We start from the raw sequence: 459748 nt of genomic DNA on the forward strand, positions 1-459748 counted from the left end.
GCCCGGGCGGTGGCCGCGTCGACGCCCTGCGCCGGTACGGCGGCCAGCGCCAGCACGGACTCGACCGAGGTGGTGCCCTCGTCGGCGGTGCGGGCGAGGCGTACGGCGTCCAGGACCTGCAGCGTGAACCGGTCGAGCCCGTCGAGCGCCCGGGCCACCGAGACCCGCGACTGGGCGCGTGCGGCCAGCGCGCCGATGTCGGTCGGCACGGGTACGACGAGGTCGGGGCGCAGGCGCAGCAGGGCGCCGAGCGCTTCGTCGGGCAGCGCCCGGAGTTGGTCGGCGAGGGTGGTGGTCATCGTCTTTCCACGCTATCCGGCCGGACGTGGATGATGGGCCTCGGTCGCTCGTGCGGGTGGCGTGCGACGATGATCAGGTAAGGAACGGCGGGGAGGGAGTTTCAGCATGGCTCGGGACGGCGGACGGCGGGTGCCGGAGCGTGGCGCGGCGGGGACGGCGCGGGACACCAGGGTCAAGCCGGTGAAGCAGGGACACCTGGCGGTCACCGAAATCACCTTCTCCCGACCGGGTGGTCCCTCCCCGTTCGGCGACGACGTGCAGTTTCCGCTGCCGGTGGAAGACCTGAACTACACGCACGTCAGTCGCTGAGTCCGGCGGGGGAGTGATTGTCGTCACGTCCCCTGGCCGGTCCGGGAAGCATCTGTCCCGGTGCGGGCGGCGACCGGTGGGGCTTCGGCCGGCCCGGGCGGATTCTCGGGCGCACTCGACGGGTTCCTACGGATAGCCTTGTCAGGTCCGTAATTTCGACGAAGCAGGGGTCATCGGTGCCGACGGGGCGAGTTAAGTGGTACGACGCGGCCAAGGGCTACGGGTTCGTCACCAGTGACGAGGGTGGCGACGTCTTCCTGCCGAAGGGCGCGCTGCCGGCGGGTGTGACGGAACTCAAGGGTGGCCAGCGGATCGAGTTCGGGCTGATGGACAGCCGTCGGGGTGCGCAGGCGCACGGCGTGAAGCTGCTCGACGCCCCACCGTCCATGGCGGAACTTCGCCGGCGTCCGGCCGAGGAACTGCACGGGCTGGTCGAGGACATGATCAAGGTGCTCGAGGCCAAGGTGCAGCCCGACCTGCGGCGCGGCCGGTTCCCCGACCGCAAGACCGCCCAGAACGTCGCTCAGCTCGTCCACGCGGTGGCCCGCGAGCTGGAGATCTGAGGCGTCAGACCGGCGTCGGCGGCCCGGCGCAGCAGCGCGTCGACCGCCGCGTGCCCGTCGCGGCCCAGGTCGGCGGTGAAGTCGTTGACATACAGCGCGATGTGTCGGTCGGCGACGTCCGGCTCCATCTCCTGGGCGTGCGCCATCACGTAGTCGCGGCTGGCCGCCGGGTCGGCCCACGCCTGGCGCACCGACTCGCGGATCCAGCCGGCGGCGGCGACCGGGTCGACGGCCCCCCGCCGGGCCAGGATCGCGCCGAGCGGGATCGGTAGCCCGGTGTCGTTCTCCCACCATTCGCCGAGGTCGACCAGGGCGGTCAGGCCGTAGCGGGGATAGGTGAAGCGGGCCTCGTGGATGACGAGGCCGGCGTCGTACCGGCCGGCGGCCACGCCCGGCATGATCTCGTGGAAGGGCACGACCTCGATCCGGGCCGGCGGGTGGTCCGCCGCCCAGAGCCGGAAGAGCAGGTACGCCGTCGTCCGGTCGCCGGGTACGGCGACGGTCGCCCCGGTCAGGTCGGTGGTGGCGGCGTCGGTCCGGGCGAGCAGGAGCGGGCCGCAGCCCCGGCCGAGGGCACCGCCGCAGGGCAGCAGCTCGTAGTCGTCGAGCAGCCAGGGCAGCGCGGCGTAGCTGACCTTGACGATGTCGTACGCACCCCGCTCGGCGGCGGTGTTGGTCACGTCGACGTCGGCGTAGGTGACGTCGACCGCCGGCGCCCCGGGCACCAGGCCGTGGACGAGCGCGTGGAAGACGAAGGTGTCGTTGGGGCACGGCGAGATGGCCAGCGAGATCGTCACGCCCCCCACCGTATCCAGCGGCTGGCCGGCCCGGCGCGGCGGTTGTCAGGCGAGCCGGGTGGCGGCGGTGGTGAGGGCGTCGAACGCCTCCCGCATCCGCCACGCGGCCCGGTCGCGCGGCCCGATCGGGTTCGAGACCGTACGCAGCTCGGCGAAGGGAACACCGGCACCGGCGGCGGCACACGCGACGCCGTACCCCTCCATGGCCTCGGCCACGGCGTCGGGGTGCCGGGCGGCCAGGGCTTTTGCCGAGTCGGCGCTGCCGGTGACGGTCCCGACGGTGAGTACCGCGCCGACGGCGGCGGCGGGCAGCGCCCGGCGCAGCGCCGCCAGCAGCGGCGGGTGGACCGCCGCGACGGTCTCGCCGAAGCCCAGCTCGTCGAGGGGGATGAAGCCGTCGGGCGACTCGGCGCCGAGGTCGGCGGCGATGCTGCGGTCGGCCAGTACGGTGCCGCCGACCTCGACCCGGTCGGTGAACCCGCCCGCGATCCCGGCGCAGATCACCGCCGTGTACGGCCGTCCGGCGCCCTCGGCGAGGGCGAGCAGCCGGGCGGTGCCCGCGGCGGCGGCCGCCGGCCCGACCCCGACCGGGGTGACGGTCACGGCGGCGTCGCCCAGCCCGGCGCGTACGGCGGCGGCCTCGGCCTCGACGGCGGTGACCACCAGCAGGTGGTCGGCGATCATGCCGGCCCCCGTGATTCGCGGCTGGTCTCGTCGTCGCCGGTGCCGGGCCGGGGGACGGCCGACGAGGGGCGGTAGATGTGGTAGCCGGGCGGGGCGGTGGCCTCGGGCCGCTCGACGGGGGTGGTCGGCCGGTCGCCGGCGGACTGGGTCGGCGTTCGGGGCGTCTTCTCGAGCCGGGTGGGCGGATCGTCGGGCGCGGTCTTCGCCGGTTCCCTGGCGGCGGCCTTCTTGCGGATGAACATCCTCCTGATGCCGCTGGCTTCCCGGTTCGGCCCGGGGCTGTCCGGCTCCTTCCCGGCCGCGGGGGCGGCCGGGGCCGGCTTCTCGGCGTCACGGTCGGGGGTGGGTGGCGTCGGCGGGTCCGCGGTGTCGGCCGGATCTTCGGCGTCGGCCGTCGGCCGGCCCTGCAGCCTCTCGGCCCGCAGCCGGCCGGCGACGAACACGGCGCGGGCGGCGGCGAGTACACCGATCCCGGCGACCACGCCGATGCCGACCCGGCCGTCGAACGGGATCAGGCCGACCGCGCCACCGGCGACGAAGGCGAGCATGAGCACGGTTTCGGAGTGGGCGAAGGCGCTGGCCCGCATCCGTTCCCGGACCCGTTCCTGGATCGAGGCGTCGACGGCGAGCTTGGCGATACCGCTCATCACGGCGCTGGTCAGGCACAGCAGGGCGACCATCAGCAGCGAGAACTTGATCGTGGCGAGGATCGCGACACCGGCGACGATGACCAGCCCGCTCGACTGCAGCGCGAGCGGGTGGTGGATGCGTAGCCGGGTGCCAATCGCGGTGGCCAGGAAGGTGCCGGCGGCGAGCGCGGCACCGACCAGGCCGAGGGCGGCCTCGTCGCCGAGGTCGCGGCCGAACACCACCGTGGTCAGGTCACCGGCCTTGATCGCGAAGGCCAGGAAGAGGAGCAGGAAACCGTAGAGGGCACGCAGGCTGGCGCTGCCGATCAGTGCGGCGAGGACCAGCCGGCCGGACAGCACCCGTTCGCCTCGACCCCGGCGGAAGCCGAGGATCTGCCAGGCCCGGGGCACCGTCTCCGGGGGATCGGAGTCGGCGCGCGGCGGTAGCCGCAGCGCGATCACCATGCCGACGAGGAAGATCACCGAGGCGACTCGCAGTGGCCATTGTGGACCGAACCAGAACGCGGCCAGGCCGAGCGGGGCCACCACGGCGCCCGCGATCGTGCCGTAGACGCTGGCCCGGGCGCCGGCCTGGGACAGGCCGAGCTTCTCCGGCAGCAGCCGGGGCACGGCCGCCGACCGGGCGACGCCGTAGGCCCGGGACAGGGCGAGCACCCCGAAGGCGGCCGGATAGAGCCCGAAGCCGTGGATGTAGTCGGAGATCAACCAGGCGAGGAACGCCCGACCGAGCATGGTCGCCGCCAGCGCGTAGCGCCGGCCGTGCCGGAAGTGGTCGAGCAGCGGACCGACCACCGGGGCGAGCAGCGCGAACGGGACCATGGTGACCAGCAGGTAGAGGGCGACCTTGCTGCGGGCCTCGCCGAGCGGCGCGTTGAAGAAGATCGTGCCGGCCAGTCCGATCGCGATGAGCGTGTCGCCGGCGCAGGACACGGCGTGCAGGTCGAAGAGGCGGACCATCCCGGGTTCGCCGCCGGCGCCCTTCTCGCGTATCCGGCCGACCCGGCGGGTCGCCCAGCGCCCGCCGCTGACCGAACCTCTGGCGAGCACGCGGGTGCCGCGGAACGCGGAACCGATGGTGCGCCCGAGCGACGGGAAGAGCGGCATGCCTCCCATCCTCGCCCATCCGATGGGTCTTCGTCCCATCCGGCAGCGGATCGGATCGGGGAGTGCCTGTCGACGATCGGCCGGCATGAGGAACAATGTCTGTGTGACCAGGACGACCACCCGCGCCGCCCGCCTCGACCAGGTCTGTGCCTCTGCCGTCGACGTGGCCCGCGCCGCCATCACCGAGGTCGAGCCGGAGGGGGTCGGCGTCCACCTGGAGGCGGTCGTCGAGGGTGATCGGCTGGTCACCCACCTGTTCGAGTGCCTGCTGCCCGGTTACCGGGGCTGGCGCTGGGCGGTCACCGTCACCCGGGTGGCCCGCAGCAAGCACGTGACGGTCTGCGACACCGTGCTGCTGCCCGGTGCCGACGCGCTGCTCGCCCCCGGCTGGCTGCCCTGGCACGAGCGGCTCCAGCCCGGCGACCTGGGCGTCGGTGACCTGCTGCCGACCGCGCCCGACGACGAGCGGCTGGCCCCGGGCTATCTGGAGTCGGACGACCCCGCGGTCGAGGAGGTCTCCTGGGAGCTGGGCCTCGGCCGGGCGCGGGTGCTGTCCCGCGAGGGCCGCGCCGACACCGGTCAGCGCTGGTACGAGGGCGACCCCGGGCCGGAAGCGCCGATCTCGGTCGCCGCGCCCCGCACCGCCCGCTGTGGGTCGTGCGGGTTCTACCTGCCGCTGGCCGGTGCGATGCGGCTGCTGTTCGGGGCCTGCGCCAACGTCTACGCCCCCGACGACGGCCGGGTGGTCAGCGCCGACCACGGCTGCGGTGCCCACTCGGAGACGCTGACCGACGTCGCCCCGACGCCGGTCGACGAACTGCCGACCGTCTACGACGACAGCGAGGTCGAGGCGGTGCCGGTGTACGTGGCCGCCGCTCCGGCCACGACCGGCGGTCCGGTCGCCGAGGACGAGCCGGCCGAGCCGTACGGGCACGGCTGACCGGAGCCGGCAGGCCGGGTCAGCCGGCCGCGGCGCGGCGGCGCCGCCGGTTGGCGTCGTGTTTCATCATCACCGCCAGGCCGGGAAAGCCCATCAGGAAGCCGGCGAGGCAGGTCCAGAGCCAGTCGGTGTGCCCCTGATCGGCCAGCCAGCCGCGGAAGAAGACCAGCAGGACCAGGCCGGCGACCGCCCACGCCACGATGCCGGCCACCGCGAAGGGGACCATCGGCGGGTCGAGCGGCTCGGGCTTGGGGCGGTCGGACACGAGGGCCAGCCTACTGCGCCGGCTCCCGGCTCCCTGGTCGCCGCGCGAATATCGAAGATCGTAACGGGCGCGAATTTCCCTGGAAACGCCTGATCTGCGATTATGCGCGCGGCATCATGTGACCAGTGCGGTGAGGACCAGATGGACAAACGCCCGACGGGCACCGGGACGACCGTTGCCCGTAACCGCTTCGACCGCTTTTTCGAGATCTCCGCGCGTGGCTCGACGCTGAGCCGGGAGGTCCGTGGCGGTCTGGCGACCTTCTTCACGATGGGGTACATCGTCGTACTCAACCCGTTGATCCTCGGCAACGCGGTCGACGGCGACGGCCGGCGGCTCGCCATGGCGGCGATCGCGGCGGCGACTGCCCTGGTCGCCGGGGTGATGACGATCCTGATGGGGGTCGCCGCCCGCTTCCCACTGGCACTGGCCGCCGGTCTCGGCGTCAACGCGCTGGTCGCGTACGAGATCGCGCCGCAGATGACCTGGGCCGACGCGATGGGGCTGGTGGTCATCGAGGGGGTGCTGATCGGCATCCTGGTGCTGACCGGCCTGCGTACGGCGGTGTTCCGGTCGGTTCCGGTCCAGCTGAAGACCGCCATCGGGGTCGGCATCGGCCTGTTCCTGACCATCATCGGCCTGGTCGACTCCGGTTTCGTCCGGCGTGTTCCCGATATCGCGAACACCACCGTCCCGGTCGGCCTCGGCATCAACGGCAGGTTGGTGAGCTGGCCGGCGCTGGTGTTCGTCCTCGGCCTGCTGCTGACCCTGGTGCTGGTCGTACGCCGGGTCAAGGGCGCGATCCTGATCGGCATCTTCGCCACGACCCTGCTGGCGATCGTCGTCGAGGCCGTGGCGAAGGTGGGCCCGTCGGTCGTGAACGGCGTACCGAACCCGAAGGGCTGGTCGCTGAACGTGCCGGCGGTGCCGGAGACCGTGGTCGACGTTCCGGACCTGTCGCTGCTGGGGCACTTCAACGTGCTCGGCTCGTGGGAACGGGCCGGCTGGCTGGTCGCCCTGATGTTCGTCTTCACCCTCCTCATCACGGACTTCTTCGACACGATGGGGACGATGGTCGCGGTGGGGCAGGAGGGCAACCTGCTCGACGACAAGGGCATGCCACCGCGTACCCGGGAGATCCTGCTGGTCGACTCGGTCGCCGCGGCGGCCGGTGGCGCGGCGAGCGTGTCGAGCAACACGTCGTACATCGAGAGTGCGGCCGGTGTCGCGGAGGGGGCCCGGACCGGGGCCGCCAACCTGGTCACCGGCGGGCTGTTCCTGCTGGCGATGTTCTTCGCGCCGCTGGTGGTGGTCGTGCCGTTCGAGGCGGCGTCGACCGCGCTGATCGTGGTCGGCTTCCTGATGATGACGACGATCCGCACGATCGACTGGTCCGACTACGAGATCGCGATCCCGGCGTTCCTGACCATCGTGCTGATGCCGTTCACATACTCGATCTCCAACGGCATCGGCGCTGGCGTGATCACGTACGTCCTGCTCAAGGTCGTCCGTGGTAAGGCCCGCGAGGTGCATCCGCTGCTGTACGGGGTGGCCGTGCTGTTCGTCGTGTACTTCATGCGTGGCCCGGTCGAGGCGCTGATCTACTAGCGGGTTTTCCGACGTACCGTGCCCGGCGGCCTCCGCCGGGCACGGTACGGTGACGGCTGTCATATCGAGTGGTCGTTAGCATCGCTCATTAGTTAGGCTAACGATCGTGACGGAGCGGACGGTGATGGCGAAGCGTTTGCCGCCGGCGCAGTTGGCGACTCTCCTGCGCGACGCGATCACCCGGCTCAACCGACGGGTCCGGCAGACCCGCCCGGTCGGCGACCTCACCGCGACCCAGCTCTCCGCCCTCATCAGTCTCGAACTGGGGGGCGCGCTGACCCCGCGTGAACTGGCCGACATCGAACGGGTCCAGCCGCCGACGATGACCAGGATCGTCGCCAAGCTGGAGGAGCGCGGCCTCGTCGGCCGCACCCCTCACCCGACCGACGGCCGGCAGGTCATCCTCGCGGTGACCGAGGCCGGGCGGGAGATGCTCGACCAGATCGAGCGGGCCCGCGACGAGTGGCTCGCCAGCAGGCTCGCGGAACTGACCGCGGCCGAGCGCGAGACGCTGTCGAGCGCCGCCGAGATCCTGCGGAGGATCGCGCGCGCCTGACGGCGCGTCGGGGCCTCGGATCTGCTTCGTCCACTGTGGATGACGCGTACGATCTGAGGAGGCGCACCCCGAGTGCGGGCAAAGCTGAGCAGCACGTTCCAGTCCCTGACGGTCCGCAACTACCGGCTCTTCGCGATCGGTCAACTGATCAAGCTGATCGGCGTCTGGGTGATGTTCATCGCCCAGGACTGGCTGGTCCTCGAACTCTCCGGCGATTCGGCGACCGCCCTCGGTGTCGTGGTCGCCCTCCAGTTCGCGCCGGTACTCCTGCTGACGCTGCTCTCCGGGCGGCTCGCCGACCGTTACGACAAGCGGATGCTGCTCCTGGTGGCCAACGCGACCTGGACGGTACTCGCCCTGGCGATGAGCCTGCTGGTGGTCACCGGGGTCGTCCAGCTCTGGCACGTCTTCGTCTTCGCCGGCCTGCTCGGTGTGGCCAACGCGGTGGAGACCCCGGTCCGCCAGGCGTTCGTGTCCGAACTCGTCGGCACCACCCTGCTGCCGAACGCCCTCGCCCTCTCGTCGGCCACGTTCAACTCGGCCCGGGTCCTCGGACCGGCGCTGGCCGGCGTGGCCATCGCGGTCTTCGACGTCGGCCCGGTCTTCCTGGTGAGCGCGGTCGCCACCGTCGCCCCGCTCGTCGGCCTGCTGCGGATGCGCAGCGCCGAGCTGCACCGCGCCGACCTGCTGCCGATCGGCGAACGTGACAACGCCAAGGTGGTCGACGGGCTGCGGTACGTCGCCCGGCGACCCGACCTGCTGCTGCCGATGGCGCTCATGTCGATCATCGGGATGGTCCTCTTCAACTTCCAGATCACCCTGGCCGCCCTCGCCAAGACCGTCTTCAACACCGGTGCGGCCACCTTCGGCGTGTTCACCACCATGCTCGCGCTCGGCTCGCTGGCCGGCGCCCTGGCCGGCAGCACCCGCCGGGAGCGGCCGTCGGTGTGGCTGGTGCTCGGCGCCGCGGTCGGCTGTGCGATCTTCGGCACCCTGGTCGGCCTGGCGCCGACGTACTGGCTGGTCGTGCTCCTGCTGCTGCCCGCCGGCTTCTTCATGATCTTCTTCGCGCAGGCGTCCAACCAGCGGGTCCAGCTCGGCGTCGACGCCGCCTTCCGGGGCCGGGTCATGGCCCTGTGGGTGCTGGTCTTCCTGGGCACCAACCCGGTCGGCGCCCCGCTGATCGGTTGGGTCGCCGAGACGTACGGCGCGGCGGCGAGCATCTGGCTCGGCGGCCTGATCTCCCTGGCCGTGGCGCTGCTGGCGCTCGCCTGGCAGCTGCACCGGACCGGCGCCCGCCTCCGGCTGCGGATCCGCCCGCTGCCCGCGTTCTACGTGGTGCCGGCGGCAAAATCCGAGCCGGCTGTCACACCCGTCTGATTGTCTGTCCCGATGCAGAACACCCGCTACCTGGAGTGCCTGGCGAGCGACTACCGCCGGCTGCGCCAGGTCGTCACCGGCGGGCCGCTCGACGCGGTCGTACCGAGCTGCCCCGACTGGTCGATGGCCGATCTCGCCCGGCACGTCGCGCAGGTCTACCTGCACAAGACCGAGTGCATGCGGCACGGGGTCGAGCCCGAGTCGTGGCCGCCGGACCTCGCCGGCGAGGAGCCGGTCGCCCTGCTCGACCGGGCCTACGCCGCGCTGACCCACGAGCTCACCAGCCGGTCGCCGGACGCTCCGGCCGCCGGCTGGTACGAGCCGGACCCGACCGTCGGCTTCTGGATCCGCCGGATGGCGCAGGAGACGGTCGTGCACCGGATCGACGCCGAACTGGCGGCCGGCGTGCCGTCCGCGACCGTCCCCGACGATCTCGCCGTCGACGGCATCGACGAGGTGCTCGAGGTTTGCCTGGCCTACGCCACCCGCAGCTGGCCGGAATACTTCACCGAACTGATGGTGGGTAACGACGGGCGTGGGGTGGTCGTGGCAGGTGGCGGGAGCAGGTGGCTGGTCCGCTTCGACCGTGACGTCGTCACGGTGCGGCCGGCGAGCACCGACGAGGCGGACGCCCGGGTCAGCGGCGATCCCGACGCCGTCCTACGGTGGTTGTGGCGACGGGTCGACGACGACGCCGTCCGGATCGAAGGTGAAAAGGACCTGGTCGTCCGGCTCCGTCAGCTTCTCGGAGTCGCCACCCTGTAACGGATGAAGCCGATCCGACGGTGGACGTCCGCTCCGCCGTCCCGTGCCGAAGGTTGTGGCCCCTCGTGGACGCCCTGGTGTTGCCACTGGCGCTGCTCTCCGTGCTGTGCCTGCCGGCGGTCGTGGCGGCGCTCATCTGCGCCGACGAGATGATCGACCGGCTGACCGCCCGGCTCGTCGCGCGCCGCCGGGCCCGGCGCGAGCGACGTACGGTCGCCCGGCTCGAACAGGATGCCGGCCCGGGCGCGATCACATCCGCCCGGGCGGTCGCCGGCCCCTTCCGGCAGGTGCCCATCGAGCAGCTCGCGGCCGACCTGCGCCGGCTCGCGGTGCAGCGGCGCTACCTGGGCAGCGAGAGCCTGCTGTGGCGCAGCGCGTTCGCGCAGGCATACGACGACCGGCTGCGGATGGCGAGCCAGAGCCTCGGCATCGCCCAGCACCTCGACGAACTCGCTGGCTTCGATCTCGACATCGAGCGGATCCGGGTGGAGGGCGAACTGGCGGCCGCCGGCCTGATGCTGCCGGCCGCCACCACCTGGCAGCGGCGTGAGCCGAGGTGAGACTCTTCGTCGCCCTCTACCCACCGCCCGACGTGGTCAGGCACATCGGCGCGTACGTCGACGGGCTGCGGATCGGCCGGGCCACCGCCGACGGGGTGAACGTACGCCTCGCCAACGCCGACAACCTGCACGTCACCCTTGCCTTCCTCGGCGATGTCGACGAGGGGCGGCTACCGGACGTACGGGCGGCGCTGGACCGGGCGGCACCGGGCTGGCGTGAGCCGTCCCGCCGGCGTGGAGCCCGCCGGCCGGACCGGTCCGACCGCTGGCGCCACCCACCGGAGCCGGTGCCCGAGTCCGACCTGGCGGTGGGGCCGGTGCCGGCGGGTGGTGTGGCGGCGGTGGCCGGTGGGCCGGTGGCGCGACTGCGGCTGGCCGGCGGTGGCCGCTTCGGCCGTGGCCGATTCACCGTGCTGTGGGCCGGGCTGGACGGGGACGTCGATGCGTTGTACCTGGTCAGCGGCGCGGTCCGGAGCGAACTCAGGCGGTCCCGGCTGCCGTACGACCGGCGGCTGCTGCGGCCGCACCTGACCCTGGCCCGGCCGGGGGAGTGGCTGCCCCGGGCGGCCGTCGACGCCGACCTCGCCGACCTGGCCGGATACGTCGGCCCGTGGTGGCCGCTGGCCGAGATGGTGCTGGTGGCTAGCCATCTCGGCCCGCGACCGACGTACGACCGGCTCGGTTCGTGGCCGCTGTGACCGGCGGCCGGGCGGTGTGACTACCAGGCCCACGCCTCCGGGCCGGGGCCGCCCTTGCCGACCGGCGGGAAGAGTTCGTCGAGCCGGGCCAGCACGTCGTCGGAGAGGCTGACGTCGAGCGCGCCGAGTGACTTGTCGAGCTGCTCGACCGTACGCGGCCCGATGATCGGTGCGGTGACGCCGGGGCGGGAGAGCAGCCAGGCCAGGGCCACGTCGGCGGGGTCGTGGCCGAGGTCGGCGCAGAGCTTCTCGTACGCCTCGACGGTGGGCCGGTGCTCGGCCAGTGTCTCGGCCGCCCGGCCGCTCTTGGCCCGCTCCGCCCCACCCTCGGCCAGCTTGCGGATTGCACCGCCGAGCAGTCCGCCGTGCAGCGGCGACCACGGGATGATGCCGATGCCGTAGTGCTGGGCCGCCGGGATCACCTCCAGCTCGATGTGCCGGGTGAACAGGTTGTAGATCGCCTGCTCGGAGACCAGACCGAGGAAGTTGCGGCGGGTGGCCGACTCCTGGGCGGCGGCGAGGTGCCAGCCGGCGAAGTTGGACGAACCGACGTAGAGCACCTTGCCCTGGTCGACCAGGGTCTGCATGGCCTGCCAGATCTCCTCCCACGGCGTGCTGCGGGAGACGTGGTGCATCTGGTAGAGGTCGATGGTGTCGGTCTGCAGCCGGCGCAGCGAGTCTTCGCAGGCCCGGATGATGTGTCGGGCGGACAGTCCCTGCTCGTTGGGCCAGTCGCCCATCCGGCCGTACACCTTGGTGGCCAGCACGACCTTCTCGCGCCGCCCGCCGCCCTGGGCCAACCAGCGGCCGATGATCTGCTCGGTGATGCCCTCGCCGGTCTTCCAGCCGTAGACGTTGGCGGTGTCGTAGAAGTTGAGCCCGTGCTCCAGCGCCCGGTCCATGATGGCGAAGCTGTCGGGTTCGGTGGTCTGCGGTCCGAAGTTCATCGTGCCGAGGCAGAGCCGGCTCACGGACAGGCCGGTGCGTCCGAGGTTGGTGTAGTCCATGTCACTCACCCTGTCACGGGTGGACTTCGAGTGCCTAGCGCTCCAGGCTCGGCGCCGATCAAGGCCCAATCGTGGCTGAGGCGGGGCGAGATGCCCGAAGTATCCCCTTGATCAGCGCGGACCTGGGCTGATCGGCGCGGCCCGGGCGCCGCGAGTCCGGGGCGCGCCGCAGCGCGGTGGTCAGGAGCTTTCGCGGGCTGCCGGGCCGCTGCCGAACAGGACGTCGTCCCAGCTCGGCAGGCGCTTGCGCGACTTGCCCGGAGCGTCGGTGGCCTCGCTCGCCGCGGCGGCACCGCCCGTGGTGCGACGTGGCCGCAGCACCGCCAGCGACGGCACCGCGGGCACCTCCTTCGGCAGGTCGGCGTCGTCGTCGAAGGCGGAGCCGGCACCGCCGCCACCGAGCAGCGCCGCGGCACCGCCGGCCACCGGCCGTTGGCGGGGCTGGTCGGTGGCGGCCGCCGGGTCGAGCCCGCGCCCCGGGCTGGGGCTGAGCGGGCGGTCCAGGGAGGCGAGCAGCGCGTCGCGTCCGGCCCGGATCGGGTCCCGGGTCGGGCGGGTGTGGTCGGCGGGCGCCGCGGTCGGCAGGCCATGCCCGCCCCGGCTCGGCTCGCCGCGCGACGGGCCGGGCAGCGCGTGACCGCCCCGCTCGGTGGTCGGCTCGTGCCCCAGGATCTGGGTGGGCCGCTCGGCACACAGGTATTGCGCCATGTCGTCGTGTGGTGCGACGACCTGGCGGGTCTTGTCGAGCTCCCAGATCGCCTGGGCGGTCGCCTTGCCCGACGGCCAGGTGGCGACGATCCGCCAGGTGCCGTCGTCGCGGCGGTAGGCGTCCCAGGAGATCTTCTCGGTGTCGATGCCGTGCTGGGCCAGCCGGCTGTCGACGACCTCGGCGAGCGGGGCGTTCTTGTCGGAGTTCTTCAGCCGGGTGCGGCGCGCGTGCTGGGCCAGCATCGCCCGCTCCTGGAGCACCGGGCCGGCGTAGCGCAGCACCCGGTCGACCGGCACCCCGGCGATGCGGGCGACGTCGTCGGCGGACTCACCGGACCGGATCCGGGCCTGGATGTCGCGTGGCGACAGCGAGGGCGTCAGGTCGCTCGGCGGCATCGCCACGGTGAGACTGGCGCCGCCACTGCCCGAGTCGGCATGTAGGACCGTGGACACCCGCTCGTCGATGGGTAGCGCAAGAAGGCGACCCACCTCGTCGGCGAGCACCATGGCCTGGCCGTCCTCGGAGAGGGCGACGAAGCGTACTGGGCGCATCGCGTTGCCTCCGTCCCGCTGCGCTGGCCGCTGCGACCCGGGCCGTCGCCCCGGTCACCGACGCCCCGGGCCAGCCACGCCCGAGCGTCCTTGAAACAAGGTACGCCGGTCGGTCACCCGATGGGAGTAGGCCACGCCGACCGATGTGAGCTGGGTTTCCGTCAGAGCCGACGGGCGGTGGGGGCACCAGCGCGGGTGCTCCCACCGCCGCGTACGGCGTCGTTCCGGTGCGGGAAGCGGGTCAGAGCCGCTCGACGACGTAGTCGATGCTCTTGGTCAGCGCCTCGACGTCGGCCGGGTCGACGGCCGGGAAGAGCGCCACCCGGAGCTGGTTGCGGCCCAGCTTGCGGTAGGGCTCGGTGTCGACGATGCCGTTGGCCCGCAGTGCCTTGGCCACCGCCGCCGCGTCGACGCCCTCGGCGAAGTCGATCGTGGCCACGACGTTGGAGCGCAGACCCGGGTCGGTGACGAACGGGGTGGCCACCGACGACCGCTCGGCCCAGCCGTAGACGGTCGCCGCGCTCTCGGCGGTGCGCTTGGCCGCCCAGGACAACCCGCCCTGTGCGTTCATCCAGTCGGTCTGCTCCGCGGCCAGGAAGATCGTCGCCAGCGCGGGGGTGTTGTACGTCTGCTCCAGCCGCGAGTTGTCGATCGCGGTGACCAGGTCGAGGAAGGCCGGAATGTAGCGGCCGGATTCCTTGATCTCGGTGGCCCGGGCGAGCGCGGCCGGCGACATCAGCGCGATCCAGATGCCGCCGTCGGAGCCGAAGCACTTCTGTGGGGCGAAGTAGTAGACGTCGGTCTCGGCGACGTCGACGTCGAGACCGCCGGCGCCGGACGTGGCGTCGACCAGCAGCAGCGCGTCGTCGTCGGCACCGGCCACCCGCCGGATCGGCACCGCCACGCCGGTGGAGGTCTCGTTGTGCGGGGTCGCGTAGACGTCGACGCCCGCCTCGGCGGTCAGTGCCGGGGCCGAGCCCGGCTCGGCCTTGTGGACCGACGGGTCACCGAGGAACGGCGCGTCCTTGACCGCCTTGACGAACTTGGCCCCGAACTCGCCGAAGCTCGCGAACTGGGCCCGGTCGCGGACCAGTCCGAACGCCGCGACCTCCCAGAACGCGGTGGTGCCGCCGTTGCCGAGGACCACCTCGTAGCCCTCGGGCAGGCCGAAGAAGTCGGTGAGGCCGCGCCGAAGGCGGGCGACCTGGTCCCGGACCGTCTTCTGCCGGTGGGAGGTGCCGAGGTACGTCGTGGCCACGTCGGCGAGCGCCGAAACTGCCTCGGGACGCACCTTGGACGGCCCGCAGCCGAACCGGCCGTCGGCGGGCTTGATCTCGTCGGGGATCCGGATGGTCGAAACGTCAGCCACGGTTATCGAAGATCCTCTCGGGTGGGCGGCTAGCCCCATTTGAGCTGGCAGAAGCCTGTCGAGCTGGCGCGGGCCAGTCGGTCTGGCGGGAATACCCGGCGGCGTTGCCGAGCCCCCATCCTTCCACCTTCACAGGTGCCGGCCAGGTGTGATCCCGCCGGTGGAGGTGAGTCGTCCAACACATCCGGTGAACACGGGTCGGGGCGCCTGCCGCCCGGCCGGTGGCCGGGCAGGGACGCCCCGATGCGACGGATACGGTCAGACGCCGTGCGGGATGGCGTCCCAGCCCTCGACGTCGGCGGGCTTGCGCGGCCCCGGGCCGACGTACGTGGCCGACGGGCGGACCAGCCGGCCGAGTGCCTTCTGCTCCAGGATGTGCGCGCTCCAGCCGCCCATCCGGGCGCAGGTGAACATGGAGGTGAACATGTGCGCCGGCACCTCGGCGAAGTCGAGCACGACGGCCGACCAGAACTCGACGTTGGTGGCGAGCACCCGGTCGGGCTTGCGGTTGTGCAGTTCCTCCAGGGCGGCCTTCTCCAGCGCCTCGGCCACCTCGTAGCGGGGGGCGCCCAGCTCCTTCGCGGTCCGCCGCAGGACGCGCGCCCGGGGGTCCTCGGCCCGGTAGACCCGGTGGCCGAAGCCCATCAGCCGCTCGCCGCGGTCGAGCACGCCCTTGACGTAGCCGGCGGCGTCGCCGCTGCGCTCGACGCCCTCGATCATGTGCAGTACGCGCGACGGCGCGCCGCCGTGCAGCGGGCCGGACAGCGCGCCGATGCCCGACGAGATGCAGGCGGCGGCGTCGGCGCCGGTGGAGGCGACCACCCGGGTGGTGAACGTGGAGGCGTTCATGCCGTGCTCGGCGGCGGAGATGAAGTAGGCGTCGACCGCCTTGACGTGGCGGGGGTCGGGCTCGCCCCGCCAGCGCTTCATGAACCGCTCGACGATCGTGGACGCCTTGTCGATCTCCTTCTGCGGCACCGCCGGTAGGCCGAGGCCGCGGGCCGACTGGGCGACGAACGACAGCGCGGTGACGGAGACCCGGGCGAGGTCGGTGCGGGCCTGCTCGTCGGAGATGTCGAGAAGCTGGGAGAGCCCCCAGTACGGGGCGAGCATGGCGACCGCCGACTGCACGTCGACCCGGATGTCGCCGGAGTGCACCGGTACGGGGAACGGTTCGGCCGGCGGCAGGCCCGGACCGAACCGGCCGTCGACCAGGAGTGCCCACACGTTGCCGAAGGAGACCTGCCCGATCAGGTCCTCGATGTCGACGCCCCGGTAGCGCAGCGCCCCGCCTTCCTTGTCGGGCTCGGCGATCTCGGTCTCGAAGGCGATCACGCCCTCCAGACCCGGCTTGAAGTCAGACATTTCGTTTCTCCTGATCTGTCTGTGCGAGCGGGTGCGGCGCTCTTCCGGCGGTGTCCGGTGGGGTCACGTCGACCCTCGGCGATGTGGTTCGTGACATCTTGCCTGGCGGGTAACTTCGGCGCGACCCACCGATGGTGTGCTGTGTGCGACATCCTCGCTGCTCACCGTGTCGTGGTGGGGTGGTTGGCGGGATCTGTCGGCCGATGGGGGACCATCCAGGCAGCTCAGTCGGGCTTCGGGAGAAGGTGGACGTGACGGGCGACACAGTATTGCCGGCCGGGATGCGGCAGGAGTACGCGGCCGAGACAGGCCTTTCCCGTGCGGATCTGGCCGCCGACTGGCACACCCAGTTCGCCCGCTGGTTCGCCGACGCGGTCGCGTACGGCCTGCCCGAACCGAACGCGATGGTGGTCGCCACCGCCGATCCGGCGGCCCGGCCGAGTGCCCGTACGGTGCTGCTCAAGGCGTACGACGCGGCCGGACTGGTCTTCTACACCAACTACGAGTCGCGCAAGGGCGTCGAGGCGCTCGCCAACCCGTACGCGAGTCTGCTCTTCCCGTGGTTCGCCATGCAGCGGCAGGTGATCGTCTGCGGGCGGGTCGAGCCGGTCGCCCGGGCCGAGACCGAGGAGTATTTCGCCGCCCGGCCGCGCGGGTCGCAGCTCGGCGCGTGGGCCAGCCCACAGTCGCGGGTGCTGGCCGACCGGGCCGAGCTGGACGCCGGCTACGCCGCGGTCGCCGACCGCTTCGGCGCCGGTCCGGTGCCGCCGCCACCGCACTGGGGCGGACTGCGGGTGGTGCCCGACAGCGTGGAGTTCTGGCAGGGCCGGGCCAGCCGGCTGCACGACCGGCTGCGCTACCGGCGTACCGAGGGCGGGTCGTGGACCGTCGAACGGCTCGCGCCGTGACCCGGACCGGGCGGGACGGGCGGCGCGGGGCCCGGCGATGACCAGCGTCGACGACGACCGGCCGGTCAAGGACGCCGACGACGGTCCGCCGCCGTCCCGGTGGGCGATCGACATCCGGCCGCTGCGCATCCCGGCCTACCGCCGGATGTGGGTCGGCAACGCCGTCTCGATGTTCGGCTTCCAGTTCACCGCGGTCGCCGTCCCGGTGGAGATGTTCGCGCTCACCGGCGGATCGTTCTGGGTGGGGCTGCTGGGCGTCGCCGGCCTGGTGCCGCTGCTGGTCTTCGGCCTGTGGGGCGGTGCGGTCGCCGACGTGGTCGACCGCCGCAAGCTGCTGCTGGCCAGCTCGGCGCTGATGTGGCTGTCGACGCTCGGGCTGTTCGGTCAGGCGCTGCTCGGGGTCGGCAGCCCGGTCCTGCTGCTGGTCCTGGTCGCGTTGCAGACCAGTGCCTTCGCGGTCAGCTCGCCGACCCGGCAGGCGATCGTGCCGCGGCTGGTGGCGAAGTCGCTGGTGCCGGCCGCCAACACGCTGCACTTCACCACCTTCCAGGCCACGATGGTCCTCGGCCCGCTCACCGCCGGCGTGATCTTCGCGAGCTGGGACGCCGACCTCGCGCTTCCGATCGCGTACGCCGTCGACGCGGTGCTCTTCACCGTCTCCATGTGGGCCACCCTGCGGCTGCCACCGGTGCCTCCGGAGCCCGACGACAGCCCGGGGCCGCGTACGGCCGGACTGCGCAGCATCGCCGTCGGGATCAGATACCTGGCCACCACGCCGGTACTACTGCTCTCCTTCGCGATCGACGTCATCGCGATGATGCTGGCCATGCCACGGGCACTGTTCCCGGAGATCGCCGAGGTGCGGTTCGGTGGCGGCGCGGCCATCGGCTGGCTCTTCGCCGCCATCGCCATCGGATCGGTCCTCGGCGGGCTCACCTCCGGCTGGATCGGCCGGGTACGCCGCCAGGGCGTCGCCCTCGTGGTCGCCGTGGTCGGTTGGGGCGTGGCCGTGGCCCTGGCCGGGCTGGCCGGGCAGTTGTGGCTGATGGTGCTGCTGCTGGCCGTCGCCGGGGCCGCCGACCTGGTCAGTGCCGTCTTCCGGCAGTCGATGCTCCAGGTCTACGCGCCGGACAGGCTGCGCGGCCGGCTCCAGGGGGTCAACACGGTGGTGGTCGCCGGCGGCCCGCGCCTGGGCGACCTGCGGGCCGGAATGATGGCCGCCGCGTTCGGGGTCAGCTTCTCCTGGGTGGCCGGCGGAGTGCTGGCGGCGGTGCTGGCCCTCGCGCTGGCGCTGGTGTTCCCGACGTTGCTGCGCTACCGGACCACCGGGTGACGGGCCGCCCGCGGCCGGTGGTGCCGGCAGCACCGGCCGCGGGCGGCTATCGTCCCGGCATGGAAAACGTCGATACCGGCCCGCGGCCACCGTCGGGTGCACAGTGGACGATCGCTGCGGACGGGCACGAGGCGGTCGTGGTCGAGGTGGGCGGCGGCCTGCGCGCCTACCGGTCCGCCGGGGTGGACCACCTGGACGGGTACGCCGTCGACGAGCTGTGCGTCGGCGGGGCCGGGCAGGTGCTGGCCCCCTGGCCGAACCGGATCCGGGACGGCCGCTACACCTTCGACGGCGTGGTCCACCAGCTTCCGATCACCGAACCGGTGCGGCACAACGCCCTGCACGGCCTGGCCAACTGGGCCCGGTGGCGGCGGGTCGACGAGGCGCCCGGCGCGGTGACCGTGGAGTACGAGCTGCCCGCCCAGCCGGGCTATCCGTGGCCGCTGCTGCTGCGTACCCGCTGGCAGGTCGGCGCCGACGGGCTGCGGGCCACCCACGAGGCGACCAACCTCGGTGCCGGGAACGCGCCGTTCGGCCTGGCCACACACCCCTACCTGCGGCTGCCCGGGGTCGCCGTGGACGACATGCTGCTGCGGGTGCCGGCCCGCACCCAGGTGCTGGTCGACGGCCGGCTGCTGCCGATCGGCGCGGCGAAGGTGGCCGGCGGCGAGTACGACTTCACCGCGCCCCGGCGGATCGGGTCGGCGCAGCTCGACACCGCGTTCGGCGACCTTGCGACCGAGGCCGACGGCGGGTCGGCGGTCACGCTCGCCGGCCCCGCCGGTACGGCGTCGGTGACGATCTGGGCCGACCGGTCCTTCGGCTGGTGGCAGGTGTTCACCGGGGACACCCTGTCCGGCGAGCGGCACCGTCGCTCGGTGGCGATCGAGCCGATGACCTGCCCGCCGGACGCGTTCCGGTCCGGGCACGGCCTGGTCGTCCTCGCCCCGGGGGAGACGTTCACCGCGAGCTGGGGCATCCGCCCGGCCTGATCCACCGGATCGGAGTACGTGATGGAGTTCCGTGACGTCGTCCGGCGGCGCCGGATGGTACGCAGCTTCGACCCCGACCGGCCGGTGCCGGCGGCGGTGGTGGACCGGCTGCTCGACCATGCCGTACGCGCCCCGTCGGCCGGGTTCTCGCAGGGTTGGGGGTTCCTGGTGCTCGAGAGCCCGGCGGACCGGGAGCGGTTCTGGGCGTCGACCACGCCGGAGGGGGCTCCGGAGAGTAGCTGGCTGACCGGGATGCGCCGGGCGCCGCTGATCGTCGTACCGCACTCCAACCGGTCGGTCTATCTCGACCGGTACGCCGAGCCGGACAAGGGCTGGGCGGATCGGGACGAGGCGCGCTGGCCGGTGCCGTACTGGCACATCGACACCGGATTCGCCGCGATGTTGATGTTGCTGACCGTCGTCGACGAAGACCTTGGTGCCTGTTTCTTCGGAATTCCACCGGAACGCACCGCCAGTTATCGGGATGCTTTCGGCGTACCCGATGAATTTACCCCGATCGGTGCGCTAAGCATCGGGTATCCGGCGCCGGACCGCCGCTCCCCGTCGCTGCGGCGCGGCCGCCGACCGGTCGACCAGGTGGTGCATCGTGGCCGGTGGGAGGCTAAAGGATCATCATCTGATGCGGGAGAGCAATGAAACTGACATCGGGTAACAAACCGCGATGTCAGCGATGCTCGCTACGCTGGCAGCGGTATCGGTGGGTCGGTTCGCGGGCCTGATCCGATGGATTTGTTCCGAGATGGGGGGAGCGCACCGTGATCTTCAAAGCGGTTCGGGACGGGCGTCCCTACCCGGATCACGGACTCACCCTGAAACAGTGGGCCGAGATCCCGCCCCGGCCGTTGCGGCTCGACCAACTGGTGACCACGAAGCGTGAGCTGGCGCTCGACAAGCTGCTCGCCGAGGACTCCACCTTCTACGGCGACCTCTTCCCGCACGTCGTGCAGTGGCAGAACTCGCTCTTCCTGGAGGACGGCCTGCACCGCGCGCTGCGGGCGGCGCTGCAACAGCGCAACCAGATCCACGCCCGGGTCCTGGTGCTGGCCGGCTGATCGACCGTTAGGGTGGCGGCGTGAGTTGCCCTGTGTCAAGCCGCCACTTGATGATCTTGTGTGAGCAGGTGTTGGAGGGCTCGGTGGCGGTCCGGGTCGTAGGGGGTGTTGGTGGTCCAGCACTTCCAGATGATGTCCAGCCAGGCGCGGGCCAGGATGCGGACCGCGTGGGGGTGGTCGTGGCCGCGGGCGCGGGCTTGGGTGTAGAGGTTGGCTGCCCAGGGGTTGGCGTGGCGGCTGTCGCCGGCGAAGTCGCAGACGGCGTCGTGCAGTTGTTTGTCCACGGCCCAGCGGAAGGCCACGATGCGGACTTTGCCGGATTCGCGGGTCGAGGGTGCGACGCCGGCGAGGCAGGCCAGGGACGCTGGGGTGGGGAACCGGCCGCGGGCGTCGCCGATCTCGGCGAGCAGCCGGGCGGCGCGGACGGTGCCGGAGCGGGGCAGGCTGGTGAAGATGTCCCGGTCGGGGTGCAGGTCGAGGGCAGCGGTGATCTGCTGGTTGAGGGTGTCGATCTGGGTCACGATGGCGGCCAGGGTGGCGAGGTAGGCGCGGGTGATGCCGGCCAGGGTCTGTCCGTGGTCACCGGTGGCGCCGCGAGGCGCGGCGTTGGTGCGGGCGTGCAGCACGGCTGGGTGGGCGCGGCCGCAGTAGCTCACGCTCTTCAGCCAGGCGGCCAGGCGCTTGGGCGACAGCCAGTCCAGGGCGTCCTGGGTGGTGAACCGGGTCAGGAACTGCCGGCTGATCGACGAGTCGATCTCGTTGAACAGCTGGACGGTGGCCGGCAGCGCTGTGGTCAGGTGAGCGCGCAGCTGGTTGGCGACCGCGATGCGGTGGGCGACCAGGTCTTTGCGAGCGCGGCACAGCTTACGCAGCCCGGTGGTTGTCTCGCTGTCCAGCACGAGCGGGGTCAGCCGGCGTCGGTCGGTGCGTACCGTGTCGGCCAGGACATGGGCGTCGAACCGGTCGTCCTTGTTCCCGGCCGAGCCGTAACGTCGGCGCAGTGCTTTGACCTGCGAGGGTGGGATCACGTACACGGTCGTGTCTGCGGCCAGCAACGCATCTACGATCGGCCCGTCCGGGCGTTCGATGCCGACCGCGTCCACCCGATGCCGGTCGAGCAGGTCGATCAGCCGTCTCAGGCCAGTCTTGGTGTATTTCAGCGTCAGCCGCTCCAACGGCTCACCGTCGGCGTCGACCACGCAGACCGCGTAGTCGTCCTTGGCCCAGTCCACCCCGGCCGAGTTCCCTCGCGCCGGCGCGGCGGTGTCGGTCACACTCATGGTTGCCTCTCCGCTGCGCTACCAGTGGGGAAGCACCTGGTGGTTTCGGGACACCACTGCCGGTCGCTCATTGAGCGGCGCTCGATGGCGCATAGCCCTGTTGCCAGTCGGGGTGTCCCGGGCCGCCGGGCCTCGCAGAACTCACGCTGGACCTCGAAGGTCGAGCGAGCTGGGCGATGGCCCGACGGTCACCGGTGCACTCGAACCAACATCAGCTCGAGTGAGACAAGGGTGCACCAATGAGCGAGAAGCTGTCATGAGTCGGGTCGCCCCGCTCGACCTGCTCGACCTGGACGCGTCGCTCACCGACGAGGAGCGGCAGATCCGGGCCGTCGTGCGCCAGGTCGTCGACGACCGGGTCCGGCCGCACGTGGCCGGCTGGTACGAGCGCGGCAGTGCCCCGGTCCGCGAACTGGCCACCGAGTTCGGCCGGCTCGGCCTGCTCGGCATGCACCTCACCGGCTACGGCTGCGCCGGCTCCTCCGCGGTCGCCTACGGGCTGGCCTGCCTGGAACTGGAGGCCGGCGACTCCGGCGTACGGTCCCTGGTGTCGGTCCAGGGCTCGCTGGCGATGTTCGCCATCTGGCGCTACGGCGGCGAGGAGCAGAAACAGCGCTGGCTGCCGGCGATGGCCGCCGGCGAGGTGATCGGCTGCTTCGGCCTGACCGAACCTGACCACGGCTCGGACCCGTCGTCGATGCGGACCCGGGCCCGGCGGGACGGCGACGACTGGGTGCTCACCGGCGGAAAGATGTGGATCACCAACGCGCCGGTCGCGGATGTCGCCGTGGTCTGGGCCCGGACCGACGAGGGAGTCCGGGGCTTCGTCGTGCCGATGGACACGCCCGGTGTCACCGCCACCGAGATCCGCAACAAGATGTCACTGCGCGCCTCCTCGACCGGTGAGGTCGTGCTCGACGACGTACGGCTGCCGGCCGACGCCCGGCTCCCGCTCGCGATCGGGCTGAAGGCGCCGCTGTCCTGCCTCACCGAGGCCCGGCAGGGGATCGCCTGGGGCAGCCTCGGCGCGGCCCGCGACTGCCTCCAGACGGCGATCGACTACGCCGGCAGCCGGACGCAGTTCGGCCGGCCGATCGCCGGCTTCCAGCTCACCCAGGCGAAGTTCGCCGACATGGCCGTCGAGCTGCAGAAGGGCTACCTGCTCGCACTGCACCTGGCCCGGCTGGCCGACGCCGGCACACTGCGGCCGGAGCAGGTGAGCGTGGGCAAGCTCAACAACGTACGGGAGGCGCTGGGCATCGCCCGCCAGTGCCGGACCATCCTCGGCGCCAACGGGGTCAGCGGCGAGTATCCGGTGCTCCGGCACGCCAACAACCTGGAGAGCGTGCTGACGTACGAGGGCACCTCGGAGATCCACCAGCTCGTCATCGGGCAGAAGCTCACCGGGCTGTCGGCGTTCGCCTGACCGCCGGCCGGCTCCTCGCGGTGGGCGATTTCGCTGGTCGGCGCGGTCGGATCCGGCCCGAGTCGCGGGTGTCGTACCGGAGCCGTACCGTCTGCGGTAGGGAGTGGACTCCCGGCGGATTCTGATCACGTTCGATCCGGCGGCGGGTCCGCTCAGGGCGGCAGGTCTGCTTAGGACGGTGAGTCGATGTCCAGCAACGGAGACACGCACCAGCCCACCCGGGAGTTCCCGGAATACCCGAAAGGCCGGGCGGCAGCGCCCGAAGCCCCGTCGCCGTGGTCCGACGACTCGGCCGAGGCGGTCGAGCCGGGCGAGCGCGGTCCGACCGGCGAACCGCCGGCCGCCGGCCCCACGTCGCCGGCCGCCGGCCCCACCTCGCCAGCCGGCCGCAACCGGGGGCTGCTCTGGTTCGCCGGCATCGCCGGCGTGGTGCTTCTGCTCTTCCTGGGGGTGCAGGCGACCGGCCTGCTGCCCAGTTGGCGGAACCCCTTCGCCGAGGAGAAGACCGACCGCAGCCAGCCGGCGCTGCTCAAGTCGATCCAGGACCTGAGCCGCTACGTCGCCGCCGAGGGCAACTTCCAGGTCGTTATCGATCTTGAGCGTGACCGCAAATACGTGCCGGACTTCCTGCTGCGCGAGCGGACCCTGTTCGTGGGTGCCGGCAGCGTCGAGGCATACGTCGATTTCGCGCAGATCTCCGAAGGCGCCGTGGTGGCGTCGGACGACGGCCGGACGGTCGAGATCAGGCTGCCCGCGCCGCAACTCGGCAAGACCAACCTCGATCTTGAGAACAGCTACGTGTTCGCCGAGGAGCGCGGCCTGCTCAACCGGCTCGGTGAGGTGTTCGGGGGCGACCCCAACCGGCAGCGCGAGGTCTACCAACTGGCCGAAGAGCGGATCGCCGCGGCCGCCCGCGACACCGGGCTGGCCGAACGGGCACAGGAGAACACCCGGAAGATGCTCGAGGGCCTGCTGCGATCGTTGGGCTACGAAACGGTGACGGTCACCTATACGGCTGGTTGACAGTGTCCTCGTACGCGCAGAGGGAGCGCGACAGCGTCATCGACCGGGTACGCTCCTCGATCGTGCCGTCGCTACAGTTCGACGGTACGCATCATCACAGTCTACGGCTGGCCCGGCTACAGCTTCCTCCGCGACGACCCGGGCCTCGTGATCGCCGAATCCGGGAGATACGCCTGTGTCAGACCTTGTCGCCAGTGACGACGTCGAGCTGACCGTCCTGCTGCCTTGCCTCAACGAGGCCGAGACTCTGGAAATCTGTGTCACAAAGGCCCTCCGGGCGATGGAAGAGCTCGGGGTGGTCGGCGAGGTACTCGTCAGCGACAACGGCTCGACCGACGGATCCCAGGAGATCGCCACCCGGGCCGGTGCCCGGGTGGTGCACGCGCCGATCCGCGGCTACGGCGGTGCCCTGCTCAACGGCATCGCGCACGCGCGCGGCCGCTACGTGATCATGGGGGACGCGGACGACTCGTACGACCTGTCCAACCTCGGGCCGTTCGTCGAGGCACTGCGTGCCGGGCACGACGTCGTGATGGGCAACCGCTTCAAGGGCGGGATCGCCCCGGGCGCCATGCCGCCGCTGCACCGCTACCTCGGCAACCCCGTGCTTTCCTGGCTCGGCCGTCGCCTCTTCGGCCTGCGCAACGTCGGTGACTTCCACTGCGGTCTGCGCGGCTTCAACCGCGACCGGATCCGTGATCTAGAGCTGTGCATGCCGGGCATGGAGTTCGCGTCCGAGCTGGTGGTCCGCGCCGCGCTGAACGGTTACGACATCGTCGAGGTGCCGACCACCCTGCAGCCCGACGGCCGGAGCCGGCCGCCGCACCTGCGCACCTGGCGCGACGGCTGGCGGCACCTGCGCTTCCTGCTGGTCTTCGCGCCACGCAAGACGCTGATCTGGCCCGGCCTGACGATGTTCGTGCTGGGCGTGATCGGCACCACGATCCTGTCGTTCGGGCAGGTCCGGATCGCCGGGGTCGGGTTCGACATCAGCACCATGGTCTACACGTGCCTGGCCATGCTGGTCGGTGCCCAACTGTTGCTCTTCGGGGTGTTCGCCCTGCTCTACGGCCACAACGAGGGCATCACCGACCAGCGTCAGGTCGCCCGGTGGAGTCGCTTCGTACGGTTCGAGACCTGCACCGCGGCCGGGGTACTGCTGACCCTGGTCGGCCTCGCCGGAACGATCCTCGCCGTGACCGCCTGGGGCCGTACCGGCTTCGGCCCGCAGGAACTCGGTGAGACGTTGCGCGTCGTGCTGCCGTCCTCGACCGCCATCGGGGTCGGGATCACCGTGCTCTTCTCCGGGCTGTTCGCCAGCCTGCTGAGCCTGCGCCGGATCAGCACGCCGGTCTCGGCGAGCCCGGTCCCGACCGACGAGCTGACGGCCACCCGTGGCTGACCCGGTTGCCGTGGTACGCGACGGCGCCGAGCAGGACGGGACCACGACCACCGAACCGCGCCACTCGGGCGTTGCCGACGCCGGTGCCGGGGAGCCGGTCGCGGAGAGTGACCGGGCCACCGACGGGCCGGTCACCGGCACTGACGGCCCGGTCACCGGCGCCGACCGGCCGGTCACGGCCACCGACGGCCCAGCCACCGGCGCCGACGAACCGTCGGCGGATGCCGAGGCGCCGGCACCCGGCGACCAGCCGGCGTCGCCCGGGAAGGCGGCACCGACGCCACGGGACCGGCGCGCCCCGCGCCGGTGGCTGACCAACAGCGGCACGATCGCGTTGCTCACCTGGCTGGTGGCGACGCCGGTCGCCTACTACATCCCCGCCTGGGCCGATCCCGACCCGTTCGCCATCGGTGCGTCGATAGCGCCGATCGCGGGCGCGTTCGTGTTGATCATTCTTGCCTTCGCGGTCGCGTCCCGGTGGTCGGGGGAAGTGGTCGCCGGGGTGGCCGCGGGCCTGGCCGCCGCCTGGCCGGTCCTGATGCTGCGGACCGCGCTCTCGGGTACGCCGTTCGGGTTCGGCGGTCTGGTGGGCGACATGGGGCGGATGTCGGCCTCGATCACCCGTTACACGACCACGGTCACCAGTTCCGACACGCTCGTTCCCAGCCTGCCGTCGGAATACCCGCCGTTCTTTGCGTGGCTCGTCGGCCGGGTGGCGGTGCTGCTCGACCAGCCGGCCTGGACCCTGCTCGGCAGCGCCCAGGTGCTGTTCATGTCGGCCTCGGTGCTCGCCGCGTTCCTCATGTGGCGCCGACACGTCAACCCGTGGGTGGCGCTGGCCATCTCGGCGGTGTCGCTGATCGCCTGGTCCGACCCGCGCAAGGCGTTCGAGGTCATCACCCTGGCGCTGTTCGTACCCTGGGCGCTCGAGGTCTTCGCGCGTCCGGCCCGCAAGCGGATGCACTGGCTGTGGGCCGGACTCATCGGCGGCTTCATCGTGATGACCTATCAGGCGTGGATCGTCTATGCCGCCGCCGGCATGATCGTGCTCGGTGTGGTGACCCTGCGTCGGGAGAAGCGGCGGGCGGCATACCTGGGCCGGATCGGGCTGATCATCGCGGTGGCGTTCGCGGTGTCCGCCTGGTACGTCGTGCCGTTCGTGTGGTTGACCCTGACCAGGGGCGGCGAGTCGATCTCCGACCTCTTCCTGACCGAGTCGATCAACGACGGCCTGTTCCCGTTCCTGGAGTGGACCCCGATGGGGGTGCTCCAGTTGATCGGGCTGGTCGGCCTGATCTGGTTGTGGCGTTCGACGTGGTGGGCGCAGCCGCTGCTGTTGCTGATCCTCGGCACCTACGCCTACCGGTTCGTGTCGATGCTGAGGTTCGTCGCGACCGGGCACACCGGCTTCATGCACTACACCGTGCGCCTGTACGGCGTCCTCTTCGCCATCGCCGGCATCCTGGTGCTGGTCCACGTGGCGCCGATCATCCTGCACCGGCTACGGGTGACCCCACCGCGGCTGGCCGGCGCGGCCCTGCTCGCGGTGGTTCTCGCCTGGGTCAGCACGAGCTTCACGCTGACCTGGATGCCGGAGACGGGGGGCACGTACGCGGTGGCGGCGCACACCGAGCCGTTGCCCGACGGTCGCTACACCCGGTGGGCCCCCAAGGACACCGAGCTGCGCCGGAACTGGTTCCCGGTGGCCGCGGTCGAGGACGCGGTCGAGCGGGTGACCGGACCGGATCCGCAGCGACCGACGCTGGCGGTCGACGACCGGCTCTTCTCCTACCTGCCCTGGCCCGGATATCTCGACAACGACCGTACCGCCGGCAGCACCCTGTCCCGGTGGGACCAGAGGTTCGCCGAGGTGCAGCGGATCGCCGACGTGACCGACCCGGCCGAGTTCGCCGCGGCGTCGCGGAGCACGGCGTTCGGGCCGATCGACATCTTCGTCCTGCGGACCAACGACGGTCAGTGGTCGTGGCTGCGCGGGGTGTCGTTCAGTCCGGAGCAGTTCGCGCCGGAGCACTTCACCGTCGTCGAAGGGCTGCCGAACGGCGTGGTGGTGGCGGTCCGCAGGTGACCGCCGGCTGATCGGAAGGCCCGGACGGCGCTGCCGTCCGGGCCTTCGTGGCGGTCAGGATGAGGGTCAGTAGGCGAGTTGCCGGTCCTCGTTCGGCATGATGATCCACAGTGCCAGGTAGATGATCACCTGGGTGCCCGGCAGCAGCAGCGACAGGAGGAAGAGCAGCCGGACCAGTCCGGTCGACATGCCGAAGCGGCGGGCGAGTCCGGCGCACACGCCGGCCAACATGCGGTTGTCGCGGGGACGTACGAGTTTGCGACTCATGGTCGTCTGCTTCCTCTCCGGGCGGCGATGCGCCGCTCCACATCCAACGGTACGAACGGCCGATGTCGGCACCCTCCGTCGGGAGGTGGATTCCGGCCGCCGCTCCCGTAGGTGGTCAACCCTTACGCCCGCTCGCGCGGGGACCCCGGGTAACGGTCCATGCCGAAAATGCTGATTGTCTGCTTCTGGCTGTGCGTTGGGATGGACAGTTGCTACCCGGCGGGCGCACTGTGGAACCGTGATCAGCGTCTTCGACCTCTTCAGCATCGGGATCGGCCCCTCCAGTTCGCACACGGTCGGCCCGATGCGCGCCGCGCGTACCTTCGTGTCCGGCCTCAAGGCCGACGGGCTGCTGTCGGACACGGCACGGGTCCATGCGGAGCTGTTCGGCTCGCTGGGGGCCACCGGGCACGGCCACGGCAGCGACCGGGCGGTGCTGCTCGGGCTCAGTGGCGAGTCGCCGGAGACCGTCGACACCGACCAGGTCGGGCCGCTCGTCGAGGAGGTGCGCGGCACCGGCCGCCTGGCGTTGCTCGGCGCGCACCCGATCGACTTCGCCGTCGACGGTGACCTGGTGCTGCACCGCCGGCGCTCGTTGCCGTACCACCCGAACGGCATGACGTTCACCGCGTACGACGGAACCGGCCGGTCGATCCGGGCCAGGACGTACTACTCGGTGGGCGGCGGGTTCGTCGTCGACGAAGCGGCGGCCGGGGCGGACCGGATCAAGCCGGACACCACTACGGTGGCGCACCCGTTCGGCACCGGTGCGGAACTGCTGGCGGTGACCCGGTCGACCGGTCTGTCGGTCAGTGAGGTGATGCTCGCCAACGAGCGCGCCTGGCGGTCCGAGGCGGACATCCGGGCCGGCCTGCTGGAGATCTGGCGGGTGATGCGCGAGTGCGTGACGGCCGGCTGTACGCGCACCGGGGTGCTGCCCGGCGGGCTGCGGGTCCGGCGGCGCGCGGCGGAGCTGTTGCGGAGCCTGGAGGGCGATCCGGACGCCTCCGCCGACCCGTTGCGGGTCATGGACTGGGTCACGCTGTTCGCGCTCGCAGTGAACGAGGAGAACGCGGCCGGCGGCCGGGTGGTGACAGCACCCACGAATGGAGCCGCCGGAATCATTCCGGCAGTTTTGCACTATTACCACCGCTTTGTTCCATCAGCTTCAGATGACGGTATCGTCCGCTTTCTTCTTGCGGCGGGTGCGATCGGTGTGCTCTTCAAGGAGAACGCCTCGATCTCCGGCGCCGAGGTCGGCTGCCAGGGCGAGGTCGGCTCGGCCTGCTCGATGGCCGCGGCCGGGCTCGCCGAGGCGCTCGGCGGCACGCCGGCCCAGGTGGAGAACGCCGCCGAGATCGGGATGGAGCACAATCTCGGCCTCACCTGCGACCCGGTCGGTGGCCTCGTGCAGATCCCGTGCATCGAACGCAACGCCGTGGCCAGCATAAAGGCGATCACCGCGGCCCGGCTCGCGCTGCGCGGCGACGGCGAACACGCGGTGTCGTTGGACAAGGTGATCAAAACGATGCGCGAGACGGGTGCCGACATGAAAGTCAAGTACAAGGAAACGGCGCGAGGTGGGTTGGCCGTCAATGTAATCGAGTGCTGAACGTGGCTGCCTCGGCCGCCTACCCCCGCCTATTACGGACTGCTAACCTATGGCGCGTCAGCGGCCCCGCGCCGGCGATCTAGCCGCCACCGCGTGCGCGCCGCCGGGGTTGCTCACGGGTGGTGCCGGCCATCGACGCACCCGGTTACTGATTCCTCTCCCTGATAGCTGGAGGCGGCTTTGACGTCGAGCGTCCACGCGGTGTGGTCCAGTCGCAACGCGTTGCGGCTGTTGGTCCGGCGGGATCTTGCCGTCAAGTACCAGCAGTCGTTCCTGGGCTATCTGTGGTCGTTGATCGAACCGCTCGGCATGGGGGCCATCTACTGGTTCGTGTTCGGCCTGCTCTACGGCACCGACACCAACCGGCACCTGGGCGACGCGTCGAGTTCCTACCCGCTGTTCCTGGTCACCGGCATCTTCGCCTGGATGTGGACCAACTCGGCGATCGGTGAGGCGACCAACGCGCTCACCGGCCAGGCCCGGCTGATCACGACGATGCGGATGCCGCGCGAGGTGTTCCCGATCGGTCGGGTGACCGGCCGGTTCGCCGAATACCTGGCCGGTCTGCCGATCCTGTTCGGGCTCGCGATCTTCTTCGCCTTGACCACCGACGGCGTGACGTTCGGATTCAACCTGCTCGCGTTGCCGCTCGCCGTGCTGATCCAGGCCGTCCTGCTGGTCGGCCTCTCGCTGCTGCTCTCGTCGATGAACGTGCTGATGCGCGACGTGGAGCGCTTCATGCGGCTGGTCACCCGGATCCTGTTCTACGCGACGCCGATCATCTACCCGCTGTCGTTGGTCAAGGACTCGGACATGCCGTCCTGGGTCAAGGTGCTCTACGAAATCAACCCGCTCGTCGGCATCTTCCAGCTGCACCACGCGGCCTGGTACCCCGACGAGTTCCCCGACGCGTTCCTGCTCAGCACGTCCATCGGCGGCAGCCTCGTGGTCTTCCTCGGTGGCTGGTGGGTGTTCCGCCGTCTCGAGCCCGCCGTCCTCAAGGAGCTGTAGTGGTTCAGCCGATCATCGAGGCGAACAAGCTTGGTATCGAGTTCGTTCGCAACCGCCGTCGACAGCTCCGGCTGCGCGAGATGTTCATCTACAAGGGCGGGCGGTCGCCGGAGTCCGGGGTCTTCTGGCCGCTTCGTGACGTGTCCTTCGCGGTGCAGCCGGGCGAGGCGGTCGGCATCATCGGGAAGAACGGCACCGGCAAGAGCACCCTGCTGCGGCTGATCGCGGGCGTACTGATCCCCGACGAGGGCTCGATCACCGTGCGCGGGGCGGTCGCCCCGCTGCTGGAGCTGTCGGCCGGGTTCTCCAACGACCTCACCGGCCGGGAGAACGTGCACCTGGTGGGCTCCCTGCACGGGCTGAGCGCCCGGACGATGAAGCAGAAGTTCGATGAGATTCTGGACTTCGCCGGCGAGCAGGTGCAGAAGGGGATCGACACCCCGGTGCGGCACTTCTCGTCCGGTATGAAGGTCCGGCTCGGCTTCTCCGTCATCGCCCAGCTCCCGCACCCGATCCTGCTGGTCGACGAGGTGCTGGCGGTCGGCGACGCCGAGTTCAAGAAGAAGTGCTACGCCACGATCGAGCGACTTCTCGCCGAGGGCCGGACCCTGGTGCTAGTTTCACATAACGAGAACGATCTCACCCGGTTCTGCACCCGTGGCCTCTACTTCAACAACGGCCTGCTCACGGTGGACGGCACAGTCCGGGAAGCGCTTGACGGATACAACAACGTGGTACGGACGTGACGCTGGCGATCCTGCTCACCCAACCCACTGACGAGGCGCCGCTGGCCGTTGCCGGCGGCCGCCGGCTCACCACACACCTGCTCGACCAGCTACGGGCGGCCGGTGCGCGTGAGGTCGTATCGGTGACCAGCCTGGTGCACCTGGCCGAGCTTGCCCGGTCGACGCGCGAGCCGGTGCTGCTGGTCGGCGACGACGTCGTCGCGCACACCGCCGTCCTCCGGCACGTGGCCACCGTGCCGGGCACCGCAAGCGTCGCGCTCGTCCTCACCGACGAGCCCGACGCCGGGCCACGCGCCACGGTGATCGAAGACCGGGGCCAGGTCGTCGCGGCCGGGCTGGAGGGGATCACCCGGCTCGACGGCGCCGCCAGCGACCCGATCGGCGTCTTCGGCGCCGTCCTGCGGGTCGGCCCGGCCGACCTGCCCGCCCTGGCCGAGTCCGCGCTGGCCGAAGCGGGCCGGGACGAGGCCGCCGAGGCCGGCCCGGACCGGGCGGTCCCGCCGCTCGACCGGCTGCTCACCCGGCTCACCGCCCGGCCGACCATGATCCTCGCGCACCGGGCCCGGTTGCTGGTGGCCCGGCGGGTGACCAGCCAGCCGGCCGCCGACGCGGCGGCCCGGACGGTGGCCGCGGTCGACTCCGACCGGGCCGAACTGCGGCTGGCGGTCAAGGAGCGGGACGACCTCTTCACCACCTACGCGGTCAGCACCTGGTCGCCGTACGTGACCCGGCTGGCCGCCCGGCTCGGTCTCAGCCCGACCGGCGTCACCGTACTGTCGATCGTCTTCGCGGCCGGTGCCGCCGCGCTCTTCGCCTTCGGCGGCAACCGGATCGCCCTCGTCGCCGGGGCACTCCTGCTCTACCTCGGCTTCGTACTCGACTGCGTCGACGGTCAGCTCGCCCGCTACACCCGTAACTTCAGTGCCTGGGGCGGCTGGCTCGACACGATGGCCGACCGGGCCAAGGAATACCTCGTCTACGCCGGTCTCGCCGTCGGCGCCGAGCGGGCCGGACTCGGCAACGGGTGGGCGCTGGCGATCGCCGCGATCCTGTTGCAGACCGTCCGGCACATGACCGACACCTGGTACGGCGCCCTGCACGACGAGGCGGCCCGCCGCCCGAAGCCGGCGGCGGCAGGCGGGCTCGGCGCCCGGCTCAGCCAGGCGTCGACCCGGGTGCAGGCCGACACCGGCTCGGTGTCGTACTGGCTGAAGCGGACCGTGGTCTTCCCGATCGGGGAGCGGTGGGCGCTGATCGCACTGACGGTCGCGCTGTTCAACCCGCTGGTCAGCCTGATCGCCGTCCTGGTCTGGGGCGGGCTCGCCGCGGCGTACACGCTGGCGCTGCGTACCCTGCGGTCGGCTTCGATGCGGGTGCCGGTGCTGTCGACGGTCGACGCGGTCCTGCACCGCGACGACGGGTTGCTGGCCCGCCCGCTGGGCCGGTTCACCGCCCGGCTGCCGGTTCCCGCCCTCCCGGCGGCGGTGCTGGCCGGCCTCGCCGCGCTCGGCCTGCTCGGTGCCGCCGTGTTCGGCGGTCCGGCCCGCTGGACGGTCCTGCCGGTGGCGCTCGTCGTGCTGCTCGCCGCCCTGCCCTCGGCCCGACCGCACGCGGGCGCGCTGGACTGGCTCGTCCCGGCCGCGCTGCGGGCCGCCGAATACCTTTTCGTCGTCGCCGTCGGGCTGGTCGGCGACGTGCCGCCACCGCTGACGTTCGCGCTGCTCTTCGCGCTGGCGATGCACCACTACGACCTGACGGCGCGGCTGGAGAAGCGGGCCGCGGCTCCACCGCTGCACACGCTCAACCTCGGCTGGGACGGTCGGGTCGTCGTGCTCGCCGCCGGCACCGCCCTCGGGGCGGCCACCACCGTGGTCGGTGTGCTCGCCGGCCTGCTCTTCCTGATCTTCGTACTGAGCGCGGTCATCGGCTGGACCTCGACCGGAAACCGGCCCGGCAGGACGCGGGGCGGTGACATCGACGTGATCCCGGCCCTGGCCACCGTGGGCCGGGCAACCGAGGAACGGAGCCGCTGATCTGATCAGTTTCGTCGTACCGGTCTACCAGGTGCAGGACTACCTGCGGCGGTGCCTGGACTCGATCCTCGAACAGTCGTACACCGACGTCGAGGTGATAGCGGTCGACGACTGTTCGCCCGACGACAGCGGCACGATCCTGGCCGGCTACGCCGCCCGCGATCCGCGGGTCCGGGTGATCCGGTCGGCCGGTAACGAGGGGCCGGGGCCGGCCCGGGAACGCGGCCTCGCCGCCGCCACCGGCGACCATGTCTGGTTCCTCGACGGTGACGACTGGCTGGCTCCCGGCGCGGTGCGGGCGGTCGCCGACCGGCTGCGGCACACCGCCGCCGAGGTGCTGATCGTCGGCCACGCCGACGCCGCCCCGGACGGCGCCACCTGGCGGGTCGGGCGCGGGCCGGCCCTGCACGGCGCACCGGAGGTGTTCGCGCTGCGGGACTGGCCGGCGGCGATCGACGTACTGCACGTGCCGTGGAACAAGGTCGTCCGCCGGTCGCTGCTCGACCGGCTCGACTTCCGCTTCCGGCCCGGCTGGTACGAGGACGTCCCGTTCACGTACGCGCTGCTGCTGGCCGCCGACCGGATCTCGACCCTGGACCGGGTCTGTGTGTTCTACCGGCAGCGGGCCGGGGCGGCGACCGCCACCGCCGGCGGCGGTCACTTCGGGATCTTCCCCAACTGGGCGCGGGTCTTCGACAGCCTCGACGACTCCCGGCCGGAAACCGCGCGGCTGCGCCCGCTGCTGTTCCGCCGGATGGTGTGGCACTTCATCCGGGTACGCGGCAACGACGACCGGCTGGAGTCCGCGTTGCGGCCCGGCTTCTTCACCGAGATGACCGCCATGTACCACCGCTACCTGCCGCCCGGCGGCTATCCGGTGCCGGGCGGCCTGGAGGGGATCAGGCACCGCCTCGTGGCCGGTGGCCGGCACGGCACGTTCCTGGCACTGCGCCGTACGCTCCGGGGCGTCCGGATGGTCCGCCGAGGGGGCCGGCGTGGCGTCGCCGCCCTCGCCGACGCCGCCCGGCGCCTGCGGGACCTGGCCCTGGCCGGCTACTACCGGCTCCAGTTGCGCCGGCCGGTCGACCCGGCGCTGGCCGTCTACGCGGCGTACTGGTATCGCGGGTACGCCTGCAACCCGGCCGCGGTCTACGAGAAGGCCCGCGAACTGGCTCCCGCCGTACGCGGGGTGTGGGTGGTGCGCCGGGACCGGGCCGGGACCCTGCCGGCCGGGGTCGAGCACGTGGTGGCCGGCTCGCCCGGCTACTACCGCGCGCTGGCCCGCGCAAAGTGGCTGATCAACAATGTCAACTGGCCGAACCCGGTGGTGAAACGACCCGGCGCGGTGCACGTGATGACCCACCACGGCACGCCGCTGAAGGTGATGGGACTCGACCAGCGCGCCTACCCCGACGGCGTGCAGGACCCCGATTTCGACGCGCAGATGCGACGCGCCGGGCGGTGGGACTTCAGCGTCACCGCCAACCCGCACACCACCCGGATGTGGCGGACCGCCTATCCGTGCCGGCACACGACGCTGGAAACCGGGTATCCGCGGAACGACCGGCTCGCCACCGCGACCGCCGGTGACGTCGCGCGGGCCCGCGCCGCGCTCGGCCTGACCGCCGCCGACCGGGTGGTCCTCTACGCGCCGACCCACCGTGAGCACCGGCCGGGCCGGGAGCCGTACTTCGAACCGGAGACGTTCGTCGAGGCCCTGGGCCCCACGGGCCGGCTGCTGGTCCGCGGCCACTACTTCCACGACCGGTCGGCACCCACCGCCGGGCCGGACCACGCCGACCGGGTACGCGACGTGTCGGCCCATCCGAGCGTCGAGGAGCTCTGCCTGGCCGCCGACGTGCTGGTGACCGACTACTCGTCGGTGATGTTCGACTATGCCGTGCTGGACCGGCCGATCGTGCTGTACGCCCCGGACTGGCCGGCCTACCGGGCCGAGCGCGGCGTCTACTTCGACGTCACGGCGGAGCCGCCCGGGGTGGTGGCGGACACCTTCGCCGAACTGCTCGACCTGGTACGCGCCGACGCGCTGGACGGCGCCGCGGCCCGCTCGGCGCGGGCCGCGTTCCGTGCGCGGTTCTGTGCTCTGGAGGACGGCCGGGCCGCCGAGCGGGTGGTCCGGCGGGTGTTCCTCGACTCCGGGCGGGCTCGCCCGCCCGGCTGACTCCGCCGCCGGGCCAGCCGGCCGGGCTAGTGGGCCGGTCGGGAGGGCCGCTTGAGGCGTAGCTTGACCTGCTGGGCCGCCTCGCGGGCGACCCGGTTGCCGACCAGTTTGGTGGCGGCGGCCAGTGAGCGCACCCCGCCGACCGGGATCACCTCGACGTCGCTGGCGCTGGCCCGGCCCTTGTCGGAGCCGGTGACCAGGCGCGGCGCGGGGGAGACCAGCTTGGTCGGCGGCAGCGTCGACAGGTCGCTCAGGGTGAACTCCTTGCCGCTGGCCCAGCGTTCGCCGGCGACCTCGGCGACGACCTTGTCGAGTTGCTCGTCGGGCCGGCGTACCCGCAGCGCGCGGCTGAGCGCGGAGGTGCGCCACAGCGCGACCGCGCCGTCCGACGACCGGGCGCCGGTCGGCAGCAGCCGGACCAGACCGACCTGCCAGTCGTCGGCCATCTTGATCATGCGGCGGACGGTTGGCGGGTCGACGCCGAGATGGGCCGGTACGTGCAGCAGGTAGGGCGACGGGAAGACCGTCTCGGGCACCTCCTGCACCAGCTCCACGCGGGCGTCCGACCGGTAGGTCACCATGATCAGCCGACGGTCGAGCAGCGGGTCGGCGAGGATCGACCGGCGCTCGTCGGTGACGGCCGCCCAGTCGGCGACGAGCAGGACCTTCAGATCGGTCTGGTCGCTGGCCAGCAGCCGGTCGACGCAGGTGCGGACCATCTCGAAGCTGCCCTCGGCCTCCACCACCGCGGTGACCAGCGGCACCGCCCACGTCCGGTTGCCGGCCGGACGCAGGTAGCGCGGGTGCGGCATGAGTTCGGCGAGGTGGGGGTGGTTGTAGCGGCGCAGCGCGTCGCCCTTGGTCATCATGTGGGTCGGGCCCATGTGCCAGCTTCGGGCCAGCGGCTCGGGGATGTAGACCGCGCCGGTCTGGGTGAGCCGGTAGCCGAACTCGGTGTCCTCGCCGAGCCGAAGCTCGGTGTTGAGGCCGCCGGACCGCTCGTAGAGCGAGCGGGTCAGGGCCGCGGTGGCGCCGACGTGGGCGCGGAAGTTGAGGTGGTCGCCGGCGCGGAGCCGGTCGGTCTCGTTGATCAGCTTCTCGACGTAGTCGTGCGGCTCGGTCTCCTCGAGCCGGAAGAGCCGGTCCAGCCGGCCTTCGGCCGCCTGCTCCGACACCTCCTCCGGGGTCGCCCAGCCGGTGACGAACCGCTTGTAGCCGAGGGTGACCACCTCGTCGGACACGTGGTGCCAGCGGACCTGGGCCTCGACGTGCTCGTGGAAGACCACCATGTCGGCGTCGAGCCAGTGGATGATCTCGCCGGTGCTCTGCGTGGCCCCGACGTGCAGGGCGTTGGCCCGGCCCCACCCGGTGGAGTGGTCCGGGACCCGCACGATGCGGCAGTTGGTCGGCCGGATCTTGGGAAGCTCCAGCGGCGGCTCGCTGCCGTCGTCGGCGACGATCACCTCCAGCAGCTCTTCCGGATACGTTTGGTGACGGAGTGACGCCAGGGTGAGGTCGAGCGACTCCTGGCAGTTGTAGGCCGGGATGACCACCGACACCGATTTCGTCGGCCGCCAGTTGCCGACCTGCGGCGGCGTCAGGGCACTCCAGTCGTTGCGGAAGAGTCTGATGTGCTGCTGGTCGTGGGCGTGGGCGTTGGCGCGATTGCGGCTCGACACGACCGACAGTCTAACGACCGTCACTGGGAGAGGCCCCCGTTCGCGTTTGGCGTGGAGCGGTCGGCGGCGGTATTGATTAGGTCTGGGTCGCCCGGCGCGGCTTCACGGTGAGTTAAGTGACGCAGGCATAACCTGTGGTGACGACCGACGACGCGTCGACGGCGCGGGAGGGACTGGCTTTGTCCAGCGAAGGCACGCCGCACAGATACCTACGCTGGCGGATATCCGTAGGCGAGCGACAGGGACCACGGCGTCGGCAGTGGCCGGCCAGCCAGTGGGGATCGCCGATCACCCAGCTACCGAGGGACGGCGAGGACGTCTTCGTCCCCGACCAGGGCTCGCACATCGGCCGGGTGATGGTCGCCGCCCGTTCGGTCGGCTGGTTGCGGCACCTGCTCGACGACCCCGCGTCGCTGCTGCGGGTGCGCCGGGTCACGGTCGTCGTCGATTCCTGGCAGGTGCCGGCCAGCGGCTGGTCCGGGCGGGTCGGCCCGCTGCCGCACCTGCTGTCGCACCAGATCCGCGTACCGCGCTCCGGCAAGGGCAAGGCGGTGATCGAACTTCGGCTGCGCCACCCGGTGTCGCTGCGCGACGCGGTCGCCGCGGTGCTGCCGGTCCTCTCCCCGATCCGCCCGATCCCGGCCCCGGCCAGCGCCGACATCACGGCCCAGAACGTCTTCCCGGCCTGGGTCGGTGCCGGCCCCAACGTCACGGTGCTCACCGGCGACCTGCCCGGCAACGACGACATCCGGGCCCACGACGTGCTGCTCACCACGACCGGTGTGCCGGAGCCGCCGGTCGAACCCGACCTGCCGGCCGAGACCGAACAGAGCAGCACCGCACCGGCCGACCTCTACGCCACCGTTCTCGCCGCCGACAGCGCCGGGTCCGGTGCCGGCACCCGGCCCGACACCGTACTGGTCGACCTCGAACGGACCGTCGTCACCGGCAGGTACGGCCCGTTCGGCCCCGACGTGTCGCGGGCGGAGTTGCGCTTCGGCGGGGGCAGCGACGGCCGGGGCTGGCGGATCGTCGGCCCGCAGGGACCGATCTGGAGCGGCCGGGTCGACCGGCCGTGGCTGTCGGAGGACGCGCTGGAGGCACTTGCCCAACTCGGCGTCGTGGAGTGCCCCACCGTCCCGGCCCGGCATCCGATGGAGGAAGCCGCGCTCCTGGTGCACCTGGCCATGGCGGGAGTGCTGCTGCACGCGCCGACCCTGCCGCCGGCCTGCCGGTCGGTGCTCGCCGACGAACTGGCCGACCTGATCACCGCGCCCCTGCCCGGCCGCGCCGAGAGCGAGCTGGAGTGGGAGGTGCGCACCGTACGCCAGCGCCGGGCGGCACTGCGCCAGCACGCCACCCCGTTCGCCCTGCCGAAGATCGTCTCGGCGACCTTCCCGGCCCTGCCGGCCCTGCCGTCGGTGAGCGCACTGCTGGTCACCAAGCGGCTCGAGCACCTGCCGACCGTGATCGCCGCGCTCGAGGCGCAGACCTATCCCAACCTGGAGATCGTGCTCTGCACGCACGGCATCGAGCTGCCGGCCGAGTACAAGGCCCGGCTGGCCCGCTCGCACCGGCCGATCGAGACGCTGGCCGTACCCGCCGAGCACGGCTTCGGCGAGGCGATCGGCGCGGCCACCGCGCACGCCCGGGGCAGCCTGGTCACCAAGATCGACGACGACGACACGTACGGGCCCGAGCACGTCTGGGACCTCGTCCTGGCCCGGCACTACTCCGGGGCGACGATGGTCGGCAAGGGCGCCGAGTTCGTCCACCTGGAGACCCTCGACATGACCGTGCGCCGGGAGGCCGGCCAGGTCGAGGCGTTCGCGGCCGTGGTCGCCGGTGGCACGATGCTGATCAGCCGGGGCGACCTGGAGCAGGTCGGCGGCTGGCGGCCGGTGCCGAGGTCGATCGACCGCGGCCTGATCGACCGGGTGCGCCGGGCCGGGGGACTGGTCTATCGCACCCACCCGCTCGGCTACGTCTACCACCGCCGTTCGGGGGGCCACACCTGGGATCCGGGCCTAGAATATTTCCTACGCGGTAACGGTATGCAGTGGTCGGGGCTGCCCCGGCACAGCGAGTTCGGCACCCTCGCCCCGACCGGGGCGGTCCTGCTGGACGCGCTCGTCGGAAGCGGGTCGGTCGCCGAGCGGGCCGCCGCCGAGGAGGAGCGCCCGGCACCCGTGCCGCCCGGCCAGGTCCAGCGGTCCGCCGGGATGACCGGCGACTCGGAGGCACCGCTCGCGCAGATCTGAGGCCACCGGCCATGCCCGGGAGAAGGAGAGCCTTGCGTGCGGGTGGCGGGCGGTGGATCCGGGGCGGTGACCGGCGGTTCCGTTCCTGAGACCGGCGCCGGGCCAGCCCCCGATCCCGTCCCGCCGTCCCGACCCGGCCGCGCCCCGTTGCTCTACCTCGTCCTGTCGACGCTCGCCGTGCTGTTCGCGGTCGCGCTGGTCGTACGTCAGCCGTGGGGTGCCGACTTCGGGCTGCACGCGGCCGTGGTCGGCCGGCTGCGGGACGACCTGTGGCACCCGGCCGATCCGATGGTCGAGGCTGCCGCGCCCAGCCCCTATTTCACGCCGTACCCGCTGCTGCTCGCCGTGATCGCCAAGGTGACCGGGCTCGGGCCGGCGACCGTGGTCAGCGCCGCCGCCCCGGTCAACCTGGCCCTGCTGCTCTACGGCCTGTGGCGCTTCGTCCGCGTGTTCACCGCCAACCGGTGGGCGCCGGTGCTGGCACTGCTGTTCGTGCCGCTGCTGTGGGGGCCGGCCGTCCCCCAGTGGGGCGGCTTTCCGGCCCTGCGCGGGCTGGTGCTCATCCTGCCGTACCCCAGCACGCTCGCGTTCGGTCTGATGCTGCTCTGCTGGGTCGCGGTGGCCGGCGCGCTGCGTACGCCGTCATGGTCGCGCTGGCTCGGCGCCGGCCTGCTTGGCGGCCTGGTGATCCTGATCCACCCGTTCACCGCGGTCAACACGGCGATCGGCGTGGTCGCCCTTGTCGCGGGGCGGGCGATCTGGCTCGTCCGGGCCCGCCCGCTCGGCGTGCTGGTCGGTGCCGCCGCCGCTTTGCTGCCGGTCTTCGGCTGGCCCTACTTCCGGGTCACCGCCATCGCCTCGTCGGCATCCGACCTGAACGCCATCCACGAGACGCTCTACCTCGACGTGGCCGGCCGCTACGGGCTGGCGTTCCTCGTCGGAGTGCCGGCCCTGGTGCTGCGGCTGCGCCGGGACCGGCTCGACCCGCTGGTGCTGCTCTGCGGGTTGTCCGGTGCGGTGGTGCTCGCCGGCTGGCTCACCGGTGCGTACGCGCTCGGCCGGGTGTGGCCGGTCTTGCTGCTCGGCCTCCAGGTCGCCGCCGCGGTCGAACTCGCCACGGCCGTGGCCACGGCGTTCGGTCGGCGACCGGTCGCCGGACAGCCGCCGGGCGATGCGGTGAAGGTCGGAACCGGCTCGGGCGGCCCGGCACCTCGGCGGCCCGGAAACGGCGCCCGGCTGCTGGCCGGGCTGTGGGCGACGGTCGCCGCGGTCGCCTGCCTGGCCGGATTCGCCACCCAGTACGGCAACCTGCTGCTCGTGCTGCCCGCCGACCAGCTCAGCGCGCCCCGGCGGGCGGCGCACGGGGTCACCAACCGGCCCGATCTCGGCTGGGTGGGCCGGGCGGTCGAACCCGGTGCCGTGGTGCTGACCGGGAACGTGTCCGTCGGCCGGGCCCTGCTGGCGTACGAGATCCGGTCGGTGGCACCGCCCTGGCCCGACCCGTTGCTCGACGACGAGGAGCGCCGCCGGGCGGAACAGGCCGAGCTGGTGGACCCCGAGACCCCCGAGCCGCGCCGCCGTGAGCTGCTGGTCGCGTACGGCGTGGACTGGATATTCGACCCGGACGGCAGCTACGGCTGGGCCGACGGATACGCCTCGGCCGTCGCCGAAGGACCCGGCGGATCGCGGCTCCTGAAGGTCGAACAGGCCAGGTAACTGGCCTGTCACACGACGAACATGGAACGTTTACCCGATAGTCGGACCTGATGACGCTCGTCACAGTCATTCGGAGGCCGGCATCGAGGCTTGGGGAGGTGGCGGTGACAACCGTCGCGCTCAAAGACGTCACAAAGGTGTTCCACGACGGCACGATCGCGGTCGACAACGTCAATCTGGACGTTAACGACGGCGAGTTCATGGTGCTGCTCGGCCCGTCGGGCTGCGGCAAGTCCACCGTGCTGCGGATGGTCGCCGGGCTGGAGGACCCGAGTTCGGGGGCCATCCTGCTCGACGGTGAGCTGGCCAACGACCTGCCACCTCGCGACCGCCGGATCGCCATGGTCTTCCAGGACTTCGCCCTCTATCCGCACATGACGGTCGGCGACAACATCGCCTTCCCGCTGCGGCTGTCCGGGGTGGAGCCCGCTCCGCGCGGTGAGCGGGTGGCCGACGTCGCCAGCGCCCTCGGCATCGGCGACGTGCTCGGCCGTAAACCGAACCAGCTCTCCGGTGGCCAGCGTCAGCGGGTCGCGATGGGACGCGCGATCGTACGCCGCCCCGGACTGTTCCTGATGGACGAACCGCTGTCCAACCTGGACAGCGGTCTGCGGGCGGAGCTGCGGGCCGAGATCTCCGGACTGGTGCGCGAGCTGAAGGTCAGCACCATCTACGTCACCCACGACCAGGCCGAGGCGCTGACCATGGCCGACCGGGTGGCGATCATGCGTAAGGGGGTGCTCCAGGACGTCGGCACCCCCACCCAGGTCTACGGGCGGCCGGCGACCCTCTACGTCGCCGCCTTCCTCGGCAGCCCCCGGATGAACCTGCTCGAGGCGTCGGTCTACGTGCACCTGGACCGCTACGTCACGCTCAACCTCGGTGACCAGGCGCTCTACCTGCCATGGGACGACATCCGGGCGCGGGCCGTCGCGCACTACCACGGTGAGCGGATCGTCGTCGGGATGCGGGCCGAGGCGCTGACCCCGGTCGCACCCGACACCCAGGGCGACGTGCTCCAGGGCCGGATCCGCTACCTGGAGCACCACGGCCACGAGTCGCTGGCCTACCTCGACATCGGGGCGACCGCCGTGGTCGTCGACGACATCAGCGGCGCGGTCCCCGGCCAGGCCGCCGAACCGGGGCCGATCAAGCGGCTCGGTAATGCCGTCCAGCGGCTGACCGGGCGCGGCGCGGACGCCGGCCGCTCGATCCCGCGGCAGCGGCAGGCCGGCGGCCGGACCAGTGTGCTCAGCGACCCCGGCCGGCACCACCGGCGGCCGGCGGAACTGGCCGTACGGCTGGCGCCGTACCCGGGGGTGTCGGCGGGCCATCCGCTGGCGATCTCGGTACGCCTGGACGCCCTGCACTTCTTCGACGAGCGCGGCGACCGGATCGACGTGGGCTGGCGCTGACGCCTCACCTGCAGCCGTTGAGGGGACCGGCCGGACCGGTCCGCTTTCCGGAGTGGACGACCGCGCCGCTCGGGTGGTGCTGCTGGTCGTAGAACACGGGGTCCTTGTCGCCGTGGACCCTGCCGGCCGCGGTCACCAGGAGCGCGGACGCGTCCACGTCGGGTACGCCGGCGCCGGCGGTCCAACTCGGCACGAGCCGTACCCGGGTCGGCGTGAGTGCTGTGCTGGCTCCGTCGGCCAGCGGTGACATGGGTGGCTCCTCGTGCTCGGGGTCGTTCGACCGTATTGGGCACCGTGCGGCGAAGAGTATTTATCTAGATCATCTCGGCCGTTGGGCAGCTCGGTCGGTCCATCCGGTTCGCCCCGCAACCGGCCGTGCGGTGCGGCCCGGTGGCGTCTCCTCGCCGGATGACCTCGGCCGGTGCCGTCGTGCGCCCCGCGTATGCCCGGGGCTCGATCCCCTTGCGTTGGCCGACGGAATAGGTTAGTAAAGTTTATTAAAAGATGGCTGTCTAAGTCTGCTGTAACGAGGAGAGTGATTACGTGTCCAGAAAACGCACGATCGCGTCGCTGGCCGCACTCGCGGTCGCGGTCGCCCTGGCCGTCGTCGTACCGATGTCGTCCGCGTCCGCCGCGACCTGCGCGACCGCCTGGAACTCCTCGGCGGTCTACACCGGAGGCATGACCGCCTCCCACAACGGCCGTAACTGGCAGGCCAAGTGGTGGACGCAGGGCGAGGCGCCCAGCACCGGTGGCTCCGGCGTCTGGGCCGACCAGGGCACCTGCGGAGGCGGCACCCAGCCGCCGCCGGGCACCAACTGCAACCACCCCGCCTGGGTCGCCGGCCAGTGGTACCCGGCCGGCTCGATCGTCCGCTACACCAACGGCCAGTACTACCGGGCCAAGCACGAGAATCCCGGGTACGACCCGATCATCAGCACCTGGTACTGGGAGCCCTACTCCTGCGGCGGGCAGCCGCCCACCACCCCGCCGGGCGGCAACACCGGCTTCGTGGTCAGCCAGGCGCAGTTCAACCAGATGTTCCCGAGCCGGAACGGCTTCTACACCTACAGCGGGCTGACCGCCGCGCTGAGCGCGTACCCGGGCTTCGCCAAGACCGGTGACGAGACCACCCGGCGGCGCGAGGCGGCGGCCTTCCTGGCCAACGTCAACCATGAGACCGGCGGGCTGGTCCACATCGTCGAGCAGAACCAGGCCAACTACCCGCACTACTGCGACACCAGCCAGCCGTACGGCTGCCCGGCCGGCCAGGCCGCCTACTACGGCCGCGGCCCCGTGCAGTTGAGCTGGAACTTCAACTACAAGGCGGCCGGCGACGCGCTTGGCCTGCCGCTGCTCACCAACCCGTGGCTGGTGCAGAACGACGCGGCCGTGGCCTGGAAGACGGCGCTGTGGTACTGGAACACCCAGTCGGGTCCGGGCACGATGACCCCGCACCACGCGATGGTCAACGGGATCGGTTTCGGTGAGACGATCCGCAGCATCAACGGCGCGCTGGAGTGCAACGGCCGCAACCCGGCCACGGTGCAGAGTCGGGTGAACGCCTACCAGCGGTTCGTCCAGATCCTCGGCACCACGCCCGGCAACAACCTCTACTGCTGAGACCGCGCGGGCCGGCGGCGGACAGGTCCGCCGCCGGCCCGCGATCCGGTGGGTGCCGGGCTCCGGTCAGCGTCCGCCGCGTCCCGGCCCCGGCCCGAACCCGCCGCCCTTGCCCCCGAACACGCCGGCCTCGGCGCCCGCGATGATCGCGTCGGCCTGCTCCCGGGTCAGCTTGCCTTCCTCGACCGCCGCGTCGAGCCGCTCCTTGAGCTTCGCCTGCCGCTCCTGCTCGGCCCCGGTGCGCAGGTCACCCTGCACCTTCTCCAGCGCGGCGCTGACCTTCTCCACGTCGACGCCGAGTTCGGCGGCCAGCCCCTCGGCGAGCTGCCGGTTGTGCTCGGCCCGCCGTTCCTCGTGCTGCTCCGTCCGGGACGGCGCGCTGGAGGACGACGTCGACGGCGCGGGTGTCGGATCCTCGGCGAGGGCCACGGTCGGTACGGCCACCGCCAGAGCGAGCACCCCGGCCGCACCGAGGCCGACGAGTGCCGCCTTCCTGGGGACGATCTGCATGATCACTTTCCTCCGATTGGTAACGGTTGGACGGTTTACCGGGATTCACCATGAGTCGTGCCGCTGGGCGCCGGCCATGTGGAACCTGTCAGCAAGCTGGCAAGTCACCGCCCGGCAGCCGCCGGCGGCCGGCTCGACCGACCAACAGACATCACCGAAAGTCGTTGTCCTGTAACGCATCCGCCCTGGTAGTGGCTCGGTGGTTCCGGAGCGACGGACCCGAACCATCCGGTAGGCTGGCCCGCGGTCTCCGCCCGGCGGCGCCCATCGGCGCCGGTGGTGACCGCCGCCCAATCGCCGCGAGGCGAGCCGGGGAACCAGGTGTCCCGGGGTGAATCCGCGCCAGCGGTAGGGATCCTTCCGTCCCGAACCCGTCAGCTAACCCGGTCGGCGGCAGATGGGAGGAACGGTAGATGACGTCATTCCAGCGTCGGCGGCAGTCGCTGCCCGTCACGCTCGTGACCGCCGTAGCCGTGCTCATCGGCTTGGCGGTCGCCCCCGGCACGGCACACGCCGAGCCAACTTCCGCACCGACGACGCCCGGCGACGAGGGTGAGAACCCGTTGCTGCGCGACGTGATGGAAGCCACCAGCCGTGGCTACGTCGAGGCGAAGACGGCGGTCGACAACTCACGCAAGCGCCAGCTGCAGCTCACCCTCGAACTGCAGAAGGTCGAAAAGCAGATCGAGATGCTCCAGCCCGAGATCGGCCAGGTGGCGGCCAACGCCTACCGGATGGGCCGCATCGGGCCGATGATGATGCTGCTCAACAGCGCGTCGCCCGAGGACTTCCTCGACCGCGCCGAGAGCCTCGACGCCCTCGCCCAGCACGACAACCGGAAGATGCGCGAACTCAACGCCGCGCTCGACCAGGCCAACCGGGCCAAGGCCGCGATCGACCAGGCCGTCACCGAGGAGCAGCAGCAACTCGAGGTCATGGCGAAGAAAAAGGCCGAGACCGAGAAGGCGCTCCGGCTGGCCGGCGGCGCCTCGACCGGCGGGTTCGTCAACGCGACCTCGCCGATCGCCGCGCAGGCCCCGCGCAACCGCGATGGATCGTGGCCGGCACAGTCGTGCAACCAGAACGACCCGACGACCTCGGGATGCATCACCGCGCGTACCCTGCACGCGCTCAAGGAGACCCAGAAGGCCGGGTTCAACTGGTACGTCTCCTGCTACCGCCCCGGTGGGCCGTACGAGCACCCCAAGGGACGCGCCTGCGACTTCTCTTCCCAGAAGAAGGGCTTCGGCGGCGTCGCGCAGGGTGAGAACAGGTTGTACGGCAACAACCTGGCCGCGTTCCTGGTCCGCAACGCCGACCGGCTCGGCATCCTCTACGTCATCTGGTTCAAACAGGTCTGGCTACCGGCGATCGGCTGGAAGTCGTACAGCGGCGCCTACGGCGACCCGAACACCGACCACACGAACCACGTGCACCTGTCCCTGCTGTAGGGACACTCACGCCGGAGCCGGGTCGCCTGCGCGACCCGGCTCCGGCGTATCCGTCACAGCTCGCCCAGCGCCGACCGGCGGGCCGGGGCACGCCCCGGCGGCTGGCGGGGCGGCGGCCCCGCCGGCGGAGCCGCCGGGATCGGCAGGGTCACCGGATCGTCACAGGTCACCGTGACCTCCTCACCGTGGTGCCGCAACTCCAGCCGGGTGTCGTCGTCGCCGTCCCGCAGCGCGTACGTCACCTCGTGCGGCCGCACGTCGACCCGCAGCCGCCGGCCGTGCCACATCAACGAGAACTCCAGCCGGCCGATCCGGCTCGGCAGCCGGGGCGCGAACGACAACCGGCCGTCGTGGTCACGCATCCCGCCGAGCCCGGCCACCAGCGCGATCCACGCCCCCGCCAGCGACGCCACATGCACCCCGTCGCGGGTGTTCTGGTGGATGTCGTGCAGATCCATCAGGGCGGCCTCGCCCAGATAGTCGTGGGCGAGTTCGAGATGGCCCGTCTCGGCGGCCAGCACCGACTGGGTGCACGCCGACAGCGACGAGTCGCGAACCGTACGACGCTCGTAGTAGACGAAGTTGCGCGCCTTCTCCTCGGCGGTGAACGCGTCGCCGCGCAGGTGCATCGCCATCACCAGGTCGGCCTGCTTGACCACCTGCTTGCGGTAGAGGTCGAAGTACGGGTGGTTGAGCAGCAGCGGGTACTTGTCCGGCGGGGTCGCGGCGAAGTCCCACTCCTGGTAGCGGGTGAAGCCCTCCACCTGCGGGTGCACGCCCAGCTCCTCGTCGTACGGCACGTACATCGACCCGGCCGCGTCCCGCCACGCGGCGGTCTCCTCGTCGTCGACGCCGAGCCGCCACGCCTCCTCGCTGTGCCGCTGCACCGCCTCCGCGGCGGCCAGCAGGTTCCGCTGCGCCATCAGGTTCGTGTAGACGTTGTCGTCCTTCACCGCCGTGTACTCGTCCGGCCCGGTGACCCCGTCGATGTGGAACCGGCCGTGCCGGTCGTGGTGGCCCAGCGACCGCCACAACCGCGCCGTCTCCACCAGCAGCTCCAGGCCGATCTCGCGCTCGAACTCGGTGTCCCCGGTCGCCTGCACGTAGCGGCGGACGGCGTCGGCGATGTCGGCGCCGATGTGGAAGCCGGCGGTGCCCGCCGGCCAGTACGCCGAACACTCGTGGCCCCGGATCGTCCGCCACGGGAACGCCGCCCCGTGCAGGTCGAGGGTCCGGGCCCGGTCCCGGGCCAGGTCCAGGGTGGCGTGCCGCCAGCGCAGGGCGTGCGCCACCGCGGCCGGCTGGGTGTACGTCAGCACCGGCAGCACGAACGTCTCGGTGTCCCAGAAGACGTGGCCGTCGTAGCCCGGACCGGTCAGGCCCTTCGCGGCGATCGGCCGCGACTCGGCCCGCGCGCCGGCCTGCAACACGTGGAACAGCCCGAACCGCACCGCCTGCTGCACCTCGGGATCACCCTCGACCCGCACGTCGGACGCGTCCCAGAAGTCGTCGAGGTATTCGCGCTGCTCGCGGACCAGCCCCTCCCAACCGGAGTAGCGGGCCCCGGCCAGCGCACCGCCGACCTGGTCCCGCAGCGCGGGCCGGGACCGCCGGCTGGACCAGCCGTACGTCAGGTACTTGACCATCCGCAGCCGCTGGCCCGGACGGAGCGCCACCGCGACCGTCGTACGGGCCCAGTCCTCGTACGCCTCGGTGGTCACCTTGGTGCGTTCCGGCCCGTCGACCTCGTGCCCCATCGCGGCGGCCAGCCGCAGCCCGCTCCGCTTGGTCCGGTGGATCAGCAGGCCACCGTCCTCGTAGACCAGCCGCTCCTCGGCCTGCAACGGCGACTCCAGTACGGCGGCGACCCGCGGGTCCTTCGCCTGCGCCGGCAGTTCCTCGTTGGCGACCAGTTCGGACTGCACGATCAGCCGCACCGGTTCGTCGACCGGTTCGATCTCGTAGCAGATCGCCGCGACCGCCCGTTGGGTGAACGACACCAGCCGGGTGCTGCGGATCCGGACCTCGTCGCCGGCCGGTGAACGCCAGTGCACGTTGCGTTCCAGGGTGCCGGCGCGCAGGTCGAGCACCCGCTCGTGGGCGAGCAGTTCGCCGTAGCGGACGTCGAACGGTTCGTCGTCGACCAGCAGCCGGATCAGCTTGCCGTTCGTGATGTTGACGATCGTCTGGCCCGACTCGGGAAAACCGAACCCGGCCTCGGCGTACGGCAGCGGACGCAGCTCGTAGAAGGAGTTGAGGTAGCTGCCGGGCAGTCCGTGCGGCTCACCCTCGTCGAGGTTGCCGCGCAGCCCGACATGCCCGTTGGCCAGCGCGAACACCGACTCCGACTGGGCCAGGATGTCCAGGTCGAGGCCGGTCTCCCGCACGTGCCACGGCTCGACCGGATAGGCCCGCTCACGGATCATGACACCGCCTCGCTTCGCTCGCCGTCGTCATGATTGGTACTGAGCTTGTTGGTTCGCTCGCTGCGCTCGCTCACGGCCTCTTGCGCGGTGAGTAGTTCGGACAGGTCGGTGACGACGACGTCGGCGCCGTGGACGCGCAGCGCCTCGGCCTGGCCGGCCCGGTCGACGCCGACCACCAGGCCGAACCCGCCGGCCCGGCCGGCCTCGACCCCGGCGAGCGCGTCTTCGAAGACCGCGGCCCGGGCCGGTTCGACCCCCAGCATCCGGGCCGCGGCCAGGAAGGTGTCCGGGGCCGGTTTGCCGGGCAGTCCCTGTTCGCGTGCGACGATGCCGTCGACGCGTACCTCGAACAGGTCCTCGATGCCGGCGGCGGCGAGCACCTGGCGGCAGTTCGCGCTGGCGGAGACGACCGCCCGGCGGATTCCGGCCCGGGCGACCGCGTGCAGGTAGGCGACCGATCCGTCGAAGACCTCTACGTCACCGGCGGCGATCCGGCGCAGCACGATGGCGTTCTTGCTGTTGCCGATCCCGTTGACCGTGTCGGCGGTCGGCGGGTCGTCCGGCGTCCCCTCCGGCAGCGTGATGCCGCGCGAGGCGAGGAAGTTGCGTACGCCGTCGAGGCGGGGCCGGCCGTCGACGTACAGGTGGTAGTCGGGGCCGGGGTCGAACGGCCGGAACGGCTCGCCGGTGGCGGCCGATCGGCGGCGCAGGTAGGCGTCGAAGGTCTCCGCCCAGGCCGCGTTGTGCACCCGTGCGGTCTGGGTCAGGACACCGTCGAGGTCGAACAGGCAGGCGGTGACGTCAGCGGGTAGACCGAGCACCAGGTCAATCTAACCGCGCCGAAGGCTGCTGAAACCCTGCCGCGCGGAGCGCCGCGGTCACTGTCCGTGTGAGTGTCCCGCCCCGCCGCGCGGCGGGGTGCCCGCCGACTGGCCCGGTTCGACCACCACGAACTGGCCCATCATCCCCTGGTCCTCGTGATAGAGCAGATGACAGTGGTACATGTACGGCACGTTCGGGTCGGCGTGGTCACCGAACCGCATGATGATCCGTACGGTGTCGTCGTCGGGCAGGAGGATGGTGTCCTTCCAGCCGGCGAGGTGCGGCGGTGGCGGCTCGCCGCCGATCGTCAGCACCTGGAACTGCACATCGTGCACGTGCAGGTTGTGCGGGGTGCCGTCGAGCTTGGTGACCTCCCAGATCTCGACGCTGCCCCGGACGACGGCGGCGTCGATCCGGCCCATGTCCATGCTCTTGCCGTTGATCCCCCGGCCGGCGAAGTCGAGCGACCGGGTCGTGACGGCCGACGCCGGATCGATGCGCTTGACCGGAACGAGCTGGTTGGGCAGGTCGGGTGCTGCCGCGAGGGTGCCGGCGGCCCGCAGTTCGAGCACGTCGAAGGTGTCCTCGCCGCCCGTGAACCGGTCGGAGAAGACGTTGCCGAGCGCGGGCGGGAAGCTGCGTACGGCGACCCGCTCGCCGGCCCGCATCCCGACGACGATCTCGGCCCGTTCACCTGGCGACAGGGTGATCCGCCGGGTGGTGTGCGGGGCGGGCAGCAGACCGCCGTCGGTGCCGATGAGCGCGAACGGCCGGTCGTCGGCGAGGCCGAAGTCGTACGTCCGGGCGGTGGAGCCGTTGAGCAGCCGGAGCCGTACCCGTTCGGTGGTGACGTCCAGGTAGGGCGCGACGGTGCCGTTGACCAGCAGGGTGTCGCCCAGCGTCCCGATGCCGGAGAACATGTTGCGGGTGACCCGCAGTTGTCCGTCCCGGTCGAAGTTCTTGTCCTGGACGATCACCGGGAAGTCGTCGACGCCGTAGTCGCGGGGGAGCGGTAGTGCCGATTCCCGCTCGTCGTCGATGATGAACATGCCGGCGAGGCCGCGGTAGACGTGCTCCTCGGTCTTGCCGTGCGGGTGCGGGTGGTACCAGAGGGTGGCCGCCGGCTGGTCGACCGTCCAGGTGGGTGACCAGGTGGCGCCGGGGCGTACCTCCTGGTGCGGGCCGCCGTCCATGACCGCGGGCAGGCGCATGCCGTGCCAGTGCACGCTGGTCGGCTCGGGCAGCCCGTTGACGACGTCGACGACGACCCGTTCGCCGCGCGTGGCGCGCAGGGTCGGTCCGAGGTAGTCGCCCTCGAAGCCCCAGGTCCGGGTGGCCGTGCCCCGGCCGAAGTCGCGCTGGCCGGCCTGCGCCCGCAGGTCGAACACCCGTCGTCCCTCGTCGTCGATGCGGGACGGGGCCAGCGGTGGTACGGCGAGCGGGTTACGGAAGTCGACCTTTCCGGCGGTGTCGATCCCCGGCCGCAGCAGCAGCCACCCGGTGATCCCGGCGCTGCCGCAGCAGCAGAGCACGACGACCGCGACGAGTATGCCGACGAGCAGGCGGAGCGGTCGGCGGGGACGGGGACCGGTGGTGGTCACCGAGAACCTCCTCGATAGGTCTGACAGCTACATGTAGCGTGTCTTCCTATCGAGGAGGTGTCCAGGTCCGCCGGCCGGATTCAGGGGCGGATCAGGGAAGACCCGGGGATCACTGCGGGCGCAGCGTCCAGACCACGGTCAACAGGGCCGTGACCCGCGCGCTCTCGCCCTCGGTGGAGATCTCCACCAGGACCGGGAACTCCGGTCGGGTGCCGGCGGCGAGTTCGGCCTCGACCTCGGCGACCGGCCGGCCGAGGCGGGCCGTCGCCCGTACCGGACCCATGGCGAGCTTCTTGTACGCGATCTCGGCGCGTACGGCCAGCGGCACGGCGCGGTCGAGCAGGTGCCCGAAGCCGGCGAGGACGACCGCGCCGGAGGCGGTCTCCCCGAGGGTGAACATGGCGCCGGCGTGCGGCCCGCCGACGTGGTTGTGGGTCGCTCCGGAGTCCGGCAGGCGCACGATCGCGTGCAGCCCCTCGGAGTCTTCCGCCACGTCGATGAACTCGATTCCGAGGGTGCGGGCGAACGGGACGGCCTGCAGCATTCCGGCGGCCACCTGCCGCGAGTCGATGGACATGGCAGCATGTTACTTGCTGGTAACTTGCTTGGGCAATCGGCCTCCGGCGGCCGGCGGGACGCGCCGGACGCCCTGTCCACGCCCGCGTCGGGACAGCGCTAGGGTCAGGTGGGCTTCGCGCCGCCGTACCGGCCGGCATCTCACGTGGGGGGAGAAACCTGTGGCTGACCAGTTCGTCCATCTGCATGTGCATTCCGAGTACTCGATGCTGGACGGAGCGGCCCGCCTCAAGGAGATGTTCGGCGAAGCGGCCCGGCTCGGGATGCCCGCGGTGGCCGTCACCGACCACGGCAACATGCACGGGGCGTACGACTTCTTCCAGCAGGCCAAGGCGACCGGCATCACCCCGGTCATCGGGATCGAGGCGTATCTCGCACCGGCCTCCCGGTTCGACAAGAAGCGGATCAACTGGGGTAACCCGGACCAGAAGCGCGACGACGTCTCCGGTAACGGCGCCTTCACCCACATGACGATGTGGGCCCGTAACGCCGAGGGCCTCCACAACCTCTTCCGGCTCAACTCGCGGGGGTCGATCGAGGGGCACTACGTCAAGGGCCGGATGGACGCCGACCTGATCTCCGAGCACTCCGCTGGCATCATGGCCACCACCGGCTGCCCGTCCGGCGAGGTGCAGACCCGGCTGCGGCTGGGGCACGTCAAGGAGGCCGAGGCGGCGGCCGCCAAATACCAGGACATCTTCGGCAAGGAAAACTTCTTCCTCGAACTCATGGACCACGGTCTGGAGATCGAGAAGCGGGTCCGTGACGGACTCCTGGAGATCGGCCGCCGGCTCGGCATCCCCCCGGTGGTCACCAACGACTCGCACTACACCTTCGCCTCCCAGGTCGAGGCGCACGACGCCCTGCTCTGCGTACAGACCGGCAGCAACCTGTCCGATCCCAACCGGTTCCGGTTCGACGGCGGCGGCTACTACATCAAGTCCGCCGAGGAGATGTACGCCGTCGACCTGTCCGAGGCGTGGCAGGAGGGCTGCCGCAACACGCTGCTCATCGCCTCCCGGGTCGAGACCGACGGGATGTTCAAGTTCCGGAACCTGATGCCGAAGTTCCCGGTCCCCGAGGGCGAGACCGAGTCGACCTGGTTCCGCAAGGAGGTCTGGGCCGGCATGGACCGCCGGTGGCCGGACGGCTACGACGAGGCCCGCCGCAAGCAGGCCGAGTACGAACTGGACGTCATCTGCGAGATGGGCTTCCCGGCCTACTTCCTCGTGGTCTCCGACTTCATCATGTGGGCGAAGAACAACGGCATCTCGGTCGGACCGGGGCGTGGCTCGGCGGCGGGCAGCATCGTCGCGTACGCGCTCGGCATCACCGACCTGGACCCGCTCCAGCACGGCCTGATCTTCGAGCGGTTCCTCAACCCCGAACGCGTCCAGATGCCCGACATCGACATCGACTTCGACGAGCGTGGGCGCGGTGACGTGATCCGCTACGTCACGGAGAAGTGGGGGTCGGACCGGGTCGCGCAGATCGCCACCTTCGGCACCATCAAGGCGAAGGCCGCCATCAAGGACGGCTGCCGGGTGCTCGGGTTCCCGTACGCCCTCGGCGACAAGATCACCAAGGCGATGCCGCCGGCGGTGCTGGGCAAGGACATCCCGCTGTCCGGCATCTTCGACCCGAAGCACCCCCGGTACGCCGAGGCCGCCGCGGTCCGTGAGCTGACCGCCAACGAAGCTGACGTCGCCAAGGTGATGGAGGTCGCCAAGGGCCTCGAAGGACTGGTCCGCCAGCTCGGCGTGCACGCCGCCGGCGTCATCATGTCGGCCGAGCCGCTGATCGACCACGTGCCGCTGGTCCAGCGTGACGCCGACGGCACCATCATCACGCAGTTCGACTATCCGACCTGCGAGTCGCTCGGGCTGCTGAAGATGGACTTCCTCGGCCTGCGCAACCTGACGATCATCGACGACGCGCTGAAGAACATCGAGGCGACCGCCGGGCTCAAGATCGACCTGCTCAAGCTGCCGCTCGACGACAAGCCGACCTTCGACCTGCTCGGCCGGGGCGACACGCTCGGCGTCTTCCAGTTCGACGGCGGGCCGATGCGGTCCCTGCTGCGGCTGATGAAGCCGGACAACTTCGAGGACATCTCCGCCGTCGGCGCCCTTTACCGCCCCGGCCCGATGGGCGTCAACTCGCACATCAACTACGCGCTGCGCAAGAACGGCCAGCAGGAGATCACCCCGATCCACCCGGAGCTGGCCGAACCGCTCAAGGAGATCCTGGCCGACACCTACGGTCTGATCGTCTACCAGGAGCAGGTGCAGCGTGTCGCGCAGAAGCTGGCCGGCTACACGCTCGGCCAGGCCGACCTGCTCCGCCGCGCGATGGGCAAGAAGAAGAAGGAGATCCTCGACAAGGAGTTCGTGCCGTTCCAGCAGGGCATGCTGGAACGCGACTATTCCAAGGAGGCGTGCCAGGCGGTCTGGGACGTGCTGGTGCCGTTCGCCGGCTACGCCTTCAACAAGGCGCACTCCGCCGCGTACGGCCTGATCAGCTACTGGACCGCATACCTGAAGGCGAACTATCCGGCCGAGTACATGGCGGGCCTGCTGACCTCGGTCGGCGACAAGAAGGACACCATGGCGCTCTACCTGGCCGAGTGCCGCAGCATGGGGATCAAGGTGCTGCCGCCGGACGTCAACGAGTCGGCCCTGGCCTTCACCCCGGTCGGTCGTGACATCCGTTTCGGCCTCGGCGCCGTACGCAATGTCGGCGCGAACGTGGTGGCGTCGATCGTGAAGTCCCGGCAGGAGAAGGGGGCGTACACGTCGTTCTCCGACTTCCTGTCAAAGGTCGAGCTGGTCGTCTGCAACAAGCGGACGGTGGAATCGCTGATCAAGGCGGGCGGCTTCGACGAGATGGGGCACACCCGGCGTGATCTGGTGATCCACCACGAGACGGCGATCGACGCCGTCGTCGGCCTCAAGCGGCAGGAGGCCGCCGGCCAGTTCGACCTGTTCGGCGGGCTGACCGAGACGCCGAGCGAGTCGTCGGTCGTCGGTCTCGACCTGACCTTCAGCGGGCAGGAGTGGCACAAGAAGGAGAAGCTCGCCTTCGAGCGCGACATGCTCGGCCTGTACGTCTCCGACCACCCGCTGGCCGGCACCGAGCGGATTCTCAAGGCCAACAGCGAGCAGATGATCAGCGAGATCCTCGGCGAGGACACCCCGGACCGCAAGCCGGTGGTGCTCGCCGGCATGATCTCCGGCGTCACCCGGAAGATCACCAAGCAGGGCGCCTCCTGGGCGATCGTGCACCTGGAGGACCTCAGCGGTAGCGTCGAGGTGCTGTTCTTCCCCAAGTCCTACGAAGTGCTCGGGCAGTACATGATCGAGGACACTGTTGTGAAGATCTCCGGGCACGTCAGCCGGCGCGACGGTGAGGTCAGCGTGTTCGGCCAGGACATGGCGATCCTCGACGTGTCCAGTGTGGTCGAGGGCGGCGAGCCGCCGATCGTGCTGGTCACCACCATGGACAAGGTGACCGCCGAGTTCGCGCAGGAGTTGAGGCGGGTGCTGCTCGCCCACCCCGGCGACGTACCGGTGCAGATGCGGCTGCGCAAGCCGGCCGGTGCCGGCGCAGACCTCCGCCTGGCTCTCGGCGCGGAGATCAAGGTGGCCAACGACGTCGCGTTCCGTTCCGAGATCAAGGTGTTGCTCGGGGCGGGCGGCATCGAGTGAGCCGGCCGGCGCGGTGGCCCGAAGACCTCGATCTGGCGGCGCTGCGCCGGACCGGCTTCCGGCCGGCGCCGTTCCGGCAGTTCGTCGTCAAGGTGCACGCCCGCTGCAACCTGGCCTGCGACTACTGCTACGTCTACACGATGGCCGACCAGAGTTGGCGGTCGCGGCCGAAGGTCATGTCGGCGGCGGTGCACTCCCGGGTCTGCGAGCGGATCGCCGAGCACGCCCGGACCCACGCCCTCGCCGAGGTGGCCGTGGTGCTGCACGGCGGGGAGCCGTTGCTCGCCGGCACCGGGGCGGTGGAGCGCACCGCCGAACTCCTGCGGACGCTGTTGCCGGCGGGCACCACGTTGTCGTTGAGCGTGCAGACCAACGGCATCCTGCTCGACCGGCCGATGCTGTCGGCGTTGCGTCGGCACGGCTACCGGGTCGGGGTGAGCCTGGACGGTGACGCGGTCGGCAACGACCGGCACCGCCGGTTCGCCGACGGGCGCGGCAGTTACGCGCAGGTCCGGGCCGGTCTCGACCTGCTCACCGGCGCTGACTTCCGGGAGATGTTCGCCGGTCTGCTGTGTACGGTCGACCTGGCCAACGATCCGGTCGGCACGTACGAGGCGCTGCTGTCCTTCGCGCCACCGACGATCGACCTGCTGCTGCCGCACGGCAACTGGTCGGATCCGCCGCCGGGCCGGCCGCCGACCGGCGCCACCCCGTACGCCGACTGGCTGATCGCGGTCTTCGACCGGTGGTACGGCGCGCCGCGGCGGGAGACCGGGATCCGGCTCTTCGAGGAGATCATCCACCTGCTGCTGGGTGGTCCGGGCCGGTCGGAGTCGGTCGGTCTGAGCCCGTACGTGACCGCGGTCGTCGACACCGACGGGGCGGTCGAGCAGGTGGACACGCTCAAGTCGGCTTACCCGGGGGCGCCCGCGACCGGCCGCAACGTCGACACCGACGCGTTCGACGCGGCACTCTGGCATCCCGCGGTCGTGGCCCGCCAGTTGGGGGCGGCTGCCCTGTCCGACGAGTGTGGCCGGTGCGACGTCGTACGCACCTGTGGCGGCGGCTGTTTCCCGCACCGCTATCGCGCCGGCTTTGGGTTCCGTAACCCGTCCGTCTACTGTGTCGATCTCTATCGGTTGATCGACCACGTACGGCGACGGCTGTCGGTAGATCTTCGGCAACGGGTGCCGGCGGTTCCCTCCATCGAGTGATGATCGACAATTGTCGGTCCAATTTATCCCAATCGGCTATCCCGGAAGATCGGGACCCATTCCGCCTGGAAGCGCGTGGATATACTCGCTGCACAGCATGCGTGTTACCGGCTGTCTGAATGCCTTTCGGCGGGTCGGAGGACGTGGTGGGACAGTATTTCTTTCTCAGTTACGCCCGTGGCGACGACGACCCGTGGAAGAAGAAGTTCTTCGACCTTCTCAGCGCCGAGGTACGCGCCCACGCCGGACTGGGCCGCCACGAACGCGTCGGCTTCTTCGACACCAGCACGATCGAGCCGGGCACCGAATGGCCCGACGAGCTGGCGACCGCACTGTCCCAGGCGCACACCTTCATCGCGCTGATGGCGCCGCGATACTTCAAGAGCGTCAACTGCGGCCAGGAATGGTCGGTCTTCGACGGCCGGCTCGACCAGCACCGGACCGCGCAGGGCAGCCGCCCGCCGTCGCTGATCCCGGTCATGTGGATGGCCGGCACCGAGGTGCACCCGGTCGCCGCCAGGCTGCAATACCCGCAGATCGGTCTCGACCAGAACGACCGTCCGATCGGATTGCGGGACCTGATGCGGCAGGGCCGCTACCGGGACCGGAAATACCAGTTCATCGCCGAACTGGCCCGCACGATCGTGTCGTTGCACGACGACCATCCGCTGCCGCCCCCGGTCGAGAAGCCGGTCCTGCGCCTGGTGCCCAACGCGTTCGCCGTCGCGGTGGCGCCGACCCCACGTGAGTCGGTGGAGGTCCGGCAGGCGGTCAAGCACGTGCACTTCGTGGTCTCCGCCGGCAACCGGGAGGAGATGTCGCCGGTCCGGTCCGAACTCGGCGCCTACGGCAACCACGACCACTCCTGGGCGCCGTACCATCCCGATCCGCGGACGTCGGTCTCCGACCTGGCCAGCGGCCTGGCGATGCAGCGTGACTTCGGGGCCGAGGTGGCCTCCACCGACGGCATCACCGACCGGCTGGAATCGGCGGTGCGCAACAACCAGATCGTGGTGCTGCTCCTCGACGCCTGGTCCAGCCAGCTCCAGGACCAGCGCCTGGCCCTGCAGCGCTACGACGAGAACAGCGGCCCGACCACGGCCGTGCTCGCGCCCTGGAACCCGGCCATCGCCGAGAACCAGTCGCACTGGGCGCAGCTCGACCTGGAGTGCAGACGTCTGCTGCCCCGAAACGTCACCCGGCCCGACCAGGAGATGTTCCGGCTCGGCATTCCCAGCCCGGAAAGCTTCGGCCAGTGCCTGGAAGAGGTGCTCGAAGAAGCGTGGAGCCGGGTCATCACCAGGGGGCACATCTACCGGATTCCGCAGGGGGAGATCCGGTTCGACCGTCCCTTCCTCGAAAACCCGTAACCGGGTACGGACGCCCGACGTCACGACCGGATCAGGAGCGGACCATGACGGTCAGACAGACGCCCACGAGTACGGCCACCCCGGCCACCGGGGCCGCACCGGCAATCGAGCCCGCGCCGGCCACCGGGGCGGAACCCGCCGCCGGTCCCGAGCCCGGCGGCGAGATCATCACGTTCTACTCGTACAAGGGTGGCACCGGTCGCACGATGGCGGTGGCGAACGTCGCGTGGATCCTCGCCAGCAACGGCAAGCGGGTCCTGGTCATCGACTGGGACCTGGAGTCACCGGGCCTGCACCGCTACCTGCACCCGTTCCTGGTCGACAAGCAACTGCGGTCCTCGCCCGGCATCATCGACATGATCCGGTCGTTCTCCGAGGCGACCCTGGATCCCAACGGCCCCAGCCAGCCGGGCTGGCACCGGGACCACGCCCGGATCCTCGACTACGCGTCGACCATCGAGTGGGACCACTTCCCCGACGACGGCATGCTCGACTTCGTCCCCGCCGGCCGCCAGGACCGGCACTACTCGCGGGCGGTGACCACCTTCGACTGGAACGGCTTCTTCGAGCGGCTGCACGGCGGGGTCTTCCTCCAGGCACTGCGCGACGACCTGAAGGCCAACTACGACTACGTGCTCATCGACAGCCGCACCGGCCTCAGCGACGCCGCCGGCATCTGCACGGTGCTGCTGCCCGACACCGTCGTCAACTGTTTCACGATGAACACCCAGAGCATCGAGGGCGCGGCGGCGGTGGCGTACTCGATCCAGACCCAGCGGGGCGACCGGCCGGTGCGGATGCTGCCGGCGCCGATGCGGGTCGAGGACGGCGAGCAGGGCAAGGTCGAGGCCGGCCGGGACTTCGCCCGGCTGCGGTTCCGGCCGATGCTCGCCCACCTCGACGCGGCCCAGGCCGACCGCTACTGGGGCAACGTCGAGATCCCCTACCGGGCGTACTACGCGTACGAGGAGATCCTTTCCACCTTCGGTGACCGGCCCTACCAGGACAACTCGCTGCTCGGGGCGTACGAGCGGCTGACCACGGTGCTGACGAACGGAGAGGTGCAGCACAACGGCTCGATCGAGGAGCGGGAGCGGCTGCGGCGGCTGGCCGACTTCGAGCGGCAGCGGCTGCGCCCGTCGGAGATCTCCGAGGTGTTCCTCACCTACTCGGCGGTGGACCGGCTGTGGGCCGAGTGGATCGCCGCCGAACTCGCCGACGCGGGCATGCAGGCGGTGCTGCACGAGATCGACGCCCGGCCGGGCGGCGGCCGGATGGCCGAGGCCGAGCGGCTGGTGCGTACGACCAGCGCCGCCCTGGTGCTGCTCTCCCGCGACTTCCTGGCCGCGCCGGGCGCCACCGACCTGTGGAAGCGGCTGGTCGGGGCCGGCTCCGGGCCGGTGCCCCGTTCGGTCGTGGTGGCCCGGCTCGACGCCACCCGGCCGCCGGCGCCCTACCTGGACCGCACCCAGGTCGACCTGTCCGACCGCACCGAGCAGCAGGCCAGCGAACTCCTGCTGGACGCGCTGGGCCTGGAGGCCGTGCCCCCGGACGGTGACCCGCGCGCCGAGTCGGCCGGCGGCCGGCGGCCCCGGTTCCCGACCGGGCAGCCCCGGGTACGCAACATCCAGCCCCGCTACAGCACGTTCACCGGCCGGGTCGGCATCCTCGACGACCTGCGGGACCGGCTCGCGACCAGGGCCAGCCGCACCCTGCCGCAGGCGTTGCACGGCATGGCCGGCGTCGGCAAGACCCAGGTCGCCCGCGAGTACGCCAACCGGTTCGCCGCCGACTACGACGTGGTCTGGTGGATCTCGGCGGAGCAGGAGAGCGTCGTGCGGGACCGGCTCGTCGAGCTGGGCCGGGAACTCGGGCTGCCGGCCGGCAACGACGCCGACGAGGCCGTACGCACCGTGCTGACCGCGCTGCAGCAGGGCCGGCCGTACGCCCGCTGGCTGATCATCTACGACAATGTCGACGACCCGGCCAGCGTCGACGGGCTGATCCCGCACGGGCCGGGGCACGTGCTGCTGACGTCCCGTGACCCGGCGTGGGCGACCCGGGCGGAGGGGGTGTCGGTCGGCGTCTTCCACCGCGAGGAGAGCATCGCGCTGCTGCGCCGGCACGTCGAGTCGATCACGGACGACGACGCGGAACTGGTCGCGGAGAAGATGGGCGATCTTCCGCTGGCCCTGGAACAGGCCGCGGCCTGGCTGGCCGAGACGCTGATCCCGGTGCCGGAACTGCTCCGCCAGATCGAGCGCCAGCTCGTCCGCGTGCTGTCCGCGCCGGTGCCCGGCGGCTATTCCAAGACCGTCGCCGCGATGTGGCAGCTCGCCCTGGAGAAGGTGCGCGAGCGCCAGCCGGCCGCCGCCCGGCTGATGGAGCTGTGCGCGTTCTTCTCGGCCGAACCGATCCCGACGTCGCTGATCTACAGCGACCGGTGTCTCCAGGTGCTCACCGAGTACGACCCGTCGCTGACCGACCCGCTGATGATGGGACCGGTGATCCGCGAGATCAACCGGTACGCGCTGGCCCAGGTCGGTCCGGGGCAGAGCAGCATCCAGGTGCACCGGCTGATCCAGTTGATGATCCGCGAGGAGTTGTCGCCGGAGAAGCGTGACGAGAACCGGCGCCACGTGCACGAGATCCTGGCCGGCGCGCAGCCCAGCCCGAAGGACCCCGACAACCCCGACAACTGGTCCCGCTACGCCGAACTCTGGCCGCACCTGCTGCCGTCGAAGGCCGTCGAGTCCAGGTCCACCGAGGTCCGGCAACTCATCATCGACGTCGTCCGCTACCTGCACAAGCGCAACGACTACGCGGGCAGCCGGCTGCTCGCGGAGCGGGCCCGGGCCAGGTGGGAGGAGGTCTTCGGCGCCGACGACCGGTTGACCCTGCTGGTGCGGTTCCACCGGGCCAACGTGCTGCGGGCCCAGGGGCACGACCGCGACGCGCACGACGAGAACCACGACGTGTATGACCGGTTCAAGGCCACCGTCGGCGAGACCAACCCGTACACGCTGATGGCCGCCCGCAGCCTCGCCGCCGACCACCGGATGACCGGCGACTACGTCGGCGCCCGGGAACTCGACGAACGCACCCTGCGGCAGTTGCGCTCGACGCTGTCCGACGAGCACCCGCACAGCCTGATGGTCGCCAACAACCTGGCCGTGTCGCTGCGCCTGGTCGGCGACTACCAGGCGGCCGCCGCACTCGACCTGGACACCCTGGAGAAGCGGCGGCGGGTGCTCGGCGAACGTCACCCGTACACCCTGTTCTCCGCCGGCAACTACGGCCGTGACCTGCGGGAGATCGGTGACTTCCCGGCCGCCCGGCGGACCCTGGAACGGACCCTGCGGACCTACGAGGAGGTGCTCGGCGAGAGCCACACCGAGACGCTGCGTACGGCGAAGAGCCTGGCCGTGACACTGCGCAAGCTCGGCGACTACGCGGCCGCCCGCCGGCTCACCGACAGCTCGTTGCAGCACTACCTGCACGGCCCCGGCCGCAACCACCCGGACACCGTCACCTGCCTGCTCAACCTGGCCAGTGACGACTGGGCGGTCCGTGACCTGCGGTCGGCGCTGGACCGGGCCGAGGAGGCCCGGGCGGAATACCAGCGGATCATTCCCGCCAACCGCACGTTCAGCCTGATCTGCACCAACAACATCGCCGTGTTCACCCGTGCGCTCGGTGACCACGAGCGGGCCCGGGCGCTGTCCGCGGAGGTGGCCGACGAGTTCGGTGCCCGGCTCAACGACAACCACCCGTACACGCTGACGGCCCGGCTCAATCTCGCCAACAGCCTGTTCTCCCTCGGTGACGTGACGCGAGCCCGGGAGATCGACGAGGACGTGCACCGCCGGCTGGCCGACGTGTTCGGGCCGGGGCATCCGGAGACGCTCACCGCGGAGGCCAACCTGGCCCTGTCGCTGGGTGCGGTCGGGGAGGTCGAGCAGGGGCGCCGGGTCGGTGAGTCGGTGCTGGCCAAGTTCGGCGCGCTGCTCGGCCACGAGCATCCGACGACGAAGGTGGTGCGGGCCGGCGAGCGGCTCAGCTCCGATCTGGAGCCGCCGCTGCTCTGAGCCGGGTCCCATGGGTGGGCCGCGCACGGGACCGGCGCCGCTTCGCGGCGTACTCAGCCGGGGAGGCCGGCGCCGATCCAGGCGGCCAGCCCGGGCGGTCCGGCGGGACCGGTGTCCGGGTGGGCGAGCAGCGCCCGGACCAGGTCCGGGCGGGTGGTCAGACCGCGAACGGCGACCGGGTCCACCGGGCGCAGCGCGACCGCGAGTCCGATCCAGGCCTCGACGTCGTCGGGGTCGGTGGCCAGCCGCCGCGACCAGTCGTCGGCGCCGGGTGGTCCACTGTGCTCGTTGAGCACGTGGTCGCGGATCGTCGACTCGATCCCGGAAACCGGTGCCGGGCCGGCGGGCGGCACCGGCCCCCAGTGCGCGGCCGGCAGGTCCGGGTGGCGGTCTCCGGCCACCCACTGCGCGACGAGCGCGTCCACCGCCGTGCCCGTCGGGCGCAGGTTGCGCAGGTGCCACGAGACGGCGGCGGCGACCGACAGGTCGGCCACCGCCTGCCCCACCCCGGACGGCACCTTCTCGGTGGCGTGCCAGCCGTCGAGCGTTTCGGCGAGCCCGGCGACGAAGGTGGCGCCGGGGCCGGTCAGTTCGCCGGAGGCGGCCAGCGTGGCGGCCGACTGGCGGCTCTGCGCGAGCCAGTACGCGTACTCCAGGTGCGCGGCGGGTCCGGCGGCCCGGTGCCGGTGCCGTCGCCAGAAGTCCGCCACGGCGAGATGGGCGTACGTTCCCTGGAGCAGGGCTCCGACCGGCCGCGGGTCGATCCGCCAGGGGGCGCGGTGTCTCGCCGGGCCGCCGGCGGAATGCAGGTCGACGAGGTCGAGCAGCGCGTTCAGCTTCATGTGCTGGAACTCGTGCAACATCAGCAGGGCGAGGCCGGCCGCGTCGGGAGGTGTCGCGAGGGCGATCGAGCCACCCGCCCGGCGGGACGCCGCGCTGACGTTGCCGGCGGCCGGCGACAGCGGCACCACCGACCACAGTAGACATCTCATGGCCTCGGCATGGCGGGGATGATCCGCCACGATCAGCCGCCAGGCGTCGCCGAGCAGCGCGGCGAGGTCGGCCAGACCGCCGTCGTCGAGCCGGCCGGCGGGCGGCCACTGGTAGCAGTCCCGCTCCGGGTCCACGTCGTCGACGGCGATGGTGAGCCGCTGCCCGGACGCCTCGACGGCCAGCCGGCGCAGTGGCCACCAGTCCGGCGTACCGGTGTCGAACGGCGCCGGTACGGACACCGTGCCGGTGCTGCCGGTGACGGTGACCCCGGCATCCGTCCCGCGTACGGTGGCCGGCCCGGGGCCGACCCCGACGGCCGTGCCGAGCGTCGGCAGGTGCAGGTGTCCGGCGTCGGTGGGGACCCGGATGGTGAACCGCAGCCCGGCCCGGGCGGCGCCGGCGGCGGCGTACCGGCACAGCAGGTCGTCGGGGCTGCCACGGCGGAGCCGGGCGGCCGCCGCCGCGTCGAGGTGCGGCTGCGCGAGCACCGTCCGGACCGCCTCCGGAGCCCGCCGGTCGGCGGCCGACAGCAGGTCGAGCGCGGCGCTTCCCGCCGCCCCGGCCGTGTCGGCGAGCGCCCGCAGCAGCAGGCGGCGTTTGGCGAGCTGCCCGTCGCGCAGGACCGCGACGGCGGTCGGGTCGCCGTAGCCGGCGGCCAGGGTACCGAACTGGGCCGCCGTCAGGCGCAGGGCACGGACGGCCGGATCAGATGCTGGAGTTGAAGGCAGAGACCGCGTCGGACCCGGCACCGGCCATCGCCTCCTCGGCAACGCGGCGCAGCGAGTGTCCGAGAACGGTGTCCTCCATGGTCAGCAACAGGTGCAGCGGCAAATCGGCAAGCTGGATGACGTCGGTGTCGATGTCCTGCCTGTGGTCTTCCACAACAACCCCTCTGGGCAAAAAGGTGCGGCGTTGTCGGCTTCGCGGGCCGACCGCGTCGGTGTCAGTTCCGGTTGAACGTGAGCCATGATGTCGCGAACTCGACCGCCGGCCGCATCGGCAGGAACCGGCATTCCGCCGCGCCGACCCGGCCGACGGTGACCTGCCCGGACGTGCCCTCGAAGGCCGCACCGAGCCGGCCGAAGTCGCCGTCGTCGAGCGCGACGGTCGGATACTCGATCCAACGTCGGCCGGCACCGTCGGCCACCGCGCACGCGGCGATCCGGCGCGGCGGCGACGGCAGCCGGTATTCGGCGAGGTGGAAGGCGGTGCAGCGGTTGAAGCCGACGCCGAGCAGCAGGATGTTGGCGTCGGCCTTCTCCAGCCGGGCCAGTGGCGACTCGTCGCCCAGCGGCGATTCGAGCAGGTGGTGCTCCATCAGTTCGGCGGCGCGCGGGCCGATGGCGGCGAAGGAGGTCTGTGGGTGGTTGCTGCGTACGGCACCCGGCCAGGTCCGTACCCGCTCGGGGACCACGCCGACGGCGGTGCTGGGCGTGAGCGCGGCGTCGAACCCGGGCAGGTGGTCCCGGATGGTCTGCCACCACGACTCCGGAACCGGATTGTCGGTCCAGGTCGACGGGTCGCGGTTGTCCGGCGACTGGGCGGTGACCACGAGGTTGCCGGTTGGTCCGAGCACGTCGAGCAGGGCGTGCACGACGGTGGTGGCGCCCCCGCAGACCCAGCCCAGCGCACTCAACGACGTGTGTACCAGGACCGTTTCGCCGCGCGTCACGCCCAGCCGGGCGAGATCGGTCGCGAGGGAAACCCTGGTTTGCGGGCCGGACGCGGGTGCCGTCACGAGGCGTGATTCTCGCACCTGTCGGGGCTCGCGTACGTCCGACATGAGGTTCCATCCCCCAGATTTCGTCCAGACCGTACTGCCGGGTCGTGGTGCCGGTTGACCACCGCGGCCGGGCCACGGTGCCGACGGTCGACCGGCTCGCGACGGACCTGCGGGCCGATCGGCCACTTCCGATGTTGGTGGTGAGTATCGAGAATTCTCGTTATGACGGCAACGACGTCGGCCGAGGTGCTCGCCGTTCGCTGGCGGCGGCAGAGCGTCTGGTCCCAGGGCGCCAACCAGCTCAAGACGCAGATCCAACGGGCCCGGCTCGGGGCCATGCTCCTGACCGTCGGCGGCGCCCTGTTCAGTGCCGTCTCCGTCCAGTTGATCAGCTCGGTGCCGACCGGTGCCAAGGTCTTCGCCGGCCTCGCCGCGGTGTCGCTGGGGCTGGTGCCGGTGCTCGGCAGGGGCGCCGGATCCACAGTGGTCCGGGACTGGACCCGGGCGCGCTCGGTCTCCGAGGCGCTCAAGACCGAGATCTACACCTATCTCGCCGGGGTCGCGCCCTACCGGGGAGACGACCGCGCCACCGTCCTCGTCGACCGCCTGGACGCCCTGCTGACCGGCACCGAGGACCTGGAGCAGTACGTGGCGGGGATCGACCCGGTGCCACGTTCCCTGCCCGACGTGCACGACGTCGACTCGTACGTCCAGGGCCGGGCCCGGGCCCAGATCGACGGTTACTACCGGCGCCGGGCGGCCGAGCTGCGGCGCCGGGTCAGCCTGGTGCGGCGGATCGAGTTCGGTCTCGCCATGCTCGGGGCCGTTCTCGCCGCCGTCGCCGGATTCGTGCCGGGCGCCGGGCTGACCGCCTGGGTCGGCCTGGTCACCACGGTCAGCACCGCCGTCGTCGCGCACGCCGCCGCGGAACGCTACGAATACCAGCAGATCGAGTTCACCCGTACGGCGGACGGCCTGGAGGATCTGCTCGCGCGGTACGCCGACGGGCCGGGAGGCGACGACGCCGACGACGCGCTCGTGGCCGGTTGCGAGCGGGTGATCTCCATCCAGAACGAGGGTTGGATGGCCAAGCTCAACAGCGAGGATCTTGCCGTCTGACACCGGTCCGGCGCGCAGAGTGGGTAGGGGACCGATAGGGGTTCGGGCGGGTCGCCGCCGGCTCTAGCCTCGTTTCCGTCTGCTGGTGCAGGCGGTGATAAAGATCATGAGCGGGCGGCGTGAACGCGTCGGTCGGGGGCGCCGGTCGCGGCGGGCCGGCCGGTGACCATTGCCTTTTCGGCAACCATGTGCGGGGCTGCGGGTGCGGAGCGTGTCGGCGGCGTGGTTTCCCCGCGGTGATAATCCGAGAAGTGATCACATCAGCGGGCGAAAGCCGCATCGGCTGACATTGCTTCGATTGTCACAAAATTAACGACAAGTTGAATGTCTGGTCGCTTGCTCGTTTCCAGTGTTGTTGCCGGTCGCCGCTGTTACCGCCGCGTGATCTAAGTCGGCTTGCTGGCCTTGACCGCATGGCGTTTTATAAGCCGGTGGTCGTCTTTCGGACGCCCACTTGGACGCCGAAAGCCTGGTGTAGCGGCTCGTTCACGCTTTGACGTAGTGAAAGGTCTTCATTTCCGGCTTCGCCGGCGTCCGGTCGGCGGTATGCGGCCACCGCGGCACCGATGGTGACGGCGGGTGGCACGGATGCCGGTGCCGACGACCTCGGGTCTGTCATTGCGCTATTGGGGGGCGAATGCTGGTCGAGCGTGATATGGAATCGGCGCTTCTGGACGGGGCCCTGACCGAATGCGCGAGCGGAAACGGCGGCGCGGTCACGATCACCGGGCCGGTCGGTTCCGGCAAGACCGCGCTGCTGCGGCTGGTTGCCCAGCGGGCCGTGGACGCCGGCTTCACGTTCCTGATCGGCAAGGGCTCCCGGGCCGAGCGTGACCTTCCGATGGGACTGATGGGCCAGGTCTTCGCCGGGGCCGGCCTGCCTGAGGACGCCACGACCGAGATCGCCCGACTGCTCGACTCCCAGGCGACGACCCCCGGGACGGGGGACGGGCCGGTCGCCGAACACCCCGACGTGCGGGCCTGGCGCGGGCTGACCCGGGTCCTGCTCGAACTCGCCGACCGTACGCCGCTCCTGATCGGTATCGACGACGCCCACCTCGCCGACACCGAATCCATGCAATACCTGCTCTACCTCCTGCGCCGCATCGACCGGGCCCGGATGCTCATCGTGATCAACGAGTCCGGGGGACTGCGCCGCTCGTGGCCCATGCTGGCCGCGGAGTTGCAGAGCCAGGCGAACTCCCGGCAACTGCGGCTCAACCTGCTCTCGCCGGCCGGCGTGGCCACCGCCCTGGCCCGGCACCCGGACCTGGGCGCGGTCAGCCCGCCCGCCTGGCACCGGGTCAGTGGCGGGAACCCACTGCTGCTCAACGCCCTGATCGAAGACCACCGGGTCGGCCGCCCCGGCACGCCGGAACCGGCGGCCGGCGAGGCGTACGCGCAGGCCGTGCTGACCTGCCTCTACCGGGGCGACGAGTCGATGCTGCCGGTCGCCCGCGGGCTGGCCGTGCTCGACGGGCCGGCGACCCCCAGACTGCTCGACGAACTGGTCCGCGACATCTGCGCCGCGCCGACCGGTGGACTGACCGCGATCACCGAGGTCGGGATCCTGGCCGACGGCCGGTTCCGGCATCCGCGCGCCGCCGCCGCCGTACTCGACGCCATGAGCCCGGACGACCGGGCCGACCTGCACGAGCGGGTCGCGAAGCTGCTGTACCGCAACGGCGCGCCGGCGCTGACGGTCGCCCGGCACAAGCTCGCCGCCCGCCGGGCCGGTGCACCGTGGTCGGTGCCGTTGCTGCACGAGGCCGCCGAGCAGGCCCTCGCCGCCGACGACACCACCGTGGCGCTGGACTGCCTCCGGCTCGCCGAGCGCGGCCGGGACGGAATCACCGAGTGCGTACGGACCCAGGCCGCCCTGTTGCGGACCAGTTGGCGCCTCGACCCGGCCACCGCCGAGCGCTACACCCCGTCCCTGCTCAAGGCCGGGCTGGCCGGAGAGTTGCCGGTCATGGCGGCGGCGATGCTGGTCAACCACCTGATGTGGTTCGGCCGGCCGGCGCAGGCGGCAGCGGTCCTGGCCGCCGCCGTCGACGCTGTCGACCCCGACGACCCCGAAGCGGCGATCACCCTCTACCCGGTCGAGTCACGGTTCGCGTACGTCTATCCCGAACTGGCCGGGCAGCTACCGTGCGACCGGATGATCCGTCCACCGGCGGTGGCGCTGGCCACGTCGACCGGCAAGCTGCGGATCCAGACGGCCGGGATCATCGACGCGCTCCGGCACGGCCGGATCACCGAGGACGCGGTGGACGACGCCCAGGCGATCCTGCAGCAGTACCGGATCGACGACCACACCTACGACGGGGTCCTCGCCGCGCTGGAGATCCTGGTCGCCGCCGAACACCTGGAGACGGCGGCGTTCTGGTGCGACTCGTTGCTGACCCAGGCCGACGAGCGGCACATTCCGACCTGGAGCGCCCTGCTCTCCTCGATACGGGCGGTAATCAGTTTCCGGCAGGGCGACATGCTGGAAGCGGAACGGCACGCCAGCACCGCGATGTGTCGCGTCCAGCCCGGTGGACTGGGCATCTTCATCGGCATTCCGTTGTCGGTGCTCCTGCTTTCGGCGACCCGTCGTGGGCAATTCGAGAAAGCCCTCCGGTTGTTTGCCGTGCCGGTGCCGGACGTCATGTTCCGGACCCCTTTCGGATTGCAGTACCTGCGCGCCCGGGGTCGTTTCCACCTGGCCCGGGGCAGCTACAAGGCCGCGATGGAGGACTTCGGAACGTGCGGAGAACTGGTCGCCAAATGGGGCGGCGACCTGCCGGCGATCCTGCCGTGGCGCACCGACCTGGCGCAGGCGCGCCTCGCCCTCGGGCTGCCGGGCGAGGACCTGGTCACCGACCAACTCGCCCGGCTGGGCCCGGCCAACCGTCGTACCCGGGGGATAACCCTGCGCGTCCTGGCGGCGGCGACCGACCCGGCGCAACGGGTCCCGATCCTGCGTGAGGCCGTCGACGAGCTACAGGCCGGCGGTGACCAGACGGAACTGATCGAGGCGTTGACCGAACTCGGCGCGGCGCAGCGCGCGCTCGGCGAGCACACCAAGGCCAGGACGACCCATCGCCGGGCGCAGCAGGTGGCGACCAAACACGATCTCAGCGACCTGGTCCCCGCCCGGCCGGTGAGCCACCTGAGGGCCGAGCCGGCCGGCGATTCCATGATCGAGGAGTTGAGCGACGCCGAGCGGCGGGTGGCGGCGCTCGCCGCCCGGGGGCACACCAACCAGCAGATCGCCCGCAAGCTCTTCATCACGGTCAGCACCGTCGAGCAGCACCTGACCCGGGTCTACCGGAAGCTGCGGATCAACCGCCGCTCGGATCTGCCGTTCAGCCTGGCCGGGGATCTACGCAACACCGCGTAGCGCACGCCCCGTGCCCGAACCGGCGCTGGCGCCCCGGTCGCGGTGACTGATCAACTGTGTACGTGACGGACGTGAATCGCACCCTGCGGCTGCGGCCGCCTCGTAATCCGGTCGAACGCCGGGCGATCGGTTGGTGGGCGGTGCAGGCGGTCGTCGTCTCCATCCCGGTCCTGGCCCCTCTGGTGATCGTCGGGCTGCTGGTCCGGCCGGCACGGCAGTGGCTACTGCTGGCCGCCGCGTTGATCGGTGTCGTGACGCTCTTCTACGCCCTGGTCGTGCCGTGGATCCGTTACCGGGGGCTCGCGTTCGCCGACACCGCCGTGCCGGGGCTGCTGGGTCAGTTCCTGGAGTCCGACGATGACGACGAGGTCACTTGACGAAGTCGGGTGAGACCTGCGGCGGCCAGGTGCCGGCGTTCAGCACACCCATCGAGTACGCCCGGGACACCAGCGCGGCCCGGTTGGGCGCCTTCAGCTTCTTCATCATCGTCGCCACGTGGTATTCGACGCCCTGCCGGCTCAGGTAGAGCTCGCCCGCCAGGTTGACCGTCGACATGCCCATCGCGACGCCCTGCAGGATCCGGGCGTCGAGTTCGGTGAGGACCTTGTGCCGGGCGGTACGGATCGCCGTCTCGGCGGCCGACTCGTCCCACTGCAGCGTCACGACGATGCTGGCCATCAGCGGCGACCGGCCGCGTACGGGGACGGCGGTGAGCTGGCCGGGGAAGAGGTGGTCATCGGCCCGTACGCCGACGATCCGTTCGCTGACCCGTTCGCTGCGGCCTTCGATGAGGCGGACGAACTGGCGGCGTAGTTGGGTCTGGGGGCCCAGCCGCAGGAAGTCGAAGAGGTCGCGGCCGACGACGTCGCCGGAACCGCCGAGATCGCGGCGGAACTGTTCGTTCGCTTCCTGGATCTTGAGTGTGAGGTCGACACTGGCCATGCAGATCCCGGACCGCTCGAGCAGTGACCGGTAGGCGTCCGCGTGCCTGTGCAGCTGTGCGAGCCGGGCCCGGTCGACGATCTCCTGCGGCGCAAGGTCCATCAATGCCTGTGACACGCGAACTCGTTTCCTCTCCATGGCGCGGTAAGCGGCGATCACGTGTGGTGATGACCTCGTCCACCGGAAGGGCGAAGAACCTGTCGGACGCTAACGATCATGGTGGCGGGGGCGGCGAATGTGAAACCCGTATCCGCCCCCTATCGGCAGGGGACGAGCAGGGGTCGCCACCTAGGGGTTGGTGATGCCGTGCCCCTAGGGGTGCCCGCGGAGGCGTCCTCGCGTGGCGGTCTCTACGGATCTTCCAACGGTTGCCACTGGCGTTACCTCAGAGTTTGCGCAGGGTGGCGGAATCGAGGTATGCCTGCCGAGGTCCGGCCGGGCATCGGACGACGGTGCCGAGGCATGCTTCTCTCATGACCGACGACACGGGCCGGGCGCTGGGCGATGCGGAGCGGGAGATCCTCGGGGCGATGCTGGAGCTGCCGATCCGGCACGGGTGGCGGTTGCGGGCCGAGGCGACCCGGCTCCGGGTGCGGGCGGTGTGCGGCTGCGGCTGCCCCACCGTCTACTTCACCGCCGGCCCCGTCGCCGGCACCGAATTGGTCGCCGAGGCGGAGGTGGCCGGAACCGAAGGCGACGTCGTGCTGCTCTTCGCGTCCGAAGCCGGCGTGGATTCCCTGGAGTACGTCTGGCTCGGCGAGATTCCGCCGGCCGGCTGGCCGCCGGCCGGTTCGCTGGTCAATCTGCGGGTCCGCTGACCCGGCCGGGTTGCCCGGGCCCCGCGTGGTGGTCGGGGGCCGGGCGGGCCGTCAATAGGTGTAGGTGACGGTCAGTTCGTAACTGCTGCTGTGTTTCGGGGGAGTGAGTACGTAGGTCGTGGGGGCGCCGATTCCGACCACGTACTGGAAGGTGGTGTTGGCCGGCAGGCCGGCGATCGTGGCGACGATTCTCGTCCGGATCCTCTTGGCGGGGGCGGTCGGGGCAGGGGCGTTCGACCTACGGAGCATCGAGTCTCCACGGGAATGGGATGGGCCTGCCGTGGCCCGTGTGCACCAATGATTACGTGCTGAAAGAGGTCAACTCGACCGACGGAAAACGCGGTATTCGGAAAATGGGCAGGGCGCGTCCAGTCCATTCATGTATTGACAATCACGCATCTCCGACGGTTTCCGAACCGGCGGCGGTGTGGGTCGGGTTGCGCGAGGGTGAGGTGGTGGTCACGCGAGGGTTGCGGGTACCCCTGGGGGGTATATGGTGAGGGTGGGAGGTGCCGACATGCGACACGACACGACAGCGCACGACGAACACGCCGGGCACGAGCAGCACGACGGCCACGGCGGTCACCAGGGGCACGACAAGCACGCCGGACACGACCCGGAGATCTTCCGCCGCAAGTTCTGGCTCAGCCTGGCACTGACCGTGCCGATCGTCGTGACCAGCCACATGGTGATGGACTGGTTCGGCTACACGCTGGACTTCCCCGGCATGCCCCTGATCGGGCCGGTGCTCGGCTCGGTGGTGTTCCTCTACGGCGGCTGGCCGTTCCTGGCCGGCGCCGTACACGAGGTCCGCGACCGGGCCCCGGGCATGATGCTGCTGATCGCGATGGCGATCACGGTCGCGTACGCCGCCTCGCTCGCCACCACCTTCGGCGCGTTCGACCTCGACTTCTGGTGGGAACTGGCGGCCCTGGTCACCATCATGCTGCTCGGGCACTGGCAGGAGATGAAGGCGATCGGTCAGGCGCAGGGCGCCCTCTCCGCCCTCGCCGCGCTGCTGCCCGACGACGCCGAACGGGTCGGCGACGGCGGTACCGAGCGGGTCCCGGTGGCCGAACTGCACGTCGACGACGTGGTGCTGGTCCGGCCGGGCGCGCGGGTGCCGGCCGACGGCCGGATCGTCGACGGCGGCGCCGAACTCGACGAATCGATGATCACCGGCGAGTCCCGGCCGGTCGCCCGGTCGGTCGGCGACCGGGTCGTCGCCGGCACCGTCGCCACCGACTCCGCGATCCGGGTACGCGTCGAAGCCGTCGGCGACGACACCGCCCTGGCCGGAATCCAGCGGCTCGTGGCACAGGCGCAGCGGTCCAGCGGCCGCGCCCAGGTGCTGGCCGACCGGTTCGCCGCCTGGCTGTTCTACATCGCGATCGCGACCGCCGTGGCCACCTTCACGGCGTGGGCGCTGCTCGGCAACGTCGACGAGGCGGTGGTGCGTACGGTCACCGTGCTGGTGATCGCCTGCCCGCACGCCCTCGGGCTCGCCATCCCCCTGGTGATCGCGCTGTCCACCGCCGTCGCGGCCAAGGCCGGAATCCTGGTCAAGGACCGGCTGGCGCTGGAGCGGATGCGTACGGTCGACGCGGTGCTCTTCGACAAGACCGGCACCCTCACCCGGGGCGAGCACGTCGTCACCGCCATCGCCGGCACCCCCGGCACCGAGGGCGACGAGGTGCTGCGCCTGGCGGCCGGCGTCGAGGCCGACAGCGAGCATCCGCTCGCCCGGGCCATCGTCGCCGCCGCCACCGATCGGGGGCGGCCGGCACCGGCCACCGGCTTCCGGTCGCTGACCGGGCGCGGCGTGCGGGCCAGCATCGACGGCACCGGGTACGCCGTCGGCGGGCCGGCGCTGCTGCGGGAGCTGGACGCCGACGTACCGGCCGAACTGGCGGCCGAGACGGCGGACTGGGCGCGGCGGGGAGCCGCCGTGCTGCACCTGCTCCGCCTCGACGAGGCAGGGCCGGCCCAGGTCGTCGGCGCGCTCGCCCTGGCCGACGAGGTACGCCCCGAAGCCCGGCAGGCCATCGCCGACCTTCGTGGGCAGGGCATCTCGAAGATCGTGATGATCACCGGGGACGCCCGCCCGGTCGCCGACGCGGTCGCCGCCGAACTCGGGCTCGACGAGGTCTTCGCCGAGGTCCTGCCGGCCGACAAGGACGACGCCGTGGGCGAGTTGCAGCGGCGCGGCCTACGGGTGGCGATGGTCGGCGACGGCGTCAACGACGCGCCCGCCCTGGCCCGGGCCGACGTCGGCATCGCCATCGGGGCCGGCACCGACGTCGCCATCGAGTCCGCCGGTGTCGTACTGGCCTCGTCGGACCCGCGTGGCGTGACCGGAGTGATCCGGCTGTCCCGTGCCTCCTACCGCAAGATGATCCAGAACCTGGGCTGGGCGGCCGGCTACAACGTGGTGGCGCTGCCACTGGCCGCCGGGGTGCTGGCCTGGGCCGGGGTGGCGCTCAGCCCGGCCGCCGGAGCCCTGCTGATGTCGGCCTCGACCATCGTGGTGGCCCTCAACGCCCAACTCCTGCGCCGGGTCCGCCTCGGCGGATAGCCGCCGTAATGCACGGGCGGTCGTGGTGGATCGTGGGATACGAATAGCGGGACCGGATACGGGGGCGGTGGTGGACGTGGATCTGTGGAGCCGTCTGCGGGGGATGACCAGGGCCGTACCGGTGGAACTTGACTACCTGCCGGAACTGCCCGACCTCGATCTGCTGCGGGGTCGTGACGACCCTGCGGCACGAGGCCGGGAGCCTGGACCCGGTGATGGTCACCGGACTGACCGACCCGGGCAACCCGCCGCACGTCCGCTTCGCCGGCTACCGCCTGCTGATCTCGGGCGGCGCGTGGCAGCGGGTCGCCACCGACCTGCGCCTGCTCGACGACGCCGACGAACGGCTGCGTGGTGCCGCCCGGGCCGACCTCGCGATGTGGCTCCAGCGGCAGGCGGCGACCACCTACGACCAGCCGGGACCGCGCCTCGCCGCCGAACTCGACCGGCTGATCGAGCGGGCCCGACCGGTACTCGGCGAGCATCGGGTCAGGCTGCTGCGCTTCCACGCCGGACTGCCGGCGGACCCGACAAAGTTGATCTGAGCACCAGAGACCCTACCCGCGCCGGATAAGGTCGCTGACGCTCAGATCAACGATGGTGCGGGCAGCGGGGCGGCGCGCATCGCCCGGATCAGCGAAGGTCAGCCGCCCGGGGTGACCAGGCCGGTCTCGTAGCCGAACACCACCGCCTGCACCCGGTCACGCAGCCCCAGCTTCTGCAGGATGCGGCTGACGTGGGTCTTGGTGGTCTGCTCGGCGATGAACAGCGACGCGGCGATCTCGGCGTTGGACATGCCGAGCGCCACCAGCCGCAACACCTCCCGTTCCCGGTCGGTCAGCGCGTTGAGCGCCGTGGTGCCCGCCGGCCGCTTCGGCTGCGCGTCGACGAAGTTCTCGATGAGCCGGCGGGTGATGCTCGGCGCCAGCAGCGCCTCGCCACCGGCCACCACCCGTACGGCGCGCATCAGCTCGTCGGGTTCGCTGTCCTTGAGCAGGAAGCCGCTGGCCCCGATCCGCAGCGCCTCGTAGATGTAGTCGTCGATGTCGAACGTGGTCAGCATCAGCACCCGGGGGTGGTGTCCCTCGGTGCGTTCCGGGCCGAGGATCGCCCGGGTGGCGGCGAGCCCGTCCAGCACCGGCATCCGTACGTCCATCAGCACGACGTCGGGGCGCAGGCTGCGGCAGCGGTCGACGCCGGCGCGCCCGTTCTCGGCCTCGCCGACCACGGTCATGTCGTCCTGCGAGTCGAGGATCGCCCGGATGCCGACCCGGATCATCGACTGGTCGTCCACGATCAGAATCCGGATCACCCGTTGCTCCCGTCGGCTGCCTGGTCCCACCGTATCGGCAGCCGGGCGGCGACCCGGTAGCCGCCGTCCGCGAGCGGAGCCGTCTCCAGGGTGCCGCCGACCAGGCGGACCCGTTCCCGCATCCCGTGCAGCCCGTGGCCGGCCCGGCCGACCTCCTCGGGCGGGCCGGTGGGGCCGGTCGGGGCGTCGTTGGTGACGACGACGGCGAGCACGTCGCCGGGTTCGAGGTCGACCCGTACGACGGTAGGGGCGCCGGCCGCGTGCCGGACGACGTTGCTCAGCGACTCCTGCACGATCCGGTACGCGGCCAGGGCGATCGCGTCCGACACCGCCGTGGCGCGTACGGCGTCGGAGACCCACAGGTCGACGGGTACGCCGCCACGGCGTACCGACTCGGCCAGTTCGTCGAGCCGGTCCAGGTTGGGTACCGGCCGCAGGTCGACGGCGGCGTCCTCGTCGCGGAGCACGGCCAGCAGTTGCCGCATCTCGCGCAGCGCACCCCGGGCACCGGCGGCGATCTGCGCGAACTCGTCCCGCGACTCGTCGTCGATGTTCTTGATCCGGTACGCCGCCGACGTCGCCTGCATGTGGATCACCGACATGCTGTGCGCGACGACGTCGTGCAGCTCCCGGGCGATCCGGGTCCGTTCCTCGACCACCGCCCGCTGCGCCTGTTCGAGGGCCACGTCGCGGCGGGCGTCGACGAGCTGGCGCCGGATCACGGCCCGCTGCCGGAAGGCGATCGCACCGAGCGTGATCAGGGCCGAGTTCGTGGCGTAGATGACGAGCAACGGCTCGGCCTCGGCGAACGTATGGCCGGCCCGCAGGTCGAGCACCACCAGCAGGACGCACAGCAGCACGCTCGCCCACCAGGCCGTCGCCGCCGCCCGCCACTCGTGGAACAGGCCGACCAGGGCCACGTGGGCGATCAGGGCGATCAGGCCCGGAATCGTCAGCGGCCAGGTCGGGCCGGCGTCGAAGGACAGCATGACCGCCAGGGCGGTCACCCCGGCGAACTGCACCGCGGTCGCCTGGACCGGCCACCACAGGGTCAGCGGCAGGGCCACCCCCTGCGCGATGCCGGCGCCGAACGCCACGACCAGCGGCACCTCGTATATCTCGGCCGCGACCGGAATGTTGACCGCCATCAACACGATGGCCAGCGCGCCGGCCACCAGCCACGACCACGGTCCGAGCGGCTCGGCCGGGCGTACCGGCGCCCACAGCCTGGTTTCCACGATCCCTCCCCGTGCCCTGCTCAGGGCGACGGTACCGGGGTCGGAGTCAGGGTGACGTCAGGCCGTGGCGGTACGCCACCCCCTACCGCGGAGGTACGCGCGGGGCCGGCGAACTACCTCGACCGTCCGGGCCGGAACGCCTCCGCGGGGCGACGACCGGCGCGGTGTCCCGTACCTAGTTTTCTCCCGTCGCCGGCGGAACCGCCGCCGGAGACGGCGGTGCGGAGGGGGCGGCCATGGATCCGGCGCAGGTGCTGTGGACGGGGGTGACCGACCACCCGTACCTGCTGCTCGGGCCGTTGGTGCTGATCGAGGGGCCGGCGGCGACGGTCGTCGCCGGGGCACTGGTCGGTGCCGGAATGGCCCGGTTCTGGCCGATCTGGCTGATCGTCGTCGTCGCCGACGTGCTCGCCGACAGCAGCCTCTACCTGCTCGGCCGGTTCGGCAACCACCGGCGGGTGGCGCCGCTGCTGGGCCGGCTCGGACTGCCGCCACACCGGCGGCAACGGCTCACCACGGCGGTCCGCCGGGCCCTGCCCCGCGTCGTGCTCGGCGCGAAGGTCGTCGACGTCGCCGCCGTACCCGCGTTCCTGGCCGCCGGGCTGGCCCGGGCCCCGTACCGCAGGTTCCTGGCCTGGGTGGCCGGGGCCAGCACGGTACGCGCCGCACTGCTGATCGGCGCCGGCGTGCTCTTCGGCCAGGAGGTCGCGCACCTGCTCACCTCGCCCGGCACCGGGCTCGCCGTCGCCGCCGGGCTGGCCCTGGCGGTCGTGGCCACCCACCTGATCACCCGGCGGCTCGCCGGAACCCGATTCGATCCCGTCAAGGAGAAACCATGAAGATCCTCATCGGTGCCGACACGTACGCGCCCGACGTCAACGGCGCGTCGTACTTCGCACAGCGGCTGGCGACCGCCCTGGCCGGCCGGCACGAGGTGCACGTCGTCTGCCCGTCGACCGGGTACGCCAGCCGCAGCACCGCCACCGAACCGGGGATCGTCGAGCACCGGGTCCGGTCGCTGCCCGTACTGCGCCGAAGAGGTTTCCGGTTCTGCGCCCCGGTGCGCCTGGTCGCCGCCGCCCGCCGGATCCTCACCGAGGTACGCCCCGACGTGGTGCACGTGCAGAGCCACTTCCCGCTCTGCCGGGCGCTGATCGGGGCCGCGGCCGGGCTCGGCATCCCGGTCGTCGCCACCAACCACTTCATGCCGGAGAACCTGACCCACTACGTGCCGGTCGGCGACCTCGGCCGGCGCCGGCTGCACGAGTGGGCGTGGCGGGACCTGGCCGGCGTCTACGGCCGGGCCGCGGTGGTGACCGCGCCGACGCCGTACGCGGCGGCACTCGCCGAGCGGGCCGGGGTGCCCGGGCCGGTCCTGCCGATCTCGTGCGGGATGGACCTGTCCCGCTTCGGCACCGGCCACAACTCCGCCGGGTTCCGGCTGCGCTACGGGGTGCCGGCCCGCCCGACGATCGGCTACGTCGGCCGGCTCGACAAGGAGAAGAACATCGACGTCGTGGTCCGCGCCCTGGCCCGGGTACGCCGGCACGTCGACGCCCAGCTCATGCTCGTCGGCACCGGGGCCGAGCGCGGCCGGCTGGCGGCCCTGGCCGCCGACCTCGGCGTCGCCGACGCACTCGTCTTCACCGGATTCGTCGCCGACGCCGACCTGCCCGCCGCGTACGCCGCCACCGACGTCTTCGTCAACGCCGGCACCGCCGAACTGCAGAGCCTGGTGACGCTGGAGGCGATGGCGTGCGGCGTACCGGTCGTCGGCGCGGACGCGTCCGCGCTGCCGCACCTGGTGCGGCCCGGCGACAACGGCCTGCTCTTCCCGCCCGGTGACGACGCGGCGCTGGCCGACCGGCTGCTGGCGATCCTGGCCGACCCCGCCCGGGCGGCGGCCATGGGCCGGCGGAGCCGGATCCTCGCCGAGGAACACGACGAGGCCCGCACCATCGCCGCCTTCGACGAGATCTACGCCCGGGTCGGCGGCCAGCGGCCGACGGTCCCGGCTGCCACGGTCCCGGCGCTGCGGGTGTCGGCGTGACGACCGGAAGCGGCCTGCTGGCCGACACCCGCCCTCCCGTCACCGTCGACGCTCCCGCCGGGCAGCGGCCCGGCGGACCGTCGACCCCGGCTCCCGGCTGGTACCGGTACGCGCTCGGTGCGGTCACCGTCGCACTGGTCGCCGGACTGGCACTGCACGCGGTCGACGGGGTCCACCCACTACACCAGATGCTGAGCGAGACCGTCGCCTCGCCGACGGGCGTACTGCTGCTCGGTGTCGCGGCCGCCGCACTCGTCACCGCCGCCGCCTGCCTGGGGATCGGCATCCGGCGGGCCGGGCTGCGCCGGAGCGGACCGCTCACCCTGCTGCTCGCGTTGTGGGCGGCGGGACTGGTGGCGCTGGCCGTGTTCCCGATGGACCTGTCCGGGGAGCCGACCACGTACGCCGGGGTGCTGCACCGGTACGGGGCCGCTGTCGCGGTCGCCGTACCCCCGCTGCTCGGACTCGTCGTCGCCGGCGCGGGCCGGGACGACGATGCCCGGCAGCTCAGGGCGGCGGCAGTGGTCACCGCGGTGGCGGGTGTCGGGTTCGCCGCCGCCCACGGGCCGACGATCCTGCTCGACGCCGACTCGCTGCCGTACATCGGACTGCTCGAGCGGATCCTGCTCGCGCTGGTCCTGGTGGTCCTGGTCCGGGTCGCCCGGGTGCTGCGAGACGCCGGGACCGGGCCGTGAACCCGCGGGCCGTCGGTTACGCGCTGGCGGGGCTGCTCGCCGGTGCGTTGCTCGTCAACGCCCTGCCGCACCTCGTGCACGGCGGCCTGGGCCAGCCGTTTCCGACCCCGTTCGAGGTGGCCTGGTCGCCGGCCGCGAACATCGGCTGGGGCCTGGTGAACCTGCTGCTCGGGGTCACGCTCGCCGTCGTTGTCTGGAACGGTCTGCGGACGTTGCCGTTCCTTGCCGGTGCCGGTGTCGGCAGCCTCGCGGCGGCCACCGTGCTGCTGGTCGTCATGGGCTGATCTCGTGCGGCAACTTGTCCCAGTTCTACTTCGGACTTCGCTGGCCATCGGGCTGGCGTCCGCCCGGCGGGCCGGCCGTTACGGGCCGGTCAGCCGCCGGCTCGCGGTGTGGCCGGCGAGGGCCGCCGTGGCTGCGCAGCCGGTGGCCAGGGCGAAGGCCGCCGTCGTGCCTCGGCTGTCGACCAGCGCCCCGGCCGTGGCCGAGCCGACCGAGATGCCGATGCCGGCGGCCGTCGTGAGCCAGGTCAGGCCCTCGGTACGGTGGCGGGCGGCAACGGCTCGCGCGGCGATCGAGAAGCCGTCGATGAAGGCCGGTGCCAGCGTCAAGCCGAGCGTGAACGCGGCCGGGAACAGCCATCCGGTCGCTGGTACGGCGATGAACGGCACGGTGCCCACCGTCAGCAGCGGCAATACGACGGCCAGGCGTCGGTGCGGTGGGCGGGACCAGTCGCGGGCGCCGTACCAGAGCCCGGACACGGCACTGCCGGCGGCGATCGTCGCCAGTATCCAGCCGCTGAGGGCTTCGGCGTCGTGCTGTCGGGCGTAGGCGACGACGGCGACGTCCAGCACGATGAGCACCATGCTGACCAGCGCGAATGTGAGCAGCAGCAGGGGAAGTCCGGGCGTGCGCAGGGCGGTTCCGGAGGCGGGCCGACCGGTGGGGGCGCCCGGGGGTTCGGTGCGGTGCTGCAGCGCGAGCGCGATCGAGCCCCCGGCGGCGAGCGGAACCGACAGGATCAGGGCGGCCGCGGGATGCAGGTACACGACCACTGTGGACACCACGATCGGGCCGATGACCAGAAGCAGTTCGTCCACGACCGACTCGAAGGACGTCGCCGCGTGCAGCCGTGGTGTGCCGGTCAGCAGATGGGCCCAGCGGGCCCTGACGAACGGCCCGATCGCCGGCATGCTGGCACCACTGGTCGCGGACAGGACGACGAGGACCCAGGCCGGCGCACCGGACGCGGCCGCGACGAGAAACCCGGTCCTGGTGATGGTGGTGGCGATGGCGGCCGCCATGAGAACCGGGCCCTGCCGGTGGCGGTCGGCGAGGCGACCGACCAGTGGGGCGACGAGCGAATACGCGAGGGCGTACGCACCGGAGACCAGCCCGCCGAGGCCGTAGGAGCCGCTGAGTTCCGAGACGAGGAAGACGATGCCCAGGACGGTCGTCAGGTGGGCCAGGCGGGCCGCGAGCCCGGCCGCGACGAAGGCGGCGGCGCCCGGCAGGGCGAAGAGTCCCCGATAGGGGCTGGTCAACAACACTCGCTCGCAGGCTCCACCCGGCATAAGCTAAACCAGGTTTCGTAGATTGTAAACGAGGTTTCGCATGTCGGATTGGGATCCGGCCGACGACGTCGGCACCGCACACCTCGGCCGGCTCCTGTTGCGGGCGCTGCGCCAGGTCCAGGCCAACGCGGTCGCCAGACTCCACGCACGCGGCCACCCCGGCATCCGTACCGGGCACTTGCCGGTCTTCGGCTACATCGACGACGCAGGCACCCGCATCACCGACCTTGCCGCCCGGGCCGACATGACCCGCCAGATGATGGGCCGTCTGGTACGCGAACTGGAGGAGTTGGGGTACGTCACGACCCGGACCGACCCCGACGACCAACGCGCGGTGGTGGTGACTCTCACCGCTCAGGGGTACGGCTTCGGCGCGGACGGTGAGGCGGTGAAGGCGAGTCTCGAGCGGGAGTACGAGGAGCTTCTCGGCCCCGGGGAGCCGGCCCGACTCCGCCGGTCGCTCGCGCTACTGGCGAACCTGGGCTCCGGGGAGCGGGCGGATGGGTAGCGGTAAGGAGTACGAGGAGTTGGAGGAGGTTCCGGACGAGTTCCGGACCTTCGCTGCCCGGCACGCGCTCGAATACCGCAACACCCTGCCCGGCATCGCCCTCTACCTGGGCGGCGCGGCGCTGTTCACCGGCGGCCTCTTGGTGACCACTCCCGAGGACCGCCGGGTCGGGCTCTGGCTGATCCTGCTGGGACTGGTACTGCTCGTCGCCTGGATCGTGCTGCACCGTCGGAAGCTGCGCAGGGAGCAGGAGTTGCACCGCCGATACCTGCACTGGAAGCGGAAGCAGAACGAGCCCGGCGACCCGTACGAATAGCCGCTATCCGGCCGGCTGGCTCCACCTGCCCCGATGCACGACATCGGCGGTCGGCCGACGCCGGCCGCGCAGGTCGCGGGGCGGCTCCTCGCTGTAGCCGATCGAGACCGCTCCGATCGGCGCGTAGTGCGCGGGCACCCCGAACGCCTCGCGGTACGCGTCGATGCGGGCGGCCGCGATGCCGAAGAAGCAGGCGCCGAGGCCGGCGTCGACCGCGGTCAGCAGCATCATCAGCGAGGCCATGCCGGTGTCGATGTCCCAGTACGGCGCCGGCCACCAGGCCTCCGACCGGTCGGTCTGTCCCTTGTCCGGCTTGGCGTACCGGTCGAGGTAGGCGTCCTTGTTGGAGTGCGCCACGATCAGCAACGGCGCCTCGACGTTGGCCGCGAACCAGTTCTCCGGGTCCTGCTCCGGCCGGGCCGCGTCCCGGAAGCGCGCGATGTCTTCCGGAGTGTCGAGCACCAGGAAACCCCAGCCCTGGGAGAAGCCGGCCGACGGTGCCCGGAGCGCGTTGTGCACGATCCGGTCGACGACATCGGGCGGGACCGGCCGGTCGGTGTAGGTGCGGACCATGCGCCGGCGCCGAACGACATCCTGGAACTCCATGGCCGGAAGTCTAGGAAAGATCCGGTTCGGTGAGAACCGGCCGCAGGGCTTCCCGTTGATACGGTGGGCCCGGCTCTTTCACCCGGGGAGGGGAGTCGGCCGTGGCAGATCACGGAGCGACCGGTCCGGCGGCGGCCGATCCGCGACAGTTCCACGCTCGGGCCGCCAGGGAACTCGAACAGATCCGCGCCCTCATCGACGGCTTTCCGCTCTACGGGCTGGCGAACTGGACCGGTCTCCGGACGGTCAGCCGCTGGCAGACCCGCGACGGCGGGCTGGAGATTGTCGGCCTCGGCCACGGCACTTCCCCCGGCCCCGGGCCCTACGCCGAGGTGCTGGTCAACGCCGCGAGCGGGGCGGACCTGGCCCTCCACCGTCGCCGCGAGGTCCGGTACGAGACCGAACCGCCGCGCGACGAGGAGACCTTCCGGCGGATCGACCGTGAACTGCTGGCCGACGACCCGGACGAGGTGGTCATCCCGGTCGAGGGCGCACCGACCCGCTTCCAGGTCTGGCAGTTGCCCCAGGGCTGGGTCGCCACCACCGCCCACGGAGATCACCGCTGCACCGTGTCGGCGAGCCGGATCGAGCCGGGCGACGTCGAACTGTGCCGGGTGCACGACATCAAGCCCTATTGGGACGGCCGCCGGGTCTTCCCGCCCGGCAGTTGACCGACCAGCAGCGCCCCGACGCCTTCACCCCCTCTCTGACCTGCGGGTTAGTCTGGTGCCGGTGTAGAGATCCGGATTTCGAGGAGGGGCGGTGCCGGATTCCGAGAGCGCGTGCTGCGCACCGGGTCGCAGTACGGCCCCGCCGGTGGTCGGGCTACCAAGCAGCCGCCCACCGCAGGCGCCGGCCCGCGAGGCCCGCCAGGTACGGCGTGGCATGGTCACGGTGCCCGGCGGCGAATTCTGGATGGGCAGCGACCACCCCGACGCCTTCGCCGACGACGGTGAGGGGCCGGTCCGCCGGGTCGACGTACCGACCTTCCTCATCGACCCGAAGGCGGTGACGAACGCCCAGTTCGCCGCGTTCGTCAAGGCGACGGGACACGTCACCGAGGCCGAGCACCACGGCTGGTCGTACGTCTTCCACCTGTTCGTCTCGGGCGCCGCGCGGGCACATCTTCTCGACGGCGTCGTGCCGCAGGCACCCTGGTGGCTGCCGGTACGGGGGGCGGCGTGGCGTACCCCGGAGGGGCCGGGGTCGTCGATCGGCGACCGGCAGAACCACCCGGTCGTCCACGTGTCCTGGAACGATGCCTCCGCGTACGCCGAGTGGGCCGGTAAGCGGCTGCCGACCGAGGCCGAATGGGAGAAGGCCGCCCGGGGCGGGCTGGACCGGGCGCAGTATCCGTGGGGCGACGAACTGACCCCGCGTGGGCAGCACCGCTGCAACATCTGGCAGGGCACCTTCCCGACGTCGAACACCGCGGCGGACGGCTACGTCGGCACCGCGCCGGTGGACGCCTACCGCCCCAACGCCTACGGCATCTTCAACACCTCGGGCAACGTGTGGGAGTGGTGTGCCGACTGGTTCAGCCGGGACTGGCACGCGGCCGAACGTCCCGAGACGAGGAACGATCCGCGCGGGCCGGCGGAGGGCACCGGCCGGGTCATGCGCGGCGGCTCGTACCTGTGCCACCACTCCTACTGCAACCGCTACCGGGTTGCGGCCCGGACCATGAGCCCGCCGGACAGCACCACCGGGCACCTCGGCTTCCGCTGCGCCGCCGACCCGGAGCCGGCCGGAAGCCGGTGACTCAGCCGAGCAGGCCGGCGAGGACCAGCAGCCCGCAGAGCATGACGAGCCCGGCGAGCAGGCGCAGTTGTGGGGCCGGTGGCCGCCGTTGCCGCGCCGTGGAAGCCGATGCGAACCGGTGCCGCCGGTAGCCCCACAACCCGACGGTCAGCAGCATCAGCAGGGCCGCCGCTCCGAAGAGGACGGTGGCGCCGGAACCCGCCGCCGCCCGTAGCAGCAGGGCCGCGTTGACCGCCGCGACCGCGCCCGTACGCGCCCAGGCCAGCGCCGTACGCTCGGCCTGCAAACCCGCGTCGGTCACGGTCCCGCCTCGCTCACGGAGCTGCCCGTTCGCTCGCTGCGCTCGCTCACGGTAGGACGGCCAGCAGGATGACGCCGACGCCGACGACGGCGGCCCCGACCGCCATGACGGCCAGCAGCGGGGTGAACGGCAGCCCCCGGCCCAGCCGCATCGCCTTCTGCACCCGTACCCATCGCAGGTAGGCCGCCGCCGGCAGGGCACTGCCGGCGGCGGCGAGTACCGCCGCCAGCAGGTCCCGCATCCCGGACAGGGCCGACGGTGGCAGGAACTGGACCACGGCGACGGAGCCGGCGAGCAGGGCCAGCGCGGTCCGGATCCAGGCGAGGAAGGTCCGCTCGTTGGCCAGCGAGAACCGGTAGTCGGGTTCGTCGCCCGCGCGGTACCAGGCCGGTTCACGCACCGTGGCCGGCTCCCGGGCGCCGGTTCAGAAACCGCACAACGGGTCCCAGGGGTCGTCCTGCGTGCCGCGGATCCAGCGGTTGGCGGCGTCGACGGGCGGCTCGTACGCCCACGAGGTGTGCCGGCCCTTGCCCAGCGCCTCGCCGAGGAACGCCCGCATCCGCTGGCTCGTCACGATCTCCCGCTCGGCGTGGTCGGGGTCCCAGCCGTCCAGCACCCGCTGCCGCAGCCGGGTCCGGGTCGACCCGTGTTCCGGCTCGGTGGCGAGGTTGTGCAGTTCCCGGGGGTCCTTTTCCAGGTCGTAGAGCTGGTCGGGCAGGTCGCGGGCGTAGACGAGCTTGTGCCGGCCGTCGACGGCGGCGCGTACCGGGCGCAGCGTGCCCTCGGCGGAGTTCTCGATGATGACGCCCGGATGCCCGGCCACCTCGTCGGTGCGGTCGCGCAGCGCCCCGGCCAGGCTGGCGCCGGCGAACCGTCCGGTGACCCAGTCGGGCAGCCGGGCCTGCGCCAGGTCGGCGAAGGTGGGATGCAGGTCGACGAGGGAGACCGGGGTGTCGATGCGGTGTCCGGCCGGTATGCCGGCGCCGGCCATGAGCAACGGCACCCGGACCGACCACTCGCGCAGCGTGCGTTTGAAGTACATGCCGTGCTCGCCGAGCTGGTCGCCGTGGTCGCTGGTGAAGACGACGACGGTGTCGTCCAGCAGGCCGAAGCGTTCCAGTTCGGCGGTGAACGAGCCGACGACGTCGTCGATGTAGCTGGTCATCGCGTAGTAGCCGCGCCGGGCCAGGTAGGTGGTCTCGTCGGTGACGGTGCCCCGGTCGACGCCGTGGAACGAGTTGACCCAGCGGTCGAGCGGGTGGGGTGCCGTGCCGGCGGGTACGGGTTCGGGCAGGCCGATGTGCCGGCCCTCGTACCGGTTCCAGTACTCCGGCGGTGCGACGTACGGGTCGTGGGGCTGGGTGAACGAGGCCACCATGAGCCACGGCTCGTCGGCGCGGTCGTCGGTGGCCAGCGCCAGTTCCCGGATCCGTTGCAGCGCGTTGAACCGGACCTCTTCGTCGTAGTGCATCTGGTACGTCCACGGCAGCGGGCCGGAGGAACGCAGGATGTCGAGGTATTCCCGGCCGCCGTTCTGCTGCTCGCCGGAGAGCCGCGGCGGGTCGCCCTGCTCTTCCCAGGGCCGGGTCCAGGTCAGGTCGGGCGGGAAGATGTCGGTGGTGAGCCGTTCCTCGAAGCCGTGCAACTGGTCGGGGCCGACGAAGTGCATCTTGCCGGCGAGGATGGTGCGGTAGCCGGCCCGGCGCAGCGTGTGGGCGAAGGTGGGCACCGAGGCCGGGAACTCCTCGGCGTTGTCGTTGGAGGGGACCTCGCTCGGCAGCCGGCCGGTCATCATCGCGGCCCGCGACGGCACGCACAGCGGCGCGTTGCAGTAGGCGTTGGCCAGTACCGTGCCGCGGGCGGCGAGGGCGTCGAGGTTGGGGGTCAGGACGTCCTCGTTGCCGTACGGTCCGGTGCCGAACGCGCTGAGCTGGTCGGCCATGAGCAGGAGGATGTTGGGCCGGCTGCCGGGCGTGGTCAAGCTGTCTCCTAGGCGAGGGGCGCCGGTGGGCGCCTACTTGTTGGCGTCGGTGAAGACGGTGGTGTCGAGGAACTGGTCGGGGTCGACGAAGGCCGGCAGCGCGCCGATGTCGACGAAGACCTGTTCCATCCGGCCGACCCAGTCGGCGACGGTGCCGTCGGCGTAGTAGGTGGCCCATTCGGCGTTGGGGTAGCTGCGGGCCTGCTGGTAGATCTGGGTGCAGACCTCGGTGGTCATGAACTCCGACAGACTGGGGCAGCCGGCGGCCAGGGCGCCGGCCTGGTCGGTGACGATGTCGTCGTTGGCCTTCAGCCAGGCCTGGGCGATCTTGACCAGGGCGTCGCGGTTCTCGGCGTGGAACCTGTTGTTGGCGACCCAGCCGCCGGTGATCGCGGACTTCGGCTGGAACTGCTCGGCGGTGCCGATCATGCGGGCCTGGGGCAGGCGTTCCTTGATCTGGTTGTCGAACGGGGCCCACAGCGCGGCGGCCGGTACGCCGCCGGTGACGAACGTGTTGGCGACGGCCGGCATGTCCAGGTTGACCAGTTCGATGTCGTCGGTGGTCATGCCGTTCTCGGCGAGCGCGACGTGGAGCAGCAGGTGGGCGGCGGTGCCGGTGGTGGTGGCCACCTTCTTGCCGCGCAGGTCGGCGATGGAGTTGATGCCGCTGTCCGGAGCCGCCCAGATCTGCTGGATGTTGGCTTCGAGGTTGTTGAGCAGGAAGACCTTGCCCTGGCCGCGGGCCGGGAAGTTGGCGATGACGGCACCCATCACACCGACGTCGACACTGCCACCGGTGAGCGCGTTCGACAGTGAGATGCCGGTCTGGAACGGCACCGTCTCGACGTCGAGGCCGGCCTCGGCGAAGTAGCCGCGTTCCCTGGCGAGCAGCAGGTGCATGCCGGGGGCGGGGCCGGCGATGTAGCCGACCTTCACCTTCTGGGTGCCGCCGTCACCGGTGGCGTCGTCGTCGGTTCCGCACGCGGTGATGGACAGGGCGAGCGCGAGTCCGGTCACCGCCGCGAGAATTCGTCGGTTCATGTCGTCTCTTTCCGGGGTGTGGGGGTGCCGCCGCGCAGCATCGTCTCGATGTGCCGGCGTAGTTCGATGAATTCCGGGTTGGTCTTCAGTTCGTGGTTGCGCGGGCCGCGCCAGGGCACCGGCACGATCTCCTGCACGCGGGCCGGGCGGGCGGACATGACCACGACCCGGTCGGCGAGGAAGATCGCCTCTTCCACCTGGTGGGTGACGAACAGGACGGTGCGCCGCTCCTTCTGGTTGATCTCCAGGAGGGCTTCCTGCATGGTTTCGCGGGTCTGCGCGTCGAGTGCCGCGAAGGGTTCGTCCATGAGCAGGATCTCGGGGTCGACCGCGTAGGCGCGGGCGAGCGCGACCCGCTGGCGCATGCCGCCGGAGAGGGTCTTCGGCAGCGCGTCGGCGAAGGCGGCCAGGCCCATGAGTTCGAGGTACCGGTCGGTGATCTCGCGGCGCTGCGCGGCGGGGCGGCGACGGGCCCGCAGTCGCATCCCGAACTCGATGTTCTTGCGTACGGTCAGCCAGGGGAAGATCGCGTACTCCTGGAAGACCACGCACCGCGACGGGCCGGGGCCGGTGACCGGCTTGCCGTTGACCAGGATCTGGCCGGCGTCGGGGTCGACGAAGCCGGCGACGGTGTTGAGCAGCGTCGTCTTGCCGGAGCCGCTCGGGCCGACGACGGCGACGAACTCGCCCTCCGGTACGTCGAAGGCGACGTCGTCGAGTACGGTGACCGCCGCCGCGCCGCGTCCGAAGCGTTTGCTGACCCGGTCGAGGGTCAGTCCGCCGCTGTTGACCGTTGTCGTCACCGGGTCCCCCTGTCCTGCCAGCGCACGAGCCGTACCGAGATGAACCGCAGTACCGCGTCCATGACCAGCGCGCACAGGCCGATCAGGATGATCCCGGCGTAGACCCGGGGGATGTCGAGGAAGTTGCCGGCGTTCTGGATGACGGCGCCGAGGCCGTCCTGGGCGGCGACGAGTTCGGCGGCGACCAGCGACGCCCAGCCGATGCCGAGCGAGACCCGGGCGGCGGTGAGGATGTGCGGTACGGAGAACGGCAGTACGACCCGGGTCAGCACCTCGATGCGGTTGGCGCCGAGGGTCTGTGCGGCCCGTACGTACTTGTCCTCGATGCCGGCGATGCCCTCGAACACGATGACGACGGTGGCGAAGAACGCGGCGTACATCAGGATGATGCCGCGGGCCAGTTCGCCGATGCCGAAGTAGACGATGACCAGCGGTACGAGGGCGATCGGTGGCAGCGCCCGGAAGAAGTTGACCAGCGGGTTGAGCGCGGCGCGGGCGATGGGGAACCAGCCGAGCAGGAAGCCGACCGGTACGGCGGCGGCGATGCCGACGGATACCCACACGACGACCCGGCGGCTGCTGATGAGCACGTCGTTGGCGAGGCCGTTGCCCAGCCCGGTCCAGATGACCTCGAACACCGTGCCGGGGGTGGGCAGCAGGCCGTTGCCGACGACCTCGGCGGCGGCGGTGATCTGCCAGACCAGGACGAGGCCGAGGAAGCCGGCGAGGCCGAGCAGGCCGCCGCGCAGCCGGGCCAGGCCCCGGCGTGGGCCGCCGCGCTTCGCCGGGCCGGCGGGCGGCCGCGGCGGTGGCGGTGGTCCGGTGTCCGGTCGTTGCCGGCCGGAGGCGATGACGACTTCGGGCATGTTCTCTCCTGTCACCAGCGAGGCAGGTGGGGGTCCGGAACTCAACTCGTGGCTTTTTGCAGCGCGGCCAGTTCGTGCGCGAGGTCACGGGTGGCCGGGTAGGCGGCGCGGTAGACGCGGTAGAGGCGGTCGTAGACCTCGGCGTGCTCGGCCCGGGGCGCCACCACCCGCGCGGTACGGGCCCAGGGGGCGTCGGGGTCGACGAGGCCGGCCGCCTCGCCGGCCAGGCGCGCGTCGCCGTAGCTGGCGCCGATCGTCTGCTCGGGCAGTTCCTGGGGGCGGCCGGTGACGTCGGAGACGATCTGGGTCCACAGTCCGCCGCGTACGCCGCCGCCGACGGCGACCAGGCGGCCGGGCGCGGCACCGGCCTCGGTGAAGGCGTCGAGGTGGTGCCGGACGGCGTAGGCGGTCGCCTCCAGCGCGGCCCGGTAGAGGTGGCCGCGCCCGTGGCGCAGGGTCAGGCCGAGGATCGTGCCGCGGGCGTCCGGGTCGAACAGCGGGGTCCGTTCGCCGGCGAAGTAGGGGAGCGTCACCAGGCCGTCGGCGCCGGGCGGGGTCGCCGCCGCGTCGGCGACGAGCTGGTCGAAGCCGTCCTCGCCGGTGATGCGGCGCCACCAGTCGGTGACGGCGCCGGAGGTGGCCGTGCCGCCGGCCAGGCTGGCGCTGCCCGGGGTGACGCCCCGGGTGGCCCACAGGCGGGCGTCGGTGAGCGGCCGGGCCAGCATCTGGACCAGGAACATGGTGGTGCCGTACATGAGCATGGTGTCGCCGGGTTCGCGTACGCCGACGCTGAGCGCCTCGGCCCAGGCGTCGATGGTGCCGGCAGCGACCGGGGTGCCGGCGGGGATGCCGGTCTGCGCGGCGGCGCCGGGGGTGGTCACGCCGACGATCTCGCCGGGCCAGGCGAGCCGGGGCAGTGCCAGTCCGGGGGCCACGATGTCGCACCACGGCTCGTACCACCGGCTCGCGGCGAGGTCGTACATGGGCTGGCACTGGCTGGCGGAGTGGTGGTCGAGCACGTACTCGCCGGTGAGCCGGGCGACGGCGAGTGAACTGGCCATCAGGAAGTGGCGTGTCCGGGCCCAGACGTCGGGCTCGTGCCGGCTCAGCCACGACAGTTTCGGGCCGGCTGACTGGCTGGTCAGCAGCGAGCCGGCGCGGTCGAGCAGGGCCGCCGTACCGAGCCGGTCGGTGAGTTCCCGCACCTCGGCGGTGGCCCGGGTGTCGACGCCGTAGAGGATCGCCGGGCGCAGTGGCCGGTACGCCTCGTCGGTGGCCAGGACGCAGGGGCCGATCCCGCTCACGCAGACGGCGGCCGGCCGTTCGGGGCGGTCGGTGAGCAGCCGGTGGGAGAGATCGACGACGGCCTGCCACCAGTCGTGTTCGGCGTCGTGCTCGACCCAGCCGGGGCGCGGCATCGAGGTGCGGTGGGGGCGGACGGCGGTGGCGAGCACGGTTCCGTCGGGGTGGGCGAGTACGCCCTTGGCGCTCGACGTGCCGATGTCGATGCCCAGCAGGACCTCGGTCATCTGGCACCTCCTCGCCCCCGACCTGCGCGTACGTGTTTCCGTCGCGTTAAGTCCGATCAATTAGGCGGTAAGATATGACCAATGCTGGCCCAGTGTCAAGGGTCGCGTTTTCCCTGCTCGTTGGGTGGATTGCGGGCGGCGGGTCTGCGCCGATAAGGTATGACCATTCGAGGGAGGGCCTATGCAGACGCGGTCGACCGAAGTGGACACTCCGGGCCGACGGAGCCGGGTGGACGAAGCCGAGGTGAAGCTGCGGGCGCTGATCGCGGAGTACCAGCGCACCGGGGTCACCCGCCTGCCGCCCGAACAGCGGCTCTGCGAACTGGTCGGCGCGTCCCGCAGCACCCTGCGCGACGCCCTCAGCCGGCTGGAGGCCGCCGGTGAGATCGTGCGCCGACGCCGCGTCGGCACCCTCATCACCGCGCCGGCCCGGGCCGCCCACGCCGGTTCGCTGGCCTATCCGGTCGACCTCATCCTGTCCCTGTCCGACTTCCTCGCCGAGGCCGGCGCCGACTACGCCGTACGGGCGGTCAACATCGCGCGGGAGACCGCCGACGATGACGACGCCGCCCTGCTCGGCGTGGCCCGCGGCGAAGCGGTCTACCGGGCGGTGCGCCTCTACGAGGTCGAGGGGCGGGCCGCCGCCCGGCTCGAACACCGGCTGCCCGGGGCGTTCGACGGGCAGCAGGTGCGGATAAACGCGCTGACCGACGGCATCACCACGTTCCTGCGGGAGACGGAGAACATCCGCCTGACCCGCAGCGATCACACCATCACCGCCGAGGCGGCGACCGAAACCCTCGCCGGGGAACTGGACGTCGCGGTCGGGGCGCCACTACTGGTGATCGACTGCCAGCTCTACGCGGCGGGGCCGTACGCCGTGGCCACCGGGCGCCTCGTCTTCCGCCCGGACGTCCTGTGCCTGACCGCCTCCGCCGATCCGGCACTGTCGGCCCACCGGCAGTCCGGCACCTTCGGCCTGACCGCACTGACCGCCGGTCGCCAGGAAACCCCGGCCTGACCGGTGGCTCCCACCGTCCGACGAACCCAGGGGGCGCGATGAGCGTGGCCGACCGGGTCGCCGAACACTTCGGGATCGAGCTGACCGACGTCCGCGCCGTCGAGACCGGTGCCGACCGGGCCGCCGACCTCTTCCGGGGCACCGACGGCGCCGGGACCGACTTCGCCGTGAAGTGGTCGGCGAACGACTCCGCGGCCGGCCTGGTGATCCCGGGACGGCTCGCGGGCGTGGCACCCGGCACGGTCGCCGACGTCGTGCGTACCCGCGACGGTCGACTGTGGACCGATGTCGCCGGACGGCGCCTGTCGGTCACCCGCTGGGTCACCGGCACGCCGGCCCTGCAAGGTCCGCTGCGACGGGAGCAGTGGACCGCGTACGGCCGGTTGCTCGCCCGCCTGCACCGGCTCCCGGTCGACGACGGTCTCCGGGCGGCGGTGCCGGCGGAGACGTACGACCCGAGCCGCTGGGTGCGTGCCTTCGACGCCGCCGACCACGCCGTGACCGGCGTCGGACGGGGAGCCGACGAGATCCAGGAACGGCTGGCCGAGGGGTGGGCGGCCGGTCGCGGCAAGCTGGTCGAGGTGCGGGACCGGGCCGTGCGGTTGGCCGCCGTGCTGCGTCGCCGCCCCGACCTGCCGGCGCCGGTGCCGTGCCACGCCGACCCGCACCTCGGCAACCTCATCGCGACCGGGGACCAGTCCGTCGTCCTGATCGACTTCGACGACGCCGTACTCGCCCCGCCGGAACGTGACCTGATGTTCGTGCTCGGCGGGGGAGTGCTGCCGTTCGCGCCCACCACGGCCGCGCAGCAGGGCTGGTTCCTCGACGGCTACGGGGCCGTGGAGCCCGATGCGGACCTGCTGGCCTACTACCGCTGCACCCGCGCCCTCGAAGACGTCGCCGATCTGGCCATGGTCGCCCTCGACCCGACCCTCGACCCGCCGGAACGGGCCGAGAACCTCGGCTACGTCGAGGGCGTGCTCGGGCCGTACGGGCTGCCGGCCCAGGCGCTGCCGGACGGGTAGCCCGCCGTTCGCCTGCCCGGGCGCGCGGACGGCGGCGAGAATGGGCGGCGAAGGGCTACGCGGAGGGGGCGGCAGTTGGGACCGGTGGGCCACCGCAGCGTGCCGCACACCGCCGACGTACGCGTCGAGGCGTGGGCGCCGGCCCGCGAGCGCTGCGTGGCGGAGGCCGTGGCCGGCCTGGTCGGCAGCTTCGCCGAGGTGCCGGCGGATTCGGCGGGGCAGACCGTGGAGTTCCGGGTCGACCCGGGCACCGACGAGGACATGCTGGTCGCCGTACTCGACGAGGTGATCTTCCGGATGGACACCGAGGGCCGGCTGCCGGCGTCCGCCGACGTGGCCGCCGTCGACGGCGGGTTCGAGGTACGGCTGCGGATGGCCGACCCCGACCGGATCGAGGTGGTGGGCGCGGTGCCGAAGGCGGTGTCGCTGCACGAACTGAGGTTCGCCCCGGGCGCCGACGGCTGGTCGTGCGCGGTGACCCTCGACGTGTGACGGCGGCCGGCTGGCCACCGACGGCACGACTTGTGCCGTCAGCCCTTCACCACGCCGACCGGGACCAGCCGGGCGACCCGCCGGCACAGGCCGCCGCCCTCGGCCGACCCGACGACCGCCGACACGTCCTTGTACGCCTGCGGCGTCTCCTCGGCGAGTCCGCGCATCGACGCGCCGCGTACCGAGATGTTCTGGGCCTCCAGTTGGTCGCGCAGGTCCTTGCCGCGCACCGATTTGGCGGCCTGTGTGCGGCTCTGCGCCCGGCCGGCGCCGTGACAGGTGGAGGCGAACGCCGGGGCGCCCGCGACCCCGGTCAGCACGTAGGACGGGGTGCCCATCGAGCCGGGGATGAGCACCGGCTGCCCGACCCCGGCCAGGTCGGCGGGCAGGTCGGGGTGGCCGGGCGGCAGGGCCCGGGTGGCGCCCTTGCGGTGTACGCAGAGCTGCCTGTCGGCGCCGTCGACCCGATGCGACTCGATCTTGGCGAGGTTGTGCGAGACGTCGTACACCAGGTCGAGGCGGCGGCCGACGGTCCGTTCGAACACCCGGCGGGCGGCCTCGCCGAGCAACTGCCGGTTGGCCCGCGCGTAGTTGGCGGCGGCGGCCATCGCACCCAGGTAGGCGCGGCCCTCGGGCGAGAAGACCGGCGCGCAGGCGAGCTGTCGGTCCGGTACGTCGATCCCGTAGCGGGGCATCACCCGCTCCATGACCCGTACGTGGTCGGTGCAGATCTGGTGTCCCATGCCGCGCGAACCGCTGTGGACCATGACGCAGATCTGGCCGGGCCGCAGCCCGAACGCCTCCGCCGCGTCGTCGTCGTAGACGTGGTCGACCGCCTGCACCTCCAGGAAGTGGTTGCCGGAGCCGAGGCTGCCGACCTGGCCCTGCCCGCGCTGTACGGCCCGGTCGCTGACCTGGTCGGGGTCGGCGTCCGACACGGCGCCGTGGTCCTCGCAGCGGGTGAGGTCGCGTTCGACGCCGTGGCCCTGCTCGACGGCGTACCGCGAACCGCCGAGCAGCACCTCGTTCAGTTGGGCGCGGTCGTCGATCTTCCAGACGGCGCCCCTGGCCATGCCGCGCGGGACGGCCGTGTCGAGGCCGTCCATCAGTCGTTCCCGCACCCGGGGCAGCTCGGCGCGGTCGAGGTCGGCGGCGAGCAGCCGTACGCCGCAGGAGATGTCGAACCCGACGCCGCCGGGCGACACGACGCCGTCCGCCGCGACGTCGGTCGCGGCGACCCCGCCGATCGGGAACCCGTAGCCCCAGTGCACGTCGGGCATGGCGTACGACGCCTCCACGATGCCCGGCAGCGTCGCGACGTTGGCGACCTGTTCGATCGCCTTGTCGGCGGTGACGTCGGGCAGCAGGGACCGGGAGGCGAAGACGACGCCGGGTACCCGCATGTCGCCGTGCGGGTCGATGCGGAACCGGTACGGCGACTCCTCGACCAGTTCCATGGCACCACCTCTCGTGTGTCGGCGTGGGCTACGCCAGGCCGGCGGCGGCCTCGTCGATGGCGTCGTTGATCAGCGCCGCGAGGTCGACGTCGAGCGCGGTCACCGCGCGGGCGTTCGTGGTCTGTACGACCAACTGGGCGGTCCAGTCGTCGGGCCGGCTGATCCGTGGGCCGCGCCCACTGTCGATCTTGAGCTGGTCGAGGCGGGCCAGGACCCGGTCGAGCTGGTCGGGTGGCAGGGTCAGGGTGCGGGTCAGCGCACTGACGTTGCCGGTCCAGCCGGGTAGCCGGCGCAGCGCGGCGATCAGTTCGTCCTCGTCGAGCGGTGCGGTGTGCCGGTTCGTGCCGACCAGCCCGCCGCCGGGTGCCGGTGGGTGGGTGAGGTCGGTGAGGAAGTCCGGCAGTTCGAGCGAGTCGAGCAGGTGTCCGTCCTGGGCGGCGATGGCGCCGAGCACCGCCTGCGTCTGGAGCAGGGCCTGTTCGGGCGGGCGTTGGGCGAGGCCGGCGACCTGCTGGACGAACCCGGACAGGCCACGGCCGTAGTACGGCTCGCTGACGTCCTGTCCCTCGGTCAGTTCGGCCGGTAGGGCGTCGAGCAGTCGCTGCTTGTCGTCCTCGGGCAGCGCGCGGGCGAGCACGCCCACGGTGGCGCGGGCGGCACCCTTGGCCTGGTCGAACCCGACGCCGGTGCGGTCGCCGACCTCGCTGACGAGTTCGCGGTAGCGCAGGCGCAGGACGCCGGGGTCGGCGACCGTGTCGCCGTACGGCGGTGAGTGCGGCGGGCGGGGTGTCTGCGGGCCCGGCGGCAGGTCCGGCCTCGGTGCCTGGGGGCCGGGCTTGCGGGCGCCGGCCGGCTGCGGGCCGGCCCGTTCCTTGCGTCTGGCGTGTTCACGCTGCTTGGAGCCGCCGAGGCTGGCCCCGGCCCCGCTGGCGGTGCGGCCCTGTTCGCGGGCGGCGGCGGCGAGCGCGCGTCGCTTCTGGTTGTCGCCTTCCATCTCCTTGGCCATACCGCCGACTGCCCGTCCCGCCCGGACATATGCGTCCGGGTAGTGGGGGACGACGCGCGTGGCTCAGCGTGTGCCGCGTTGAGCCAATCTGCTTGCAGGCTGAGCCAGAGTGATGCCATAGTGGCTCACATGGAACTCACGCCGTACGTCGACCTGCTCCGGCGGGAACTCGCGGTCGCCGCCGACGCCGGCGGTGACGACGCGCGCGCCCTTGCCGAACGCCTCACCGCCCCGCTCGAATCCGCGATCCGGCTCACCCTGCTGGAAGCGCTGTCCGCCGCCACCGCCGAGATCACCCGCGACCTCGCGCCGGGCTCGGTCCACCTGCGGCTGCGCGGCCGGGACCCGGACTTCGTCGTCACGCCGGCCCGCCCCGCCCCCGAGGCGCCGGAGGAGCCCGTGCCCGCCCCGCCGGCGCCCACCTTCGACGAAAGCGGCGGCGGCGGGACGTCCCGGATCAACGTCCGCCTGCCCGACGAGCTGAAGGCCCGGATCGAGGAGGCCGCGGGGCAGGAACGGCTCTCGGTCAACGCCTGGCTCGTCCGGGCCGCCGCCGCCGCGCTCGAACCCGGCCGCAACGCGACATCCGGGCACCGCGCCACCGGTCACGGCCAGCGGTTCACCGGCTGGGTGCGCTGACCCGCCGGCCCTTTCCGTTCGGACCAGTCCACCCACCAGGTAGGGGACCAACCATGCCGACCTTCGACACACCGCAACCGATCTCCGTCACCGTGAACCTCGGCTTCGTCGTCGGCAACGTGCGACTCGTCGCCGGCCCTCGCACCGACACGACCGTCGACGTACGCCCCGTCGACCCGTCGAGCAAGGCCGACCGGAAGGTCGCCGAACAGACCCGCGTCGAGTACGCCGACGGGAAGCTGCTGGTCCGCGGCCCCCGGCTCGGGACGCTGTTCACCCGTAGCGGCGCGGTCGACCTCACGATCGAACTGCCCGAGGGCTCCCACCTCGACGGCGAGACCGGCATGGGCGAGGTGCGGCTCGAAGGCCGCCTCGGCGAGTGCCGCTTCAAGAACGGATACGGCGACATCCAGCTCGACCGGGCCGGCCCGGTACGCCTCAACAGCGGCAGCGGCGCCGTCATCGCCGACCACGTCGAAGGCGGCGAGGTCACCGCCGGCAACGGGTCGGTGCGGATCCGCCGCATCGACGGGCTGGCGACGGTCAAGAACTCCAACGGCGACAGCTGGATCGGCGAGGCCGGTGGCGACCTGCGACTCAGGGCGGCCAACGGGTCGATCACCGTCGACCGGGCGCACGCCGACGTCACCGCGAGGACCGCGAACGGCGGCATACACGTCGGCGAGGTGATCCGCGGCACGGTGGTGCTGGAGACGGCGGCCGGGGCCGTCGGCATCGGCATCCGCGCCGGCACCGCCGCCTGGCTCGACCTCGACACCACCTACGGACGCGTCCACAACGAACTGGCGTCGTCGCCCGCGCCGGACACCACCGACGACACCGTCCGGGTGCGGGCGAGCACCTCCGTCGGCGACATCACCGTCCGCCGCAGCGTGACCTCGAAGACCTGAAGGAGAAGGCGATGCCCATTCCCGCGATCACGGCCACCGGCCTGCGCAAGGCGTACGGCGGCAAGGTGGTGCTCGACGGCGTGGACCTGACCGTGCCGGCCGGCACCGTCTTCGCGCTGCTCGGGCCGAACGGCGCAGGCAAGACCACCACCGTGAAGATCCTGTCCACCCTGGTCCGCGCCGACGCCGGCGAAATCCGGATCGCCGGTCGGGACCTGGCCCGCGAACCCGACGCCGTACGTGACGCGATCGGCGTCACCGGGCAGTTCTCCGCCGTCGACAACCTGCTCACCGGCGAGGAGAACCTGCGCCTCATGGCGGACCTGCGGCACCTGGACCGGGCCACCGCCCGGCGCCGGACCGCCGAACTGCTCGACCGCTTCGATCTCGTCGACGCGGCCGGCAAGCCGGTGGCCACGTACTCCGGCGGGATGCGGCGCCGCCTCGACCTGGCGATGACCCTGGTCGGTGAGCCGAGCATCATCTTCCTCGACGAGCCGACCACCGGCCTCGACCCGCGCAGCCGGCGCACCATGTGGGAGATCATCCGCGGTCTCGTCCGGTCCGGGGTGACGCTCTTCCTCACCACCCAGTACCTCGCCGAGGCCGACGAACTCGCCGACCGGATCGCGCTGCTCGACCACGGCCGGCTGATCGCCGAAGGCACCCCCGACGAACTCAAGCGCCTCGTCCCCGGCGGCCACGTCAGCCTACGGTTCGCCGACCTGTCCGGGCTGGAGTCCGCCGCCCGCACCTTCCCCGGCGCGACCCGCGACGACGAGACCCTGACCCTGCGGGTGCCCGGCGACGGCGGGGTTTCCTCACTGCGTGCCCTGCTCGACCGGCTCGACCGCGCCTCGATCGAGGTCGACGGCCTCGACGTGCGCACCCCCGACCTCGACGACGTCTTCCTCGCCCTCACCGGCCGCCCCGAAAGGGAATCCGTGCGATGAGCACCCTCACCTACGCCGTACGCGACTCGACCACCATGCTGCGGCGCAACCTGCGGCGGATGCAGCGGTATCCGGGGTTGACCCTGATGCTGGTCGGCATCCCGGTAATCCTCCTGCTGCTGTTCGTCTACGTCTTCGGCGGCACGATGGGGGCCGGGCTGGGCGGGGCCGGCGGCCGGGCCGAATACGCCAACTACATCACCCCCGGCATCCTGCTGATAGCGATCGCCGGCACCGCGCAGGGAACGGCGATCTCGGTCGCGATGGACATGACCGAGGGCATCATCGACCGGTTCCGTACCCTGTCGATCTTCCGGCCGTCGGTGCTGGCCGGCCACGTCCTCGGCAGCATGATCCAGACGATGCTCGGCCTGGCGGCCGTCACCGGGGTCGCCCTGCTGGTCGGCTTCCGGCCCACCGCGAACCCGGTCGAGTGGCTCGCCGCGATCGGGCTGCTCGTCGCCGTCACCTTCGCCGTCACCTGGCTGTCGGTCGCCTGCGGCCTGGTCAGCAAGAGCGTCGAGACGGCCAGTAACCTGCCGATGCCGCTGATCCTGCTGCCGTTCCTCGGCAGCGGCTTCGTCCCGACCGAGTCGATGCCGGCGGGGGTGCGCTGGTTCGCCGACCACCAGCCCTTCACCCCGATCATGGAGACGCTGCGCGGCCTGCTGATGGGCACCGGAATCGGCAACGACGGCTGGATCGCGCTCGCCTGGACCATCGTGATCACCGTGGTCAGCTACGTCTGGGCCAAGCGGCTCTACAACCGGGACACGTCCCGCTGACACCGGTCCGGTCGGGCGGCAGCGTTTGCCGGTCGACCGTGCTGGGCATCTGTCCTGATGTAGGCCGATATGGGGCTGCCGAACCGATGGGTGGACAGCCTCGCTGTGACAAGCCCTGACGGAGGGGAGCCGGTCATGCCCGCGGGATCCAGCCCGAAGAGGGAACGTCAGTACAAGCACATCAAGGCCAGCGCGAAGCGGCGGGGCGTCTCCGAGTCACGCGCCGAGGAGATCGCCGCCCGTACGGTGAACAAGGAACGCGCCCGCGCCGGCGAATCCAGGACCGCGAGCCGGTCCTCGGTCAAGGACATCTCGTCCGGACGCCGGGGCGGGCTGCGGTCGCACAGTGGCGCCAAGGGACGCACCAAGGAACAGCTCTACAATGAGGCCAGACAGCGCAACATCAAGGGCCGCTCCACGATGACCAAGGCCCAACTCGAAAAGGCCCTGTCGAAGTAGCCCGGAGTGTGTGGGCCGGACAAGACGGGGGACCTGCCCGGCCGACACGTGGCTGCAACGGTACGGCGCCCACCCCGGGCCCCGGCATCGGTCGATCAGATGACACCGGGATGACGCCGAGGGGCGGCAGGCCGTCGAAGGCGACCAGCGCCAGCACCTCGCGGTCACCGGCGCTCAGCGTCCGCCAGGCCCGGACCAGATCCAGCCGTACGGCGGCGGCCGTCGATCCGCGCTCACCGGGGATTCTCGTTCACCGTCATGCCCTCTACCCGTCCGGCTGGCCGGCGACTGCCACACCGTGGTTCGTGACCGTGCTTCGTCCGCCGCGCCGTCATCAGGTCCGCATACCGTCGAAAGTCGCCGAATCGATTGACTTTCGATAGGTAGCGAGTGATAGTCGATGCATGTTGGCGGAGCATCGGGCCGTAGCCCCACTCAGAGTCTTCCTCGTGTTGTTGTTCGGGATCCTGGTCGTCTTCCAGACCCTCTCGCTGCCCGGACAGTTCAGGCACATGGCGCAGGAGGCCCCCGAGGACGCCTACCTGCGGTGGCCGATGACCGCCATCGCGGTCTTCCTGGTGCTGTGCGTCCAGGTGGTGATCGTGGCCACCTGGAAGTTGCTCAGCCTGGTCAAGAACGACCGCATCTTCACCGAGGCGTCCCTGGTGTGGGTCGACACGATCGTGTGGGCCATCGTCGCCGCGTGGGTGGTGCTCGTGGGACTTCTCCTCTACGTCGGATTCACCGGGGACGACCCGGGGCTGCCGATGCTGCTGTTCCTGACGTCGGTAGGGGTCGCCGTCGTGGGGCTGCTGATGATCGTGATGCGTGCGCTGCTGCGCCAGGCGACCACCCTGCGGACCGACATGGAAGCGGTGATCTGATGCCCATCGTCGTCCGCATCGACGTCGAGTTGGCCAAGCGCAAGATGAGCGTCGGCGAGTTCGCCGAGCGGGTGGGGCTCACCCCGGCGAACGTGGCCGTGCTGAAGAACGGGCGGGCCAAGGCCGTCCGGTTCAGCACCCTGGAGGCGATGTGCCGGGTGCTCGACTGCCAGCCCGGCGACCTGCTCGAGTGGGTCGACGAGTGATGAAACGGCTCCTTGCCGTCGTCGCCGTCGTGATCGGGGTCGCCGGCATCGTGCACGGGGAGGCCGACGACTCGCCGGGCCTGCAGATCCTCGGCGTCGCGTTCGTCGTCGGGGCGGTCACGTTCGGCGTACGGAGCATCCGCCGCGGCAGATAGCACCGGACACGCGGTCGTCGGCTATTGCGTTGCCAGTCGGCGCCCGGACTGCCTAGCCTGCCCTTCGTGCAACGCTGTGATCTTCAGGTCCGTTCGTGAGCAGCCGGCTACGGGAGATTGCCCGACAGACGGTCGAGATCGCCGAAGCCGGCCGCTACCTCGACAGCGCCGGCGGCGAGGTCGTCATCGCCGATGCCGTACGGGCCGCCGTCGCCGGAACCCGCCACTACCCGCCCGACGCCGCCCTGCCTGTCGCCGACGGCAAGCCCGGTGAAGGCTCGGTCGAGGTGACGCACGAGTCGACCCTGGCCGCCGCCCGCCGCCTCGGACCCGCGGCGGCGTGCCTGGTGTTCGCGTCGGCGAAAAACCCCGGTGGCGGCTTCCTCGGCGGGGCGAAGGCACAGGAGGAGAGCATCGCCCGCTCGTCCGCGCTGTACCCGTGCCTGCTCACCGCGCCGGACTTCTACGCCTTCCACCGCGACCAGCGCGACCTGCGCTACAGCGACCGGGTCATTTACAGCCCCGGCGTGCCGGTGTTCCGCGACGACAAGGGCAACCTGCTCGACCAGCCCTACCGGACGTCGTTCCTGACGGCGGCGGCACCGAACCTCGGCGCGATCGCGCGCAACCAGCCCGGACACGTCGGCGACGTGCCGACGGTGCTGGCCGCCCGCGCCCGCCGGGTACTCGAGGTCGCCGCCGCCCACGGGCACCGGACGCTCGTGCTGGGCGCGTGGGGCTGCGGGGTGTTCCGCAACGACCCGGCGACGGTCGCCGACGCGTTCGCCACCGCGCTGCGGGCCGTCGACCGGTTCGACCACGTCGTCTTCGCCATCCACGACAACCTTCCGGGCACCCCGGTCTACGCCACGTTCAGGAGGCACCTCGGGACATGACCGACACCCTGGAGACACTGATCCGGTCGAACGACTGGCTGATGCGGGTGCTCACCGTCGTCCGCGACGAACGGATCCCGGACGCCTGGGTCGGCGCGGGGGCGCTGCGCGACCTGGTCTGGGGCGAACGGTACGGGTCCGGGTTCCGCCCCGCCGACGTGCGCGACGTCGACGTCGCGTTCTTCGACGAAAGCGACCTCAGCCGTGAGTACGACGACCGGGTGACCGCCCGCCTGGGTGAGCGGATGCCCGGCGTCCCGTGGGAGGCCCGCAACCAGGCCGCGGTCCACACCTGGTACGCCACCAAGTTCGGCGGCGACCCGGTCGAGCCGCTGACGTCGATCGCGGACGCGATCGGCACCTGGCCCGAGACGGCCACCGCCGTCGTGGTGCGACTCGACCGCGACGACCGGATCGAGGTGTGTGCCCCGTACGGGGTGGCGGATCTCCTCGACGGAGTGTGGCGACACAATCCGCGACAGGTCATAGTGGACCGTTCGCTGGCCAGGCTCGCCCGGCACCGGCCCGCACAGCGGTGGCCGGGCGTGACCGTGATCCCGCCGGCCTGAGTCGTTCCGGGCGCTGTCGACGGGGCGTCGCCACGCCGGTTCGACACGACGTGACCGACACGATGTCTACAGTGGTCCGATGGTGCTGACGACGGGATGGTTCGGTACGGATCTCGGGCCGTACCGGCGCGACGACGGGACGTACGACTACTTCCCGCCCGACAGCCTGCCACCGCTGCCGGAGCCGCTGTTCGACGGCCGGTTCGCCTGGCTGGCCGGGGCCCGCGATCCGCGGGTCGCGTACATGCGGCCGATCGACGTGCGGGCGGACGGGGCGTTTCTCGGTACGGGGTTGCCGGATCCGTTCGTGGAGTTCATGAGGCGGCCGGAGCTGTCGGGCGCGGTGCCGTCGTGCACGGCTTGCTGGTGGCAGCCACCGGCGCCGCCGGTGCCGAGCCCGGTCGGTGCCGGCGCGAGGCTCCTGCGGTTCCTCAACGACCAGCAGGACTGCCTGTTCTGGTACCTGTACCTGGAACCGGACGGCGGACACCGGGTGGTGGCCGGCGGGATCAACTACGACACCTGGGTCGAGGACGGCGTCGACGAGGTGGACGCGGCCGGCGATCTGGTGGAGGTGGCGCCGGACTTCGAACGGTTCGTCTACCGGTTCTGGGTGGAGAACCTGGCCTGGTTCGAGGTGGTCAGCCAGGAACGGGACTGGGACGCCCTGTCGCCGCCGGTACGGGACTACCTCGCCCGCTACCGGGCCGCGGTCGGCTCGTAGTGCTCCGCCGCGACAGCAATCCGGGCCGGGCTGTCGCGTTGCGGGTCGGTGATTCCGCCAGGCTGAGGCGTCGGGGAGCGACTCACCGCCAGCCGGCTGCGACCTGCGCGAGTTCCTGGTTGATCCCCTCGAGGTCGAAGTGGGCGGGGTCGAAGTCAGCCGTTGAGGACAGCCCGAGCCATTCGAGGCGTTCGGCGTGTTCCTCGTGGGTCGGGTCGGCCAGGATCTCGATGAGGTCCTCGTAGCCCCAGACGCCGCCGCAGTCCTCCGGCGGCGCGGTCCGGCGGCCGGCGACACAGCGGGGATAGCTGATATCCGCCTCTGCGGCGCGGACCTCTTCCACCACGATGCTGTGTTCCCAGTTGTCGCCGAAGTCGTAGGTGTAGTTCAGGCGGCTGCCCTTACGGGGTGCGACATCGTGCAGCTTCCTGACTGCGGCGGACCTGATGTCGAGTTCGCGATCCGGGATCCCGTACCGGCCGGCGCCGTTCTCGAACATCCACATGTGGTAGTTCTCCCAGCCGAAAGCGGCCTGGATCACCAGATGCAACTCGTGCAGGCTGGTGTCGGAGGGCACCTCGACCCGTCGCCAGATCGGTGGCCTGGCTCCGCGCAGCGACACCTTCAGCCGGTGCACCGTTGCGGCCGACGACGCTTTTCGGGATACGCGCTGCCGTGTTGACACGTTCCTGTCCGGGCCGGTGTCGGGCAGCAGTGCGGTCCGGCTACGGAGCAGGTCCAGGAACATGTCGACGTCCTCGATCTGATCGGGTTCCACCGGGCAGGGCGGTTGCTCCAGCGCCTGGTGCAGGATCGCCCGAGCTTCGGCCGGCTGGTAGTCCGCGAAGCGGAGTCCCTCTTCTGCTGCGGAGATGCGGTAGGCGGCACGGATCTGGTCGGGTTCGTCGGTGGGCCAGCAGTCCTTGACCCCGCCGCCGAGGTCATGGTCGATCAGTACGGCGATGGCATGCTCGCGTCGCCCGTAGCGGAACGTGACCGCGACCGTCTCCTGTGCCCCCAGGTCGTCCTTGTAGCCGAAGCAGGTTCCGACCTTCGGTGTCCCGAGATCCTTCGCCCACGGCCGGTCGGTCAACCCGCTGGCGACGAGCCGGTCGGCGGCCTCAGCGGCTGTGGGCCGTACCGTTGCCGGCCCGACCGCCGCCATCGCTCGCAGGAACGCCAACGCGGCGGCGCCGCCGTACGCGGCCGTGTCTTCGACGAGTGCGGTCAGCATTTCGGCAAACCGGTCCGGGTCGGGTTCCGCGGAGCGGAAGGCGGCGACGAACTCCAGCCCGGATATCTCGGCGGTCAAGGGGTCGACGCCACGTGCCAGCAGCGGCGTCCACTGAGCGATCAGATTGGGTAGCGCATCGGCGGGAGCCGGCAGCACGTCGGCCTCGGCCAGGCGGGCGAAGATCTCATCCGGGCCACCGGTGTCCAGCATCCGTAGCACCTCGTCTGGGGCGCCGGCTGCCGCCAGTGCCTGCCGCAGCAGGCCGACCTCGTCGGCCGTCCCGCTGGCGGCATCCATGTCGCCGGTGTTCTCGGCCCGGGTGGTGCGTCGCTTCGCCATGGGCTGCCATCCTGCCATCTCGGCCCCTGGCAGCGAGCGTCGCCAGCGGTGATCGCCGAGGCATGTGACCGACACCGGTAGGGGGCGGCCGCCGCACCGCGCGTTGACCAGCGATGCATACCCGGTATGCTCCCCGGTTATGGGGCCTGATCATCGTCGTGTGGCGCTCACCGCGGTGGTGGGCGGCTTCCTGCTGGGGTTCCTCGACTTCGTGTGGATCAAGTGGGTGCCGTACCCGTTCGCCGACCTGGGCAACTCCAGCGCTGCGTGGGCGGTGGCGGCCTTCGGCTTCGGCTACTGGGTGCGGTCGGGCTGGCTGCGCGCGGCGCTGGGCGCCGCCGTCGGGCTCGTCGTCGCGGTGCCCAGCTACTACCTTGCGGCGACTCTGATCCAGGGCGACGACCTGGCCATGCTGTGGGCGCCGACGTCGCTGCTCTGGATGTCCTTCGGTGTCGTCGCGGGGGTCGTCTTCGGCCTCGCTGGGACGTGGGCGCGCGGGTCGGGTTGGCGGCAGCTGGTGGGGACCGCGCTGCCGGGCGCGGTGCTCTTCGCCGAGGCGGGACTGCTGGCCAAGGACATCGGACACCCGAGCTACGGAATCGATCCGCTGTGGAACGCCCTGATCAACGTCGTACTCGGGTCTTGGTCGTCGTCCTGGTCGGCGGGACGAACCGGCGGGGGGCGGTCGCCCTGGCCACAGCTGTGCCCTTGGCCGTGATCGGGTTCGGGGCGTTCCTGGTCGCGGGATTCCGCTGACAGCCGGGTCGGGGTCCGGTCCGGCCGAACCGGTACGCGGGTGCGTGTCGGACGCAGCGGTTAGCATGCCGGCATGGCCGTCGATTTGTTCGCGGGAATACCGGTCAGCGACTACGCGGCGTCGCTGGCCTGGTACGAGCGCCTGCTCGGCTCCCCACCGACATTCCTCCCCAATGACATCGAAGCAGTCTGGGAACTCGCGGAACACCGGTACGTGTACATCGAGCAGCGGCCCGACCACGCCGGCCACGCCATGCACACCCTCTTCGTCGACGACTTCGACACCCGCGTGGCGGAGATAGAGGGGCGGGGACTGGAGCCGGCGAAGCGGGAAACCTACGACAACGGCGTACGGAAGACGACCTTCCATGACCCCGACGGCAACGAGATCGGGTTCGGCGGCGCCCCGCTGTGACCGGGCGCCCGCCGCACCCGGTGGGCGTGATCAGGGCCGCCGTTTCCGTTCGGCCGAGCGCCGGTGGGCGTACGCCAGCAGCCGTTCCACCTCCGCCCACGTCCCGGGGCCGGGGTTGCTGACGCTCACCCAGCCCTGTACCGCGTACGCCGGGTGCGGCACGATCACGTCCACGGCGGTGAAGTCGATGGCGTCCCGGTGTTCGGTGAACTGCTCGGGTCCGTAGCCGAACAGCCGCCGGAACTCGTCGCGGCCCGCCTCGATGTTGAGCCGGAACACTCCGGCGCGGTCCAGCCGCGACCGGTCGTCGAAGCCGGGGATGTCGTGGGCGACGATGGTGGCGAACGGCCGGTGCCGGTCCGGTCCGGCGAAGAAGAACCGGTCGTCCCAGCCGAGTTCGGGTGCGCCGAGGTCCGGGCCGGCCCGCGTCTCGGCGACGTCGGGCAGCTCCAGGATCCGGGCGGCGAGGGCCGCCGCGGCCGGCGAGAACCGCTCGACGTGCCACACCGCGTCGCAGTGCGAGACCGTCTCGGCGTCGAGCGGGAAGTATCCCTGCTCGGGCGTCACGTCGGTGCGGACCCGCGCGCCTTCGACGAGCGCGGCCAGCGGGGCGGCGGCGAAGAGCGGACCCTGCCCGGTGGCGGCGCCGATCCTGCCCTCGTACGTGTCCTCGGCCGGTGCGTCGAGTCCCAGGGCGACGCTGGCGCCGAGGCTGCCCAGGACGACGGCGTAGCGGTCGCCGCGCAGCGCCGACACGATCGAGCCGGCGCTGGACCATTCGAGATCCATGTCGGCGAGCCGCCACCTGCTGGGGTGCCGTTGAAGGTGGCGGTTGTTGGCGAAGACCAGGGTCGGGCCGCGGCCCTGTTCCGTCGTACGGATGTCGAGCAGGTTCTCGGCCATCAGGGCGTCCCGTACGGCGAGCAGCCGGGAGGTGCGGTCGGCGGCTGGTGCCGGGTCGGCGGCGACGGCGTGGTAGCGCAGCAGGCCGAGGGCGGTCGTGCCGTGCAGCCGGGCACACCGCCAGTCGTCGCGGGTCGAGGCGGCGACCAGCCGGGGCGCGTGCGCGTACAGGGCGGTGAGCAGGTCGTCGGTGAGGATCCGCAGCGTGCCGGCCGCCTCGGACCGGCCGATCGACTTCGCAGCCTCCATCAGCGCGGCCGGATCGCTCCACCGGGTGTCGTCGCCCAGCAGCCGCTCCAGGTCGTCGACGCCGGCCGGCAGCGGCTCGGTGCCGAGGTGGTTGACGAGATAGTCGCAAAGATGCCGCAGGTAGGGGCCGGGCCCGACGGCGTGGGTCATCTCCAGGGGCGGATCGAAGCCGTGGAACGCCAGCCGCTCCGCCGCCGGCACCGACCCGTTGTACGTCCGCATCCACTCCACGAGTTCGCGGGTGGCGGCGCAGGCGCCCAGGCCGTGGGTGAAGCCGTCGGCGAGTACGTCGTCGATGGTCCCGCCGGCACCCCGGACGTAGGCGTCGACGGCCAGCGCGGCGACCCGGTCGGATTCGACGGCGACGGATCGGAAACCCAGCTCGGCGAGGACCTTGACCGCCCCGTTGCGCAGGCGTGGGAAGGCCGGTTCCCCGTGGGTCGGCTCGCCCAGGGCGAGCAGTTCGACGGGGCGGGTACGGGATTCGAGGAAGGACCGGAGGTCGGTAGCCATGACTTCGACCGTATCCTTGAACCTGCTGTCGAGACTTTTCCGATGACTCAGGCTTGGGAGATCCGCTGAAGTCTCAAAACGTGGGGCACGGCCGCCCGGCCGATCTGGGGCGGGCGTACGGCATCTCGGCCCAGACGGTCCGCAACTACGAGCACGCCGGGGTGATCCCGGCCGCGCGCCGTACCCCGAGCGGCTACCGCGTCTACACGCCCGTGCACGCCGGCGCGCTCGGCGCCTATCTGGCGCTGATTCCGGCGTACGGGTACGCGACCGCCGGAACGATCATGCGGGCGGTCCTCCGGGATGACCTCGACGCCGCCTTCCAGGTGATCGACGCCGGCCACGCCCAGCTGGCTGGGGACCGGGAAACGCTCGACTCAGTCGAGGCCGCCATCGACGTACTCGTCGGCACCCCGGCCGCGCGGCGCCCGGACCGGCCGCTTCCGGTCGGCGCGGTCGCGCACCGGCTCGGGGTCACCGCGGCGACCCTGCGCAAGTGGGAACGCGCCGGCATCCTCACCCCGCAGCGGGACCGGGCCACCCGGCACCGGGTGTACCAGGCCGACGACGTACGCGACGCCGAGCTCGCCCACCTGTTGCGGCGGGGCGGCTATCCGCTGGCCCACATCGCCACGGTGCTGGAACACGTACGCGGCGCCGGTGGCGCCGAACCGCTGGCCAGTTCGCTCGCGGACTGGCGGCGACGGCTCGCCGGCCGGGGCCGGGCGATGCTGACCGCCGCCGCCCGCCTCGACGCTTTCCTGTGCCTGCCCGACGAGTCGGCCACATAGGCTGTGACCGGGCCGGATGCCTGCCCGACGAGCCGACCACATAGGCCGTGACCGGCCGGAGTGCCGTCAGCCGGCCGGTGCGGCGATCCGGTAGAGGACGTGGCGGCGTACCGGGCCGTCGGGAATGTTCGGGTGGTCGAAGTCCCCGTCGGGGTCGCGGGTCATCCCGATCCGCCGCATGACGGCCTCCGACCGCTGGTTGCCGACCGCGGTGAACGCCACGATCTCCGGCAGGGCCAGGGTCTCGAACCCGTACGCCAGGCAGGCACGGGCGGCCTCGCTGGCGTATCCGTGTCCCCACGCCGTACGGCGCAGCCGCCAGCCGGTCTCGACGCCGGTGAACGGCATGTTGGCACGGATCGGGTTCAGGCCGGTGAACCCGATGAACTCACCGGTCGCGGCGACCTCGACCGCCCACCAGCCCCAGCCGCGCTCTTCCAGGCCGGCCTGGAAGAGGGCCACCGCGGCCGTGCTCTTCTCGCGGGTCTCCACGTTCGGGAAGAACTCACGCACCTGCGGGTCGGCGTTCATTTCCGCCCACGGGTCCAGGTCGGAGTCGCGCCAGTGCCGTAGCAGCAGTCGTTGGGTTCTCAGTTCTCCCATGCCGGCACTTTAGCTTCCGTGATCGCGACAAACCGGGTGGCGCGGCCGCACCGGGCCCGCGATCCTGGTGACGTCGCTCGATGCCGTGCCCACCCTCGACCCGCAGGAGGCGTCCGTGACCGACGAGGTGGCCGCCCCGCCGGCACCGGCCCGCCACGGCGGCCGGGGGCCGGCGACGACCTCGGAGCGGCGCGGCCGGGCCGGCATCGGCGTCCTTGTCACCGCCGCCGGTGCCGACGCCGTCGCGATCGGCGTGATCCTGCCCGCCCTGCCGTTCATCGTCATCGCGATGCACGGCGGCGCGTTCGGGCTCGGCACACTGCTCGCCGCCGCCAGCGTCGCCACCCTGGTCGCCGCCCCGGTCTGGGGCGCCCTCGCCGACCGGTACGGCACCCGACGGCTGCTCCTGGTCGCACCACTCGTCGCCGCCGCCGGCCATGTCGTCTTCGCCTTCTCCACCAACTATCCGACCCTGTTCGTCGGCCGGGTCGTCGCCGGCCTCGGCGCGGCGGTGGCGCTGCTCGCGCAGACGCACGCCGCCCGGATCGTCGCCGACGCCGACCGGGCCGGCGTCATCGGACGGGTTACCGCCGCACAGGGCGTCGGCAACATCGTCGGCCCGGCGCTGGGCGGCCTCGTCCTGTCGTACGGAACCATCGCCGTCGGGCTCACGGCCGCGGCCGGACCGCTGGTCGCCTGGCTGCTCACCGTCTTCCTGCTGCCGGCCGCCGAGCCCCGGCCGGCCGGCCGCCCGACCCGGCCGGCAGCGCCGGCTGACCGCCCGACCCGGCCGGCAGCGCCGGCTGACCGCCATGGTCACGGCCCTGCGCCAGCGGCGGCTGCGCCGGACCGCCACCGCGATCCTCGTCGGGTGGCTCTGCTTCACCGGATACGCCACGGTCCTGCCGGTCGAACTCGCCGACCGGCTGGCGATCACCGCCGTTACGTACGGGGTGATCATCGCGATCAGCGGCGTGGTCGCGGTCGTCGTCCGTGGCCTGCTGCTCGGCCGCCTGGTCAGGACGTTCGGCGAAACCCGGCTGATGGTCGGCGGCGCGGCGCTGATCGCCGCGTCGATGCTGCTGGCACCGGTGGTGCCGGCCGGGTGGGCGGTTCCGGTGCTGCCGCTGACCTGGGCGCTGGGTGCCTCGGTCCTGTTCCCGTGCGCGGTCGCCGAGATGAGCCGGCTCGCCGGCCCCGACTCGGTCGGGCTGGCCATGGGGGCGGCGGCGATGCTCGCCGGCATCGGTTCGGTCGCCGGCCCGCTCGTCGCCGGAACCGTCCGGACATTCGTGTGGGCGCCGGGGCCGTTCGTCGCCGGTGCGGCGCTGATGCTTGCCGTCGCCGCCCTGGTCGGAACCCGGGCCCACGGTCCGGGCGCCGCCGCCGGCGGCTCAGTAGAGTCACCGGGTGGCGCGGGTGCTGGTGACAGGGATGTCGGGCGCAGGCAAGAGCACGCTGCTGGCTGAGCTGTCGCGGCGCGGCCACGAGGTTGTCGACACCGACTACAGCGACTGGACACTGCCGGACGGCGACTGGGACGAGCCGCGTATGGCAGCTCTGCTCGCGGGGCGGGCCGAGGTCGTCGTGTCGGGAACCGTGGCGAACCAGGGCCGCTTCTACGACCGGTTCGACCACGTCATCCTGCTGACCGCACCACTCGAGGTCCTTCTCGACCGCGTCGCGGCGCGTGCGAGCAATCCGTACGGGAAGACGGCCGAGCAGCGGGCGGAGATCGAGCGTTACGTGGGTGAGGTGGAGCCTTTGCTCCGTCGTGGTGCCAGCATGGAACTCGACGGCCGCCGTCCCGTCACGGAACTGGCCGACATCGTCGAGCGGCTGCTCACCACGACCTCCTGAACGGCGTGTCGCCCGCTTGATTTCTGGAACATCAACTGGGGAATCGGCTAGATTTCTCGCCATGGGTCTGCTTTGCGACGCGGTTGCGGTACTGGACGACAGGGGCGTGCTCAAGCCACTGGGTGAACTGATCCGCCAGGTGTACCGGCGAGCCGCCGACCGGCACGAGCCGGAACTCGGCGACGACGCGATGAGCTTCGGCACCACCGTATGGCGGAACCTGGCCAACCTCGGCAAGGCCACCTTCGACGGCGTCGACGGCGTACGGGTCCGGCTGGAGGACAACTCGCTGGAGATCCTCTGCGCCGGATACGTCGTCCGGCTCTACTCCATGCAGGGCGGGATCGAGTCGATCCGCTGGGAGGGCAGCGAGGTCCGGCTCGGCGGCGCGGTGGAGAACAGCCGCGACCGGCAGCTCGCCTTCGACGACGAGGGACAGAACCCGGAGGTGTTCGCCGGGGTGGTCCCGCCGAAGCGGCACATCCGCATCGCACACACCGGGGACATCACGACCGGAGAGGCGACCGCGTACATCGGGCTGCCGAGAGACAACCGGGACGGCGGTTCGCCGTGGTTCGAGGTGACGCTCTGGTTCGGCGAGGCCCCGACCGTCGGCACCCCGCTGCCGCTCGTCGTCGCGCAGGACGCGGTGCCGGGGCAGAGCTACGACGAGCTGCCGCTCCCTGAGCTGTCGATCGAGGCCCTGCGGCCGGCCGGCGTGGCCGGCCGTACCGCCGGTCGGCTGGCGTGACGGACGGACCGCGACCACCGGTACCCGCCACCGTGGCCGTCGCGGCGTTCGAGCCGCACGCCCTCGGGCTGGCCCGCCGCTGGCGACGGATGCGCAAGAACGAACTGGCCCGGCAGATCGGCGTCACCGCGGCCGCGGTCAGCCAGTACGAACTCGGCCAGGCCCGCCCGTCGTCGGCGGTGCTGGCCCGGCTGGCCCTGGCGCTGGGGATGCCGGTCGAGTTCTTCGCCGCCGGCATCCCGACGCCGGCCACGGCCGGGCACGCGCACTTCCGCAGCCTGCGGGCGACCAGCCAGGCGGAGCGGGATCAGGCGGAGGCGTTCGGCGAGATCGCCTGGCGCGTCGTCGAGGTCGTCGGCCGGCACCTGCGGCTGCCCCCGCTGCGGCTGCCGCACCTGGACCTGCCGGAGCCGACGCGGGCGGAGGACGTACGGGCGGCGGCCGCGGCGGCCCGGGAGGCGTTCGACCTCGGTGCCGCGCCGGTGCCGCACGTGGTCCGGCTGCTGGAGGCGTACGGGGTGATCGTGCTGGCCCTGCCGGACGTGTCCGAACGCGTCGACGCTTTCTCGCACTGGTACGGCCAGCGGCCGTTCGTCTTCCTCAATCCGGCGAAGAACGACAAGGCTCGGTCCAGGATGGACGCCGCGCACGAACTGGGACACCTGCTGCTGCACCATGACGCCGAGCCGGGCAGCCAGATTCTGGAACGGGAGGCGACCGCGTTCGCCTCGGAGTTCCTGGCCCCGAGCCAGGTGCTGGCGGAGGAACTGCCGGCCCGGCTCGACTTCGACCGGCTGCACGAGCTGAAGCGCCGCTGGGGGATCAGTCTGAAGGCGCTGGTCTACCGGGGGCACGACCTGGGCGTGTACCGGGAGCACACCTACCGGCGGGGGATGGGCCTGCTCGCCCAGTGGGGATATCCCGAGCCGGGCGACCTCGGCCCCCGCGAACAGCCGTCACTGCTCGGCAGAGCCGTCGAGCTGCTCGAACGGCAGAAGGTCTCGGCCGAGAGCCTGGCGGCGCGGGCGGGGCTGCCACCGGCACTTGCCCGTACGGTCTTCGACGCCGCCACCGAACACGTACCCGAACTATTATTCAATAACTAGCCGAATAGTAAGAGAGTCGGTCTGCTCGGCTAAGCATGGGTTACTGCTCAGTGCTCCACTAGACGCTGAAATTTCCACCTGAACATGTAGGCGTTCGGGTGCCTCTGTTGCCGTTGGTGCGGCATCGACCGTGCGAGGGAGCACATGCCGGCCTCGCCGGCATGTGCTGTTTCCCTCGGCAACGTTCGAACATTCGATGGTTGTGTCAGAGTGATGCTCAATCCGTTGGCGCCGTCGTTCCCACAGGGCAAGCAGTAGAAAGGTGGCTCCAGCAACAAGGCCACTGGTGGGCCCGAAGTGCTCTACGCCTAGATCAAGAAGGCTCTTCGAACTTGGGCGGGGTTCGTGGCTGAGCCGACCCGAGCGTGAGGGGCTCGCAGCTCATCGGTGATCATCTGAGTGTCTAGTTCGGATGGTCACAAGTGAAGAGCTGCGAGCATGGTCAACGATACGACCCGGCTGCTGGGCCTGGACGGCCTGGTCGTCGAGCGGGTCGAGCTGGATGTCACCGGTGTTCCGGTGGTGGACCTGTCCACCGGTTGTGAGCAGGCACGATGCTGCCCGCAGTGCGGGCAGCGGGCAGTGCGGGTGAAGCAGTGGACCACGACCCGGCCGCGGGACCTGCCGGTAGGTGGCCGGGCGGTACGGCTGCGCTGGCGCAAACGTCGCTGGTACTGCTCGACGTCAGGCTGTCCGCGTAAGTCGTTCACCGAGCAGGTGGCACAGGTCCCGGCCCGTGTCCGGCTGACCAGCCGGCTGCGGCAGGCGGCCGGGGCGGCGGTCGCCGATGCGGGTCGCACGATCGTGCAGGCCGCCCGGGACCACGGGATCTCCTGGCCGGTCGTGGCTGCCGCGTTCACTGCCCACGCGAAGCGGGTGTTGCCGGCCGAGCCGGAGCCGGTCGCGGTGCTGGGTATCGATGAAGTTCGCCGCGGCAAGCCGCGCTGGATCTGGGACACTCCCGCTGGTTCGTGGACCGTGACTGCGGACCGCTGGCACGTCGGCTTCTGCGATCTGTCTGGCGGTCAGGGACTACTCGCGCAGGTCGAAGGCCGCACTACGGCGGCGGTGACCGGCTGGCTGACCGCTCGCCCGCCGGCTTGGCGTGAGCGGGTCCAGGCGGTGGCGATCGACATGTGCACCGTGTTCAAGTCCGCGATCCGGCAGGTGTTGCCGCACGCGGTGCTGGTCGTCGATCACTTTCACGTCGTGCAGCTGGCCAACCGGGCGGTCACCGAGGTCCGCCGCCGCATGACCCTGATCCAGCGGGGGCGCCGCGGTCGCGGCAGCGACCCGGAATGGCGGATGCGGAACCGGCTGACCCGCTCGGCCGCCCGTATGCCCGGCAAGCACGTCGACCGCCTCGTCGACACCCTCGATGCCCTCCCGGCGGCGATCGGTGCTCCGATCCTGGCCGCGTGGAACGCGAAAGAGGACCTGCTCGACCTGCTCGCGACCGCCCGCACCCAGCCGAACAGGGAACACGTCCACCGGCTGCTGTACCGCTTCTACGCCCGCTGCGCCGCCTCTGACCTGCCCGAACTCCACCGGCTCGCCACCACGATCGAGACCTGGTGGCCACAAATACTGGCGTTCCTGACCACCGGCATCACCAATGCCGGCTCGGAAGGAACCAATCGGGTTATCAAGACCGTCGCCCGCGATGCCTACGGCTTCCGCAACCCCGAGAACCAGCGCCTACGGACCCGCACCGCCACCACCCGCCGACACCGCGGACACCTCAACCCCGCTTAATTTCGAAGAGCCATCAAGAAGGCGGCTTACTGCATCCTGGGACCAGATCTCGACTGAGTTAGGGGCGATCGGACCTGTAGCGTCGGCGGACTCAAACATGGAGCCACTCCACTTCAACCCGTCAGCAAGGGAGCACCTAGGCCACCAAGTCCACTTGGTCCGCCATATCGACCATGATGCCCGCGGGGGCGAGTCAGGTCAACCCCTAAGTGGACTTAGTCCACCAAGTGTGTAACCATGGCGGCATGAGGGAGCCTGAGTATCGCCGCGTGGCAGCCGACCTCCGAGCCAAGATCGAATCGGGAGAGCTCGCACCAGGGCAAGTCATTCCGAGCGAGAGTGATCTGATGGCTCAGTACGGAGTGGGTCGAAATACCGTGCGTGCTGCAGTGTCCGAACTCGCGGCGGTAGGCTTGGTCGCGGGGCGGCAGGGTAAAGGTCGATACGTGCGCCAGCCCGATGTTCTCAGGGTGTGGGGTGCTCGTGTCCGGGATTCGGGACGCGAGTCCGACGCTGGATTGGTTGATAAATGGACTGAGGACGTGAGTGCGCAAGGGCGCATTCCGGGGCAGGTAATTGAAGTTCACCTTCTCGTGGCAACCGACGAAATCGCTCAACGGCTCCAAGTTTCGACGGGGGAGCCGGTTGTGGTGCGGCGTCGGATTCAAACAGTCGATGGAGACCCGTGGCGACTCAGTGAGACATACTTCCCTCTCGATCTTGTGGCGGGGACGCGCATCTTGGAGCCGGTCAATATCGAAGAAGGAGTTGTTCGCTATCTCGCCAACTTGGGGCAGAGAGTAACTTTAAACAAGGATGAACTGAGCGCGAGAATGCCTACTGTCGATGAGGCCCGCATACTTGCACTTGCTGTCGGCACTCCGGTCCTTGTGCAGCTAAGGACGGCCTATGACGGTGCTCATGCTGTTCGCACAAGCCGTGTAGTGACCCCTGGTGACCGCGTGCGCCTCATCTATGAGATGAAATCTTCATAGCTTGATCGGCGCCCGAATCGAGCCTTTCGCGCCCGCAGACACGACCTCCGGCCTTCGAATAGGGCAATCCGCGTCCACCACTGGCGGGCGGATGGCGCGGAACCGTCACAGCGACATGCTGGAGGAGGCCGTCGACCGAAGTCGGTCAACGGCCTCCGCCTCGTCTTCATCTGCTGCGGAGTCAGAGCCTCCCTGCCCCCGCGCCCGCGGTGACGGATGCCTTCACGGTTTCGACGTTGTCGGCGGTGTAGCCGTACGGGAGAGCGGCGACGGAGCCGTTGGTCTCGCACGGTCCGGAGTTGGTGAGCGAGTTGCCGCGCGCGACCAACCGTCCCGGGTCGGAATCCGCGTATCCGCTCGCCGACCAGCACGCTTGCCGCACGTTCTCGAAGACGTTCGCCTCGACGAGCAGTCCGGCGTTCTCGAGCGAGGCGATGGCGTACGAGTCGGCGTTGTTGTTGACGTTCGAGTAGTAGTTGTTGAAGACGTGGACGGTCTCGCCGAACCGTACCCGGGGGCTGCGTTCGAAGGTCCGGTCGAACCAGTTGTGGTGGTACGTGACCCGCAGGTGGCCGATGTCCTGGCCGCCGTTGCCGTCGGAGTGGCCAACCAGTGAGGTCTTCCAGTGGTCGCGGATGACGTTCCACGAGACGGTGATGTAGTCGCTGCCCCGGGTGATGTCGATCATTCCGTCGTAGAAGTCGGGGTGGTTCTCGATGGTGCTGGACAGGGTGTTGTGGTCGATCCAGACGTGGGTGGCGGTTTCGATCCCGATCGCGTCGCGGCCGGGTACCCCGCGGATGTTCATGTTCTGAATGATCACGTTCGCCGGGGACATGTCCTCGATGGCGAGGGTGGTTCCGGAGATGCCGGAGTTGGCGCCGACGCCCCGGATCGTCTTGTTGGCGGTGATCTCGACGGTGCCCGAGCCGGTGAGCATTCCGTTGACGAGGATGGTCCTGGTGCCCTCGGTCTGTGCCTGGGTCCGGAAGTCGGCGAAGGTGCTCACGGTGACGGTGGGGCCGCCCGCTCCGCCGGTGGTGCCACCAGCCTGTGTGGCCCATCCGATGATTCCGCTGGGCGAAGGCGGCGGGGTGGTCGGCGGTGGGGTGGTGGGTGGTGGCGTCGTGGGTGGTGGCGTCGTGGGTGGCGGGGTCGTCGGCGGGACGGTCGTGGGCGAGGTGGTCGGGCTTGGTCCGGCCGCATCGGTCGCCAGTACGTCGTCGAAGGAACCTGCGGCGTAGTTGGCGACGAGCCCGGCCCGCCCCGTGGAGTAGGAACCGTCCGATGCGGACACGACCGGGGTTCCGTTGACCGACCCGACCAGCGAACCGCCGGTCGCGCTCAGTGACAGCGTGTACCAGGCGCCGGTGGACGTCGGGAACGACGCCGAGGCCAACGTGGTTGCCGCTCCCTTGCGGATCTGAACGGAGTTGGGGGTGAGCACGAGCGCGTAGAAGTTCGACGCGCTCTGTACGCGGGCCGCCACGCCGATCCCGCGTGAGGTCGCGCCGCCGAAGGTGTTGGCCCGGACGTTGGCCGTCACCGTGGCGGTCGACCACGAGGTGGAGCCGCTCAGCGCCTTGGCGCTGGCGCTGGTGCTGGACTGCGAGTAGGCGCCGGACGATACGGACCAGGTTCCGCCCGAGGTGCTCCAGCCGTTGGCGTTGCCGTCGTCGAAGTTGTCCGACAACAGGGTGGCCGCGTTCGCGGTCGCGCTGACGGTCAGGACGAGTGCCGTGACGGCGGCGCTGGCGCCCGCCGCCAGGGCGATCCGGGTACGCCTACCCGGTCGGTGGGGTGTGTGTCGCGCTTCCTGCACTGTGAGCCTCCCTGCGATGGAATGCGCTTTCCCGTCAACATAGAAAGGCATACTCAAAGCCGTCAATGGGTACCATTTGCAGCTTTGTTGCATTGAATTGGCTGAAATGCCAAAAGCCGGCTCGTCGGCCGGCTGTCATATGGGAAGCTATCGCCGGGTTTGGGACGGTCCCCGGACTCTCCGCATTCGCAGGATTGGCGCCGATCCTATGGCAGCCACTACCCGTCCACCAGTCGCATCCGGAATGCGGGCCGCCAGCCCGATGTCGCCCCAGACCTCGCCCCGGCCACCGGAAACGGCGTTGATCCACCCGCCGGGGCAGCGGATGCTGGTTGTGCCCCCGGCCGCACGGGTACGTGATGTACGCCCTGACCCGGCCGGGCGGCCGGCAGAGCATGGACCGCGAAGGAGACGTACCGGTGATGCCCGACCCGACGACCGTCCACCCGCTCCCGGCGCACCAACGTGTCGTGTTCCTCAAGCCGCTGGTCACCACACCGAAGATCGTCGTGGGGGAGTTCACGTACTACGACGACCCGGACGGTGCGACGGAGTTCGAGCACCGCAACGTGCTGTACGGCTACGGGCCGGAGAGGCTGGTCATCGGGAAATACTGCGCGATCGCCGCCGGCACCCGGTTCCTGATGGCCGGAGCCGAACATCCCACGATCGGCGTTTCCACCTTCCCGTTCACCATGTTCGGCGGCGAGTGGGCCGAGAAGACCCTCGACATCATCACCGGCATGCCCAGCCGGGGCGACACCGTGGTCGGCAACGACGTCTGGATCGGTTACCAGGCCATCGTCATGCCGGGTGTGCGGATCGGCGACGGGGCGATCGTCGCGGCCGGTGCCGTGGTCACCGCCGACGTGCCGCCGTACACGATCGTCGGCGGCAACCCGGCCCGGACGATCCGGCAACGCTTCGACGACGCCGACATCGACCGGTTGCGGCGCGCCGCCTGGTGGGACTGGCCCGTCGAGCTCGTCACCGAGCACGCCCGCACCATCATGGCCGGGACGCCGGCCGACATCGAACGCGTCGACGTCGAGCGGCGCCAGCGGTCCAGCGGATGACCCGCCGGGGGTACGGCCCGTCTCGAGGCCGGGCGATGGCCGGCGATCAGTGCCAGCCCGTGCATCCGTCGGTGCGGTAACTGTCGTCCGTGGTCCAGATGATGAAGCAGGCCCGTACGTACTGCCGGAAGGACCACATGTTGGTCCACTTCTGCCCGCCGCCCGGACCGCCGCCGAGCTGTTCGGTGCCACCCTGCACCTGGAGCACGAAGCCGCACGGCCGCCACATCGGCAGGCAGTCGAGGCCGGTGGTCCGGGCCCAGGCGGCGTCGCAGTTCCTCGACCGGCGCAGCTCCAGCAGCACGCCGGCGAGGTACGGGTCGGAACCGTTGTAGTAGAACGAGGCGAGATTCCCCGACGACGTGTCGTTGCACTGTTTGGCGCCGGGATCCTGGCCGTTGCAGCTGGACTGGTGACACAGCGCCGCCTGCGCCGGGACGGCGATGCCGATGCTCATGAGTAGGCCGGCGAGAATGGCCGCCAGCAGTCTGCGGTTCATCGCTTCTCCTCGGGGCCGTCGATGTGGGCCAAGGCCGACGGTACGGTCGTTCGCCCCGCCAACGGAGATCGCTTGCAATCCTCGTCGTGGCCCGCAATCGAGCACCGGGCGCCGTCGTGGCGATCTCCGTGCAGATATCGTCAAACGTCTATGTTGACGGAGGGGTGTGGGCTCCCTACCTTCGGTCAGTGCGGGTGCCGCCAGACCTGCTGGCGACAAAAGACTGACTGCTCCGAAACGAAGGAGGCAGGCGGAATGCGAATCAGTCCAACCGGTCCAGGCCCGAACAGGGCCGCCACGAGACCCAAGACCTGGCGGCGGGTGGTCGGCCTGGCCACCGCGGCGCTGCTGGGGGCCCTGTCGATCGTGGCCACCCAGCAGAGCGCGAACGCCTACGCGTTCATCGGATGCAAGTGGAACACCTCCGCGGTCCGGTACTACGTACCGTCACCCCTGTTGTCGTTCCCGACCTGGCTCAACGCCGGCGACTCCTGGGCCGGCCTCGATGCGACACTGACCTGGATCAACTCGAACGTGCACATCCACGCGACGAACGAGAGCCGCGGCAACACCGTCGTCTGGACCGGCGTGACCCGCAACCGGGGCACCGTGCAGGACCCGCCGCCCTGCCCCGGCGGCATCTTCACCACCGGCCAGGTCGAGGTCGTCCTCAACTGGACGGCGATCAGCGGCTACAGCAACGCCCAGAAGCAGGGCGTGGCCGCCCATGAGTTCGGACACGCGCTCGGCCTGGCCCACACGACGACGCTGCCGGTCAAGCTCATGTACCCGTACGACAGCAACCGGCACAGTGCCGGCGTCACGACCCCGCAAAGCGACGACAGGGCAGGCATCAATGCGCTCTACTGACCGGCCGCGAATCGGCGTACTCGCCACCGCCGTACTGATCGCCGCCTCCCTCACGGCCTGCGGCACCCCGGAGCGGGCGGACTCCCAACTGCCCCGGTTCGACATCGAAGGCACCCGGGCGCACATGTACACGTCCGTCCAGGAACTCGCCGACAAGGCCAGCGCGATCATCGTCGCCACACCCACGGGCAAGTCACACAGCCGGCCACTACCGCCCGAGCACGGCGAGCCCGACTCGGCGCCGACCCGCTACGTCAAGATGACCGTCACCAAGGTCGTCCAGGGCACCCTCGACGCCCGCGAGATCGACCTCGTCAGCCCCGGAGTCGACCAGACCACCGGCGACCTCGGCCTGCTCTCCGGCGGCCCCTTCCTGCTCTTTGTCACCCCCGCCATGTACGGCCCCGACGACCCTGCCCGCGGCTACGTCGTGGTCGGCGGCCCGGCGGGCGTCTACGCCAAGACGACCGGCGCCACCGCGTTCCAGAAGGTCGACGTGGCCAGCGGGTCCCTGCCGGCCACCCTGCGCGACACCCCGCAGGACCTGCCCGCCATCACCAAGACCGAGGCCCAGCTCCTGCGCGAAGGGCCGTAGCGACCGACCACGGGTGCCGCCCGCCGGGCCGACGTACGGTCGGGCACGGCCGGGCGGCACCACGGCATCCGGCCGCGTGCCGTCGGCTCCGGCCGTACCCCATCGCCGCCTTTCCGACCACGAGTCAGTCATGGTAGGCGAATGTGATCTCCAGTTCGACGCAGATGTTGTGCGGCAGTCGAGGGTGTGAGAAGGCCGTCCGGGTATGCCCACCGCGCTCGCCGAGGACGTCGGTGAACAGCAGGGAGGCCCCGTCGAGGACCATGGGCTGATCCCAGAACGTGTCGGCGGAGGCCACATGCCCGGCCACGTGCAGCAGGCATTCCAGCCGTTCGAAGCCGTCGAGGGCCTGATACAGGCGGGCCAGGGCGTTCAGCCCGGCGGCGCGGGCGGCCTGCTGGCCGTGCCGGGTGCTCAACTCCGCACCGACGCGTCCGGTCAAGGCGTCAGGTCCCGACCCGGAGACCTGGGCGGCCAGAAACCCCATGCCGTTGTGCAGCCGGTACGGCAGGTACGCCCCGGCCGGCGGCGGCGGATCCGTGGGAAGGCGCAGCCCCAGTTCGGTCAGCCGGGCAAGGGCTTCCTCGGTGAACGTCACTGTCTGGATCCCCCTGAGTGTGCGACGACGCGGCGGGAAGCCGTGCAAGGTCATCGTCCCGAACGGCTGGCCTGCACCCTGCGCGACAGGCTCGCCAGCCTCGATCGTCCCTGATCGCGTCCAGTGGCCGTGCTGGGCGGCACGGCGTGGCGCGGCACCGCCGTACGCCTGGGCGTCCACCATCGACCAGGCCGTGGCAGATCTCGTGGCCCGAGGCGCTCCCGGCGGCAGGAGGCCGCTGTGGGAGCGTTTCCATAGGAGTGCACATGGATCGGGAACCTGTAAAGAAACAGCAGCCGGCCCTCAGGAGGCGGACATGTCCGCCCCGATGCCGCTACGGCTGCTCAGATAGCTGGTCGGCGGCAGCTTCCCGTCCGGTGGCCGGGCGCCCTCGGCCGCGGACGCGTCCGTCGACCGGAACTCCGACCGGGTCCACTGCCCACCGTCCCAGGAGTTGCCGTCCGGCGTCACACCGGACCCGACCCGCACCGCACGCTCGTTGTCGACCGCCAGATTCCGGCGTGCCGTGCCGGTGGCGTCGGTGAGGTCGAAACCGGTTCCGTCGTTGTCGAAGGCCGTGTTGCCGATCAGGCTCAGGTTTCCCCGATTGGCCTCGACACCGAAGCCGTGTCCCCGGTTGCCCCACGCCGCATTGCCGTGGACCCGGTGCCCCGACGACGATGTCAGCTCGCCGCCGCCCAGGGAGAAGCCGTACCCGTTGCTCCGCCAGCCCGACACGCCCCAACGGTTCTGGCCGTTGCCGTACGACCAGTTGCGTTCGACGGTCAGCGGGCTGTCGAAGGCACCGAAGTCGAAGCCGTCGTCGGCGTTGTGGAACGCCCGGTTGCCGCGCAGCACGTTGCCCTCGCCGGCGCCGAACTTCACCCCCAGTCCGATGCCGACGCTGCCGGTGCCGCCCGGCTCGTGGTTACGGAAGAAGTCGCTGTCGAGCACCTGGTTGCCGACGGTGCCGGGATCACGCAGCAGCAGCCCCGACCTGGCATTGTCGTGCATCGACAGCCGCTGGAAGGTGGTGTGCGAGCAGGCACTGCACACCCAGGCATGACTGCGCGAACCGTGGACCTCCAGATCCTGCACGGTCCAGAAACCCGTCTGCTGGGTCACCGCCCACTTGTCGGCGGGCACCCCGGTCGCGTCCAGTATCGGCCGCTCGTCCCGGTAGGCGCTCAACACGATCCGCCGGGCGGCGGCACCACTCGTGCGGATCTCCACCGGCCGGGTGAGACGGTACGTACCGCCGCGCATCGCGATCGTCTGCCCGGGCCGGACGACCTCGACCGCCCGGTTCAGGGTGGCGAAGGGCCGCTCCAGGCTGCCGTCGCCGCCGTCGCTGCCGTCCGGCGCGACGTAGATGTCGGCGCTGGTCACCCCGGTGACCACACCTCCCGGCCCAGGTGTCGCCGGCGTCGCGCCCGCCGACGGCCCGGCGGATCCCGGCGTCGGGGTCGGCGCCGGCGCGGCCACCACCGGGCCCGGCCCGCCGGGCGCGGCACCCACGACATCGTCACCGGGCCCGGTGGGGGAGACGTGGACGGCGAACATGATGGCGCCGACCGCCAGCGCGACGACCGCGCCCGCCCCGACCACAACCTTCTTCGACAGGGCAGCCTGCACACCGGAGCCGCCACCCGTCCCGGACGCCAGCGCGACAGGTGTCGCCAGGTGTGCCTCCACCGCCGCCCGCACAGCCGCAGCGGCCGCGACCGACAGCGGCAACGGTGCCAGGCCGTACAGCAGTTGCTCCGGCGGGACCAGCCCACCGCCGATCCCCGCGCAGAGCTGGCAGTCGCGTACGTGCCGGACGAACCGCTTGCGCCACAACGGCGACAACGAGTCGTCCCAGGACCGGGCGAGCGCGTCCAGTTCCGGGCAGCGGGGTCGGTGCCGCAACGCCGCCACCACCGTACGTACGGCCGCGAGCTGAGCCTTCATCCGGTGCAGCCGTACGGCGGCATGCCGCTCCGTCAGCCCGAGTGCGGTCACCACCTCGCCCCGGCTCAGCTCACCGGTCGCCTCCTGCCACCACAGGGCGAGCAGATGGCGGTCCTCGGCATCGAGCCAGCGGGTCGCCTCGGCCAGCTGCCGGCGCTGCCCGCCCAGCACGAGTTCGGAGACCGTCCGGTCGACGAAGTCGCCGGCCGGATCCGGAACGTCGTCGGCCGAGTCCTGGAGGGGCAACTCGACCCCCCGGCGCCCGCGCCAGTATTCCTGGACCTGCCGGTAGGCGATCGACACCACCCACGGCCTGAACCGGTCGGGGTCACGCAGGTCGGGCAGGCCACGGACGACCCGCAGCATGCACTCCTGGACCACGTCGTCGACGTCGGCGTGGCCGTTCAGCGCGCGACCGATCACGTTGTAGACCAGCGGAAGATGGGCGGTGACCAGCTCCGCGACGGCGGACCGGTCGCCGGCCTGGGCGGCGACGACGAGCGCCTCGGTAGCAGCCTCGCCGTTCCGCACCGCCGCACTCCCTCGCACACCGTCCGTCAAGGGCGGCGCATCTCTGGCAGCATGGCTGCGGCGAGCGGGCCGGAAGCGGACAACACCGGGTCGGCCATCCATCCCGACCGATGGGGATCGTACCAGTGCCCATCGTCGACGGGACCGTGCGAATTCCGGTTCAGAGTCCAGGGCCGAGGGCCCGCCCGCGAACCGCGACCGGTCGCCGGGGACGCTCCGTGGCAAGCATGGTTTGGGACGTTGGACGGTTCTGGCGCCTGCTCGACATCCCTACATCCCGGTCTTCCCAATCCTGGACCGCATCGACAGTCTCCGAGGTGGGATCGCGATGAGGGGGTTCATGTGACGGCACCGACGACCAAGGCGAAGATCCACAGTGACGGGGGGCCGGATACGGGCGGCGGAGATTCGCAGGTGTCGGTGTTGCCGGAGCTGCGGGAGATGTGGTGGGAGTCCGGGATACGGGCCCGCGCCGATGCCGGGGTGTTCGCGGTGTTCGCGGAGCTGCCGCGGCTGGTGGTGACGGCGTTGGCGGTCGCGTGGCGGGCGGACCGGTTCCGTACGTCGGTGGTCGGTGTCGCGACCGTGGGGGCGGGGGTGATGGCGGCCTTCGGGCTGCTGGCCACCCAGCGGGTGCTGGTGGAGTTGTTCACCGGCGGCCCGACCCCGGACCGGGTCGCGGCGGCGTTGCCGGCCCTGGCGGCGCTGGCGGCCGCGACCGCGGTGCGGTCCGGGCTGGGGATCGCGACCGGGTACGCGCAGAACGGGTTGACGCCGAGGGTGGACCGGGAGGTCGAGCGGGGCCTGTTCGAGGTGACGACGGCGGTGCGGCTGGACGCCTTCGACGCGGACGCGTTCGCCGACGAGATGGAGCGCGCCTCGCGCGGCACGGACTCGGCGATCTCGCTGGTGCAGGGAGTGATGAGCCTGCTCGCCGGAGTCGTCGGCCTACTCGCGGTGGCGGTCGCGGTCGTGATCATTCATCCGTTGCTGCTGGTCGCACTGCTGGTGGCCACCGTGCCGGGCGGGTACGCGGCGTTGCGGGCCGGCCATCTGCGCTACCAGACGTTCCTGGCCGGGTCGGTGCGCCGCCGCCGGTTGTGGCTCCTGCACCGGCTGATGGCCGAGCGGGCGACGGCGCCGGAGTTGCGTTCGTACGGCCTGCGCGGGTTCCTGCTCGACCAGTACGACCGGGTCATGGGGGTCGAGACCCAGATCCAGCTCGCCCTGGCCCGCCGGGTCACCACGACCACCGCCGTCGGTGCGGTGGTCGGCGGGATCGCGACCGGTGGCGTCTACGTCCTGCTCGCGGTGCTGCTGCTAAACGGCCGGGTCCCACTGGCGGCCGCGGCGACGTGTGTGATCGCGGTCCAGGCGGCACAGCGGGCGCTGGCCACGGTCACGTTCCAGGTCGACCGGATCTACACCGAGGGCCGGCATTTCGGTGACTACACCGGCTTCATGGACCGGGCCGCCCACCACCTGCCCGACCCCGCCGACGCCGGCCGGCCCGAACCCGGCCCGCTGGAACAACTCACCATCCGGGGCGTCAGCCTGTCCTACCCCGACCGGGACGAGCCCGCCGTCGACGACGTCACCCTGACCGTCCGGGCCGGGCAGACGGTCGCGTTCGTCGGTGAGAACGGCTCCGGCAAGACCAGCCTCGCCGCCGTGATCGCGGGACTCCGCGCCCCGACCGGCGGCGGTGTCGAATGGAACGGCACCCCGCTGCACGGCTGGGATCCGGAAGCGCTGCGGGCCAGGATCGCCGTGGTCACGCAGGAGTACCACAAGTGGCCGTTCACCGCCGCCACCAACATCGCCATCGGCGACACCGGCACCGCGCCGGACCAGGCCCGGATCGAGGCCGCGGCCGTACGGGCGGTCGCCCACGACATGGTCCGCGACCTGCCGCACGGCTACGAGACCCTGCTCGACCGGACCTTCGCCGGCGGCCAGGACCTCTCCGGCGGCCAGTGGCAGCGGATCACCGCCGCCCGCGGCTTCATGCGCGACGCCGAACTGCTGATCATGGACGAGCCGTCGTCCGCCCTCGACCCACGCGCCGAGGACGCCCTTTTCCAGGCCATCCGGCACCGGCAGGGTAAGGCGACCACGATCCTGATCACCCACCGGCTGGCCAACGTCCGCCACGCCGACCACATCTACGTCCTGGACCACGGCACCCTGATCGAGTCCGGCACCCACGACCAACTCCTCGCCGCCGGCGGACACTACGCCGAACTGTTCACCCTCCAGGCGGCCGGCTACCGCGCCGCCACGGCATAGGGTGCGGACAATCAACCCTTCCCGAGTGGAGTGCACATGCCCGACGGCTGGCAATGGGACCGGACCCTGTTCCGTGGCAGTGCCGCCTACTACGACCAGGGCCGTCTGCCGTACGCGCCAGGGTTCGCCGACCGGCTCGCCGACACGCTCGGGCTGGACAGGAGGGGCCGGCTTCTCGATGTCGGTTGCGGTCCTGGCACGGTCACCCTGGCGCTTGCCGGACACTTCGCCGCGGTCGTCGGCGTCGATCCGGACCCCGACATGCTGGCCGAGGCGCGCCGCCGTGCGCGGCGGATCGGCGTCGACAACGTGCGCTGGGTCGAGGCCCGCGCCGAGGATCTGCCGGCGGATCTCGGTGTGTTCCGGGCGGTGCTCTTCGCGCAGTCGTTCCACTGGACCGACCGCGACCGGGTGGCCGCGACCGTGCTCGACATGCTGGTGCCTGGCGGGGCGTTCGTGCACATGAGCGACCACAAGGAGCCGCCGTCGCGGCCGGTGCCGCTGCCGCACCCGGCGCCGCCGTTCGAGCGGATCCGCGCGCTGGTGCGCGACTACCTGGGCGAGGTGCGCCGCGCCGGCCAGGGTGTGCTCGTCAACGGCACGCCGGGCCGGGAGGATCTGGTGCTGGCGCGGGCCGGATTCGAAGGGTTCCAGCGGTTGATCGTGCCGGCCGGCGAGGTTGTCGAGCGCGGCGCGGACGACGTCGTCGCATGGGTGTTCTCCCGATCGGACTCGGCACCGCACCTGTTCGGCGACCGGCGCGACGAGTTCGAACACGACCTGCGTGGGGTGCTGCGTGACGCGTCGCCCGACGGGGTCTTCGCCGAGCGGTTGCCGGATACCGAGATCATGGTCTGGCGTAAGCCGTCGGTCGTGTGACAGTGCTCAGCGTCAGGACACGATGTCGCCGTGGATGAGGACCTTGTCGCAGTAGATTTCCACCTGGGTCAGCTTGAGGCTGAACGTGCCGCTGGACCTGATCTTGAATTCCCACTTGTGGGTCACGCCGTTCAGTGCGAACGGGAAGCGGTAGTTCGCGGTGTCCCAGCCCATGGATTTCTTGACGGACTGGCCGTTGACCTGGGCGCCGGATGAGCCGGCGGCCGAGATGGAGAAGGTCAGCGGCGTCGCGTCGGGGGCCGCGGACTTGGCCCTGATTCTGACGACGTACAGCGATGGACTCTTGACGATGTTCTCTACTTCGAAGTCATTCATCGCCGCACCCCGAGGGTTGATCGTGATGAGCCCCGCCCGCATCCAGACAAACACCGGTTGTCGGGGCTGTCAACGAGGGGCGGACGCGACGATCCGCCGATTCGCCCACAGTGGATGATCGGGGAGACGTGCCGGCACCTTCGGCTGTGGCCGCGGCCGGATCGGCCGTTGTCGCCGCGGGTTGCGGATCAGGGTCAGGGTAGGCCGATCAGGTCGCACATCCGGCGCATCTGGTGGTCGAAGTACTCCTCCCGGGCCCCGATCACGCCGTCGAGCTGGCCGAAGAGTTCGAAGCTGACGGCGCCGAAGCAGTGGATCCAGCCGGTGGCGCCCCGGGCCAGCAGGGCCTCGGGAAGTCCGGCGAAGAGGCCGTCGCGGACGGCGGCCAGGTCGGCGTGGACCGGGCCGGGCAGTCCATCGGGGCCGGGATCGGCCAGGGCGCCGACGGCGAAGCCGTCGACGAGGATCCCGATCAAGGTGGCCGGGGTCCGGGCGGCCGCCACGGTGGTCTCCCGTGGAGCGGCGTAGCCGGGAACCGGGCTGCCGAAGAGCAGGGCGTACTCGGCGGGGTGGGCCAGCGCCCAGCGGCGTACGGCGTGGCAGACGGCGAGCCATCGGCCGCGCAGGTCGGCGCGGTCGGTGACCCCGGCGTCGCCGGCCGCCGCGGCATCGCCGAGTGCGTGGTAGCCGTCGACGATCAGGGCGGTGAGCAGTTCGTCCCGGCTGGGGAAGTAGCGGTAGATCGCCGACGACACCATCCCCATGTCGCGGGCGACGGCGCGCAGCGAGAGGTTCGCCCCCTCCGCGGCGAGGTGGCGGCGGGCGATCGTCTTGATCTCGTTGATCATCTCGGCCCGGGCCCTGGCCCGGATGCTGGCGGCAGGCATGTCAGAGAGTGTCGCACACATTCGAGAGCACTGCTCTTGACGGCTGGGGCGTGCATGGGTGAGCATTGGTCTCGTTAGAGAGCACTGCTCTCAAATGCTGAAGGGAGACCTCCAATGGCCGTATACCTGATCGTCGGCGCAGGCATGGTCGGCTCGACCACCGCGCGACAGCTCGCCGAACGCGGCGAGCAGGTCCGAATCGTCAGCCGCTCGGGCCGAGGCCCGACCCACCCCCTGGTCGAGCGGATCGCCGCCGACGCCACCGACGCCGACCGGCTCGGCGAACTCGCACAGGGCGCCGCCGCGATCTACAACTGTCTCAACCCGGCCTACCACCGCTGGCTCACCGACTGGCCGCCGATGGCCGCCGCGCTGCTCACCGCCGCCGAGCGCTCCGGCGCCCCCCTCGTGATCGCCGGCTGCCTCTACGGCTACGGCGAGGTCACCGGCCCGATGACCGAGAACAACCCGCTCGCCGCCACCCATCCCAAACTGAAGATGCGCGCCGACATGTGGGGTGACGCCCTCGCCGCCCAGCGGGCCGGACGGATCCACGCCGTCACCGAGGTACGCGGCAGCGACTACCTCCAGGCACAGTCGATCTTCAGCTTCGTGATGGGTAAGCCACTGCTCGCCGGACGCCGCGCCTTCGTCCCCGCCCCGCTCGACGTGCCGCACACCTGGACCTCGATCAACGACATGGCGGCGATGCTCGTCACCGCCGCCACCGACCAGCGGGCCTGGAACCGCGCCTGGCACGTACCCAGCGCGCCACCGCTGACGATCCGGGAACTCGCCACCCGCTTCACCGGCGCGATCGGGGCGCCCGCGCCGAAGCTCACCACGATCCCCGACCCGATCTTCCGCGCCACCGGCTTCCTCTCCCCGATGCTGCGCGAGCTCCGGACCACGGCGTACCAGTTCGCGCGGCCGTTCGTCATGGACTCCACCGCGGCCACCACCACCTTCGGCCTGCGCCACCAACCACTCGACGAGGCACTGCGCGAGGCGGCCACCCTGCTCGGCGGCATCCCCGGCACGACCACCGGAACTCCGCAAGCCCGCCCGGCCACCGCCTGACCCCCCCGCGCCGACGACACCTGCCCCGGACGTCACCCGGCGCGGTCCGGCTCCGCCCAACGCCCATGCCGAGCCCTCACCGGAGGTTCACCATGTCCACCGCCACCATCGTCCCCACCGTCGTCGCCGGCACCACGAGCCACCGCCGTACCGGTCAGATCGACAACCGCTTCGTCTACGCCAGCTTCGCCCTCGCGTACCTGGTCGGACACGGTGCCGCCGCCCTCTCCCAGGGAACCGACCCACTGGTGAACCTGCCCGGCTGGCTGCCGATGACCCTCCTCGCCACCGGCATCGTGGCCGGCTCGGTCGCCGCCACCGTCGCCTCCACCCGCGCCCAACGGAGCGCCCCCGCAGCCGAGGCCCTGTCCGGCAAGCTCCTCGGCATCGCCTGGGTTACCGGCTTCACCGCCCTCTTCCTCGCCATAACCGGCCTGGCGAACACCCTCGACATGCCCGAACTGCAAACCGTCCTCTGGCCGACCGGCTCCGCGTTCGTGGTCGGGCTGATCTACCTCGCCGAGGGCGCCGCCCGCCGGAACGTACTGCACTACACCCTCGGCAGCTGGCTCGCGCTGATCTCCACCGCGTCGCTCTTCCTCACCCTCGGCAGCTGGCTCGCGCTGATCTCCACCGCGTCGCTCTTCCTCGGCACGCCGGGCCCCTTCTGGATTCTCGCGATCGCCGGCGGCGGCGCCTACGCCATCGCCGCGATGCTCGAAACCCGCCGCCTCGCCACCCGGGACTGACCCACATACCCGAAACGCGGTGGTCCGCTGGACCACCGCGTTCGAGGTACCCGGCCGGGACGGCGCCGCACCCCCGTCAGCTGAAGGCCTTCACCTCTAGCAGGCCCACCGAAAGGTTCGGCGCACTCTGCAGCGACACCCGCAACCGGGTGGTGTTCACCGCCGGGAACGTGACGGTGTTGTACTGGTCAGCGGCCACCGGGTATCCGCTGGCACCGGGCACGTCGACGTAGGAACTGCCGTTCCAGTACTGCAACCGCCACGACGCGGGCAGGTCGACTCCCTGGTTGTCGTCGAAGAAGTACACCTGGGCCTGGCGGAGCGTCTGCGCCGACGACCAGGTGAGTTCGGCCCACTGCTGACCCTGCTCCGGCCAGGTGCCCCAGCGGTTGCCCTGGTTGGGGGCGCCGCTGTTGGAACTGGTCGGGTCACCACCGGTGTTGATGGCCGCGCAGCTCTCCCACGACGAGGTGAACGAGCACGAGGCGGTCGCCTGCGGGGCGAGGTTCCCGCCGCCACTACCGCCACCGACGGTGAGCTGGAACGTACGGGTCACCGGGGTGCTGAGACTGTCGTAGTCGCGCAGCTCCACGGTGAACGAGTAGGTGCCGGCCGTGCTCGCGGTGCCGCTGATCGCGCCGGTGAAACGGTCGAGGCTCAGGCCGGCCGGCAGCGCGCCGCCGACGACCCGCCAGTCGTAGAAGGGCACACCACCCTTGGCCACCAGCGTCTGCTGATACGCCTGCCCGGTCGGGGCGTTGGGCAGGCTCGTGGTCACGATGGAGGGAGCGAGGAACGGCGTGAGGTTGCGGTTCAACGGCCACCCGGCGTTCTCGGCGATCAGCAGCGCCAGCTTGGTCAGCATCCACCGGCGGGTCGGGAACAGGTGGGTCCAGCCGCCGCTCTGGCCGCTGAGCCGGTCCCAGTACGCGGAGCCGCCGGGGACGTGGTAGCTGCTGTCCAGCGGCACGGTCCGGCCCTGGTATGCGATGACCTCCTGGTCGTTGGCGCCACTGGTGTTGACGTAGTTGCGCATGCCGGCCCAGTCGCTGTGGAAGGCGACCGCGTGACCGTACTCGTGCATCACCAGGCCGTGGACGTCGAGCACCGAGCCCTGGATCTCGGTGCGGTACCAGTCCTCGTCGGCCAGCGAGGTGAACAACTGCTTGCCGGCCTCGTCGTACTCGAAGATCATCGCGGTGGAACGGTGGATCGGGCCGGGCAGCTGCTGCCCGTTACGGGTGTGGTAACGGCCGTTGCGGGCCGGATAGCCGGTCGAGTACGGCGTCTGGATCCCGCGGAAATACACCCACATGCCGTTGTAGGCCGCGTTGTTGGTGACGTTGACCGTGTTCTGCCAGTCGTTTCCGGGCAGATGGTTGGGCTCCGCCCCGGACGCCACGGTGTCGAAGGGTTGCAGGTCGAAGAACCGGAACCAGTCCTTCACCCCCTCCTCGGCGGCGGTCCGGAAGGCCGGGTTGTTGAAATAGCCGGTGATGTTGTCGTACCGGTAGTCGAAGACGATCGGGATGGTCGGCTCGAGCGCGGTCTTCTGGTCCTGCTGGACCCGGATCGGCATGGCCTGGGTGTACGTCGTGTTGTTTCCGGCCCGGACCGTCAGCCGCAGTGTGTAGAGCTCGTCCTGCCCCGGGCCACGTTTGGAGTGGATCGCCAGCTTGAAGGTCTTCTGCTCGGCGGAGTTGGCAAAGGTCAGCCGCTTCGTCGCTCCGGTCGCCGTGAGCTGACTCGGTAGATCCATCATCAGCCGGGAGGTGCCCTCGGCCTTGAGATCGATCGTCACCGGAAACGGGACGTCCGTCGGTGGCCGCACGGTCAGTTCGATGTACGGGTTGGCCAGGTAGCCCTCCCAGTCGACGAGTTTGACGCCGTAGTCGTTGACGGTTCGGCCGAACCTGTCGACCACGGTGGCCGTGCCGACGGCGTGGGCCGGTGTCGCGATCAGCAGGGAGGCGAGCAGAACGAGCACCGCGGGCATGATGGCACGTCTCATGTCGAACCTCGGTTTCCTGATGTCGGTGAGCGCCACTGCTGCGCTGAAGCAGCGCCCGGGGGGACGAGAGAAAGTGCGACGGGGGGCGGTGACCGCACCCGTCACGAAGCCGGTGGCATCTCCAACCGCCAATGCGCCTTGTGGAAGTGCCGAGGTTCGCCCCGCGACCCGGCCAGTCGGGTCACGGCTGACGGGCCCAGAGCTGAGGGACCACCGTCGCGGCCGGCCGGTCGGGAACCCCGCGGTTCAGCGGTATGGCCACGGCCATCGCGACGACGGGCGCGGGCGGGACGACCGCCGGCCCTGCGGGGAGGGTGCCAAGGCCGGGAGCCACCGGTACGGCCGTCGGCTGCCCGGACCGGGCTGCCATCCGTCCACATCAGACCCTCAGTGGGCGCGAGGTGGCGGAGAGGGCGAGGAGGATGGATCTCGGACGGCGTCACCATGGGCTCCCGGGTCGTCAGATCACAAGGTGGTGTGCCTTGCTACGGGTGCCCGGAACCGTCGCGGGAGAACAGTAAAATATTAATCGACGTACGTCAAGGTTGCCGGGGGGGGGAAGATCAAGGACATGGGGCGCAGAACTGCCGACTGGACGTGGTCGAAGGTCGACACGATTCACCGAGACGATGACACGACGGATGCTGTCGCGTGTGACGGCCAGATCCATTCCTACCGTTACCGCTCCTACTTGCCGTCCGACAGCTTCTACGAGCGCTGCGTCGGCTTGGCCTGGTGCTCGATGTGCCGCGAATACTCCGGCGCCATGGTGTTCGTACCGCGCGGGGAAACCCTTCCGGACCCCCTTGCCGACCTGCCGGCCCCGGAACGTGAGCGGCTCACGCGAAGCGAGGTCAGGCTGCTCGACCATTTGGACCGCCTCGTCCGGCGGGGAACCTGGCCGACACGCCAACCATGACCAGGGAACGCCCCCGGTCGATCCCGATCCGCATCAGGAGCGTGGACTGTTGAGCGACGCCGACCTGAGCACCTGGGCGATCAACCGGCTCGAGGCACATACGCGCGCATTGCGCAGCGGCGACCCTGCGTTGGAAGCGGTTCGAATCGTCGCCCAATCCAAGGTTTACCACTCCGCCGAGGACCGGGACACCCGCCTACGCTGGGCACTGCTTGCCCTGAACGCCAACCAGCGGCTGCATGACGACAGCCCGTGGGCGAAAGCCAGGATGCTGGGTCATGCCTTCACGCTCCGTACCTGGGTCATCGAGCACTTCGACCCGGGCACCGACCCGACGTGGGATCCGGAGACCCTGGCTACGGACACTCTCCTGGCGCTCGGCGCCGACCCTGCCGAGGTCCCAGCCGTCGACTGGCGCGGGCTTCCCGTCGAGGAGATCGGACGGCTACGCCGGTACAAGAATCTGACCGCACACCTTGACCGGCTGATCAGCTATCTGCCACCAGGCGCGACCAAGGACGAACTCGCTGCGTGGATCCAGGTCCGGGGCCGTCTGCCGTGATCCGGGATCCCTGCGAGAGCCTCCGAGAGATCAGAACCCTCGAAATACCCCGTCCGGGTTCGCTGCCCGCTCGAACTCGACGTAGTCCATGTTCGCGAGCGACAGGTTGTTCTGGATCGCCTGCACCTGGCGGGGCACCGTTCTGAACGGTCCGGCGTCGACTCCGGTGTTGAGATTGACAACGAGAAGAGCGTGGTCGGGCGCCGCCATGGCCACGAGATCGGCGACGAACAGGACCGGATGTCTGTACTCCCATGGGTAGGCCGGGAGGTACCGCGCCGCGATGGCTAACCCATCCAACCCCGCGAGCGTTCGGTTCTCGACGAATTCGACATCGGCGCCGAATCCTTCCTCCGTCGCGGCACCGATTTCCCTCACGATCCACTGCCAGGCACGATCGTGGTCGAAATCCGCGCGGACGACGGGAACACTCCACGTCTCCGGGAGACCGGTCATGGCCGCGGGCTGTCGAGTGGATCCGACAGGCTTGCCTGACGACGCGCACGAACTCGCCGCAGCAGCCTGGCCAGGATCACGGGTAGCAGATGCAGCACGACAATGAGGACGATCGTCAGCGTGGCGATCTGGCCGATCGAGAGTCCTTGCAGCGCCAGCACCAACCCCGCGCATGCGCCGCTGAGCAGCGCGTTCAGTGCGACACGCCGCGCGGTCCCGCGCGTCGACATGTCCGCGTCGGGCTCGGCGGTACGCAGCCTCATTGTCTTGACCATCGCCGCGACCGCGATCAGGACGGCAAACTGCAACGCCCAGAAGGCGGTCATCCCGACGCTGGCGTCACTGGTCACCGACGGCGCGGCGACGGTCGTAACTGCGAACACGATGAAAGCCGGCGGCCAGGTGAAGACAGCGGCGGCCGCCGCTGCCAGTGCGACTCTTCTCGGCAGACTGGGCTGCGGCTGGACCTGTTGTCCGATGCGGGCGATCACCTCGTCGGAGGCCCATACCAGCTTGCGGGTCGAACGCGGGTCGGGCGTCGGGCGCGACATGCGGGCAAGCCTAGAGCGCGCGATCCGCTGCCAGGTAGGCAGGCAGCGCCGCGAGACTACTGTTGCTCCGCATGACCCATGCCGAGATCGAGATCACCGCGGAGCTGGTCCGGGACCTGGTACGCGACCAGCACCCCGACCTCGCCGATCGACCGGTCCGACTGGGCGCGCGTGGATGGGACAACCAACTGTGGCGGCTCGGTGACGACCTGGCCGTCCGGCTTCCCTGGGCGACCGGGTCCGCGGACGCGCTGCTGCGTAACGAGCACGCCTGGATGCCCACGCTGGCCCCGCGCCTTCCGCTGCCGGTCCCCGTCCCGCAGCGATTCGGCGAGCCCTCCGAACGCTTCCCCCGGCCGTGGCTCGTCACCACCTGGGTTCCGGGCACGCCTGCCGACCGTGCCCCGGCCAGTCGGGCCGCAGACGCCGCCGAATCCCTGGCCACTTTCCTGACGGCTCTTCATCAACCCGCGCCCAGTGGCGCGCCCGCGGGCCGCGACCGTGGGGGGCCGTTGACCGACCGAGCCGAGGGATTCGCCGGAGGGCTGACAGCCGCCACCGAGCGGGGACTGATCAACGACCCGGATGCGGTCCGCGCCGTCTGGCACGACGCGGTGACCGCGCCGCAATGGACGGGCCCGGCGCTGTGGATCCATGCCGACCTGCACCCGGCCAACGTCCTCACCGCCGACGGCACGTTCTGCGGTGTGATCGACTTCGGTGACCTCTGCGCGGGCGATCCGGCATACGACCTCGCCGCCGCGTGGCTCCTGCTGCCGGATGAGGCCACCGAGCATTTCTACGCGGCCTACCAGCCGACCCCGGACGCCGCCACCATGCGCCGCGCCCGAGGTTGGGCGATGGCGCGCGCCCTCGGCGGCATCCTCATCGGCGACGCCGGCGTTCACGGCCGCCCGGGCGGCAAGCCCACCTGGGGCCCACCCGCCCACGCCGCCCTGCAACGCCTCATCGCCACGATCGGCTGACCGCGGCGGGTACGACCGGACCCGCGGTAACGATCTGTGTGCGGCAGCGACGTGGATTCTCATTATCGAGAGTGATAACGTTGCTCTCGTGGAGATGTCGAGAGAGCGTTGGGCCGAGCTGGCGCTACACCCGGTGCGGATCCGGATCCTGCGGGCGGTCGCGGGCGCCCGGCTGACCACGCATGACCTGGTGGAGCTGCTGCCCGATGTCCCGCAGGCCACCCTGTACCGGCACGTGGCGATGTTGGTCAAGGCAGGGCTGCTCGACGTGGTCGAGGAACGCAAGATACGCGGCGCCGTCGAGCGGGTGTACGCGCTGCCCGAACACGGCGCGACGCTGGACGCCGCGGCCCTGGCCACGGCCACGCCGGAGGACCATGCGCGCTACTTCACGGCGTTCGTGTCGAGTCTGCTGTCGGAGTTCTCCCGCTACCTCGCCCGGGAGCGGATCGACTTCACCGCCGACGGGGTCGGATACCAGCAACTCGTGCTGCACCTGACGGATGCCGAGCTGGGCGAGTTCGCCGCCGGCTTCAACGCGCTGGTCGGGCCGTTGCTCGGCAATGGGCCCGGCAACGGGCGGACACCACGGCTGTTGGCGACCGTGCTGATGCCGGCCGACCGGCCGGCGGCCACCGGCGACGACAAGCAGGTACCGGGGCCGGTGAACGACTCCGGTACGACGAAGGGGGAATGACTGATGGCATCCGTCACGGTAATCGGCGATGTGATCGACATCCGCTTCACCGGATGGGAGCGGCTGTGGATCGGGCGGGAGCGGCTTGCACTGCGTCTCACCGCGGTGCGGCACGTCGCCCCGGTGGACAACCCTCTCCGTCTGGCCCGAGGCGCCCGGCGGGGGTACGTGGTGTCGGGCTTCGCCAAGGTCGGTGTCTGGGGTTTGTTCGGTGGTCCCCGGCAGCTCGTGGCGGCCCGCCGAGGCGAGCCCGGGCTGCACCTGGTTCTGGACCGGGCCGCGGCGGGCGGTGAGTTCGACGAGGTCGTACTCTCCACCCCGGCCGCGCCGGTCCTGGCGGAGACGATCGGGCGTGCGCTGGCGGCCTGCGGATGACCGGCGACCGTCTGACGATCGAGGTGTCGCGCCTGACGAAGCGCTACGGTGATGTCACCGCCGTGCGCGATCTGAGCTTCACCGTGGAGCCCGGTGTGGTCACCGGGTTTCTCGGCCCGAACGGCGCCGGCAAAACCACCACGATGCGCATGATGACCGGGCTGGTGTCGCCTACCAGCGGCACTGCCACGATCGGCGGGCAGCGGTACGACCGGTTGGCCAGCCCGTCGCGCACGGTCGGTGCGGTGTTCGACACCAACGCGTTCCACCCCGGCCATTCCGCCCGCGACCACCTGCGCGTCTACGCCGCGATGGGCGGCTATCCGGACAGCCGGATCACCGAACTGCTGGACCTGCTCGGCCTCGCCGAGGCCGCCGACCGTCGTACCCGCGGGTTCTCCACCGGCATGCGGCAACGGCTCAACCTCGCCACGGCGCTGCTCGGCGACCCCCGCGTACTGCTGCTCGACGAACCCGGCAACGGCCTGGACCCCGAAGGCCTGTCGTGGCTACGCGGCCTACTGCGCCGGCTGGCCGACCAGGGCCGCACCGTCCTGATCTCCAGCCACGTGCTCAGCGAGATCCAGCAGCTCGTGGATGATGTGGTGGTGATCCGGCACGGCGAACTCGTCGCCACGGGGCCGTGGTCCCGGCTCGCCGGCCCGCCAGCGGTACTGATCACCTCACCCGACGCCGACGTCCTCGCCGTCGCCTTGGCGACCAGCCCGGCCAGCGGCGGCACCGCCTCGTCCGTCGAAGCCGTCGGGCCTGGCCGGCTGCGGGTGCGTGGGCTGGACGCGCCGAGCATCGCCGACCTCGCCGCCGCGCACCGCCTACGGGTCCACGAGTTGGTCACCGAGAACCCCAGCCTCGAACAACTCTTCCTCCACCTGACCACCGGCAAGGCGGCCACCCGATGAAGCTTCTGATCAAAGCGGAGTTTCGCCGGCTGCTGGCCACCCGGATGTGGGGCGGGCTGCTGCTCGCCGCCGCACTGCTCGGCGGCGGCCTGCTCGGCACCATGGCGCTGGTCGGCCCGGAGAACTTCGACCCACCGATGCCCGGGCTGGACACCGAGGCCGGCCTCCGCTCGATCCTCGGCATCCTCGGCTACACGGCATTCGTGCCGGCCGCCGCCGGCACCCTCGCGGTCACCTCCGAGTACCGGCACCGCACGGCCGCTGTCACCTTCATGTTCGCGCCGCGCCGAGGTCAGGTACTCGCCGCCAAACTGGCCACCTACACGGTCGTCGGCCTCGCCTACGGGCTCATCCTCGCGGGTACGGGCGCATTGGCCCTGTTCACCGTCGCCACCGTTCGCGGCGTTCCACTCGGTCTGCCAGCCACCACCGTGTTGACGCTACTCGCCCGCATCGCCCTCGCGATGGTGGTGTATCTCCTCATTGGCGTTGGCATGGGCGCCCTCATCCGCAACCAGGTCGCGGCCCTGTGCGTCGTGATCGGCTATCTGTACCTGGGTGAGCCGGTGTTCATGATGATTCCCGGCGTCAACACGCTCTACCCGGTCCTGCCCGGCGGAGCCACCGCCGCGTTGACCGACTTCACCTACCTCGCCGACGCCATGTCCGAACAAGTCGGCAGTGACGTCGTCCAACTCCTCTCACCGGCCGCCGGCGCCCTCCTACTCACCGCGTACGCGCTGACCGCCTCGGCGATCGCCGTGATCGTCTCCATGCGCCGCGACATCACCTGACCGACGCGGCGGTACTGGCCCCGTACCGCGCAACGACCAGCACTCACACCGTGAGTCAACCCGTGACCGAGTCGGTGAGCCCGCCCGGCGGCATACGTCGGCGGCTCACCGATCTACGGTGGGAAGGTCCTCGCCGCTGATCACGAGGCATCTGAACATGTCGCCGAGGACAGTTCGTTGGTGTTCCGTGAGCGGGTTCACGAACACCGCAACACCAACATCCGCAACCCGCACCGCTTGCGCGATCTCGCGCGCTTTGCCGGGGCTGACCAGCGTCCGCCGCGAGAATGGCTCGGTCGTCCTGGCCGCGCCGCCGTGCGAAACGCCCCGCCGCTGGACGTGCCGGCCCACGACCCGCCCACCATGTGCCGTCACCGAAGCCGCCAGCCGATCGAGCTTCGCACCGAACTCCCTGTCCTTCGCCGAGAACAGGCCCACGAGCAGCACATCGGCGCCCGCCAGCACACGCCCGGCCGGATGACGAGGCGCTGGAGGAGATGACCCGCTCGATGCGGCAGAACGGCGCTCGTGGGCGCCGGGCTGGTGCGGCCTCACATTCGGGACCTCAGCACGTCGACCTCGCAGCCGGGCGAGGACGGGTCGAAGCCGTGCTCGACCAGCCAGCGGACCGCCAGCAGGCTCCGCAACGACCACCATGCGCGGATCACGTCGAGGTCGACGTCGGTGCCGTAGCCGGCCACGACGTCGCCAAGGTGCTCCTCGTGTCCGAGCGTCAAGATGGCGAGGTCGTGCAGGGCATCGCCCTGCGCCGCCTCGGACCAGTCGATCACGCCGGTGATCTCGTCACCGTCGACGAACACGTGGGTGACCTGCAGGTCGCCGTGCGTGAACACCGGTTTGTACGGCCGGAGCGCGGCCTCGGCAACCTCGCGGTTGCGGGTGACCAGGTCGGCGGGTAGGACACCGTTCGTGACGAGCCACTCGCATTCGCCGTCGAGGCGCGATGTGAGCTCGTCGAGGCTCCGACCGGGCCACGGTGGCAGCGGCGCGTCGTGCAGCATCCGTACGGCGGCACCGGCCGCGGCCCAAGCCGCCGACGACGTGGCCGACGGCTCGCCGAGGCGGCCGAGTGCCCTCCCTGGGAGGGCGGCGAGCGCGAGCACGGGCGGCTTCCGCCACAGGATCTGCGGAGTCGGGATCGGCGCCAGAGCCATCGCCTCGACCTCGACGTCGGTGCGCGTCTGATCGGCGTCGATCTTCAGGAACACGTCACCGACACGCAGGGTCGCGCACTCGTGATGAGCGACGACGACCTCGACCTCTTCCACGTGGGCAGTTTCGCGGAAACGACCAGCGACGTCACCGGGTTATCGCGTGCGACCGCGTACCGGTCGAAGTGCGGAGGTCGATCCTGTCCTCGGTCACTACGCGGGGACTGTCTTGAGAAGAAATTTCCGGGAAGGTGTCGTATCAAGGCGCAGCCGCTCGTGGAATTGGTGCGGCGGTCGGCCGGGCCGCACGCGAGGAGTCGGGAAAGGCCCTCGTCCGGGGACCGAGAGGAGACGACCATGACGGAGTACATGATCACCTTCAACGATGAGTGGGTGCCCGAGCACACGGCGGAGGAGTTGCGCGAGAAGGCCACGGCCGTCCGGGCCGTGGTCGAGGAGATGCAGGTCGACGGTGTCCTGATCTTCACCAACGGCGGACTCGACCGGTCCACCGCGGTCTGCAGTGTCGAGCCGGTCGACGGCAAGCCCGTCTTCACCGACGGCCCGTACGTCGAAACCAAGGAGCACCTCGGCGGCTTCGTCGTCGTGGACGTGCCCGACGACGCGGCGGCGCGATACTGGGCCGGCAGGCTCGCGACCGTGCTCGACTGGCCGCAGGAGGTGCACCGGTTCCGAGGTCCCGGGCAGACCCGGCGTAACGACTCCGGGGAGAGGTGAGCACGGTGCCCAGATACCTGCTGTCCGTCTACGGACCGGCCGAGCACACCGAGTTCGGCACCTACCCCTCGAAGGAGGCCATGCTGCAGGCGTTCGCCGACACCGGCGCCTTCAACGAGAGGCTCAAGAGAGACGGTCACCTCGTCTTCGCCGACGGCCTGGAGCCCGGAGAGACCGCCACCACCGTTGACGGCCAGGGCGCGAAGCCGACCTTCACCGACGGGCCCTACCTGGAGACGAAGGAACACCTCGGCGGCTTCTGGGTCATCGAGGCGCCCGACCTCGACGTGGCCCTGGCGCTTGCCGCCGAAGGGTCGAAAGCGTGCCGCGGCACGGTCGAGGTGCGCCCCTTCCGAACCGGGGAATCCGTCCGAACGCTGCTGGAGCCGTGACCGGTCCCACCGTCGAGCAGGCGATCATCCGCGTCCACCACGAGGAGTGGGCGCGGCTGGTCGCCAGCCTCGCGCGTCGCTTCGGCGACCTCGACGTCGCCGAGGAAGCGACCGCCGAGGCATTCGTAGCGGCCGCGGAGCGGTGGCCGCACGAGGGCGTACCGCCCAATCCCGGCGGTTGGCTCGCCACCACCGCGACCCGCAAGGCGATCGATCAGCTCCGTCGCGAGTCGCAGCGCGACGCCAAGCACCAGGCGGCCCGGATGGTGTACGACGACACCCCTCCCGAGCCGACCGGCCCGGTCGAAGACGACCGGCTCAGGCTGGTCTTCACCTGCTGCCACCCCGCGCTCGCGATGGAGGCCCGGGTGGCGCTCACCCTGCGCCTGCTCGGCGGCCTCACCGTCTCCGAGATCGCCCGCGCCTTTCTGGTGCAGGAGACCGCGATGGCGCGACGGATCACCCGAGCCAAGGCAAAGATCAAGGCGGCACACATCCCGTACCGGGTGCCCTCGGCCAACGACATCCGCGAGCGGCTCGCCGGGGTGCTCGCCGTCGTCTACCTCGTCTTCAACGAGGGCTACCTCGCCAGCGAGGGGGACGACCCGACGCGCGTCGACCTCACCGACGAGGCGATCCGCCTCGGCCGCCTGCTCCGAGCTCTCCTTCCGGACAACGGCGAGGTGGCCGGCCTGCTCGCCCTGATGCTCCTCACCGACGCCCGGCGGCTGGCGCGCGTGTCCCGCACCGGCGAGCTGGTGACCCTCGACGAGCAGGACCGCGGCGCATGGAACCGCACCCTCATCGCCGAAGGCAACGCCCTGGTCCGCGAGCGGATCGAGGCGGTGGCGGCCGGCGGTGACCCACCCGGGCGCTACCAGCTCCAGGCCGCCATCAACGCGGTCCACACGAACGCCCCGACCTCCCGAGACACCGACTGGTCCGCCATCGTCGCCCTCTACGGCCGCATGGTGCTGCTCGACCCCTCGCCGATCGTGCGGCTCAACCGGGCGGTCGCGGTCGCCGAGGTCGACGGCCCCGGGGTCGGGCTCGCCGAGATCGACCGGCTCGCCGAGGTCCTCGACGGCTACCACGCCTTCCACGCCGCGCGCGCCGACCTGCTGCGGCGCCTCGGACGCGGCGGCGAGTCGCGGGCGGCGTACGACCGGGCCATCGGTCTCGCCGGCAACCCTGCGGAGCGGGCCTACCTCACCCGCCGCCGCGACCAGCTCGTCGGCTGACCGACACGTGGAGCCAGCCCGTCGCCGGCAATAGCGGATGGGCGCCGATCACTCCGTGAGGAATGCGATCAGGGCCCTGAGGTACTCGTCCGGAGCAGTCTGGTGAACCAGATGGCCGGCCGCGATCGTCGTCAGCCGGGCGTCGGCCAAGCGATCGGCGAGTTCGGCGAGGTGCTCCTGGGGGATTGGGCTCGCTGTTCCTCCCCCGATGAGCAGGGCGGGTGCCGTGATCCGGGCGACGATGTCGGCCCACCCCGGATCTGGATCGTCGATCTCGGGTCGGATCTGCTCCACCATGTGCCAGTCGAAGGGCAGATCCCCTGCGGGACGGTCGGGAAGCCCCGGCGGTCGAGGGTGCGGGTAACCGATGTCCTCAAGCACGAGTCTGCGGACGTGTGCCTGCCGTTCGGCGGCGACCCCGCAAGCCACCAGACCGCCGAGGGAATGGCCGACCAGGTCCACCGCGCCGATGTGTAGCTGGTCCAGGATGCCGATGACGTCTTGCGTGAACAATTTCAGGCTGTACGTGCCGGGCCAGCCGCTGGCACCGTGGCCGCGCAGGTCGACGGCGTACACCGTCCGCTGAGCACAAAGGCCCGAGGCGATCACGTCCCAGTCGCAGGCGGTCTTTCCGGTGGCATGGAGCAGTACGGTGGGCGTCTTGTCCATGTCGGCGGCTTGCCATACTCGCAGGGAGAAGTGCAGTTCCCCGACTGCGATGTCCATCAGCTCAGGCACACCCTGAGCCTCGCCAACCGTCGCCTCCGAATTCAAGACATTCCGCCGTGGGCAGACGCCGCACGTCATCCAGGCAGATGCGGATACCGAAGCCGGCTTTTAACAGGTGGACCTGCACGCTTCGCGGCTGCCGTCAGGGCTGCGATGCCGGATGATCCCCTGAGTGGCCGCTATCGATCTACTGAAGGCCGACCCGTACCTTGACCGGCTGGCCTGCGCCGCTGGCTGACGATGACGTACGCCGGCACCAGAGCGGTCGGCGGGGTGGTCGCCACGTCGGTCGAGGAGCCGAGCCGCGGCCTTCCTGGTCGCTGGGCTCGGCAGCGAGAGCCCACACGCTCGACGTGGGGCAACGAGTTCATCGAGACTGGAGCAGCCCACGTTTGGCCATGAAGGCTCGCAACGCCTCGTCATCCTCGGCGGACATCAAGCGGCGTGGGATCACGGTCGCCGGCATCCGGCCGACATACACGATCCAGAACTCAGGGGTATCCGTTACCTGGGCAACCCCGTCCCAGGCAATGCCGCCGGACTCCGAGCCGCTGCGCATCATGATGTTGTCGTCGGTGATGTCGTAGGCGCCCTCGACGGCGTAGCCACTGGAACGGCGCTGGGCGCGCCACCGTACCCACGGCGCGTACAGCATCGACAGCAGGCCACCCATGACCATCGGCATGCACAGCAGCGAGACCTGGTCGCCCCACGCGGACCCCCGCGAGACGGCGAGACCGATCGCCCCGACCGCCGCCAGCACTGCGCCGATATATCCGTACTTGCGCAGCCGAACACTGCTGAGGGCAGCGGCCACGCGGCCTGGGTAGGCGGGATCCGCCGGGACGTCGAAACGGATGTGCACGCCAGAACGATAGTGCCCCGACCCACGCCGGGCAGCGCCTGGCTCGCGTCCCGCTGGCCGGATCGTCGGGCCCGCCCCTTGTCAGCGGCGCTCACCGGCCGCGGCCTGCGGGGCTCCGCCGCTGATTCCGATGCATCCGAGCCCTGTCGCCGGGTGTGTGATGGCTACGGCCGCAATTCATCGATCAAAGATCAGGATCGCTGGATCCAGGGGCTCTCGTACGTCTGCCGGACGCGTCACCTTCCCGTCCTGAGGGTCGTAGACGGTGAGTTCGTGCCGTTGGGCGAGTTCGTCGACCAGCCGCAATGCCGGGTCGCTGCGTTCGCCGAAGCTCAGGCACATGCTGACGTGATCGATGCCGACGTCAAGGGGAGTCGTCATCCATGGAGAGTCCTGATCGTGGGGCGAGAAGTCCGGGTACCGGACGCGGAGGGTCTCGTAGAACCCGACGATGCGCTCGTCCAAGTCGCCCTCGGGGTGGTGCGGGCTGCGACAGCGGTCCGCCGTAGCCCGTATCTCGGCATCGGTCGCGCACTGGTCGACGGCGAGCACGACAAGATCGAAACCCATGGGCACATGCTGCGCTACCGGTACCGACATGTCGAGTACGCGAAATCACTGGCCTGCCATGACATTCATCGGAAAGATCCCCGACGTGACGCTGCACGACAACGAGGTTCCGATCGACGAGGCGGTTGTCAGGTCGCTGCTGGAGGCGCAGTGCCCGGAGTGGACCGGCCTGTCGCTGGCGAGGGCGGGCGCGGGTACGGACAACGTGATGTACCGGCTGGGTGACGATCTGCTCGTGCGACTTCCGCGAACGGCTGACAAGGCGCGGTCCGTACGGAAGGAGCAGGAATGGCTTCCCCGTCTGGCGCCGCTGCTCGCGTGTCCGATCCCGGAGCCGGTCCATGCCGGCACGCCCACCACGGCATTCCCGCTGTCCTGGTCGGTCTACCGCTGGCTCGACGGGAACGAGACCCAGCCGGACACCGTCCAGGACTGGGCCACCTTCGGAACCGACCTGGCGGCATTCGTACGGGAACTCCACACCATCGACCTGATGGGAGCCACTCACACAGGCGATCTCAGCTGGTACCGCGGCGGCAGCCTGCAGGCCTGCGACCAGTGGATCAGCACGTGTTTCGAAGACTGCCGGACCATGATCGGTGAAGAACTCGATGTCGACGCCCTGAAACGGCTGTGGGACGACGCGCTCGCCCTGCCCGAGCCCTCCGTGCCACACGTATGGCTCCACGGCGACCTCAAGCCCACCAACCTCCTCGTACAGGAGGGCGCACTTCACGCGGTCATCGATTTCGGGGGACTGTCGGTCGGTTATCCCGACGCCGAGCACTCCACCGTCTGGGACCTGCCGCACCAGGCACGGCAGGCCTACTGGAACGCCTTGAACCTTGACGATCGGACCTGGGCTCGCGCCAGGGCCTGGGCCATTGCGGTCGGCGTGAGCGGAATCTCCTACTACTGGCAGACGTATCCCGCGTTCGTCGCCGAATGCCGAGCCCGACTTCAGGCGATCGTCGCTGACGCCGCTGCACGTTGAGCGGCATCGTCGTCGGCAACCATTCGGCGCACTGCGCCGCCACCTGTGGCCAGGCAGCGGCTGTGTCCCGTGACAGGCGGTCGACAGCAGGTCACGACGCCTGACTCCGGGGGTATCACGAGGGGCACACGACCCGGCTGGGTGGTAGTCCAGGTTGGGTAAAGACCGGCAGCCACCCGTCCGCGCATAGCCTGACATCGGGGCAGAACGGGCCTGGCCGTGGACGTCCCGGCCGCCACCGCTAATCCGTTCGTGGCACGGCCGGCTCTGCTACCGTAATGATCGTGGGTACGCTGAAGCTCTAGTACGGGACGCCGCGTCGAGCCTCCTCCGGGGTGGGTCCTATGCGCGCTGCCCAGCCACATCGCTGGCCGCGCGAGGTTCCCGTACATTCGCGCGCTCGATCAAGCGCGTCTTCCGCGACGGCAGCCATTCTCGCCTGCGCGTCGCGGGGAGGAGCTCTCGTGACCCACACTTCCCCTTCCCCGTCCCGGCAGCACCGGGTGTGTGCGATTCGCGGCGGGGCCGTCCGGTTCGCCGAGCAGGTCGTCCTGGCCGAGATCGATCTCGTGGTCGGCCCGGCCGAGCGGATCGCCGTGATCGGCGACAACGGCGCCGGTAAGTCGACGCTGCTGCGCGTACTCGCGGGCACCGTGCAGTTGACCGCCGGTGAGCGGGCGGTCGAACTGCCCGGCGGCATCGCGTTCGCCGAACAGCAACCCCGGTTCCGGCCCAGCGCGACCGTCACGGACGCACTCGACGACCTGCTCGCCGACATCCGTGAACTCGAGGCCGAGATTCAGCGCACCGCTGAGCGGCTCGCGCAGGCGGGCCCCGACCAGCGAACCGTGCTGCTCGCGCAGCTCAGTACCGCCATGGACCGGTTCGAGGCCCGCGACGGGTATCAACTCGACCGAAGAGTCGATGCCGGCCTCGATCGGCTGGGGCTGGGCGGCCTCGACCATTCCCGGCCCGTACACACGCTCTCCGGCGGCGAGCGGGCGCGACTGGCGCTCGCCGCGGCACTGGCGTCCGAGGCGGAGCTGCTGCTGCTCGACGAACCGACCAACGATCTCGACGACGCCGGCATCGCCTGGCTGGAGGAACGCCTGGCCGTGCACCGCGGCGCGCTGGTGGTCGTAACCCACGACCGCGTACTCCTGGACCGTCTCGCGACCGACATCGTGCACGTCGAGGGCGGCGCGCTGCGCCGATACGGCGACGGCTACACCGGATACCTCACCGCACGCGCGAGCGAACGGCGCCGACTGCTGGAGGAGTACGAGGCATGGCGACAAGACCTCGCACGTCAGGAGGCCCTCGTCACCGCCAACGCCTTCCGGCTCGACGCCATACCGCGAAAACTGGAACGTGCGTCCTTCGGCCACGGAGCGTTCCGGGCACGCGGCCGGGACCACGGCGCGATGGGGCGTATCCGGATGGCAAAGGAGCGGATCGCCCGGCTGCGCACGGACCCCGCACCACGACCCGCCGATCCTCTCCGGTTCACACCAGCGTTCACCGAGCCGGCGGCCGGCGCCGCCGACGAGAAGGCCGTCCTGATCCGTGCGGAAGGTGTCCGCCTGGACGACGACGGGCCGAGGCTGCGGCTGGACGCGCTCGAAGTGTCGGCGGGGGATCGGCTGCTGATCTCGGGACCCAACGGCGCCGGGAAGACGACGCTGCTGCACGTGCTGGCGGGCGAGCTCGCACCGCAGCGGGGAAACCTCTGGCAGCGACCCGGCATCCGCATCGCCTGGCTGCGGCAGGACATCACACACGGCTCTCGAGCGACGCTCCTCGACGCCTTCGCCGCCGCCACCGGCGCATACCGGGACGCCGCCGACGAACTGCTGCGGCTCGGCCTGTTCCACCCCGACGACCTGCAACGGCAGGTGGCACAGCTGTCGGTCGGGCAGCGCCGACGCCTTGAAGTCGCGCTCGCCGTCACCCGTCCCAGCGACGTCCTCCTGCTCGACGAGCCCACCAACCACCTGGCTCCCGAACTTCTCGAGCAGATGGAGGAAGCCTTGCGCGACTACACCGGCGCCGTAATCACCGTCACCCACGACCGACGGTGGCGCGAGCGGGCAGGCGGTTCCGCCATGGTGCGGCAGGTCCATGTGGCACCGGGCGGCTTCGTGATGCCTTGATGGACAAGCCGGACGCGGGCCGCGTGCCCCACGAGCCGGAACTCGGGATGGTCGACGATGCCGGTGTCCACGTGTTTGCTCCATTCGACGGTCAGACGGAGTGCCGAGATCATCAGGCCTCCGTCCGACGTCAACCTTGGTCGCAGCACCGGTGGCACCCGACAAAAGCGGCGCGGAGAATGTCGGGTGATCGAGACCGGCACCGCCGCACGATGGGGGGCATGGATGACACGACCTTGGTATCCCGCTTTCTTCGCGACGGCTTCGTAAAGCTGGAGGGCGCCGTTGCGCCGCGCGTGGCAGCGGACTGCGCGCGGCTGCTGTGGCGGGAGACGGGCTGCGACCCGGACGATCCAGCGACGTGGACGCAGCCCGTGCACTGGGTGCCCGGCATGGCGCAGGGGCCGTTCGCCGCTGCTCCAAACTCCCCGTTCCTCCATCACGCGTACGACCTGCTCGTCGGCGCGGGACGCTGGGAGCCGCGCTACTCGCTGGGCACGTTCCCGCTGCGCTTCCCGCACGAAGAGGAGCCGGACGACGCGGGCTGGCACATCGAGGGTAGCTATCTGCCGGAGGGCGAGAGTTGGTACTTCACCAATGTGCGCTCCCGCGGCAGGGCACTGCTGATGCTGTTCCTGTTCAGTGAGGTCGGTGAGAAGGACGCCCCGACCCGGATCCGGGTCGGCTCCCACCTCGACGTGCCGAAGGTGCTGGAGAAGTATGGGGAAGATGGAGCGAGCGGACTGGCCCTTGCGCCCGACCTGGTGGCGGCGTCCGAGCACCGGCCGCTCGCCCTCGCCACCGGATCTCCGGGCGACGTCTTCCTGTGCCACCCGTTCCTGGTGCACGCGGCGCAACCGCACCACGGAACGCGGCCTCGCCTCATGGCCCAACCGCCGCTGATGCCAGCCGCACCGTACGAACTGGAGCGGGCCGACAGCGCATACTCACCCGTAGAGATCGCGATCCGTCGGGGTCTCGGACAGGATGCCCTCGGTCCGGACGGGGACCGCACCGACCGCGGCGCCGGGGCGACTTGCTCCGTCCGTTCCTGAGCGCTTGGCCAAGGTCTTGTCGGAAACCTCGGGGAGCCAGAGGCCGGTTGGCAGGCACGGCAGGGCGGGCTACGTGCGTCGGAGGCGGGGTTGGCAGTGGTTCTGCGAGTGAGTGGCCGCAATGCCCGGTTCCAGCAGTGGAAAGCTCTCCTCGGCAATCGGACCAAGCGGCAGCGACGTGGCGAGTTCCTGGAAGGCCAGCACCGACCCCGACTTCACCACCAAGATGCGCCGGATCCTCGACCTGTACGACCACCCACCCGCCGACGGCCGGGTGCTCTGCATCGACGAGTTCGGGCCGCTGAACCTGCAACCCCGCCCCGGCCGCGCCTGGCGCCCCGAAAGCCAGCCGGTACGACTACGAGCCACCTACACCCGTGACCAAGGGGTCCGGCACATGATCGCCGCACTGGACCTGACCACCAAACGCCTGCACTACCGCATCCGCGACCGCAAACGATGGCGCGAGTTTCTCGGCTTCCTCAAGACCCTGCGCCGCCGCTGGCCCGACCAACACCTCCACCTGATCGTGGACAACTTCTCCCCGCACAAGCACCCCGGCGTCCGCGCCTGGTGCGCGACCAACCGCGTCGAGTTGGTGTTCCTACCGACCTACGCGCCCTGGCTGAACTGGATCGAAGTCGAGTTCGCCGCCGTGCGGTACTTCGCACTCAACGGCACCGACCACCGCACCCACACCGAACAGGACACCGCCATCGGCGACTACATCCGCTGGCGCAACCAACGCGCCAGACCAAAATCCGGATTCGCCACCGGATCCAAGATCCGCCACCCCGATTACCCGTTCAAGGGCTGCATGACGAGGCACTAGGGATTGCCGGCGAATAACTTGCGGTTTCGCCGCGGGATGGTGTCCGATGTGGTATGAGCGTGACGGTGGAGACCGAGCAGATGCTGGCGGCGAAGTTCGGGGTGCTGTTTCCGCATCTGGATGAGCGGCAGCGTCGGCTGCTGATGGGAGCCGAAGCCCGGGCATGGGGCCGTGGCGGGATCCGAGCGGTGTCCCGGGCGGCAGGAGTCGCGGAGAACACGGTGGCGCGCGGAGTGTCCGACCTGGACGCTGGTGGGCCACCGTCGGGCAGGACGCGCCGGCCCGGTGGTGGCCGTAAGCGTCTGGCGGACCTGGACCCGGGACTGCGTTCGGCGTTGCTGGCCCTGGTCGAGCCGGACGAGCGCGGGGATCCGATGTCGCCGCTGCGGTGGACGACGAAGTCCACCCGCACGCTGGCCGCGGAACTGACCCGCCAGGGGCATCGTGTCGGGCCGGACACGGTGGCCGACCTGTTGCGTCGGGAGGGGTTCAGCCTGCAGGCCAACACCAAGACCATCGAAGGCAGGCGGCACCCGGACCGCGACACGCAGTTCCGGTACATCAACGAGCAGGTCAAAACCCACAACCACAGCGGCGATCCGGTGATCAGCGTGGACACCAAGAAGAAGGAGCTGGTCGGGCAGTTCAGCAACCCCGGTCGGCAATGGCGGCCGAAGGGCGAGCCGGTTACCACGCTGACCCACGACTTTCCCGGTGACAGCCAGGGCAAGGCGGTCCCTTACGGCATCTACGACCTGGCCGCCAACACCGGCTGGGTCAATGTCGGCACCGACCACGACACGGCCACCTTCGCGGTCGAGTCGATCCGCCGGTGGTGGACCGCGACCGGCCACGACGACTACCCACACGCCAACCGCCTGCTGATCACCGCCGACTCCGGCGGCTCCAACGGCTACCGCACCCGGGCGTGGAAGGCCGAACTCGCGGCCCTGGCCGCACAGACCGGGCTACGGATCACCGTGTGCCACTTCCCACCGGGAACATCCAAGTGGAACAAGGTCGAGCACCGACTGTTCTCCCCGAGTTCCGCAGTTCGTAGGAACACAAGCATGATCGGGTCGGGGTCGATGCTGGTCACGGGCTCGCAGATGCCTCGGACTGGGCCGGCGGATCCGAAAGTGTAGTAACACGACCTGAGATTCACATCTTGTTCTGCCAGTGGTGATGTGGTTTCTTCGTAGTCATGTATCTGCGGTTCACCTCGCGGACCAACGCCGACGGCAGCGTGGTGCGCTACGTCGCGTTGGCACACAACCGGCGCGTGGACGGCAAGATCAAGCCTGATGTGCTTATGAATCTGGGCCGCGTCGACCGGGTCGACGTCGAAGGGCTGCGCCGGCTCGCCGCGTCGATCGACAAGCACTTCGGCGAAGACGGCGCGGGTGCGGAAGCGGGCCTGGCGGCCGGAGCGGGACCTCTCGACGTCGTCGACGCACGGTCGATCGGGTCGACATGGCTGCTCGACGGGTTGTGGCGGCGCCTCGACGTCGGCGCGGCGGTGCGGGCGGCTGCGGACGCGCGTAGGTTCACCACGAACATGGAACGGGTGCTGTTCGCGCTGGTCGCCAACCGAGCTGTGGCGCCGATGAGCAAGCTGTCGGCCGCCGAGTGGGCCGGGCAGGACACGGTCATCCCGGGCCTGACCGGTATGGACGACGACCACGCGTACCGGGCGATGGACCTGCTCATCGACGCCGATACCTGCGGCCGGGTGCAGGAGGCGGTGTTCTTCGCCGTGGCCAACCTGTTCAACCTTGAAGTCGACCTGTTGTTCTTCGACACCACCAGCACCTACTTCGAACGCGACACCGAAGACGACGGCGACGATGCGTTTCGCCGGTTCGGGCACTCCAAGGACCACCGCTCGGATCTGCCGCAGATCGTCATCGGCCTGGCCGTGACCAAGGAAGGCATCCCGGTGCGGTGCTGGTGCTGGCCCGGCAACAGCAATGACCAGGCCGTGCTGGCCGAGGTTCGCGACGACATGCGCGACTGGAAGCTCGGACGCGTGATCACCGTGGTCGACCGCGGGTTCTCCAGCGCGGACAACCTGGCCTACCTGCGCCGCGCCGGCGGGCACTACATCGCCGGGATGCGCATGCGTGACGGCAACCCCCTCGTCGAGCGGGTCCTGGCCCGCCAGGGCCGCTACCAGCAGGTCAAGGACAACCTGCGCGTCAAGGAAGTACGCATCGACGGATCCGACGTGCGGTTCGTCATCTGCCACAACCCCGACCAGGCGATGCGTGACAAGCAGCACCGCGACGACGCGATCGCCCGCGTCGAAGCCGAACTCGAACGCATCCGTGACCAGCGCGAACGCGACGCCAGACGACCCGTCGCAGACAAGGCCCGTAAGAAGAACGAGGCGGCGCACGCCCGCGCCGAGTGCGCCCTGCGCGACCACCCGACCCTGGGCCGGTGGCTCGTCCAGCAGCCCAACGGACGACTGAAGGTCAACAAGGCCAAGGTCAAGGCCGAGGAACGCCTCGATGGCAAGTACCTCATCGCCACCTCCGACCCGCACATCAGCGCCGAGGACGTCGCGCTGGGCTACAAGAACCTCCTCGAGGCCGAGCGCGGGTTCCGCGACCTGAAGTCGCAACTGCTGCTGCGGCCGGTGTTCCACCGCCTCGAGCACCGCATCCGCGCCCACGTCCTCATCTGCTGGCTGGCCCTGCTGCTGATCCGCGTCGCCGAACGCGCCACCGGCCAGACCTGGCGAAACATCAACCGGCAACTCGGACGAATCAGCCAGGTCACCCTCGCCGGGCCCGCCGGCACCGTCGTGCAGACCACCCCGCTGAGACCCGAACACAAGGCCATCTACCAGGCACTTTCCGTCCAGCCGCCGGCCCGGGTCACCGCCTTCGACCCCCAGTAGCCAAGATCAGATCCTGGCAAGAGGGCGTAGACACACGCCTCTTGTTCGACGCACGTCAATCTTCGCTGCTCCACATCCAGATTCCGATGATCGTTGAACTACAAACTGCGGAACCCGGGTTGCGCCCACACGCTGATCGAGTCGACGACAGCACGGGACCAGTCAATCTCGCTGACGATGCAGGAACCGCTGGTGCAGCCGTACCCACAACCCATCTTCGGTCCATGCGGTAATGCGGCGGTGCACCGTCGACCGGCTGACCCCGAACAGCGCCGCAGGGAGCTCGAATATCTCCGCTTGCCCTATCTCCGGATCTCTCCGGCTCGGCACGGCTTAGCAAAACCGACATCTCGGGCGTACCAATCAGGCCAGACGGAGAGTAGGCTGAGGATGTCGTCCCGGACCCCGACGGCCCTCGGTTCGCGTACCTCGCGCACCACCGTCGAAATGAGGTCCACAATGACCAGGTTCACCGGCTCCGCACACTCCGCCAACATGCAGTCCGGCCCTGAGATCAACGACCGGTCCCGCCCTGTGCCGCGTATCCGCGCCGGGGGTTCGCTGGGCGCGTTCACGGTATCCGCTGTGGTGCTGCTCCTGCTACTGATCTTCATCCTGCAGAACGGTCAGCGTACGGAGGTGCACTTCTTCGGCGCGCAGGCGCAACTGCCGATGGGAGTCGCGCTACTGCTCGCCGCGGTGTTCGGCGTGCTGCTGGTGACCATTCAAGCCATCATGCGGCGCATCATCCAGCTGCGACCGCTGCCCCGCAGACACCGCGGCGCCATCGTCGCCCGTCCAGACCCCGCCGGCACCGATCCGGACAACGACGCGCCGGAGGGACGGAGCTCATGATCCGCTCTGCCGAGGACCGCATGACGTGGGCGCGCACCCGTGAGAAGCCCTATGTCAGCAGGTCCCACTGGCCGGTGAGGATCACGATCGCGGCTTCGCGACCCGCCAACACCACCCGCGCCGCCGACATCGTCTATACGGCCCAGCCCTCGCTCACAACGGTAGGCGCGAAACGCCAACGACGAAGCCGCCTGGGAGGCCGAAGACGCCACCTTCAGCCCGATCGCCAACCCACAGCGCCGGCCCGGACCTGAAGGCTGCAACCGGCCCGGGCCGGGAGACGCGGGGCCAAAACCTCGGTTCGAGGTCCCTGCCCCGAAGCCACCACTGACGCATTCCCGCCAGACGCGGGATAGGCAGAATCGGGGACATGCGGACGCCCGGACGCGCCCGGCTCCCCTTATCCGCTCTCAGGGGTGCCCGCATTCGCCTCGCCGAGCCAGCGCTACAGCTACCGGCCGGTCGCGCCGTGGTCGGTGTTCAGCACTCGCACGGCAGCGAGACCGCCGTGTTCATCACCGACCAGGCCGGTAGCCGGTCACCGCCTGAAGGTCCGAAGAGCGGAGCAACCGCATGGAGTTCGACGTCACCATCGAGATCCCCAAGGGAACACGCAACAAATACGAAATGGATCGCCAAACCGGCCGGATCCGACTGGACCGCACCCTGTTCACCGCTACCCAGTACCCGGCCGATTACGGCTTCATCGAACACACCCTCGGCGAAGACACCGACCCCCTTGACGCGCTGGTACTGGTACAGGAACCGACCTTCCCCGGCTGCCTCATCCGATGCCGGGCCATCGGCATGTTCCGGATGCGGGACGAGAAGGGGCCCGACCCAAAGGTGCTGTGCGTGCCCACGGCCGACCCCCGCCTCGCGTACCTGGGCGACATCACGGATCTGGAGCACTTCCACAGGCGGGAGATCCAACACTTCTTCGACGTGTACAAAGACCTGGAACCGGGCAAGAGCGTCGACGTCGAACGCGGGATCTGGGCCGGCCGGACCGAAGCCGAGGCGGAGATCAGACGCTCGCAGGAACGCGCCCGCCAGTCCACCTCTGCCGGCTGACCACGCCAAGCCCAGCCCTCGGAGCCAACGCCCACCCCCAACCAGGAGGGCCTCGACCCTGTTCGTAGGAACCCGTTCTGGCCTCACCGCTTCAACTGGCGGTTCCAGCCGACGTAGCCGCGGCCTTCGAAGTGGTCGATACCGAGGCCGGTCTTGAGTTCGTGGCCGGGTCGATCGTATCGACCGCCCAACCGCACCCAGCAACATCCACGGCAGGACTCGACCAGCCGTGGCCGCGCCCGCTCGATCTCTTCCGGACTCACACCACGACGTCAAACACCGTCCAGGGTCGAGAAGGATGCGCGCCAGTCCACGTGGAAGGAGAACACCGGCCAATGGCCGGTGTCCAGCTTGATCAGCGCGTTGTTCGCTGTCAGCAGCTCGGCTACGTCGTCGTTCGGCTCGGCATCGTCGAGCACGCGTCCGATCTACGTCGCGGCAAGCGGGTGACTGGGCAGGTGTTGCGGCGGGAGTGGTGGGTACATCGTTCTGATATGGACAAGGGCTGGTGACGCTACGTGACAACTGTTACGCCACCGGTGAATGACCGGAAGGAGGAATCATGGCAACCGTCGGTTCGGTCGACGACCGGCCTACCAGCGCGGCGCGCGGTAGCGACTACGGGAAGCTTCTAAAGCGCGTCAGGGACGCTGGCCTGTTGGACAGGAGACCGGGCTACTACACACTCAAGGTCACGCTCACCGTGCTGGCGTTCGCCGGGGCATGGGTGGCGTTCGTGGTGATCGGTCCGTCCTGGTGGCAACTGGGTATCGCCGTGCTGCTGGCGGTGCTGTACACCCAGGTCGCGTTCATCGGCCACGACGCCGGCCACAAGCAGATCTTCCGGACCCGGCGCGCGAACTACCTGCTCGGCGTGGCGCTGGGCAACTTGGGCGTCGGGCTGAGCTACGGGTGGTGGATCGACAAGCACAACCGTCACCATGCCCACCCGAACGAAGTCGGCAGTGATCCCGACATCGAACCAGGTGTCCTGGTCTTCACCGGGTGGCATGCCCCACTCCGCAGCAGGGCGCTCCGACTCTGGCGGCGGCTACAGGTGTACATGTTCTTCCCACTACTGCTGTTGGAAGGGCTGAACCTGCACGTTGCCAGCGTGCGGGCACTCGCTGGGCCGACGGTCCGGTCCTGCGGCTACCGGGCGTTGGAGATCACCCTGTTCGCCGTGCACACCGTGGCCTACCTGGCCGTGGTGTTCCTGGTGCTCCCACCCTGGCAGGCGATCGCCTTCATCGCGGTCCATCAGGCCCTGTTCGGCTTCTACATGGGCTGCTCGTTCGCACCCAACCACAAGGGCATGCCCGTGCTGGCCGCCGACGACGACCTGGACTACCTGCGTCGACAGGTGCTCACCTCCCGCAACGTCCGCGGCGGCCGACTGGTGGACTTTTTCCTCGGCGGGCTGAACTACCAGATTGAACACCACCTATTCCCGAGCATGCCGCGGCCCAACCTGCGCCGCTCGCAACACCTGGTCCACCGGTTCTGCGCCGATCACGGCGTCAGCTACGCCGAGACCGGCCTGTTCGCCTCGTACCGGCAGGTCCTACGCCACCTGCACCAGGTCGGACGCCCAACCGCCGACCCCACGCCCCGCACACAGGAGGGCTAACCATGCTTACCGCCATGCAGCGGGCCACCGTGATCCCGTCGTCACCGCCCTCGCGACCTCGACTGGTGCTCGCCCCTGTCCGAGCCAGCCGGGCGATCCTGGACGGCGGGTGGTGGCCCCGCTCCTGGGACCCGGTGGCCGAACTCCCCGGGCTCGTCCTGGCCCTGTCCGACCGTTACGGACGGATCCGGAACGTGATACTCAACAACGGCGCCTGGGACAGCCGCTTCCGCCGACTGGTAGTCGGCACGGACGTGGTCCGGGTGGGCTGGTTCGCCTCGCTGGATACCGCCTTGTTGATCGCCACCACCGATCGCGGAGACCAACTCGACCTGCTCGTCGTGCCACCGGCCAGCACAGCTGCGGCGGCAGAGCAGGCGATGACCACCGCAGCCGACCCGACCAATACGATGCACGCGCCCGAGATCCTCACCGCCGCATCCGCGCCGCCGTCGCCGATAGCGGGCATCGACCCGAACGCGGTATGGGACAACGAGGGTGGTAACACCGCCACAGGCCGCCCCCACCACCGGCCCACCAAGAGACAGTCCGCCCCATAAGGCTCAGTCACAGCCGCCGTCACCGCTCCGGTGGGACAGGTGGCCGTCCTGATGTGGATAGCCTGCTCAGCAGGGCTGACCGTCGTGAACTGTTCGACCAGCCATAGCCCTCGGCGTCCGGAGATGTGCGAGGCGGGCGGATCCACCTGGGCACTCCCGGCCGATGCCCCGGCCGGTGTCGCTGACTCGGAACAGTAGCCAGCGGCGGTTTGATTTGGCGGAAGCTGGTCGGCTCCGAAGGGGAACTTTGCGGGTAGCCTTCAGGGTAGTCGCACGGCACGGACGTGCGCTGCCTGTCGAGCCTGCAACGGCCACTGCATCCGACAGGGGTGTTGCTTCCCGCCCCCGGGCCCAGCCCTCGCCCGCCCTTCAAGCGATTTCTGTCTTCGGTTGGGCTGGAGGAACACAATGGCTCCCAATTCTTCGCCTCTGAACCCCCTCGCGCAGCTACCCATCGACACAAGTTGCCCGTCGCCAGCGACGGCCCGGCTCGGCGTGGCCGGAGAGATCGACCTGGCAACCGCACCGGCACTCCGCGACAGGCTGCTCACCCTGTTGCATGATCAGCGTCCCGCGGTTCTCATCGTGGACCTCGCCGGAGTTACCTTCCTGGACTGCGCCGGCATCAGCGCGCTCATCGGCGTGCGCAACGCCGCTGGCGAGACTGGATGCCAGATTTGGATCGCCTACCCGCAACCCTTCGTCCGCCGCGTCTTGGAAGTGACCGGGCTGCTCGGGATCTTCACCGCACCCATCGAGCAGCCGCAACGTCTTCCTGCAAGATCGGAATATCCGCCCCGGTCGAGGCCCGCCCCTGTGGCTGCGGCGGAGCCACCCGGCGTGGTGGCTGCCGCCTGACGGACGCTTCCACGGACCGGCTCACTGAGCGCTTTCCAACTGGATAGATCGGGTTCTCCACGTGGTGCAGGGCGAGGATGACCTGCACGATCGTGGTTGCGCGGGTCACCCAAGCCCGGTACCTGGCCCGGGCGGCGCGGTCCTGAGCCCTCACCTGCCCTCGCACGTGTCCGCGAGCTACGCGGCGGCAGGCACGACGGGCCGGGACGTGACCTGCGCGACGGCGCCCAGATCTGGCGGTTCCTCTGCCGCCTGCTGCCACACCCGGCCCGCATCCCGGTAGCTCCGGCCGGCCACTACTCCTGGCACACCCTCGGCTCGTACGTCCGCGCCACCGTGCTGGTGGCGTTTGCCGACGCCGTCGGCATCGGCATCGGGCTGGCCATGCTGCGGGTCCCGCTCGCGCTGCCGCTGGCCGCGCTGGCGTTCCTGGGCGCCTTCATCCCGGTCATCAACGCCACCTTGTCCGGCACGGTCGCCGCGCTGGTCGCGCTGGTCACCCAGGGCCCGGTCACCGCGCTCATCGTGCTCGGCGTCGTCATCGGCGTGCAACAACTGGAAGGCCACGTGCTGCAGCCGCTCGTCATGGGACGCGCCGTGGCCTGCACCCGCTCGCCGTCATCCTCGCGATCGCCACCGGCGTCGATCGTCGCCGGCGTCGTCGGCACGCTCGTGGCCGTACCACTGCTGGCCGTGACCAACACCGCCGTGCGGTACCTGGCCGCACCCCCGCAGGGCGAGCCCACCCCGACCGGGAACTACCCGGCACCCGACCCACCGACGACGAGCAGGCCGAAGCCGAGCAGACCGCCCGCCAGAGCGAAACCCGTATCGAGCAGGATAACCCGCCGCCGATGCCGACCTCCGTCAATCCCGATCCGAGGACGCCGGCCGGCGGTGCCGCAACCGGCACATGACTCCCCAAGACACGACCGGATACGGCAGCACGGGTACGCATCTCCAGCGTGGCTGTCCGGAGCGTGACAGCGGTCACCACAGGGTACGACGGCGACATGACAACCCCGAGCATGGCGCGGCGGGTCGCCGCGCTGTGGCGGCGCGCCCGCCGCCGCCACGGCTGGCTGGACCACCTCACCCGGGCAGTAGTGCGCTACCGCGAAGCCGACGGCGGCCGGCTCGCCGCCGCTGTCACCTACTACGCGTTCTTCGCCACGTTCGCGCTGGCCCTGCTGGGCTTCGCGGTCTTCGGATTTGTCCTCGACGATCCGGCCGTGCAGCGCTCTGTGCAGCGATACCTCGCCCAGGACCTGCCCAGCCTCGACGTGCAGGCACTACGCACCGCCCGCAGCACCATCGGGGTGATCGCGTTTCTCGGCCTGCCGATCACCGGCTGGTTCTGGGTGGATTCGCTCCGGTCCTCGATCCGCAAGGTCTGGCAACTGCCTGAATACCCGGGTAGCTTTGTTGTCCGCCTGCTGGTCGACCTGCTTGTGCTGATTGGGCTCGGCCTGCTGCTGGCCGCCTCCCTGGCCACAGCATTCGTCACCACCGCCGGGGCCAACCGGCTGGTCGAGCCCACCGGTACGGAGGGTGCCCCGGCCCGGTGGCTGCTGGCCGCGGTCGGGCTCCTGCTCGGCATCGCCGTGAACACGCTGATGTCGACCGCGGTGCTCACCGGACTGCCACGGCTACGCATGCCGCCGCGCCGGGTGGGCCTACCCGCGCTGCTCGTCGCCGTCGGTCTGGAACTGCTCAAGACCGTCGGCGGCTTCTACATACAGCGCACCGAGGCCAACCCGACGTACCACGTCGTCGCCGGCACCGTCGGGCTGCTGGTCTTCCTCAACGTCGTCAACCAGCTCATCCTGTTCGCGGCGGCGCTGACCGCCACCAGCGCCACCGGCCACGTCACCGACCTCGCCGTGCGACCCCGTTCACCGCAATCCACCGACGACCGAAGCACCGACCCGGCCGAACCGACCACCGGGTCCGACGCCAGTCCGGTACCCGAGCAGGCCACGACCCACCGGCGTCACAGCCGGCAACCGCGGCGGTGACGGGGGACCGATGCCCGCCGTGCCGCCCGCCGACGTGATAGGGGAGCCAGGAGCATCGCTACGAGAGGTCCGCAGCGCCACCAGGTGGGACGCGGATCAGGCCGGTCCGTCCTCGAGCGGCGGTGGCGCCGCCATCGCCGCGAGGAGGTCGGTCACCGGCACGGTGGCGAACCCGACCCGCGCGTCGCTCGCCCCGTACGGCAGCCACGGATCGCCGTCGTGGATCAGCCCGCCGCAAAAGTAGACGACGTTGGGCACGTACCCGTCCCGGTCGGCTTCCTCGGGGATCAGCCGCGCGACGACCCGTTCCGGTCGATGCAGGTCAAGTAGGAGCGCGCCGATGGCGTACCGGCGCATCGGGCCGACCCGTGGGTGAGCACGAGCCAACCGGCGTCGGTCTCGATTGGGGATCCGCAGTTGCCGACCTGGATGAGTTCCAGCTGTCGCGGGGGGCGTGCAACGGAACCGGGGCCTGCCCCCGGTTGTTGGTGTCCAAACGGGTCAGGCCGATGGTCTCGCCGTCGGTGCGGCAGAGGGCAAGGTGCCGGCCGCCGACGGTACGGGGGAACAGCGCGACGCCCTTGTTGCGGGCGCCGGGTCCGCGCATCGGGGTGATCTCGAAGCGGCGCAGGTCGTGGCTTGCCAGCGCGCGGGTGACGGCGCGCCGTCCTCGTAGGCGGTGTAGGTGGCCCGGTACACCGATCCGGACTCGTGGGTGAACCGAACGAAGCGGGCGTCCTCCAGGCCGTTGCTCTCCTTCGGTGTGGCGGGCCAGAGCACCCGCTGGTGCAGTGCCGTATCGGCGGGGAAAGCCGTGGCGTAGCTGGCGGCGTTGGTGCGGCGCGGGCGGGTACGGCGGTCGGCGGGTACCCCGACGTGCTCCGCGGCGCAGTGCGGGATGACGAAGGTGTTCAGGACGGCGACGTCCCGCCATCCGGCCGAGGTGTGCGTCGACCAGGGTGGCGAGGGCCGAGTTGAAGGTGGCCAGACCGCACTGGGTCGGCGGGTGGGTGCTTGTCGTACACAGCCAGGTAGTCGGTGACCATCCGGTCCGCGTCGAAGCGCTGGCGGGCCCGCTCCCGGCAGTTCGCCCGGTTGCGGGCGGCGATCTCGGTGACGGCGACGACGGCCTGATCCACGGTGGTGACGAGATATCCCGCCACGCCTTCGTCGACGATCTCCGGCATGGTCGGGGTGGACGGCCCCGACCGGGGTGGGTGGGGTGGCAGGGGTCGCGTCGCCGGGGTGGGCGGTCGCGGTCGGGTCGACCTGGACCACGTAGGACAGACTGCGTTCGGTGAGTCCGAGCCGGAACAGGGTGCAGTCGCCGTAGCCGGAGTCCGCCGTGACCGGCAGTTTCGGCAGTCTCCATTCGTCGGTCATTTCGTCGAGCATGTCCAGCGCGAGGCGCCACTTTCTCGCGGTGGCGTATGGTTTGGTGAACACTGCGTGTGCGGTGCTGCTACGCGCCACGGGAGGGCCGAGACGGTCGTGGCTCGCAAGTCGCCTGCCACATCCCGAGGTGGACCAGGTGACCGCGTGAGCGCGGCCTGGTAGGCAGTGACCATAGCGTTGGCGCTCATCCGGTTGCGCGAATACGCGTGGTCCCGGAGATGGCGCCTCCGGAATGTGGCAGCTGGCGCTGCCGTCTCGGGCCGGCAGTGACGCCCGGAGTCGGATGGGGAAGAGGGCGGCGCGGTGAATCATGTGGTCGGGTGACCGGCGCGACCACTGACTGACGAGGTGAATGAGATGGTTGATGCCCAGCTAGCCGACGTCTTCGTGGAGATGGCTGACACTCTGGTCGACGATTTCGACGTGATCGAGTTCCTGCACGTGCTGACCGAGAGGTGTGTCGAGCTGCTGGGTGTCTCGGGGGTCGGGCTGCTCCTGACCGACCAGCGGGACACGCTGCAGGTGCTGGCTGCCTCGTCGGAACGTACTCGGCTGTTGGAGATGTTCCAGCTCCAGACCGACCAGGGTCCCTGCGTGGACTGCTTCCGTAGCGGTCAACCGATTTCGGTCGCAGACCTGCCCAATGCCGGTCGCTGGCCGAGATTCGCTGCCGCGGCGGCCGAGGTCGGCTTCGCTGCGGTGCACGCCCTGCCCATGTGCCTGCGCTCCGAGGTCATCGGCACACTGAGCCTTTTCGACGTCCGGCCAGGAGCCCTCGATGAGGGCAAGCTCCGCATCGGTCAGGCGCTCGCCGACGTGGCAACCATCGGACTGCTGCAACAGCGTGCCATCCAGCGACGTGACATCCTCACCGAACAGTTGCAGACCGCCCTGCACAGCCGCGTCCTGATCGAGCAGGCCAAGGGGGTCCTGGCTGAACGCCTTCAGGTGGACGTGGGCGAAGCCTTCGCGCTGCTGCGCCACGACGCCCGCAGCCGGAACCGGCGGCTGTCCGAACTGTCTCAGGCGATCGTCGACGGCTCCGAGCAACTGTCGCCGGGACCGCCCACCAACCGGCCCGGTCGCCCACCAACGCGGCCCAGATGGGACAGCGACCTTTCGAAAGTGCTGCCGGTGGGGGGTGCCGATTCCGCGGGATGAGGCGTACGGTTGCCATGTCGCCCGGGTCCCCGGTGGCCGCCAGACTCGCCGCCACCGGCCCGTAAGGGGTGTTGAACAGTGGTCACCCACCTAGCGAAAGCGACGGTCGTTTTTCCTCCTCCGACTCTGACTGTTGAGACCGGGAGCACCGAGCAACTGTTGCGTCGACGCGCGGCCCTGAGCGCCGACGATCCCGACCGTGCGCGGCTGCGAGCCCGGATCATCGAGTCCAACCTGCCGATGGCCGGTCGACTGGCCCGCCGCTACACCGGCCGCGGAGAACCGTACGAGGACTTGGCACAGGTCTGCGCCGTCGCCCTGATCAAGGCTGTCGACGGATACGACCCCGACCGAGGGCCGATGTTCGCCAGCTACGCCATCCCCACCATTCTCGGCGCCCTCCGGCGGCACTTCCGCGACACGACTTGGTCGATCCGGGTGCCGCGCACAGCCCAGGAACTGAATGCCCGGGCGCCCAGCGCCCGAGGCGAACTTGTCCAGCGACAGGGCCGGCAACCGACTTCCGGAGAGCTCGCTGACCACTTGGGGGTGACCGTCGCCGAAGTCCTGGCCGCCGCCGCCGCTGCCGAGGTCTACCGCCTGCCGTCACTGAACGAGCCGAAGCCCGGGACCGATGGCGTCGAGCTCCTCGCGCTCGTCGGCGACGTTGATCCAGGATACGCGGCCGTTGACGACCACCTCACGCTCCGGCCGCTCTTCGCGGCGCTTCCCGCACGTGACCGTCGAATCCTGACCATGCGGTTCTTCGGCGACCTGACCCAGGCGCAGATCGCCACCCGGGTCGGGTTGTCACAGATGCACGTCTCCCGGCTGCTGAAGCGTGCCCTGGCCCGGCTCAGAGCCGCGATGCTCAGATGATCGGGCACGCCCGCGGACCACTCAGCTCCGCGGGCGGGACCGTTGCGTGCACGAGGACAGAGTCATGGTCGTTCGTTCGATCGCCGCGATCGGGTCATCGGTCCGGACGGCACGTTCGGTATCGCCGGTGGCGACGATGGGCAGTGGGTCCCGTTGCATCGCAGCATCGACGGCTGGGTTGAGGCCCTGCCTCTGGCCTACGCGGCGATGGACGTCGCGGACACGGTCACCAGGCTGACCGGTTCGGCCGTCGGCCAGCTCGACCTGACCGCCATGCAACCGATGAGCAGTGGTTGTAACGCCGCTACCACATCGGCACGTGGGTGGGGGATCGGGTGAGCGCCATCAGCGGCAGATGCGGATGTCGATCCTGCACCGACTGTCTAATGCTGCTGGTATGTTTGGCCCGCTGATCGCTGCCGGATCAGGTTTGGGGGCACTGGTGGCTGAGGTGGCGCTGCGGCCGGTCGACGACTCCGACCTCGATGCCTTGTTCGAACAGATGCGGGATCCGGAGTCGGTCCGGATGGCCGCCTTCACTGCCGAGGATCCTGACGACCGCGCCGCATTCGATGCCCACATGGCAAAGGTCAGGACGTCGCCTGAGACCACCAACCTCGCTATCACGCTCGATGGACGACTCGTCGGCAGCATCGCCAGCTTCGTCATCGAGGGCGACACCGAGGTCACGTACTGGATCGACAGGTCCTTCTGGGGGCAGGGCATCGCCAGCCGAGCACTCGCACTGCTTCTGGAAACGGTTCCGGTGCGGCCGCTGTTCGCCCGTGTCGCGAGTGACAACGTGGGATCGCTCAAGGTGCTGCAGAAGGCGGGGTTTGCGATCACAGGCACGGAGATCTCGTTCGCCAACGGTCGGAACACGGAGATCGAGGAAACGATCCTGCGCCTCGACGAGCCCGTGAATCCCGCGCCATCGGATGTGTCGAGCCGACTGAGACCGACTTACTGATCTCGGCGTGACCGGACGTCCTCGTACCTGGACGTACCACCGCTGACGGCTACCGAGTGACGGGGTGCCTCGGCGCCGACGCGCACGACCCGCGGCAGATCCGGATGGCGGCCCGGTCCGCCGAGGAGAATCGGACCACGGGCGGGGAGGGCAGCCGGATGGAGGCGTCAGGCGTAGGCCGAGCGCGTTCGTTCCTGCGCCTCGAAAAGCTCGTCACCGTACCGGATGATCCATTCCGCGAGTGCGCGCATCGGCCCCTCGGCGAAGGTCTGGCCGAGGGGTGTCAACGCGTAGTCGACTCGAGGGGGTGCCTCGGCATACGACCTCCGTTCGGTCAGGCCGTTGATGATGAGCCGGTGGAGTGCCTCGGTGAGAGCCTTGTCACTGATGCCGCCGATGTTCGCGCGAAGTGCGCGGCGACGTTGCGGGCCGGCGGCGAGAGCGGCCAGGACCACCGGATCCCATACATGCGTGAACAGGTCCGTTCCCATCCGCAGCCGGCAGTCCGCCACGAAATTCACGCAGCTGCTGTCCGAATCACGAGACATCCGGTCATCGTGTCATGGCCGATGCACACCTGCTGGTGCGTAACGATTCGATCGGTTCGCATCGGACTTTCTAGGGTCTGACGCCATGCGTATCGGAATCCTCGGCACCGGAACCCTCGCCACGGCACTCGCCACCGGCTGGACCCGGGCCGGACATGACATCAGCATCGGCGGCCGCTCGCCCGAGCGCGCTGAAATCGCGGCGAAGGCGTCTGGAGTTCGTGCCCGGCGGCTACCCGAGGTCGCCGTGGACGCCGACGCCGTCCTGCTCTCCGTTCACTGGGAGGGCGTCGCCGACATCCTTACGGCGGCCGGTGCACCCGGCGGGTCGCTCGCCGGTAAACCGCTCATTGATCCGACGAACGCGGTCGAGCATGGCATCGGCGTGCTGCGGACACAATCCGGACGCGCGTTTGCGCAGCATGTCGCCGAACTCGCTCCCGGTGCCCATGTCGTCAAGGCGCTCCATCTATTCCCATCGACGCGGTGGACGACACCTACGTCGTCACCAGTTACGGTCGCAATGTGCGGAGACGATCCGCGAGCGCTGGAGATCGTCGGATCGCTCGTACGCGACATCGGAGGTGTCCCTGCCGTACTCGGCGGGCTGGACCGGGCGCGCCAACTGGAGGAGGTCGCCGGGTTCGTCATCGCGCTCGCGTTCGCCGGCGTCGACCCGCAGATGGCGATCCCCGCGGTTCCGCCGCCCAGAGCGAACGAAACTCCTTCACAGCCCTGAGTCAATACGTCCGCTCATCGGCATATTCGGATGTTCTTCTTGGCGGTCTGGGTGCCTGCCCGGTCTGCCAGAATGCGCGGCATGAAAGCTCAGGATCTGGAGCGTGCCGTCCGAATGATGGGCGAGGTACGGGACTGTCCTCCGTCGGCTGCACTCTCGATCGACGTGATTGGACGGCGCGCGCCAGCCGTACGCCGCCACGCTCTGTGACCCGTGCGCAGCCACCCGCCGCGCGTGCTCTACGGCAGATCCCGCATGGGTCAGAATGTGCCGATGACGATCTCCGCTGACGACTCCGGTCCGGTCCGGATTGTTGCGGCCGTTCTTCGCGACGGCGATCGGGTGTTGCTGTGTCATCGAAGCGCCGGACGCCGTTGGTATCCCGATGTGTGGGACCTGCCGGGCGGTCATGTTGACGAGGGAGAGGATCCGAAGGAGAGCCTTGTCCGCGAGCTTCGGGAGGAGTTGGGGATCACGGCGCTGGAGCCGTCCAGCCCGCCGATGCATGAGATCCGGACCGCGACGTTCGACATGCAGATCTGGTTGGTCGACAGGTGGACCGGAACACCAGTCAACGCCGCGCCGGACGAACACGACGCTGTGGCGTGGTTCGAGACGTCCGACCTTGACAGCCTGCGTCTCGCCCACGAGTCGTACCTCTCGATGCTCACCGCCGTGCTTGCCACGTGACGCCTCTCCGGGAGCCAGGGGTGCGCGCTCATCGGCATGTCCGCAAGGAACCGCACCGAGGCTGACTTGACGCATCGTGACCGGCGTGCCGAGGCCCCAGTGCGCACGATCGGCGGCATGTCCGTGTACGTGGTCTTGGGCAGAATCCGCTTGTGGCGCTGATTTCAGGTCGCTGATGCGTCTGCGGCTGCCCTTTAGCCGTCGCGCTTCACCAGATCAGCAAGGTGCGCACATGGCCGCTCGACGTCACGGTGCCAGGCGCTACCGAGCACAGCGACGGGGCGGCTGATCTCCCTGACCCTCCCATCAGCGGTCTCTACCGCAAACCCCATCGACAACGGCTCGCTCCCGAACCGGATCGAGCAGTCGATACGCACCTCGACTTCGATCCAGCCGGTACCGCCGGGACGCAGCAACCGAGACTGTCCGATACCTCGGACCCGGACACCCGGCAGTTCGCCGGTAGCCGCACGGACAGTGATCGGTGCTGGCCCAGCATTGATCACTGCCAGTTGTCCTGCCATCTGGTAGACGCCCCTGGCGTCCCCACCCCCGCTACCGCCGGACGCAACGAAGGCCACGAGCGAGATCGAAGAGTTCTGCTCCCGTTCCTCCCGCGAATCCCGCAGCTGGCTGACCGCAACACCGCCCAGCACCACGCCGACCACAAAGGCAGCGATGAGCCGTACGTTCATCTTCCGTCTGGTCATGACGCTGTCAGGGGGCCGACCCGCCCGAGGACATCGACTGGTGATCGTGGCCGCCCAGGTCAATCACTCCGCGCTCCGCCGACATAGCGCCAGCCCAGAGAACACGATCTGCGGTCATGATCGATCAAACACCCGCAGACACGGGTGCCTGAGCATCGTCGGGTTCGGCACACGGTCCGGGTCAGGACCGCCCCCAGGTGCGCCGCAGAACCGATATACCGAGTGCGGCGAAGTGACATGGTGCAGCGCGTTGTCGGCGGCAAACCCGGGCACCACGATCATAACGCGATGTTGTGGTTCCCCGCGGACCTCTAAGGCGTGTTTCATAAGTCGGTCAGAGCCATTCGGTGATGATGGCGATGGTAAGGACGGCTTGGAAGCGGACCGCGAGCTTGTCGTACCTGGTGGCGACGCCGCGGTGGCGTTTGAGTCGGTTGATGCTGTTCTCGACGGCGTGGCGTAGCCGGTAAAGCTGCCGGTCGAACGCGGGCGGACGGCCACCGCGGGAGCCTTTGGCCTTGCGGTGGGCGTCCTGGTCCTTCTTGCTCGGGATGCAGGCCTTGATCCCGCGGGAACGCAGGTATCGGCGGTTGCCGCGGCTGGTGTAGGCCTTGTCGGCCAGGACCAGGTCGGGGCAGGTGCGGGGCCGTCCCACGCCCAGGCGGGTCACGCGGATGCGGCGCAGGACGGGGATGAACTGCGGGCTGTCGCCACGGTGCCCGGCGGTCACGATCAGGGAGAGGACCTTCTGTCCCTGCTCGCAGGCCAGGTGGGTTTTGGTGGTCAGCCCACCCCTCGATCGGCCCAGCGCGTGGTCGGCCGGCTCGTCGTGCACGCCGCCGGGTGGTTCCTTCTGCAGATGCCCGTCCTTGCGGGCACCCGCGGCGTGCTGGTGGGCGCGGCTGGTCATCGAGTCCACGCTCACCGTCCACGCGATCCGGTTCTGTGCGTCGCCGGCGGCCTGCAACGCGGACAGGATCTGGTCCCAGGTCCCGTCACGCTGCCAGCGGCGGAACAGGCCGTAGACGGTGGGCCAGGGCCCGTAGTCGGCCGGGACGTCACGCCACGGGGCGCCGATCCGGATCCGCCACCGGATCCCGTCGATGAGCTGTCGTTTGTCCCACTTCGGCGGACGACCCGTCGCAGGCGCGGCAGGCAGCAGCGGGGCCAGAACAGCCCACTGCCTGTCGGTCAGGTCATGCCGCCTCGTCACCGCTACGCTGGGCACGAGGTCTCCGGTATGAAGTTCTTGCTTGGTCGCAGAACCAGATACCGGAGACCTCTTCAGTTATCGACCACCGCCACGCCGCAACTTCGTGGGGACAGCCCGACTTACGAAACACGCCTTAGTGCCTCTCGTCGTTAATTCGTCGGGGGTTGTGTCCAGGCGGTGGGGTCGTTGAGGTAGAGGCCGCAGGCGCAGTCGAGGGCTTCTTCGGGGCTGCCGGCGTGCAGTCCGTTGGGCAGGACGAAGTCTTGGTAGGCGTCGCGGCTGGCGAGGTAGATCGCGAAGCCCCACCTGCTGGCGGAGCCGCCGTAGCGGAGCCGGCACAGCGGCAGGGTGGTGCCGTCGGCGAGCCGCCCGTCGACGTAGGCGAAGATGCCGTGATACCGCACGGGCACGGCTGTGAGGGCGGGCCAGCGGGTGCGGGCGTGTGCGCTCAGGCGTTGACGCAGGCTGGTCTTGGTCGACTCGGGTGGGGGCTTGGCCACGACTGCCATCCTGCCCCACCCCCTGTGCCGTCGTGTCGGTGCTGGCGCCGTGGCGGTGCGGGTGGCACAACGTTGCGGTGCCTCCGTCATCCCCGTACCCGATCATGCTCGACGCTGCCGAGCGTGTCGTCCTGCAGGCGCTGGCCCGCCGGCCTACGACCTCCTACCGGCTGGTGGTGCGGGCTCGTATCGTGCTGGCCGCAGCCGATGGTGCCAGCAACACTGTGATCGCCGCCGATCAGCGGGTGCACGTGGATACGGTGCGTAAATGGCGGGTGCGGTTCTACCAGCGGCGGCTGGACGGGTTGGCCGACGCGCCGCGTCCTGGCCGGCCGCGCAGGTTCAGCGACGTGCAGGCCGCGCAGGTCAAAGCCCTCGCGTGTGAGTTGCCGGCCGAGCGTGGCGTGCCACTGTCCCGGTGGAGCGCCGCTGATCTGGCCGACGAAGCGGTGGCCGCCGGTGTCGTGGAGGACATCTCGGCGGCGACGGTGACGCGCTGGCTGGCCGCCGATGCGATCAAGCCCTGGCGGCACCGGTCGTGGATCTTCCCCCGGGACCCACAGTTCGCCGTCAAGGCCAGCAGGGTGCTGGACCTGTACGCCCGCATATGGGATGGGAGCCCGCTGGGCGGGGGCGAGTTCGTCATCAGCGCGGATGAGAAGACCTCGATCCAGGCGCGGTGCCGCTGCCATCCCAGCCTGCCGCCGGGCCGGTCGAGGCTGATGCGTGTCGAGCACGAGTACGAACGCGGCGGCGCCTTGGCGTACTTGGCCGCGTTGGACGTGCATCACGGCAAGGTGTTCGGCCGCTGTGAGCCCTCCACCGGGCTGGTCCCGTTCGCCCGCCTGGTCGAGCAGGTCATGACCAGCCAGCCCTACGCCTCAGCGGATCGGGTGTTCTGGATCGTGGACAACGGATCCTCCCACCGCGGGCAGGCCTCTATCGATCGCCTGACCGAGGCGTGGCCCACCGCGACGCTGGTCCACCTACCGATCCACGCGTCGTGGTTGAACCAGGTTGAGCTGTATTTCTCGATCGTGCAGCGCAAGGTCGTCACGCCGAACGACTTCTACGACCTGGCCGATGTCCAGGACCGGCTCATCGCCTTCCAGGAGCACTACAACCTCGGCGCCCGTCCGTTCAACTGGCGATACACCAAGAGAGACCTCGACGCCCTACTCAAACGACTCGCCGCGCACGAGTTCCTACCTGCCGCCGCGTAACCCCCGACGAATTAACGACGAGAGGCACTTAGTCGCTGCAGCTACTCCAGCCCGGCTACGACGCGACCAGCGGTGGAAGCGGTTGGCCACGCGGTGGTGGGTGTCCGGCGCCGTGACCGGGAGGGGCTCATCGCGACGGCGGTAAGGACAGCAGACGATCGGGAACCGGCAGCCGATGCGCCGCGAGGACGGCCAAGCCTGCACCCGTCGTATTCAACAGCACGTCGTCGATCGACGAGACGCGTCCGAGTGCCAGGGCGTACTGCAGCGCTTCCACCGCGGTCGACATGCCTGCAGCCGCTACGATCACATATGCGAACCGGACCTGCCACCCCATGCCCAGACCGAACCCAACCGCCGCGAACACCAGCAGATTGCCCACGATCTGGAAGAACGCGGTCAGCGGATGGTCGGCGAGGATCTCCACAAGGTCGCGCAGCGGCACCAGCCGAACCTCTCGGGGTGCGTCGAGTGGGGTGAGGACCACCATCAGCCACGGCAGCGTCCAGACCGCCATGGCCGTCGTGGCCAATGCCCGCCGGGCCGCCAGCCCCGCTGGGACGCCGCGCTGCCGGTAACAGGCCACGAGGTGACGCGTGCCGACCAGGCTGGCCATGACGAGAGCCACCGTAGTCGCCACAACCGGAAGCCAATGCAGGTACCCGCCTGGGATCATCGTGGAGCATCATAGTCCGGCCGGGCATCAACCCACGCCAACGATGTGTGTGGATCCCGCGCACAAGATCGGGTGACCGCTCATGAGCAGAAGAGCGCGTACTGGCTTGCGAAGCGGATGTCGAATTCGTAACTGACCGTGCGGCCTGGATCGTCGGCGGCACGGCTGCCGTAGGCGGCAGGCTGGTCGTGGCCACGACCAGCCGGTGTACCCGTTCGTCGGGATGGGTCGAACGAGGGCGTGTACGGATGCCGCCGAATCGCACCCGGCCCGGAGTGCCACTGCGTGCCCACCGTGGGTCGATCCAACCCCACGCCACCCGAGCCTTGCTGAGGAGCCGGTCGGGCGGGTGGCCAGATGCTGGCTCGGGCAACCCCGCGTCGGCGGCGCCACCTCGTCGAGACCGGTCGGCGTGAACGGGCATCGATGGCGTTCGCGTGTGTGCCCGTTGTGTGCTCCGGCAGCGGTGACCAGCCGTGACCGACGCTGACCGACCGTGCCCGCCCCCTGAAGGTCGCCCGTCCAGACGGGGTACGTGTGGTCGTCGTGCGATCCGCTGGTGGCGGTGCCGGCGTCGATCGCGCCTGCGGCTCCCTGCGGTACGCTGACAGCCGCTGCTAGCTAGTCTGGATCATCGCGCCCCCGTAGCTCAGGGGATAGAGCAACGGTTTCCTAAACCGTGTGTCGCAGGTTCGAATCCTGCCGGGGGCACCAACACGAGGCCCTGACCAGCAAGAAGCCGGCCAGGGCTTTGATGTCTATCTATGTAGTTTTGAATCGCCCCCTGAAAATGCCCGGCAGCAGATCGAGGTGGTACGCGGCAACGTGCTCGGTGGCGTGCCCGAGCTGGGCTGCGGCGTGCTTGGCGCCGGCCTCCTTATCGATCAGGGTGGCTTTTCCAGTGGTGACCGGGTGGGTCATCGCGTGTTGGGCTTCGTGTTCGGCGGGCGGGATGTTTCCGAGGTGTTGACAAATTCAACGCATAAGAACGGCGTGGGGCGATCCAGGGCTCCTGGATCGCCCCACGGGGCGTTACCGATCCACGCCGTAGTAGAGAGCCAGGTACTCGGCGATCTCGGGTGCGTGTGGCGACAGTTCGGGCAGATGGCGGTCCAGGGCATCGCGGGTCGCCTCGGCCAGGCGGCTGACGCTGGTGGTGGCGTCCCGCACGTACGGTTCGAGCTTCCTGATCAACTCGTAGTTGCTGTCGATGTGTTGCGCCCGCATCACCTTCTCGAGCGGTGGTGTGGTGTCCGTCGGGATCGGCTGGAGCACTCGGCTGATGTAGGTGACCCGGTGCATGATGCGCCAGCACGGTGGCTTCTTCGCTGCCTGGCGGGCTTGGCGCAGCGCGACCGCGTTGCGGTCGGGGCTCTGCTCCAGCCAGATCGGATCGACGATGGTGCGGTAGAACTCCTCGAAGTTCTCGCTTGTGGCGTCAAGATAGAACGTAACGAACCGGTAGGCGTCGACCTTTCCGGGCAGCAGCTCCGGTTTGCCGTCGCCGCCGAGGACCGGTTTCCCGTCCTTGTACCGCTGGAGATCGCTGCCCGGCTCGCAGGTCACATCGAGGGAGAAGGTGGTCTTCGACTCCCTCTTCTTGCTCCGGGTCGAGGTGTAGCCGATGCCGCCGCTCAGGTCCAGACCAAGGCCGACGCTCACGCCCATGGTTGACGCCGACAGCGACATCCCGGTGTTCTCGCTCTTGGTTACCTGGAAGCTGCCCGCGGTGGCCTCGGTGACGGCATCGGTGGTCTCGGTGGTCTCGGCGAAGAATCCGCCCTCCGCCGTCCAGACGTAGGTGTTGACTAGGTTACGTCGGGAGAAGCCGTCGACCAGCGCCTTGGCGCCGGGCAGCGAGAGTTCGCCGAGTGTGGGATTGATCATCCCGTGCCCTCCGGTGCCCAGCATGGCGGCGATCCCGCCGATGGCACCCAACCCGGGAACAAGGGCGCCCGCCACGAACCCGGCTGCCTCGGTGCCAACCTGCTTGAGGGTGTGCAGCGCGGCCTGCCCCAGCATCGGCTTGAAATCAGGCGGCTCGGTGGAGAGCGCCTCGAAGAAGCTCCGCAGCTGTTGCCGCTCGTGCTGGATTCGCCGGATCAGGGCGTACGTCTCGCGGGGTTTGAAGTAGCTGTACTCGCCGTGGTCCCGGGCCTGCGGATAGTCCGGGTCGAGTACCTTGCCGTGGGCTGTGGCGCCGACGGCGCCGTCGAGCGTGCCCTGCTTGGTGTATCGAGGGTTGATCGGGAACGAGATGATGTTCCAGTCTTCTGGAATATCCGGACTCGGCGTGACGTGGTACGACACCAGGGCGCCGGTCTGACTCAGCCGCAGCGCGAAGATGTCGGCGGTGGACGAGCGCACCACCGCGAATCCGGTGTTCGCTGGCAGGTACCGCGGACCGGTCGCGGCGTTCACCACCTGGCCGGGGTCCTCCCACCGGCCGCGCAGCCCCACCTTCAACCGGCGGGTGGTGGTCTCCCCTCGGGAGACCTCGCTTTGTCGGCTCGACGTGTTCGTGAAGTCGTAGCTGGTCTTGCGTTCCAGGGTTGCCGCTACGTCGATTGGGACGGTGATACCGGCGCCGAGTGGTGCGATGACGGTATTGATGTCGGCTTCGGCGCCGAGGGAGCGGGTCGCCGCGAAGCCCGCGGTGCGGCTGTTCTCGGTGTCGGTGCCGTGGCTGCGGCTGACTTCGTCGGCCTGTTTGAACTCCACCGTGGACGCGTTGTTGAACTGACCCGGCGCGCGATCGGTTGACGGGTTGGTCAGGTTCTCGGCGGGGACCGGTGGGGCGCCCTCGATGTACCCGACGATCTGCGGGTCGTACTGTGCCTGACCGACCCATTCGCTGACCAGGCTGCCCACCTTGTACCCCGTGACGAGGTACCAGGCACGGCCGCGCAGGTAGCTGTAACAGCGTTTCATGACGCCGTTGGGGACCCCCCGGGCGTCGACCTGCGCGTCGGCGTACTCGCTGGCCGAGGGCGTGCTGTCGGTCAAGGCATGGAAGCGGGTCCGTACGCTGGCCGGCGCCGGGCGCACGATGGCGGCGTCGGTGGAGACCGGTGCGGTGGAGAGGACGACCTGCGGGCGCTGATTCGCAGGCAGGAGCAGGTGGTTGCCGGCGGGCCCGGCGTCGTGAACCTCGCTCGCGCCGGCGCTGGTGGAGTCGGCGTCGAACGGGTAACACGCGATGAGGTCCGCCAGGTCGCCCTTGATCCGGCCGAAGGCGTTGTCCAGGATTTGTTCCTGGGTACGCACTCCCCGCCACACGCGCACTTCTTCCAGGACACCCGAATAGGGATGTATCGGGTTGTTGTTGACGGAAGCCCCGCCCAGCGCAAACTGGTAGGTGTTGTAGCCGTAGTAGACGAGCATCTGGTTGGCCGCCATGGTGACCGGTGTCGTGAGCACGGGGGTGCCGTTGCGGTAGAGCCGGATCGGGCTGCCCTGCGGGTCGGGGTTCTTGGTCCATCCGGCCCCCCGTAGCCGGGCCGGATGGGAGCCTGTGGCGTCGCCCGCGACGTTGCCGGCGTTCTCCTCCATCCGCCACCAGCCGACCAGGCCCCGTTCGCGCGGCCCGACTGGGCGGCACACCTGGTCCGGGGCGCGGGCGACCCGCCACAACCGCACCTCGGCGAGAACACCCCGTAGTGGGAGCGTGAGCGAGCCGACCCGGACGCGCCCGAACTCCAGCGGGCCGGCACTACCCTTCGGTCCCTCTCCCCGGTAACGGTGCGTGCCAGCGGGCGCACCGTCGATGAAGAACGATATGTCATGCCACCGGTCCGGCTCGGACGGCGGGCTGGCCTTGCGGACCACCGCCACCCGGTGGAAGGTGGCCGCGCGCAGCGCCGTGGTCGACACGTACGTGAAGGATTTGTGCCCTGGCTCCTCGAAGCGGAACTCGAGCTTGCCGTCAGGGCGCACCCAGAGGTGGTAGGGTGCGCATCCACCGGCGCCGTCGTCAGGCACTCCGTAGCCAACCAGGCCGTGCGCCCAGCCGAGCCGGTCGAGCATGACGAACACCTCAACGGTGAGTTCGCCGGTGACGTCGAGGGCGCCGTCACTGCCGGCGTCGAGGTGCCCCCGGCCGTCGAGGGAGACCGCCCAGGACTGTTCCATCGTGGCGGCCAGGTGAGCCCATTCCCGGCACGGGAAGGCATCCCGGCTGCGGACTAGGGTGTCGCCCTTGCCCGCGGTGATCTGATAGCCCGGAAGCGGTGACTCGGTCACGGCCGGGGTACCGGTGACCGCGCCGTCGTGGCCGTTGCCGGACAGGTCGGTGGTGTTCGCTCCGGTGAAGCTCCAGTAGCCGAGCAGCCCCGGCTCCCGGCCGGTCAGCCGGTGACCGCGCTCCACGACCAGCTCCGAGAGGGTACGCACCCGGCCCCAGACCCGCACCTCGTCCAGCCGGACGTTGGCCCAGGAGCCGTTCGCGGGTGAGAATCCGAGCCGAAGGTCGCCGACGCCCGCGTACGGGGTGGTGACGGAGCGCCGACCCACCTCGGCGCCGTCGCGATAGAGGAGCTGCTCGTTGGTGGCCCGGTTGAACACCGCTGCCCAGTGGTGCCACTCCAGGTCGTCGTAGGTGGCCGTGGTGTTCAGGTCGTTACCCCAGAAGGCCAGGGTGAACGTGTTGTCGGTGCGGAAGCCCACATGGAGTGCACTATTGACGGTCTGAGTGGTGGAACCGTGTGAAACCACGAAGTCGTCGCGGCCGGCACGCTCTCGCTTGGCCCAGAACTCGATGGTGAAGTCGGTGCCGACCAGGCCCACCGGTCCGCAGTCCACCTTGTCGTTGACGCCGTTGAGGGCCAGCGCCGACTTCAGTGGCGCCGGGTCCAGGCCGAGCAGGTACCGACCCGACTGGGTGTGGGCGTTCAGCACCCGGCCGGGGCCCGGCAGGGCATCCGGCAGAACCCACGCCTCGACGGTGACGTTCCCGGCGGTACCCACCTGCGCGAGCCGATCGTCCGGTAGGACCAGCCGGTGCGTCTTGGCGTCGAAGCGGAACGCCCGGCCGGGGATCGCCCCGTGCCACTGTGAGCCGCGCCCTGCCACCAGGTCGGTCGCGGATCCGTTCGGGACGTTGCCGGTGGTTTCGTCCGTCTCCACCCGGACGACCTGTGACCCGGCGGTCAGCCAGGCGCCGGGCCGGCTGGAGGTCGCCAGGTCGTAGTGGTAGAGCATCCCGGTTACCGGTTCGCCCGGTGTGGCGGTGCCGGCGCCGCCGACCACGGTCAGCGTGTCGGTGCCCCGCTGGGCGTCCAACCGGACCAGGACCGCCGTGCCGGCCACGGTGATGATGGCACCGGCCGGCACGCGCGTGGTGAGCGGCTCGGTGAGTCGTACGGTCTTGCCGGCGTCTCTGATCTCGGCCACCTTGCCGAGATGCCAAGGCTCGGCCATGCCTCGGCCGTTGAGGACATCGGCGAACCGTTCGACCTGACGGGGCACCGAGTTGAAGGTCTCGGAGCTTGAGCTGTTGCGGATCGTGACGGTGCACAGTTGCGCCAGTTGTCCGTCGCTCACCTCGATGGTGGTGCCGGCCAGGTCGATCAGCGGATCGCGGCTGACGAATCGGACTCGCCGCGTTCCCACGGCGAGCCGTTTCTCCGCCCGGGACACCTCGGTGTCGTAGTACGTGGCGAAGAACTGGCCGTCACCCCCGCGGAAGTACAACGAGACCTGCCCGATGGTGCTGTCCAGCAGGAACGGCGTGTCCAGGGTCCACCCGAACCCGAGCAACGCTCCCGTGACGCTGAGCCCGGCGCGGTCGGTGTGCAGGTGCGGCATGGCCAGCGACACGGTCCCGGTGCCCGCCAGGCCTCCGGTGAGCCGGGAGAGTTCGCCTTCCTTGGCGGCCAACTCGACCCGCGCGGCCCGCAGCCGGCCCTCGGCCTCGGTGATCAGCGCCTGCCTGGTACGTTCCCGGTCCAGCTTCGTGACGAGGTCGTCACGGCGAAGCCTCGCCGCGTTCAGGTCCGCCTCGAACTCCGGTAGCGGCTTGACCTTCTCCCACCGGAACTGGTCGGCGTTCGCTCCGGGCGTCTGTTCGACAAGAGCATAGGTGCCGCCGTACCGGTCGTAGTCCGTGCCGGTCAACTTGCGGAACGCGACGAGCAGATGCCGGGCCCCATTATCGACCGGGGCCAGGATGCGGCCAGTTCCGCTACCGCTGATGCCTTGAGGATCGAACATCACTGTGCCAGTGGCAGGAGCTTCGCCTGCGGCGATCAACCGGACGTAGCCGGTTGGGCCTCTGCTGAGCATGGCGGGGACGTTCTGCTCGCCGTCAGCGTCGGGTGCCATCGAGGACGGAATGAAAGCTCTAATGTTGTAGTAGGAGCCAGAGCCGTACATGGAATTTACATGTGTCAGCTTCCACAAGGTTCTGGGATCGCTCTGGTCCTTCGTGGAGTGCACCCGATTATCCACGCTGCTGGGCTTCGTCGACCACTTGACGTAGAGGTTCTCCTGCAGGTTTTGTATGCGGTGGACCCAGCTGGTCGGGAGATCCCGCTCCGCCTCCAGCCGGGCAAATTCGGCCCTGGCGGTCACCAGATCCCGATCCCAGCCGGCGACGGTCGCCGGGTCGGTGCCCGGGTTCGCGACCAGCGCCTCGTCCGCCTTGATCTGGTTCTTCAAGGCGGCGATCAACTGTTCCAGTGCGCTGATCCGGTCGGGATCAGCGGCGGACTGGGGCTGGTTCAGCACCGGCAGGGTGATCTGGTCCGGCGCTTGGGCCAGGCGGCCGTCGCGGCCGACGGCGAGGTCGAGCGTGGCGACATGGGGCCTGGCTGCCGTGCCCCCTGGCGCGGAGTCGGCTGTGGCCACGGCGAGCAGCACCCGGGCCTGCCGCTTCACCAGCGAGCGCGGGCCGCTCGGGGGCGCGATGTTCTCCTGCTGCGAGTAGAGGGTCGCGGCAGGACCGGAGACCACGTCGCGGCCGGTGAAGGCGAAGCTGCTGCGGTGCAGGCCGGAGTGCTCGTCGACCGGTGCCTTGGAGGTGACCCAGGCCGGCCCACCGACGAGCGCGCCATCCCGCCCGTTGCCGGTCTGATCGTGCAGCTTCGTGCCGTTACCCTCGTCGAATCGGTAGTAGGCGAGCAGCCCGGGCTCGTCGCCGACAAGCCGGCGACCACGCTCATCGGCCAGCTCCTTCTTGCTGCGAGCCCGGCTCCAGATGCGGATCTCGTCGATCTCCCCGGAGAAGAAGTCGCCGGGTTGACCGTTGCGGAGTTGAGCGCCGATGAGCACCTTCGTGGCGAGGCCGGGAGTGGCCCCGAGGCTTCCCTCACCGGCGGGTTCGCCGTCGAGGTAGAGCCGAACCTGGCCAGCTTCGACGACCGCGGCGACGTGTGTGTACCGGCCGATGGCCACTGGTCGGGTCGACTGCACCGTCGACGGCGAGCCGAGCTGCGACAGCGCGAGGTGCCCGGCTGCCTCGACAGCGAAGATGAAGTCGCCCTGCACGCCTTGGTCGAACTTGGCCAGGATGGTTCCGTTGTGCGCCGCCGGATTGATCCACGCCTCCAGCGTGTACGTCTTCCCGGCGAGCTGAAGCGCGGCCGGGTTGCCCAGATCGACGTAGCTGCCCGTACCGTCGAATTGCAGGGCGGTCCCGGCGGAGCCAGAGGTGGGACGGTGCCTGGCGCCCTGGGTGTCGAACAGCCCGCTGCTCGCCTGCGCGACGTTGAACGAATCGATCCGCTTCGTCCGGCTGTTGACCGCGAAGATCTGCCAGCGTCGGCTGCCCTGCACCTCGGTGGGGAGCAGCAACACGCTGAACGCGCCGCCGGTAAGGTCCCGGACGAACGTCAACTCCTGAGTCGGCTCGTAGAACGGACGCCCCTGCATGTCCTTCGTGCCCGGGGTGTCCTTCGCCGACGCCGGCCACGTGCGGTGCCCACTGCGCTGGTAGCGGACCTCCATGACCGGCTTCAGCTCCGTGCCGACCAGCACGAACCGGTCACACAGCAGGGTGCTGTCCACCAGCGGCACCTTTGCGCCGTTAGGCTTCACGAAGTCCCCGTCAGCAGCGGCGCTGGAGCCACCCTTGGTGAGCTTCCACACCGCGTCGGCGTGCCCGGCGTCGATGGATTGCCGGAACACCACAAGATGGGTGCCGTCGGACACCACCCGGAACGGCGCCGCTGCGGTGAGTCGAGCCGTGCTCGACAGGAACGGATCAATCTCCTTCGCGGCGAGGACATCCTTGGCGCTGGCCTCGACCCGCCCCCCACGCCTTACCGTCGGCAGTCGAGTGGCCCCGGCCATCGCGTACCCCACCTGCGTGATCTCGCTGGGAAAGCGAAGCTCAGCCGGGTCGTCGTGCCAGTATGCCGCGTCGAGTTCACCTCGCCCGGCACCCGGATCGAAATTCAGGACGGAGTAATGAATGCGTCGGTCCTTGTCCATCGCGAACGCCACCGTCACGCCCTGGTGCCGGAGCATCGTGGTGTGCAGGTAATCGCGGGCGCTGTACACCTTGACCAGGCTTTTCTCGGACAAATTTGGCCCTTTCCCGGGGTGGATCGAGAAATTAGACAAACTCCCTGAAGGCGCCCATTGTCGCCCCGTAATGTCGAAGCGGAATGTCCATCAACTGTAATCGTTCCCAGATTCGTTAAGTGAATCAAGTCAGGATGTCGACTTAGGTTTGACTTCCAGGGCAGCGCGCAGGGCGAGAGCCTTGGCCGCCGGGAGTGACCCGATAGAAGCCTGCTCGATAGTCAACTCGCAACAAGTTCTGCCCCTGGCCAAGGCTCTTACCTCTCGCCTGTAGTCACGGCGGCAGAAAAATTGCAACTCTTGGATGGCGGTGGAAAGCGACCCGCACGGGCACGTTCATCTCGCGGGTGACCGTTTTCGAGTCCGGCCAACGAGCCCTGAGCAACTGTCGCCGTTGGAATCAGCGGCAAGATGATCCAAAATGTCCATCTTGCGGGAGGTCGTACGCTGTCCGGCCTCCCGCCGTCGGTCTACGCAATCGTGAAGGCGGCTTTGCTGTCAGGAGCCGATCGACAGAGGTTGCGTTGTCGCAGTCGCGTGGAGCACCCCGGCGGGACGGCAGGCGACAGCGTCCCGCGCCGACCCGGCACCGGATGCCGATACCGAACTACGGATCAGTGCCCCCGTTTACCCCCGAAAACGGCATCCAAGCCTTGACAGACAGCGACAAGCGATCACCATCGCTTGGTGGCATATCCGCAGCTGAATGCCGGATTTTGGCCGGCGATGACAAGCTGGACGCCGTGACGTTCGGTAACCGTGTGTCGCAGGTTCGAATCCTGCCGGGGACACGTCACAAAACCGAAGGACGCTTGGCATGATCGATGGGTCATGGGGCGGAGCGACGCCCTTGCCGGCGGTAAGTGGTTCTTGGGGCGGGGAGATCACGGCGTTGGACTGGTCGGAATTCATCAACTTCCGTGATCTTGGCGGTCTTCCCACCGTTGACGGCGGCGAGATCCAAGCCGGTGCCCTGCTCCGCTCAGGTTGTCACAACCAGCTCCCGCCGGCGGCAATCCGGGCAATTCGCGGCAGTCGCATGGTAAGCCGCATAGTGGACCTGCGTTGGGCGAAGGAGTGCCGGACGCACCCCAGCCCGTTTGCCGAAGACGAGATCTACCGGCACATGCCGCTGCTGAACGATGTACTGACCTACACCCCGCCACCGGATTCGTACGGCCCGATGCTCGACCACAATCAGGAGCGGATCGGCGCTGCCTTCCGGGCTGTGGCCGAAGCGCCGCCTGGTGGTGTTCTCGTCCATTGCCGGGCCGGTAAGGATCGGACCGGGGTGCTGGTGGCGCTGCTGCTGACGGCGGCAGGGGTGGACGCCGCCGTGACAGCCCGGGACTACGCCCGATCGGACTCGTCCCTCGAGGGCACGATGCGTGAGACGCTGGCGCACCTCGATCGTCGCTACGGCGGGATCGCGGACTATCTGGCCACGGTGGGCGTGGGAAGCGAGACCTTGGCGGCGGCCCGTAACCGCCTGCTCCGTTAAGCCCTCGGGCCGGTCTTCTTGGCGCATTGCCGCTCGATACGCACCATCGCTTCCGGCAGGCGGTCAACTGCAGGAGTCGCAGACACCCGTCAGGGGAAGTTGCACAAAGCAGTTCCGGCACGACGGGCGAGCCGTCGGAGCTGGAGTACGCCGCCGGTTGACGCGTTCCTGCAATGCGGGAGCAAGCGCCGACGAACCGCCATCAGGAGGTAGCACGGCGCCGAAGTGCCGGTAGCAGTCGAGACGGGCAGCGGCGGCGTGATACTCGCGCTCGAGGTCGTTCACGATCGGGGGCTCGCCGGCAACTTCGAGCACGGACTTGTAGCCCTCGCCGACCATGCCGTCCTGACGGTGGACCACCAAAGCCGTCAGCGGCGGCTCGCGGCGCCGGTGCCCTTCCAGCACGACGAGGTAGAGGACTCTGCCGATCCAGTGGCGGAAGGGGGCCGAAGTGCGGATGCCGGATGCCCGCTGGACTTCTTCCGCGAGATCGCCGTACACGATCAAGCCCTGGTAGGTACCGGCCACCTTCGCCAGTAGCGGGTAGGCATGGTCGGCCCAGATTTTCCATGCCTCGGCCCGGGGTACCTGTGCCCCGTTGTCCTCTCGCCAGTGACCCCGTTGCATTTGATTCCATCCCAACGCCGTCCGTTGCGGGTCGAGGCTAGTGGGCTTCCAGAGGAAGGCAACTGGCCGAAGCTCTACATCGACCGGTCCGCCCGACGGAGTCGCAGTCGTCCTTCTACGCGGGTATGCCTTCCAGCAGCCGTGGTCAGGCGGCAACCGCGATCTCAGCCCAGACGGCGCGTCTGGTTTCCGCCGGCGCAGGGTAGAGGTCGCGGACGATTTCCGTGGCCCCGTTCCGGTCCCCTTTCGTGTCTGCTCGATCGTGTTTCCGACGTACCCGCCGGTAAGCGGACGCTGAGTCGCCGATCAAACCATCGACATCAGCCGCCCGGCCGGTAACGAAGTCGTCATCACCACGACACACTTCGGCGGGCGGCCCGCTCCTATCTGGACCAGGGGATTCGGCCGCGCCCGCGGTTCCGCACGTCTTCAAGAAAGGGGGAGCGGCGCTCTCAGCCGGCCACCGTCGGTCGGTCCCGCGCCGTAGCCACTGATGACGAACCAGCCGTGGGGGCAGCAGCGGCCCCCGTACCCCCACCACACCCAGCCCATGCCGCCCGTTCAGCCCGCGATGTACGGAAGCCCACCGCCGCGCCGGAGGCGGCTCGGCGTCGCCGGCATCATCGGCATCACCTTCGGCGTCCTTCTGATCAGTTGTTGCGGTATCGGAGCGGTCGGCGCCGCCCTCGATTCCGGCGACGATCCGAAACCGCTCGCTTCGGCCAGCACCAGCGCACCGGCGGCTCCGGCCGACTCCCCGACAGCGGCGGATGCCGCTTCCTCCACCCCGACGGACGGCACGTCCGCCCCGGCCGGCGCCACTCCGACGACGGCCGCACCGACCACGGCAGCCGGCCAGGTGAAGACGACACCCCGTCCGACCCAGACCACGCCACGGCCGACGAAGACGACGCCGCAGCCGAAGCGGACGACCGCCGCACCCCGTACGACCAAGCCGACCGACAGTGTCCAGCAGGGTGTCCATCCCGGCGCGTTCTGCAAGACGGCCGGCGCGATGGGGAAGACCAAGACCGGCAAGCTCATGCAGTGCAAGAAGACGGCGGAGGATCCGAAACTCCGGTGGCGGGCAGCCTGACCGCAGGCGAGGTGGCGCCCTCCAGGGAGGGCGCCACCTCGGCTATCGCGCCAGCCAGGGCCAGGACTCGTCCCGGCCGGCCTCGATCAGCGGGATCATGCGGAACGTCGCGTCGGTCAGGCCACCGAACTCGAGCCGGTTCGGGCTGCCGGCCGCGAACGCCGCCGCCTTGTATCCGTTCAGGTTGAACCCGTACAGCGGTACGGTCGCTGGCACCTGCTCACCGACACCCCGGCCGTACAAGCCGTCCATCGTCTGCATGTCCGAGATCAGGAACACCCGGTCGTGCCGCTTGTACGTGGCCTGCAGCGAGGCGGCGATCTGCGTACCGTGACCGACCTCGCCGACCCGGCGACAGAACGCGTCGACCTCGCGGAGCACCGACGCGCCCTTGCGGACCTCGTGCCGAAACACACCGTCGGCGAAGCCGTACAGGTGCACCTGTTCGCCCTTGGCCGCCAGCGCCACCCCGAACACGGCGGCGGCCTTCAGCGGCGTGACCTTCGACTTCGCCGAGATCGCCCGGTTGGTCATCGAGGCCGACGTGTCGACGAGCACCAGCGAGCGGCCGGGTAGCGCCGGCAGGTTGGCCAGCGATGCCTGGAGCGCCTGGTCGAGGGCGTGCCCCCACCGCAGCGACGGCGCCTGCTCGTACGCGGACAGCCACCGGAACGGGAACATCCGCGAGCGGGCGACCTCGGCGGGGTCGGCGAACCGGGCGGCGATCCGTGCCGCCACCTCGTCGCTGACGCCGGCCTCGTCGAAGTTGCGCAGGTTGCGGCTCACTGCCATGACACCCATCGACGGAATCATCGCCTCCCACGCCCGCCGGTCCATGGGGCCGTCGAGCCAGCCCGCGAGCGCCTCCCACGTCATGCCGGCGTCGGCGAGCCGCTGCGGGTCGTCGAGTACGGCCCGACGCTGCTCGACCGGCAGCGCCCACAGTTCGGCCCGCCGGCGGATGACCGTCAGCTCGTCGGGGATGGCGTCGACGTGGTCGTGGCGCCGGTCGAGGGCGTGCCGGAACAGCGCCGACTGCCGGTCGGTGGCCGGTGTCGGGTGGACGGTGTCGATGACGTCGGCGAACCGGTAGCCCTTGCTGTCGGTGTCGTACTTCAGCATCGACCGGTCGTTGTACAGGCGCCGTACAGCGTCGGCGAGCCCGTTCTTGACCGGACCCGGCACCCGGCGGCCGAACCGGGACCGCCAGTAGGCCAGGAACTCGCCGGGCTCGTCGGCCCGGTTCAGGGCGGCGTCGACCAGGGGCCGGTTGGCGCCGTGCAGGCCGGCGTCGAGCCGGGCCTTGACCGCCTCGGCGGCGGCGACCAGCGGCGCCGACCGCATGTTCGCGTCGCGGCGCAGCCAGCGGACGAACCCGGTCAGCCACTCGACGTCGGTGACGGCGACCTGGCGGACGAGGGTGGCGTACCGGTTGTCCCGGTCGCCGGCCTGCTCGTAGAAGGTGTCCTCGCTGACGAAGTTTGCCACCGCGAGCAGGAAAAGTTCGGACTTCAGGTCACGGCTGTGGCCGGGCGCGCCTTCGTGGGTACGGATGTCGGCGGTCGGCGACGCGGTGATCGGGCCGCGGCCGACAGCGGTCGTTGTCGCGGTGGTGTTGAACTTCGCCATGGGAACGCCCCTTTCCTTCGCAGCGGAGAGGCGTCGTACGGGGGCGCACTGGGAGCCAGCCGAGAACCAGGCGGGCGAGGTGACATGTTGCTCCGGAGGAGCTCTACCACTTGAGCTACGCCTGACCGAGGTCAGATCGGCGAGACTCGAACTCGCAACCGCCTCATTAATTGGAAGTAACCCCACCCTGCGCACAGGCTGGCCGCCAGCGCGCCCCGTACGTGCCCCTCCGAGAACCGAACGACCGAGGCGACAGGTCTTTACCCAAAAAGAAGTAGCCCCGGTCTTCGCACAGGAGGTGCGTCCATGACGCTAATCGCCGTCCGCAAGGAGCGGCAAGGAGATTAGTACTCCAACGTCAGTTCGCCTGTCTGCGCTGGTAGTGGGATCGTCGGGCTCGGGCTTGGGATGTTCGTCGCCAGATGGACCAGTGCATGGTGTGTGCTGGTGGGAGTGGATGGGTGAGGACGAGGGCGTTGAGGAGTCGGCGGATCTCGGCGACGGTCAACGCGATGACCTGCGGGTCGGGGTCGGGCTGTCGGACGGTGGCGGCGAGGGTGGTCAGGACGGCCAGGGCGAGCATTGCGAGGGTGATGAACCGGTGCCAGCCGGTCCAGCCGCGGACCTGGTAGTGGTCCAGTCCGACCTGGCCCTTGCCGGTCTGGAACAGTTCCTCGATGCTCCAGCGGGAGCCGGCCACTCGTACGAGGGTGTGTAGCGGTACGGGGCGGGGCCCACTTGGTCAAGATGGTGTGAGACACCCCGTGTGAGTGGGGTGCTGACCTGAGGGCGGGGATCGGAGATCCTTGTGTACGTGTCCACTTCATCTGGCAAGGAGTCGGCGTCCGGTGGCGGGGCTGATCCGGCGCCGAAGCCGTCGCGGCGGGTTTTCAGCCCGGAGTACAAGCTCGCGATGGTCGCCGAGTACGAGAGCGCCGCGAACGGGGAGAAAGGCGCGATCCTGCGCCGGGAGGGCTTGTACTCATCGCACATCATTGAATGGACGCGAGCCCGCGACGCCGGGCAACTCGGCAACGGAGGCGCCGAGAAAACGGACGCCGCCACGACTGTGGCCGGGGCGCGAGTGAAGAAGTCCGCGGAACAGATCGAATTGGAGAAGCTGCGCCGGCAGAACGAGAAACTGCAGGCGGATCTGAAGAAGACCCGTATGGCGTTGGATATTATGGGAAAAGCGCACGCGCTCTTGGAAGAACTCTCCGAGAGCGCGGACGACGACAGCCCGCCGAAGAGATCCTGACCGCCGTGTTCGGCGAGTTGCGCGACGCGGATATCTCGGTGCAGCGGGCGTGCGCGCTGACTGGGACCTCGCGGGCGACCTACTATCGGCGGGCGAAGCCGGTCGGACCGCGGCACGGGCCGTGGCTGCCGCGGACCCCGCCGCCGCAAGCGCTCAGCACGGCCGAACGTGACCGGGTGCTGGCGGTGTTGAACTCGCCGGTATACGCCGACCTGGCGATCCCGCAGGTCTGGGCCCGGGAACTCGATGCGGGCAGGTACCACTGCTCGATGTCCACGATGTATCGCATCGCCCGGGCGGCCGGGCAGAGCCGGGAACGACGCCGGCTGGCGACTCATCCACCCCGGGTGCGTCCAGAGCTGGTCGCGACCGGGCCCGGTCAGGTGTGGTCCCAGGGCCCCGGCAAAGTCGTGATGGTGCCCGACTTGGATCGCTTGGAGTAGAAGCGCCGCAGTTGGTGGCAGCAAGACGGGCATGACGGTTCAGAAGATCATCAAGGTTCCTACGCCACGATGATCTATCCGAAGTGAGTCATGCCCGCGCTGCCATCATCGCTGATCTCGTCCCTGTCCCGCGCACCGGCTCTGACCGTGCCCGAAACCGCGGGCGGGCTGCCCGCAGCACTCGCCGATGTGCCCGATCCGCGTGCCCGGCGAGGCGTACGGCACCCGCTGACGGTCGTGGTGACCGCGGCGGTATGCGCCGTGGTGGCCGGCTACCGCTCCTACACCGCCATCGCCGAGTGGATCGCCGACGTTCCGGACACGACCGTCCTGGCCGTCGGTATCGCCCCGGACCGACGACCGTCCGAGGCCATGATCCGCCGACTGTTGCAGGCCCTGGACCCAGACCTGCTCACCACCGCCATCGGCACCTGGCTCGCCGGCAGAGCCCCGGCCAGCACCCCAGTGAACCGGCAGGCGATCGCCGTCGACGGCAAAACCCTGCGAGGATCACGCACCGCCGACAGCACGGCCCAGCACGTCCTGGCCGCCTGCGATCAGAACACCGGCGTCGTGCTGGCCAGCACCGACGTCGACGGCAAAACGAACGAGATCACCCGGTTCGAGCCCCTGCTCGACCAGATCGGCGACCTGACCAACACGGTGATCACCGTCGACGCTCTGCACTGCCAGCGCGATCACGTAACCTACCTCGCCAAACGCGGCGCCCACTGGATCCTGACAGTCAAAGGCAACCAACCTCACCTGCACAAACAGCTCGCCGACCTGCCCTGGCGGCAGGTCCCGGACGCCACCCGCCATGACGATCGCGGGCACGGCCGTCGAGAAATCCGCACCCTGAAGATCCTCTCGGTCTCCACCGGCATCGCGTTCCCGAACGCTGCCCAGGCCCTGCAGATCCGCCGCCGCAGACGCCGCCTCGACCAACCGAGACGCTTCACCACCGAGACCGTCTACGCCATCACCGACCTACACGTCCACCAGGCAAAACCCGAACAACTCGCCACCTGGATCCGCGGCCACTGGTCCATCGAAAACGCCGTCCACTGGGTCCGCGACGTCACCTACGACGAAGACCGCTCCCAAATCCGTACCGGCACCGGACCCCAAGTCATGGCCGTCCTACGCAACACCGCCATCAGCGCGCTCCGCACCGCCGGCGTCACCAACATCGCCGCCGCCAACCGACACCACGCCCGCGACAGCACCCGCCCCCTGGCACTACTCGGCATCATCTAACGACTTTGCCGGGGCCCTGGGTGTGGTCCTGGGACATCACCGCGTTGAAAGGACCCGTCAAAGGCGTCTGGTACAGATGTTACGTCGTTATTGACATCTACTCACGTTACGTCACCGGCTGGCTCGTCGCCGCCGGTGAGGACGCGATCGTGGCCCGTGACTTCCTGGCCGACGCGATCAGCCGTAACGGGATCGAGCCGCACACCATCCACGCCGACCGTGGCGGCGCCATGGTGTCGAAGCCGGTATCGGAAATGCTCGTCGACCTCGGAGTCCTACGTTCGCATTCCCGGCCTCGGACCTCGAACGACAACCCGTACTCCGAAGCTCAGTTCAAGACGATGAAATACGTGCCGGACTTCCCGGATAGGTTCGGATCCCTCGCTGACGCGAGAGCCTTCTGTGACGCCTTCTTCACCGCCTACAATCACGAGCATCGGCATTCCGGGATCGGCTGGCACACTTCGGCGTCGGTGCACTACGGCACCGCCGAGCAAATCCGTGAGCAACGCCAACGCGCCCTCGACGCGGCCCACGCCGCCCACCCGGACCGGTTCAACCGCCGGCCGCGCGCACCGAAACTGCCCGACCAGGCCTGGATCAACCAGCCGACCCAGAAGGAACAGACCGTCTCAGTTTGACTTGACAACTACCGGGGTGACCAGCACAGGTAGAAGGCGAGGTCGCCGGTGGTGCGGTTGCGGCGGATGAGTAGCCACCGGTGTTCGCCGGGTCGGGTGGCGGTGGTGATCCAGGCCCACAGGTAGTCGCGGTGTCCTTTGGCTCCCGGTCCGCAACTGCGTGGCTGCCATCCGGTGGTGGGGATCCGTTCGGCGAGGGTGTCGCCGCGCACGAGGGTGCGGCCGTCGTTGACCGCCACGCGCCGGTCGCAGCCGACTGCCAGGACGTAGCCGATCCCGTAGGTTTCCAGGTCGGTGCGTAGGCCGGGGTCGGCGCCGTAGACCTCGTCGGCGGTCACCCATCCGACCGGGACACCGGCGTCGATCGCGGCGGTGATCATCTGTCGGGCCAGGGCCGGTTTCGTGGCGAAGCCGACCTGGTCGGGGACGCCGGCGGCGGTGAGGCGTTCGGGCTGGTCGCACCAGGTCGTCTCCGGCAGGTAGAGCCGACGGTCGATCATCGCGCGGCCCGCCGGTGACACGTAGGCCAGGAACACCCCGACCTGGCTGTTCTCCACACGCCCGGCGGTGCCGGTGTACTGGCGCTGCACCCCGACCGAACACGCGCCCTTCTTCAGGAAGCCGGTCTCGTCGGCGACGAGCACGGCGTCGGGGTGACCGAGCTGTTCGACCAGCCAGTCACGTACGTCGTCGCGGACGGCGTCGGCGTCCCACACCGCGGTACGCAGCAGTCGCTGCATCGCCTGCGGATCGGCGTCACCCGCGTGTTCGGCAAGCGACCAGCAGGTCTTGCGTTCCACACCGGACAGCAGCCCTTCCACGAACCGCGCCGTGGTCGCCCGCGGTTGCGCCCGGGCGAACCTGCCGGCGACACGCGTCACGGCCTCGTTTAGGACGACCCGCCACCTGGCGGGGTCTACGCTGTGGCACGCGGCCACCGCACGATCTTCGGTTGTCCTCACAAACCATCGATGATCGCCGCGGTGGCCGTCCTCATACCCGCGCCACGCCCAACGCCAAAGCCAAGTGACGTTGGAGTATTAGAGCGACGAGGCCGCGCCGGGCACCCCCGTATACGGTGGGTGCTGAAAGCAGGGCACACGTGGGAGGAAGTGGGATAGTGCGTCTGCACGTCGGCTGTGCGATGTGGACCCACAAGTCGTGGCAGGGGCGCCTGGTGGCGCATCCGCTCCCGTCGCACGAGCGCCTGCGGCACTACGCCGGCTGGTGCAACGCCGTCGAGGGCAACACGACGTTCTATGCCACCCCGACCCGGGAGACCGTGGCCTCGTGGGCGCGGCAGACCGACCCCGACTTCCGGTTTGTTGTCAAACTACCGAAGGTGATCACGCACGAACGCCGGCTCGGTGACGTCGAGGAGCCGCTCCGGGAGTTCCTGCACGCGATCGAGCCACTCGGCCCGCGCGCCGACGCCCTCTGGATCCAGTTGCCGGGGTCGTTCGGCCCCGCCGACGTGCCCGCTCTCGGCCGCTTTCTGCGCCGGCTTCCGGCGTCGCACCGGTATGCGGTCGAGGTCCGCCACCCGGCGTTCTTCGACGATTCCCACCCGATAGCCGCACTCGAAGAAGTGCTCACCGCAGTGTCCGCCGAATGGGTTCCGTTCGACACCACCGCGTTCTTCCAGAGCCCGCCGACCACCGACGCGGAGCGGGAGGCGTGGACCCGGAAACCGAGAATGCCGCTGCGGACCGCCGCGCTGACCGACCGGCCGATCGTGCGGTATATCGGCCGCGACGACTCCGCGCTCACGGTCGAGGGCTGGCAGCGCTGGATCGACATTGTCGCCGGATGGCTGCGCGAGGGCCGCTCGCCGACGATGTTCGTCCACACTCCGGACAACGTCGACGCGCCGGTGCTGGCCCGCCGTTTCCACGACGACGTACGGGCGCGAATTCCGGAACTGGAGCCGCTGCCCGAGCCGATCCCGGTCGAGCCGCTGACCCTCTTCTGATCCGTCAGCCCGCTGGCGGCTTGCCGTCGAGGGTCCGGATCAGCACGGCGTGGATGCGGCCGGGATCGGCTTTGTCGTCGCCGAGCAGGATGGCCGCACACAGGCCGTCGGCGACCGCGACCAGTGCCTCCGCGGCCTCGGGATCGCTGGTACGCGTCCTCGCCAGCTCGGCGACGTTGTCCCGCCACCGGCGGGCCGCCGGCCGTAGGGCCGGTCGCCTCGCCGCCAGCGTGGACAGCTCCCGTTCGGCGAGGGCGCGTTCCCGCCCCGGGCCGGCGGTCTCGGCGATGAGTTCGGCCAGTCCGCGCAGCTTGTCGCCGTCGTGGTCGATGATGTGCCGGATGCGTTCGGTGTAGGCGTCGGCCACGCTGGTCAGCGCCGCCACCAGCAGGTCGTCGAGGCTGGCGAAGTAGTAGGTGGTCAGGCTCGTGGGGATGCCGGCTTCCCGGGCGACCGTACGGTGGGTCACCCCGGCGGCGCCGTCGCGCTGCACCACGGTCAGGGTCGCGTCGATGATGTCGGCCCGGCGCTTCTGGCCCCTGGCCCGGCGCCCGTCCGTGGTGGGTTCCTCGTCGCCCATGCTTCCTCCCGGGCATTCAGGCTACCCACCGCTAATGCTCGGATTCGCCGATGGGCGCGATGTGCCGCAGCGTGACGGCACACACGATGGTGATCGCGGCGATGGCCAGACCGGCGACGAGGGCGGCGGAGTTCAGCCCACCGGTGAACGCGGCCTGCGCCTGCGTGATGGTCGCCGCGGGCACCTGGTCAGCGACGGACAGGGCGCCGGCCAGACTGTCCGTCACCGCCCCGGCGACGTCCGGGGCCGTGTCCGGCGGTACGTCGACCCGGGCGCGGTAGACCGCGGTGGTGAGGCTGCCGAGCACCGCCACGCCGACGGCGATGCCGAGTTCCTGGACGGTTTCGGACATGGCCGCCGCGGAGCCTGAGTTCGCCGGTGGTGCGGCACCGACGACGATGTCGGTGCCGAGGGCCGCGATGGCGCCGAGGCCGAGGTAGACGAAGGCGAACCCGGTCACGACGGCCGTTCTGCTGTCGGTGCCGGCGGTGGCGAGGAGTCCGTATCCGGCCAGCGAGACGCCGAGTGTGGCGGCCATGACGGTGCCGGGTCGTACATGCCTGGCCAGGATCGGCGCGCCGATCGCGGCGGCGAACATCGCCAGCGCGGGTGGTCCCATCCACAGGCCGGCGACGGCGGGGGAGAGACCGTCGACGAGTTGCAGGTATTGCGTGACGAGGAACATGGCTCCGCCGACGCCGACCAGCCCGATCAGCAGCACCGTCAGTGCGGCGGAGAAGGCCCGGCTGCGGAACAGCGTCATGTCCAGCAGCGGGGCCGGAAGTCGCCGCTGCCGGCGGACGAACGCGGTCGCGGCCAGGATCGCGGGGAGTATGGCGACGGCGTGCGCGTCGATGCCGTACGCGGCGATGTGCTTGACCGCGTAGACGAGCGGCAGCAGTGCGGCCAGTGACAGGGCCACGCTCGGTAGGTCGATCCGGCCCCGATGTGGGGCGGTGTATTCCGGTAGGAGAACCGGGGCGCCGGCCAGCACGACGACGGCGATCGGTACGGCGAGGAGGAAGGCCGCTCCCCACCAGAAGTGGGCGACGAGGGCTCCGCCGACGACGGGGCCGGCGGCCATGCCGAGCGCGAACATCGTCGCCCAGACGCCGATCGCTACCGCCCGCTGGCGTACGTCGGCGAACATGTTGCTGATCAGCGACAGCGTGGACGGCATGAGGGTGGCTCCGGCGATTCCCAGCAGTGCGCGGGCGATGACGAGCAGGGTGGGGCTGGGTGCGAATGCCGCGAACACCGAGACCGCGCCGAATGCCGCGACGCCGATCATCAGCAGGCGTCGCCGGCCGATCCGGTCGCCGAGGGTGCCCATGGTGATCAGGAATCCGGCGATGAAGAACCCGTAGGCATCCATGATCCACAGCGTCTGGGTGGCGGAGGGGTGCAGGTCGGCGGCCAGGCTCGGCAGCACGAGGTACAGCACGGTGACGTCCAGTCCCAGCAGGACGGTCGGCAGGGCCAGCAGGCCCAGGCCGGCCCATTCCCGCGCTCCGGCGCGTGGTTTCCCGGTCGTGTGCATCCGTCCTCCCGCCACAGGCAAACTACTTGCACGATCGTACAACTAGAATGATCGTGCAAGTATCTTGCTGTGGGGAAGGACGGCTACAGGCGCGCCACCTCGGCGTAGCCGAGCACGTCGGTGGGGATCGGCCCGGCCGAGGCGACGGCGCCGAGCACACCGACCGCCGCCGTCAGCGCCGCCCGGTAGAGCAGCGACCCGCAACTGATCCGTGCGACGCCGAGCCCGGCCAGTTCGGTGACCGTCGGCCCGTCCGGCGCGATCAGCACGTTGAGCGGGGCGTCGACCGCACCGACCAGGGCCCGGATAGTGTCCGGCGTCCGCAGACCGGGCACGAACACCCCGTCGGCACCCGCCGCCACGTACGCCTCGAGCCGCCGCACCGTCTCGTCGTACGAGCCCCGTCCCAGCCAGTACGTGTCGGTGCGGGCGTTGACGAACAGCCCCGGCGCCGCCTCCTTGATCGCGGCGATCTTCGCGACCTGCACGTTCAGCGGGCCGCCGGCATCCTCGACGTTGATTCCGGCGATCCCGTAGCCGGCCAGCGTCGCCGCGACCCCGGCGACCTCCGCCGGGTCGTCGCTGAATCCGCCTTCGATGTCCACCGTGACCGGGCAGGGCAGCGCCGCCAGCAACCGGGCGAGCGCGAGTGTCTCCGCCCGGGTCGCGCCGACCCCGTCCGGCTGCCCGGCTGCGGCCGCCACGCCGAGGCTGGTCGTGCCGATCGCCGGATGACCGGCCGCCGCGAACAGCTTCGCCGACGCGACGTCCCAGGCGTTCGGCAGCAGCAGCGGCGCACCGGGCCGATGCAGTTCGTGGAAGTTCATCCGCGCACCCCTTTCCGGCACGCCGGCCGCACCGGCCGGCCGAGGACCCACGCGCCGAGGCTAGAACCGGGACGGTTCGGTGCCGGCCGAAACGTCGTACCCGCAGGATGGGGTGATGACCACGGACCCGCCGCTGGCCGCGCTGGCCGGCCTGCTCGCCGACGCGACCCGGGCGACCTTCTGCCTGGCGCTGCTCGACGGCCGGGCCTGGACCGCCGGCGAACTCGCCCGCCACGCCGGCGTGGCCCCGTCCACGGCGAGTGCCCACCTGACCCTGCTCGTCGACGGCGGGCTACTGGTGCAGGAGCGGCAGGGCCGGCACCGCTACGTACGGCTCGCCGACCCGGCCGCCGCCCAGTTGATCGAGGACCTGGCCGCGTACGCCGCCCCGGCCCCGCCGCCCCGCACCCTCAAGGCGGCGGCCCGCGAGCGGGCCAGTGCGAAGGCCCGCACCTGCTACGACCACCTCGCCGGCCGGCTCGGGGTGGCGGTCACCGACGCGCTGCTCGACGCCGGCTGGTTGCAGCAGCAGACCGGGTTCGCGCTGACCGACGCCGGGCTGCGCCAGCTGACCGACCTGGTCGGCGAACTGCCGGCCGGCCGACGCCCGCTGGTCCGGGCCTGCCTCGACCACACCGAGCGTCGGCCGCACCTGGGCGGGGTGGCCGGCGCGGCCCTGTGCCGGCACGTGCTCGACCAGGGCTGGGCGGTACGGATCGGCACCGGCCGGGCGCTGCGGGTCACCGACCCCGGCCGGGCGGCACTGCGCGACCTTCTCGGCCTCGAAGCACCCTGACCGAGAGGTCAGTCGCCGCCGAACCGGGGCCGGGCCCCGTACCACAGGTAGCTCGCGGCGCCGGCGACGAACAGGGCGACGGCGACCGCCCAGGACGCCTCGACGCCGGACGGCTGCACCGGCCAGGCCCAGATTCCGGCCGCCCCGCCGACCTGGCGCGGCATCGCCCCGTAGACCGCGCAGACGTATCCGAACGCCGGCAGCCAGGCCAGCCGGGCCCCGAGCAGCACGGCGGCCCCGGCGACCAGCCCGACACAGCCGAGGGTGTTGCGCAGCAGCGCGTACGCGCCGAACACCTCGGGCGCGTGCAGCCCGGTCAGCGCCAGCGGGGTGCCGATCGCGGCGACGGCCGCCAGCACGTGGCCGGCCCGCCAGTGCCGCCACGGTGCCGGGGTGCCGCGTTCGAGTTCGTCGCCGGCACCGGCGAGGGTCGGGGCGAGCAGCAGCGCGCCGAGCAGCGGGGTGAGGGCGACCACCGGTATCCGGGCGGCCGGCCCGTCGAAATACGGCCGGCTGATCAGCCAGCTGCCGCCGGCCCAGGCCAGTGCCGTGACGACGACCAGGCCGGCGGCGAACGCCGGGCCGCCGCGGGCCCGCAGGTGCAGCAGGAGCAGCCGGCCGGTCACGGCACCCGCGCCAGTTCGATCAGGCGGGTGGTGTCGCACGCGCGGGCGGCGGCGAGGTAGTCGGCGAGCCAGGCCCGCTGTTGCGGCATCGGCAGGGCCAGCAGTCGGTCGATGGGGACGCGGCCGTGCGGAGGCTCCTCGTGCAGCCAGGAGCGGGCCAGCATGTTCGCGTGGAATACCCCCTGCTCGTGGCGACCGTTTTTGCACTCCACCCACCGGGCGAGGAAGCTGTCGGTGCTGGCCCGCAGCCAGTCCAGGCGTTCGAGTCCGCCGAGCGCCTTCGACTGGCCGAGCAGGCTGAACCAGATCGTGCCGTCGTCGTCGACCGTCGAGTATCCGGGCGGTGCCGTCACCTCGTCGGCGGCCCGCGACGGCGCGCCTGGAATGCCGTCGACACGGCGCAGCACCGGCTGCACGACCGCCGCCACGTCGTCGAGCAGATAGGCGTTGATCCGGGCCACGCACACCTGCGGGCCCTCCACAGTGCACACCGGCTCGACCGCCGCCGGATCGGCCGGCAGACGCCAGGGGAGCGGCCCGGTAACGATCGGTACGACAGACGCGGCGGCCAGCACACCGCAGACCAGCGCCACCCGGATCCGCCGCGCGGCGACCGCCAGCAGCAGCGCGGTCAGGGCCACGAACCAGGCCGCCTGCCGCAGATGCGTCCCGTCGGGCACCAGCCGCTCCACGCCCCAACCGGCATGGACCGGAGACAGCCAGGTGATCGTGCCGAGCGGCGCGTAGGTGGCGACGGCGAGCCCGAGATACGTGGCCAGGCCGGCGATCGGGGCGGCCACCCGGAGCGATATGAGCCGGCCGACGAGAACCCCCAGCGCGCTCGCCGTCCACAGCGCCAGCACACCGACGGCGAGCGTCCACCACCAGTCACCGCCGGCATAGGTGGCCAGCCGGCCGACCAGCACCGCCGCACCGGCCAGCGCGGCGAGCAAACCGGCGGTGCCGGCGAGCGACACCGCCAGCCAGGCGACCAGCATCGGCTGCCAGGCCGGGCGCGCGGTCGAGGCAAGTAGGTCGCCGATCTGCCGCCGCCGCTCCCGGCCGGCCTGCCAGGCACCGGCCGCCACCATCAGGGCGGCGAGGATCAGCATCGACTGCCGGACCCACGACGCCAGCCCGGCCCAGCGCCCGGCCCAGTCGTCCTGGTGCACGGCGAGCATCCAGACGCTCGCGCCGAACATCACCAGCGCCGCCGCCGGCGCCGTACCGCGCAGCAGTTCGATCCGCAGCTGCCGCCTCACCGGCGTACCCCCCGGGCGTCGCGCAGCGCGGCGCTGTAGCCGCACTCGATGGGCGAGTCGCCGCTGCCGGGGTCGGTGCCGAGCGCGGCGAGTTCGTCGGGTGTGCCGGTGAAGACGAGCCGGCCGCCGTCGACGAGGCTGACCGTCGCGCACGCCGACGCGACGTCCTCGACCAGGTGGGTGCTGACCAGTACGCAGGCGTCGACACCGATCTCGCGCAGCAGCGCTCGGAAGTCGACCCGCTGTTCCGGGTCGAGGCCGGCGGTGGGTTCGTCGAGCAGCAGCAGCCGGGGGTCGTTGACGATGCCCTGGGCGATCCCGGCCCGGCGCAGCATGCCGCCGGAGAGGTGCTTCATCCGGTCGTCGGCCCGGTCGAGCAGCCCGACTCGTTCCAGTGCCCGGTCGACCGCGAGCAGCACCCCGGCCGGCGGCATCTCCTTGAGCCAGGCGAAGTACTCGACGAACTCGCGGACGGTGAAGCGGGGGTAGTAGCCGAACGTCTGCGGCAGGTAGCCGATCTGGCGGCGGACCTGACGCAGCATGGCCGGGTCGGCGACGTCCCGGCCGAGGAGGCGGATCCGGCCGGCGTCGGGGCGGGCCACGGTGGCCAGCACCCGCATCAGCGTGGTCTTCCCGGCCCCGTTCGGGCCGAGCAGCCCGTGTACGCCGGTGCCGAGATGCAGGTCGAGGCCGTCGAGCACCACCCGGTTGCGGTAGCCGATCCGTACCCCTTCGACGGTGACCGTCAACGAAATACCCCTCTGCGTGTCGTCCGTACGAGGAAGAGTCCGGTGGCCGCCGCCAGCACGGCCAGCCAGGGCGGGCCGGCGGCCGGGACGACCAGCCACTGCGGCCCGGAGGCGGCGAGCACCAACAACGCCCAGCCGCCCGCCACCAGCGCCGCCGCCCGGACCGGGGCGATCAGCGACCCCAGCCCGAGCGCCAGCCCGGTCAACGCGAGACACGGCAGCAGCCACATCGCCGGTACGCCGATGCCCGACGCGGCGCCCGCCACGACCGCGACGGGAACGGTGACGGCGAGCACCGACAGGGTGCGCCACAGGACGATCCGCAACCCGCCGTACGGGCTGGCCGCCACCATCTCGTGCAGCGGATCGGTGTGCGGCCCGTAGGAGGCGGCGACACCGAGCACCGGCAGCACCGGTGCGATGAGCAGCAGCAGCCATGGCCGGATCAGCAGCGGGTCGAACGCCGCCCCGACCGCCAGCCCGAGGGTGGCGGCGACCGAGACGAACCAGGCGACCCGGGCCGCCGGTGCCGCGTTCAGCAGCATCATGCTCCGGCGCCACCTGGTGCCGGGGCGGACCCGGCCCTGATCGGGCAGCACCGCCAGCAGGTCGGCGGCCGCCGGGACGTCGAACGGGAGCCGGGACCGGCACGCCGCGCACCGGTCGAGGTGCGCCTCGACCGACCAGGCGTCGGTGTCGGCCAGCCGCTCCCGCGCGTACGCCCGCAGCACCGCGTCGTCGAGGTGGAAGCCGCTCACGACAGCGCCGCCCGCAGCGCCCGCCGGGCCCGCAGCGCCCGCGTCTTCACCGTGCCCTCCGGCAGGCCGAGCACGACGGCGGCCTCCCGGACCGTCAGGCCGTCGAGGACGGTCGCCTGCAGCACCGCCCGCAGCTCCGGTGCCAGGCCGCGCAACGCGACCTCCAGCCGGGCGTCGTACGTGTCGGTCATGGCTTCCTCCTCGGCGGACGGTGACCAGGTCAGCAGGGTCTCGTCGGGCAGCTCGACGGTCTGCGGGCGGACCTGCTCGCGGCGGCCGGCGTCGATCAGCCGCCGGACGGCGATCGACCACACCCAGCCGACGACCTCGCCGTCCCCGCGATAGCCGCCACCCGCCCGCCAGACCGCCAGGAACGTCTCCTGGAGCAGTTCACGGGCGAGTTCGGGGTCGCGGCAGCGCCGCCGCAGGCGCAGCGACAGCCACGGCGCGTGCCGCGCGTAGAACGCCTCGAACGCCCGGCGGTCGCCCCGGCCGACACGGCGCAGCAGCTCCCCGTCGCCGATCTCGGTCACACCAGGTAAGGACGTATGGCCAGCGGAAACGGTTCTCGGCATCCCCCGGTCAAGGGATCCGGGACGTCGGCTAACCCTCCGGCAGTCGGGCCATCGCCGCCCCGAGCTGCGCCCGGCTGGAGATACCGAGCTTGCGGTACGCCCGGGCCAGATTCGCCTCCACCGTCTTCGGACTGATGAACAACGTGTCGGCGATGACGCGGTTGGTCCGCCCCGACGCCGCCAACCGGGCCACCCGCAACTCGGTCGCCGTCAACTCGGTCGGCGCCGCCACCCGCTCACCGACCCGGGCCAGCTCGGCCCGCGCCCGCTCGGCGAACGCCCCGGCACCCATCGCGACGAACTCGGTCACGGCCGACTCCAGCGCCTCCCGTGCCTCCCGCTTACGCCGTGCCCGCCGGTGTGCCAGGCCGGCGACCAGCAGGCACCGGGCCCGGTCCAGCGGCAGGACGTCGGCCGGCACCCCGTCCCGCGCCGCCTGGAGTTCGGCCAGCGCGGCGGCGACGTCGCCACCGGTGGCACCGGCCAGCAGCACCCGGCTGCGGGCCAGCCCCAACGACGTCCACGGCCGGGGTAGCCGGGAGTGCCGCCCGGCCAGCCGGTCCAGTGCCACCCGCGCCTCGTCGAGAGCACCGGCACCGACACACGCCTCGATCCAGTCCGGCTCGAACCGCAACGCGATCGGCTCGGCGATTCCCTCGCCGGCCAGCATCCGCGCCAGGTGGCCGTACGCGGCGGCGGCGTCGGCCATGCGTCCGGTCGACAGGGCGACGAACGCCCGCAGCTGCGTGTGGATCCGCCGCGCCCACGGGTCGTCGAGCCGGTCCGCGTGCCGCAGCCCGGCCTCGGCCACCAGCCGGGCCCCGTCCAGCTCACCCCGGCAGGCGGCCAGCGTCGCGGCGAGCCACGTCTCGCCGACCAGCCCGGACCCGACCTGGTCACCGAGGTCACGGGCGGCCGCGATGTGCTCGGCGGCGGCCGCGAACCGGCCGGCGAACAGCTCGGTCTCGCCCAGGTGGCAGAGCACCTCGTGCAGCAGCGGCTCGTCGCCGCGCGCCGACGCGTACCGGCGCATGTCGTGCAGCCGTGCCCTCGCCCGCGTGTGGTCGTCGACCGCCTTCCACCAGATCGCCGGGATCGTCCCGCTGAGCCGCGACGGGTGACCGTCCTCCAGCTCCAGCGCCCGGTCCACCAACTCGGGCCGGGGCGGCAGTCCGGCCCGTACCTCGTGGAAGAACAGTTGCAGCAGGGCGGCACAGACCAGCTCACGGTCACCGCCGGCGGACAGGATCGACAGCGCCGCCCGGGCGTGCCGCCGCCCGCCCTGCGGGGCGTCGTTGAACAGGCTCAGGTGGGCGTGCAGTTGCCCGGCGGTCCGGCTGTCCGCCGGCACGGCCGAAAGCCCTCGCCCGGCGTACGTCACCGCCCCGGCCAGGTCGTCGGACGACCAGGCGACCACGGCCCGCAACAGCAGCGCCTCCGCCCGCAGCTCACCCGTTCCGGCCGCCGCGACCGTCGCCGCCGCCGTGTCCGCGGTGGCGTAGTCCCCGCTGTCGAAAAGGCAGTGCGCGGCCGCGAGCCGCCGCCCGTCACGGTCCACCGGCGCCTCCGGCGGGGTGAGCCGGGCGGCCTGCTCGTACAGCCCGGCCGCGAGGTCCGGCGCGCCCCGTGCCCGCTGCCGCCCCGCGGCGGCCGCCAGCTCGGCCGCGACCGCCGCGTCGGTGGCGTCAGTGCACCGGGCCAACTGACGGGCCCGCTCGTCGGGGTCGGTGACGGCGGCGGCCAGCCGCCGGTGCAGCCGGCGCCGGATTCCGGCCGGGATGCCGGCCCGCACCGCCGCCGCGTACGCCGGGTGGGCGAAGACCAGCCCGGTCGCGTCGACGGTCAGCAGACCCGCCTCCTCGGCCGGGTCGAACGCCGCCGCCGACGTCCCGGCCGCGACGAGGTCGTCGAGCGTGGGTACGGCGAGCAGCGAGGCCAGCCGTACCGCGTCGCGGCTGTCGGCCGGAAGTGACCGCAGTAGGTCGGCCAGCAACTGCTGGATGGATGCCACGACCGGCAGGTCGTCGCCCGGCCGCGGCGGCTCCGGCAGCCGCAGCACCGCCCGCGCCAACTCGATCGCCAGCAGCGGGTTGCCGCCCGCGTCGCCGGCGATCCGGGCCAGCAGCGGCCGGCTGAGCGTACGGCCCAGCCGCTGCCGCAGCGTGTGGTGCAGTGCGCCGACGCCCAGCGGCGCCAGCGTGACCCGTTCCAGGTCGTCGCCGGCCGGGCCGGTGTCGAGGCCGAGCGGGGTGGCCGCCGGCCCGGCGCCGTCGGTGCGGCTGCACGCCAGCAGCGCCGGCCGGGGCACCAGCCGGCGCAACGCGAACCGCAGCGCCCGGGCACTCGGCGGATCCAGCCACGGCGCGTCGTCGACCGCGACCAGCACCTTCGCCGGCCCGGCCAGCGCGCCGGCCAGCAGCGACCGGGTCGCGGCACCGACCGCGCGTTCGTCGATGGCCTCCCCGGTGGCCGCCGCCAGCAGGATCACCTCGGCCGCGACCCGCTGCGGCGGCGGCAGCCCGGCCACCAGGTGCGCGCACGGGCGCAGCAGGTCGGCGAGCGCGGCGTACGGCAGTGCCCGCTCCGTCTCGGTCGGCGCGCACGCCAGCACCAGCCAGCCTTCGGCCCGGGCCCGCCCGGCCAGCGCCCGCCAGACCGCGGTCTTGCCGATCCCGGCCGGACCCTCGACCAGGACGGGTGTGCCGGCCGCCAGCCGCCGCCACGCCTCGTCGAGGGTCGCGTCCCGGCCGAACACCGCGGTCGCCATGGCGCGATGATGGCACGGCCGCGCCCGGGCGGGGATGGGTCAGACCGGCGGTTTGCCGCAGACCGGACTGTCGGGGATGGTCTCGCTGGCGGTGTAGACCTCCTTGCTCGACCTGATCCCGGATTCGGCCTTGATGGGCGGGATCTTCAGCGACGTGACGGGCTCCAGCAGGCTCAGGAACTTGTTGATCACTTTGACGACCGGTTCCAGGATCGAATACCCCACGCCGAAGACCGCGTGCACACCGATCCCGACCCCACGGCACTGCGCGTACGGGGCACCGAGCGCCGAACCCAGCGTCTGCCCGTACTTGACCTGCAGTTCGAAGTAGATCCCGGCCTTGAACAGGTAGGCGTTGATGCCGACCGTGAACCGGATACCGTGCTCGATCACCAGGCCCATGACGCCGACCGGAACCCCGGTGAGCGAGTTGATCAGGCTCGACTTCCGCTGGAAGTTGTGCGACACGCGTGGCCCGAACGACCCGTCGCGGTAGCCGAAACCGAGCGACCCGGCCAGCGAGAACTCACCCGAGCCCTTGATCGTGCCGAGCTTCGCGCCGAACGCGGTCCGGACCCCGAGCGTCTGGCTGACCGTGAACGACAGCGGAACGCCGGCCACCTGCCCGATCGGGAACGAGAAGTCGGCGGCGATCGGGAACTCCTTGCGGTGGTTCTGCCCGTCCTGGATGCCCGCCTCGAACTCCACCTTGATCCCGAACCCGCCGCTGACCTCCAACTCGGCCCGGCTGACCCGCCCGGCGCCGATGCTGAGGTGGAACGTCGCGTCCGGCCGCCGCGAGGTGAGCGTCACCGTGCCGACCAGCCGCACCCCGCCGTCGTCGTATTTGAAGTGGGCGCCGACGCCGTCGGTACAGCACGACGAGAACACCGAATACCCGTGTGACTTCGTGTCCGCCCCGCCACCGCGTTTCGGCGGCGGCGCGACCGGCCGTTGCGCCAGCACCGGGGCACGCAACGGCCGTACGGCGACGCTGCGGCCGAACGTGCTCGGCGCGGCCGGCTCCTCCTCGGACCAGAACGGCTCACCGGCCGCATAGACCACCGGGTCGGACAGGGTGACGTCCCGCTGCTCGAACGTGCCGTCGCGGATCACCTCGGTGATGTCCACCGGACCGACCGTCACCAGCAGGTCGTCGCCCTCCGGGGCGATGTCGAGCACCCGGCCGACGCCCCGCCCGGTGACGAACATGACCTCACCGGGATCCAGGTCGGCCGCGTTGCGCGCCTTCGCGTCGATCCGCCAGGTCAGCCCGTCGTCGGTGACCGACCGCACCGACCGGCCACCGTCACCGACGACGACCACGTCCGGCTGGAACGTCACGTCGGCGTCGCGGGCCGGCGCACCCCCGTACCGCAGGTCGTCCTCGCCGCCGGGTGCGCCCCCGGAACCGCCGCCGGAACAGCCCGACACGGCGAGCAGCACGGTGACGGCGGCGGCGAGTACCGTACGGCCGCGCCGGGCCCGCGACGCGCTCACAGCCGGCCGGCGGCCGACCGGGCCGCCTGCTCCAGCCGCTTGTTGTTCTCGGCGTCGTCGGTCAGCCGGACCAGCCGGATCGCGACCCACACCCCGCCCTTGCTGAAGAACACCACGCCGTTCTCCAGGTGCGCCTCGTCGCCGATGCCCGACAGCGCGGTGAACTCGTGGCCGAGTTCGCGGTCGATGTCCAGCATCTTCTTCGCCCCGTCGCCGACGAAGACCTCCACCTGCGCCGTCGGCCCGGTCGGCGCCCCGGTGTACGTGCACGTCTCCCGGATCGGCACCGGGTCCTCGAGCTTGGCGTCGGCGAGCGTCTCCGCCTCGGGCTTCGGCAGCAGCGCGCACGGGTCCGGCAGTTCCGCGGCCGGCGGCTCCCCGGAGGTCTCCTCGACGGTCGGCTCGTCCAGCGGCGACGTCACCGACGGTTCGGCGACCGGCACCTGTGGCGCCGAACTTCCGCAGCCGAGCGTGCCGGCGAGCACGAGCGCGGTCAGGCCGAGCAGGGAGAGGGTCTTGCGCATCGTGGCTCCAAAGTGGTTCGTCAGGCACAGTCCCGCGGCACGATCCAGATGGCCGACGTGACCCGGTCCACCTGCCACCCGGCCCCCACCGCCGCCGCCTCGGCGGCGGCGACGTCGTCCGCCTCGACCAACGCGATCACCACCTCGTCGGCCGGCAGGTGGACGGCCACCACCAGCCGTACGCCGGAATCGGCCGGCAGCGACGGCAGGGACGGCGTTCGCTGGTCGCCCCGACGCTCGTAGCGCTCGACCGCGAACAGGGAACCGGGCACGCCATCGACGCTAGGCCGCGACCCGCGCCGACGAATCGGGTGTTTCCCTACGCCCGCCGGGCGGTGCGCCGCCGTACGCCCTGCGCGCGGGTCCGACGGCCGCTATGGTCGGGGACATGCTGGGCGAATCGAAGGCGTTCTCCGGGTTCTCGGTCGACGACGTACCCGCCGCGAAACGCTTCTACGGGGAGACACTCGGCCTGCGCGTCACCGAGGCCGACGGCATGCTCGAACTGCACCTCGCCACCGGCGCGCGGGTCTTCGTCTACCCCAAACGCGACCACCGGCCGGCGCCCTTCACCATCCTCAACTTCCCGGTCGCCGACGTCGGGAAGACCGTCGCCGACCTCAAGGCCCGCGGCGTCCCGTTCGAGAGCTACGACATGCCCGGCCTGAAGACCGACGAAGACGACATCTTCCGTGGCGGCGGCCCGCACATCGCCTGGTTCACCGACCCGGCCGGCAACATCCTCTCCGTCCTGGCCGAGTAGGGCCTCAGCCCTGGCGGGGTGATCCACTCGCTTCGGTGAAGGCCCGTTCGAGGCCGTCGAGGACCAGTTCGAGACCGAACGCGAACTCCTCGGCGTAGGAGTATCCGGGCCGCAGGGCGTGTTCGAACATCTCGGCGAGATGCGGATACCCGGCTGCCGGCAGCTGTTCGACGATCCCGGCCGACACGTCCTTGAGTTCCTCGGTCGTGCTGAACGGCAGCGTCGACTCCTGGAGCACGAACCCGTAGACGTACGCGTCGATGGCCGAGATCGCGTGCGCGACCAACCGGATCGAGAACCCCGCGGTCCGCAGGCGCCCGATCATCCAGTCGTGGTGCCGCAGGGTCGCCGGACCCGGGTTGCGGCGGGACTCCATCAGGCCGAGCGCCCAGGGGTGGCGCGAGAGCACCGCCCGGGCGGAGGCGGCCCGCCGGTACATGGCGTTCTTCCAGTCGGACCCGTCGTCGGGCAGCTCGATCTGCGCGAAGACCAGGTCGACGATCCCATCGAGGATCTTGTCCTTGTTCGCCACGTGGTGGTAGAGCGACATCGCCTCGATTCCGAGCTGCTCGGCCACGTTTCGCATGGTCACGGCGGCGACCCCGCGCGCGTCGGCCACGCTCACGGCGGCCTCGAACACGCGCTCCCTGGACAGTCGCGGGCGTTGCCGCTTGGGGCTCGGAACCACCGGGCACTCCAGTTCCTGATTGACGACCTTACGGGCGTAAGGATAACCTGCAGTCAACCTTACGGACGTAAGGTTGGCTGCGGTTGCGGGCGCTGCGCCGGCATCCGCCTCTCGAGGAGGAAAGATGAGCACGCAGGAGAGCCTCGGGCGGGGCAAGCGGGTCTGCGTCGTCGGCGGATCGGGCAAACTCGGGCAGTACATGATTCGGCACCTGCTGGACCGCGGCTACCAGGTCGTGGCCGTCTGCCGCGAGCGGAGCGTCGGGAAGCTGGCCGATTTCGGCGACCGCATCACCGTCGTACCCGGACCCACCAACGACCGGCAGGTGATCGCGAAGGCGGTCGCCGGCTGCGACGCCGTACTGACCGTGCTGGTCCCCTGGGGCGTCAAGAACTACTCGAGCGGCACCGCCCAGGCGGTGATGGACCACGCCCAGGCCGATGCCCGCCTGGTCTTCTCCTGCGGCTGGCACATCACCCGCGACGGCAAGGACGTCTACCCGCTCAGCGTCCGCGCCGCCGTCAAGTTCTTCGCGGTGGTCGGCCGGCTGGCCCGGGCCGTCGACATCAACGATCAGGTCGAGGCCTGCCGGCGGATCTTCGCCAGCGACACCCGCTGGACCGTCGTACGCGGCAGCGACCTCGAGGAAGGCGACAGCCAGGGACTGCCGGTGTGGCGGCGACACGTCGGCGACCCGGCCCTGCGCAGCAACATCACGCGGCGCACCGACTTCGCGCTGTTCATGGTCAACGCCATCGTCGACGACGAACTGATCCACGAGGCCCCGGCCATCGTCGGCCGCCAGACGCCCTCGGCGCTCGCCGCACACTGACCGGGGCGGACGTGCGCGAAGCGCACAAGCCATACCATCGGCGGATGGAACCGCTGACCGTCGACTACCGGGTCCTCGGACCGGGTGACGTCGACCTCGTCCTCACCGCCGCCGACCTCTTCGACGACCCGCCCCGACGGGAGTGGACCGAGCGGTTCCTCACCACCCCGGGCCACCACCTCGTCTTCGCCGAGACCCCGGACGGGCCGGTCGGCTTCGTCACCGGCGTCGAGATGATCCACCCCGACAAGGGCGTCGAGATGTTCATCTACGAACTGGGCGTCGCCGAACACGCCCGCGACCGGGGCATCGGCCGCGGCCTCGTCCGAGCCCTCGCAGACATCGCCCGCGCCGCCGGCTGTTACGGAATGTGGACCGGCACCGAACACGACAACGAGCCGGCGCTGCGCATGTACGCCGCCGCCGGCGCCACCCTCGAACCCGGTACCACCATCGTCGTCTACGACTGGTCCGACCGATAACCGCTGGCAGTCCGCCGCGACACCGCCGACGATCAACGGCGTGTCAGTTCCCGTACGTCAGATCCGCGCCGTCCACACCGACGACACGATCACCGTCTACCAGGCGTACCCGGCCCGGATCGCCCGCCCGGCGCTGGCCACCGGCCGGTTCGTGGACCCGTTCAAACGCGAACGGATGACCTGGATCAAGCCTTCGTTCCTCTGGATGATGTACCGCTGCGGCTACGCCACCAAGCCCGACCAGGAACACGTCCTCGCCGTCGAGATCACCCGCGCCGCCTTCGAGTGGGCACTGGCCAACTCCTGCCTGAGCCACTACAGCCGCGATCATTACCAAAGCCGCGAGGACTGGTCGGCGCGGCTGCGGGCCAGTCCGGTCCGGGTGCAGTGGGACCCGGAGCGCTCGCCCCACCTGGCCGCGTTGCCGCACCGGTCGCTGCAGGTCGGGCTCAGCGGGGAGGCGGTCCACCGCTACGTCGACGACTGGATCGTCCGGCTCACCGACGTCACCGACACCGCGCACGCCGTCCGGGACCGGTTGCGGGCCGGCGACGAGACCGGCGCCGCCGCACTGCTGCCGCGTGAGTGGCCGTACCCGCTGCCCGCCGGCCTCGCCGTCACGATCGGTGCCAGCGGATAGCCTGGCCGCCGTGACGATCGACGACCTGGTCCGGCGGGTGCCGCCACCGCCGGCATCGGTGGACGGCGACGGCGACTGGACGGCCGTCGACCGCACCCTCGGCCGGTCCCTGCCGGCCGACTTCAAAGACCTCGTACGCCGCTACGGCCGCGGCGAGTTCCTCGACTTCCTCTTCCCGCACACCCCGTTTGGCCTCGGCAACCTTCTCGACGAGGCGGACGGACTCCTCGAACTCGAAGGGCCACTGCGCGACGAGTTCCCGGAGAACTACCCGTACCCGCTGCATCCGGAACCGGGCGGCCTGCTGGTGTGGGCCGCCACCGTCAACGGCGACCGGCTGTGCTGGCTGACCGGGGGAGAGCCGCACCGGTGGCCGGTGGTCGTCTGGGACCCGCGCGGCTCCCGGTACGAGCGCCACGACGTCACCGCGACCGGGTTCCTGTCCGCGTGGATCGACGGTCGCCTCACCTGCGGGCTCTTCCCGCCGATGCCGCAGGTGGCGCCCTGGTTCGAACCGGTACGCGACCTCACCCGGATCTACGTCCGGCTGGCCGGAGACGAACACCCGTACGCCGAACGGCTGCGCATCCTGCGCGCCGCCCTGGCCCCCACCACGGACCGGGGTGGCGTCGAATCCGCCGACGGGCTGCGCCAGGACCGGTTCGTGGCGACGGCGGCCCGGTGGCGGGTCACCTACGAGACGATGTACGGCCACCAGATCCGGATCGCGTTCCCGCCCGGCGACGCCGACCGGGTCCGTGCCGCGCTGTCGGCCGCGGTGGCGTCGATGGGCTGCCGGGTGCTGTCGGCGATGACCGGCGACGGAACACCGACCTGGACCCGTTGACCCCGGTCGGCGTCAGCTTTCGCGGGCGATGCGTCGCGCGCCGCGCCGCCGGGCGACGTACGGCAGCACGAACAGGTACAGGCCGGTGAGCAGGAGCAGGGCGAGCGGGAGCGGCGGCAGCAGGAACACCCAGACGGCGGGCTCCTCCACTGCCAGGGCGGCGACGGTGGCGATGACGACGGTCACCGTGAAGGCGATCGACAGCCAGCGGTGACTCTGCCGAACCAACCTGTTCCAGTTCATCGGGGTCTCCTCGGAAATGGGCGATCCATACCCCGGCGACCTGCCGGGAGGACGTTCAGCCGCCTGACAGTCACGCTAGGTGCGGCCTGGTCGCTTGCGCTTCTCGAATCCTGACCGCCTTTCCCGCTTCGCATCGATCATCTACGATCAATTGCCACGGTGATCAACCCCGGATGTCGGGGCGTACGGACGCTGGAGGACCGAACGGATGAACGATCAGAGTCGATCGCGCCGGCTGGGTGACGTGGCGGCGAGTCGCCGTACCCTGTTCGTGGCTCTCGGTGCCGGGATCGGCGCCGGTGCGCTCGGGCTGCCCGGCGCGGCCGTCGCGGCCGGCCCGAGCACCTGGACCAACCCGACCCGCGGCACGCTGACCTCCGGGTACAAGACCCCGAGCCGGCCCGGCCACCTCGGCTGGGACGTCGCCGCCGCCCAGGGCACCCCGGTCTACGCGGCCGCCGCCGGCACCGTCCGCGACATCCGCACCGGCTCCTATCCGGGTGACCAGACCAGTGGCCCGCTGCCCGGCCGCACCGGCAACAGCGTCCATCTCAACCACGTCGACAGCTACTTCACCTACTACGGACACCTGCACCGGGTCCTGGTCAGCCCCGGACAGCAGATCAGCTGCGGGCAGTTGATCGGGCTGATGGGCACCACCGGCAACTCCACCGGTCCGCACCTGCACTTCGAGATCCACCGGCCCCGGCTCACCTCGACCGACCCCCGGGTGTTCCTGGCCAACCGGGGGATCAGTCTCGGCTCGACCGCCCCGCTCGGCAGCACCGGCTGGCCCTCGGTGTCCGGCGGCACCGGCTGGGTCCAGCGGACCATCCAGTACCTGCTGCGCGGGCGGGGCGTCTCCGTCGTCGTCGACGGCTACTTCGGGCCGGGCACCGCGTCGGCGGTCCGTACGTTCCAGAGTGGACGCGGCCTCTACGTCGACGGGCTCGTCGGGCCGATCACCTGGACCGCGCTGATCCTGCCGGTGCAGCAGGGCAGCTCCGGCGACGTCGTCCGGGCCGCCCAGACGGCGCTGAACGCCCGGGGCGCCTCGCTCCTGGTCGACGGTGGGTTCGGCGCGGTCACCGCCGCCGCGGCCCGCGCCTTCCAGAGCGCGAACGGGCTGGTCGCCGACGGGCAGGTCGGCCCGCTCACCTGGAGCGTGCTGGTCTGACGGTGTCGATCGCCCGCCGGTAGCCGTACGTCTCGCAGCGCTTGTGGAAGCCGAGCGACGCGTAGAGGCGGCGGGCGGCCACGTTCTCGGCGTCGTGGTTGACGCTCACCCGGGTCATGCCGAGTCCCGCCATCCATCGCATCGCGTGCCGCATCACCGCCCCGGCCAGCCCGCGACGCTGGAAGTCGCGGTGCGTGCCGACCGGCTCGAAGTGGCCGATCCGGTTGCGCCGGTCGAGCCAGCAGACGGCGAACGCGGCGATCCGGCCGTCCGGCGCCTCGACCACGATCTCGTGCGCCGGGTCGTAGCCCGGTTTGGTCATCACCGCCGACCGGTAGAGGCCACCGGTCCAGGAGGTGCCGAACGAGTGGTTCCGGACGGCCGCGAGCTGGTCGGCGTCGACCAACCGCGCGGAACGTACGGCGAAGCCGTCGGGGAGCCCCGGCTCCCCGACGGCTTCGCGCAGATCACGCTCGTTGACCTGGTCCCAGGTGCGGAAGCGGGCGAATCCGAGCCGTTCCAGCAGGTCGATCCTGGTCGTGTCGCAGTCGAAGACGTCGGTCAGGACCGCCCCCTCGTCGGTCTGACCGGCGGTCGTGTCGGCCGCCGACCGCAGCATCGTCAGCTCCGCCCCACCACCCCGTAGGCCGGGGGCGGTGAAGACGTCGAAGGCGTTGCCAAACCGGCCGTTGACCGCCAACCCGACGATCTCACCGTCCCGCTCCCACAGTTGCACGAGTTCGCCGATGGGACGGCCGCGCAGGTTCTCGTATATCCGGTGCGGCACCTCGCCGACGTGGTCGTACCCGCAGCTCCCGGCCTGAGCGATCCAGTCGGCGAAGGTGTCCGTCAGCCGGGGCAGGTCGGCGTCGGTGTAGCCGCGCATCCGCAGGCCGCTCGCTGTCACGCCCCGTTTTATAGCCGGCCACAGGCCGTCGGCTCAATGCGATACCGGCTGGTCCAGACGTACCCGTCGCAGCCGGATGCCGACCACGACGGCGGTGGTGAACAGCAGGGCGGCGCCCACGACCGCGGCCAGCTTGAAGCCGTCGGTGAACGCGACGTTCGCCGCCTGCATCAGCGGGCCGGCGAGTTCCGCCGGGAGCGCGCCAGCGGCGGCGACCGCACCGCCGAGGGTGCCGGTCGCGGCGTCGGCGGCCTCGGCCGGCACCCCGGCGGGCAGTGAATCACCGATCCCGTCCCGGTAGGCGACGATGGCGACACTGCCCAGGACGGCGATGCCGAGCGCGCCGCCGAACTCGGCACCGGTCTCGCCGAGCGCCGCCGCGGTGCCGGCCCGGGACGGCGGGGCCGTGGAGACGATCAGGTCGATGGCGAGCGGGGCGACCATCCCGATACCGAGCGTCAGCACGGTGTAGCCGGCGATGACCACGATCTCGGACGAGTCGACGTCGATCCGATTGACCAGCAGGAATCCGCAGCCGGCGACGGCGAGGCCGGCACCCGCCACGAGCGCGGGCCGGACGACCCGGACCAGCGCGGTGGCCAGCGCGATGCCGACCATGGTCCCGGCCACGGTCGGAAGCATCCACAGGGCGGCGGTGAAGGGCCGGAGCCCGAGCACGACCTGCATGTACTGCACGGCGAGGTAGCCGGTGCCCGCGCTGGCGAAAACCATGATCGCGTACGCCCCGATGGCGGCGCTGAACGCCCCGTTGCGGAAGAGGCCGACGTCGATCAGCGGGTCGGCCATGGTCGACTGGCGGCGGACGAACAGCACCCCGACCGCGAGCCCGACCACGATCGCCAGCACCGCCGGCCAGTGCAGGCCGGCCTCGGCCAGCTCCTTGATCCCGTAGATGACCGGCAGTACGGCCGCTATCGACAGCAGCGCGCTGAGCAGGTCGAAGCGGCCACCGGCCGGATCCCGGTGCTCGGGCAGCAGGATCGGGGCCAGGACCAGCAGCAGCACCATCACCGGCACGTTGATCAGGAAGACCGATCCCCACCAGAAGTGTTCGAGCAGCAGCCCGCCGATGATCGGGCCGAGCGCGACACCGCCGGTGAACGCGCCGGTCCAGATGCCGATCGCGGCACGGCGCTGATCAGGGTCGTGGAACATGTTGCGGATCAGGGCCAGCGTCGACGGGGCGAGGGTGGCGCCGCCGATGCCGAGCAGGGCGCGGGCGGCGATGAGCAGTTCGGTGCTGTTCGCGTACGCGGCGAGCAGGGAGGCCGCGCCGAAGGCGACGGCACCGATCAGCAGGAGTTTCCGCCGGCCGATGCGGTCGCCGAGCGAGCCCATGGTCAGCAGCAGACCGGCCATCAGGAAGCCGTAGACATCCATCACCCAGAGCAGTTGGGTGCCGCTGGGTTGCAGGTCGGCGCTGATCCAGGGCGTGGCCATGAAGAGCACGGAGAGGTCCATCGAGGCGAGCAGGGCGGGCAGGACGAGCACGGCGAGGCCCACCCATTCCCGCCCACCCGCCTTGGCGGTGTGGTCAGTCATGCCCGGAACTATACGAGCGTCTTATACATACGTCTAGTACAGCGTCTAAGACGTCCGTCTAGAACGAGTGTATAAATCTTGGCGTAGAATGGCGCGATGGGACATCGGGAGGACCTTCTCGCCGGCGCGAAGCGCCTGGTCAAGGAGAAGAGCTTCGGGCAGATCACCGCCCGGGACCTGGTCGCCGAATCCGGCACCAACCTCGCCTCGATCGGCTACCACTTCGGCTCGAAGGAAGCCCTGCTCAACGCGGCGATCCTGGCCACGTTCGACGAGTGGGGCGACGCGATCAGCCTCACTGTGGAGGTGGTCGGCGACGGGGAACCGGTGGACCGGTTGGAAGCGTTCCTCGACGGCATCGTCGCCGCGGTCCACGCCGACCGGACGGTGGCGGCGGGCAGCGCCCAGGCGCTCGCCGTCGCGTTGCACGCGACCGAGGTCCGCGAGCAGGTCGCGGAAACCTTCAAGGTCGCCCGCCGCGACATGGCGGCCCTGCTGCTGCTGGTCGACCCGACCGAGGTCACCGAGGAGCAGGCGCGGACCGTCGGCTCGCTCGCCATGACGATGATCAACGGCATGGTGCTGCAGTGGCTCATCGACCCCGACAACGCACCGACCGGCCGCGACCTGGCCGTAGCCCTGCGCACGGTGGCCGGCCGACCGTAGGGTCTCCCGGCTGATCAAGGACTAGTTGCGCGACAAATCACGGCACAACCGGCACGGTTTGTCCTTGATCAGCGCCGAACCCGCCGGGCGCGCACCCCGCCCGCCCGGGCATCGGGGTCACATCCGCAGATGCTCCCAGGCCAGCACCGGCGTGCCCAGATCGGCGACCGACGCCAGCAGGCCCAGCCGGGCCTGCCGCAGCCGCTCGTCGTCGACCATCACGAACACGTCGTCGAAGAACGTGTTCACCGGCCGTACGATCCCACCGGTCGCCTCGACGAACCGGTCCAGGTCCGGCGCGTCGCCGAGTCCGGCCCGCGCCCACACCAGCGCGTCGTGCAGGGCGACCTCCGCCGGCTCGACCAGCACCCCCGGGTCGTACTGCGCCGGCGTGCCGGCCGGCACGATCCGCCGCGCCCGCTGCAACGCCTCGGTGAGCTGCTGGAACCCGGCCTGGTCGACCAGCTTGTCGAGCTGCGCCAGCGTCCGGTCCAAGAAGTGCGGCCGGTCGGCGTGCGGCAGCACCGCCCGGATCCGGTCGACCGGCTGCTCCTCCTCGGTGAGCTGCTGCTCGAACCGGCGGGTGACGAACTCGGCGACGGCCTCCAACACATCGTCGGAGACCGGCACCGGCTGCAGGTCGGCCGCCAGCCGCAACGCCTCGCGCAGCGACACCGGCGCCAGCACCGGCCGCCGCCGGAACACCCCGAGCAGCCCGAGCGCGGCCCGGCGCAGCGCGAACTGGTCGCTGCTCCCGGTCGGCAGCCCCACCGTCGCGGCCAGCCCGGTCAGCAGGTCGAGCCGGTCCGCGACCGACAGCAGTTCACCCGCGACGCCACGCGGAAGGGCGTCCTCGGTGTTGCGCGGCCGCTCCGCCTCGAACAACGCCTCGGCGACCGCCGCCGGCTCCCCGGCATGCGCCGCGTAGTCCCGGGCCATCGTCCCCGCGAGACTGGTCATCTCCGTCACCAGCTGGCTGCCCAGGTCGAACTTGACCAGCGTCGCGGCCCGGTCCAGCACCGCCCGGTCCGGCCCGTCCAGCCCGACCTCGTCCGCGAGCCGGCGGGCCAGCGCGGCGATCCGGTCCGCCCGCTCCGCGACCGAGCCGAGCCGGTCGGTGAACGTCAACCGGGCCAGCTTCGCCCGCATCTGCGCGAGCGGCGTCTCCCGGTCGGTGCGGTAGAAGAACAGCGCGTCCTCGTACCGGGCCCGCAGCACCGCCTCGTTCCCGGCCCGAACCAGGTCGGCGTGGACCGGCCCGTTCGCGACCGCGACGAAGTACGGCAGCAGCCGGCCGTCGGCGCCCCGGACCGGCAGGTAACGCTGGTGCTTGCGCATCACCGTCGCCAGCACCGCCTCCGGCAGCGACAGGTAGCTGTCGTCGAACCTGCCGAGCAGCGGCGCCGGCTGCTCCACCAGGAACGCGACCTGCTCGATCAGCCCGCGCTCACCGTCGACGTCGACATGACCGCCCACCCCGGCGGCCAGCGTCCGCGACCCTTCGACGATCCGGGTCCGCCGGTCCGCGTGGTCGAGCACGATCCCGGCGGCCTCCACAGCCTCCACATAGGACTCCGCCGATTCGACGGCGATCTCCGGGGTGGGCGCCGTCCGCAGCACCCGGGTCCGCCGGTCGGCGACCAGCGCCGACACCCGGGCCGGCACCACCTGGTCGCCCCACAGTGCCAGCAGCCACCGGATCGGCCGGGTGAACGCCAGCTTCGGGTCGTTCCAGCGCATGTTCCGGCCCGACCGCAGCGCCGCGACCGCGCCCTCGACGACACCGGCCAGCACCTCGGGCGCACCCCGCCCGATCTCACGCCGCACCAGCACCATGTGCTCGGCGTTGCCGACCTGTTGCCGTACCAGGTCGACGACCTCGACCCCCTGCGCCCGCGCGAACCCCCGCACCGCCGGGGTCGGCTCGCCGGCCGAGTCGAACGCCGCCGCCACCTTCGGCCCCTTCACGACCCGGTCCTGGTCCTCCTCACGGGCGGCTACCCCGTCGACCAGGGCGACCAGCCGGCGCGGCGTCGCCCGCACCGTGATCCGGCCGTGCGCCAGCCGGGTGTTCGCCAGCCGCGCCGTCAACTCCTGCGCAAGCTGGCCGGCGGCGGCCCGCCCCTCGACCGGCGGCATCTCCTCGGTGCCGACCTCGCAGACGAACGCGCGCGGCTCCGGCCCACGCGGCACAAGGTCGACATCAACAGCCTCCGGTACGGCGACCGGCGCGCAGACCCCCAACGGATGATCCAGCTCGGCCCGGCGCTCCATCCACAACCGCGCCACGTCACCGGCCAACCTGCGCATCCGGGCGAACTCGGTCGCCCGCTCCGCCGTCGACACCGCACCCCGCGCGTCGAGCACGTTGAACGCGTGCGAACACTTCAGCACGTACGTGTGCGCCGGCACCGGCAGCCCGGCGTCGATCATCCGCTGCGCCTCGGACGCGTAGAGCTGCAACAGGCTGCGGTTCGCCGCGATGTCCGCGTCGTCGAGGTAGTAGCGCGACATCTCGTACTCGCCCTGCCCGAACAGTTCCCCGTACGAGACGGTGTCGGTGTAGGCGATCTCCTTGAAGTGCCGTACCCCCTGAAGCGCCATCAGGATGCGCTCGATCCCGTACGTGATCTCCACCGCCGGCGGGTCGAGGTTGATCCCGCCCGCCTGCTGGAAGTACGTGAACTGGGTGATCTCCAGCCCGTCGAGCCAGACCTCCCAGCCCAGCCCCCAGGCGCCCAGGGCCGGCGACGCCCAGTTGTCCTCGACGAACCGTACGTCGTGCGCGGCGACGTCGATGCCGAGCGCCGCCAGGCTGCCCAGGTACAACTCCTGGCTGTTGCCCGGCTCCGGCTTCAGGATCACCTGGAACTGGGTGTGCGTCTGGATCCGGTTCGGGTTCTCCCCGTACCGGGCGTCGTCGGGGCGCACCGACGGCTCGACATACGCGACCCGCCACGGCTCCGGACCGAGCACCCGCAGGAACGTCGCCGGGTTGAGCGTGCCCGCTCCCACCTCGGTGTTCATCGGCTGGACCGTCAGGCAACCCTGCTCGCCCCAGTAGGCGGCGAGTCGAACCAGCGCATCCTGCATCGTCAACACGTCGGGTAACTCCATCCGGTCGGGAGGCGGTCGCACCTCCCCGGCGATCGTCGTACGTTCGCAGGCGACTCTACTTCCCACCCCGCCCTGGGGTTCCCGGTCGGCTGGCGACCCCATCGGCTGATCGAGGTGCGAGACCTGTGACAGGGCGTCGAAAGCCGGTAGGTTGCAGATTCCGGAACCGTCCGTTCTCGGTTGAGGTAGCTGACAGATGTCGAACATCGAGGAGATCTCCGGTGAACTCCGCACATTGACAGCCGGTGTCGAGCGTGCGCGGAGCCTGACCACTGCGGCCGACAACCAGGCGCAGGAGGTTGCCGTACGGGCTGCGGTCGCCGGGTTCGCCGCCGTCGCTTCCGGCATCCTCCGGGTACGCGCCGCCATCTCCGCAGTCCAGGCCGAACTGGCCAGCATCGCCACGTCGATCGATGGCACCATGAACACCGCCGCGGCTGTCCCCCTTGAAGCCAGCCCGCACGAGACCATCGCAAAACTGGCGACGGTCCAGCAGGGCATCGCCATCGTTTGCGAGACCTGCACCGCGACCATCACCCATGTCGAGGACGCCCAAAGACTCGTCAATGCGATCCTGCATAGCGGTCAACCCGACTCGCTCCTCCAAGCCTTGGACAGCGTCAAACAGGTGCTGGTGCTCATGGTGCAGCGCAGCGGTACCGCCCGCCAGGCCGTCGAAGCGGCGATCAACCAGGCACGGCAGGTCGGTTCGTCGGGAAAACGGTCGGGGCTGGCGGTTCTGCGCCGACCAGCCCCACCTCGAGCGATAGCGGTGGCTCGACGCGCACGGTCACTGACCTGGGCGGCACGGGAGCCAACGGCCGTGACGTGGGTATGCCGTGGACGAGAAGTCCTACCGGATCGCCCGGCGGGTTGCCGACGGGGCCGCGTACCAAGACGCAGGACCACGACGATGCCACCCGGCGGGCGTTGACCCTCGAAAATGAATGTGCCGACCTGCTTGCTGACAGGGGCTATCGGGTGCACCAGAACCCGACCAGGCAAGAGGTCGCGGATGCACGGCTACGTACCGGCGACATCGGAAACCTTCGCAAGACCCCCGACTATGTGATCGAGGGGCATGTCTTCGATTGCTATTCTCCGACTCCGCCCAAGCCCGTCCGGGGTATATGGACCGAGGTAGTCGGAAAGGTCACCGACCTACAGACCCAACGTGTGGTGCTCAACCTTGAGGACTGGCGTGGCGACCTGGCAGCCCTGCAAAAGCAATTTGATGACTGGCCCATCACCGGACTGAAGGAACTGGCTGCGGTAACGCGGAAGGGTGCGATCGTGCAGATCGTGCCACGGCAGTAGGAAGGGTGCGAGATGGGGATCAGCTACCGACTGACGCTGGGTGGCGACATTCCGTTGCGTGATGTAGTTGAGATCGCCGCTCCGGACGCTATCGAGACGCGTACTCCGGCCGGCGGCCAACTGTTCAGCTCCGCACTATACGAGGAGCGTGGATATCTGATCAGCCTCAGTTCAGGACGTAACGGCTACTACGACGCCGAGGATGACGACGGCTACTGGGAGTGGGAGCCCGCAGAGTTCGTCAACATCAGCTTCGACATGGCCAAAGACGACCAGGTTGTCGAGGGGGTGTCCAACATGGTGGTAACGGTGGCCCGGGTGCTTGCCGGCCGGCCCGAGGACGCCGCCCTCGTGCTCAACGGAAACTGGCTGTTGCTTACCCGCGTAGCCGGGGCGTTGCGCAAGCACCGGTCCCAGTGGTGGGCCCACTACGGCGTGGACGCTCTCATGCCCTGGTAGGTGCGGTATGCCAGGCGCGAGTAGTTCCTCGGGCCGTACGGCGCGTCGAGGCCGGAGCAGGGCGAGCCGCGGTGGGAGGCCGCGACGAGGGGGAGTGGTTCGGTGGTGAGCCGGTTGTGCAGAGGTTGCAGCGCGGTTGGTCGCGTGTCGCGGCTTTGCCACTTGACCGAACCGACGAACAGTAGTCTCGCGCGCTACCGGGCTACGGCCGGTACTTGTCGGGTAACTCCATCCGGTCGGGAGGCGATCCCGCTTTCGACGGTGAGCGATAGGCGGCCCGGGCGTCGAAGCAGAGCAACCACGGCTGGGTCGGCGCCTTTCTGGCTGCCTTCGGAGGAGTTGCGTCGGATACCTCGAAACCGATCCTGGATCCCGCACGTTCGTGCGGATTCTGCTGGTGAGCGCCGGTCTTCTGGCCTAGCTTGCCCACTACCCGCACGTACGTGCGGGTAGTGGGGCAGGAGATCGCATGACGGAGCTTGGGAGCGGGACGATGGGCGATGCCCTGGCAAGCACCGTTCGGTTGCGTCGGCGGCACCTGAGCCTGAGCCAGGGCGAACTGGCGGACCTTGCCGGAGTGTCCGAACGATTCGTGAACGCGTTGGAGAACGGCAAGCGAACCGTCCAGTTGGACAAGCTTCTGGCGGTCCTTTTCACCCTCGGACTTCATCTCGAACTCCGTCGGGGCGGCGCGCGCGGGATCAGATCCGCTGTCGGCGGAGACGCGACTACCCGGTCCGAGAACCAACCCCGGTGATGCTCCGAGCCTGGTAGGTGCGGGGGCGGGGTGCGCCGGCCGCGCGGGGCTAGGCGGCGCTGCTGGTGGGGCGCCAGGCGGCGATCAGTTGCTCGGGGCCGTACGACGCGTCGACGCCGGGGCAGGACACGCCGCTGCGGGAGACCGCCACGAGGGGGAGTGGTTCGCTGGTCAGCCGGTCCCGCTGGCGTTGCAGCGCGGTGAGGTCGCGTACGTCGAACGTGTCGCGGTCGAGCCATTTGATCGATCCCACGAAGAGCAGTTCGCGGGCGACCGGACCACGGTCGGCGCCGACGATGTCGATCTCGACGTCGTTGGTGCGGGTCCAGTAGCCGCCGATGGTCCCGGCCACGGGCAGTTGGCCGTCCGGCAGGATCCGGGCGAGCGCGTCGCGGATCAGTGGTTCGACGGCCCGGCCACGCCAACTGGTCCAGCCGCGGCGGATCCGTTCGAGCGTCAGGTCACCGCGGCCGCGTTCGATCTCCGGCATGTTCGGGGCGATGAACTGGAGCCAGAACCGCAGGTAGGGGTCGGTGATCCGGTAACGCCGTTCCTTCGACGGGGCGGTCGACAGGGGTAGTTCGCCGACGACGAGCCGCTTGTCGGTGAGGGCCGTCAGCGACCGTTGCAGCGAGGTGGCGGCGAGTTCACCGGAGGCGCGGGCGATGTTGCCGAACGTACGCTCGCCGGACCCGATGGCGGACAGGACGGTGCGGGCCTGGACCTGGGACGGGAACTCGGCGGCCAGTGACCGTTCGGCGGAGACGATCAGCGCCGAGGTCGGGTCGGCCGTCGCGGCGGCGAGGAAGTCCCACAGGTCGGTGCCGGGCGGCCACTCGGTGCAGATCAGCGGAAGCCCACCGGTCACCAGGGCGGCATCGATGGCCTCGGCGGCCGGCAGGTTCATCATCACGGCCAGGTCCGCCGGGTTGAGCGGCCCGACGACCATTTCGCGACCCCGCTGGTGGAACGGGCGGCGGTAGTCGTTCAGCGCTTCCATCATCGACAGGTCCGAGCCGATCAGGATCAGCAGCACCGGCTTGCGGGAGAGTTGTCGGTCCCAGGCCCGTTGCAACAGCCCTTCGAAGACCCGCTCGGAGTCCATCAGGTACGGGACCTCGTCGATCACCACGACGCTCGGTGCCTCGTCGGGCAGCGTGGTCGCCAGAAGCCGGAAGGCGGCGTCCCAGTCGCGTGGGTTCGCCGTCGCCAGCAGTTCGCGGTCCGGCAGCGTCGACTCGGCGGCGTCGGCGCAGAACCGCCGGATCTCCTCGCCGGGAGACGAGCCCGCGGCGGTGAAGAAGAAGTTGGCGACGGCCGTGTCTTCGACGAACTTCTCCACCAGCCGGGACTTGCCGACCCGGCGGCGCCCACGGATCAGCAGGCAGCGTCCCGGCCGGTCGGTGCCGGGCAGGACCCGGCCCAATTCGGTCGAGAGGAGCGCGAGTTCGGCGTCGCGGCCGACGAAGGCGGTCAAGGTATCACCCACGTTACTATCTTTCAGGATACTATCTCTGATGATAGTAACTCGGATGTGAGCGTGGCCCGCCCCGGTTCCGGGGCGGGCCACGACCTGATTCAGCGGGCGCCGATCACGCCCCGCTGGCGCAGCCGGGCCTGCAACTCCCCGACGTCCAGCAGTCGCGGGCTGACCCCCTTCCGCACCGCCAGCGCCGCCGCCGTACCCGCCGCCTCACCGGTGGCGAAACAGGTGGCGGTGATCCGGGCGGAGCCGTTCGCCTCGTGCGTACTGGAGACACACCGGCCGGCGGCGAGCAGGTTGTCGTGTTCGGCGCCGACGAGGATGCCGTACGGGATGTCGTAGGCGGACGCCAGCCCGTCGGTGTGCGACAGGCCGGGCGCGTTGGCGTCGTGTACGTCGATCGGGAAGGCTCCCTGCCCGACACTCTGCGCCGACCGGCGCCCCTGCTTCACGTCGTCCTCGGTGAGCGTGACGAGGCCCGTGATCCGGCGGGACTCGCGTACCCCGACCCGGTCGGCGACCTCGGCCAGGTAGGCGAGCCGGCCGCCGGGCACGTACTCGCGGAACCAGGCCACCGTCTCCATGACCTGCTGGGCGAGCTTGAGATAGGCGTCGCCGTTGCTCGACCCGGGCTCGACCGGTGTGCGGGTCAGGTTGAGCACCGCCTCGCCGCGGCTCGGCCAGGCGGCCAGGTGCATCTCGGTACGCCGCCACGACAGCCGGCCGTCGGTGTGGCCCTTCGCCAGCAGCTTTCCGAATCCCCACAGGTTGGCGTGGTCGTCGACGGCGTCCCCGATCCGGCTGCCCGGCCGCAGGTCGTCGGGGTTGTCGGCGGCGTACTTCAGCAGCGGCTCGTAGTCGACGCCGCCGAGCTTGAGCAGCAGCGACCCGGGCTGGGTCGCGTCGGCCCGGTCGGTCTGGAAAGACGCGCCGGCGAGGGCGAAGACGACCGCGTCGCCGGAGCAGTCCACGACGATCCCCGGGCGGATGATGGTGCGCCCCCGCCCGGGGATCTCGGCGACGACGGCGGTGACCGTGGTGCCGGTCCCGCCGTCGTCGTTTCCGCCGGTCCCGGCGGCGGTCTCCACGTCGACGACGACGGTGTTGAGCAGCAGGCGCACGCCGGCCCGGCGGAGCAGCACGGCCTCGCACATGGAGAGTTCGGAGTGGTTGACCGGGGTGCGGGTCGCCGTGTACGACACGTCGTCCGGGATGTGGCCGGGCGATCCGCCGTACTCCTGGAGCAGGGTGACGATGCGCTGGCCGACGCCGCCGGTGACCTGGTTGCCGGTGGCGTCGTGGAAGCCGGCGCTGTGCTCCAGCAGCTGGCGGGCGAGCGTACCGCCGACGTGGCCGCTGGCCTCGACCAGCAGGGTGTCGGCCCCGGTCTCCGCCGCCGCGATCGCGGCGGCGGTGCCGGCCGATCCGGCGCCGACGACGAGCACCTGGGGGGTGAGTACGGGGGTTTCGGTACGCGACACGCGTCAGCCTTTCACGCTGCCCGCGGTCAGACCCTTTTCGTAGTAGCGCTGGAGCACGAAGAAGAGCCCGACGACGGGGATGGTTACCAGGGTGCTCAGGGCCATGATCGCGCCCCAGCGGATGTCGAACGAGGTGACGAAACCGGCCATCGCCACCGGTGCGGTGACGTTCTGGCCCTGTGCGATGACACTGGCGAAGAGGTATTCGTCCCAGGAGAGGATGAACGAGAACATGGCGGTCGTCGCCAGCCCGGTCCGCAGCAGCGGCAGGGTGACCGTGAGGAAGGACCGGAAGTAGCCGAGGCCGTCGACCCAGGCGGCTTCCTCCAGTTCCTTCGGTACGGCCTCGACGAACGACTTCATCAGCCAGGTGGTCAGCGGCAGGGTGATGGTCAGGTGGGCGATGATGATGCCGAAGAGGCCACCGACCAGCCCGAGCGCCGACAGTGCCAGGTAGAGCGGCACCAGCAGCAGGATCGCCGGGAAGAGGTACGACACGCTCAGGCAGGCGAGCAGCACCTTGCGGCCGGGGAACTCGAAGCGGCTGACCGCGTATCCGGCGGTGGTGCCGACGGTCACCGAGACGAGCGTGGTGACGACGGCGACGATGAAGCTGTTGACGAACCAGCGCACCGCCTCGCTGCCCTCGAAGACCTCCCGGTACCAGTCACCGGTCAGCCGGGACGGGATCAGCGACGGGTCGGACTGGAAGAGTTCGTCGGCGGGCCGGAACGAACTCAGCGCCATCCACAGGATCGGCCCGACCGCGAAGAACACGATCAGTGCCAGGGCGACGATCCGGCCGATGACCGCGGCGACCTTCTTCCCCGACGTTTTCGGCGGTGCCTTCGCCGGGGTGCGGGTCGGCCCGCCGTCGGCCCGCGCCGTGGGGGGCCGCTTGGCTTCGCTTGTCACGCTCACTTGGACCGCCTTCCCCGGGTCCGCACCACGAGCCAGCCGGCCACGCCGACCGCGGCGAGGAAGAGCCCGACGGCCGAGGCGATGGCGGCGGCGTAGCCGATCCGGAACTCACCCATCACGACTTTGTAGATGTAGGTGGAGAGAACCTCGCTCGACCCGGCCGGCCCGCCGCGGCTGAGCAGCCAGACCAGCTCGAAGTACATCAGCGTCCAGATGCCGCGCAGGGCCAGTAGCGCGATGGTCGCCGACTTCAGGTTGGGCAGGGTGATGTGGACGAACTCGCGCCAGGCACCGGCGCCGTCGACCCGGGCCGCCTCGTACTGTGCCTTGTCGATGCTCTGCATCCGGGCCCAGTAGACGAGCATCGCGAAGGGGAAGCCCCGCCAGATGTTCACCAGGATGACGGTGAACAGCGCCGTTCCCTCCAGGCCGAGCGGGGTGGCGCCGGCCGGCAGGAATCCCCACGATTGCAGGTTGCTGCTGATGATTCCGTAGTGGCCGTCGAGCATCCACTGCCAGACCAGGGCGGTCGCGATGACCGGTACGACGTACGGGATCAGCAGGAGCTGCCGGATCCAGCGCATGCCGCGCCAGTTGGTGTCGATGAGCAGCGCCGCGATCAGCCCCAGGACGAGCTGGCCGGCCAGTGACACCACCGTCCACAGCAGGGTGTTGCCGATGGTCGACAGCAGGTTGCGGTCACTGCCCAGTGCCGTGTAGTTGTCCAGCCCCACGTAGGAGGCGTCGCCGGTCAGCAGGTCGATGGAGAACAGCGACGTACGGAAACTCTCGAAGATCGGGTACGCCAGGATTATCGCGAAGAGCAGTGCCGCGGGCACGGCGAACGCCATGCCCGCGCGCTGCTGCCGTCCGGTCAGGGTCCGGGACAGGAAGGCAGGTTGCGTCATTGCCATCAGGGGAACCAATCAGCTGACTTTGGCGAGACGCTTCATCTCGGCGTTGATGTTGTTGAAGGCCTGCTCCGCGGTGATGCTGCCGGCCGCGGCCGACTGGAGCTGGTCACCGACGAACGTGGTCGCCTCGATCTGGCCGGCGAGCTGGTTGAGACCGGCCTCCATCCCGTAGCGGTACCACTCGGGCAGGATGTTCTCCCGGATGGTCTGGATCTCCGGGGCGAAACGCCGCACGGTCTCGTTGCCGGTGTAGGTGGCGGACTCCGCGGCGCTGTTGGTCGCCGGCAGTGCGAACACCGGCCGGGTGTTGGTGCGGGCGGCGGCCAGGTCGGGCTGCATCATGCATTCGACCAGCGTCTTCGCGGCCTTCTCACGCCGCTCGTTGCTCTTGCCGACCATGAAGAAGTAGCCGCCGCCGATCGAGCCCTGCGGCTTGGTTTCCGCGGTCGGGCCGGGCAGCGGGAAGACGCCCATGTTGTCGATCATGCTCGGGTTCTGCTCGGCGGCCAGGCCGACGACGGCACCGAAGTCGAGCACCATGGCGAGCTTGCCCTGCGCGTATCCGGTGCGGAAGTCGTTCCACGACCAGGTGCGCGACTCCGGCGGGGACGCCGCCTTGTAGAGGTCGAGCATGAACTGGGTGGCCTCGATCGCCTTGGCCGGGTCGCGGTCGAGCGCGTATTCGCCGGTCCGCGGGTCGAAGGTGTGTACGCCGTTGGCGTACAGGAACTGGTAGTAGGTCTGCGGGGCGACCAGTGCCGAACCCATCGGTACGGCGAAGCCGCGTACGCCGTTCGCCGGGTCGTCGAGCTGCTTGGCGGCGGCCAGCAGTTCGGGCCACGACTTCGGGATCTCGATGCCCTTGGCCTGGAAGAGGTCCTTGCGGTACCAGACCTCCTGGTGCAGGGCCCAGTCCGGCACCGCCCAGGTCTGGTCGTCCTTGCCGACCGCGTGCAGGAAGGACGGGATGAAGTCGTCCTTGCCGTGGCTGTCGATGACGTCGTCGACGGGGACGATGAACCCGCCGGCCTCGGCGGCGGCGACACCACCCTCGATGGTGTTCATGACGTCGGGGCCGTTGCCCGCCTTGAACGCGGTCACCATCTTCGGGTACATGCTGTCGAACGGGACGGCCTCGAACGTCACGCTGACGTCCTGCTGCTGGGTGGCGCACTGCTCGGCCTGCTGCTGGATCGCCCCGGCCTGAGTACTCACCGTGAGGTTGGTCCAGAAGGTCAGATTGATGGGTCCGCCGTCGTCCGCGCGGCCGGCCGAACTGCCCGTTCCGGCGCCGGGCGGGCTGCACGCGGCGAGCAGCGCGACGGTCCCGGCCACCGCGGCGGCGGTGACTGCGAGCCTCGCTCTGGGGTGGTTGCGGATCATGGTTCGTCCTCTGGTAGCGGTGCGGTGTGTGGTCTGTGTTATCGGTTACACGATCACGTGGCCGTCGCGTACCTGTCAAGAGCAGGCTCGAAACAAGCCTGTCATGCAGCGCAAATCCACGGTTGACATCCGCCAGGTGATGCGAAATATTCGATCGTAGTTGTAACCGGTAACATTGAGCCCTGTCGAGAGAGGTCGTCACATGGCTTCAGCAGCACCCGAGTTCGCGGGGATCATTCCGCCGCTCGTGACTCCGTTCGACGCGGAGGAGAACATCGACACCGAAGCCCTGCGTGCGGAGATCCGCTTCCACCTCGCGGTGGGCGTGCACGGGCTGTGCGTCACCGGCTCGACCGGCGATGGACAGATGCTCTCTCTTGAACAGTCCGTAACCGTCGCCAAGATCGCCGTCGAGGAGGTCAAGGGCGCCGTACCGGTGATCGCCGGCATCATCCGCGACTCGACCGCCGAGGTCATCCGCTACGGGCTCGCGCTCAAGGAGGTCGGCGTCGACGCCCTCCAGGTCACCCCCGTGCACTACCTCTTCCAGCCGGACGAGGAGACCACCCTCGACTACTACCGGCGGATCTGCGACGCCACCGACCTGCCGGTCCTGATCTACAACGTGATCCCGTACGCGCTGATCCCGGCGACCACCGTCTACCGGGCCATCCAGGAGATCCCCGGCGTCGTCGGCGTCAAGCAGTCCGGCGGCAACATCCACCAGCTCGCCGACCTGCTCAAGGCCGCCCCCACCGAGGGCGTCGTCTTCACCGCCGTCGACGACCTGCTCTACCCGGCCTACCTGCTCGGCGCCGGCGGGGCCATCAGCGCCACCCTCACCGTCGTGCCGCAGCTCTGCGTCGACCAGTGGGACGCCGTCCAGAAGGGCGACCACAAGACCGCCCTGGAGATCCACAACAAGCTGCTGCCGGTGTGGCGCGCGATCGACGGTTCCAACATGACCGTACGCATCAAGACCGCACTGAAGCTCCAGGGCCGCACCGGCGGGCTCGGCGCCCACCCGCTCACCCCGGTCAGCGAGCAGGAGGAGGCGGTGATCCGGGCCGCCCTCGTGGAGGCCGGCGCGATCACCGCGTGATTGACTCACCGACGCCGAAGGCTGTACCTCTGGTGGACATCCCTCGGCCTGGAACAAGGAGTCGTCTGGTGGCAGGAATCCGGGACGTGGCCAAACTGGCCGGCGTGTCGACCGCGACCGTGACGCGCGCACTGCGGGACGAAGCCTCGGTGACGGCGGCGACCAAGGCCAAGGTCAGGGCCGCCGCCCTCCGGCTGGACTACGTCCCCAGCGCCGCGGCACGCGCCCTGTCCCGCGGCCGGTCCAACCTGCTCGGCCTGTTCGTACCGGACATCACGAACCCGTTCTACGCACAGGTCGCGCAGGGGCTGGAGGACCGGGCCGCGGAGGCGCGCTACCACTGCGTCATCGCCAGCTCACACCTCAACCCGGAGCGTGAGCGCCACCTGCTCACCTCGTTCCAGGACGGCACCCTCGCCGGCCTCGCCGCCACCACGGTCGGCACCGACGAGGGATTCACCACCGCACTCGGTGCCACCCGGGGCCCGCTGGTCCTCGTCGACCGGCGGCCCCGGGGCATCAAGGCGCCACTCGTACGCACCGACAACCGCAAGGTGACCCGCGGCGCGATCAGCCAGCTCTTCGAGATGGGGCACACCCGGATCGCGATGATCTCCGGGCCGCGCGACTTCGACACCGCCTGCCAGCGGCTCTCCGGATTCCGGCTCGCCTACAAGGCGGCCGGGACCGCCCTGCCCGACGAACTCATCCGGCACGGCCACCTCGGCGAGGCCGGCGGCTACAAGGCGATGAACGAGCTGCTCGAACTCGACCCCCGACCGACCGCGGTGTTCTGCTTCAACAACCTCGTCACCGTCGGCGCGCTCAAGGCGATCCGGGAGGCCAGACTGCGCATCCCGACCGACATCAGCATCCTGGCCTTCGACGACATGAACCTCTTCCCGCTCGTCGACCCGCCGATCAGCGCGATCGACCAGCCCGCGTACGAGATGGGCCGGGCCGCCGCCGACCTGCTGCTGCGCCAGCTCGACGGCGAACGCGGCCTCGGTGACGTCGTACTGCCGGCAACGATGATCATGCGGGAGTCACTGGCCCCGCCCAGCACCCGCTGAACCGAATCGAGAGACCACGACATGGCCGAAGCCTTCTTCTCGTCCGGGGCCGACTACGTCGACCGGGCCCTGCTCGGATTCGCCCGCGACCACGCCGACATCGTCGAACTCAACCAGAACCCGGTGTACGTCAAGGCGATCAACCGCGACCCGCGCCGCCGGGTCGGGATCGTCTCCGGCGGCGGCTCCGGCCACGAACCCATGCACATCGGGCTCGTCGGCGCCGGCATGCTCGACGCCGCCGTACCGGGCAAGGTCTTCGCCTCGCCGCACAACCGGCAGATCTACGAGGCCAGCCGGGCGGTCGCCGGACCCGACGGCGTACTGCACGTGGTCAAGAACTACACCGGCGACCGGATCAACTTCGGCATCGCCGCCGAGCGGCTGCGCCACGACGGCATCCGGGTCGAACGCGTACTCGTCGACGACGACGTCGCCACCGAGAGCGAGCAGACCGCGACCGGCCGCCGGGGCACCGGCGCCACCGTGATCGTCGAGAAGATCCTCGGCGCCGCCGCCGACCAGGGCCTCGACCTCGACGGCCTCACCGAACTCGGCCGCGCCGTGACCGCCCGCTCGCGCAGCGTCGCCGTCGCGTCCGTCGCCCACACCTCGCACGTCACCGGCGAACCCGGCTTCGTCCTCGACCCCGGACAGATCGAGTACGGCGTCGGCATCCACGGCGAACGCGCCCAGCGCAGCATCCCCCGACCCCCGCTGGAGGAACTCGTCGACCGGATGGTCGCCGACGTACTCGCCAGGACCCCTGCCGGCGACTCGGCGATCGTCCTGGTCAACGGCCTCGGCGGCACCACCGGCATCGAGCTCTACAACGTCTTCGCGCGCACCGCCGAGAACCTCGCCGACCGGGGCATCAGCCTCGCCGGCAGCCTCGTCGGCACCTGGTCGCCCGCGCTGGACATGAAGGGCTTCTCGATCACCGTCACCATGCTCGACGACGGCTGGGCCGGACTGTGGCACGCGCCCGCGTGGACCGCCGTCCTCAGGAAGTGAGACCGCCAATGCTGATGAAGACCTACCTCGACGCGGCCGAGGCCGCCCACGCCGAACTGACCCGGATCGACCAGGTCGCCGGCGACGGCGACTTCGGCGACAACCTCCGCGACGGCCTGCGCGGCGTGGTGTCCCGGCTGCCGTCCGGCGCCGACCTCGCCACCGAGTTCGACGTGGCCGCCACCTGGTTCCTCGACGAGGTCGGCGGCACCAGCGGACCCCTGATCGGGCTCCTGCTGCGCGAGACCGCCGCCGAACTGGCGAAGCGGGGCGACGAGGACGCCGCGCTCGTCGCCGGCCTCGCCGGTGGCCTCGCCGCCATCCAGCGGGTCGGCGAGGCGAAGGTCGGCGACCGCACCATGGTCGACTGCCTCGCCCCGACCATCGACGGCCTCAACGACGCGACCGGGCCGGTCGACTGGACCGCGACCGCCACCGCCGCACTCGCCAACGCCCGGGCCACCGCCGACCTGCGGGCCCGGATGGGTCGCGCCAGCTACGTCGGCGAACGGGTGCTCGGCACCCCGGACGCCGGGGCGATGGGGATCGCCCTGCTCTTCTGGGCGCTCGCCGTGCACCGCGACCCGGCCGCCCGCGACCGGCTCACCGACCCCGCCCACCTCGACGGCTGACCGGAGGCGACCATGCAGCTCACCGGAGAGATGTTCATCGGCACCGACCGGGTCCGCGGCACCGCGGGCGTTCGGCGGCCCGTCGACCCGGCCACCGGCGAGGAACTGGAGCCGGCGTACGGGATGGACGACGGCACCGCCGTCGCCGAGGCGTGCCGCCGCGCCGACGCCGCCTTCGACGCGTACCGGTCCCTGCCGGACCAGGCCCGCGCCGGGTTCCTGCGGAAGATCGCCGACAACCTCGAAGCGGCCGGCGAGCAGCTCGTCGCCGCCGTACAGGCCGAGACCGGACTCGCCGAAGGCCGGGCCCGCACCGAACTCGGCCGGACCGCCAACCAGCTCCGGATGTTCGCCGACCTGCTGGCGACCCCGGACTGGCGCGATCCCCGGCACGTGCCGGCCCAGCCGGACCGGACCCCGCTGCCCCGGCCCGACCTGCGGTCGCGCTACATCCCGCTCGGCCCGGTCGCGGTCTTCGGCGCCTCGAACTTCCCGCTGGCGTTCTCGGTCGCCGGCGGCGACACGGCCTCGGCGCTGGCCGCCGGCTGCCCGGTCGTCGTCAAGGGCCACCTCGCCCACCTGCGCACCGGCGAACTCGCCGGGGCCTGCGTCGCCGACGCCGCCCGGACCACCGGGATGCCCGACGGCGTCTTCTCGCTGGTCTTCGGCGCCGGCAACGAGACCGGCGGACAACTCGTCGCCGACCCCCGGATCGCCGCCGTCGGCTTCACCGGCTCCCGGGCCGGCGGCACCGCGCTGATGGCCATCGCGCAGCGCCGCCCGGTCCCGATCCCGGTCTACGCCGAGATGTCCGCCATCAACCCGGTGTTCCTCCTGCCCGGCAAGCTCGCCGCCGCCGCGGCCGAGACCGCGACCGGCTACGTCAACTCGCTCACGATGGGCGCCGGCCAGTTCTGCACCAACCCCGGCCTGCTCCTCGCCGTCGAAGGCCCGGACCTGGACACCTTCCGCGAGACGGTCGCCGGGCTGCTCGGCGGGCAGGCCGCACAGACCATGCTGACCGCCGGCATCGCGTCGGCATACCGGGCCGGCAACGCCGAACTGGCCGGCCTTCCCTCGGTGAGCCTGGTCGCCCGGGGCGCCGCCAGCGACGCCCCGAACGCCTGCGTGCCCGCCGTCTACCAGACCGACGCCAAGACCCTGCTGGCCGAGCCGCAGTTGCAGGAGGAGGTCTTCGGCGCCACCTCGGTCCTGGTCTCCTGCGCCACGCCCGAAGAACTGGTCGAGGCCGCCGGTCACCTGGCCGGACAGCTCACCGCCACCCTGCACGCCGACCCGGCCGACCACGACCTGGCCGCGAAACTGCTGCCGGTGCTGGAGCGCCGGGCCGGCCGGATCATCTACAACGGCTGGCCGACCGGTGTCGAGGTCGGCCCGGCGATGGTCCACGGTGGACCGTACCCGGCCACCTCGGACGCCCGGACCACCTCGGTCGGCACCATGGCGATCAACCGGTTCCTGCGTCCGGTCGCCTACCAGGACCTGCCGGAGGACCTGCTGCCGGCGTGATCCGCACCCGGCCGGCGGCACGCGCCGCCGGCCGGTCGGTCGGTCACAGCAACGTACGCCAGTACGTCCAGAACGCCTCCCCGATCAGACCGACCAGGACCAGGAACCAGACGGTCAGCCCGACGGTGTGCAGGCGGACCAGCGTGTCGGCGCCCCGGCCGGCCGCACCGGGCACCGGCAGGTGCCGGTGGTGCAGGTTGTGCAGCGTCGCGTACCAGAAGATGGCGATCATGACGACCCAGACCACCATGCAGTACGGGCACAACGCGCCGATCCGGTAGAGGCTCTGATACACCAGCCAGTGCACGAAGACCACGCCGAACGTCGCCCCGGCCTGCAACCCCAGCCAGACCCATCTCGGCAGCCGGGCACCGGCCAGCACCAGGACGCCGATCGTGGTGACCACGCTGAAACCGGCGATGCCGACCAGCGGGTTCGGAAAGCCGAACACCTCGGCCTGCGGCGTCGTCATCACCGAACCGCAGGACAGGATCGGGTTGATGCTGCACGTCGGCCGGTAGCTCGGGTCCTCGATCAGGTTGATCTTCTCGACGGTGAGCACGAACGCGGCCAGGGCGCCGATCCCGCCACCGAGCGCGAGCACCCAACCGACGATCCGGGCCGCGAACGGCACCGGCCCGACCGGTCGTACCGGTTCGGTCTCCTCCGCCGCCGGCTCTACCCGGGTCGACCTGGGTGACGGACGGGTACGGCGGGCGGCCGGCACCGCCGGACGCGCGCTCACTCGGCCAGCGCCGCGTCGACCGCGGCCTTCAGGCCGGCGTACGTCGGCTGCCCGTCGAACCGCTCGCCGTTGACGAAGAACGTCGGCGTGCCGGTCACCCCGGCCGCGCTCCCGTCCTCGCGGTCGGTATTGACCCGGGCCGCGGTCGCCGGATCGGCCACGTCGGCGCGGTAGCGGTCGACGTCCAGCCCGAGTTCGCGGGCGTACCCCTCGAACGTCGCGGCCTGGTCCTGCGACTGGTTGCCCCAGGTCCGCTGCGTCTCGAACAGCTTCTGGTACATCCCCTCGAACGCGTCCTGCTTGGCGGCGGCCTCCACGGCGAGCGCGGCGTTCATCGCGTTGGCGTGCATCGGCAGCGGATAGTTGCGCACCACGTAGTCGATCCGGCCGTCGTACTCGGCACGCAGCTGCTCGACCGCCGGATACACCGCCGCGCACGACGGGCACTCGAAGTCGAGGAACTCCACGACGGTGACCCTGCCGTCGGCGGCGACCGACAGCCGGTGACTGTCGTCGCGGACCACCCGCTCGGCGGCGGCCGCCCGCGCGTCGTCGCTGCCACGCTGGACCACCACGAACAGCGCGCCCAACCCGACCAGCACCACCCCGAGCAGGGCCAGGGTCACCTTCATGTTGGTGCTCATGCCCTGGTCGCGGATCGCCTTCGCGGCCTTGCCGCCGGCCTTGCGGCTCCGGGCGGCGGCGGTCGCGTTCCGGGCGTTCGCGGAGCCGTCACGCTTCGGCCCGCCGGCCGGGCGGGCGGTGCCCTCGGACGGCTTCGGGCGGCGGCTGGTCTTGTTTGACATCAGGTGCCTTCCAGGCTGGCGTCGTTCAGCGATGGCGGGTGGCCCGACCCACGGTCGCGCGACCCCCACAGCGGGTAGTCGGACGCGGCCCTCCCACGGTTCCCGGAAGCGGCCTTCGTCGCACCGTCCGCCCTGGACCGGGCCGGTGGTTGACTTGAAGCGGACTACAGGTGTGACCGTCGTACGCATGACCACCCCGATCCTCGACCAGGCGTACGACCGGCTCCGGCACACCGGGCCGGAACGCACCGGCTGGCTGTCCAACCACGCCCCGATGGCGGTCGAGTGCCTGACCCGGCACGGCCACGGTGACGACGTCCACCGCTGGCTCGACGGCTACGCCGACCGGCTCGAAGAGCGGCCCCGTGGCATCGACCCGATCACCGCCGACGAGTGGCGCGACCCGCTCGGCGACCCGGTACGCACCGGCGACTGGCTCGACCACTTCGAGCGCGAACTGGCCGGCGAACCGTGGCGCGACGTGCTCGCCCGGTGGTGGCCCCGCCTGCTGCCCGGCATCGCCGCCGGCGCCACGCACGGCGTGATCCGGGTCGGGCACGCCGTCCGCGCCCTGCTCGACGCCGAGACGGCCCCGCGCGTCACCGAACTCGGCCACGGGCTGGCCTACTGGGCGGCCCGGTGGCAGCCGCTGGCGGCGCCCGGCGCCGGGCGGTACCCGTCGACCGACCCGAGATCGGCGCTCGACGCCGTACCCCGGGCGCCGGACCAGCGCCACGGCATCCGGGCCCGGCTCGCCCAGCTGGCCAACCTGCCCGGCTGGCCGGCCGCCGCCGGTGCGGTGCCGGGGCGACCCGGCCGGGCCGGTACCGGCCCGGCTCGCCGCCGTCGTGGACGCGGCGGTCGTCCGGTTCGGCGGTCACGGGTACGCCGAACCGGTCATGCCTGTGCACGCCGCGACCGCGCCGAACGCGGTGCTACGTACTCTGCCGGCCCTGCCCGCCGCGCTCTGGGCGCCGAGCCTCGCCGCTGCCTGGGCCGCGACGGCCGCCGTCACCGCCGCGTACGCGCCGGCCGACGCCCGCCCCGCCCCGGCACCGCGGGCCGGGACCGGGGTCCATGACCTGGTCGACCGGGCAGCCGCTGGCGGCGACCCGCACGCGATCAAGTTCGTCGACACCGCGATCGACACCCACGGCCGGGGTGGCGGGACGGCGGTGCTCGCCGTCGCGGACCGGGCGATCGACGACATCACCGGCTGACCGGCGGCTGCGTGCCGGGCGGTCAGCGTACGTCGAACGTCCGGTTGTCGCGGGCGGCCTGCTCGGCGGCGCGCTTCTTCTCGCGCTGCTCCCGGCTGTAGCGCTTGCGTGCTTCGAGGTCCTTCTTCCACAGTTCGTGGGCCTGGCTCGAGCAGCCCTGGAGGGCGTTGTCGACCGTCGGCGGGCCGAGGATCTTGAAGAGGAAGTTGAACATCCGGTCGCCCTTTTCCGGCTTCCGTGCCGGTGACTCGGTCATGTCACGTTCTCCTCGCCTCGATTGTGGCGCCAATGATTGGTGCACAAACTGTTGGTACGCTAGCAGCCGTGGCCGAGCCTGTCAGTGACCAGGACGACCTGCTCGCTCTGGAGCGGCAGGTGTGTTTCGCGCTGTCCGTCGCCGCCCGGGGCGTGGTGGCCGTCTACCGCCCGCTGCTGGAGCCGATGGGCCTGACCCACCCGCAATACCTGGTCATGCTCGCCCTGTGGCAATACGCGCCACTGTCCGTCAAGGACCTCAGCGGGCTGCTCCAGTTGGACCCCGGCACGCTGTCACCCCTGCTCAAGCGCCTGGAGGCGATCGGCTACGTACGCCGCGAGCGCGACCCTCGCGACGAGCGCAGCCTGGCGGTGACGCTGACCACCACCGGTCGTGACCTGCGCGCGCAGGCGGAGGGCATCCCGCCGGCGGTCGTCGAACGGCTCGGCCTGCCCCTGGCTGAGCTGCAGAGCCTGCACGAGGCCCTGACCCGCGTCATAGCCGCCGCCCACCCCGCCTCGCCCACCGCACCTCGCCCGTTGCGCTGATCAAGGACTAGTCGTGGGTGTTTTGCCCGTCTCCGGCCACGACTTCTCCTTGATCAGCGGGGCGAGAGCGGGAGCCGGACCAGGCCTGCCACAGGGTGGCGTAGCGGCCGTCCGGTAGCGCGGTCAGCTCGTCGTGGGTGCCGGTCTCGACGATCCGGCCGGCGTCGAGGACCACGATCCGGTCCGCCGCCGCGGCCTGGGTGAGACGGTGCGCGACCACCAGCGCCGTACGGCCGGCCAGCGTCCGGTCGGCGGCCCGCTCCAGCACCTTCGCGCCCGCGCTGCCGGCGTCGGCGGTCGCCTCGTCGAGGACCACCACCTTCGGGTCGGCGAGCACCAGCCGGGCCAGCGCGAGCTGCTGGGCCTGCGTCACCGAGAGCTGGTGGCCGCCGTCGCCGACCACGGTGTCCAGCCCGTCGGGCAGGGCCAGCGCCCAGTCCAGGGCGCCGACCCCGGCGAGCGCCGCCCGCAGCTCGGCGTCCGTCGCATCCACCTTGGACAGTCGCAGGTCGTCGGCGAGCGGGCCGGCGAACACGTGCACCTCCTGGGTGACCACGGCGACCGTACGGCGGCGCTCCGCCGCGCTCAGCCCGGCCAGGTCGAGCCCGCCGAGCATGATCGTGCCGTGGTCCGGTTGGTGGATGCCGGCGACGAGCTGCGCCAGCGTGGTCTTGCCGGCGCCGCTCGCCCCGACCAGCGCCACCCGCTGCCCGGGGCTGATCTCCAGCGTCACGCCCCTGATCACCGGGTGGCCGGCCTGGTAGGCGTACCCGACCTCGGCGATCTTCAGGGAACCGTCGACCGGGGCGGGCCGGGCCGGTCCGTCCACGGGCGACGGCAGCTCCGCCACCCCGACCAGCCGGGTCAGGCTGGCCGCCGCCACCTGTGCGTCGTCGACCAGCCGCAGGGCGGCGTTGACCGGACCGAAGAGGTTGTGGAAGTACAGCGCCGCGGCGGTCGCCGTACCGATCGAGACCTCACCGGAGCGGACCAGCAGGAACCCCGCCACGAGTACGGCGGCCAGCCCGACGTACTCGGCCAGGTTGAGCCGCCCGTAGAACCGGGTGATCAGGCGGATCGCCCGCAGCGCCAGGTCCACCGCCGACCACGAGCGCCGGGTGACCCGGTCGACGTGCTGGTCACCGAGCCGCAGCGCCCGTACGGTCGCGGCCCCGCCGACGGTCTCCAGCAGTTGCTGCTGCTGGGCGCCGACCGCCAGGCGGTGGGCGGCGTACAGGGGGCCGCTGTGCCGCAGGTACCACCGGACGGTCAGCGCCTGGATCGGGGCGGCGAGCAGGGCGGCGACGAAGAAGCGGTAGTCCAGTACGGCGAGGCTGACCAGGGTCAGCCCGATGGCCAGCACCGAACGCACCAGTTCGGGAAGGGCTGCCCGGACCGCTTCGGCGATCACCTCGACGTCGCCGGTGACCCGCGACGTCAGGTCGCCCGACCCGGCCTGTTCCACCCGGTTCAGCGGCAGTGCCAAAGCCCGTTCGACGAACCGTTCGCGCAGCTCGGCGAGCATGCCCTCGCCGAGCCGGGCGAGCATCCCGATGCCGATCGCGGTGCTGACTCCCTGCACCACGGCCACCACGACGAGCAGCACCGCCGGCAGGGTGAGGGCGTCGACCGACCGGCCCCGGGTGACCAGGTCGACGAGGTGGCCCAGGATCGGCGGGGTGAGCAGCCCGACGGCGGTCGCGGCGGTGAGCACGGCCAGCGAGCCGGCGGCCAGCGCCCGGCGGGGCCGCAGCAGCCGGCGTACCGCCGCGACGGCCTGCGCCCGGCTGGCGATGGGCAGTACGTTCGGCATCGTGCCTCCCGTCGGTGGTGAAGACAGCGGGTCGGGACAGCGGTGGTCGAGACAGCGGCGCCGGGACGGTGGCCGGTCAGGCCAGGACCGTCGTGGCATACCGCTTGTCGGCGGCGACGAGTTCCCCGTGCCGGCCCGAGACGATGCCCCCCTCGGCGTCGAGGAGCACCACCCGGTCGGTGACGGCGAGCAGGGTGGGGCTGGTCGTCACGACGACCGTCGTCCGGCCGGCACGCAGCCGGCGCAGGTGGGCGGCCATGTGGCTCTCGGTCGCGGCGTCCACGGCGGTGGTCGGGTCGTGCACGACCAGCACCGGCGGGTCGGCGGCCAGGGCCCGGGCCAGGGCGACCCGCTGCCGCTGGCCACCGGAGAGCGACCGGCCGCGTTCCCCGACCGCGGTGTCCAGCCCGGCCGGCAGCCCCCGGGCCACCTCGTCGACGCGGGTGGCGGCGAGCACGGCGTCGACCGGGGCGGTCGGGCCGCCGACGGCGGTGACGTTGTCGCGTACGGTGCCGTCGAAAAGCACCGCGTCGTGCGCGGCGGTGACGACCACCGCCCGGACCCGGTCCGGTTCGAGTCCGGCCAGGGCAACACCGTCCAATGTGATCGACCCTTGGAGGGGATCGGTCTCCCGGGCCAGGCAGCGCACCAGCAGGCCGGCCGCCGCGGGGTCGGCGGTCACCACGCCGAGCAGTTCGCCCGGCGCGACCCGCAGGTCACCGATCCGCAGCGGCCCGTGCTCCACACCGTCGAACCGCAGCTCGCCACGGACCGGGGTGTCCGGTGCGGCAGGGCCGGCCGGGACCGCCGGTGGCGCCGACAGCACCGCCGCCACCCGGGCCGCCGAGGCCCGGGCCAGCGCCAGCTGCCCGTTGACCCAGGCGACCACCGACAGCGGGTTGAACAGGAAGAGCGCCAGCCCGACGGCGGCGACCAGGTCGCCGACGCTGATCGCGCCCTGGCTGGCCAGCCGCGCGCCGACCAGCGCGACGGCCGCGATGAACACGCCGGTGATGCCGAGCAGGGCGCCGTCGTGCCAGCCCTGGGCGTTCGCGGCCCGCAGGGTGGCGGCCAGCGACCGCCGGTTGATCACCCGGTAGCGGGCCAGGGCCGCTGGCTCGGCACCGATCCCCTTGAGCACCCGCAGGCCGGCCACGAGGTCGGCGGCGACACCGGAGGCCAGGGCCGCGTTCTCCTGCTCGACCGCGCTGCGCTTCTGCAACGGCCGGCCGAGCAGGTGGGCGGCGACCAGCACCGGCGGGGCGCCGAGCAGGATCAGCAGACCGAGCGGCACCGACATGGTCAGCAGCGCCACGACGGTGGTCACCAACGCGGCCAGGGCGGCGATGCCGGCGGTGACAGCCATGTTGACCGCGCCGACCCGGCCCGCGTCGCTGGTGGCGACGCTGACCAGCGCGCCGGGCAACTGCCCGGTCTCGGCACCGCCGTACGGGGCGAGGACGCGGCCGGTCAACTCCCGGCGGATCTCGTGGGCGGCCTGCTCGGCGGCGCGTTCGCCGGCCCGGGCGGCGAACCGGTAGCTCGTCGACAGCCCGAGGAAGACCGCGCCGAGCACGCCGAGCCAGCCGAACAGCGCACCGGTCGAGCCGGTGGAGACCGCCTCGTCGACGACGACGCCGATCAGGACCGGCACCAGCGCCTCGCCGGCCTGGTGACCGGTGGCGAGCAGGCCGGCGGGAACGACGTACCTGGTCTGGCCGGTGACCGCGCGGCGCAGCACCCGGCCGCCGGTGACCGGCCCGGCGGCGGTCGCGACGGTCACCGGACCGCCAGGTTGGGCGTACGGGCCCCGTGGTGCCGCCCCATCGGAATGATCATCGGGGCGTCGCTGACCGGGCAGACGCCGACCTGGCAGTCCAGGTCGAAGACCTCCTCGATCAGTTCCGCGGTGACCACCTCGGCCGGGTGTCCCTGCCGGACGATCCGGCCGGCCTTCATCGCGATCAGATGATCGGCGTAGCGGGCGGCCTGGTTGATGTCGTGCAGCACCATCACGACGGTCCGGCCGTCGCGGCGGTTGAGGTCGACCACCAGATCGAGTACGTCGATCTGGTGCGCCAGGTCGAGATAGGTGGTCGGCTCGTCGAGCAGCAGCACCGGGGTGCCCTGCGCGATCGCCATGGCGATCCAGGCCCGCTGTCGCTGCCCGCCGGAGAGCGCGTCGATCGGCCGGTTGGCGTGTTCGAGCATCCCGGTGGCGGTGAGCGCTCCGGTGACCGCCCGCTCGTCCTCGACCGACCACTGCCGCCACCACGTCTGGTACGGCGACCGGCCGCGGGTCACCAGGTCGATCACGGTGAGCCCGGCGGGCGCGACCGGCGACTGCGGCAGGATGCCGATCCGGCGGGCCACCTGCCGGGTCGGCATGCCGTGGATCGACCGGCCGTCGAGGTGCACCGCCCCGCCGCGCGGGGTGAGCAGCCGGGCCAGCGACTGGAGCAGGGTCGACTTGCCGCACGCGTTGCCGCCGATGATCACGGTGATCCGGCCGGCCGGGACGGCGAGGTCGAGCCCGTCGACGACGATGGTGCCGTCGTAGCCCAGCCGCAGTCCGGTGGCGTGCAGTTCCGGCGGGTGCGGCAGGTCGGGTTCGGGCGTGCCGGACAGGTCACGTTTCACGGTCATCCTCCTGAACCGGTGCGGTTGGCGCGGACGAGGAGCCAGAGCAGGACGGGAGCGCCGAGCACCCCGGTCACCACCCCGATCGGCAGGCGCGCGTCGGCCAGCACGATCCGGCTGACCAGGTCGCCGGCCAGCACGATGAGGGCGCCGGTGACGGCGGAGATCAGCGGCGGCGGGGTGGCCCGGCCGGCCAGCCGCTGGGCGATCTGGGGCGAGACCAGCGCGACGAACAGGATCGGGCCGGCGGCGGCGGTGCCGAAGGCGGCCAGCCCGACGCCGGTCACCAGCAGCGCGATCCGGGCGTAGCCGACCGGGGTGCCCAGGGCGGTCGCGACCGGGTCGCCCAGGTGCAGGGTGCCCAGCCAGCGGCCGAGCAGCAGGACGGCCGGCACCAGCACGGCCATCGCCAGGGCCAGCGGGCGTACGTGGTGCCAGCCGCGTTCGTTGAGGCTGCCGACCAGCCAGCCGACCGCCGCCCGGGCCTCGTACGGCATCGCCCGGGCCACCAGGTAGTCGGTGGCGCTGGTGCACATCCAGGCGACCCCGACGCCGACCAGCACGAGCCGGTATCCGGTGGTGCCGCGTCCCCAGGCGAGCAGGTACACGACGAGTGCGGCGATCAGCGCGCCGACCACGCCGAGCGTCTGGGTGCCGAGGCCGGCGCCGAAGCCGAGCACGATGCCGGCGACGACGGCGGTCTGCGCCCCGGCGATCACCCCGATCATGTCGGGGCTGGCCAGCGGGTTGCCGGTCATCGCCTGGAACACCGCCCCGGACAGCCCGAACGCGGCGCCGACCAGCAGTCCGGTCAGGGCGCGGGGCAGCCGCAACTCCCGTACGACGAGCAGCGTGCCCGGGTCGCCGTGGCCGAAGAGGGCGGGGACCACGTCGGTGAGCGGGATCTGGATCCGGCCGTCCGCGACGCTGACGCAGAACGCCGCGAAGGTGACGGCGGCGAGCAGGGTGCCGACCGCGATCGGGCGCAGCGCGAGCACGCCGGAGACGGCCGGCCGCGCCAACCGGAACGTGGTCCGGCCGGCGGCGGTCGAGGTTTCCAGGAAGGTCACCGGCTACAGCTCCGCGAGTCGGCGCCGGCGGACCAGCGCGATGAAGAAGGGGCCGCCGATGAAGGCGACGATGACCCCGACCTGGATTTCGCCGGGGCGGGCCACGATCCGGCCGGCGACGTCGGCGGCGAGCAGCAGGACGGGGGAGTAGACGATCGTGTACGGCAGCAGCCAGCGGTAGTCCGGGCCGGTGACCATCCGGACCAGGTGCGGGACGACGAGGCCGACGAAGACGATCGGGCCGGTGACGGCGACGGCGCCGGCGGCCAGCAGGGTGACGGCGAGCGCGCCCTGCAATCTGATCCAGCCGATCCGCTGGCCGAGTGCCCGGGCGACCTGGTCGCCGAGGGCGAGGCTGTTCAGGGCCGGCGCGGTGCCGAGCGCGAGGACTACGCCGGCGGCCAGGAACGGCAGGATGCGCAGCACCACGCCGGCGTCCTGGCCGGCGATCGAACCGGCGGTCCAGAACCGGAAGCGGTCCAGGGCCAGCGGGCTGGAGAGCACGATGGCGCTGGTCAGCGATCCGATCAGGAGGGTCACGCCGACGCCGGCCAGGGCGAGCTTGACCGGGGTGGCGCCGCCGCGGCCGAGACCGCCGAGCACATACACGACGGCGCTGGCCAGCAGCGCGCCGGTCAGCGCGAACCAGATGTAGCCGTAGACGCCGGTGACGTTCAGTAGCGCCATCGCGACGACGATGCCGAACGCGGCTCCGGCGCTGACCCCGAGCAGGCCCGGGTCGGCGAGCGGGTTGCGGGTCAGGCCCTGCATCACCGCGCCGGCCAGTCCGATCGAGGCGCCGGCCAGCAACCCCAGGGCGGTACGCGGGATGCGTACGCCACGCACGATGGCGAGTACGTCGGCGGGCACCCGACCGGGGTCCACAAAGGAGTCGACGACCTGTCCGACGGGGAGCTGTCGCGTTCCGAACGCGATCGAGAGCAGGCACACCACGGCCAGCAGGGCCAGCCCGGCGGCCAGCCCGAGCAGGCGGATGCCGGCGGTCCGCCGTACGGGCGCGAAGAGCGGGGTGGCGGTCACGCGGGCCTCTCTGGCGGGTGGGGCGCTGCGGCGTGCTCCTTGCGGGAGCGGCTCGTGGGTGAGAGCATCTTACGGCTTGAGGTTAGGTTAGCCGACCCTTAGCGTTGTCGGTGTCGATTCGGCTGTCCAGAACGCCTCGATCGGACAGTGCTGTCGACTTTCGATTCCCCATGTTCCGGAAAGCGGACCGATGAACAGCTCATACGAGATCGGCACTGGTCGGCGGTCGGGCCGGCTGGCCCGGTCGGCGGTCGCCGTCGCGCTGGTCGGCGTACTGGCCGCCTGCGGCGGGGACACCGCCGGGCCCGACGGCGCCCCGGCCTCCGCAGGCGACGGCGCCTGGCCGGTGGTGATCGACCACAAATACGGCTCCACCTCGATTCCCGCCGCACCGACCCGGGTGGTGACCCTCGGCCTCAGCGACCAGGACACCGTGCTGGCGCTGGGCATCAAGCCGGTCGGCGCGGTCGACTGGTTCGGCGAGCGCCCGTTCGGCAACTGGGCCTGGGTGAAGGACCGGTGGGGCGGCACCCAGCCGGAGATCGTCGGCGAGCGCGACGAGTACGACGTCGAGAAGATCATCGAACTGGCTCCCGACCTGATCATCGCCCAGTACTCGGGCATGAAGAAGGAGCAGTACGACACCCTGTCCAAGGTCGCCCCGGTCGTCGCCCAGTCGGCGAAGTACGAGGACTACTCGACCCCGTGGGACGAGATGACCCGGACCATCGGGCAGGCCCTCGGCAAGACCGAGCAGGTCGAGCAGTTGCTCGGCGACATCGACAAGCGGTTCGCGGACATCCGCCAGCAGCACCCGGAGTTCGCCCAGCAGACCATCGTGGTCGCCGACCCCAGCGAGCCCGGCATGTACGCCGCCTTCGCCAAGTCCGACCCGAAGGCGCAACTGCTCGCCGAGATGGGCTTCAAGCTCTCCGACCAGGTCGAGCAGGCCGCCGGCCAGGACACCGCCGCGGTGGTCAGCTCCGAGCGGCTGGACATCCTCGACGTCGACCGGCTGCTGCTGCTCGCCACCGACGAGTCGGTCGAGCCCCGGGTCCGCGCCGACCCGGTCTTCGCCACGCTCAAGGTGGTGACCGGCGGCAAGGCCGTGTTCGTGCCGTACATGGAGCCGCCGATCGGTGCGGCCCTGTCGTTCGTCACGGTGCTCAGCGTGCCGTACGCGATCGACCAACTGCTGCCGTCGCTGACCAAGACCGGCTCGTAGTGGCGTCGTACCAGCCCTTTCTGACCAGGGTGACCCGGGTGCGGCGGCTCAGCCCGACGTTCACCCGGGTCACCCTGGCCGGCGAATCCCTCGCGGACTTCGCCGGCCACGGCTTCGACCAGCGGATCAACCTGCTCTTCTTGCCCGACGAGGCGGAACACCTCGGCTACGTCGGCGAGCCGGACTGGTTCGGGCGGTGGCGGGACACGCCGACGGGGCGCCGGGCGCCGCTGCGGACGTACACGGTGCGGTCCTTCCGGCCGGCGGACCGCGAGCTGGACATCGACTTCGTCGTGCACGGCGACACCGGCCCCGCCACCAGGTTCGCCACCACCGCCCGGCCCGGTGATCCGCTGACCGTCATCGGGCCGGTGGTCGGGCCCCCGGCGACCGATGTCGCCTGGGCGCCCCCGCCGCTGGCCGCCCGCCTGCTGCTCGCCGCCGACGCCGCCGCGCTGCCGGCCGCGGCGGCGATCGCGGAATCGATCCCGCCCGGCATTACCACGACCGTGGTGCTGGAGGTGCCCGAGCCGGCCGACGTCATCGAGCTGGACGTGGCTCCCGACGTCGACCTGGTGTGGCTGGTCGGCAGCCGGGGCGAGCGGCTGGAGCAGGTGGTCCGCGAGCTGGCCCCCGGCCTGGCGCTGCCGGCCGCCGGACCTGGCGGCGACGCGCCGGCCCCCGCGTCCGGCGGCGCAGCCGACGACGAGCTGGACGACCCGTGGCAGGTGCCCGACTCCGACGACGACCGCCGGATCGACGGCGGTTACGCCTGGCTCGCCGGTGAGGCCGGCACCGTGGTGGCGCTGCGCCGGTTCCTGGTGGGGGAGTGCGGCGTCGACCGGCGGTCGGTGGCGTTCATGGGCTACTGGCGCCGGGGCCGGGCCCAGCCGAACTGACGCCCGGCCGCCGGCCCAGTCGCAGCCCTCGGGGCTGCCGGAGACTGGACCCCGGCCGGCCCGCCGCCGGCTCAGCCGGCGGCCAGCCGCCGGGCCTCGTCCTCCTGGATCTCGGCCGCCCGGCGCTGGTATTCCGCGACCACCCGCAGCTCCTCGGGGGAGAACGCGGCGTTGAGGTCGGCGAGTCGCCCCATCAGGCCGGCGAAGTGCGCCGCGATCCGGGCGATGCCCTCGTCGGCCGCCACGACGATCACCTTGCGGCCGTCGGCCGGGTCGGGCTGCCGCGTCACGAAGCCGCGGCGGGCCAGCCGGTCGAGTACGTCGGTGATCGAGTTCTTGGCCAGTCCGGTCAGTTCGGCGAGCTGCCGTGGGGACACGTTGCGATGCCGCTGGACGAGTTCGAGCACCTTCTCGTCGGTCGGCCCCAGGCCGACCTTCTTCGACAGGCTGGTGTGGAACAGGATCATCGCCGTGCTCAGCAGGCGGCCGGAGTCGGCGACCGCCGTCTCGGCGGCCGCCCGGTCCGCGTCCCGTTCCGTTGACGACGCCATGAGACCGCTGCTACCTTTCAATCGTTCGGACGAACGAACTATCTTCTCTTCTCTGGACGTGACCCATGAAGACTCTCATCATCGGTGGCGGCATCGCCGGGTCGGCCCTCGCCCTGGCACTGCACAAGGCCGGGCTCGCCAGCGAGGTCGCCGAGGCCCGTCCGGACGTCGAGGACAGCGGCGGCGCCTTCCTCACCCTCGCCCCCAACGGCGTCAACGCCCTGCGTACGCTCGGCCTCGGCGACGTACCGGCGGCGGCCGGTGGCTTCGAACTGTCCGGGATCGACTTCCGCAACTCGCGCGGCCGGCGGATCGGCGAGCTGCCCGGCGAGGCCGACCAGGAGCGGTACGGGGCACGTGGCGTCGTCCTGCGCCGGGCGCGGTTGCAGGCCGCCCTCGCCGAGCGGGCCCGGGCGGCCGGCGTCCCGTACACCTTCGACGCCCGGCTGGAGCGTCTCGTCGAGCACACCGACGGGGTGCGGGCAGTCTTCGCCGGCGGTCGTGTCGTCGACGCCGACATCGTGATCGGCGCCGACGGGGTGTGGTCGACCGTACGGCGACTCACCTGGCCCGACGCGCCGACCCCGGCGTACACCGGGATCGTCGACTGCGGCGGCTGGACGGCCATGCCGCTGCCCGACACCGCCCGCCAGCAGATGATCTTCGGCCGGCGGGCGTTCTTCGGCTACTCGGCCCACGGCGGGCTCGTCTACTGGTTCACCAACGTGCCGCACCGGCGGGAACCCCGGCGCGGCGAACTGGACCGGCTGGACCAGGGCCGGTGGATGGCCGACATCCGTGCGCTGCACGACGGCGACCCCGATCCGGTGCCGGCGATCCTGGCCGCCGCGGAGAGTTCGCTCGGCGCGTGGCCGATCTACGACCTGCGGTCGCTGGCGACCTGGCACACGTCCAGGATCTGCCTGATCGGCGACGCCGCGCACGCCACCAGCCCGTCCAGTGGCCAGGGGGCCAGTCTCGCCGTCGAGGACGCCGCCGTACTGGCCCGGTGCCTGCGGGACCGGGCCAGCGCGGTCGCGGCGTTCGACGACTTCGTGGCGCGGCGTCGGGACCGGGCCGAGGCGATCGTCCGGATGGGACGCCGGATCGGCGACCGGAAGGTCACCTCGGCCGTGGGCAGCCTCTTTCGCGACCTGATGCTGCCCACCTTCCTGCGGATGGGGGCGAAGGCGGGGCAGGAGCAGTACCGCTACCGCGTCGACCGGGACGGCCCCAGCGGCGGCACGTCGTGACCCAGGGTCGGCCGGCGTCGTCCGGTCAGGGGCGGTCGGTCAGGTAACCGCCCATCGTGCGGAAGTACTCGGTGGCCGGCAGTTCGGTGCCGTCGTCGGTGCGTACCCGCTTGACGACCAGGCCGTGGCTGCGGCCGCGGCGGGCCTCCGCACCGGCGACGATCACGATGCCGTCGCCCTCCCGGATGAAGATCCGGCCCGGTGTGCCGCCGTAGAAGCCCTCGGAGATCCCGGCCGACAGGATCCGGATCCGCTCGCCGCGGTGGTAGGTGAAGGCGTTCGGGTACGGGTCGGGCAGCGCCCGGACCAGCCGCTCCAGGTCCTGTGCCGGCCAGCTCCAGTCGATTCGGCTGTCCTCGATGGATCGCTTGTGGAAGAAGCTGGCCCGGCCGCGGTCCTGCTTGACCCAGTCGGTCCGGCCGGACGCGATGAGCGCCAGGCCGTCCAGGGTGATCGGCCCGAAGAGGGCCAGCGTGCGGTGGAACAGGTCGGTCGTGGTGTCGGTCGGCCCGACCGGTACGGCACGTTGCAGGACGATGTCGCCGGCGTCCAGTTCCTCGTCCATCATGTGCGCGGTGACGCCGACCTCCGGCTCGCCGTTGATCACCGCCCAGATCAGCGGCGAGAAGCCGGCGTACGCCGGTAGCAGGGAGTCGTGCACGTTCAGGGTGCCGTACCGGGGCTGGTTGAAGATCGCCGGCGGGATCCAGGTGCGCCAGTTGGTCGCCACGATGATGTCGGCGTCGGCCCGCTTGACCTCCTCGGTCAGGTCGTCGTCGGGGCGCTGGCGCAGCAGCACCGGTACGCCGTTGTCGCGGGCCAGGTCGGCGACCGAGTCGTCCCACATCTGCTCGTACGCGTGGTCGCTCTTCGGATGTGTCACGACCAGCGCGACCTCGTGTTCGGAGTCCAGCAGCGCTTGCAGGGTCCGGTGTCCCCAGGTCTGGTAACCGAACATGACGACTCGCATCTTGACGCCTCCAGGCATTGACGACGGTAGGTGGGTCAGGCAAGGCTTACCTGTCTGCGCGCTGCGTGTCGATCCCGTGACGCATTGACCGGCATTCTAGCAAAGGGTAGCCTACCCTAAATAACGATCTAGGGGTGGTCTATGCCGCGCTCTTCGCCCGATGTGCCCGTCTACGACGTCGTAGGGGTGGGATTCGGACCGTCCAACCTGGCCCTGGCCATCGCGCTGACCGAGCAGAGCGGCCCGGGCCGGCCCACCGCGGTCTTCCTTGAGCGCCAGGAGCGTTTCGGCTGGCACCGGGGGATGCTCCTGGACGACGCCACCATGCAGGTCTCGTTCCTCAAGGACCTGGTCACCCTGCGCGACCCCACCAGCCGGTTCAGCTTCCTGTGCTACCTCAAGGAGAAGGGCCGCCTGGTCGACTTCATCAACCACAAGACGCTCAACCCGCTGCGGGTCGAATACCACGACTACCTCGAATGGGCCGCCGCCCAGGTCGACGACTCGGTCCGCTACGGCCACGAGGTGATCGCCGTACGCCCGGCCGGAACCGATACCGACGGCGGCGTCGACCTGGTCGACGTGCTGGTCGACACCGGCGCCGGCACCACCGTCTACCGCGCCCGCGACCTCGTCTTCGCCACCGGTCTGCGCCCCCGCCTGCCCGGCGGCGTCGTCGCCGGCGACCGGATCTGGCACAGCGGCGAGCTGCTGCACAACCTCGGCCGGCTCACCGGCGCCACCCCGGCCCGGTTCGTCGTCGTCGGCGCCGGCCAGAGTGCCGCCGAGGTCACCGCCCGGCTGCACGAGCAGTTCACCGACGCCGAGGTCTACGCGGTCTTCGCCCGCTACGGATACACCCCCGCCGACGACAGTTCGTTCGCCAACCGCATCTTCGACCCGGCCGCCGTCGACGACTTCTACGACGCCCCCGCCGAGGTCAAGAACCAGCTCATGGGCTACCACGGCAACACCAACTACGCGGTGGTCGACGGCGACCTCATCGCCGAGCTGTACCGCCGCAGCTACCAGGAACAGGTGCTCGGCCGCAGGCGGCTGCACATGCTCAACGTCACCCGGCTGGCCGCCGCCACCGCGCACGACGCCGGCGTACGGGTGGTCGTCGAAACCCTGACCACCGGCGAACGTCGCACGCTCGACGCCGACATCCTGGTCTGCGCCACCGGCTACGACCCGGTCGACCCGACGATGCTGCTCGGCGAACTCGGCGACCACTGCGAACGCGACGGCCACGGCCGGCTCCGGGTGCACCGCGACTACCGGGTGGCCACCCGCGACACCCTGCGCTGCGGCGTCTACCTCCAGGGCGGCACCGAACACAGCCACGGGATCAGCTCGTCGCTGCTGTCCAACGGCGCGATCCGGGCCGCCGAGATCGTCACGTCGATCGCCGCCCGCCGCGCCGTCCAGACTCCCGCCGCCGCCCGCGTCTGACCGCTCGGCGCGTTCCCGTCCCGGGGCCGGTCGGCCCCGCGTGCCTTCCGCCGGAAAGGTGTGATCCTTCTTGTCCGCCAGCGAAACGACCACTGTGGAGTCCGCCCTGCGGTACTGGCGGGACCGGCTCGCCGGGGCCGCCCCGGAGATCCCGCTCCCGGTGGACGGCACCCGTACGCCGCAGGTCCCCGCCCCCCGCACCGGCTCCCGGCCGCGGGTCGGGCACCGCCGTACGCTGCCCGCCGGCCCGCTGGCCGACCTCGCCCGCCGGACCGGGACCGGCACCGACGACGTCGTACTCGCCGGGCTCGCCGCCCTGCTGCACCGCTACACCGGCGGAACCGACCTGCTGATCGGCTCCGAACTGCCGCTGCGCCTGGACCTCGCCGGTGCGCCTGGGCTCGCCGAACTCGCCGGGCGGGTCGCCGCCACCCGGGCCGCGGCGGCGGCCCACACCCTGCCGCTGGACGCGATCGTCGACCCGGCCACCGCCGCGCCCTACAACGTCGGATACGGCACCGTCCCCGACGAGCGCCTCGACCTGTGGCTCGGCGCCACCACCGGCGCCGACGCCGTCGAACTCGACCTGCGCTCCGCCACCGGCCGGCTGGCCCCGGCGGCGGCCGCACGCCTGCTCGACCACCTCGACAACCTCCTCACCGACGGGGCGCGGCGGCCCGACCGGCCCGTCGCCGAACTGGACCTGCTCACCCCCGCCGAACGGCACCGGATCCTGGTCGGCTGGAACGACACCGCCTGCGCGGTGCCGCCCGGCACCGTCCCCGACCTCTTCCAGACCTGGGTACGGCGCACCCCCGACGCGATCGCACTCGTGCTGGAGGAGACCGAGCTGACGTACCGGCAGCTCAACGAGCGCGCCAACCGGCTCGCCCACCTGCTGATCGCCGCCGGCGCCGGCCCGGAGCGGCTGGTCGCGCTCGCCCTGCCCCGGTCGGTGGACCTGATCGTCGCCGAACTGGCCGTCCTCAAGACCGGTGCCGCCTACCTGCCGCTCGACGTCGACTACCCGGCCGACCGGATCGCCTACATGCTGGCCGACGCCGCACCCGTCTGCCTGCTCACCACCACCGACCTCACCGACCGGATACCGCACCGCGCCGGCACCGACCGGTTGCTGCTCGACACCCCGGACCTCGCCGCGGACCTGGCCGGGCAGCCGGTCACCGACCCGACCGACGCCGACCGGTCCGCCCCGCTGACCGTCCACGGTGCCGCGTACGTCATCTACACCTCCGGCTCCACCGGCCACCCGAAGGGCGTCGTGCTGTCGCACACCGGGGTCGCCAAGCTCATCGCCACCCAGACCGAGCGGTTCGGCATCGGCCCGCACAGCCGCGTCCTCCAGTTCGCGTCCCCGAGCTTCGACGTCGCGTTCTGGGACCTGTGCCTGGCCCTGCTGTCCGGCGGGCGGATGGTGCTGGTCCCCGCCGACCGGCGGGTGCCGACCGACGCGCTCGCCGGGTACGCCCGCGACCACGGCGCCACCTTCATGATCCTGCCGCCGGCACTGCTCGCCGTCCTGCCCGCCGACGCCGAACTGCCCGCCGGCGCCACCCTGCTCGCCGGCACCGAACGGGTCTCGTCCGAACTCGTCGCCCGCTACGCCCGCCGGCTGAAGATGTACAACGCGTACGGGCCGACCGAGGCGACCGTCAACTCGACCCTGGGCCGCTGCGACCCCGACCTGCCGCCCGGCTCCCCGGTGCCGATCGGCCGCCCCGACCCCGGCACCCGCGCCTACGTCCTCGACGACACGCTGCGACCGGTGCCGGTCGGCGTGATCGGCGAGTTGTACCTCGGTGGCCCCGGCCTCGCCCGCGGATACCTGAACCGGGCCGGGCTGACCGCGCAGCGGTTCGTCGCCGACCCGTACGGGCCGGCCGGGGAACGCCTCTACCGCACCGGCGACCTGGTGCGGTGGCGGGCCGACGGGCAGCTCGACTTCGTCGGCCGGACCGACGACCAGGTGAAGATCCGCGGATACCGGATCGAGTTGGGCGAGGTCGAGTCGGCGATCGCCGGTGACCCCGAGGTGGCCCAGGTCGTCGCGACCGTACGCGAGGACCGGCCCGGCGACCGGCGGCTGGTCGCGTACGTCGTACCGGCGACCGGGGGGAGAACCGCCGCGGCCGACGGTGCCGCCGGACGGGGTGACGGGCAGGTAGCGCAGTGGAAGGAGCTGCACGAGCTGCTCTACCGGGCCGGCACCGCCGAACCCGCCGCCGACAACTTCACCGGCTGGAACAGCACGTACGACGGCCAGCCGATCCCGCTGCCCGAGATGCGGGCCTGGCGGGACGCCACCGTCGCCCGGATCGGGGCGCTGCGGCCCCGACGCATCCTGGAGATCGGGGTCGGCAGCGGTCTGATCCTGTCCAGGCTCGCCCCGCACACCGAGGCGTACTGGGGCACCGACCTGTCCGAGCAGGCGATCGAGACGCTGCGCGGCCACGTCGCGGCCAACCCGGACCTGGCCGGGCGGGTCACCCTGCGGGCCCGACCGGCACACCGGTTCGACGGGCTACCGGCCGGCTTCTTCGACACCGTGGTGGTCAACTCGGTCGTCCAGTACTTCCCGGACGCCGGCTACCTCGCCGACGTGCTGCGGCGCGCCGTCGAACTGGTCGTCCCCGGCGGGCGGGTCTTCGTCGGCGACGTACGCAACCTGCGGCTGCTGCCGGTGCTGCGGGCCGCCGTACAGGTCGGCCGGCACACCGCCGGACGGCGGCCGCTGGACGTCGCGGCGGCCCGCACCGGCGTCGAGCAGGACCTTGCCTGGGAGGGCGAGCTGCTGCTCGACCCGGACTTCTTCCCGACCCTGGCCGCCGGGTTGCCGGACGTCGCCGGCGTCGACCTGTGGGTCAGGCGCGGCACCGACCACAACGAGCTGAGCCGCTACCGCTACGACGTGGTCCTGCACCGTCGCCCGGACGGCGCGGCCGCCGGGGTGCCGGTGGCGGCCGCACCGGCCCGGGTCTGGGGTACGGAACTGTCTACCCTGGACGCCATCGGTGCGGTGCTGGCCGGCGAACGCCCGGCCGAGCTGCGGGTGACCGGGCTGCCGAACGCCCGCCTGGTCGCCGACCTGGCGGCACACCGGCAACTGGCGCCCGACGTGGCGGGGGAGACGCCCGACCCGGTCGACCCGGAGGCGCTGCACGACCTCGCCACCCGGCACGGCTACACGGTCGCGGTCACCTGGGCGCCGGACGGCACCGACGGCCACCTGGAGGCGGTCTTCCGCACCGGTCAGGCGCCGGACGGCGCGGCCACCACCGGAGCCGACCGGCCCGCGGCGCCCGCCTACCGGCCCGGCGGCACCGGGCGGCCGCTCGCCGAGCTGGCGAACCGGCCGGTCGCCTTCCGCGACGTGACCGCCCTGCTGCGCCGGCTGCGTGAGCAGGCCCGCACCTGGCTGCCCGAGCACATGGTGCCGGCGGCGTTCGTCGCCCTGCACCGCATCCCGGTCGCCGGCAGCGGCAAGGTCGACCGGGCCGCGCTGCCGGTGCCCGACCTCGGCGCGCTCAGCACCGGCGTACGTCCGCGCGGCGCCCGCGAGGAACTGCTCTGCACCCTCTACGCCGAGGTGCTCGACCTGCCCTCGGTCGGCATCGACGACGACTTCTTCGCCCTCGGCGGCGACAGCATCGTCGCGATCCAACTGGTGATCAGGGCCCGGCAGGCCGGACTCGCGATCACCCTGCGCCAGGTCTTCGTCCGACGTACCGTCGCCGCGCTGGCCCCGGACGCCGTGCCGGTGGCCGACCCGGTGGCCGACCCGGCGCCGGTCACGGTGGACGCGGCCACCGCCGCCCAGCTCGCCGCCGAACTGCCGGGCCTGGTCGAGGTCCTGCCGGTCACCCCGTTGCAGGAGGGGTTCTACTTCCACGCCCTGCTCGACGGGGTCGGCACCGACGCGTACGTGGTGCAGCTCGTCGTCGACCTGACCGGGCCGCTGGACGCCGACGCGCTACGCGCCGCGACCCAGTCGGTGCTGGACCGGCACGCCCCGCTGCGGGCCGCCTTCCGCACCGGCCCGCACGGCGAACTCGTCCAGGCCGTCATGGCCGGTGTCGAACTGCCCTGGCGGACCGTCGACCTGTCGGGACTCGACGCCGACGCGCAGCGGGACCGGCTGACCGCCGAGACCGACGCCGAACGTGGCCGGCCGTTCGACCTCGGCCGGGCACCGCTGCTGCGCGCCCTGCTGGCCCGGCGGTCCCCGGACCGGCACTGGCTGGTCCTGCAATTCCCGCACATCGTCGCCGACGGCTGGTCGGTCTCGGTGCTGCTGCGCGACCTGCTCGCCGGCTACGGCCCGGCCGCCACCCCGCTGCCGGCCGTCACCCCGTACCGGACCTACCTCGGCTGGCTCGGCCGGCAGGACCGGGACGCCGCCCGGACCGCCTGGGCCGCGGCACTGTCCGGAGTGGACGAGCCGACCCGGCTGGTGCCGGTGCCGGCACGACCGCTGCCGGCCCGCAACGCCGAACTGCGGATCACCCTGCCCGAGCCGGTCACCGCCGCGCTGACCGCCCGGGCCCGCGAGTACGGCCTCACCCTCGGCGCCGTGCTCCAGGGCGCCTGGGGGCTGCTCCTCGGCCAGCTCACCGGCCGCCGCGACGTGCTCTTCGGGACCACCGTCTCCGGCCGGGCCGCCGACGTCGACGGGATCGCCGACATCGTCGGCCTGTTCATCAACACGCTGCCGGTACGGCTGCGCTGGCACCCCGACCGGTCGCTGCTCGACGTACTCGCCGGCCTGCACGCCGAACAGTCCGACCTGCTCGACCACCAGCACCTCGGCCTCGCCGAACTGCACCGCCTCACCGGCCTCGACGAACTCTTCGACACCCTCGTGGTGCTGGAGAACTATCCGGAACAGGACGGGCTGCGCGACCCGTCCGGCACCATCGGGGTCGCCGGCCTCGACTACCGCGACGCCGGCCACTATCCGCTCGCCCTGATCGCCCTGCCCGGCGACCGGCTCGACCTGCGCTTCAAGCACGACCTGTCCAGGGTCGACGCACCCACCGCGCGACGGATCGCCGACCGGCTCGGCCGGCTGCTCGAACAGATCGCCACCGACCCGCACCTGCCGTGCGGGCGGCTCGGCCTGCTCACCGACGCCGAACGCGACCACGCCCTCGCGCTGCTCGCCGGCCCGCACCGCGCGGGCGGCCCGGCGACCCTGCTCGACGCGATCGAGGCGCAGGTCGCACGCACCCCGCACGCGCCGGCGATCATCGCCGGCGACGCGACGGTGACGTACCGGCAGCTCGACGAACGGGCCGCCGCACTGGCCGCCCGCCTGGTCGCCGCCGGTGCCGGCCCGGAACGGTTCGTCGCCGTCGCCGTACCCCGGTCGGTCGAACTCGTCGTCGGGCTGCTCGGCGTGCTCAAGGCCGGCGCCGGCTACCTGCCGCTCGACGCCGACCAGCCCGCCGACCGGCTGGCCGACCTGCTCGCCGACGCGGGCGTACACACCGTCGTGACGGTGCCGGCGGCGCGGGCCGCACTGCCGGCCGGGCTCGACCTGCTCCCGGTCGACGGCCCGGCGGCACCCGGCCCGGTCGGTGTCCGACCCCGCCCGGACCAGCCCGCCTACCTGCTCTTCACCTCCGGCTCCACCGGCCGGCCCAAGGGCGTCGTCGTCCCGCACGCCGCGATCACCAGCCAGCTCACCTGGGTCCAGGACCGGTTCCGGCTCACCGCCGACGACCGGGTGCTGCACCAACTGTCGGCCACCTTCGACCCCGCCGCGCTGGAGATCTTCTGGCCGCTGACCGCGGGCGCCGCCATCGTGCTGACCCGCCCGGACGGCACCGGCGACCCGGCCCACCTGGCCGAGGTGATCCACCGGCACCGGGCGACCACGCTGGTGACCGTCTCGTCGGTGCTCACCGCCTTCGCCGACGCCCTCGCCGTCGCCGGCACCGGCACGTCGGTCGCCAGCCTCACCCGGGTGCTGGCCGGCGGCGACGCGCTGCCGGCCGCGACCGCCGCCCGCTGGCGGGAGCTGACCGGGACACCGGTCCACAACGTCTACGGCCCGACCGAGACCGCCGTCCAGGTCACCTGGCACCCCGCCGACACCGGTCCGGCCGGCCCGACCGTGCCGATCGGGCGACCGGTCGCCGACACCCGCCTGTACGTCCTCGACGGCGCCCTGCGCCCGGTCCCGCCAGGCGTACCCGGCGAGCTGTACGTCGCCGGTGCCCAACTCGCCCGGGGCTACCACCGCCGGCCGGCGCTGACCGCCGACCGGTTCGTCGCCGACCCGTACGGGCCGGCGGGGGAGCGCATGTACCGGACCGGCGACCTGGTCCGGTACGGCGAGGACGGGGTGCTGGAGTACCTCGGCCGCACCGACCGGCAGGTCAAGGTACGCGGCCACCGCATCGAGCCGGGTGAGGTGGAGGCCCACCTCGCCGGCCGGCCCGGGGTCGCGGCGGCGGCCGTCGCCGTACGGCCCGGTCCCGGCGGCGCCACCCGGCTGGTCGGGTACGTCGTCGCCCGCCCCGGCGCCGACGTCGACCCCGACGCGCTGCGGGCCAACCTCGCCGCGACCCTGCCCGGCCCGCTGGTGCCGGCGGTCATGGTCGCCGTCGACGCCCTGCCCCGCACCGCCAGCGGCAAGCTCGACCTGGCCGCGCTGCCCGACCCGCAACCGGACCGGGCCGCCTCCCGGGCCCCGGCGACCGACGGCGAGCGGCTCTTCTGCGACATCTTCGCGGCCGTGCTCGACCTGCCCGGGGTCGGCGCCGACGACGACTTCTTCGCCCTCGGCGGCGACAGCATCCGGTCGATCGCGGTGTCCAGCCGGGCGTACGCCCGCGACCTGCCGGTCAGCCCGCGCGACGTCTTCACCCTGCGGACCCCCGCCGAACTGGCCGCGTCCGCCGTCCCGTCGGCCGGGACCGGCGCCGGGCCGGACGGCGCCCCGGCCGTCGAGGTGCCGGCAGCCGCCGACCTGGAACTGGTGCGCGGACGCAGCCCGTGGCCGGTCGAGGAGGTGTGGCCGCTGTCGCCGCTCCAGGAGGGGCTGTACTTCCACGCCAGCTACGACAGCGGCGAACTCGACGTATACACCGCCCAGGTCGCCTTCGACGTGGCCCGGCCGATGGACGCCGACCGGCTGGCCCGTGCCTGCCGTACGCTGCTGGCCCGCAACCCCGGCCTGCGGGCCGGGTTCACCGGCGACGGGCTGCCCGCCCCGGTGCAGTTCGTCACCGCCGACCCGCCACCGGCGCTGACCACCGCCGACCTGTCCACGATGGACGGAGACGCGCGGGCGGCGGAACTCGACCGGCTGCTGACCGCCGACCGGACCCGCCGCTTCGACCTGGCCCGGCCGCCGCTCTTCCGGCTGCTGCTGATCCGGCTCGGCGACACCGACCGGCTCGTCATCACCCACCACGTGCTGCTCTGGGACGGCTGGTCGGCCCGGATCGTCCTCGACCAGTTCCTCGCCCTCTACGCCGCCGACGGCGACGACCGCGACCTGCCGCCCGCCGGCTCCTACCGCTCCTACCTGGACTGGCTCGCCGGCCAGGACCGCGACGCGGCGGCCACCGCCTGGCGGGCCGCGTTCGACGGGCTGGCCGAACCGACCCTGGTCGCCCCGGCCGAGAAGGCCCGCCGCCCGGTGCTGCCGCGCCGCCGCGGCGTCGAGCTGTCCACGGCGGCGACCGACCGGCTGCGCGCCGCCGCCCGCGACCACGGCGTCACCCTCAACACCATGCTCAACGCCGCCTGGGCACTCGTGCTCTCGACCGCGGTCGGCCGTACCGACGTCGTCTTCGGCACCACCGTCGCCGGCCGGCCCGCGCAGATCCCGTACGTCGACGACACCATCGGCCTGTTCCTCAACACCGTTCCGGTCCGGGTCGCCCTCGACGCGGCCGAGCCGGTCGGTGACCTGCTGCGCCGGATGCAGGCCGAACGGGCCGCGCTGATGCCGCACGAATACCTCGGCCTCGGCGAGGTGCAACGGGAGAGCGGCCACACCCAGCTCTTCGACACCCTCTTCGCCCTGCAGCAGGTCGGCGGCGACGACGAGCTCGCGCAACTCCGCGACCGGTACGGCGTCACCGAGGCCGGCAGCGTCGACGCCACCCACTACCCGCTCACCCTGGTCGTCGCGCCCGGACAGCGGCTGCGGGCGACGCTGGCGTACCGGGCCGACACGGTAGGGGCGCCGACGGCGGCGAGCCTGCTCGACCGGTTCGTCACCGTCCTCTCCCGGCTGGCCGCCACCCCGACCGGCCCGGTCGGCCGGATCGACCCGCTGCCGCCGGCCGAACGCGCCGCGCTGGCCGCCCGCGCCGGGGCGACCGTACGGCCGCTGCCCGGCGACACGATCGCCGACCTGCTCGGCGCGCAGGCCCGCCGTACGCCGGACGAGACCGCACTGGTGTTCGGGGCACGACGGTGGACGTACGCCGAACTGGACGCCCGGGTGAACCGGATCGCCCGCCTGCTGATGGCCAGGGGCGCCGGCCCGGAGAAGGTGGTGGCGCTGGCCCTGCCCCGCTCGGCGGACATGGTGGCCGCGCTGTTCGCGGTGCTGCGCACCGGGGCCGCCTACCTCCCGCTGGAACTGGACCACCCCGCCGACCGGCTGGCCCACATGATCGACGACGCCGGGCCGGTCTGTGTGCTGACCACGACGGCCGTCGCCGCCCGGCTGCCCGACCGTGACCTGCTGCGGCTCGACGCCCCGGAGACCGTCGCCGAACTCGCCGCGACCCCGGCCGAACCAGCCGAGCACCCGGCCTTCGCCCGCACCCGCCCCGAACGGCTCGAACACCCCGCGTACGTCATCTACACGTCCGGCTCGACCGGCCGGCCCAAGGGCGTCGTCACCCCGTACCGGGGGCTGACGAACATGCAGCTCAACCACCAGGAGGCGATCTTCGGCCCGGTCGTCGAGGCGGCCGGCCGGCGGCTGCGGATCGCGCACACCGTCTCGTTCGCCTTCGACATGTCGTGGGAGGAACTGCTCTGGCTGGTCGAGGGCCACGAGGTGCACGTCTGCGACGAGGAACTGCGCCGCGACGCCGAGGCGCTGGTGGCGTACTGCGACCGGCACCGCATCGACGTCGTCAACGTGACCCCGACGTACGCCGACCACCTGATCGCGCAGGGGCTGCTGGCGGGCGACGAGGCGGCCGGCCGGCACCGGCCGGTGCTGGTGCTGCTCGGCGGCGAGGCCGTCTCCGACCAGGTCTGGAACCGGCTGCGGGACACCGACGGCACGCTCGGCTACAACCTGTACGGCCCGACCGAATACACCATCAACACCCTCGGCGGCGGCACCCTCGACAGTGCCACCCCGACCGTCGGCCGGGAGATCTGGAACACCCGGGCCCACCTGCTCGACCCGTGGCTGCGCCCGGTGCCGGACGGCTGCGCCGGCGAGCTCTACATCGGCGGCGCCGGCCTGGCCCGCGGCTATCTCGGCAGCCCCGGCCTGACCGCGCACCGGTTCGTCGCCGACCCGTTCGGGGCGCCGGGGCAGCGGCTCTACCGCACCGGTGACCTGGTCCGCCGCCGCCCGGACGGCAACCTCGACTTCCTCGGCCGCACCGACGACCAGGTGAAGATCCGTGGGTACCGGGTGGAACTGGGCGAGATCGAATCGGTGCTCACCGAGCACCCCGACGTCGCCCGGGCCGCCGTCGTCGCCCGCGACACCGGCACCGGTCGCCGCCTGGTCGGCTACGTCGTGCCGGCCGACGGCGTCGCCGCCGGTGACGAGGACGAGCAGATCGCCGAGTGGCACCAGATCTACCACGACGAGTACGCCGAGGTCGGCACCGCCGTCGGGACCGAGGAGTTCGCCGGCTGGGACTCCAGCTACGACGGCCGCCCGATCCCGCTCGCCGACATGCGCGAGTGGCGGGACACGACCGTCGCCCGGATCCGCGAACTGCGCCCACGCCGGGTGTTGGAGATCGGCTGCGGCACCGGGCTGCTGCTGACCCGGCTCGCCCCGGACTGCGAGTCGTACTGGGGCACCGACTTCGCCGCACCCGTCATCGACAAGCTGCGGGTCGACGTGGCCGGCGTACCGGAACTCGCCGGCCGGGTCGAGCTGCGGCACCGGCGCGCCGACGACCTGTCCGGGCTGCCCCGCGACCACTTCGACACCATCGTGATCAACTCGGTGGTCCAGTACTTCCCGAGCGTCGAATACCTGGTCCAGGTGCTGACCGGCGCGCTGGACCTGGTGGTGCCCGGCGGTGCCGTCTTCGTCGGCGACGTACGCAACCTGCGGCTGGCCCGTACCTTCCACGCCGCCGTCCAGGCGGCCCGGTCCGGCGCCGACCCCGATCCCGACCGTCTGCGGCGCGCCGTCGAGCGCGGCGTGCTGATGGAGAAGGAACTGCTGGTCGACCCCGACCTGTTCGCGGTCCTGCCGGGCGTGACCGGCACCGTGCTCACCAAACGGGGGCGGCACCACAACGAGCTGACCCGGCACCGCTACGACGTGGTGCTGCGGGCGGCATCCGGCACCGCGCCACCCGCGGCCGACCTGCCGGTACGACGCTTCGACGGCGACCTCGCCGGGCTCGGGGCGTACCTGGAATCGGCCCGGCCCGAACGGGTACGCGTCGAGCGGGTGCCCAACGCCCGCCTCGCCGGCGAACTCGCGACCGTCCGCGCCCTCGACGACCAGTCATCCGATGTGGACGGCCCGGCCGGAGTGGAGCCGGAGGCGTTGCGCGAACTCGGGGAACGGCTCGGCTACCGGGCGCTGGTCACCTGGTCACCGGCCCACGACGGCAGCCTCGACCTGGTGTTGACCCCGCCGGACGAGGAGCCGCCGGCCGGGCTGTGCCGGCCGCTGCGGACCGCCGCCACCCCCGCCGACTGCGCCAACCGGCCCGCCGCCGCCCGGGGCACCGCGGCCCTCACCGCCCGGCTGCGCGACCACCTCAAGCGCCGACTGCCCGACTACATGGTCCCGGCCGCCCTGGTGCTGCTCGCCGACCTGCCACTGACCGTCAACGGCAAGCTCAACACCCGGGCGCTGCCGGACGCCGACCCCGCCCCGACGGCCACCCCCGACCAGGCGCCGGCCAACGACCGCGAACGGGCCCTGTGCGAACTCTTCGCCGACGTGCTCGGCCTGCCGGCGGTCGGCGTACGGGACAACTTCTTCGACCTCGGCGGCCACTCGCTGCTCGCCACCCGGCTGGTCGGCCGGGCCCGTGGCGTCCTCGGCGCCGACCTGTCGATCCGCGACCTGTTCGAGGCGCCCACCGTCGCCGAACTGTGCGCCCGCGTCGCCCCGGACCCCGGCGGCGACCGGCCGGCCCTGGAACCGGTGCCCCGACCCGACCCGCTACCGGCGTCGTACGCCCAGCAGCGGCTGTGGGTGCTGCACCAGCTCGACCCGGACTCCACGGCGTACAACTTCCCGCTGGTCGCCCGGCTGCGCGGCACCCTGGACACCGACGCGTTCACCGCCGCCGTGCGGGACGTGGTGGCGCGGCACGAGGCGCTGCGGACCCTCGTCGTCACCCACGACGGCCGCCCGGTGCAGCGCGTCGTCCCGGCCGCCGACGCGGTACCCGCCGTCGACCTGCGCGACGTCACCGCCGCCGAACTGCCCACGGTGGTCAGGGCCGCCGCGTCCCGGCCGTTCGACCTCGCCACCGAACTGCCGGTCCGGCTCACCATCGCCCGACTCGCCCCCGACGAGCACGTGGTGGTGATCCTGCTGCACCACGTCACCACCGACGAGTGGTCGGACGGGCCGTTCCTGCGCGACCTCGGCGTGGCGTACGCGGCCCGGCTGGGCGGGACCGCACCGGACCGGCCGCCGCTGCCGGTGCAGTACGCCGACTACACCCTGTGGCAACGGGAACTGCTCGGCGACCCGGCCGACCCGGCCAGCCGCGCCGCCCGGCAACTCGCCTTCTGGCGGGAGACGCTGGCCGGCGCCCCGCAACGGCTCGAACTGCCCGCCGACCGCACCCCCGCCCCGGACACCACCGGCGCCGCCGGCGGCGAGACGTCGATCGAACTGGATCCGGCCGCCGTACGGGTCCTGCGCCGCCTCGCCCAACAGACCGGCGCCAGCATGTTCATGGTCGGGCACGCCCTGGTCGCCGCCCTGCTGCACCGGCTCGGCGCCGGCACCGACATCCCGCTCGGCGCCCCCATCGCCGGCCGCACCGACGAAGCCCTCGACGACCTGGTCGGCTTCTTCGTCAACACGCTGGTGCTGCGCACCGACGTCGGCGGCGACCCCGGCTTCACCGAACTGCTCACCCGGGTCCGGGCCGCCGACCTGGCCGCGTTCGCCAACCAGGACGTGCCGTTCGAGGCCGTCGTCCGCGACCTCAACCCCGAACGCACGGCCGGCGACAACCCGCTCTTCCAGGTCATGGTCGTGCACCGCAACCGCGGCGACGACCGGCTCGACCTGCCCGGCCTGACCGCCACCCCGGAGCCGTACGCCACCGGCACCGCCCGGTTCGACCTGGTCTTCAGCTTCGTCGAGCAGGCCGACGGCGAATCCCTCAGCGTGACCCTCGGCTACCGGGCCGACGTCTTCGAGCCCGCCACCGTCGAGGCGATCGGCCGCCGGCTGGCCCGACTGGTCGACGCGGTCGCCGCCGACCCGGCCGCCCCGCTGCACACCGCCGACCTGCTCGACGACGCCGAGCGGCGGCACGTCCTGCACGACCTCAACGCCACCGGCCGGCCCGTCGCCGAGGCCACCCTGCCGGACCTGTTCGCCGCCCGGGTCGCCGAACGCCCTGACGCGGTCGCCGTGGTCGACGCGGCCGGCGAGCTGACGTACGCCGGACTCGACGCCGCCGCGAACCGGATCGCCCGGCTGCTGCTGCGCGACGGCGTACGGGCGGGGGACGTCGTCGGGCTCGCCGTGCCCCGGTCGGCCCCGATGGTCGCGGCGATCCTGGGCACGCTCAAGCTCGGCGCCGCCTACCTGCCCCTCGACCTGACCCACCCGGCCGACCGGCTGGCCTACATGCTGACCGACAGCGGCGCCCGAACCGTTTTGTCCACCATGGACGCGCCGCTGCCGGACGCGGCCGTACACCGGATCGTGCTGGACGCCCCCGCGACCGCCGCCGAACTCGCCGGCCTCGACGGCGGCCCGGTCACCGAGGCACGACCACCGGCCGGCCTCGACCACGCCGCCTACGTCATCTACACCTCCGGCTCCACCGGCCGCCCGAAGGGCGTCGTGGTCAGCCACGAGGGCATCGCCAGCCTCGCCGCGACCGCCGTCGACCGGATGGGCGTCACCGCCGACAGCCGGGTCCTCCAGTTCGCCTCCGTCGGCTTCGACGTCACCGTCTTCGACCTGGTCATGTCGCTGTGCGTCGGCGGCCGGCTGGTGCTGATCTCCGACGAGGCCCGGGTCGCCGACCACGCCCTGACCGACTTCCTGGCCGCCCACGCGGTCACCCACATGATCCTGCCGCCGTCGTTGCTGTCCGCCCTGCCCGAGGAGTGCGAGCTGCCCGACGGCGGGGTGGTGCTGGTCGGCACCGAGACCGTGCCGCCGGACCTGGTCCGCCGGCTCACCCGCCGGCAGCGGGTCTTCGGCGCGTACGGCCTGACCGAGGCGACCGTCAACTCGACCCTGTGGGCCGCCGAACCGGGCTGGGCCGCCGCCGTCCCGATCGGCCGCCCCGACCCCAACACCCGGGTGTACGTCCTCGACCCCTACCTGCGCCCGGTCCCGTCCGGCGTCGTCGGCGAGTTGTACGTCGCCGGCCGGGGCCTCGCCACCGGCTACCTCGGCCAGCACGGGCTGACCGCACAGCGGTTCGTCGCCGACCCGTACGGCCCGGCCGGCGCCCGCATGTACCGCACCGGCGACCGGGCCCGCTGGCGGACCGACGGCAACCTCGACTTCCTCGGCCGCACCGACGACCAGGTGAAGATCCGTGGCTTCCGGATCGAACCCGGCGAGATCGAGGCGGCCCTCGCCGGCCACCCCGACGTGGCACAGGCCGCCGTCGTCGCCGACCGGTCGGGTCCGGTGACCCGGCTCGCCGCGTACGTCGTACCGGCCGGCACCGCCGCCCCCGACCCGGCCGCCCTGCGCGACCACGTCGCGGCGCGGCTGCCGGAATACATGGTCCCGGCCGCAGTGACGGTGCTGCCCGGCCCGCTGCCGCTGACCCCGAACGGCAAGCTGGACCGCAGGGCGCTGCCGGCACCGGACTTCGGCGCGGCGACCGGCGGCCGGGCCCCGGCGACCGCCCGCGAGGAACTGCTCTGCCGGCTCGTCGCCGACCTGCTCCACCTGCCCGCCGTCGGCGCCGACGACGACTTCTTCGCCCTCGGCGGCGACAGCATCGTGGCGATTCAACTCGTCGGCCGGGCCCGCCGGGAGGGGCTCACCATCCGGCCGGCGGCGGTCTTCACCGCGCGTACCCCGGCCGGCCTGGCCGCCGTGGCCCGCGACGCCGAACCAGCGGCCATGCCCGGCGCCGCCCCGGTGTCCACCGGGCTCGTCCTCGACCCCGCCGAGGCGGCCGAGATCGCCGCGCTCGACCCGGCACCGGTCGAGGTGCTGCCACTCACCCCGCTACAGGCGGGCCTGCTCTTCCACGCCGCGCTCGACTCCGACGGCCCGGACGTCTACACCGTGCAGACCTGGTTCGACCTGGCCGGACCGGTCGACGCCGACCGGCTGCGCCGCAGCGGACAGGCCCTGCTGGACCGGCACGCCAACCTGCGCGCCGGCTTCCGGCACCTGTCGTCCGGCCGGCCGGTCGCGCTCGTCCCGGCCACCGCCGAACTGCCCTGGTCGGAGCAGGACGGTGCCGGCACGTCCTGGCCGGATCTGCTCGACGCCCAGGCCGCCCGCTTCGACCCGGCCGCCCCGCCACTGCTGCGCCTCGCCCTGGTCCACCTCGGACCGGACCGGCACCGGCTGATCCTCACCCACCAGCACCTGCTGCTCGACGGCTGGTCCGGCCCGCCACTGGTCGACGAACTCGCCCGCCTCTACGCCGCCGACGCAGACCCGGCCGCACTGCCCCCGGTCGTGCCGTTCCGCGACTACCTCGGCTGGCTCGCCGCCCAGGACCGCGCCGCCGCCCGCGAGGCGTGGGCGACCGAACTCGCCGACGTGACCGAACCGACCCGGCTGGTGCCCGCCGACCCGGCCCGCCCGCCGATCGCGCCCCGGCTGCACGAGACGGAACTGCCCACGGAGGTGACGGCCGCGCTCTCCACCCTCGCCCGGCGGACCGGCGTGACCGTCGGCACGGCCGTGCACGCCGCCTGGGGCGTCGTGCTCAGCCGCCTGCTCGGCCGCGACGACGTCGTCTTCGGCGCCACCGTCTCCGGCCGCCCCGCCGACCTGCCCGGCATGGAGTCGATGATCGGCCTGTTCATCACCACCATCCCGGTCCGGGTCCGCTGCCGGCCCGCCGATCCGCTGCGCGACGTGCTGGACCGGGTGTGGGCCGCCCAGTCCCGGCTGGTCGACCACCAGCACCTCGGGCTCGCCGAGATCCAGCGGGCGGCCGGCGCCGGCGAACTCTTCGACAGCCTCGTGGTCTTCGAGAACTTCCCGGTGACCGACGGCCCGGCCGGCCCGGTGGCCGGGCTCGACATCCGGCCGGCCGGCGGCCGCGACGCCACCCACTACCCGCTGACCTGGTCGGTCGAGCCCGGCGACCGGCTGCGGCTGGTCGCCGAGTACCGGCCGGACGTGCTCGACCCGGCGACCGTCGAGCGGATCACCGACGCGCTCGCCCGCACCCTGACCGCGCTGGCCACCGACCCGGACCGCCCCGCCGGCACGGTCGACCTGCTCACCGAACCGGTCCGCGACCGGGTGCTCGCCGCCGGACAGGGGCCGGTCGTCGACGTGCCGGCCGCCACCATGCCGGACCTGTTCGCCGCCCAGGTCGCCGAAACCCCGGACGCCACCGCCCTCGTCGGCACCGACACCGATGCCCTGGGCTGGTCGTTCGCCGAGGTCGACCGCTACACCAACCGGCTCGCCCGGCTGCTGGTCGCCGACGGCGCCGGCCCGGAACGGCTGGTCGCGCTGGCGCTGCCCCGCAAGGCGATCACGGTCGCCGCGATCCTCGCCGTACACAAGGCCGGTGCCGGCTACCTGCCGGTCGACGCCGACCTGCCGCCCGACCGGATCGCCGGCATGCTCGCCGACGCCGCCCCGGTGCTGCTGATCACCACCGCCGACGTCGCCGCCGACCTGCCCGCCGGCGGCCCGCCGCGACTGCGGCTGGACAGCGCCGAAACCGCCGAACGGCTGCGCGGCCAGCCGGCCACCGCCGTCACCGACACCGACCGCCGCCGAATGCTGCGGCCGGACCACCCGGCATACGTCATCTACACCTCCGGCTCCACCGGCCGGCCCAAGGGCGTCGTGGTCACCCACCGCAACCTCGTCAACCTCTTCCACAGCCACCGCGCCACCCTGCACCAACCGGCGGTCGCCGCCACCGGCCGCCGCCACCTGCGGGTCGGCCACGCCTGGTCGTTCTCCTTCGACGCCTCCTGGCAGCCGCAGCTGTGGCTCTACGACGGCCACGCCGTGCACGTGGTCGACGACGAGACCCGCCGCGACCCCGGCCGGCTGGCCGCCGCGGTGACCGCCGCCCGGCTCGACTTCATCGAGGTCACCCCGGGGCAGTTCGCCGCGATGGCCGACGCCGGCCTGGTCCGTGACGGCCGCTGTGGGCTCGCGGTGGTCGGTGTCGGCGGCGAGGCCGTCCCGCCCGACCTCTGGACCGCCCTGTCCGGGTTGTCCGGCACCACGGGCTTCAACCTGTACGGCCCGACGGAGTGCACGGTCGACGCCCTGGTCGCCCGGATCGGCGAAAGCGTTCGGCCGGTCGTCGGTCGGCCGGTCGCCAACCTGCGGGCGTACGTGCTCGACCCGGCCATGCGACCCGTCGCCCCCGGCGTCACCGGCGAGCTGTACCTGGCCGGCGCCGGACTCGCCCGCGGCTATCTGGGGCGGCCGGACCTGACCGCGCAGCGGTTCGTCGCCGACCCGTTCGGCCCGCCCGGCACCCGGATGTACCGCACCGGCGACCTGGCCAGGTGGACCGCGGACGGGCAGATCGACTACGCCGGCCGGGCCGACGACCAGGTCAAGATCCGCGGCTACCGGATCGAGCCCGGCGAGATCGAGGCGGCGCTGACCGGCCATCCGGCGGTGTCGCGGGCCAGCGTGGTCGTACGCGACGACCACGGCCGCCACCTCGTCGCGTACGTCGTCGCCACCCCCGGCACCGACCCGGACCCGGCGGTGCTGCGTGAACACGCGGCCGGGCTGCTGCCGGAGTACATGGTGCCGGCCGCCTTCGTCGTGCTGCCCCGGCTGCCGGTGCTGCCCAACGGCAAGCTCGACCGGGCCGCGCTGCCCGCCCCCGACCACCGGCCGTCGGCCGGCCGGGCGGCCCGCACCCCGCTGGAACGTACGCTGCGCGACCTCGTCGCCGACGTGCTCGGCCGACCGGACATCGGCGTCGACGACGACTTCTTCGCCGCCGGGGCGGACAGCGCCAGCTCGATCGAACTCGTCGCCCGGGCCCGCCGCGCCGGGCTGACCCTGCGCACCCGGGACGTGTTCCGGCTACGCACCGTCGCCGCGCTCGCCCCGGTCGTGACCGTCGGGGAGACCACCGTCCCGCTGACGCCGATCATGCACTGGCTGCGTGGGCTGCCCGGACCGATCGACGGTTTCAACCAGTCGGCGGTGCTGCGTACGCCCGCCGAACCGGACCACGACCGGATCGTCCGGGCCCTGTGCTCCCTTGTGGACACCCATGACCTGCTCCGGGCCCGCCTCGACCGGACGGACGGGCGGCCGTGGACGCTGCGCGTGCCGCCACCGGGGCTGACCGACGTACGGCCGCTGGTCCACCGGGTGGACGCCGCCGGACTCGACGACGACGGCCTGCGGGCCGAAGTCGCCGCACAGGCCCGGGCCGCCCGCGACCGGCTGGACCCGGACGGTGGTGTGCTGCTCCAGGCGGTCTGGTTCGACGCCGGACCGCGACCGGGCCGGCTGCTGCTGACGATCCACCACCTCGCCGTCGACGGGGTGTCCTGGCGCATCCTGGTGCCGGACCTGGCCGCCGCGTGGGCGGCGGCCGGCGAGCCGGAGCGTCCGGGCGGCGGGCCGGCGCCGGTCGGCACCTCCTTCGCCGACTGGGCGGCCGGGCTGGTCCGGGCCTCGGCCGACCCGGCCCGGGAAGCGGAGCTGGCGTACTGGACGGACGCGCTGGCCGGTCCCGACGACGGCGCGCGGCGGGCCGCCAGCGATCTGCCACTGCACCGCCCGCTCGACCCGGCGCGGGACACCGCCGCCACCTGTCGCGAGGTCCACACCACGCTGGCCACCGCCGAGACGGCCGCCCTGCTCACCCGGCTACCGGCCGCCCTCGACGCGACCGTCAACGACATCCTGCTGGCCACCGTCGCGGCGGCGGTCGCCGGGACCCGCCGCCGCACCGGAGTGGAAGGCGGCAGCGTCCGGATCGCCCTCGAAGGACACGGGCGTGAGGAGTCGACGGTCGCCGGCCCGGTCGACCTGTCCCGCACGGTCGGCTGGTTCACCAGCGTCTACCCGGTGCGCCTAGACCCCGGCACCGTCGACCCGGACCGGGCCGACACGTTGCGGGCGGCGGTGACCCGGGTCCGCGACACGCTGCGCGCCGTACCCGACAACGGCATCGGCTTCGGCCTGCTCCGGCACCTCGACAGCCGGACCGGCGCCAGCCTGGCCGCCCTCGGCGACCCCGACATCCAGGTCAACTACCTGGGCCGGTTCAGCCTGCCGGAGGCCGCGGACTGGTCGTTCGCGCCGGAGATGGCCGTCGCCGCGCCGTACGCCGCCGACCCGGACATGCCCCAGTCGTACGCGCTCGGCGTCACGATCCAGGTCGAGGACCGTGCCGACGGACCCCACCTGACGGCCACCTGGACCTGGCCGGGCGCGGTGCTGGCCGAGGAAACCGTCCGGGAGACGGCTGCCGACTGGACCCGGATCCTGCATAGTCTCGTCAAGTCCGTGGAACCGCCACCGAGGAGAGCCCGATGACCAACCCCTTCGACGACCCCGACGGCACCTTCCTGGTCCTGGTCAACGCCGAGAACCAGCACAGCCTGTGGCCGGCGTTCGCCGACGTGCCGGCCGGTTGGACCACGGTGTTCGGTCCCGGGCCCCGACAGGAGGCGCTCGACTACGTCGAGGCCAACTGGACCGACCTGCGCCCGCAGAGCCTCATCGACGCCATGAAGTCCGAGGGCTAGCCACCGGCCGGCCGGCCTCACCGAAGAGGCCGGCCCGGCCGCCGGGCTCAGCGGGTCGGGTCGAGGTCGGGCTGGGTCTCCGCCGTGCTGCGGCGCCGGCTGACCAGATAGCCGAAGGCGGCGGCGGTGAAGAACATGACGATGCCGTAGACGGCGGCCGGGACCGCGATCGTCGTGCTGCTCAACAGCGCCGGGCTGACCGCGATGGTGATCGCCAGGGTGCTGTTGTGGATGCCGATCTCCATGCCGGCCGCGATCGACTCCGGCCGGCCGACCCCGGCCAGCCGGGGGAGCCCGTATCCGACGGCGAGGCTGAGCACGTTGAACACCAGCACGATCAGCCCCACCGCGAGGAAGTAGTCGGCGATGTTGTCCCGCTCGTTGACGATCGCGCCGACGACCACCGCGACCAGCACGATGACCGAGAAGATCTTCACCGGCCGGGCCAGCCGGTCGGCCAGGCCCGGGAAGCGCGACCGCAGGGCCATGCCGATCGCCACCGGAATGAGCACGATCGCGAAGACCTGCACCACCTTGTCGAACTGCAACCCGATCGAGGCGCCGTCGCCGAGGAAGTATCCCGACGACAGGTTGACCACCACCGGCAGGGTGAGGACGGCGAGCACCGAGTTGACGGCGGTCAGCGTCACGTTGAGTGCGACGTGGCCGCCGAAGAGATGGCTGTAGAGGTTGGCGGTGGTCCCGCCGGGCGACGCCGCGAGCAGCATCATGCCGAGCGCGAGCTCCGGCCGCAGGCCGAACGCGATCACCAGGCCGAAGCACAACGCCGGGAGCAGCACGATCTGGCAGCCCAGGGCGATCAGTACCAGTTTCGGATAGGTCGCCACCCGGCGGAAGTCGCCGATGGTGAGCCCGAGGCCGAGGCCGAGCATGACGATGCCGAGCGCGATCGGCAGACCGACGGTGGTGAGCCAGGAGTCCATCTCCGGATCCTGCCCGCCGCGGCCCGCATCCGGCATCGTCTATCCCGCTGATTTCGGGGCCGCCCGCAGGCGAAACCCGGTGCCGGGCTGACCCGCCGCACAGTGGGCGGCGGCCGGTGGATCGGCCGAACGGCCGGAGCAATGCGCTGTCCCGTGGAGTTAGAAGCCCCGCCCGGAACAGATACTGGTCGAAGTGGCCCGGCCGGTAGCCGGTGGCCACGATCGCCCACAGTGGATCATGCGCAGCGGAGGTGCGGGGTGTCCGGGCTCGAAGGTACGGTCCAGCCGGTCGAGCCGGTGGCCGAGAAGTGGACAGCCGCCGACTTCACCGGGACGGAACCCCCGTCGGCACCCTTCACCTGGGGGCAGCGGATGCTGTGGCGGGCGTTCGAGATGTATCCGCCGAACCGGACGATGGTCAACATCTCGCGGGTGGTCCCGGTGCCGCGCCGGGCCCGGACCGGCGTGCCGGACGTGCTGCGGGTCGTCGGTGCCCTCGTCGGCCGGCACAACTCGCTGCGCACCCGGCTGCGAACCGTCGACGGGGAACTGCTCCAGGTCGTGTCGGGCCACGGCGAGCAGCCGGTGCTGCTGGTGCACGCCGGCCCGGCGGACGACGACGGCACCGCCACCGCGCAGGCGCTGGCCACCCGGCTCGCCTCGACCGCGTTCGACCTCGCCGAGGAACTGCCGCAACGGGTGGCACTGGTGGTCGCCGGCGACCGGGTATGTCAGGTCGCCCTCGTCTTCAGCCACACCACCGTCGACTTCGGCGCCGTCGAGATCGTGCTGCGCGACCTGCGGGTGCTCCTGCTGCGGGGCAGCATCGCCGCGCCACCCGGACTCCAGTCGGTCGACATCGCCCGGCGCGAGCAGGAGGAACGCCACCGGCGCCGGGCGCAACGCGCCATCGCCCGCTGGGTCGACTGGTTCGGCCAGTTGCCCAAGGAGACGCTGCCGGAGCTGGGGCCACCGCTGACCCCGCTGTTCCGGCAGGGCACCCTGGTCTCGGCGGCGGCGGACACCGCCGTACGGCTGGTCGCCAACCGGCACGGGGTGACCACCTCGACGGTGCTGCTGACGGCGATCGCCGCGGTGCACGCCGGCTGGTCCGGCCGGGACACCGTCGGCATCTTCATGATGGTCAACAACCGTTCGCTGCCCGGTTACGACACCGCGATCGCCAAGCTCAACCAACTCGGCATGATCGTGGTCGACCTGGCCGACCGTCCGGACTTCGCCAAACTGCTGCCCCGGGTGTGGGCGGCGGCGCTCGAGGCGTACCGCTCGGCCTACTACGAGCAGGCGGAACTGCTGCGGGCGTACGAGGCGGCCGGTCACAAGATCAATACTGGTGAGAGCGCGCACTGCTATTTCAACGACATCCGGCTGAGCACCGACGCGAGCGTGTTCGGCCGGGAGACCGGCGAGGACGAGGTCCGTGCCGCGATGTCGAGGTCGTCGTTCTCCTGGGGCGAGAGCTACGACAGCTTCGTCTACCGGACCCGGGTGGAGGTCGTCGACAAGCCGGGCGGCATCGGTCTGACGCTCACCGCAAACACCGCCTACCTGCCGCCCGAGCAGGCCGAGCGGTTCCTGCGTGACCTGGAGCGGCTGCTGGTCGACGCGGCCTTCCACGACGTGCCGGCACCCTGGGTACGGCCACACGTCACCGCCTGACCCGACCGGCCGGACCATCGCGCGGCAATACGGATCCGTGGCCCCGCGGAATTGTGCCCAGGCCTGTTCCGCCCGTACCGGAATGAACGTTGCCGGTCGAATTAAGGAAAGCCTCACCTGCGCGTATTAGGTAAGGCTCTGCTCCTCTGAGCTGGGCAAACTCTTTTCCTGTTCGAAGTGCCGAAAGTGCCGTACCGGTTTACGGTCGAACGGAGGAGGTAGTCATGACACAGATGCTGGAAATGCCGCGGGTACAGGAATGCACGGTAACCGACTGCGGCTACAACCATGACGGATGCCGGGCCTTCGCCATCACCATCGGCGAGACGACCGCCAGTTGCGACACGTTCATCGACACCTCGGCCAAGGGCGGGCTCGACATGGTGATCGCCCAGGTCGGCGCCTGCAAGCGCGCCGAATGCCGGTTCAACGCCGAACTCGAGTGCCGGGCACCGTCGATTCGGGTCGCGCCGGGCCAGGACCTCGCCGACTGCATGACCTTCCAGCCGCGCTGACCCGGCCCGCTGCCGTCCGGGCCCGTACCCCGGGCGGCAGCCGCCACCCCGCACCGCCGCTCAGGGGGAGCCGAGCCGGAAGGTGCGCAGCCCGTGCCGCACACCGTTCACCTGGACCTCGACCGCGTGCTCACCCGGGTGGTAGGTGCGGGTGCTGATCGGCGCGAACGAGTGCCGCCGACTGATCGTCAGGCTGGCGCCGGCGTCGAGACGGCGCGTGGTGAGCTTGAAGACCTTCGGGCTCAGCGTCCCGTTGGCCCGCCGGTGGTGGACGACGTAGTCGATCGCCACCGCCGCGAGATCCGGCCCCCGGTTCTCGAGCGTGACCTCGAAGAGCAGGTCGCCGCCGGACGCCACCACAGCCGCGCCGAGCACCGGTCCGGTGACGACGATGTCGGGCGCCGGACCGAACCCGAGCAGCCCGAGCGCCGCCGGATCACCCTTCTTGACCAGCGTACGCAGCCCGTGCCGGACCACCTTCGCGGTGTGCTCGTCCGCCTGATCGAGCCAGCGGGCCGCGGTCGCCGTGGCCAACTCCGGATCGATGCGGCTCAGGTCGTTGAGATGGTTGGCGACCGAGCGGCGGACGTACTCCGAATCGTCGCGGTAGAGCGCGTCGAGCACGGTGGCGGTGGCCGCCGGGCGGTCGAACAGCGCCCGCACCCGCCGCGCCCAGGGCAGGTAGGGGCGGGTGCCCTCGCTGGCCAGGCGCCGCACGTGCGGGTCCGGGTGCCGGGTCCACTCCTGTGCCACGGCCAGCGTGCGGTCGAGGTCGGCGGCGAGGAACGACCGGACCGCGAACTCGGCGGTCAGCCGCGGGGTCAGGTCGGCGAGCAGGGCGAGTCCGGCGTCGAAACGGTCGGCCGGCCCGGCGTCGAGCGCGCGCCGCGCGACGGCCTCGGTGACCGGCCAGATCATCCACCCGGTGAATTCGGGCCGCTCCAGGGCGGCACGTACGACCGCCGCGAACCCGTCGTAGTCGTCCGGCAGATCGGTCAGCAGCGCGTCGCGTACGTCGTGGCACCGCTCGCTGAGCGTCCGCCCCTCCAGTGCCGCCGCCGTGCGACGCAACGCCGGCAGCGGATGCCCCGGTGCCACGTCGAGCAGGCAGCGCGCCAGCCCGTCGACGGCGGTCGCGTTGAGAAGTTCGTCGGCGGTGGGCATCGGCTGACCTTTCGTGCTCGCCGCGGTCGCCGGCTTCCGGCGGCGCCGGCCGGCACCGGCGAGGCTCTCCGCCGCCAGCGGCCGGCCCGATCCTCGCACGGCGGGCGTGCTCAGGTCGCCGGCGGTCCGGAGGGAGGCGGGAGAACTTCCGGGCGCGCCGGCCGTGGCGCCTTCGGCGGGCGCGGGTGTGCCGGCGGGAAGTCGTCCGGAACCTTCAGCGGCGCCGCCGGTCCGGCCACCACCGCCGCCGGCCCGGTGCCGACGTCCGGCCCGGCGGTCCGTGGCCGCCACACCTGTTCGGCGGGCAGCAGCGAGCGGAAGTCGAACTGGCACTTCGGGCACGCGCGTAGTGCCGTCTCGGCCCGCCGGTCGCCGCAGCGCTGGCAGTACGTCACCACGGTCTCGTCGGCGTCCAGACCCTGGCAGCGCGGGCAGGCGAACTCCGGGCCCTTGCTGTTCAACTGCACCAGCCGGCCGGCCAGGACGTACGGGGTCACCACCGCGCTGATGCCGGTCGCCAGGTCGCGGGTGCGTCGGGTCCGTTCCTGGAGCCGTTCGAGTTCGGGGTTGGTCACCTTCTCCAGCCGGCAGGTGGTGCAGGTCCGCAGCGTGCGGACCGGCAGCAGGCCACGCAGCCGGGCCTGCTGGTGCAGGAAGGTCACCACCGGCACATCCTCAGGGGTGGCGGGAAACAGCGAAGCCCGGCCGTCGGCGGCGAGGTGTTCCTCGACCCGGAAGACCAGCGACTGCACCTGTGCGACGAGTGCCGGTGGCATCGCGCCGGGCCGGCTGGTGACCAGCGTGCCCACCATCAGCATGCCGTCGGCCAGTTCGGTCGGCACCTCGGCGACCGCGTCCGCCGTCTCGAAGACGAAGGTGTCCACACCGGACCGGCTGACCGACGCCCCCCGGGGCGGTGCCGAACCACCGTCGAGCAGCCGCGACGTGTGCCGCGACAGGGCCGCCTGTGCCTGGGCGGCGTGGCTGGCGGCGTTCTGCATGATGGCGACGTCGCCGGTGCCGGTGTCGCGCCACCACGGGGTGAACGAGCCCGCCGCCGACGGGTCGAGCCGGGTCAGCGCGCCGTCGACGGCGGCCAGCACGGAGCCGAAGAGTTCGACGTACGCGCTGGTCGCGCCCCAGTTGCGGCCGACCTTGCCGGGCCAGCGGTCGGCGAGCAGGACGACGATGCGGCAGCCGGTGTCGGCCGCCTCCAGCCCGATCCGCAGGCTCACCGGCAGCTTGCCCGGTGCCAGCGTGACCCCGCCGAGCTTCGAGCCGCGCACCGCCTCCAGCACGCTGAGCTGCTCGGTCCGCAGCTCGAACGACAGTTCCCGGATGGTGCGCAGCAGGTGCTGACGGGCGACGCTGGGCGGTACGGCGACCCGCCGCTCCGCCCCGGCGGCCAACCGCCCCGGTTCGAGGCCGGGCGTGCCGGCAGCCGGGCCGGCGCTGGCCTCCCCGGCTTCCGCCCAGGTCATTCCGTGGCGGAGCCGAGGCCGGCGTCGTACGGGGCCAGTTCGGTGGCGGCCGTCTCGACGTGGGTGTTCGCCGCGGTCTGGTAGTCGATCGAGGTGTCCAGGTTGGCGCCGGCGATCGAGGCGTGGTTGGCGGCGGTGTCCATCGCGCTGTCGGCGGCGTCGAAGTAGCCCTGTGCGGCGCTCTGCTGGGCGTAGTCGACGTAGCTCTGCGCCGAGTCGGCCCACGAGGCGCTGTTGTCCGCGTGCCAGTCCGACCACTGCTGGTCGCTGGTGGCGCTGGTCAGTTCACTTTGCACGATCGTCGCGGCGGGTTCCGGCACGGCGGCGGGTTCGACGGTGGGGACGACCGGTGTGACGTCCACGGCGGGTGTGTCGGTGGACAGGTAGTCGTTCCAGCCTGAATCAGTGCTCACTGCCGATCTCCAGATCTGCCGACGGACGCGACCCCGTTCGGCAACATCGTCGCAACGGCGCGCCACCGTCCTCCATCGTCCGACCGGGTGCCACCGACGGGACCGCTGGTCGCATGGACCGGACGTACCGTCGGTGGCCATCGATGCGAGGTCGTGACCTGTGCCTCATGTACGCGGCGTGGGTGGCTGGATACCGTAAGGTTCGCTACCAGCCAGAATGGCTTACCCACAACTGAATGAGTTTCCGCGTGGGGGAAGCCGGTGTGAAGCCGGCGCTGACCCGCAACCGTATGTGGTGGACTTCCACCACGAGCCGGAATGCCCGCACGGAGACGAGCGGCCTCAACTGTCGTGGTCTACAGGTTGAGCCCGGATCGACGGACCCCTGCGGGCCGGGATGCGGTGCTCACCACCGCTCCCGAAAGGCATGTCCCATGCTCCGTCGCCTTCTCGCGGCCCTCACCCCGGCCCTCGCCGGGAGCGCGGTGCTGCTCGTCGCGCTTTCGACAACACCCACCCCCGCGCCGGCCGCCGCCGTACGCGCCGACAACCCGCATTCGGCGCAGAGCGCCGCCGCCGCCAGGTGGCTGGCCGGCCAACTGGCCGACGGACGCCTGGCGGGTCCGTTCGGCGGCACCGACTGGGGCCTGACCATCGACGCGCTGATCGCGCTGGAGGCCGCCGGCACCGAGCCGGCCGCCGCCGACGCGGTCGCCGACGCGGTCGAGGCGAACGTCGACTCGTACGCGACCGGCGGCGACTGGGCCCCCGACTACCTCATCAGCGGCTCGATGGCCAAGGTTCTCGTCGCCGCCGTGGTCGCCGGCCGGGACCCGACCTCGTTCGGCAGCCACGACATGCGCGCCCGCACCCTCGACCTGATCCGTGGCGCGGACGCCGGAGCCGTGCAGGGCTGGATCTTCGACCGGTACGGCGACCAGCCGACGCAGGGCGGCAATCTCTTCGCGCAGAGCCTCGCGGTGCTCGGCCTGGCCCGATCCGGCGGTGCCCCGCAGCCGGCGGTCGACTTCCTCGTCAAGCAGCAGTGCGTCGCCGGCGGCTTCCGGCTCAATCCGGCGACCGACGGCGCGGCCTGCACCAGCGCGCCGGTGGCCAGCCAGGTCCAGGACGTCGACACGACCGCGATGGCCGTACAGGCGCTGCTCGCGGCCGACGCCGCAGGGGCCACCGGCGCGAAGGCCGCCGCCGACGCCGGCATCGGGTGGCTGCTGACCCAGCAGAAGGCCGACGGCTCGTTCCAGGGCTCGATGGGCACCGATTACTCCAACACCAACAGCACCGGCCTGGGTGGCCAGGCGCTGGCCGCCGCCGGACACATCGCCGAGGCCGACCGGGCCGCCGACTTCGTCGCCGCGCAGCAGTTGACGGCGGCCGGTGGCGGGGCCGCGGCCGCGCACGCCGGGGCGATCGCGTACACCCCGGGCTCGCTCGCGGACGCGATCTCGGGCGGCATCGCCGAGAACGAGACGGATCAGTGGCGGCGGGCCACCGGGCAGGCCGCGCTGGGTCTGGCGAAGGTGTCGCTGGCCGAGATCGGGACCGGCGGCACCGAACCGACCCCGACGTCCACGGCCACCCCGACCCCGACCGGATCGGCGTCCCCGACGACCTCCCCGACCGCGTCGCCGTCCCCGACCGCGACCGCCACCCCGACCGGTACCGCCACCCCGACCGGTACCGCCACCCCGACCGGTACCGCCACCCCGTCGCCGACCGGCCCGACCAGCCCGGCGCCGACGACCTGGGCGCCACCGCCGTCCGGTGGCGGACGGCTGCCGACGACCGGCGTCGACGTCACCTCGATCGGCGCGTTCGGCGCGGTCGTCATGCTCGCCGGGGCCGGGCTGGTCGTGGCCGGCCGGCGCCGCCGGGAGGGGGCGTGACCGCACGGACGGACCGGTTCCCGCCGACACCGGCCGGGCGCGACCCGGCGGCGGCCGGGATCCGGGTCGGGCTGCGGACGGCCGGCGCGGCCCTGGCCGCGCTGGTGCTCGCCGCTGCCGGCGCCACCGCACCCGCACCCGCCTACGCGGCCGGAACCGCCGGCTACTGCCCCGACGCCAACGGCGTCACGGTGATCGTCGACTTCCGGGAACTCGGCGGCGCCACGATCATCAGGTGTGCCTCCGGCAACCAGGCCACCGGCCTGGCGGCGTTGAAGAACGCCGGCATCCAGATCACCGGCACCGCCCGGTGGGGCGAGGGATTCATCTGCCGGATCGAGGGCAAGCCCGGCCCGCAGAGCGAACCGTGCATCGACACTCCACCGGCCAGCGCCTACTGGTCCTACTGGCACGCGCCGAACGGTGGCACCTGGAGCTACAGCCAGTTCGGGGTGCTGAACCGGACCCCGCCATCGGGCAGCTTCGAGGGCTGGTCGTTCTCGAAGGACCGGACCTCGTCCAGCAGCCCGCCGCCGCGCGTGGCGCCCCGCCGGCCGGCGGCACCGGCACCGACGCGTACCACCGCCGGCCCGCCACCGGGCGGTCAGCCCGGCGCCCCGCCACCGGCCGCCAGCCGCCCGGCCGATCCGCCGCCCGGCGGCGCGCCCGCCCCGTCGCGACCCGCGCCGCCGCCCGCCGCCCCGACCGGTCCCGCGACCACCCAGGCCACCACGCCGCCCACACCCGCCGGGCCGACGTCGGGCGCCGCACCGGCCACCACCGACCCGGGTCCGTCACCGACCCCGACCGGTACGGATCTCGCGCTGCCGCCCGAGCCCGCCGCGCGGACCGGCGACGGCGGGGGAGTGCCGTTCGCGACGCTGGCCGGCGGCGTACTGCTGGTGGCACTCGCCGGCGGTGCGGTGTGGACGGCCCGGCGCCGGCGGGCCGCGACCGGCACCGAACCGCCGGACCAGGTCTGAGGTGACCGCCCCGGTACGAGTGCCGCGAAACCTGCACCCCGGCGCCTGGTGGCTGTGGGCACTGGGGCTCGCGGTCGCGGCGAGCCGCACGACGAACCCGCTGCTGCTGGCGCTGATCCTGGCGGTCGCGGCGTACGTCGTCGCGGCCCGCCGCGGCACCGCGCCGTGGGCCCTCGGCTTCCGCCTCTACCTGTGGCTGGGTGGCATCATCGTCGTCTCCCGGGTGCTCTTCCGGGTCGTCTTCGGCGGCGGGCAGGGCGACACCGTGCTGTTCACGCTGCCGCAGATCCCGCTACCGGAGTGGGCGGCCGGCATCCGGCTCTTCGGGCCGGTCGCGGTCGAGCAACTGCTCGGCGGCTTCTACGACGGGCTGCGACTGGCCACCATGCTGATCTGCCTCGGCGCGGCGAACGCCCTGGCCAACCCGAAACGGATGCTGCGGGCGCTGCCCGGCGCACTGTACGAGGTCGGCGCGGCCGTCGTCGTCGCTCTCTCGGTCGCCCCGCAACTCGTCGAGAGCGTGCTGCGGGTACGCCGGGCCCGGCGGCTGCGCGGCGGCACCGGGCGCGGCCTGCGGGCGCTGCGCGGCATCGTCATCCCGGTGCTGGAGGACGCCCTCGACCGGTCACTGGCCCTGGCGGCGGCGATGGACTCCCGCGGCTACGGCCGCCGGGGCGCCGTACCCCAGGGGTTCCGGCTGCTCACCGGCGTCCTGGTCGTCGCCGGCCTGGTCGGGGTGTGTGTCGGCGTCTACGGGCTGCTCGACGCCAGCACCCCGCGCTATCTCGGCCTGCCGATGCTCGGTGCCGGGCTGGCCCTGGCCGTCGGCGGATTCGTGCTCGGCGGCCGGCGGGTCGTCCGCTCGGTCTACCGGCCGGACCGCTGGCGTCCGGCCGAGGTGGCCGTCGCGCTGTGCGGGCTGGCCGCCGCCGGCGGCCTCTACGCCACCATCCGGGTCGACGCGGCCAACCTGTACCCGTCGCTGAGCCCGCTGTCGTGGCCGGAGATCTCCGCGCTGCCGGCGGCGGCGGTGCTGGTGGCCGTACTGCCGGCCTGGCTGGCGCCACCACCGCCGGCCGACACGCCGGTCGGCACGGCCGCTGGCCGGCCACCGGTCGGCGTGGCCGCCGGACGGGAGCGGGTATGACGATCCAGTTCACCGACGTCACGGTCACCTACGCCGACGCGCCCGCCCCGGCGCTGCGCGCCGTCACCCTGTCCATAGAGGAGGGTGAGCTGTGCCTGGTCGCCGGCAGGACCGGCGCCGGCAAGTCGACCCTGCTGCGGGCCGTCAACGGCCTCGTGCCGCATTTCACCGGCGGTCGGCTCGCCGGCCGGGTCACCGTCGCCGGCCTCGACACCCGCGAGCACCCGCCCCGCGAGTTCGCCCACCTCGTCGGTGTCGTCGGCCAGGACCCCCTCGCGGGGTTCACCACCGACACCGTCGAGGAGGAACTCGCGTACGGCATGGAACAGCTCGCCGTACCACCGCCGGTGATGCGCAAGCGGGTGGAGGAGACCCTCGACCTGCTCGGCATCGCCGAACTCCGCAACCGTCCACTGCGGACGTTGTCCGGCGGCCAGCAGCAGCGGGTCGCGATCGGCGCGGTGCTGACCGCCCAGCCCCGGGTCCTTGTGCTCGACGAGCCCACCTCCGCCCTCGACCCGACCGCCGCCGAGGATGTGCTCGCCGCGATCACCCGGCTGGTGCACGACCTCGGCGTCACCGTCGTCGTCGCCGAACACCGGCTCGAACGCGTCGTCCAGTACGCCGACCGGATGCTCTACCTGCCCGGCGACGGCACCGTCGTCTCCGGTACGCCCGCCGACGTTCTCGCCACCGCCGACGTCGCCCCGCCGGTGGTCGAACTGGGCCGGCTCGCCGGCTGGCAGCCGCTGCCGCTGTCGGTCCGCGACGCCCGTCGGCGGGCACCCGCCCTGCGTGAGCGGCTGCGCGACCGACCGCCACCACCATCCCGGACCACCGCCGCCGGCCCGGTGGCCCTGACCGCGCGCCGGATCGTGGTCCGCTACGGCGAGGTGTACGCCGTACGTGGCGTCGACCTCGACCTGCGGGCCGGCGAGATCACCGCCCTGATGGGCCGCAACGGCTCCGGCAAGTCGTCGCTGCTGTGGGCGGTGCAGGGCTCCGGCCCGCGCCAGGGCGGCCGGGTCGACGTCGGCGGCACCGACCCGAAACAGGTGTCCGCCGGGAAGGCCCGCCGCCTCGTCGGCCTCGTCCCGCAGACCCCCGCCGACCTGCTCTACCTCGACACGGTCGACGCCGAGTGCGCCCAGGCCGACCAGGAGTCGGGGTCGCCGGCCGGCACCTGCCGGGCCCTGCTCGACCGGCTGGTGCCCGGCCTGCCCGGTGCCAGCCATCCCCGCGACCTGTCCGAGGGGCAGCGGCTGGCGCTCGTACTCGCCGTGCAGCTGGTCGCCGCGCCGCCGGTGGTGCTGCTCGACGAGCCGACCCGAGGGCTGGACTATCCGGCGAAGCGGCACTTCGCGGCCGTCGTACGCGAACTCGCCGAGGCCGGCCGGGCGGTCGTCTTCGCCACCCACGACGTCGAGTTCGTGGCGGCGGCCGCCGACCGGGTCGTGGTGATGGCCGAGGGGGAGATCGTCGCCGACGGTCCGACACCGGACGTCGTCGTCGCGTCACCGGCCTTCGCGCCGCAGGTCGCCAAGGTCCTCGACCCGCTGCCCTGGCTGACCGTCGCCCAGGTCGCCGCCAGCCTCGCCGGACAGGATGTGCCGGCATGACCGAGCGGAGCGAGGGAATCGGTTGGCTCAGGCCCCGGTCATGCGGTGCCGAGCGAAGCGAGGGGCCGACATGACACCTTCTGTCGTGCCCCGTACCAGGGTGATCCGGGTGGCGCCGCGTAGTGCGCTGGTCCTGGTCCTGGCGTCGGCCGCCGGGCTGGCGATGTTCTTCTGGCCGCTGTTCCACGCACCCGGACCCGAGGCGATCGCGCACACCGCCGACGCTCCGCTGATCTTCGTGGTGATCCTGCCGGTGCTGGTCGCCGTCGTACTCGCCGAACTCTCCTCCGGCGGGATCGACGCCAAGGGGCTCGCCATGCTCGGCGTACTGTCGGCGATCAACGCCGCGCTGCGCCCGCTCGGCGCCGGGACCGCGGGCATCGAGACGGTCTTCTTCATGCTGGTTCTCGCCGGCCGGGTCTTCGGCCCGGGCTTCGGCTTTGTGCTCGGCTGTACGTCGCTGTTCACGTCGGCGCTGCTGACCGCCGGGGTCGGGCCGTGGCTGCCGTTCCAGATGCTCGCCTCGGCCTGGGTGGGGCTGGGCGCCGGACTGCTGCCGGCCCGTCCGCGCGGCAGGGTCGAGATCGCCATGCTCGCCGGGTACGGCCTGCTCGCCGCTTACGGGTTCGGCTTCCTGATGAACATGTGGTTCTGGCCGTACACGACCGGGATCGACACCCAACTGTCGTACGTGGCCGGGGCGCCGCTGCTGGAGAACCTGCACCGGTTCGCGGTCTTCACCGGGGTCACGTCGACGTTCGGCTGGGACACCGGCCGGGCGATCACCAACGTGGTCGCGATCGTGCTCGCCGGGCCGGCGGTGCTGGCCGCCCTGCGCCGGGCCGCCCGCCGCGCGGCCTTCGACGCCCCGGTCGTGTTCGACTCCGCCCCGGCCGGTCCCGGCCGGACCGGGCCGGCCGGGGGGTGAGCCCGGGCGGCTACTCGCCGGAGGGGGCGGCGAGTTGGACGCCCAGCCGGACCGGGGTCCCGAAATTCGGTGTCCCGTCGGCGTTCCAGGTGAACTTCTGGGCGCGGGTGGAGCGGTTCATGTCGCAGCCGCCGCCGGCCGAGTCGTTGGCGTGGTAGACGATCCAGTCCTCGGTGCCGTCCGGTGACTTGAAGAAACCGTTGTGGCCGGGGGCGTAGACGCCGTTGGCGTCGCTGCGCTGGAACACCGGGGTGGGGTGTTTGGTCCAGGAGGCCGGGTTGAGCGGATTGCTGCCGGTCAGGGTGAGTAGGCCGAGTTTGTAGTCGGGGCCCCAGCAGGCGCTGGCCGAGTAGACGATCATGGTTCGGCCGTTGTGGTAGAGCGGTTCGGGTCCCTCGGCGACCGGATGGGTCTGTCGCTCCCAACTCAGCGTCGGCGAGGTGAGCCGGACCCGGGAGCCGCTGATCGTCCACGGGTTGCTGAGCGGGGTGATGAACAGGCTCTGGCCGTTGCCGCCGCCGTTGTAGGTGCCCAGCAGGTAGAGGTTGCCGTTGACCTTCAGGACACTGGCGTCCAGTTGCCAGTCGCTGCCGAGGTCGGCCTTGAAGGTGTACGGCCCCATCGGGTCGGTGCCGGCGCTCTCCAGCACGTGCAGCCGCTGGGTCGGGTTGAAGTCGCTGACGTTCTGACCGGCGACGTAGTAGAGGTACCAGCGGCGCCCGTTGGGTCCGTCGAGCAGGTGGAACTCGGGGGCCCACATGTTGCAGCAGCCGTTCGGGCGCCCGGAGAGATCGAAGACGACCTGCTCGGGGGCGCCGAAGAGGCCGCTGAGTGTGCTCGACCGGCGCATCGTGATCGTGGAGTTCCAGGTGGTCGTGGCCAGGTAGTAGAAACCGTTGTGGTGTTGCAGCCACGGGTCCGGGCCGTTGCGCTTGATCGGGTTGGTGAAGGTCCCCGGGGTGCCGACCACCGGTCCCAGATTGACCATCCGCCACTGCTGGTTGTTGCCGTCCAGGTCCTGGTACTGCGAGACCATGGCCCCGTCTGCCGTCGACCACTCCCACACGTCGAGGGCCTTGCCGCTGTGTCGGTTGATCAGCCGTACGTGGCCGCCGGCGGAGTCGGCCAGCCGGAAGTGCTGCCGGGTGCTGCCGTTGTCGGCGTTCTGGACCAGTTGGACACCGTCGTTGGCGTTGGGCAGTTCGAGCACCTTGCCGCTGTGCCGGGACTGCACCCGGAAGAAGCCGTTGCCGGCGTCCAGGAACCGCCACTGCTGCCACGCGCCGTCGTTGCGGGCGTACTGGTTGATCGGGGCGCCGTCGTTGGTGGCCAGGTTGTAGACGTCGAGGGCCTTGCCGCTGTGCCGGTTGACGAGCACGTAGTAGGCGTTGGTGTCGACGGTGGCGGCAGAGGCCGCCGGCATGGCGACGGTCGCGGCGGTGCCCGTCACGACGAGGACGAGGCCGGCGGCGAGGCCCGCGCGCCAGCGCGGCCGCGTGCGGTGGGGTTGCTTCTCACGGATGGGTGGCATCGGCCCGCTCCCTGCCGTCGACGGAATGCATCGATGATGGTCGCGTTAACAATATGGCTTGTCAAGCTGCCGGTCAGTGTTGGTCGAACAGGATTGCTGGTGGATCTACCTGCTTGGACATGGGATGGAGTGGCAACTAAGTCGTCCGGAACGCTTGATAAGCATCGATGTTAGCCTTCACAATGCTGGCGGCTACCAGTGATCGGCGGGCCGCATCCGCCGCCGACCGGACCGTACGAGGAGACGCCGATGACCAGTCCCGCCGCGCCGCGCCGCGCCGGTCTCGTCCGCCGGGTCGCCACCGCGACAGTGCTCGCCGTGCTGGCGAGCCTGCTGCCGGCGGCACCGGCCCCCGCCGCCCCGGCGGTCAACCACACCAACCCGCTGGTCGCCCAGCGGGCCGACCCGCACATCGTCAGGCACACCGACGGCTACTACTACCTGACCGCCACGGTGCCCGAGTACGACCGCATCGTGCTGCGCCGCGCCACCACCCTGCAAGGGCTCTCCACCGCCCCGGAGACCACGATCTGGCGCCGGCACACCAGCGGCGAGATGAGCGCCCACATCTGGGCACCGGAGATCCACTTCATCAACGGCCGGTGGTACGTCTACTTCGCCGCCGGCCGGGCCGACGACATCTGGCGGATCCGGATGTACGTGCTGGAGAACTCCGCCGCGAACCCGCTCGGCGGCTCGTGGACCGAACGCGGCCGGATCACCACGCCGTGGGACACCTTCGCCCTGGACGCCTCGACGTTCGTCGCCGGCGGGGTGCGCTACCTGACCTGGGCGCAGCAGGAGCCGGGGATCGCCACCAACTCCAACCTCTACCTGGCGCGGATGGGCGCCGACCCGTGGACGATCACCGGCCCGGTGACCCGGCTGACCGTGCCGACGTACGACTGGGAGACCCGGGGCTTCCGGGTGGCCGAGGGACCGGCGGTGATCCAGCGCAACGGCCGGATCTTCCTGACCTACTCGGCCAGCGCGACAGATGCCAACTACTGTCTCGGCCTGCTGACCGCCGCCGCGACGGCGGACCTGCTCAACCCGGCGTCCTGGACGAAGAGCCCGACCCCGGTCTTCGCCAGCAACGCCGCCACCGGCCAGTACGGTCCCGGCCACAACTCGTTCACCACGTCCGACGACGGGCAGAGCGACATCCTCGTCTACCACGACCGCAACTACCGGGACATCAGCGGCGACCCGCTCAACGACCCGAACCGGCGGACCCGTATCCAGAAGCTGTACTGGAACGCCGACGGCACGCCCAACTTCGGCATCCCGGTCCCCGACGGCGCGACCCCGGTACGGCTGCGTTCGCACGACCTCCCCGCCAACTTCGTCCGCCACTCCGCCTACCGGGGCCGGGTCGAGCCGAACGTGACGAACCTGGCCGACTCCCAGTTCCGGATCGTCACCGGCCTGGCCGGCGCCGGGTCGGTGTCGTTGGAGTCGACCAACTTCCCCGGCCACTACCTGCGGCACCGCAACTACGAGATCCACCTGGAGCGCGACGACGGCTCGGCCCTGTTCCGGGCCGACGCGAGCTTCGTACGCCGGCCCGGACTGGCCGACGGTGCCGGGATCTCGCTCGAATCGGGGAACTTCCCCGGCCGGTACGTCCGCCACCGCACCGGGCTGCTGTTCATCGAGCCGGTGGGCACGGCCGCCGAACGGGGGTCGGCAACGTTCCACCTGGAGTGACAGCGGTCGCTGACGCTCACTGGTCGACGGTGAAGATCACGTGCTTGCCGTCGCGGGCGGCGCGCTGGAAGAAGGCCACGAGATCGGTGAAGTTCGCCCAGGTGTATTCGAAGTCCTCGGCGCCGTGGTTCACGCCGTAGTCCTCGACGTCGATCGCCCGGTAGCCGGCGAGCAGCCGGTCGCGGTCGACCGGGACGAGCGCTTCGGCGACGTCGCGTACCCGGTCCGGGGTGAGGAGGCCGACGATGTAGTCGTCGTCCTCGTGGACCTGGAGACCGCCGAGGACCGCCGCGTTGAGGGGATAGTCGCCGTTGTCGTAGCCGAGCAGGCCGTCGGTCAGGCAGCGGTGGATCGCGTCCCAGGCCTTGTCGGTCTCGCAGTGGTCGACCTCGTCCCAGGCCTCCTCGATCCCGGTGACGATCGCCATCACCGCCGCGTCGTCGTCGGCCGACAGCAGCCGGGCCGCCGCCTCCTCGTCGATCGCGAAGTGCACACCGAGACTGCTCATGACCCGTTCTCCTCCACCGGAACCCGAAATGCCTGGCGGGAGGGTACGGGACCGGGCCGACACATCCGGGCCGGGCGGGGGGAAGCCGCCCGGCCCGGATCGTCAGCGGATCACGGGGGCGAGATGCCCGGGGCCGCGCCGGACCCGAACGACCATCCCTCCACAGTGCCCGGTGCCGGGTTGTAGCTGCTGGCGCCGAGCGTGCTGTACGACCAGCTGCCGCCGGCCGGCGCGTGCCAGTACGACCAGTACGCGCTGGCCGGCGGGGTGTTGACGCACGGTTCGGTGGCAGCGGTCGGCAGCCCGTCGAGGCGGCAGACGAACGCCAGCCCCCACCGGGCCGTACCGGTGACGGCGAAGCCGGCGCCCTGGAGGGCGGCCAGCCCGGTGGCCGGGTCGCCGGGCGCGCACCGTACCTCGATCGACCCGCCGAAGGCGGTGAAGTCGACGACGACCGTGACGCCGGTCGTCCCGACGCAGGCCGCGGCGTGCGCGGCCCGGGGTGCCGGCTCGGCGACGGTGAGGCCGGCGGTCAGCACCAGGAGCGCGGCGAGGGTCGCGGCCCAGCGTCGGGTCCGCGCGATCGCCGTACTCACCGGCACGCCAGGGTGGGCGCGGCGCCGCGGGCGCCGGTGGCGGAGAGCTTCGCGAAGCCGACCGCGGCCAGCCCCGGGACGGCCTGGGCGGTGGCCCGGGGTGCGGTGGCCGGGTCGAAGCCGGCGCCGGTGTACGCGACCGCGCCACGGTCGGCCACCGGGCCGGAGCAGCCGACCTGGAGCCCGAGCAGGAAGATGTTCGCCCTGGCGGCGGCGATCAGCCGCCCGCCGGCCCACAGCGCCTGGGCGGCGAGACCGGTGCTGTTGGCGTTCGGCTCGCCGGCCGCGTTGCCGAACGAGCCGTTCGCGGCCTGTACGCCGGTCAGCCAGGCGAGCCCGGCCGCCGCGTCGGCGTACCGGTCGACGGCCAGCAGGGCCTGCACGGCCAGCGCCGTCGCGTCGACGTCGCTGACGCAGGTGGCCTGCGCGAACAGCAGCGGGTAGCCGCCGTCGGCGCAGCGGCTGCCGGCCAGGAACGCGGCGGCGGTGGCGGGGGCGCCGGCCGGGGTGCGGTCGAGGGCGAGCAGAGCGAAGGACTGGCTGAAGGCGTTGCTGTAGTCGCCCCACGCGGACCGGTCGGAGAACCGGCCGGACGGGTCTTCCAGGCCGCGCAGTCGGGCGACCAGGTCGACGCCGCCGAACGCGGTCGGGTCGACACCCCGGACCTGGGCGGCGAGGGTGAGCTTGGCGGTGGCGCCGGCGTAAGCCTCGGTGCTGCCGTCGCCGACGTAGCCGGTGAGGATCTCCGGCCGGGCGAGCCAGGTGAGCGCCTTGGCGCCGTTCTCGTCGGCGACCTTGGCGGCGGCGAACGCGAAGACGGCGTCGATGGTGAGGCCCTGGTCGGGGTAGCTGACGCCGCCGAACTCGGTCTCGAAGCGCTCGCCGTCGACCATCTGCCGGGCCAGCCAGCCGGCGGCGGCGTCGGAGCGGCTCAGGGTCGGCGGGGCGGCGGCCGCGGCGGCCGGTGCCGCGACGGTCAGGGCGGCGGCGAGTACGCCGCACAGCAGGGCGGGGAGTTTGTGCCGGGATAGCGAGCGGACCATGTGTGGGCACGCCTTTCCGGCCCGAAGGTAACGAGGCCGGAGGTCCCTGCGCTCACGGTGCGCGGTGGGGATTTATCCGGACTCCGTCCCGTGGGCCACGACGGGTGAGGAGCGGGTTTGCGCGCAGGTGGGCATTCGGGCTCACCGCCGGGCACAATGCAGTGCTCGACGGCCTACCGTTGCGGGCCAGCGCCGGACTTCGACCGGACTTCCCCCACGGTGCACGCATCTTCTGTTGTGGACGGTAAGTCTTTCGGAGTCGCCCACCCGCTGTCAATCCGCTGGTGGGTGGCATGTGCCACCCCGGATGTCACCCTCCCGACAGTCACTCTCCGCAATATGGCAACGGTGCGACGGACGTGAATTCGAAGGGCCCGTATCCGTCGGGTTCGTCAGATGATCTACCCGTTTCTAACTGAATGATCATCGTCTATAGTGATGCTCGGCGACGTGGCCAGGTGGCATTGCTGCCGGGTGCATTCTTTCTGGATCTCGGCAAGCAGGGGGACCGGGTGAAACCACTGCACCACGGTCAATGTCTGGCGCGAATCCGGCCGCCCATTGTGGCGTAGCTCGGCCACCGCCCAGCCCTGACCGATCCATTGCCGTAAGGCTGATGGGGGGAGACCTGTGACCACCGAACTCTGGAATCCGGCGACCTTCGACGCGCTGCGGCGGCAACTGATCCCGTCGTTCGACCTCCTCTACGGCAGCGCGGTCAGCGTGGTCGCCATGTCGGTGCCCCGCCGGCCCCGCATCCTCGACCTGGGCGCCGGCACCGGCCTGCTCAGCGCGGCGCTGCTGGAGCGGCTGCCCGACGCCGAACTGCTCCTCGTCGACCGGTCGCAGCCGATGCTGGCCAAGGCCGTGCAGCGTTTCGAGACCGTCGAGCACGTTCGCACGCTGGTCGCCGACCTCACCGACCCGCTGCCGGTCGGCCCGTTCGACGCCGTCGTCTCCGGCCTGGCGATCCACCACCTGCCGCACGAGGGCAAGCGCGACCTGTTCGCCCGCATCCGCGACGTACTGCGCCCGGGCGGCCTGTTCGTCAACGTCGAGCAGGTGCTCGCGCCCACCCCGGCGATCGAGGCGCTCTACGACCGCCAGCACGAGAAGCACGTGCACGACTCCGAGACGCCGGCCGACGAGTGGGCCGCCGGCCGCGAGCGGATGAAGCACGACATCTGCATCGACGTCGACACCCAACTCGACTGGCTGCGGCAGGCCGGCTACGCGCAGGTCGACTGCCTGGCCAAGGACTGGCGGTTCGCCACGTACGCCGGGTGGACGGCATGACCGCCGAAGACCCGGACACGCTCTACACGGCCGTACGCGCGGTCGCCGCGGCCCGCCCCGACGCACCCGCCGTCGAGACCACGGGAGGAGACGCGGTCAGCTACACCGAACTGGTCGCGCTGGTCGACCGCCTGGCCGGCGGCCTGGCCGCCCGGGGCGTACGCGCCGACGACAGCGTCGCCTTCGCCATGCGCAACAGCATCGGATACGTCGCACTGATCATCGCCGTGGCCCGGCTCGGCGCCCGCTACGTACCGCTGATGGGCAACTTCGACGCGGCCGACCTGCGCACCGCGCTGGACCGTACCGAGCCGGTCCTGGTGGTGACCGACGGTCACCGCGAGCTGCCGCCCGGGCCGCCCACCGTGGGCCTCGACGAGCTGGGCGCCGCCGACCCGCTCGCGGAGCCCGCCACCGAGGTGCACCACCGGATCTTCCGCACCCTGTGGACCTCCGGGTCCACCGGCTTCCCGAAGCTGATGGCCTGGCGGCAGGACAAGTTCGTGCGGGAGCGCCGTCGCTGGATCGCCGACGTCGACATCCGCGACACCGACGCGTTCCTGTGCCGGCACACCCTCGACGTCGCGCACGCCACCGACCTGCACGTCTTCGCCGCGCTGCTGTCCGGGGCCCGCCTGGTGCTGGCCGACCCGGCCACCCCGGCGGACGTACTGCTGCGCCAGCTCGCCACGTACGGGATCACGGTGATGAGCGCGCTGCCGAAACACTACGAGGACCTGGTGGCGGCGGCGGACGGCGAGGTAGACCTGTCCCGGCTGCGCCGGCCGCTGTGCGGTGGCGCCTACCTGCCCCCGGCCGTCATCCGGCGGGCCGACGAGGTGCTCGGCATCCGGATCCGGCAGATCTACGGCTCCACCGAGTTCGGTCTCGCGCTGGGCAACATGACCGACGAGGTTCAGGCCGACGCCGGCATGATCCCCGTACGCGGTGTCGGCACCCGCCTGGAACCCTTCGCCGAGACGGTCGGCACCGAGCCGGACATCGGCGAGCTGGTCCTGAAGTCGGACTGCACCAGCGAGGGCTACCTCGGCAACGACGAGGCCAACGCCCGCACCTTCCGCACCCCCGAGTTCTGGACCGGCGACGTGGCCCGCCGCGGACCCGACGGCTCCTACCGCATCCTGGGCCGGGTCTCCGAGGCGCTGGCCACCCCGGCCGGGCCGGTGCTCGCCCCGATGCTCGACGACGAGATCGCCGGCACCGGCGCCGTCGACACCGCGGTCTGCCTCGCCGTCCACCCCGGACGGTACGCCGCCCAGGTCGCCGTCGCGGTCCGGCCCGCCACCGGCCGGTCCACCGACGAGGTCGGCAAGATCGTGGAGGACGTCCTGCGCGCCCACGGGCTGGACGGCACCGTCCGGTTCGTCGACGAGATACCCCGCACCCCGGTCGGCAAGATCGACAAACCGCTGCTGCGGCACCGCCTCGGCCTTTCCGGAGGATCCCGATGAGCATCCACCACGACCGCGGCGCCGGCCCGACCCTGCTGGTCGTACCGGGGCTGGCCGCCACCGCCGGCTTCCTCGCCGAGGCCGTCGCCGACCTCGCCGCCGACCACCGGGTGGTCACCGTCGAACTGCCCGGCCACGGCCGCAACACCGGCGGTACGGCGTCGCTGGCCGCCGCCGCCGAGGACGTGCACCGCACCGTCGAGGCGCTCGACCTGCGCGACGTGACGCTGCTCGGCTGGTCGCTCGGCGCCACCGTCGCGTACGGCTACCTCGAACGCTTCGGTGCCGCCCGGACCGCCGGGCTGGTCTCCGTCGAGCAGACCCCGTGCCTCGTCGGCGACGACGGCTGGCCCTTCCCGGCCTTCGGCAACCTGACCACCGCCGCCGCCGCGCAGTTCGGACAGGCCATCGCCGCCGACTACGGCGCGTTCGCCGACAACCTGGTCCGCGGCTCGTTCGCCGTCGGCGCCGACCCCGATCCGGCGGTCGTCGCCGACCTGGTCGCGCAGGCCGGCCGGTGCGACCCGGCCGCGGTCGGCGCGCTGCTCGCCGACGCGGTCGCCGCCGACTGGCGGCAACGGGTCTCCCGGCTGGGCGTCCCGACCCTGCTCGTCCACGGTGCCCGCAGCCAGGTCTATCCCGGTGCCGTCGGCGGCTGGCTCGCCGACGCGATCCCGGGCGCCCGGCTGGAAACCTTCGCCCACAGTGGACACCTGCCGTTCGTCGAGGAGCGCGACAGGTTCACCCGTACGGTCCGCGAGTTCGTCGCCCGGGTCGCCGAGCCGGCCCGCACCCATGGGAGTGAAGCCGATGGCTGAAACCACCGCCGCGTCCCCCGCCCGCCGGCTGAGCTGGATCTACCCCGACCGGGGTACGGCCTGGCAGCGCCGCGCCGAGGACGAGGCCGTCTGGGAGCCCTACCGGAAGGTGGCCGCCGACCTCGGCCTGGAGATGACGCTCAACAAGCCGGAGGAGATCGCGGTCGACACCACCGACGCGACCCGGCCCAGGCTCTACCTCAACGGCGACCCGGTCACGCCCGCCGACACCATCTTCGTCACCTCGCTCTACTCGCTGCCGCACCAGAGCCAGGACGTGGAGAACCAGCTCTTCCTCTTCACCATCCTGGAGCGGGCCGGCTTCTACCTGCCGATCCCGCCGGCCCTGTCCTACATCGGCGAGGACAAGACCGCCACGATGCTGCACCTGCGGGACAGCCCGGTGCCGCTGCTGCCGACCGTACGCGTGATCGGCGGCCGGGAGGCGATGAGCGGGCACTTCGACCCCGCCTTCGCCAACCTCGACTACCCGATGATCGTCAAGCCGGCCTACTGGGGGATGGGGCTCGGCATCTCGGTCGTGCACAACGTGCACGACCTGCGCGGCGTCATCGGCCTGGCCGGCGGCTCCGACACCGCGCTCGTCGCCCAGCCCTACCTGCCCGGCGTGCACGAAAAGCGGGTCTACTGCGTCGACGGCCGGGCACACACCGTGCTGGAGGGCGTCAAGGACGGCTACTGCCTGATGGTCACCAAGGCGGTCGGCGGCCGCCACGAGCGCGGCTACGCCAGCCTGCCCGCCGACCTGGAGGACGCGATCGCCTACGCGGCCTCCCGGCTGCCCACCCCGTACTTCTGCGTCGACTTCCTCATCGACGGCGACCGGTACTGGATCTCCGAGATCGAGCTCGACGGCGCGGTCGCCTTCAACGGCGACCCCGAGCAGGACCGGATCGCCGGATCCATCGTCCGGTCCCGCTTCCAGGCATACCAGGCCGGCCACGCCGCCTTCCTGGCCGGCGGGGGAGGCCCGGCGTGACCATCGGCCGCCTGCCCTGGCACGACATCCTCGCCCAGGCCCGGTGGCTGGCCGACCACGGCGGCGCGCCGGTCCCCGACGACGCCGCCGGCCTGGAAGGGTTGGCGGTGACCGGCCCGGCCGAGATCCTCGCGATCTCCCGGCACATGTCGCGCGACGGGGGCGGCATCCTGATGTCCAGCGGCGGCACCACCGGGCGGCCGAAGCTGACCTTCGTCAGCTACCACCAGGCACACGACCGGCTGCTGCGCCAGTGGCGGCCGCTCGCCCCCGGCAACCTGATGCTCAACCTGTTCACCCCCGGCCGGATGTGGGCCTCGCACTACTACATGCAGGCGCTGGCCGAGCACAGCCGCTGCGACATCATCCCGGCCGGCCCGCACTCGCCGGCCGAGATCGCCGACTGGATCCCGATGTGGAACGACGTCGGCGTCGACGCGGTCTGCGGCACCCCGACCGCCCTGGCCGACCTCGCCCGCGGCGTACTCGACTCCGGCCTCGTCCTGCCGCTGAAGAAACTGATCTGGATGGCCGAACCGTGGACCGACGACAAGGAGAAGACGGTCCGCGCCGCCTTCCCCGACATCGGCTTCTGGGGCAACTACGGCTCCGTCGAGACGTACGTGATGGCCACCAACACCCCGGCCTGCGACCTGTCGGTGCTCCACCTGATGCCCGACCAGGTCATCGAACCCGACGACGCCGGCGCACTGCTCTCCCGGCGCGGCACCGGATGGACGGTGCCGACGGTCCGCTACCGCCTCGGCGACCGGGTCGCACCCGCCGAATGCCGCTGCGGCCGCCCGGACGCGCTGCGCGTACTCGGCCGCGCCGACGACGCGATCAAGCTGCACGGCGCCCTCGTCGGGATCGGCGAGGCCCTTTCGGTCGTACGCGCCCAACCCGGCGTCCGCGACGCCCAGTTGGTGCTCACCCGCGGCACCGAGTCCCGCCACTCCGTACGGCAACTCACCGTCCACTTCACCGGCGACGCCGACCCCGGCGCGGTCCACGAGCGGCTGCTCCGCGAGTTCTACGACCTGGGCGTCATCGCCCAACACCACCCGGACGCGATCACCACCGAACGGGTCACCGCCCTCGGCCGGGTCGAACGCACCAACAAGATCCCACCCATGCTGTGGCGGGAAGCGGCCCAGCCCTGACCACGACCGACGAGCACCCACGGAGCGGACCGACATGACGAAGATGCGGGGCAACCCGTGGGCGATCCTGGCCGTGCTGGCGCTGGCCTACTTCCTGACCCAACTGGACGTGGCGGTCCTGGCCGTCGCCATCCCCAGCGTGATGACCGACCTCGACGCCACCACCGACCAGGTCGTCTGGTCGATCAGCGCGTACATCTTCGTGCTGGCGGTCGTGCTGATCACCGCCGGGCGGCTCGGCGACCTCTACGGCCGGCGCCGGCTGTTCGTGATCGGCGTCGCCCTCTTCACCCTCTTCAGCCTCACCGCCGGGCTGGCCGAGACCCCGGGGCAGCTCATCGCCTCCCGGGCCGCGCAGGGGCTCGGCGCCGCCCTGCTCACCCCGCAGACCCTCGCGCTGCTGGTCGAGTTCTTCCCGGCCGACCGGCGCGGCATGGCGCTGGGCATCCGGGGCGCGGTCGGCGGCGTCGCCGCCGTCACCGGCCCGGTCGTCGGCGGGGTGCTGGTCAGCGCACTCGACTGGCGGTGGGTCTTCCTGGTCAACGCCCCGCTCGGCGTCGCCATGCTGGTGCTCGCCTGGCTGGTCATCCCGGAGACCCGCCCGGAGCGCCGACACCGCCTCGACCTGCTCGGCGTACTCATCGCCTCGGCCGCCCTTTTCTGCCTCACGTTCGCGATCAGCCAGGGCGAGCGATACGCCTGGAACGGCTGGATCTGGGCGCTGCTCGCCGGCTCCGGGGTCCTCTTCGCCGCCTTCGTCGTGCAGCAGCGCGGCCGGCAGGACAGCGAACCGCTGGTCCCGTTCGGCCTCTTCCGCGACCGCAACTACACGCTGATGAACGCCTTCTCGCTCACCACCTCGGGCACCGTCATCGGCCTGGTCCTGGTGCTGTCGCTCTTCCTCCAGTCGGTGCTGGGCATGGACCCGCTCGCCGCCGGCCTGGTGATCGTGCCGGCCTCGCTGTTCTCGACCCTGTTCGACCCGGTCGCCGGCAAGCTCTCCGAACGCGTCGAGGGCAAGCACCTGCTGCTGGTCGGCGCGGTGCTGACCGCCGGCGGCATGCTGTGGGCGATGACCGCGATGTACGAGGGCGCCGACTGGCAGTCCTTCGTCGCGCCGATGAGCGTCATCGGGATCGGCAACGCCTTCCTGTTCACGCCGCTGGCCGTCGTCGCGCTCGGTGGCGTGCAGCCGAAACTGGCCGGCGCGGCGTCCGGCGTACTGGTCACCGCGCTCCAGATCGGCTCGATGATCGGCTCGGCCGCGGTCGGCGCCGTGCTCCAGGGCACCGGTGTCTCGGTCACCGCCGAAACGGCCCGTACGGCGATGCTGCTGCTCGTCGTGGTCGCCGCCCTCGGCGCGCTGGCCTGCCTGGCGGCCCGCCCCAACCTGCGTACGGCGACCGACGGTCCGAAGCCGCCGCCGGAGAGCGACCCGGACCGGCCGGTGGCCGCCACCGCCGACCCCGTCGACCGGTAGCGCTAGCGGGACGGCGCCGCGACGAACCGCAGTTCGGCGCTGTAGCGGCGGCCGTCGGCGTCGGCGAGCCACATCTGGTCCGGCGCCGGCAGCATCTCGGTCACCGTCACCCGGGCCTCGGACCCGGCCGTACGGTCGGCCCGGCGCACCATCCGCGCCAGCACCTCGACCGAAGCCAGGCTGGTGAGGTCGACGTGCACCGGCTTCTTCTCACCGGTGGCGCGGACGAACACGTGCCGGGGCAGCCCGTGCCCGACCGCGAAGCGGCGGGCGGCCAGGAACCGCCGCGCCTCGTCGGCGTCCCCGGCGAACCCGAGCGCGGCCGCCGGGAACGTCCACGTCTCCCGGTTGACCACCAGCCGGTCGATGGTGACCCGGGGCCGGTGCGGCGCCGGCGACAGCAGCCGGAAGTGCGGCATCAGGTTGCCGGCGATCAGGTCGGCGAACACCTCGACCAGGTCGAAGCCGGGGTCGTCGGCGTGCCGGCGGACGGTCAGCCGGCCCCCGACGTCGACGACGTCGCAGGCGCCGACCACCAGGTCGCGTTCCGGGTCGGCGTCACAGGTGTCCGGCGCGAAGACCAGCCGCCGGTCGGCCGGGCCGAGCAGCCGCCGCGAGAACCTGGTCGCGGTGCCGCCCTGCGCCCCGGTCGCACCGATCCGGACCACGCCGCCGGGCAGGTCGGCCGCCATCGCCGCGGCCAGCGCCTCCGGCTCCGGATGGCAGTCGACCCAGCTCGCGTAGCGCATCGTGTGGTAGCTCGGATGCAACTCGCCGAGGACCCAGTCGAAGTCGCCGGCGCGTACGGCGTCGAGGTCCGGTGCGGCGATCATCAGGTCGGGACTGTGCTGGACGGCGGCGGCCCAGCCCGGCGGGCCGGCCGGGAAGACCTCGGCGAAACCGGCGCGCAGATCGGCCGACGTCCGCGCCACCCGCCGCACCCCCTCGGGCACGGCGAGCAGCCGCTCCCACCGCTGGTGCAGCGCCCTGGTCAACGGCCGGACCAGGGCGTCCGGGGCGTCGAGCAGCGGGCCCCGGGCGGTGAGCCACAACTCGGCGAGCGGCACCACCCCGTCCGCCCGGCCGTCCGCCAGCCGGTCGAAGACCGTCCGCAGGGTGCGCCGGTAGAGGGCCGCCCCGGCCGCCGTGTACCAGCGGGCGCTGTCGAGCAGCAGCGCCAGCGGCCCACGCAGCGGATCGAGCGCGGCCCGGCCGAGCACGACCGAGTCGGGCCGGCGGCACTCCTCGAAGACCAGGGTGCGACCGGCGTAGAGCGCGCCGGCCTCCCGTACCGACGCCTCGCCGGTGAGTTCGGTGAAGACGGTGCCGAGCGTGCCCAGCGCGGCGACCACCTTGTCCGGGGCGCCGCGGGCCGCCTCCACCCCGCCGGCCGCGGCGGCCAGCCGGTCGAAGGCGCGCAACGCCGGCTCGCGTACGGCCGGGTCGTCGACCCCGGCCACGACGGCCCGCATCGTCTCGGCAGCCCGCAGGTCGTCGGCCGGCGCCTCCAGGGTCCATTCGATCCGCCGGGCCCGGTGCAGGCCGGTCAGCGCCGCCCACACCCGGTCCGGGTCACCGGTCGGGGCATCCGGGGCGGCCACCACGGCCGCCACCACCTCGCGGGCGGTCCGGCCGGGTCGCAGCGCGGCCAGCACCGCCGCCGACACCGGATCGAGCGGTACGTCGGCGGCCAGCGGTATCCGCAGCGACGACCCGTCGGCGCGCAGCAGCGGCAGCAGCCGCGGGACCAGCCACGGCCGCAGCGGCGGGGCCAGCGCCCGGCCCAGCGCGGCGAGCGCCCAGCCTTCGAGGTAGAGGGTGCGCGAGCCGGGAGTGTCGTCGTCCGTGGGCCCGACCGGCAGCGGCTGGTCGGGGTCGATCCGGCCCCAGCGCAGCGGGCCGAAGAAGCCGATCGTGTCGTTCTTGGCGCAGTAGCGGTGCAGGTAGCTGGTCACCAGCGTCTCGGTCTTGCGGTGCCGGCCGGTGCGCGAAACCGTGCCCGGGTCGCGGCGCAGCAGCGTGTCGAAGCCGGTGGTCAGCGCCTGCGGGTTCTGCCAGGCGACCGCCTCGCGCACCAGCGGATCGCTCGCGGCCCGGTGCAGCGCCCTGCCGAGGGCCACCCCGGCGCTGTCGAACCGCGTCCGGTAGGCCGCCTCGCGCTCGGCTTCCGGCGCGGTGCCGAGGTCGTCGGCGAGCGCGGCCAGTCGCGGGTCGGCCAGCGGTTCGAGCAGGTCGACGGGAAAGCCGGCGGCCCGTAGGCAGAACCACGGCCACAGGCTCCAACCGCCACCCAGTTCGACGAGGTCGCCCGACTGACGGTCCACACCCATCCTCCGCGAACTCGGCGTACGCGACCCATCCGGCACCGTCCACTGTATCGACGGCGGCACCGGCGCTCCCTCGCCGACTCGGCGCCACCGGCGCACGTTTCGTGCACACAACCCTGTGCGGACGGGCATCCGGTCCGGGGCCGACCGCCTCAGTCGCCGCCGGGTGCCGGGAACAGCCAGTGCAGCGCGGCGAGGCTCTTGTCGACGTACGCCGACCGGTCCGGTGCCTCGAAGCCGTAGACGAGGTCCTCGAACACACCGCACCGGGCGTAGAAGAGGGCCCGGTCACGCAGCCCGTCGCGGTCCGGGCCGGTGCGGCCGGCGGCGTCCAGGGCCGTCTCGAGCGCGGCCGGGCCGAGGTCGCGCAACAGCAGGCCGAAGTCGTACGCCGGGTCGACGATCGCGGCGTCGCTCCAGTCGACGACGCCGGTCACCGTCCGGGTGGCCGGGTCGACGAGGACGTGTTCGACGCCGAGGTCGTTGTGCGAGAACACCGGGACGTACCCGCCGTCCGGCGGCGGCGCGGCGAGGAACGCCCCGATCGCCGCACCGTGCTCCGCCGGCAGCCGGCCGGCCAGGGCGGCGTGGTTCTCCACGGCCTCGGCGAGCCAGTCGGGCAGCGGCTGGTGGTCCGGTTCGGCCACCTCGGCCATCCGCTCGACCGGTACGGCGTGCAGCGCCCCGAGCAGCCGGCCGATCGCGGCGGCCACCGGTGCGGCGTACGCCAGGCGGTCGGGCAGGTCCAGCAGCGGCACCCCCGGCACCTTCCGGTACGCCAGGCAGCCCAGCTCCGGCGCGGCGAACAGCGGCGTCGGCACCGGCAGCGGCGACAGGTCGGCGACGGTGGCGAGCAGGCGGGCCTCCCGTTCGGTCGCGGGTGCCGGGTCGGCCTCCTTGCGGACGCGCAGGATCAGTTCGCCGTCGACCTCGTACGCGACGTTGTCCTCGCCCTCGCCCAGCGGCTCCAGCCTGCCGAGGTGCGTTCCGGGCAGGTGTGCCGCCAGGGCCGTCCGCGCGATGTTCTCCAGATCCCGGTTCAGCATCCGACGACCCTACCGATCCGCGCCGCCGGCCCGGCGGATCCACACGGGTGCCCCGGCCGATATGTGCACCGGCGCCAATGTCGCCATTTGTCATAAGAATGTCGTGACCCGGCCCGCGCTGTCATTCCCCGCGTACGGGGCTCCACGACATCGGCGACGGCGGCTTGAGTGGGGACATCGCCGGGCGGAAGCGCCGCCCGGAACCCACCACCGGGGAGGCACACCACCATGGGTTGCTGGTCGGCACTGCACGGGCCGGTGTCCGGATGAGCGGCGACGTCGCCGACGGCCGGCATCCGTCCGGTGTGGACATCGACCGGCCGAGCGCGGCCCGCGTCTACGACGCGCTGCTGGGCGGCTCGGCGAACTTCGCGGCCGACCGGGCGCTCGCCCGGCAGATGCTCACCGCCGAACCGCACGCCGGCCGCTGGGCCCAGGCCAACCGGGCGTTCCTGCGCCGCGCCGTCGACTTCCTGCTCGACGAGGGCGTACGGCAGTTCGTCGACCTCGGTTCCGGGCTGCCGACCGTCGGCAACGTCCACGAGATCGTGCACGCCGCCGACCCCGACGGCCGGGTCGTCTACGTCGACATCGACCCGGTCGCCGTCGCCCACGGCCAGTCCCTGCTGGCCGGTGACGACCGCGCGGCGATGGTGCAGGCCGACATCCGCGACGTGAACGCGATCCTTGCCGACCCGGCGACCCAGGACCTGATCGACCCCGACCAGCCGGTCGGTGTCCTCGCCGTCGCGGTCCTCCACTTCGTCGCCGACGACCCGGCCCGGATTCTCGCCGGGTTCCGGTCGGTCGCCGCACCCGGCAGTCACCTCGTCGTCTCCCACCTGACCACGCCGGACGAGATGTCGGCGGCCACGGTCGGCGTGGTGGCGCAGTACAACACCCGCACCGGTACGCCGTTGACGTTCCGTAGCCGGGCCCAGGTCGCCGACCTGTTCGCCGGCTGGCGGCTCCTCGAACCCGGGGTCGTACCGGTCGACGCCTGGTGGCCCGAACCCGGCGACCTCGAAGCGCCCGGCGCCCACCCCCGGGTGCCGATCTGGGCCGGCGTCGGCCGGCTGCCGTACACCCGATGACCTCGCCGGTGCCTCGCCCGGCCGATCCGGGCGGGGCGCCGGCGTGTCCATGCCTCGCCAACCCTGTCCGTTTGGAGTGAACAGAGATGCGCAACAGACCTGCCCGCCGCGCCGGTACGGCGATCCTGGCCGGGCTGCTCGCGGTCACCGCCGCCTGCACCGCCGCGCCGGCCCGGCAGCCGGACGGGGTGGACCGGGTGGTCTACCTGACCGCGTTCGCGAGCTTCGGCCGGGAGGCGTACGCCTGGGTGGCCCTGGAGAAGGGCTTCTTCCGCGACCGGAACATCGAGGTGGAGATCAAACCCGGGCAGGGATCGGCCGACAACCTCAAACTCCTCGCGGCCGGGCAGGCACAGTTCTCGGCCAACGACCTGTCGGGCGTCATGATCACGCTGGGGCAGGGTGACTACCAGGGCGACGTACGCGCGGTCGCGGCGATCCAGCAACGCACGCTGAACTCGATCACGGTCCTGGAGTCTTCGGGCATCACCACCCCGGCCGACCTGGTCGGCAAGCGGGTCGGCGGGGTGCCCGGTGGCGCGCCGATGCTGCTGTGGCCGGCGTACGCCAGGCTCGCCGGCATCGACCCGGCGAGTGTGCAGTGGGTCAACGCCCCGGCGCAGCAGACGCCGGGGCTGCTGGCCGCCGGCCGGGTCGACGGTATCGGCCAGTTCACCGTGGCCCGGGGCACGGTCGAAAAGGCCGCCCAGGGCCGACCCGTGCACCTGCTGCCGTATTCGGACGTCATCGCCGACCTGTACGGCAACGCCCTCATCGCACCCATGACCCTGATCAAGGACGACCCCGACCTGGTACGCCGGTTCAGCGAGGCGATCCTCGAAGGACTCGTCTACTCCATCGACCACCCCGACGAGGCCGGCCAGATCCTGCACAAACACGTGCCGTCCGCCGACCCGGCCGCCGCCGCACAGGAGGTCGCCCTCATGCAGCCATACGTGCTGTCGAACGCCCGCGCCGGCGTACTCGACCCGGAACGGATCGCCCGCGCCATCGCCGTCCTCCAGGGCGCCGGCACGATCCCCGCCGGACTCGCCCCGGACCGGGTCGCCGCCTTCGACCTGGCACCCGCCCCCGCCTGAGTCCCGTCCGGCGGGGAGCCGCACCACCCCGCGGCCGGGGGCACGTCACGCCCAGCGCGATCGGGGGCGTGCCCCCGGCCACCCTCGTACCCACGCACCGCCGGCCACCGGCCCGATCCTGGAGCACCCACCCTTGACCAGGCACGACCACTACGCCTACGACAACGACCACCCCGCCGCACCGAACCAACTCGCCAGCCTCGCCGCCCTCCTCGACGACGTCACCATCGGCCGGCTCGCCCACCTCGACCTGCGCGGCCGGCGCTGCCTCGAAATCGGCGCCGGCGGCAGCGCCGTACCCGCCTGGCTCGCCGAGGAGGTCGGACCGGGCGGACACGTCTTCGCCACCGACATCCGTCCCGCCTTCATTCCCCGCCACCCACGCCTGACCGCCCTCGCCCACGACATCGCCACCGACCCCGTCCCGAAACCGCCGTACGACCTCATCCACGCCCGCCTCGTCCTCATGCACCTGCCACAGCGCGAACGCATCCTCGCCCGCCTCGCCGACGCCCTCACCCCCGGCGGCGTCCTCTGCGTCGAAGACTGGGCCATCCAGCCCGACACCGCCGTCATCGACGCCCCCACCACCGGCGCCCGCACCCTGTTCGCCGTCTACCAGCACGCCGTCGCCCGCGACATCCTCGCCGCCGCCGGCACCGACCTCACCTGGGCCGTCCGCATCCACCCCGCCATGCGCGCCGCCGGCCTGCGCGACCTGGACACCGCGATCCACACACCCGTCTGGTACGCCGGCAGCCCCGGACTCGCCCTGGTCAGCGTCAACATCGCCCAACACCGCGACCGCCTCACCACCGGCGCCCTCACCGACACCGACCTCGACGAGATCGCCCGCCTCGCCACCGACCCGGCCTCCGGCCTCGTCGTACGCGGCCACCTGCTCTATTCCACGATCGGCCGCCGGGACTGACCCCGTCGCCGGTCCGGGTCACGGCCCGGCCCGGGCCGGCGGTGGGGTGTGCCGGGCGACGTACGTCGTGCCCTCGCGGACAGCGTCCGGCACCGGCCCCGCCGGCCGGTGGGTTCCCCAGCCCCGCCGGCCGGCGGCGTGCCGCATCAGCGACACTCCCGCGACTATTGGCCCGGCATCTGCCGGGGTATCAGAGCTTTTCAACTCGCAGATGCGGCCATAGGGTGGCGGGGTGACCACCTATCGGATCGGCGAGGCGGCCGAACTCCTCGGTGTCAGCGTCGACACCGTCCGCCGCTGGATCGACGGGGGCCGGCTCGCCGCCGAACGCGACGACCACGGCCACCGCACGATCTCCGGCGTCGACCTGGCCCGGTTCGCCAAGTCGCTGGCCGACGACCCGGACGAGGACGCCGGCCGTTCGTCGGCCCGCAACCGGCTGCGCGGGATCGTCACCGCGGTCACCCGCGACTCGGTGATGGCCCAGGTCGACATTCAGGCCGGACCGTTCCGGGTGGTGTCGCTGATGAGCCGGGAAGCCGTCGACGACCTCGGCCTGGAGGTCGGCTCGACCGCCGTCGCGGTGATCAAGTCGACCACCGTCGTGGTGGAACGGGCCCGCTGACCGGTGGCCCGGTCGAAACGGGGAAGGGGAGCGCGGATGCGCGGTCGGAGATGGACGCTGAGTGTGGCGGTCGGAGCCCTGCTGCTGGCCACGGCCGGCTGCGGCGGCGGTGACGACGACCCACGGCCGGGCGCGGACGGCTCGCCGGGCGCGGTGACCGGCAGCGTCACCGTGCTCGCCGCCGCCTCGCTGACCGAGTCGTTCACCCGGATCGGCGCGGACTTCGAGGCGGCCAACCCGGGCGTCACGGTCACCTTCAGCTTCGCCGGCAGCTCCCAGCTCGCCCAGCAGATCACCGCCGGCGCGCCCGCCGACGTCTTCGCCGCCGCCAGCCCGGCCACCATGAAGACCGTCACCGACGCCGGCGACAACGCCGCCGAGCCGCAGGTCTTCGTAAGCAACCAGCTCGTCATCGCGGTGGCCAAGGGCAACCCGAAGGGCATCACCGGCCTGGCCGACCTGACCAAGCCCGACACCAAGGTCGCGCTCTGCGCCGAGCAGGTGCCGTGCGGAGCGGCGGCGAAGACGGCGCTGGACGCCGCCGGCACCGCGCTGACCCCGGTCACCCTCGAACAGGACGTCAAGCAGGCACTGTCGAAGGTCAGGCTCGGCGAGGTCGACGCGGCGCTGGTCTACCGCACCGACGCCCGGGCCGCGGCCGCCGACGTCGACGGCATCGAGTTCCCCGAGTCCGCCGGCGCGGTCAACGACTATCCGATCGTCGCGCTGAAGCAGGCCCCCAACAGCGCCGGGGCGGCGGCGTTCGTCGCGTACGTGCTCGGCGACAAGGCCCGCGCCGTCCTGGTCGAAGCCGGGTTCCAGGCGCCCTGACCGTGCCGCCGACCAGCGCCAAGACCGCCGGAGCCGGGCCGGTCGCCCGCCTCCGGCGCGGCCGGCCCCGGCGCGGTTCCGCGCGGGTGCCGGTCGTGCTCGCCGTGCCCGCCCTGCTCGGCCTCGGCTTCCTCGTGCTGCCGCTGGCCGGGCTGCTGATCAGGACACCGTGGAGCAGCCTCCCGCAGCGGCTCACCGCGCCCGGCGTGCTGGAGGCGCTGCGGCTCTCGCTGGTCACCGCGACCGCCGCGACCCTGCTCTGCCTGCTGCTCGGCGTACCGCTGGCCTGGCTGCTGGCCCGCACCACCTTTCCCGGCCGGCGGCTCGTACGGGCCCTGGTCACCGTCCCGCTGGTCCTGCCGCCGGTCGTCGGCGGGGTGGCGCTGCTGCTGGTGTTCGGCCGGCGCGGCCTGATCGGCGGCTGGCTCGACGAGACGTTCGGGATCACGCTGCCGTTCACCACCACCGGCGTCGTGCTGGCCGAGGCGTTCGTGGCCATGCCGTTCCTCGTCATCGCCGTCGAGGGCGCGCTGCGCGGCGCCGACGCCCGCTACGAGGAGGCCGCCGCGACCCTCGGCGCCGGTCGGTGGACCGCCTTCCGGCGGGTCACCCTGCCGCTGGTCGCCCCGGGCATCGCCGCCGGGGCGGTCCTGTGCTGGGCCCGCGCCCTCGGCGAGTTCGGCGCGACCATCACCTTCGCCGGCAACTTTCCCGGCCGCACCCAGACCATGCCACTGGCCGTCTATCTCGCCCTCGAACAGGACCTGGAGGCGGCCATCGTGCTCAGCCTCGTCCTGCTCGTCGTCTCGGTCGCCATCCTCGCCAGCCTCCGCGACCGCTGGATCACCAGCCCATGACCGAACTGCTGGACGCGCACCTGGTCGTCGAACGGCCCGGCTTCACCCTCGACCTGCCGCTGACCGCCGCGCCGGGGGAGGTGGTGGCGCTGCTCGGCCCGAACGGCGCCGGGAAGACGACCGCCCTGCGCGCCCTCGCCGGCCTGCTGCCGCTGCACGGCGGGCACGTCACGATCGGTGGCCGGCGGCTCGACGATCCCGACACCCGGCGGTTCGTCGCCCCCGAGAAGCGTTCGATCGGCCTCGTCTTCCAGGACTACCTGCTCTTTCCACACCTGACCGCCCTCGACAACGTCGCGTTCGGCCCGCGCTGTCGCGGCGTGTCCCGCCAGCGGGCCCGCGCCGACGCCGCCGGCTGGCTCGACCGGGTCGGATTGGCCGAGCACGCGCGACGCCGGCCCCGGCAGCTCTCCGGCGGGCAGGCCCAGCGGGTCGCCCTCGCCCGCGCCCTGGCCGTACGACCCGACCTGCTCCTGCTCGACGAACCGCTCGCCGCCCTCGACGCGCGTACCCGGCTCGACACCCGGGTCCACCTGCACCGGCATCTCGCCGAGCACCCGGGCGCGACGGTGCTGATCACCCATGACCCGCTCGACGCGATGGTCCTCGCCGACCGGCTCGTCATCGTCGAGCAGGGCCGGGTGGTGCAGTCCGGCGACGCGGCCACCGTCACGACCCGACCGCGGACCGACTACGTGGCCCGGCTGGTCGGCCTCAACCTCTATCGGGGCCGGGCCGACGGCACCACGGTGGAGTTGGTCGGCGGCTTCCGGCTGGCCACCGCCGAGCCACAGCACGGCGAGGTGTTCGTGGCGTTCCGCCCGTCGGCCGTCGCGCTGTATCCGCGCCAGCCCGACGGCAGCCCGCGCAACACCTGGCCGGCCACGATCGTGGCGGTGGCTCCGAGCGGCGACAACCTGCGGATCGAACTCGCCGGCCCGATCCCCCTGGCCGCCGACGTCACCCCCGCGGCCGCCGCCCACCTGAACCTGACCCCAGGCGCCCGCGTCTGGGCGGCCTTGAAGGCAACCGAGACCACCACCTACCCCGCCTAGATCCCCGTGATCAGGGAGTATTTCCCGCGTGTCGGCGGCGCGCCGCCCGGCAAACTCCCTGATCACGCGGATCTTGTGCATCCGGAAAATCGATGGGCCCGACACGGTGGTGCTGGCAGGATCGCGAGGCATGGGACGGGCGGAGGGATTCGACTACATCACACGGGCCGACGGGTCGGTCGTCATCACGCATCACGGGCGAAGCGCCACCACCCTGCGCGGCGGACGGGCGGCCGAGTTCCTGGCCGAGGTCGACGACGACCCACAGCAGGTGATGGCCCGCTGGACCGGCAACTACCGGCGTGGCAACGAGCGGACCGCCAGGCAGCACCCGCGCAACCGGGGCTGACCTGCCGACACGAACCCGGTCCGGGTGTTGCATCGATAGGTCACTGTGGTCGATGGCCGACGCCGCCACCCAGATCCGAAAGAGGTCCGCATGCGACTGTCCACACTCGCCTCGACCGTGGCACTCGCGGCCACCCTCGTGTTCGTCACCGGCTGCGGTGGCGACCCGGCACCGCAGACGCCGCCCGGTGGATCGGGCGTCGAGGTCGAGGACTGCGACGCCGAGGACCGCCGCAAGTCGGAGGTGCCGGACTGCGGCCGCATGGTGAACGGCAGGTTCGTCGCCTGGTCATGGGTGTCGGCCGGCCGCAACACACCGCCCGCCGGCTGGACCCCGGCCAAGGAGCCCAGCCCGACGCCGACCCCGACCGCGTCACCGACCTCGGCCGACAACTCCAACAGCGGCACCAACAACAACCCGAAGACCCGCAAGACCACCTCGAAGGGTGGCAAGAGGCGCTGACCTCAGGCGGCCTCGACCACCGGGCGGTGGGTCACCGGGAAGTTGACCGACCGGGCGATGAAGCACAGCTTGTGCGCCGCCGTGTGCAGCTCGGTCGCCCGTTCCACCATCCCGGCCTCGGTGACGGTGACCCGCGGCCGCAGCTCGACCCCGGTAAACTGCCCGCCGGCCCCGGCCTCTTCGACCATCGTGCCGACCGGCTGGTCGGTGTAGCCGGTGACGACCACGCCCGCGTCGGCACACAGGTGCAGGTACCACAGCATGTGGCACTGGGACAGCGACGCGACGAGCAACTGCTCCGGGTTCCACCGGTCGTCCTGGCCCCGGAACGCCGGGTCCGACGAGCCGGGCAGCGTAGGCCGACCCGGCGCGTCGATCTCGTGGGTCCGGTCGTAGGCCAGGAACGCGCTGGTGCCGGTGCCCCGGTCCCCGGTCCAGTTCACCGACAGCTCGTAGGTGTGGGTCCTGGCCATGGTGCCGCTCCCGTCAGTTGCGCCGAACCGCCCGCGTCGAGCTGCGGATACGCTGCCGCGGCGGCCCCGTCGTCCTGGACCGTTTCATGTGGTAGCGGTGCAATTCGCTGGAGCCCTGCATGGATGTGTCCTCAGTCACAGACGCCAGCTCCCAGCCCTGCGACCCGGCCCGGTTGAGATGCGCCAGAGCCGTGTCGCCGTACGGGGTGACGTCCAGCACCTGGCCGTCCGGCCCGTACCAGGTGTAGGTCAGCTCCCACCCGGTGTCGTGCATCCGGGGTACCCGCCGTCGCACGAGAAGTGCGTACTCCCATGTGATCACCCGTTGATTGTCGCCCGGAACCGGCGCCGCACAAGGGCTAGCGGGCGACGACCCGGCCCGACTCGACCTCGATGCGCCGGGTGGTCCGTACGGCGTCGAGCATCCGCCGGTCGTGGGTCACCAGCAGCAGCGTGCCCGGATAGTTCGCCAGCGCCGACTCGAGCTGCTCGATCGCGGGCAGGTCGAGATGGTTGGTCGGCTCGTCGAGGACCAGCAGGTTGACCCCGCGCGCCTGCAACAGGGCCAACGCGGCCCGGGTCCGCTCACCCGGCGACAGCGTCGCCGCCCGGCGCAGCACGTGTGCCGCCCGCAGCCCGAACTTGGCCAGCAGCGTCCGTACGTCCGCCGGCACCATCCCGGGTACGGCCGCACCGAACGCGTCCAGCAGGGATTCGTCGCCGAGGAACAGTCCCCGCGCCTGGTCGACCTCGCCGACGACCACCCCGGGCCCGAGCGCCGAGCTGCCGGAGTCCAGTGGCAGCCGGCCGAGCAGCGCCCCGAGCAGCGTCGACTTGCCGGACCCGTTGGCGCCGGTGATCGCTACCCGGTCGGCCCAGTCGATCTGGAGGTCGACCGGCCCGAGGGTGAACCCGCCACGGCGTACGACCGCGCCGCGCAGCGCCGCGACGACCGCGCCGGCGCGCGGCGCCACGGCGATCTCCATCCGCAGCTCCCACTCCTTGCGCGGCTCCTCGACCACCTCCAGGCGCTCGATCAGCCGCTCGGTCTGCCGGGCCTTCGCCGCCTGCTTCTCGGTCGCCTCGGACCGGAACTTGCGACCGATCTTGTCGTTGTCGGTCGCCTTGCGGCGGGCGTTCTTCACGCCTTTTTCCATCCACGACCGCTGGGTGCGGGCCCGGGCCTCCAGCGTCGCGCGGGTGTCGGCGTACTCCTCGTACTCCTCGCGGGCGTGCCGGCGGGCCACCTCGCGCTCCTCCAGGTAGGCGGCGTACCCGCCGCCGTAGTGCCGGACCTGCTGCTGGGCCAGGTCGAGTTCGACGATCCGGGTCACCGTACGGGTCAGGAACTCGCGGTCGTGGCTGACCAGTACGGTGCCGGCCCGCAGCCCGGTGACGAACTCCTCCAGCCGGCGCAGCCCGTCGAGGTCGAGGTCGTTGGTCGGCTCGTCGAGCAGGAACACGTCGTAGCGGCTGAGCAGCAGCGACGCCATCGAGGCCCGCGCCGCCTGCCCGCCGGAGAGCGTGGTCATCGGCTGGTCGAGGTCGACGGCGAGGCCGAGTTCGTCGGCGACCGTCTCGGCCCGTTCGGCCAGGTCGGCGCCGCCCAGGTCGAGCCACCGCTCCAGCGCGGCGGCGTACCGGTCGTCGGCACCGGCCGTGCCGGCCGCCAGCGCCTCGGCGGCCCCGTCCATGTCCCGCTGCGCGTCGGCGACCCCGGTGCGCCGGGACAGGAACTCGCGGACCGTTTCGTCGGCCCGCCGCTCCGGCTCCTGCGGCAGGTGGCCGACCGTGGCCGACGGAGGGTTGAGCTGCACCGAACCCTGTTCGGCCGGCTGCCGGCCGGCGAGGATGCGCAGCAGGGTCGACTTGCCGGCCCCGTTGACCCCGACCAGCCCGACCACGTCGCCGGGCGCGACGACGAGATCGAGGTCGGAAAAGAGGATCTTGTCGCCGTGGCCGGCGGCGAGCCCGCGTGCGATCAGGGTGGCAGCCATCAGGGGGAGATGCTATCCCGCGCACCCGTACCCGCCGTGCAGACTGTGCCTGTGGTGACGACCTTGGCGATCGACTGCGGCGGCGGGGGCATCAAGGGATCGGTGCTCGACGAGCAGGGCACGATGCGGGCCCGCCCGCTGCGGGTGCCGACCCCCTACCCGTTGCCCCCGTCGCTGTTCGTGAAGACCCTGCTCGACCTGGCCGCGGAGCTGCCGGCCGCCGACCGGGTGACCGTCGGCATGCCCGGCATGCTGCGGCACGGCGTGGTGGTGGCCACCCCGCACTACATCACCCGGGCCGGTCCGCGCACCAAGGTCGACCAGGATCTGGTCGCCCAGTGGTTCGGGTTCGACGCCCAGACCGGGCTGACCGAGGCGTTCGGGGTGCCCGTACTCGTGCTCAACGACGCCGAGGTACACGGCGCCGGTGTCGTCGCCGGCACCGGCCTGGAACTCGTGCTCACCCTCGGCACCGGCCTGGGCAGCGCACTGTTCGACGGCGGGGTGCTGGCTCCGCACCTGGAGCTGTCGCAGGCGCCGGTCCGCTGGGGGCAGAGCTACGACACGTACGTCGGCGAGCACGAACGCCGCCGGCTCGGCGACACGTTCTGGTCCCGCCGGGTACGCGGCGTCGTCGAGGGCCTGCGCCCGGTGTTCCTGTGGGACCGGCTCTACCTCGGCGGCGGCAACTCCCGGCTGATCCGCCCCGAGCAGTTGGCCCGGATGGGTGACGACGTGGTGGTGGTCCCCAACACCGCCGGCATCCTCGGCGGGGTCCGCGCCTGGTCGGTCCGCCCGCACCGGCCGGTCCGCAGCGACCGGCCCTGACCCGGCCCGGCGTCACCGCCGGCCCGCAGGTGGCGGCGTCGTCGCCGGCCTGCAGGTGGGGAAGTGGCGGCGTCGCCGCCGGCCTGCAGGTGGGGAAGAGGAACGCCCGTCCCGTTGTTGTGCCACCCGCACGGGTACGACCGAACCGGGAGGCGGAAACATGGATCTTCTGCAGGAGTACCGGCGGGCGGAGCTGTTCTTCGAGGCCGGCGACCCGGCGTACGCGGCCAAACTGCTCGAGCCGATCGTCGCCGCGGAGCCCGGCAACACCGCGGTACGGCAGTTGCTGGCGCGCGCGTACTTCGGTGCGGCCCAGCTCAACCGGGCCGAGGAGCAGTTGCGGGCGATGCTGGTCAGCGACCCCAGCGACCACTACGCGCACCACGTGCTCGGTCGTACCCTCGAACGTCTCGGCCGGCCGGCCGAGGCACTCGGACACCTGCGCCTCGCCGTGGCGATGCGCGCCGAGGAGAACGCCGAATACTCGGCCGCGCTGCGCCGGGTCGAGAACCGGGTCAACCGCTGAACCACCGGCCGGCCGCCGTGAGCAGGTTTCCCGCTCCCGGCGGCCGGCCTACCATCTGCTGTCATGAGCGAGCACGCGAGCGGACCGATCATGCCGACGGCAGCCGTCATGGATTCTGAGCAGCCGGGAGCCGCGCGATGAAGCTCAAGCTCGACCTGCACGACATCTTCAACCGGAACCAGGACATCGACCGGGCGCTGCGCGGGATCATCAACGAGGCGGTCGCCAAGAAGGCCACCCTGGTGGAGATCATTCCCGGTAAGGGGTCGGGCCAGTTGAAGAAGCGGGTGCTGCGCTTTCTCGACCAGAAGGAGATCAAGCAGCTCTACCACCGGGTGGAGAAGGACTCCGACAACTTCGGTCGCCTCTTCGTCCACTTCCGCTGGAAGTCGTCCGGCCGCTGATCCGCCGGATCAGGCCACGCCGGCCCCGCGTACGGAGTGTATGAACCCGTCGAGGGTCTCGGTCGACACGCGCATCAACTCCTCGTGTTCCGGGCTCGCCATCCGGGTGTACATCTCCGACTCGGGGACGTCCTCGACGTGGGTCTGGACCCACCAGAGGTTGCCGAACGGGTCCTTCAGGCGGCATCCCTGGTCACCCCACGCGTTGGTGCCGAGCGGGGTGACGACGGCGGCTCCGTACCTTGTCGTCGCCCACCTGCTCCATTCCGGTCCTCCTCGTCGGTCCGCGACCGCCACGGCGGCCTCCGGCACCAACGTAGGAGCTGTTCCGGTCAGATCCTGTCCGCTATGACCGCGCCGTGTCAGCCCCGTCCTAGGCCGGGGGCAGGCGGTAGGTCCGGGCCACCATCAGCATCTCCGAACTGTGCGAGCCGACGATCCCGACATCGGCCGGCCGGGGCCGGAAGCCCGGCAGCCCGGACAGGCCGTCGCTGGCGTCCGCCGCCCGCAGCGCCACCGGTTGTCCGGTCGCCGCCAGGGTCAGTTCGATCTCCACTCCCTCCGGCGGCGGGGCGTGGAAGACGATGCCGAAGCTCCACCGGTCGTCGTCGGTGGGTTCGACCGGCACCGGCACCCCGGCCACCGTCGCGGACCGCACCGTCGCGGTGGTCTGGTCGACGTGCAGCGCGGCGAGCCGTACCTGACGTTGCGGCACCAGCCTGACCCGCAGCGTGCGGACCCCGGCCGTGGTGGTGTCGCTGACCGTCTGCACGGCCGGTGCCGGCAGGTTGGCCGCCTGCGCCGGGCCGGCCAGCAGCTCGTGGGCGGCCAGGGCCGGGAACTCGTCGGCGATCGAGGCCGGCCCGTCGACGTACCCGGCGGTCCACGGCTGCGGGTCGGTCTCCCGGCTGAGCCACCGGGCGGTGCCGGTGTCGGCGTCCAGGGCGTACATGAGGTGGGTCTGTGTCGGATGGTCGGCGTCGAACCGGTCGACGGCCAGTCCGACCCCGGCGAACACCAGCGTGGCCAGGCCGGCGGCGAGCGTCGGGACGGCCGCCGCCCGCCGGGCTTCCAGGGTCGCCAGTCCGCGTTGCCCGCCGGCCTCCGGATGCAGCAGGTCGACGACCGGCAGCACCGCGATGCCGAGCAGCACGGTGAAGACGGCGGCGGCGCCGCCCATCGCCATGCCGAGTGCCGGGAAGAGCAGCACCACGGTCGGCAGCAGGACGAGTACGCCCACCGCCGCGCCGGCGGTGACCGCGACCACCGCCCAGACGCTGCCCGGGCGGACCAGCAGCGCGATGATTCCGCCGACCGCCGTCGCCAGCGCAGGCAGCGTCGCCAGATACGAGCCGCCCGGCGCGAGCGCGGCGAGGACCGCGCCGAGCGCCACCAGCCAGCCGAGGCCGCTGATCGCCAGCGCGGCCGGTCCGGTCCGCCGGCGGATCAGCGCGTACCAGGCGAGGACGATCGTGGCGGTCAGGGCGAGGACGGCCAGCCGATACCACTGTGGACGGTACGGGTCGAGCAGTTCGGCGTATCCCGGCCGGATCGCGGTGAGCCCCGCCCACAGCAGTTGGGCGGCGACCGGGGCGACCACGATCGGCACCACCCAGAGTTCGAAGCCGAAGCCCAACTGCGACCACGTCGTACGCCCGCGCCGGCGGGCCAGCCAGGCCAGCACGCCGACCGCGGCGCCGGCCAGCAGCACCAGTGGCCACGTCAGCCAGCCCGGGTAGCGGACCAGGCCGCCCGGTACGGGGAAGTACGTCGCGTCCCCGCCGGCGGTCAGGCCGGCGATGTCGACCGACCCGAACTCGCGTACCAGGGCCAGGGTGTTGTCGCCGTGGTGCTGGATGCTGGCCAGATCGACCGATTCGACCGTGTCCTGCGGGGTGTGGTAGTTGGCGCCACCGTCGAGATAGGCGGAGTTGAGCCCGACGAAGTCCTCGGCGAGGAACGCGGTGAAGTCGGTGTCGTTGGGCAGCAGCCGGTAGACCTCGACGGCGAACGAGGTGCCGACCGGGTGCGGCGCGGCCCGCCCGTACGCGCCGACCAGCGCGGCGTTGTCACGCGACGTCTCGAACATGATGACCGGACCGGTGCTGCCCCGGGCCTCCAGGTTGAGCACCACCCCGCCGCCCTGGGCCAGCGGGTGGCTCGACGCGAACGCCGAGGCCCCGCACAGGCACGCCTCCTCGGCGTCGGTGAGCACGAAGACCACGTCGTTGCGGGGGCGTGCCCCGTCCGTCATCGCGCGGGCGACCTCCAGGATCGTCGACGTGCCGGCCCCGTCGTCGTTGCCGCCGGGCGCGAGCTGCACCGAGTCGTAGTGCGCGACGACGAAGACCCGGCCGGTCGGGGCGGTGCCGGGCAGCACGGCGACCACGTTGCGGACCCGGGCCAGGGTCGCGCCGCCGGCGGCACCGCTGAGCTGGCCGGCCTCGGGCGCCACGGTGTCCTGCACCTCGGTCGCGAGGCCCAGCCCGCGCAGCGTGCCGACGAGGTGCTCGCGTACCCGGTCGTTCGCCGCACTGCCGGCCGGGTGCGGTTCGGCCGCCACCACCCGCAGGTGCTCCTCCGCCCGGTCGGCACTGAACTGTGCGGCCGGCGCGTCGGCGGGACGCGGCCGCGGCGGGCGGATCTCCAGCAGGCCGACGGCGCCGACCACCACGAGCGCGGCCAGGGCGGCGGCCGCGGCGGTGACCCGCCGTGACGGGCGGGCGAGCGCCCGGTCGGCCGGGGGGAGCAGCGGTGCGGCCACGTTGCCTCCTGCGAACGGCGGGCTGTCATCATCCGTCAGAGCGGGCGCCGGGGCCAGCGGGACCGGACCGGGTGGCCGCCCGGCCCGGCGGTCGCATAGCGTGGGCGCACGCGACCCCTTCCGGGTCGCCGCGACCGACGATCAGCGACCGTCCGGGAAGAGTGGCGCAGATGCGATCCGAAGGGGTGCCGTGGTGACCGGTTCCTCCGTCGTCCCGCCGCGGGCCCGGCTCGGTGCGGGACTACCGGTTCCGCAGGTCGAGCGGCTGCGCGTGCTGCTCGTCGAGGACGACGAGGGCGACGCGTTCCTGGTCGGCGAACTGCTGGCCGAGGCCGATGCGGCGATGGACCTGGTCGTCGCCACCAGCATCACCCAGGCCCGCCAGCAGATCGGCGCGGTCGACTGCGTACTGCTCGACCTCGGACTGCCCGACTCGCAGGGACTCGACGGGCTGCGCCAGGTGCTCGCGATGAGTTCCGGCGCGGCGGTCTGCGTGCTTACCGGCCGGCAGGACGAGCACCTCGGCGTCGGGGCGGTCGCCGAAGGCGCCCAGGACTACCTGGTAAAGGGCCAGGTCGACGGGGTGCTGCTGACCCGGGCGCTGCGCTACGCGGTCGAGCGCAAGCGGGCCGACGAGAACGCCCGCCGGCTGCGCGAGGCCGAGCTGCGTCAGGCCGAGTCGGCCCGCCTCGAACGCGGCCTGCTGCCCCAGCCGCTGATGACGACCCGCGAGGTCGAGGTCCACACGTTCTACCGGCCGGGCCGGCACGCGGCGCTGATCGGCGGCGACTTCTACGACGTGGTGCAGACCTCGCCCGACCGGGTCGACCTCATCGTCGGTGACGTGTGCGGGCACGGGGTCGACGAGGCCGCGCTCGGCGTCGAACTGCGGGTGGCCTGGCGGGCGCTGGTGCTCGCCGGGGTGCCCGACGACGCCGTGCTGCCCGCGCTGGAGCAGGTCCTGATGAGCGAGCGCCGGCTCCGCGAGATCTTCGCGACGGTCGCCGCGGTCCGCCTCGACCTTTCCCGCAACCGGGCCACCGTACGGCTGGCCGGCCATCCGCCGCCGCTGCTGCTCTCCGGCGGCCGGGTCGCGCCCGTACCCGCCCCCGGCGGGCTCCTGCTCGGTGTCCGGCCGCGGCCCCCACGCGCCTTCGAACTGGAGTTCGACAGTGATGACTGGTCCCTGTTGATGTACACCGACGGCCTGATCGAGGGGCGGGTGGGTGGCGGCAGCGAGCGGCTCGACGTCCCGGGGCTGACCGAGCTGGTCGGCCATCCGGACACCGCGCGGGTGCCGCTCGACGAACTGCCCGGCTGGCTGGTCGGGCGGGCCGAGCTGGCCAACGGCGGCCCGCTCGCCGACGACGTCGCCATGCTGCTGGTGAGCCGGGGCGGCGGGCGGTGAACGGCCGGAAGTGGACGCTGCGCCGGCGGGTCACCACGATGTGTGTGCTGGTCGGGGTCCTGCTGGCCGCGCTGGCCACGATCGGGGTGGTGCAGGCCGCGCAGAACCGCACCCACCTCGACACCCTGCTCGACAAGAGCGGCCCGCTGCGTACCGGTAGTGAGGCGCTGCTCGGCACGCTGCTCGACCAGGAGACCGGCATCCGGGGCTACGCGGTCAGCGGCGACCCGGTCGACCTGGTGCCGTACGAGCGCGGCGTCGAGCAGGAGCGTGACCTGCTGACCCAGATGGACGGCCTGCTGACCGACGAGCCGGAAATCCGGCGGCGGGTGGGGCAGATCCGCGACCAGGCCGAGCAGTGGCGGCTGGAGATCGCCGTACCGGTGATCGAGGCGGTCGACAGCAGGGGCACGGAGGCGGCCCAGCCGCTGCTGGACGAGCGGGCCCGGGTGCGCTTCGACGTGCTGCGCTCGGAGGTGCAGCAGCTCCAGGCGGAGATCCTGGCGCTGCGTAACCAGATCGCGGCCGACGCCCGGCAGACCGGTAACACCCTGGTCGTCCTGTTGGTGACCGCGGCCGCCGTGGTCCTGATCGCCGCCGCGGCGCTGATCCTGTTGATCAACCGGCTGGTGATCGACCCGGTGACCCACCTGGCCAGCCAGGTACGCCTGGTCGCCGAGGGCGACTACCAGCGCGACATCCAGGGCGTCGGCCCGCCCGAGCTGGCCGCGCTGGCCGGGGACGTCGACGGCATGCGCCGCCGGATCGCCGCCGAGCTGGCCGAGGTGCGTGAGGCCCGGACCCGCATCGAGTGGATCAACAGTCAGCTCCAGAAGCAGGCCGAGGAACTGGTGCGGTCCAACCGCGATCTGGAGCAGTTCGCGTACGTGGCCTCGCACGACCTGCAGGAGCCGCTGCGCAAGGTCGCCAGCTTCTGCCAGTTGCTGCAGCGCCGCTACGCCGGGCAGCTCGACGAGCGGGCCGACCAGTACATCGCGTTCGCGGTCGACGGCGCGCAGCGGATGCAGCGCCTGATCAACGACCTGCTGGCGTTCTCCCGGATCGGCCGGCTCACCACCGGCTTCACCGACGTCGACCTCAACGAGGTGATGACCCAGGTGGCCGGGCAGACCGAGGCGGCCCGGCAGTACGCCGGCGGCGAGGTGACCTGGTCGGACCTGCCGGTGGTGCACGGCGAGGAGCCGCTGCTGACCAACCTCCTGGTCAACCTGGTCAGCAACTCGATCAAGTTCCGGCGGCCGGACGAACCGGTGCGGGTCCGCGTCTCGGCCCGTCGGGTCGACGACGAGTGGGAGATCACCTGCCAGGACAACGGCATCGGGATCGAGCCGGAGTTCGCCGACAAGATCTTTGTGATCTTCCAGCGCCTGCACTCCAAGGACGCCTATCCGGGCACCGGCATCGGGTTGGCGATCGGCAAGAAGATCGTGGAGTATCACGGTGGCCGGATCTGGGTGGACCCGGAGGTCACCGGGGGGACCGCCATCCGCTTTACTCTTCCCGTGGTCGCCGACGAGCCGGCGCCCGACGAGCCGGACGGGTCCGACGTGGCCGACACCGGGGACGGCGAGCCGGCGGACCGGCCGGACGGTGTGAAGGAGGCTGTGGCGTGACCGCACCCGCCGATGGCAGGAGCCCGATCGAGGTGCTCCTGGTCGAGGATGACCCGGGCGACGTCCTGATGACCCAGGAGGCGTTCGAGGAGCACAAACTGCGCAACCGGCTCCAGGTCGTCTCCGACGGCGCCGAGGCGCTGGCCTACCTGCGCCGTGAGGGCAAGTACGCCGACGCGGTCGTCCCCGACCTGATCCTGCTCGACCTCAACCTGCCGCGCCGGGATGGCCGCGAGGTGCTGGCCGAGATCAAGAAGGACGAGCAGCTCTGCCGGATTCCGGTGGTGGTGCTGACCACGTCGCAGGCCGACGAGGACATCCTGCGCAGCTACCAGCTGCACGCCAATGCCTACGTGACCAAGCCGGTCGACTTCGAGCGGTTCATCGCGGTCGTACGCCAGATCGACGAGTTCTTCGTCAGCGTGGTCAAGCTGCCCCCGCGCAACTGATGATCGAGCAGGTTTCGGCGCTGATCCGGGAGGCGGCCACCGAGGTCGTGCTGCCGATGTTCCGGCGGCTGTCCGCCGCCGACGTCACCGAGAAGGCGCCCGGCGAGGTGGTGACCGTCGCCGACCAGCGCACCGAGGAGGTGCTCAGCGCCGGGCTGACCGCCCTGCTGCCCGGTTCGGTGGTCGTCGGCGAGGAGGGGGTGGCGGCCGATCCGGCGCTGCTCGCCCGGCTGCGGGGGAGCGACCCGGTCTGGGTCGTCGACCCGATCGACGGCACCGCCAACTACGCCGCCGGCCGTACGCCGTTCGCGATCATGGTGGCGCTGGTGCGGGGCGGTACGACCGTCGCCGGCTGGATCCACGACCCGGTGGGCGACAGCCTGACCGTCGCCGAGGCCGGCTCCGGCGCGTACGTGGACGGGGTGCGGATGCGGATCAGCGCCGACCCGCCCCCGCCGGGTGGTCTGCGTGGGCCGATCATGACGCGGTTCTTCCCGCCCGGGGTGCGCGAGGCGTTCCGGGAGCGGGCGAGCGTGCTCGGTGAGGTGCTGCCCGGGGTGCACTGCGCCGGCCGGGAGTACGCCGATTTGGTCGCCGGGGTGCAGCATTTCGCCGTCTTCTGGCGGACCCTGCCGTGGGACCACGTCGCGGGCTCGTTCCTGGTCCGGGAGGCGGGCGGGGTGGCGTGCCGCCTCGACGGCAGCCCGTACGAGGCGAGCGGTGAGGGGAGTGGCCTGGTGGCGGCCGCCAGTGAGCAGATCTGGCACGAGGTGCGCGAGGTGCTGCGTACGGCCGGCGTGTGACCCCCACGGCCGATGGCCGTCGTGGGGTGGTCAGGCCGGTGCGGGGCGGCTCCAGTGGGCGGTGAGGCCGTCGTGGGCGGCGAAGCGTTCGAGGTGGTCGCCGACGACGTATTCGACGCGGGACAGGCCGGGCTCGTCGGCGCCCTCGGCGCGCAGGACCAGGGTGCCGTCCTCGGCGAGGAGGGTGCAGGTGCCGAAGCCGAAGTCGGCGAAACCGCGCTCGTCGGTCCACTCGGTGGTGATCTTGTGAGCGAAGTGCCGGCAGAGCTGGGTCAGGTATCGGCCGGGCCGGTCGGTGACGATCCGGGCTTCGGAGCTGAGCATCCGCTCTCCTCGCGCACAGTCAGTTAGGCGAGGCTAGCCTACCTTTCGAAGGTGTGGATCTTCCACTGTGGATCGCGCGGCGCCCTTGCGCCGTCCGGTATGCTGGCCGGCGGTCTCCGCCCGGTGGCGTCGCCGACCGACGCCATTAGCACCGGTGCGCGGGGTCGCCGCCGAAAGTGACAGGGGCGCCACGCATGGTGCGCGACCCGGCCGGGGGGCTCAGGCGGCCGACGGAAGGATCCGCTTTCGTGCCCAGGACGGCCCTGCTCCGGCGCCGCGCGGTGGCGCTGTTCGCCGCGGTCCTCACCGCTACGGCGGTCCTCGTCGGCTCCCCGGGCGGCGCCGTCCTCGCCGCACCCGGCTCGCCGCCCAACGAGGGCGGCAGCAAGAACCTGCGCGACGCGCTCGAAGCGGCGTCCAAGGGGCACGTCGAGGCCAAGGCGGCCCTGGAAAACTCCCAGAAGCGCCAGCTCGAACTGACCCTGGAGCTCCAGAAGGTCGAGGCCAACCTCGCCGCGCTGACCGAAGAGGTGGCCCTGGTCGCCGCCGAGTCCTACCGTCGGGGCCGGCTGTCGGCGGTCATGATCATGGTCAACAGCGCGTCGCCCGAGGCGTTCCTGCAACGAGCCGCCGGCCTGGAGACGATCGCGCGGCACGAGAACCGGCAACTGGTCGCCCTGACCCAGGCCCGCGAGCAGGCCGACCGGGCCAAGGCCGCGATGGACAACGAGGTCAAGGAGCAGGAAAAGCAGCTCGCCATCATGGCCAAGAAGAAGAAGGACGCCGAGCGCGCGCTGGCCGCGGTCGGCGGCGGGGCCAGCGGCGGCTACGTCAACGCGAACTCGCCGGCGGCCAAGCCCGCGCCACGCAACTCCAACGGCTCCTGGCCGAAGGAGTCGTGCACGGTCGACGACCCCACCACCTCCGGATGCATCACCCCGCGCACCCTGCACGCGATGAACGAGGCCAAGGTGGCCGGCTTCAAGCGCTACGTCTCCTGCTACCGCAGCGGCGGCAGCGGCGAGCACCCCAAGGGGCGGGCCTGTGACTTCTCCGCCGCGACCAGCGGCTTCCAGAACGTGCACGCCACCGGGGGCGACCGCACCTACGGCAACAACCTCGCCGCGTTCTACATCAAGAACGCCAGCCGGCTCGGCGTGCTCTACGTGATCTGGTACCGCCAGATCTGGATGCCCGGCACCGGCTGGAGCAACTACAACGGCGGCGGCAGTCCGGCCGGCGACCACACCAACCACGTCCATCTATCGATGATCTGACCTTCCGGTCTGACCGGAAGCGCTCAGCCGGGCTGCGTACCATCGCAGCGATGGACACCGCGACCACGGAGGCGGCCGACGAGCTGCGCCGCCCGCTCCCGAACGGCCTCGCCGCCGCGCTCGTCTTCCTGTCCAGCGGCGCCGTGCTGGTCCTGGAGACCGCCGCGCTGCGCCTGGTCGGGCCGTACGTCGGGGTGACCCTCCAGGTCACCAGCTCGGTCATCGGCATCGCGCTGGCCGCGATCGCGTACGGCACCTGGTTCGGCGGGTGGCTCGCCGACCGCCGGGACCCGCGTGCCCTGCTCGCCCCCGCCCTGGTGATCTCCGCGATCACCACCGCGGTCACCCTCCCGGTCGTCCGCTACGCCGGTGAGCTGCTGCGCGGCGGCGCGGCGCCCGGGATGCTGCTGCTCGTCGCGCTGGCCGTCGTGGTGCCCGCCGCGCTGCTCTCCGCGGTCACCCCGCTGGTGGTCAAGCTGCAACTCGGCGACCTGCGGCACACCGGCCAGGTGGTCGGCAAGCTGTCCAGCATCGGCACCCTCGGCGCGATCACCGCCACCCTGGGCACCGGCTTCGTGCTGGTCGCCGTCTTCAGCAGCACCGTGATCATCCTCGGGCTCGCCGTGGTGCTCGGCGTCACCGGCCTCATCGTCGGTGGCTACCTGCGCCGGCAGGGCGGCGTGCCGATCCCCGGCCGGACCGGCACCAAGGTGCTCGTCGCGATCGTCGGTCTGGGCGCGGTGACCGTCTCCACCGTCGCCCCCGACCCGTGCGACGTGGAGACCGAATACCACTGCGCGTCCGTCGAGGTCGACCCGGACAACTCCACCGGCCGGCTGCTGGTGCTCAACTCGGCCCACCACTCGTACGTCGACCTCGCCGACCCGACCCACCTGGAGTTCGCCTACACCCAGTGGATCGGAGCGGTCGCCGACGTGATGGCACCGCCCGGCCAGCCGCTCGACGCCGTACACCTCGGCGGCGGCGGGTTCACCGTGCCCCGCTACCTGACCGCGACCCGGCCCGGCACCGACAACATCGTCTTCGAGATCGACGGCGGGCTGGTCGAACTCGGCGAACGCGAACTCGACGTACGCCCCGGCCCCGACCTCGAACCGGTCGTCGGTGACGCCCGGATGCTGGTCACCGAGCGCCCCACCGACAGCGCCGACCTCGTCGTCGGCGACGCCTTCGGCCACCTGACCGTGCCCTGGCATTTGGCGACCCGGGAGATGGCCGCCGAGGTGCACCGGATCACCCGGCCCGGCGGCATCTACGTGATGAACGTGATCGACTATCCGCCGCTGCGCTTCATCCGTGCCCAGCTCGCCACCGTCGCCGCCGTCTTCCCGAACATCGCCGTCGTCGCCCCGCCGGCCGGGCTCGCCGGCGAAGAGGGCGCCAACTTCCTCATCGTCGCCTCCGACACCCCGCTCGACCTCGACGCCCTGCGGCACGGGCTCGACACCTCCATCGACGAGCCGGCCACCCTGCTCGCCGGCGCCGAACTCGACCGCTTCGTCGACGGCGCCCGCGTCCTCACCGACGAGTACGCCCCGGTCGACCAGCTCCTGACCGTCGGCTGACCGGGCGGCGCCGGCCGGTGCCGCTGACCGATTTCGGTTGTCGCGATTGAAATCCCTGGTCCGGGGGCATCCATCCGATCATGCATGGGGTGGGGAACGAGCTGCTGGGCGGCCGCTACCGGCTGGTGGAGGAACTCGGCGCCGGCGGCATGTCGGTGGTCTGGCGCGGCTACGACGAGGTGCTCGGCCGGCAGGTGGCGATCAAGGTGCTCGCCGCCAAACTCGCCTCCGAGCGGTCGTTCCGGCACCGGCTGCGGGTGGAGGCCAAGGCCGCGGCCCGGCTGATCCACCCACACATCACCAACGTCTACGACTTCGGCGAGAACTGGACCGGTGGCGTACCCGTCCCGTACGTGGTCATGGAACTGGTCGACGGGCAGTCCCTGGAAGCCCGGCTGGGCCGGTACGGCGCGCTGCCCTGGCGGCACGCGGTCGCCGTCTGCGCCGAGGTCGCGTCCGCGCTGGCCGCGGCACACGCCCGTGGCGTCGTGCACCGCGACGTGACCCCGGGCAACGTCATGCTGACCGCCACCGGCGCCAAGGTGGTCGACTTCGGCATCTCCGCCCTCGCCGGCGAGAGCGACACCGACCCGGACGGCAAGCTGCTCGGCACCCCCGCCTACCTGGCGCCGGAGCGGCTCGACGCCGGGCAGGTCTCGACGGCCACCGACGTGTACGCCCTGGGCCTGCTGCTCTACCGCTGCCTGGCCGGCCGGCTGCCCTGGGAGGCGGACACGACCACCCAGATGCTGCGTAACCACCGGCACGCCGATCCGGCGCCGCTGCCACCCGTCGACGGGCTGCCCGACGAGGTCGCCGACCTGGTCCGGCGCTGCCTCGCCAAGACACCGGCCGACCGGCCGACCAGCGCCGAGGTCGCCCGTACGCTGGCGACCACGGTCGGGCTGGCCGGGATCGTACCGGTGTCACCGGCCCCCGTCGGGGCGGCCGGCGACGCGGACGGCAGCCTGGCCCTCGCCGGTACGACGATCCTGCCGGGCGCCGCGGCGACCGGGGTGCTGCCGGCGTCGACCGGCACGCCGGCTCCCGGTCCGGTGCGGCGCTGGTGGTCCGGGCGTACGCCGGGCGTCCGCCGTCGGGTCGGTGCCGCGATGGCCGGTGCCGCCATGCTCGCGGTCACCGGTGTCGGCTGGGCGGCCAGCACCGGCAGCCCGGCCACCGGCGACGAGCCGACGAGCCTGGCCATGGGCAACCAGCCGGCCGCGGCCTGCCAGGTCGACTACGCGCTGCGCTCGGACTCGGGCCGGGCGTTCGACGCCGAGTTGACCCTCACCAACGACGGGCGCGTCCGGCAGGGCTGGACGCTGACCTTCGCGTTGCCCGGCGACCAGACGATGGTCCACGGCGAGCCGGTGGCGTGGCGGCAGGCCGGGCGGGACGTGGTCGTCCGGCCCCCCGCCGGCACCGACGCGCTCCCGGCCGGCGCGGCGGTCAAGATCACGCTGACCGGGACGTACGCGACGGCCAACGCGCTTCCGGTGCGGTTCCACCTCGACGGCGAGCCGTGCGAGGTACGGGTCAGCGGGGTCGCCGGCCAGCAGGAGCAGGTGGGCGGTGCCGTCGCGGGCGCCAACCCGCAGGGCGCCGCCCCGCCACCGGCCACCGCCGACAGCGGCCGCACCGAGAAGGTCAGCGACCGCGGGTCCGGCAACCGCGGCAACGGAAACAAGGGGAACAACGGCAACGGCAACAACGGGAACGGGAACGGGAACGGGAACAACAAGAACAAGAACAACAACGGCCACGGTCATGACGACAGCGACGACGACGATGACGATGACGACTGAGCGGCGGGTGCCCGTCAGGTGGTGGCGGCGAACTCCTGCACCTGCTCGGTCGTGCCGGCCACGATGAGCACGCTGCCGGCGGGGATGACGGTGCTCGCCTGCGCGTAGTCGAACTCCCGCCCCGGCGTCTTGACCCCGACGACCGTCACGCCCCACCTCGTCCGCAGGCCGATGTCCGCAAGGTTGCGGCCCGCCATGTCCTCCGGCGCGCGGATCTTGGCGATCGCGAAGCCGTCGTCGAACTCGATGAAGTCGAGCATCCGGCTGGTGATCAGATGGGCGACCCGGTCGCCCATCGCGGCCTCCGGGTAGATGACGTGCTGGGCACCGACCGCCGACAGGATCTTGCCGTGCTTGGTGGAGATGGCCTTCGCCCAGATCTCCTGGACCCCGACCTCGGTCAACGCCAGCACGGTCAGCACGCTGGCCTCGATGTCGGTGCCGATGCCGACCACGGCCCGACCGAAATCGGGCACACCGAGCTGACGCAGTGCCTCGTTGTCGGTCGTGTCGGCCTGCGCCACGTGGGTCAGCCGGTCGGACCACTGCTGCACCAGTTTGGGATCCTCGTCGACGCCGAGCACCTCGTGCCCGAGCCGCAGCAGGGATGCCGCGACCTGCCCGCCGAACCGGCCCAGCCCGAGGACCGCGACACCTTCCGCGGCGGTGGGTGCCTGCCCCGCGCCCCGCGCCGGACCCATCGGCCCTGCCGGCGCGGCCTGGTCGTCAGCCAACAATCGGACGCTCCTCTGGATATCGGTAGAGCCGGGTGCGGGCGTTCAGCGCGATCGCCGAGGCGACCGCGATCGTGCCGACCCGGCCGATGAACATGAGGACGATCAGTACGATCTGTGCGCTGTGCGGCAGATTCGGCGTCAGGCCGGTGGACAGCCCCACGGTGGCGAAGGCCGAGGTGACCTCGAACAGGGCGCGGTCCAGGGCCAGCCCGTCGGTGAGCGCGATCAGCAGCAACGTGCCGCCGGTGACCAGGGCGACGCCGAGCAGCGCGATCGTGATCGCCTGCCGCTGGGTGGTCTCGGCGATCCGGCGCCGGCCGACCACCACGTCGGGCTGACCGCGCACCTCGGCCCAGATCACGAACGCCAGCAGGAAGAAAGTGGTGATCTTGATGCCGCCGGCGGTGCTGGCGCTGCCCCCGCCGATGAACATCAGCACGATCGCGACCACGGTCGTCTCCGTGTTCATCGCGTTGAAGTCCAGGCTGTTCAAGCCACCCGCCCGGGTCGACATGTCCTGGAAGATCGCGGTGATCAGCTTCTCGTCGACGCCGAGCGGGCCCAGCGTGAGCGGATTGCTCCACTCGAAGGTGAGGAAGACCAGCAGGCCGACGACGGCGAGCACCAGCCCGCCCCACACCGTGAGCCGGGTGTGTGTCGACCAGTTGGCCGGGCGGCCGAGCCGCCGGGCGAGTTCGAACAGCACCGGAAAGCCGAGGCCGCCGGCGGCCATGCCCGCGGCGAGCGGCAGACAGATCCACCAGTCGCCGACGAAGCGGACGAAGCTGTCGCTGTAGAGGGCGAAACCAGCGTTGTTGAACGCCTGCACGGCGTGGAAGACGCCGTACCAGACGGCCCGGCCGAACGGGTAGTCGTAGTGGATCCACAGGCGTCCGGCGACGAAGACGGCGATGACCGATTCGCAGACGAGCATGGTCAGCGCGATCCGGCCGAGCACCCGCCCCACGTCGCCGAGCGCGAGGCTGCTTTCCGCCCGGGCAACCAACCGGCTGCGCAACCCGAGCCGCTGCGAGACCAGCAGGCTGACCAGCGTCGCCATGGCCAGAATGCCGAAGCCGCCGAGTTGTGCCAGGACCAGGATCAGCACGTGCCCGGTGTCGGACCAGTAGGTGGCCGTGTCGACGACGGTCAGGCCGGTGACCGAGATCGCCGAGGTGGCGGTGAACAGTGCGGTGACGAAGCTTGGCCCGCCCGGCCCCTCCCGGGTGACCGGCAGCAGCATCAGGACCGTGCCCACGGCGATCGCGCACAGGAACGCCAGCGGCACGATCCGGGCGGGGTGTTGCAGCGGCCGGCGCATCGTCGCTGTTCATATCACGCTCGGTGTTCGGCCGGTGGTGGATCCGTGAAGCCGGCCTCCGGTTGGGACCGGCCCGCGCTTCGGCCCAGCGGCCCGGTGGGGGGCGGCGGCCGGTCCACCAGTCCCACCCGCGAGGTTCACCGGATGGACAGGTGCGGATCAATCGATGGTCGTGGCGCGCCGTTTGACTCGGGCCGCGAGTGCGCCGTACCCGCGCGCACGTGATCGCACCCGACGACGAGGAGACGGCGTTGCGACGTACCCTTTCCGCCCTTGGCCTGGCCGGCGCGCTGCTGGTGGTCGGTTCCGTGGCGGTCCCGAGTGCCCCGGCCGTGGCCGACAAGGGGACCAGGGCATCCGACCGCCCGACGGTGATCGCGCACCGGGGCGCCAGCGGCTACCGGCCGGAGCACACCCTGGAGGCCTACCGGCTGGCGATCCGGCAGGGCGCCGAATTCATCGAGCCCGACCTGGTGCCGACCAAGGACGGCGAGCTGGTCGCCCGGCACGAGAACGAGATCTCCGGTACGACCGACGTGTCGACCCGCCCCGAGTTCGCCGACCGGCGGGCCACCAAGACCATCGACGGGGTGACCGTCACCGGCTGGTTCACCGAGGACTTCACCCTGGCCGAGCTGAAGACGCTGCGGGCCAAGGAGCGGCTGCCGCTGGTCCGCCCGACGAACACCGCCTTCGACGGCCAGTTCCAGGTGCCGACCCTCCAGGAGGTCATCGACCTGGCCAAGCGGGAGGGCCGCGCCCGCAACCGCACGATCAGCATCTACCCCGAGACCAAGCACCCCACCTACTTCCAGTCGATCGGGCTGGCGCTGGAGGAACCGCTGGTCAAGGTGCTCAAGCGCAACGGCATGACCAAGCGCAAGGATCCGGTGATCATCCAGTCGTTCGAGACCGCCAACCTGCGCAAGCTTGCCCGGCTGACCGACGTACGGCTGGCGCAGCTCGTCGACGCGTCCGGCCGCCCGTACGACTTCACCGTCGCCGGTGATCCCCGCACCTACGCCGACCTGGTGACCCCGGCCGGCCTGCGCTGGATCGCGGGCTACGCCGACGGCATCGGCGCGCAGAAGAACCTGGTCCTGCCGCGCGACGCCGCCGGCCGGCTGCTGCCGGCGACCAAGCTGGTCCGCGACGCGCACCGGCACGACCTGGTCGTGCACACCTGGACGTCGCGGGCGGAGAACCAGTTCCTCCCCGTCGACCTGCGCATCGGCACCGACCCGAACGCCCGCGGCGACATCTACGCGGAGTACGAGCTGCTCTTCGCGGCCGGTGTCGACGGCGTCTTCACCGACCACCCGGACACCGCCGTCGCGGCCCGCGCGGCGCTGAGCTAGCCCGGGCGCCACCGAGCGTCATCCACGGCCGCCGTCGGGCGGGAGCGGAAACCTCCCACCCGACGGCGGTCCGCGTTATCGTGTCGTGACCTCCAGCCCGGTTCGGTGGTGCGGATCGACACAGTACGGCCGGCCGGCGTGGCCCTGGCTGCCATCGATGGCCGTTCCGGCCGATGTCGGCCGGTCCGACCTGTCCGGGGCAGATACCTCCGTGCCGTTACTTGTGGGTTTCCGCCACATAGATCGTGGGTGACGTCACTCCCTAGCGTGGGCCGACAACGAGATTTCCCTCCGAGTCTCTTCACGTGGAGTGACAATGACCGTTAGGACGACGCGGCGGGTGTTCACCGCCGCTGCCACTGTGATGGCCGCGGCCCTGGTCGTGGCGGCGTGCGGCAGCCCTCAGGAAAGCGCGACCGGTGGCGGTGACAGCGCCGCACCCGTCAAGGTCGGCCTGGTCTACTCGCAGTCCGGTGCGCTGGCCACGTACGGCAAGCAGTACATCGAGGGCTTCCGCGCCGGCCTCGCCCACGCCACCGGCGGCACCAACAAGATCGGCGACCGGCCGGTCGAGGTCACCGAGGTCGACGACGCCGGCGACCCGACCAAGGCGGTCTCGGCTGCCAAGGACCTGATCGGCAAGGGCTACAAGATCCTCGCCGGGTCGACCGCCTCCGGTGTGGCGTTGCAGGTCGCGCCGCTCGCCGCGCAGAACAAGGTGCTGTTCATCTCCGGCCCGGCCGCGACCGACGGCGCCACCGCCGTCAACAAGTACACCTTCCGGTCCGGTCGGCAGTCCTATCAGGACGTACTGACCGCCAAGTCGTTCATCGGCGACGCCGCCGGCAAGAAGGTCGTCGTCTTCGCCCAGGACAGCGCCTTCGGCAAGAGCAACGAGGAGGCCGTCAAGGCCGTCATCGGTGGTGCCGGCGCGACCGTCACCAGCGTGCTCGCCCCGGCGAGCGCCACCGACTTCACCCCGTTCGCCAGCCAGCTCACCGCGGCAAAGCCCGACCTGCTCTTCGTCGCCTGGGCCGGCACCACCGCCCCCGCCATGTGGCAGACCCTCGACCAGCAGGGCGTGCTCACCGCCACCACGGTCGTCACCGGCCTGGACATCCGGGCCTCCTGGCCGACGTTCGGCGCCGCCGGCAGCAAGATCTCGTTCCTCTCCCACTTCTTCGACGGCGCCGCGGACAACGAGGCGGCCAGGGCCGCGAAGGCCGCCGTACCCGGCGGGGTTCTCGACCTCTTCCACCCCGACGGCTTCGCCGCCGCCCAGATGATCGTCCGGGCCGTCGAGGAAGGTGGCGACGACGTCGACAAGATGGTCGCCGGCCTGGAGGGCTGGACCTTCGACAGCGTCAAGGGCAAGACGACCGTACGCGCCGAGGACCACGCCCTGCTGCAGCCGATGTTCCAGGCCACGCTCTCCGGCAGCGGCACCGACTTCACCGCGCAACTGACCAAGACCCTGGCCCCCGAAGAGGCCGCGCCGCCGGCCGTGCCGATGAAGGGCTGAGGACGGTGCCCCCCTCCGTCACACCGGCGACGCGCCAGCGCGAGGAGGGCCCCGCCACCGGGGCACTCCTCGCCACCCGGCAACTGACCTGGCGGATCGGCGAGGTAGCCATCGTCGACAACGTCGAGATCGACCTGCGGCCGGGCGAGTTCCTGGGGGTCATCGGCCCCAACGGCGCGGGCAAGACCTCGCTGTTCAACCTGATCTCCGGCCTGCGTCCGCCGACCACCGGCCAGGTGCTGCTCGGCGGGCAGGACGTCACCGCGCTGCCTCCGCACCGGCGGGCCCGCAGGGGACTCGGCCGCACCTTCCAGTCCTCGTCGGTGTTCGGGTCGCTGAGCGTACGGGAGAACGTGCGGCTCGCCGTACAGGCGCAACGGGGCGGCTCGTTCAAGCTGTGGCGGCGGGCGGCCCGGGACACCACGGTCGCCGAGGCCGCCGACCGGGCGCTGGACCGGGTCGGGCTGGCCCACCGGGGCGAGGCGCTGGCCGGCACCCTCGCCCACGGCGAGAAACGCAAGCTGGAGATCGCCCTGCTGCTCGCCGGCGAACCGACCGTCATGCTGCTCGACGAGCCGATGGCCGGGGTCAGCGCGGAGGACGTACCGGAGCTGGTCGCGGTGATCCGCTCGCTGACCGGCGACAGCGGTCGGGCCGTACTCATGGTGGAACACCACATGGACGTGATCCTCGAACTCGCCGACCGGATCGCGGTGATGCACCACGGGGCGCTGCTCGCCTGCGACACCCCTGACACCGTGATGGCGAACGCGACGGTCCAGGAGGCGTACTTGGGGGAGGCGCTATGACTCAGCCGATCCTTTCGATCAAGGACCTGTCGGTACGGATCGCCGGGCTGCACATCCTCCAAGGGGTTTCGTTCGACGTCGCCGGCAGCGGGGTGACCGTCCTGCTCGGGCGCAACGGGGTCGGCAAGACGACCACGTTGCGGGCCGTGCTCGGGCTCACCCCGCGCGGTGGCGAGGTGCGGGGCACCGTGACCATCGGCGGGCGGGACATCACCGACCAGGCCACCTACCGGGTGGTCCGGGACGGGCTCGGTTACGTGCCGGAGGACCGTGGTGTCTTCGCCGGCCTCACGGTCGCCGAGAACCTGCGACTCGCCGAACGGCGGGGCAGCGCCCCCGCGTACGGCCGGGTCTTCGAACTCTTCCCGGAGCTGGACCGGCGGGCGAAGCAGCGGGCCGGATCGCTGTCCGGCGGGCAGCAGCAGATGCTGGCCATCGGCCGGATCCTGCTCAACGACAACCGGTTGTTGCTCATCGACGAGCCGACCAAGGGGCTCGCGCCGAAGGTGGTGACGGAGGTGGCCGAGGTGTTGGAGCGGGTCGCCGTCGAGGTGCCGGTGCTGCTGGTGGAGCAGAACCTGGCCGTCGTACGGCGGCTCGCCCGGGACGCGGTCGTGCTGGACGCCGGCCGGGTCGCCTGGACCGGTGACGCCGGCCGGCTGCTGTCGGAGGCCGAGCTGACCAGGTCGCTGCTCGGCGTCGGGTCGTCGGGGGTGCACGCATGAGCGAGCGGAGCGAGCGAATCGGTTGGCTCAGTTTTGGTCACGGCGCCGCCGAGCGAAGCGAGGTGGCGGCGTGAGTACCGTCATTCTGTTGACGCTGACCGGGCTGGGGCTGTCCGCCCTCTACTTCCTGGTCGCCTCCGGCCTGTCCCTGGTTTTCGGCCTGGCCGACGTGCTCAACTTCGCGCACGGGCTGTTCCTGTCCGTCGGGGCGTACGCGACCTGGTGGGCGGCCGGCAATCTGCCGGGCGCGGGTGCCGACGGCTTCGGCTTCGTGGTCGCGGTCGCGTTCGGGGTGGCGGCCGGCGTGCTGGTCGCCATGCTCGTCGAGCTGATCATGATCCGGCCGCTCTACTCCCGCACCATCGAGCAGGTGCTGGTCACCGTCGGCCTGTCACTGGCCGGCGTGGCGCTGCTCCAGGCGACCTGGGGTGCCGACCCGCGGCCGTTCCCGCGTCCGCAGTGGACGCAGGGGGTGACCTCGGTCTTCGGTGCCAAGGTGCCCAACTCCGGGCTGTTGCTGATCGTCGCCGCCGCCGTGGTGCTGGCGGCGCTGCTCGGATTCCTCCGTTACACCCGGTACGGCCTGGTCATCCGGGCCGGGGTGGAGAACCGGGAGATGGTCACCGCGCTGGGCATCGACGTGCGCAAGGCGTTCACCCTGGTCTTCGCGATCGGTGGCGCGGCGGCGGCGCTGGCCGGGGCACTCGGCGGCGTCTACTTCGGATCCGTCTCGCCCAGCCAGGGCGGGTCGCTGCTCATCTTCGCCTTCATCGTCGTGGTCATCGGCGGGATGGGCTCGGTCGTCGGCTCCGCGTACGCGGCGGTCGCCGTCGGCCTGCTCCAGCAGTTCGTCAACTACTACGGCACCTCCGGGCTCGGGGACATCTGCGTGGTCGCGCTGCTGGCGATCGTGCTGCTGCTGCGCCCGCAGGGCATCGCCGGGAAGGCGGCAACGGCGTGACGGACCTCGACACCCCCTCCAAGACGGAGTCACCGGCCACCGCCGCACCGGCCGGGCCGTCGCCGGCCCGGCGGTGGTGGACCCTGCTGCGCCCCTGGCTACCGCTCGTGGCGCTGGTCGTCTTCGTCTTCGTGCCGTACGTGAAGGTCGAGATCCCGGGCGTCTTCGACGGGGCGCTGAACTCGCCCGGCACCCTGCAACTGCTCGCCCTCTGCCTGGTGTACGGCGGGCTCGCCGCCGGCTACGACCTGCTCTACGGCCGTACCGGCATGCTGTCGTTCGGCCACGCGCTCTACTTCGCCGCCGGCGTCTACGGGACCGACATCCTGATCACCAAGGCCGGGTTGCCGCTGTGGCAGGCCGCCCCGTTCGCCCTGGTCGGCGGTGCGATCCTGGCCGCTCTGATCGGCGCGATCGCGCTGCGTACGGCCGGTATCGCCTTCGCCATGGTCACGCTCGCCTTCGCGCAGGTCGGCGCGATCCTGGTGGCCCGTGACTTCGGCGGGCTCACCGGCGGCGAGGAGGGGCTGCCGCTCGACGTCTCCGGGCTGCCGGCGTTCTTCGTCGGGGTCGCCAACACCTACACCCTCTACTGGCTGGCGCTGGCGTACCTGGCCCTGGTGGTGTTCGTCGTGCACCGGGTGGCGTCGTCGCCGACCGGGCGGGTCCTCGCCGGGTTGCGCGACGACGAGCGCCGGATCGGGGTGCTCGGGCTCGATCCCTACCGGTTCAAGCTCGTCGCCTTCACCCTGTCCGGCACCCTCGCCGCGGCCGGCGGGATCGTCTACACCCTGCTGGTCAGCGGCGCGTCACCGCACATCACCTCGTCGGAACTGACGCTGTCGCTGCTGGTCATGGTGGTGCTCGGTGGTCCGGGCACCCGGTGGGGACCGGTGATCGGCGGGATGCTCTACATGTATCTCGACCACCGGTTGACCGCGTTCGGCACCTCGTCGGCGGTCGAGGCGCTGCCCGGCTTCCTTAGTGCCCCGCTGTCGCAGCCGCTGTTCGTGCTCGGCACGGTGTTCATCCTGGCCGTCTACTTCTTCCCCGGCGGGCTGGCCGGCCTTGCCGGCCGGCTCGGCCCGCTGCGGCAGTTGGTTCCCAACCGCAAACGCTGACCTGTCGTACCGCCGTCCCGTACGGGGCGCGGTAACCACAAGTGCTGAAAAGGCTCCGGCCCGGCGGATCCCGCCGGGCCGGAGCTTTCGTGCCGTGGATCAGATCTTCACGGATCCGTTGACCTTGCTGTCCCGGATGACGGCGCCGGGCGCCTTCACCGAGCCGTTGACCTTGCTCTCCACGATCGACACCACGGTGGCGTCGGTCGCGGTGATCGAGCCGTTGAGGCTCGAGTCGAAGATGATCAGGCCGGCACCCGGAGCGACCTTGGTCGCGCCGTTGACGCTCGCACCGTCGAGGCAGGTGACGCCGGACTTGACGTCCAGGCCGCCGTTGATGCGGTTGGTGATGACCGTGGTGCAGGCCGGGTAGCTGGGCTGCGTCTGCACGTTCAGCTCTTCGAAGGCCACGACGGCCCGCGCGTTGTTCGTACGCGGGTCGTCCAGCTTGAGGACGTCGAAGCCCTTTTGGATGTCGTTCGAGTAGATGTAGCCGTTGTGGTAGTACGTCGACCAGGCCCCACCCAGGATGCGGCGGGTGTCCGAGAGCGGGCCCCGCTCCCAGTAGGCGATCTCGACCGGGTTGGCCGAGTCGGTGAAGTCGATCACCGAGATGCCGCCCTGGTACCACGCCTGGACCATGATGTCGCGGCCCATCGCCGGGATCAGCGAGCCGTTGTGGGCCACGCAGTTCTCCAGCGTGCTGTTCAGCCGCGGGATCTTGTAGTAGCTCTTGAAGACCAGTTCGCGGTCGGCGCCGGAGCCGACGATGTCGTAGATCGCGTTCGCGCCCTGGTTGGTCCGGTAGCTGCTGGTGCAGATCGCGCCGCTGCCGCCGCCGAGTTCGTCGGTGAAGACCACCTTGGTGCCGGCGTTGTTGAACGTCGCCGAGTGCCAGAACGCGAAGTTCGTGTCCCGGACCTGGCTGATGATCACCGGGTTCTCCCGGTCGGAGATGTCCATGAGGACGCCGTCACCCATGCAGGCACCGGCGGCCAGGTCCAGCTCCGGGTAGGTGGTGATGTCGTGGCAGCCGCTGGTGGAGGTGTTGCCGGCGGTGCCCGGGAACAGGACCGGGGCGGCCACGACGGAGGCGCTGGTCGGGTTGTCCAGCGGAACCTTGATGATCGAGATCTTGTCGTGCGGCGGCTTGCAGTAGAAGGCGCCGCTCGACGGGCCGTACGACTGGACGTAGACGTAGACGTCGGTTCCGGCCTTGTCCGGCGCCAGCGTCAGGGTGTGGGAGCCGCAGTCGGTCCGGACCGACTTGATGTACTGCGGGTTCGCCTTGTCGCTGATGTCGAAGATCCGGACGCCCTCCCAGGAGGTCTGCTGGGCCGCGGATCCGCTCGCGCTGTTGCAGGAGTCGTCGCTGCGCGGCGCGTCCACGGCGAGGAACAGCAGGTCGCCGAAGACCGACGGGTCGCCCTGCGATCCGGGGCAGACCACCTGGCTGACCACCTGGGGTGAGCCGGGGGTGCTCACGTCGAGGATGTTGAAGCCCTGGTAGTTGCCGGCGATGACGTAGTTGCCCTGGAAGGCCAGGTCGGTGTTGTACGCGCTCTCGGTGGCGAACCCGCCGAACTTGGGGATGTTGGCGATCAGTTCGAGGTTGGGGCTGCTGGAGATCTCGTCGACACCCGGGATGGCGTACGTGGCGGCGGCGTCGTTGACCGCCTCCTCGGTGATGCAGTACTCGGCGAAGTTGTCGCCGGCGCCCTGGAACGAGTCGCAGGCGTCCGTGCCTTCGGCCGAGTCGGTGAACCCGCTGGCGGGCGCCGCCACGACTGCGGTGAGGACGAGGGCACCCGCGGCAGCCAGGCTGACCGCCAGCCTCCGGTACCTTCGGGGGGACGTTTCTAGCATGTGACACCCTTCGTCGGGGGTGAGTAGGGTGTCGGCACAATAACCTGGCCCCTGACCTGGCGATTGTGACGTGGATCACACTGAGAGTTCGATGTTGATCACGGTTTCGCAACTGTGGTGGCGGTGCGCCGGTACGAATAGCCGCAGGCCGGACCAAATGGATCATCTTCGCTGCCGCTGACCCCTCCCGTAGCAGGTCAGGAGCGCGTTACGATCCCGGCCAACCTCGGGCGGACGGCGGGAGTCAGTTGTGCTGGGTGGCGTACGGATCCGGGCGTTCGTGCTGATCGAGTTGGCCGTGCTCGCGGTGGTTGCCGCGGTGGCCGGGGTGGTCCTCTGGCTGCCCGACGACGGCCCGCGACCGGCGGCCCAGCCGAGCCCGCCGGCACCGCTCGACCTGCCCGGTCTGCCGGACGCCACCGCCCCGGTGCTGATGCCCGGGCGCCCCGGTGAGCCGGCGAAGACGGCACCGGCGAACGAGGTGACGCCGCTGGCGGCACCGTCCTACAACAACGCCGACGTGCGGTTCGTCGCGATGATGATCCCGCACCACGAGCAGGCGCTCGTGATGGCGCGGCTGGTGGCCGACCGGGGCGAGAACCCGGGGCTGAAGAGCATCGCCGAGCGGATCCTGGCCGCCCAGGATCCGGAGATCAAGACACTGGAGACCTGGCTGGCCGACCGTGGCCTGGGCCGCGACGCGGGTGGGCGGCACCGGCACAGCATGTCCGGCATGCAGTCGGCGGAGGCGCTCAGTCGCCTCACCGCCGCCCGCGGCGCCGAGTTCGACCGGCTGTTCGTCGACATGATGGCCGAACACCACCAGGGCGCGATCGACATGGCGGGCGAGGTACTGGTGCTCGGCGAAGACAACATCATCAACGAACTGGCCAGCGGTGTCGTCGTCGAGCAGAAGGCCGAGATCGGCCGGATGCGCGAGGCGCTGGCCACCACGTAGCGGCCCACGGCGCCGCACCGCGCGCGCGCCCTGCGCGAAGCGGGCCGGCGCGCTGTCGGCCGGCGCTGGTAGACATGTCGGGTGGACACCGGGCGTACGGCGGTACGCGAGCAGGCCGAGGCGGTGCTGCGCCGGCTCGCCGGAGACGGTGCGCGACTGCGCGACGACCAGTGGCGGGCGATCGAGGCACTGGTGGTCGACAAGCGCCGGGTGCTGTGCGTGCAACGCACCGGCTGGGGCAAGTCGGCGGTCTACTTCGTGGCCACCGCGCTGCTGCGCGCCGCCGACGCCGGTCCCGCCGCCGGGCCGACCGTCATCGTCTCGCCGCTGCTGGCGCTGATGCGCAACCAGGTCGAGGCGGCCGCCCGGGCCGGGATCACCGCCCGCACCATCAACTCGGCCAACCTCGACGAGTGGCAGCAGGTCACCGACGAGATCAACGCCGGTGCGGTCGACGTGCTGCTGGTCAGCCCCGAACGGCTCAACAACCCGGAGTTCCGCGACTCGGTGCTGCCCCGCCTGGCGGCGACGACCGGACTGCTCGTGGTCGACGAGGCGCACTGCGTCTCCGACTGGGGGCACGACTTCCGCCCCGACTACCGGCGGCTGCGGACCTTCCTGGCCAACCTGCCGGCCGGCACCCCGGTGCTGGCCACCACGGCGACCGCGAACACCCGGGTCACCGACGACGTGGCCGAACAACTCGGTGACGCCCTGGTGCTGCGCGGCAGCCTCGACCGGGACTCGCTGCGGCTGGCCGTACTCGACCTGCCGAGCCCGGCGCACCGGCTCGGCTGGCTGGCCGACCAGCTCGACCGGCTGCCCGGCTCGGGCATCGTCTACACCCTGACCGTCGCGGCGGCCGGCGAGACGGCGGAGTTCCTGCGCTCCCGCGGCTATCCGGTGGCGGCCTACACCGGCCAGGCCGAGGACGCCGACCGCCGCGCCGCCGAGCAGGACCTGCTCGACAACAAGATCAAGGCGCTGGTGGCCACGTCGGCGCTGGGCATGGGCTTCGACAAGCCCGACCTCGGGTTCGTCGTGCACCTCGGCGCGCCACCGTCGCCGATCGCCTACTACCAGCAGGTGGGGCGGGCCGGCCGCGCCGTACGGCACGCCGAGGTGCTGCTCCTCCCGGGTGCGGAAGACCAGGCGATCTGGCGCTACTTCGCCTCGCTGGCCTTCCCGCCGCAGGAGCAGGTCCGGTCGGTGCTCGCCGCGCTGGAGCGGGCCGACCGGCCGCTGTCGACGCCGGCCCTCGAACCCATAGTCGACCTGCGCCGGGCCCGCCTGGAGTTGATGCTCAAGGTCCTCGACGTCGACGGCGCGGTCCGCCGGGTGCGCGGCGGCTGGGTCGCCACCGGCGAGCCCTGGGTCTACGACACCGCCCGGCTGGAGCGGGTCGCCGCCGCCCGCACCGCCGAGCAGCAGGCGATGCGGGAGTACGCGGCCACCACCGACTGCCGGATGGCGTTCCTGCGCCGCTGCCTCGACGATCCCGGTGCCGCACCGTGCGGGCGCTGCGACCGGTGCGCCGGACCGCAGTTCGCCGCCGAAGTCTCGGCGCCCGCACTCGCCGCGGCACAGACGTTCCTCGGCCGGCCCGGCGTCGAGATCCCGTCGAAGAAGCTGTGGCCGACCGGCCTGGAGGCGATCGGCGTACCGCTGCGCGGCAAACTCGGCCCCGGCGAGCAGTCGGCGCCCGGCCGGGCCGTGGGGCGACTGACCGACCTCGGATGGGGCACCCGGCTGCAGGCACTGGTCGGACCCGGCGCGGCGGACGGGCCGGTGCCCGACGACGTCTTCGGCGCGGTGGTGGAGGTGCTCAAAGACTGGGCGCACGGCGACGACCGGTGGCCGCAGCGCCCGGCCGGGGTGGTCGCGGTCGGGTCGCGGCAACGCCCCCGGCTGGTCGGCAGCCTCGCCGAGCGGGTCGCGTCGGTGGGCCGGCTGCCGCTGCTGGGCACGGTCGCCGCGACCGGGGCCGGCGCGTCGTCCGGTTCCGGTGCGCGCGGCAACAGCGCCCAACGGGTACGCGGGCTGCACGACGCCTTCGCCGTACCGGACGGGCTGGCGGCGGCCCTCGACGGACTGGCCGGCCCGGTGCTGCTCGTCGACGACCTCGTCGACTCGGGCTGGACGATGGCGATGGTGGGTCGGCTGCTCCGCCAGTCCGGGGCGCCGGCGGTCCTGCCGCTGGCGCTCGCCGTCGCGGGCTGACGACCATGCCGGCACCGTCTCGCCCGGCGGGCGGTGGGCGGATACGCCGGGAGAATACCCTCGTCCCTATGACGGAAGCCGAGACCACGCCGCCGGGCGACGAGGCGGGCCAGTACTGGTACGCCGCCGACAAGCAGGCCCTGCTCGGTCGGCTGCGCCGCATCGAGGGCCAGGTACGTGGCCTGCACCGGATGGTCGAGCAGGACACCTACTGCATCGACGTCCTCACCCAGATCTCCGCCGCGACGCGGGCCCTGCAGGCCGTCGCCGTCGGCCTGCTCGAAGGGCACATCGCCCACTGCGTGATGGACGCCGCCCAGAACGGCACCGACCCGTCCGCCAAGGTCAAAGAGGCGTCCGACGCGATCGCCCGACTCGTCCGCTCCTAGGAGGACCCGAAGATGCCCGTGACCAACACGTACACCGTCGCCGGCATGACCTGCGGGCACTGCGTGCAGGCGGTGACCGCCGAACTCACCGCGCTGCCCGGCGTATCCGACGTGCGGGTCGAGCTGCCGACCGGCACGGTGTCGGTGACCAGCGACGCCCCGCTGGCGCTCGACACGGTCCGGGCCGCCGTCGACGAGGCGGGCTACGAACTCGCCGGCACCGGTGCCTAAGACCGCGCCGGCCCGGCCACCGGTGGCCAGGGCGGCCGCCCCGGACCCCGACCGCTCCACGGTCCGGCTCGCCCTCTTCGTCGGCGGGCTGGTCGTCATGCTCGTCGCCGGCTTCGGGCTGGGCCGGGTCGTCGGCCGGCCGGCCGGGGACTCCACCGGTGGCACCAGCGACCACACCCACGCGCCGGGCACCGGCGACCACACCCATCCGCCCGCCGCTGCCGGCGGCGCCCACGACCACTCGACCGGCGGCCCGGCCACCGGCCCCGACGGCATCAGCGGCCTGTCCCTGAGCAGCGCCGGCTACACCCTGGTGCCGGCGACGACCCAACTCGGGGTCGGCTCCGCCGTCGACTTCCGGTTCACCGTGCAGGGGATCGACCGGCAGACCGTGACCACGTTCGCGATCGTGCACGACAAGCCGCTGCACATGATCGTGGTCCGCCGGGACCTGACCGGCTACCAGCACCTGCACCCGACGATGGCACCCGACGGCACGTGGAGCGTCCCGCTCGCGCTGACCGGTCCCGGCATCTGGCGGGCGTACGCCGACTTCACCGCCGTCGACGCGGCCGGCACGCAGACCCCGGTGACCCTCGGCGTCGACCTGGTGGCCAATGGCGACTACGCGCCGACGCCGCTGCCGGCGCCGGCCCGCGAAGCGAGCGTCGACGGGTTCGTGGTGACGTACGAGGGCACGCCGCAGGTGGGTGTCTCGCGGCCGCTGCAGTTCCGGGTGTTCCGCGACGGCAGCCCGGTCGTCGGCCTGGAGCGCTACCTCGGCGCGTACGGGCACCTGGTGACGATCCGGGACGGCGACCTGGGCTACGTGCACGTGCATCCGGAGACGGAACTCGCCGGCGGGGCGATCAAGTTCTGGCTGACCGCGCCGAGCCCCGGCCGTTACCGGCTCTTCCTCGACTTCCAGGTGGCCGGTCAGGTGCACACCGCGGAGTTCACCCTCGTGGTGGGCTGACCGCCGGCCGGCGGCGACCTGCGATGACCGGTCACGATCGGCCCCGCCGGAGGCGAAGCGGCGGTGGCCGGCTCAGCCGGCCCGGCGTACCGGGCGCTGGGCGAGGTAGCGCAACATGTCGCGGATGAGTTTCTTCTCCTCGGCGGGCACCGCCGGATCGGCGAGCCGGCCGAGGATCACCTCGACGTCGGCTTCCAGCGGCGGCTCGGCCCGGACCCGGTCGGGGGACATCTCCTGGTCGGGCAGGCCGAGCGCCCGGAAGGCGGCGGACACCGGCACGTCGAGGGCGGCGCAGAAGCCACGCACCTTGGCCAGCTCGGGATAGTCCTGCCAGTCGCCGGCGAGCCACCGGAAGACCGTGGAGCGCCCGACCCCGGTGCGGGCGGCGAGGTCGGTGACGGTCCAGCCGCGCTCGTTCTTGGCATCGTCGATCGCCCGCCGTACGAAGCGGGCGAACGCCGCCTGCGGAGAGCCCCCTGACGGGGGCGGCGGGGGTGCCGGCTGAGCTCGGTCAGGTATGACCACGCGGTGGCAAACCCCCTTCCGGCCAACCCGAAGCATGTCCAGTTGGAGGGTAGACCACAACAAGGGCTCGCGAGCCGGCTGATAGAGCGATTAGTCTCATCAACGGGACGTACTAGCGTGGGTCCCACCCGTGGGACCGGCGCCCGGCGTGCCGCTTCCTTCCCGGCCGGTCCGCACACGATGGCGTCTCTCCGCCCATGTGCGGTGGCGTGGAGCACCGGCGTGATGTCCCGCTGACCGGGGGGCAGCGGGACATCACATCGGCCTGCCGAATCTGCCGGACAGCATCGCCAGTCTCACCATCCGTGATTGCGCGCATCAAATAGGATCAACCGGCCGGCGGTTCGTACCCCCGACGGCAGGTCCGCTGGCCGTGTCCACGGCGGACGAGTGATCACCCCCAGGAGCGCACGATGGCCCCGCAAGACAGCCGACCGCCGCCGCCACCGCACCGCCCCGGTGCGGTCAGCCTCTTCTTCGTCTGCAAGGCAGCGGTCTTCGCCGCAGGCTTCTGGATCTGGCTGGTGGTCCTGGCGTTCGATGAGGGGGCGGCATCCGGCATGCACCTGCTCGCCGCGACCGGAGCGATCACCACCACTCTCGTCTCGGTGATCCTCGGCGTACGGATGGCCCTGCAGGCGAACGCGGCGCAACGGCACGCCGAACTCAAGCGCCTGCTGGTCGACATCTCGTGGAACGCCTTCGCCGCCGCCGGCAACGCCGAGAGCCCGGCCAACGTCGTGCCGTTCCCGACGATGGCCTACGAGGGGCTGACCTCGGTGCGGCCCCCCGGCGGCGGCGACCGCGACCGTCGGCGCTGAACCTCGGGTCAGGTTTCGGCGAGCAGGGCCGCCAGCTTCGGGGTGAGCTGCCACGGCCCGACCAGTGCGTCGTACTCCGCGCGTAGCTCGGGGGTCGCGGACGCCCCGGTGCGGCGGGCCCGCAGCAGCAGGTTGCGCGGGGTGTGCCGGGATTCGACGAACTCGACCACCTCGACCCGGTAGCCGTTCAACCGCAGCAGCGCGGCGCGCAACGAGTCGGTGAGCACGTCGGCGAACCGCTCCCGCAGGATGCCGTGCCGGGTGAGCAGGTCGTACGGCTCCGGCGGAGGCACCTGGCGCAGTTGGGCCGCGACGTCGTGGTGGCAGCACGGCGCGGCCAGTACCCAGCGGGCCCGCCAACGCACCGCCCGGGCCAGCGCCTCGTCGGTCGCCGTGTCGCAGGCGTGCAGGGCCAGGACCAGGTCGGGCGCCGGGTCGACGGCGGCGTCGAGGATCGTGCCGGCGACGAACTCCACCGACTCCTCACACCCCAGCATCGCCGCGAGCGTGCTGTTGCGTTCCCGCTGGTCCTCCCGTACGTCGACGCCGACCACCCGGGCGTCGATCCCGCGGGTGGTCAGATAGCGGTAGGCGGCGAAGGTCAGGTAGGCGTTGCCGCAGCCCAGGTCGACGACCCGCAGCGGCTGGGGCAGGTCACCCTCGGGCAGGGTCGCGGCCAGCGCGCGGAGGAAGGCGTCGACCTGCCGTCGTTTCGCCGCGCTGGCGCCGGTCGTGGTGAACAGCGGATCTCCCGGCGCGAGCAGGTGCTCCTTGCGCCGGTCGTGGGCGAGGACATCCGTCGGCGTCGTGGCGACCGGCCGCGCCGGGCCGCCCGGCGCCGGCCAGACCGGCGCGGTGCCGGCCTCCGGTGCCGGTCCGGTGGCTGCCGGTGCGGCGGGAGCCGGTGTGGTGGCCGCCGGTGTGTTGGCCGCCGGCCCGGCGGGTGCCGCCATGGGCCGGGCGAGCACCGGGCCGGCCCGGTGCACCTGGGCGTCGCCCTTCTTGGTCACCCGGACCTGCACCGTGCCGTCGGAGGTCTCCACGTGCCAGTTGCCGAACGGCTCGGTCAGCAGGGCGTCGACCGCCGCCTCGGCCTCCGCGCCCGCCGCCACGTTGCGGGTGTACGGCCGGACGCCGTCACTGGTGACGATCTGTAGACGAGGGCCGGCCTTGATCGCGACCGGGCGCAGTTCGGCGCGCACGACCGACGGGGTCTGTCCGCGCCGACGGCCGGCGGCCACCGCCCGGGTCAGGTGCGGGGCGAGCAGGAGGGTCCGTACCTCGGCGAGCACCGCCGTCAACTCTTCGGGCATGGATCAGATCTTCCTCGACCCGCCGACCGGGAGGTCCCACAGGTCCTCGCGGGGCCGGCCGGCGGCCGCCCACTCCGTCACCGTGCGTTCCAGCGGCTCCAGCACCGGCTCGGCGGACAGCACGAACGTCCCCCAGTGCATCGGTGACATCCGCCTGGCGCCGAGGTCGAGACAGGCCCGGACCGCCTCCGGCGGGTTCATGTGCACCGGCTTCATGAACCAGTTCGGCTCGTACGCCCCGACCGGCAGCAGCGCCAGGTCGATGCCCGGATAGCGGGCCGCGATCTCGGCGAACCAGTGCCCGTAGCCGGTGTCGCCGGCGAAGTAGACCCGGGACCCGTCGCCGGCGGTGAACATCCACCCGCCCCACAGGCTGCGGTTGGTGTCGGTCAGGGTACGGCGGCTCCAGTGGTGGGCCGGCACGAAGTCGAACCGCACACCACCGATCTCGCGCGACTCCCACCAGTCGAAGTCGGTGACGTCGCCGAAGCCGCGCCGCCGGAACCAGCCGGCCAGGTTGGCGGGCACGAGGAGCGGGGTGTCCTTCGGCAGCCGCCGGATGGTCGGTGCGTCGAGGTGGTCGTAGTGGTTGTGGCTGATCACCACCGCGTCGACGCGGGGGAGGGCCGCCCAGTCGAGACCGGCCGGGGTGATGCGGGGCCGTACGCCGGGAATCCGGTCCGTCCAGACCGGGTCGGTCAGCACGGTCAGCCCGCCGATCTGCACCACGTAGGTCGCGTGGCCGACCCAGGTGACCTGCACCTCGTCGGCGGTCACCGGCGGCAGTGCGGTCGACCGTTCGACCGGGATGCGCGCCACGTGGTCGGGATGGGTCATCCGCGGACCGCTCTCCCGGAACATCCGCACCATGTCGCGGAACGTGGGCAGTGGCGCGGTGAGCCGGTCGTCGAAGCGGGCCGGCCGGCGTGCGGCATCGCGGGAGCGCCGCGCCCCGTCGAGGTCCTTACGGACCCGGTGCAGGCTGAACATCGGTGTCTCCTTCGCCGCCGGCGGAGATGGATCAGGGGACCGGCATGGCCGGTCCCCTGATGGTCGGGTTGTCGGATCAGGCGTCGACGGATCCGGCGCCGGCCTCGGCGGCACCGGCCGCCGAGCCGTCCCGGCCGGTCCGCCCGCCCCGGCGCCGCCGCCTGCGGGCACGCGGCTTCGCCACGTCGCCGTCGCCGGCCGGTTCAGCCGGCGTGGACGCTCTCGGCCGGGCCGTTCTCGGTGGCCGTGTCGGTGCCGCCGGTCGTCTCACCGGAGACGAGCTGCCCGGCCCGGCGGCGGCGCCGCTGCCGCTGGGCGCGTGGCGCCTCCTCGGATTCCATCGGCACCTCGTTGCGCGGCCCGCCACCGTCACCGTCGCCGGCCCGGCGCCGGTTGCGGGTGGTGCGGCCGCGGCCGGCGCTCTCGCCGCGACGGTTGGTGCGCGAGCGGCCACCGCCGAGGTCCTCCTCGACCTCGGCGGACAGCCCGGCCCGGGTCCGGTCGGCGGTCGGCAACGTGCCGGTGACCTCGGTCGGGATGTCGAGGTCGGCGTAGAGGTAGGGCGAGGTGTGGTAGGTCTCCGGCGGCTCGGGCATGTCCAGGCCCAGCGACTTGTCGATCAGTCGCCAGCGGGGCATGTCCTCCCAGTCGACGAAGGTCACCGCCACCCCGGTCGCCCCGGCGCGGCCGGTGCGGCCGATCCGGTGGGTGTAGGTGTCCGGGTCTTCCGGACAGTCGTAGTTGATTACGTGCGTGACGCCGGAGACGTCCAGGCCACGGGCTGCCACGTCGGTGGCGACCAGTACGTCGATCTTGCCGGCCCGGAACGCCCGCAGGGCCCGTTCCCGGGCGCCCTGCCCGAGGTCGCCGTGCACGGCGGCGGCGGCGAACCCACGGAAGTCGAGATCCTCCGCGACCCGGTCGGCGGCCCGCTTCGTGCGGGTGAACACCATGGTCAGGCCACGTCCCTCGGCCTGCAGGATGCGGGCCACCACCTCGATCTTGTTCATCGGGTGGGTGCGGTAGACGACCTGCTTGGTCAGCGGCGACGGGCCGGTCTCGGCGGTGTGTCCGGCGTGGATCGTCACCGGGTGGCGCAGGAAGCGCCGGCTCAGCGCGACGATCGGGTCGGGCATCGTGGCCGAGAACAGCATCGTCTGCCGGTCCTCGGGCAGCATCGCCAGGATCTTCTCGACGTCGTCGAGGAAGCCGAGGTCCAGCATCCGGTCGGCCTCGTCGAGCACGAGCGCGCGGATCCGGTCGAGCCGCAGGTGCTTCTGCTTGGCGAGGTCCATCAGCCGCCCGGGCGTGCCGACAAGGATCTCCACGCCGCGCCGCAGCGCGTCGATCTGCGGCTCGTACGCCACCCCGCCGTAGATCGGCAGCACGCGTACGCCGCGGGTCTTGCCGGCCGCGGCCAGGTCCTTGGCGACCTGCAGGCCGAGTTCGCGGGTCGGGACGACGACCAGGGCCTGCGGGAGGCCCTCGCCGCCCTCGGCGGGCGCGAAGACCCGCTCCAGCAGCGGGATGCCGAAGCCGAGCGTCTTGCCGGTGCCGGTCGGGGCCTGGCCGATCAGGTCGGTGCCGCGCAGCCCGATCGGCAGCGCGTATTCCTGGATCGCGAAGGCGCGGGTGATGCCGACCGCCGCCAGTGCGTCGACGGTCTCCTGCCGGGCGCCGAGGTCGGCGAAGGTCGGGGCTTCCGGACGGACCGGTACCGGGACGATGGTGGCTTCCTCGACCGCTGTCGCTGTGTCTTCGTCGACCGGTGTTTGTACGTTGTTGTCACTCATCAGGTTTTAGGGGTGCCCTCTCGTGGTGCGCCCGTCTGACCTGGGGCGCGGTATGGGTCGGGGCGCGGGCCACACGGACCGACGGCTTGCGCTCGCGTCGTTCCGGGCCGCACGCGCGTCGTGGGTGAGGGGGGTGATTACCTGAACGCCCACGACAACTCCCCTATGTTACCTGACTTGCTCAAACGTCGCCTCGGTTCTTTGCCGGCGGGTGTCCGGGGGCGTCCCGTCGTGACGTGGGTCACCATTTGGCGTCCGGCGGCGGTGTCGCTCGGCTGTCCGGCCGCAACCAGGTCCAGGCGGTAGCCTGCGCACGTGTCCGATCCCTCACCCGGAGCCGGCCCGTCGGCCGGCCGTACCGCCTCCGGGGCGGTCTCCGCGCCGGTCGACCCGACCCGGTTCGCCGCCGTCATCGACCTGCTCGGCCTGGTCGCGTACGGCGAACTGCTCGCCTTCGACCGGATGGCCGCCGACGCGCGGCTCGCCCCCGACCTGCCGCGGCGGGCGCTGCTCAGCGAGATGGCGGCGGTGGAGATCGTCAGCTACCGCCGGCTGGCCGACCGGCTGACCGAACTGGGCGTGGAGCCGGGCGCGGCGATGGCGCCGTACGTCGAGGCACTCCAGGGCTACCACGACTCGACCGAGCCGAAGGACTGGCTGGAGGCGCTGGCCAAGGCGTACGTCGGCGACGCCATCGCCGACGACTTCTTCCGGGCGGTCGCCGACCTGCTCGCCGAACCGGATCGGCAACTCGTCCTCGACGTGCTGCACGACTCGCAGTACGCCGACTTCGCCGCCGGTGAGATCCGGGCCGCGATCGCCGCCGACCCCAAGCTGGCCAATCGTCTCTCGATGTGGGCCCGCCGGCTGGTGGGGGAGGCCCTGTCGCAGGCCGGCCGGGTGGCCGCCGAGCGGATCGCGCTCACCGCCCTGATCGTGGCGGAGGTCGAGGACGAGACCGGGGTGCAGGGTCTGCTTCGACGGCTCACCGCGGCGCACACCGCCCGGATGGCGGCCGTCGGACTGAACAACTAGCGCATATCGGCACAAAACTACCGACGCCAGACAGCATTACGGCCGGGAGACGGTCAGCGGTGCGAACAACGCATCAGACCGCTCCCGGCCGGCAGCCGGTGGATCAGCGGGCGGTGAAACCCACGACCCGGGGCGACGACTCGGCGATCTCGACGTAGGCGATCTTGCTCACCGGGACGATGATCCGCCGGCCCTTCTCGTCGGTCAGTGAAAGAGTGCCCTCGTTGGCGATGGCATCGGTCACGATCTGCTCGATTTCGGCCGGCGACTGCGCGCTGTCGACCACGAGCTCTCGCGGCGCGTACTGCACACCGATCTTGACCTCCACGGGCCCTCCTTATCCGGGCGAAAACTGCGCCGTTGCGAGGCTAGCCGATTCCGGGAGGCGATGGTCAGGCCGACTCGCCCTGGAGCGGAAAGCTGGCGATCCCGCGCCACGCGAGAGCGGTCAGCAAGGCCTCGGCCTCCGCCTTGGGCACCTGCCGTCCACTTGCGAGCCAGAACTTCGCCGCCGTCTCGGCGGTCCCGACCAGACCCGAGGCCAGCAACTCGGCCCGCGCCCGGCTCACCCCGGTGTCCGAGATGATCGTGTCGGTGATCGCCGCGATGCAGCCGCTCTCCACCTTGGCCATCCGCTCCCGCACCGCCGGGTCGTTGCGCAGGTCCGACTCGAAGACCAGCCGGAACGCCTCGCTCTCGTGGTCGACGAAGTCGAAGTAGGCCCGTACGGCGCCACTGACCCGTTCCTTGTTGTCACTGGTCGCGGCCATCGCGGCCCGGACCTGCGCGACGATCGCCTCACAGTGCGTGTCGAGCAGTGCCAGGTACAGGTCCATCTTGCCGGGGAAGTGCTGGTAGAGCACTGGTTTCGACACCCCGGCCCGTTCCGCGATGTCGTCCATCGCGGCCGCGTGGTAACCCTGGGCGACGAACACCTCCTGCGCCGCAGCCAGCAACTGCTTCCGGCGCGCCGAGCGCGGCAGCCGTGCCGGCCGGCCAGCCGTTTGTGCGCCGCTCGACGGTGCGGTCATTGAGCACCTCTCCTTCGGCTGGCGGAGCTTTCGGCCGGCGGGCGACCATGCCCGACGGGAACCGAGGGTGTACGCCACCCGACCTCCGAATTACCCAGCCGTTGCAACTTATCGCCCCTGATCCCACACGGTAGCCTCAGCGGGGGCGACGGAGGAGCGCACGGTGGACGAAGCAGGGCAACCCGGCGGCACCACGCCAGGCGATGGCGCAGACAGTGCAGGTCCGCGGGGTGATCGCGCCCGGCGGGCCGGCGGCTGGCCGGGCGCCGACGCCGGGTGGTCCGACCGGGCGGAAGTGACGTCGGACGGTGTTGCCGATCACTCCCCCTGGCACCGATCGGGCGAGGCGGCGCTGCGCGGCTGGTCCGAGTCCACCGTCCGTTACGACGACCCGATCCGGCCCGTCCACGAGATCCGCCGGCCGGTCAACGGCTCCGGACCCGGCCACCACGCGGGCGACGCCGCCCCGGTCGCCGTCCGCGCGCCGGCGAGCGCCCCGCCCTACCCGTACGAGGGTGACCTCGAAGACGCCCTGCGCGAACAGCGGACGGTCATTCCCGCCGCCCGCCCCGGCCCGACGAGCCGGCGGCCCGACCCGGAGCCACCCGCCGAACCCGACCCGGCCGAGCAGGCCCGGCACGCGATCGGGGAGCCGACGCCGTCCGGCGGGCTGCCGGCGGTGCCGCGCTGGCGGTCCGACCGCGGCACGCCGGGCGAGAGCCACGACGAGACGGCGCCGCCGGACGCTGCGGCCGCGCCACCGACGAGCCGGCAGGACCGGCCCGGCGGCGACCGCCCGGGACCGGCACCCCGCTACGGCGACCGTCCGCAGCCGGGTGACCGCGACCCGGCCGACCGCTACCCCGGCCCCACCCTGGACCGGTCTCGCGAGTCGGGCGAGCCCGACGTCGACCGGCCCGACGGGTCCGAGCCACTCGCCGACCGGGACGCCCCCACCTCCGGCGGCCAGGTCGGTCCGACCGCCCCCGGCCGTCCCGATGGATACGGCCGGCGGCGCGGTCCCGCACCCCGGCTGTTCGGCCCGTCGCCGGACGAACGCCCTGACCCAGGCAGCGACGAGCGGCCGGCCTTCGGACGCCGCGCCGAGGCCGCAGCACCGGCGCACTGGGCCGACTCCCCGGCGCCGGCCGGCCGCTGGACCGGTGAGCCGGCGGCGGCCACCCGCTGGCCGGGCGAGCCCGCGGAGGACGGCCGCCGCTCCGGCGACCCCGCCCCGACCAGGCACGACAGCTCCCGCACCGACCCGCAGGACAGCGACCCGGGCGCCCGGGAGACATACCCGACGGGCCGACGGGCCGACCCGGCCGGCCCCAGCCCGTGGCGGACCGACTCCCGGCGGACCGAGCCCGATGCGCCCGCCTCGCGGCGGACTGAGCCCGGTACGACCGCCTCGCGGCGGACTGAGCCCGGTACGACCGCCTCGCGGCGGACCGAGCCCGGTACGACCGCCTCGCGGCGGACTGAGCCCGGTACGACCGCCCTGCGGCGGACTGAGCCCGATGCGCCCACCGCTCGGCGGGGCGGCTCCGACGACCCGGGCGACGACCGGCGGACCCGGGCCGACTGGGCGCCGACCTGGCCGGAAACCTGGCGTCCCGGGGCGTCCCGCGACGACGACGCCACCCGCCCCGACGGCCCCCGCCGGGGCACGGGACCGGACGGCACGCCGGCCGGCATCCCCGACGACCAGGCGGCCACCGAGCGGCCCGGGGTAACCCGCCCCTGGTCGGCTGGCTGGCCCGGTCGGGCCAGCCGGCCGAGCTACGACCCGCCGTCCGACGGGCCGGCCACGCGGGCCGGCTACGAACCGCCGGCACGGGACACCGCCGGCCCGGGCGCCCCCGGCAATCGGGACGACCGGTTCCCGGCGCCAGGGCGGCCCATCCAGGCGGGCCAACCGGTGAGCGGGTCCACCCCGGCTCCCGGCCCGCCGAGCCGCGCGATCAACCCGCCCACCGCCGTGCTTCCGCAGCGCGTGCCCGCCGAACCCGACGTGCCCACCGTGCCGGAGCAGCAAGCCGTGGAGCCGCCCCCCGCCGAAACACCGGAGTTGGCGCGTATCGCCACGCATCTGCGCCGCGAGGACGGGCCGCCCACGACACACGAGCCCCCCGAGGAATTCGACGTCGCGGCGATCGTCGCCGCCGTGCGCGAGGTCGCCGGCGTACGTGACGCCTCGCTGCGCACCACCCCGGCCGGCGCGCACAGCCTGCGCCTGGACCTGCACGACGGCGCCGACCCGGCCGAGGTCAGCCGGCTCGTCGCCCGGCTGCTCCAGGACCGGATGGGGCTGGCCGCCGCTCCGCCGAGCCCGCCCCAGCCGGCACCGGCCGAGCCGCCCCCGGTGCCACCAGCCAGCGAGATCGGCCCCGACGTGCCGCGTCGGCGCCGGCAACCTGCGCCCCACCGGGGCCGGGCGCAGGTCGAGGAGCCGGCCCGCGCCCCCCGGTTCCCGGAGCCGGGCGTCGCCGCCGGTGTCATCGGCACGGTCGGCGGCTACCCGGTGGCCGCGAGCAGCCGGGGCACCGTCGAGCCGACGACCGCCGGTGTCTCGTACCAGGGTGGTCAGATCACCACCACCGAGTCCGCGCCGTCCCGGCCGCTCAATCCCGGTGTCAACCCCGGCCCGCGGGTGGTCATCGACCACGTCCAGGTCAGCACGTTCGGGCTCGACGCCACGGTCGAGGTCCGGCTCGCCGCCGGACCGAAACAGGCCGCCGGAGTCGCCACCGGACCGGCCGTCGACGGCTACGTGTTGCGGCTGTGCGCCGTTTCGGCCGCCCTGGCGATCGACGAACTGCTGCTCACCTCGCAGCAGGTGAGCGGCCGGGGGCGGTGTTTCGTCGAGCACGCCGCGGTGGTTCCGTTCGGCAGCAGCGAGGTCGCCGTCGTCGTGGTGCTGCTGGTCTGCGGCGGCTGGGTCGAGCAGCTCGCCGGCTCGGCACTGGTCTCCGGCGACCCGCGCCAGGCCGTCGTACGGGCCACCCTGGCCGCGGTCAACCGCCGCCTGGAGGCGTTGCTCTCCGACGGACAGTGAGCCGGCCGGTTTCCCGGCGACGCACACTGGAGGTATGAGAGACGCACTCCTGGCGGCCGACGACCTGTTGCCGGAGGACCGGATGCCCCCGCCGTGGCTCGGGCGCCGGGTGGGCCCCGAAGGCTCGACCGTCTACATCCGGGACACCCCGGCGACCACGGCCGACGCCGAGCCGGCGTTCTACGTGCACGGCCTCGGCGGCTCCTCGCAGAACTGGACCGACCTGGCCGGCCTGCTCGCCGGCCGCCTCGACGGCGAGGCGATCGACCTGCCCGGCTTCGGCAACAGCGACCCCGGCGACCGCTACACGATCGCGTCGTTCGCCGACCGGGTGATCGGGCACCTGGACCAGTCCGGCCGTGGCCCCGTCCACCTGCTCGGCAACTCGCTCGGCGGGGCCATCGCCGTACGCGTCGCGGGGCGCCGCCCCGACCTGGTCCGTACCCTCACGCTCATCTCGCCGGCCATGCCGTTCCTCGACCCCCGGCGCTCGCTACAGGGGCGGATGCTGCCGCTGCTGGCGATCCCCCGCGCCGAACGCCTGATGGCCCGCCGGCTGGCGCAGATCCCGCCGGAGGAGATGGCCCGGCAGGTGATCGAGGCGTGCGTGGCCGACACCTCGCGCATCGGTGAGCAGCGTCGGCTGGAGACGATCGAGGAGATCCGGATCCGGGGCACGGCGGCCCACTACGCGAGCGCCTACCTCGGCACGCTGCGCGGCATCGTCTCGGAGTTCGTGCGGGCGTACCTGCCCGGCGACCGGTCGCTGTGGCGGACCGCGGCCCGGATCACCGCACCGACCCTGGTCATCGGCGGCCGGCAGGACCGGCTGGTCGACGTACGGGTCGCGCCGCAGGTGGCCGGGGTGATCCCGGACAGTCGGCTGCTGATGCTCGACGGGGTCGGGCACGTGGCGCAGATGGAGGTGCCCCGTACGGTCGCCCGGGCCGTGCTCGCCCTCCTCGACGAACACCGGGACCCGGTCGGGGCCTGACCGCCGGCTGCCCCGGCAGTCGTGATCTTCACACCCGGCCCCGGCGGGCGGTGTGGCAAGCTGTCCGGCGATGCGTACCTCGTCACCGATCCGCCCCTCCGCGTCGCCGCCACAGGTCGGTAGGTCCGGCCGTAGCGCGCCCGGCCGGCGACCGGTCGCCCAGCTGGTGTCCCTGGCCACCCTCGCGGTGGCGGCCGGACTGGTGCTGGTCGGACTGGCGGTGCCCGGGTTCACCGGAGGGGAGAAGACCCCGACGGCCGAGGTGCCGCTGGCCGCCGAATCACCGATCGCGCTGCCGCCGTCCACCGAGCCGGCGTCCGAGCCGTCCACCGAGCCGCCGCCGGTGCTCCAGTTGCCGGGTCCGGTGCCGTCGAAGGGGGAGGGCACCTTCGACTACGGCACCACGCAGGGCGAGGTGGCCGGCACCGCGGGCACGCTGCGCCGCTACCGGATCGCGGTCGAGAAGGGCGCGGGCGAGGACGTGGAGGAGGTCGGGGCGATCGTCGACGCGGCACTGGCCGACAAGGGAAGCTGGACCGGCAGCGGCCGGCTGCGGTTGCAGCGGGTCCCGGACCGGGCCGGGCACGACTTCACCGTCTACCTGGTCACCCCGCAGACGGCGTACACGATGTGCCAGGCGGGCTGGGTCGACATCCGGGTCGACGGCAAGCCGTACACGTCGTGCCGGGCGCAGGGCAAGGTGATCCTCAACCTGGACCGGTGGCGGACCTCGGTCCCGCACTACGTCGAGGCCGAGGTGCCGCTCGACGTCTACCGCGAGTACGTCGTCAACCACGAGGTCGGCCACGAACTCGGCTACAACCACGAGCGCTGCCCCGGCCGGGGCAAGCCCGCACCGGTGATGATGCAGCAGACCCTCTTCCTCAACGGCTGCGTCGCCAACCCGTGGCCGTTCCTCGACGGCAAGCGGTACGCGGGTCCGCCGCTCTGAGCCGTTCGGCCGGATGCGCGGGTCCGCCGGTCCGGTGGACGGTGCCGCGAGGGACGCCGTACCGGTTGGTCGTGCCAAAACACTCCCAATCTGGACGATAAGGCGTGGCGTAGTGCGCCCCGGGCACCTGGTACGTGGCAGGGTCGAAAGGCATGACGACGCCAGAGACCGACTCACCGCGCGTCCCGGCCCCGGGCGGGCGGGCCAGCGCCCCGGACCCCGGGGCGCCGATCAGCCCCGGCCCGGGAGCCGGCGGTACGGGCGGCCGGGGCGCCCGCCAGCGGCACTGGAAGCGGCGGCGCCGACTCCTCGTGCTCCTGCTGGTGCTGGCCGCCGGCGTTCTCGTCGGGGTCGACCTGGCCCGCAACGGCAACCGCTCCGGTGCCGAGCCGGCGGCCGCCGCCCGGGACGGCATCGCCGCCGGGCTACCGGCCACGGCCGCGACCGGCGCGTCCGCCGAACCGGCGCCCGCCACCGCATCACCCGCACCGGCACCCGCGGCCGCATCCGCATCCGCACCCGCCAGCGGCGCGTCGGCGGCGGCACCCGCGCCGTCCACGCCCACCCCCGGCCCGGGGTATCCGACGGCCGGGCCGGGCACCTTCGGGTTCGCCGCCGACGAGGGCGCCGTACTCGGCACCGCCGGAACGCTGCGCCGCTTCCGGGTCGCGGTCGAACACGGCATGGGACAGGACACGGCGGCCTTCGCCAGCGCCGCCGACACGATCCTCGGCGATCCGCGGAGCTGGACCGCGTCCGGCCAGCTACGGCTGCAGCACGTGCCGCAAACGGCGGCCGCCGACTTCACCCTCTACCTGGCCACCCCCGCCACGTCGGAGCGGATGTGCGCCGCCGGCGGGCTGCGGACCGAGGGCTACACCTCCTGCCGGCTGCCCGGCCAGGTGATCATCAACGTGGCCCGCTGGCAGGAGGCGGTACCCGACTACGGCGCCCCGCTCGACACCTACCGGGCCTACGTGATCAACCACGAGGTCGGTCACGAACTCGGGTACGGCCACGAGGCGTGCCCGTCCGCCGGCGGCCCCGCCCCGGTGATGCAGCAGCAGACGTACGGCCTGGAGGGGTGCCTGGCCAACGCCTGGCCCTACCTCGACGGCCGCCGGTACGTCGGCCCGGCCCTGCCTTGAGATATTCCCCTGTTCCGCATCGTGGTCGGGTGTTGCACCTCATGGTCGAACCTGTCAGGAACGAGCAACAATGGCCCGACACCACTGTCGATTCCGGGGAGTTCACCGTGTCGCTGCCCCCGCTCGTCGAGCCCGCCGCCGAGCTGACCGTAGACGAGATCCGCCGCTATTCCCGCCACCTGATCATCCCCGACGTGGGGGTCGAGGGGCAGAAGCGACTGAAGAACGCCCGCGTGCTCTGCGTCGGCGCCGGCGGCCTCGGCTCCCCGGCCCTGATGTACCTCGCCGCGGCCGGTGTCGGCACGCTCGGCATCATCGACTTCGACACCGTCGACGAGTCCAACCTCCAGCGGCAGATCATCCACGGCCAGTCCGACGTCGGCCGGCCCAAGGCCGAGTCGGCCGCCGCCTCGATCCGCGAGATCAACCCGCTGGTCAAGGTGGAGATCCACAACACCGCGCTGGACCGCGACAACGTACGCGAGATCTTCGCCCGGTACGACCTGATCGTCGACGGCACCGACAACTTCGCCACCCGCTACATGGTCAACGACGCGGCCGTCCTGCTCGGCAAGCCGTACGTCTGGGGCTCGATCTACCGCTTCGACGGCCAGGCATCCGTCTTCTGGGCCGAGCACGGTCCCTGCTACCGGTGCCTCTACCCCGAGCCGCCGCCGCCCGGCATGGTCCCGTCCTGCGCCGAGGGCGGCGTGCTCGGCGTGCTCTGCGCGTCGGTCGGCTCGATCCAGGTCACCGAGGCGATCAAGCTGCTGACCGGCATCGGCGAGCCGCTCGTCGGCGCGCTGACGGTCTACGACGCGCTGGAGATGACGTACCGCAAGATCAAGGTCCGCAAGGACCCGGCCTGCGTGCTCTGCGGCGACAACCCGACCGTGACCGACCTGCTGGAAGACTACGAGGACTTCTGCGGCGCGGTCTCGCCGGAAGCCGAGGCGGCGGTCGTCGACGCCACCATCACCGCCCGCGAACTCAAGGAATGGCAGGACGCCGGCAAGGACGTCTTCCTCGTCGACGTGCGCGAACCCGCCGAATACGAGATCGTCCGCATCCCCGGCGCCACGCTCGTCCCCAAGGGCGAGATCATGTCCGGCGAGGCGCTGGCGAAGTTCCCGCAGGACCGGCAGATCGTGCTGCACTGCAAGACCGGCGTACGCTCCGCCGAGGCACTCGCCGCCCTCAAGGCGGCCGGGTTCCGCGACGCCGTACACGTGCAGGGCGGCGTGATCGCCTGGGTCAACCAGATCGACCCGTCGCTGCCGGCGTACTGAGTTGGCTGGCCCCGCCTCCGGCGGGGCTGGCTCGCTCCGCTTCGCGCCGCCCAAGTGCACCGTCTTCGCCCTGCGGGCATGACGGCTTCGCCGCATGTCCTCGGGCTCCAGACGGTGCGGCGGCGCTCGGTCGACTCGCGGTGTTGGCTGGCCTCGCCTCCGGCTCGGCTGGCTCGCTCCGCTTCGCGCCGCCTAAGTGCACCGTCTTCGCCCTGCGGGCATGACGGCTTCGCCGCATGTCCTCGGGCTCCAGACGGTGCGGCGGCGCTCGGTCGACTCGCGACTCTGGTCGCGGTCTACTGCTGTCCGTCGCCTTGTTCGTCGAGGGGTGGGCGGTGGGTTGGTTGTTGATCTGGGCGTTAGGGACCTTATTGGGCTTCTGTTAGGTCTCTGCCGCTCAGATCAACTATGCGGCGATTGGTGCCCGGACACGTAAAGGTTGGCAGGTCAGCCCGCCGGGCGGACAGATGACCTTGACTGTCCTACCGAGGCGGGGGCGGTTCGGCGGCGGTAGCGTCTCGACCGTGATCGACATGGATGCCGCGATCGGCTTCGTGGTCGCGCACGGCGACCTGGTCGACCGGGCGCGGCTCTCGTGGCTGCGTACCGGGGCCGCCCCGCAGCCGGGCGTGCTCGACGAGGCCGAGGTGGGGCAGACCGCCGAGGGCGGATGGCCCGCCTTCTGGGCCGGCGAGGTCGCGTCCGTCGACGCCACCTGCTTCCGGCTCGCCGAACTCGACGACCTCGGTGCCCTCGGCCGGCCGGCGGCACGCAAGGCGCTGGACTGGCTGGCCAGCCGGCAGCTGCCGGACGGTAGCTGGGAGGAGGACGCGGCGCTGGCCAACCAGGCGCCGTCGTGGGCACAGCCGGGAAACCCGGAGGCGCGGCTCTACCTCACCGCGAACGCCGGATTCTGGCTGACCGTCGCCGGCCACGACGCCCGGTCCGCCGGGCCGCTCGACCACCGGGTCGGCGGCGTGTACGCCGGCGTCGTGCTCGCCGCCGCGCAGGCCGTGGCCTACCGGATCAACCCGGACGGGACCTGGCCGTCCTTCCTCGCCGCCGGCTGGCTCGGCGCGGCGGTGCTGCACCGGCAGGAGATGTTCCACGAGTCGGCCCGGATGCAGGTCGTGCTCGGCGAGCGGCTGCCCGGGATGACGCCGGCCGACGTGGCCACCATGGCGGCGGCGCTGCGCCGGGTCGGCGTCGCCACGCAGGACTGGCTGCTCACCGCCGCCCGGCGCCGGCTCGCCGAGACACAGCGCAGCGACGGCGGCTGGACCAGCGACGACGGTGACGCGTTCGACGTACACACCACGCTGGCCGCGATCCGCGCCTGCCGCTGAGCGCCACGCGCCCGCCGGACCGGCCCGGCGCCGGACCCCGGTCAGGTGCGGATGTGGCCGTCGCCGGTGACGACGTACTTGGTCGAGGTCAGCTCGGGCAGGCCCATCGGGCCGCGGGCGTGCAGCTTCTGGGTCGAGATGCCGATCTCGGCGCCGAACCCGAACTCGCCACCGTCGGTGAAGCGGGTGGAGGCGTTGACCATCACCGCCGCCGCGTCGACCCGGGCCACGAACTCGCGGGCCGCCGTCGTCGAGTCGGTCACGATCGCCTCGGTGTGCCCGGTGCCGTACCGGCGGATGTGGGCGACCGCGTCCGACAGCGACGGTACGACGGCGGCCGAGATGTCGGCGGACAGGTATTCGGTGCCGAAGTCCTCGTCGGTGGCGGGCACCACGTCGGGGGAGTACGCGGCGACCTCGGGGGTGCCGTGCACGGTCACCCCGGCCTGCGCGAACGCGGCCAGCACCCGGGGCAGGAACGCCTCGGTGACCGCCGCGTGCACCAGCAGCGACTCGGCGGTGTTGCAGGTCGACAGCCGCTGCGTCTTGGCGTTGAGCACCACGGCCAGCGCCTTGTCGAGGTCGGCGTCCGCGTCGACGTACACGTGGCAGTTGCCGACCCCGGTCTCGATCACCGGAACCGTCGACTCCTCGACCACCGTCCTGATCAGTGACGCGCCGCCGCGCGGGATGAGTACGTCGACCAGCCCGCGGGCCCGCATCAGCTCCTTGACCGAGTCGCGGGACGAACTGTCCAGCAACTGGATCGCGTCGGCGGGCAGGCCGGTGTCGGCGACCGCCGCGCGCAGCACCGACACGATGGCGGCGTTGGAGTTGGCGGCCGACGACGATCCACGGAGCAGGGCCGCGTTGCCCGACTTCAGGCAGATGCCGGCGGCGTCGGCGGTCACGTTCGGTCGCGCCTCGTAGATGATGCCGACGACGCCGAACGGCACCCGGATCTGGCGCAGTTCGAGCCCGTTGGGCAGGGTCGAGCCGCGGACCACCTCGCCGACCGGGTCGGGCAGCGCCGCCATCTCGCGCAGCGCCTCGGCGATCGCGGCGATCCGGGTCCCGGTCAGCGTCAACCGGTCGATGATCGCCGTCGACAGGCCGGCCGCGCGGCCCGCCTCGATGTCACCGGCGTTCGCGGTCACGATCTCTTCCGTACGGGCGACCAGCGCGTCGGCCATCGCGTGCAGCGCCGCGTCCTTGACCTTGCGGGGCGCGGTCGCCAGTTCGGCGGCCGCCTCGCGGGCCCGGCGCGCCTGTTCGATGACGCTCATGATTCCTCCAGCACGGTAGCCGTCACAGCAGTACCAGGTCGTCGCGGTGGACGACCTCTCGTTCGTATCCGGGGCCGAGCGTCGCGGCGAGTTCGACCGTGGACCGGCCGAGCAGTCCGGGCAGCTCCACCGCGTCGTAGTTGACCAGCCCGCGGGCCACCGGGGAGCCGGCCGCGTCGACCAGGTCGACCGGGTCACCGGCGGTGAAGGTGCCGTCGACCGAGGTGATTCCGGCGGGCAGCAGCGACTTGCGGCGGTTGACCACCGCCTGCACGGCGCCCGGGTCCAGGTGCAGCCGGCCACGCGGCGAGGTGGCGTGGGCGAGCCAGAACAGCCGGGCGGCCGGGCGTTTCGGCATCCGGTGGAAGAACGTGCCGACCGGCTCGCCGGCCAGTGCCGGTGCGGCCAGCGGTGCGGCGGTGAGCACGACCGGGATGCCGAACCCGGTGGCGATCTTCGCCGCCTCGACCTTGGTGACCATGCCGCCGGTGCCGACGCCGGCCCGCCCGGCCCGGCCCACCGCCACCCCGGCGAGGTCGGCGTCGGTACGTACCTCGTCGATCCGCCGGCTCTCCGGCCGGGCCGGGTCGCCGGTGTAGAGGGCGTCCACGTCGGAGAGCAGGACCAGCAGGTCGGCGTCGACCAGGGCGGCGACCAGGGCGGCGAGCCGGTCGTTGTCGCCGAACCGGATCTCGTCGGTGGCGACCGTGTCGTTCTCGTTGACGATCGGGATGGCCCGCAGGTCGAGCAGCTTGCGCAGGGTCCGGTAGGCGTTGCGGTAGTGCGCCCGCCGGGTGACGTCGTCGACGGTGAGCAGCACCTGGCCGACGGTCCGGCCGTGCCGGCCGAAGCTGGCCGTGTAGTGGCCGATCAGCAGCCCCTGCCCGACGCTGGCGGCGGCCTGCTGGGTGGCGAGGTCGCGTGGCCGGCGGGGCAGCCCGAGCGGGGCCAGGCCGGCGGCGATGGCGCCGGACGAGACGAGTACGACCTCCCGGCCGCCTCCGGCCAGCCCGGCGAGTACGTCGGTGAGGGCGTCGACCCGGCCGGTGTCGAGTCCGCCGAGGGCGGTGGTCAGTGACGACGAACCGACCTTGACCACGATCCGCCGCGCTGACAGGACTGCTTCGCGCACCCGCCCATTCTGCGCGGTTCGGGTGCGCGCGGGCGTCGCGGCTCCCATATCGTGGCGGGTCGTGACGCCTGAGGAGTACGTCGAAGAGGTCCTGACGCTCGTCGAGCGCATCCCGCCGGGTCGGGTGATGACGTACGGCGCGATCGCCGACTACCTGTCCGACCGGTCCGGGCGGACGTCGGCACGACTGGTCGGCGGGATCATGTCCCGGCACGGCTCCGGCGTGCCGTGGCACCGGGTGGTCGGCGCCGGCGGCCGGCTCCCGCCGGGCCACGAGGCCGAGGCCGCCGCCCGCCTGATCGGCGAGGGCGCCCGCCTGAACGGCCTGAAGGTCGACATGCGCGCCTCCTCCTGGTACCCCACCCCTTGATCCGCGTGATCAGGGAGTAAGTCCGGCGTGTCGTCGGCGCGCCGCACGACGGGCTCCCTGATCACCCGGATCATGGCCGGCCGGACGCTGTCCAGCGGGACCGGTGCCGGCTAGCATGCCGATTCATGAATGCGTCTCATGTCCGGGGCGCCGGGAGCGGCGTCGGAAGCGGCGGTGGGACCGGCGCCGGGACCGGCGGTGGGAGCGGTAGCCCGGCCGGTGGCGGTGTGGCATCGGGCGGCGCGGCATCGGGTGGCGGGCTGCCCCGCCGGGTGCACGGCGGGTACGCCCTCGGCTCGCTGGTGACCGGTGCGTTCGGCACCGTCCCGGGGCTGTTGCTGCTGCCGTACCTGACCGACACGCTCGGCATCGCCGCCGGGCTCGCCGGCCTGCTCGTGGTCCTGCCGAAGGCGTGGGACGTACTGGTCAACCCCGTCGCCGGCCGCATCTCCGACCGCACCCGCACCCGGTGGGGCGCCCGGCGGCCATACCTGCTGGTCGGTGGGCTGGCCCTGGCCGTGCTGTTCGCCGCGATCTTCGCCGCGCCGTTCGGCAACGGCTCGGCGGCCGGCGGGTACGTCGCCGTCGCCTTCCTCCTCACCGCCACCGCGTTCGCGTTCTTCCAGGTGCCGTACGTCGCCATGCCGGCCGAGCTGACCGACTCGTACAGCGAACGCACCCGGCTGATGACCTGGCGGATCGCCGTACTGGCGCTGGCCATCCTGGTCTCCGGGGCGGTCGCGCCGGCCGTGGTCACCGCCGGCGGCAACGGGATCGCCGGACATCGCCTGATGGGCCTGTTCGTCGGGGCGCTGATCGTGATCGGCACCCTCGGCGTCTTCTTCGGCACCCGGGGCGCCCCGACCGGTGCCGTGCAGGAGAGCGAGCCGAGCCTGCGCGCCCAGCTCGCCGTCGCCACCGGCAACCGGCCGTTCCGGGCGCTGCTGATCTGCTTCGTCGTCCAGTCCGTCGGCATCGGCACGGTCCTCGCCGGCGTCGCGTACTTCGCCGGCCAGATCCTGGACAACCCGGACACCGGGCCGACCGTGCTCTTCGCCTGCTTCGTCGGCCCGGCGCTGCTGGTCATGCCGGTGTGGAGCCGGGTCGGCGCGCGGCTCGGCAAGCTGCGGGCGTTCGTCGCCGCGTCGCTGCTCTTCGCCGTCGCGGCGCTGCTGCTGGTCGCCGCGCCGGTGCTGCCGGCCGTGGTCGTCTACCTGCTGGTCGCGGTGATCGGCTGCGGGTACGCCGGCCAGCAGGTCTTCGCCCTGGCGATGCTGCCGGACTGCATCGCGTACGACACCGCGCGAACCGGTCGCCGCCAGGCGGGGGTGTTCACCGGCCTGTGGACGGCGGGGGAGACGTTCGGCCTGGCCCTCGGCCCCGGCGTGTTCGCGTTGGTGCTGCAGCTGTTCGGCTACGTGTCGTCGGACACCGGGGTCGCCGCCGCGCAGTCCGACACCGCCCGGCTCGGGGTGCTGCTCGGCTTCACCGTCCTGCCGGCGCTGGCGGTCGGGCTGGCGGTGCTGCTGCTGCGCGGCTACGACCTCACCCCGCAGCGCCTCGCCGCCGCTGGCCCGACAAAGCCGGTTGACCAGGCACGGCCCGCCGAGCCGGTAGCGTGATCGACATGAGCGAGCGGAGTGAGTGGACGGCATGAGCGAGCGGGATGATCGCGTGGCGTGGGCGTTGCCGGCGCGGGGCGTACCGGCGGACCGCGTCCTTGACGAGATCCGGGCGCTGCGGTCCGCCGACCGGCCCACGCACGGCGGCCGGCTGTTCGCCTACGTCTACGATCCGGCCGTTCCCGGCCTCGACGACCTGGCGATGTCCGCGTACGCGCTGTCGGCGCACGTCAACGGCCTCGATCCGACCGCGTTCCCGTCGCTGCTGGCGATGGAGAACACCCTGGTCGGCGCCGCCGCGTCGGTGCTCGGCGGTGGCCCGGGCACGTCCGCGCCGGATGTCGTCGGCAGCGTCACGGGCGGCGGCACCGAGTCGCTGATCCTGGCCGTGAAGGCGGCCCGCGACGCCCGGCCCGAGGTGGCCACGCCCCGGCTGGTGATCCCGGTCAGCGCGCACGCCGCGTTCGCGAAGGCGGCCCACTACCTCGGCGTCGCCCTGGATCTGGTGCCGGTGTCGGCGACCACGCTGCGCCCCGATCCGGCCGACGTCGCCGCCGCGATCGGCCCCGACACCGTGCTCGTCGCCTGCTCGGCGCCGTCGTACGCGCACGGCGTCGTCGACCCGGTCACCGAGATCGCGTCCGTTGCGGCGGCGGCCGGCGTACGCTGCCACGTCGACGCCTGCTTCGGCGGCTGGACGCTGCCCTACCTGCGCCGGCTCGGCGTCGACGGGCCGGCGTTCGACTTCTCCGTACCAGGCGTCACCTCGATCTCAGTCGACCTGCACAAGTACGCGTACTGCCCCAAGGGGGTCTCGGTCCTGCTGCACCGCGACGCCGCGCTGCGGGCACCGCAGTACTTCGCGTTCGCCGACTGGCCCGGCTACACGATGATCAATCCGGTGATCTCGTCGACCCGGTCCGGCGGCCCGATCGCCGCCGCGTACGCGACCCTGCGGCACATCGGCGACGACGGCTACCTGGCGCTGGCCGGCCGGACCCTGGACGCCGTACGCGGCCTCGCCGCCGCCGTCACCAAGGTCGACGGACTGCGGCTGATGGCCGAACCCGAGTCCACGGTGGTCGCCTTCACGTCCGATGACCCGGCGCTGGACCTGTTCGTCCTCGCCGACGAACTCACCATCCGTGGCTGGCACACCCAACCCCAGATGGCGTACGGCGACCTGCCCGCCTCCATCCACCTGACGGTGACCGCCGCGGTCGCGCCGCGGGTGGCCGAGTTCGGGCCGGCCCTGGAAGCCGCCGCCACCGCCGCGCGGGAACACGGTCCGGTACGGCTGCCCGACGAGGTGGCCGCCCTGCTCGGCGCCCTCGCCCCGGAGCAGTTGACCCCGGAACTGGTCGCGGGGCTCGCCGGCGGACTGGGGCTCGCGATCGGTGGCGGCGAGCCGGGCGCCGCCCCGCTGCCGGACCGGTCGGCGCTGGTGAACACCGTGCTCAACGTCGCCCCGCCCCGGATGCGCGAACGCCTGCTGATCGAGTTCGTCGGCCTGCTGCAACGGCCCACGTACGGCTGAGAGCGCCCGGCCGGAAGGGCTTCCGGCCGGGCGCTTCAGGGTGGGTCAGCGGTAGTTGAACGGGTCGTGGTTGTCGTCCGGGTTGCGGTCCGGCACGTCGTTGACGCGCTCGATCACGGCGGTGCCGATTCCGGTCGCCGCCCAGTCCTTGTTGTAGCTGATGCCCAGCACCAGGGTTCGCTGCTGACCGGCCCGCAGCGGACCGAGGATGCAGACCGGGTTTTCCTCCGGAGTGATGCCGACGACGGGAATGTCCCGGCTGGAGCAGGTCGACCAGCCGTCGCCCTCGGCGATCAGGGTCACCCCGGTGTCCCAGAGGAAGCGGAGCCGGACCAGGTCGGCGTCGACCGGACCGGCATTGCGGATCACCACGGTGACGACGCCGTGCCGCATCATGTCGTCAGCCTGCTCGGTGAACCGTACGTCGGTCGCGGTCACCGACAGGTCGGTGCGCGGTGGGCCGGCGGTGGGCGAGGGCGTCGCCGGGCCGCCCGGGCCGAAGGAGGTCGGACCGGCGATCTGGACGAAGTTGCCACCGTCGAGCGCGTAGGTCCGCCACTGCCGCCGGACCGACTCCAGCGGTATGCCGCAGCACTGCACCCGGTCCGCGACCTCGATCCGGATCGAGCCGTCGGCCCGTGGATCGAGCGCGCGGACGTCCTCGATACCCCTCGTTCCGCTGCGTACCACCGCGCCCATCGTGATGATCTTGCCGCTGGCGTCCCGGTCGAAGGCGATCACCTGGACCGGTCCACCCTGGCCGATCAGGCACTGCACCTCCGCCAGCGTCTCCGCCGCCCCGTCCCGGTCGACGTCGCCGTACGCGACCAGACCGAGCCAGATCGCCGGCTGGTTGGTGGGTGCGGCCTCCAACCGGGCCTGATCGGCCCGGCACCCCGCCCTCCCGGGCCAGGGGGGCAGGTCGACCTTCGAGTTCAGCAGTTCGGCGCGGCTGATCCGGCCGTCCGGGACGGCGCTCGGACCGGCTGAACCGGTCGGTGCCGGCAGGGAGGGCGACGGCGTCGCCGGAGGTTCGGTCGGAGCGACGGTGGCCCCGGTCTCGGGGCGCTGCACCGGGTCCTGGAGCGCCGCGTATCCGGCGACCGGACCGGCGACGAGCAGCACCGCGACGGTCGCCCCCGTGACGGCGGCGCGGTGTCGACGTCGGCGGACGGTGGTCCGCACCGCCGCCGGTCCGGCCGGCAGCACCCGTTCGAAGACCTCACCGCGCAGGGCGGCGAAGGCGTGGTCGATGTCGTCGTACTCAGCCATGGTTTTCCCCCCTGAGGTCGGCAAGCTGGCTGGCCAGCGCCAACCTGCCGCGATGCAGCCAGGACTTGACCGTGCCCTCGGCGACGCCCTCCTGTGCGGCGATCTCCGCGACACTGAGATCGGCGAGGTGGTACAGGACCACCGCGCGGCGGTACTTGGCCGGCAGCCGGGTCAGGGCGGCGGCCAGCAGAACCCGGTCCGGGCTCGGCCCGGGCACGTGCTCGACGCGCTGCCGCGCGAGGTAGGCACGCGCGGCACGCATCCGGCGCCACCGGCTGGTGGCCAGATTCCAGGCGACCCGCCGCAGCCACGCCACCGGGTCGTCGTACCGGATGACCTTGTCCCAGCGGGCGAAGGCCCGGCAGAACGCCTCCTGGGCGAGGTCCTGCGCCTGGGCGAGGTCGCCGGTGTAGGCGTACATCTGGGCGGTCAGCTCGCGGTAGTGGGCGTGGTAGAACTCGTCGAAACCGCCGTCGCTGGGCTCGACGGCCGGCGGGCGCCGCCGGTGGTCGCCGTCCGGCGGCTCGTCGAGACGTGGATTGATCGTCGTTGTCACATCTTCCTCCCCGTTCCCAGCGGGCGGGCGCCCCCTTCGATGGTCGTTACACGCTTCGATGACCCCGACGGTTGCGCGCCGCCGGCACCCGCCGGCTGTGGTTCACTGTCGGGTGGCCGACCCGAGCCGGCCGGCCGGAGAGGGGGCGACGTGCAACTGCCCGCGGTGCTTGGTGAGCCGATCCGGTTCGTGCTGAACTGGGGCCGCCGATACTCGCTCTGGGTCTTCAACTTCGGGCTCGCCTGTTGCGCGATCGAGTTCATCGCGGCCAGCATGTCCCGGCACGACTTCATGCGGCTCGGGGTGATCCCGTTCGCGCACGGGCCGCGCCAGGCCGATCTGATGGTGGTCTCGGGCACCGTCACCGACAAGATGGCCCCGGCGATCAAGCGTCTCTACGACCAGATGCCGGAGCCGAAGTACGTCATCTCGTTCGGCGCCTGCTCCAACTGCGGCGGGCCGTACTGGGACTCGTACTCGGTGACCAAGGGAGTCGACCAGATCATCCCGGTCGACGTCTACGTGCCGGGCTGCCCGCCCCGGCCGGAGGCGCTGCTGCACGGCATCCTGCGTCTCCAGGAGAAGATCGCCGCCGAGCAGTCCGGGCCCGGCGGCGTGTCCCGACCCGACCCGCTCGCGTCGCCCGCCGACACCGCCGCGCTCACCGCGGCCCCCGTACGTCCGCCGGCCACCTAGGCTGGCTCCCGGCGGCTAGCCTGCCGGGCATGACGACTGAGCAACGCGCCGAACGCCTCGTCGAGGTGCTGATCGCCGAGTTTGGGGAGCTGATCGCCCTCGACCCGGCGGCGTTCCGGCGCAAGTTCCGCAAGATGGCCGCCTCGCCGTTCGCGTTCTACCGCGGCAGCGCGTCCGTCTTCTACGCCGACCTGACCGGCGACTTCGCCGACGACCGCTTCCTCGACGGGCGGACCAGCCGGGTCTGGATCCACGGCGACCTGCACGCCGAGAACTTCGGCACCTACATGAACAGCTCCGGTGAGCTGGTCTTCAACGTCAACGACTTCGACGAGGCGTACGTCGGCCCGTTCTCCTGGGACCTGAAGCGGTTCGTGGCGAGCGTGGCGCTGATCGGCTACGCCAAGGCGCTGTCCGACGACGTGATCACCGACCTGGTGACCCGGTTCGCCACCTCCTACCTGACCGAACTGCGGGCGATCGCCACCGGCGGCGACGACGCGATCGGCTCGATCACGCTGGCGAACGCCGACGGGGTGCTGCGTACGGTGCTCCAGCAGGCCCGGCTGAACACCCGGGTCGACCTGCTGCGCGAGCAGACCACGATCGACAACTACGAGCGGCGGTTCTCCATCGGCGACGGCGTCTTCGAGATCGACGACGAGACCTGGGAGCAGGTCGCCTACGCGTACCACCGCTACCTCGGCACGCTGCCGGCGTCGGGCGCCACGCTGCGCCCGGTCGCCACCCACATCAAGGACATCGTGCTGCGCAAGGGGGTCGGCATCGGCTCGGCCGGCCTGCCGTCCTACAACCTGCTGCTGGAGGGCAGCACGCAGGCGCTGGAGAACGACGTCATCATCTACATGAAGCAGGCCCAGGTGCCGGCGGTGGCCCGCCACATCGACGACGAACGGGTCCGTGGCTACTTCCGCCACCAGGGCCACCGGACGGCCGAGTCGCAGCGGGCGTTGCAGGCGCACGCCGACCCGTGGGTCGGGTTCACCGAGCTGGGCGGCGTCGGGCAGCTCGTGGCCGAGGTGTCGCCGTACGCGGCCGACCTCGACTGGGCCGACGTCAACGAGCCGGAAGACCTGGCCGCGGTGGTCGCCGACCTCGGCCGGGCGGTCGCCCGGATGCACTCGGTGGCCGACGACGAGTCCAGCCACGACCTGGTCGACTACTCGACCGAGGAGGCGATCGTCGCCGCGGTCGACAAGGACGAGGCCGTGTTCGTCCCGCACCTGGTCGAGTTCGCCCACTCGTACGGCCTGCGGGCCCGCGAGGACCACCAGATCTTCGTCGATCTCTTCCGCAACGGCCGGTTCCCGGGACTCTGAACGCCCGCGACCCGTGCCGGCCGCCCGGGGCCGGCACGGGTCGCGGTGGGTCAACGGGCGGCGGGAAACTCCAGCACGACCTTGATGTCGTCCGGCTGCCCCTCGTACGCCTCGGCGTAGTGGTCGAGGTCCTCGCGGCGGGTGATCAGCCCGGCGAGCCAGCCGACGTCGGCCCGGGCCAGCGCCTCCGCGGCCTGCAACCAGTGCCGGCGGTTGGCGTTCACCGAGCCGAAGACGACGTTGTTCTCCAGGACCAGCGAGTGGTTCAGCGCACCCGCGTCGATCTCGATGGTCCGCCCGCCGGTGGACACGCCGGTGAGGCAGACGATGCCGTTGCGGCCCACCTTGTCCATCACGTCGATGACGACGGTCGGCGCGCCGGTGCACTCGAGCACGATGTCCGGTTCGAAGTCCAGCGCCATGACCGGTCCGGCGTGGTACGTCGCGCCGAGCCGGTCGACCAGCGCCGGTTTGTGTCCCACCTCGGCCCGGTCGAGTACGTGCACCTCCAGCCCGCGTTGCTGGCCGAGCAGCGCGGCGAGCAGACCGATGGGGCCGGCGCCGGTGACCAGCACCCGGCGTGGCCGCCACACCGACCGGGCACCGATCCGGTCGACGTGCTCCCATCCCTTGGCCACCACGCTCGCCGGTTCGAGCAGCACCCCGACCTCGGCGAGGCCCGGCGCGAGCGGTACGGCGAACTCGGGCTGGGTCCGCCACCGCTCCCGGGCGAACCCCTGCCGGGCCTTGATCCCGTGTTCGGTGTAGAGCCCGTTGCGGCACATGTCCCACTCCCGGGCTGCACAGTTCGGGCACGGCACCGGGTCGGGATGGCGCACGATCCCGGCGATCAGGTCACCGGCGCGCAGCTGCCCGGTCGGGTCCTCGATCACCCGGCCCAGCGACTCGTGGCCGAGGACGAGGGTGTCGCTGCCCGGCGGGGCCTCGCCGAACGCACCGTCGATGATCTCCCGGTCGGTGCCGCAGATCCCGGCCGACAGTGTCTCGACCAGGACCGGGCCCTCCTGCGGGGATGGCTCCGGGAAGTTGTCGACCAGCCGGAGCGAGTCCGCTGTGCCGGGTATCACGGTGACTGCGTACACGGACGCCATTGTCGCCCGGCCCGGGCCGCGGCACACCGGAAACGCCACCGGCCCGGCAGCTCAGGGCTTCGCGGCGGCGCCCGACCACCATAGGATCGCGGGCATGACGCCCGAAGAGGTCGGTGCGCGGCTGGCCGCGGTGTGCGGGGCCGCCGGCATCGGCGACGTCGCGGTCAGCGTGTCCGGTGGCGGACCCTACGCCCGGGCCACCGTCGACGTGCCGCCGGAAGACTGGCACGCGGCCGTCCGGTCGGCCCGCGACGACACCGAACTGGCCCTCGACTTCTTCGACTGGCTGTCGGCCGTTGACGAGCTGCCCGACGGCTTCACCCTGGTCGTGCACCTGTGGTCGACCGGCCACCGGCACGGCGTACTGCTGCGGGCCCGGCTGCCCCGCGACGCGGCCGCCGCGCGGTCCGTCGTGGATCTCTTCCCGGGTGCGGCGTGGCACGAGCGGGAGACGCACGAGATGTTCGGCATCGACTTCACCGGCCATCCCGATCTCGCGCCCCTGCTGCTGCCCCCGGAGTTCGAGGGGCATCCGCTCCGCAAGGAGTTCGTGCTCGCCGCGCGGGTCGCCAAGGCGTGGCCGGGGGCGAAGGAGCCCGGCGAGTCCGAGGCCGGCGGGGGCCGGCGGGCGCCGGTGCGGCCGCCCGGCGTGCCCGATCCGGCCGAGTGGGGGCCCAACCGGCGGCAGCCCTCGGCGACCGACCCGGACGGGGACTCCTGATGCCGCTGTGGGTGGAACTGGCCATCCGGATCGTCGGTGTGGTCGTCGCCTTCCTCGCCCTGCCGCTGATCGTCGGCCAGGTCGAGCACAAGGTGATGGCGCACATGCAGGGCCGGCTCGGCCCGATGTACGCCGGCGGCTTCCACGGCTGGGCGCAGCTCGTCGCCGACGGGGTCAAGTTCGTGCAGAAGGAGGACGTCACGCCGCGCGCGGCCGACGGGCCGGTGTTCCGGCTCGCACCGGTCGTGGCACTGGTGCCCTACCTGCTGGTGCTGCTGGTCATCCCGCTCGGCCCCGACGACCTGGTCGCCCAGCCGCTCGACATCGGACTCTTCTTCGTGCTGGCCGTCGTCGGCATCGGGGTGGTCGCGGTGCTGATGTCGGCGTGGGCGTCGGCCAACAAATACAGCCTGCTCGGCGGGCTGCGCGGCGCCGCGCAACTGCTCGGCTACGAGCTTCCGCTGGTGCTGGCCGCGGCCAGCGTGGCGATGGCGGCCGGCACGCTGTCGCTGCCCGGCATCGTCGAGGCGTGGCGGCCGTGGTGGCTGCTGTGGCAGGCACCGGCGCTGTTCGTCTTCTTCGTGGCCGGGCTCGCGGAGATCCGCCGGCCGCCGTTCGACATGCCGATCGCCGATTCCGAGCTGGTCTTCGGCTACCTGACCGAATACACCGGGCTGCGGTTCGCGTTCTTCCTGCTCGCCGAATACGTCGGCATCGTGGTCATCGCCGCGCTGACCACCGTGCTGTTCCTCGGCGGGTGGCAGGGCCCGTTCGACGACCAGCTCGGTTGGCTGTGGACGCTGGTCAAGGTCTTCGCGGTGTCATTCGTGATCATCTGGGTGCGGGTCAGTTATCCCCGCCTGCGCGAAGACCAGTTGCAACGGCTGTGCTGGCTGGTGCTGGTGCCGGTCGCGCTGGGCCAACTGGTGCTGACCGCCGCGGTCCGGGTCGCCCTCTGAGGCGGCCCGGGGTGCTCGCGTACGGCGGGACGAAGGGGGAGGATGTGGGCCATGCACAGCGAGGTGGCGGCATGAGCGGGGTGACGCCGTGAGCGTGCCCGGTGAGGGACTGGCCAAAGGGCTCGCGGTCACGCTCAAGACGATGACCCGCCGGGCCGGCACCCAGCAGTATCCAGACGTCGAGCCGGACCTGCCGCCCCGCAGCCGGGGTGTGATCGCCCTGCTCGAGGAGAACTGCACGGTCTGCATGCTCTGCGCCCGGGAGTGTCCGGACTGGTGCATCTACATCGACTCGCACAAGGAGGAGGTCGTGGTGCCGGGGGCGGCCCGGGCCCGGCAGCGCAACGTCCTCGACCGGTTCGACATCGACTTCTCGCTGTGCATGTACTGCGGGATCTGCGTCGAGGTCTGCCCCTTCGACGCCCTCTACTGGTCGCCGGAGTTCGAATACGCCGAATACGACATCCGGGATCTCCTGCACGACAAGGACCATCTCGGCGAGTGGATGGCCACCGTCCCGCCGCCGCCGGCCCACGACCCGAACGGCGAACCCTCCAAAGAGGAGGCCACCGCGGCCCGCAAGGCCGCCGGCGGCCCCGCGCCCGGCCGGGCCGCGGGCGGTCCGGCCACCCCCCGGGTACGTCCGCAGCGGCCCACCGGCACCGCCGATCCGTCATGACCGGACCCTGCGCATGACCGGGGCGGATGTGCTGCTGATCGCGCTCGGGCTGGTGGCGGTGGGCGCCGGGCTGCTGGTGGTGACCACCCGGCACCTGGTCCGCGCCGGTCTCTACCTCGTGGTGTGCCTCGGCGCGGTCGCCGGCCTCTACCTCGTGCTGACCGCCGAACTCGTCGCCTGGGTGCAGGTGCTGATCTACGTCGGCGCGGTCGTGGTGCTGCTGCTGTTCGCCGTGATGCTGACCCGGGCCCCGATCGGCGCCTCCGACGACCTCGACCGCCCCGGCTGGCCGGCGGTGCTGATCGGCGCCGGGACCGGCCTCGGCCTGTCGGCCCTGCTCGTCGACGCCTTCCGCTGGTCGGTGGTGGAGCTGCCGGAGCCGGGCACCGCCGAGCGGCTGGGCACCGGGATCTTCGGCTCGTGGGTGCTGCCGTTCGAGCTGCTGTCGGTGCTCCTGCTGTCCGCACTGGTCGGTGCCATCGTCATCTCCCGGCACGACATCGGCGCCCGGGGTGGGGAGGAGCGCCGGTGAGACCTGTCATCCCGTACGTCGTGGCCGCCCTGCTCTTCGGCATCGGTGTCTACGGTGTACTGCGCCGCCGTAACGCGATCCTGGTGCTGATGGCGGTTGAGTTGATGCTCAACGCGGTCAACCTGCTCCTGATCACCGCCGACACCACCGTGCGGGCCGCGCTGCCGCACACCGGCCAGACCTTCGCGCTGTTCATCATCGTGATCGCCGCCGCCGAGATAGGTGTCGGCCTGGCGATCGTGTTGCAGCTCTACCGTCTGCGGGCCACCGTCTCGGTCGACGACGTACGCCTCGACACCGCACCGGGCCTCACCCCGGCCGCCGACGAGGGCTCGACGGCGCTGGCCGACCCGGGCCGGGCGGCGGTGTCCTGATGGCGCCGGAGACGCTCGGCCCACTGCTGCCGCTGGCCTCGCTGCTGGCGGCCGCCGTCGGCCTGCTGCTGCCCCGCGGGGCGCGTACGGCCGCCGCCGCGCTCGGCATCGGCGGGTCGGCGCTGGCACTGCTGGTGGCGGTCGGCCTCGCCGTGACCGTCGACGGCCCGGTCGAGGCGAGCACCCGCTGGGTCGAGTTCGGCGGGCTCACCGTCACCCTGGGCATCCGCCTCGACGGCGCCGCGGCCCTGGTCGCGCTGGCGGTGACCGTGGTCGCGCTGGCGGTGCAGGTCTATTCGGTCGGCTACCTGCACGACGACAGCCGCTACGCCCCGTACGCCGCCCAGGTCAGCCTCTTCACGGCCGCGATGCTGATCGTGGTCGTCGCCGGTGACCTCATCCTGCTGCTGGTCGGCTGGGAGGTGATGGGCATCTGCTCCTACCTGCTGATCGGCCACGACCGCCGGCTGCCGGCGGCGCCGGCAGCCGCGGTCAAGGCGTTCCTGGTGACCCGGGTCGGCGACGTCGGGTTCCTGCTCGGCATCGCGTTGCTGGGCATCGCCGCCGGCAGCTTCCGGATCTCCGACGTGCTGGCCGCGGTCGGCTCGGGCGAGATCGGCGGCGGCACGCTGACCGCCGCCGCGCTGCTGCTGCTCGCCGGCGTGGCCGGCAAGAGCGCCCTCTTCCCGCTGCACACCTGGCTGCCGGACGCGATGGCCGGCCCGACGCCGATCTCGGCGCTGATCCACGCGGCGACGATGGTGGCCGCCGGGATCTACGTGGTGACCCGCCTCGACCCGGTCTTCGCCGCCGGTGATCCGGCGCTGCTGGTGCTCGGCGTGCTCGCCGTGGTCACCATCGTGCTCGGCGGCCTCGCCGCGACCGCGCAGGACGACATCAAACGGGTCCTCGCCTGGTCGACGGTGTCGCAGATCGGCTACATGGCCGGCGCGCTCGCGGTCGGCGCGACCGGCGCGGCCCTGTTCCACCTGCTCACCCACGCCGCCTTCAAGGCACTGCTGTTCCTCGCCGCCGGCTCGGTGATCCACGCCGTCGGCAGCAACTCGATGGGCGAGATGGGCGGGCTGCGGCGCCGTATGCCGGCGACCTTCTGGTCGATGACGGTCGGGCTGGCCGCCCTGGTCGGGCTGCCCCCGCTGGCCGGGTTCTGGAGCAAGGAGGCGGTCCTGCACGCCGCCTCGTCCGCCGGGGCGGGCTGGCTGCCGCCACTGGTCTACGCCGTGGGGCTGGTGACCGTGGCGATCACCGCCTGGTACGCCACCCGGCTGTGGCTGCGTACGTTCTTCGGCGCACCCCGCTCGTCGGGGGCCCGGACCGCCCACGAACCGCCGGCCGCGATGGCCGGTCCGGTCCTGCTGCTGGTGGTGCCGAGCGCGCTGCTGGGGCTGGCCGGATACACCGACTGGCTCGCCGGCCGGCTGCTGCCACCGGCGACCGCCGAACACCCGTCCGACCTGCTGCCGGCCCACACCAACCTCATGCACCTCGGCCCCGAGGTGGCGCTGCCGCTGGCCGCGCTGCTGGTCGGCGGGGTCGGCGCGTGGCTGCTGTGGCGGCGCGACACGGCCGCCGACCCCGCGACCGCGCTCGGCCCGGCCCGGCGGATGTTCGCCGCCGCGTTCGGGCTGGACGCGCTCCAGCGGGCCGTGGTCGTACGGCCGGTCGTCGCACTGGCCCGGGCCGCCCGCCGCACGGACGAGACCGCGGTCGACGGCACCGTCACGGGCACCGGGCGGGCGACCGTGGCACTCGGCCGGGGCCTGGCGGTGCTGCACCGGGCCGGGTTGCCCCGGGCCGCCTCCGCGGTCCTGGTCGGCGCGCTGCTCGTCGCCGTGGCCGCCGCGACCCTGGGAGTGCTGTGATGACGACCGGTCAGGTGACGCTGGTTGCGGTCCTCGCCATACCCGCCGTAGGTGCCGTAGCCGTCGCCGGGCTCACCCGGCGCGCCGACCGGGCGGCCCGGATCGTCGCCACCGTCGTGGCCGCGATCGCCTTCCTGGTCAGCCTGTCGCTCTACGGGACCGGCGACCGGGGATGGTTCCGGTACCAGGCGGCGACGGCCGGCCCGGGCATCCTGCCCTGGCACGAACTGGACCTCACCTGGGTACCCGGGCTCGACCTTCGGTTCCATCTCGGGGTGGACGGGATCTCCTACCCGCTGGTCGTCCTCACCACGCTGCTGACGCTGCTCTGCTGCGCGTACTCGATCCGGCACGTCCCGGCCGGCGGACCCGGCGGATACCTGGTCGCGCTGCTGCTGGTGATCGAGGTCGGGATCGTCGGCACCTTCCTCGCCCTCGACCTGGTCCTCTTCTTCGTCTTCTTCGAGGTCGTACTGCTGCCGATGTTCGTGGTCATCGCCGGCTGGGGCGGCGAGGACCGGCGCCGGGCGGCCCGCAAGTTCGTCCTCTACACGCTCTTCGGCTCGGTGCTGCTGCTGGTCGGGGTGGTCACCGTCGTCTCCGCCGCCGGCACCGCCGACATCGTGGCGCTCACCGGCGGGGGCAACCTGTCGCGGACCACCCAGCTCGCCGCGTTCGTGCTGCTCGCGGTCGCGTTCGCGGTTAAGAGTCCGCTGTGGCCGCTGCACACGTGGCTGCCCGACGCGCACACCCAGGCACCGACCGTCGGCAGCGTGATCCTCGCCGGGGTCCTGCTCAAGATGGGCACGTACGGCATCATCCGGGTCGCGGTCGGGGTCGCGCCGGAGGGCGCCCGGTGGGCGGCACCGGTGCTCGGCGTCCTCGCCGTGGCCGCGGTCGTCGTCGGTTCGCTGGTGTGTCTGCGGCAGACCGACCTGAAGCGGCTCATCGCCTATTCCAGCGTCGGTCACATGGGCTTCGTGCTGCTGGGCGTGGCGACCCTGACCGCGACCGGTATCGAGGCGGCGCTGATCGGCAACGTCGCGCACGGCGTCATCACCGGGCTGCTGTTCTTCCTGGCCGGCGCGATCAAGGACCGGCTGCACACCGGCAGCCTGACCGAGTTGGGTGGTCTGCGGGAGCGGATGCCGGCGTTGTCCGGCCTGTTCGCGTTCGCCGCCGTCGCGTCGCTCGGCCTTCCCGGGCTGGCCGGTTTCTGGGGCGAGGCGTTCGCGGTGGTCGCTGCGCTGCAACGGGGCGGCCCGCTGTGGACGGCGCTGGCGGTGGTCGCGGCGGTCGGCGGCGCGCTGACCGCCGCCTACTTCCTGCGGCTGCTGCGCCGGCTCACCCACGGCCCGGCCAGTCCGGTCGTCGCCGCCGCTCCGGCCAGCCGGTTCGGGGCGGGTGAGCTGGTCGCCTGGTCCCCGCTGATCGTCCTGGCGCTGGCCGTCGGCCTGGTACCCGCCCTGGTGATCGGCTTTGCCGGCGCCCCGGTGGAGGCGTTGACGGGGGTGCTCGATCGGTGAGCGCGAGGAGTGCAGCGCAGCGGAGCCCCGCAGTCGCGATCGAAGGGTGGGGTCGGTGAGCGCGAGGAGTGCAGCGCAGCGGAGCCCCGCAGTCGCGATCGAAGGGTGGGGTCGGTGAGCGCGAGGAGTGCAGCGCAGCGGAGCCCCGCAGTCGCGAACGGAGGGTGGGGTCGGTGAGCGCGAGGAGTGCAGCGCAGCGGAGCCCCGCAGGCGCGATCGAAGGGGCGACATGACCCAGACCATCGACCACGTCGCGCTGCTGCCCGCATACCTCGCGGCCGGCACCGCCGTACTCGTGCTGCTGACCGACCTGCTCGTCGGCCGGCGCGGCCCGACGCTCGCGGTCGCCATGATCGGTGCCGCCGGCACGGCGGTCGGTGCGGTGCTGGTCGGTCGGGGTGCCGACCGGGAGACGTTCTGCACCGTCGACGGCTGCTCCTGGCTCGCCACCAGCCGGGGGGCGCTCGTCGCCACCGTCTTCGCGGTGCTCACCCTGGGCGTGCTCCTGCTGTCCGGGCCGCTGCTGCGGGCCGGGGCGGTGCCGGCGGGGGAGTACTGCTTCCTGCTGGCCTGCTCGATGACCGGCGGTGTCGTCCTCGGCGCGGCCGGCGATCTGATCACGCTGATCGTGGCGCTGGAGACCCTCACCATCCCGCTCTACATCCTGGTCGGCCTGCGCCGTCGGACCGTCGCCAGCGCCGAGGCGGCCATGACCTTCTTCCTGGTCAGTGTCGTGGCGACGGCGGTCACCCTGCTGGGGGCGGCGCTGCTCTACGCCGTACGCGGCACGCTGCACCTGGCCACGCTCGCCGCCGCCCCGGCGCTCGACGCGGGCGCCGAGGCCCGGCTGGGCCGGGTGGCGGTCGTCCTGCTGCTCGCCGGCCTGGCGTTCAAGGTGGCGGCCGTGCCACTGCACGCCTGGGCGCCGGCCACCTACGACGGGGCACCGCTGCCGGTCGCCGCCTACCTCTCCACCGCGTCGAAGCTCGGCGGGGTCGTCGCCGTGATCGCGGTCGTCGTCGACGGCCTCGGGCCCTGGCTGGCCGTCAGCGGCCCGGCGCTGGCCGTGCTCGCCGTACTGACGATGACTGTCGGTAACCTCGTCGCGTTGCGGCAGACCCGGATGGTGCGGCTGCTGGCGTGGTCGTCGGTGGCCCAGGCCGGCTACATCCTGGCTCCGCTCGGGGCGGCCGCTGCCATCGCCGGGCGCGACGCTGACGCGCTGTCGGTGGCCGTCGCCGCGACCGTCGCGTACGCGGTCTTCTTCGTCGTCCTCGAACTCGCCGCCTTCGCGTCGGTGGTGGCGCTGCGTCCGCCGGACGCCGACGGCGGCGAGATCGCCGCCTACCGGGGGGCCGGGCGGCGGCACCCCGTGGTCGCCGCCGCGTTCGTGTTGGCCCTGGTCGGGCTCGCCGGGCTGCCGCCCGGCCTGGCCGGTCTGTTCGCCAAGGTGGTCGTGGTCCGCTCGCTGCTCGACGGCGGTGCCGGCTGGCTGGCCGTCGTGGTGGCACTCAACGCGGTGGTCGGGCTCGCCTACTACCTGCGCGTCTGCGGCACCCTCTACGCCGCCGGTGAGGCGGCCGGAACCGCCCGGCGGGTGCCCTGGACGGTCGGGCTCGCGTTGGCGGGTGCGACCGCGGTCGCCGTGGTCGTCGGGTTCGCCCCGCAGACGGTCCTGGACGCCGTCCAGCTCTGACCAACCTACTTTCAGGTAACTCACAGTGATAACCAGGATGGTTGCTGGGTAGTTCGGTGTTGTACCGGTCAGCGGGTCCACGAGACCCGTGCACCGAAGGAGTGATCGTGCACAACCACCGCAACGGACTCAAGACAGCCGCTCTTCTGGGCCTGCTCACCGCGATGATCCTGGGCGTCGGCTACTGGTTCGGCGGGAGTTCCGGTCTGGTCATCGCCGTGGTCGTCTCGCTCGCCATGAACGCCGGCACCTACTTCTGGTCGGACAAGCTGGCGTTGCGTGCGATGCGTGCCCGCCCGGTCAGCGAGGCGGAGTTCCCGGCCCTCTACCAGATGGTCCGGGAGCTTTCGACCGAGGCCGGCCAGCCGATGCCGCGCCTCTACGTGAGCCCGACCGCCCAGCCCAACGCTTTCGCCACCGGCCGTAACCCGCGCAACGCCGCCGTCGCCGTCACCCACGGCATCACACAGATCCTCGACTACCGGGAGCTGCGCGGAGTCATCGGCCACGAACTGTCCCACGTCTACAACCGGGACATCCTGATCTCCAGCGTCGCCGCGGGTCTGGCCGGCATCATCACCACGCTGGCCAACCTGGCATTGTTCCTGCCGCTCGGCGGCAACGACGAGGACTCGCCGAACCCTGCTGTGCTGCTGATGATGCTGATCCTCGGCCCGCTGGCCGCGACGGTGATCCAACTCGCGATCAGCCGGAACCGCGAATACCAGGCCGACGCGTCCGGCGCCCGCCTGACCGGCGACCCGCTCGCGCTGGCCAGCGCACTACGCAAGATCCACGCTGGTACGCAGCAGATCCCGCTGCCGGCGCAGGGCCAGCTCGCCAGCACCGCCCACCTGATGATCGACAACCCGCTGCGTGGTGGCGGCCTGGCCGGGCTGTTCTCGACCCACCCGCCGATGAGCGAGCGGGTGAGCCGGCTGGAGCGAATGGCGGCCCAGTCCGTCGGCCCGGTGCGTTACCAACGCTGAGACGGCGATCACCGGTAATCTCCTCCCGCCCCCGCGGCCCTCACGTTAGGGTCGCGGGGGCTTTCGCTCGTTACGTCACGGAGGGGGAAGACGGCTGTGGCCGCGTTGCGTCAGTACGTGGAAGTGTGGCGGATTCCGGGTGCACCCCTGCTGCTGACCGCGGGGGTGCTGGCCCGGCTCGGGATCGGCATCACCCCGCTAGCCCTCCTCCTGGTCGTCGAGAGAGTCACCGGCAGCTACGCGCTCGCCGCGGTCGCCGGCGGGATCTACGCCCTCGCCGGGGCCGCGTTGAGCCCGATCGCCGGGCGGATCGCCGACCGGGTCGGCCCGACCCCGGTGCTGCTGGTCACCGCCGTCGCCCACCCGCTGGCCCTGGTCGGCCTGCTGATCGCCAGCGGCTTCGGCGCCGACGCGCTGACCGCCATCTACATCGCCGCGGCGCTGGCCGGTGCGACGTACCCGCCGCTGAGCGCCGCCATCCGCGGTGCCTGGAACGACCACACCGAGCCCGCCTCCGGCCGCTACCACCTGCGCAACACGGCACTGGCCGCCGAAACCTCCCTCTTCGAGGTGGTCTTCGTGCTCGGCCCGCTCCTGGTGGCCGCCTTCGTGCTGTTCGCCGACGCCGCCGCCGCGCTGGTCGGGGCGGCGGTGGTGACGCTGGTCGGCACCATCACCGTCGCGCTCGGCCGGGCGATGCGCGGCTGGCGGCCGCACCCGGCCGACGGCCACGCCCGTGGGCTCGGACCGCTGCGGCTCACCGGCTTCCCGGCCCTGCTGCTCTGCGTCGGCGGGCTGGGCATCGCGTTCGGCGCCGCCGGGGTCACCGTGCCGGCGTACGCCACCTCGCACAGCGCCGGTGACGCGGAGAGCCTCGCCGGCGTGCTGCTGGCCGTCTGGGGCGTCGGCAGTGCCGCCGGCGGCATCTGGTTCGGCACCCGGCGACCGGCGCGACGGATGGCCCGCCAGTTCGCCTGGCTGCTCGCCGCCGTCGCCGCCAGCTTCCTGGTGTTCGCCGTCATGCCCGACCCGATCGCACTGGGGATCGCGCTCGTCATCGGTGGCGCGGTGATCGCACCGGCGCTCACCCTGGAGAACACGATGGTCGGCCGGATCTCGCCCGGGAGCATGCTCAACGAGGCGTACACCTGGGTCGTCACGACCGCGGTCGCGGCGAGCGCGGTCGGTGGCTCCGTGGCCGGCCTGATCGTGGACCAGCGCGGGGGAGTGCCGTGGGCGTTCGTCTTCGCCGGTACGGCGGTCGCGTTCGCCGCCCTCGTCGCGGCCCTGCCGGCCGGCTCGATCGCCCGTGCCGACGCGCTCGCGGTCGCCCGGCTGGAGCAGACGCTGGCGACCGACCCGGTCTGATCCCGGTCGTGCGAACCGCCGCCCGTCCGGCCCTCGGCCAGGCGGGCGGCGGCGGTCGTACGGCGCTACCGGTAGTTGGTGAACTGGAGCGCGACGCCGAAGTCCTCGGCCTTGAGCAGGTTGATGACGGCTTGGAGGTCGTCCTTCTTCTTGCCGGTGACCCGGAGTTGGTCGCCCTGGATCTGCGCCTGCACGCCCTTCGGGCCCTCCTCGCGGATCTTCTTGCTGATCGCCTTCGCCTTGTCGGAGTCGATGCCCTGGATGACCTTCGCGTCGATCCGGTAGGTCTTACCGGACGCTCGCGGGTCGCCGGCGTCCAGCGCCTTGAGCGAGATGTTGCGCTTCACCAGCTTGTCCTTGAAGACGTCGAGGGCGGCCTTGACCCGCTCCTCCGTCTCGGCCTGGAGACTGATCGCCTCCTCACCGGCCCAGTTGATCTCCGCTCCGGTGCCCCGGAAGTCGAAGCGTGTGGAGAGCTCTTTCTCGGCCTGTCGGAGGGCGTTGTCGATCTCCTGCCGGTCGACCTTGCTGACGATGTCGAACGACGGGTTCGCTGCCATGATCATGCTCCTGCGTCTGGCGATATGAAGGTGTTTTGGGCTGTTCGTCGGTGCTGCGACATGCCGACCGTACCCGGTTGCGTTGGGGTCGGGTGGTACCGCTATCCTTGCTTCCGCTGCCGCAGGAAACACGGCGGCACGCCCAGGCGGGTTGCCCGAGCGGCCAATGGGAGCGGACTGTAAATCCGTCGCGAAAGCTACAGAGGTTCGAATCCTCTACCCGCCACAGGAACAGGTGACACGGCCCCGGTCCAGCAGAGCTGGACCGGGGCCGTTGCCGTTGGGGATGGTCGCCGGTTCGTCGGGCGACGAAGGCGGCCACCGGGTCGCCCGCTCCGGTGCCACCGTGCCAGTCGGGGGCACCGGAGTCGCCCGCAGCCGGGGCCGGTCGGTCCGTAGCCGCCGAGTGGGTGGCTCGGCTAGGGGCGGGAGACCCTGGGCGGAAGAGCTGCGCCATGTTACATAGGTGAGTATCGAAATTCTCCGAAGGCTGCGTCCGCGAGCCCTGGATTGCCCCGGCTCGTTGGTCGCCCGCTTCGGCGATCGGCGAAAACCGGCACGAAGGTTCGACAGGGACTAAAATCCGAAAGATGTCGTTTGTCAGACCGGCAGAGGTTTGACTGAGAGGTCTTATTGGACGAACCACGAATGATCGCTGACGGGCGGCGGACCTCGTACGTTGCGTCCGGGCGGGTCATCCGTGCTGCCGAACGGTTAAAGTTCGGCGCACTGTTCGGTTGACACCGCGCAACGGCTTTGCCGGTTCACCAGGCTGTGGCACCATCATGGAACCTTCACCTTCCTTGGCCTTTTCGATAGGAGCAGCAGATGCGTGCAAAATGGTCGGGCCGCCGGATCGGCTCGGGCTTGGCGCTCGTTGCGCTCGTCGGTGGCATCGTCGGTGCCCAACTTGTCAACAGGCCCCAGGCCGGCTACGACTGGGCCGGCTACGACTGGGCGAAGGTCACCGACACGGTCGTCGACACCCCCGCTACGCCTCAGAGTCTCACCATCGCACCGTAATCCGCGTCCGCGCGGACACTCCGGCGCGAGTGGCGAAGGAGCCGGATGCCAAGGCCCCAGCCGTCACCCCGGCGTTCCCCTGACCACGCCTGGTTGATCACGGGGCCGCTGGCGCTTCTCGCTGTGGTGATGTCGACAGCCCTCGGGCTGATCGACGACCAGGAGGCGGGTCGAGTCGCCCGGGATTCCGGCACCGAACTGTTCCTTTCCCTCCTACTGCTCGCCGTCATGGTGGCGGTGGCGATCCCGAATCTCCATTTCGTGATTCGCCGCCAGGCGTTCGTTCTCACGCTGACCGAGATCTCCTTCGTCCTGGCGCTGTTCTACTTCCGGCCGCTGACGGTCGTGGTGATCGCCACCATCGCGGCCTTCGTCACCCAGATCAGACGCCGGGTCAGCCCGACGAAGCTCTGGTTCAACGTGGCCAAGGAGGCCGCCAGCACCTCACTGGCCGGCCTCGTGCTCTACGCCTTCCCGCCGATCGAGGGGGTCGGACCGGGCACCTGGGGAATCCTGTTCGCCGCCGTGAGCACCCACACCCTGGTCGGGCTCGCGGCCGTGATCGGGGTCATCACGGTGGTCCAGGGGTCGCCGGCCGGGCTGGAGGTCGCCCGCACCGCCGCGCCGACCCTGGTCACCGCGGCGATCAACGTGTCGCTCGGGCTGGTCGTCCTCATCGCCCTGGAAACCACCTGGTGGGCGATCGTGCTGGTTATCGTGCTGACCGGCGCGCTCGGGCTGGTCTACCGCTCGTACGCCCAGTTCTTCCGCCAGCACCGCACCCTCGCCGACATGTACGACCTCACCCGGGCGATGAGCGAGAGCGGTCAGGACGGAACGCTCGCCGACTCGCTGCTGGGCCGGGTACGCGTCCTCATGCAGGCCGAATACGCGACGCTGTGGCTGCCGGCACAGGGGCGGCACCCCGAGGTGCTGCTGACCGCCCGGGTCGACGATCCGGGTCTGCTCGACCTGGCGCGTACGCCGGCCGTCGCCCGGGCCCGGGCGATCAAGGCGAAGAAGACGGTGGCGGTCGGCAGCCGGCTCGGCGGCGACGAGGAACTGCGGGCCGGCCTGCGGGAGGCGGACGGCGTCAAGGACGTCATCGTCGTACCGTTGCGGTCGGGCCAGGCCGTGATCGGCTCGCTGGAGGTGGTCAACCGGCTCGGCGAGACCACCCACTTCCTGCCCGGCGACGTGCCGATCTTCGAGACGATCGCCGCGCACGCCGCGGTCGCGCTGGAGAACTCCCGGCTGGTCGACCGGCTGCGGTACGACGCCTACCACGACGGGCTGACCGCCCTGCCGAACCGCCGGCGGGTCCTCGGCGCGCTGGAGGAGGCCGTACAGGTCTGCGCCCCCGACGAGGTGGTGGCGGTCCTGCTGTTCGACGTCGACGCGCTACGTCAGGTGAACGAGTCCCTCGGGCACGCCGCCGGTGACCGGGTGCTGGTCGAGGTGGCGGCCCGGTTGCGGTCGTCGTCGCCGTCGGCGGCGCTCGTCGGCCGGATCGGCGGCGACGAGTTCGTGGTGACCCTGCGTGCGGAGAGCGCCGAGGCGGCGCTCGCGCTGGCGACCGAGCTGCGCGAGCAGACCCACGACCAGATGGTGTTCGGCACCCTCACCCTCGACGTCGACACCGCGGTCGGGGTGGCGATCCATCCGGACCATGGCAGTGACCCGGCGACCCTCGTGCAGCGGGCCGGCCTGGCCGCCACCGCGGCCAAGTCGATGCCCGGCAGCGTCCAACTGTTCAACGCCGGCCTGGAATCCCGGTCCGTACGCCGTCTCGGGCTCGCCGGCGACCTGAGCCGCGCGCTCGACAACGACGAGTTGAAGGTCTACTTCCAGCCCAAGGTGACGCTGGACGGCGACCGGCGTCTGGTGGGCGTGGAGTGCCTGGCCCGCTGGGAGCACCCCGCGCACGGCGCGGTCTCGCCCGAGGACTTCGTGGCGGTGGCCGAGCACACCGGGCAGCTCGGCCGGTTGACCGAGTCGGTGCTCCGCGAGGGGCTACGCCGCTCCCGGGAGTGGAGTGATCCGAATCACCCGCTGGCGGTGGCGGTCAACCTGTCGGCGCGCACGCTGACCGACCCGTACTTCCCGGCCCGGGTCCAGGAGCTGCTGGCCGAGTTCGAGGTCGCGCCCGAGCTGCTGACCTTCGAAATCAAGGAAGCCGGCGTCCTGGACGGCACCGACCGGCCGATGCCCACCCTGCGCCGGTTGCGCGACATCGGGGTACGCCTCTCCGTCGACGACTTCGGCACCGGCTACTCGTCGCTGTCCTACCTGCGCCGGCTGCCGGTCCACGAGGTCAAGGTCGACCGTTCGTTCGTGCAGGGGATGGCGACCGACCCGGGGGACCTGGCGATCGTCAACGCCGTGGTGACGCTGTCGCAGCAGTTCGGGCTGACCGTCGTGGCCGAAGGGGTGGAGAGCGAGCTGACCCTGGAGCTGCTTCAGGACATCGGCTGCCAGATCGGGCAGGGGTTCCTCTTCAGCCGGCCGCTGCCGTACGAGCGGCTGGAGGCGTGGTTCGGCGCCCAGTCCGAGTCGGACCTGTCGCTCACCAGCGACGTACGCCGCCTGCGGGCAGTGCCCTGACCTGCGGCTTTGTCCTCCGGTCGGCCCGCCGGCAGGGGGCCGGGGGATCTGATTTCTCCTCCCGCCGGGGGCCGTGTATTCTTCTCCTGCGCGCCTTTCGAGGAGATAGCGTGCGCCCCCTTAGCTCAGTCGGCAGAGCGTCTCCATGGTAAGGAGAAGGTCTACGGTTCGATTCCGTAAGGGGGCTCAGAGGGTTCTCGTTGGGACCCGCCCACAGCGGTGTAGCTCAGTTGGTAGAGCAAACGGCTCATAATCGTTGTGTCGCCGGTTCAAGTCCGGCCACCGCTACTTTCGGTGCCGGACGACTCCGGTGACCGGATCTGCGGGTGCCACGGGCACCCGCTTTGCGTGTCCAGGTAGGCAAGGTCTACGCTGGCTCGTCGTAGTTGTTTCGCTAGCGAGGAAGGCACCCCGCCGTGGCCAAGGCGACCGACGTCCGTCCAAAGATCACTTTGGCGTGTGTGGAGTGCAAGGAGCGCAACTACATCACGCGCAAGAACCGCCGCAACGACCCGGACCGCATTGAGATGAAGAAGTTCTGCCCCCGGGACGGCAAGCACACCCTGCACCGCGAGACCCGCTGATCCCGCGCCGGCAGTAGGCCGGCGCAGGGAGGCGCCGCGGAGCCGTACAGCTTCCGTCAGGATCGCCGTTTCGAGACCGGATAGTCTGGGATTACCAGCGACACCGGCCCCGAAACGGCGATCCTGTTTTGCGCGTGTAGGTTCGCCGCATGCCCTTGGACCCGTCGTTCGTCGGCCGTACGTACCCGCCGACCGCCCCCTATCAGGTGGGCCGAGAGAAGATCCGTGAGTTCGCCACCGCGATCGGTGCGACCGACGCCGCGTACCACGATCCGGCGGCCGCCCGGGCGCTCGGGCATGCCGACGTGGTCGCTCCGCCCACCTTTCCGGTGGTCGTCACGATGGAGTCGAGCCGCCGTCAGATCGTCGATGATCCGGCGCTCGGCGTCGACTACAGCCGCGTCGTCCACGGCGACCAGCGCTTCCGCTACACCCGCCCGATCGTGGCGGGTGACGAGCTGGTCTGTGTGAGCACCATCGAGGAGATCACCTCGCGGGGTGGGCACGATTTCCTGACCATCCGCAGCGAGGTCTCGACGGTCGCCGAGGAGCCGGTGGTGTCGGTCTGGTCCAAGCTCGTCGTACGTGGAGAGGGCGGCTGAGATGGATCTGCCGGTCAAGACCTACCGGGTGACCCGGGCCGACCTGGTCCGCTACGCGGGCGCCTCGGGCGACTTCAACCCGATCCACTGGAGCCAGCGGTTCGCCACCGGGGTCGGCCTGCCCGGGGTGATCGCGCACGGCATGTTCACGATGGCGCTGACCGGCCGGGCGGTCACCGAGTGGGCCGGCCGGCCGGACGCCGTGGCGGAGTTCAGCGTCCGCTTCGCCCGTCCGGTGCCCGTCCCCGATGACGACGAGGGGGTCGAGGTCCAGGTGGCGGCGGTGGTGAAGGGCGTCACCGGCGAGGGCCTGACCCAGCTCAACCTGACCGTGACCAGCCTCGGGGAGAAGGTGCTCTCGCAGGCCAAGGCGCTGGTCAGGCTGCCCGGATAGCGGTTCGCCGACGGGTGATGGCCGACCGGTTGGGAAAGTCCGGGGTCTACCCGTACACTGGTCCGCCGTGGGGTAGTGGCCCCTACCCAGGCGTCTGCGCCTGAGTGGGTGCATCTGCCTGCACAGGGGTGTAGCTCAATTGGCAGAGCAGCGGTCTCCAAAACCGCAGGCTGCAGGTTCAAGTCCTGTCACCCCTGCGCCTAAGGCCTGACCGGCCCCGGGGGTCGGAGTCGTCTCACGGGGCGGCAGCCGTCCCGTGGCGGTGGTGTCCGGCGGAAGCCGCCCGTGGCGCGATGCGCCGGTCGGGCGATCTCCGTCCGGTCCGCCGGCCGCGGCCAGCCCCGGGATCGGTCCGGGCGGCCGGCGTGACCAGCGCAGCGTGCGTCCACCGACGTGCGATCCGACCATCCCGCGACGGAGGGCGAAGTGGCCGACAAGAATCGGCGCGGCGAGGATGCCGCGGACGACCACCTCGATGACGAGGCGTTGGACGAGGCAGCCGAAAAGGACTCGGACGTCGACGACGAGGAAGAGCCGGTATCCCGGGGCGGCACCGCCACCCGGGCCCGCCCGAAGGCGGAGTCGGCCGACAGCAAGTCGAAGGCCCGTACCGAGGGCGGTCGGGTCGGCATCTTCGGACGGATCGTGCGGTTCGTCCGCGAGGTCGTGGCCGAGCTGCGTAAAGTCATCTGGCCTACCCGCAAGGAGCTGTTGACCTACACCGCCGTGGTGGTCGTGTTCGTGTCCGTGATGCTGGCGATCGTGGCCGGGCTCGACTTCGCCTTTGCCAAGGGCGTGCTGTGGGTCTTCGGCAACCCCAGTTGACCGCAGAACCGAGCTGACAGTAACGGAAGTGAGCGAGCGTGCCTGAGTACGACGAGACCGCCGGACGAGCCGCCGACGAGCAGTCCGCGGTGGCGACGGCGGCCAGTGACGAGTCGGTCGAGGCCGCCAGCGAGCCGGATTACGCGCCCGTCGCGACGCCGGAACCAGACGAGGAGTACGACCCGGTCGCGGAGCTGCGGCAGAAGCTGCGCTACGCGCCGGGCGACTGGTACGTCGTGCACTCCTACGCCGGATACGAGAACAAGGTCAAGACCAACCTGGAGACCCGTATCACCAGCCTCGACATGGAGGACTACATCTTCCAGGTCGAGGTGCCGACCCGCGAAGAGGTCGAGGTCAAGAACGGCAAGCGCCTCCAGGTGCAGAACAAGGTCTTTCCCGGCTACATCCTGGTCCGGATGGAGTTGACGGCGGAGTCCTACTCCTGCGTCCGGAACACCCCGGGCGTGACCGGCTTCGTCGGCGCGACCGACCGGGCCGACCGTCCCGCGCCGCTCTCGCTCGACGAGGTGCTCAAGTGGCTGGCGCCGGCCGTCGAGACGGAGCAGAAGAAGGCCAAGCCGGAGGTCAAGGTTCTCGACTTCGAGGTGGGTGACTCGGTCACCGTCACCGACGGGGCGTTCGCTTCGCTTCCTGCCACGATCAGCGAGATCAACGCCGACCAGCAGAAGCTCAAGGTGCTGGTGTCGATCTTCGGTCGGGAGACTCCGGTGGAACTCAACTTCAACCAGGTCGCCAAGATCTGAGGATCCGGCCCCGGCAACCGCCTCGGTGAACAGCCGGGCTGCCTGTTGCGTTAACCTAGAACGTCGGCCCGCAGGCCGCGCTGACCGTGCGCGCGCTCTGCGGGCAGCGTCAGGTGCAATCCACCCCGGTGCAATCCACCAGAATCAAGCCCAGGAAGAGACATGCCTCCGAAGAAGAAACTGGTCAAGACGTTCACGCTGCAACTGCCGGCGGGCCAGGCCACGCCGGCGCCGCCGGTCGGTCCGGCCCTCGGTCAGCACGGTGTGAACATCATGGAGTTCTGCAAGTCCTACAACGCGCAGACCGAGTCGCAGCGCGGTGACGTCGTCCCCGCCGAGATCAGCGTCTACGAGGACCGCTCCTTCACCTTCGTGCTGAAGACGCCGCCGGCCGCCCGCCTGCTGCTCAAGGCCGCCGGTGTGCAGAAGGGTTCCGGCGTGCCGCAGAAGGACAAGGTCGGTTCGGTGTCCCGTACCCAGCTCCGGGAAATCGCCGAGCGGAAGATGGCCGACCTCAACGCCAACGACGTGGAGCACGCCGAGCGGATCATCGCTGGCACCGCCCGCTCGATGGGCATCACCGTCAAGGACTGAGGCTTCCGGGCCTTTCCGAGCACGACCCGACCGTGGGAGGGTGCGCGCCGCGCGTCCCGCCAGACACCACAGGAGTAGACAGAAATGCAGCGCAGCAAGGCTTACCGCAAGGCCGCCGAAGCCATCGACCGGGACCGGCTCTACACCCCGGCCGAGGCCGTGAAGCTGGCCAAGGCGTTCACCGCCGTCAAGTTCGACCCCACGGTCGAGGTCGCGATGCGCCTCGGGGTCGACCCGCGTAAGGCGGACCAGATGGTCCGTGGCACGGTCAACCTGCCCCACGGCACCGGCAAGACCGCCCGCGTGATCGTGTTCGCGGCCGGCGCGAAGGCCGAGGAGGCCGTTGCCGCCGGCGCCGACGAGGTGGGCACCGACGAGCTGGTCGCCCGCATCCAGGAGGGCTGGCTGGAGTTCGACGCGGCCATCGCCACCCCGGACCAGATGGCCAAGATCGGCCGGATCGCGCGGATTCTGGGCCCGCGCGGCCTGATGCCGAACCCGAAGACCGGCACCGTGACCATGGACGTCACCAAGGCCGTCTCCGAGATCAAGGGCGGCAAGATCACCTTCCGGGTGGACAAGCACTCCAACCTGCACCTCATCATCGGCAAGGCGTCGTTCTCCGAGGCGCAGCTGATCGACAACTACGTCGCGGTGCTCGACGAGGTACTGCGGGCCAAGCCGTCGGCGGCCAAGGGCAAGTACCTGAAGAAGGTGACCCTGACCACCACGATGGGCCCGGGTGTCCCGGTCGACCCGAACCTGGTGAAGAACCTCCAGGAGGCCGGCGCCGAGGCGTGACGCCGACCGCCGCAGTGGATCACGAACCGGGGTGCCCCGAAATCGGGGCACCCCGGTTCGTCTTTTGCCGCCGGATGCTTGCCGGCCGGTGTCAGGGAGCAGGTCCGACGGGCCGGGTGAAACTGTGTGCCGGACCCCGATTTGGTGGTCGGGCATCAGGTCGCGTACTGTGTCGAATGCGTCTGGCCGTGAGTCAGACGGCAAATCGTAACCACCCAGAGACCGCTGGTAGCCGTGCTTCGGCACGGTCGAAGGTCCCGCTTCGGCGGGCGGCCCGCGCAGGGGGAGACGGCAGCGTACCGGTCATGTTCGCATGATCTTGTCCGCCCCGTGCGCCCTGCGCCGGGGCGTTTCCCGTTTTCGGGTCCCTTCTCCACGGACTGTGAAGTCGACCAGCCTGGAGTAACGAGAGAGGAGGGACATGGCGGACAAGCCGGTTCGGGCCGACAAGGCCACCGCCGTCGCTGAGCTCACCGAGCAGTTCCGTAGCTCGGGCGCGACCGTGCTGACCGAGTACCGCGGTCTCACTGTCGCTCAGCTGACCAAGCTGCGGCGCGCGCTGGGTCGGGAAACCACCTACGCGGTCGCGAAGAACACGCTCGCGAAGCGTGCCGCGGCGGATGCTGGCATCGAGGGCCTCGACACGCTGTTCACCGGTCCTACCGCGCTCACCTTCGTCTCCGGCGATGTCGTAGAAGCGGCGAAGGGCCTGCGCGAGTTCGCGAAGGCCAATCCGCTGCTCGTCATCAAGGGCGGCGTATTCGAGGGCAAGGCCATCTCGGCCGAAGAGGTCAACAAGCTCGCCGACCTCGAGTCCCGTGAGGTGCTGCTGGCCAAGCTGGCCGGTGGGATGAAGGCCAACCTGAGCAAGGCCGCGGCCCTGTTCCAGGCGCCGCTGTCCAAGACCGCCCGCCTGGCGGCTGCCCTGCAGGAAAAGCGCGAAAAGGAGGGTGTGGAGGAGGCCGCCTGAGCCTTCCCGCATCCGTACCCAGTCATTCAAAAGTAGGAAGGACGCCAGACATGGCGAAGCTCAGCACCGACGAGCTGCTCGACGCGTTCAAGGAGATGACGCTGATCGAGCTGTCGGAGTTCGTGAAGCAGTTCGAGGAGACCTTCGACGTCACCGCCGCCGCGCCGGTCGCCATCGCTGCCGGCCCGGGTGGTCCGGCCGCCCCGGCCGCGCAGGAGGAGGAGAAGGACGAGTTCGACGTCGTCCTCGAGGCCGACGGTGGCAAGAAGATCCAGGTCATCAAGGTCGTGCGTGAGCTGACCGGCCTGGGCCTGAAGGAGGCCAAGGACGCCGTCGAGGGCGCGCCGAAGGCGATCCTGGAGAAGGTCAACAAGGAGACCGCCGACAAGGCCAAGGCCAAGCTCGAGGCCGAGGGCGCGAAGGTCACCCTTAAGTGAGCTGACGCACACCGCGTTCGAGGCGGGCGGCGATCCAGGTTTGGATCGCCGCCCGCTTTCGTCTGCTGACAGCGTGCAACCACGCGGTGAACAGGCAATCAGCGCGGTCTGTGGGTCCACGGGGCCGCCGGAGACACCCGTCCGTCACACAAACACCTGGCCCGACCCGCGCGACAACCCTTGACGCGGCTCCTGGTGCCAGGCACGCTGACACCAGCAAGACCTTCCGCGCTTGCAACGGCCCTCATCCGGGTAACGCAACGGCAGCCCGCCTGTCGCTGCGGCATTCGGGTGACCCCAGCGGGATCCGCCGCGTTCTGAGCGGCCCGGAGGCACCGGTCCAGGTGCTCCGAGGCACGTTCCGCGACGGCCTGCCCGGCGGGCTGGACAGCGGTTAGCCTCTCGGCTACACTGCTAGTTTGCGCTGCCTTCCGACTTGACCCCTGCCCGGAATGTCCGAATGTGGACGTTCAGAGTGGGGTCCATTGGAGTGCACGCGTAACAGCCGTTTTGCAGCACGGTCCTCGGAAGGACGCATCTTGGCAGCTTCCCGCCCTGCGAAGACCAGCCGTACGTCGAGCGCATTCGCTCCTCACCGAATTTCATTCGGTCGGATCACCGAACACCTCGAGGTCCCCAACCTCCTCGCCATCCAGAACGAGTCCTTCGACTGGCTGGTCGGCAACGAGGCTTGGCAGGGCCGGTCGTCTGACGACCCGCACGCCCGTTCGGGTCTCGCGGAGATCCTCGATGAGATCAGCCCCATCGAGGACTTCTCCGGCACCATGTCGCTTTCTTTCTCCGCGCCACGCTTCGACGAGGTCAAGGCCTCGATCGAGGAGTGCAAGGAGAAGGACCTGACCTACTGCGCGCCGCTGTTCGTGACGGCGGAGTTCACCAACAACACCACTGGCGAGATCAAGAGCCAGACGGTGTTCATGGGGGACTTCCCGATGATGACGCCCAAGGGCACCTTCATCATCAACGGCACCGAGCGCGTCGTGGTCAGCCAGCTCGTCCGCTCGCCGGGCGTCTACTTCGACAAGCAGCCGGACAAGACCTCCGACCGTGACCTCTCCAGCGTCAAGGTCATCCCGAGCCGGGGTGCCTGGCTGGAGTTCGACATCGACAAGCGCGACACCGTTGGTGTCCGCATCGACCGTAAGCGCCGGCAGGCGGTCACCGTCCTGCTCAAGGCGATCGGTTGGACCGGCGAGCGGATTCGCGAGCGGTTCGGCTGGTCCGAGCTGATGATGACGACCCTGGAGAAGGATCACATCGCCGGGGCCGACGAGGCGCTTCTCGACATCTACCGCAAGCTCCGCCCGGGTGAGCCGCCGACGCGCGAGAACGCCCAGACCCTGCTCGACAACCTCTTCTTCAACCCGAAGAGGTACGACGTCGCCAAGGTCGGTCGTTACAAGTTCAACAAGAAGCTCGAAGTCGACGTCCCCATGAACAAGGGCACGCTGACCGAGGACGACATCGTCGCCACCGTGGAATACCTCTGCCGGCTGCACGCCGGTGAGGAGGGCTACGAGGCCGACGACATCGACCACTTCGGCAACCGTCGCCTGCGTACCGTCGGCGAGCTGATCCAGAACCAGGTCCGGGTCGGGCTCTCCCGTATGGAGCGCGTGGTCCGCGAGCGGATGACGACCCAGGACGTCGAGGCGATCACGCCGCAGACCCTGATCAACATCCGCCCGGTGGTGGCTGCGATCAAGGAGTTCTTCGGCACCTCGCAGCTCTCGCAGTTCATGGACCAGACCAACCCGCTGGCGGGCCTGACCCACCGGCGCCGGCTGAGCGCGCTCGGCCCGGGTGGTCTGTCCCGGGAGCGGGCCGGCTTCGAGGTCCGTGACGTGCACCCGTCCCACTACGGCCGGATGTGCCCGATCGAGACCCCGGAAGGCCCGAACATCGGCCTGATCGGCGCCCTGTCGACCTTCGGCCGGGTCAACCCGTTCGGCTTCATCGAGACGCCCTACCGCAAGGTCGTCGACGGTCGGGTCACCGACCAGATCGACTACCTGACGGCCGACGAAGAGGACCGGTTCGTCAAGGCGCAGGCCAACGCTCCGCTGATGAGCGACGGCCAGTTCGCCGAGGACCGCGTCCTCGTCCGCCGGAAGGGCGGTGAGGTCGACTTCGTCGCCCCGGCGGCGGTCGACTACATGGACGTCTCGCCGCGCCAGATGGTGTCGGTCGCGACCGCGATGATCCCGTTCCTCGAGCACGACGACGCCAACCGCGCCCTGATGGGCGCCAACATGCAGCGTCAGGCGGTGCCGCTGGTCAAGGCCGAGGCGCCGCTGGTCGGCACCGGCATGGAATACCGGGCCGCGGTCGACGCCGGCGACGTCGTCGTCGCGGAGGTCGGCGGTGTGGTCGAGGACCTGTGCGCCGACTACGTCACCGTGCACCAGGACGACGGCCACCGTCGCACCTACCTGCTGCACAAGTTCCGCCGCTCCAACGCCGGCTCCTGCGTCAACCAGAAGCCGGTCGTCTTCGAGGGCGACCGGGTCGAGGCCGGTCAGGTCATCGCCGACGGGCCCTGCACCGACGAGGGCGAGATGGCGCTCGGGCGCAACCTGCTCGTGGCGTTCATGACCTGGGAGGGCCACAACTACGAGGACGCGATCATCCTGTCGCAGCGCCTCGTGCAGCAGGACGCCCTCACCTCGATCCACATCGAGGAGCACGAGGTCGACGCCCGCGACACCAAGCTGGGCCCGGAAGAGATCACCCGCGACATCCCGAACGTCAGCGAGGAAATGCTCGCCGACCTCGACGAGCGCGGCATCATCCGGATCGGTGCCGAGGTCGTACCCGGCGACATCCTGGTCGGCAAGGTCACGCCCAAGGGCGAGACCGAGCTGACCCCGGAAGAGCGGCTGCTGCGGGCGATCTTCGGCGAGAAGGCGCGTGAGGTACGGGACACCTCGCTGAAGGTGCCGCACGGCGAGACCGGCACGGTCATCGGCGTACGCACCTTCTCCCGTGAGGACGGCGACGAGCTGCCGCCGGGAGTCAACGAGCTGGTCCGGGTCTACGTCGCCCAGAAGCGAAAGATCCAGGACGGCGACAAGCTCGCCGGCCGGCACGGCAACAAGGGCGTCATCTCCAAGATCCTGCCGGTCGAGGACATGCCGTTCCTGGAGGACGGCACCCCGGTCGACATCGTGCTCAACCCGCTCGGCGTGCCGAGCCGGATGAACATCGGCCAGGTGCTGGAAACCCACCTCGGCTGGGTCGCCAAGACCGGTTGGAAGGTCGACGGGGACGACGCCGAGTGGAAGAAGGCCCTCCGCTCGATCGACGCCCACGAGTCCGAGCCGGACACCAACGTGGCGACGCCGGTCTTCGACGGTGCCAAGGAAGAGGAGATCACCGGTCTGCTCAGCAGCACCCTGCCCAACCGGGACGGTGTGCAGCTGGTCGGCGGCTCCGGTAAGGCGCAGCTGTTCGACGGCCGGTCCGGCGAGCCGCTGCCGGACCCGATCGCGGTCGGCTACATCTACATCCTCAAGCTCAACCACCTGGTCGACGACAAGATCCACGCCCGGTCGACCGGACCGTACTCGATGATCACGCAGCAGCCGCTGGGTGGTAAGGCGCAGTTCGGTGGCCAGCGCTTCGGTGAGATGGAGTGCTGGGCGATGCAGGCGTACGGCGCCGCGTACGCCCTCCAGGAGTTGCTCACCATCAAGTCCGACGACGTCCTGGGCCGGGTGAAGGTCTACGAGGCGATCGTCAAGGGCGAGAACATCCCCGAGCCGGGCATCCCGGAGTCGTTCAAGGTGCTGCTCAAGGAGCTGCAGTCGCTGTGCCTCAACGTCGAGGTGCTCTCCAGCGACGGCGTGGCCCTGGAGATGCGCGAGACCGACGACGAGGTCTTCCGGGCCGCGGAGGAACTCGGCATCGACCTGTCCCGGCGGGAGCCGAGCTCGGTCGAAGAGGTGTGAGGTTGTGAGCTTGGGGGCGGGCCACCCGCTCCGGGCGGTCAGGCTTTGATCCCTGCGCGGGACGGCCCGTCCCCAAGCTCCAGCCCCGAGTTTCAGCAGTATGACGACGACGACATAGGGGACACGTAACGTGCTCGACGTCAACTTCTTCGACGAGCTGCGCATTGGCCTGGCCACCGCAGACGACATCCGTCAGTGGTCGCACGGCGAGGTCAAGAAGCCTGAAACGATCAACTACCGCACTCTGAAGCCGGAAAAGGACGGGCTCTTCTGCGAGAAGATCTTCGGTCCGCAGCGGGACTGGGAGTGCTACTGCGGTAAATACAAGCGCGTCCGCTTCAAGGGCATCATCTGCGAGCGCTGCGGCGTCGAGGTGACCCGGTCCAAGGTGCGGCGTGAGCGGATGGGCCACATCGAGCTGGCCGCCTCAGTGACCCACATCTGGTACTTCAAGGGCGTTCCCAGCCGGCTGGGCTACCTGCTCGACCTGGCTCCCAAGGACCTCGAGAAGATCATCTACTTCGCCTCGTACGTGGTCACCAGCGTCGACGCGGAAGCCCGGCACCGGGACATCTCCACGCTCGAGAACGAGATCCTCGCCGAGAAGCGGCAGTCGGAGAACAGCCGCGACTCGGAGATCGAGAAACGGGCCGCCAAGCTGGAGGCCGACCTCGCCGAGTTGGAGGCCGAAGGCGCCAAGGCCGACGTCCGCCGCAAGGTCAAAGAGGGCGGCGAGCGCGAGATGCGCCAGATCCGCGACCGGGCGCAGCGCGAGATCGACCGGCTCGACGAGGTCCTCGACACCTTCCGCAAGCTGGACTCCAAGCAGCTCGTCACCGACGAACTGCTCTACCGCGAGCTGCGGGACCGCTTCGGTGAGTACTTCACCGGTGGCATGGGTGCCGAGGCGATCAAGGCGCTGGTCCAGAACATGGACCTCAACGCCGAGGCCGAGAACCTGCGCGAGATCATCCGCTCCGGCAAGGGCCAGCGGAAGATCCGGGCGCTCAAGCGGCTCAAGGTCGTCGCGGCGTTCCTCAACACCCGCAACTCGCCGCTCGGCATGGTGTTGGACTGCGTACCGGTCATCCCGCCGGACCTGCGCCCGATGGTGCAGCTCGACGGTGGCCGGTTCGCGACCTCGGACCTCAACGACCTCTACCGTCGGGTCATCAACCGGAACAACCGGCTCAAGCGGCTGATCGACCTCGGTGCCCCCGAGATCATCGTCAACAACGAGAAGCGGATGCTCCAGGAGGCCGTCGACGCGCTGTTCGACAACGGCCGCCGCGGCCGTCCGGTCACCGGCCCGGGTAACCGTCCGCTGAAGTCGCTGTCCGACATGCTCAAGGGCAAGCAGGGCCGGTTCCGGCAGAACCTGCTCGGCAAGCGCGTCGACTACTCCGGCCGTTCCGTCATCGTCGTCGGCCCGCAGCTCAAGCTGCACCAGTGCGGTCTGCCCAAGCAGATGGCGCTGGAGCTGTTCAAGCCGTTCGTGATGAAGCGGCTGGTCGACCTCAACCACGCGCAGAACATCAAGTCCGCCAAGCGGATGGTCGAGCGGCACCGCCCGGTCGTGTGGGACGTGCTGGAAGAGGTCATCGGCGAGCACCCGGTGCTGCTCAACCGGGCACCGACGCTGCACCGGCTGGGCATTCAGGCCTTCGAGCCGCAGCTGGTCGAGGGCAAGGCGATCCAGATCCACCCGCTCGTCTGCACCGCGTTCAACGCCGACTTCGACGGTGACCAGATGGCGGTTCACGTGCCGCTGTCCGCCGAGGCGCAGGCCGAGGCGCGGATCCTGATGCTGTCGTCCAACAACATCCTCAAGCCCGCCGACGGCAAGCCGGTCACCATGCCGACCCAGGACATGGTCATCGGCCTCTACCACCTCACCCACCTCACCTCGGGTGCGCGTGGCGAGGGCCGGGCGTTCAGCTCGGACGCCGAGGCGCGGATGGCGTACGACAACCGCGAGCTGGATCTGCAGGCGCCGGTGAAGATCCGCCTGCACGGCGTCGTCGGGGTCGACAACGGCGCCGGCGCGACCAAGTGGACCGAGCCGGAGGACTGGACGCCGGGCGAGCCGCTGACGGTCGAGACGACGCTGGGCCGGGTGCTCTTCAACGAGACGCTGCCGCAGGGCTACCGCTTCGTGAACTACGAGATCCGCAAGGGTCAGCTGTCGGCGATCGTCAACGACCTCGCCGAGCGGTTCCCGAAGGTGGCGCTGGCCGCGACCCTCGACGGGCTCAAGGAGGCCGGTTTCCACTGGGCCACCTGGTCCGGCGTCACGATCGGCATGGAGGACGTCATCGCTCCGCCGCGCAAGCGGGAGATCCTGGAGCGGTACGAGTCCGACGCCGACCGGATCGACAAGCAGTACCAGCGGGGTCTGATGACCGCCGAGGAGCGTCGCGGCGAGCTCATCGAGATCTGGACCAAGGCGACCGGTGAGGTCGCCAAGGAGATGGAGACCGCGCTGCCGCAGGAGAACCCGCTGTGGAAGATGATCAACTCGGGTGCCCGCGGTAACCTGCTCCAGCTCCGCCAGATCGCCGCGATCCGTGGTCTGGTGGCCAACCCGAAGGGTGAGATCATCCCGCGGCCGATCAAGGCCAGCTACCGGGAGGGTCTGTCCGTGCTGGAGTACTTCATCTCCACGCACGGTGCCCGTAAGGGTCTCGCCGACACCGCGCTGCGGACCGCTGACTCGGGTTACCTGACCCGTCGTCTGGTCGACGTCTCGCAGGACGTCATCATCCGCGAAGAGGACTGCGGCACCGACCGGGCGATCCCGATGCAGGTCGGCGAATACCTCGACGGCAAGCTGGTGGTGCACGAGCACGCCGAGACCGGCGTGCACGCCCGCACCATCGCCGACGACATCAAGGGCGCCGACGGCACCCTGGTCGTCGAGCGGGGCGCGGACCTCAACTCGATCCTGGTCGACAAGCTCGTCGCCGCCGGCGTCGAGACGGTACGGGTGCGCAGCGTGCTCACCTGCGAGTCGAAGCTGGGCGTCTGTGGTGCGTGCTACGGCCGCTCGCTGCCGACCGGCAAGACCGTCGACGTGGGCGAGGCGGTCGGCATCATCGCCGCCCAGTCCATCGGTGAGCCGGGTACGCAGCTGACCATGCGTACCTTCCACACCGGTGGTGTCGCCGGTGAGGACATCACCCAGGGTCTGCCCCGTGTCCAGGAGATCTTCGAGGCGCGGGTGCCGAAGGGCAAGGCGCCGATCGCCGACACCCCGGGCCGGATCCGGATCGAGGACGGCGAGCGGTCGCGGAAGATCATCATCGTGCCGGACGACGGCAGCGACGAGATCGTCCACGACAAGATCTCCAAGCGGGTCCGGCTGCGGGCCCACGACGGAGACCGCGTCGAGGTCGGCGAGAAGCTCACCGAGGGCACCATCGACCCGCACGAGCTGCTGCGCATCCTCGGCCCGCGCGCGGTCCAGGTCCACCTGACCCAGGAGGTCCAGGAGGTCTACCGCTCGCAGGGTGTGCTCATCCACGACAAGCACATCGAGATCATCATCCGCCAGATGCTCAAGCGGGTGACGGTCATCGACTCCGGCGCCACCGAGTTCCTGCCGGGCGTGCTGGTCGACCGGGCACTGTTCGAGTCGGAGAACCGCCGGCTCGTCTCCGAGGGCGGCGAGCCCGCCGCCGGCCGGCCGGTGCTGATGGGTATCACCAAGGCGTCGCTGGCGACCGACTCCTGGCTTTCGGCGGCCTCCTTCCAGGAGACCACCCGGGTCCTGACCGATGCGGCGATCAACGCCCGGAGCGACTCGCTCATCGGTCTGAAGGAGAACGTCATCATCGGAAAGCTCATCCCGGCCGGTACCGGCATCAGCAAGTACCGCAACATCCGGGTGGAGCCCACCGAGGAGGCGAAGGCCAAGGTCTACTCGATGACCGGATACCCCGAGACCGACTACGGTTTCGGCCCGGCCAGCGGGCAGGCCGTGCCGCTGGACGACTTCGACTTCGGGTCGTACCGCTAGGCACGAAAGCACGGAACCGGGCGCCGGTCACGTCGTACGTACGACGTGACCGGCGCCCGGTCTTTGTAGGCTGGGGTGGTGAACACGACGCCGGTCACCGTCCCGCCGCCCGCGGCGTCGCGCCATCCGCTCGATCCCGACCCGGTCCGGTCCACCAAGGCGATGACCGTCTTCTGGCTCGGCCTGGTCGCCGCGGTCACCGGCGTGTTCGTGGGCGGCGTCGCACCCGCCACGATCGCCCTGCTGCTGTCCCGACAGGCCCGCCGGGAGGCGTACGCGTCGGGTGGATACCTGACCGGATCGGCGTGGCTCGACCGCGGCGAGCGCCTTGCCTGGACGGGCCTCGTGCTGGCCGCCACCACCCTGGTGATCGCCCTCGTGATCGGGCTGATCAACCTGGCCAACAGCCCGACCGGGCAGGACTTCGCGCCGACCGTCGACTAGCCGGTGCGGACCCGCCGGGATACCGCGACGGCCGCTCGGCGGTAGCCTGGCTCGTGCGATCCGGACGCCCCGGGCACGGTGGTCGAGGAACGGATAATCGACCGAAGGGTCGGCGGCGAGTACGGACGACCGATCCGATGGATCGGCGGCGAGACGGACAGCCCGACCCGACCGGTCGGTGTGGGAAGGTCCCGGGCGCGACGCCCGGACCGGGGCGGTGCGGCCGTCGGTTGCGGAGAGGGGACGTTCGTGACGGAAGAGGTACGGTCGCAGCCGTCGGCCGAACCACCCGCGGAGCCGGCGACCACACCACCGGCGCCTGCGCCGAGCCTTCACAGGCCGGCGCCCGACCGACCCGGCGACACGTCCGCGGCTGCCGGCGCTCCGGTCGGGTTCGGTGCGCCAGCTCCGGCTCAACCGGCGAACCCCTGGGCGCGGCCGGGTGCCCCGGCACCTCCGCCCGTCATGCCTCCGGCCGCCGCCCGGATGGCAGGCTTTCCAGGAGGCGCCGTGCCCGCCGGCGGCCCGGCCCCGTACGCGCCGATGGGCGCCCCGCCGCCGGTCGTGCCGCCCGGCCACCATCACCCGCCCGCGCCCCCGAGGGAAACCTGGCGCAGGCCGAGCCGGGTCGAGCCGGTCCCCGGTACGGGGTTCGCCGTGGTGCACCTCGACGTGCCGCCGGTCACCTCGGGGCTGGCCGTCGGGGCACTGGTCGCCGGGATCGGTTCGATCCTGGTATCGCTGCTCGTCGCCTGTTTCGGGCTGGCCGGGGCGCAGGACGGCTGGGGCGGCTGGGTGGCGGGCGCGTTCGCCGTGCTCGGCGGGCTGCTCGGGTTGGCCGGGCTCGTACTCGGGTTGATCGCGCGACGACAGATCATGCGTACGACCGAGCCGTCGGCGGTCCGGTTCACCGGGCGCGGCTGGGCAATCGCCGCGGTGAGTTGCGGCGCGACCGGCCTGGGGATCACGGTCTTCTCGTTCGCGTTGGCCCTGCTGTTGCAGCTGGCCTGACCGCGTGCGGGGGCCCGAAGCCGGTCGCCGTGCGAGCCGTTACACTTGTTGACTGGGGGTTGCTCACGACGGGCGGAAATCCGTGGCGGGCAGCGACTCGATGCAAGTGTCGACGTAAGTGTGGACGCTGTGGGAGGCACACGCAGGCCCGTTTTGACCTGTGCGCTCATGGTGGGTACTCTTTCCCCTCGTGCCCGGGCGTGCCCGGGCAACTCGCGTGTGCTCGCGATCTGGCTGTAGGCCATCGACAGGCGCCGTGAGAAGACAAAACCGACGCGTTCGGAAGTTCGCGTCAAACCGTGGGCCTGGCGACACGCCCGACCGCGGGTGCCGGGGCTCCTGACGGAAGACCTGGTCGGAATGTAGTAGAGCCGCCCGCCCGGGTGGCTACGGCAGAACAGCGCGGCCGCGTGAGAAGCGGCCGAAGGGAGCGGAGAAACCCGGTGCCCACCATTCAGCAGTTGGTCCGTAAGGGCCGACAGGCCAAGACGACCAAGACGAAGACGCCAGCGCTCAAGGGCAGCCCGCAGCGCCGTGGCGTCTGCACGCGCGTCTACACCACCACCCCGAAGAAGCCGAACTCCGCGCTGCGCAAGGTCGCGCGTGTGAAGCTCAGCAGCCAGATCGAGGTGACCGCCTACATCCCGGGCGTCGGCCACAACCTTCAGGAGCACTCGATCGTGCTCGTGCGTGGCGGCCGTGTGAAGGACCTCCCCGGCGTGCGTTACAAGATCGTCCGCGGCTCGCTGGACACCCAGGGCGTCCGCAACCGCAAGCAGGCCCGTAGCCGTTACGGCGCGAAGAAGGAGAAGAGCTGACATGCCGCGTAAGGGCCCCGCTCCGCGCCGCCCCCTGGTCGCGGACCCGGTTTACAACTCGCCGCTGGTCACCCAGCTGGTGAACAAGATCCTCCTGCGCGGAAAGCGTCAGCTGGCCGAGCGGATCGTCTACGGAGCGCTCGAGGGCTGCCGCGAGAAGTCGGGCACCGACCCGGTAGTCACGCTCAAGCGCGCGATGGACAACGTCAAGCCGACCCTCGAGGTCCGCAGCCGCCGTGTCGGTGGCGCGACCTACCAGGTGCCGGTCGAGGTGCGCCCGGCCCGGGCGACCACCCTCGGGCTGCGCTGGCTGGTGACGTACTCCAAGGCCCGCCGCGAGAAGACCATGGTCGAGCGCCTCATGAACGAGCTGCTCGACGCGAGCAACGGCCTTGGTGCCGCCGTCAAGCGGCGTGAGGACACGCACAAGATGGCCGAGTCCAACAAGGCCTTCGCGCACTACCGCTGGTAATCAACGGTTCGTAGACGAGACGACAAGTAGGGATTGAAGTGGCCGCCGCAGACGCGCTCGCCAACGTACGCAACATCGGCATCATGGCGCACATCGATGCCGGTAAGACCACGACCACTGAGCGGATCCTGTTCTACACCGGCATCACCTACAAGATCGGTGAAGTCCACGAGGGCGCTGCCGTCATGGACTGGATGGAGCAGGAGCAGGAGCGCGGCATCACCATCACCTCCGCCGCCACGAAGTGCGAGTGGAAGGGCCACACGATCCAGATCATCGACACGCCCGGCCACGTCGACTTCACGGTCGAGGTCGAGCGGTCGCTGCGGGTCCTCGACGGTGCCGTCGCTGTCTACGACGGTGTCGCCGGCGTCGAGCCGCAGACCGAGAACGTGTGGCGGCAGGCCGACAAGTACAACGTTCCCCGGATGTGCTTCGTCAACAAGCTCGACCGGACCGGTGCGGACTTCTTCCGCTGCGTGCAGATGATGATCGACCGGCTGAAGGCGACGCCGCTGGTGCTGCAGGTGCCGATCGGCGCCGAGGCCGACTTCATCGGTGTCGTCGACCTGGTCGAGATGCGCGCGCTGACCTGGCGCGGCGAGACCCAGAAGGGTGAGGACTACGCGGTCGAGGAGATCCCGGCCGACCTCACCGAGCTGGCCGCCGAGTGGCGCGAGAAGCTGCTCGAGACCCTCGCCGACGTCGACGACGCGGTCATGGAGAAGTACCTCGAGGGTGAGGAACTCTCCGCCGACGAGATCAAGGCCGCCATCCGGCGGGCCACGATCGCGGGCAAGGCCAACCCGGTCCTGACCGGCACCGCGTTCAAGAACAAGGGCATCCAGCCCATGCTGGACGCGGTGGTCAGCTTCCTGCCGTCGCCGCTGGACATCCCGGCGATCGAGGGCACGGCGACCGACGGCGAGACGCCGCTGCAGCGCAAGCCCTCGGTGAGCGAGCCGTTCTCCGGTCTGGCCTTCAAGATCCAGACCGACAAGCACCTCGGCAAGCTCACGTACGTGCGGGTCTACTCCGGCAAGCTCGAGTCCGGTTCCCAGGTGGTCAACTCCACCAAGGACCGCAAGGAGCGCATCGGCAAGATCTACCAGATGCACGCCAACAAGCGGGAAGAGCGCAGCTCGGCCCAGGCTGGCGACATCATCGCCGTGCAGGGTCTGAAGCAGACCACCACGGGTGACACGCTGTGCGATCCGGCCAACCCGGTGATCCTCGAGTCGATGACCTTCCCCGAGCCGGTCATCGAGGTGGCGATCGAGCCGAAGACCAAGGCCGACCAGGAGAAGCTCAGCACCGCGATCCAGCGGCTGGCCGAGGAAGACCCGACCTTCCGCGTCAAGAACGACGAGGAGACCGGGCAGACGGTCATCGCCGGCATGGGCGAGCTGCACCTGGACATCCTGGTGGACCGGATGCGGCGCGAGTTCAACGTCGAGGCGAACATCGGTAAGCCTCAGGTGGCGTACCGCGAGACCATCCGCCGCAAGGTGGAGAAGGTCGAGTACACCCACAAGAAGCAGACCGGTGGTTCGGGTCAGTACGCCCGCGTCATCGTCAGCCTCGAGCCGCTGCCGCTCGACAACGAGTCGGCGACGTACGAGTTCTCCAACGCCGTCACCGGTGGCCGTATCCCCAAGGAGTTCATCCCCTCGGTGGACGCGGGCGCCCAGGACGCCATGCAGTACGGCATCCTGGCCGGCTTCCCGCTGGTTGGCGTCAAGCTGACGCTGCTCGACGGGCAGTACCACGAGGTCGACTCGTCGGAAATGGCGTTCAAGATCGCCGGTTCGATGGTGCTGAAGGAGGCGGCCCGCAAGGCCGACCCCGCGCTCCTCGAGCCGATGATGGCCGTTGAAGTCACCACTCCGGAGGAGAACATGGGTGACGTCATCGGCGACCTCAACTCCCGCCGTGGCATCATCCAGGCGATGGAGGAGCGCGGCGGTGCCCGCGTCGTCCGCGCCCTGGTGCCACTGTCGGAGATGTTCGGCTACGTCGGCGACCTGCGGTCGAAGACCCAGGGCCGGGCTAGCTACAGCATGCAGTTCGACTCCTACGCCGAGGTTCCGCAGAGCGTGGCCAAGGAGATCATCGCGAAGGCGACCGGGGAGTGATCCCCGCTCGCCTTCGGGCGAGCTGCCGTACCGGGCCTGAAGGCGTCACTGCCGCAAGACCCAAGTCGACAGAGTTCTGGGCGCCGCAATGGGCGCCCGGAGCGTACGAACCAAGAAGTCCACAGGAGGACACCAGTGGCGAAGGCGAAGTTCGAGCGGACTAAGCCGCACGTCAACATCGGCACCATTGGTCACATCGACCACGGTAAGACGACGCTGACCGCGGCCATCACCAAGGTGCTGCACGACCGGTACCCGGACATCAACCCCTACACGCCGTTCGACGAGATCGACAAGGCGCCGGAGGAGAAGGCCCGCGGTATCACGATCTCGATCGCGCACGTCGAGTACCAGACGGAGGAGCGGCACTACGCTCACGTCGACTGCCCCGGTCACGCCGACTACATCAAGAACATGATCACCGGTGCCGCGCAGATGGATGGCGCGATCCTGGTGGTGGCGGCGACCGACGGCCCGATGCCGCAGACCCGTGAGCACGTGCTGCTGGCCCGTCAGGTCGGCGTGCCGTACATCGTCGTGGCGCTCAACAAGAGCGACATGGTCGATGACGAGGAGCTGCTCGAGCTGGTCGAGCTCGAGGTCCGTGAGCTGCTCTCGGCGCAGGAGTACCCGGGTGACGACCTGCCGGTCGTCCGGGTGTCGGCGCTCAAGGCGCTCGAGGGTGACCCGAAGTGGACCGAGGCCCTCATGGAGCTGATGGGTGCGGTCGACACCGCCATCCCGCAGCCGGAGCGGCAGACGGAGAAGCCGTTCCTCATGCCCGTCGAGGACGTCTTCACCATCACCGGTCGCGGCACCGTCGTCACCGGCCGGGTGGAGCGCGGCGTGCTCCTGCCGAACGAGGACGTCGAGATCGTCGGCATCAAGGACAAGGGCATCAAGACCAAGGTCACCGCGATCGAGATGTTCCGGAAGACCCTGGAAGACGCCCGCGCAGGTGAGAACGTCGGCCTGCTGCTGCGTGGCACCAAGCGCGACGAGGTCGAGCGCGGCATGGTCGTGGTGAAGCCGGGGACGAACACCCCGCACACCGAGTTCGAGGCGACCGTCTACATCCTCTCCAAGGAGGAGGGTGGCCGGCACACCCCGTTCTTCCAGAACTACCGGCCGCAGTTCTACTTCCGTACCACCGATGTCACGGGCGTCGTCACGCTGCCCGAGGGCACCGAGATGGTCATGCCGGGCGACAACACGTCGATGGCCGTCAAGCTCATCCAGCCGATCGCGATGGAGGACAACCTCAAGTTCGCGATCCGTGAGGGTGGCCGGACCGTCGGCGCCGGTTTCGTCACGAAGATCGTCAAGTAACAGGTAACCCCGATTAGCGTTGCCGTACGAGGTACGGCATACTAGTCAGGTTGCGTCCGCGCAGGGTGGTTGGCTGCCCAGCAGTCAACCACCCTCGCACGGTGTCCGGCCCGTGGAGACACGGCCGGTGCCTCGACCCCCGGACGGGGTCAGCCCCGCGAAACACCCCAGGTCGTCTCGGTTATCCGGGGCGGAGTCTGGCTCCAGGGCGCGACACGCCCGACCGCGGGGGTGGGCGGAAGCCGGGGGAAGCCCCGCGACACAGCGGCATCGAGAGAAGGAACAGAAGCCACCATGGCGGGACAGAAGATCCGCATCCGGCTCAAGGCCTACGACCACGAGGTCGTCGACTCCTCGGCGCGGAAGATCGTCGAGACGGTGACGCGCACCGGGGCGCAGGTCGCAGGCCCGGTGCCGCTGCCCACGGAAATCAACCGTTTCTGCGTCATCCGGTCGCCGCACAAGTACAAGGACTCGCGCGAGCACTTCGAGATGCGCACGCACAAGCGTCTGATCGACATCATCGACCCGACCCCGAAGACGGTCGACTCGCTCATGCGCCTCGACCTGCCGGCTGGCGTCGACATCGAGATCAAGCTGTAGGGACTGCGACTAATGGACAGGCAAGTTAAGGGCATCCTGGGCGCCAAGCTCGGCATGACCCAGGTCTGGGACAACAATCGGGTTGTACCGGTGACCGTGGTGCAGGCCGGCCCGTGCGTCGTGACCCAGGTGCGAACCGGTGACAAGGACGGCTACTCGGCCATCCAGCTGGCGTACGGCGCGATCGACCCCCGCAAGGTCAAGAAGCCGCGGGCGGGTCACTTCGCGAAGTCGGGTGCTGCCCCGCGCCGGCACATCGTCGAGCTGCGGACGACCGACGCGAGCGACTACGAGCTCGGCCAGGAGGTCACCGTCGACAGCTTCGCGCCCGGCGTGACGATCGACGTGACCGGCAAGACCAAGGGCAAGGGCTTCGCCGGTGTCATGAAGCGGCACGGCTTCCACGGTCTGCGTGCCAGCCACGGTGTCGAGCGCAAGCACCGCTCGCCCGGCTCCATCGGCGCCTGCGCGACCCCCGGCCGCGTCTTCAAGGGCGTGCGGATGGCCGGTCGCATGGGTGGTGTGCGCTACACGGTGCAGAACCTCACCGTGCAGGCGGTCGACGCCGAGAACAACCTGTTGCTCGTGAAGGGCGCCATCCCCGGCCCCAAGGGCGCGCTGGTGCTGGTCCGCTCCGCGGCCAAGACCCAGGCCAAGAAGGGCGGTGTGAAGTAATGGCGACGGTTGACGTACTCAACGCCGAAGGCGGCAAGAGCGGTTCGGTCGACCTCCCGGTCGAGATCTTCGACGTACAGGCCAACGTGCCCCTGATGCACCAGGTCGTGGTGGCCCAGCTCGCGGCCGCCCGCCAGGGCACGCACAAGGCCAAGACCCGCGGCGAGGTCGCCGGTGGCGGCAAGAAGCCGTACAAGCAGAAGGGCACCGGCCGGGCCCGGCAGGGCTCGATCCGCGCCCCGCAGTTCGCCGGCGGTGGCGTCGTGCACGGCCCCGTGCCGCGTGACTACAGCCAGCGGACCCCGAAGAAGATGAAGGCCGCCGCACTGCGTGGCGCGCTCTCCGACCGTGCCCGCGCCGGCCGCGTGCACGTGGTCGAGGCGTTCGTCACCGGTGAGAAGCCGTCGACCAAGGCCGCCATCGCCACGCTGCGCAAGGCCACCGAGGCCCGGCGGGTGCTGGTCGTGCTGAGCAGCACCGACGAGCTGAACTGGTTGTCGCTGCGTAACGAGGCGAGCGTGCACCTGATCGAGGCCGGCCAGCTCAACACCTACGACGTGCTGGTCGCCGACGATGTGGTCTTCACCAAGGAAGCCCTGGACGAGTTCATGCGCGTCCCGGCGGCGTCGAAGACCGAGGAGAGCGACAAGTGACCACCATCGCCGACCCCCGCGACATCATCGTCGCGCCGGTCGTCTCCGAGAAGAGCTACAGCGAGCTGAACCGGAACTGGTACACGTTCCTGGTTCACCCGGACGCCAACAAGACCGAGATCAAGATCGCGATCCAGCAGATCTTCAACGTCCGCGTCCTGACGGTGAACACGCTCAACCGTGAAGGCAAGCGCAAGCGGACCCGTACCGGTTTCGGTCAGCGCAAGGCCACCAAGCGGGCGATGGTGAAGCTGGCTGACGGTGACCGTATCGAGGCCTTCGGCGGCCCGGTCGGCTGAGGGGTATAGACAATGGCTATCCGTAAGTACAAGCCGACGACCCCGGGCCGTCGTGGCTCCAGCGTCGCCGACTTCGCCGAGATCACGCGGTCGACTCCCGAGAAGTCGCTGCTGGCTCCGCTGCCGAAGAAGGGTGGGCGCAACGCCCACGGCCGGATCACCGCGCGGCACCAGGGCGGTGGGCACAAGCGTCAGTACCGTCTGATCGACTTCAAGCGGGTCGACAAGGACGGCGTACCGGCGAAGGTCGCCCACATCGAGTACGACCCCAACCGCACCGCGCGGATCGCGCTGCTGCACTACGCCGACGGCGAGAAGCGCTACATCATCGCGCCGAAGGACCTGAAGCAGGGCGACACGGTCGAGTCGGGCCCCACGGCCGACATCAAGCCGGGCAACAACCTGCCGCTGCGCAACATCCCGGTCGGTACCACGATCCACGGGGTGGAGCTGCGTCCGGGGGGCGGTGCCAAGCTGGCCCGCTCGGCCGGCGTCGGCATCCAGCTGCTCGGCCGGGAAGGCGCCTACGCCACGCTGCGGATGCCGTCCGGTGAGATCCGGCGGGTCGACGTGCGGTGCCGGGCGACCGTCGGTGAAATCGGCAACGCCGACCAGTCAAACATCAACTGGGGCAAGGCCGGCCGTATGCGCTGGAAGGGCAAGCGCCCGACCGTCCGTGGTGTCGCCATGAACCCGGTCGACCACCCGCACGGTGGTGGTGAGGGTAAGACCTCCGGTGGTCGCCACCCGGTCAACCCGCAGGGTAAGCCCGAAGGCCGTACCCGTCGTAAGGGCCAGCCGAGCGACCGGCTGATCGTCCGCCGCCGCTACGCGACCCGCAAGCGCGGCTAAGGAGAAGTCAAGACATGCCTCGCAGCCTGAAGAAGGGCCCGTTCATCGACGACCACCTTCTCAAGAAGGTGGAGACGCAGAACGAGAAGGGCTCGAAGAACGTCATCAAGACCTGGTCGCGACGCTCGACGATCATCCCCGAGATGCTGGGGCACACGATCGCGGTGCACGACGGGCGCAAGCACGTCCCGGTGTTCGTCACCGAGTCGATGGTCGGGCACAAGCTCGGCGAGTTCGCGCTCACCCGCACGTTCAAGGGTCACGAGAAGGACGACCGGAAGAGCCGCCGCCGCTGACGCGGCAGCCACGGATAGAGGATCAAGGGGTTTCAGCGATGCCAGTTAAGGGCGACGCTCCGGTGCTCCCGGGCGCGCGGGCGATTGCGCGTTACGTGCGCATCTCGCCGAACAAGGCGCGCCGGGTGGTCAACCTCGTCCGCGGTTTGCCCGCGAAGGAGGCGCTCACGGTGCTCCAGTTCGCGCCGCAGGCCGCGAGCGAGCAGGTCTACAAGGTGCTCGCCAGCGCGATCGCCAACGCCGAGAACAACGAGCGGCTGGACCCCGACGCGCTGCTCGTCAGCGAGGCGTTCGTCGACGAGGGCCCGACCATGAAGCGGTTCCAGCCGCGCGCGCAGGGCCGGGCCTACCGGATCCGCAAGCGCACCTGCCACATCACCATTGCGGTGGAAGCGGTTGCGCCGGCGGCGCGTCCGGCGAAGAAGGCCGCGGCGAAGAAGGCCGCGCCCGCCGAGGCGAAGCCGGAGACCAAGGCGCAGGCCAGCGAGTCTGCGAGTAACACGGAAGGTGCCGAGTAATGGGTCAGAAGGTTCACCCGCACGGGTTTCGGCTCGGCATCTCGACCGACTGGAAGTCCCGTTGGTACGCCGACAAGCTCTACAAGGACTACATCGCCGAGGACGTCAAGATCCGGCGGATGATGTCCAAGGGCCTGGAGCGGGCGGGTATCTCGAAGGTCGACATCGAGCGGACCCGCGACCGGGTCCGGGTCGACATCCACACCGCCCGGCCGGGCATCGTCATCGGCCGTAAGGGTGCCGAGGCCGACCGGATCCGTGGCGAGCTGGAGAAGCTGACCGGCAAGCAGGTGCAGCTCAACATCCTCGAGGTGAAGAGCCCCGAGTCGGACGCGCAGCTCGTGGCGCAGGGCGTCGCCGAGCAGCTCTCCAGCCGGGTCAGCTTCCGGCGGGCGATGCGCAAGGCGATGCAGTCGGCGATGAAGAACTCGATCGTCAAGGGCATCCGGGTGCAGGTTTCCGGCCGCCTCGGCGGTGCGGAGATGAGCCGTACGGAGTTCTACCGCGAGGGTCGCGTTCCGCTGCACACGCTGCGCGCCAACATCGAGTACGGCTTCTTCGAGGCCCGTACCACCTTCGGCCGGATCGGCGTGAAGGTCTGGATCTACAAGGGCGACGCCGTGCCGGGCCGGGAGGCTCCGGTCGAGGCGGGTCCCGCGCGTCCCCGTCGGGAGCGCGGCGACCGGCCCGAGCGGCCGCGTCGTGGTCGCTCCGGTTCGACCGGTACGACCGCCGGCGGCACCGAGGCCGGACGGGCCGCGCAGGCTGCGCAGGCCGAGGCCGCGGAAGCCCCGAACGACAGCGCCGCCGCGGCGGCCGCCCCGGCTTCGGCCGGGAACGACAGCTCAGCGCAGGAGGGCTGACACATGCTGATGCCGCGCAAGCCCCCGAAGGGCTTCCGCAAGCCGCACCACCCGGATCGCAGCGGCGCTTCCAAGGGCGGCAACCGGGTGGTCTTCGGCGAGTTCGGTATCCAGGCGCTCGAGCCGGCGTACGTCACCAACCGGCAGATCGAGTCGGCCCGTATCGCCATGACCCGTCACATCAAGCGTGGTGGCAAGGTCTGGATCACGGTCTTCCCGGACCAGGCCCTCACCAAGAAGCCGGCCGAAACCCGGATGGGTTCCGGTAAGGGTTCGCCGGAGTGGTGGGTCGCGAACATCAAGCCCGGCCGGGTTCTGTTCGAGATGTCCTTCCCCAACGAGCAGATCGCGCGTGAGGCCATGCGCCGCGCGATCCACAAGCTCCCGATGAAGTGCCGCATTGTGACGCGCGAAGTGGGTGAATCCTGATGGCAGCGGGCGTTAAGGCCGCCGAGCTGCGTGAGCTCTCCGACGAGGAGCTGGTCACGAAGCTCCGCGAGGCCAAGGCGGAGCTGTTCAACCTCCGCGTGCAGAGCGCGACCGGGCAGTTGGACAACAACCGCCGGCTCCAGGTCGTTCGTCGGGAGATCGCCCGGATCTACACGATCATGCGTGAGCGTGAGCTGGGGCTCTCGGTCGCGCCGGATGAGGTGACTGCAGCATGACCGAGAACACGGCCGCCGCTCCGCGGGCCCAGCGCAAGGTGCGCGAGGGGCTCGTGGTCAGCGACAAGATGGAAAAGACCGTCGTCGTCGAGGTCGAGGACCGGGTCAAGCACCCGCTGTACGGCAAGGTCATGCGCCGGACCAGCAAGCTGAAGGCGCACGACGAGCAGAACTCGTGCGGCATCGGTGACCGGGTCCTGCTGATGGAGACCCGCCCGCTGTCCGCCACCAAGCGGTGGCGGGTCGTGGAGATCCTGGAAAAGGCCAAGTAGCGAAGGCTTCGAGCTCGTCCGGCGTCGCCGGGCGCGGGTTCCGCCAGGCTCCGGCCGCGCGAGCGGCCGGAGAACCGGCAGACATAGGAGATAGACGTGATTCAGCAGGAGTCGCGACTGCGCGTCGCCGACAACACGGGTGCCCGGGAGATCCTGTGCATCCGGGTGCTCGGTGGCTCCGGTCGGCGCTACGCGGGCATCGGCGACGTCATCGTGGCCACCGTCAAGGACGCGATCCCGGGTGCCGGTGTGAAGAAGGGCGACGTCGTCAAGGCGGTCATCGTCCGCACCGCCAAGGAGAGGCGGCGCCCGGACGGTTCGTACATCCGTTTCGACGAGAACGCCGCCGTGATCATCAAGGACGGTGGTGACCCGCGCGGGACCCGTATCTTCGGGCCTGTCGGGCGTGAGCTGCGGGACAAGCGGTTCATGAAGATCATCAGCCTCGCCCCGGAGGTGTTGTGACTGTGAAGGTCAAGAAGGGCGACACGGTCATCGTCATCGCCGGCAAGGACAAGGGTGCCAAGGGCAAGGTCATCGCGGCCTACCCGCGGCAGGACAAGGTCCTGGTCGAGGGCGTGAACCGAGTCAAGAAGCACGAACGCATCCGCACCACCCAGCGCGGCGCGAAGACCGGTGGCATCGTCACCCAGGAGGCTCCGATCCACGTCTCGAACGTGCAGATCCTCGACTCCGACGGCAAGCCGACCCGGGTCGGGTACCGGTTCGACGACAACGGCCAGAAGGTCCGCATCGCGCGTAGCAACGGTAAGGACCTGTGATGACCACGGCTACCGAGACCAAGATCACCCCGCGCCTCAAGGAGCGGTACCGCAACGAGATCATCGGGCAGCTGCGCGAGCAGTTCAAGTACGGCAACCCGATGGAGGTGCCCGGCCTCGTCAAGATCGTCGTCAACATGGGTGTCGGTGAGGCTGCCCGCGACGCCAAGCTGATCGAGGGCGCGGTCCGCGACCTGGCCACGATCACCGGCCAGAAGCCGCAGGTGCGTCGGGCCACCAAGTCCATCGCGCAGTTCAAGCTGCGGGAGGGCATGCCGATCGGTGCCAAGGTCACGCTGCGTGGCGACCGGATGTGGGAGTTCCTCGACCGGCTGTTGTCGATCGCGCTGCCGCGTATCCGCGACTTCCGCGGTCTCGACGGGCGCAAGCTCGACGGGAACGGCAACTACACGTTCGGTCTGACCGAGCAGTCGGTGTTCCACGAGATCGACCAGGACCGGATCGATCGTCAGCGGGGCATGGACATCACGGTGGTCACGACCGCCACGACCGACGACGAGGGCCGGGCGCTGCTGAAGTTCCTGGGCTTCCCGTTCAAGGAGAACTGAGCGAATGGCCAAGAAGGCGCTGATCCTCAAGGCGGCCGCGAAGCCGAAGTTCTCGGTTCGCGCGTACACCCGCTGCCAGCGTTGCGGGCGTCCGAAGGCGGTCTACCGCAAGTTCGGCCTCTGCCGGGTGTGCATCCGGGAGATGGCTCACCGCGGTGAGCTGCCCGGCGTGTCCAAGGCTTCCTGGTAACTAGCTATTGCTCTTCGCCGTAGGCCCGGGGCGCGAGCCCCGGGAACCCCGGCGAGAAAGGCTGACAGAACCCATGACGATGACCGACCCGATCGCAGACATGCTCACCCGTCTGCGTAACGCCAACCAGGCGTACCACGACCAGGTGTCGATGCCCTACTCGAAGATCAAGGCGAACATCGCCGAGGTCCTCAAGGCCGAGGGCTACATCGCGACCTGGTCGGTCGAGGAGCCCGCGGAGGGCGCCGTCGGCAAGCGACTGGTCGTCGAACTGAAGTACGGCCAGAACCGCGAGCGGAGCCTGGCCGGCATCAAGCGCGTCTCCAAGCCCGGTCTGCGGGTGTACGCCAAGTCGGACGGGCTCCCGCGGGTGCTCGGTGGACTCGGTGTGGCGATCATTTCGACGTCGCAGGGGCTGCTGACCGACCGGCAGGCCCGCAAGCGGAGCGTTGGCGGGGAAGTCCTCGCCTTCGTCTGGTAACGGGGGCCCTGGCGTGAGCACCAAGTACGCCGCGAAGCGGAGCCCCGCAGTCGCGAACGAAGGAAATGATCGATAATGTCGCGTATTGGACGTAAGTCGATCCCGGTGCCGGCGGGCGTCGAGGTCACGATCGACGGGCGGACCGTCAAGGTCAAGGGCCCGAAGGGCGAGCTGTCGCACACCCTCGCCGAGCCGATCACGGCTGAGCGCAGCGAGGACGGCGAGCTGCACGTCAACCGGCCGAACGACGAGCGGCGCGCCAAGGAACTGCACGGCCTGAGCCGGACCCTGGTCGCCAACATGATCGTCGGAGTGACGGACGGCTACCGCAAGAGCCTGGAGATCCGGGGCACCGGTTACCGGGTCGCGGCCAAGGGCAGCGACCTCGAGTTCGCGCTCGGGTTCTCGCACCCGGTCGTCGTGACGCCGCCGGCGGGCATCACCTTCACGGTGGAGAAGCCGACGCTGTTCCACGTGGCCGGCATCGACAAGCAGCTCGTCGGTGAGGTCGCCGCGAACATCCGGAAGATCCGTCCGCCGGAGCCCTACAAGGGCAAGGGTGTCAAGTACCTCGACGAGGTAATCCGCCGCAAGGCTGGAAAGGCAGGTAAGAAGTGACCGCCACGCTGCTCAAGCGTCGTCGCGGCGTCGCTGCCAAGCGCGCCGTCGGGCGGGCGCGTCGGCACTTCCGGGTCCGCAAGGGCATCAGTGGCACCGCCGAGCGTCCGCGCCTGGTCGTCACCCGTTCGCTGCGGCACATCACGGCCCAGATCGTCGACGACACCAAGGGACACACCCTGGCGTCGGCGTCGACCCTGGACGCGTCGATCCGCGGTGCCGAGGGTGACAAGAGCGCCCTGGCGGGCAAGGTCGGCGCACTGCTCGCCGAGCGCGCCAAGTCCGCTGGTGTTTCCAAGGTCGTCTTCGACCGTGGTGGCAACCGGTATGCGGGGCGTCTCGCCGCGCTCGCCGACGCCGCCCGCGAAGCCGGGCTTGAGTTCTAACCCCGTCACGAGAAGGAAGGAAGGCTGCTGATGCCAGGTCAACAGCGCCGTGGCGGCGGGTCCGGTGGCAACGAGGGTGGTCGCCGCGACAACCGCCGTGAGGGCGGCCGCGGAAACGCGCCCGTCGAGAAGACCCCGCACCTTGAGCGGGTAGTCGCCATCAACCGGGTGGCCAAGGTCGTGAAGGGTGGTCGTCGCTTCAGCTTCACCGCCCTGGTGATCGTGGGCGACGGTGACGGTACCGTGGGTGTGGGCTACGGGAAGGCCAAGGAGGTGCCCGCGGCGATCGCCAAGGGCGTCGAGGAGGCCAAGAAGCACTTCTTCAAGGTGCCCCGGATCGCCGCGTCGATCCCGCACCCGGTGCAGGGCGAGGACGCCGCTGGCGTCGTCCTGCTCAAGCCGGCCAGCGCCGGTACGGGTGTCATCGCCGGTGGCCCGGTGCGTGCCGTGCTGGAGTGCGCCGGTATCCACGACGTGCTCTCGAAGAGCCTCGGCTCGTCGAACCCGATCAACATCGTGCACGCGACCGTGGCCGCTCTGAAGGCCCTCGAATCGCCGGAGGCGGTCGCCTCCCGTCGGGGTCTTCCGGTCGAGGACGTCGCGCCGGCGGCCATGCTGGCAGCCCGCGCGGGTGTGGGGGCATGACGATGGCACGTCTCAAGGTCACCCAGCTCCGGTCCGAGATCGGTGCCAAGCGCAACCAGCGTGAGTCGCTGCGGTCGCTCGGTCTCAAGCGGATCAACGACGTGGTGGTCAAGGAGGACCGGCCCGAGATTCGGGGCATGATCTTCACCGTGAACCACCTCGTGAAGGTCGAGGAGGTCGACTAATGACGATCAAGGTTCACCACCTTCGTCCGGCCCCCGGTGCCAAGACCGCCAAGACCCGTGTGGGTCGCGGTGAGGGCTCCAAGGGCAAGACCGCCGGTCGAGGCACCAAGGGTTCGAAGGCCCGCAAGAACATCTCGGCGGCGTTCGAGGGTGGGCAGATGCCTATCCACATGCGCCTGCCGAAGCTGAAGGGCTTCAAGAACAAGAACAAGGTCGTGTTCCAGGTGGTCAACCTGGACCGGCTCGCGGAACTCTTCCCCGAGGGCGGCCAGGTGGGCCCGGCCGAGCTGGTCGAGGCCGGCGCGGTGCGCAAGGGCCAGCCGGTCAAGGTTCTCGGCACCGGTGAGCTGGGCGGCGTCCAGCTCCAGGTGTCGGCCCAGGCGTTCAGCGCCTCGGCCAAGGAGAAGATCGCCGCTGCCGGTGGCTCGGTAACAGAGCTGTAAGGAAGTACTGGGATCGTGGCGTCCGATCAGTTGGAACCAACTGGCGGGCGCCACGGTCTACTAAGGGACCAATCGTCCCGTTAATATCGGTGCCGGTGGATGTGGCAGGACGGACCTGCCCTGAAACCGATTGGACTGTTACAGTCCGAGTCCCAGCCATGGATTTCGGGCCCCACCCGCCCGGGACCAACCCTGACCGCCACTGACTCAGCCGGCGGCCCGCCTCGCGCAGGAGGAAAGAGTTGCTCTCCGCCTTCAGCAGTGCGTTCCGCACGCCTGACCTGCGCAAGAAGCTGCTGTTTACAGTGGCTATCGTCGCGATCTACCGGCTCGGCGCGACGATCCCCAGCCCCGGCGTGTCCTACGGCAACGTGCAGAACTGCATCGACGCCATGGAGAACGGGGAGACCAGCGGTGTCTTCACACTGCTGAACCTCTTCTCCGGTGGAGCGCTGCTCTCGCTGTCGGTCTTTGCGCTCGGCATCATGCCGTACATCACAGCCTCGATCATCCTGCAGCTGCTCACAGTCGTGATCCCGCGACTCGAGCAGCTTCGCAAGGAAGGCCAGTCCGGTCAGGCGAAGATCACCCAGTACACCCGCTACCTGACTCTCGGGCTCGGTGTGCTCCAGGCGTCGGCCTTCGTCGCGCTGGCCCGCTCCGGCCAGCTCTTCCAGGGCAACTGCCCGCAGACCGACCCGCAGTTCGCGATCATCCCCACCGGCACCGGTCTGCCGACCTGGCTCACCGTCACGGTTCTGGTCATCACGATGACCGCCGGCACCGGCCTGGTCATGTGGCTCGGCGAGCTCATCACCGACCGCGGCGTCGGCAACGGCATGTCGGTCCTGATCTTCACCTCGATCGCCGCCCGGCTCCCCAGCGAGGGTTGGTCGATCAAGACCACCAACGGTTGGGGCATGTTCGCCCTCGTGATCGCCCTGGTGCTGATCGTCATCACCGCGGTGGTCTTCATCGAGCAGGCGCAGCGCCGCATCCCGGTGCAGTACGCGAAGCGGATGATCGGCCGCCGGATGTACGGCGGTACCTCGACCTACATCCCGCTGAAGGTCAACCAGGCCGGTGTCATCCCGGTCATCTTCGCCTCGTCGCTGCTCTACCTGCCCCAGCTCGGCCTTCAGTTCTTCGACCCGAACGACCCGGGCGACGTCCAGATCTGGGTGCAGAACAACCTGGCCGACCCGCGTAGCCCGATCTACATCGCGGTCTACTTCCTGATGATCATCTTCTTCACGTACTTCTACGTCTCGATCACGTTCAACCCGACCGAGGTCGCGGACAACATGAAGAAGTACGGCGGTTTCGTCCCCGGCATCCGCCCGGGCAAGCCGACCGCGGAGTACCTCGACTTCATCCTGAGCCGGATCACCCTGCCGGGCGCGCTCTACCTGGGCCTCATCTCGATCCTGCCGAACTTCTTCTTCATCTGGCTCAACAGCGACCAGTACGTGAACTTCCCGTTTGGTGGCACCGCGGTGCTCATCATGGTCGGCGTCGGATTGGAAACCGTGAAGCAGATCGAGAGTCAACTCATGCAGCGGAACTACGAAGGGTTCCTGCGGTAAATGAGACTGGTTCTGGTTGGCCCCCCGGGGGCGGGGAAGGGGACCCAGGCGGAGTTCATCGCCGCTCACCTGTCCGTGCCCAAGATCTCGACGGGGGACATCTTCCGGGCCAACGTCTCCCAGGGCACCCCGCTGGGAGTCGAGGCCAAGCGGTACATGGACGCGGGCAAGCTGGTCCCGGACGAGGTCACCATCAACATGGTCCGGGGCCGGCTCGCCGAGCCGGACGCTGCCGAGGGGTTCCTGCTCGACGGGTTCCCCCGGACGACCCCGCAGGCCGCGGCCCTGGACAAGCTGCTCGCCGACCTCGGGACCGCGCTCGACCTCGTCATGGAGTTGGTCGTCGACGACGACGAGGTGATCCGGCGGCTCTCCGGCCGGCGCACCTGCCGGGGCTGCGGCAAGATCTGGCACGTCGAGTTCGACGCGACCACGCGGGAAGGGGTCTGCGACCGGTGTGGCGCCGACCTCTTCCAGCGTGACGACGACAAGGCCGAGACGATCGCCGAGCGGCTGGTCGAATACGCGCACAAGACGGCGCCCCTGGTCGACTACTACGGCGCCCAGGGCAAGCTGGTCGGTATCGACGCGACCGGGCCGGTGGAAGACGTCACGGTACGGGCTATCGACGCACTGCGGTCGTACGGCGGTTAGGCTCGATCAAGTGGTCGCGTACCGGTTCCTCGGCACGCGCCGCGACCGTCAACGGAAGGCCCGATACCTCCAATGCGCCGTCAGCGGCTGAACATCCAGCTAAAGACCCCTGAGCAGATCGACCTGATGCGTGCCGCGGGGCTGGTCGTCGCGGCTGCCCTGGCCCGGATGCGCGAGGCGGTGGCGCCCGGGATCACCACGGCCGATCTGGACGCGATCGCCGAGTCGGTGATCCGGGACGCGGGGGCGGTCCCCTCGTTCAAGGGCTACCACGGGTTCCCGGCCACGATCTGCTCCTCGGTGAACGAGCAGATCGTGCACGCCATCCCGTCACCGCGCCAGGTACTGCGGAACGGCGATCTCATCTCGATCGACTGCGGGGCCGTACTCGACGGCTGGCACGGGGACGCGGCGATCACGGTGGGCGTGGGCGACGTGGACCCGGCCCTGCTGCGGATGGCCGAGGTCGCCGAGGACGCGATGTGGGCGGGTATCGCGGCGGCGGCCCAGGGTGCCGCCGCCGGCCGGGGGCGGCTCACCGACATCTCCCATGCCGTCGAGACGGCGGTTCGCAAGGGCGGCCGTTACGGCATCGTCGACGGGTACGGCGGGCACGGCATCGGGACCGAGATGCACCAGGACCCGCACGTGCTCAACCACGGCCGGCCGGGACGTGGCCCGGCGCTGGTGCCGGGCATGGCGCTGGCGATCGAGCCGATGATCACGATGGGATCGCCCAAGACCGCCGAGCTGGCCGACGGTTGGACCGTGGTCACCCGGGACGGGTCGGTCGCGGCGCACGTCGAGCACTCCTCGGCGATCCTCGACGACGGCATCTGGGTGCTGACCGCACCGGACGGCGGCCGGGGCCGGCTGGGCGATCTGGTGACCGCGCGACAGCCGGCGACGTCGTCGCCGGCGTGACGGCGACGCCCGGCGGCACGGACGGTCGACCGGCGCGAACCTCCTGGGGCGGAGGTGGCATCCTCGTAGGCATGGATCGGCGTGAAGACATGCGCGCGGCGGACTCCGATCGGGAGGCGGTCGCCGAGCAACTCCGGGTCGCGTTGGGCGAAGGCCGGCTTGAACTGCACGAATACGACGAACGGCTACAGCAGGTCTACCTCGCGAAGACGTACGCCGATCTTGACGGGTTGCTCTCGGACCTGCCGGGCACCATCCCCGCGGCGAAGGCGCAGCTCGTGCCGATCGGGGAGAAGGGCGAGTTCGTGGCGCCCGAGGCGGACGGGCGCTATCCGCACGCGACGCGGCGCTGGCTGGCCGACACGTGGGACGGCTACGGCCTCACGGTCGGCATCGTGGTCGGCATCTGGGCGGTCATCTGCCTGATGAGCCAGGAGCTGATCTACTTCTGGCCGGGATGGGTGGCCGGGCCGTGGGGGGCGGTGCTGATCGCGATCACGATCAGCGGGCTGGTCACCGGCGAGCCACAGAAGTGGGCGGCGAAGGAAGCCCGTAAGCGGCAGGCCAAAGCGGAGAAGAAAGCGCGCAAAAAGGCACAAAAGGAATCTGAGGACGAGGACGACGACTGAACCGCGACCTGCGGTCGGGTGACCAAGACCTCGGTTTGCCGTCGATACCTGGGCGCGCGTACACTGGCTGATCGGCGCACAGCGTCCACTCCATCATGCCCACCCCGCGCTTCCGGTGGGTCTTGGAGCCGCGGCTGGCGCGGATCGTTCCACGTCGCGAGGGGCATGTCCCCCGCGGGCGGGGTGGTCCGTGAAAGGTGTTGTGTGCCATCCGGATAAACCGACGTCAGGACAGCGGAGGACATGCCGAAAAAAGACGGGGCCATTGAAATCGAAGGCCGGGTCATCGAGCCACTGCCGAACGCGATGTTTCGGGTGGAGTTGGCCAACGGTCACAAGGTGCTGGCTCACATCAGTGGCAAGATGCGGCAGCACTACATCCGCATCCTGCCCGAGGACCGGGTAGTCGTCGAGCTCTCGCCCTACGACCTGACCCGCGGGCGCATCGTCTACCGCTACAAGTAACACCTGACGACGGCCGGGATGTCCCCGTGTCCGTCCTCGAAGTCCGGCGCGTGACGCGTCGCGTCGCCGGGTGTAGATGGGAAGTAAGGCAAACCGTGAAGGTCAAGCCGAGCGTCAAGAGGATCTGCAACAACTGCCGGGTCATCCGGCGGCACGGCCGGGTCATGGTCATCTGCAAGACCGACCCGCGCCACAAGCAGCGCCAGGGCTGAGTCCCTGCCGCTGGCAGATCGCACAACCGAACAAGCTCGTCCCAGCCGCGGGAGTTTCGCCCCTGAGGGCGCACACGCGCGGCAGACCCCCGGTCGGAGGCCGGGGCCCGTCTGGGCAGGCGGGGTGGGTCGGGCACAGACCTCCGTGAGGAAAACACGAGGAGTACGCCCGCACATGGCACGTCTAGTCGGCGTCGATCTCCCCCGCGACAAGCGGTTGGAGATCGCGCTCACCTACATCTTCGGGGTCGGCCGGACCCGCGCGATCGAGACCCTGACCGCGACCGGCATCAGCCCCGACAAGCGCACCAAGGACCTCACCGACGAGGAGCTCGTCCAGCTCCGCGATCACATCGAGGCCAACTACAAGGTTGAAGGCGACCTGCGCCGCGAGGTCGCCGCCGACATCCGCCGCAAGGTCGAGATCGGCTGCTACGAGGGCATCCGGCACCGCCGTGGTCTTCCCGTCCGGGGGCAGCGGACCCGCACCAACGCCCGTACCCGTAAGGGCCCGAAGCGGACCGTCGCCGGCAAGAAGAAGGCCGGTAAGAAGTAGGTCCTCGATCGGAATTGGTGGTCGTTCGCCGTCGTGGTTGACCGGGCCGCTACCGATCTGGGGTCTACGGAAGTTGACGGGGTCAGACGGGTCGTTCGCCGTCGAAGAGCACGGCGGCGAGCCGCCGAGAACGGCCGTGCGATCAGCAACCGATCTTTTGGAAACAAACAGGAGCGCACTGACTTATGCCACCTAAGGCTCGTGCCGGAGCCGCTGTAAAGAAGGTCCGGCGCAAGGAACGCAAGAACGTCGCCCACGGGCAGGCGCACATCAAGAGCACCTTCAACAACACCATCGTGTCGATCACCGACCCGACCGGTGCGGTCATCTCCTGGGCCTCCGCTGGCCAGGTGGGCTTCAAGGGCTCCCGCAAGTCGACCCCGTTCGCCGCGCAGCTCGCCGCCGAGGCGGCTGCCCGTCGGGCGATGGAGCACGGCATGCGCAAGGTCGACGTGTTCGTCAAGGGCCCCGGCTCCGGCCGGGAAACCGCCATCCGTTCGCTGCAGGCCGTCGGCCTCGAGGTCGGGCAGATCTCCGACGTCACGCCGCAGCCGCACAACGGGTGCCGTCCGCCGAAGCGTCGCCGGGTCTGAGAGGTAGATAGAGATGGCTCGTTACACGGGTGCCGACTGCCGTCGTTGCCGGCGCGAGAAGATGAAGCTGTTCCTCAAGGGCAGCAAGTGCGACGGGCCGAAGTGCCCGTTCGAATCGCGTCCCTTCCCGCCCGGCCAGCACGGCCGCGGTCGGACCAAGGAGACCGAGTACCTGCTCCAGCTCCGCGAGAAGCAGAAGGCCCGCCGCGTCTACGGCGTGCTCGAGCGGCAGTTCCGCGGCTACTACGAGGAGGCGGTGGCCAAGCAGGCCAAGACCGGTGAGGTCCTCCTCCAGATCCTCGAGTCGCGGCTCGACAACGTGGTCTACCGGGCTGGCTACGCCAAGTCCCGCGACATGGCCCGCCAGCTGGTCAAGCACGGCCACTTCACGGTCAACGGCACGAAGGTCGACATTCCTTCGTACCGCGTGAAGGAGCACGACATCATCGAGGTCCGGGCGAAGTCCAAGGAGATGACGCCGTTCATCGTGGCGCAGGCCGAGGCCGGCTCGCGCACCGTTCCGGCGTGGCTCGAGGCGATCCCGAGCCAGATGAAGATCCTCGTGCACTCGCTCCCGGCCCGCCAGGTCATCGACACGCAGGTCCAGGAGCAGCTGATCGTCGAGCTCTACTCCAAGTAGTCCGGCCGGCCCTCGTGGCCGACCGGCCCCGACCGACCCGACGGGTCGACCGGGGGCTCACCCGGCCCGTCAGGGCCGGTCCGGAGCACCGCCCCGCCGGCGTGAGCCGGCGGGGCCGCTCCACACCACATTGGTTGCGGGCGTCAAATGGTGGGCGCCCCGGCACAAGGAGAACGCAGTGCTCATCACCCAGCGGCCGACCCTCACCGAGGAGTCGATCAGCGAGACCCGGTCCCGGTTCACCATCGAACCGCTGGAGCCCGGCTTCGGCTACACGCTCGGCAACTCGCTGCGGCGTACGCTGCTGTCGTCCATCCCGGGCGCGGCGGTCACGTCGATCAAGATCGACGGCGTGCTGCACGAGTTCACCACGATCCCCGGTGTCAAGGAGGACGTGGTCGAGCTCGTCATGAACGTCAAGGAACTGAGCGTCAGCTCCGAGGTCGACGAGCCGGTCAGCATGTACCTGCGCAAGCAGGGCCCGGGCGACGTCACCGCCGGTGACATCCAGCCCCCGGCCGGTGTCTCGGTGCACAACCCCGACCTCAAGCTCGCGACCCTCAACGGCAAGGGCCGGCTCGACATGGAGCTGACCGTCGAGCGGGGCCGCGGCTACGTGACGGCCGCGCAGAACAAGCAGGCCGGCGCCGAGATCGGCCGCATCCCGGTCGACTCGATCTACTCGCCGGTGCTGAAGGTGACCTACCGGGTCGAGGCGACCCGTGTCGAGCAGCGCACCGACTTCGACCGCCTGATCATCGACGTCGAGACCAAGGCGTCGATCGGGCCGCGGACCGCGATCGCGTCCGCCGGCTCGACCCTGGTCGAGCTCTTCGGCCTGGCCCGCGAGCTGGACGAGACCGCGGAGGGCATCGACATCGGCCCGTCGCAGGGTGACCTCCAGCACGCCGCCGATCTGGCGCTGCCGATCGAGGAGCTGGACCTGACCGTACGGTCCTACAACTGCCTCAAGCGCGAGGGCATCAACACCGTTGGTGAACTCATCGGGCGTACCGAGGCCGACCTCCTCGACATCCGGAATTTCGGTCAGAAGTCGATCGACGAGGTCAAGATGAAGCTCGCCGGCATGGGGCTGGGCCTGAAGGACTCGGCGCCCAACTTCGACCCGGCGAACGTCGTGGACTCCTTCGGCGAGGTTGACTACGACACCGACGACTACCGCGAGACCGAGCAGCTCTAAGATCCGCTGCCAATACTGAGGAGCACCAACAATGCCCACGCCCACCAAGGGCCCCCGCCTCGGCGGCAGCCCGGCGCACGAGCGGCTCATCCTGGCCAACCTGGCCACCGCGCTGTTCCAGCACGGCAAGATCCGTACGACCGAGACGAAGGCCAAGCGGCTGCGCCCGCTCGCGGAACAGCTCATCACCAAGGCCAAGCGCGGCGACCTGGCCGCACGTCGGCGGGTGCTGACCGTCGTACGCGACAAGGACGTGGTCTACACGCTGTTCGACCAGATCGCGCCGCGCTACGCCAACCGTCCCGGTGGCTACACCCGGATCGTGAAGACCGGTCCGCGCAAGGGTGACGCCGCCCCGATGGCGATCATCGAGCTGGTCGAGGAGCTCGTCGTCGCGGAGTCCGGCGGCGGCAAGAAGTCGGCCGCCCGCAAGGCGGCCCAGCAGGACAAGGTCGAGGCGCTCGCCCCCGCCGAGGCGGAGAAGCCCGCGACCAAGCCGGCCGCCGCCGAAGCGGACCAGGACGCCGAGGCGCCGGAGTCGGCGTCCGGCGACCACGGTGCGGAGGGCCCGGGCGACAAGGCCGAGGGCGAAGACACCAAGTAATCCGCCCAGCAAGGCACACCGGCCCGGCACCCCGCCACGGGGTGCCGGGCCCGGTCATTTCAGGAGTACGAAGTGGACGGACGAACCCGGGTACGGCTGGACGTGGCGTACGACGGCACCGACTTCTCCGGCTGGGCGGCACAGCCCGGGCGGCGTACGGTCGCCGGCGTCCTGGCCGAGACCCTGCACCGGATCTTCGGCCCGGAGGCGGTGACCGGGCTGACCGTGGCCGGCCGGACCGATGCCGGCGTGCACGCCTCCGGGCAGGTGTGCCACGTCGACCTGCCGGCCGCGGCCTGGGCCGACCGGGCCGACACGCTCGTCCGCCGGCTGTCCGGCATGCTTCCCGGCGACGTCCGGGTACGGGCGGCCACCGCCGTCCCCGACGACTTCGACGCGCGGTTCGCGGCCACCTACCGCCGGTACGAGTACCTGGTCACCGACGCCGCGCACGGGGTCGAGCCGGTGCGCCGGCACGAGATCCTGGCCTGGCCCCGGCCGCTGGACCTCGACCGGTTGAACGCGGCCGCCGCCGGCCTGGTCGGCGAGCACGACTTCGCGGCGTACTGCCGGCGCAAGGAGAACGCCACCACCCGGCGCGAGGTCACCCGCCTGGACTGGCGACGCGACACCGCCGGCATTTTGGTCGCGACCGTGCAGGCCGACGCGTTCTGCCAGTCGATGGTGCGCAGCCTGGTCGGGGCGATGCTCGTCGTCGGCGACGGGCGCCGCCCGCCGGACTGGCCGGCCGGCCTGCTGCGGCACCGCGAACGGTCCAGCGAGGTGACCGTGGCGCCGGCGCACGGGCTGACCCTCGTCGCGGTCGGCTATCCCGAGGACCCCGCCGCGTACGCGAGCCGGGCCGAGACCACCCGCCGGTTGCGGGTCGAGCCTCAGCTACCGGGCTGAGTCGCGGCCGCCGGCCCGGCCTCCCCGTCGGCGACGGTCGCCCGGCGCTCCAGCACGGTGCCGCGCAGGTGTAGCTCGATGACGTCGTAGAGGATCTGCCGGGCGTGCTGGTCGCCCGGATCGATCTCGTCGCCGGTGGCCTTCGCGATGACCGCGTACGCCAGGAAGTGACCCCGGAAATGCCAGCCGACCTGGCCCGACGAGTGGACGACGGGTTCGGTGCCGGCTCCGGCGACCATGCCCTGGAAGCGACCGCTCTCCTCGGCGACGAGTGGCTTGATGCCTTTGTGGACCCGGCCGGCGGCGGCCTCGTCCACCAGGTTGAAGATCCCGGCGGTGAGCAGGTATTCGCCGCTCGGCGACCGGAGCGTGGCCCGTACGACCTGGGTGCAGCCGGCACCGCCGAGCAGTTCGGCGATGCCGCCGCCCGCCGCGCCCGCGCAGTCCGGCGCCACCTCGGTCTTCAACACCTGGTAGGGCGGCTCCTTCGGGTTGATGACGAGGTCGGCGGTGGGGAAGACCTCTTCGACGGTGAGCGGCGCCGGATCGACGGCCTGTGAGGTGATGTCGCGCGGCTGTGCGGCGGCCGGGCCGCCGGCGGCGCGGGCGTCGCGTCCCTTGCGCTCGTCGGCGACGAGGAAGTAGGAGGTGAGGCCGCAGACGCCGAGCAGCACCACCACGGCGATCCCGCTTATCAGGGCCTGGAGTTTCGCCTTCGCCGAGGGGCGGTTGGCGACAGGGCCGCCGATGGTGGTGTCCCGCCCGGGTTCGGGTGCCGGGGCTGGCCGGGGCCGGGCGGGGCCGGCCGGTGAACCCGCCGGTGGCGGGCCCGACCGGGTGGGACCCGGTGCCGGCGGCAGGGCGCGGGCGGAAGCTGCCGGTGGCAGGGCCGGGCGGGCGGAACCCGGCGCCGGTGGCAGGGCACGGGTCGGGGCGGGCGACGGTGGGAGGGCCCGGGGCGGGCCGGGCGGTGCCGGCTGGCGCCGGGGCACGGGTGACGGCGCCGGGCGGTCGGGGGGCGTCCGTGCGGGAGGGGGGACCGGGCCGGGCCGTCCCTGGGCCGTCCGTGCCGGCCGGGGTGTCGGAGCAGGTGGGGTGTCCGCGTCGGCCCGGGCCCGGCGACGACCCGCCGGTGACGGGTCGTTCGCGGGACCGCGCGGGACCGCGGGTCGGTCGTCCGGAGGTGCGTACGGCTCGGTGGCCGGGCGACGGCGGTGGCCGGAGGTAGGGGGCTCGGCAGGCAGGTAGCTGGGCAGGTAGTCCGCGATCGACCCGGTGCCGGCCGGGGGCGGGTGCGGCCGGGGCGGTTTGCGGCCATCGGAAGCGGCCGGGCGGCGTGGGTCGGCCGCCTCGTCGGGTGGGCCGGACGGTGGTTGGGGTGACCGGCTGAACCGGGCGTAGGGGCTGGGTGGGGCGTGCTCGCGGCCCGGCGGGGATGGACGTCCGTCGGGGTGCGGCCGGTGCCCGTACACCATGCCGGTCAGGGTAACGGAGGTTGGAGATCCCTTACCGCACTTGAGGTTTTGCGTCAATCGAAAGAGTGGACCTTCTGCATGAACAGTACTTTTCGCACCGCAGGAGCCAGGGGCGGTGCCGGGTACGCCGTGGGCGAGAATGCCTGACGTGACCGGCGACCACTACTTCACCGCTGAACCGACCAGCCCCGATCAGCGCCGCGACATCGAGTTCACCGTGGCGGGGCACGGTCTCACCCTGGTCGCCACCGGCGGCGTCTTCTCCGCCGGGCGGCTCGACCCCGGCACGGCCGTACTGCTGCGCAAGGGCGAGTTGCCCGCGGCCGGTACCGGCCACCTGCTCGACCTGGGCTGCGGTTACGGGCCGATCGCGTGCGCGCTGGCGACCGTCGCGCCGGCCGCCACCGTCCACGCCGTCGATGTCAACGCCCGTGCCCGGGAACTCGCCGGCGAGAACGCGGCTCGCATCGGCGTCGCCGACCGGGTCCGGGTCGCCGCGCCCGACGACGTACCCGACGACATCGTCTTCGCCCAGATCTGGTCGAACCCGCCGATCCGGATCGGCAAGGCCGAACTGCACGCCATGCTCACCCGCTGGCTGCCCCGGCTCGCGCCGGACGGGGTCGGCTGGCTCGTCGTGGCCCGGCACCTCGGCGGCGACTCGCTGCACCGCTGGCTGGTCGAGCAGGGTTTCCGGGTCGACCGGCACGCCAGCCAGAAGGGCTACCGGGTACTGCGGGTGACCCGCTGAAACCCGCTGTCGCCGGACCGGTCGGTTCGGGCACGATGCCCCGGTGGGTTACGTAGACGTCGCCGGGGTCGCGCACACGCTGCCCGACGGCCGCCAACTGTTCGCCGACGTGTCGTTCCGGGTCGGTGAGGGCGCCAAGGTCGCCCTGGTCGGCCCGAACGGCGCCGGCAAGACAACGCTGCTGCGCATGGTGGCCGGCGACCTGACGCAGCAGACCGGTGCCATCGCCCGGTCCGGCGGGCTGGGCGTGATGCGCCAGTTCATCGGCATGATCGGCGACGACACCACACTGCTCGACCTGGCGCTGTCGCTGGCCGCCCCGGTGCTTCGGGACGCCGGCCGGCGGTTGGTCGCCACCGAGGCGGCGCTGCGCACCGCCGAGGCGCGCGGCAAGTACAGCAACGCGGCCGGCAAGGCGCAGATGGCGTACGCCGACGCGCTGGCCGCCTGGGGCGAGACCGGCGGGTACGAGGCCGAGGTGGTCTTCGACACCGTCGCCACGATCGTGCTCGACCAGCCGTGGGACGCCGTCCGGGACCGACCCGTGCGCACCCTCTCCGGCGGGCAGCAGAAGCGGTTCGCGCTCGAACTGCTGCTCCGTGGCACCGACGAGGTGTTGCTCCTCGACGAGCCGGACAACTTCCTCGACGTACCCGGCAAGCGGTGGCTCGAACGGCGGCTGCGCGAGTCGGCCAAGTCCGTGCTCTACGTCTCGCACGACCGGGAGTTGCTGGCCCAGACCGCCGACCGGGTCGTCGCCGTCGAGGGCGGCAGCGCCTGGACCCACCCGGGCGGGTTCGCGAGCTGGCACGAGGCCCGGGTCGCCCGCCACGACCAGCTCGAGGAACGTCGGCGGCGATGGGACGAGGAGCACCAGAAGCTGCGTGAGCTGATGCTGATGTACAAGCAGAAGGCCGCGTACAACGACGGGATGGCGTCGCGCTACCAGGCGGCGCAGACCCGGCTGCGCAAGTTCGAGGAGGCCGGCCCGCCGCCGCTGCCGCCGAAGGACCAGGCCGTCCGGATGCGGCTCACCGGTGGCCGTACCGGCAAGCGGGCCGTCATGTGCGAGCAGCTCGAACTCGACGGCCTGACGTACCCCTTCGACCTGGAGATCTGGTACGGCGACCGGGTCGCGGTCCTCGGCGCGAACGGCACCGGGAAGTCGCACTTCCTGCGGCTGCTCGCCCGCGGCGGCACCGACCCCGACCCGGCGAACGTGCCGGTCGACGTCGGGGTGACACTGGCACCCGTCACCCACGACGGGGTCGTACGGCTCGGCGCCCGGGTCCGGCCCGGTCACTTCTCGCAGACCCACGACCGGCCGGAGCTGATGGCGAAGACCCTGGTCGAGGTGTTGTGGCGCGGCGATGACCACCGGGACGGGATGGACCGGCACGCGGCGATGGCGGCACTGGGCCGCTACGAACTCGCCGGCCAGGGCGACCAGCGGTTCGGCACGCTGTCCGGCGGTCAGCAGGCCCGGTTCCTCGTGCTGCTGCTGGAGCTGTCCGGGGCGACCCTGCTGCTGCTCGACGAGCCGACCGACAACCTCGACCTGGCCAGCGCCGAGGCACTCGAAGAGGGGCTGCGGGCCTTCGACGGCACGGTGGTGGCGGTGACCCACGACCGGTGGTTCAGCCGGTCGTTCGACCGCTTCGTCCTCTTCCGCGGCGACGGCGAGGTGGTCGAGGTGCCCGAACCGGTCTGGGACGTCGCCTGACACCGTCCCGCATAGGCTCGCGACATGACTGAGATGCGCTACCGCCGGTTGGGTGACTCCGGGCTCGTGGTGTCCGTGGTCGGCATCGGCTGCAACAACTTCGGCCGCAAGCTCGACGCCGCCGGCACGAAGGCGGTCGTGGACGCCGCGATCGACGCCGGGATCAACCTCTTCGACACCGCCGACATCTACGGCAACCCGCACGGCGCCTCCGAGGAGCAGCTTGGCGCGGCCCTGCGCGGGAGCCGGGACGAGGTGGTGGTGGCCACCAAGTTCGGCATGAACATGGAGGGGGCCAACGGCGCCGACCGGGGTGCCCGCGGAGCCCGCCGGTACATCGTCCGGGCCGTCGAGGCGTCGCTGCGCCGGCTCGGCACCGACCACATCGACCTCTACCAGATGCACGAGCCCGATCCGGCGACGCCGATCGAGGAGACGCTGTCGGCGCTCGACGATCTCGTCCGCGCCGGGAAGGTCCGTTACCTCGGCAACTCCAACTTCGCCGGCTGGCAGATCGCCGACGCCGAGTGGACCGCCCGGACCCGGAACCTGACCCGGTTCGTCAGCGCCCAGAACCACTACAGCCTCATCGAGCGGGACGCCGAGACCGAGGTCGTGCCGGCCTGCGAGCGGTTCGGGCTGGGCCTCCTGCCGTTCTTCCCGCTGGCCAGTGGCCTGCTCAGCGGCAAGTACCGGCGGGGCGAGAGCGCGCCGCAGGGCACCCGGCTGGCCGAGGACCGGTGGGCCAAGCGGCTGGCCGCCGCGCCCTGGGACCTGATCGAGTCACTGGAGAAGTTCGCCGCGGAGCGCGGCCGCAACCTGCTCGACGTCGCCATCGGCGGGCTCGCCGCCCGCCCTGCGGTCACCTCCGTGATCGCCGGGGCGACCACCCCCGACCAGGTACGCGCCAACGCGCGGGCCGGTGCCTGGGAGCCGTCCGCCGAAGACCGGGAGGCGCTCGCCACCCTGCTCTGACCTGGTCCCCCCTTTACGGGGACCGGACGGCAGACGTACTCTCGGTCGCGGAAGTGACCCACGGGAGCCCGGTGCACCGGGCTGAGAGGGGGGCTGCAGCCCCCGACCGTCGAACCTGATCCGGGTAATGCCGGCGCAGGGAGGAGTGCTGCTGTGCCGTCTTTCGGACGACTGCATCTCGTGACCGACACCCGGCCGGGCCGGGATCCGCTCGCCGTCGTACGGGCCGCCCTGTCCGCCGCCGGCGCCGAACTCGTCGTACAGGTCCGGGTCGAGGACCTGGCGAGCGACCGGGAGGCGTACGACCTGGCCGGCCGGGTCACCGACCTGTGCGCGGCGGCCGGAGCGACCTGCCTGGTCAACGACCGCCTGCATGTCGCGCTCGCGGTCGGCGCCGCCGGCGGCCACGTGGGCGCGCTCGACCTGCCCGTCGACGCGGCCCGCCGGGTGCTCGGCCCGGACGCGGTGCTCGGCGCCACCGCGCGTACCGGGGAGGCGGGGCGGGCGGCGGTGGCGGCCGGGGCGACCTATCTCGGCGTCGGACCCTGCTACCCGACGTCGACCAAGGACGGGCTGCCGGCCCCGATCGGGCCGGCCGGGATCGCCGCGGTGGCCGGCGCGGTCGACGTGCCGGTCATCGCGATCGGCGGGGTGACCGCGGCCAGCGCCCCGGAACTCGTCGCGGCCGGCGCGTACGGCGTGGCCGTCGTCGGCGCCGTCTCGTCGGCCGCCGACCCGGCCCGGGCCACCGCCGAACTGCTCGCCGCGATCACGGCCGTCCGATGAGGCCGGACGTCGCCGTCGTCGGCGCCGGGCCGATCGGACTCGCCATCGCATGGCGCTGCGCCGCCCGGGGGATGAGCGTGGTCGTCCACGACCCGGCCCCCGGTTCGGGTGCGTCGGACGTGGCGGCCGGGATGCTGGCCCCGGTGGCCGAGGCGTACTTCGGCGAGGAGGAGCTGACCTCGCTGCTGGTCGCCTCGGCCGCCCGCTGGCCCGGCTTCGCCGCCGAACTCGCGCGGGCCGCCGGCACCGAGGTCGGCTATCGCGACGAGGGCACCCTCGTGGTGGCCCTCACCGCCGACGACCTGGCCGAGGCGGAGCGGCTGTGGACGTACCAGCGGGGGCTGGGGCTGCCGATCACGGTGCTGCGCCCGGCGGAGTTGCGGGCCCGCGAGCCCGGGCTCTCGCCGCGGGTGCGCGGTGGCGGGTATGCGCCCGACGACCACCAGGTCGACCCCCGGCGCCTGGTCGTCGCCCTGGCGGCGGCGGCGCGGCGGGCCGGGGTACGCGTCGAGCCGACCACGGTCACTGATCTGTCCACGGTGGACGCGGGCACGGTGGTGGTCGCCAACGGCGTCGGCGCGGCCGCACTGGCCGGCGTGCCGGTCCGGCCGGTCAAGGGCCAGGTGCTGCGCCTGCGCGCGCCGGACGGTGCCGCGCCCGGCTTCCGGCACGTGATCCGGGGCTACGCCGACCGGCGGCACGTCTACCTCGTGCCGCGCGCCGACGGCGAGGTGGTGGTCGGGGCGACCGTCGAGGAACGGCTCGATGACACCGTCACGGCGGGGGCCGTACTCGATCTGCTGCGGGCCGCGACCGACCTGCTGCCGGAGATCGCCGAATACCACCTCACCGAGACCCGGGTCGGCTGGCGGCCCGGTACGCCGGACAACGCCCCGATCATCGGTGCGCTGCCCGGCCGGCCGGGAGTGGTCGTGGCCACCGGGCACTACCGGCACGGCATCGTGCTGACGCCGCTGACCGCCGACCTGGTCGCGGACCTCGTCACGACCGGGGTCCCCGACCCGGTGCTGGACCCGTTCGGGCCGGCCCGCTTCACCACCGATCCGACGCCGAACTGAGAGCGGAGGCACACCCGTGCCGGACGATCCGATCGAACTCACCGTCAACGGGGCCACCCGCCCCTTCACCCCGGGTACGACCGTCGCCGCGGTCGTCGCCGCGTCGACCACCCAGCACCGCGGTGTGGCGGTGGCCGTCAACGGCGAGGTGGTGCCGAGGGGCGCCTGGCCGGCGACCACGCTGCGGCCCGGCGACCGGGTCGAGGTGCTGACCGCGGCCCAGGGCGGCTGATCGCGGTGTCGTCGTTCGAACTCGGCGGGCAGACCTTCACCTCGCGACTGATCCTCGGCACCGGCGGTGCCGCGAACCTCCACGTGCTGGAACGGGCCATCCGGGCGTCCGGCACCGAACTGGTCACGCTCGCGCTGCGCCGGGTCGACACCGCCGCCACCATGCAGGGCGGGCTGCTCGACCTGCTCGACCGGTGCGGGGTACGGCTGCTGCCGAACACCGCCGGCTGCTACACCGCCACCGAGGCGGTGAAGGTCGCCCACCTGGCCCGCGAGGCGTTCGAGACGGACTGGGTGAAGCTGGAGGTCATCGGGGACGAGCGCACCCTGCTGCCGGACGGGGTGGAACTCCTCGCCGCCGCCGAATGCCTGGTCGCCGACGGGTTCACCGTGCTGCCGTACACCTCCGACGACCCGGTGCTGGCCCGCCGGCTGGCCGACGTCGGCTGTGCCGCGGTCATGCCGGCCGGGGCGCCGATCGGGTCCGGGCTCGGCATCAGCAACGAGCACCACATCCGGCTGATCACACAGTCGGTGGACGTACCGGTGATCCTCGACGCGGGCATCGGCACCGCGTCCGACGCCGCCCGGGCGATGGAACTCGGCTGCGCCGGCGTGCTGCTGGCCAGCGCGGTGACCCGGGCCGCCGACCCGGAGCGGATGGCGACGGCGATGCGGCACGGGGTCGAGGCCGGATGGCTGGCCGCCGGTGCCGGCCGGATCGCCCGCCGGTCCCACGCCCTGGCGTCCACACCGGACGACGGGCGGCCGCAACTGTGACCGGACCGGGCGGCGTCGTCGTCCTCACCGACCGTCGGCTGGCCCACCGGCCACTGGTCGACGTGGTGCGGGGCTGTGTCGACGGCGGCGCCCGGTGGGTGGTGCTGCGGGAACGGGACCTTCCCCGGGCCGAGCGGACCAGGCTCGCGGACCGGCTGCGCGCCGTGCTCGCCACGGTCGGCGGGCGACTGGTCGTCGCCGGCCCCGACCCGCTGGGCGGCGACGCCGTGCACCTGGCCACCGCCGACCCGTATCCGTCGCCGGCGCCGTCGCTGGTCGGCCGGTCGTGCCACGACGAGGCCGAACTCGACCGGCTGTCCACAGAGGACTACGTGACGATGTCGCCGGTCTTCCCGACCCCGTCCAAGCCCGGCTACGGACCACCACTGACCGTCGACGGGCTGGCCCGGCTGATCCGGCATTCCAGCGTGCCGGTGCTCGCCCTCGGCGGCATCCGTACCGCCGCCCAGGTCGCCCGGTGCCACGCCGCCGGTGCGGCCGGCGTCGCGGTGATGGGCGTCGTCATGTCCGCCGCCGACCCGGCGGCCACCGTCGCGGCGCTGCGCGCCGGCCGCCCACCGCGGGCCGGTTCCGGCGGCGGCGATCCGCAACCCCCGGCCCGCCGCGGCCGGCGGTCCGGCTGAGCGTCATCCAGAGAAGAAGTTTGTCGTGAGCGGGCGGAGCGGCCGGCTCGGCTCGCGTCATGACGACGAGCGAAGCGAGGAGATGTCATGCAGGCACGCCGCAAGGTCTACGTCGAAGGTCCACGACCGGACATCCAGGTGCCGTTCGCCGAGGTCGAGCTGGCCGGCGACAACGCGCCGGTCCGGCTCTACGACACATCGGGTCCGGGGTCCGATCCGGAGACCGGACTGCCCCCGCTGCGCGGTCCGTGGATCGCCGAGCGCGGTGACGTCGCGCCGGTCCGCGGCGGTGGCAGCCCGCTCGCCGGCACCCGGCCGACCCAGCTCGCCTACGCCCGCGCCGGCCGGATCACCCCGGAGATGGAGTTCGTCGCGGTCCGCGAGGGCGTCCCGGCCACGGTCGTACGGGACGAGATCGCCGCCGGTCGCGCCGTCCTGCCGGCGAACGTCAACCACCCCGAGTCCGAGCCGATGATCATCGGAAGCCGGTTCCTGGTGAAGGTCAACGCCAACATCGGCACCTCGGCGGTCACCTCGTCGGTCGCCGAGGAGGTCGACAAGCTCACCTGGGCGACCCGCTGGGGCGCCGACACCGTGATGGATCTGTCGACCGGCAAGCGGATCCACGAGACCCGCGAGGCGATCGTGCGCAACTCGCCCGTGCCGATCGGCACCGTGCCGATCTACCAGGCGCTGGAGAAGGTCGGCGGCGACCCGGTCAAGCTCTCCTGGGAGATCTTCCGGGAGACCGTGATCGAGCAGGCCGAACAGGGCGTCGACTACATGACGGTGCACGCCGGGGTGCTGCTGCCGTATGTGCCGCTGGCCGTCGACCGGGTCACCGGGATCGTGTCGCGCGGTGGCTCCATCATGGCCGCCTGGTGCCTCGCGCACCACGAGGAGAACTTCCTCTACACCAACTTCGCCGAGCTGTGCGAACTGCTCGCCCGCTACGACGTGACGTTCTCGCTGGGCGACGGCCTGCGGCCCGGCTCGATCGCAGACGCCAACGACGAGGCGCAGTTCGCCGAGCTGCGTACGTTGGGCGAGCTGACCACCGTCGCGTGGGAACACGACGTACAGGTGATGATCGAGGGGCCCGGCCACGTGCCGATGCACAAGATCAAGGAAAACGTCGACCTCCAGCAGGAACTGTGCCACCAGGCGCCGTTCTACACCCTCGGTCCACTCACGACGGACATCGCGCCGGCGTACGACCACATCACCTCGGCCATCGGTGCGGCGATGATCGGCATGTTCGGCACCGCGATGCTGTGTTACGTCACCCCCAAGGAGCACCTCGGCCTGCCCGACCGCGACGACGTCAAGGCCGGCGTGATCGCGTACAAGATCGCGGCGCACGCGGCCGACCTCGCCAAGGGGCACCCGGGGGCGCAGGCCTGGGACGACGCGCTCTCCAAGGCGCGGTTCGAGTTCCGCTGGGAGGACCAGTTCAACCTGTCGCTCGACCCGGAGACCGCGCGGGCGTACCACGACGCCACCCTGCCGGCCGAGCCCGCCAAGACCGCGCACTTCTGCTCCATGTGCGGCCCGAAGTTCTGCTCGATGAAGATCACACAGGAGCTGAAGGAGTACGCCGAGCGCGGCATGCGGGACAAGTCGCAGGAGTTCGTCGACTCCGGTGGCCGGGTCTACCTGCCGCAGGCCTAGCGGTCACCCACCGGGCGGGCGGTCGGACGTACGCAGCGACAGGCGCGGGCCGGGGTCACGGCGCGGCCGGTCGTCCGCCGGGGCGGCCGTCCCGAGCCCGCTGACCCAGTCGACGTAGTCCTCGTCCTGCGCCTTCGCCGGCTTCCGGCCCCGACCCTTCGCCGGGCGGTCGGCCGGCTGCTCGTCGACCGGCGGCTCGGGCTCCTCGACCGGGTTGCCGGTCGGGGCCGGCTTGCGGCGGAACAGTTTCCGGCGGGGCGGGACGGTGTCCGTGGGCTCGGCGTTCCCGTCGTCCGCCCCGGTGCCGTCCGGCTCGACGGGCGTCTCGGCCGGCTTCCCGCGCCGCCGGGACCGGCCGCGCTCCTTGTCCCCGGTCGGGGCGGGGGCGGTCGGGCCGGCGGCCGGCACGGAGTCGTCCAGGCCGGCCTCGATGCGGTCGATCAGTGACGCGCCGAGGTTCGGGCGGGCCGGATCGGCGGGCGGGGCTGGCGGGGCGATCGGCTGGGCCGGACCCGCGCCGGCCGGCTCCGGAACACGGGGCGCCGGTGCCGGCCGGGGCGCGGGTTCGGGCGTGGGCCGTACAACGGTTTCGGGCGCGGGCCGTGGGACGGGGCGGGGTGCCGGTTCGGCCGTTGCCCGCGCGGCGGGTTCGGGCGAGCGCTGGGTGGATTGAGTCGCGGGTTCGGGCGAGCGGGGCCGGGGCGGAGTCGACGGCTCGGACGGGCGGGGCGTGGGCCGGACCGGTTCCGCTTTCGTCAGTACCGGCAACACGGTGGTGGCCGGGGCCGGTGGCTCGTTCCCGGTGGTACCGACCGGCACCGGCTCCGTCGCTGGTGCCGGTACCGGATCCGTCGTTCGATCCGGCACCGCCGAGGGTGCCGGCTCCCGGGCCGGCTGCGTCGGCACGCTCGGCGCATCCGGCGCCGTCGCCCCGGTACGGTCCGGCCCGGCGCTGTCGGACCCGTCGGTGGTTGGCGTCGACTCGCTGGTCGTCGCCTCGGTATCCGGCCGGCGGAACTTCAGCCGGTGCCGGCCGCCGGCCCGACCGGCCGCCGTGCCGGTGGCCGTCGAACCATCGGCAGTGCCCGGGCGGGGTGCCTGGCCGGGCAGCCTCGTCAGCACCGCGAGCACCGATCCGATCGCACCGGTGGCCACCGCGAGCAACGCGGCCCAGTAGGGATTGGCCTGGTAGCGGTCGGCCGAGTCACCCGGTCCGGCGGCCAGGTAGGCGAAGGCCAGCAGGGCCGGCGCGACCGCTCCCGACAGGGCGGCCGGCACGACCGGATGGCCACGGAGGCGGGCCAGCACGCCGAGCCCGGCACCGGCCACCAGGGCCAGCGCCGGCATGACGACCAGCGCCAGCCGCCCACCGGCGCCGGTGCCGAGCCCGGCCGGATCGAACACCCCGAGGCGTACGTCCGGCGGGGCGGCCGCCGGCCCGAGCGACGGAACGACCGAGAGCAGGGCGAGCAACCACACCGCCGCGATCGAGGCGGCGACGTTCCAGCCGATCGCCCGTTGGGTGAGCGCCGCGACGGCGACGGCCGCACCGACCACGGCGCCGAGGGTGGCGGCCAGGCCGACGGCCCCGACCGGGTCGGGCGACGCCACCAAAGCCGCGCGCGCCGGAAGCATTGCCAGCGGTGCGACGGCGGTGGCGCCGAGCCCGGCCACCACGGCGTACGCGATCCGGACCCCGATCGGCGTCGCGAGCCCGTGTCGCCGGGCCAGCCGCTCGGCGGCGAAGCCACCGGCCACCGCGGCGATCGCGGCGAACCAGGTCACCCAGGCGAGCTGGGCCGGCCACAGGTTCTGCGTGGTGCCGTCGAAGAGACGGGCGAAGCGTACGAGCCCCAGCCCGTATGCGATGCCGAGCTGGCCGGCTCCGGCGAGTGCGCCGACGCCGAGTGCCGCGAGCAGCACCTTGCCCCAGGTCCGATAGGCCATGCGGGCACGTTACGGCCAGCGGTGGTGAATCGCTACCCTTCGTCCGGACATGACCCGACCTGTGCCGGCACCCCGCGTGCAGGCAGCCAGCACGGGTGGGTCACCGCGCCGGGTCGAGCTGGGGGAGCACCTGGTCGGCGATGAGTTCGAGATGGTCGAGGTCGGCCATGTCGATCAGTCGCAGATGTACCCGCGTCGCGCCGATGGCCGCGAACTCGCCGATCCGTTCGACGAGCCTGGCGGGGGAGCCCACCACCGGGTCCTCCGGCGGCAGCGCGCTCTTGACGTGCAGCGGAGCCGCCCGCCGCTCCGCCTCGGCGTCGGTGCGACCGATGGCCACCACGATGCCCGCCGACAGGGTCAGTGGCCGGCGTCCGCTCTCGGCCCGGCCGGTCCGGTCGGCCGCCTCGGTGACCCGCTCGTACGCCTCGGCGGTCTCGGCGACCGACTTGAACGGCATGTTGAACTCGTCGCCGTAACGGGCGGCCAGTTCCGGGGTGCGCTTGGCGCCCCGACCACCGATGATCACCGGCGGGCCGGGCGCCTGGACCGGACGGGGCAGTGCGGGCGCGTCGACCAGTTGGTAGTGGTCGCCGTGGTGGTTGAACCGCCCGTCGGCCGGGGTCGCCCACAGGCCGGTCAGGATCGCCAACTGCTCCTCGAGCCGGTCGAACCGCTCGACGGTGCCCGGGAACGGGATGCCGTACGAGATGTGCTCGCGCTCGTACCAGCCGGCGCCGATGCCGAGGTCGACCCGGCCGCCGCTCATCTGGTCGACCTGCGCCACCTGGATGGCGAACGGCCCGGGCAGCCGGAACGTGACCGAGGTGACCAGTGTGCCGAGCCGGATCCGGCTGGTCTCCCGGGCCAGGCCGGCCAGCGTGATCCACGCGTCGGTCGGGCCGGGCAGGCCGGGGTCGGCACCCATCGACTGGAAGTGGTCGGCGCGCAGGAAACCCTCGAAGCCGCTGTCCTCCACGGCACGCGCGAAGCGGAGCTGGTCGGCGTAGCTGGCGCCGCGGTGCGGCTCGGTGAAGATCGTCACTCGCACGGTCAGCGTCCCCCTACGCCCGCGGCCGCCGGCGGCTCCCGCTCCATCAGGAGTTCGTGCAGGTCGGCGCTGCACCTGGCGACCTCTTCGAGGTGCGCGTTGCGGCCGAGGCTGCGCGGGCGCGGGATGTCGATGTCGACGACCTTGCGGATCCGGCCGGGACGGGGGCTGAGTACGACCACCCGGTCGGCGAGTAGCACCGCCTCGTCGATCGAGTGTGTGACGAAGATGATGGTCGCCTGGTTTTCCATGTGGATGCGCTGGAGTTCGACCGACAACTCCTCCCGGGTGAGCGCGTCGAGTGCGGAGAACGGCTCGTCCATCAGCATCACCTTCGGCGAGCTGATGAGCGATCGGCACAGCGACACCCGCTGTTGCATGCCGCCGGAGAGTTCGTGCGGCAGCCGCTTCTCGAAGCCGGCCAGGCCGGCCAGCTCCAGCAGTTCGTGGGCGCGGTCGACGTATTCGGCCTTGCGCCAGCCGAAGATTTCGACGGGCAGCAGCACATTGTCGAGTACCGAACGCCACGGCAACAGGGCCGGCCGTTGGAAGAGCATCGCGATGTCACGGCGGGCCTTGGTCACCCGCTCGCCGGCCACCTTCAGTTCGCCCCCGGTCACCGGCAGCAGTCCGGCCACCAGACGCAGCAATGTGGACTTGCCGCAGCCGGAACGGCCGACGACGGCGACGAACTCGCCCTGGCGAATCTCGAGGTCGATGCCCCGCAACGCCTCGACGGTTCCGGTGCGGGTGGTGAAGGTTCGGGACACCCCGTGGAGCTCGATCACCCGAGTGGCTCCCATCATCGGATCAATAGCCTGGCCAGGCTAGCCGCATCGGCTGGGAAGCACTAGACGTCTGGGGCTGGCGATTTTGTGGCCGTTCCGCAACCTGATACGCGGGGTGAGCTAATCGTGACCTTCTCGTACGCTGTGCCGCGAACATTCCTCACACCGCGGCACTGGCCACCCCTCGGCGCGGTGCCGACCGGCTCAACAACTCCCCTCTGGTTGGGAAGGAAACGTCTCCATGACAAGGCTCACCCGTACGATCGCCGTTGCGGCGTTGGCCACGGCCCTCGCGGTCGTTTCCGGCTGCAGCGGCTCGAACGAGTCGGACGGCTCCGGGAGCGACGGCTCCCTGGAGAAAGTGACATATCTCACTTCGTTCGGCAATTTCGGTCGTGACTCGTACGCCTGGGTTGCGAAGGACAAGGGGTTCTTCGAAGAAGCCGGCTTCGATGTCGAAATCAAGGCCGGCAACGGCACCGGTGACAACATCAAGAACATCGTGGGCGGTCAGGCCGAATTCACTCCCATCGACCTGACCGGTGGTCTGCTGCAGATGGGTAACGGCCAGGCGAAGGACTTCGTCGCGGTCGCGGCCATCCAGCAGCGTACGATGGCCGCGATCATCGCCCTGGAGGGCGGCGGCATCACCACCCCGAAGGACCTGGAGGGCAAGAAGCTCGCCGACACCCCCGGCTCGGTCGTGCGTAACCTCTTCCCGACGTACGCCAAGCTCGCCGGTGTCGACGCCACCAAGGTGGAGTGGGTCAACGGTCAGGCGCAGACCCTGATCGGGACGCTCGCCGGTGGGCAGGTGGCCGGCATCGGCCAGTTCGTCGTCGGCAAGCCGACCGTCGAGACCGTCGCCAAGAAGCCGGCGGTGGTGCTGCCGTACAGCGACATCATGACCGACCTCTACGGCATGGTGCTGATCACGTCGTCCAAGCTCGCCAAGGAAGACCCGGACAAGGTCCGGCGCTTCACCCAGGCGCTGCTCAAGGGCCTCGAGTACAGCATCACCCACCCCAAGGAGTCCGGCGAGATCCTCAACAAGAACGTCACCACGGCCCCCGCGGCCCCGGCGGCGGCCGAGCTCGAACTGATGGGTGCCTACGTCCGGTCGGCCGGATCGGGTGCCGCGGTCGGTGTGCTCGACAGCGAGCGGGTCGCCCGCAGCATCGCCATCCTCCAGGGCGCCGGCGCCATCCCGCCGGGCCTCACGCCCGAGCAGATCATCGACTTCGACGTCACGCCGAAGTCCTGACCGGACCGTCCCGAAACAGGGGTACGCCCACCGCTCCGCGTCGGTGGGCGTACCCCTCGCGTCACCCCGGCTCCGCGAGCCGGACGAACTGAGGAGTGAAAGATGGCCGAGTTGACCGAGGTCCGGGCAGCCCCGGCAGTGGTCCCGGCACGACGGCGCAAGGGCGGTGGCAGCGCGGCGGTGGTCGGGCTGCCGGCGCTCGGGCTGGTGGTCGCGCTCACCGTCTGGTGGCTCGTCACCTCCGTATTCAACCTGGTCCACCCGGTGGTCCTGCCGCCGCCGCAGGACGTGCTGTCGGCGTTCAACGCCGTCCCCGCGCGGCTGCTCGAAGCGACCCTCGCGACGACCCTGGAGACCGTCATCGGGTTCCTGCTGTCGACCGTCGCGGGTGTCCTCATCGGTCTTGCGCTGGCCAGCTCCCGGCTGGTCGAGCGGATGTTCTCGCCGCTGCTGGTGGCAATCAACGCGGTACCGAAGATCGCGCTCGGGCCGCTGCTCGTCGTCTCGCTCGGCTGGGGGCAGAAGCCGATCCTGACGATGGTCTTCCTGCTGTGCTTCTTCCCGATCGTGCTGTCCACCGCCACCGGTCTCACCTCGACCCCGGCGGACCTCGCCGAACTCGCCCGGTCGCTGGACGCCTCACGCTGGCAGGCGTTCCGCAAGGTACGGCTGCCCGCCGCGCTGCCGCAGATCTTCGTCGGCCTCAAGGTCGCCATGCCGCTCGCCGCGATCGGCGCCGTCATCGGCGAGTTCCAGGCCGGCGAGGGCGGCCTGGGCTACGAGATCGTGCAGACCAGCGGGATCGGCGACAGCGCGACCGCCTGGGCCGCGATCATCCTGATCGCCCTCATGAGCATCGTGCTCTACTTCGCGCTCGTACTGATCGAGCGGCTGGCGCTGCCCTGGGTCCGCGAGACGACCTCGTCACGCTGACGCCGGCACGAACCCGCCGTACGACGCAGCAGGGGCCGCCCCGAACCGGGGCGGCCCCTGCGTGGCACTCACGGTCAGCCGGCGAGCCGCCAGCGGCCACTACGGGCGACCAGCATCGTCAGCGCCTGCGGCATCAGGCCGGAGTGGTTGTCGGGAGTCATCCGGATCGGGCCGGACAGCCCGTCGAACTGTGACGTCTCGAGCACGTCGCGGATGCCGTCCCGGTTCGGGGAACCGGAGTCGCCGTCGCCGGCCAGCACCGAGTCGACCACGAGCTGCAGGGCATCGGCGGCGAACGACGAGATGCCGTCGTAGCCGCCGTACCGGGCGGTGTAGTCCCGGAACCACTGCTTGCGGGCGGCCTTCGCCGGCGTCGTCGCGATGACGTCGTCGATGACCATGGTCTGGGTGAACACCATGGTCGCGCCGTTGGTGGACTCGCTCGCGTTGCCGCCGAAGAACAGCCCGCTCGCGGCGGCGGCGTCGAAGTAGAGCTCACCGTCGAAGTTGGCCTGGCGGGCGGCGGCCGAGGCGGCGAGCGCCTGCTCGGGGCCGGTCCAGACCACCAGCGCGTCGGTGTTGCCGTTGGTGGCCGACCGGACCAGCGACTCGATGTTGGTGGCGTCGGGCTTGACCGCCTGGGCCCGGGTCAGCCGGATGTTGGCCTTCTCCAGCTCGGCGGTCAGGGCCGCCTGGCCCTCCCGGCCGTAACCGTCGTCGGTGTACAGCAGCGCGGTCCGGGCTACGGTCTTGCGCCGCAGTTCGCTGGCGAGCGCGGCGGCACTGTCGGCCGCGTTGAGCCCGAGCTTGAACATGTAGCGGCGCTCGGCCGCCGGCGACGCGATCTCGTTCGCCGGAGCGAGGGCGACCGTGGGCAGCTTGTTGTCGGCGACGGTCGGCAGCGCACCGATCGCGCACTCGCTGCACCCGCCCATGATGACGGCGCTGACCGAAGTGTTCTTCGCGAAGTCGCTGACGTTACGCAGCGACTCGTTGACGTCGGAGCGGTTGTCTTTGGTGTCGACGCGGACCTTGCGGTCGCCGAGCACACCGGACTCGTTGAGCTGCTCGGCCTTGAGCTCGAGCGCCCGCCGGTATGCCTCGCCGTACGCCGACGCGGAGCCGGACAGCTCCAGGTCGGCACCGACGACGATTTCGCGTGTGTCGCGTTCTTCCTGGGTGAACTGGCAGCCGGCGAGCGACGATGCCAGAACGGCCGCGGTGAGCGCCGTGATGCTCACGGAGCGGATGCGCCTCAACTGAATCCTCCATGTTGCGCGGAGATGCCGCGGCGGAGCCGGGAACCATGGCCGATGCCGGTCGACCAGAACCGAACCGCAGTGGATGGAACGTGATGGTCTACCGTACGGTCTGCGCGAAGCCTTCAAACCTGGAGAACCTTGCCAACGGAGGGGTATCCGGGTCAAGCGGCCGACTGTTCGACTCTGGGATAGTGATCCCACGATCTGGCGAGGGGCCCCCGCCGTAGACCATTACTTTGCGGACACATGCCACCACTCTGACGATATCTGAGCTGTTCAGGGCGTTGTGGAAACGAAGGTGTTGAGTGATTCGAATAGGGCTTCGACGGTCTCCGACCGATTCCCGCCCAGTTGAGGCTTCCCAAGACGGGCTGCTTCTGATGAAATCGCGGCCGTGCCGCGTGCGGCGCCATCCGCTGCAGGAGGCAACGGTCGGTAGGTCACACGTAGAGAAAACGACGGAGGCGATGTCGTGAGCACCGGACCTACTAGCCTGCCCGGAAATGGCACGCAGGAGCATGGTGCGCGGCGCCGCCTGTTCCCCCGGCTGAGGGACACCCGGATCCGCTCGAAGCTCGCCCTCATCCTTGTCGTTCCCGTCGCCGCCGTCATGGCCCTGGCGGGAATCCGACTCGTCGACGTCGTCCAGGAAGCGTCCGCCGCCAGCATCGTCCGCTCGCTGACCGCGCTGTCGATCGACGTCTCGGCCCTGAACCACGATGTCCACCAGGAACGGATGGCCGCCGCGGCATTCCTCGCCGCCCCGAACGCGGAGCCCGACGCCTTCAACCTGGCCGTACGCCGCACCGACGAACGGATCAGCGCGTACGAGTCCGAGCGACGGGCCATCGGTGAGGTCCCGGGCTCCGTCGAGGACCGGCTCGACGTCATCGACAGTCACCTCGCCACCCTGACCGCCACCCGCCAGCAGGTCCTCGAGAGCGACGAGATGCCGGTCGCCGAGGTCGTGCTGCGCTACGGCGTGATCCTCACCGACCTGGTGTCGTACACCGACGCGGTCGCGCAGCTCTCCGGTGACGACGGCGTCGGCCGCAGCCTCCGTGCGGTCGCCGCCTTCATCAAGGCCAAGGCCGCCACCGCGGAGGAGCAGGCGGTCGCCTTCGCCGCACTGACCTCCGGGCAGCTCGACGAGGAGCAATACTCGTCCTTCGTGGCCACCCTCACCAGCCAGCAGGAGGCGCTCCTGGCCTTCTCGCTGGCCGCCACCCCCGAGCAGCAGAACCTGGTCGAGTTCACCGTCACCGGTGACGCCGTCGTGCTCGCCGACCAGACCTCCACCGAGCTGACCCGGTCGGTGGGTGGCCAGGCACTGATCACCGCCACCGAAGCCTCGAACACGATCGGCGCGGTCAACGACCTCATGCGGTGGGCCGAGATCCAGCTGGAGACGGACCTCCTGGCGGAGGCCGAGGAGGTCACCGCCACCGTCATCCGGCAGGCCATCACCGAGGCCGTGATCGTCTTCATCACCCTGGTCGTCGCCATCGTGCTGGCCGTGATCCTCGCCCGGTCGCTCAACCGCTCGCTGCGAAAGCTGCGTGAAGGCGCCCTCCGGGTGGCCGACCACGACCTGCCCGACGCCGTCAGCCGGCTGCGTGACGTACGCAGCATCGGCGAGGGCGGTGTCGACGAGATCGTGCGCCAGGTCCGGGACCCGATCAAGCTCGACAACCGCGACGAGGTCGGCCAGGTGGCGTCCGCGTTCAACGTGGTCCACCGGGAGGCGGTCCGGATCGCGGCCGAGCAGGCCGCCCTGCGGACCAGCGTCTCGGCGATGTTCCTCACCCTGGCCCGGCGTAGCCAGACCCTGGTCGACCGCATGATCGGTGAGCTCGACATGATCGAGCGTGGGGAGGAGGACCCGAAGCGGCTGGCCCAGCTCTTCGAACTGGACCACCTCGCCACCCGGATGCGCCGCAACGACGAGAACCTGCTCGTGCTCGCCGGTGCCGACTCGACCGCGCCGCGGCGCGACGACGCCCTGCTGGTCGACATCCTGCGGGCCGCGCAGTCCGAGGTCGAGCTCTACAACCGGATCGAGTTCGGCACGGTCGACACCGACATCTCGGTGTCCGCGCAAGCCGTCAACGACGTCGTACGGCTCGTCGCCGAGCTGCTCGACAACGCGACCCGGTTCTCGCCGCCGCACACCACCGTCGTCGCCGACGCCCGCCGGATCCGTGACTACGTGGTCATCCAGGTCGAGGACCGGGGCCTCGGGCTGAGCGCCGACCAGATGGACTCGCTCAACCGACGGCTGGCCGAACCGCCGACCGTCGACGTGGCGGCGTTCCGGCTGATGGGTCTGGCCGTTGTCAGCCGGCTCGCGCACCGCTACGAGATCCGTGTCGAACTGCGGCGCAACGTCGAGGGCGGCACCGTCGCGCAGGTCACCCTGCCGGCCGCCATCGTCGTGCTGCCCACCCGTGGCCAGCAGGACAACATGCTGCCCCGGCCGCGGCAGCCGCTCGCGGTGGACTCGGCTCCGGCCCCCGCGCCGGCCGCCGGCTCGGGCTGGTCGGACGCGATGGCACCGGTCAACGGGGCCCGTACGTCGTCCGCGACGCTGCCCGACGAGTGGCGCCCGCAGCAGCCCGCCACGTGGGACGCCCCGGCCCAGCCGCGCAGCACCGTCGCGCCGATCACCGCCGCGAACAGCGCCGGGATGCAGCCCGCCGGCACCGAGCCGACCGGGATCCAGCCCAGCCTGGCCCCGCCGGCCCTGCCGGTCCGCACCCCGCAGGCGGCGCCGGCCATCCCACCGGCCATGCCGCCCGCCATCCCGCCGGCACCGTTCGCGCCGGCCGTCCCGCCGGTGTCCGCGCCGCCGAACGTGGGTACGCCGACGGTCGCCTACCCGGCCGTGCAGCAGTCGCTGCCCCGGCGGCCCGAGGGTGGCGTCGTACCGGCCACGCCGCACGCCCTGCCCCCGGTGGCCGGGCTGCCGGCCGGCCCGGTCGCGGGCCTGCCCGCCGGCCCGGGGCGGGCTTCACCCCGACCCCGCCTCCGGCACCCGTCCCGGCCGCCGCGCCGATGACGCCGCCGGTCGCACCGCCGGTCGCGCCCCCCGTGGTGCCGGCCCAGCCGGCCCCGCCACCGTCGAGCGTGCCTCCGCTGCCGCCCCGACCCGAGGACGCGGCCGAGATGCCGATCTTCCGGGAGATGGAGGCGGTCTGGTTCCGCTCGCACGGTTCGGCGTCGACGGAGATCTTCCAGGTGCCGCCGGGCGGCTACGACTCGCCGCCACCGCCGGTCACGCCGCCGGCCGCCAGCGGTCCGGCCGCCGGCCGTGGCGGACCCGTCGGCGGTGGAGCCTTCGGCGGGGCGGGCGACGCGAGCCGGGCACCGCTGCCGGCCCGTACCCCGGCCAGTCGGCGCCACCGCGGAGCGCGGAGTCGTACCAGGCCTACCCGCAGCCGGCCGCCCAGCCGGCGGCCACGCCGCAGCCCGCCGCTCCCGTCGAACAGCCGGCCCCCGCCCAGCCGCTCGCGGCGACGCCGCCGCCGGCCGTACCGCAGCAGCGCGGCGGTGAGTCGGGCTGGCGTACGGCGGCCGACGAGGGCTGGTCCCGGGCCACCCGGGCGGCCGAGCCGGAAGTCACCGACACCACCCGCTCCGGGCTGCCCAAGCGGGTGCCGCAGGCCCAGCTCGTGCCGGGCGGCGTCGAGGCGACCACCAACCGGGAGCGGTCGCGGCGGACCCCGGACGAGGTCCGCGGTCTGCTGTCCGCATACCACCGCGGAGTGCAACGCGGCCGGACCGCCGGCAACGAGCAGTTCGGCAGCACCAATAACAAGGAGACCAGCTGATGAACAGGCCAGCAGCTATGCAGGACATGGGTTGGCTGCTCAGCAATTTCGCCGACAGCGTGGCCGGGATCGCCCACGTGGTCGCCGTATCGGCCGACGGCCTGCTGCTCGCCTCGTCACGCGACCTTCCGGCGGACCGGGCCGACCAGCTCGCCGCCATCACGTCGGGTGTCGTGAGCCTCACCGACGGCGCGTCCCGGATGTTCAGCGCCGGGGGAGTGCTCCAGACGGTCATCGAGATGGACAGCGGTTACCTCTTCCTGATGTCCATCAGTGACGGTTCGTCGATGGCCGTGCTCGCCGCGCGTAGCTGTGACGTCGGTCAGGTCGGGTACGAGATGGCGCTCCTGGTCGAGCGGGTCGGGGCGGCGCTCATCCCGCTGCCCCGCGAAGCAGTCGCGCCGCGGGCCTGAGCGCCGTGACAGCGAACAGTTTCATGACAGTCCGGCAACGGTGACGTCGCACCGGAACACGAGGAGGTGACCGCACGATGGGGCAGCCACGCGAGGATCCGCGCGGGTCACTGGTCAGACCGTATGCGGTCACCCGCGGCCGTACCGAACCCCGCCAGCACATCGCCATCGAGGCGGTGCTGACGGCGACGGCGGCCGCGGTCCAGGAATCCCGGTTCGCCGGGCACGACAAACACCGGATCGCCTCGGTCTGCGAGGGACGCCCGTTGTCCCTCGCAGAGATCGGGGCGTACACCCGCCTGCCCCTGGGGGTGGCCCGGGTACTGGTCGCGGACATGGTGGCCGACGGCCTGCTGACGCTTCACACTCCCGCTTCGACCGAGGTCTACGAGGAGCGGATGGAACTGCTTGAAAGGGTACTTAGTGGACTTCGCAGGCTATGACCCGGCCAGGGCCCAGCCGCAACGGAGCCGGGGGATCACCTCGGCGAAGATCGTTGTCGCGGGTGGCTTCGGCGTGGGCAAGACGACCCTGGTCGGGGCGGTCTCGGAAATCACTCCGCTGACCACCGAGGCCGTGATGACCGCGGCCGGCGTCGGTATCGACGACCCGTCGAAGGTGCCCGGCAAGGAGACAACCACCGTCGCGATGGACTTCGGCCGGATCACCATGGCCGAAGACCTGATCCTCTACCTTTTCGGCACGCCCGGGCAGACCCGCTTCTGGTTCATGTGGGACGAGATCATCCGTGGTGCCGTCGGCGCCGCGGTCCTCGTCGACACCCGCCGCATCGCCGACGCGTTCGCGCCGCTCGACTACTTCGAGAACCGGGGACTGCCGTACGTCGTGGCGCTCAACCACTTCGACGGCGGGGCCCGGTACGCGACGGAGGAGATCCGCGAGGCGCTGGCCATCGCGCCGCACGTGCCGATGGTCACCTGCGACGCCCGGCAGCGGGACTCGGTGAAGTACGTCCTCGTCAACGTCGTCGAGCACGCCATGGCGAGGTTGCGGGCACAGCGCGACCGGGGACACCCGACCCCGGTCGGCTGACCCGCCCGGATCCGGCCCGGCGGCGCGGTCCGTTCGGGTCGGGTCCGCGCCGTCGGGCCGCCGGCGGCGTCCGCCGGCGGTTCAGTCCACCGGCAGGCGGTAGCCGCGCTTCACCACCGTCTGCACCACGCCCGGAGTGCCCAGGCCGGCCCGCAGCCGCGCCACCGCCATCTCCACCGCGTGCTCGTCGGCGCCGCGTGGCAGCGTACGGAGCAGGGCCGACCTCGACAGCACCCGGCCCGGCGTCGCGGCCAGCGCCCGCAGCACCGCCATCGGAGCCGGCGCGAGCGGCCGCAGTTCGCCGTTCATCACCGCCGCATGCCCGCGCAGGACCAGCGTGTGCCCGCCGACCTTCAGCCGGATCGCCCGCTGGGGAAGCTCGTCGACCAGGGCGTGCACCAGCGCGGCCGGATGCGCCCTGCCCGGTGTCACGACCGGCACCCCGTGCTGGCGCAGCGGTGCCGCCGTCACCGCCCCGACGCAACTCGCCAGCACGTCGGACCGCAGCGCGTCGAGTACGGCGTCGCCGTTCGCGCCGGCGGCCCGTAGCAGCGCGTCCACGGCCGGCGCCGACGTGAACGTGACCGCGTCGACGAGCCGGCCGGTGACGAGGTCGACCAGCCGGTGCAGCGGGGCCGGGTCGACCGGCGGCGCCCAGCGGTAGACCGGCACCTCGATCACGACGGCCCCGGCGGCCTCCAGGGCGGCGGTCTGCTCCGGTTGCCGTTCGCCGTGCAACTGCATCGCCACCACCCGGCCGGCGATGCCCCGCCGGCGCAGGTGCTCGACGATCTCGTCGTGCCCCTCCGAACCGGGGGACCACCCGACCCGCAGCCCGGCCGCCCGGACCGCGCGTCCGGCCTGCGGGTCGCGGGTCACGACGTGCGCCGGCCCGAGTACGGTGCGCAGCGGCTCGCCCAGCCCCCAGCCGTCGGCCGCCTCCAGCCAGCCACGCATCCCGATCCCAGTGTTGACGATGACGATGTCGGGCGGGCTGTCCAGGCAGGCCCGGGTGGCGGCCCGCAACTCGGTGTCGTCGGCGAGCGGCACGATGCGCAGGGCCGGTGCGAGCACCACCCGGGCCCCGTGGCGTTCGAGCATGGTGGCCAGGTCGTCGCGGCGGCGGTGGGCGGTGACGCCGATGGTGAACCCGGCGAGTTCGTCGCTCACCGCCGGGCCACCGGCCGGCTGGTGACCCGGGCGCCGGCGGGGATCGCCGGCCGGGCGGCCGTCACCGGGCACGTCCTCGACCCTGGCGGGGTCTTCCGCCGCTGGCAGGTGCGGTACGCGCTGACGCCCCGGCCGCTCCGGCCCGGCCGCGTCGCAGCGTGTGCACTGCCTGTCATGACGGAAGCGTGCCGCCGGGCGGTTTCGCTGGAGCGTCCCGATTGTTTCGCGCCTGCTAAGAGCGGTGTCCGGTGGCCGGCCGCGCGGGGCGGACGGGTAGGGTTCGGCGGGCGGTCCCCGTTTTGACCGTGCGTTGTACCACCGGGTATCGTTGCCTGCTGTTGTGCGACAGCCGTTTAGGCGTACCCCCCGGTACGCTTGTCGTCCGTGTGATCTGGGTGCGTGTGATCCGTACCGCGTCATTCGTGCGATTCATGCCTGGCGCGCGGTCAACACAGCGCTGACGAGAACCCAGACCGACGACGAGACAAGGTAGACCTGTGCGTACGTACAGCCCGAAGCCGGGTGAGATCGAGCGTCAGTGGCACGTCATCGACGCCTCTGATGTCGTGCTGGGCCGTCTGGCCACCCACGTCGCCACGTTGCTGCGTGGTAAGCACAAGCCCACTTTCGCGCCGCACGTTGACACCGGCGACTTCGTCGTCGTCGTCAACGCCGGCAAGGTCGCTCTGACCGGCAACAAGCGGCAGACCAAGGTGGCCTACCGCCACTCGGGTTACCCCGGTGGTCTGAAGCAGGTCGGCTACGACGAACTGCTGACCAAGCGCCCCGAGCGGGCCATCGAGCTGGCCGTCAAGGGCATGCTCCCGCACAACCGGCTCGGCCGGCAGCTGATCAAGAAGCTGAAGGTCTACCCTGGTGCCGAGCACCCGCACCTCGCGCAGCAGCCGGTGCCGTTCGAGATCAAGCAGATCGCGCAGTGAGCGCGGACGAAGGAAGCAGCATGACCGACACCACCGCGCCCAGCCCGACGGCCGTCGCCGAGGCAGTGGTGCCCGCCACGACTGCCGCCCCCGTTGCGCGGGCGCCGCGCGGCGACCGCCCGATCCAGACCGTCGGCCGCCGCAAGGAGGCCATCGTCCGGGTCCGGATCGTCCCCGGCACCGGCAAGATCACCTGCAACGGGCGCGACCTCGAGGCGTACTTCCCGAGCAAGGTGCACCAGCAGCTGATCAGGGAGCCGCTGGTGACCGCCGAGAAGACCGAGATCTTCGACGTGATCGCCAACCTGCGTGGCGGCGGCATCACCGGCCAGGCCGGTGCGCTGCGGCTCGCCATCGCCCGCGCGCTGTGCGCGAACGACCTCGACGACCGGCCCGCCCTGAAGAAGGCCGGCTTCCTCACCCGGGACGCCCGGGTCAAGGAAAGCAAGAAGTACGGTCTCAAGAAGGCCCGTAAGGCGCCTCAGTACTCCAAGCGCTGATCCGTTCAGCGCACTTGTACCTCTGACGGACGGTCGGGTCCGCCCCCCATTTTGGTGGCGTACCCGGCCGTTTCCGTTTTCTCTCTCATCGTTGGTGCTTCCGGAGGTCTCACGCATGGGTCGGTTGTTCGGCACGGACGGGGTACGCGGGAAGGCGAACGCCGACCTCACACCCGAGTTGGCGCTCGCGATCGCCGTCGCCGCGGCGCACACCCTCGCCGAGTCCGACCGCAGTCACGCTCCGCTGGCGGTCGTCGGCCGGGACCCGCGCGCCAGTGGCGAGATGCTGGAGGCCGCCGTCGTGGCAGGGCTGGCCAGCGCCGGCGCCAACGTGCTGCGGGTCGGCGTGCTGCCCACCCCCGGCGTCGCCTTCCTCGTCGGCGAGACGAAGGCCGACCTGGGTGTGATGCTGTCGGCGTCGCACAACCCGATGCCGGACAACGGGATCAAGCTGTTCGCCGCCGGCGGCCACAAGCTGCCCGACGAGGTCGAGATGCGGATCGAGGCCGCGATCGAGGCCAACGCCGCCACGGCCTGGGACCGCCCCACCGGCGCCGGTATCGGCCGGGTGCACGACCTGCTGGACGGAGCCGACCACTACGTACAGCACCTCGTCGGCTCGGTGCCGCACCGGCTCGACGGCCTCAAGGTCGTCGTCGACTGCGCCAACGGCGCGGCCGCGGACATCGCGCCGGTGGCCTACAAGGAGGCCGGCGCCGAGGTCATCGCGATCCACGCCGAACCCGACGGGCTCAACATCAACGACGGCTGCGGGTCCACCCACCTCGACGTCATCCGGGCCGCCGTGGTCGAGCACGGCGCGCACCTCGGCCTCGCCCACGACGGCGACGCCGACCGGTGCCACGCGGTGACCGCCGACGGCGAGGAGGTCGACGGCGACCAGATCATGGCGATCCTGGCGCTGGCCATGCGCGAGGCTGGGACGCTGACCGACGACACCCTGGTCGCCACCGTGATGAGCAACCTCGGTCTGCGTCTCGCCATGTCGCGCGAGGGCATCCGGCTGGTCGAGACCCGGGTCGGCGACCGCTACGTCCTGGAGGAGCTGCGCGCCTCCGGGCTGGCGCTCGGCGGCGAGCAGAGCGGCCACATCATCGTGCCCGCGTACGCCACCACCGGCGACGGGGTGCTGACCGGGCTGCACCTGATGTCGCGGATGGCCGCCACCGGCCGGTCGCTGGCCGACCTGGCGTCGGTGGTGACCAAGCTGCCCCAGGTGCTGGTCAACGTGCCGGTCGGTGACCGTACCGTGGGCGCGACCGCGCCGGCCGTGGTGGCCGCGGCGGAACGGGCCGAGGCCGAGCTGGGGGAGACCGGTCGGGTTCTGCTGCGCCCGTCGGGCACCGAGCCGCTGGTGCGGGTGATGGTCGAGGCGGCCAGCGAGGAGACCGCCCGCGAGGTGGCGGAGCGGATCGCCGCCGAGGTCCGCCAGGCCAGCCCGGCCTGATCCCGCATCAGGGTTGCGCGTTGATCAAGGAGTAGTTGCGCGACAAACGTCGTGTGACGGGCACGCTTTGTCCTTGATCAACGCGAAACCCGGGCGTGCGGGCGGCAGGGCACGTTCAGTGCGCCATGCCGCGTAGGCGGGTGACCGCCTCGGTGAGCACCGTCGGGCGTTTGCAGAACGCGAAGCGGACCAGATGCCGGCCCGCCGCCACGTCGTCGTAGAAGACCTGGGTCGGTACGGCGACCACGCCGCAGCGGTCCGGCAGCGACCGGCAGAACTCGACGCCGTCGTGACCGCCCAGCGGGGTGATGTCGGTGGTGATGAAGTAGGTGCCCTCGGACGGCAGCACCCCGAAGCCGGCGTCGACCAGCCCCTCGGCGAGCTGGTCACGCCGTGCCTCGAGGTCGGCCCGGAACCCCTCGTAGTAGCTGTCGGGCAGGCCGAGCGCCACCGCGACCGCGGGTTGCAGCGGGCCGCCGTTGACGAAGGTCAGGAACTGCTTGACCCGCATCACGGCGGAGACCAGCGCGGCCGGACCGCTGACCCAGCCGATCTTCCAGCCGGTGCACGAGAAGGTCTTGCCCGCCGACGAGATCCGCAGCGTGCGCTCGCGCATGCCGGGCAGGGTGGCCAGCGGGACGTGCGCCGAGCCGGCGTCGGAGAAGACCAGGTGCTCGTACACCTCGTCGGTCACCGCGTATGCCCCGTGTTCCTGGCACAGCGCCGCGATCAGGGCCAGCTCGTCGGGGGTGAAGACCTTGCCGGTCGGGTTGTGCGGCGAGTTGAGCAGCACGAGCCGGGTACGCGGACCGAACGCGGCGCGTAGTTCGTCGGGGTCGAACGCGTACCGGCCGTCGGTGCCGGGGCGCAGCGTCACCGGCCGGCGGACGGCCCCGGCCAGCGCGATCGAGGCGGCGTACGAGTCGTAGTAGGGCTCGAAGGTGACGACCTCGTCGCCGGTCTCGCACAGGCCGAGGATGGCGGCGGCGATGGCCTCGGTCGCCCCGGCGGTGACCAGCACCTCGCCGTCGGGGTCGTAGTCGAGCCCCCAGAACCGGCGCTGGTGGTCGGCGACGGCGGCGCGCAGTGCGGGGATGCCGGGTCCGGGCGGGTATTGGTTGTGGCCGGTGCGCAGCGCCTCGGCCGCGGCGGCGAGCATCTCCGGCGGCCCGTCGGTGTCGGGGAATCCCTGGCCCAGGTTGACCGCGCCGGTGCGCACCGCCAGCGCCGACATCTCCGCGAAGATCGTCGTGCCGAACGGGCGCATCCGTCGCACCAGCGGGTCGGTGCCGGCTGCGATGCTCACCGGACCACCCTAGACGTGCCGGTCAGCCCCGTCGATGCTCTGCCGTACGACCGCGACGGACCGCACGCCGGTGTCGGGCCGGTTGCTCCCGGGATCGTCCGGACCGGCCCCGCCGCGAGGCGTGTCCCCCGATGCCCGCCTCAATCAAGTCAGGTGATTGATAGCCTCACTTTCGAGCAACCATGGTGAGTGATTCTCCGCTACGCTGCTGCCCATGTGTGGAATCGTGGGGTACGTCGGCGCCCGTCCGGCGCTGAGCATCGTGCTGGACGGCCTGCGGCGGCTGGAATACCGCGGCTACGACTCGGCCGGGGTGGCGGTCGTCTGCGAGGGCGAACTGCTGACCGAGAAGCGGGCCGGCAAGCTGGCCAACCTGGAGAAGGCGCTCGCCGAGCGGGGCATCGCCGACCCGGACGGCACCGGGCCGGTCCTCGGCATCGGTGACGGCACCACCGGCATCGGGCACACCCGGTGGGCCACCCACGGCGGCCCGACCGACCGCAACGCCCACCCGCACGTGGCCCGCGACGGCCGGGTCGCCGTCATCCACAACGGGATCATCGAAAACTTCGCGAAGCTGCGGGACGAGCTGGAGGCCGAGGGCGTCGAGTTCGCCAGCGACACCGACACCGAATGCGCCGCGCATCTGCTCGCCGGCGCGCTCGCCGAGCTGCGCGCCAGTGGGGCGCCGGAGGGGCCGCAACTGCTCGCGGCCGCCATGCGGCAGGTCTGCGTCCGGCTGGAGGGAGCCTTCACCCTGCTCGCCGCCGACGCCGCCATTCCCGGCGCGGTGGTCGGTGCGCGGCGCAACTCGCCGCTGGTCGTCGGTCGTGGGGCAGGGGAGAACTTCCTGGCCAGCGACGTGTCGGCGTTCATCGAGCACACCCGCGACGCGGTCGAGCTGGGCCAGGACCAGGTCGTGCTGATCACCGCGGACAGCATCGACATCACCGACTTCGACGGCCATCCGGCGACCGGCAAGGACTTCCACATCGACTGGGACGCGTCGGCTGCCGAGAAGGGCGGCTACGACTACTTCATGCTCAAGGAGATCGCCGAGCAGCCGCAGGCGGTCGCCGACACGCTGCTCGGCCGGCTCACCGAGACCGGCGAGATCATGCTCGACGAGGTCCGCCTCAGCGACCAGGACCTGCGCGACGTCGACAAGGTCTTCATCGTCGCCTGTGGCACCGCCTACCACTCCGGGCTGGTGGCGAAGTACGCGATCGAGCACTGGACCCGCATCCCCTGCGAGGTCGAGCTGGCCAGCGAGTTCCGCTACCGCGACCCGGTGCTCGACCGGTCGACGCTGGTGGTGGCGATCTCGCAGTCCGGCGAGACGATGGACACCCTGATGGCGCTGCGGCACGCCAAGGAGCAGAAGGCCCGGGTGCTGGCGATCTGCAACACCAACGGCTCCACCATTCCGCGCGAGTCCGACGCGGTGCTCTACACCCACGGCGGGCCGGAGATCGCGGTCGCCTCGACCAAGGCGTTCCTCACCCAGCTCGTGGCCTGCTACCTGATCGGTCTCCACCTGGCCCAGGTGCGTGGCGTCAAGTACGCCGACGAGGTGGCCGCCGTCGTCGCCCAGCTCCAGGAGGTGCCGGACAAGCTGCGTACGGTGCTCGGCGCGATGGAGCCGGTGCGCGAGCTGGCCCGGGAACTGTCGACCGCCGGGACGGTGCTCTTCATCGGCCGGCACGTCGGCTACCCGGTCGCCCTGGAGGGCGCGCTGAAGCTCAAGGAACTGGCGTACATGCACGCCGAGGGGTTCGCCGCCGGTGAGCTGAAGCACGGCCCGATCGCCCTGATCGACCAGGGCACCCCGGTGATCTGCGTAGTTCCGTCGCCGGCCGGCCGGAGCGTGCTGCGCGACAAGATCGTCTCGAACATCCAGGAGGTACGCGCCCGGGGCGCCCGCACCATCGTGATCGCCGAGGAGGGCGACGAGGCGGTCCTGCCCTTCGCCGACCACGTGATCTACGTGCCGCGTACGCCGACGTTGCTCGCGCCACTGGTCACCAGCGTGCCGCTCCAGGTCTTCGCCTGCGCGGTCGCCGACGCCCGTGGGCACGACGTCGACCAGCCCCGCAACCTGGCCAAGTCGGTCACGGTGGAGTAGCCGGCAGCCGGCCCGCGTCGCCGAGCGCGATGCGGGCCATGGCGTCCAGCGCCCGGTTGTCGTGGTCCCAGTAACCGGTGTGCCCGTTCGGGTCGCTGGCGAAGACCCGCGCGCCGAAGTCGCGGTCGCTCGGATCGTGGCCGAACCACAGGTCGTCGCCGGGGCGGCTGAACGCCAGCACCGGCCCGATGCCCGGCAGCGCGACGCCGAGCGCCAGGTCGCCGGCGAGCGCGCCGACCGAGGGGACGTAGCGGATCACGTCGTTGCCGGCCGTGCTCGCCCACACCCGCCCGGCCGGCAGCCCGAGGTCGCGGGCGTGATCCACGCCGACCCCGGGGGAACCGACGAGCACCAGGTCGTCGGCGGCGAGTCCGTGGTCGCGGGCGGCGGATCCGACCACCAGCGACCCGTAGCTGTGCCCGACCACCGTCTGGTGGGCGGGACCGCCCTCGTGGCTGGCCCGCAGCCCCTCCTGGAACCGGTGCAGCGCCGGACCGGCGTCGTGGGCGTACGACGCGCGGTGAGCCTCGTGCACGAAGTCCGGTGCGTCGTAGTCGAGCCACAGCACGGCCGCCGCGGGTTGGTCCGGGGCGAGTTCGGCGGCCCGGGCCAGGATCCGCTCGGCCCGGCCCAGCTCGCCGTCGGCGCTCGGCAGGTCGGAGGTCATTCCCGGCACGTAGGTGACCACATGGTCGGCGCGGTCGGGGTCGCCGAGCGCCACGACGGTCCGGCCGTCGCCGGCCGGGTCCAGGCCGAGCAGGTAGGCCCGGGGACCGCTCTCGGCGACGAGCCGCGCCTCGATCGCGTCCAGGCCGCCGAGAATCGCGGCGATCCGCAGGCCCTCCAGATGGTTGCCGGGCAGCCGGGGCCAGGTGGCCAGCAGTTCGGCCCGGCGGGCGAGCAGGTCGGCCCGCAACTGCGGCAGGAGCAGCCGGTTGGCCTGGTCCCGCATCGCCACCGGCACCCCGTCGAGGCCACCGACCAGCGCCGGCTCGTGCCGTACGAGCCAGCGCCGCTGGGCCGGGGAGAGACCGTCCCACCACCTGCGTACGGCGGCCGGATCGGCGTCGCCCGCCGGGCGGTCCGGGGGCGGCTCGGTCGTCCACCCGGTCACCGCCGCGGTGGCGAGGCCGGTGAGCCGCCCGGCCGCCTCCCGGTCGGCCCGCGTGGCGAGTTCCAGCGCGGCGCGGATCTGCGCACCGACCCGCAGCACGGCCGCGCCGGCCCGCGGGTCGACCTGCGGCACGGCGGGATCGAGCGACACGTCGCCGTGCCGGTCGATCAGTACCCGGTTCATGGCGGCACCGCGTACGGCGTCGTCGAGCAGCGCCTTGGCCCGGACCAGCAGGGCGGCGAACTCGGCCAGGATCTGGTCGATCTCGACCAGGGCCGGCGCGGCGGCCTCGACCGCGCCGCGCAGCGTGTCGAGCCGCGTCCCGGCCGTGCCGGCGGCCGGCCCGGCCCAGCTGTCGGCCAGCGCCGACCGGGTTCGGGCCACCTCGGCCGCCCGCCGCCGCACCATGGCGTCGAGCCCGCGCCAGGCCGTCCCGGCGGCCCGCCACGCGGTCGGGTCGGCGGCCCAGAGTTGCGCGTAGCCGATCATCCGATGCCGGCCATGCGTCGCGCCGCCCGGTCGTCGGCCGCCTCGTAGCCGTCGGCGGACCGCCGCAGGGCGTCGGCGGTGTCCGCCGCCCGGCCGCCCAGCACCGTCGTCGACCGGTGGACCGCCGCCTCGACCTGCGCCAATGCGGCGGCGGTGGCCCAGCCCGGGGCGGTGACGACCAGCCCCGGAGTCGTGCCGAGCCCCTGACCGAGCCGGTGGGCCGTGGCGCTGAGGTCGCCGCCGGCCCGGCGCAGGGCGGCGATCCGCACCCGGATGGAACCGTCGGTCATGCGTCCTCCCCGGACCTCGTCGTCCCCACGGACCTCGTTTGTTCCCACGGACCTCGTTTGTTCCCGCGGACCTCGTCGTCCCGCGGACCCCGTCGTCCCCGCGGACCTCGTCGGCGTCGACGCTAGGCGCGCGCCGGTGCGTACCGGGGGCCCTGTGGAGCGCGGGCGACCGGCGTACCCGAGGGTTGTCCACAGCCCTTGTCCACCACGGACCGCACGGATAGCCTGCGCCCCGTTAGGGTGATCGGGTGATCGTGGCTGTCGGCATCGACGTGGTCCTGGTCGAGCGGTTCGCCCGGGCGCTGGCGCGCACACCACCGCTGGCCGAGCGGCTCTTCACCGAGGCGGAGCGGCACACCGGTGCCGGCAATCCGCGCTCGCCGGAGTCCCTGGCCGCGCGGTTCGCGGCCAAGGAGGCGGTGGCGAAGGCGCTCGGCGCCCCGGCCGGGTTGCGCTGGCACGACTGCGAGGTCGTCGCCGACCCGGACGGCCGGCCCTGGTTGACCGTCTCCGGCACGGTCGCCGCCGCGGCCGACGAGTGCGGCGTCAACCACTGGCACCTCTCGCTGTCCCACGACGGCGGGATCGCCTCGGCGATGGTGGTGGCCGAGCGATGAGGGCGGCGTGGCGGGCGGCCGACGTACGGGCCGCCGAGGACGGACTGATCGCCAGCCTGCCGGCGGACACCCTGATGCGGCGGGCCGCCGCCGGACTCGCACGCCGCTGCGCGCTGCTGCTCGCCGAACGCGGCGGGGTCTACGGCGCCCGCGTGCTGCTGCTCGTCGGGGCCGGCAACAACGGCGGCGACGCGCTCTACGCCGGTGCCACCCTCGCCGGCCGGGGCGCGACCGTGTCCGCACTCGCGCTGGCCTCCGACCGGATCCACGGTGGAGGGCTGGCGGCACTGCGTATGGCCGGCGGCCGGCTCGTCACCACCCTGCCCGGCCGGGCCGACCTCGTCGTCGACGGCATCGTCGGCATCGGGGCCGCCGGCGGGCTGCGCCCCGACGCCGCCGCCCTGGTCGCGAAACTCGACACGCTCGCGTCCGCCGGGGGCGGCCGGCCCACGGTCGTCGCGGTCGACGTGCCCAGCGGCGTCGCCGTGGACACCGGCGACGTGCCCGGGGCAGCCGTACGCGCCGACGTCACCGTCACCTTCGGCTGCCTCAAACCGGCCCTGGTGGTCGGGCCGGCGGCCGTCCGCGCCGGCGAGGTCGACCTGGTCGACATCGGGCTCACCGACCGGCTGCGGGGCACCCCGGCCCTGCTGGTGCCCGAGTGGGACGACATCGCGGACTGGTGGCCGGCGCTCGGCCCCGAGTCGGAGAAGTACACCCGCGGCGTGGTCGGGGTCGCCACCGGCTCGACCACCTATCCCGGCGCCGCCGTGCTGTCCGTCGGCGGTGCGCTGGCCGGTCCGACCGGACTGGTCCGGTACGCGGGCGGCGCGGCGGCCGAGGTGCTGCACCAGCATCCGTCGGTGATCGCCACCGGCCGGGTCGCCGACGCCGGCCGGGTGCAGGCCTGGGTCTGCGGTTCCGGCCTCGGCGGCGGGGAGGCGGCCGCCGCCGAACTGCGGTCGGTGCTCGCCGCGCCGGTACCGGCGGTGCTCGACGCCGACGCGCTGACCATGCTCGTCGACGGCAGCCACGCCCGCCGGCTACGCGACCGCGACGCGCCGACCGTGATCACCCCGCACGACCGCGAGTTCGCCCGGCTCGCCGGTTCGCCCGCCGGCTCCGACCGGGCCGGCGCCGCGCTGCGCCTGGCCGCCTGGATGAACGCGGTCGTCCTGCTCAAGGGCGACCGTACGGTGGTCGCGACGCCGGACGGTCGGGCGTACGTCAACCCGACCGGCAGCCCCGCGCTGGCCACCGGCGGCACCGGTGACGTGCTCGCCGGCCTGCTCGGATCGCTGCTCGCCGCCGGGCTGGCCCCGGAGCGGGCCGCCGTGGCCGCCACCTTCCTGCACGGACTGGCCGGCCGGGAGGCCGCCCGGCGGGGCCCGGTCACCGCCCCGGACGTCGTCGACGCCCTGCGCCCGGTCGTCGCCCGCCTCACCGCGCGGTGAGGCGCGAGCGCTGGTGACGGATACGTCGTGGCGACCGGCTCGGGGCGTCGGCCGCGGTCAGTAGGCTGAGCAGCATGTGGCAGGCCGAGGTGCGGATCGACCTTGACGCGATCCGCGAGAACGTGGCCCGGTTGCGGGCCGGCACGAGCGCCGAGCTGATGGCGGTCGTCAAGGCGGACGGCTACGGGCACGGGATGCTCCCGGCCGCCCGGGCGGCCCTGGACGCGGGCGCCGACTGGCTCGGGGTGTGCACCCTCGACGAGGCCCTTACCCTGCGTCGCGCCGGGGTGACCGCGCCGGTGCTCGCCTGGCTGCTGGCACCCGGGCTGCCGCTGCACGAGGGGGTGGCCGCCGACGTCGACCTGAGCGCGGCGTCGGTCGACCAGCTCGACGAGGTGCTGACCGCCGCCGGCCGGGCCGGCCACCCGGCCCGCGTCCATCTCAAGGTCGATACCGGGCTGGCGCGTGGCGGGGCGACCGCCGCCGACTGGCCGGTCCTGCTGGAGGCCGCCGCCAAGGCCCAGGCCGACGGCACCATCGAGGTGGTCGGGGTCTGGAGCCACTTCGCGTACGCCGACGCGCCCGGGCACCCGACGATCGACCGGCAACTCGCCAACTTCCACGAGGGGCTGGCGCTCGCCGAACGGTGGGGGGTGCGGCCGCGCTACCGGCATCTGGCCAACTCGGCGGCCACCCTGACCCGACCCGACACCCACTTCGACCTGGTCCGTCCCGGTCTGGCCGTCTACGGGCTGTCCCCGGTCGTCGGCGAGCGCTACGGGCTGCGGCCGGCGATGACGGCCCGGGCCCGGGTGATGCTCGCCAAGCGGGTGCCGGCCGGCCAGGGCGTGTCGTACGGCCACACCTACACCACCGCCCAGGAGACGACGCTGGCGGTCGTACCGCTCGGCTACGCCGACGGGATTCCCCGGCACGCCTCCAACGCCGGCCCGATCCAGCTCGGCGGGCGGGTCCGCACCATTGCCGGCCGGGTCTGTATGGACCAGGTGGTGCTCGACTGCGGCGACGACCCGGTGGTGGCCGGCGACGTCGCGACGCTGTTCGGGCCGGGCGACGGCGGCGAGCCGACCGCCGACGACTGGGCCGAGGCGGCCGGCACGATCAACTACGAGATCGTGACCCGGTTCGGCGGCGTACGCGTACCCCGGGTCTACGACGGGGCCCGCTGATGGCGGCTGACAACGGGCGGACGAAGGCGAAGCGGCGGGCCGGCATCTTCGGCGCCGTGGTCGGTGTGGCGGCGGCCGGGCTCGCGGCCGGCATCGCCGCCGAACGGGCCATCGTCCGGCGGTCCAAGCGGGGCGTCGGCGACATCTACGCCGAGGAGCGGTTCGGCGCCCTGCCGTACGACGAGACGTGCACCGTCACCACCGCCGACGGTACCGACATCCACGTGGAGATCGTCGAGCCGGCCGACGGGGTCGAGATCGACGCCGGATTCATCACCGGGGTGGCGGCCGGGCCGGCCGAGCCCACCATCGTCTTCGTGCACGGCTTCTGCCTCGACATGGGCACCTTCCATTTCCAGCGTTCGGAGCTGACCCGGCGCGGCGACTACCGGATGGTCTTCTACGACCAGCCCGGGCACGGCCGTTCGGGCCGGCTCGAATCGGGGGAGTACGAGCTGCCGGCGCTGGGGGAGACGCTGCGGGCGGTCATCGACGAGACGGTGCCGGAGGGCCCGCTGGTGCTCGTGGGGCACTCGATGGGCGGCATGACGATCATGGCGCTGGCCGAGCTCTACCCGGAGATGTTCGAGCGGCGGGTGGCCGGTGCTGTGCTGATCGCCACCTCCGGCGGCCTGGTGGAGCAGGCGAAGTTCGGCCTGCCGACCATCATCTCCCGGTTCGGCAGCCCGCTGTTGCCGCTGGTCAACAACGCGACCCGGCTCACCGGCGGGGTGATCGACCGGGCCCGCACCGCCGCCTCCGACCTGGCCTGGCTGCTGACCCGCCGCTACGGGTTCGGCACCACCCGGCCGAGCCCGGCCCTGGTGTCGTACGTGGAGAAGATGAACTCGGGCACCACGGCCGAGACGGTCGCCCGCTACCTGCGTACCCTCTACACCCATGCCCGCTATCCGGCGCTGGCCACCCTGCGGGAGACCCCGACCCTGGTCATCGTCGGTGACAAGGACATGATCACTCCGGTGGCGCACTCCGAGGAGATCCTTCGTCGCCTGCCGGACGCCGAATTCATCAAGATCGCTGACAGTGGCCACGTCGTCATGCTCGAACACGCCGACGAGGTCAACGCCGTGCTGATCGACTTTCTCGGGAAGCTCGAACGATGACCGAACTGTCCACCGTGGAGGAAACTCGGGCGTACGGCGCCCAGCTCGCCGGGATCCTGCGCGCGGGAGACCTGCTGGTGCTGGCCGGGCCGCTGGGCGCCGGCAAGACCGCGCTGACCCAGGGCATCGGCACCGGACTCGGCGTGCTCGGCGACGTCACCTCGCCGACGTTCGTCATCGCCCGGGTGCACCGGCCCGACCCGGCCCGCGGCGGCCGGGTGGCGCTGGTGCACGCCGACGCCTACCGGCTGGGCTCCACGTCGGACCCCCGGGCCGAGATCGACGACCTCGACCTCGACGCCTCGATGGACGACTCGGTGACCGTCGTCGAGTGGGGCGAGGGCATGGTCGAGCAGCACGGCGACGGCCACCTGCTGATCCGTATCGACCGGCGCGACGACGACACCCGGGTCGTCGAACTCGTACCGGTCGGCGGCGACTGGGCGGGCCGCCTGGCGAAACTGGGATATGTCGCACCGCCGTTCTAGGGTTCGGTCATCGTCCGAATCCACGAAAGGCCGCTGATGTCCCTCGACCTCCCGGCGCTCCTCCCGCCAGCCTGGCAGACGCTGCTGGCACCGCACCTCGACGCCGACCGCACCGCCGCGCTCGGTGCCTTCGTCGCCGAGGAATACCAGACCCAGACGGTCTACCCGCCGGTCGACGACCTGTTCAGCGCCTACCGGCTCTGCACGCCCGAGGACACCCGGGTGCTGATTCTCGGCCAGGACCCCTACCACAAGGCCGGCCAGGCCCACGGGCTCAGCTTCAGCGTCCGCGACGGGGTGTCGGTGCCGCCGTCACTGCGCAACGTCTTCAAGGAGCTGAACGAGGACCTCGGTGTCCCGGTGTCCCGCAACGGCAACCTGACCGCCTGGGCCGAACGCGGCGTGCTGCTCCTCAACGCGGTCCTCACCGTCCGCGAGGCCAAGCCCGGTTCGCACGCGAACAAGGGCTGGGAGGAGTTCACCGACGCCACGATCCGGGCGCTGAACGCCCGGGACAGCCGGGTCGTCTTCCTGCTGTGGGGCGGCTACGCCCGCAAGAAGGCGGCGCTGGTCACCAACCCGGCCCACGTGGTCCTCGAAGCCGGCCACCCCAGCCCGATGAACCCGAAGGGCTTCCTCGGCAGCCGGCCGTTCAGCGCCACCAACAAGGCCCTCGCCGACGCCGGGCTGCCCGGCATCGAGTGGGACCGCTCCGCCGGCTGACGCAGGTCGCCGCCCCGGACGGGCGGGCCCGGACGGCGTGTCGCGTACGCCGGGCCGGCCGGTGCCGGGCCGGCACCACGGCGCCGATTAAGGTGCACAACGTGCTGGTACTCGTGGTGGACTCGGCGACCCCGGCGGTGACGGCCGCTCTCGTGCGGATCACGCCGGACGGGGTGGCCCCGGTGGCAGCGCGTCGCGCCGTCGACGCGCGGGCGCACGGCGAACTGCTCGCCCCCCAGGTCGACGCGCTGTTCGCCGAGTCCGGCGACCGGCCGGCCGACCTGGCCGCGATCGTCGCAGGCCTCGGCCCCGGCCCGTTCACCGGGCTGCGGGTCGGGCTCGTCACCGCCGTCACGATGGGCCAGGTGCTCGGGATCCCGACCTACGGGGTGTGCTCGCTGGACGGCGTCGGTCGGCCGGCGGCCGGCGGCGAACCGGTGCTGGTGGCCACCGACGCCCGGCGCCGGGAGGTCTACTGGGCGGTCTACGCCGGCACCGGCGAGCGGGTGGCCGGCCCCGACGTGCACACTCCGGCCGAGGTGGCCGGCCGGGCCGGTGAACTCGGTGCCACCGCCGCCGTCGGCGACGGCGCGCACCGCTACGCCGACGCACTCGGCCTTCCGCTGCGCTCCGAGCCCCGCTACCCCGACCCGGTCGCCCTCGCCGAACTGGCCGCCGAGCGCGTCCTCGCGGCGGCCCCGTCCGAGCCGTTGACCCCGCTCTACCTGCGCCGGCCGGACGCGGTGGCCGCCACCGGCCGCAAGCCGGTGCTGCCGTGACCGGGCGGGGCGAGGTGGCGCGGTGAACCCGGCGGGTTCCGGTGAACCGGGCGGCATCCGGCTGACCCGGATGCGGTGGTGGCACGTCGACGAGGTGCTGCCGATCGAGGCGGACCTGTTCGGGGCCGAGCAGTGGTCGGCCGCCATGTTCTGGAGCGAGCTCGCCGGCGGGCACCACTACCTGGTCGCGCTCGACCCGGCCGGCACCGTGGTCGGTTACGCCGGGCTGGCCGTCATTCCGCCCGACGAGAGCTGGGTGCAGAACATCGCCGTACGCCGCGACGCCCAGCGGTCCGGGGTCGGCCGCCGGCTGCTGGAGGCACTGCTGGCCGAGGCCGCCCGCCGCGAGGTACGACGTACCCTGCTGGAGGTCGCGGTCGACAACGCCGCCGCGCAGAGGCTCTACGCGGCGTACGACTTCGAGCCGGTCGGGATCCGGCGCGGCTACTACCAACCGAGCAACACCGACGCCCTGGTGATGATGCGCAATGGCTGACGAACCACTCGTACTCGGCATCGAGACGTCCTGCGACGAGACGGGGGTGGGCATCGTACGCGGGCACACCCTGCTCGCCGACGCGCTGGCCTCCAGCGTCGACCAGCACGCCCGGTTCGGCGGCGTGGTCCCCGAGGTCGCCAGCCGCGCCCACCTGGAGGCGATCGTGCCGACCATGCGGCGGGCGCTCGACCAGGCCGGGGTCACGATCGCCGACATCGACGCCATCGCGGTGACCGCCGGGCCGGGGCTGGCCGGTGCGCTGCTGGTCGGGGTCGCCGCCGCGAAGGGCTACGCGGTCGCCGCCGAGAAGCCGATCTACGGGGTGAACCACCTCGCCGCGCACGTCGCCGTCGACACCCTGGAGCACGGCCCCCTGCCCGAGCCGGCGGTCGCGATGCTGGTCTCCGGCGGGCACTCCTCACTGCTGCTGGTCGACGACCTGACCGCCGGGGTGACCCCGCTGGGGGCCACGATCGACGACGCGGCCGGCGAGGCGTTCGACAAGGTGGCCCGGCTGCTCGGGCTGCCGTTCCCCGGCGGCCCGCCGATCGACCGGGCCGCCCGGGAGGGGGACGGCGCCGCGATCGCGTTCCCGCGCGGCCTGACCGCGCCGAAAGACCTGGCCGCGCACCGGTTCGACTTCTCGTTCTCCGGGCTGAAGACGGCGGTCGCCCGCTGGGTGGAGGCGCGGGAGCGGGCCGGCGAGCCGGTCCCGGTCGCCGACGTCGCGGCGTCGTTCCAGGAGGCGGTCTGCGACGTGCTCACCGCCAAGGCGATCGACGCCTGCCGGCAGCACGGGGTCGAGACGCTGGTCATCGGGGGCGGGGTGGCCGCCAACTCGCGGCTGCGGGTGCTGGCCGAGCAGCGCTGCGCCCGGCACGGGATCACCGTACGGGTGCCACCGCCCCGACTGTGCACCGACAACGGCGCGATGGTGGCCGCGCTCGGCTCGCACCTGGTCGCGGCCGGGATCGCGCCGAGCCGGTTGGACCTGCCGGCCGACTCCGCGATGCCGTTGACGACGGTGAGCGTGTAGTGTCCGCGCACGTGATCGTGCGGATGTGGGAGGCGCGGGCCGAGCCGGCCCGGTTCGCCGACCTCATCACGTGGGTGTGCGAGACGGTGCTGCCGGAGTTCGACCACAGTCCGCTGCACCTGTCGAGTGAGGTCTTCTCGTCGGTCGACCACCGGGTGGTGGTCATCTCGAAGTGGCGCAGCGCCCCGATGGCGCTGCCCGACCCACCGCCGGCACTGGTGGCCCGGCCACCCCACACATGGGACTTCACCCAGGTCGACCGCTGATCCACGACCGGGCCGGTGCCGCCGGTCGATGCCGGCGCGGCCGGCCGGAAAACCGCTGGTGACCAACGGATGAGTCTCGTAACGTCGGCGGTGCTATGCGGCCCTTACCCGTCGGTGATCCCGGCACCCCCGACCACCGCAGCGCGACCCACTACCTGATCTGGCTGGCTCGCCGCGCGTGGCCGTCGATGACCGGCGCCGTCCTGCTGGCCATCGTCTGGATGGTGGCCCAGGCACTGATGCCGGCCGTGATCGGCCGCGCCATCGACGTCGGAATCGCCGGCCGGGACCCCGACGGCCTGCTGCACTGGGGACTGGTGCTGCTCGGTCTCGGCGTGCTCCAGGCCGCCGCCGGTGTCGGGCGACACCGGTTGGCCGTCTTCAACTTCCTCGCCTCCTCCTACCGCACCATCCAGCTCACCGTCGAGCGGGCCAACCAACTCGGTGCCACCCTGCCCAAACGGCTGGCCGCCGGCGAGGTGGTCAGCATCGGCACCGCCGACATCAGCCACATCGGTGCCGCACTCGACATCACCGCCCGGGGCACCGGTGCCGTCGTCGCGATCGCCACGATCACCGTGATCCTGCTCGCCACCTCGGTCCCGCTGGGGCTCGTCGTCCTGATCGGCGTACCGCTGCTGATGGCGGTCGTCGGCCTGCTCATCCGCCCCCTGCACCGGCAGCAGGAGGAATACCGCGACCAGCAGGGCACCCTGACCACCCGCGCCGGCGACATCGTGGCCGGGCTCCGGGTGCTGCGTGGCGTCGGCGGCGAGCCGGTCTTCTCGGCGCGCTACCGGGCCGAGTCGCAGGACCTGCGTAAACGGGGGATGCGGGTGGCCGGTATCGAGTCCTATCTGGAGGCGGCCCAGATCCTCCTGCCCGGCGTCTTCGTCGTCCTGGTGACCTGGCTCGGCGCCCGGTTCGCGCTCCGTGGCGACATCACCGCCGGACAGCTCGTCGCCTTCTACGGCTACACGGCGTTCCTGGTCTCGCCGCTGCGGACCCTGACCGAGGCGATCGAGAAGATCACCCGTGGGCACGTCGGCGCGCAGCGGGTCGTCCGGCTCTTCACGCTCACCCCGGAGCTGTCCGACCCGGCCCGGCCCCGGGAGTGGCCGCGATCCGACGCCGAACTGGTCGACCCCGAATCCGGGCTCGTGGTCGCCCCAGGCAGGTTCACCGCGCTCGCCGCGGCCGACCCCGTCGACGCGGTGGCGATCGCCGACCGGCTCGGCCGGTACACCGACAGCGAGGCGAGCTATGCCGGCGTACCCCTGCGGGAGCTGGCGCTGACGTCGGTCCGGGAGCGGATCCTGGTGGCCGACAACGGCGCCGCCCTGTTCACCGGCCGGCTCCGGGCCGAACTGGACCCGCACGACCGGGCCGACGACGAGACGGTCGAAGCCGCGCTGGTCGCGGCGAGCGCGACGGACATCGTGGCGGCGCTGCCGGCCGGGGTCGACGCGGTCGTGGCCGAGCGGGGCCGGGAGTTCTCCGGCGGCCAGCAGCAGCGGCTGCGGCTGGCCCGCGCCCTGGTCGCCGATCCGCAGATCCTGATCCTGGTCGAGCCGACCAGTGCCGTCGACGCGCACACCGAGGCGCGGATCGCCGGCCAGCTCGGGCCGGCCCGGGCCGGCCGTACGACGCTGGTCTGCACGACCAGCCCGCTGGTCCTCGACCGGGCCGACCGGGTCGTCTTCGTCGAGGACGGCAAGGTCGTCGCCGAGGGTGGCCACCGTGAGCTGGTCGCCACCGAGCCGCGGTACGCCGCCGTCGTCACCCGCGGGGAGGAAGCGTGAGCGGGCGGGCGTTGCCGGTCGCCGACGCGGCGCAGGCGCGGGCGTACGCCCGGGTGCTGTTCCGCCGCCACCCACGTGCCCTGGCCTGGGCGCTCGGCCTGCACGCGCTCGCCGCGATCGCCGGGCTCGTCGCGCCGCGGCTGCTCGGCGACCTGGTCGAGGCGATCTCGCAGGGTACGACCACGGTCACCGTGGACCGGATCGCGCTGGCGATCGGCGGGTTCGTGGTGGCCCAGGCGGTACTGGTGCGGTTCGCGCACCTGGCGTCGGCGCGCCTCGGAGAGCGGGTGCTCGCCGAACTGCGGGAGGAGTTCGTCGACCGGATCCTGGCCATCCCCTTGTCTACAGTGGAGAAGGCTGGCTCGGGCGACCTGCTGACCCGGACGTCCCGCGACGTCTCGGCGCTGTCGAAGACGGTTCGGTTCGCCGTGCCCGAGACGTTGATCGCGATGGTCACCTGCGTCTTCGTCGCGCTGGCACTGGTGCTGGTCAGCCCGCTGCTGGCGCTGCCGTGCCTCATCGCGGCGCCGCTGCTGTACGCCGGAACCCGCTGGTACCTGCGCCGGGCGCCGGCCGGCTACCTGCGGGAGAGCGCCACCTACTCCGACATCACCGACGGCATCGCGGAGACCGTCGACGGTTCGCGGACCACCGAGGCACTGCGCCAGGCGGCCCGGCGCCGGGTTCGCACCGACGCGGACATCCGCCGGTCGTACGCGGCCGAGCGGTACACCCTCTTCCTGCGTACGGTGTGGTTCCCGGTTGCCGAGATCAGCTACGTCATCCCGGTGGCGGCCACCCTGGTCCTCGGCGGCTGGTTCTACTTCGAGGGCTGGGTGACGCTCGGCCAGGTCACCGCCGCCACGCTCTACGTACAGCAGTTGATCGACCCGCTGGACCGGTTGCTGTCCTGGCTCGACGAGCTGCAGGTCGGCGGTGCCTCGATGGCCCGGTTGCTCGGCGTCGCGCAACTGCCCGACGACCGGGCGGCGTCGGCGGCCAAGCCGGACGGCGAGCGGGTCGTCGCCCGGGACGTCCGGTTCTCGTACCTGCCGGAGCGCGACGTCCTGCACGGTGTCTCGCTCGCGGTCGAGCCGGGGGAGCGGCTGGCGATGGTCGGCCCGTCCGGGGCCGGCAAGTCGACCCTCGGCCGGCTGCTCGCCGGCATCCACGGTCCCCGGACCGGCGTGGTCACGGTCGGCGGGGCGCCGCTCGTCGGCCTGCCGATCGAGGAACTGCGTTCGCACGTGGCCCTGGTGACCCAGGAGCACCACGTCTTCATCGGCACGCTGCGCGACAACGTCGCCATGGTCCGCCCCGACGCCTCCGAGGACCAGGTACGCGCCGCGCTGGCCGCGGTCGACGCGCTCGGCTGGGCCGACGAGTTGCCGGAGGGTCTTGCGACGGTCGTCGGCGCGAAGGGACATCCGCTGTCGGCGGCGCAGGCGCAGCAGTTGGCGCTGGCCCGTCTGGTCCTCGCCGACCCGCACACGCTGGTGCTCGACGAGGCCACGTCCCTGATCGATCCGCGGGCGGCCCGGCAGCTCGAACGCTCGCTGGCGGCGGTGCTGGAGGGGCGTACGGTGATCGCGATCGCGCACCGGCTCTTCTCCGCGCACGACGCGGACCGGGTCGCGGTGGTGGAGGACGGCCGGATCGCCGAGCTGGGATCGCACGACGAACTGGTCGCCGCCGACGGGTCGTACGCCGCCCTCTGGCGCTCCTGGCACGGCACCCGTCCCTAGCGTCAGGTTCCACCATCCGGCCGGGTGCTTCGGCGGCCCGCGCCGCGGGCAGTCGGCACGCGCTGCCGGGACGGTCCCGCGACCGGGTCCTGCTGTCTGGCGGGTCCTGCTGTCTGGCGGGTCCTGCCACCGGACGGGTACTGCTGTTGCGGTCCACAGCGAATTCGGCGTACCCACAGCGAACTCGCTGTGGACCAGAACAGCAACATGTCCCCGCTCGACACCTGGACCTCTTGGTCAAGGATCAGGCTGTTGCAAAGACTTCTTTGCAACAGTATCTTTGCATCCATGTCTTTGGAAGAGGATCGGGTTTTCCTCGACGGGCGTTCGTTGCGGGGGATCGCCCACCCGCTGCGGGTCCGCATCCTCAGTGCACTGCGCGAGGACGGGCCCGCCACCGCCACCCGGCTCGCCGAACTTCTCGGCGAGTCGACCGGCTCCACCAGCTACCACCTGCGCCAGCTCGCCACCTACGGCTTCGTGGTGGAGGACACCGGGCGCGGCGTCGGCCGGGAACGCTGGTGGCGGGCCGCCCACCGGTTCACCAGCTTCGACGGCGAAGCCAACCGGGACATGCCCGAGGAGAGCGCCGCCTACCTGCGGGCCGTCGCCGCCCTCTACGCCGGGCGGGTCGAGCGCTGGCTCGACGAGTCGGCTGATCGCACCGGGCCGTGGCGCGGCACCGGAACCGTGAGCGACTGGCGCCTCCGGTTGACCGCCGAGGAAACCCGCGCGCTGGAGGACGAGCTGACCGCGGTGCTCGACCGCTACCGCGACAGCGACCGTCCCGCCTCGGACGGCGCCGAGCGGGTCGTCGTACAGGTGCAACTCATGCCGTTCCTCCGGACCGAGGGCGGGGCGGAAGCGTGAAACGGCAGGGCCTGATCGCGCTGCTCACCGCCGAGGTCGTCTCGCTGGTCGGCAGCCGGATGAGCATGATCGCGCTGCCCTGGTTCACCCTCGTCACCACCGGCAGCGCCGCCCGTACCGGCATCGTCGCGTTCGTCGAGATGCTGCCGTACGTGCTCGCCTGCGGGCTCGGTGGACCGCTGCTCGACCGGCTCGGCCACCGCCGGGTCAGCGTCGCCGCCGATCTTGGCAGCGCCGCCGCGCTGATCGCCGTACCCGTCCTGCACGCCGGTGGCCAGCTGCACTTCGGCGTACTGATCACGCTGATCGGCGTCGTCGGGCTCCTGCGCGGGCTCGGCGACACCGCGAAACGGGTCGTCTTCCCGGAGACCGTCGCCGCCTCCGGGATGGAGATGACCCGGGCCACCAGCCTGCACGACGGGCTCGGCCGCCTCGCCACCCTGCTCGGCGCCCCGCTGGCCAGCGTGCTCATCGCGACCCTGGACGCGTCGACCGTACTGGCCATCGACGCCGCCACGTTCCTGCTGGCCGGCGTGATCGTCGCGGTCCTGGTCCCGGGCGTACGGCGGGTGGTGGCCGCGGTCACCGACCGGGAGGCGTACCTGCCGGCGCTGCGGGCCGGGCTGGCGTTCCTGCGCCGGGACCGGCTCATGCTCGGCATCACGCTGCTGCTGTTCGTCACCAACCTCGCCGACGCCGCGTACGGGACGGTGCTGGCGCCGTTCTGGGCCAGCGACGTGATCGGCTCGCCGGTCGCGCTCGGGGTGCTGTCCGGCGTCTTCGCGGTCGGCGCGGTGCTCGGCAACGTGGTCTTCACCGCCGTGGCGCCGAGGGTGCCGCGGTTCGCGGTGTTCGCCGTCGGGTTCCTGATCGCCGGGGCACCGCGGTTCGCCATCCTGTCCGTGGCCGACGCGCTGTGGATCGTGTACGTCGTGTCGTTCGTGGCCGGCGTGTCGATCTCGGCGGTCAACCCGATCCTCGGCGCGGTGTCGTACGAGCGGGTTCCGGAACACCTGCGGGCCCGGGTCCTCGGCCTCGGGCAGGCGATCGGGTGGGGTGGCATGCCGCTGGGCAGCCTGCTCGCCGGCTGGGCGGTGCAGGGCTTCGGCCTGAACGTGGCACTGATGCTCTTCGGTGGCGCCTACCTGGCGGTGACCGTGCTGCCGTTCGTCAGCCCGACCTGGCGCCAGATGAACCGTCCACCCACCGACCAGCCCTCCACCACCGACCAGCCCTCCACCACCGACCAGCCCTCCACCACCGACCAGACCTCCGCCCCCGCCGAGCCCGCGCACCCCGCCGCCCCGGGCACCCCCGCCGAGCCGGTGCCGCGCTGAGTGCCGAGCCCGTGCCGAGCCGGTGTCGCGTTGATCAAGGAGGAAGCGTGCCCGCTTCATGCGAATTGTCGCGCAACAACTCCTTGATCAACGCGGCGCCAGCGGCGCCAGCCGAGGGCCGCGCGCCAGTCCCGGGGGCAGGGTCAGGGGGTGGCGTCCAGGGGGGCCGCGAGCAGGTGTTCGAAGGCCAGTTCGGCGGCGCCGATCAGGGCGGCGTCCTCGCCGAGTTGCGGGGTACGCAGCTTGACCTGCTCCCGCGACGCGGGCAGCGCCATCGAGTTGAGCCGGCTGCGGACCCGGGCGGCCGAGGCGAGGTAGACGTCGCGCAACGTACCGCCGAAGATCACCATTCCGGGGTTGAAGATGTTGACCAGGTTCGCCACCCCGAACCCGAGCCAGTCGCCGACCTCACGTACGGCCGCCTTGGCGCTGGCGTCGCCACGGGCCGCCGCGTCGACGATCGACAGCGCCGCCCGGCGCCCGGTGCCACCGCCGCCCGCGGCGCCGTCCAGCAGGGCGTATTCGCCGATGACGGTTTCCCAGCAGCCCCGGGAGCCGCACCCGCACTCCCGCCCGCCGGGCTGCACCACCATGTGGCCGACCTCGCCGCCGAGGCCGCCGTGGCCGGTCAGCCGCCGGCCACGCACGATGATCCCGGCGTCGACGCCCACGTCGCGGTGCAGGTAGATGAGGTCGTCGCAGCCGACCGCGGCGCCCCGGGCGTGCTCGGCCAGCGCCGAGACGTCGGCGGCGTTGCCGACCAGGATCGGCCGCTCCGGGGCGAGGTGCGCGTCGAGCGCCGCGCCGAGCGACCGGTCGACGAAGCCGGTCTCCGGCTTGACGTGGACCGGCCCCTCCTCCCGCATCTCCAGTCCGCAGACCGCGACGCCGGCGCCGACGTACGTCGAACCGGCCGGGACCGCCTGCTGCATCTCCTTGACGAAGGCGGCGAGCAGCGGCGCGGTCTCGGCGGCGGCGACCCCGTACGGGCGGGCCGTCTCGCGCCGGTCGAGTACCGCGCCGCCGAGTCCGACCCGGGCGGCCCGCAGCCGGTCCACCTCGATGCTGTACGCGTAGGCGAAGACGCGTTCGGACTCTGGCCGGACGACCGGTGACGGCCGCCCGGCCCGGCCGGTTTCCCGCGGTGCCCCCTCGCTGACCAGGCCGGCACCGGCGAGGTCGGCGGTGAGCGCCCCGATGGTGCTGCGGTTGAGACCGAGCGCGGTGGTGAGTTCGGCCCGCGAGGTGGCCCCGTGGATGTGCACGTAGCGCAACAGGGCACCGAGGTTCTGCCGGCGGATCTCCTCCTGGCTCGGTCCTACACGCATCGTCTCGGTAACTCCACGGTGGCGGCGGTCAGCGGTTGCCGGTGGCGGTGGCCCGACGTCGGGACAGCGCGTCGACGCCAGCGGCCAGCAGCAGTACCGAACCGGTGACCACGTACTTGACCCCCGAGCTGTATCCCATCAGACCCATCCCATTGTTGATCACGGCGACCACGGCGCCGCCGAGCACCGCGTCGAGTACCCGGCCCTTGCCGCCGAAGAGGCTGGTGCCGCCGATGACCGCGGCCCCGACCGCGTAGAGCAGGACGTCGCTGCCACCGGTGTTGGCGTCGACCGAGTTGGCCCGGCTCGCCGCCACGATTCCACCGATCGCCGCCATCGCGGAGCAGATGACGAAGACCGAGATCCGGATCCGGTCGACGTTGATGCCGGCCCGCCGGGCCGCCTCCTTGTTGCCGCCGACAGCGTAGATGTGCCGGCCGTACGCGGTGCGCTGGAGCACGAAAGTCCAGACGATCAGCAGTACGGCGATGATCGGCACCACGATCGGCACGCCCTTGAGCGAGGTGACCAGCACCCGGCTGCGTTCCTGGTTGAGGATGTAGACGGCGACGCCGAGGATCAGTGCCAGCCCGCCGATCCGGGCGGCGACCACGGCGAGCGGGTCGGTGACGAGTCCCCGGGCCGCCCGTTTGCGGTGCCGCAGCAACTGCACGGCGGCGTAGCCGGCGACCGCGACGCCGGCCAGCACCCAGCCGAGCACCGGCGGCATGTTGCGGTTGGCGATCGCCACCAGGACGCTGTCGCGCACCGACACGTTGTTGCCGCCCTTGATCAGCAACAGCACGATGCCCTGGAACGCCAGGAAGCCGGCCAGCGTCACCACGAACGACGGAATGCCGATCTTGGCGACCAGGAGCCCGAGCACCAGGCCGATCAGCACCCCGGTGCCGAGGGCCGCGAGCAGTGCCACGTACCAGGGCAGGCCCTGCTCGGTGACGAGCACCGCGAGCACGGCGGCGCAGACCCCGCTGGCGAAGCCGGCGGACAGGTCGATCTCGCCGAGCAGCAGGACGAAGACCAGCCCCATCGCGATCAGGGTGACCGCGGCGCCCTGGGTGAACAGGTTGGCGAAGTTGCCGGCCGACAGGAACGAGGGGCGCATGATCGAGAAGACCACGCAGAGCACGACCAGACCGAGTACGGCCGGCAGCGCCCCGATGTCGCCGCCGCGTACCCGGGCCAGGTAGCCCCGGACGTGGTCGCCGAGGGTCGGAGCGGGCGCCGGTGCCGACTCCTTCTGCACCGCAGCCGTCGTGGTGGTCATCGGTCCGCTCCCGTGCTGGTGGTCTTGCCGAGGTCGGCGGTGCTCTCCGTGCGACCGGCCGTGATGAGTTCGACCACCTGGGCGTGTGTCACGTCGGTGGTCCGTACCTGGGCGACCATCTGCCCGAGATAGAGCGCCGCGATGCGGTCGGAGACGGCGAAGACGTCGTTCATGTTGTGCGAGATGAGCACGACGGCCAGGCCGTTGTCGGCGAGCCGGCGGACCAGTTCGAGCACCTGCGCGGTCTGCGCGACGCCGAGCGCGGCGGTCGGCTCGTCGAGGATGACCAGCTTGCTGTTCCACAGCACGGCCTTGGCGATCGCCACCGTCTGCCGCTGCCCGCCGGACAGGCTGGAGACGTGCTGGCGCAGGGACTGCACCGTACGCACCGACAGCCCGGCGAGCGTGTCGGCGGCCATCTGCTCCATGGTCGCCTCGTCGAGCACCAGCCCGCTGCGCTTCTCCCGGCCGAGGAACATGTTCTGCACGATGTCGAGGTTGTCGCAGAGCGCGAGGTCCTGGTAGACGACCTCGATGCCCAGGCCGGCGGCGTCCCGGGGGCTGTTGATGCTGACCGGCGCGCCCTCGAAGAAGAACTCGCCCGCGTCGGTGGGATGGATGCCGCTGATGCACTTGACGAGGGTGGACTTGCCGGCGCCGTTGTCGCCGACGAGGGCCGTCACCTC

Annotated in this window: 424 protein-coding genes, 5 tRNA genes, 10 pseudogenes and 4 riboswitches (2 of these 443 cut by a window edge); of the genes and pseudogenes, 296 read left to right on the forward strand and 143 right to left on the reverse strand. The window is 71.4% G+C overall.

What is annotated here, in order from left to right:
* On the reverse strand, positions 1 to 299 hold the 5' portion of the coding sequence (locus QCD66_RS01870) for a helicase-associated domain-containing protein (protein WP_375734980.1). It extends 2116 nt beyond the left edge of the window; 299 of the gene's 2415 nt are visible here — the first part of the coding sequence; its start codon is at positions 297 to 299; its stop codon lies beyond the left edge, outside the window.
* 106 nt (positions 300 to 405) lie between these two features.
* On the opposite strand from QCD66_RS01870, the gene QCD66_RS01875 reads away from it, so the two are divergent.
* Positions 406 to 609 carry a hypothetical protein gene (locus QCD66_RS01875; protein ID WP_375734979.1) on the forward strand — a complete coding sequence of 68 codons (204 nt, stop codon included), beginning with the start codon at positions 406 to 408 and terminating at the stop codon, positions 607 to 609.
* 176 nt (positions 610 to 785) lie between these two features.
* On the forward strand, positions 786 to 1172 hold the full coding sequence (locus QCD66_RS01880; protein ID WP_357538256.1) for a cold shock domain-containing protein: 387 nt from the start codon (positions 786 to 788) through the stop codon (positions 1170 to 1172).
* Here QCD66_RS01880 and QCD66_RS01885 read toward each other — a convergent pair.
* From QCD66_RS01885 to QCD66_RS01895, 3 genes are read right to left on the reverse strand one after another with little or no spacing between them, the layout of a single operon-like run.
* Positions 1133 to 1969: a 1,4-dihydroxy-6-naphthoate synthase gene (locus QCD66_RS01885; RefSeq protein ID WP_375734978.1), complete on the reverse strand. Its 837-nt coding sequence runs from the start codon at positions 1967 to 1969 to the stop codon at positions 1133 to 1135. The genes QCD66_RS01880 and QCD66_RS01885 overlap by 40 nt on opposite strands.
* A 45-nt stretch (positions 1970 to 2014) precedes the next feature.
* Positions 2015 to 2653 (reverse strand): futalosine hydrolase, encoded by a 639-nt coding sequence (locus QCD66_RS01890; RefSeq protein WP_375734977.1) that lies wholly within the window; start codon positions 2651 to 2653, stop codon positions 2015 to 2017.
* On the reverse strand, positions 2650 to 4416 hold the full coding sequence (locus QCD66_RS01895; RefSeq protein WP_407566974.1) for an MFS transporter: 1767 nt from the start codon (positions 4414 to 4416) through the stop codon (positions 2650 to 2652). The genes QCD66_RS01890 and QCD66_RS01895 overlap by 4 nt, the downstream gene beginning before the upstream one ends.
* On the opposite strand from QCD66_RS01895, the gene QCD66_RS01900 reads away from it, so the two are divergent.
* Positions 4406 to 5347, forward strand: coding sequence for a DUF3027 domain-containing protein (locus tag QCD66_RS01900; RefSeq protein WP_375734975.1), 942 nt, complete (start codon positions 4406 to 4408; stop codon positions 5345 to 5347). The genes QCD66_RS01895 and QCD66_RS01900 overlap by 11 nt on opposite strands.
* 19 nt (positions 5348 to 5366) lie before the next feature.
* Here the strand turns inward: QCD66_RS01900 and QCD66_RS01905 are convergent, their stop codons facing one another.
* Positions 5367 to 5573 (reverse strand): DUF2530 domain-containing protein, encoded by a 207-nt coding sequence (locus QCD66_RS01905; RefSeq protein ID WP_357538486.1) that lies wholly within the window; start codon positions 5571 to 5573, stop codon positions 5367 to 5369.
* 141 nt (positions 5574 to 5714) lie between these two features.
* Between QCD66_RS01905 and QCD66_RS01910 the strand changes: the two genes are divergently transcribed.
* From QCD66_RS01910 to QCD66_RS01935, 6 genes are all read left to right on the forward strand, one after another.
* Entirely contained in the window at positions 5715 to 7220 is a 1506-nt protein-coding gene (locus QCD66_RS01910; protein ID WP_375734974.1) for an NCS2 family permease, read from the forward strand.
* A 106-nt stretch (positions 7221 to 7326) separates the two neighbouring features.
* A complete protein-coding gene (locus QCD66_RS01915) occupies positions 7327 to 7776 on the forward strand; it encodes a MarR family transcriptional regulator (protein WP_357538264.1) in 450 nt (149 codons plus the stop codon).
* 72 nt (positions 7777 to 7848) lie between these two features.
* Positions 7849 to 9156, forward strand: coding sequence for an MFS transporter (locus tag QCD66_RS01920; RefSeq protein ID WP_364214516.1), 1308 nt, complete (start codon positions 7849 to 7851; stop codon positions 9154 to 9156).
* A gap of 12 nt (positions 9157 to 9168) precedes the next feature.
* Complete coding sequence (locus tag QCD66_RS01925) at positions 9169 to 9921, forward strand: maleylpyruvate isomerase N-terminal domain-containing protein (RefSeq protein WP_375734973.1); 753 nt, start codon at positions 9169 to 9171, stop codon at positions 9919 to 9921.
* A gap of 65 nt (positions 9922 to 9986) precedes the next feature.
* The gene (locus QCD66_RS01930; RefSeq protein WP_364214510.1) at positions 9987 to 10481 is read left to right on the forward strand and encodes a hypothetical protein; all 495 of its coding nucleotides are present in this window, start codon (positions 9987 to 9989) and stop codon (positions 10479 to 10481) included.
* Positions 10478 to 11179: a 2'-5' RNA ligase family protein gene (locus QCD66_RS01935; protein ID WP_375734972.1), complete on the forward strand. Its 702-nt coding sequence runs from the start codon at positions 10478 to 10480 to the stop codon at positions 11177 to 11179. Before QCD66_RS01930 ends, QCD66_RS01935 begins: the two co-directional genes overlap by 4 nt.
* Positions 11180 to 11199: 20 nt before the next feature.
* On the opposite strand, the gene QCD66_RS01940 is transcribed toward QCD66_RS01935, so the two are convergent.
* From QCD66_RS01940 to QCD66_RS01955, 4 genes are all read right to left on the reverse strand, one after another.
* The gene (locus tag QCD66_RS01940) at positions 11200 to 12186 is read right to left on the reverse strand and encodes an aldo/keto reductase (protein WP_364214504.1); all 987 of its coding nucleotides are present in this window, start codon (positions 12184 to 12186) and stop codon (positions 11200 to 11202) included.
* A 180-nt stretch (positions 12187 to 12366) separates the two neighbouring features.
* Positions 12367 to 13446 (reverse strand): septation protein SepH, encoded by a 1080-nt coding sequence (gene sepH / locus QCD66_RS01945; protein WP_364214501.1) that lies wholly within the window; start codon positions 13444 to 13446, stop codon positions 12367 to 12369.
* A 241-nt stretch (positions 13447 to 13687) separates the two neighbouring features.
* Positions 13688 to 14815 carry a phosphoserine transaminase gene (gene serC, locus QCD66_RS01950; RefSeq protein ID WP_364214498.1) on the reverse strand — a complete coding sequence of 376 codons (1128 nt, stop codon included), beginning with the start codon at positions 14813 to 14815 and terminating at the stop codon, positions 13688 to 13690.
* Between the two features lie 258 nt (positions 14816 to 15073).
* A complete protein-coding gene (locus tag QCD66_RS01955; RefSeq protein WP_375734971.1) occupies positions 15074 to 16180 on the reverse strand; it encodes a citrate synthase 2 in 1107 nt (368 codons plus the stop codon).
* Between the two features lie 245 nt (positions 16181 to 16425).
* Here QCD66_RS01955 and pdxH point away from each other — a divergent pair, with 245 nt between their 5' ends.
* From pdxH to QCD66_RS01980, 5 genes are all read left to right on the forward strand, one after another.
* Positions 16426 to 17088, forward strand: coding sequence for a pyridoxamine 5'-phosphate oxidase (pdxH, locus tag QCD66_RS01960; protein WP_375734970.1), 663 nt, complete (start codon positions 16426 to 16428; stop codon positions 17086 to 17088).
* Between the two features lie 37 nt (positions 17089 to 17125).
* Positions 17126 to 18421: an MFS transporter gene (locus tag QCD66_RS01965; RefSeq protein ID WP_364214489.1), complete on the forward strand. Its 1296-nt coding sequence runs from the start codon at positions 17126 to 17128 to the stop codon at positions 18419 to 18421.
* Positions 18422 to 18480: 59 nt separating this feature from the next.
* A complete protein-coding gene (locus tag QCD66_RS01970) occupies positions 18481 to 19413 on the forward strand; it encodes an aldose 1-epimerase family protein (protein ID WP_375734969.1) in 933 nt (310 codons plus the stop codon).
* A 21-nt stretch (positions 19414 to 19434) separates the two neighbouring features.
* Positions 19435 to 20070 carry a nitroreductase family protein gene (locus QCD66_RS01975; RefSeq protein WP_375734968.1) on the forward strand — a complete coding sequence of 212 codons (636 nt, stop codon included), beginning with the start codon at positions 19435 to 19437 and terminating at the stop codon, positions 20068 to 20070.
* A 119-nt stretch (positions 20071 to 20189) separates the two neighbouring features.
* On the forward strand, positions 20190 to 20486 hold the full coding sequence (locus QCD66_RS01980) for a type II toxin-antitoxin system VapB family antitoxin (protein ID WP_357538287.1): 297 nt from the start codon (positions 20190 to 20192) through the stop codon (positions 20484 to 20486).
* Between the two features lie 35 nt (positions 20487 to 20521).
* Here QCD66_RS01980 and QCD66_RS01985 read toward each other — a convergent pair whose 3' ends face one another.
* Positions 20522 to 21766, reverse strand: coding sequence for an IS110 family transposase (locus QCD66_RS01985; RefSeq protein ID WP_407566975.1), 1245 nt, complete (start codon positions 21764 to 21766; stop codon positions 20522 to 20524).
* Positions 21767 to 22022: 256 nt separating this feature from the next.
* Between QCD66_RS01985 and QCD66_RS01990 the strand changes: the two genes are divergently transcribed.
* The 4 genes from QCD66_RS01990 (at position 22023) to QCD66_RS02005 (ending at position 27703) form a co-directional block, all read left to right on the forward strand.
* Entirely contained in the window at positions 22023 to 23192 is a 1170-nt protein-coding gene (locus tag QCD66_RS01990; RefSeq protein ID WP_375733600.1) for an acyl-CoA dehydrogenase family protein, read from the forward strand.
* 186 nt (positions 23193 to 23378) lie between these two features.
* Positions 23379 to 24215 carry a DUF4230 domain-containing protein gene (locus QCD66_RS01995; protein ID WP_375733599.1) on the forward strand — a complete coding sequence of 279 codons (837 nt, stop codon included), beginning with the start codon at positions 23379 to 23381 and terminating at the stop codon, positions 24213 to 24215.
* Positions 24216 to 24390: 175 nt separating this feature from the next.
* On the forward strand, positions 24391 to 25617 hold the full coding sequence (locus QCD66_RS02000; protein ID WP_364214474.1) for a glycosyltransferase family 2 protein: 1227 nt from the start codon (positions 24391 to 24393) through the stop codon (positions 25615 to 25617).
* Positions 25610 to 27703: an arabinofuranosyltransferase gene (locus QCD66_RS02005; protein ID WP_375733598.1), complete on the forward strand. Its 2094-nt coding sequence runs from the start codon at positions 25610 to 25612 to the stop codon at positions 27701 to 27703. Before QCD66_RS02000 ends, QCD66_RS02005 begins: the two co-directional genes overlap by 8 nt.
* A gap of 66 nt (positions 27704 to 27769) precedes the next feature.
* Here QCD66_RS02005 and QCD66_RS02010 read toward each other — a convergent pair whose 3' ends face one another.
* The gene (locus QCD66_RS02010; RefSeq protein ID WP_357538296.1) at positions 27770 to 27970 is read right to left on the reverse strand and encodes a PspC domain-containing protein; all 201 of its coding nucleotides are present in this window, start codon (positions 27968 to 27970) and stop codon (positions 27770 to 27772) included.
* 238 nt (positions 27971 to 28208) lie between these two features.
* Here QCD66_RS02010 and QCD66_RS02015 point away from each other — a divergent pair, with 238 nt between their 5' ends.
* From QCD66_RS02015 to QCD66_RS02035, 5 genes are all read left to right on the forward strand, one after another.
* Positions 28209 to 29582: an L-serine ammonia-lyase gene (locus QCD66_RS02015; RefSeq protein WP_375733597.1), complete on the forward strand. Its 1374-nt coding sequence runs from the start codon at positions 28209 to 28211 to the stop codon at positions 29580 to 29582.
* Between the two features lie 180 nt (positions 29583 to 29762).
* The gene (locus QCD66_RS02020; RefSeq protein ID WP_357538299.1) at positions 29763 to 30593 is read left to right on the forward strand and encodes an ABC transporter permease; all 831 of its coding nucleotides are present in this window, start codon (positions 29763 to 29765) and stop codon (positions 30591 to 30593) included.
* The gene (locus QCD66_RS02025) at positions 30593 to 31339 is read left to right on the forward strand and encodes an ABC transporter ATP-binding protein (protein WP_364214463.1); all 747 of its coding nucleotides are present in this window, start codon (positions 30593 to 30595) and stop codon (positions 31337 to 31339) included. Before QCD66_RS02020 ends, QCD66_RS02025 begins: the two co-directional genes overlap by 1 nt.
* Entirely contained in the window at positions 31336 to 33372 is a 2037-nt protein-coding gene (locus QCD66_RS02030; protein WP_375733596.1) for a DUF5941 domain-containing protein, read from the forward strand. The genes QCD66_RS02025 and QCD66_RS02030 overlap by 4 nt, the downstream gene beginning before the upstream one ends.
* Position 33373: 1 nt before the next feature.
* Positions 33374 to 35554, forward strand: a complete 2181-nt coding sequence (locus tag QCD66_RS02035; RefSeq protein WP_375733602.1) for a CDP-glycerol glycerophosphotransferase family protein — start codon at positions 33374 to 33376, stop codon at positions 35552 to 35554.
* 26 nt (positions 35555 to 35580) lie between these two features.
* On the opposite strand, the gene QCD66_RS02040 is transcribed toward QCD66_RS02035, so the two are convergent.
* Positions 35581 to 37233: a glycosyltransferase gene (locus tag QCD66_RS02040; protein WP_364214460.1), complete on the reverse strand. Its 1653-nt coding sequence runs from the start codon at positions 37231 to 37233 to the stop codon at positions 35581 to 35583.
* A 137-nt stretch (positions 37234 to 37370) separates the two neighbouring features.
* Between QCD66_RS02040 and QCD66_RS02045 the strand changes: the two genes are divergently transcribed.
* From QCD66_RS02045 to QCD66_RS02055, 3 genes are all read left to right on the forward strand, one after another.
* Entirely contained in the window at positions 37371 to 39494 is a 2124-nt protein-coding gene (locus QCD66_RS02045; protein ID WP_375733595.1) for a glycosyltransferase, read from the forward strand.
* Between the two features lie 36 nt (positions 39495 to 39530).
* On the forward strand, positions 39531 to 41210 hold the full coding sequence (locus QCD66_RS02050) for a hypothetical protein (protein ID WP_375733594.1): 1680 nt from the start codon (positions 39531 to 39533) through the stop codon (positions 41208 to 41210).
* 104 nt (positions 41211 to 41314) lie between these two features.
* Positions 41315 to 42625: an ABC transporter ATP-binding protein gene (locus QCD66_RS02055; protein ID WP_357538308.1), complete on the forward strand. Its 1311-nt coding sequence runs from the start codon at positions 41315 to 41317 to the stop codon at positions 42623 to 42625.
* 4 nt (positions 42626 to 42629) lie between these two features.
* Here the strand turns inward: QCD66_RS02055 and QCD66_RS02060 are convergent, their stop codons facing one another.
* A complete protein-coding gene (locus tag QCD66_RS02060; RefSeq protein ID WP_375733593.1) occupies positions 42630 to 42875 on the reverse strand; it encodes a TerD family protein in 246 nt (81 codons plus the stop codon).
* A 293-nt stretch (positions 42876 to 43168) separates the two neighbouring features.
* On the opposite strand from QCD66_RS02060, the gene QCD66_RS02065 reads away from it, so the two are divergent.
* Entirely contained in the window at positions 43169 to 44248 is a 1080-nt protein-coding gene (locus QCD66_RS02065; RefSeq protein ID WP_357538312.1) for a glycoside hydrolase family 19 protein, read from the forward strand.
* Positions 44249 to 44314: 66 nt separating this feature from the next.
* On the opposite strand, the gene QCD66_RS02070 is transcribed toward QCD66_RS02065, so the two are convergent.
* Entirely contained in the window at positions 44315 to 44758 is a 444-nt protein-coding gene (locus tag QCD66_RS02070; protein WP_364214446.1) for a hypothetical protein, read from the reverse strand.
* Between the two features lie 277 nt (positions 44759 to 45035).
* Positions 45036 to 45167: riboswitch (cyclic di-AMP (ydaO/yuaA leader) on the forward strand.
* A 4-nt stretch (positions 45168 to 45171) separates the two neighbouring features.
* Between QCD66_RS02070 and QCD66_RS02075 the strand changes: the two genes are divergently transcribed.
* Complete coding sequence (locus QCD66_RS02075) at positions 45172 to 46209, forward strand: coiled-coil domain-containing protein (RefSeq protein WP_375733592.1); 1038 nt, start codon at positions 45172 to 45174, stop codon at positions 46207 to 46209.
* A gap of 53 nt (positions 46210 to 46262) precedes the next feature.
* Here QCD66_RS02075 and QCD66_RS02080 read toward each other — a convergent pair whose 3' ends face one another.
* The 4 genes from QCD66_RS02080 to QCD66_RS02095 all read right to left on the reverse strand — a co-directional run bounded on the left by QCD66_RS02080 (position 46263) and on the right by QCD66_RS02095 (position 51635).
* Entirely contained in the window at positions 46263 to 48635 is a 2373-nt protein-coding gene (locus QCD66_RS02080) for a glycoside hydrolase family 65 protein (protein ID WP_375733591.1), read from the reverse strand.
* Complete coding sequence (locus QCD66_RS02085) at positions 48632 to 49456, reverse strand: beta-phosphoglucomutase family hydrolase (RefSeq protein WP_364214437.1); 825 nt, start codon at positions 49454 to 49456, stop codon at positions 48632 to 48634. Before QCD66_RS02085 ends, QCD66_RS02080 begins: the two co-directional genes overlap by 4 nt.
* Before the next feature lie 57 nt (positions 49457 to 49513).
* Entirely contained in the window at positions 49514 to 51058 is a 1545-nt protein-coding gene (locus tag QCD66_RS02090) for a multicopper oxidase family protein (protein WP_375733590.1), read from the reverse strand.
* A gap of 109 nt (positions 51059 to 51167) precedes the next feature.
* On the reverse strand, positions 51168 to 51635 hold the full coding sequence (locus QCD66_RS02095) for a DUF4442 domain-containing protein (protein WP_357538322.1): 468 nt from the start codon (positions 51633 to 51635) through the stop codon (positions 51168 to 51170).
* Positions 51636 to 51795: 160 nt separating this feature from the next.
* Between QCD66_RS02095 and dnaE the strand changes: the two genes are divergently transcribed.
* The 4 genes from dnaE (at position 51796) to fxsT (ending at position 62013) form a co-directional block, all read left to right on the forward strand.
* Positions 51796 to 55341 (forward strand): DNA polymerase III subunit alpha, encoded by a 3546-nt coding sequence (gene dnaE, locus QCD66_RS02100; protein WP_375733589.1) that lies wholly within the window; start codon positions 51796 to 51798, stop codon positions 55339 to 55341.
* Entirely contained in the window at positions 55338 to 56555 is a 1218-nt protein-coding gene (locus tag QCD66_RS02105) for an FxsB family cyclophane-forming radical SAM/SPASM peptide maturase (RefSeq protein WP_375733588.1), read from the forward strand. The genes dnaE and QCD66_RS02105 overlap by 4 nt, the downstream gene beginning before the upstream one ends.
* Positions 56556 to 56701: 146 nt before the next feature.
* On the forward strand, positions 56702 to 57925 hold the full coding sequence (locus tag QCD66_RS02110) for a TIR-like protein FxsC (protein ID WP_364214425.1): 1224 nt from the start codon (positions 56702 to 56704) through the stop codon (positions 57923 to 57925).
* Between the two features lie 44 nt (positions 57926 to 57969).
* The gene (fxsT, locus tag QCD66_RS02115; RefSeq protein ID WP_375733587.1) at positions 57970 to 62013 is read left to right on the forward strand and encodes an FxSxx-COOH system tetratricopeptide repeat protein; all 4044 of its coding nucleotides are present in this window, start codon (positions 57970 to 57972) and stop codon (positions 62011 to 62013) included.
* A gap of 53 nt (positions 62014 to 62066) precedes the next feature.
* On the opposite strand, the gene QCD66_RS02120 is transcribed toward fxsT, so the two are convergent.
* The 3 genes from QCD66_RS02120 to QCD66_RS02130 all read right to left on the reverse strand — a co-directional run bounded on the left by QCD66_RS02120 (position 62067) and on the right by QCD66_RS02130 (position 64744).
* On the reverse strand, positions 62067 to 63755 hold the full coding sequence (locus tag QCD66_RS02120; RefSeq protein ID WP_375733586.1) for an HEXXH motif domain-containing protein: 1689 nt from the start codon (positions 63753 to 63755) through the stop codon (positions 62067 to 62069).
* The gene (gene fxsA, locus QCD66_RS02125) at positions 63712 to 63888 is read right to left on the reverse strand and encodes an FxSxx-COOH cyclophane-containing RiPP peptide (protein ID WP_357538335.1); all 177 of its coding nucleotides are present in this window, start codon (positions 63886 to 63888) and stop codon (positions 63712 to 63714) included. Before fxsA ends, QCD66_RS02120 begins: the two co-directional genes overlap by 44 nt.
* A gap of 61 nt (positions 63889 to 63949) precedes the next feature.
* Complete coding sequence (locus QCD66_RS02130) at positions 63950 to 64744, reverse strand: aminoglycoside N(3)-acetyltransferase (protein WP_407566976.1); 795 nt, start codon at positions 64742 to 64744, stop codon at positions 63950 to 63952.
* 207 nt (positions 64745 to 64951) lie between these two features.
* Here QCD66_RS02130 and QCD66_RS02135 point away from each other — a divergent pair, with 207 nt between their 5' ends.
* From QCD66_RS02135 to QCD66_RS02145, 3 genes are all read left to right on the forward strand, one after another.
* Complete coding sequence (locus QCD66_RS02135; RefSeq protein WP_375733584.1) at positions 64952 to 65848, forward strand: DUF4231 domain-containing protein; 897 nt, start codon at positions 64952 to 64954, stop codon at positions 65846 to 65848.
* A gap of 637 nt (positions 65849 to 66485) precedes the next feature.
* Positions 66486 to 69236 (forward strand): AAA family ATPase, encoded by a 2751-nt coding sequence (locus QCD66_RS02140; RefSeq protein ID WP_407566977.1) that lies wholly within the window; start codon positions 66486 to 66488, stop codon positions 69234 to 69236.
* 62 nt (positions 69237 to 69298) lie between these two features.
* Complete coding sequence (locus QCD66_RS02145) at positions 69299 to 69613, forward strand: hypothetical protein (protein WP_375733583.1); 315 nt, start codon at positions 69299 to 69301, stop codon at positions 69611 to 69613.
* Here QCD66_RS02145 and QCD66_RS02150 read toward each other — a convergent pair.
* Positions 69606 to 70295, reverse strand: a complete 690-nt coding sequence (locus QCD66_RS02150) for a LuxR C-terminal-related transcriptional regulator (RefSeq protein ID WP_357538344.1) — start codon at positions 70293 to 70295, stop codon at positions 69606 to 69608. The two genes, QCD66_RS02145 and QCD66_RS02150, sit on opposite strands and share 8 nt — an antisense overlap.
* 356 nt (positions 70296 to 70651) lie before the next feature.
* Between QCD66_RS02150 and QCD66_RS02155 the strand changes: the two genes are divergently transcribed.
* Positions 70652 to 70996 carry a hypothetical protein gene (locus tag QCD66_RS02155; RefSeq protein WP_364214400.1) on the forward strand — a complete coding sequence of 115 codons (345 nt, stop codon included), beginning with the start codon at positions 70652 to 70654 and terminating at the stop codon, positions 70994 to 70996.
* A gap of 51 nt (positions 70997 to 71047) precedes the next feature.
* On the opposite strand, the gene QCD66_RS02160 is transcribed toward QCD66_RS02155, so the two are convergent.
* Positions 71048 to 71245: a hypothetical protein gene (locus tag QCD66_RS02160; RefSeq protein ID WP_364214398.1), complete on the reverse strand. Its 198-nt coding sequence runs from the start codon at positions 71243 to 71245 to the stop codon at positions 71048 to 71050.
* Positions 71246 to 71513: 268 nt separating this feature from the next.
* Here QCD66_RS02160 and QCD66_RS02165 point away from each other — a divergent pair, with 268 nt between their 5' ends.
* Both QCD66_RS02165 and QCD66_RS02170 read left to right on the forward strand, forming a co-directional pair.
* On the forward strand, positions 71514 to 73571 hold the full coding sequence (locus tag QCD66_RS02165) for a heavy metal translocating P-type ATPase (RefSeq protein ID WP_375733582.1): 2058 nt from the start codon (positions 71514 to 71516) through the stop codon (positions 73569 to 73571).
* 173 nt (positions 73572 to 73744) lie between these two features.
* The gene (locus tag QCD66_RS02170) at positions 73745 to 74116 is read left to right on the forward strand and encodes a hypothetical protein (RefSeq protein WP_375733581.1); all 372 of its coding nucleotides are present in this window, start codon (positions 73745 to 73747) and stop codon (positions 74114 to 74116) included.
* 98 nt (positions 74117 to 74214) lie between these two features.
* Here QCD66_RS02170 and QCD66_RS02175 read toward each other — a convergent pair whose 3' ends face one another.
* Positions 74215 to 74883 (reverse strand): response regulator transcription factor, encoded by a 669-nt coding sequence (locus tag QCD66_RS02175; protein ID WP_357538352.1) that lies wholly within the window; start codon positions 74881 to 74883, stop codon positions 74215 to 74217.
* Positions 74880 to 76121, reverse strand: coding sequence for a sensor histidine kinase (locus QCD66_RS02180; RefSeq protein WP_375733580.1), 1242 nt, complete (start codon positions 76119 to 76121; stop codon positions 74880 to 74882). Before QCD66_RS02180 ends, QCD66_RS02175 begins: the two co-directional genes overlap by 4 nt.
* Before the next feature lie 236 nt (positions 76122 to 76357).
* Here QCD66_RS02180 and QCD66_RS02185 point away from each other — a divergent pair, with 236 nt between their 5' ends.
* The 4 genes from QCD66_RS02185 to QCD66_RS02200 are packed head-to-tail and all read left to right on the forward strand — an operon-like array spanning position 76358 to position 79150.
* Complete coding sequence (locus QCD66_RS02185) at positions 76358 to 76960, forward strand: DedA family protein (RefSeq protein WP_375733579.1); 603 nt, start codon at positions 76358 to 76360, stop codon at positions 76958 to 76960.
* The gene (locus tag QCD66_RS02190; protein WP_407566978.1) at positions 76957 to 78171 is read left to right on the forward strand and encodes a glycosyltransferase; all 1215 of its coding nucleotides are present in this window, start codon (positions 76957 to 76959) and stop codon (positions 78169 to 78171) included. The genes QCD66_RS02185 and QCD66_RS02190 overlap by 4 nt, the downstream gene beginning before the upstream one ends.
* Complete coding sequence (locus QCD66_RS02195; RefSeq protein ID WP_375733576.1) at positions 78168 to 78866, forward strand: DUF998 domain-containing protein; 699 nt, start codon at positions 78168 to 78170, stop codon at positions 78864 to 78866. Before QCD66_RS02190 ends, QCD66_RS02195 begins: the two co-directional genes overlap by 4 nt.
* Positions 78863 to 79150 (forward strand): hypothetical protein, encoded by a 288-nt coding sequence (locus QCD66_RS02200; RefSeq protein ID WP_364214377.1) that lies wholly within the window; start codon positions 78863 to 78865, stop codon positions 79148 to 79150. Before QCD66_RS02195 ends, QCD66_RS02200 begins: the two co-directional genes overlap by 4 nt.
* Positions 79151 to 79228: 78 nt before the next feature.
* Here the strand turns inward: QCD66_RS02200 and QCD66_RS02205 are convergent, their stop codons facing one another.
* A complete protein-coding gene (locus QCD66_RS02205) occupies positions 79229 to 80410 on the reverse strand; it encodes an MFS transporter (RefSeq protein ID WP_375733575.1) in 1182 nt (393 codons plus the stop codon).
* Positions 80411 to 80480: 70 nt separating this feature from the next.
* Here QCD66_RS02205 and QCD66_RS02210 point away from each other — a divergent pair, with 70 nt between their 5' ends.
* Positions 80481 to 80948, forward strand: a complete 468-nt coding sequence (locus tag QCD66_RS02210) for a MarR family winged helix-turn-helix transcriptional regulator (protein ID WP_364214371.1) — start codon at positions 80481 to 80483, stop codon at positions 80946 to 80948.
* Positions 80941 to 81264 carry a hypothetical protein gene (locus tag QCD66_RS02215; protein ID WP_375733574.1) on the forward strand — a complete coding sequence of 108 codons (324 nt, stop codon included), beginning with the start codon at positions 80941 to 80943 and terminating at the stop codon, positions 81262 to 81264. Before QCD66_RS02210 ends, QCD66_RS02215 begins: the two co-directional genes overlap by 8 nt.
* Before the next feature lie 3 nt (positions 81265 to 81267).
* On the opposite strand, the gene QCD66_RS02220 is transcribed toward QCD66_RS02215, so the two are convergent.
* Positions 81268 to 81870: a nitroreductase family protein gene (locus QCD66_RS02220; RefSeq protein WP_375733573.1), complete on the reverse strand. Its 603-nt coding sequence runs from the start codon at positions 81868 to 81870 to the stop codon at positions 81268 to 81270.
* Between the two features lie 101 nt (positions 81871 to 81971).
* Between QCD66_RS02220 and QCD66_RS02225 the strand changes: the two genes are divergently transcribed.
* On the forward strand, positions 81972 to 82541 hold the full coding sequence (locus tag QCD66_RS02225) for a hypothetical protein (protein WP_375733572.1): 570 nt from the start codon (positions 81972 to 81974) through the stop codon (positions 82539 to 82541).
* Between the two features lie 145 nt (positions 82542 to 82686).
* Positions 82687 to 83631, forward strand: coding sequence for a formylglycine-generating enzyme family protein (locus tag QCD66_RS02230; RefSeq protein WP_375733571.1), 945 nt, complete (start codon positions 82687 to 82689; stop codon positions 83629 to 83631).
* A gap of 1 nt (position 83632) precedes the next feature.
* Here the strand turns inward: QCD66_RS02230 and QCD66_RS02235 are convergent, their stop codons facing one another.
* Genes QCD66_RS02235 through QCD66_RS02265 form a run of 7 tightly spaced genes read right to left on the reverse strand, consistent with a single transcriptional unit; the run spans position 83633 to position 90152 of the window.
* The gene (locus tag QCD66_RS02235) at positions 83633 to 83932 is read right to left on the reverse strand and encodes a DUF202 domain-containing protein (protein WP_364214356.1); all 300 of its coding nucleotides are present in this window, start codon (positions 83930 to 83932) and stop codon (positions 83633 to 83635) included.
* 46 nt (positions 83933 to 83978) lie between these two features.
* Positions 83979 to 84332: a DUF202 domain-containing protein gene (locus tag QCD66_RS02240; RefSeq protein WP_364214353.1), complete on the reverse strand. Its 354-nt coding sequence runs from the start codon at positions 84330 to 84332 to the stop codon at positions 83979 to 83981.
* Between the two features lie 24 nt (positions 84333 to 84356).
* Entirely contained in the window at positions 84357 to 85913 is a 1557-nt protein-coding gene (betC, locus tag QCD66_RS02245) for a choline-sulfatase (RefSeq protein ID WP_375733570.1), read from the reverse strand.
* Positions 85914 to 85946: 33 nt separating this feature from the next.
* Positions 85947 to 86954 carry an ABC transporter substrate-binding protein gene (locus tag QCD66_RS02250; RefSeq protein ID WP_375733569.1) on the reverse strand — a complete coding sequence of 336 codons (1008 nt, stop codon included), beginning with the start codon at positions 86952 to 86954 and terminating at the stop codon, positions 85947 to 85949.
* Positions 86951 to 87757 carry an ABC transporter ATP-binding protein gene (locus QCD66_RS02255; RefSeq protein WP_375733568.1) on the reverse strand — a complete coding sequence of 269 codons (807 nt, stop codon included), beginning with the start codon at positions 87755 to 87757 and terminating at the stop codon, positions 86951 to 86953. Before QCD66_RS02255 ends, QCD66_RS02250 begins: the two co-directional genes overlap by 4 nt.
* Entirely contained in the window at positions 87754 to 88623 is an 870-nt protein-coding gene (locus QCD66_RS02260; RefSeq protein ID WP_364214344.1) for an ABC transporter permease, read from the reverse strand. The genes QCD66_RS02255 and QCD66_RS02260 overlap by 4 nt, the downstream gene beginning before the upstream one ends.
* Before the next feature lie 41 nt (positions 88624 to 88664).
* Positions 88665 to 90152, reverse strand: coding sequence for an FGGY-family carbohydrate kinase (locus QCD66_RS02265; protein ID WP_375733567.1), 1488 nt, complete (start codon positions 90150 to 90152; stop codon positions 88665 to 88667).
* A 229-nt stretch (positions 90153 to 90381) separates the two neighbouring features.
* Here QCD66_RS02265 and QCD66_RS02270 point away from each other — a divergent pair, with 229 nt between their 5' ends.
* From QCD66_RS02270 to QCD66_RS02280, 3 genes are all read left to right on the forward strand, one after another.
* Complete coding sequence (locus QCD66_RS02270) at positions 90382 to 91173, forward strand: GntR family transcriptional regulator (RefSeq protein WP_364214338.1); 792 nt, start codon at positions 90382 to 90384, stop codon at positions 91171 to 91173.
* 38 nt (positions 91174 to 91211) lie between these two features.
* A complete protein-coding gene (locus QCD66_RS02275; protein WP_375733566.1) occupies positions 91212 to 92198 on the forward strand; it encodes a phosphotransferase enzyme family protein in 987 nt (328 codons plus the stop codon).
* An 84-nt stretch (positions 92199 to 92282) separates the two neighbouring features.
* The gene (locus QCD66_RS02280) at positions 92283 to 92690 is read left to right on the forward strand and encodes an archease (RefSeq protein WP_375733565.1); all 408 of its coding nucleotides are present in this window, start codon (positions 92283 to 92285) and stop codon (positions 92688 to 92690) included.
* Positions 92691 to 92728: 38 nt separating this feature from the next.
* Here the strand turns inward: QCD66_RS02280 and QCD66_RS02285 are convergent, their stop codons facing one another.
* Together QCD66_RS02285 and QCD66_RS02290 are read right to left on the reverse strand one after the other, a co-directional pair.
* Entirely contained in the window at positions 92729 to 94147 is a 1419-nt protein-coding gene (locus QCD66_RS02285) for an RtcB family protein (protein WP_375733564.1), read from the reverse strand.
* A 28-nt stretch (positions 94148 to 94175) separates the two neighbouring features.
* Positions 94176 to 95141: a DUF2267 domain-containing protein gene (locus QCD66_RS02290; protein WP_375733563.1), complete on the reverse strand. Its 966-nt coding sequence runs from the start codon at positions 95139 to 95141 to the stop codon at positions 94176 to 94178.
* A gap of 141 nt (positions 95142 to 95282) precedes the next feature.
* Here QCD66_RS02290 and QCD66_RS02295 point away from each other — a divergent pair, with 141 nt between their 5' ends.
* From QCD66_RS02295 to QCD66_RS02345, 11 genes are all read left to right on the forward strand, one after another.
* Positions 95283 to 95792, forward strand: coding sequence for a toxin-antitoxin system HicB family antitoxin (locus tag QCD66_RS02295; RefSeq protein ID WP_375733562.1), 510 nt, complete (start codon positions 95283 to 95285; stop codon positions 95790 to 95792).
* Between the two features lie 53 nt (positions 95793 to 95845).
* A complete protein-coding gene (locus QCD66_RS02300) occupies positions 95846 to 96703 on the forward strand; it encodes a DUF4097 domain-containing protein (RefSeq protein WP_375733561.1) in 858 nt (285 codons plus the stop codon).
* 11 nt (positions 96704 to 96714) lie between these two features.
* Positions 96715 to 97656: an ATP-binding cassette domain-containing protein gene (locus QCD66_RS02305; protein ID WP_375733560.1), complete on the forward strand. Its 942-nt coding sequence runs from the start codon at positions 96715 to 96717 to the stop codon at positions 97654 to 97656.
* On the forward strand, positions 97653 to 98441 hold the full coding sequence (locus tag QCD66_RS02310) for an ABC transporter permease (protein WP_407566979.1): 789 nt from the start codon (positions 97653 to 97655) through the stop codon (positions 98439 to 98441). The genes QCD66_RS02305 and QCD66_RS02310 overlap by 4 nt, the downstream gene beginning before the upstream one ends.
* A gap of 135 nt (positions 98442 to 98576) precedes the next feature.
* Positions 98577 to 98900: a plasmid stabilization protein gene (locus tag QCD66_RS02315; RefSeq protein WP_364214313.1), complete on the forward strand. Its 324-nt coding sequence runs from the start codon at positions 98577 to 98579 to the stop codon at positions 98898 to 98900.
* A gap of 449 nt (positions 98901 to 99349) precedes the next feature.
* The gene (locus QCD66_RS02320; RefSeq protein ID WP_375733558.1) at positions 99350 to 99784 is read left to right on the forward strand and encodes a DUF2975 domain-containing protein; all 435 of its coding nucleotides are present in this window, start codon (positions 99350 to 99352) and stop codon (positions 99782 to 99784) included.
* Complete coding sequence (locus QCD66_RS02325; protein ID WP_026874506.1) at positions 99784 to 99990, forward strand: helix-turn-helix transcriptional regulator; 207 nt, start codon at positions 99784 to 99786, stop codon at positions 99988 to 99990. The genes QCD66_RS02320 and QCD66_RS02325 overlap by 1 nt, the downstream gene beginning before the upstream one ends.
* The gene (locus tag QCD66_RS02330) at positions 99990 to 100145 is read left to right on the forward strand and encodes a hypothetical protein (RefSeq protein ID WP_375733557.1); all 156 of its coding nucleotides are present in this window, start codon (positions 99990 to 99992) and stop codon (positions 100143 to 100145) included. The genes QCD66_RS02325 and QCD66_RS02330 overlap by 1 nt, the downstream gene beginning before the upstream one ends.
* A 95-nt stretch (positions 100146 to 100240) precedes the next feature.
* Entirely contained in the window at positions 100241 to 101041 is an 801-nt protein-coding gene (locus QCD66_RS02335; RefSeq protein ID WP_375733556.1) for a TIGR02452 family protein, read from the forward strand.
* Positions 101038 to 101610 (forward strand): nucleotidyltransferase family protein, encoded by a 573-nt coding sequence (locus QCD66_RS02340; protein WP_375733555.1) that lies wholly within the window; start codon positions 101038 to 101040, stop codon positions 101608 to 101610. The genes QCD66_RS02335 and QCD66_RS02340 overlap by 4 nt, the downstream gene beginning before the upstream one ends.
* 79 nt (positions 101611 to 101689) lie before the next feature.
* Positions 101690 to 102334, forward strand: a complete 645-nt coding sequence (locus QCD66_RS02345) for a hypothetical protein (protein WP_375733554.1) — start codon at positions 101690 to 101692, stop codon at positions 102332 to 102334.
* A gap of 82 nt (positions 102335 to 102416) precedes the next feature.
* Here QCD66_RS02345 and QCD66_RS02350 read toward each other — a convergent pair whose 3' ends face one another.
* Positions 102417 to 103907: a plasmid pRiA4b ORF-3 family protein gene (locus QCD66_RS02350; RefSeq protein WP_375733553.1), complete on the reverse strand. Its 1491-nt coding sequence runs from the start codon at positions 103905 to 103907 to the stop codon at positions 102417 to 102419.
* A 160-nt stretch (positions 103908 to 104067) separates the two neighbouring features.
* On the opposite strand from QCD66_RS02350, the gene QCD66_RS02355 reads away from it, so the two are divergent.
* Both QCD66_RS02355 and QCD66_RS02360 read left to right on the forward strand, forming a co-directional pair.
* The gene (locus QCD66_RS02355; RefSeq protein ID WP_375733552.1) at positions 104068 to 104625 is read left to right on the forward strand and encodes a DUF6518 family protein; all 558 of its coding nucleotides are present in this window, start codon (positions 104068 to 104070) and stop codon (positions 104623 to 104625) included.
* Between the two features lie 111 nt (positions 104626 to 104736).
* Positions 104737 to 105078: a VOC family protein gene (locus tag QCD66_RS02360; protein ID WP_375733551.1), complete on the forward strand. Its 342-nt coding sequence runs from the start codon at positions 104737 to 104739 to the stop codon at positions 105076 to 105078.
* Positions 105079 to 105108: 30 nt separating this feature from the next.
* Here QCD66_RS02360 and QCD66_RS02365 read toward each other — a convergent pair whose 3' ends face one another.
* Positions 105109 to 106743, reverse strand: coding sequence for a DUF6194 family protein (locus tag QCD66_RS02365; RefSeq protein WP_375733550.1), 1635 nt, complete (start codon positions 106741 to 106743; stop codon positions 105109 to 105111).
* Between the two features lie 80 nt (positions 106744 to 106823).
* Here QCD66_RS02365 and QCD66_RS02370 point away from each other — a divergent pair, with 80 nt between their 5' ends.
* Complete coding sequence (locus QCD66_RS02370) at positions 106824 to 107534, forward strand: MerR family transcriptional regulator (protein ID WP_375733549.1); 711 nt, start codon at positions 106824 to 106826, stop codon at positions 107532 to 107534.
* 66 nt (positions 107535 to 107600) lie between these two features.
* Here the strand turns inward: QCD66_RS02370 and QCD66_RS02375 are convergent, their stop codons facing one another.
* Positions 107601 to 108137, reverse strand: coding sequence for a GNAT family N-acetyltransferase (locus QCD66_RS02375; RefSeq protein ID WP_375733548.1), 537 nt, complete (start codon positions 108135 to 108137; stop codon positions 107601 to 107603).
* A gap of 127 nt (positions 108138 to 108264) precedes the next feature.
* On the opposite strand from QCD66_RS02375, the pseudogene QCD66_RS02380 reads away from it, so the two are divergent.
* The 7 genes and pseudogenes from QCD66_RS02380 to QCD66_RS02410 form a co-directional block, all read left to right on the forward strand.
* A pseudogene (locus tag QCD66_RS02380) lies at positions 108265 to 108900 on the forward strand (MFS transporter); the annotation flags it as partial.
* Positions 108899 to 109606 (forward strand): annotated as a pseudogene (locus QCD66_RS02385) (MFS transporter); the annotation flags it as partial. The pseudogenes QCD66_RS02380 and QCD66_RS02385, both read left to right, overlap by 2 nt.
* The gene (locus QCD66_RS02390; protein WP_375733547.1) at positions 109548 to 109997 is read left to right on the forward strand and encodes an AAA family ATPase; all 450 of its coding nucleotides are present in this window, start codon (positions 109548 to 109550) and stop codon (positions 109995 to 109997) included. The pseudogene QCD66_RS02385 and the gene QCD66_RS02390, both read left to right, overlap by 59 nt.
* Before the next feature lie 106 nt (positions 109998 to 110103).
* Positions 110104 to 110748 carry a hypothetical protein gene (locus QCD66_RS02395; protein WP_375733546.1) on the forward strand — a complete coding sequence of 215 codons (645 nt, stop codon included), beginning with the start codon at positions 110104 to 110106 and terminating at the stop codon, positions 110746 to 110748.
* A complete protein-coding gene (locus QCD66_RS02400) occupies positions 110745 to 111854 on the forward strand; it encodes an XRE family transcriptional regulator (protein WP_375733545.1) in 1110 nt (369 codons plus the stop codon). The genes QCD66_RS02395 and QCD66_RS02400 overlap by 4 nt, the downstream gene beginning before the upstream one ends.
* 438 nt (positions 111855 to 112292) lie before the next feature.
* Positions 112293 to 113609 carry an ISL3 family transposase gene (locus QCD66_RS02405; protein WP_407566963.1) on the forward strand — a complete coding sequence of 439 codons (1317 nt, stop codon included), beginning with the start codon at positions 112293 to 112295 and terminating at the stop codon, positions 113607 to 113609.
* 245 nt (positions 113610 to 113854) lie between these two features.
* Positions 113855 to 114604, forward strand: coding sequence for a GntR family transcriptional regulator (locus tag QCD66_RS02410; protein ID WP_375735548.1), 750 nt, complete (start codon positions 113855 to 113857; stop codon positions 114602 to 114604).
* 181 nt (positions 114605 to 114785) lie between these two features.
* On the opposite strand, the gene QCD66_RS02415 is transcribed toward QCD66_RS02410, so the two are convergent.
* A complete protein-coding gene (locus tag QCD66_RS02415; RefSeq protein WP_407566980.1) occupies positions 114786 to 116426 on the reverse strand; it encodes a pectate lyase in 1641 nt (546 codons plus the stop codon).
* 395 nt (positions 116427 to 116821) lie between these two features.
* Between QCD66_RS02415 and QCD66_RS02420 the strand changes: the two genes are divergently transcribed.
* On the forward strand, positions 116822 to 117502 hold the full coding sequence (locus QCD66_RS02420) for a CatB-related O-acetyltransferase (protein ID WP_407567229.1): 681 nt from the start codon (positions 116822 to 116824) through the stop codon (positions 117500 to 117502).
* A gap of 46 nt (positions 117503 to 117548) precedes the next feature.
* On the opposite strand, the gene QCD66_RS02425 is transcribed toward QCD66_RS02420, so the two are convergent.
* Positions 117549 to 118001, reverse strand: a complete 453-nt coding sequence (locus tag QCD66_RS02425) for a hypothetical protein (protein ID WP_375735546.1) — start codon at positions 117999 to 118001, stop codon at positions 117549 to 117551.
* 255 nt (positions 118002 to 118256) lie between these two features.
* On the opposite strand from QCD66_RS02425, the gene QCD66_RS02430 reads away from it, so the two are divergent.
* Positions 118257 to 118871: a matrixin family metalloprotease gene (locus QCD66_RS02430; RefSeq protein WP_357538461.1), complete on the forward strand. Its 615-nt coding sequence runs from the start codon at positions 118257 to 118259 to the stop codon at positions 118869 to 118871.
* Positions 118858 to 119466, forward strand: a complete 609-nt coding sequence (locus tag QCD66_RS02435) for a hypothetical protein (protein WP_375735545.1) — start codon at positions 118858 to 118860, stop codon at positions 119464 to 119466. Before QCD66_RS02430 ends, QCD66_RS02435 begins: the two co-directional genes overlap by 14 nt.
* Positions 119467 to 119590: 124 nt before the next feature.
* On the opposite strand, the gene QCD66_RS02440 is transcribed toward QCD66_RS02435, so the two are convergent.
* A complete protein-coding gene (locus QCD66_RS02440) occupies positions 119591 to 120247 on the reverse strand; it encodes a RidA family protein (protein WP_407566981.1) in 657 nt (218 codons plus the stop codon).
* A gap of 120 nt (positions 120248 to 120367) precedes the next feature.
* On the reverse strand, positions 120368 to 122548 hold the full coding sequence (locus tag QCD66_RS02445) for a sigma-70 family RNA polymerase sigma factor (RefSeq protein ID WP_375735543.1): 2181 nt from the start codon (positions 122546 to 122548) through the stop codon (positions 120368 to 120370).
* A gap of 441 nt (positions 122549 to 122989) precedes the next feature.
* Here QCD66_RS02445 and QCD66_RS02450 point away from each other — a divergent pair, with 441 nt between their 5' ends.
* Together QCD66_RS02450 and QCD66_RS02455 are read left to right on the forward strand one after the other, a co-directional pair.
* Positions 122990 to 124837: an ABC transporter ATP-binding protein gene (locus QCD66_RS02450; protein ID WP_375735551.1), complete on the forward strand. Its 1848-nt coding sequence runs from the start codon at positions 122990 to 122992 to the stop codon at positions 124835 to 124837.
* Positions 124838 to 124873: 36 nt separating this feature from the next.
* Positions 124874 to 125716, forward strand: coding sequence for a class I SAM-dependent methyltransferase (locus QCD66_RS02455; RefSeq protein ID WP_375735541.1), 843 nt, complete (start codon positions 124874 to 124876; stop codon positions 125714 to 125716).
* Positions 125717 to 125728: 12 nt separating this feature from the next.
* Here the strand turns inward: QCD66_RS02455 and QCD66_RS02460 are convergent, their stop codons facing one another.
* A complete protein-coding gene (locus tag QCD66_RS02460) occupies positions 125729 to 126052 on the reverse strand; it encodes a hypothetical protein (protein WP_357540495.1) in 324 nt (107 codons plus the stop codon).
* Between the two features lie 194 nt (positions 126053 to 126246).
* Positions 126247 to 126939 carry a TetR/AcrR family transcriptional regulator gene (locus QCD66_RS02465; RefSeq protein WP_375735540.1) on the reverse strand — a complete coding sequence of 231 codons (693 nt, stop codon included), beginning with the start codon at positions 126937 to 126939 and terminating at the stop codon, positions 126247 to 126249.
* A 114-nt stretch (positions 126940 to 127053) separates the two neighbouring features.
* Between QCD66_RS02465 and QCD66_RS02470 the strand changes: the two genes are divergently transcribed.
* Together QCD66_RS02470 and QCD66_RS02475 are read left to right on the forward strand one after the other, a co-directional pair.
* A complete protein-coding gene (locus tag QCD66_RS02470; protein ID WP_375735539.1) occupies positions 127054 to 128019 on the forward strand; it encodes an NAD-dependent epimerase/dehydratase family protein in 966 nt (321 codons plus the stop codon).
* 92 nt (positions 128020 to 128111) lie between these two features.
* On the forward strand, positions 128112 to 128768 hold the full coding sequence (locus QCD66_RS02475; protein ID WP_375735538.1) for an ABC transporter permease: 657 nt from the start codon (positions 128112 to 128114) through the stop codon (positions 128766 to 128768).
* A 76-nt stretch (positions 128769 to 128844) separates the two neighbouring features.
* Here the strand turns inward: QCD66_RS02475 and QCD66_RS02480 are convergent, their stop codons facing one another.
* A complete protein-coding gene (locus tag QCD66_RS02480; protein WP_357540486.1) occupies positions 128845 to 130779 on the reverse strand; it encodes an Ig domain-containing protein in 1935 nt (644 codons plus the stop codon).
* Positions 130780 to 131350: 571 nt separating this feature from the next.
* Here QCD66_RS02480 and QCD66_RS02485 point away from each other — a divergent pair.
* Positions 131351 to 131698, forward strand: coding sequence for a hypothetical protein (locus QCD66_RS02485; protein WP_375735537.1), 348 nt, complete (start codon positions 131351 to 131353; stop codon positions 131696 to 131698).
* Positions 131699 to 131747: 49 nt separating this feature from the next.
* Positions 131748 to 132260, forward strand: a complete 513-nt coding sequence (locus QCD66_RS02490; protein ID WP_375735536.1) for a hypothetical protein — start codon at positions 131748 to 131750, stop codon at positions 132258 to 132260.
* A gap of 30 nt (positions 132261 to 132290) precedes the next feature.
* Here QCD66_RS02490 and QCD66_RS02495 read toward each other — a convergent pair whose 3' ends face one another.
* Both QCD66_RS02495 and QCD66_RS02500 read right to left on the reverse strand, forming a co-directional pair.
* The gene (locus QCD66_RS02495) at positions 132291 to 132716 is read right to left on the reverse strand and encodes a DUF6924 domain-containing protein (RefSeq protein ID WP_375735535.1); all 426 of its coding nucleotides are present in this window, start codon (positions 132714 to 132716) and stop codon (positions 132291 to 132293) included.
* A complete protein-coding gene (locus tag QCD66_RS02500) occupies positions 132713 to 133267 on the reverse strand; it encodes a hypothetical protein (RefSeq protein ID WP_375735534.1) in 555 nt (184 codons plus the stop codon). Before QCD66_RS02500 ends, QCD66_RS02495 begins: the two co-directional genes overlap by 4 nt.
* 71 nt (positions 133268 to 133338) lie before the next feature.
* Here QCD66_RS02500 and QCD66_RS02505 point away from each other — a divergent pair, with 71 nt between their 5' ends.
* From QCD66_RS02505 to QCD66_RS02525, 5 genes are all read left to right on the forward strand, one after another.
* The gene (locus QCD66_RS02505) at positions 133339 to 134253 is read left to right on the forward strand and encodes an aminoglycoside phosphotransferase family protein (RefSeq protein WP_375735533.1); all 915 of its coding nucleotides are present in this window, start codon (positions 133339 to 133341) and stop codon (positions 134251 to 134253) included.
* A 94-nt stretch (positions 134254 to 134347) separates the two neighbouring features.
* Complete coding sequence (locus tag QCD66_RS02510) at positions 134348 to 134950, forward strand: helix-turn-helix domain-containing protein (protein WP_375735532.1); 603 nt, start codon at positions 134348 to 134350, stop codon at positions 134948 to 134950.
* Between the two features lie 3 nt (positions 134951 to 134953).
* Entirely contained in the window at positions 134954 to 135325 is a 372-nt protein-coding gene (locus QCD66_RS02515) for a hypothetical protein (protein ID WP_375735531.1), read from the forward strand.
* On the forward strand, positions 135322 to 136245 hold the full coding sequence (locus QCD66_RS02520; RefSeq protein WP_375735530.1) for an ABC transporter ATP-binding protein: 924 nt from the start codon (positions 135322 to 135324) through the stop codon (positions 136243 to 136245). The genes QCD66_RS02515 and QCD66_RS02520 overlap by 4 nt, the downstream gene beginning before the upstream one ends.
* A complete protein-coding gene (locus QCD66_RS02525) occupies positions 136242 to 137039 on the forward strand; it encodes an ABC transporter permease (protein WP_375735529.1) in 798 nt (265 codons plus the stop codon). The genes QCD66_RS02520 and QCD66_RS02525 overlap by 4 nt, the downstream gene beginning before the upstream one ends.
* Positions 137040 to 137144: 105 nt before the next feature.
* Here the strand turns inward: QCD66_RS02525 and QCD66_RS02530 are convergent, their stop codons facing one another.
* Both QCD66_RS02530 and QCD66_RS02535 read right to left on the reverse strand, forming a co-directional pair.
* Positions 137145 to 137504, reverse strand: a complete 360-nt coding sequence (locus QCD66_RS02530; protein WP_375735528.1) for a hypothetical protein — start codon at positions 137502 to 137504, stop codon at positions 137145 to 137147.
* A gap of 86 nt (positions 137505 to 137590) precedes the next feature.
* A complete protein-coding gene (locus QCD66_RS02535; protein WP_375735527.1) occupies positions 137591 to 138328 on the reverse strand; it encodes an aminoglycoside phosphotransferase family protein in 738 nt (245 codons plus the stop codon).
* A 240-nt stretch (positions 138329 to 138568) separates the two neighbouring features.
* Here QCD66_RS02535 and QCD66_RS02540 point away from each other — a divergent pair, with 240 nt between their 5' ends.
* The 3 genes from QCD66_RS02540 to QCD66_RS02550 are packed head-to-tail and all read left to right on the forward strand — an operon-like array spanning position 138569 to position 140582.
* Positions 138569 to 138949 (forward strand): YciI family protein, encoded by a 381-nt coding sequence (locus QCD66_RS02540; protein WP_364210071.1) that lies wholly within the window; start codon positions 138569 to 138571, stop codon positions 138947 to 138949.
* Positions 138946 to 139341, forward strand: a complete 396-nt coding sequence (locus QCD66_RS02545) for a YciI family protein (protein ID WP_375735526.1) — start codon at positions 138946 to 138948, stop codon at positions 139339 to 139341. The genes QCD66_RS02540 and QCD66_RS02545 overlap by 4 nt, the downstream gene beginning before the upstream one ends.
* Entirely contained in the window at positions 139338 to 140582 is a 1245-nt protein-coding gene (locus QCD66_RS02550) for an RNA polymerase sigma factor (protein WP_375735525.1), read from the forward strand. The genes QCD66_RS02545 and QCD66_RS02550 overlap by 4 nt, the downstream gene beginning before the upstream one ends.
* A gap of 48 nt (positions 140583 to 140630) precedes the next feature.
* Here the strand turns inward: QCD66_RS02550 and QCD66_RS02555 are convergent, their stop codons facing one another.
* The 3 genes from QCD66_RS02555 to QCD66_RS02565 all read right to left on the reverse strand — a co-directional run bounded on the left by QCD66_RS02555 (position 140631) and on the right by QCD66_RS02565 (position 142746).
* Positions 140631 to 141320 (reverse strand): alpha/beta fold hydrolase, encoded by a 690-nt coding sequence (locus tag QCD66_RS02555; RefSeq protein WP_375735524.1) that lies wholly within the window; start codon positions 141318 to 141320, stop codon positions 140631 to 140633.
* A 358-nt stretch (positions 141321 to 141678) separates the two neighbouring features.
* Positions 141679 to 142176, reverse strand: a complete 498-nt coding sequence (locus tag QCD66_RS02560; protein WP_375735523.1) for a YcxB family protein — start codon at positions 142174 to 142176, stop codon at positions 141679 to 141681.
* A gap of 177 nt (positions 142177 to 142353) precedes the next feature.
* Entirely contained in the window at positions 142354 to 142746 is a 393-nt protein-coding gene (locus tag QCD66_RS02565; protein ID WP_375735522.1) for a hypothetical protein, read from the reverse strand.
* Between the two features lie 85 nt (positions 142747 to 142831).
* On the opposite strand from QCD66_RS02565, the gene QCD66_RS02570 reads away from it, so the two are divergent.
* The 9 genes and pseudogenes from QCD66_RS02570 to QCD66_RS02610 all read left to right on the forward strand — a co-directional run bounded on the left by QCD66_RS02570 (position 142832) and on the right by QCD66_RS02610 (position 152614).
* A complete protein-coding gene (locus QCD66_RS02570) occupies positions 142832 to 143740 on the forward strand; it encodes an aminoglycoside phosphotransferase family protein (protein ID WP_407566982.1) in 909 nt (302 codons plus the stop codon).
* Between the two features lie 503 nt (positions 143741 to 144243).
* Positions 144244 to 145893, forward strand: coding sequence for a ribosomal protection-like ABC-F family protein (gene abc-f, locus QCD66_RS02575; RefSeq protein ID WP_375735550.1), 1650 nt, complete (start codon positions 144244 to 144246; stop codon positions 145891 to 145893).
* Positions 145894 to 146114: 221 nt separating this feature from the next.
* Positions 146115 to 146948: a phytanoyl-CoA dioxygenase family protein gene (locus QCD66_RS02580; protein WP_375735520.1), complete on the forward strand. Its 834-nt coding sequence runs from the start codon at positions 146115 to 146117 to the stop codon at positions 146946 to 146948.
* 108 nt (positions 146949 to 147056) lie between these two features.
* Positions 147057 to 147116 (forward strand): annotated as a pseudogene (locus tag QCD66_RS02585) (hypothetical protein); the annotation flags it as partial.
* Between the two features lie 10 nt (positions 147117 to 147126).
* Complete coding sequence (locus QCD66_RS02590) at positions 147127 to 147780, forward strand: IS630 family transposase (RefSeq protein WP_375735519.1); 654 nt, start codon at positions 147127 to 147129, stop codon at positions 147778 to 147780.
* Between the two features lie 80 nt (positions 147781 to 147860).
* Positions 147861 to 148904 (forward strand): annotated as a pseudogene (locus QCD66_RS02595) (ISAzo13 family transposase); the annotation flags it as partial.
* An 80-nt stretch (positions 148905 to 148984) separates the two neighbouring features.
* Complete coding sequence (locus tag QCD66_RS02600; RefSeq protein ID WP_407566753.1) at positions 148985 to 150685, forward strand: IS1634 family transposase; 1701 nt, start codon at positions 148985 to 148987, stop codon at positions 150683 to 150685.
* Between the two features lie 459 nt (positions 150686 to 151144).
* A complete protein-coding gene (locus QCD66_RS02605) occupies positions 151145 to 151540 on the forward strand; it encodes a lipopolysaccharide assembly protein LapA domain-containing protein (protein WP_375737051.1) in 396 nt (131 codons plus the stop codon).
* A 573-nt stretch (positions 151541 to 152113) separates the two neighbouring features.
* Positions 152114 to 152614, forward strand: coding sequence for an inorganic diphosphatase (locus tag QCD66_RS02610; protein ID WP_375737050.1), 501 nt, complete (start codon positions 152114 to 152116; stop codon positions 152612 to 152614).
* A 272-nt stretch (positions 152615 to 152886) separates the two neighbouring features.
* Here the strand turns inward: QCD66_RS02610 and QCD66_RS02615 are convergent, their stop codons facing one another.
* Positions 152887 to 153033 carry a hypothetical protein gene (locus QCD66_RS02615; RefSeq protein ID WP_375737049.1) on the reverse strand — a complete coding sequence of 49 codons (147 nt, stop codon included), beginning with the start codon at positions 153031 to 153033 and terminating at the stop codon, positions 152887 to 152889.
* 143 nt (positions 153034 to 153176) lie between these two features.
* On the opposite strand from QCD66_RS02615, the gene QCD66_RS02620 reads away from it, so the two are divergent.
* From QCD66_RS02620 to QCD66_RS02640, 5 genes are all read left to right on the forward strand, one after another.
* Positions 153177 to 154244, forward strand: coding sequence for a fatty acid desaturase family protein (locus QCD66_RS02620; protein WP_375737048.1), 1068 nt, complete (start codon positions 153177 to 153179; stop codon positions 154242 to 154244).
* A gap of 14 nt (positions 154245 to 154258) precedes the next feature.
* Complete coding sequence (locus tag QCD66_RS02625; RefSeq protein WP_407566983.1) at positions 154259 to 154804, forward strand: DUF5994 family protein; 546 nt, start codon at positions 154259 to 154261, stop codon at positions 154802 to 154804.
* A 495-nt stretch (positions 154805 to 155299) separates the two neighbouring features.
* Positions 155300 to 155662 (forward strand): STAS domain-containing protein, encoded by a 363-nt coding sequence (locus tag QCD66_RS02630; protein WP_375737046.1) that lies wholly within the window; start codon positions 155300 to 155302, stop codon positions 155660 to 155662.
* A gap of 96 nt (positions 155663 to 155758) precedes the next feature.
* Positions 155759 to 156646, forward strand: coding sequence for an AI-2E family transporter (locus tag QCD66_RS02635; RefSeq protein WP_407566984.1), 888 nt, complete (start codon positions 155759 to 155761; stop codon positions 156644 to 156646).
* A gap of 29 nt (positions 156647 to 156675) precedes the next feature.
* Positions 156676 to 157680, forward strand: a complete 1005-nt coding sequence (locus tag QCD66_RS02640; protein WP_375737044.1) for a YihY/virulence factor BrkB family protein — start codon at positions 156676 to 156678, stop codon at positions 157678 to 157680.
* Between the two features lie 96 nt (positions 157681 to 157776).
* Here the strand turns inward: QCD66_RS02640 and QCD66_RS02645 are convergent, their stop codons facing one another.
* The 3 genes and pseudogenes from QCD66_RS02645 to QCD66_RS02655 form a co-directional block, all read right to left on the reverse strand.
* Positions 157777 to 158037, reverse strand: coding sequence for a hypothetical protein (locus tag QCD66_RS02645; protein ID WP_375737043.1), 261 nt, complete (start codon positions 158035 to 158037; stop codon positions 157777 to 157779).
* A 554-nt stretch (positions 158038 to 158591) separates the two neighbouring features.
* On the reverse strand, positions 158592 to 158867 hold the full coding sequence (locus QCD66_RS02650) for a hypothetical protein (RefSeq protein ID WP_375737052.1): 276 nt from the start codon (positions 158865 to 158867) through the stop codon (positions 158592 to 158594).
* 10 nt (positions 158868 to 158877) lie between these two features.
* Positions 158878 to 159387, reverse strand: a pseudogene (locus QCD66_RS02655) (transposase); the annotation flags it as partial.
* Between the two features lie 45 nt (positions 159388 to 159432).
* Between QCD66_RS02655 and QCD66_RS02660 the strand changes: the two are divergent.
* The 3 genes from QCD66_RS02660 (at position 159433) to QCD66_RS02670 (ending at position 162085) form a co-directional block, all read left to right on the forward strand.
* Complete coding sequence (locus QCD66_RS02660; RefSeq protein WP_407566985.1) at positions 159433 to 160236, forward strand: GAF and ANTAR domain-containing protein; 804 nt, start codon at positions 159433 to 159435, stop codon at positions 160234 to 160236.
* A 78-nt stretch (positions 160237 to 160314) separates the two neighbouring features.
* Positions 160315 to 161115, forward strand: coding sequence for a SigB/SigF/SigG family RNA polymerase sigma factor (locus tag QCD66_RS02665; protein WP_375737345.1), 801 nt, complete (start codon positions 160315 to 160317; stop codon positions 161113 to 161115).
* Positions 161116 to 161476: 361 nt separating this feature from the next.
* The gene (locus QCD66_RS02670; protein ID WP_407566986.1) at positions 161477 to 162085 is read left to right on the forward strand and encodes a GNAT family N-acetyltransferase; all 609 of its coding nucleotides are present in this window, start codon (positions 161477 to 161479) and stop codon (positions 162083 to 162085) included.
* A gap of 167 nt (positions 162086 to 162252) precedes the next feature.
* Here the strand turns inward: QCD66_RS02670 and QCD66_RS02675 are convergent, their stop codons facing one another.
* Positions 162253 to 162633 carry a winged helix-turn-helix transcriptional regulator gene (locus tag QCD66_RS02675; protein WP_375737242.1) on the reverse strand — a complete coding sequence of 127 codons (381 nt, stop codon included), beginning with the start codon at positions 162631 to 162633 and terminating at the stop codon, positions 162253 to 162255.
* Between the two features lie 85 nt (positions 162634 to 162718).
* On the opposite strand from QCD66_RS02675, the gene QCD66_RS02680 reads away from it, so the two are divergent.
* Positions 162719 to 163372: an NADPH-dependent F420 reductase gene (locus QCD66_RS02680; protein WP_375737241.1), complete on the forward strand. Its 654-nt coding sequence runs from the start codon at positions 162719 to 162721 to the stop codon at positions 163370 to 163372.
* Between the two features lie 273 nt (positions 163373 to 163645).
* Positions 163646 to 164062: an NUDIX domain-containing protein gene (locus QCD66_RS02685; RefSeq protein ID WP_375737240.1), complete on the forward strand. Its 417-nt coding sequence runs from the start codon at positions 163646 to 163648 to the stop codon at positions 164060 to 164062.
* Between the two features lie 194 nt (positions 164063 to 164256).
* On the opposite strand, the gene QCD66_RS02690 is transcribed toward QCD66_RS02685, so the two are convergent.
* From QCD66_RS02690 to QCD66_RS02700, 3 genes are all read right to left on the reverse strand, one after another.
* Positions 164257 to 164757, reverse strand: coding sequence for a hypothetical protein (locus QCD66_RS02690; protein WP_375737239.1), 501 nt, complete (start codon positions 164755 to 164757; stop codon positions 164257 to 164259).
* A gap of 349 nt (positions 164758 to 165106) precedes the next feature.
* Complete coding sequence (locus QCD66_RS02695; protein WP_375737245.1) at positions 165107 to 165985, reverse strand: IS5 family transposase; 879 nt, start codon at positions 165983 to 165985, stop codon at positions 165107 to 165109.
* Positions 165986 to 166134: 149 nt separating this feature from the next.
* Complete coding sequence (locus tag QCD66_RS02700; protein ID WP_407566987.1) at positions 166135 to 166485, reverse strand: hypothetical protein; 351 nt, start codon at positions 166483 to 166485, stop codon at positions 166135 to 166137.
* Between the two features lie 104 nt (positions 166486 to 166589).
* Between QCD66_RS02700 and QCD66_RS02705 the strand changes: the two genes are divergently transcribed.
* Positions 166590 to 167708, forward strand: a complete 1119-nt coding sequence (locus QCD66_RS02705; RefSeq protein ID WP_375737351.1) for an IS630 family transposase — start codon at positions 166590 to 166592, stop codon at positions 167706 to 167708.
* A 127-nt stretch (positions 167709 to 167835) separates the two neighbouring features.
* Here the strand turns inward: QCD66_RS02705 and QCD66_RS02710 are convergent, their stop codons facing one another.
* Positions 167836 to 168324: a VanZ family protein gene (locus QCD66_RS02710; RefSeq protein ID WP_375736730.1), complete on the reverse strand. Its 489-nt coding sequence runs from the start codon at positions 168322 to 168324 to the stop codon at positions 167836 to 167838.
* A gap of 698 nt (positions 168325 to 169022) precedes the next feature.
* Between QCD66_RS02710 and QCD66_RS02715 the strand changes: the two genes are divergently transcribed.
* A tRNA-Arg gene (locus QCD66_RS02715) sits at positions 169023 to 169098 on the forward strand.
* A 318-nt stretch (positions 169099 to 169416) separates the two neighbouring features.
* On the opposite strand, the gene QCD66_RS02720 is transcribed toward QCD66_RS02715, so the two are convergent.
* On the reverse strand, positions 169417 to 176907 hold the full coding sequence (locus tag QCD66_RS02720; protein WP_375736732.1) for a LamG-like jellyroll fold domain-containing protein: 7491 nt from the start codon (positions 176905 to 176907) through the stop codon (positions 169417 to 169419).
* An 892-nt stretch (positions 176908 to 177799) separates the two neighbouring features.
* On the opposite strand from QCD66_RS02720, the gene QCD66_RS02725 reads away from it, so the two are divergent.
* Positions 177800 to 178408, forward strand: coding sequence for a tyrosine-protein phosphatase (locus QCD66_RS02725; RefSeq protein WP_375736733.1), 609 nt, complete (start codon positions 177800 to 177802; stop codon positions 178406 to 178408).
* 63 nt (positions 178409 to 178471) lie between these two features.
* Here the strand turns inward: QCD66_RS02725 and QCD66_RS02730 are convergent, their stop codons facing one another.
* The gene (locus QCD66_RS02730; protein ID WP_375736734.1) at positions 178472 to 178936 is read right to left on the reverse strand and encodes a hypothetical protein; all 465 of its coding nucleotides are present in this window, start codon (positions 178934 to 178936) and stop codon (positions 178472 to 178474) included.
* A 592-nt stretch (positions 178937 to 179528) separates the two neighbouring features.
* Here QCD66_RS02730 and QCD66_RS02735 point away from each other — a divergent pair.
* On the forward strand, positions 179529 to 180131 hold the full coding sequence (locus QCD66_RS02735) for a hypothetical protein (RefSeq protein ID WP_407566988.1): 603 nt from the start codon (positions 179529 to 179531) through the stop codon (positions 180129 to 180131).
* 42 nt (positions 180132 to 180173) lie between these two features.
* Here QCD66_RS02735 and QCD66_RS02740 read toward each other — a convergent pair whose 3' ends face one another.
* Complete coding sequence (locus tag QCD66_RS02740; RefSeq protein WP_375736736.1) at positions 180174 to 181760, reverse strand: TROVE domain-containing protein; 1587 nt, start codon at positions 181758 to 181760, stop codon at positions 180174 to 180176.
* Positions 181761 to 182118: 358 nt separating this feature from the next.
* Positions 182119 to 182472: pseudogene (locus tag QCD66_RS02745) on the reverse strand (IS701 family transposase); the annotation flags it as partial.
* A gap of 102 nt (positions 182473 to 182574) precedes the next feature.
* Here QCD66_RS02745 and QCD66_RS02750 point away from each other — a divergent pair.
* From QCD66_RS02750 to QCD66_RS02765, 4 genes are all read left to right on the forward strand, one after another.
* Positions 182575 to 183018 carry a hypothetical protein gene (locus QCD66_RS02750; RefSeq protein WP_407566786.1) on the forward strand — a complete coding sequence of 148 codons (444 nt, stop codon included), beginning with the start codon at positions 182575 to 182577 and terminating at the stop codon, positions 183016 to 183018.
* A 5-nt stretch (positions 183019 to 183023) separates the two neighbouring features.
* Entirely contained in the window at positions 183024 to 183461 is a 438-nt protein-coding gene (locus QCD66_RS02755) for a hypothetical protein (RefSeq protein ID WP_407566989.1), read from the forward strand.
* Positions 183462 to 183608: 147 nt separating this feature from the next.
* Positions 183609 to 184721 carry an ISAs1 family transposase gene (locus QCD66_RS02760; protein WP_407566990.1) on the forward strand — a complete coding sequence of 371 codons (1113 nt, stop codon included), beginning with the start codon at positions 183609 to 183611 and terminating at the stop codon, positions 184719 to 184721.
* Positions 184722 to 184726: 5 nt separating this feature from the next.
* Positions 184727 to 185362: a transposase gene (locus QCD66_RS02765; protein WP_407566991.1), complete on the forward strand. Its 636-nt coding sequence runs from the start codon at positions 184727 to 184729 to the stop codon at positions 185360 to 185362.
* A gap of 8 nt (positions 185363 to 185370) precedes the next feature.
* On the opposite strand, the gene QCD66_RS02770 is transcribed toward QCD66_RS02765, so the two are convergent.
* Positions 185371 to 186243, reverse strand: coding sequence for an IS701 family transposase (locus tag QCD66_RS02770; protein ID WP_407566992.1), 873 nt, complete (start codon positions 186241 to 186243; stop codon positions 185371 to 185373).
* Positions 186244 to 186506: 263 nt separating this feature from the next.
* Between QCD66_RS02770 and QCD66_RS02775 the strand changes: the two genes are divergently transcribed.
* Positions 186507 to 187334 carry a DUF72 domain-containing protein gene (locus QCD66_RS02775; RefSeq protein WP_375733711.1) on the forward strand — a complete coding sequence of 276 codons (828 nt, stop codon included), beginning with the start codon at positions 186507 to 186509 and terminating at the stop codon, positions 187332 to 187334.
* Between the two features lie 4 nt (positions 187335 to 187338).
* On the opposite strand, the gene QCD66_RS02780 is transcribed toward QCD66_RS02775, so the two are convergent.
* From QCD66_RS02780 to QCD66_RS02790, 3 genes are all read right to left on the reverse strand, one after another.
* Complete coding sequence (locus QCD66_RS02780) at positions 187339 to 187914, reverse strand: TetR/AcrR family transcriptional regulator (RefSeq protein WP_375733704.1); 576 nt, start codon at positions 187912 to 187914, stop codon at positions 187339 to 187341.
* Positions 187915 to 187945: 31 nt separating this feature from the next.
* A complete protein-coding gene (locus QCD66_RS02785; protein WP_375733703.1) occupies positions 187946 to 189454 on the reverse strand; it encodes an MFS transporter in 1509 nt (502 codons plus the stop codon).
* A gap of 83 nt (positions 189455 to 189537) precedes the next feature.
* Positions 189538 to 190332 carry an isocitrate lyase/phosphoenolpyruvate mutase family protein gene (locus QCD66_RS02790; protein ID WP_375733702.1) on the reverse strand — a complete coding sequence of 265 codons (795 nt, stop codon included), beginning with the start codon at positions 190330 to 190332 and terminating at the stop codon, positions 189538 to 189540.
* Positions 190333 to 190396: 64 nt separating this feature from the next.
* Here QCD66_RS02790 and QCD66_RS02795 point away from each other — a divergent pair, with 64 nt between their 5' ends.
* The gene (locus QCD66_RS02795) at positions 190397 to 191077 is read left to right on the forward strand and encodes an ArsR/SmtB family transcription factor (RefSeq protein ID WP_375733701.1); all 681 of its coding nucleotides are present in this window, start codon (positions 190397 to 190399) and stop codon (positions 191075 to 191077) included.
* 8 nt (positions 191078 to 191085) lie between these two features.
* On the opposite strand, the gene QCD66_RS02800 is transcribed toward QCD66_RS02795, so the two are convergent.
* From QCD66_RS02800 to QCD66_RS02840, 9 genes are all read right to left on the reverse strand, one after another.
* Positions 191086 to 191703 (reverse strand): hypothetical protein, encoded by a 618-nt coding sequence (locus QCD66_RS02800; protein WP_375733700.1) that lies wholly within the window; start codon positions 191701 to 191703, stop codon positions 191086 to 191088.
* The gene (locus tag QCD66_RS02805) at positions 191700 to 192965 is read right to left on the reverse strand and encodes a hypothetical protein (RefSeq protein WP_375733699.1); all 1266 of its coding nucleotides are present in this window, start codon (positions 192963 to 192965) and stop codon (positions 191700 to 191702) included. Before QCD66_RS02805 ends, QCD66_RS02800 begins: the two co-directional genes overlap by 4 nt.
* The gene (locus QCD66_RS02810; RefSeq protein WP_375733710.1) at positions 192962 to 193720 is read right to left on the reverse strand and encodes an ABC transporter ATP-binding protein; all 759 of its coding nucleotides are present in this window, start codon (positions 193718 to 193720) and stop codon (positions 192962 to 192964) included. Before QCD66_RS02810 ends, QCD66_RS02805 begins: the two co-directional genes overlap by 4 nt.
* Positions 193711 to 194472 (reverse strand): anti-sigma factor, encoded by a 762-nt coding sequence (locus QCD66_RS02815; RefSeq protein ID WP_375733698.1) that lies wholly within the window; start codon positions 194470 to 194472, stop codon positions 193711 to 193713. The genes QCD66_RS02810 and QCD66_RS02815 overlap by 10 nt, the downstream gene beginning before the upstream one ends.
* Complete coding sequence (locus QCD66_RS02820) at positions 194469 to 195005, reverse strand: RNA polymerase sigma factor (RefSeq protein WP_407566993.1); 537 nt, start codon at positions 195003 to 195005, stop codon at positions 194469 to 194471. Before QCD66_RS02820 ends, QCD66_RS02815 begins: the two co-directional genes overlap by 4 nt.
* A 70-nt stretch (positions 195006 to 195075) precedes the next feature.
* Positions 195076 to 197814, reverse strand: coding sequence for an AAA family ATPase (locus tag QCD66_RS02825; RefSeq protein WP_375733696.1), 2739 nt, complete (start codon positions 197812 to 197814; stop codon positions 195076 to 195078).
* A gap of 39 nt (positions 197815 to 197853) precedes the next feature.
* On the reverse strand, positions 197854 to 199314 hold the full coding sequence (locus tag QCD66_RS02830) for a hypothetical protein (RefSeq protein WP_375733695.1): 1461 nt from the start codon (positions 199312 to 199314) through the stop codon (positions 197854 to 197856).
* Entirely contained in the window at positions 199311 to 199838 is a 528-nt protein-coding gene (locus QCD66_RS02835) for a hypothetical protein (protein WP_364210400.1), read from the reverse strand. The genes QCD66_RS02830 and QCD66_RS02835 overlap by 4 nt, the downstream gene beginning before the upstream one ends.
* A gap of 20 nt (positions 199839 to 199858) precedes the next feature.
* Positions 199859 to 200110: a hypothetical protein gene (locus QCD66_RS02840; RefSeq protein ID WP_364210403.1), complete on the reverse strand. Its 252-nt coding sequence runs from the start codon at positions 200108 to 200110 to the stop codon at positions 199859 to 199861.
* A gap of 116 nt (positions 200111 to 200226) precedes the next feature.
* Here QCD66_RS02840 and QCD66_RS02845 point away from each other — a divergent pair, with 116 nt between their 5' ends.
* Positions 200227 to 200601, forward strand: a complete 375-nt coding sequence (locus QCD66_RS02845; RefSeq protein ID WP_375733694.1) for a VOC family protein — start codon at positions 200227 to 200229, stop codon at positions 200599 to 200601.
* Positions 200602 to 200605: 4 nt separating this feature from the next.
* Here QCD66_RS02845 and QCD66_RS02850 read toward each other — a convergent pair whose 3' ends face one another.
* Positions 200606 to 201241, reverse strand: coding sequence for a TetR/AcrR family transcriptional regulator (locus tag QCD66_RS02850; protein ID WP_375733693.1), 636 nt, complete (start codon positions 201239 to 201241; stop codon positions 200606 to 200608).
* A gap of 172 nt (positions 201242 to 201413) precedes the next feature.
* Between QCD66_RS02850 and QCD66_RS02855 the strand changes: the two genes are divergently transcribed.
* From QCD66_RS02855 to QCD66_RS02870, 4 genes are read left to right on the forward strand one after another with little or no spacing between them, the layout of a single operon-like run.
* Positions 201414 to 202121: an NAD(P)-dependent oxidoreductase gene (locus QCD66_RS02855; protein ID WP_375733692.1), complete on the forward strand. Its 708-nt coding sequence runs from the start codon at positions 201414 to 201416 to the stop codon at positions 202119 to 202121.
* Between the two features lie 44 nt (positions 202122 to 202165).
* Complete coding sequence (locus QCD66_RS02860; RefSeq protein WP_357536712.1) at positions 202166 to 202603, forward strand: GNAT family N-acetyltransferase; 438 nt, start codon at positions 202166 to 202168, stop codon at positions 202601 to 202603.
* 40 nt (positions 202604 to 202643) lie between these two features.
* Positions 202644 to 203243, forward strand: coding sequence for a DUF4291 domain-containing protein (locus QCD66_RS02865; RefSeq protein WP_375733691.1), 600 nt, complete (start codon positions 202644 to 202646; stop codon positions 203241 to 203243).
* A gap of 10 nt (positions 203244 to 203253) precedes the next feature.
* Complete coding sequence (locus QCD66_RS02870; RefSeq protein WP_375733690.1) at positions 203254 to 204090, forward strand: SMI1/KNR4 family protein; 837 nt, start codon at positions 203254 to 203256, stop codon at positions 204088 to 204090.
* Between the two features lie 12 nt (positions 204091 to 204102).
* Here QCD66_RS02870 and QCD66_RS02875 read toward each other — a convergent pair whose 3' ends face one another.
* Complete coding sequence (locus QCD66_RS02875; RefSeq protein ID WP_364210424.1) at positions 204103 to 204333, reverse strand: hypothetical protein; 231 nt, start codon at positions 204331 to 204333, stop codon at positions 204103 to 204105.
* Positions 204334 to 204541: 208 nt separating this feature from the next.
* On the opposite strand from QCD66_RS02875, the gene QCD66_RS02880 reads away from it, so the two are divergent.
* On the forward strand, positions 204542 to 205510 hold the full coding sequence (locus QCD66_RS02880; RefSeq protein ID WP_375733689.1) for a peptidoglycan DD-metalloendopeptidase family protein: 969 nt from the start codon (positions 204542 to 204544) through the stop codon (positions 205508 to 205510).
* On the opposite strand, the gene QCD66_RS02885 is transcribed toward QCD66_RS02880, so the two are convergent.
* The gene (locus QCD66_RS02885) at positions 205488 to 206417 is read right to left on the reverse strand and encodes a GNAT family N-acetyltransferase (RefSeq protein WP_375733688.1); all 930 of its coding nucleotides are present in this window, start codon (positions 206415 to 206417) and stop codon (positions 205488 to 205490) included. The genes QCD66_RS02880 and QCD66_RS02885 overlap by 23 nt on opposite strands.
* A gap of 33 nt (positions 206418 to 206450) precedes the next feature.
* Positions 206451 to 207980: an MFS transporter gene (locus QCD66_RS02890; protein WP_375733687.1), complete on the reverse strand. Its 1530-nt coding sequence runs from the start codon at positions 207978 to 207980 to the stop codon at positions 206451 to 206453.
* Between the two features lie 96 nt (positions 207981 to 208076).
* Between QCD66_RS02890 and QCD66_RS02895 the strand changes: the two genes are divergently transcribed.
* Positions 208077 to 208646 carry a TetR/AcrR family transcriptional regulator gene (locus QCD66_RS02895; protein WP_375733686.1) on the forward strand — a complete coding sequence of 190 codons (570 nt, stop codon included), beginning with the start codon at positions 208077 to 208079 and terminating at the stop codon, positions 208644 to 208646.
* A 117-nt stretch (positions 208647 to 208763) separates the two neighbouring features.
* Here the strand turns inward: QCD66_RS02895 and QCD66_RS02900 are convergent, their stop codons facing one another.
* Entirely contained in the window at positions 208764 to 211763 is a 3000-nt protein-coding gene (locus QCD66_RS02900; RefSeq protein WP_375733709.1) for a glycine--tRNA ligase, read from the reverse strand.
* Positions 211764 to 211959: 196 nt separating this feature from the next.
* Here QCD66_RS02900 and QCD66_RS02905 point away from each other — a divergent pair.
* The 4 genes and pseudogenes from QCD66_RS02905 to QCD66_RS02920 all read left to right on the forward strand — a co-directional run.
* Positions 211960 to 212481: pseudogene (locus QCD66_RS02905) on the forward strand (DUF6244 family protein); the annotation flags it as partial.
* A gap of 212 nt (positions 212482 to 212693) precedes the next feature.
* The gene (locus QCD66_RS02910; protein WP_375733685.1) at positions 212694 to 213080 is read left to right on the forward strand and encodes a hypothetical protein; all 387 of its coding nucleotides are present in this window, start codon (positions 212694 to 212696) and stop codon (positions 213078 to 213080) included.
* 12 nt (positions 213081 to 213092) lie between these two features.
* The gene (locus tag QCD66_RS02915; protein ID WP_375733684.1) at positions 213093 to 213539 is read left to right on the forward strand and encodes a SitI3 family protein; all 447 of its coding nucleotides are present in this window, start codon (positions 213093 to 213095) and stop codon (positions 213537 to 213539) included.
* 493 nt (positions 213540 to 214032) lie between these two features.
* The gene (locus QCD66_RS02920; protein ID WP_407567230.1) at positions 214033 to 214296 is read left to right on the forward strand and encodes a type II toxin-antitoxin system Y4mF family antitoxin; all 264 of its coding nucleotides are present in this window, start codon (positions 214033 to 214035) and stop codon (positions 214294 to 214296) included.
* 49 nt (positions 214297 to 214345) lie between these two features.
* Here the strand turns inward: QCD66_RS02920 and QCD66_RS02925 are convergent, their stop codons facing one another.
* From QCD66_RS02925 to QCD66_RS02945, 5 genes are all read right to left on the reverse strand, one after another.
* A complete protein-coding gene (locus QCD66_RS02925; protein ID WP_375733682.1) occupies positions 214346 to 215785 on the reverse strand; it encodes an ATP-binding protein in 1440 nt (479 codons plus the stop codon).
* Positions 215786 to 215874: 89 nt separating this feature from the next.
* Positions 215875 to 217260: an FAD-dependent oxidoreductase gene (locus tag QCD66_RS02930; RefSeq protein WP_375733681.1), complete on the reverse strand. Its 1386-nt coding sequence runs from the start codon at positions 217258 to 217260 to the stop codon at positions 215875 to 215877.
* Between the two features lie 3 nt (positions 217261 to 217263).
* Positions 217264 to 218181, reverse strand: a complete 918-nt coding sequence (locus QCD66_RS02935; RefSeq protein WP_364210457.1) for a carbohydrate ABC transporter permease — start codon at positions 218179 to 218181, stop codon at positions 217264 to 217266.
* A complete protein-coding gene (locus QCD66_RS02940; RefSeq protein ID WP_364210459.1) occupies positions 218178 to 219089 on the reverse strand; it encodes a sugar ABC transporter permease in 912 nt (303 codons plus the stop codon). Before QCD66_RS02940 ends, QCD66_RS02935 begins: the two co-directional genes overlap by 4 nt.
* Positions 219090 to 219107: 18 nt before the next feature.
* Positions 219108 to 220478 carry an ABC transporter substrate-binding protein gene (locus QCD66_RS02945; RefSeq protein ID WP_375733680.1) on the reverse strand — a complete coding sequence of 457 codons (1371 nt, stop codon included), beginning with the start codon at positions 220476 to 220478 and terminating at the stop codon, positions 219108 to 219110.
* Positions 220479 to 220680: 202 nt separating this feature from the next.
* On the opposite strand from QCD66_RS02945, the gene QCD66_RS02950 reads away from it, so the two are divergent.
* The 5 genes from QCD66_RS02950 to QCD66_RS02970 all read left to right on the forward strand — a co-directional run bounded on the left by QCD66_RS02950 (position 220681) and on the right by QCD66_RS02970 (position 225829).
* Positions 220681 to 221580 (forward strand): dihydrodipicolinate synthase family protein, encoded by a 900-nt coding sequence (locus QCD66_RS02950; RefSeq protein WP_364210465.1) that lies wholly within the window; start codon positions 220681 to 220683, stop codon positions 221578 to 221580.
* 68 nt (positions 221581 to 221648) lie between these two features.
* A complete protein-coding gene (locus tag QCD66_RS02955; RefSeq protein WP_375733679.1) occupies positions 221649 to 222653 on the forward strand; it encodes a LacI family DNA-binding transcriptional regulator in 1005 nt (334 codons plus the stop codon).
* 21 nt (positions 222654 to 222674) lie between these two features.
* Entirely contained in the window at positions 222675 to 223667 is a 993-nt protein-coding gene (locus QCD66_RS02960; RefSeq protein ID WP_375733678.1) for a dihydroxyacetone kinase subunit DhaK, read from the forward strand.
* A gap of 8 nt (positions 223668 to 223675) precedes the next feature.
* Complete coding sequence (locus tag QCD66_RS02965) at positions 223676 to 224299, forward strand: DAK2 domain-containing protein (protein WP_375733677.1); 624 nt, start codon at positions 223676 to 223678, stop codon at positions 224297 to 224299.
* Positions 224300 to 224311: 12 nt separating this feature from the next.
* Positions 224312 to 225829: an aldehyde dehydrogenase (NADP(+)) gene (locus tag QCD66_RS02970; RefSeq protein ID WP_375733676.1), complete on the forward strand. Its 1518-nt coding sequence runs from the start codon at positions 224312 to 224314 to the stop codon at positions 225827 to 225829.
* A 43-nt stretch (positions 225830 to 225872) separates the two neighbouring features.
* Here the strand turns inward: QCD66_RS02970 and QCD66_RS02975 are convergent, their stop codons facing one another.
* Complete coding sequence (locus QCD66_RS02975) at positions 225873 to 226463, reverse strand: vitamin K epoxide reductase family protein (RefSeq protein WP_375733708.1); 591 nt, start codon at positions 226461 to 226463, stop codon at positions 225873 to 225875.
* Positions 226464 to 226570: 107 nt separating this feature from the next.
* Positions 226571 to 227218, reverse strand: coding sequence for a DsbA family protein (locus QCD66_RS02980; protein WP_375733707.1), 648 nt, complete (start codon positions 227216 to 227218; stop codon positions 226571 to 226573).
* A 349-nt stretch (positions 227219 to 227567) separates the two neighbouring features.
* Here QCD66_RS02980 and QCD66_RS02985 point away from each other — a divergent pair.
* Positions 227568 to 228600 (forward strand): annotated as a pseudogene (locus QCD66_RS02985) (questin oxidase family protein).
* Between the two features lie 22 nt (positions 228601 to 228622).
* On the opposite strand, the gene QCD66_RS02990 reads toward QCD66_RS02985, so the two are convergent.
* Positions 228623 to 228856: a hypothetical protein gene (locus QCD66_RS02990; RefSeq protein WP_357536671.1), complete on the reverse strand. Its 234-nt coding sequence runs from the start codon at positions 228854 to 228856 to the stop codon at positions 228623 to 228625.
* 68 nt (positions 228857 to 228924) lie between these two features.
* Between QCD66_RS02990 and QCD66_RS02995 the strand changes: the two genes are divergently transcribed.
* A complete protein-coding gene (locus QCD66_RS02995; protein ID WP_375733675.1) occupies positions 228925 to 229404 on the forward strand; it encodes a MarR family winged helix-turn-helix transcriptional regulator in 480 nt (159 codons plus the stop codon).
* A gap of 7 nt (positions 229405 to 229411) precedes the next feature.
* Here the strand turns inward: QCD66_RS02995 and QCD66_RS03000 are convergent, their stop codons facing one another.
* The 5 genes from QCD66_RS03000 to QCD66_RS03020 form a co-directional block, all read right to left on the reverse strand.
* Positions 229412 to 231217, reverse strand: coding sequence for an ABC transporter ATP-binding protein (locus QCD66_RS03000; RefSeq protein ID WP_375733674.1), 1806 nt, complete (start codon positions 231215 to 231217; stop codon positions 229412 to 229414).
* Between the two features lie 76 nt (positions 231218 to 231293).
* The gene (locus QCD66_RS03005; protein ID WP_375733673.1) at positions 231294 to 233000 is read right to left on the reverse strand and encodes an ABC transporter ATP-binding protein; all 1707 of its coding nucleotides are present in this window, start codon (positions 232998 to 233000) and stop codon (positions 231294 to 231296) included.
* Positions 232997 to 233857, reverse strand: a complete 861-nt coding sequence (locus QCD66_RS03010) for an ABC transporter ATP-binding protein (RefSeq protein ID WP_375733672.1) — start codon at positions 233855 to 233857, stop codon at positions 232997 to 232999. The genes QCD66_RS03005 and QCD66_RS03010 overlap by 4 nt, the downstream gene beginning before the upstream one ends.
* A 2-nt stretch (positions 233858 to 233859) precedes the next feature.
* Positions 233860 to 234927, reverse strand: a complete 1068-nt coding sequence (locus QCD66_RS03015) for a FecCD family ABC transporter permease (RefSeq protein ID WP_375733671.1) — start codon at positions 234925 to 234927, stop codon at positions 233860 to 233862.
* A 3-nt stretch (positions 234928 to 234930) separates the two neighbouring features.
* Complete coding sequence (locus QCD66_RS03020; protein WP_375733706.1) at positions 234931 to 235896, reverse strand: FecCD family ABC transporter permease; 966 nt, start codon at positions 235894 to 235896, stop codon at positions 234931 to 234933.
* Between the two features lie 262 nt (positions 235897 to 236158).
* On the opposite strand from QCD66_RS03020, the gene QCD66_RS03025 reads away from it, so the two are divergent.
* Positions 236159 to 237193, forward strand: coding sequence for an iron-siderophore ABC transporter substrate-binding protein (locus QCD66_RS03025; RefSeq protein ID WP_375733670.1), 1035 nt, complete (start codon positions 236159 to 236161; stop codon positions 237191 to 237193).
* A 38-nt stretch (positions 237194 to 237231) separates the two neighbouring features.
* Positions 237232 to 238092 carry a siderophore-interacting protein gene (locus tag QCD66_RS03030; RefSeq protein WP_364210501.1) on the forward strand — a complete coding sequence of 287 codons (861 nt, stop codon included), beginning with the start codon at positions 237232 to 237234 and terminating at the stop codon, positions 238090 to 238092.
* 71 nt (positions 238093 to 238163) lie between these two features.
* Here the strand turns inward: QCD66_RS03030 and QCD66_RS03035 are convergent, their stop codons facing one another.
* A complete protein-coding gene (locus QCD66_RS03035; RefSeq protein ID WP_364210504.1) occupies positions 238164 to 238643 on the reverse strand; it encodes a MarR family transcriptional regulator in 480 nt (159 codons plus the stop codon).
* A gap of 65 nt (positions 238644 to 238708) precedes the next feature.
* Between QCD66_RS03035 and QCD66_RS03040 the strand changes: the two genes are divergently transcribed.
* Positions 238709 to 239896, forward strand: coding sequence for an FAD-dependent monooxygenase (locus QCD66_RS03040; RefSeq protein WP_375733669.1), 1188 nt, complete (start codon positions 238709 to 238711; stop codon positions 239894 to 239896).
* A gap of 25 nt (positions 239897 to 239921) precedes the next feature.
* Here QCD66_RS03040 and QCD66_RS03045 read toward each other — a convergent pair whose 3' ends face one another.
* Positions 239922 to 240866 (reverse strand): methionyl-tRNA formyltransferase, encoded by a 945-nt coding sequence (locus QCD66_RS03045; protein WP_407566994.1) that lies wholly within the window; start codon positions 240864 to 240866, stop codon positions 239922 to 239924.
* 141 nt (positions 240867 to 241007) lie between these two features.
* Between QCD66_RS03045 and QCD66_RS03050 the strand changes: the two genes are divergently transcribed.
* The 3 genes from QCD66_RS03050 to QCD66_RS03060 all read left to right on the forward strand — a co-directional run bounded on the left by QCD66_RS03050 (position 241008) and on the right by QCD66_RS03060 (position 261641).
* Positions 241008 to 242321: a lysine N(6)-hydroxylase/L-ornithine N(5)-oxygenase family protein gene (locus QCD66_RS03050; protein ID WP_375733667.1), complete on the forward strand. Its 1314-nt coding sequence runs from the start codon at positions 241008 to 241010 to the stop codon at positions 242319 to 242321.
* A 70-nt stretch (positions 242322 to 242391) separates the two neighbouring features.
* Positions 242392 to 261429, forward strand: a complete 19038-nt coding sequence (locus QCD66_RS03055) for an amino acid adenylation domain-containing protein (protein ID WP_375733666.1) — start codon at positions 242392 to 242394, stop codon at positions 261427 to 261429.
* Complete coding sequence (locus tag QCD66_RS03060; protein WP_357536646.1) at positions 261426 to 261641, forward strand: MbtH family protein; 216 nt, start codon at positions 261426 to 261428, stop codon at positions 261639 to 261641. Before QCD66_RS03055 ends, QCD66_RS03060 begins: the two co-directional genes overlap by 4 nt.
* A 47-nt stretch (positions 261642 to 261688) precedes the next feature.
* Here QCD66_RS03060 and QCD66_RS03065 read toward each other — a convergent pair whose 3' ends face one another.
* Complete coding sequence (locus tag QCD66_RS03065) at positions 261689 to 262585, reverse strand: bile acid:sodium symporter family protein (protein WP_375733705.1); 897 nt, start codon at positions 262583 to 262585, stop codon at positions 261689 to 261691.
* Between the two features lie 258 nt (positions 262586 to 262843).
* On the opposite strand from QCD66_RS03065, the gene QCD66_RS03070 reads away from it, so the two are divergent.
* Entirely contained in the window at positions 262844 to 264265 is a 1422-nt protein-coding gene (locus QCD66_RS03070; protein ID WP_375733665.1) for a condensation domain-containing protein, read from the forward strand.
* Between the two features lie 224 nt (positions 264266 to 264489).
* Positions 264490 to 264780, forward strand: coding sequence for a DUF1540 domain-containing protein (locus QCD66_RS03075; protein ID WP_364210523.1), 291 nt, complete (start codon positions 264490 to 264492; stop codon positions 264778 to 264780).
* Positions 264781 to 264840: 60 nt separating this feature from the next.
* Here the strand turns inward: QCD66_RS03075 and QCD66_RS03080 are convergent, their stop codons facing one another.
* From QCD66_RS03080 to QCD66_RS03090, 3 genes are all read right to left on the reverse strand, one after another.
* On the reverse strand, positions 264841 to 265944 hold the full coding sequence (locus QCD66_RS03080) for a DNA alkylation repair protein (protein WP_364210526.1): 1104 nt from the start codon (positions 265942 to 265944) through the stop codon (positions 264841 to 264843).
* Positions 265945 to 266054: 110 nt separating this feature from the next.
* On the reverse strand, positions 266055 to 267425 hold the full coding sequence (locus tag QCD66_RS03085) for a hypothetical protein (RefSeq protein WP_375733664.1): 1371 nt from the start codon (positions 267423 to 267425) through the stop codon (positions 266055 to 266057).
* On the reverse strand, positions 267422 to 267838 hold the full coding sequence (locus QCD66_RS03090; protein WP_375733663.1) for a hypothetical protein: 417 nt from the start codon (positions 267836 to 267838) through the stop codon (positions 267422 to 267424). Before QCD66_RS03090 ends, QCD66_RS03085 begins: the two co-directional genes overlap by 4 nt.
* Before the next feature lie 221 nt (positions 267839 to 268059).
* Positions 268060 to 268183, forward strand: a riboswitch (cobalamin riboswitch).
* Between the two features lie 89 nt (positions 268184 to 268272).
* On the opposite strand from QCD66_RS03090, the gene QCD66_RS03095 reads away from it, so the two are divergent.
* The 5 genes from QCD66_RS03095 (at position 268273) to QCD66_RS03115 (ending at position 274419) form a co-directional block, all read left to right on the forward strand.
* Complete coding sequence (locus QCD66_RS03095; RefSeq protein ID WP_407566995.1) at positions 268273 to 269742, forward strand: LPXTG cell wall anchor domain-containing protein; 1470 nt, start codon at positions 268273 to 268275, stop codon at positions 269740 to 269742.
* A gap of 92 nt (positions 269743 to 269834) precedes the next feature.
* On the forward strand, positions 269835 to 270725 hold the full coding sequence (locus tag QCD66_RS03100) for a hypothetical protein (RefSeq protein WP_407567231.1): 891 nt from the start codon (positions 269835 to 269837) through the stop codon (positions 270723 to 270725).
* Position 270726: 1 nt separating this feature from the next.
* Positions 270727 to 271872, forward strand: a complete 1146-nt coding sequence (locus QCD66_RS03105; protein WP_375734416.1) for a CbiQ family ECF transporter T component — start codon at positions 270727 to 270729, stop codon at positions 271870 to 271872.
* Complete coding sequence (locus tag QCD66_RS03110) at positions 271869 to 273491, forward strand: ABC transporter ATP-binding protein (RefSeq protein WP_375734415.1); 1623 nt, start codon at positions 271869 to 271871, stop codon at positions 273489 to 273491. The genes QCD66_RS03105 and QCD66_RS03110 overlap by 4 nt, the downstream gene beginning before the upstream one ends.
* Before the next feature lie 70 nt (positions 273492 to 273561).
* Positions 273562 to 274419, forward strand: coding sequence for an ECF transporter S component (locus tag QCD66_RS03115; protein WP_375734414.1), 858 nt, complete (start codon positions 273562 to 273564; stop codon positions 274417 to 274419).
* A gap of 10 nt (positions 274420 to 274429) precedes the next feature.
* On the opposite strand, the gene QCD66_RS03120 is transcribed toward QCD66_RS03115, so the two are convergent.
* A complete protein-coding gene (locus QCD66_RS03120; protein WP_375734413.1) occupies positions 274430 to 275950 on the reverse strand; it encodes a family 43 glycosylhydrolase in 1521 nt (506 codons plus the stop codon).
* A 249-nt stretch (positions 275951 to 276199) separates the two neighbouring features.
* On the opposite strand from QCD66_RS03120, the gene QCD66_RS03125 reads away from it, so the two are divergent.
* The gene (locus QCD66_RS03125; protein WP_375734412.1) at positions 276200 to 277660 is read left to right on the forward strand and encodes a family 43 glycosylhydrolase; all 1461 of its coding nucleotides are present in this window, start codon (positions 276200 to 276202) and stop codon (positions 277658 to 277660) included.
* Positions 277661 to 277676: 16 nt separating this feature from the next.
* Here the strand turns inward: QCD66_RS03125 and QCD66_RS03130 are convergent, their stop codons facing one another.
* From QCD66_RS03130 to QCD66_RS03140, 3 genes are all read right to left on the reverse strand, one after another.
* Complete coding sequence (locus QCD66_RS03130) at positions 277677 to 278168, reverse strand: YfbM family protein (protein WP_357536627.1); 492 nt, start codon at positions 278166 to 278168, stop codon at positions 277677 to 277679.
* 110 nt (positions 278169 to 278278) lie between these two features.
* On the reverse strand, positions 278279 to 278770 hold the full coding sequence (locus tag QCD66_RS03135) for a hypothetical protein (protein WP_375734411.1): 492 nt from the start codon (positions 278768 to 278770) through the stop codon (positions 278279 to 278281).
* Entirely contained in the window at positions 278761 to 279807 is a 1047-nt protein-coding gene (locus QCD66_RS03140; protein ID WP_375734410.1) for a peptidase, read from the reverse strand. Before QCD66_RS03140 ends, QCD66_RS03135 begins: the two co-directional genes overlap by 10 nt.
* Before the next feature lie 108 nt (positions 279808 to 279915).
* Positions 279916 to 280055: riboswitch (cobalamin riboswitch) on the reverse strand.
* Positions 280056 to 280437: 382 nt separating this feature from the next.
* On the opposite strand from QCD66_RS03140, the gene QCD66_RS03145 reads away from it, so the two are divergent.
* Genes QCD66_RS03145 through QCD66_RS03170 form a run of 6 tightly spaced genes read left to right on the forward strand, consistent with a single transcriptional unit; the run spans position 280438 to position 287036 of the window.
* Positions 280438 to 281103 (forward strand): class I SAM-dependent methyltransferase, encoded by a 666-nt coding sequence (locus tag QCD66_RS03145; RefSeq protein ID WP_357536623.1) that lies wholly within the window; start codon positions 280438 to 280440, stop codon positions 281101 to 281103.
* Positions 281100 to 282575: a class I adenylate-forming enzyme family protein gene (locus QCD66_RS03150; RefSeq protein ID WP_375734409.1), complete on the forward strand. Its 1476-nt coding sequence runs from the start codon at positions 281100 to 281102 to the stop codon at positions 282573 to 282575. Before QCD66_RS03145 ends, QCD66_RS03150 begins: the two co-directional genes overlap by 4 nt.
* Positions 282572 to 283393: an alpha/beta fold hydrolase gene (locus QCD66_RS03155; protein WP_375734408.1), complete on the forward strand. Its 822-nt coding sequence runs from the start codon at positions 282572 to 282574 to the stop codon at positions 283391 to 283393. Before QCD66_RS03150 ends, QCD66_RS03155 begins: the two co-directional genes overlap by 4 nt.
* The gene (locus QCD66_RS03160) at positions 283386 to 284393 is read left to right on the forward strand and encodes a hypothetical protein (protein WP_364210565.1); all 1008 of its coding nucleotides are present in this window, start codon (positions 283386 to 283388) and stop codon (positions 284391 to 284393) included. Before QCD66_RS03155 ends, QCD66_RS03160 begins: the two co-directional genes overlap by 8 nt.
* Complete coding sequence (locus tag QCD66_RS03165; protein WP_375734407.1) at positions 284390 to 285556, forward strand: hypothetical protein; 1167 nt, start codon at positions 284390 to 284392, stop codon at positions 285554 to 285556. The genes QCD66_RS03160 and QCD66_RS03165 overlap by 4 nt, the downstream gene beginning before the upstream one ends.
* A 34-nt stretch (positions 285557 to 285590) precedes the next feature.
* Positions 285591 to 287036, forward strand: coding sequence for a DHA2 family efflux MFS transporter permease subunit (locus tag QCD66_RS03170; RefSeq protein ID WP_375734406.1), 1446 nt, complete (start codon positions 285591 to 285593; stop codon positions 287034 to 287036).
* A gap of 2 nt (positions 287037 to 287038) precedes the next feature.
* Here QCD66_RS03170 and QCD66_RS03175 read toward each other — a convergent pair whose 3' ends face one another.
* Complete coding sequence (locus QCD66_RS03175; protein ID WP_375734405.1) at positions 287039 to 289360, reverse strand: lantibiotic dehydratase; 2322 nt, start codon at positions 289358 to 289360, stop codon at positions 287039 to 287041.
* 155 nt (positions 289361 to 289515) lie between these two features.
* Complete coding sequence (locus QCD66_RS03180; protein WP_375734404.1) at positions 289516 to 290409, reverse strand: phosphotransferase family protein; 894 nt, start codon at positions 290407 to 290409, stop codon at positions 289516 to 289518.
* A 266-nt stretch (positions 290410 to 290675) separates the two neighbouring features.
* On the opposite strand from QCD66_RS03180, the gene QCD66_RS03185 reads away from it, so the two are divergent.
* The 3 genes from QCD66_RS03185 to QCD66_RS03195 all read left to right on the forward strand — a co-directional run bounded on the left by QCD66_RS03185 (position 290676) and on the right by QCD66_RS03195 (position 293534).
* Positions 290676 to 291503, forward strand: coding sequence for an SAM-dependent methyltransferase (locus QCD66_RS03185; protein WP_364210580.1), 828 nt, complete (start codon positions 290676 to 290678; stop codon positions 291501 to 291503).
* 86 nt (positions 291504 to 291589) lie between these two features.
* On the forward strand, positions 291590 to 292603 hold the full coding sequence (locus QCD66_RS03190) for an ABC transporter substrate-binding protein (RefSeq protein WP_375734403.1): 1014 nt from the start codon (positions 291590 to 291592) through the stop codon (positions 292601 to 292603).
* A gap of 133 nt (positions 292604 to 292736) precedes the next feature.
* A complete protein-coding gene (locus QCD66_RS03195) occupies positions 292737 to 293534 on the forward strand; it encodes a class I SAM-dependent methyltransferase (RefSeq protein ID WP_375734402.1) in 798 nt (265 codons plus the stop codon).
* Between the two features lie 18 nt (positions 293535 to 293552).
* Here the strand turns inward: QCD66_RS03195 and QCD66_RS03200 are convergent, their stop codons facing one another.
* Positions 293553 to 293690 carry a hypothetical protein gene (locus QCD66_RS03200; RefSeq protein ID WP_375734401.1) on the reverse strand — a complete coding sequence of 46 codons (138 nt, stop codon included), beginning with the start codon at positions 293688 to 293690 and terminating at the stop codon, positions 293553 to 293555.
* Positions 293691 to 293766: 76 nt separating this feature from the next.
* Here QCD66_RS03200 and QCD66_RS03205 point away from each other — a divergent pair, with 76 nt between their 5' ends.
* From QCD66_RS03205 to QCD66_RS03230, 6 genes are all read left to right on the forward strand, one after another.
* The gene (locus tag QCD66_RS03205; protein WP_364210590.1) at positions 293767 to 294159 is read left to right on the forward strand and encodes a TOBE domain-containing protein; all 393 of its coding nucleotides are present in this window, start codon (positions 293767 to 293769) and stop codon (positions 294157 to 294159) included.
* A gap of 36 nt (positions 294160 to 294195) precedes the next feature.
* Positions 294196 to 294990 (forward strand): molybdate ABC transporter substrate-binding protein, encoded by a 795-nt coding sequence (modA, locus tag QCD66_RS03210; RefSeq protein ID WP_375734400.1) that lies wholly within the window; start codon positions 294196 to 294198, stop codon positions 294988 to 294990.
* A gap of 86 nt (positions 294991 to 295076) precedes the next feature.
* Positions 295077 to 295847 (forward strand): ABC transporter permease, encoded by a 771-nt coding sequence (locus QCD66_RS03215; protein ID WP_375734421.1) that lies wholly within the window; start codon positions 295077 to 295079, stop codon positions 295845 to 295847.
* Positions 295844 to 296902 carry an ABC transporter ATP-binding protein gene (locus QCD66_RS03220; protein ID WP_375734399.1) on the forward strand — a complete coding sequence of 353 codons (1059 nt, stop codon included), beginning with the start codon at positions 295844 to 295846 and terminating at the stop codon, positions 296900 to 296902. Before QCD66_RS03215 ends, QCD66_RS03220 begins: the two co-directional genes overlap by 4 nt.
* Before the next feature lie 130 nt (positions 296903 to 297032).
* Complete coding sequence (locus QCD66_RS03225) at positions 297033 to 297251, forward strand: hypothetical protein (RefSeq protein WP_357536600.1); 219 nt, start codon at positions 297033 to 297035, stop codon at positions 297249 to 297251.
* A 90-nt stretch (positions 297252 to 297341) separates the two neighbouring features.
* The gene (locus QCD66_RS03230) at positions 297342 to 297713 is read left to right on the forward strand and encodes a hypothetical protein (protein WP_357536598.1); all 372 of its coding nucleotides are present in this window, start codon (positions 297342 to 297344) and stop codon (positions 297711 to 297713) included.
* A 2-nt stretch (positions 297714 to 297715) separates the two neighbouring features.
* Here the strand turns inward: QCD66_RS03230 and QCD66_RS03235 are convergent, their stop codons facing one another.
* From QCD66_RS03235 to QCD66_RS03245, 3 genes are read right to left on the reverse strand one after another with little or no spacing between them, the layout of a single operon-like run.
* Positions 297716 to 298186, reverse strand: a complete 471-nt coding sequence (locus tag QCD66_RS03235; RefSeq protein WP_375734398.1) for an OsmC family protein — start codon at positions 298184 to 298186, stop codon at positions 297716 to 297718.
* A 13-nt stretch (positions 298187 to 298199) separates the two neighbouring features.
* Complete coding sequence (locus QCD66_RS03240) at positions 298200 to 298508, reverse strand: hypothetical protein (protein WP_357536594.1); 309 nt, start codon at positions 298506 to 298508, stop codon at positions 298200 to 298202.
* Between the two features lie 37 nt (positions 298509 to 298545).
* Positions 298546 to 300183, reverse strand: a complete 1638-nt coding sequence (locus QCD66_RS03245; protein ID WP_364210604.1) for an ABC-F family ATP-binding cassette domain-containing protein — start codon at positions 300181 to 300183, stop codon at positions 298546 to 298548.
* Positions 300184 to 300234: 51 nt separating this feature from the next.
* Here QCD66_RS03245 and QCD66_RS03250 point away from each other — a divergent pair, with 51 nt between their 5' ends.
* The 3 genes from QCD66_RS03250 to QCD66_RS03260 all read left to right on the forward strand — a co-directional run bounded on the left by QCD66_RS03250 (position 300235) and on the right by QCD66_RS03260 (position 301941).
* The gene (locus QCD66_RS03250; protein ID WP_364210607.1) at positions 300235 to 301011 is read left to right on the forward strand and encodes an ROK family protein; all 777 of its coding nucleotides are present in this window, start codon (positions 300235 to 300237) and stop codon (positions 301009 to 301011) included.
* A 160-nt stretch (positions 301012 to 301171) separates the two neighbouring features.
* The gene (locus tag QCD66_RS03255) at positions 301172 to 301537 is read left to right on the forward strand and encodes a tetratricopeptide repeat protein (protein ID WP_357536588.1); all 366 of its coding nucleotides are present in this window, start codon (positions 301172 to 301174) and stop codon (positions 301535 to 301537) included.
* A 137-nt stretch (positions 301538 to 301674) separates the two neighbouring features.
* Positions 301675 to 301941 (forward strand): Smr/MutS family protein, encoded by a 267-nt coding sequence (locus QCD66_RS03260; RefSeq protein ID WP_357513074.1) that lies wholly within the window; start codon positions 301675 to 301677, stop codon positions 301939 to 301941.
* Between the two features lie 9 nt (positions 301942 to 301950).
* Here QCD66_RS03260 and QCD66_RS03265 read toward each other — a convergent pair whose 3' ends face one another.
* Together QCD66_RS03265 and QCD66_RS03270 are read right to left on the reverse strand one after the other, a co-directional pair.
* Positions 301951 to 302238, reverse strand: a complete 288-nt coding sequence (locus QCD66_RS03265) for a VOC family protein (protein WP_375734397.1) — start codon at positions 302236 to 302238, stop codon at positions 301951 to 301953.
* A 76-nt stretch (positions 302239 to 302314) separates the two neighbouring features.
* Positions 302315 to 304705, reverse strand: coding sequence for a M28 family peptidase (locus QCD66_RS03270; protein WP_375734396.1), 2391 nt, complete (start codon positions 304703 to 304705; stop codon positions 302315 to 302317).
* A 193-nt stretch (positions 304706 to 304898) separates the two neighbouring features.
* On the opposite strand from QCD66_RS03270, the gene QCD66_RS03275 reads away from it, so the two are divergent.
* From QCD66_RS03275 to QCD66_RS03290, 4 genes are read left to right on the forward strand one after another with little or no spacing between them, the layout of a single operon-like run.
* Positions 304899 to 306113 carry a SpoIIE family protein phosphatase gene (locus tag QCD66_RS03275; protein WP_364210615.1) on the forward strand — a complete coding sequence of 405 codons (1215 nt, stop codon included), beginning with the start codon at positions 304899 to 304901 and terminating at the stop codon, positions 306111 to 306113.
* Positions 306114 to 306151: 38 nt separating this feature from the next.
* The gene (locus tag QCD66_RS03280) at positions 306152 to 307747 is read left to right on the forward strand and encodes an ATP-binding protein (RefSeq protein ID WP_375734420.1); all 1596 of its coding nucleotides are present in this window, start codon (positions 306152 to 306154) and stop codon (positions 307745 to 307747) included.
* On the forward strand, positions 307744 to 308196 hold the full coding sequence (locus QCD66_RS03285; protein ID WP_375734393.1) for a response regulator: 453 nt from the start codon (positions 307744 to 307746) through the stop codon (positions 308194 to 308196). The genes QCD66_RS03280 and QCD66_RS03285 overlap by 4 nt, the downstream gene beginning before the upstream one ends.
* On the forward strand, positions 308196 to 308999 hold the full coding sequence (locus QCD66_RS03290; protein ID WP_375734392.1) for an inositol monophosphatase family protein: 804 nt from the start codon (positions 308196 to 308198) through the stop codon (positions 308997 to 308999). The genes QCD66_RS03285 and QCD66_RS03290 overlap by 1 nt, the downstream gene beginning before the upstream one ends.
* A gap of 30 nt (positions 309000 to 309029) precedes the next feature.
* On the opposite strand, the gene QCD66_RS03295 is transcribed toward QCD66_RS03290, so the two are convergent.
* Entirely contained in the window at positions 309030 to 309323 is a 294-nt protein-coding gene (locus QCD66_RS03295) for a DUF2218 domain-containing protein (RefSeq protein WP_364210624.1), read from the reverse strand.
* 248 nt (positions 309324 to 309571) lie between these two features.
* On the opposite strand from QCD66_RS03295, the gene QCD66_RS03300 reads away from it, so the two are divergent.
* From QCD66_RS03300 to QCD66_RS03310, 3 genes are all read left to right on the forward strand, one after another.
* Positions 309572 to 310600: a coiled-coil domain-containing protein gene (locus tag QCD66_RS03300; RefSeq protein ID WP_375734391.1), complete on the forward strand. Its 1029-nt coding sequence runs from the start codon at positions 309572 to 309574 to the stop codon at positions 310598 to 310600.
* Positions 310601 to 310650: 50 nt separating this feature from the next.
* Positions 310651 to 312186: a fused MFS/spermidine synthase gene (locus tag QCD66_RS03305; protein ID WP_375734390.1), complete on the forward strand. Its 1536-nt coding sequence runs from the start codon at positions 310651 to 310653 to the stop codon at positions 312184 to 312186.
* 80 nt (positions 312187 to 312266) lie between these two features.
* Positions 312267 to 313994, forward strand: a complete 1728-nt coding sequence (locus QCD66_RS03310) for a protein kinase domain-containing protein (protein WP_407566996.1) — start codon at positions 312267 to 312269, stop codon at positions 313992 to 313994.
* A 14-nt stretch (positions 313995 to 314008) separates the two neighbouring features.
* On the opposite strand, the gene QCD66_RS03315 is transcribed toward QCD66_RS03310, so the two are convergent.
* Both QCD66_RS03315 and QCD66_RS03320 read right to left on the reverse strand, forming a co-directional pair.
* Complete coding sequence (locus QCD66_RS03315; RefSeq protein ID WP_375734419.1) at positions 314009 to 314695, reverse strand: potassium channel family protein; 687 nt, start codon at positions 314693 to 314695, stop codon at positions 314009 to 314011.
* Between the two features lie 25 nt (positions 314696 to 314720).
* On the reverse strand, positions 314721 to 316052 hold the full coding sequence (locus tag QCD66_RS03320) for a TrkH family potassium uptake protein (RefSeq protein ID WP_375734388.1): 1332 nt from the start codon (positions 316050 to 316052) through the stop codon (positions 314721 to 314723).
* Positions 316053 to 316303: 251 nt separating this feature from the next.
* Here QCD66_RS03320 and QCD66_RS03325 point away from each other — a divergent pair, with 251 nt between their 5' ends.
* From QCD66_RS03325 to QCD66_RS03350, 6 genes are all read left to right on the forward strand, one after another.
* The gene (locus QCD66_RS03325; protein WP_375734418.1) at positions 316304 to 317410 is read left to right on the forward strand and encodes a glycerophosphodiester phosphodiesterase; all 1107 of its coding nucleotides are present in this window, start codon (positions 316304 to 316306) and stop codon (positions 317408 to 317410) included.
* Positions 317411 to 317726: 316 nt separating this feature from the next.
* A complete protein-coding gene (locus tag QCD66_RS03330) occupies positions 317727 to 318932 on the forward strand; it encodes a substrate-binding domain-containing protein (RefSeq protein ID WP_364210642.1) in 1206 nt (401 codons plus the stop codon).
* A gap of 5 nt (positions 318933 to 318937) precedes the next feature.
* The gene (locus QCD66_RS03335) at positions 318938 to 319741 is read left to right on the forward strand and encodes an ABC transporter ATP-binding protein (RefSeq protein WP_375734387.1); all 804 of its coding nucleotides are present in this window, start codon (positions 318938 to 318940) and stop codon (positions 319739 to 319741) included.
* Entirely contained in the window at positions 319738 to 320466 is a 729-nt protein-coding gene (locus QCD66_RS03340; protein WP_375734386.1) for an ABC transporter ATP-binding protein, read from the forward strand. Before QCD66_RS03335 ends, QCD66_RS03340 begins: the two co-directional genes overlap by 4 nt.
* 70 nt (positions 320467 to 320536) lie before the next feature.
* On the forward strand, positions 320537 to 321427 hold the full coding sequence (locus QCD66_RS03345; RefSeq protein ID WP_375734385.1) for a branched-chain amino acid ABC transporter permease: 891 nt from the start codon (positions 320537 to 320539) through the stop codon (positions 321425 to 321427).
* Positions 321424 to 322548 (forward strand): branched-chain amino acid ABC transporter permease, encoded by a 1125-nt coding sequence (locus QCD66_RS03350; protein WP_375734384.1) that lies wholly within the window; start codon positions 321424 to 321426, stop codon positions 322546 to 322548. The genes QCD66_RS03345 and QCD66_RS03350 overlap by 4 nt, the downstream gene beginning before the upstream one ends.
* A 99-nt stretch (positions 322549 to 322647) precedes the next feature.
* Here QCD66_RS03350 and QCD66_RS03355 read toward each other — a convergent pair whose 3' ends face one another.
* On the reverse strand, positions 322648 to 324333 hold the full coding sequence (locus tag QCD66_RS03355; protein ID WP_407566997.1) for an LVIVD repeat-containing protein: 1686 nt from the start codon (positions 324331 to 324333) through the stop codon (positions 322648 to 322650).
* 331 nt (positions 324334 to 324664) lie between these two features.
* On the opposite strand from QCD66_RS03355, the gene QCD66_RS03360 reads away from it, so the two are divergent.
* The 5 genes from QCD66_RS03360 to QCD66_RS03380 all read left to right on the forward strand — a co-directional run bounded on the left by QCD66_RS03360 (position 324665) and on the right by QCD66_RS03380 (position 329188).
* Positions 324665 to 325372 (forward strand): DUF305 domain-containing protein, encoded by a 708-nt coding sequence (locus QCD66_RS03360; RefSeq protein WP_364210657.1) that lies wholly within the window; start codon positions 324665 to 324667, stop codon positions 325370 to 325372.
* An 81-nt stretch (positions 325373 to 325453) separates the two neighbouring features.
* Positions 325454 to 327592, forward strand: coding sequence for a DEAD/DEAH box helicase (locus QCD66_RS03365; protein ID WP_375734382.1), 2139 nt, complete (start codon positions 325454 to 325456; stop codon positions 327590 to 327592).
* 68 nt (positions 327593 to 327660) lie between these two features.
* Positions 327661 to 327981, forward strand: coding sequence for a metal-sensitive transcriptional regulator (locus QCD66_RS03370; protein ID WP_375734381.1), 321 nt, complete (start codon positions 327661 to 327663; stop codon positions 327979 to 327981).
* A gap of 12 nt (positions 327982 to 327993) precedes the next feature.
* Positions 327994 to 328212 carry a cation transporter gene (locus tag QCD66_RS03375; RefSeq protein WP_357536550.1) on the forward strand — a complete coding sequence of 73 codons (219 nt, stop codon included), beginning with the start codon at positions 327994 to 327996 and terminating at the stop codon, positions 328210 to 328212.
* Positions 328205 to 329188 carry a hypothetical protein gene (locus QCD66_RS03380; RefSeq protein ID WP_375734380.1) on the forward strand — a complete coding sequence of 328 codons (984 nt, stop codon included), beginning with the start codon at positions 328205 to 328207 and terminating at the stop codon, positions 329186 to 329188. The genes QCD66_RS03375 and QCD66_RS03380 overlap by 8 nt, the downstream gene beginning before the upstream one ends.
* A 72-nt stretch (positions 329189 to 329260) precedes the next feature.
* Here QCD66_RS03380 and QCD66_RS03385 read toward each other — a convergent pair whose 3' ends face one another.
* On the reverse strand, positions 329261 to 329707 hold the full coding sequence (locus QCD66_RS03385; protein ID WP_375734417.1) for a helix-turn-helix domain-containing protein: 447 nt from the start codon (positions 329705 to 329707) through the stop codon (positions 329261 to 329263).
* A 419-nt stretch (positions 329708 to 330126) separates the two neighbouring features.
* On the opposite strand from QCD66_RS03385, the gene QCD66_RS03390 reads away from it, so the two are divergent.
* Positions 330127 to 330534 (forward strand): hypothetical protein, encoded by a 408-nt coding sequence (locus QCD66_RS03390; protein ID WP_375734379.1) that lies wholly within the window; start codon positions 330127 to 330129, stop codon positions 330532 to 330534.
* An 8-nt stretch (positions 330535 to 330542) separates the two neighbouring features.
* Here the strand turns inward: QCD66_RS03390 and QCD66_RS03395 are convergent, their stop codons facing one another.
* From QCD66_RS03395 to QCD66_RS03405, 3 genes and pseudogenes are all read right to left on the reverse strand, one after another.
* Positions 330543 to 331847 (reverse strand): SAM-dependent methyltransferase, encoded by a 1305-nt coding sequence (locus QCD66_RS03395; RefSeq protein ID WP_375734378.1) that lies wholly within the window; start codon positions 331845 to 331847, stop codon positions 330543 to 330545.
* A gap of 3 nt (positions 331848 to 331850) precedes the next feature.
* Positions 331851 to 332837 carry an MBL fold metallo-hydrolase gene (locus QCD66_RS03400; protein ID WP_407566998.1) on the reverse strand — a complete coding sequence of 329 codons (987 nt, stop codon included), beginning with the start codon at positions 332835 to 332837 and terminating at the stop codon, positions 331851 to 331853.
* A 76-nt stretch (positions 332838 to 332913) separates the two neighbouring features.
* Positions 332914 to 334783, reverse strand: a pseudogene (locus tag QCD66_RS03405) (DEAD/DEAH box helicase).
* 162 nt (positions 334784 to 334945) lie between these two features.
* Between QCD66_RS03405 and QCD66_RS03410 the strand changes: the two are divergent.
* Entirely contained in the window at positions 334946 to 335665 is a 720-nt protein-coding gene (locus tag QCD66_RS03410) for a ferritin-like fold-containing protein (RefSeq protein ID WP_364210682.1), read from the forward strand.
* 103 nt (positions 335666 to 335768) lie between these two features.
* On the opposite strand, the gene QCD66_RS03415 is transcribed toward QCD66_RS03410, so the two are convergent.
* Both QCD66_RS03415 and QCD66_RS03420 read right to left on the reverse strand, forming a co-directional pair.
* Positions 335769 to 335993, reverse strand: a complete 225-nt coding sequence (locus tag QCD66_RS03415) for a DUF3107 domain-containing protein (RefSeq protein ID WP_364210684.1) — start codon at positions 335991 to 335993, stop codon at positions 335769 to 335771.
* A 64-nt stretch (positions 335994 to 336057) separates the two neighbouring features.
* On the reverse strand, positions 336058 to 336696 hold the full coding sequence (locus tag QCD66_RS03420; protein ID WP_357536532.1) for a TetR/AcrR family transcriptional regulator: 639 nt from the start codon (positions 336694 to 336696) through the stop codon (positions 336058 to 336060).
* A 679-nt stretch (positions 336697 to 337375) separates the two neighbouring features.
* Here QCD66_RS03420 and QCD66_RS03425 point away from each other — a divergent pair.
* The 6 genes from QCD66_RS03425 (at position 337376) to QCD66_RS03450 (ending at position 345483) form a co-directional block, all read left to right on the forward strand.
* Positions 337376 to 339754, forward strand: a complete 2379-nt coding sequence (locus QCD66_RS03425; RefSeq protein ID WP_407567232.1) for a hypothetical protein — start codon at positions 337376 to 337378, stop codon at positions 339752 to 339754.
* A gap of 34 nt (positions 339755 to 339788) precedes the next feature.
* Positions 339789 to 340748 (forward strand): alpha/beta fold hydrolase, encoded by a 960-nt coding sequence (locus tag QCD66_RS03430; protein WP_364210689.1) that lies wholly within the window; start codon positions 339789 to 339791, stop codon positions 340746 to 340748.
* Between the two features lie 70 nt (positions 340749 to 340818).
* Entirely contained in the window at positions 340819 to 341700 is an 882-nt protein-coding gene (locus QCD66_RS03435) for a DUF3152 domain-containing protein (protein WP_375733929.1), read from the forward strand.
* Between the two features lie 152 nt (positions 341701 to 341852).
* Complete coding sequence (locus tag QCD66_RS03440) at positions 341853 to 342848, forward strand: DUF3152 domain-containing protein (RefSeq protein ID WP_375733930.1); 996 nt, start codon at positions 341853 to 341855, stop codon at positions 342846 to 342848.
* Positions 342849 to 342889: 41 nt separating this feature from the next.
* Positions 342890 to 344137: an adenylyltransferase/sulfurtransferase MoeZ gene (gene moeZ, locus QCD66_RS03445; protein ID WP_375733931.1), complete on the forward strand. Its 1248-nt coding sequence runs from the start codon at positions 342890 to 342892 to the stop codon at positions 344135 to 344137.
* Positions 344138 to 344604: 467 nt separating this feature from the next.
* Positions 344605 to 345483: a prenyltransferase/squalene oxidase repeat-containing protein gene (locus tag QCD66_RS03450; RefSeq protein ID WP_364210701.1), complete on the forward strand. Its 879-nt coding sequence runs from the start codon at positions 344605 to 344607 to the stop codon at positions 345481 to 345483.
* Between the two features lie 41 nt (positions 345484 to 345524).
* Here QCD66_RS03450 and QCD66_RS03455 read toward each other — a convergent pair whose 3' ends face one another.
* The gene (locus tag QCD66_RS03455; RefSeq protein ID WP_375733932.1) at positions 345525 to 346769 is read right to left on the reverse strand and encodes a glutamate-5-semialdehyde dehydrogenase; all 1245 of its coding nucleotides are present in this window, start codon (positions 346767 to 346769) and stop codon (positions 345525 to 345527) included.
* Positions 346770 to 346791: 22 nt separating this feature from the next.
* Positions 346792 to 347949, reverse strand: coding sequence for a glutamate 5-kinase (gene proB / locus QCD66_RS03460; RefSeq protein ID WP_375733933.1), 1158 nt, complete (start codon positions 347947 to 347949; stop codon positions 346792 to 346794).
* A 13-nt stretch (positions 347950 to 347962) separates the two neighbouring features.
* Between proB and QCD66_RS03465 the strand changes: the two genes are divergently transcribed.
* The 3 genes from QCD66_RS03465 (at position 347963) to QCD66_RS03475 (ending at position 351430) form a co-directional block, all read left to right on the forward strand.
* Positions 347963 to 348271, forward strand: a complete 309-nt coding sequence (locus QCD66_RS03465; protein WP_364210710.1) for an MGMT family protein — start codon at positions 347963 to 347965, stop codon at positions 348269 to 348271.
* A gap of 125 nt (positions 348272 to 348396) precedes the next feature.
* A complete protein-coding gene (locus QCD66_RS03470; protein WP_375733934.1) occupies positions 348397 to 349893 on the forward strand; it encodes an MFS transporter in 1497 nt (498 codons plus the stop codon).
* 31 nt (positions 349894 to 349924) lie between these two features.
* The gene (locus QCD66_RS03475; RefSeq protein WP_375733935.1) at positions 349925 to 351430 is read left to right on the forward strand and encodes a pyridoxal phosphate-dependent decarboxylase family protein; all 1506 of its coding nucleotides are present in this window, start codon (positions 349925 to 349927) and stop codon (positions 351428 to 351430) included.
* Positions 351431 to 351475: 45 nt separating this feature from the next.
* Here the strand turns inward: QCD66_RS03475 and QCD66_RS03480 are convergent, their stop codons facing one another.
* Together QCD66_RS03480 and QCD66_RS03485 are read right to left on the reverse strand one after the other, a co-directional pair.
* Positions 351476 to 352702 (reverse strand): hypothetical protein, encoded by a 1227-nt coding sequence (locus tag QCD66_RS03480; RefSeq protein ID WP_375733936.1) that lies wholly within the window; start codon positions 352700 to 352702, stop codon positions 351476 to 351478.
* A complete protein-coding gene (locus QCD66_RS03485) occupies positions 352695 to 353246 on the reverse strand; it encodes a SigE family RNA polymerase sigma factor (protein ID WP_375733956.1) in 552 nt (183 codons plus the stop codon). The genes QCD66_RS03480 and QCD66_RS03485 overlap by 8 nt, the downstream gene beginning before the upstream one ends.
* Positions 353247 to 353408: 162 nt before the next feature.
* On the opposite strand from QCD66_RS03485, the gene QCD66_RS03490 reads away from it, so the two are divergent.
* Together QCD66_RS03490 and QCD66_RS03495 are read left to right on the forward strand one after the other, a co-directional pair.
* Positions 353409 to 353954 carry an NADH-quinone oxidoreductase subunit B family protein gene (locus QCD66_RS03490; RefSeq protein ID WP_357536499.1) on the forward strand — a complete coding sequence of 182 codons (546 nt, stop codon included), beginning with the start codon at positions 353409 to 353411 and terminating at the stop codon, positions 353952 to 353954.
* Positions 353955 to 353983: 29 nt separating this feature from the next.
* Complete coding sequence (locus QCD66_RS03495; RefSeq protein WP_375733937.1) at positions 353984 to 355294, forward strand: DUF2252 domain-containing protein; 1311 nt, start codon at positions 353984 to 353986, stop codon at positions 355292 to 355294.
* Between the two features lie 50 nt (positions 355295 to 355344).
* Here the strand turns inward: QCD66_RS03495 and QCD66_RS03500 are convergent, their stop codons facing one another.
* Positions 355345 to 356397, reverse strand: a complete 1053-nt coding sequence (locus QCD66_RS03500) for a glucose 1-dehydrogenase (RefSeq protein WP_375733938.1) — start codon at positions 356395 to 356397, stop codon at positions 355345 to 355347.
* A 103-nt stretch (positions 356398 to 356500) separates the two neighbouring features.
* On the opposite strand from QCD66_RS03500, the gene QCD66_RS03505 reads away from it, so the two are divergent.
* From QCD66_RS03505 to QCD66_RS03550, 10 genes are all read left to right on the forward strand, one after another.
* Positions 356501 to 357127 carry an NADH-quinone oxidoreductase subunit C gene (locus QCD66_RS03505; protein WP_375733939.1) on the forward strand — a complete coding sequence of 209 codons (627 nt, stop codon included), beginning with the start codon at positions 356501 to 356503 and terminating at the stop codon, positions 357125 to 357127.
* Positions 357127 to 358086 carry a complex I subunit 1 family protein gene (locus QCD66_RS03510; RefSeq protein WP_357536491.1) on the forward strand — a complete coding sequence of 320 codons (960 nt, stop codon included), beginning with the start codon at positions 357127 to 357129 and terminating at the stop codon, positions 358084 to 358086. Before QCD66_RS03505 ends, QCD66_RS03510 begins: the two co-directional genes overlap by 1 nt.
* A gap of 142 nt (positions 358087 to 358228) precedes the next feature.
* A complete protein-coding gene (locus QCD66_RS03515; RefSeq protein WP_357536796.1) occupies positions 358229 to 358765 on the forward strand; it encodes a 4Fe-4S binding protein in 537 nt (178 codons plus the stop codon).
* Between the two features lie 13 nt (positions 358766 to 358778).
* Positions 358779 to 359297, forward strand: a complete 519-nt coding sequence (locus QCD66_RS03520) for an NADH-quinone oxidoreductase subunit J (RefSeq protein WP_364210737.1) — start codon at positions 358779 to 358781, stop codon at positions 359295 to 359297.
* The gene (nuoK, locus tag QCD66_RS03525; protein WP_375733941.1) at positions 359294 to 359671 is read left to right on the forward strand and encodes an NADH-quinone oxidoreductase subunit NuoK; all 378 of its coding nucleotides are present in this window, start codon (positions 359294 to 359296) and stop codon (positions 359669 to 359671) included. The genes QCD66_RS03520 and nuoK overlap by 4 nt, the downstream gene beginning before the upstream one ends.
* Positions 359668 to 361554, forward strand: coding sequence for an NADH-quinone oxidoreductase subunit L (locus tag QCD66_RS03530; protein ID WP_375733957.1), 1887 nt, complete (start codon positions 359668 to 359670; stop codon positions 361552 to 361554). The genes nuoK and QCD66_RS03530 overlap by 4 nt, the downstream gene beginning before the upstream one ends.
* Positions 361554 to 363080, forward strand: coding sequence for a NuoM family protein (locus tag QCD66_RS03535; protein WP_375733942.1), 1527 nt, complete (start codon positions 361554 to 361556; stop codon positions 363078 to 363080). The genes QCD66_RS03530 and QCD66_RS03535 overlap by 1 nt, the downstream gene beginning before the upstream one ends.
* A gap of 229 nt (positions 363081 to 363309) precedes the next feature.
* A complete protein-coding gene (locus QCD66_RS03540) occupies positions 363310 to 364776 on the forward strand; it encodes an NADH-quinone oxidoreductase subunit N (RefSeq protein WP_375733943.1) in 1467 nt (488 codons plus the stop codon).
* A 107-nt stretch (positions 364777 to 364883) separates the two neighbouring features.
* The gene (gene htpX / locus QCD66_RS03545) at positions 364884 to 365765 is read left to right on the forward strand and encodes a zinc metalloprotease HtpX (protein ID WP_364210749.1); all 882 of its coding nucleotides are present in this window, start codon (positions 364884 to 364886) and stop codon (positions 365763 to 365765) included.
* A gap of 96 nt (positions 365766 to 365861) precedes the next feature.
* Positions 365862 to 367133 carry an MFS transporter gene (locus tag QCD66_RS03550; RefSeq protein WP_364210752.1) on the forward strand — a complete coding sequence of 424 codons (1272 nt, stop codon included), beginning with the start codon at positions 365862 to 365864 and terminating at the stop codon, positions 367131 to 367133.
* Between the two features lie 65 nt (positions 367134 to 367198).
* On the opposite strand, the gene QCD66_RS03555 is transcribed toward QCD66_RS03550, so the two are convergent.
* Positions 367199 to 367693: a YajQ family cyclic di-GMP-binding protein gene (locus QCD66_RS03555; protein WP_357536479.1), complete on the reverse strand. Its 495-nt coding sequence runs from the start codon at positions 367691 to 367693 to the stop codon at positions 367199 to 367201.
* Positions 367694 to 367838: 145 nt separating this feature from the next.
* Between QCD66_RS03555 and QCD66_RS03560 the strand changes: the two genes are divergently transcribed.
* The 56 genes from QCD66_RS03560 (at position 367839) to truA (ending at position 410460) form a co-directional block, all read left to right on the forward strand.
* Positions 367839 to 367919 (forward strand) — tRNA-Tyr (locus tag QCD66_RS03560).
* 602 nt (positions 367920 to 368521) lie between these two features.
* The gene (locus QCD66_RS03565) at positions 368522 to 368716 is read left to right on the forward strand and encodes a hypothetical protein (protein ID WP_364210756.1); all 195 of its coding nucleotides are present in this window, start codon (positions 368522 to 368524) and stop codon (positions 368714 to 368716) included.
* A 45-nt stretch (positions 368717 to 368761) separates the two neighbouring features.
* On the forward strand, positions 368762 to 371320 hold the full coding sequence (locus QCD66_RS03570; protein ID WP_375733945.1) for a putative bifunctional diguanylate cyclase/phosphodiesterase: 2559 nt from the start codon (positions 368762 to 368764) through the stop codon (positions 371318 to 371320).
* A 114-nt stretch (positions 371321 to 371434) separates the two neighbouring features.
* Positions 371435 to 371507 (forward strand) — tRNA-Thr (locus QCD66_RS03575).
* A 28-nt stretch (positions 371508 to 371535) separates the two neighbouring features.
* A tRNA-Met gene (locus QCD66_RS03580) sits at positions 371536 to 371608 on the forward strand.
* A 128-nt stretch (positions 371609 to 371736) separates the two neighbouring features.
* Positions 371737 to 371904, forward strand: coding sequence for a 50S ribosomal protein L33 (gene rpmG, locus QCD66_RS03585; RefSeq protein ID WP_203860687.1), 168 nt, complete (start codon positions 371737 to 371739; stop codon positions 371902 to 371904).
* A 149-nt stretch (positions 371905 to 372053) separates the two neighbouring features.
* Positions 372054 to 372506, forward strand: coding sequence for a MaoC family dehydratase N-terminal domain-containing protein (locus tag QCD66_RS03590; RefSeq protein ID WP_357536472.1), 453 nt, complete (start codon positions 372054 to 372056; stop codon positions 372504 to 372506).
* A 1-nt stretch (position 372507) separates the two neighbouring features.
* Entirely contained in the window at positions 372508 to 372900 is a 393-nt protein-coding gene (locus QCD66_RS03595) for a MaoC/PaaZ C-terminal domain-containing protein (RefSeq protein WP_375733946.1), read from the forward strand.
* A gap of 124 nt (positions 372901 to 373024) precedes the next feature.
* Positions 373025 to 373097 (forward strand) — tRNA-Trp (locus tag QCD66_RS03600).
* Positions 373098 to 373326: 229 nt separating this feature from the next.
* Positions 373327 to 373725 carry a preprotein translocase subunit SecE gene (gene secE / locus QCD66_RS03605; protein WP_375733947.1) on the forward strand — a complete coding sequence of 133 codons (399 nt, stop codon included), beginning with the start codon at positions 373327 to 373329 and terminating at the stop codon, positions 373723 to 373725.
* A gap of 38 nt (positions 373726 to 373763) precedes the next feature.
* A complete protein-coding gene (gene nusG / locus QCD66_RS03610) occupies positions 373764 to 374492 on the forward strand; it encodes a transcription termination/antitermination protein NusG (protein WP_357536467.1) in 729 nt (242 codons plus the stop codon).
* Positions 374493 to 374654: 162 nt separating this feature from the next.
* Positions 374655 to 375086, forward strand: a complete 432-nt coding sequence (gene rplK, locus QCD66_RS03615) for a 50S ribosomal protein L11 (protein ID WP_357536466.1) — start codon at positions 374655 to 374657, stop codon at positions 375084 to 375086.
* Between the two features lie 84 nt (positions 375087 to 375170).
* On the forward strand, positions 375171 to 375887 hold the full coding sequence (gene rplA, locus QCD66_RS03620) for a 50S ribosomal protein L1 (RefSeq protein WP_357536464.1): 717 nt from the start codon (positions 375171 to 375173) through the stop codon (positions 375885 to 375887).
* 421 nt (positions 375888 to 376308) lie between these two features.
* A complete protein-coding gene (gene rplJ / locus QCD66_RS03625; RefSeq protein WP_357536462.1) occupies positions 376309 to 376857 on the forward strand; it encodes a 50S ribosomal protein L10 in 549 nt (182 codons plus the stop codon).
* A gap of 50 nt (positions 376858 to 376907) precedes the next feature.
* Positions 376908 to 377294: a 50S ribosomal protein L7/L12 gene (gene rplL / locus QCD66_RS03630; RefSeq protein ID WP_364210773.1), complete on the forward strand. Its 387-nt coding sequence runs from the start codon at positions 376908 to 376910 to the stop codon at positions 377292 to 377294.
* Between the two features lie 539 nt (positions 377295 to 377833).
* Entirely contained in the window at positions 377834 to 381265 is a 3432-nt protein-coding gene (locus QCD66_RS03635; protein WP_375733948.1) for a DNA-directed RNA polymerase subunit beta, read from the forward strand.
* A gap of 130 nt (positions 381266 to 381395) precedes the next feature.
* Positions 381396 to 385283, forward strand: a complete 3888-nt coding sequence (locus QCD66_RS03640) for a DNA-directed RNA polymerase subunit beta' (RefSeq protein WP_357536457.1) — start codon at positions 381396 to 381398, stop codon at positions 385281 to 385283.
* A 78-nt stretch (positions 385284 to 385361) separates the two neighbouring features.
* Complete coding sequence (locus QCD66_RS03645; protein WP_364210779.1) at positions 385362 to 385727, forward strand: hypothetical protein; 366 nt, start codon at positions 385362 to 385364, stop codon at positions 385725 to 385727.
* Positions 385728 to 386237: 510 nt separating this feature from the next.
* Entirely contained in the window at positions 386238 to 386738 is a 501-nt protein-coding gene (locus QCD66_RS03650) for a hypothetical protein (RefSeq protein WP_375733950.1), read from the forward strand.
* Positions 386739 to 387181: 443 nt separating this feature from the next.
* Positions 387182 to 387556 carry a 30S ribosomal protein S12 gene (rpsL, locus tag QCD66_RS03655; protein WP_007465318.1) on the forward strand — a complete coding sequence of 125 codons (375 nt, stop codon included), beginning with the start codon at positions 387182 to 387184 and terminating at the stop codon, positions 387554 to 387556.
* 1 nt (position 387557) lies between these two features.
* Complete coding sequence (gene rpsG / locus QCD66_RS03660) at positions 387558 to 388028, forward strand: 30S ribosomal protein S7 (RefSeq protein WP_212823082.1); 471 nt, start codon at positions 387558 to 387560, stop codon at positions 388026 to 388028.
* 38 nt (positions 388029 to 388066) lie between these two features.
* Positions 388067 to 390163 carry an elongation factor G gene (gene fusA / locus QCD66_RS03665; RefSeq protein ID WP_364210787.1) on the forward strand — a complete coding sequence of 699 codons (2097 nt, stop codon included), beginning with the start codon at positions 388067 to 388069 and terminating at the stop codon, positions 390161 to 390163.
* Between the two features lie 135 nt (positions 390164 to 390298).
* Positions 390299 to 391492 (forward strand): elongation factor Tu, encoded by a 1194-nt coding sequence (gene tuf, locus QCD66_RS03670; protein WP_364210790.1) that lies wholly within the window; start codon positions 390299 to 390301, stop codon positions 391490 to 391492.
* A 294-nt stretch (positions 391493 to 391786) separates the two neighbouring features.
* The gene (gene rpsJ / locus QCD66_RS03675; protein ID WP_007073037.1) at positions 391787 to 392095 is read left to right on the forward strand and encodes a 30S ribosomal protein S10; all 309 of its coding nucleotides are present in this window, start codon (positions 391787 to 391789) and stop codon (positions 392093 to 392095) included.
* Between the two features lie 12 nt (positions 392096 to 392107).
* On the forward strand, positions 392108 to 392770 hold the full coding sequence (rplC, locus tag QCD66_RS03680; RefSeq protein ID WP_364210793.1) for a 50S ribosomal protein L3: 663 nt from the start codon (positions 392108 to 392110) through the stop codon (positions 392768 to 392770).
* Positions 392770 to 393423, forward strand: coding sequence for a 50S ribosomal protein L4 (gene rplD, locus QCD66_RS03685; RefSeq protein ID WP_375733952.1), 654 nt, complete (start codon positions 392770 to 392772; stop codon positions 393421 to 393423). Before rplC ends, rplD begins: the two co-directional genes overlap by 1 nt.
* Positions 393420 to 393722 carry a 50S ribosomal protein L23 gene (gene rplW, locus QCD66_RS03690; protein ID WP_212823052.1) on the forward strand — a complete coding sequence of 101 codons (303 nt, stop codon included), beginning with the start codon at positions 393420 to 393422 and terminating at the stop codon, positions 393720 to 393722. Before rplD ends, rplW begins: the two co-directional genes overlap by 4 nt.
* Before the next feature lie 12 nt (positions 393723 to 393734).
* Complete coding sequence (rplB, locus tag QCD66_RS03695) at positions 393735 to 394574, forward strand: 50S ribosomal protein L2 (protein WP_212823050.1); 840 nt, start codon at positions 393735 to 393737, stop codon at positions 394572 to 394574.
* Positions 394575 to 394588: 14 nt separating this feature from the next.
* The gene (rpsS, locus tag QCD66_RS03700) at positions 394589 to 394870 is read left to right on the forward strand and encodes a 30S ribosomal protein S19 (RefSeq protein WP_212823048.1); all 282 of its coding nucleotides are present in this window, start codon (positions 394589 to 394591) and stop codon (positions 394868 to 394870) included.
* Between the two features lie 38 nt (positions 394871 to 394908).
* Positions 394909 to 395388, forward strand: coding sequence for a 50S ribosomal protein L22 (rplV, locus tag QCD66_RS03705; RefSeq protein ID WP_212823046.1), 480 nt, complete (start codon positions 394909 to 394911; stop codon positions 395386 to 395388).
* Positions 395388 to 396251, forward strand: coding sequence for a 30S ribosomal protein S3 (rpsC, locus tag QCD66_RS03710; RefSeq protein ID WP_364210802.1), 864 nt, complete (start codon positions 395388 to 395390; stop codon positions 396249 to 396251). Before rplV ends, rpsC begins: the two co-directional genes overlap by 1 nt.
* Before the next feature lie 3 nt (positions 396252 to 396254).
* Positions 396255 to 396680 (forward strand): 50S ribosomal protein L16, encoded by a 426-nt coding sequence (gene rplP, locus QCD66_RS03715; RefSeq protein ID WP_212823035.1) that lies wholly within the window; start codon positions 396255 to 396257, stop codon positions 396678 to 396680.
* Positions 396680 to 396916: a 50S ribosomal protein L29 gene (gene rpmC / locus QCD66_RS03720; protein ID WP_357534103.1), complete on the forward strand. Its 237-nt coding sequence runs from the start codon at positions 396680 to 396682 to the stop codon at positions 396914 to 396916. The genes rplP and rpmC overlap by 1 nt, the downstream gene beginning before the upstream one ends.
* A complete protein-coding gene (gene rpsQ / locus QCD66_RS03725; protein ID WP_357534101.1) occupies positions 396913 to 397188 on the forward strand; it encodes a 30S ribosomal protein S17 in 276 nt (91 codons plus the stop codon). Before rpmC ends, rpsQ begins: the two co-directional genes overlap by 4 nt.
* A gap of 96 nt (positions 397189 to 397284) precedes the next feature.
* Positions 397285 to 397653 carry a 50S ribosomal protein L14 gene (rplN, locus tag QCD66_RS03730; protein WP_212823021.1) on the forward strand — a complete coding sequence of 123 codons (369 nt, stop codon included), beginning with the start codon at positions 397285 to 397287 and terminating at the stop codon, positions 397651 to 397653.
* Complete coding sequence (gene rplX / locus QCD66_RS03735; protein ID WP_364210807.1) at positions 397650 to 397970, forward strand: 50S ribosomal protein L24; 321 nt, start codon at positions 397650 to 397652, stop codon at positions 397968 to 397970. Before rplN ends, rplX begins: the two co-directional genes overlap by 4 nt.
* A complete protein-coding gene (rplE, locus tag QCD66_RS03740; RefSeq protein WP_375733953.1) occupies positions 397970 to 398539 on the forward strand; it encodes a 50S ribosomal protein L5 in 570 nt (189 codons plus the stop codon). The genes rplX and rplE overlap by 1 nt, the downstream gene beginning before the upstream one ends.
* A 4-nt stretch (positions 398540 to 398543) precedes the next feature.
* Positions 398544 to 398729 carry a type Z 30S ribosomal protein S14 gene (locus QCD66_RS03745; protein WP_007073023.1) on the forward strand — a complete coding sequence of 62 codons (186 nt, stop codon included), beginning with the start codon at positions 398544 to 398546 and terminating at the stop codon, positions 398727 to 398729.
* A gap of 73 nt (positions 398730 to 398802) precedes the next feature.
* Positions 398803 to 399210 (forward strand): 30S ribosomal protein S8, encoded by a 408-nt coding sequence (gene rpsH / locus QCD66_RS03750; protein WP_364210813.1) that lies wholly within the window; start codon positions 398803 to 398805, stop codon positions 399208 to 399210.
* A gap of 75 nt (positions 399211 to 399285) precedes the next feature.
* A complete protein-coding gene (gene rplF / locus QCD66_RS03755) occupies positions 399286 to 399828 on the forward strand; it encodes a 50S ribosomal protein L6 (protein ID WP_364210816.1) in 543 nt (180 codons plus the stop codon).
* Between the two features lie 8 nt (positions 399829 to 399836).
* Positions 399837 to 400214, forward strand: coding sequence for a 50S ribosomal protein L18 (gene rplR, locus QCD66_RS03760; RefSeq protein WP_364211005.1), 378 nt, complete (start codon positions 399837 to 399839; stop codon positions 400212 to 400214).
* Positions 400215 to 400244: 30 nt separating this feature from the next.
* The gene (gene rpsE, locus QCD66_RS03765) at positions 400245 to 400859 is read left to right on the forward strand and encodes a 30S ribosomal protein S5 (RefSeq protein ID WP_357534096.1); all 615 of its coding nucleotides are present in this window, start codon (positions 400245 to 400247) and stop codon (positions 400857 to 400859) included.
* Positions 400860 to 400861: 2 nt separating this feature from the next.
* Positions 400862 to 401044, forward strand: coding sequence for a 50S ribosomal protein L30 (gene rpmD / locus QCD66_RS03770; protein WP_212827709.1), 183 nt, complete (start codon positions 400862 to 400864; stop codon positions 401042 to 401044).
* Entirely contained in the window at positions 401044 to 401487 is a 444-nt protein-coding gene (gene rplO / locus QCD66_RS03775) for a 50S ribosomal protein L15 (protein WP_357534094.1), read from the forward strand. Before rpmD ends, rplO begins: the two co-directional genes overlap by 1 nt.
* Before the next feature lie 242 nt (positions 401488 to 401729).
* Positions 401730 to 403073 (forward strand): preprotein translocase subunit SecY, encoded by a 1344-nt coding sequence (gene secY / locus QCD66_RS03780; RefSeq protein WP_357534093.1) that lies wholly within the window; start codon positions 401730 to 401732, stop codon positions 403071 to 403073.
* Positions 403074 to 403727, forward strand: coding sequence for an adenylate kinase (locus tag QCD66_RS03785; protein ID WP_357534092.1), 654 nt, complete (start codon positions 403074 to 403076; stop codon positions 403725 to 403727). It abuts the gene before it with no gap.
* Between the two features lie 72 nt (positions 403728 to 403799).
* Complete coding sequence (map, locus tag QCD66_RS03790; protein ID WP_364210821.1) at positions 403800 to 404651, forward strand: type I methionyl aminopeptidase; 852 nt, start codon at positions 403800 to 403802, stop codon at positions 404649 to 404651.
* Between the two features lie 71 nt (positions 404652 to 404722).
* Positions 404723 to 405280 carry a DUF1707 domain-containing protein gene (locus QCD66_RS03795; RefSeq protein WP_375733954.1) on the forward strand — a complete coding sequence of 186 codons (558 nt, stop codon included), beginning with the start codon at positions 404723 to 404725 and terminating at the stop codon, positions 405278 to 405280.
* 243 nt (positions 405281 to 405523) lie between these two features.
* Positions 405524 to 405745, forward strand: a complete 222-nt coding sequence (infA, locus tag QCD66_RS03800) for a translation initiation factor IF-1 (RefSeq protein ID WP_007073013.1) — start codon at positions 405524 to 405526, stop codon at positions 405743 to 405745.
* A 95-nt stretch (positions 405746 to 405840) separates the two neighbouring features.
* Entirely contained in the window at positions 405841 to 405957 is a 117-nt protein-coding gene (gene rpmJ / locus QCD66_RS03805; protein ID WP_212822987.1) for a 50S ribosomal protein L36, read from the forward strand.
* A gap of 175 nt (positions 405958 to 406132) precedes the next feature.
* A complete protein-coding gene (gene rpsM, locus QCD66_RS03810; RefSeq protein WP_357534088.1) occupies positions 406133 to 406513 on the forward strand; it encodes a 30S ribosomal protein S13 in 381 nt (126 codons plus the stop codon).
* Positions 406514 to 406698: 185 nt separating this feature from the next.
* Positions 406699 to 407106, forward strand: a complete 408-nt coding sequence (gene rpsK, locus QCD66_RS03815; RefSeq protein ID WP_007073011.1) for a 30S ribosomal protein S11 — start codon at positions 406699 to 406701, stop codon at positions 407104 to 407106.
* 13 nt (positions 407107 to 407119) lie between these two features.
* Positions 407120 to 407746: a 30S ribosomal protein S4 gene (gene rpsD / locus QCD66_RS03820; protein WP_357534086.1), complete on the forward strand. Its 627-nt coding sequence runs from the start codon at positions 407120 to 407122 to the stop codon at positions 407744 to 407746.
* Between the two features lie 178 nt (positions 407747 to 407924).
* Positions 407925 to 408947 (forward strand): DNA-directed RNA polymerase subunit alpha, encoded by a 1023-nt coding sequence (locus QCD66_RS03825; RefSeq protein WP_357534084.1) that lies wholly within the window; start codon positions 407925 to 407927, stop codon positions 408945 to 408947.
* 31 nt (positions 408948 to 408978) lie between these two features.
* Positions 408979 to 409551 carry a 50S ribosomal protein L17 gene (gene rplQ / locus QCD66_RS03830; protein ID WP_364210829.1) on the forward strand — a complete coding sequence of 191 codons (573 nt, stop codon included), beginning with the start codon at positions 408979 to 408981 and terminating at the stop codon, positions 409549 to 409551.
* Positions 409552 to 409623: 72 nt separating this feature from the next.
* On the forward strand, positions 409624 to 410460 hold the full coding sequence (gene truA, locus QCD66_RS03835) for a tRNA pseudouridine(38-40) synthase TruA (RefSeq protein ID WP_357534080.1): 837 nt from the start codon (positions 409624 to 409626) through the stop codon (positions 410458 to 410460).
* Here the strand turns inward: truA and QCD66_RS03840 are convergent.
* Positions 410445 to 411137, reverse strand: a complete 693-nt coding sequence (locus QCD66_RS03840; protein ID WP_407566999.1) for a hypothetical protein — start codon at positions 411135 to 411137, stop codon at positions 410445 to 410447. The genes truA and QCD66_RS03840 overlap by 16 nt on opposite strands.
* A 946-nt stretch (positions 411138 to 412083) precedes the next feature.
* Here QCD66_RS03840 and QCD66_RS03845 point away from each other — a divergent pair.
* The 9 genes from QCD66_RS03845 to thiC all read left to right on the forward strand — a co-directional run bounded on the left by QCD66_RS03845 (position 412084) and on the right by thiC (position 420575).
* A complete protein-coding gene (locus tag QCD66_RS03845; protein ID WP_375736435.1) occupies positions 412084 to 412686 on the forward strand; it encodes a class I SAM-dependent methyltransferase in 603 nt (200 codons plus the stop codon).
* 43 nt (positions 412687 to 412729) lie between these two features.
* On the forward strand, positions 412730 to 414409 hold the full coding sequence (locus QCD66_RS03850) for an ABC-F family ATP-binding cassette domain-containing protein (protein WP_375736436.1): 1680 nt from the start codon (positions 412730 to 412732) through the stop codon (positions 414407 to 414409).
* Positions 414410 to 414442: 33 nt separating this feature from the next.
* Positions 414443 to 415384 (forward strand): aldo/keto reductase, encoded by a 942-nt coding sequence (locus QCD66_RS03855; protein ID WP_375736445.1) that lies wholly within the window; start codon positions 414443 to 414445, stop codon positions 415382 to 415384.
* A gap of 51 nt (positions 415385 to 415435) precedes the next feature.
* Positions 415436 to 415543: riboswitch (TPP riboswitch) on the forward strand.
* Entirely contained in the window at positions 415538 to 416170 is a 633-nt protein-coding gene (gene thiE, locus QCD66_RS03860; protein WP_357534073.1) for a thiamine phosphate synthase, read from the forward strand. (Overlaps the previous riboswitch by 6 nt.)
* Positions 416167 to 417249, forward strand: coding sequence for a glycine oxidase ThiO (thiO, locus tag QCD66_RS03865; RefSeq protein WP_375736437.1), 1083 nt, complete (start codon positions 416167 to 416169; stop codon positions 417247 to 417249). Before thiE ends, thiO begins: the two co-directional genes overlap by 4 nt.
* 31 nt (positions 417250 to 417280) lie before the next feature.
* Positions 417281 to 417481: a sulfur carrier protein ThiS gene (thiS, locus tag QCD66_RS03870; protein WP_357534148.1), complete on the forward strand. Its 201-nt coding sequence runs from the start codon at positions 417281 to 417283 to the stop codon at positions 417479 to 417481.
* Positions 417482 to 417486: 5 nt separating this feature from the next.
* Positions 417487 to 418260 (forward strand): thiazole synthase, encoded by a 774-nt coding sequence (locus QCD66_RS03875; protein ID WP_375736438.1) that lies wholly within the window; start codon positions 417487 to 417489, stop codon positions 418258 to 418260.
* Positions 418257 to 418904: a thiamine phosphate synthase gene (locus QCD66_RS03880; protein ID WP_375736439.1), complete on the forward strand. Its 648-nt coding sequence runs from the start codon at positions 418257 to 418259 to the stop codon at positions 418902 to 418904. Before QCD66_RS03875 ends, QCD66_RS03880 begins: the two co-directional genes overlap by 4 nt.
* A gap of 87 nt (positions 418905 to 418991) precedes the next feature.
* Positions 418992 to 420575 (forward strand): phosphomethylpyrimidine synthase ThiC, encoded by a 1584-nt coding sequence (gene thiC / locus QCD66_RS03885; RefSeq protein WP_375736440.1) that lies wholly within the window; start codon positions 418992 to 418994, stop codon positions 420573 to 420575.
* Between the two features lie 3 nt (positions 420576 to 420578).
* Here thiC and QCD66_RS03890 read toward each other — a convergent pair whose 3' ends face one another.
* From QCD66_RS03890 to QCD66_RS03900, 3 genes are all read right to left on the reverse strand, one after another.
* The gene (locus QCD66_RS03890; RefSeq protein ID WP_375736441.1) at positions 420579 to 422522 is read right to left on the reverse strand and encodes a hypothetical protein; all 1944 of its coding nucleotides are present in this window, start codon (positions 422520 to 422522) and stop codon (positions 420579 to 420581) included.
* 100 nt (positions 422523 to 422622) lie between these two features.
* Positions 422623 to 423573 carry an LLM class F420-dependent oxidoreductase gene (locus QCD66_RS03895; protein WP_375736442.1) on the reverse strand — a complete coding sequence of 317 codons (951 nt, stop codon included), beginning with the start codon at positions 423571 to 423573 and terminating at the stop codon, positions 422623 to 422625.
* A gap of 2 nt (positions 423574 to 423575) precedes the next feature.
* Positions 423576 to 424361 carry an ABC transporter ATP-binding protein gene (locus QCD66_RS03900; RefSeq protein WP_357534061.1) on the reverse strand — a complete coding sequence of 262 codons (786 nt, stop codon included), beginning with the start codon at positions 424359 to 424361 and terminating at the stop codon, positions 423576 to 423578.
* A gap of 241 nt (positions 424362 to 424602) precedes the next feature.
* On the opposite strand from QCD66_RS03900, the gene QCD66_RS03905 reads away from it, so the two are divergent.
* Positions 424603 to 425625, forward strand: a complete 1023-nt coding sequence (locus QCD66_RS03905; RefSeq protein ID WP_364210857.1) for an ABC transporter substrate-binding protein — start codon at positions 424603 to 424605, stop codon at positions 425623 to 425625.
* 111 nt (positions 425626 to 425736) lie between these two features.
* Positions 425737 to 426558 (forward strand): ABC transporter permease, encoded by an 822-nt coding sequence (locus QCD66_RS03910; RefSeq protein WP_375736446.1) that lies wholly within the window; start codon positions 425737 to 425739, stop codon positions 426556 to 426558.
* 74 nt (positions 426559 to 426632) lie between these two features.
* On the opposite strand, the gene QCD66_RS03915 is transcribed toward QCD66_RS03910, so the two are convergent.
* Positions 426633 to 427817: an ABC transporter substrate-binding protein gene (locus tag QCD66_RS03915; protein WP_364210863.1), complete on the reverse strand. Its 1185-nt coding sequence runs from the start codon at positions 427815 to 427817 to the stop codon at positions 426633 to 426635.
* A gap of 475 nt (positions 427818 to 428292) precedes the next feature.
* Here QCD66_RS03915 and QCD66_RS03920 point away from each other — a divergent pair.
* From QCD66_RS03920 to QCD66_RS03935, 4 genes and pseudogenes are all read left to right on the forward strand, one after another.
* Positions 428293 to 431650 (forward strand): annotated as a pseudogene (locus tag QCD66_RS03920) (nitrate- and nitrite sensing domain-containing protein).
* Positions 431650 to 432063, forward strand: coding sequence for a roadblock/LC7 domain-containing protein (locus QCD66_RS03925; RefSeq protein ID WP_212822939.1), 414 nt, complete (start codon positions 431650 to 431652; stop codon positions 432061 to 432063). Before QCD66_RS03920 ends, QCD66_RS03925 begins: the two are co-directional and overlap by 1 nt.
* A 77-nt stretch (positions 432064 to 432140) precedes the next feature.
* Entirely contained in the window at positions 432141 to 432506 is a 366-nt protein-coding gene (locus QCD66_RS03930) for a DUF742 domain-containing protein (RefSeq protein ID WP_357534052.1), read from the forward strand.
* Positions 432487 to 433116 carry an ATP/GTP-binding protein gene (locus QCD66_RS03935; RefSeq protein WP_357534050.1) on the forward strand — a complete coding sequence of 210 codons (630 nt, stop codon included), beginning with the start codon at positions 432487 to 432489 and terminating at the stop codon, positions 433114 to 433116. Before QCD66_RS03930 ends, QCD66_RS03935 begins: the two co-directional genes overlap by 20 nt.
* An 81-nt stretch (positions 433117 to 433197) precedes the next feature.
* Here the strand turns inward: QCD66_RS03935 and QCD66_RS03940 are convergent, their stop codons facing one another.
* The gene (locus tag QCD66_RS03940; RefSeq protein WP_364210870.1) at positions 433198 to 434286 is read right to left on the reverse strand and encodes a uroporphyrinogen-III synthase; all 1089 of its coding nucleotides are present in this window, start codon (positions 434284 to 434286) and stop codon (positions 433198 to 433200) included.
* A 497-nt stretch (positions 434287 to 434783) separates the two neighbouring features.
* Between QCD66_RS03940 and rplM the strand changes: the two genes are divergently transcribed.
* From rplM to glmM, 3 genes are all read left to right on the forward strand, one after another.
* Positions 434784 to 435227 carry a 50S ribosomal protein L13 gene (gene rplM, locus QCD66_RS03945; RefSeq protein ID WP_357534048.1) on the forward strand — a complete coding sequence of 148 codons (444 nt, stop codon included), beginning with the start codon at positions 434784 to 434786 and terminating at the stop codon, positions 435225 to 435227.
* Between the two features lie 20 nt (positions 435228 to 435247).
* Entirely contained in the window at positions 435248 to 435727 is a 480-nt protein-coding gene (gene rpsI, locus QCD66_RS03950; RefSeq protein ID WP_407567000.1) for a 30S ribosomal protein S9, read from the forward strand.
* A gap of 115 nt (positions 435728 to 435842) precedes the next feature.
* Positions 435843 to 437195, forward strand: a complete 1353-nt coding sequence (glmM, locus tag QCD66_RS03955) for a phosphoglucosamine mutase (protein ID WP_364210876.1) — start codon at positions 435843 to 435845, stop codon at positions 437193 to 437195.
* A 115-nt stretch (positions 437196 to 437310) separates the two neighbouring features.
* On the opposite strand, the gene QCD66_RS03960 is transcribed toward glmM, so the two are convergent.
* Complete coding sequence (locus QCD66_RS03960) at positions 437311 to 438495, reverse strand: pyridoxal phosphate-dependent aminotransferase (protein ID WP_364211021.1); 1185 nt, start codon at positions 438493 to 438495, stop codon at positions 437311 to 437313.
* Between the two features lie 220 nt (positions 438496 to 438715).
* On the opposite strand from QCD66_RS03960, the gene glmS reads away from it, so the two are divergent.
* Entirely contained in the window at positions 438716 to 440626 is a 1911-nt protein-coding gene (glmS, locus tag QCD66_RS03965) for a glutamine--fructose-6-phosphate transaminase (isomerizing) (protein WP_364210879.1), read from the forward strand.
* Here glmS and QCD66_RS03970 read toward each other — a convergent pair.
* Complete coding sequence (locus tag QCD66_RS03970; protein ID WP_375735695.1) at positions 440613 to 442229, reverse strand: alpha/beta hydrolase; 1617 nt, start codon at positions 442227 to 442229, stop codon at positions 440613 to 440615. The genes glmS and QCD66_RS03970 overlap by 14 nt on opposite strands.
* Positions 442226 to 442519 carry a type VII secretion target gene (locus QCD66_RS03975; protein WP_357534040.1) on the reverse strand — a complete coding sequence of 98 codons (294 nt, stop codon included), beginning with the start codon at positions 442517 to 442519 and terminating at the stop codon, positions 442226 to 442228. Before QCD66_RS03975 ends, QCD66_RS03970 begins: the two co-directional genes overlap by 4 nt.
* Positions 442520 to 442767: 248 nt before the next feature.
* Here QCD66_RS03975 and QCD66_RS03980 point away from each other — a divergent pair, with 248 nt between their 5' ends.
* The 14 genes from QCD66_RS03980 (at position 442768) to QCD66_RS04045 (ending at position 456449) form a co-directional block, all read left to right on the forward strand.
* Positions 442768 to 443136, forward strand: coding sequence for a holo-ACP synthase (locus QCD66_RS03980; protein WP_375735696.1), 369 nt, complete (start codon positions 442768 to 442770; stop codon positions 443134 to 443136).
* Complete coding sequence (locus QCD66_RS03985) at positions 443133 to 444590, forward strand: NAD(P)H-hydrate dehydratase (RefSeq protein WP_375735697.1); 1458 nt, start codon at positions 443133 to 443135, stop codon at positions 444588 to 444590. The genes QCD66_RS03980 and QCD66_RS03985 overlap by 4 nt, the downstream gene beginning before the upstream one ends.
* Positions 444591 to 444664: 74 nt before the next feature.
* Positions 444665 to 445780 carry an alanine racemase gene (alr, locus tag QCD66_RS03990; protein ID WP_364210894.1) on the forward strand — a complete coding sequence of 372 codons (1116 nt, stop codon included), beginning with the start codon at positions 444665 to 444667 and terminating at the stop codon, positions 445778 to 445780.
* Positions 445780 to 446904 (forward strand): alpha/beta hydrolase, encoded by a 1125-nt coding sequence (locus tag QCD66_RS03995; protein ID WP_364210897.1) that lies wholly within the window; start codon positions 445780 to 445782, stop codon positions 446902 to 446904. The genes alr and QCD66_RS03995 overlap by 1 nt, the downstream gene beginning before the upstream one ends.
* Entirely contained in the window at positions 446901 to 447392 is a 492-nt protein-coding gene (tsaE, locus tag QCD66_RS04000) for a tRNA (adenosine(37)-N6)-threonylcarbamoyltransferase complex ATPase subunit type 1 TsaE (protein ID WP_364210900.1), read from the forward strand. The genes QCD66_RS03995 and tsaE overlap by 4 nt, the downstream gene beginning before the upstream one ends.
* A gap of 36 nt (positions 447393 to 447428) precedes the next feature.
* The gene (locus QCD66_RS04005) at positions 447429 to 448115 is read left to right on the forward strand and encodes a uracil-DNA glycosylase (protein ID WP_364210903.1); all 687 of its coding nucleotides are present in this window, start codon (positions 447429 to 447431) and stop codon (positions 448113 to 448115) included.
* Between the two features lie 101 nt (positions 448116 to 448216).
* A complete protein-coding gene (gene tsaB / locus QCD66_RS04010; RefSeq protein WP_375735698.1) occupies positions 448217 to 448894 on the forward strand; it encodes a tRNA (adenosine(37)-N6)-threonylcarbamoyltransferase complex dimerization subunit type 1 TsaB in 678 nt (225 codons plus the stop codon).
* 70 nt (positions 448895 to 448964) lie between these two features.
* Complete coding sequence (gene rimI / locus QCD66_RS04015) at positions 448965 to 449390, forward strand: ribosomal protein S18-alanine N-acetyltransferase (RefSeq protein ID WP_364211024.1); 426 nt, start codon at positions 448965 to 448967, stop codon at positions 449388 to 449390.
* Complete coding sequence (gene tsaD, locus QCD66_RS04020) at positions 449383 to 450429, forward strand: tRNA (adenosine(37)-N6)-threonylcarbamoyltransferase complex transferase subunit TsaD (protein ID WP_375735699.1); 1047 nt, start codon at positions 449383 to 449385, stop codon at positions 450427 to 450429. Before rimI ends, tsaD begins: the two co-directional genes overlap by 8 nt.
* Before the next feature lie 11 nt (positions 450430 to 450440).
* Positions 450441 to 450695, forward strand: a complete 255-nt coding sequence (locus QCD66_RS04025; protein ID WP_357534141.1) for a hypothetical protein — start codon at positions 450441 to 450443, stop codon at positions 450693 to 450695.
* Between the two features lie 95 nt (positions 450696 to 450790).
* Positions 450791 to 452497, forward strand: a complete 1707-nt coding sequence (locus tag QCD66_RS04030; RefSeq protein WP_364210912.1) for an ABC transporter ATP-binding protein — start codon at positions 450791 to 450793, stop codon at positions 452495 to 452497.
* Positions 452494 to 454242, forward strand: a complete 1749-nt coding sequence (locus QCD66_RS04035) for an ABC transporter ATP-binding protein (RefSeq protein WP_375735700.1) — start codon at positions 452494 to 452496, stop codon at positions 454240 to 454242. The genes QCD66_RS04030 and QCD66_RS04035 overlap by 4 nt, the downstream gene beginning before the upstream one ends.
* A 288-nt stretch (positions 454243 to 454530) precedes the next feature.
* Positions 454531 to 455112, forward strand: a complete 582-nt coding sequence (locus tag QCD66_RS04040; protein ID WP_407567001.1) for a helix-turn-helix domain-containing protein — start codon at positions 454531 to 454533, stop codon at positions 455110 to 455112.
* Positions 455109 to 456449: an MFS transporter gene (locus QCD66_RS04045; protein WP_375735702.1), complete on the forward strand. Its 1341-nt coding sequence runs from the start codon at positions 455109 to 455111 to the stop codon at positions 456447 to 456449. The genes QCD66_RS04040 and QCD66_RS04045 overlap by 4 nt, the downstream gene beginning before the upstream one ends.
* A 143-nt stretch (positions 456450 to 456592) precedes the next feature.
* Here QCD66_RS04045 and QCD66_RS04050 read toward each other — a convergent pair whose 3' ends face one another.
* The 3 genes in view from QCD66_RS04050 to QCD66_RS04060 are tightly spaced (at most 28 nt apart) and all read right to left on the reverse strand, a layout consistent with a single transcriptional unit that may run on beyond the window.
* Positions 456593 to 457777, reverse strand: a complete 1185-nt coding sequence (locus QCD66_RS04050; protein ID WP_375735703.1) for an ROK family protein — start codon at positions 457775 to 457777, stop codon at positions 456593 to 456595.
* 28 nt (positions 457778 to 457805) lie between these two features.
* Complete coding sequence (locus QCD66_RS04055) at positions 457806 to 459062, reverse strand: sugar ABC transporter permease (RefSeq protein ID WP_375735704.1); 1257 nt, start codon at positions 459060 to 459062, stop codon at positions 457806 to 457808.
* Positions 459059 to 459748 carry the 3' portion of an ATP-binding cassette domain-containing protein gene (locus QCD66_RS04060; RefSeq protein ID WP_357534013.1) on the reverse strand. Its footprint extends 96 nt past the window's final position, so the window shows 690 of its 786 coding nt (coding positions 97-786); its start codon lies off the right edge, out of view — the gene reads right to left on this strand; its stop codon occupies positions 459059 to 459061. Before QCD66_RS04060 ends, QCD66_RS04055 begins: the two co-directional genes overlap by 4 nt.

This window comes from Polymorphospora sp. A560 (genome assembly GCF_045781765.1).
Taxonomy (GTDB): domain Bacteria; phylum Actinomycetota; class Actinomycetes; order Mycobacteriales; family Micromonosporaceae; genus Polymorphospora; species Polymorphospora lycopeni.

What these genes read in the sequence shown, in the direction of transcription:
- QCD66_RS03065 (WP_375733705.1), bottom strand. Translation starts at nt 262,585, where the DNA reads ATGGACTCCTGGCTCACCACCGTCGGTCTGCCGATCGCGCTCGGCATC.
- QCD66_RS03375 (WP_357536550.1), top strand. Translation starts at nt 327,994, where the DNA reads ATGCCCGTGACCAACACGTACACCGTCGCCGGCATGACCTGCGGGCAC.
- QCD66_RS02060 (WP_375733593.1), bottom strand. Translation starts at nt 42,875, where the DNA reads ATGTCACCGCTGGCCGACGGAGCCAGCACAGCACTCACGCCGACCCGG.
- QCD66_RS02010 (WP_357538296.1), bottom strand. Translation starts at nt 27,970, where the DNA reads ATGAGTCGCAAACTCGTACGTCCCCGCGACAACCGCATGTTGGCCGGC.
- rpsD (WP_357534086.1), top strand. Translation starts at nt 407,120, where the DNA reads ATGGCTCGTTACACGGGTGCCGACTGCCGTCGTTGCCGGCGCGAGAAG.
- sepH (WP_364214501.1), bottom strand. Translation starts at nt 13,446, where the DNA reads ATGCGCCCAGTACGCTTCGTCGCCCTCTCCGAGGACGGCCAGGCCATG.
- QCD66_RS01985 (WP_407566975.1), bottom strand. Translation starts at nt 21,766, where the DNA reads ATGAGTGTGACCGACACCGCCGCGCCGGCGCGAGGGAACTCGGCCGGG.
- rplD (WP_375733952.1), top strand. Translation starts at nt 392,770, where the DNA reads ATGGCGACGGTTGACGTACTCAACGCCGAAGGCGGCAAGAGCGGTTCG.
- QCD66_RS02515 (WP_375735531.1), top strand. Translation starts at nt 134,954, where the DNA reads ATGGCATCCGTCACGGTAATCGGCGATGTGATCGACATCCGCTTCACC.
- QCD66_RS01900 (WP_375734975.1), top strand. Translation starts at nt 4,406, where the DNA reads ATGCCTCCCATCCTCGCCCATCCGATGGGTCTTCGTCCCATCCGGCAG.
- QCD66_RS02295 (WP_375733562.1), top strand. Translation starts at nt 95,283, where the DNA reads ATGGAACTCACGCCGTACGTCGACCTGCTCCGGCGGGAACTCGCGGTC.
- map (WP_364210821.1), top strand. Translation starts at nt 403,800, where the DNA reads ATGCGCCGTCAGCGGCTGAACATCCAGCTAAAGACCCCTGAGCAGATC.
- QCD66_RS01905 (WP_357538486.1), bottom strand. Translation starts at nt 5,573, where the DNA reads ATGGTCCCCTTCGCGGTGGCCGGCATCGTGGCGTGGGCGGTCGCCGGC.
- thiO (WP_375736437.1), top strand. Translation starts at nt 416,167, where the DNA reads ATGAGGCCGGACGTCGCCGTCGTCGGCGCCGGGCCGATCGGACTCGCC.
- QCD66_RS02450 (WP_375735551.1), top strand. Translation starts at nt 122,990, where the DNA reads ATGTGGTGGGAGTCCGGGATACGGGCCCGCGCCGATGCCGGGGTGTTC.
- QCD66_RS03510 (WP_357536491.1), top strand. Translation starts at nt 357,127, where the DNA reads ATGCCGCTGTGGGTGGAACTGGCCATCCGGATCGTCGGTGTGGTCGTC.
- QCD66_RS02845 (WP_375733694.1), top strand. Translation starts at nt 200,227, where the DNA reads ATGCTGGGCGAATCGAAGGCGTTCTCCGGGTTCTCGGTCGACGACGTA.
- QCD66_RS02620 (WP_375737048.1), top strand. Translation starts at nt 153,177, where the DNA reads ATGGCAACCGTCGGTTCGGTCGACGACCGGCCTACCAGCGCGGCGCGC.
- QCD66_RS02315 (WP_364214313.1), top strand. Translation starts at nt 98,577, where the DNA reads ATGCCCGCGGGATCCAGCCCGAAGAGGGAACGTCAGTACAAGCACATC.
- QCD66_RS03890 (WP_375736441.1), bottom strand. Translation starts at nt 422,522, where the DNA reads ATGGCCTATCGGACCTGGGGCAAGGTGCTGCTCGCGGCACTCGGCGTC.
- rplC (WP_364210793.1), top strand. Translation starts at nt 392,108, where the DNA reads ATGGACAGGCAAGTTAAGGGCATCCTGGGCGCCAAGCTCGGCATGACC.
- QCD66_RS03155 (WP_375734408.1), top strand. Translation starts at nt 282,572, where the DNA reads ATGAGCATCCACCACGACCGCGGCGCCGGCCCGACCCTGCTGGTCGTA.
- QCD66_RS03160 (WP_364210565.1), top strand. Translation starts at nt 283,386, where the DNA reads ATGGCTGAAACCACCGCCGCGTCCCCCGCCCGCCGGCTGAGCTGGATC.
- QCD66_RS01955 (WP_375734971.1), bottom strand. Translation starts at nt 16,180, where the DNA reads ATGTCTGACTTCAAGCCGGGTCTGGAGGGCGTGATCGCCTTCGAGACC.
- QCD66_RS03000 (WP_375733674.1), bottom strand. Translation starts at nt 231,217, where the DNA reads ATGCCGAACGTACTGCCCATCGCCAGCCGGGCGCAGGCCGTCGCGGCG.
- QCD66_RS03040 (WP_375733669.1), top strand. Translation starts at nt 238,709, where the DNA reads ATGAAGACTCTCATCATCGGTGGCGGCATCGCCGGGTCGGCCCTCGCC.
- QCD66_RS03080 (WP_364210526.1), bottom strand. Translation starts at nt 265,944, where the DNA reads ATGCCCACCGCCGACGAACTTCTCAACGCGACCGCCGTCGACGGGCTG.
- QCD66_RS02505 (WP_375735533.1), top strand. Translation starts at nt 133,339, where the DNA reads ATGACCCATGCCGAGATCGAGATCACCGCGGAGCTGGTCCGGGACCTG.
- rplP (WP_212823035.1), top strand. Translation starts at nt 396,255, where the DNA reads ATGCTGATGCCGCGCAAGCCCCCGAAGGGCTTCCGCAAGCCGCACCAC.
- fxsT (WP_375733587.1), top strand. Translation starts at nt 57,970, where the DNA reads ATGACGGTCAGACAGACGCCCACGAGTACGGCCACCCCGGCCACCGGG.
- QCD66_RS01975 (WP_375734968.1), top strand. Translation starts at nt 19,435, where the DNA reads ATGGAGTTCCGTGACGTCGTCCGGCGGCGCCGGATGGTACGCAGCTTC.
- QCD66_RS03455 (WP_375733932.1), bottom strand. Translation starts at nt 346,769, where the DNA reads ATGAGCGTCATCGAACAGGCGCGCCGGGCCCGCGAGGCGGCCGCCGAA.
- QCD66_RS02675 (WP_375737242.1), bottom strand. Translation starts at nt 162,633, where the DNA reads ATGTCTCGTGATTCGGACAGCAGCTGCGTGAATTTCGTGGCGGACTGC.
- QCD66_RS02565 (WP_375735522.1), bottom strand. Translation starts at nt 142,746, where the DNA reads ATGGGTTTCGATCTTGTCGTGCTCGCCGTCGACCAGTGCGCGACCGAT.
- QCD66_RS02425 (WP_375735546.1), bottom strand. Translation starts at nt 118,001, where the DNA reads ATGAACCGCAGACTGCTGGCGGCCATTCTCGCCGGCCTACTCATGAGC.
- QCD66_RS02825 (WP_375733696.1), bottom strand. Translation starts at nt 197,814, where the DNA reads ATGGCGACCGCGGTGTTCGGCCGGGACGCGACCCTCGACGAGGCGTGG.
- QCD66_RS03190 (WP_375734403.1), top strand. Translation starts at nt 291,590, where the DNA reads ATGCGCAACAGACCTGCCCGCCGCGCCGGTACGGCGATCCTGGCCGGG.
- tsaD (WP_375735699.1), top strand. Translation starts at nt 449,383, where the DNA reads ATGGCTGACGAACCACTCGTACTCGGCATCGAGACGTCCTGCGACGAG.
- QCD66_RS03295 (WP_364210624.1), bottom strand. Translation starts at nt 309,323, where the DNA reads ATGCTCAGCTCCGAAGCCCGGATCGTCACCGACCGGCCCGGCCGATAC.
- thiC (WP_375736440.1), top strand. Translation starts at nt 418,992, where the DNA reads ATGCAGGCACGCCGCAAGGTCTACGTCGAAGGTCCACGACCGGACATC.
- QCD66_RS02435 (WP_375735545.1), top strand. Translation starts at nt 118,858, where the DNA reads ATGCGCTCTACTGACCGGCCGCGAATCGGCGTACTCGCCACCGCCGTA.
- QCD66_RS02410 (WP_375735548.1), top strand. Translation starts at nt 113,855, where the DNA reads ATGAGGGAGCCTGAGTATCGCCGCGTGGCAGCCGACCTCCGAGCCAAG.
- QCD66_RS02430 (WP_357538461.1), top strand. Translation starts at nt 118,257, where the DNA reads ATGCGAATCAGTCCAACCGGTCCAGGCCCGAACAGGGCCGCCACGAGA.
- QCD66_RS03925 (WP_212822939.1), top strand. Translation starts at nt 431,650, where the DNA reads ATGAACAGGCCAGCAGCTATGCAGGACATGGGTTGGCTGCTCAGCAAT.
- QCD66_RS03095 (WP_407566995.1), top strand. Translation starts at nt 268,273, where the DNA reads ATGCTCCGTCGCCTTCTCGCGGCCCTCACCCCGGCCCTCGCCGGGAGC.
- rpsI (WP_407567000.1), top strand. Translation starts at nt 435,248, where the DNA reads ATGACCGACACCACCGCGCCCAGCCCGACGGCCGTCGCCGAGGCAGTG.
- QCD66_RS02945 (WP_375733680.1), bottom strand. Translation starts at nt 220,478, where the DNA reads ATGATCCGCAACCACCCCAGAGCGAGGCTCGCAGTCACCGCCGCCGCG.
- QCD66_RS03930 (WP_357534052.1), top strand. Translation starts at nt 432,141, where the DNA reads ATGGGGCAGCCACGCGAGGATCCGCGCGGGTCACTGGTCAGACCGTAT.
- QCD66_RS03025 (WP_375733670.1), top strand. Translation starts at nt 236,159, where the DNA reads ATGAACAGCTCATACGAGATCGGCACTGGTCGGCGGTCGGGCCGGCTG.
- QCD66_RS02645 (WP_375737043.1), bottom strand. Translation starts at nt 158,037, where the DNA reads ATGCGCCGGTACGCCATCGGCGCGCTCCTACTTGACCTGCATCGACCG.
- QCD66_RS03260 (WP_357513074.1), top strand. Translation starts at nt 301,675, where the DNA reads ATGAAGCTCAAGCTCGACCTGCACGACATCTTCAACCGGAACCAGGAC.
- QCD66_RS04050 (WP_375735703.1), bottom strand. Translation starts at nt 457,777, where the DNA reads ATGCGTGTAGGACCGAGCCAGGAGGAGATCCGCCGGCAGAACCTCGGT.
- QCD66_RS02290 (WP_375733563.1), bottom strand. Translation starts at nt 95,141, where the DNA reads ATGGAAGGCGACAACCAGAAGCGACGCGCGCTCGCCGCCGCCGCCCGC.
- QCD66_RS02895 (WP_375733686.1), top strand. Translation starts at nt 208,077, where the DNA reads ATGGGACATCGGGAGGACCTTCTCGCCGGCGCGAAGCGCCTGGTCAAG.
- QCD66_RS01895 (WP_407566974.1), bottom strand. Translation starts at nt 4,416, where the DNA reads ATGGGAGGCATGCCGCTCTTCCCGTCGCTCGGGCGCACCATCGGTTCC.
- QCD66_RS03035 (WP_364210504.1), bottom strand. Translation starts at nt 238,643, where the DNA reads ATGGCGTCGTCAACGGAACGGGACGCGGACCGGGCGGCCGCCGAGACG.
- QCD66_RS02300 (WP_375733561.1), top strand. Translation starts at nt 95,846, where the DNA reads ATGCCGACCTTCGACACACCGCAACCGATCTCCGTCACCGTGAACCTC.
- QCD66_RS02510 (WP_375735532.1), top strand. Translation starts at nt 134,348, where the DNA reads ATGTCGAGAGAGCGTTGGGCCGAGCTGGCGCTACACCCGGTGCGGATC.
- QCD66_RS02360 (WP_375733551.1), top strand. Translation starts at nt 104,737, where the DNA reads ATGGCCGTCGATTTGTTCGCGGGAATACCGGTCAGCGACTACGCGGCG.
- QCD66_RS03180 (WP_375734404.1), bottom strand. Translation starts at nt 290,409, where the DNA reads ATGCTGAACCGGGATCTGGAGAACATCGCGCGGACGGCCCTGGCGGCA.
- QCD66_RS02855 (WP_375733692.1), top strand. Translation starts at nt 201,414, where the DNA reads ATGAGCACGCAGGAGAGCCTCGGGCGGGGCAAGCGGGTCTGCGTCGTC.
- QCD66_RS03120 (WP_375734413.1), bottom strand. Translation starts at nt 275,950, where the DNA reads ATGCCACCCATCCGTGAGAAGCAACCCCACCGCACGCGGCCGCGCTGG.
- QCD66_RS02095 (WP_357538322.1), bottom strand. Translation starts at nt 51,635, where the DNA reads ATGTCCATCGACTCGCGGCAGGTGGCCGCCGGAATGCTGCAGGCCGTC.
- QCD66_RS02330 (WP_375733557.1), top strand. Translation starts at nt 99,990, where the DNA reads ATGAAACGGCTCCTTGCCGTCGTCGCCGTCGTGATCGGGGTCGCCGGC.
- QCD66_RS02210 (WP_364214371.1), top strand. Translation starts at nt 80,481, where the DNA reads ATGTCGGATTGGGATCCGGCCGACGACGTCGGCACCGCACACCTCGGC.
- QCD66_RS02365 (WP_375733550.1), bottom strand. Translation starts at nt 106,743, where the DNA reads ATGGCTACCGACCTCCGGTCCTTCCTCGAATCCCGTACCCGCCCCGTC.
- rpmD (WP_212827709.1), top strand. Translation starts at nt 400,862, where the DNA reads ATGGCACGTCTCAAGGTCACCCAGCTCCGGTCCGAGATCGGTGCCAAG.
- QCD66_RS02950 (WP_364210465.1), top strand. Translation starts at nt 220,681, where the DNA reads ATGGCTTCAGCAGCACCCGAGTTCGCGGGGATCATTCCGCCGCTCGTG.
- QCD66_RS02960 (WP_375733678.1), top strand. Translation starts at nt 222,675, where the DNA reads ATGGCCGAAGCCTTCTTCTCGTCCGGGGCCGACTACGTCGACCGGGCC.
- QCD66_RS02470 (WP_375735539.1), top strand. Translation starts at nt 127,054, where the DNA reads ATGGCCGTATACCTGATCGTCGGCGCAGGCATGGTCGGCTCGACCACC.
- QCD66_RS02605 (WP_375737051.1), top strand. Translation starts at nt 151,145, where the DNA reads ATGACCAGGTTCACCGGCTCCGCACACTCCGCCAACATGCAGTCCGGC.
- QCD66_RS01925 (WP_375734973.1), top strand. Translation starts at nt 9,169, where the DNA reads ATGCAGAACACCCGCTACCTGGAGTGCCTGGCGAGCGACTACCGCCGG.
- QCD66_RS02480 (WP_357540486.1), bottom strand. Translation starts at nt 130,779, where the DNA reads ATGAGACGTGCCATCATGCCCGCGGTGCTCGTTCTGCTCGCCTCCCTG.
- QCD66_RS03170 (WP_375734406.1), top strand. Translation starts at nt 285,591, where the DNA reads ATGACGAAGATGCGGGGCAACCCGTGGGCGATCCTGGCCGTGCTGGCG.
- QCD66_RS03330 (WP_364210642.1), top strand. Translation starts at nt 317,727, where the DNA reads ATGACCGTTAGGACGACGCGGCGGGTGTTCACCGCCGCTGCCACTGTG.
- QCD66_RS03475 (WP_375733935.1), top strand. Translation starts at nt 349,925, where the DNA reads ATGAGCGAGCGGGATGATCGCGTGGCGTGGGCGTTGCCGGCGCGGGGC.
- QCD66_RS02080 (WP_375733591.1), bottom strand. Translation starts at nt 48,635, where the DNA reads ATGATCCGTGAGCGGGCCTATCCGGTCGAGCCGTGGCACGTGCGGGAG.
- QCD66_RS02250 (WP_375733569.1), bottom strand. Translation starts at nt 86,954, where the DNA reads ATGAACCGACGAATTCTCGCGGCGGTGACCGGACTCGCGCTCGCCCTG.
- QCD66_RS03505 (WP_375733939.1), top strand. Translation starts at nt 356,501, where the DNA reads ATGACGCCCGAAGAGGTCGGTGCGCGGCTGGCCGCGGTGTGCGGGGCC.
- proB (WP_375733933.1), bottom strand. Translation starts at nt 347,949, where the DNA reads ATGGGAGCCGCGACGCCCGCGCGCACCCGAACCGCGCAGAATGGGCGG.
- rpsC (WP_364210802.1), top strand. Translation starts at nt 395,388, where the DNA reads ATGGGTCAGAAGGTTCACCCGCACGGGTTTCGGCTCGGCATCTCGACC.
- QCD66_RS03420 (WP_357536532.1), bottom strand. Translation starts at nt 336,696, where the DNA reads ATGACCGCACCGTCGAGCGGCGCACAAACGGCTGGCCGGCCGGCACGG.
- QCD66_RS01940 (WP_364214504.1), bottom strand. Translation starts at nt 12,186, where the DNA reads ATGGACTACACCAACCTCGGACGCACCGGCCTGTCCGTGAGCCGGCTC.
- QCD66_RS03540 (WP_375733943.1), top strand. Translation starts at nt 363,310, where the DNA reads ATGACCCAGACCATCGACCACGTCGCGCTGCTGCCCGCATACCTCGCG.
- QCD66_RS03435 (WP_375733929.1), top strand. Translation starts at nt 340,819, where the DNA reads ATGCGTACCTCGTCACCGATCCGCCCCTCCGCGTCGCCGCCACAGGTC.
- QCD66_RS02475 (WP_375735538.1), top strand. Translation starts at nt 128,112, where the DNA reads ATGTCCACCGCCACCATCGTCCCCACCGTCGTCGCCGGCACCACGAGC.
- rimI (WP_364211024.1), top strand. Translation starts at nt 448,965, where the DNA reads ATGCGGTGGTGGCACGTCGACGAGGTGCTGCCGATCGAGGCGGACCTG.
- rplF (WP_364210816.1), top strand. Translation starts at nt 399,286, where the DNA reads ATGTCGCGTATTGGACGTAAGTCGATCCCGGTGCCGGCGGGCGTCGAG.
- QCD66_RS01970 (WP_375734969.1), top strand. Translation starts at nt 18,481, where the DNA reads ATGGAAAACGTCGATACCGGCCCGCGGCCACCGTCGGGTGCACAGTGG.
- rpsG (WP_212823082.1), top strand. Translation starts at nt 387,558, where the DNA reads ATGCCGCGTAAGGGCCCCGCTCCGCGCCGCCCCCTGGTCGCGGACCCG.
- infA (WP_007073013.1), top strand. Translation starts at nt 405,524, where the DNA reads ATGCCGAAAAAAGACGGGGCCATTGAAATCGAAGGCCGGGTCATCGAG.
- QCD66_RS02940 (WP_364210459.1), bottom strand. Translation starts at nt 219,089, where the DNA reads ATGACGCAACCTGCCTTCCTGTCCCGGACCCTGACCGGACGGCAGCAG.
- QCD66_RS01890 (WP_375734977.1), bottom strand. Translation starts at nt 2,653, where the DNA reads ATGATCGCCGACCACCTGCTGGTGGTCACCGCCGTCGAGGCCGAGGCC.
- QCD66_RS02285 (WP_375733564.1), bottom strand. Translation starts at nt 94,147, where the DNA reads ATGGAACTGGTCGAGGAGTCGCCGTACCGGTTCCGCATCGACCCGCAC.
- rplQ (WP_364210829.1), top strand. Translation starts at nt 408,979, where the DNA reads ATGCCCACGCCCACCAAGGGCCCCCGCCTCGGCGGCAGCCCGGCGCAC.
- QCD66_RS03745 (WP_007073023.1), top strand. Translation starts at nt 398,544, where the DNA reads ATGGCCAAGAAGGCGCTGATCCTCAAGGCGGCCGCGAAGCCGAAGTTC.
- QCD66_RS02340 (WP_375733555.1), top strand. Translation starts at nt 101,038, where the DNA reads ATGACCGACACCCTGGAGACACTGATCCGGTCGAACGACTGGCTGATG.
- QCD66_RS03230 (WP_357536598.1), top strand. Translation starts at nt 297,342, where the DNA reads ATGCGACTGTCCACACTCGCCTCGACCGTGGCACTCGCGGCCACCCTC.
- QCD66_RS02215 (WP_375733574.1), top strand. Translation starts at nt 80,941, where the DNA reads ATGGGTAGCGGTAAGGAGTACGAGGAGTTGGAGGAGGTTCCGGACGAG.
- QCD66_RS01910 (WP_375734974.1), top strand. Translation starts at nt 5,715, where the DNA reads ATGCGCGCGGCATCATGTGACCAGTGCGGTGAGGACCAGATGGACAAA.
- QCD66_RS03395 (WP_375734378.1), bottom strand. Translation starts at nt 331,847, where the DNA reads ATGCCCGAAGAGTTGACGGCGGTGCTCGCCGAGGTACGGACCCTCCTG.
- rpmC (WP_357534103.1), top strand. Translation starts at nt 396,680, where the DNA reads ATGGCAGCGGGCGTTAAGGCCGCCGAGCTGCGTGAGCTCTCCGACGAG.
- QCD66_RS02965 (WP_375733677.1), top strand. Translation starts at nt 223,676, where the DNA reads ATGCTGATGAAGACCTACCTCGACGCGGCCGAGGCCGCCCACGCCGAA.
- QCD66_RS02500 (WP_375735534.1), bottom strand. Translation starts at nt 133,267, where the DNA reads ATGTCGCGCCCGACGCCCGACCCGCGTTCGACCCGCAAGCTGGTATGG.
- QCD66_RS02680 (WP_375737241.1), top strand. Translation starts at nt 162,719, where the DNA reads ATGCGTATCGGAATCCTCGGCACCGGAACCCTCGCCACGGCACTCGCC.
- QCD66_RS02525 (WP_375735529.1), top strand. Translation starts at nt 136,242, where the DNA reads ATGAAGCTTCTGATCAAAGCGGAGTTTCGCCGGCTGCTGGCCACCCGG.
- QCD66_RS02970 (WP_375733676.1), top strand. Translation starts at nt 224,312, where the DNA reads ATGCAGCTCACCGGAGAGATGTTCATCGGCACCGACCGGGTCCGCGGC.
- QCD66_RS03440 (WP_375733930.1), top strand. Translation starts at nt 341,853, where the DNA reads ATGACGACGCCAGAGACCGACTCACCGCGCGTCCCGGCCCCGGGCGGG.
- QCD66_RS02520 (WP_375735530.1), top strand. Translation starts at nt 135,322, where the DNA reads ATGACCGGCGACCGTCTGACGATCGAGGTGTCGCGCCTGACGAAGCGC.
- QCD66_RS02185 (WP_375733579.1), top strand. Translation starts at nt 76,358, where the DNA reads ATGGATCCGGCGCAGGTGCTGTGGACGGGGGTGACCGACCACCCGTAC.
- QCD66_RS03075 (WP_364210523.1), top strand. Translation starts at nt 264,490, where the DNA reads ATGACACAGATGCTGGAAATGCCGCGGGTACAGGAATGCACGGTAACC.
- QCD66_RS03060 (WP_357536646.1), top strand. Translation starts at nt 261,426, where the DNA reads ATGACCAACCCCTTCGACGACCCCGACGGCACCTTCCTGGTCCTGGTC.
- rplK (WP_357536466.1), top strand. Translation starts at nt 374,655, where the DNA reads ATGCCTCCGAAGAAGAAACTGGTCAAGACGTTCACGCTGCAACTGCCG.
- QCD66_RS02735 (WP_407566988.1), top strand. Translation starts at nt 179,529, where the DNA reads ATGACGAACCAGCCGTGGGGGCAGCAGCGGCCCCCGTACCCCCACCAC.
- QCD66_RS04040 (WP_407567001.1), top strand. Translation starts at nt 454,531, where the DNA reads ATGTCTTTGGAAGAGGATCGGGTTTTCCTCGACGGGCGTTCGTTGCGG.
- QCD66_RS03985 (WP_375735697.1), top strand. Translation starts at nt 443,133, where the DNA reads ATGAGGGCGGCGTGGCGGGCGGCCGACGTACGGGCCGCCGAGGACGGA.
- QCD66_RS02160 (WP_364214398.1), bottom strand. Translation starts at nt 71,245, where the DNA reads ATGCTCCGTAGGTCGAACGCCCCTGCCCCGACCGCCCCCGCCAAGAGG.
- QCD66_RS03495 (WP_375733937.1), top strand. Translation starts at nt 353,984, where the DNA reads ATGACGACTGAGCAACGCGCCGAACGCCTCGTCGAGGTGCTGATCGCC.
- QCD66_RS02070 (WP_364214446.1), bottom strand. Translation starts at nt 44,758, where the DNA reads ATGCAGATCGTCCCCAGGAAGGCGGCACTCGTCGGCCTCGGTGCGGCC.
- alr (WP_364210894.1), top strand. Translation starts at nt 444,665, where the DNA reads ATGTGGCAGGCCGAGGTGCGGATCGACCTTGACGCGATCCGCGAGAAC.
- QCD66_RS02690 (WP_375737239.1), bottom strand. Translation starts at nt 164,757, where the DNA reads ATGAACGTACGGCTCATCGCTGCCTTTGTGGTCGGCGTGGTGCTGGGC.
- QCD66_RS02650 (WP_375737052.1), bottom strand. Translation starts at nt 158,867, where the DNA reads ATGCCGGAGATCGTCGACGAAGGCGTGGCGGGATATCTCGTCACCACC.
- QCD66_RS02990 (WP_357536671.1), bottom strand. Translation starts at nt 228,856, where the DNA reads ATGACCGAGTCACCGGCACGGAAGCCGGAAAAGGGCGACCGGATGTTC.
- QCD66_RS03310 (WP_407566996.1), top strand. Translation starts at nt 312,267, where the DNA reads ATGCATGGGGTGGGGAACGAGCTGCTGGGCGGCCGCTACCGGCTGGTG.
- QCD66_RS02875 (WP_364210424.1), bottom strand. Translation starts at nt 204,333, where the DNA reads ATGAACTGGAACAGGTTGGTTCGGCAGAGTCACCGCTGGCTGTCGATC.
- QCD66_RS02345 (WP_375733554.1), top strand. Translation starts at nt 101,690, where the DNA reads ATGGTGCTGACGACGGGATGGTTCGGTACGGATCTCGGGCCGTACCGG.
- QCD66_RS03280 (WP_375734420.1), top strand. Translation starts at nt 306,152, where the DNA reads ATGTGTGTGCTGGTCGGGGTCCTGCTGGCCGCGCTGGCCACGATCGGG.
- QCD66_RS02795 (WP_375733701.1), top strand. Translation starts at nt 190,397, where the DNA reads ATGACCACGGACCCGCCGCTGGCCGCGCTGGCCGGCCTGCTCGCCGAC.
- QCD66_RS03970 (WP_375735695.1), bottom strand. Translation starts at nt 442,229, where the DNA reads ATGATCGGCTACGCGCAACTCTGGGCCGCCGACCCGACCGCGTGGCGG.
- QCD66_RS02190 (WP_407566978.1), top strand. Translation starts at nt 76,957, where the DNA reads ATGAAGATCCTCATCGGTGCCGACACGTACGCGCCCGACGTCAACGGC.
- QCD66_RS02135 (WP_375733584.1), top strand. Translation starts at nt 64,952, where the DNA reads ATGACGGCAACGACGTCGGCCGAGGTGCTCGCCGTTCGCTGGCGGCGG.
- QCD66_RS02420 (WP_407567229.1), top strand. Translation starts at nt 116,822, where the DNA reads ATGGACCGCGAAGGAGACGTACCGGTGATGCCCGACCCGACGACCGTC.
- QCD66_RS03290 (WP_375734392.1), top strand. Translation starts at nt 308,196, where the DNA reads ATGATCGAGCAGGTTTCGGCGCTGATCCGGGAGGCGGCCACCGAGGTC.
- QCD66_RS02260 (WP_364214344.1), bottom strand. Translation starts at nt 88,623, where the DNA reads ATGCCCGAAGTCGTCATCGCCTCCGGCCGGCAACGACCGGACACCGGA.
- QCD66_RS02140 (WP_407566977.1), top strand. Translation starts at nt 66,486, where the DNA reads ATGCTGGTCGAGCGTGATATGGAATCGGCGCTTCTGGACGGGGCCCTG.
- QCD66_RS03235 (WP_375734398.1), bottom strand. Translation starts at nt 298,186, where the DNA reads ATGGCCAGGACCCACACCTACGAGCTGTCGGTGAACTGGACCGGGGAC.
- QCD66_RS02670 (WP_407566986.1), top strand. Translation starts at nt 161,477, where the DNA reads ATGTCGATCCTGCACCGACTGTCTAATGCTGCTGGTATGTTTGGCCCG.
- rplB (WP_212823050.1), top strand. Translation starts at nt 393,735, where the DNA reads ATGGCTATCCGTAAGTACAAGCCGACGACCCCGGGCCGTCGTGGCTCC.
- QCD66_RS03115 (WP_375734414.1), top strand. Translation starts at nt 273,562, where the DNA reads ATGACACCTTCTGTCGTGCCCCGTACCAGGGTGATCCGGGTGGCGCCG.
- QCD66_RS03430 (WP_364210689.1), top strand. Translation starts at nt 339,789, where the DNA reads ATGAGAGACGCACTCCTGGCGGCCGACGACCTGTTGCCGGAGGACCGG.
- QCD66_RS02465 (WP_375735540.1), bottom strand. Translation starts at nt 126,939, where the DNA reads ATGCCTGCCGCCAGCATCCGGGCCAGGGCCCGGGCCGAGATGATCAAC.
- rplE (WP_375733953.1), top strand. Translation starts at nt 397,970, where the DNA reads ATGACCACGGCTACCGAGACCAAGATCACCCCGCGCCTCAAGGAGCGG.
- rplJ (WP_357536462.1), top strand. Translation starts at nt 376,309, where the DNA reads ATGGCGGACAAGCCGGTTCGGGCCGACAAGGCCACCGCCGTCGCTGAG.
- QCD66_RS04030 (WP_364210912.1), top strand. Translation starts at nt 450,791, where the DNA reads ATGCGGCCCTTACCCGTCGGTGATCCCGGCACCCCCGACCACCGCAGC.
- QCD66_RS03140 (WP_375734410.1), bottom strand. Translation starts at nt 279,807, where the DNA reads ATGGTCCGCTCGCTATCCCGGCACAAACTCCCCGCCCTGCTGTGCGGC.
- QCD66_RS02860 (WP_357536712.1), top strand. Translation starts at nt 202,166, where the DNA reads ATGGAACCGCTGACCGTCGACTACCGGGTCCTCGGACCGGGTGACGTC.
- QCD66_RS03110 (WP_375734415.1), top strand. Translation starts at nt 271,869, where the DNA reads ATGACGATCCAGTTCACCGACGTCACGGTCACCTACGCCGACGCGCCC.
- QCD66_RS02155 (WP_364214400.1), top strand. Translation starts at nt 70,652, where the DNA reads ATGACCGACGACACGGGCCGGGCGCTGGGCGATGCGGAGCGGGAGATC.
- rpsM (WP_357534088.1), top strand. Translation starts at nt 406,133, where the DNA reads ATGGCACGTCTAGTCGGCGTCGATCTCCCCCGCGACAAGCGGTTGGAG.
- rplO (WP_357534094.1), top strand. Translation starts at nt 401,044, where the DNA reads ATGACGATCAAGGTTCACCACCTTCGTCCGGCCCCCGGTGCCAAGACC.
- QCD66_RS03975 (WP_357534040.1), bottom strand. Translation starts at nt 442,519, where the DNA reads ATGACCGACGGTTCCATCCGGGTGCGGATCGCCGCCCTGCGCCGGGCC.
- rpsQ (WP_357534101.1), top strand. Translation starts at nt 396,913, where the DNA reads ATGACCGAGAACACGGCCGCCGCTCCGCGGGCCCAGCGCAAGGTGCGC.
- QCD66_RS03305 (WP_375734390.1), top strand. Translation starts at nt 310,651, where the DNA reads ATGGACACCGCGACCACGGAGGCGGCCGACGAGCTGCGCCGCCCGCTC.
- QCD66_RS03125 (WP_375734412.1), top strand. Translation starts at nt 276,200, where the DNA reads ATGACCAGTCCCGCCGCGCCGCGCCGCGCCGGTCTCGTCCGCCGGGTC.
- QCD66_RS03480 (WP_375733936.1), bottom strand. Translation starts at nt 352,702, where the DNA reads ATGGCTGAGTACGACGACATCGACCACGCCTTCGCCGCCCTGCGCGGT.
- QCD66_RS02915 (WP_375733684.1), top strand. Translation starts at nt 213,093, where the DNA reads ATGGGGATCAGCTACCGACTGACGCTGGGTGGCGACATTCCGTTGCGT.
- QCD66_RS03150 (WP_375734409.1), top strand. Translation starts at nt 281,100, where the DNA reads ATGACCGCCGAAGACCCGGACACGCTCTACACGGCCGTACGCGCGGTC.
- QCD66_RS03315 (WP_375734419.1), bottom strand. Translation starts at nt 314,695, where the DNA reads ATGGGTCCGGCGCGGGGCGCGGGGCAGGCACCCACCGCCGCGGAAGGT.
- QCD66_RS04055 (WP_375735704.1), bottom strand. Translation starts at nt 459,062, where the DNA reads ATGACCACCACGACGGCTGCGGTGCAGAAGGAGTCGGCACCGGCGCCC.
- QCD66_RS02325 (WP_026874506.1), top strand. Translation starts at nt 99,784, where the DNA reads ATGCCCATCGTCGTCCGCATCGACGTCGAGTTGGCCAAGCGCAAGATG.
- QCD66_RS03130 (WP_357536627.1), bottom strand. Translation starts at nt 278,168, where the DNA reads ATGAGCAGTCTCGGTGTGCACTTCGCGATCGACGAGGAGGCGGCGGCC.
- QCD66_RS03555 (WP_357536479.1), bottom strand. Translation starts at nt 367,693, where the DNA reads ATGGCAGCGAACCCGTCGTTCGACATCGTCAGCAAGGTCGACCGGCAG.
- QCD66_RS03050 (WP_375733667.1), top strand. Translation starts at nt 241,008, where the DNA reads ATGCCGCGCTCTTCGCCCGATGTGCCCGTCTACGACGTCGTAGGGGTG.
- QCD66_RS01990 (WP_375733600.1), top strand. Translation starts at nt 22,023, where the DNA reads ATGAGTCGGGTCGCCCCGCTCGACCTGCTCGACCTGGACGCGTCGCTC.
- QCD66_RS02540 (WP_364210071.1), top strand. Translation starts at nt 138,569, where the DNA reads ATGACGGAGTACATGATCACCTTCAACGATGAGTGGGTGCCCGAGCAC.
- QCD66_RS03225 (WP_357536600.1), top strand. Translation starts at nt 297,033, where the DNA reads ATGGGACGGGCGGAGGGATTCGACTACATCACACGGGCCGACGGGTCG.
- QCD66_RS02580 (WP_375735520.1), top strand. Translation starts at nt 146,115, where the DNA reads ATGGATGACACGACCTTGGTATCCCGCTTTCTTCGCGACGGCTTCGTA.
- QCD66_RS03450 (WP_364210701.1), top strand. Translation starts at nt 344,605, where the DNA reads ATGACCTTGACTGTCCTACCGAGGCGGGGGCGGTTCGGCGGCGGTAGC.
- QCD66_RS02785 (WP_375733703.1), bottom strand. Translation starts at nt 189,454, where the DNA reads ATGCACACGACCGGGAAACCACGCGCCGGAGCGCGGGAATGGGCCGGC.
- QCD66_RS02455 (WP_375735541.1), top strand. Translation starts at nt 124,874, where the DNA reads ATGCCCGACGGCTGGCAATGGGACCGGACCCTGTTCCGTGGCAGTGCC.
- QCD66_RS03535 (WP_375733942.1), top strand. Translation starts at nt 361,554, where the DNA reads ATGACGACCGGTCAGGTGACGCTGGTTGCGGTCCTCGCCATACCCGCC.
- rpsE (WP_357534096.1), top strand. Translation starts at nt 400,245, where the DNA reads ATGCCAGGTCAACAGCGCCGTGGCGGCGGGTCCGGTGGCAACGAGGGT.
- glmS (WP_364210879.1), top strand. Translation starts at nt 438,716, where the DNA reads ATGTGTGGAATCGTGGGGTACGTCGGCGCCCGTCCGGCGCTGAGCATC.
- modA (WP_375734400.1), top strand. Translation starts at nt 294,196, where the DNA reads ATGCGCGGTCGGAGATGGACGCTGAGTGTGGCGGTCGGAGCCCTGCTG.
- QCD66_RS03390 (WP_375734379.1), top strand. Translation starts at nt 330,127, where the DNA reads ATGGCCCCGCAAGACAGCCGACCGCCGCCGCCACCGCACCGCCCCGGT.
- QCD66_RS03185 (WP_364210580.1), top strand. Translation starts at nt 290,676, where the DNA reads ATGAGCGGCGACGTCGCCGACGGCCGGCATCCGTCCGGTGTGGACATC.
- QCD66_RS02980 (WP_375733707.1), bottom strand. Translation starts at nt 227,218, where the DNA reads ATGAGCACCAACATGAAGGTGACCCTGGCCCTGCTCGGGGTGGTGCTG.
- QCD66_RS02710 (WP_375736730.1), bottom strand. Translation starts at nt 168,324, where the DNA reads ATGGCCAGCCTGGTCGGCACGCGTCACCTCGTGGCCTGTTACCGGCAG.
- rplV (WP_212823046.1), top strand. Translation starts at nt 394,909, where the DNA reads ATGCCAGTTAAGGGCGACGCTCCGGTGCTCCCGGGCGCGCGGGCGATT.
- QCD66_RS02165 (WP_375733582.1), top strand. Translation starts at nt 71,514, where the DNA reads ATGCGACACGACACGACAGCGCACGACGAACACGCCGGGCACGAGCAG.
- QCD66_RS03045 (WP_407566994.1), bottom strand. Translation starts at nt 240,866, where the DNA reads ATGCGAGTCGTCATGTTCGGTTACCAGACCTGGGGACACCGGACCCTG.
- QCD66_RS02780 (WP_375733704.1), bottom strand. Translation starts at nt 187,914, where the DNA reads ATGGGCGACGAGGAACCCACCACGGACGGGCGCCGGGCCAGGGGCCAG.
- QCD66_RS02740 (WP_375736736.1), bottom strand. Translation starts at nt 181,760, where the DNA reads ATGGCGAAGTTCAACACCACCGCGACAACGACCGCTGTCGGCCGCGGC.
- QCD66_RS02220 (WP_375733573.1), bottom strand. Translation starts at nt 81,870, where the DNA reads ATGGAGTTCCAGGATGTCGTTCGGCGCCGGCGCATGGTCCGCACCTAC.
- QCD66_RS02775 (WP_375733711.1), top strand. Translation starts at nt 186,507, where the DNA reads ATGTGGACCCACAAGTCGTGGCAGGGGCGCCTGGTGGCGCATCCGCTC.
- QCD66_RS02375 (WP_375733548.1), bottom strand. Translation starts at nt 108,137, where the DNA reads ATGGGAGAACTGAGAACCCAACGACTGCTGCTACGGCACTGGCGCGAC.
- rpsH (WP_364210813.1), top strand. Translation starts at nt 398,803, where the DNA reads ATGACGATGACCGACCCGATCGCAGACATGCTCACCCGTCTGCGTAAC.
- QCD66_RS03590 (WP_357536472.1), top strand. Translation starts at nt 372,054, where the DNA reads ATGCCCTTGGACCCGTCGTTCGTCGGCCGTACGTACCCGCCGACCGCC.
- QCD66_RS03520 (WP_364210737.1), top strand. Translation starts at nt 358,779, where the DNA reads ATGACCGGGGCGGATGTGCTGCTGATCGCGCTCGGGCTGGTGGCGGTG.
- QCD66_RS03995 (WP_364210897.1), top strand. Translation starts at nt 445,780, where the DNA reads ATGGCGGCTGACAACGGGCGGACGAAGGCGAAGCGGCGGGCCGGCATC.
- QCD66_RS03370 (WP_375734381.1), top strand. Translation starts at nt 327,661, where the DNA reads ATGACGGAAGCCGAGACCACGCCGCCGGGCGACGAGGCGGGCCAGTAC.
- QCD66_RS03400 (WP_407566998.1), bottom strand. Translation starts at nt 332,837, where the DNA reads ATGTTCAGCCTGCACCGGGTCCGTAAGGACCTCGACGGGGCGCGGCGC.
- QCD66_RS03595 (WP_375733946.1), top strand. Translation starts at nt 372,508, where the DNA reads ATGGATCTGCCGGTCAAGACCTACCGGGTGACCCGGGCCGACCTGGTC.
- QCD66_RS02610 (WP_375737050.1), top strand. Translation starts at nt 152,114, where the DNA reads ATGGAGTTCGACGTCACCATCGAGATCCCCAAGGGAACACGCAACAAA.
- QCD66_RS03855 (WP_375736445.1), top strand. Translation starts at nt 414,443, where the DNA reads ATGCGCTACCGCCGGTTGGGTGACTCCGGGCTCGTGGTGTCCGTGGTC.
- QCD66_RS03515 (WP_357536796.1), top strand. Translation starts at nt 358,229, where the DNA reads ATGACCCGCCGGGCCGGCACCCAGCAGTATCCAGACGTCGAGCCGGAC.
- QCD66_RS03220 (WP_375734399.1), top strand. Translation starts at nt 295,844, where the DNA reads ATGACCGAACTGCTGGACGCGCACCTGGTCGTCGAACGGCCCGGCTTC.
- QCD66_RS03340 (WP_375734386.1), top strand. Translation starts at nt 319,738, where the DNA reads ATGACTCAGCCGATCCTTTCGATCAAGGACCTGTCGGTACGGATCGCC.
- moeZ (WP_375733931.1), top strand. Translation starts at nt 342,890, where the DNA reads ATGGTCGAACCTGTCAGGAACGAGCAACAATGGCCCGACACCACTGTC.
- rplL (WP_364210773.1), top strand. Translation starts at nt 376,908, where the DNA reads ATGGCGAAGCTCAGCACCGACGAGCTGCTCGACGCGTTCAAGGAGATG.
- tsaE (WP_364210900.1), top strand. Translation starts at nt 446,901, where the DNA reads ATGACCGAACTGTCCACCGTGGAGGAAACTCGGGCGTACGGCGCCCAG.
- QCD66_RS03570 (WP_375733945.1), top strand. Translation starts at nt 368,762, where the DNA reads ATGCCAAGGCCCCAGCCGTCACCCCGGCGTTCCCCTGACCACGCCTGG.
- QCD66_RS02920 (WP_407567230.1), top strand. Translation starts at nt 214,033, where the DNA reads ATGGGCGATGCCCTGGCAAGCACCGTTCGGTTGCGTCGGCGGCACCTG.
- QCD66_RS02275 (WP_375733566.1), top strand. Translation starts at nt 91,212, where the DNA reads ATGAGCGTGGCCGACCGGGTCGCCGAACACTTCGGGATCGAGCTGACC.
- QCD66_RS02350 (WP_375733553.1), bottom strand. Translation starts at nt 103,907, where the DNA reads ATGGCGAAGCGACGCACCACCCGGGCCGAGAACACCGGCGACATGGAT.
- QCD66_RS03320 (WP_375734388.1), bottom strand. Translation starts at nt 316,052, where the DNA reads ATGCGCCGGCCGCTGCAACACCCCGCCCGGATCGTGCCGCTGGCGTTC.
- QCD66_RS02890 (WP_375733687.1), bottom strand. Translation starts at nt 207,980, where the DNA reads ATGACTGACCACACCGCCAAGGCGGGTGGGCGGGAATGGGTGGGCCTC.
- QCD66_RS02265 (WP_375733567.1), bottom strand. Translation starts at nt 90,152, where the DNA reads ATGACCGAGGTCCTGCTGGGCATCGACATCGGCACGTCGAGCGCCAAG.
- QCD66_RS02640 (WP_375737044.1), top strand. Translation starts at nt 156,676, where the DNA reads ATGACAACCCCGAGCATGGCGCGGCGGGTCGCCGCGCTGTGGCGGCGC.
- QCD66_RS02900 (WP_375733709.1), bottom strand. Translation starts at nt 211,763, where the DNA reads ATGGAGTTACCCGACGTGTTGACGATGCAGGATGCGCTGGTTCGACTC.
- rpsS (WP_212823048.1), top strand. Translation starts at nt 394,589, where the DNA reads ATGCCTCGCAGCCTGAAGAAGGGCCCGTTCATCGACGACCACCTTCTC.
- rpsK (WP_007073011.1), top strand. Translation starts at nt 406,699, where the DNA reads ATGCCACCTAAGGCTCGTGCCGGAGCCGCTGTAAAGAAGGTCCGGCGC.
- QCD66_RS02660 (WP_407566985.1), top strand. Translation starts at nt 159,433, where the DNA reads ATGGTTGATGCCCAGCTAGCCGACGTCTTCGTGGAGATGGCTGACACT.
- glmM (WP_364210876.1), top strand. Translation starts at nt 435,843, where the DNA reads ATGGGTCGGTTGTTCGGCACGGACGGGGTACGCGGGAAGGCGAACGCC.
- QCD66_RS04005 (WP_364210903.1), top strand. Translation starts at nt 447,429, where the DNA reads ATGTCCCTCGACCTCCCGGCGCTCCTCCCGCCAGCCTGGCAGACGCTG.
- QCD66_RS03085 (WP_375733664.1), bottom strand. Translation starts at nt 267,425, where the DNA reads ATGACCTGGGCGGAAGCCGGGGAGGCCAGCGCCGGCCCGGCTGCCGGC.
- QCD66_RS03785 (WP_357534092.1), top strand. Translation starts at nt 403,074, where the DNA reads ATGAGACTGGTTCTGGTTGGCCCCCCGGGGGCGGGGAAGGGGACCCAG.
- QCD66_RS03565 (WP_364210756.1), top strand. Translation starts at nt 368,522, where the DNA reads ATGCGTGCAAAATGGTCGGGCCGCCGGATCGGCTCGGGCTTGGCGCTC.
- QCD66_RS02835 (WP_364210400.1), bottom strand. Translation starts at nt 199,838, where the DNA reads ATGCGCAAGACCCTCTCCCTGCTCGGCCTGACCGCGCTCGTGCTCGCC.
- QCD66_RS02685 (WP_375737240.1), top strand. Translation starts at nt 163,646, where the DNA reads ATGACGATCTCCGCTGACGACTCCGGTCCGGTCCGGATTGTTGCGGCC.
- QCD66_RS02880 (WP_375733689.1), top strand. Translation starts at nt 204,542, where the DNA reads ATGAACGATCAGAGTCGATCGCGCCGGCTGGGTGACGTGGCGGCGAGT.
- QCD66_RS02405 (WP_407566963.1), top strand. Translation starts at nt 112,293, where the DNA reads ATGGTCAACGATACGACCCGGCTGCTGGGCCTGGACGGCCTGGTCGTC.
- QCD66_RS02305 (WP_375733560.1), top strand. Translation starts at nt 96,715, where the DNA reads ATGCCCATTCCCGCGATCACGGCCACCGGCCTGCGCAAGGCGTACGGC.
- QCD66_RS02075 (WP_375733592.1), top strand. Translation starts at nt 45,172, where the DNA reads ATGACGTCATTCCAGCGTCGGCGGCAGTCGCTGCCCGTCACGCTCGTG.
- QCD66_RS02460 (WP_357540495.1), bottom strand. Translation starts at nt 126,052, where the DNA reads ATGAATGACTTCGAAGTAGAGAACATCGTCAAGAGTCCATCGCTGTAC.
- QCD66_RS01875 (WP_375734979.1), top strand. Translation starts at nt 406, where the DNA reads ATGGCTCGGGACGGCGGACGGCGGGTGCCGGAGCGTGGCGCGGCGGGG.
- QCD66_RS03905 (WP_364210857.1), top strand. Translation starts at nt 424,603, where the DNA reads ATGACAAGGCTCACCCGTACGATCGCCGTTGCGGCGTTGGCCACGGCC.
- QCD66_RS02440 (WP_407566981.1), bottom strand. Translation starts at nt 120,247, where the DNA reads ATGGTGGACGCCCAGGCGTACGGCGGTGCCGCGCCACGCCGTGCCGCC.
- QCD66_RS02705 (WP_375737351.1), top strand. Translation starts at nt 166,590, where the DNA reads ATGCTCGACGCTGCCGAGCGTGTCGTCCTGCAGGCGCTGGCCCGCCGG.
- QCD66_RS02485 (WP_375735537.1), top strand. Translation starts at nt 131,351, where the DNA reads ATGGGGCGCAGAACTGCCGACTGGACGTGGTCGAAGGTCGACACGATT.
- QCD66_RS02495 (WP_375735535.1), bottom strand. Translation starts at nt 132,716, where the DNA reads ATGACCGGTCTCCCGGAGACGTGGAGTGTTCCCGTCGTCCGCGCGGAT.
- QCD66_RS03470 (WP_375733934.1), top strand. Translation starts at nt 348,397, where the DNA reads ATGAATGCGTCTCATGTCCGGGGCGCCGGGAGCGGCGTCGGAAGCGGC.
- QCD66_RS01995 (WP_375733599.1), top strand. Translation starts at nt 23,379, where the DNA reads ATGTCCAGCAACGGAGACACGCACCAGCCCACCCGGGAGTTCCCGGAA.
- QCD66_RS03795 (WP_375733954.1), top strand. Translation starts at nt 404,723, where the DNA reads ATGGATCGGCGTGAAGACATGCGCGCGGCGGACTCCGATCGGGAGGCG.
- QCD66_RS02625 (WP_407566983.1), top strand. Translation starts at nt 154,259, where the DNA reads ATGCAGCGGGCCACCGTGATCCCGTCGTCACCGCCCTCGCGACCTCGA.
- QCD66_RS03255 (WP_357536588.1), top strand. Translation starts at nt 301,172, where the DNA reads ATGGATCTTCTGCAGGAGTACCGGCGGGCGGAGCTGTTCTTCGAGGCC.
- QCD66_RS01965 (WP_364214489.1), top strand. Translation starts at nt 17,126, where the DNA reads ATGACCAGCGTCGACGACGACCGGCCGGTCAAGGACGCCGACGACGGT.
- rpsJ (WP_007073037.1), top strand. Translation starts at nt 391,787, where the DNA reads ATGGCGGGACAGAAGATCCGCATCCGGCTCAAGGCCTACGACCACGAG.
- QCD66_RS02600 (WP_407566753.1), top strand. Translation starts at nt 148,985, where the DNA reads ATGTATCTGCGGTTCACCTCGCGGACCAACGCCGACGGCAGCGTGGTG.
- QCD66_RS03245 (WP_364210604.1), bottom strand. Translation starts at nt 300,183, where the DNA reads ATGGCTGCCACCCTGATCGCACGCGGGCTCGCCGCCGGCCACGGCGAC.
- rplA (WP_357536464.1), top strand. Translation starts at nt 375,171, where the DNA reads ATGCAGCGCAGCAAGGCTTACCGCAAGGCCGCCGAAGCCATCGACCGG.
- QCD66_RS02310 (WP_407566979.1), top strand. Translation starts at nt 97,653, where the DNA reads ATGAGCACCCTCACCTACGCCGTACGCGACTCGACCACCATGCTGCGG.